The organism is Microbulbifer agarilyticus, from assembly GCF_020171345.1.
GTDB lineage: Bacteria > Pseudomonadota > Gammaproteobacteria > Pseudomonadales > Cellvibrionaceae > Microbulbifer > Microbulbifer agarilyticus_D.
Window position 1 is genome coordinate 922,747 of sequence record NZ_JAIUZM010000001.1, and the last position, 461,373, is coordinate 1,384,119.

A 461,373-nucleotide genomic window follows, 5' to 3' on the forward strand; every position below is an offset into this window, starting at 1 on the left:
CACCACGGCGATGCCACCGAAGCGCTCGCCGAGGCTTGCTGCGAACTGACTTGAGGTAAAAAATCCAAGGGCATTCAAGGCAAAGGCCAGACTGAATTGTGTAGGGGTAAGACCGTAGTACTCCGTATAGAGAAAGGCGGCAATCGCGAGGAATGAGAAAAAGCTGGCGGTGCCCATGCCGCCAATCAGCGTCATTCCCATAAAGATCGGATCGCGGAACAAAACTTTGAACGCAGCGAACATCGCAGAAATTTTCACAGGTACCCGCTCCGCTACCGGCAGAGTTTCGGGTAAGGCAAAGCGGATCAACAGAAGACTCACCACGGTTGCCGCGGCCACCGCATAGAAAACAATCGGCCACCCAAATGGATTCATCAGCAAGCTGCCCACAAGCGGCGCCAGCATCGGTGAGATTGATATCACCAGCATCACCAAGGCCATCAAACGTGTAGCGTCGGTACCGGTATAACGGTCGCGGATAATCGCACGTGGAATCGACATCACCGACGCCGCGCCGACGCCCTGGATAAAGCGCATGGCGATCAGCCATTCGATTGTGGGGGACAGCGCACAGCCAACGGATGCGAGAAGAAATATCGCCAGACCGAAGTACAGTGGGGGTTTGCGGCCAAACATATCCGCCGCGGGGCCGTAGAAGAGCTGGCATACACCAAAAGCGATAAAAAAGGACACCAGCGTGTACTGGGACTTGGTCGCGGAGACACCAAAGTCTTCCGCCATCGCCGGCATGGCAGGGAGATACATATCAATGGCGAAAGGGCCCACACAGCTGAGCAGGCCCAAGATCAGCGCCATTTTTACAAAATCGGATTTCATCAAGCTCGGACTTATTTTCGGAAGCGCTTCCGGTACAACCACCGGACCACGGTGCGTCCGAACCTTTGCTGAGTCTATCAGCCCTTGCGGCAAGTCCAAAGCAAGCCAAACGCTATGGGGTAGGTTTCACTTTGAGGGCCGCTTGGCGCCCCGCAGTTATTGACGCACAAATAAAAAAACGGTGCCATGTCAGTCAATAGCTGACTACTTGGGCACCGTTTGTTCGTAAAAGCAGGTGTCAGTTCTTACGGATCAGCTCCAGAACCTCTTTACTGGGGAAGCCCTGCAGATCAACGCCGGCACTCTCTTCAAACTTGAGAATGGCTTTGCGCGTACCGCCGCCGGCCTTGCCATCGATCTCGCCCTCGTAGAAGCCTTTTTCCTTGAGCTTAGTTTGCAGCTCAATGATTTCATCGCGATCCAGCTTGGTGAAAGGACGCTTCCAGTCTTTGCTGAGCGGGGGGGCGCCGCCGATCTGGTCGGCGAGGATACCCACCGCCGCGGCATAGCGGTCGGAGTTGTTGTAGCGTTTGATGACGAAGAAATTTTTCAGCATCAGGAATGCCGGACCTTTGCGGCCAGCGGGAAGCTTCAGCTCGGCGACGTCATTCGGGCGGGGGAACGCCTTGCCGCGTACACGTTTTACGCCGAGTTTCTCCCACTCGGAAATCTTCAGCTTACCTGCGGGTAACTTGCGATCCGGGATAGTGACCTCGTAGCCCCAGGTTTGCCCAGATACCCAGCCATTCTTTTTCAGTAGATTGGCTGCGGTTGCCAGCGCATCGGGCACGGAATTCCAGATGTCTTTTTTGCCATCGCCATCCATATCTACCGCATAGGCCTGGTAACTGGTAGGAATGAACTGGGTATGCCCCATGGCGCCGGCCCAGGATCCAGTGAGATTGCTCTCGTCTATTTTGCCACTCTGCAAGATCTGCAGTGCCGCCAGCAGCTGACTGGTACCAAACTTTTTGCGCTTGGGGTCGGCATAGGCAAGCGTGGCCAGTGAGCGAACCACACTGCGCATGACGGTTTTGTTATCCAGGATGGCGCCAAAGCTGGACTCCATGGACCAGATCGCCAGCAGGATATTCGGGTCTACGCCAGACTGCTTCTCAATCTTGTCGAGCCAGGGCTTCAGTTCCTTTTTCTTGGCTTTGCCGCGCTGCACCGCGTACTTGGTTACACGGTTATCAAAGTACTGCCACACCGGTGCTTTGAACTCTGGCTGGAAGCTCGCCTTATCCAACACCCACTGGTCTGGCGAGTCGATGCCCTTGAAGGCGCGGTCGAAGGTTTCTGGCGTAATGCCCTCTTTCAGGGCCTGTTTGCGAAATTCCTTTTTCCACTTTTCAAATCCCGGATCGGCGGCAGCGGCCGCCACTTGCGGCCCCACAATCAACAGGGCACAAAGGGATAAAAGTGCGAACAGGAAGAAATAGTGGCTACCGGTGCGACGCGCCGGTAAAGAGGCAACCTGGCCCATAACAGCTCCTTGGCAATAACAGCTCGCACAAGGGTAGAACGGAAGGCTGGCGACGGAAAGGGAGGATTGACGCCAGTCATTCAGGGTGTGACTGGAACGACACTTTTTTCCACATGCTCGACCCGCGATACGCAAGTCGTGGGGCCAAATAAATCAGGCCGCCGGCGGAATCACATAAAACAGCACGGCGAAGAAGTGCAGCACACCACCGGCCAGCACAAACAAGTGCCAGATGGCATGGTGGAAGCGGAGGCTACGCCACAGGTAAAACGCAATGCCACCGGTGTAGCACAAGCCACCCAGCACCAGTAGCAACAGGCCGCCCGGCGCCAGGTTGTCCATCAGTGGTTTTACCGCAGCGACGATCACCCAGCCCATCAGCGCACTCAGGGTAATCGACAGGGCGCGGATCTTCTTCAGCGGCGAGAACTGGATAATCAGGCCCAGCAGGGCGAGCCCCCAGATAACACCAAATATCGTCCAGCCCCAGGGGCCACGCAGGGTTACTAGGGTAAATGGCGTATAGGTGCCGGCGATCAACAGGAAGATGGCCGAGTGGTCCAGGGTGCGCAAAATTTGCTTGGCTCCGGCGTGGGTAACACTGTGATAAAGCGTCGAAGCAGAGAAGCACAAAATCAGGGTAGCGGCATAAATGCTGCTGCTGACGATATGCCAGGCATCCCCGCGCAGGGCGGCAAAGGCACACAGAACACCGAGACCGGCAATGGCCAGCAAGGCGCCGACACCGTGGGTGACGCTATTGGCGATCTCCTCGGCGAAGGTGTAGCGGCTCGCGTTAAGGGTGGTGGACATGAAAACTGGACCTCCGGGGCGACCGAACGTGGTCCCACGCAATATCGCAAAAAAATGACTATTCAACAAAATCCAGTCTAATCTTCAACAGGAAGCGGCGGCAGTGCAAGCGAATTCTGAGACCATCCATTCAGGTTACGGCGCCTCTCACCCGCGCCCCCAAACGTTCACAGGGCCATAAGCACCGCAACGGCGGCAGCAATCAGCAGGGCAATGGCCCAGATGAGGTCGAAGTTGATCCAGTGCCGGCGCAGGATGGCCAGTCCGAACTTGCGATACACGATCCACGCGGTGGCCCCCATCACCAGCAACATGGCACCGGTGTGCAGGCTTATGGCCAGCAACATATTCAACCCACTCGCCCCGAGATGTGACGCGTGCTCGCCGTGTCCGGCATGCCCGGCATCGCCACCGGCAACTTCGATCAATGCCGGCACCACCATCAGTCCGGCGCCGTGGGCCGTCGCCATCAGGAAGGACCAAAGAAACAGATCCCCCATCCCAACCTTCATCCCGACCCAGCGGGGGTGACGGTAATAATTGAACAACTTGTACAGGCCAAAGGCGAGCAGCACCCCGGCCGTCAGCCACTGTAGCGTGGGCACAGAAATGACTTTCGTCCCGAACAGAACGAGCAGCGCGGCCAGTGCGATCGCCAGCGCGTGACCGGCTGCGATGGGTAACAGAGACAGCCAGATCACCCGCTCGCGTTGCTGCTGTAACCCCAGGGACAGGGCGAACAGCCAGCCCATACCGGGGTTGAGACCATGAAAGGCGCCGAACCCCAGCATGGCCAGCCAGGGGGCGATAGAAACAATCACATCCTGATCCACAGGGTCATGACGGGTAACAGAAGGAATCGGTGGAGGAGTCGCCCCCTTCGAGGCGAATCTGATGCACCCGGGTTTCACCAAAATCGACAAAAAAGTCCGAGTCCAACGCCATGCCGCCGTCAGGCTGAACGTTCACCTTCACCATCCAGCCCCCCATCTTGTCTGGATAGAACTGGTCGTCCCAGGTGCTGTAGAGCGAGTTGGTGAAATACACGCGCTTGCCATCGCGGCTGATCTCCACCATCTGCGGCCCGCCAAGCAGTGCCCCATCCGATTTGGGATGAGGCGCTTTGTTGACGATGCCACCGATGGCCACTTTGCCGGCAAGTTTCGGCTTGAGGGGGTCGGATACATCGTATTGCAGCAGTTCACCGGTCCCCCAGCAGGAAACGTAGAGAAAGCGATCATCCAGGGAGAGGTCGATGTCACTGACCAAAGGTGGCACCGCGCCAAAAGGTTTCAGGGCCGGGGGCAGCGCACTTTCCTCCGCCGGTACCGCGGGAATGGTAATGACCTTTTCCATTGCCCACTGGCCGTCTTTGTCGCTGCGCTGCCACAGCCAGATGGACGCAGAGAGATCCGCAGTACTGATGACGACACCCGCGAATCCATAGGTCTTGCGTGGGTCATGGGCCGGGCGCAATTCGAGCACCATCTGGTGTTCAGCGCCCAGGTCGATTGTCTGAATCCGCTTGCGCTTGCGCAGATCCCAGAAATGCAGGCGGTGACCGTACTTATTGGCCAACAGATCTTCAGGCACCAGTCCATTTTCAAACTGATGCGGCTTGGCCCACTCGCTGCTGACTAATACATCTTCGGCCAGGTGCCACCAGAAGTCGTAGGCCAACTCCTGATCCCCGCGATCGATTTCCCACGGCCCCTTCACCTCGAAGCTGAAGTGGTCGAGCATAAATATGCCGCCGGAACCGTCTTCCTCCGCAGAGCCCATGGCACTGACATAAATCGCATCCGGCCCGCAATGCACCGTATGCGGACGACTGTAGCCGGATTTTTCGATGACCTCCTCGGGCTCGATAATTTTTGCGATGTGCGGCTTGGTGGGATCGGGTTTGGTGTCGACAATGTAGAGACGGGAACTGCGAATGCCCGGAACCACCAGATAGCGACGCTCGAGGTGCGGGTGTGGCGCAAACGGGCACAGGGCAGAGCTGCAGGCATTCCAGCCAAAGTGGTGCAACTCGTCACCCACATTGGGTAGTTCCAGCGTATTCAGAACGGTGCCATAGCTGGCGGAATCTGGATCAAGATCCACCACACAGATCCCGTCCGGCTGATCATTACGCCCGTAGTTCAGTGCTGCCACATAGGCGTGGCGCTCGGGCGGCGCCTGCATTGCCATTTTTGCAGACGGATAGAAAGATGGATCCGGCTTCCAGAGGCCCATGCGCCCCTCCTCGATTTATCATTTGTCGTGGGTAACGGAAATGGATCGAGTATAGAAACAGTACGGGAGAACCATTCAACAGGGAGGGGAATTGGGCGCGACGATCACCGGGTACTTGGGGGGTATTTGGGGGAACCTTGCGCAACAGGCGGCAGGGCCCGAAGCGGGAACCGACCGCTGGGCGGCGGTTCCCGAAGGCAAAGTATCAACAGGAGCGCGTCAGACACTCGCGTTGTGGATACCCATCTCGCACAGGGCGGAGGATTCGCGCACGATGGTCTGTACACGGTCCGGACCGGTGGAGATGATATCGATGGGCGCGCCCACTAGCTCTTCGATGCGGGCGATATAATCGCGCGCGGCCTGCGGCAGTTCCTTTTCGCGTTGTATACCGTAGGTGGTCTCGCTCCAGCCCGGCATGGATTCGTAGACCGGCTCCACGCCTTCCCAACCAGCGGCATCGAACGGTACCGGCACTTCTTCGCCGGCGGCATTGCGGTAGCCCACACAGATTTTCACTTCTTTCAGGCCGTCGAGTACGTCCAGCTTGGTCAGGCACAGGCCGGAGATGCTGTTGATGCGGATCGCATGGCGCACGGCAACGGCATCGAACCAGCCAGTACGGCGCTGTCGGCCGGTGGTAGCGCCAAACTCGTGGCCCTTTTCGCCCAGGTGACGACCCACGTCACAATCCAGCTCGGTGGGGAAAGGACCGCCGCCCACGCGAGTGGTGTACGCCTTGGTGATACCCAGTACGTAATCCAGGTACAGCGGGCCAAAACCGGAGCCGGTGGCGGTGCCACCTGCAGTGGTATTGGAAGAAGTTACAAACGGGTAGGTGCCGTGGTCGATATCCAGCAGGGAGCCCTGGGCACCCTCAAACAGGATGTGCTCGCCGTTCTCGCGTGCCTTGTGCAGCATATCCGCCACATCGGCAATCATCGGCACCAGCTCTTCGCGCCAGGTTTCCGCCAGCTTGAGGGTTTCCTCGTAGCTGACCGGCTCTGCCTTGTAGTACTGGGTCAGGGCGAAGTTGTGGTATTCGAGCAACTCTTTCAGCTGGGCACAAAAGTTGTCCCAGTTGCACAGGTCGCCGAGGCGCAGACCGCGACGGGCAACCTTGTCTTCGTAGGCCGGGCCAATGCCGCGACCGGTGGTACCAATCGCCTTGGCGCCGCGGGCTTTTTCACGGGCCTGGTCCAGGGCCACGTGTACCGGCAGGATCAGCGGACAGGCGGGGGACAGACGCAGGCGCTGGCGCACCGGTACGCCGGCAGACTCGAGGCCGCCCATTTCTTTGAGCAGGGCTTCCGGAGACAGCACCACGCCATTGCCGATCAGGCAGGTAACATCGGTGCGCAGAATACCGGAGGGAATCAGGTGCAGAACGGTTTTCTCACCGTTGATCACCAAGGTGTGGCCGGCGTTGTGACCGCCCTGAAAGCGGACTACCAGTGCGACTTTTTCAGTCAGCAAATCGACGATCTTGCCTTTGCCTTCGTCGCCCCACTGGGTGCCCAGCACCACTACATTCTTGCCCATGTGTGTATATCTCGTGTCGTCAGTTCAACGTTAGACGGGCGGAAAATAACTGTCGGCCGCGCCCGTCTTGCGGCCAGAAAGTGCAATAAAAAGTTCGACTCAATCGAATAGCTTAGGCTTCAGCCCCGTGGTTTCACCACCCAGTCGTCGCCTTCGCGCACCAGTTCGCGGTCACAGCGGGCCAGGGTTTCGGTGTCGCCACTGCCTTCGCCAGGCATGGTGCTGATGACAATCTCGCCGTCGGCGCGCAGAGCACCGATGGTTTGCCACAACTGCGCGCAGTCGTTGGCAGGGGCGAGAATCGCAGCGGCTTCGGCTCCGCCGTTCTGCCCCAGGGTATTGATGGCCACCAGGTCAGTACTGAAACCGGTGGCTGCACGGTCGCGACCAAACACAGCACCGATACCGTTGTAGCGGCCACCGTTAGCCAGCGCCTGCCCGTGCCCCGGGGAGTAGGCGGCAAATACCAGGCCGGTCTCGTAGTCGTAGCCGCGCATTTCACCCAGGTCAAAAAACAGCTCTACCTGTGGATAACGACGCGCCACCGCGTCCGCGACCTGCTGCAATTCGTCCAGTGCATTGCGCAGGGCCTCGGGGCCATCGGCAAAAAGTTCACTGGCGCGCGCCAGACACTCACTGCCGCCGGCAAGGCGAGGCAGGTTACGCAGCCACTTCGCTGCCTGCGCACTGGCAATATTCTCTTCCACCCAGCGCTCGATATCCGCCACCGCCTTGCTCTGCAGCAGTGCGGTCAGTGCGCTCTGTTGGGCTTCATCCAGTTGTGCGGCCTCCGCAAGGCTGCGGAAAATCGCCACGTGGCCCAGATCCAGATGGATCTCGCGGATACCCGCGGTGCGCAGGGTCTCTACCATCAGGCTGATGACTTCGATGTCGCCCTGCAGGCTCTCGACGCCATACAACTCGGCACCAATCTGAATCGGCGCACGCGGGCCCATCGGCGAACGCGGGCGGGTGTACAACACCTGACCGGCGTAACACAGGCGGTTGGCGCCACTCCTGGGGAAACTGTGGGAATCGATGCGCGCGGCCTGCGGCGTGATATCCGCGCGGATACCCAGGCTGCGACCGGACAACTGGTCGGTCACCCGGAAGGTACTCAGGTCCACATCGCGCCCCATACCGATCAGCAGTGAATCGGTAAATTCCACCATCGGCGGAATGATCATTTCGTATCCCCAGCGATGATAGAGATCCAACAGGTCTCTGCGCAGGGTTTCCACCCGCTTGGCGTCCGCGGGCAAAATCTCGGCGATGCCATCCGGTAGCATCCAGCGTTCGGCTTGGGTCATGATGTGGGCGTTCGATAATTAGCGGTGCGGCCTTTTCGGCCGGGAGAATCTCGGTCCTGAAGCTCAGTCAAACAGCATCAGCAGGGCCGTGCCGGCGAGCATACAAACGAGCCCCGCCGTGCGCAGGCTGCGATTATCCACAGATGCCAACTGCTGTACCAGTGCGCGCCAGCGTCTGGGGTAGAGAAAAGGCAAAATGCCCTCGATGATCAGCACCAGGCCGATGGCCCGGACCAGCTCGTCCCACACGTTGGTCATTCCTCAGGAGTATTCCGCAAAGAGGTACAGCAAGAGATTCGTCAAACGGGCCGGCACAAAAAAACCGGGCGCCGGCCCGGTTTTGGGGATTTTACCACTAAAATGTGGAGGTGTGGCCACTGAAGTGGCCACGAAATAGTCGAAACTGTCTTCGTTATTGTCCGGACGGATCCTTCAGGTAACGGAAGAACTGACTGTCTGGCTCCATGAGCAGCATATCGCTCTTGCTCTTGAAGGACTCTTTATAGGCCGTCAAGCTGCGCGAGAAGCGATAGAACTCCGGGTTCTTACTGAAAGCCTCAGCGTAAATCTGAGCGGCCTCGGCATCAGCCTCACCGCGCACCTCTTCCGCCTTGCGATACGCTTCGGACTCAATAACCACCTTTTGTCGATCGGCGCTGGCGCGGATACGCTCACTGGCTTCCTGACCCTTTGCGCGGTGGTCACGGGCTTCCAGCTCACGGCCGGCACGCATACGCTGGAACACCGATTCAGATACTTCCGGTGGCAGGTCGATACGCTTCACGCGCACATCCACGATCTCAACCCCGAGATCCGTCTGCGCGGTCTCGTTCAGGTTCTTGGTGATTTCCGCCATCAGCTCATCGCGCTGGCCACTCACCACTTCGTGCAGGTCGCGCACACCAAACTGGTTACGCAGGCGGTTATTGATCTGTTCTGCCAGCAGGCGCACGGCGTTGCGCTCATCGCCGCGGGTCGCTACATAGAAGCGGCCCACATCGAAGATGCGGAACTTCGCGTAGGAGTCCACCATCATGAACTTGTTTTCGCTGTTCAGCATCCGCACCGGCTGGGAATCCACGGTCTGGATGCGGGCATCGAATTTGCGCAGCTCATGTACCAGCGGAATTTTGAAGTACAGACCCGGTGTGTAGTCGGTGCGCACCACTTCACCGAAACGCAGCAGTACCGCTTTTTCAGTTTCTTTCACCACAAAGGCACTGCTGGATACCGCGAGTAGCGCAAGCAAAACCAGGGCGATGACAAAAAGAGATTTGTTACTGTTCATTGCTTCTCTCCTTATCGCACGTCGCGACTGCGGCGGCTGTTGGCCACTTCGGTACGCAACTGGTTGATGACGCGCTGAGAAATCTCATCGACTACCTGAGGTGAGATCTGCGGGCGCTGGCTTGCGCTGCTCGCACTATTTTCGGCCAGTTTATCCAGCGGCAGGTACATGATGTTATTGCCGCCTTCCACGTCGACCATCACCTTGGAAGTGTTTTGCATCACTTCCTGTACCGCATCCAGATACAGACGCTCGCGGGTTACTTCCGGCGCGCGGGTGTATTCGGTCAGCAGCTTCTCAAAACGCACCGCTTCACCACGGGCGCTCTCGACAATGCGTGACTTGTAGCCTTCTGCTTCTTCGATCATCCGCTGCGCCTGACCACGGGCCACCGGGATCACCTGGTTGGCGTAGGCCTGGGCTTCGTTCTGCAGACGCACCTCGTCCTCACGCGCACGTACCACGTCATCGAACGCGTCCTGTACTTCGCGCGGCGCCTTGGCGTCGGTGAGGTTGACCACGTCGACACGGATGCCGGTCAGGTAGAGGTCAAGATATTCCTGCAGGCGCTCCTGGGTATCCGCGGCAACCTGGGTACGATTCTGGGAGATAACACCATTCAGGGTCTGGGAACCAACCACGTGGCGCAGGGCACTGTCGGTGGCTTCCTGCAGACTCTTCAGCGGGTCGGCCACGCGCAGCACGAAAGACTCCGCATCGTCGATGTGCCACTGCACCTGCAGAACCACGTCCACGATACTCGCGTCTTCGGTGAGCATCTGACCGGTGGTGCGCTCGGTACGTACCTCGGTCATGTTCACCTTGGTGACATGATCGATCAGCGGTGGATTCCAGTGCAGACCGGCGGTCTCGGTGCTGTGGTATTTGCCGAGGCGCAGGACCACGGCGGATTCGTTCGCATCCACCTGGTAAAAGCCCCACAGGCCGTAAACCACGGCGAGCACGATCAATACCAACGACCAAGGGAAGCTGGCATTGCCACCGGGGCGACCGTCGTCACCGCCGGAAGGTTTACCACCAAACAGGCCATTCAGTTTCTGCTGCATTTTGCGCAGCACTTCATCTAGATCCGGTGGGCCATCGTTGTTGCGATTGCCGCCACCCCATGGGTCTTTGTTATTACCACCCGGTTCGTTCCAGGCCATTTATTCACTCCAACTGTGCAACTTATTAATCATTAGCTGACGCAAATTCTAGCATTGAATGCCTGGGCTGCGCCTTGCCTCGGGTAACCGTTAATCGATTTCCCAGTCTTCAGGACGGGGTTCTTCTTCCGGCTTCTCCGGCAACCACTGCGGTGGGTTACCAACTTCGCGGAAGGGTGCCATCAGGCGCTGCAATTCAGCGCGCGGCAACAAAACCTGTAGTTCTACGTCGCCATTGTCGCGATAACTTTCATTCTGTACCGCGTTTCCCGCAAACAACTGGGCACGCAAACGCGCGTGCTGCGGGGGAATAACCAAGGTACCGCTCACCATTTGCTCACCGATGCGCTCGGCGATTGCCTCCACCAGCAGGTCGCAACCGGCGCCAGTGACCGCCGACAACCATACCGCACGGGGCACCCCCTGATCGTCGCGGTCGATGCGCGGTGCCGCATCGGCCAGCAGGTCCAGTTTGTTGTACACGAGCAACTGGGGCAAATCCGCCGCGCCAATTTCCTCGAGTACCGTCTGAACCTCTTCAATTAGGTGCAGACGATTCTCCGCTGCAGCGTCCACCACATGCAGCAACAGGGAGGCATTAGCCGCCTCTTCCAGGGTGGCGCGAAACGCCTCCACCAGGCGGTGCGGCAGGTGGGATACAAAGCCCACGGTGTCGGCCAGGACCATCGCGCCGACATTGGGCAACTCTACCCGGCGCATGGTGGGATCGAGTGTCGCGAACAACTGATCCTGCACATATACGTCAGAACTGGTAATTCGGTTGAACAGCGTCGACTTACCGGCGTTGGTGTACCCCACTAGGGAAACCGTCGCGACTTCAGCGCGTGAGCGCCCGCGCCGGCCCTGCTCGCGCTGGCGACGAACCTTGTCCAGACGCTTTTCAATGGAATCGATACGTGCACGCAGCAAGCGGCGGTCGGTTTCCAACTGGGTCTCACCGGGTCCGCGCAGGCCAATACCGCCCTTCTGGCGCTCCAGGTGGGTCCAGCCTCGCACCAGACGCGTAGACATATGACGCAGCTGCGCCAGCTCCACCTGCAGCTTGCCCTCGTGAGTACGCGCGCGCTGCGCAAAAATATCCAGAATCAATCCTGTGCGATCGAGCACCCGGCATTTCAGCTCGCGCTCAATATTGCGCTCCTGACTCGGGGAAAGGGTGTGATCAAAAATCACCAGCTCCGCGCCGTGCTTGGTGACGGTTTCCTGAATTTCCTCCAGCTTACCGCGGCCGACAAAGGTCTTGGGGTCTGGAGTGGCGCGCTGGCCAAAGATAAAAGCCACCGGGTCGGCACCGGCTGAGAGCGCCAGCTCCTCAAATTCCCTAGGGTCATCGGGGCTGTCGATGGCGGAAAGTTCCAGGTGGACCAAGACGGCAAGCTCACCGGATTCCGGACGATCAAAAAACAAGGATTATTCTCTTGAACTCAATAGTTGCGCCGCACACTGTCTGATTCAATGCACTGACGCCGAACAACAGACGCCCCGGACGGGCCGGGGCGCTGAATACAACTTTCTGGGGCCGGTGCTGAACAAAAACGGGTTAACCCCAGCATTAACTCAGCACCTTAGACACCCGCTCCGGCTTAGCCGCCGAAGCTATCGCGCTCACCGCCTTCCGGTGCGCCGCCTTCACCACCCGGGCCAGCCGGATTCATCAGCGGTACGCGCACGGCGCGGGACGGCACTACGGTGGAAATCGCGTGCTTATAAACCATCTGGCTAACGGTGTTTTTCAACAGCACGACAAACTGGTCGAAAGATTCAATCTGGCCCTGCAATTTAATGCCGTTTACCAGATAGATAGAAACAGGGATACGCTCTTTACGCAAAACGTTCAGGTAAGGGTCTTGTAAGCTGTGCCCTTTTGACATCATTGTTCTCCTTGCCAAAAGATAGGTCGCCAGATGACGCACGATCGCGCCCGCGAATTCCGCGGACTAAAAAACGGCCATGGTGATGCGGCGTATAAAAAAGAGCCAAAAAATAGACAGGGCTCTGTGAATAACTGACTGATTTGGGACGGACACACCGGCCCACTCACGTTATGGCTGCTCAACCGAGAAATTTCAAGGCCTCTGGCAACATTTCCTCGATTTTGCGGACTTTCCCGCCAGGCTCTTGTGCGCCGATTCGAATAAGGTCGGGCCAACGCCGCAGCCAGGTGAGTTGGCGCTTGGCCAGTTGGCGGGTGGCAGCGATTCCGGCTGCCACCATCTGTTCGTAATCGGTATCGCCATCCAGGTACTCCCATACCTGGCGGTATCCCACCGCTCGAATTGCCGGCAGGTCCTTGTGCAAATCACCGCGCGCGCGCAGCGCCTGCACCTCTTCAATGAAGCCGTTTTGCAGCATCCGCTCAAAACGCTCGGCAATCCGGCGATGCAAAATACTGCGGTCTTCGGGCACGATCGCCAGCTGCTGCACTGCGTAGTGCGCCAGTGGCGACTCCCGTTCCTGCTCAGCACGCAACTGGGTCATGGTCTTGCCGGAGAGGTGGAACACCTCCAGTGCACGCTCGATGCGCACCGAGTGATTCGGGTGCAACTCTGCCGCCAGCTCCGGATCGATCTTCTGCAGCTCCTGATGCAGCGCCGGCCAACCTTCCTTTTCGGCCCGCGCCTCTATCTGCGCACGGAATTCGGGATCCGCCTCAGGCATCTCTGCCATTCCCTGTAATAGAGCCTTGAAATAGAGCATGGTTCCGCCAACCAACAGCGGAATCTTGCCACGCCCGCTGATCTCTTCCATCGCCGCCAGCGCATCGCTGCGAAAACGCCCGGCGGAATAGCTCTCCGCCGGATCGCAGATATCGATCAGTCGATGCGGGTAGCGCGCCAGCTCCTCCGGCGTCGGCTTAGCAGAGCCGATATCCAGCCCGCGATACACCAGCGCAGAATCCACGCTGATTAACTCCACCGGCAGGTGGTCACTGATGGCCATGGCCAAATCGGTTTTACCCGAAGCCGTGGGGCCCATCAGGAAAATGGCACGGGGACGGCCTTCAGCCGAAGCGTTCAACTTACTGACCTCGCATAAACCATTTATCCATGTCCGAGAGTTTTACTTGAGTCCATGTAGGCCTTCCGTGATTACACTGGCCGCTGCGCTCGGTGCGCTCCATGTCCCGCAACAGGCCATTCATTTCGGGAATGGTTAACTTGCGGTTGGCGCGCACGGAACCGTGACAGGCCATGGTGGAGAGGATTTCGTTGATCTGATTGCCGATGCGATCACTGCTGCCCTCGGCCAGCAGATCGCTCAGCACATCACGCACCAGCTGCTCTACCGGGGCACTGTGCAACATAGTGGGCACCTGCCGCACCATTAAGGTCTCCGGGCCCGCGCGCTGCAACACAAAGCCGAGCGCAGTGAATACTTCCTCACGCTCTTCAAAACAGTCTGCCTCGCGCTCACTCACCGCCAGGCTCACCGGCACCAGCAGGGGCTGGGCCTGAATACCGCCGGCGGCATGGGCAGCTTTCATCTGCTCGTAAACAATACGCTCGTGCGCCGCATGCATATCCACCACCACCATACCGTGCTCGTTCTGGGACAAAATATAGATGCCGTGGAGCTGGGCGATGGCAAAGCCAAGGGGTGGCGCCTCACCTTCGGCCTCGGCAGGTACTTGCTGCGACCAGGCGGCGGTCGATGCCGGGCCTGCCGTTACGGCCGGCACTTCCTGCACACCAGAATCCAGCGGCTTGTGCAGCTCGCCGTAGCTGTGCATTTGCTGCTGAATTCTGTCCGCTGATGGCTGAGCACCGAGGCCACCCATAGCGCCAAACGCGGGAGTGGCCGCTTGCGCCGGTGCGGAAGACAGCGCCATGCGCTCCTGGCCGGAAAACTCGCCGGCAGCAACACCGGAAACCTGAGGCGCAGAGGATTGCAACTCATCATCCTCTTCTCGCGCCCCCGGGCGTACATCTGCCAATGCCCGATGCAAAGAGCCAAAGAGGAAGTCGTGCACCAGACGGCTGTCGCGGAAGCGCACTTCGTGCTTGGTGGGGTGCACGTTGACGTCTACCGCCGCGGGGTCCAGCTCAAGGTACAGCACAAACGCGGGATGGCGACCGTGGTACAACACGTCGGCAAAGGCCCTGCGCACCGCGTGACTCACCACCCGGTCGCGAATAGCTCGGCCATTCACGTAGAAAAACTGTAAGTCAGCCTGGGAGCGCGAAAACGCGGGCTCGGCCACCCACCCCCACAGACGCAGGCCACTGCGTTCCATTTCGATATGCAGAGCATTTTGCATAAATGCCGGGCCGCACAACTGCGCCACCCGCCGTTCCATCTCCGCCCTTGAGGTGCCACCGCGAAGGTTGTGCACACCTTTCCCGTTATGACGCAGGCTGAAAGACACATCGAAACGGGCGAGTGCGAGGCGCTTGATGGTTTCGTCGACGCGGTTAAATTCGGTTTTTTCCGTGCGCAAAAATTTTCGCCGCGCGGGGGTATTGAAAAACAGATCCCGCACTTCGACGGTGGTACCGCGCGGATGTGCCGCCGGTGCCAGCTGGGTTTCCATTTCACGCCCTTCCGCGGTCACCATCCAGCCCTTGCCGGATTCATCGCGGCTGCTGGTCATGGTCAGGCGGGCAACGGAGGAAATACTGGCAAGCGCTTCGCCGCGAAAACCGAGCGTAGCCACCGCTTCCAGGTCCTCCAGCGCATGGATTTTCGAGGTGGCGTGACGGGCCAGCGCCAAATGCAGATCTTCTTTCTCGATCCCCTTGCCATTGTCGCGCACCATGATGCGCTTCACGCCCCCCGCATCCAGGTCGATTTCCAGTCGGGTAGCGCCGGCATCGAGACTGTTTTCCAGCAACTCTTTGATCACGGAAGCCGGGCGCTCGACCACCTCACCGGCGGCGATCTGGTTGGCAAGTCTGGGGGAGAGTAGTTGGATATTTTCTGGCATGGAGGTTTGAAAGCTGTGTGTCGTCTGTGCCGCCCCCACTAAGGGGCTCTGTGTACCGGGCGGGCCCGAAGCATCCGCAGCGCTTCGGGCTTTAAGAATTAGCCGGATGGGATCGTCAGTGTCTGCCCCACCCGAATCATGGAGTTGCGCATTCCATTCGCCTTTTTCAGGGCCGCCACGGAAATGTTATAGCGCGCAGCGATCGCCGACAGCGTATCTCCCCGGCTAATCGTGTGCTTGCGATCAACGCGACTGGCATTTGCCGCAAGCCAGGTTCCCGCGGGTGGGCGGGAACTGAAGTGGGCCACTATACCTTCACTGAGTTTTTCTGCCATTCGCCTCTGGAACGATGGGTCACGTAAGCGGCGCGCCTCCTGGGGGTTGGTAATAAAACCGGTCTCCACCAGAATCGAAGGCACATCCGGATTGCGCAGCACCGAGAAGTTAGCCTGCTCCACCTTCTTTTTGTGCAAGTGAGTAAAGCTGCCGAGAGAGCTCAGCACACTGCTACCAATGTCCAGGCTAGCATTCATGGTGGCGGTCATCGCCAGATCCAGTAACACGCCGGCAAGGGTGTCGTCCTTGTCACTCAGACTGAGATCACCGGCACCCCCAATCAAGTCGGACTCGTTCTCCCGCTGCGCAAGAAAACGCGCGGTCTCACTGGTGGCACCGCGAGAGGACACCGCATAGACCCCAGCGCCGCGGGCGTCTTTACGGGTAAAGGCATCGGCGTGAATGGATACGAACAGGTCTGCGCGCAACTGGCGGCCCTTCTTCACCCGGTCACGCAGGGGAATATAGTAATCCCCGGTGCGCACGAGCTTTGCGGAGAAGCCGCGTTTTTTGTCCAGGGATTTTTTCAGGTAGCGGGAGATTGCCAGCACCACGTCTTTTTCCCGCAGCCCGCCCGGGCCGAGCGCACCGGGGTCTTCACCACCATGACCTGCGTCGATGGCAATAACAATGTCTTTCTGGCCGCTGACCTGCACCTGCTGGATGGTTTTTTCTTCGACCTTGCCACGGTCGTGCAAATCGATCACCAGGCGATCGGGAAGCTGTTCGTGGCGGCGCAGGGCAAAACTGCGTGGATTGACCGGTTGCTTGAGGTCCAGCACCACGCGCAAATCCCGCTGGTTCTGGGTCGCATGACGCACGCCGGCAATGGGGGTATCTGCAAGCGGCAGGTCGTCGATTGCCGCGGTAAGTTTCGCCCCGCTTACGTCGATCACCACACGGTCAGGATTCTTCAGGGTAAACAGCTTGTGGTCCGCAGGGCCATCGAGATCGAATACCAGGCGTGTGTGGTCCGGCGCACGCCACAAGCGCACCCCCTCCACATCCGCACTGGATACGGGTAACGCAACCAGTGTTGCGAGGAGAAAAACAATGCTCGTTAGAAATCGCACCGGCAACCCTGCTCCAATCATTATTATTGCCCTGTTTATCGTCCGCCTGCTCGCGCTATACGCATCACGCCTGATCAGCCAGGGTCGAAAAGCGCCCTGCCCAGCACCTCATTACCAGCGTCACTGACTGCGGTTAATTTTAGACTGCGCCCTTCTCCCTGCAGCTGCAATTCAATCTGCAGATCCGGAGTCGGCAAAATGCCAGCGCCCCGCTCGGACCACTCCACCAGGCTCAGGCTACCGGGGCCAAAATAGTCCCGCACCCCCATATACTCCAACTCCTCCGCATCGCCGAGACGATACAGGTCGAAGTGGTATACCCGTTCTGAGGAGAACTCATAGGGCTCCACCAGAGTGTATGTGGGGCTTTTTACCGCACCGCGATGTCCAAATGCACGCAACACGCCGCGGCTGAATGTGGTTTTGCCGGCACCCAACTGACCGCCGAGAAAAAACACCAGCCCCCCGCTCATACCGGAGACGCGGCACGCTTCACCGAGCGTCTCGCCGGCCGCCACGGTGGCAGACTCATCCGGCAAATACAGCACTTTTTCCACAGGCTTACCGTCCAAGATTACTAGCCCCTATTAACGCTGCAACGCAGGCTTCAGTCCACAAGTGCGCGGATATGCGGCAACAGGTCCGTCGCCAACAGGCCGCGCTGGCCATCGGCGACCGCGCGATTACCCGCTTCGCCGTGCAACCACACCCCGAGACGCGCCGCCGCCGGCAGCGCCATGCCCTGCCCGATAAGGGACGCAATCACCCCGGTAAGCAGGTCACCCATACCCCCGGAAGCCATACCCGGGTTACCGGTATTGATCACATCGGCGCCGTCGCGGTGGGCAATCACGGTGCCTGCACCCTTTAATACCACCACGCCACTGAATTTTTCCTGAATCGCGCGCGCCGCAGCCACCGGGTCTGCGGTTACCTCCGCGTTGGAAATCTGCAACAGGCGTGCGGCTTCCCCAATGTGGGGTGTCAGCACCCAGTCATCGCGCTTGATGCCGGCGAGAACTCGACCACCGGCCAAGATGTTCAGCGCATCCGCGTCCACCACCAGCGCCGCTTGTGCGCGGCCCGCGCGGGCCAGTAGTTGTTCACTCCACGGCGACCGGCCCAGTCCCGGCCCAACCGCAATAACATTGGGCACCTCCAGCAAAGGCTCCAGCTCCTGCCCGGAGACCACCGGGTGTGCCATCACTTCCGGGCGACGGGTCAGTGACGCCACCACATGCTCCGGACGGGTGGCAAGTGCGATCAGGCCACTCCCGGTGCGCGCCGCGGCCTCCGCGGCCATCATGGCAGCGCCACCAAACCCGTGGTCACCGCCGACGATCATCACATGGCCGAATTGATTCTTGTAACTGTCTGCCGTGCGCGCCGGCAGTCGCTCCAGGCTCTCCGCAGTATGACGCAGCAACATACCCTGCACCTGTGGATAAATCTCGGCAACGGCACCCAAATCGTCGAAAATAACATCGCCGCTGAGCGCGGGGCCGCGCCCCAGATACAGGCCCGCCTTGCGTCCGATAAACGTCACCGTCACGTCCGCAGAGACCGCCTGCTCGGCGAATCCGCTATCGGCATTCAGGCCAGATGGCAGGTCTACAGCCAATACCGGAACACCCGCGTCATTGATATGTGACACCGCTGCATCCACTGGGCTGCGCAGTGCGCCGCTGAATCCAGTACCCAGCAAGGCATCCACCAGCACGGTGTTTTTCCCCGCCGCCGGCATGGCGTCAATGGCGGACACCAGCTTCGCACCCTCACGCTCGGCAAAGCCGTATGCCTCCAGCGCTTCACCCTTCAGCTTCTCGACCGGCACACCCACAAACACCGTCACCGGGATCTGGCGCTGGGCGGCGAGGGCGGCAATCACATAGCCATCACCGCCGTTGTTGCCACCGCCACAGAAAACCTGAATTTCGTTCACCTCTGGCCAGCGACGGCGCAGGCAGTCAAATGCCGCGCGCCCGGCACGCTTCATCAGCGCAAGTCCGGGGATTTTCTGCTGGTTAATCACCAGTTGGTCGAGCTGGCGCACGGCCGCAGCGCTGTAGAGTATTTGCGGCTCAGCAGCGGGGATTTGGGCAAAATTCTGACGTTCCATGGTGTCCGACATAAGCGAGTACTGCATTCCTGCTGTGGTCAATTTTTAAACTGTGGCAAAATACCGGCAATTATACCGCCTCAACCAGCGAACCGCCGCACGCGGCCAGTGCCAATTTCCCCAATAGCGACGAATGAGCAATACCCCCGACCCTCAGACCATGGCAGAACTCGCCACACAGATTCGCGTGTGGGGGCGGGAGCTGGGCTTCCAGCAGGTGGGGATTACCGATTGCCAGCTGGAAAAACACGGCGAGCGCCTGCAGCACTGGCTGGATGCGGGTTACAACGGCGATATGGAGTGGATGGGCGCCCATGGCGACAAGCGCTGGCGGCCGGACTTGCTCGAAGAGGGCACGCTACGGGTGATCAGCGTGCGCCTGGACTATTTGCCTCCGGATACCCAGCCGGTGCAGGTGCTGAAAGACCCCGGCAAGGCCTATGTTTCCCGCTACGCCAACGGCCGCGATTACCACAAGCTCATCCGCAAGCGACTGGCGCAACTGGCGCAACAGATCGACCGGTATTGTGAAGAGCGCGGTATCCCTACCCGGGGGCGCGCCTTTACCGACAGCGCGCCGGTAATGGAGCGGGCACTGGCGGAGAAAGCCGGGCTCGGCTGGATCGGTAAAAACTGCATGGTGATCAACAGCCAGGCCGGCAGCTGGTTTTTTCTCGGCGAGATTTACACCAATCTGCCACTACCGGTGGATGTAAGTGACGAGCCCAATCAATGCGGCGAGTGCACCGCCTGCCTCAAGGTGTGCCCCACCGATGCGTTTATCGATGCCTACACCCTGGACGCACGCCGCTGCATTTCCTATCTCACCATTGAAAACAAAGGCCCGATCCCCGAGGAATTGCGTGAACCCATGGGCAACCGGGTATTTGGTTGCGACGACTGCCAGATCATCTGCCCCTGGAACAAGTTCGCCAAACCCACCGCGGAACAGGACTTTCACCCGCGCCACGGCCTCGACAGTGGCGAACTGACAGACCTGTTTCGCTGGACGGAACAAGAATTCCTGAAAAAGACCGAGGGATCGGCGATTCGCCGCATTGGATTTGAACGCTGGCAGCGCAACCTGGCGGTAGCGCTGGGAAATGCCGATGCCACCCCGGAAGTGATCACCGTACTCGAAGAGCAACTCGACTCAGCGACGCCGCTGGTGGCCGAGCACATCCAGTGGGCACTAGCGCGCTTGCGCAGTGGACGGCGCAGGAAGCGTAAAATTAAACGCAGCTGAATCTGCGGCTGCATCAACTCATGCGAAAAAAGTGCTCGCGATAGTGCTTCAACTCGTTGATGGAGTCGTGGATATCGTCCATGGCCAGGTGCGACGAGGTCTTCTTCACCCCATCCAGCACATCCGGGCGCCAGCGTCGCGCCAGCTCCTTCACCGAACTCACGTCCAGATTCCGGTAGTGGAAGTACTGCTCCAGTAGCGGCATATACTTCACTAGAAAGCGTCGATCCTGGCCGATGGAATTGCCACACATGGGCGAGGCACCCTCGGGTACCCAGTGACGGAGGAATTCGATGGTTTCCCGCTCCGCCTGGTGTTCACTGATACTGGAATCCTTGACCCGGGCCACCAGCCCGGAACCGCCGTGCTGCTCGGTATTCCAGTCGTCCATGGCCGCCAGCAGCGCATCGCTCTGGTGAATCGCCATGGCCGGCCCTTCTGCCAGCACGTTCAGGCGCGAATCCGTCACCACGGTGGCGATTTCAATGATGCGCTCTTTCTCCGGATCCAGGCCGGTCATTTCCAGATCGATCCAGATCAGATTATTCTGATCCACAATAGTCTCCTTAACTGCCGCGTCCCGCGGCCAGTTGCCATTAAATTGGACGATAGCGAGGAAGGTACCGCAACCACCTAGCGATGCAAGTTATAATCCGCCGCTTTCCACAACCCGAGTCCTCATGAGCAAACGCAAACTCAACCGCCGCCAGCAGTGGCGCATCGCCAAGATCCAGCAGGAGCGGGAGGCCCGCGCGCGCAAACGCGAGGAAAACCTGGATCAGGCGGCGGAAGAAGGCGACCTGGGCCCAGAGCAGACCGGAATGGTCATCGCCAACTATGGCTCGCAAGTATTGGTGGAGAGCGCAACCAACAGCCAGCTGCGACAGCGTTGCCATGTGCGCGCCAATATCGACACCCTTGTCACCGGTGACAAGGTCGCCTGGAACCCGGCTACCGGTGATGCCACCGGCGGCCTCGGCGTGGTCGGCGCACGCCTGCCGCGCCACTCGGAATTACAGCGCCCGGACCGCTACGGCGACATGAAAACCGTGGCGGCCAATATTGACCGCATCCTGATCGTCATCGCGCCCTATCCGGAACCTTTTGCCAACGCCATCGATCGCTATCTGGTAGCGGCCGAGACCACCGGTATTCAGCCTCTATTGCTGCTCAACAAGATAGACCTGATCGACGACAGCAACCGGGAACACCTAGAAGACCTGCTCCAGCCCTATCCAGACCTGGGCTATCCGGTACTGAAACTCTCTACCAAAACCGGCGAGGGACTCGACAAGCTACTGGAAACACTGGTCGAGGGCACCAGCGTGTTCGTCGGCCAATCCGGGGTGGGCAAATCCTCACTAATCAATGGCCTGCTCCCCAGCGCCGATGCCCGCACCGGCGCCCTCTCAGAAGCCACCGGCAAGGGCACCCACACCACTACCGCCGCGGAACTGTTTCACCTGCCCACCGGTGGCGATCTGATAGACTCCCCCGGCATTAGAGAGTTCGGCATCTGGCACATGAGCGAACAAGCGCTGCTGGAAGGTTACGTGGAATTTCGCCCGTTTATCGGCCACTGCCGCTTCCGTGATTGCCGCCACCAGAGCGAACCCGGCTGCGCCATTCAGGAAGCGCTCGAGCGTGGCGACATCAGCCAGCGCCGCATGGACAGCTTCCTGCACCTGCGCAACAGCTTGGAAAATGACTGAAACTAACTGGCCGTCGACAACCTACTGCCCACAACAAGGAAAGCAACAAGGAACCCTGCGTGAGTGACATCCCACTGATTCTGGAACCGGAACAACTGGCTTCGCTGCTCGAGCACGAAGAGATCCGCGTGATCGATCTGAGTAGTCCGCAAAACTACCTCGCCGGCCACATTCCCGGCGCACTCGGTCTGCCGTTTCAGGCCCTGATGGCCGGCACCCCCCCGGCACCGGGCAAGCTGCCGTCAATCGAGCGCCTCACCCAGGTTATGCAGGCCATCGGCCTCACGCCGGATACCCACATCGTTGCCTGCGATGACGAAGGCGGCGGCTGGGCGGGTCGACTGCTGTGGACACTCGAAGTCATCGGACACACAAAATACAGTTATTTAAATGGCGGCATGACCGCATGGAAAAATGCCGGCCTGCCACTGACAACGGAAGATGTCGCTGTCACCCCCAGCAGAATCGATGTCAGTATCGCCGACGACGCCCCCATGCTTGACGCGGAACAAATCCAGCAGCGTCTCGGTCAACACGACCTGCAAATCTGGGACGCCCGCTCCCCTCTGGAATACAGCGGCGAGCGTATGGTGGCCATGCGCGGTGGCCACATTCCCGGCGCAATCAATTGCGAATGGACACAACTGATGGATCCGCAGCGCGACCTGCGTATTCGCGAAGACGCCAAAGAATTTCTCGCGGCGCTGGGTATCGATGGCAGCAAAGAAATTGCCACCCACTGCCAGAGCCATCACCGTTCAGCGTTTACCTGGCTGGTAGGAAAATCCCTTGGATTGCCGATCAAAGCCTACCCCGGCTCGTGGAGTGAGTGGGGCAACCTGTCGGATACGCCGATAGACACGTGAGCTAAGGCTCTAAAGCCCTAATTAAAAAAACCAACGATCAGAAGCGAAGGCCCGGCACCCGGACGCCACAGAATCACAACCAACGGGATCAAAAAATCCAAATGCACCCGAAATTATTCATCTTCCTGCAGTACATCACTCCCCAGCACCTGCTCTCGAGAGCCGCCGGCTGGCTGGCAGAAACCCGCATCGGCGGTATTAAAAACCCGTTCACCAAGTGGTTCGTGGAAAAGTACAAAGTCGATATGAGCGAGGCACTGGAAGAAGATTACACGGCGTACACCTGTTTCAACGACTTCTTCACCCGCGCCCTGAAAGAAGGCGCACGCCCCATCGCAGAGGGTGAGAAAACCATCGTCGGCTGTGCCGATGGCGCCATCAGCCAATTGGGTGAAATCCACAACGGCAGAATTTTCCAGGCCAAAGGTCAGGACTACAGCCTGCTCGAACTGGTCGGTGGCGACCCCGAGGTTGCCGCACAATTTACCGGCGGAAAATTCGCGACCGTATACCTCTCCCCCAAGGATTATCACCGCGTTCATATGCCCCTGGACGGCGTACTGCAGCGCATGATCTACGTGCCCGGCGAACTGTTCTCGGTAAACACCACCACTGCCGAAAACGTTCCGCGCCTGTTCGCGCGCAATGAGCGCCTGGTCTGCATCTTTGAAACCGCCGCCGGCCCCATGGCCATGGTCCTTGTAGGCGCCATGATTGTCGCCGCCATCGAAACTGTCTGGGCAGGCCAGGTCGCCCCTATTAAGCGTCAGGTCCGCACCACCCGTTACGATGAACAAAAGCCGATCGCGCTGAAAAAAGGTGAGGAAATGGGCCGATTCAAACTCGGCTCAACCGTGATTCTGCTGTTTGGCGCGGACAAGGTGAACTGGCTCGAAAGCCTCGCAGCGGAGACCCCGGTAAAAATGGGCGAGCATTTCGGAGACCTGATTTAATACCGCAACCAACATACCCTCTGTGCCCGAGTTTATCCGCAGCAACCCCAAGCTCGCTTTTTTTGCGCTGGTGGCGGTGGCGGCCTCTGGCTTCGGGCAGACATTTTTTATCGCCATTTTTGGCGGTGCCCTGCGCGCTGAGTTCAACCTGAGCAACGGTTTGTACGGCGCAGGCTACAGCGCCGCCACCCTCCTCGCCGCGTTGGTACTACTGGGCGCCGGCACCCTGATTGATCACTGGCCACTGAGACGCGTGGCCATACTCGGCACCCTGCTCTTGACCGCTGGATGCCTGGTGATGGGATTTGCACACAGCGCCTGGATGCTGTTACTGGGATTTTTCCTGCTGCGGTTTGCCGGCCAAGGGTTTATGACCCATATGGGAATGACTACCGCCGGCCGCTACTTCACCGAAAACCGGGGAAAAGTGATTGCGCTGGCCGCGCTGGGCTTCCCAATCGCCGAAGCACTGCTCCCCACCACGGGTTCACTGATTATCGAGCAGCAAGGATGGCGCAGCGTCTGGCGGCTCTCCGCTGGCGTGTTAATACTTGGCGTTTTGCCGGCCTTGTACTGGTTGGCGGGGCATGCCGGTAAACAAGATGCACAGTTGACCGAGGCAAATCATCACAACAATAACCACTATACGCGTGCGCAAGTGCTTCGTGATCGCGGGTTCTACTGCCTGCTTCCCGCGGCGGTAATGACCCCGTTTGTAGTAACCGCGATACTTTTTCATCAAGGTGCCATCGCCGACGAACGCGGATGGTCTCTTTCGGTATTGGCAGGCGCTTTTGCGGGCTATGCCGGTGGGCACCTGCTCGCATTGTTTTTTGCGGGCAGTATCGTGGATCGGATCGGTGCGCAGCGAAGTCTGCCAATCGCCCTGCTACCCATGTTCACGGCATTGCTGCTACTCGCATTTAGCAATGCATGGTGGGTACCTTACGTTTACTTAACCTTGATTGGTATCGGCCAGGCTGGAACGGGTACTGCAAGCAGTGCGCTATGGCCGGAGCGATACGGCACCACGCATCTCGGCGCCATACGCTCCGTTTCTCAGGCAAGCATGGTGCTTTCCACCGCGGTATCACCACTGCTGATAGGGCTTCTGCTGGATCAGGGAGTGAGCGTCACGGGTATTTCGCTGCTACTTGGAGCTGTCGTGTTGTTTGCGAGCCTACTGACACTGACAGCTTCGCTCACACCACAACAAACAACCGCACAGGGCGGCTAAATACCGCAATACTCTGCTTAAGGAGAAACAGCGGGATTAACGGTTGAGCAGGAAGAGAGAGAGGAAGCCCGGTAAGCGCGGCTGACTCAGATACTGATCACGAACCTTTGCCACATTGATCCCCGGATGCCGGCTTGGGTCCATATCCTGGGTGATGGTGATCAGGCCAGCGTCGGTGAGAGACTTCTTGCCTCGTTTGATCAGGGCTTGCTTGCGGTCATCGTCGACCGCCATATCGAAAACACGGGGTTTTTCCAGCAGCCGCCGCTTGGTATCGGTAACCAGCATGACCTTGGGCTTCAGGCGGCGCTGATGATTTTGCTCCACGACAACCGCCAACTCACCAGTGGAGAGCTCTACCTGGGTACCCGTGGGATACAGGCCAATGGACTGAATAAACTCCACCACCAGCTGCTCCTGGAAGGCCGCATTGCGCAACTCATACAGCTGCGCCACTGCATTTGAGGGTGGCACCGGGAATTCTGCACCGCGTGGATTAGTGGCCTCATCGTAAAAAGTGACGATGCCACACATGCGGGCCAGTACCGGAATCTGGCCACCGCGCAGTCCCTTCGGGTATCCACTCCCGTCAAACTGCTCCCGATGACAGCGGACAATATTCAGCACCTGGGGGTCCACATTCGGGTCACTGGACAATAACCGCACGCTGTAATCGACAAACTTGCGATATTCCAGCTCCTCGCGCGGGCTGCGCTTTTCCGCGGACACTATCTGTTGCGAGAGGTATAGCTTACCGACATCTTTCAACAGGGTGGCGACACCGAGGTGTACCAAGTCATGTCGGCGCAGGCCGATGTGACGGCCGAATACCACCGCCCAGATACTGGCGCGCACGGAATGACTATAGGAATGCTCATCTTTTGCCCGTACGCGCGCCAGCCAGGAGAAGGCGTCGGGGCTGCGCAGCACGCTATCGACCATCTGGGAAATAGTCTGGGTCACCTGCGTGGTGGGCAGGGGCTGGCCGGACTCAAGCTGCACCATCACCTGGTACATGCCCTGGACCATTCGCTGGTGCAACTTGCGCGCCTTGCCCGCTTCTTTTCGCGCGGGCTCAGGCGTAGGGTAACTGTTGTGTGTAACCTGGACCGGCTTGCAATTGATGGCCACAGGAATACGCCGGCTAGCCGACTTGCCGCGCTTCTCTCTGGCGGCACTTTCGGCCGCAGTGCGGGTAAGCTTGCGCAGCTTTACGCCCACATCGCCGACGGTTTTTGCAACATCCACGTAAACGAAGCGGCAAAACTTCTGCAGCTGGCGGATTTCGTCCAGATCGCGGATATAAAACCCTTGCAAGGCAAACGGTGTGCGCGTCCACGGGCGATCCAGGCGAGACACAAACATGCCCCGCTGCAAGTCCTCAACGAATACTTTCGCCTGTTGAATTTCCACTAGATAACTGCCGCGTTAACCGTTTTGGTGTAATTGTTCGTTCTATTATTTTTATGCACAACCGGCGCCCAATCAGGCCTGATCTTGGGGGAACAGGCCAAGCAAACAGATTGTCACATAGGCCCACCCACAGGCAGCCCTCTAATTTGTGATAAATATCACAAAATTGACCATGAACGCCAGTCCTGAGGGATCCAGTTAATCAAAAAGCCGCCATGTTGGCGCTTTTTTCTCGTTGGAACCCAAAAACTAGGCTCGCGGCCAAATTAACGCCACTTGGCCGCGATACACGTCAATCGTGATACTGCGGGGAAAGCTCCACCACCGCATCAAACATTGCCCCGGCATGCGCCGGGTCCACCTTGGGCGTTACGCCATGGCCAAGGTTGAAAATATGCCCGCTGCCACGACCATAACTAGCCAGGATGGACGCGACCTCTTCGCGAATACGCTCAGGTTTGGCCAGCAGGATAGACGGGTCCATATTGCCCTGCAGAGCCACCTTGCCACCCACACGCGCCCTGGCTTGGGCAATATCGGTGGTCCAGTCCAACCCAAGTGCATCGGCGCCGGTATCGGCCATTGCCTCCAGCCACTGGCCACCACCTTTGGTGAACAAAATCACTGGCACCTGACGACCATCCGCCTCCTTGATCAATCCCTGCACAATTCGCGCCATATAAGCGAGGGAGAACTCCCGATAGGCACTGTGGCTGAGCGCGCCGCCCCAGGTGTCAAAGATCTGTACCGCCTGGGCGCCCGCGCGAATCTGCGCATTCAGGTAATCAATCACGGAATCCGCCAGCACCGTCAGTAGCTGGTGCATATCCTCCGGGCGGTTGTAGAGCATCTCTTTGGCGCGGGCAAAATCGCGGCTGGAACCACCTTCAATCATGTAGGTAGCCAGGGTCCAGGGGCTGCCGGAAAAGCCAATCAGCGGCACGCGGCCGTTCAGCTCGCGGCGGATGGTGGTCACCGCGTTGGTCACGTAATCCAGGTCCTTCGCCGTGTTTACCACGTCGAGCGCCGCGATATCCGCACTGCTGCGGACAGGCTTCTTGAATTTAGGCCCTTCACCCTCTTCAAAATACAAGCCCAGCCCCATGGCGTCGGGAATGGTGAGAATATCGGAAAACAGAATCGCCGCATCCAGTGGGTAGCGCTCCAGCGGCTGCAAGGTCACTTCACAGGCCAGTTCGGTATTGCGGCACAGATCCATAAAGGTGCCAGCTTGGGCACGGGTGGCGCGGTATTCTGGTAAATAACGACCGGCCTGGCGCATCATCCACATGGGTGTGCGGTCTACAGGCTGGCGCAGAAGGGCACGGAGGAAGCGATCGTTTTGAAGGGGGGCGAACTGATTGTCAGACATGAGGGCAACGGCTGAATAAATGGGCGGCCATTGTACTCTCGGGGTGAGATTTAGGACAGGGAGTCCAATGACGGAGCAAAGAGTTTATGCAGAAGTAGCGCCGAGAAGCGGTGCCGCCAGATTTCTATCTGGCGGCACCCTGTACAGGCATCACAGATACGCGATCAGACTTCGAGGAAGTCCAGGATACCCTCGGCAGCCTGGCGGCCTTCCCAGATAGCGGTTACCACCAGGTCGGAGCCGCGTACCATATCGCCACCGGCAAACACCTTCTCATTGGAAGTCTGGAATTTGTATTCCTGCTTCTCCGGGGCAACCACGCCACCCCAGTCGGCCACTTCGATATTGTGATCACCAAACCACTCGGCCGGGCTTGGACGGAAGCCGAAGGCAACCAGCACGATGTCCGCCGGAATAATTTCCTCGGAACCGGGCACCACTTCCGGGCGGCGACGTCCGTTTTCATCGGGCTCGCCCAACTGGGTGGTGACAACTTTGACACCCTCAACCTTGCCATCACCGACAATACCCACGGGCTGGCGATTGAACAGGAAGTTAACCCCCTCTTCTTTCGCGTTGGCCACTTCGCGGCGGGAGCCCGGCATATTCTCTTCATCACGGCGGTAGGCACAGGTCACCCGCTGGGCGCCCTGACGAATTGAGGTGCGGTTACAGTCCATGGCGGTATCACCACCACCGAGCACCACCACGCGCTGACCTTCCACGGAAATATAGTCCTCCGCGTTCTTCTCCCAGCCCATGTTGCGATTCACGTTGGAAATCAGAAACGGCAGCGCGTCGTACACGCCAGGCAGGTCTTCACCAGGGAAGCCACCCTTCATGTAGTTGTAGGTACCCATGCCCAGGAATACGGCGTCGTAATCCGACATCAACTGGTCAAAGGTAATGTCCTTACCGATTTCAGTTTCCAGGCAGAATTCCACACCCATCTCGGTAAAGATGGCGCGACGCTGCTGCATCACGGACTTTTCCAGCTTGAATTCGGGGATACCGAAAGTCAGCAGGCCACCGATTTCCGGGTGCTTGTCGAATACCACTGGCTGTACACCATTGCGCACTAACACGTCGGCGCAGGCGAGGCCCGCGGGGCCAGCACCGACGATCGCCACACGCTTGTCGGTTTTCTTCACCGCACTCATGTTCGGGCGCCAGCCCAGTGCAAACGCGGTATCGGTAATGTATTTTTCCGCATTGCCGATAGTGACCGCTCCAAAGCCATCGTTCAGGGTGCAAGCCCCTTCACACAGGCGGTCCTGTGGGCACACGCGACCACACACTTCCGGCAGGGAGTTGGTCTGGTGACTCAACTCCGCCGCTTCCATAATGTTGCCTTCACTGATCAGACGCAGCCAGTTCGGAATATAGTTGTGCACCGGGCACTTCCACTCACAGTAGGGGTTACCGCAATCCAGGCAGCGGTGCGCCTGGTTGGCTACCTGCTTCTCGGTGAAAGGCTGGTAGATTTCCACAAACTGGTTGGTGCGGGTGATGATGTCTTTCTTGGCGGGGTCCACTCGGCCCACGTCGATAAACTGAAAATCGTTGTTTAGACGCTCTGACATAAGTAAATCTCCCCCTTATTCGCCGCGCTTGCGCACATCGGACAGCAGTCCGGCGAGGCTGGCCGCCTTCGGCTTCACCAACCAGAATTTGTTGAGGTAATCGTCGAAGTTGTCCAGCAACTCCTCACCCCAGGCACTGCCGGTCTCGGCCACGAACTCTTCGATCACTTCGCGCAGGTGACTCTGGTATTCCTCCAGTGCCTCACTGCTAATACGGCGCAGCTCAATCAACTCGTGGTTGCACTTGTCGAAGAAATCGCGATCCATATCCAGTACATAGGCAAAACCACCGGTCATACCTGCACCGAAGTTCACCCCGGTTTTCCCCAGCACCGCAACCATACCGCCGGTCATATACTCACAGCAGTGATCGCCGGCACCTTCGACCACGGCGTAGGCACCGGAGTTACGCACACCGAAGCGCTCACCGGCGCAACCGGACGCGAACAGCTTGCCGCCCGTGGCGCCGTACAGGCAGGTGTTACCAACAATGCTGGTTTCCTGCGAGGCGAATTCACTGCCTTGCGGCGGACGGATAACCAGCTTACCGCCGGCCATACCTTTACCAACATAATCGTTGGCGTCGCCTTCGAGATACATCTCCAGGCCACCGGCATTCCACACACCGAAGGACTGACCGGCAACGCCGGTAAGACGCAACTTGATGGGCGCATCCGCCATGCCTTGGTTGCCGTGACGCTTGGCAATTTCCCCGGACAGGCGCGCACCAATGGAGCGGTCGCAGTTGGTAAGCTCAAAACTGAACTCACCCCCGGCGAGGTTCTCAATCGCCGGCAAGGTCTCTTTCACCATGCGCTCCGCCAGCAGGCCCTTGTCCCAAGGCTCATTCTTGGCCAGCTGACAGGTCTGCGGCTTGCTGTCGAGCAGCTCGTCGGTGTGCAACAGTGGCGACAGGTCCAGGGTCTTCTGCTTGCTGGTTTCGCCATCCAGGGTTTCCAGCAGGTCCACGCGGCCTACCAGTTCATCCATGCTGCGCACACCCAGGCTCGCCATCCACTCGCGAGTTTCCTCGGCCACGAACTTGAAGAAGTTCATCGCCATGTCCACGGTGCCGATGTAGTGCTCGTCACGCAGCTCTTTGTTCTGAGTGGCGACACCAGTGGCACAGTTGTTCAGGTGGCAGATACGCAGGTACTTACAGCCCAGCGCGACCATCGGCGCGGTACCAAAGCCAAAGCTCTCGGCACCCAGAATCGCCGCCTTGATCACATCGAGACCGGATTTCAGGCCACCGTCGGTTTGTACACGCACGTTGCCGCGCAGGTCATTGGCACGCAGGGTCTGGTGTGTTTCTGCCAGGCCCAGCTCCCACGGGGAACCGGCGTAACGAATGGAGGTAATCGGGCTCGCCGCGGTACCGCCGTCGTAGCCGGAAATGGTAATCAGATCCGCATAGGCTTTGGCCACACCGGCGGCAATGGTGCCGACGCCGGGGCGCGATACCAGTTTCACCGACACCAGCGCATCCGGGTTGACCTGCTTGAGGTCGTAAATCAGCTGCGCCAGATCCTCAATCGAATAGATATCGTGGTGCGGCGGCGGCGAAATGAGAGTCACACCAGGCACCGAGTAGCGCAAACGCGCGATCAACTGGTTCACCTTGCCGCCAGGCAGCTGGCCACCCTCACCGGGCTTGGCGCCCTGGGCCACCTTGATCTGCAGTACTTCGGCATTCACCAGATAGTGCGGGGTGACCCCGAAACGACCGGAGGCAATCTGCTTGATCTTGGATACCTTGTCGGTACCGAAACGCGCCGGGTCCTCACCACCCTCACCACTGTTGGAGCGGCCACCCAGGCGGTTCATCGCCTGCGCCAGAGCTTCGTGCGCCTCAGGAGACAGCGCGCCGAGGGACATGGCTGCGGAATCGAAACGGCGCAGAATGCTTTCCGCAGGCTCTACCTCTTCCAGTGGAACCGGCTGCACATCTTTTTTCAGACCCAGCAGGTCACGCAGGGTGGCAACCGGGCGCTGGTTGATCAGCGTGGCGTAATCACGCCAGGCGCCGTAATCGCCAGTGCGCACTGCTTGCTGCAACGCCTGCACCACGTCCGGGTTAAACGCGTGGTATTCCTCACCGTAGACAAATTTGTGCAGGCCACCGGGAGAAACCTTCTTGCGCGGCTTCCACGCCAGCTGGGCACGGGCGTGCATGTCATCTTCCAGCTCGGCAAAGCCTGCACCCAGTACCCGTGCCGGGGCTTCCGGGAAGCACAGGTCGATCACTTCCTGGGACAAACCCACCAGCTCGTACAGCAGGGCGCCGCGATAAGAGGCAATGGTGGAGATACCCATCTTCGACAGGATCTTCAGCAGGCCTTTGCAGATACCGGTACGGTAATGCTTCTGCGCGGTAGCCGCGTCCAGCAGCAGCTCACCGGTTTCGATCAGGTGATTGATGATGCTGTAAGAGAAGTACGGGTGCACCGCGGTCGCGCCAACGCCAATCAGGCACGCCAGCTGGTGCGAATCGCGCGCAGTGGCAGTATCGACAACGATATTGGAGTCACAGCGCAGGCCGGCGTGCACCAGATGGTGATGCACGGCACCGGTGGCCATCAGTGCATCGATCGGCAGCTTGCCTTCTTCGATGTCGCGATCAGACAGCACCACAATTACGGTACCGTCTTCGCGCACGGAGTCTGCCACTTCGCGACACAGTTTTTCGATCGCACTCTTCAGATCCAACTGCGCGGGATCGTAATTCAGGTCGAACACCTTTGCGGTGAACTCTTCGCGCCCCAGATCCAGCAGCGCGGTGTACTTCATGTGCGAAAGCACTGGCGAGGACAGGATCACGCGGTCCGCGTGTTCGATGGTTTCCTCGAACACGGATTTTTCACGGCCCAGGCAGGTTTCCAGGGACATGACGATGGTTTCCCGCAGCGGATCGATCGGCGGGTTAGTGACCTGCGCAAACTGCTGTCGGAAATAATCGTACAGGCAGCGGTTACCCTCGGACAGCACCGCCATGGGCGTATCGTCACCCATGGAACCGACCGCTTCCTGACCGGATTCCGCCAGCGGACGGATCACCTGATCGCGCTCTTCCAACGATGAACTGAACAGCTTCTGGTAAACCTTGAACTGATCCAGGGAGAAATTGTTATCCACCGGCGCCGTCACCAGGGTGGAGCGGATGCGACGGGCTTTTTCCTTCAGCCACTTCTTGTACGGGTGCGCTTTTTTCAGCTCACCATCCACCTCACCGGTGTGGCGCAGCTCACCCTTCAAGGTATCCACAGACAGAATCTGGCCAGGTCCGAGGCGCCCCTTGGCCACCACGTCGGCAGGATCGTACTGGTAAGTACCCACTTCCGAGGCAACGGTGATGAAGTCGTCCTTGGTGATCACCCAGCGTGACGGGCGCAAGCCATTGCGGTCCAGGGTACATACCGCGTAGCGGCCGTCAGTCAGCACCAGGCCGGCCGGGCCGTCCCAGGGCTCCATATGCATGGAGTTGTATTCGTAGAAAGCGCGCAGATCAGAATCCATGGTGTCGACGTTCTGCCACGCTGGTGGCACCAGCATGCGAATTGCGCGATGCATATCGATGCCGCCCACGGTCAACAGTTCCAGCATATTGTCGAGGCTGGAGGAGTCGGAGCCAACGCGGTTTACCAGCGGTGTCAGCTCGGACAGCTCCGGCACCAGCTCAGTGATGAACTTGTTGGTGCGTGCCACTGACCAGTTACGGTTGCCGGTAATGGTGTTGATTTCACCGTTGTGCGCGAGCATGCGGAACGGCTGCGCCAGCGGCCAACGCGGCATGGTGTTGGTGGAAAAGCGCTGATGGAATACGCAAATCGCGGTTTCCAGTTGGGGATCGGCCAAATCCGGGAAGAATTTGGGCAGATCCGCGGGCATCATCAGCCCCTTGTATGAGAGCACCGCGGTGGACAGGCTACCTATATAGGTATCCTGGGTAAGTTGCTGCTCAGCCTTGCGGCGGGCGACAAACAGTCGCGCATTGAACTGCTGCTGTTCCAACGCTTCTTCCGCGTTGTTGATCAACAGGTGCTCGAAGCGCGGCAGGGATTCGCGGGCAATGGGCCCCAGGCATTCTTCATCGGTCGGCACTACACGCCAGCCCGCCACCTGCAAACCTTGCTCTTGCAGGGCGCGCTCGAGAATTTGACGCGCACTGGCGGCCTCAGCCTCATCAAGGGGCAACATGATGGAGCCGACCGCGTACAGGTCAGTCAGGTCCTGACCAAGCTCCGCGTTGGCCACGGCGCGCAAAAAGCTGTCTGGCTTCTGCAGCAACAGACCACAGCCATCGCCGGTTTTGCCATCGGCGGCAATGCCTCCGCGGTGAGTCATACAGGTCAGCGACTCAATCGCTGTCTGCAATAACTTGTGGCTGGTTTGGCCCCTCAGGTGGGCGATCAGTCCAAAGCCACAGTTATCTTTGAACTCATCCAATCGATACAGACCGCTACCCATAGAATTCCTCAAAGTGTTATCGCTACCCCGTGGGTGGTGAACGCACTGCATCGGCGCAGTGACAATCAGGTCACAGTCGGAGACCGGTCCCGGGGGTATATTTATCTACTCTCGAGCCAAAGGTGCCGCAGAATCCACTGAATTTTCGAAACCCCAGTGACAAAAAAAGCCCACATAAAGGGCTTGGTGTTGCTCGCTCGCTGCGAGCCTGCGTTTATTGTTATCGGCTCTTTTCCCCGGGTTTCATCGGGGGGGCGCGCAATATTACTCGTGCGCCCCTGCAATTGCAAGATTTGGCAGTTTTTTCCGCTGTTAGCGGGCAGTTCGACCGATTTATCTTCTTTTTAGCGCAAGTTCAAACAAAGAATCCTCAGTTTGGTAAAAAAACTACAGATTCATCACTGTGCGCCGCAGGCGCGCAAAACCTCAACCAGCTGATCTTTTGGCGTATCGCTGATTATTTGTGCATCACCGAGCGCATGCAAAAGGACCAGGCGCAATTTGCCGTCCTGCACCTTTTTATCCACGGACATTGCCTCGAGATAGTCGTTAACCGTCATCGCTTCTGGTGATTGTTGCGGCAAGTTGGCCTTCGTTAGCAGTGCGCGCAAGCGCGCGACTTCGGCTTTATCAATCCATCCGCGCAGACAGGACAACTCTGCCGCCATTACCATGCCAGCGGCCACCGCCTCACCGTGCAACCACTTGCCGTACCCCTGCACCGCCTCGATTGCGTGACCAAACGTATGACCAAAGTTCAGAATGGCGCGCCGGCCAGACTCCCTTTCATCCTCCGCAACCACCGCGGCCTTGTCCGCGCAGCTGCGCTCCACAGCGTAGGCTAACGCCTGCGGATCCCGCGCCAGCAACAAATCCATATTTTCTTCCAGCCAACCGAAGAAGCCTGGATCACAGATCATTCCGTACTTGATGACCTCGGCGATACCTGCAGAGAGTTCACGGTCGGGAAGCGTGTTGAGAGTATCGATATCGATGAGCACCAGCTGCGGCTGGTAAAAGGCGCCAATCATGTTTTTTCCGAGCGGGTGATTCACGCCAGTCTTACCCCCGACGGAAGAGTCCACCTGAGACAGCAAGGTGGTTGGCACCTGCACAAAATCGACGCCTCGCTGATAACAGGCGGCGGCAAAGCCACTCATATCGCCGATAACGCCACCACCCAAGGCAACGATGGTGGTGCCACGATCATGCCGATTTTCCAACAGAGAATCGAATATACGGTTAACGGTATCCAGGGTTTTGAAAGCCTCACCATCGGGCAACTCGACAACATCGACCTTGGAAAAGGCTTTCAAACCGTCGAGCACGGTCTTCAGGTACAGCGGTGCAATGGTCTCATTGGTAACCACAAGCACCTGCTTGCCACGGATATACTGCTCAAACTGCGAGGAATCAGTTAACAACCCCGAGCCAATCAGGATCGGGTAACTACGCTCACCCAAATCGACGTCAAGACGGTGCATGGTTACTCCCTAACGCGCACAAATTGGATATAAAAAAGAGATAGGACAGAAAGGGGCTACGGAAAGTACTTACGTGGTGGACCGCTCGGCGAGACGATCGGCGACAAGCTGTGCAGCCTGTTTTGGCGTACAGTGGTCGGTATCACAGACCAGATCCGCTACCTCCGCGTAATAGGCTTCGCGCTGCTCGAGAATCTCCGCCAGCTTCGCTCGCGGGTCGTCCACCTGCAACAAGGGGCGATTGCTGTTTTTCGAAGTGCGCTCCACCAACTGCTCAAGGCTCGCTCGCAGGTAAACAATAAAACCTCCTTGCTTGAGAAGCTCGCGGTTTTCTGGCATTAGGACGATGCCGCCGCCAGTCGCGATCACCTGTGCCACACCGTTACACAGATCCCGCAACACCTCACTTTCCCGACGACGGAAGCCAGCCTCCCCCTCTACATCAAAGATCCAGGGAATGTCGGCACCGGTGCGGTCTTCCAATACCTTGTCAGAATCGGCAAATGGCAGCCCCAGTTGGGCTGCCAGTAATTTGCCGATAGTGGACTTGCCGGCCCCCATGGGACCGACAAGAAAGATAGGCTCGGAGATCACTTGCTAAAGGACAGGAACTCGTCCTGCATGATGCGGGGCGTAATGAAGATCAACAGTTCGCGCTTATCTTCTTCGCGACTGGTGCGCTTGAACAGGTGGCCGAGGAAGGGGATATCACCCAGGAACGGCACCTTGCTTTCACCTTCAATAGTCTGAGCCTCGAAGATTCCGCCCAGCACAATGGTTTCACCGTTAGCAACCAGCACTTTGGTCTGCAGTGAGTTCACATTGATCGCCGGGATCTGAGCGCCGGTAATCACGTTGGTGAACAGCTCACCGACACTGTTCTGGTCGATATTCAGGCTCATGATGATGTTGTTATCCGGAGTAATCTGCGGGATAACATTCAGCAACAGCACCGCTTCCTTAAAGGTTACCGACGCTGCACCAGACGAGGTAGCCTCGAGATAGGGAATCTCCACACCGGAACGGATACTGGCTTCCTGCTTATCACCGGTCACCACTTTCGGCTGGGAAACAATTTCCGCCTGACCCACATCTTCAAGTGCAGACAACTCCAGACCAAGCAGGAAATCTTCTTTCAGAATAGCGTACGCCACACTGCCAGCAGGATTGGACACACCCAGGTCAATCAGCATCGGGTCGTGTAGAGTCTGCGGGGAAGTCAGATCAGGACCGCTTCCGTCGCCATCAGCAATCAGTCCGACTTGCCGTCCAGAGCCAATACCGAGACCGTCGTCTCCGACATTGTGGTCTTCCATATAGCTCCAACGGACGCCGATATCGCGCAAGAAACCGGTATTCGCAGTCACAATACGCGCTTCGATCATCACCTGACGAATCGGGATATCGATCGCATTGATCAGATCACGGAACTGGGAAATCTTCTCTTCGGTGTCAGTCAGGATGATGGTGTTGGTGCGCTCATCAACAATCGCACTACCACGAGTGGACAGGATGCTACGCCCTTCCTGATCTTCACTGCCGCCAGCGAAATTGCCCTGATTTAATCCACCCGCTCCCGATTGCCCCATACGATCACCTACGAAGAGGGTGAAAATCTCACGGGCATCCGCGTAGCGAATCTGAATATATTCAGTGCGCAGCGGGGCGAGCTCTTCCAGCTGCTTGCGGGTTTCGAGTTCACGACGTTCACGTTCGGCGATCTCAGCAGCCGGCGCCACCATGATCACGTTTCCTTCCTGACGCTTATCCAACCCCTTGGCTTTGAGAATCAGCTCGAGCGCCTGATCCCAGGGCACACCGTCCAGACGCAAGGTGATACGCCCTTGCACGGTATCACTTGCCACCAGGTTCAGGTCGGTAAAGTCGGCAATCAGCTGCAGCACGGAGCGCACTTCAATATCCTGGAAGTTCAGCGACAGCTTCTCACCGGTAAACGCAAACTCTTGCTGCTTCTCGCGTACTTGCGCCACGGTCAGCGGTTTAACGCTGAGCACGTACTCATTGTCTGCCTGATAGGCCAGGTAATCGTAATCGCCGTCATGGGGATCAACAGTAATTACCGTGTTGCGGCCGTCATAATCGACGCTGATAGCATTTACCGGCGTCGCAAAGTCGGTCACGTCCAGGCGCTGGCGCAGGGATGGCGGCAGTTCCGCGCCCAGGAAAGTGAGCACGATTTTGCCGCGGGTACGCTCCACATCGATATTTACAGCGGGATCACTCAGACTGACAATTACCTTGCCCTCACCGCCCTCGCCGCGGCGGAAATCCACATTGTTAATACCGACGTTACTCGCGGCCTTGAACTGCGGGCTACCGCCGACATTGGTGGTACTGCGCACCGGTGCAGCAGCTACGGCTGCAGTGGTAGCACTGTCGGCACCGACTTCCAGTACAACCTGATTACCCACACGCTCACTGGTGTATATCGGCAGCTTATCTAGGTTCAGAATCAGACGTGTGCGGTCTTCACCAGACACGATAACGGCGCTGCGGGCAGCGCCGATATCCATGTTGTATTTTTTCTGCGGCAGCACGCTTTCCACACCGGCAAAATCCATCACGATACGTGCGGGTTGCTCAATGGTGTAGCCCGTGGGCTCCGGCGGTACATCACTAAAGGTGAGCCGCAACTGCAGGCGACTGCCCGGCAGCTCGGAGAACTGAATATCGTTCAACTGGCTGGCCATAGTTGGCATTGCCAATGGCAGAATCAGCAGGCCCAGCAGCAACGCTTTTGCGCGCGACAGCTTATTGGCGCCCCAGGCCAATACTCGGGCGAGTTGCTTGATGATCATTTTTAATTGTCCTTATCTTCCAAAGTCAGTGCCCGTGGCCGCTCAATCCAGCCACCGGTGCCATCCGGCACAATTTCGAGTACATCAAGTTGTGACGACGAGGCGTTGACCACCCGCCCGTGGTTTTTACCCATGTAATTGCCGATGGTGATGCGATGGATCCCGCCGTCACCATCATTCACAAGCGCCCAAAGCTGCCCAGCCCTTGAGAGCGTGCCCACCATGGACAGGGCATCAAACGGATAGCGCTCCAGCAGCTCTTTCTGTCGGTTCAGGTCCGGAGCCACATCCAGCTTGCGCCCTACCAGGCGCTGATCCGCTTCCAGCATCGGACGAATAAACGGACTGCGCATTGCGGCCGCGCTGTACACGTACGGGCTGTAGGGTGTAAAAGTAGGGATCGGCTCAATTTGGCCTTTGGGCTTGTGCTTGACCGCCGCCATCTTCTGCCGCAGGTCACTGTGATTACCGTCGAGGCTGCAACCGGCAAGCGCCAGAATTGCCGCGGTCAGAGCGAAGTATTTTTTCATCCCTCTTCTCCCTGATCCTTGTAACGATAAGTCTTAGCACGCACCACCATATTCAGCAGCGCTGAACTGTCTTTGCTGGTACCAATCTCAAAGTCATGCAGGGTAACAATCCGTGGCATACCGGCGATACCAGAAATAAAAGCACCAAACTCGTGGTAACCGCCCTGCACCTCGATGCGGATCGGCAGCTCAACATAGAACTCGCCAACCTGCTCACCCTCGAGCGCAATCTTTTGAATGGTCAAACCGCTGCCGCGGCCAAACTCGTCGATATCTTCGAGCAGGCCCGGCACTTCAGTGTCCTTTGGCAACTGCTTCAATAGCGCGCCGAAGGTTTCTTCCATCTCTGCCAGCTGCTCGCGATATGCGTCAAGGTTCGCAGCCTCGAAAGACTTGCGCTCAAACTGGGTAAACAGCTCGCGCTCTTTGTTCTCAGCAAACTCCAGCTGACTGTAGCGATCTTTGATCATGAAAAAGTAACCGCCACCGATCAGCACCGCGGAAATCACGATCAACAACGCCACACGCCCAGCGAGGGGCCAGACACCGACGCGGGAAAAGTCGATATCGTTAATATCCAGCTCATTGAGCTGCTTTAAAGTATCTTCAAGCGCCACGATTACGCTCCACTGTTGGCGCCGTCATCGGCGCCCTCTTCTTTTTTGCGGCCGCTAACATTGACCGTCATTTCAAACGCGCTCGCCTGCTCACCAAACTCAGGCTTGGCGGTAACATCCGTCAGGTTTGGCGACTGGAACCACTCAGACTGATCCAGACTGCGCATAAATGAGGAAACCCGGTTGTTGGATTCAGCCATGCCGGATATTTGGAGGGTCTTGCCCGTGCGTTTGAGCTCGGTCAACCACAGGCCTTCCGGGGCGGCGCGCACCATTTCATCAAAGTAGCGCACGGCCAGAGGACGGTTACCCTGCAGCTCCTGAATAACGCGCATACGGTCAATCAGCTCCTGACGACGCTTCTTCAGCTCCTTGATTTCGCGCACCTGTTTGTTCAGCGCTGCAATCTCGGTATTCAGCAACTGATTGCGCCCATTCTGATTGGCAATCTGCGCATCCACAGTTTTCATCCACATCACAACCGAGACCACGGCAGCAAGCACCACCACAACCGCAACCTGCTGAAACTCTTTCTGCTTCTGCGCCCGGTATTCCTGACGCCACGGGAGTAAGTTAATTTTTGCCATTGATCAGAACTCCCGTTCGCGCATAGCGAGGCCAGCGGCGATCATCAGGGACGGCGCCTCGCTCACCAGAGCCTGGCGATTGACCCGAGACGCGACACTCATATCCCGAAACGGGTTGGCCACGAGCGTAGGCTTGTTAAGTTTTTCACCCACCAGCTCGGCGAGTCCTTCCATGGCGGCGACGCCGCCGCCCAGCAGGATGTAGTCGACATCGCTATAGGAAGTTGAGGAATAGAAGAACTGCAGGGAGCGCATGACTTGCTGAACCACCGCATCGCGGAAAGGCTCGAGCACTTCCGGGTAGTAGTCGTCGGGCAAGCCGCTGCCGCCCTGACGCTTGGCCAGAGTAGCCTCCTCGACAGACAGGCCATAGCGACGCTGGATTTCATCGGTCAACTGGCGACCACCAAACAGCTGCTCGCGGGTGTACACGGTGCGACCGTCAACCATGACCGACAACGCACTCATGGTCGCGCCGATATCAATCACCGCGACCACCAGCTGCTCCTGCGCCGGGAACTGGTTATCCAACAGGGTATAAGCGCGCTCGATGGCGTAGGCCTCTACATCCACCACACCCGGCTGCAGCTCGGCTTCGCTGAGGGCGGATACCCGCTGCTCCACATTCTCGCTGCGACATGCGGCCAACAGAACCTCAACCTGCCCCTCCCCCTTATCGGAGGGCCCCTGGACCTCAAAGTCGAGATTCACCTCATCCAGCGGGTAGGGAATGTACTGATCCGCTTCCAACGCGATCTGGGCTTCCAGCGCATCGTCAGAGAGATCGGCAGGCATATCCAGGGTCTTGGTGATGACCGCAGAGCCGGAAACAGCCACAGCCGCCTGGCGCAGGCGGGTCTTAGACCGGCGCACGACCTTGCGGATAGCCTCAGCAATGGCGCCGACGTCATTGATATTCTTATCCACTACCGCATTCGGAGGCAGAGGCTCGGCCGCATAGCTTTCCACTCGATATTTGTCGCCACTGCGACTCAGTTCGAGCAACTTGACCGAGGTGGAGCTAATATCGAGCCCAAGCATGGCTTTCGGGCCCTTATTGAGAAAAGGGAGCATCCCCATTTTTCTTATCTTTTCCGTGGGTTATGGAGGTTTGATGTTATAGCACTTTAAATTACCGCCGCAACCGCCTTTTGCATAGGTATCAGTGCACATTATTCGTATAATTGTCGAACAGTGCCGATATAATTGATTAAGACGTATACAGAAGCATTTCAATGACCGAAAAAGCCCGCAACCGCCTGTTGTCACTGCTGTGGCTGGCTCTAGCCGGCGCCGCAGCCGGCGCCATGGCGTTTTCCAGTATTTATCTGTACCTGAAACCGGGCTTACCATCCGTGGAGAGCCTGCGCGATATCCGGCTGCAGACCCCGCTACGCATCTATTCCCGGGATATGAAGCTGATTGGCGAATTCGGCGAGAAACGCCGCAGCCCGATCACCATCGACCAGACCCCGGAAATGTTCATCAACGCCATTCTGGCCGCAGAAGACGATGGCTTCTACTCCCACAGCGGCGTTTCTATCAAGGGCCTGATGCGGGCCGTGCGCCAGCTCATTGCCAGTGGCTCCATCCAGTCTGGCGGTAGTACGCTGACGATGCAGGTGGCGCGGAACTTCTTTTTGAGCCGGGAACAGCGCTTTATCCGCAAGTTCAACGAGATCCTGCTCTCCCTGCAAATCGAGCAGGAATTGAGCAAAGATGAGATCCTGGCGCTCTATATCAATAAGATCTTCCTCGGCAACCGCGCCTACGGTTTCCAGGCGGCGGCACAGGTCTACTACGGTAAAGACATTAATGACCTGAGCTTGGCCCAGTGGGCCATGATGGCAGGCTTACCCAAAGCACCGTCAACCTACAACCCCATTGCCAACCCCTCACGAGCACTGGTGCGCCGCAACTGGATCCTCAAACGCATGCTCGACCTGGGCCATATTGACCAGGACGAGTACAAGAACTCGATTACTGCGCCGGTCACCGCGCGCTTCCACGGTCGCGATCTGGATATGAGCGCCCCCTATGTGGCCGAAATGGCTCGCAAAGAAGCGGTAGACTTGTTTGGCGACGCCGCTTACACGGATGGTTACCAGATCATTACCACCGTCGACAGCGGACTCCAAGACGCAGCGCGCAAAGCCTTGCAGCACGGGCTGGAGACCTACGATGGTCGTCACGGCTACCGCGGGCCGGAACAACGCCTGGATGTAGAGCTTCTGGTGGACAATGACCAGCTCGTGGATCTGCTTAAGGAAATCCCAGTGCTCGGAGGCCTTGAGCCGGCGGTAGTAACTGCGGTCAATCCCCAGAGCCTGATGGTACAGCTGCGCGACCGCCGGGTCGTTGAAATTGCCTGGGAAAACGGCCTCAGCAGTATTCGTCCATATATTTCTGAGGACGCGCGCGGCGCACGGCTGACCTCCGCAGAAGAACTGTTCGCACCTGGTGATGTGGTACGCCTGCGGCGTATTGTAATCAGTGCAGAGCAGGTTGCAGCGGAGCACAAAGCGGCTCAGGAAGCGGCACTGGCATCGGCAGCTGAAGCACTCGCCGATACCAATATCACCGAAGACCCCTTCTCTACACCAGAAGGACTGGAGCGCGAAGAGCCCGCTGAGGCACCAGAAGCCCGCGAAGAGTGGCACCTGACCCAGGTACCAGCGGCGCAGGGCGCTCTGGTATCGCTGGAACCGGAAGACGGTGCGATTCGCGCCTTGGTCGGCGGATACGATTTCCGCCAGAGCCACTTCAACCGGGTGACCCAGGCCGCACGCCAGCCGGGATCCAGTTTCAAACCCTTTATCTATGCGGCGGCGGTTGAAAATGGCTATACCGCGGCCAGCATCATCAACGACGCCCCCATCATCTTCGAGCAAACCAATCTCGAAGATGTATGGCGCCCGGAGAACGATGGAGGGACCTTCCTCGGTCCGACCCGCTTGCGCAAAGCCCTGTATATGTCGCGCAATATGGTATCCATACGCCTGTTACAGGCGCTGGGACTGGACCGCGCGCTGACCTACACCGAAGGGTTTGGTTTCGACCGTTCCAAGCTGGATCGTAACCTCTCCATCGCGCTCGGCACTTCTGCGCTCACCCCACTAGAAATGGTGCGTGGCTATGCAGCTTTCGCCAATGGAGGCTTTCGCGTAGAGCCCTACCTGTTAGATCAGGTACTCGACGTGCACGGCGACACCGTCTATCAGGCGTTGCCACTGACTGTCTGTCGCGACTGCCCGCTGCCAGGCGAAGCACCCACCGCGGAGGCGGAGCCCATCGATCTGCAGTCGGTACAACACGAAGCGGCCGCCGCCGCCAATGAAGAAGAGCCTCTAGAGCTTCGCACGCTGCCGGTCGCACCACTGAGCGCCGATGAACAAGCACGCCCCCGCGCGCCGCGCGCCATGGCGGCAGAAACTGCGTTTATCATGGACTCCATGCTGAAAGATGTCGTCAAACTGGGTACGGGTCGCAAGGCACTGGCAATGAAGCGCGGCGACATCGCCGGCAAGACCGGAACCACCAATGGTCCCCGCGATGCCTGGTTCTCTGGCTACAGCCCTTATCTGGCCACCAGCACCTGGGTAGGCTTCGACGACAATACGCCCATTGGTCGCAATGAGTACGGCGGCTCGGCCGCACTTCCCATCTGGATCGATTTTATGGCGGCTGCCCTCGATGGTCTGCCAGAGCGCCACCTGCCACAACCGGAAGACATCGTAACCACGCGTATCAATCCGCGTACCGGTATGCGCACCTCACGCGGCGGTATTTTCGAGATATTTCGCGCCAACCGGGTACCCGGCCGCGAGACCTACAGCAACTACCCGTCAATTTATTCGGATGGGCCGAGCAACCCATCCAACAGTGACAGCCAGTCGCAGGATTCCGTGCCGGAAGAGCTGTTCTAACAGTACGGGTTACACCAGACCAATAAAAAAGCCGCCCCGAGGGGCGGCTTTTTTATTGGTCTGGTGTTTATTGGTTACAACGTCGGAACTAATACCTGGCAGTTCTGCAGTCCCGGACCCAGCCTGGACGGCCTAGCGCGAACTGCGATATTCGAGGCAGGCCTCTTCCAGCGTACCCAGATCCGGGATCACCGCCGCTTCGCCGGTGACCGAGACATGCATCAACTCACCCATGGCGCAGTCACCCTCGCGACCGGCCAGGTCTGCGGGCGTCACACGTACCAGACGTGGAGTCCCCTGCAGGACCACGGCAAAAAACGGCAAATCCCCGTCCGGGTTGCCGCTGCTGAGCACCGCGATACGGCAGTTACTACGCAACACCGGCATGGGGTTACCGCGCATTACCTCAAACGAAATCAGCGGCAAGCGCAACTCACGCCAGTGCAACTCGCCCATATACCAGTCCGGCGCATCAAATGCCGATACCGGGCTCTGCAGGGCGATAATTTCGGAAAGTGTATCCACCGGCACCAACAACTGACCATCCGCCAGCGGCAACAACAGACTGCTGACCTCGGTCGGCACCTCGGTGTTAGGCAGGGTATCTACGCCATTTCCACTCATGCTATGTACGCTCCACCACCTGATGTGGCATCAAAATTCTCTTGGCCGGCCGTCATTAGGAATCTGCCTTTGCCTCGGTAAAGTCACGAATGGCTTCCAGCAGGATCTCTTCCTGATACGGCTTACCCAGGTAGTGGTTTACCCCGAGGGATAAGGCGTGATCGCGGTGTTTCTTACCGGTACGAGAGGTGATCATGATGATCGGAATATCCCGCAGACGGCTGCTGGAGCGGATATTGCGCGCCACTTCAAAGCCGTCCATACGCGGCATTTCAATATCCAGCAGCATCACATCGGGAATCACATCCTGCAGCTGGATAATTGCATCCTGTCCGTCTTTCGCGGTAATCACCTGGAAACCCTCCCGCTCCAGGAAGCGCGTGGTCACCTTGCGTACGGTTACCGAGTCATCCACCACCATGACCAGCTTCTGGGTCTCCGGTTCCTCCCGCCCACTTTCCGCGGATATTTCTTCCAGCAGCGGCGTTTCCGGGCGCGCCATTTGCGCGGAGTGTTTGCGCAGCAGTGCGTGCGCATCGAGGATCACCACCACGGTACCGTCACCGGTAACCGTCGCACCGGATACCCCCTGCACCCCCGCAAACTGCGGGCCGAGGCTCTTCACCACGATCTCGCGGCTGCCCAGGATTGCATCTACCTGCAGCGCCATCGCGGTATTGTCAGAGCGTACCAGCAGCACTGGCATCTGCATGTCCTCTACCGCCAGACGCGGCTGCGCCGACGACTGCAGCAGGCTGCCGAAATAATTCACCTGATAGGGCTCGCCGGCATACTCAAAACGGGCTTCCGGCGTGCGGTAGTAGTGCTCCAGCTCGAACGGGCTCAGGCGCACAATACCCTCGATGGTATTCAGTGGCATGGCGAACAGATCGTCCCCCACTTTCACCATCAGTGCACGGTTTACCGATACGGTAAACGGGAGGCGCACCACAAACTCGGTTCCCTGGCCGGCCTGCGAGCCGATCGTTACCGAGCCGCCGATCTGCTTGATCTCGGCAGATACCACGTCCATGCCGACACCGCGTCCGGATATCTGCGTGACCTGATCCGCAGTACTGAAACCAGCCTGCAGAATAAACTGCATGATTTCATTGTTGGACAACTCGGCGTCCGGGCGCATCAGGCCACTTTCAATCGCTTTTTCACGCACCCGCATCAGGTTGATACCGGAACCATCGTCACTGATGGTCAGCACCACCTCACTGCCCTCACGGGCGACAGCAACGGCGATACGGCCGCGCTCTGGTTTGCCAGAGTCGCGACGTGCTTGTGGAGATTCAATACCGTGGTCGACCGCGTTACGCAGCATATGTTCGAGCGGCGCTACCATGCGCTCCAGCATGGAACGATCCAATTCGCCTTCCACGTTGGAGAACACCAGATCCACCTGCTTACCCAGCTCCGCACTCACCTGACGCACAATACGGCGCAGGCGCGGCACCAACCGCGAGAAAGGCACCATGCGGCTGCGCATCAGGCCTTCCTGCAACTCGGTATTTACGCGCGACTGCTGCAACAACAGGGTCTCAGTATCCCGTGCCTTGTTGCCCAGAGTCTGGCGCAAATCCAGCAAGTCTGAGGTGGACTCAAGCAAGGAGCGCGACAATTGCTGGAAGGACGAGTAGCGGTCCATTTCCAGCGGGTCAAAATCTACATCCTGTTCCTGACGGAACTGAATCTGTGCTTCGGTTTCTTTATCCAGGCGACGCAGCTGCTCGTTCAGGCGCAACAGGGTCACGTCCATTTCGTCGAGCGCGAGACCGAACTCACTGACCTGCTCTTCGAGGCGGCCACGGGAAATAGAGGTCTCACCGGCGAGGTTTACCAGTTCTTCCAGCAGCTCGGATGCGACCCGCACCATTTCCTGGGGCTGGTTGCGCGGCTGGCCGCCATCGCGCTCACCCACATTTTTCGATTTGCGCACAAAAGGCAGCACGTTGCTGCTTGCCGCAGGTGCCGGCTCAACTTGTGTCGGCTCAACAACGGCTGGCGGAGCTTCTACGGTCGGGGCGGCCGGCGCGTCTACAATGTGCGCCTGCTCTATTTCAACCGCCGAGGTGTCTACAACGATACTCTCTTGGCTAACTTGGCTCTCTTGGCCCGCTTCGTCGGCGGCTGTCGGCGCTGTATCCTGAACCGCCTCACTGGGTACGGCGTGCGCATCGGCCCACTGGGTTTCCAACAGCGCGCAGAATGCGGGTAACTCTTCACCGCCCATCCACGCCTGCACGGTTTCAACACCAGCAGCGAGACGGTCGTAAATTCCATGAGCGTCGGCAAAGAAATTCGCAGATGGAACGCTGCCGCTCTGCATGTTCTCGATCACGGTCTCGAAGCGGTGGGCGACTTCACCAAGTCCCATCAGAGCCGCCATGCGCGCACCACCTTTGAAGGTGTGCAGCACACGCTTGAGCGCTTCTGGCATGGCATTGTCGTCGGGAGCCTGCTCCCAGTTCTGGACCAGCTCTTCCAGCTCATCCATCAGGTCGGAGGCCTCCTCAAGGAAAACCTCTACAACATCAGGATCGATTTCCGCCAGTAGCGCACGTTGCGCATCGGTAACTTCACCGGATGACGCTTGCGGAGCTGAAACCGCAGCGGTCGGCGCAGGGGGTGCGGCCTCTACCGGAGCCGCGGCTGGCTCAGCCATCAGGCGCTCAACGACGTCACGTTCGGGCGCGGAAAATTTTGCTTCCTGCGCAGGTTCGTGGGTCACAGGCTCAGAGACTATCGGTTCTGCAACGTCTTGCTCAGGGGACTGCAGTTCCACGATTTCGGACTCAATCGCCGGGATTGCATCGCTCAGGAGAGTATCCGAGGAGGGTTCGCCCGGCGCACCGGCAGACAACTCGGCCTCCAACCATTCGACGGTCAGTTCCCGCTCATCTTCCACTACGCCAGCTGCATCAATGACAACATCATCAACAAGCTCGAGCTCTGCAGGTTCATCTTCGACAATGCCCTCGACTACCTTGTCGTCGGCCACCTGCTGCTCTGCAACCAGGTCATCGAAGCCCAATTCACCGAGATCATCTGCGGCGATTGCAGAAACCGCATCGATCTCCGCTGCGGGCGGCACCTCTTGCTGGACAGCCTCCTCATCGAACGCGAATTCGCTGGCATCGATGCCAAACTCGGAGAGGTCGATATCTTCCTCTTCGCCGCTGTCATCCCCTTGCGCCAGTGTGCGCAGGGCCTCACCCACCGCATCACTGACCTGCGGCAAATCGGTTGACGCGGCAACCGCATCGACCAGATCCAGCAGTTCATTGTGGCCCTGTTCAAGGGATGCCCACAGTGCGGGCTCCTCTTCCAGGTGACCATCGATCACCTGGCGATACACGGCCAACAAAAGGTTGGCCAGTTCCTGCAGTGTTGGTAACTGCGCCTGGCCTGCGGCCTGCTGCAGAACATCAAGCTCTTCCGCAACCGGCAAAATAATGGATCGATCACCAGGCGCAGCGCGCCAGCGGTTGAGCATCTCGTCCGCGTCCAGCAGCACCTTCATGCCGTCGGCCATGATCACCGCCAGCAGCTGGGGATCCACGGCCTTCGGTTCGTTGGCTTCGCGTTCGCGAATCAGGTGGCCAACGGCACGCTCCTGCAATTCCGCCACGCGCGCGAGGAACTGCTCGCTGCGCTCCACATGCAGTGGCTCACGACGGTAAATCTGCTGCAGCACCTCTCGTACATAGCTGGCGCCGTCACTGATTAGATCGTAAGTATCGCTATCAATCGCGACCTGATAGGTACGCAGCTCTTTGGCAAAGCGCTCCAACGGTGCCATCAGTTCCGCTACCTGGGTGACCTCTGCCATATGGGCAGAGCCTTTCAGGGTGTGCAGGGCGCGGTGGAAAGGATCAGACGGAATGTCATATACCGGAGCCTGGCGCTGCATGTCAGCGAGGTATTCCGCCACCGTCGCCAGGTGGGTTTCGGCCTCCTGGGCGAAGATTTCCCACAACTGGGCATTTTCATCCGCTTCAAGCTGCGCTTCGTCGGTAACGGCTGGTGCAGCAGCGGCAGCCTCGGTGGTGCCGGCAGTATCAGACTGCAGCAGTGCATCGGGCACCTGGCCCTGGGAAAGCTGTTTCGCCCACCCCTCCAGCTCCGCCGTGCGGGCCGGATCCGGGTCACCGGTACGGGTGCGGAAGCCATCCACCATGGACGGTAGCTTGGCAAGCACCGTCTCGATCAATGTGACATGGGCGCGGGCCGGGGCGATCGTCTCGTCGAGCACCCGGTTGAGCATGTTTTCCACAGCCCACGACAGTTCACCGACTTCCAGCGCTTCCACCATGCGGCCGGAGCCCTTCAGGGTGTGGAAACCACGGCGGAATTCCACCAGCGACTCGCGATCGCCAAAATTGGCTGCCCACAACGGGAAGTAGTGGTTGATGGTCTCGAGAACCTCACCGGCCTCCTCGAGGAAAATCTCGACGATTTCATCGTCGATGATGCTGGTATCGTCGTCATCGTCCAGCGGAGGCAGGACGGCAGCAGGCGGCTCCGTAACTTGCTCCACGACTTGCTGCGCGACGAGCTCCGAGGAGTGTTCCGCGGCTGCGGTCTCGGTCGCAGTAACAGTCTCAACGGGCGCCGGGTCGCCAGCACTCTCTTCCGCAAACCAGCTTTCTTCAACCTGTGAAGGCGCTTCCTGCTCGGCAAGCGGTGCATCTTCAATAACAATCGATGGCTCGGAGTCGTCGATATCCGAGGGCTCCTCGACCAGACTGTCCGCAAGTGCGGCCAGCGGATCCGCCTCAGCCGTCGGCTTGGCAGCGGGCACTTCCTCTTCCAGCTCGAGAGAAAGCGCAAACCCATCGAGTGCCTGTGCTTCCTCGTCGGACGCCGGTGCTGCGACGACCGGCCCAGCAGAATCTTTGACGGTCTCTTCGGGCAGTTCGAGACCGCTCAGGGCACCGGCGGCGGCGCCATCGGTTGCCCCAGGGAACACATCACCGTCGGCGACCGCGTAACCCAGCGTTGCCACGCTTTCTTCCGCCAGTGCCAGCAACATGTCGGCATCTTCGATGCCATCGGAACGGCGCTCGAGATAGTACTCGACGCTGGTAACCGCATCCGCAAGGGTATCCAGCAGCTTCCAGTCCGGCTGATCACCGGCATTGATCAAACGCTCTTCGATATAACCGCGACAGGCACCCACAATTTCCGCAGCGCGGCCGTAGCCCACCATTTCCAGGCCACCGCAGACTTCCTGCAGACGCTTGGGAACCTGGGCGAGATGCCCGGCGTCCCAGTGGCTGGCGATGTACTCCACCACTGCCTCTTTCACGGTTTCCAGACCGATGCGAGCTTCGCGGAGTACCTGCTCGGTCGCCTCGCCCATCAGTGGCGATTCGCTATCGACCTTGCGATCCCGCTCCGCAGCGGCGGCGAGACCGGAATCGAGCTGCACCAACTCGGATGCGGCCTGCATTAACAGGTCATCGGGTACAGCAACGCGCGATGCGTCCCGGAGATACTCGTAAATACTGCGGGCGCGGGTACGCTGATTCTCCAGCCCCAATACACCCAGGGTATCGGCAATACGCTTGGCAACAATCGCGGTGTCGGAAAGCGGCGCGCGCTCGGCGGTGCTGATACTCGGATCCAGCGCTTCCCGCACGCTGGCGAGCTCTTCACGCAGTGCGGCCACCGCGGTACCCATTGCCTCTGGCCCCATGGCCAGGGCGTCTTCGTTATCCGGGCGCGGCGTGCCGGGCACCGCGCGATCCAGTGCGAATTTCTGATACAGCGCGGAGGTACGCGGGCCATTCGGACCGCTCAGGTAAACGTAAAACAGCAGATTGCGGATGAGATCCCGGTCCGGACGCGCATCAAGAACGCGCGCACCCTGCCCCGCAAGCAAGCGAAATTCGATATCGATGCGGCGCAGCAGCTGGCGCAGAGCGGGCAAGACATTAACCCGGTGGTCAGCAATACCCTCGAGCAGACCCAGGACAATTTCCCACAGATGCTGACGTTGGCTGCCGCTATACAGCAGTGCCATTTTTTCACTGACCTTGCCCAGATAGGCAAGGCTTTCAGCACTGTTTACATCGCGGATCAGGCTGGCGGCCGCCACGTGATACATCTTGCGCAGCTTGGTAACTAGTTCCTGCAGTTTTGCCTTGTCACCCAGCAATGGCTGGCGCTGGCCAGTTACTTGCTCCAGGGCAGACAGATCCGGGGAGAACAGTGCACCTTCAGTGATCAGACGTTCGCGGCGCACCGCACGCAAGTCATTCAGCAGCGGCAGCAGCAGCACCGCATTGTCGCGACGCTGGAAGGCAATCTTTTCCAGGTAGAGGGGTAATTCCAGCAGCGCGCGCATAAGGAATTCACGCGTTTCATCGCTGTTTTCGACTTCACCGCTGGCAAGTGCCTGTACCAGCTGCTCCATCTCTTCAGCGAGCATGGCGGCGCCGGTAAGCTCCGCCATATGCAAGCTGCCGTGGACCTGGTGAATCAGGCTAAGGCAATTCTTTAGCAGGCTATCTGCGGAATCAGAGACATCACTGGAGTTATCGGAAGCGACGGAATCCGAGGCAAAAGTTTCCAACTGCTGGCGCGCCTGTGCCAGCGTCTCGTTGATTTCGCCTATCAGCCAATCCAGGGCCACAAAATTGGGATTGTCGTGACTCACGCCAAGTCCTCGGTAATTCAATTTGCCCGCCCGGCAACGGGATTCAAAAAGTCCCCCGTCGCGGGCTGCTTTACACCCTCACAGAATCGACAGTGAGGGCGTCCGCTTTGTCGTTATCAGAATGTGCGGTAAATCAGGCCAGAGCCCGGTCTTCACGCTCTTCTTGAGATAGTGCGGCGAGGCCATCTTCTTCCGCCATCGCACCCTCAAGGGTTTCGTCATCCAGCATCGGGAACTCTTCGGACAACTGTGCCAGATCGCTATCGTACAGATCGCCTTCACCGTCCACGTCGTCCGCTTGCGGCAGCTTGAAGCCGGCAACGGAGTCGCGCAGGCTGGATGCGGTCTGGGCCAGGTTACCAATGGACTGTGCGGTGGCCTGGGTACCGGCAGAAGTCTGTGAGGTAATTTCCTGAATCACGTTCATCGTGTTGGAGATGTGACCCGCGGATGAGGCCTGCTGGCGTGCCGCGTTGGAGATGTTCTGGATCAAGGATGCGAGGTTGGTGGATACCGTTTCGATCTCCTCCAGGGCAACACCCGCGTCCTGAGCCAGGCGAGCACCGCGCACCACCTCGGTGGTAGTGGATTCCATCGAAACTACCGCTTCGTTGGTATCCGACTGAATCGCTTTTACCAGACCCTCAATCTGCTTGGTTGCCGCAGCGGAACGTTCCGCGAGGCGCTGTACCTCGTCCGCAACCACCGCGAAGCCTCGACCCGCGTCACCGGCCATAGAGGCCTGGATCGCGGCGTTCAGTGCGAGGATGTTGGTCTGGTCCGCAATGTCGTTAATCAGACTTACGATGTCACCAATCTCCTGGGAAGATTCACCCAGTCGCTTGATTCGCTTGGAGGTGTCCTGAATCTGTTCACGGATCGTATCCATGCCCTTGATGGTGTTCTGTACCACCTTGGCACCGTTACTTGCGATCTGTACCGAGCGTTCTGCTACCTGGGCAGATTCCGCGGCGTTCGCAGATACCTGGTCAATGGTCACCGCCATTTCGTTCACCGCCGCAGATGCACCGGCAATTTCCTGCGCCTGGTGCTCAGAGGCCTCGGCGAGGTGCAGGGCGGTCTGCTGGGTTTCCTGCGACAGGGACGATACTTCCTGCGCAGTGCCGTTGATTCGGGATACCAGTACCCGCAGCTGGTCAATGGTGTAGTTGATGGAGTCCGCGATCGCACCGGTGAAGGCCTCGGTTACCGTTGCGGAGGTGGTCAGGTCACCGTCTGCAAGGTCGGCCAGTTCGTCCAGCAGCTGCATAATCGCCTGCTGGTTACGCTCGTTGGTTTCGGACTCTTCCTTCAGGCTTCGACGTGCGCCGGAGAACGCGGTGACCATCATGCCGAAGATCAGCAGCACGAAAACACCGGCAATAATGGCAATGGTCTGGTTGTTCGGCTGACGCTCACTGGACAGACTAACAATCCGGTCGTTCAGCGTGGACAGGGCTTCCAGCAGCTGCGGGGAAGAGGTTGCAATACCGTCAGCGGCCTGACGGGTCGCAAACAGTGCCGGCGTTGCTTCGAAGATTTCGCGCACGGAAGAACTTACGAATTCGAACAGTTCGGTAATTTCTTCCAGAGACTCACGGGCCTCGCTGTCGGTAACGCGGGAGATTCCCATCACCACGTCACCGCCCTTCATGCCGTCTACCACCTTACCAAACAGGCTGGCATCGGTGTTGAACTGGTCGGCCGCGGCTTCCGCGTCGTCGCCACCCTGCAGCATCTTATCGATGTTTCGACCGATACGCTCCGCACGCCATACCTGCAGCTGCGCCTGCTCTACCTGGTTGGCCGGAGCATTGTTGGCCAGCAGGATTTCCACAATATTGTTGTGCTCTGCCTGCAGTTCCGGCAGCGAGTCGTTCAGGGTGCTCGCCACGTCGTTCAGGAAGATAATGGAATCTTTGTTACCAATAATGGTGTCGGCCTGCTCGCGCATCTGGCGCCAGACCTGACCGTAGGCACCCAGCTCAGCCTCCAGCGCGCGGCGGCTGCCCTGATCCATGCCCTGCAAACCACTCCAGGTCGCTGCCATCTGGTTCACAACCTGCTCCAGATCCGCGAACGCCTGCTCGTCACCTGCGGTAGCAGCCGGTGCGTAGGACACCAACTGGTAAGAAAGAGCGCGCATTTCCGCAACGTCTTCCAGGTACGTCTGATCCCGGTCAGCGTGGCTCTGCACCAAATAGATGCTGACGATCAGCCCCGCCAGTGTGGCGAGTACCAAGAAAAACATAAACAGCGCGGCAGGGTTACTGCGCAACGCGGAAAATGAATTCTGGGAGCCTGTTTTCATAATTTACTCCTGGCGGACCTGTGCCTCAGGCCAATTCTTGTTTTCACCACTTATTGAGACCCTCTGGCCTCACAACCCCAACTGCCCGCAATGCGGACATCCCCAATACCGGCCACGGCCGACTACGGTTCGTGACCAGCACCCTCTGCCGCAGCAGTTTCGAGGCCGAACACTAATATGACGTACGGAAACTACCGCACCTCATTGACCCGCCAGTGCGAGCCGGCACAAACACGAATGCCTACGCCTGTAACGCAGAATGCCGCGGCTTAGTGAGCCGCGGCATCCGCAAATTGAAAATCGTTCATCAGCGCCTGAAAATCGAACACCAACCAGCGCCCCTGCTGCAACACAAACTGGCCGCTCACCATAGGCGCGAAGGGTTCGGCAAGGTCTGCCGGTGGCATCTGCCCATATTCGAGCGCCAAGTGTTGCATACCATGCAGCTCGTCCACGATTAGCCCGGCGTAGAGTTTTTCATGCTCAAGCACCAGTACGCGGCGACTCTGGCGAGAATTTGCGAGATGGCCACCAAAGAAAGCAGCCAGATCAAACAGCGGCAGCAGGCGACCACGTACATTGGCCACACCGCGCACCCAGGGCTGGACCCCAGGTATGAAGGTGTACTGAGGAACCTCAAGCAGTTCCACCACGTCTTCCATGGCGGCAACAAAGCGCTGCCCCAGCATAGAAAATCCGATGCCCGTCCAGTAGGGTTTGATTTCCTGACGGGCGGGCAGCCCCTTCGCCTGCGCCTTGGCGCGGTTGGCAATATCGACGAGCGCGAGATAGGGGGTAAGCGTTGATTGCACGGAGACTCAACGTCGGCCTCAGGCCAACACCTCCGCGATAGTACCGAGCAACTTACCCTCGTCGACCGGCTTGGTCAGGTAGGCACTAGCCCCCTGGCGCATACCCCAGACACGGTCGGTATCCTGATCCTTGGTGGTCACAATCACGACTGGAATGCCAGCGGTCTCGCCGCCCTTGCTCAGCTGACGAGTGGCCTGGAAACCATTCAGGCCCGGCATCACGATATCCATCAGGATAACGTCGGGGCGCTGTTCACGCGCCACGTCCACACCGCTCTCGCCATTGGTGGCGGTAAGCACGGCGTGACCGTTCTTTTCAAGAATGGTGGTCAGTTTGTGAGTTTCGGTTGGCGAGTCATCGACGATTAGCACTCTGGCCATCTTGTCCCCCGAGATAGTGTTGTCCACTCCGGCCATCGCAATTTTACCGGGCGGATGTTGTTGGCACTGGCCACCCCCATGAACGGAGTGTGACCACACGCTTTGTTATTTATTGCAAACGACACTGACGTTCATGACTTTCGATCACTTTTAAGATCGTTGACCGGCACCAGTGTGGCTGGATGCAGTAGTCTACGCCATTTCTGCCAAGGGTTTCACGCCCTGAATGAGAAGTCATTCTCAGGCAGCGTGATGCGGTTTGGCATGGGCGGAAATTGCGCCCAGAAGTTCGCTTTTACTGAACGGTTTGGTCAGGTACTGATCGCAGCCAACCACGCGCCCCTTCGCCTTGTCGAACAGGCCATCCTTACTGGACAGCATTACGACAGGTGTGCTGCGGAATTCGCTGTTGTTTTTGATCAGCGCACAGGTCTGATAACCGTCCAGGCGCGGCATCATGATGTCCACAAAGATAATGTCCGGACGCGAATCGGCGATCTTCGCCAGCGCATCGAAACCATCGGTGGCGGTAACGACCGCGCAACCGGCTTTTTGCAGCAACGTTTCCGCTGTGCGACGAATGGTTTTACTGTCGTCAATCACCATCACGGTGAGACTTTCCCAGTTGAGCTCCATAGTGTGTTCCCAAATCCCCTTCTACTTATTTTCAGGCGTCTCGGGTTTAAGCGCCGGGCCTGTCTTTACAACCTCATTACGGGGTCCGATCGTTGCTGCGAACAGCCACCTGGGGCGGGCTTGCGCACTTTCGCAAACCCAGTGACCGGCGGACGCAGATCAGATGCAAACTTGTATCACAGATGACCTGGTGAATCTAGCGACGTCCGAGTGTGGCAGCGCACAATGATCATTTTGTGAGCGGTGCCGCACTTTACTCACCAGCGCTTCTACACAGGCAGCTTGCAGAGTGAGGACACTACTCTTACCTTACCCGTTGCGCGGCCACCCACTCTTGGCGCGCCCCACCCAGCAAGTTCAGTTTGACGGACATTCTATGAGCCAGACTCTCGGCGTGGTCATGGACCCCATTGCCAATATCAACTTCAAAAAAGACACCTCCCTCGCCCTCCTGTTGGCGGCCGAGCGCGCAGGATTTGAGTTGTACTATTTCGAACAGGCAGACCTGTATCTCGACGGCGCCAAGCCGATGGGCAACGGTGCGCCGCTGCAGGTGTTCGAAGACCCGCAAAACTGGTTCAAACTCGGTGAGCGCAAGCCGGTGCACCTGGGCGACCTCGACGTGCTGCTGATGCGCGTGGACCCGCCGTTCGATAACGAATACATCTACGCGACCTACATTCTCGAAGCCGCCGAGCGCGCCGGCACCCTGGTTGCCAACAAGCCGCAGTCCCTGCGCGACTGCAACGAAAAGATTTTCGCCACCCACTTTGCCGACTGCATCCCGCCACTGATCGTGAGCCGCGACATGCAGCAACTGCGCGCTTTCCACAGCGAACACCAGGATGTGATTTTCAAACCCCTCGATGGCATGGGTGGCACCGGCATCTTTCACGTCAAGCCGGATGGCAGCAATATCGGCGCGATTCTCGAGACCCTTACCGAAGACGGCCAGCGCCAAATTATGGGGCAACGCTACATTCCCGAGATCAAAGACGGCGACAAGCGCATTTTGGTTGTAGACGGTGAGCCGGTACCTTATAGCCTCGCGCGCATCCCACAAGCCGGGGAAACCCGCGGCAACCTGGCGGCAGGCGGGCGCGGAGAGGCGCGCCCGCTCACTGAACGCGACCTGGAAATTGCTCACCGCGTCGGCCCCACGCTTAAAGAAAAGGGATTACTGTTTGTCGGCCTGGACGTAATCGGCGACTATCTCACCGAAGTCAACGTGACCAGCCCCACCTGTGTACGGGAAATTGACGCAGCCTTCGGTACCGATATCGGCGGTATGCTGATGCGCGCGATCACAGACCGATTGGCAAAAAAGGGATAAACTGCCTAGCGAATGGTCCAGTACCCGGCCCGCAACATTCAATCGGGCCGATGGGTGCTGAAATCGAGCAGAAGTAACCGCAACCGCAGTAACAACAATAACCAAAATGACCGCAGCTCCCAGCCAGCCCAAGCGCCAGACTCCGCCACACGCCCCGGCCAACCAACCATCCCAGGGTGATCGGTTTACCTTTGCCCTGTTTCTGGCCTGTGCCCTGCATGCTCTGTTGATATTCGGCGTTGCGTTTACCGCACCGGAGGCCCGTGAGGCACCGCCGACACTGGAAGTCACCCTGGCTCAACACCGCTCCATGGATGCACCGGAAGACGCCGACTATCTGGCACAGCACAACCAGCAAGCCAGCGGCACCGCGGAAACGCCCAAGGAACTGTCTGCCGACCGCTACGCGGAGATTGCCGACACCAGTATTCGACAGGTCAATCCGCTGCCCCAACAACAAGCAGCGCGCCCGGCAGACCAGCTGCGCCAGCTGATCACCACCATCGGCGATAGCCCCACTCAGGCACCAGAGCTTCCCGCCGAGGACAAACGATCGGAAGAAAGGCGCGGTGACGCGCCGTCAGACCTGCCTCCCACCAATCCGGAAATCGCCAGCCTGCAGGCACGCCTCGACAAGATTCGCCAGACCATTGCCCAGCGCCCACGGGTACGCCGCCTCACCTCAGTCGCCACCAAGGCCTCCCCTGATGCGGCCTACCTGCACGACTGGCGCCAGAAGGTAGAAGCAGTTGGCAACGACAACTTCCCCGAAGAAGCCCTCGCCCGGCAGATCACCGGCGACCTGCGTATGATGGTGCGCCTCTTGCCCACCGGCGCGGTCGAAGAAGTGGTCATCCTGGAGTCCTCCGGCGAACCCATCCTCGACGATGCCGCGCAGCAGATTGTGCGCCTGGCGGCGCCGTTCGCGCCTTTCCCCGCCGAAATTCGCCAGCAAGCCGACCGGCTGGAAATCATCCGCACCTGGCGCTTCGAAATGACCGGTTTCTCCACCGCCGCCGGTAAAACTCCCAGCCGCGGCTGACAGCCTCTAAACTAGCACCATGCAACCCACAAATACCGATAAGCTCGACAGCGATCTCACCAGCAACAGCCTGCGCGGGCAATTGCTTCTGGCCATGCCCGGCATGCAGGATCCGCGCTTCGTGCATGCGGTCGCATTTGTTTGCGAGCACAGCGCCGACGGCACCATGGGCGTGGTCATCAATGCGCCGAGTAAAGTGACCTGGAAAGAAGTGTTTTCCCAACTCGAACTCGACGACGTCAGTCTGCGCGGTGATGAACCGGTACTGGTGGGTGGCCCGGTGGCCCAGGAGCAGGGGTTTGTGCTGCACGGCCGCGGCATGCAGTTCGCCTCGACCGCCGAGGTCTCTGAAGACATCAGCCTGACTGCATCCAAGGACATTATCGAATCCCTCGCCGCCGGCCGCGGCCCCGACGACGTGCTACTGGCACTCGGTTACGCCGGCTGGGGACCCGGGCAACTGGAACAGGAAATTGCCGAAAATGCCTGGCTGACACTGCCGGCCTCCGCCGAAATCCTGTTTGCTACCCCGTGGGAAAAACGCTGGCAGGCCGCCGCCGCACGCCACGGGATTGACCTGAGCGGGATCGGCACCCAGTCCGGTCACGCTTAGGATTACGTTTTACGCAATGAAAGCCATCACCGCCCTCGCCTTCGACTTCGGCACCAGCTCCATTGGCCTGGCCTACGGCCAAAGCCTCACCGGCAGTGCCCGTGAACTGGATCCACTTCCGGCCAAAGACGGCAAGCCGGACTGGAACCGGGTACAAAGTATCGTCGACGAATGGAAACCCAAGGTGCTGGTGGTTGGGCTGCCACTGAACATGGACGGCAGTGAAAGCGAGTTTGGCGCCCGCGCGCGCAAATTTGGCCAGCGCCTGCACGGCCGCCTGGGCCTGCCGGTGGAATATGCCGATGAGCGCCTTAGCACCCGCGCCGCCAAAGACGAAGCGCGCGACCGTGGGCATCGCGGCAATTACGCCGACCAGCCGGTAGACTCCATCGCCGCACGCATCTTTCTCGAGGACTGGCTGCGCAACGTCGCCACCACCTGAGTCACTGGCCGGTAATCCGGCGCACAAGCTGGTAAACTTGCGCGCAACATCAGTCCAGCCAGTTTTCGCGCATGCCCGAATCAAACAACACCACCAGTTCCCCGATTTCCACTGTCCGCATCGCTACCCGCGAGAGCGCGCTGGCCCTGTGGCAGGCCCACTTCGTCAAAGGTGAACTGGAACGGCACCATCCGAATCTCACCGTGGAACTGCTGCCCATGACCAGCCGCGGCGACCAGCTGCTCAGCATCCCGCTGAACAAGGTGGGAGGCAAAGGGCTGTTTGTGAAAGAGCTGGAAAAAGCCATGCTGGAAGGCCGCGCCGATATCGCCGTGCACTCGATGAAGGACGTGCCGATGGAATTCCCTGAAGGCCTGCACCTGCCGGTGATCTGTGAGCGCGAAGACCCGCGCGATGCCTTTGTGAGCAATCACTACGCCTCTTTCGCAGATCTCCCGCAGGGCGCGGTAGTTGGCACCTCCAGCCTGCGCCGCCAGTGTCAGCTGCTGGCGGTGCGCCCGGATCTCGAGGTCAAATTCCTGCGTGGCAACGTGAATACCCGCCTGGCCAAACTGGACGCCGGCGAGTACGACGCTATCATCCTCGCCGCCGCCGGCCTGCTGCGCCTGGAAATGCGTGAGCGTATCGCCGCCTACATCGAGCCGGAAGTATTGCTGCCTGCGGGCGGCCAGGGCGCCGTGGGCATCGAGTGCCGCCGTGACCCGGCGCTGGAGGCCTTGCTGGCACCACTGCAGCACGATGAAACCCGCTTCCGTCTCGACGCCGAACGCGCCATGGTGCGCCGTTTGAATGGTGGCTGCCAGGTACCGATTGGCTGCTATGCAATTTTCAGTGACGAAAGTAAAACCCAGCTGTACCTGCGTGGCCTGGTGGGCAGCCCCGACGGCGCAACCATGCTGCGCGGCGAAGTCCACGGTTCTATCGAAGAAGCGAAATCCCTCGGCATTCGCCTGGCCGAACAACTGCTGCAGGCCGGCGCCGACGAGATCCTCGCGGCCATTTAATTCGACCACCGCAACCGCATAGCAATGACCCAACCCCTCGCCGGCCAGCGCATTCTGATCACTCGCCCCACGCACCAGAGCGACCGCTGGCAGGCACTGCTGCAAGCGCAGGGAGCGATAGTGGATAGCATTCCAATGCTGGCTATCGAACCGGTAACCGATGTGGACGCGGTACAGGCAGTAAAAAGCCTGATTATGGATTTTGACCAGTTCGACCACGCCATCTTTGTCTCGCAGAATGCGGTGCAATGCGGCTTTGACTGGCTGGATGATTACTGGCCGCAACTGCCGCAGGGGCCGCGGTACTACGCCATCGGCGCGGCAACGGCCAAAGCGATTCGCAACCGCGGCGCCGAGCCGGAGTCTTGCGACAGTGCTGCGATGGATTCTGAAGCGCTACTGGGCCTAGCGCCACTGCAAAACCCCGATGGCGAGCGTGTCATCCTCTTTCGCGGCCAGGGTGGGCGCCCACTGATCGGCCAGACACTGGCAGAGCGCGGCGCGCGCATCGACTACTGTGAGCTTTACCAGCGCCTGCTGCCGAGTGCAGCCTGCGAGCAACTGCGTGCCTACGCGCACACCCCCGATGCCATTACCCTGCACAGTGGGGAAACCCTGGAAAACTTGCAGCGCGCGCTGGAAGAGACCGGCAAACGCGCAGCGCTGAATAACTGCCCCCTGATCCTGCCGAGCCAGCGAGTTGCCGAACAGGCCCGGGCCCTCGGCTTCAGCAAGGTTTTTGCCGCCAAGAACGCTGGCGACGCGGCCATGCTGGACGCATTGAGCGAAGTAGTTTCCTCCCATCATTGCTGAAATTCCGCCGATCACGGTAAAAAATTTTATTTCCGCGCCAGACTTCCTATAAAGAACCGCTGCAGTCGCTATAATTTGGCGACAAATTTTCTAGCGGCCTCCGTGCAGTCCACCGCCCTGACAACCGCCAGAACGACCGGTGCCCCCACGCATCCACCCTGAGCAAGCGAGCCCATGAGCGATAAAAAAGCCCCAGCTTCCGCCACGCCGGACGACAAAAAAACCAATAACCAGAAAGACGTGCCTACGGTGACAGACAAGGCGGAGCCGAAGAGCAACTTCGCCAAGGCCGCAGAAGGTCGCGACACAAACGGCAAAAAGGGTGACAAGGCCGCAGTAAAAACTGGCGGCTCAAAGACCGGAGCAAATACAAAAGCCCCAACCAAGCCCCGCGCCGCAAAGAAGGGCAGCGGTTGGACCTGGTTCTGGTTGCTACTACTGGCACTCATTGCCCTCGCGGTCGCCGCCTGGTACTTCATTCCCAGTGTGCGCACCCAAGCCAACAGCCACCTGCAGAACTTGCCACTGGTGGGGCGGCATTTCGCTGCCGACACACAGACCATTTCGCAGAGTGGCCGCACCACGGCCACCCGAGACAATGTATCGACAGCGGGCGGCCAGTCGAAAGGCGCCGACAGCGTATCCTCTACACCCTCCGCCACGGGTAACAACAATGCCACCGACGCAGGGTCGACAAATAACCAGAGCGCAGCAGCCGACAGCGCGCAGCCACCAGTACCCGAGCAACCCATACTGCAGCCCAGCGAATCCCAGCCCACGCCGCCGACGGCAACTTCACCCACGCCGCCAGTAAACCAGAACCTTGAGTTGATCAAAGGCCTGCGCCAGCAACTGGAACAGCAAAATCAGGTGATCGAACAGCTGCAGCAACAGCTGGCTGGTGTACAGCGCAATGTCACCGCGCAGGGCAATCGCCTGAGCCAGCTGGGCAACGCCAGCCGCGAGGACTGGCAACTGGCCGAAGCGGATTACCTGCTGCGCCTGGCCAACCAGCGTCTGATGCTGGAGCAAGACAGCCGCTCCGCCCTCGGTCTGCTGCAGGAAGTCGACAAAATTATCCGCGACGTAGACATGCCGGATTTATACGGTGTGCGCCAGCAGCTGTCCCGCGATATCACCGCGCTCAAGCTGGTGGAAAACGTGGACCGCGAAGGCCTCTACCTGCGTTTGCGCGCGCTGGAGGAGCAGATGGTGAAATTGAACATCCAGCCCCAGTTCGACCTGGCCAAGCGCGATGCGGCCGCCATCCAGCAGCAGAACGACAACCCCGAGATCGGCGAGGCACACTTCCGCTCCAGCTGGGATAACTTCCTCAACTTCCTCAAAGGCTCCGTGCGCATTCGCGATGGCGAGGTGGACCCGGTACTGCTGTCGCCACAGAGTGAAACCCGATTCCGCCAGAGCCTGCGCCTGAATATGGAACAGGCCGAGTTGGCGGTACTGCGCGCGGACGACACCGTATTCAAGGATTCGATGAATCACGCGCGTCAACTGCTACTGGACTATGGCGTGGACAACCCGCAGCGCCAGGTAATCCTGCGTGAGCTGGAAGAACTCGCGCAGGAAAAAGTCAAAGTCGAGCTGCCCAACCTGAGCGCGTCGCAGACCGCACTGCGCAATTACATCGACAAAATGCACAAGGTTTCCTCCGGGCAAACCCCTGACAACGACAACGGAGGTAGCGACTGGTGAAACGCTTTCTCCTATTTACCCTGCTGTTGCTGCTCGGCGGCGCCTTCCTCGCCGAGGCCATGCGCTCCTACCCAGGCTACCTGCTATTAATGATCGGCGGCGATGGCGGGAAACGTATTGAAATGAACCTGTGGGTCGCCATCGGCGGCCTGGCCCTGGGCGTACTCGCGCTGTTCCTGTTTATCTGGTTGCTGCGCAGCATTGCGCGGGCGATTGGCGGCAGCGTCAGCCGCATCCGCTTCGGCCGCAGCCGTATTGCACGCCGCCGGCTTACCAACGGCCTGGTGGAGTTTATGGAAGGCAACTGGGCACGCGCGCGGCGATTACTGCTGAAAAGCGCCGCGCGCTCCGATGCGCCCATCATCAATTACCTGGCGGCCGCACGCAGTGCATTCGAACTCGGATACCGGGACGAAGCCAACGAGCTTCTGGCCAAGGCCGAAGCCACCGGCGACGACACCCAACTCGCCGTAGCCATCAGCCAGGCGCGCATGCAATTGCTCGACAAGCACTACGAGCAATGTATCGCCAGCCTGCAGCGCGCCATGCAGCAGGAGCCCAATCATCCGGCACTGCTACAACTGCTACGCCACGCCTATTACAACATCGGCGAATGGCACGGACTGCGCGAGCTGTTACCGAGACTGGAAAAACACGGCAGCATGCCCGAGTCGCAGTTCCAGCAGCTGGAGCTCGAGGTCTACCAGAACCTGCTGCGCGACGCCGCCAATCGCGACGATAAAGAAAAGTTGCGCGAAACCTGGCACAGCCTCAGCGGGCGCTGGCAGCGCAATATTGAGCTGCGCAATCTCTATGGGGAAATGCTGCACAAGGTGGGCGACGACGTTGAAGCGGAAAAACACCTGCGCTGGATTTTGAACCGGGAGTGGCGCGCGGACACCGTGCGTTTATACGGGCACCTGACCGGCGCCGACGCCAGTCAGCAGGTCACCATCGCCGAAGGCTGGCAGAAGGAATACGGGGAAAACGCCGATCTTCTCACCTGCCTGGGCCGTCTGTATCTGCGCAATCAAATCTGGGGCAAGGCGCGGCAGTACTTTGAAAAGAGCCTGCTGCTGCGCTCGGATCCGGAGACCTCCGCCGAGCTGGCGCGACTGCTGTATGCCCTCGGCGAAAAAGACAAAGCCGCGCAGCTGTATGAGCAAGGGCTGCTGCAGGCGGTCTCCACCCTGCCCCAGCTACCGCTACCCGACCAGCAAGCGCATATGCTCAGCACGCGGGCATCCTGATCACAGGAGTCCGCGCAACGCCTCCGGGGCCAGTCCCCAGCCGTATTTTTCGTTGTCCGCCAGCGCAACGGCTTCCGACGGTTCCAGGAAGGCCAGCTCATGGTTGGTCGACAATCCGATACTTTTCACATACTTCGGAATCTTCTAAAGCGATAAAAGCTTCCCAAGTAACAACAGAGCCCAGAAACGTCTTAACGCACAATGACAGAAGTTTCGTACAGCGCCTGTTTTATCATCCCAATCTGCTTATGCAGGAAATGTTCACCACTACCAGTGAAAGTCCACGCAATAGATACCAAATTAGAAAGTACGCAAATCCAGAATATTTGGCGAAAAGGTTGTTTCGATGTCTTGTGATTGAACAGTGCCTGCCCCAACAGGGCTCCCGGCCAACCACCAATGAACGACAGCAAATGCAGGGTATTTTCGCTGGTACGCCAGCGCCCCGTTAGTGCAGCCAACTTATCCCACCCATAGACCAAGATGGTCAAAATCGAGAGCATACCAATGAGATAGAGCATCTCAATTGGGTAACGGTTGATTGAAATCGCAAAAGCTATACCGGCTAAAAAACCGGCCACAATGGAGAACTGGAAAAATATGAACCACGCTTTTTTACTGCGTTTCATAGTTCAAACCACGACTGGCTATCATCCGCGGGCACCATCCGGCTGCATAGCGTCCCAACGCAGAATAGAAATGGGTTGCGTCCATCAAACTGGTGGCCGCTCCTATTGATCGCTAACCAGGTAATTCAGTATATCGACGACCTGTTGTGGGGTAGTTGCCCATGCATATGCCGCAGCGTCCACTTCTTTTAGGGGGTGGACGATATCTTCAGCATGCAAGGTAATGTATGGCTTACCCAGAGCGGCGCAATAGCCCGCATCAAACGCTGCATTCCATTGCTTATACTTATCACCAAACCGAATGATCGCAACATCACATTGTTCGATGAGCGTCTTTGTGCGTATTGCGTTTACTTTTGCCGACTTGTGATCGCGCCAAAAACCGGATTCTTCAGTGCCAAGCACATCACCTGCCGCATCACTGGCAGCGTGATCGGTGACTGCAGATGAAAAAACAAAATCACTCCCGGCACAACCATCGATAATTTGTTTGCGCCAGTCTGTGTGGATTTCACCGGAAAGATAGATGTTTAGCCCCATAATTGTATTCCTTAAACCTAAAATATACTTATATAAAAACTTCATTCTTTAAGCAGCATAAAGCAACCCGCTAACTTCTGCCGTTTGATAATGGCCGAGGGGAGCAAGCCGGTGTCCAATATACTTCCTAACGTCTTTACTTACTTTTATGGACTAACTTATGCGCATGCTGCTCCCAATCCTGGCCGTCAAATTCAGTGATGTTAATTGATACTGGTACGGTATCCAGGCAATTCACATTAATGTCGATACCATCTGGGTTTGACCTGGGCGTATAAAACGGCTTGATGCCGCACGCCTTACAAAAGGTATGCTTTGCAACGCCAGTGCCGAAGGTGTAGGTAGAAATCGAATCGGCCCCGGATAGCAAGCGAAATTTATTGAGCGGAACGATCAAATGTAGGAACCCGGACTTCGAACAGATTGAGCAGTTACAGCGATCGACCTCAAGTACTTCTGGGGCCTCCACCTCAAAAGTGATGGCTTCGCAGTGACAGCTACCCTGATAGAGCATCATATAATCTCACGTAAAGCCAACCTCACTGGGCCAGGCATTAAAATCCTCGCCAACCGTTTTTATCATATCCATACGCCCTCCCTGGCGCTGTGGTGGCTTATTTAAAGTCCGAGCTCACCCCAGATCTCGTCGACTTTCTGCGTTACTTCCGGGTCTTTCACAATTGGGCGCCCCCACTCGCGGGTGGTTTCGCCTTCCCACTTGTTGGTGGCGTCAAAACCGATTTTGGAACCCAGGCCGGATACCGGTGAGGCGAAGTCCAGGTAGTCGATGGGTGTGTTTTCGACCATGACGGTGTCCCGCGCGGGATCCATTCGGGTGGTCATGGCCCAGATCACATCCTTCCAGTCGCGGGCGTTCACGTCGTCGTCGGCAACGATGACGAACTTGGTATACATAAACTGCCGCAGGAAGGACCAGACGCCCATCATCACGCGCTTGGCGTGGCCGGGGTACTGCTTCTTCATGGTGACCACCGCCAAGCGATAGGAGCAGCCTTCCGGGGGCAGGTAGAAATCGACGATTTCCGGGAACTGCTTGCGCAGGATGGGCACGAAGACTTCGTTCAGCGCTTCGCCGAGTACCGCCGGTTCATCGGGTGGACGGCCGGTGTAGGTACTGTGGTAAATAGGGTCTTTGCGATGGGTAATTTTCTCGACGGTGAAGACCGGGAAGCTGTCCACCTCGTTGTAGTAGCCGGTGTGGTCCCCATAGGGGCCCTCATCCGCCATATCTTCTGGGTAGATATAGCCCTCGAGCACGTATTCGGCGCTTGCCGGCACCTGCAGGTTACTGAGTTTGGCCTCGGCCACTTCGGTCTTGCTTCCGCGCAACAGGCCGGCAAATGCGTATTCCGACAGGGTATCGGGTACGGGGGTGACGGCGCCGAGGATGGTGGCGGGATCGGCACCGAGCGCGACGGCTACCGGAAAGGGCTCACCGGGGAATTCCTGCTGCCACTCGCGGAAGTCCAGGGCACCGCCGCGATGGGAGAGCCAGCGCATGATCAGGCGGTTCTTGCCGATCAGCTGCATGCGGTAGATGCCGAGGTTCTGGCGCTTCTTTTCCGGTCCGCGGGTAATCACCAGCGGCCAGGTGACTAGCGGCGCGGCGTCGCCGGGCCAGCAGGTCTGTATCGGCAGTTTGGTGAGGTCGATGTCGCCAGTTTCGATTTCGATCTGCTGAGAGTCGGCCTTACTCACGACTTTCGGCCCCATATTCATGACTTGTTTGAATATGGGGAGCTTTTGCCAAGCGTCCTTGAAACCCTCTGGCGGCTGCGGCTCCTTGAGGAACGCCAGCAGCTCACCAACCTGGCGCAGCTCGGAGATGGACTCTTTACCCATACCAAGGGCGACGCGCTCGGGCGTACCAAATAGGTTGGCGAGCACCGGGGTATCGTAGCCGGTGGGGTTTTCAAACAGCAACGCCGGGCCACCGGCACGCAGGACGCGGTCGGCGATTTCTGTCATTTCCAGGTAGGGGCTTACCGGGTGGGTAATACGCTTCAGCAGGCCGCGCTTTTCCAGCAGCTTGATAAAGTCGCGCAGATCTTTGTATTTCATGCTTTATGGGTCGACGGGAAATTCACCGGCCAGTGTAAAACAGTCAGCACAAAATAGGGAACGAACGCTGTCAATTCGACAGAGTTGGGGAGATTTAGGGAGGGGAGAACAACCCGCAGTACAGGACTGCGGGCTGCCGAACTTCTAAGAAATCTTAGAAGCGGGGACGACGCGGACGGTCTTCGCGCGGCTTGGCTTCGTTAACACGGATGTTACGGCCAGACAGCGGCTGATCATTCATTTCTTCGATTGCCTTACGCGCTTCGTCGTCGTTCGGCATTTCTACGAAACCAAAACCTTTAGAACGGCCAGTTTCCCGGTCAGTGATTACAGTAGCCCGGGAGATTTCACCGAACGCACCAAAAGCTTCGTGCAGTTCGTCAGAGGTTACGCCGTAGGCCAGATTTCCAATATAGATATTCACAAAAAAGTCTCACATGAGTAAGTGGGCTGTCGTGCATTCACAAACGGATAACCAGCACCACCACGTTATCCACTTGAGTTTGGTCCGGAGTCAGACAACTTCCCAGCTATCTGGAACCAATTCGGTAAGTGTTGAAAAACCGCACAACACATTGGTGGAAGCCTTTATATGCCTAACACCGAGGGTTTTCAACTGAATTCGACGTAATTTCACGCCTCATTCAACGTATTGCAAATTTCATCTGCATTACACGAAAAAGGCCGGCATTTAATGCCGGCCTTCATACTAAAAGAGAATTATTTCCGTTTCATGGACAGGAAGAATTCATCATTCGTCTTAAAGTCTTTGAGCTTATCGATAAGGAATTCGGTGGCGGCCAAATCTTCCATATCATGAAGCAGCTTGCGCAGGATCCAAACGCGCTGCAGCTCACCTTCCGGCATTAGCAGTTCTTCGCGGCGAGTACCGGAGCGGCGCACGTTAATTGCGGGATATACGCGTTTTTCAGCGATCTTGCGATCCAGCTGCAGTTCCATGTTGCCGGTACCTTTGAATTCCTCAAAGATCACTTCGTCCATTTTGGAGCCGGTATCCACAAGTGCGGTGGCGATAATCGACAGGCTACCGCCTTCTTCGATGTTACGCGCTGCACCAAAGAAGCGCTTCGGGCGCTCCAGTGCGTGCGCGTCCACACCACCGGTGAGCACCTTACCGGAGCTGGGCACAGTGGTGTTGTACGCACGTGCCAGACGGGTAATGGAGTCCAGCAGGATCACCACATCTTTTTTGTGCTCTACCAGACGCTTGGCTTTTTCAATCACCATCTCTGCAACCTGCACGTGACGCGCAGGCGGCTCGTCAAAGGTCGAGGCAACCACTTCACCGCGCACCGAGCGCTGCATTTCAGTGACTTCTTCCGGGCGCTCGTCGATCAGCAGAACAATCAGGTGACATTCCGGGTTATTGCGGGTAATCGCCTGTGCCATGTTCTGCAGCATAATGGTTTTACCGGCCTTGGGCGGTGCCACGATCAAGCCACGCTGACCTTTACCGATTGGGGCTACCAGATCGATGATCCGGCCGATCAGGTCTTCAGAGGAACCATTACCGCACTCCAGTCCCAGCCGGTCATTCGGGAACAGCGGCGTGAGGTTTTCAAACAGAATCTTGTTGCGCGCGTTTTCCGGCTTATCGAAGTTGATGTCGCTGACTTTCAGCAGGGCGAAGTAGCGTTCACCTTCTTTAGGGGGGCGAATTTTGCCGGAGATGGAATCGCCGGTACGCAGGTTGAAGCGGCGAATCTGACTCGGGGAAACATAGATGTCGTCCGGGCCCGCGAGGTATGAGGAGTCTGCGGAGCGCAGGAAGCCAAAACCATCCTGGAGGATTTCCAATACACCTTCGCCGTAGATGTCTTCACCGCTTTTGGCGTGGCGCTTCAGGATATTGAAAATAATGTCCTGTTTGCGCGAGCGGGCGAGGTTTTCGAGCCCCATGCCCTTGGCAATTTCAATCAGCTCTTCAATGGGTTTGGTTTTTAATTCAGAAAGGTTCATACCAATTGCTTTATTACGGTTTCTTCTGTCGGTTCGCGCGGACGCGCTGGACGTTTCTGCGGAGGGAGTTGAAGTTTCGATGGTGATAATGCCTAGTTCGACATGCTGGCTGGATTACTAACCGAAGCAACACTCATTCAAGTTATTCACGTTTTCTCTCGAACCCTAATCGATAACAACGACCCGGGTAAAACGGATCCCTATTTACCACGACACTAGTGCCTGATTGCCAATATGGCTGCGACAGATATGCCAGTGGGGGATGTTCAACTTGAGGAGTTTGCGCCGGAGAGGCCGCGTCAGCAGCGGGGTTGGCGACTTGGCTCAGGTTTAGACTGAACAGTTAATTTGATTACTAGCCAGTATAACCGCAGTTCGGCATCCTGCAAGGGCTATTTCGCAAGCCTGGGGCGCCATTACCCGGGGCTTCGCCCCTCTTATCTCCTGTCGCGCATGAGGCCCAATGCCCCAAAACGACACAGGGCGCCAATGGCGCCCTGCGGGATCGATCAGATCTGGCTGTCGATAAACTCGGTCAGCTGAGCTCGGGACAGAGCGCCGACCTTGGTGCCTTCCACGTTGCCGCCTTTAAACAGCAGCAGGGTCGGGATGCCGCGCACGTTGTACTTGGCCGCGGCCTCTTTGTTCGCATCTACGTCCACTTTGACGATTTTCAGCTTCTCGCCGTAGTGACCGGAAAGATCTTCCAGAACCGGAGCGATCATCTTGCAGGGGCCACACCACTGTGCCCAGAAGTCTACCAATACCGGGCCTTCGGCCTTCAGTACTTCGGCTTCAAACTCTGCATCGGTTACGTTTACGATGTTCGCGCTCATAATGCTTTCCTGTGGTTCTGTTTCTTCAGGCCGGTGCCCGGACTGGCAGACATAATAAGTAGGGTCCGCAGCCCCCGCAAGGCAATTACTTTCACCATTCATGGCGTTTTGCCCTATATGCGGTCCGATTTGGGGTTTTCAAGGGTAACGCTGTGGAATACCGCAGCGGCTCAGCTTTCCACCAGATAACGCTGCAATATCTCGTCTATATAGTCATAGCCAAATCGGGTGGTGCCAATGGTGGGCCCCAGTGGGCGCACCAGCTCCATCGCCTCGAGGCGCCGCCATTCCCGGCGCAAGGTATCGAGCGGCAGCCCGGTATATTGCTCAAAACTCTGCGCGGGCACCCCGGCTTCGAGCCGCAAGGCATTCATCAGGAACTCCAGCGGGCGATCCTCCCCCGCCACCTCCTGCAGCTTGGGCAGTGGAAACTCCACGCCGCCGGCACCGGTTCCACAACCCAGTGCCAGGTAGTGCTTCGGCGCGCGGGTTCGCTGGGTGCGCAAAATTCGCCCGGTTTGCGGCAAGGTCACCTTGCCGTGGGCACCGGCACCAATACCGAGGTAGTCGGCAAAGGACCAGTAATTGAGGTTGTGCCGGGAGGCGAGCCCCGCACGGCCATAGGCCGACACCTCATAGCGGCCATAGCCCTGCTCTGCCAAATACGCCCGGCCGACCTTTTGGATCGCCGCAATCTGCTCGGACCCGGGAGTAACCGGGGGTGCCGAGTAAAAGGCGGTATTGGGTTCGATGGTGAGCTGGTACCAGGAAATATGCTCGGCACCCAGGGCAACCGCCTGCGCCAGGTCCTGCAGCGCTTCAGTCTCGCCCTGCCCCGGCAGGCCGTGCATCAGGTCGATATTGATATTATCGAAACCCGCCGTGCGCGCCTGGGTCGCCGCGGTCAGCGCCTCGGGGCCAGAGTGGATGCGCCCGAGGTTCTGCAGCTGCAGCGGGTCGAAGCTCTGCACTCCGATCGACAGGCGATTGACGCCGGCGTGGCGATAGCCGGCAAACTTGGCCTGCTCAAAGGTACCCGGGTTCGCTTCCAGGGTGATCTCGATGTCGTCGGCAAAGCCCACCAGCGACTCGGCGAGATCGAGAATGCGGCCGATGGCCAGCGGCGAAAACAGGCTGGGCGTACCGCCGCCAAAGAAAATGGAGCCAAACTTGCGCCCCTGAACCCAGGGCAACTGGCTGCGCAGATCGCGCTCCAGCTGATCCACATAGTCTGCCTCTGGCAGATGACGCTCACCGGCTGGACTGCCCTGCGCATGCTCCAGGGTGCCGGCAACAAATTCATGGGAGTTGAAATCGCAATACGGACACTTGCGCACACACCAGGGGATATGCACGTAGAGGCTGAGCGGTGGCAACGCCAACAGCGAGCGGCCGGTACCCTGAGCGGTCATCTAGAAAAACTTCGTGCCGGTTACGCTATGGGCCTGCTGTTCCGGCACCACCATTTCCTCATGCCACAGCTGCTCGAACTTTTTCACCGCATGCGCCCGGTGGCTGAGACGGTTTTTCACTTCTCGCGGCAACTGTGCCGAGGTGAGCTGTTCCGAGGGAACGTAAAACAGCGGATCGTAGCCAAAACCCTGATCGCCGGCGGGTGCAGTCAGGATTACCCCGCTCCAGCGCGCGGTACATACCAGCGGGACGGGGTCATCCGCGGCGCGCACAAAGGCCAGTGCGCAGTGAAAACTGGCACCGCGTTTTTCTGCGGGCACACCTTCCAGCGCTTGCAGCAGTTTCTGGTTGTTCTCAGCGTCGCTGGCGCCGGCACCGGCGTAACGCGCAGAATAAATACCCGGTGCGCCGCCGAGTGCGTCCACCGCCAGTCCCGAGTCATCCGCCAGCGCGGGCAAACCACTGGCGCGGCTCGCATGGCGCGCCTTGATCAGGGCATTTTCAATAAAACTGAGACCGGTTTCTTCCGCCTCATCCTGCAAAAATTCGGACTGAGGCAACACCGCAATCTGCCAGCCAGAAAACAATTGGGAAAACTCTTTCAGCTTGCCCGCATTGCCACTGGCGAGGACGATTTTTTCCATAGGAAGCGAGTTCCGTTCAACGCAAAACAGCGAACGCGCTGCGCTCGCTGTTATTCAAGTAAAAGGGTGACGGTTTGCGATTCAGTTCTTGTGCAACTGGCGACGGAAGGTCAGCTGCTGCTTGCTGCCGTCGGGCATTACCAGATCGATTTTGAAAGTCAGGCTTTCTTCGTTCTCAAAGCGGAACGGCGCCAGGTAATACACCGCGTCGCCATCGCGCACTTCCTGAAACACCAGGGGGCGCGACTGCTGGATCAGGTTCATCGCGTTGCCGGAAACGCCAGCACTCTCACCCTTGGTACCGTCTTTTTTACCGACGGAAATATTCACAAAGGCCCGGTCACGGGCACGCACCAGATTGTACTCACGCGCAATTTCCGGAGGGATAAAGTCGCTGTTAAACACCGAATAGCTCACCCGGTAATCGCCGAAGTCCTGATGGTTCTCGATGATCTTGGCTTGTTGCGCCGCGGCCGCTGCAGCCCACAGCAATAAGGCCACAGAAATAAATGCAGCAAAATAACGTTTCACGGCGTCCTCCTGTCTGGTTTCCATGCGCACTCAGGCTTCTTGCAGCCTGAACACATGGCGGATAAAACGACCCACTACAAATAATATTAGCGAGTCAGATGGTAAATCGCTGTCTCGCCGAATAAATTCGGCAAAAAGTCCTTCAACACGCCGGAAACCGGGGACTCCGATACCGCCTGGCGGTGCAGAATCTTCCAGTTGTGCTCCCGACACAGCACTTCAAAGTCTTTGAAAGTACAAAAGTGAATATTGGGCGTGTCGTACCATTCGTAAGGTAATAAATCCGACACTGGCATGCGACCCGAAAAGGCCAGGTGCCAGCGCGCCTTCCACTGCCCGAAATTGGGGAAAGTTATAATGCATTCGCGCCCGACCCGCAGCATTTCCTCTACCACCAGGTGCGGAAAACGCAGGGTTTGCAGGGCCTGGGTCATTAGCACCGTATCGAAACTGTGATCGGCGAAATTTTTCAGGCCGTTATCCAGGTTCTGCTCCACCACGTTGACACCGCGCTCGACGCATTTTTGGATTTCTTCCGGATCGATTTCAACGCCGTAGCCACTGACCTGCTTCTCGCTGGCCAGACGTGCAAGCAGCGCACCATCACCACAACCCAGGTCGAGCACCCGCGATTGCGCCGGCACCCAGTTGTGGATGATATCGAGATCCTTACGCATCATTGGACCACCTCGGCGCGTGCGCTGTCCGCCAGTTCGCGGGCAACATTATTCATATACGCAGCGAAAATATTTTCGTAGCGCGCGTTCGGCAACAGGAAGGCGTCGTGGCCCATGGGCGACTCCACCTCCGCGTAGGTGACCGGTACATTGGCGTGCATCAGAGCGTCGGCAATTTCCCGGGAGCGTTCCGGCGCAAAGCGCCAGTCGGAGGTGAACGACACCAACAGGAATTTACTGCGCGCATGGGAGAATGCCGCCACCGGGTCGTCATCGTATTCCCGCGCGAGATCGAAATAATCCAGGGCACGGGTCATCAGGATATAGGTATTCGGGTCAAAGCTGCCAGAGAAGGAGTCGCCCTGATAGCGCAGATAGCTCTGCACCTGGAACTCCACCAGCTCTTCCACACCCTGTTCAAAGGTGCCGGAGCGCAATTCACGGCCGAATTTCTTGCCCAGCCCATCGTCCGACAGGTAGGTGATGTGTCCGATCATGCGCGCAACCGCGAGGCCATGGCGCGGCAAAGTATCTTCTTCCAGATAGCGACCATCCCGAAAATCCGGGTCCGAGGTGATGGCCTGGCGGGCGGTTTCGTTAAACGCAATATTTTGCGCAGACAATTTCATCGCCGAGGCGATCACCACGCAATGGCGCAAACGCTCCGGGTATTCCAGTGACCAGCGCATGGCCTGCATGCCACCCAGACTGCCACCGACCACCGCAGCCCACTGCTGGATACCCAGTAAGTCGGCCAGTTGGGCCTGGCTGTGTACCCAGTCGCGCGCGCGCAGCGGCGGGAAGTCTGCACCCCAGGGTTTGCCGGTTTCCGGGTTGATGGAGGTTGGCCCGGTGGAGCCGTGGCAACCACCGAGATTGTTCAGGGCAACCACGAAAAACCTGTTGGTGTCGATGGGTTTGCCGGGGCCGATATAGTGATCCCACCAGCCCGGACGCTTGTCGCTGGCACTGTGGTAACCGGCGGCGTGGTGGTGGCCGGACAGCGCATGGCAGATGAGTACGCCGTTGCTTTTGTCGGCGTTAAGTTTCCCGTAGGTTTCGTAGACCAGGGTGTATTCGTCCAGCACGCGGCCACAGGCCAGTTTGAACGGGCCTGGGAATGTGTGGCTTTTTGGCTCGACAATACCGACGGAGTTGGCGGGCAGCCCTGCCGGTTTTCCTGAGTGGTGAGATTGCGCTTCCGTGGTCAAAGTTTTTCGCATTTACTTACTGGGCGGGGCGCCAAGTTTACGAAAGCTGGGGACTGTAGTACACCTGTTAGCTTGCTGTGGTCACGCGCCGCCGTGCCCCCGAGGGCACAGCTAACCGCAAAAATTGCCCACAAGCTAGGAAGTGGCGGGCGCCTTCAGTGGGGTGACATTATCCGCAACCGCCGCTACCGGCGCCGGTGCAATCGGCTGTGGCGCCGCCTGGGTGTGCTTGAGCAGATCTTCCAGCGCACCCAGCGCGCTGTGGTTGCGCACCAGTTCTTCTTCCAGCGTACGCAGGTCGGTGCGCTTGCCCTGGGTTTTCTGCTTGAGCTCGGTAAGCTTGATCATGTGGCGGTTCAACAGGTGCTTCTGGTACTGCACATGCTGTTTCAGTGGCTCGAGCACCTGTTCCAGCCAGCCATCCACGGAGGAGATCATCTGGCTGTACATGCGGCCCACCTCGTTGGCGAGGGTTGCCACGAAGCGTTCGGTCAGGCGATTACGTCGCGCCAGCAGCAGCTGTGGTGAACGGCGCAATTGCGCCGCCTGGCGGTGCAGGCCGCGCAGAGCCGCCCGGAAGCCGCCAATATCAAAGTGCTGCTCGTTGGAAACGATGTTGTTCAGGGTCGAGCGATCGTAAATCGCATCTACCAGACGGTTGGTCTGATCCACTTCCCGCTCGAGATTGGACAGCTGATATTCCACGCCCCCCATAAAACCATCAATGGCGCGGGCCAGTCCCAGCGGCGACCAGCGCTCGTTCAATGCCGTGCGGGTTTCGTCGATCAGCTGCTGTAGCTGCTGGCTGGACACCGGTGCCAGCAGGGAGGCGCGCTGGCGGGCCAGCATGCGCTGGCTGGATTTCAGGGTCAGCAGCTCCTGGTGACAGTACTTGTGCTGCTCCTTGGCGGTGGCGTGCAGCTGCTTCAGTTCTTCAAACTGCTCCGGGCTGGCGGAGCCGCGGCGCTTCAGGTGGTCCAGCGTTGCACGGCCACTGTTGAGACGATTCTTGAGCAGGTCGCGGGTGTCTGCCATCAGGGTCAGGGCCTGATGCAGCGAGCGGTGATTGGCCACCTTGTCGCGGTGCTCCATCAAACGCTGCACCAGCAGCTTTTCGAACTCGCCAAAGCAGCTTTGTTGCAGCAGCATCGGGTCGCGCTCGGCGCGCGCCAGCAGGGCTTTTTTCGCGGACACGCCGACCACGTTTTCCTGTGGCAGCGACAGCAGCTTGCTCACCTCACCGCGCATCTTGCGCAGCATCTGGTCCGGGTCTTCGTCCGGGTCGTCCCACAGTACGTCGATCTTATTCAACAGCGCCATTACTGCGGTGCCGCGATGCTCCTTGAGCGGCACCAGATGGGTTTCCCACATATTGAGGTCGGTGCCGCTGACACCGGCATCGGCGGAGAGCAGGAAGGCCACCGCCTGTGCACTCGGCAGGGTGGATAGGGTCAATTCCGGCTCGTTCCCCAGGGCATTGAGCCCGGGGGTATCAATAATGCGCAGGCCCTGGGCCAGCAGCGGATGCGGCAGGGAAATCAGTGCGTAGCGCCACGCCGGGATCTGCACCAAATTGCCATTACCATCCAGGTGGCGACGGTCAAAACCGTAGCGCGCAGCTTCTTCCGGCATCACCGCCTTGGTGGCAGCCACCTTCATCAGCGCTTCGCGAGTGGCGCCCGCATCTTCCGGGTCAAAATCAAAGTTGACCCACTTCTGCGGAATACGGCGGAAGCTTTCCAGGCTGGTATTGGTGGCCAGGGTCTCGATGGGCAGCAGGCGGACAGACGCCTGTTCAGTGCCATCACTGTAAATTTCGGTGGGGCACATGGTGGTGCGGCCGGGGCGCGAGGGCAGCAGCCGCTTGCCATAAGTGTGTGACAAGAGCGCGTTGATCAGCTCGGTCTTGCCGCGGGAGAACTCACCTACCAAGGCGACGGTAAACTGGTCATCCACCAGTAACTGGCGCGCCTGCTGCACCACCTGGCGGGCACCGGCAGAGTTGGGAAAGTGCTCTTCCAGCCAGTGACTAAACCGGTGGAACTGCGTATCCAACCCCTTCTTCCAGAGATCGTAGTCGGCTATGTGCTGGCGCAAGGTCACATCTTCCATGTTTGGGAGTTCTTATTCTTACTACTTGGACGAATTTACAATTTCACCGGGCATTCTCCAGCATGCGCGCCCGGAGTTAAACCCTGGCACAGGGATTTCGCGAACTGGATAGCGTAAGGAAAGTGAAATGCGGAGAGAGAAAACGAGAGCTGACAGTTATGACAGCTCTAATAGACCGGGAGGGGCGCTTGAAAACGTAGCGAGCGGGGCCTCGACAGCCCCGCGCAACAGTTTTCTAACGGCCCTCAGAAAGGGATATGCCAGAACAGGTTGTACACCAACTGCGGCATGCTGGCGCTCTGCGCAAGACCCACCAGCAGTTTGTCCGCCACCGTCAGCAGGATGAACACGAAGATCGGGCTAATATCGATCACCCCCAGCGGTGGAATCACCTTGCGCACCGGCGCATATACGGGCTCCAGCAACTGGCGCAGCAGCATCAGCGCTGGATGTGAGCTTTGCGGTGCAATCCAGCTGACCACGATGGAGATCAACATGCCCACAAACAGGATGGCGATCAGCGTCATCAGAACACCCAGCAGGGACCACAGCAGTGCGCTCAGCGGGTTGAGCATGCCGGCGCCAGCGAGAAACCCGGCACCCATAATCATCACCCAACCCACCAGTAGTGCGAGCACCAGGGAGGCCATATCGATGCCAAACATTCCAGGCACAATTTTGCGCAGCGGGCGCAGCAGCGGGTTGGTCACCTTGACGATGCCCTGCGAGATCGGATTGTAAAAGTCCGCCCGCGCCAGCTGCAGCATAAAGCGCAGCAGCACCGCAAACAGAAACAGAACCCCGATGGTGGCGAGAATGAATACGCCGATATTGCTAAAGGTGTTGGCCATTAAGCTTCCTTTTTACTTATCCAGTTCTTGCGCCATTTCCGCCGCGCGCGCCGCGCAGTCTGTCATCGCCTGCTCTACCAATTGCGGCAGGCCGCCTTCCTGAAAACGCTTGATCGCCCGCTCGGTGGTGCCATTGGGCGACATCACATTGCGCTTCAGTTGCGCCACATCCACATCCGCGGCCACCGCAAGTTTCGCCGCGCCCAGAGCGGTTTGCAAGGTGAGGCGCTCTGCGTCTGCGCGATCCATACCCGCCTTCTCGGCCGCGTCGATCATGGATTCCATAAATTGAAAGTAGTATGCGGGGCCGGAACCGGATACCGCGATGATTTCATCTATGCCGGATTCCTCCGCCACCCACTGGGCAATCCCCACCGCCTGCGCCATCTGCGTGGCAACGGATTTGTGCTCATCGGTGACACCTTCGCCCGCATAAAGGCCGGTAACCCCGGTGCCCACCAGTGCCGGCGTATTGGGCATGGCGCGCACAATGGGCACACCGGCACCGAGCCAACGCTGGTATGCGGACAGGGGAATACCGGCAGCGAGCGTAATCACCAGCGGTTTGTTGGCACTTACTTCCGGGGCAATGGTTTCGCACAGTGCCTGCATGACCTGCGGCTTCACCGAGAGCACCACCACATCAGCCTCTTTCACTGCCGCCAGATTATCGGTACGCCCGTGCACACCGGTACGATCACAAAATGCCTTGAGTTTCTGCTCGTCGCGCCCGGTCGCAACGATCTTATCCGCCGGGTAACCGTTGGCCACCATGCCACCAATTACCGCGCCCGCCATATTGCCGGCTCCGCCGATAAACACCATGTTGTGTTCAGACATTCCTTCCTCAACTCTCTCAATAATTGATCACAGCCATAAGCCGAGTGTTAGTTTCTGGCTCCGAAGATATCCGTGCCGATGCGCACGATGGTCGCGCCGCTGAATATCGCCGCCTCCATATCCCCCGACATCCCCATCGACAGCGTGTCCAGCGGCTGATCCGGCAGCTGGGACTTGAGCGCATCCAGCAATGTCGCCAGTTGAATAAACGGCGTGCGCTGGTCTTCCGATGCCCCGCGCGGTGCCGGGATCGCCATCAGGCCACGCAACTGCAGGTTGGGCAGCGCTGCCACCGCCGCGGCCAATTCCGGCAGATCCTCCGCACTCACCCCAGACTTGCTATCCTCTCCATCGATATTGACCTGCAGGCACACATTCAGTGGCGGCATATCCGCCGAGCGCTGTTCCGACAGGCGGCGCGCAATTTTTAACCGCTCAACCGTGTGCATCCAGTGGAAATGCCCCGCCACATCGCGGGTCTTGTTCGACTGCAGCGGGCCAATGAAGTGCCAAGTGATGTCGCAATCGGCCAGCTCGGCCTGCTTGTCCAGGGCCTCCTGCAGGTAATTCTCGCCAAAATGGCGCTGACCCGCCTCATAGGCCACCCGCAGGTCTGCCGCCGGGCGGGTTTTGGACACCGCCAGCAGCGTGACATCGTCGGCTTGCCGGTCACAACTGCGGCAAGCTGTGACGATTCGCTCAGCGACGGAATTCAGGTTTTCGGGGATCGACCCTTTGCGCATATACTGGGACCCAACTTTTGCTCGGTGGGCATTCTATGTGCTTGTGGCCCCCGCGTCATATCGACCAGTGAATGTAAGAGAAGAATAAAGGTAGCAGTATGGACATTACAGAACTCCTCGCCTTCAGCGCCAAGCAGAATGCCTCGGATTTGCACCTCTCCGCCGGCCTGCCCCCCATGATCCGGGTAGATGGCGATGTGCGCCGTATCAACCTGCCGCCCATGGAGCACAAACAGGTGCACGGTCTGATCTACGAGATCATGAACGACAAGCAGCGCAAGGACTACGAAGAGTTCCTGGAAACCGACTTCTCCTTCGAAGTCCCCGGTGTGGCCCGCTTCCGTGTGAACGCATTCAACCACAACCGCGGCGCCGGCGCCGTATTCCGGACCATTCCCTCCAAGGTACTCACCATGGAAGACCTGGGGATGGGCCAGGTGTTCAAGCAGATCTCCGACACCCCGCGCGGCCTGGTGCTGGTGACCGGCCCTACCGGTTCCGGTAAGTCCACTTCGCTGGCGGCGATGATCGACTACATCAATGACAACAAATACGAGCACATCCTCACCGTAGAGGACCCGATCGAATTCGTGCACGAATCCAAGAAGTGCCTGGTCAACCAGCGGGAAGTCCACCGCGACACCCACGGCTTCGCCGAAGCACTGCGCTCCGCACTGCGTGAAGACCCGGACATCATCCTGGTTGGTGAGATGCGAGACCTGGAAACCATCCGCCTGGCACTGACCGCCGCGGAAACCGGCCACCTGGTATTCGGCACCCTGCACACCACCTCCGCCGCCAAGACCATCGACCGTGTCGTCGACGTATTCCCGGCGGAAGAGAAAGCCATGGTGCGCTCGATGCTCTCGGAATCGTTGCAGGCAGTAATCTCCCAGACCCTGCTCAAGCGCAACGGCGGCGGCCGAGTGGCGGCCCACGAAATCATGCGCGGCACCCCGGCGATCCGGAACCTGATCCGCGAAGACAAGATTGCGCAGATGTACTCCGCCATCCAGACCGGTGCCAACGTGGGCATGCAGACCATGGACCAGTGCCTGCAGGACCTGCTTGAAAAACGCATCATCACCCGCGAAGTTGCGCGTGAAAAAGCGAAGATGCCAGAAAATTTCTAAATAGCGCCTGCGTTACTGATTAAGCGAGCGCTTACGAAGCACAACACAACGAATTGAAGGCAAAGTGCCGGGGATTCGTTTTCGAAAGCGTCGGCGACATGGACGTCGCCGACGCAGCGTACAGGGATGTATTTACAGCGGTTTCGAAAACGAATCCCCGGTGCTTTGCCGCCACCGGACTGTAAAAGAACAAGCCCGGATCCGAATAAACCGACAGCGGTAAATAAAAATGGAAATCGAACGACTCTTACAACTGGTGAGTGAAAAAGGCGCATCCGACCTATTCATCACCGCCGGCGTACCCGCCTCCATCAAACTGCACGGCAAAATCGTTCCCGTCACCACCTCACCGCTGTCTCCGGAAAAAGCCCGGGAAATGGTTGTCGGCATCATGAACGACCGGCAGAAAAAAGAGTTCATCGAAAACAAAGAACTCAACTTCGCCATCTCCCTGCGCAACGTCGGCCGCTTCCGGGTATCCGCCTTCTTCCAGCGCAACCTCGTCGGCATGGTGCTGCGTCGAATCGAAACCAAGATTCCCACCATCGACGGACTCGGCCTGCCCGAGCAGCTCAAAGAGCTGGCCATGACCAAACGCGGCCTGATCATCTTTGTAGGTGCAACCGGTACCGGTAAATCCACCTCGCTGGCCTCCATGATCGGCCACCGTAACGAAAACTCGAAGGGTCACATCATCTCCATCGAAGACCCCATCGAATTTATCCACCAGCACCGCGGCTGTATCGTCACCCAGCGGGAAGTTGGCCTCGATACCGACTCCTTCGAGACCGCCCTGAAGAACACCCTGCGTCAGGCCCCCGACGTCATCCTCATTGGTGAGGTGCGGTCGCGGGAAACCATGGACCACGCCATCGCCTTCGCCGAAACCGGCCACCTGTGTCTGTGTACCCTGCACGCCAACAACGCCAACCAGGCGCTGGACCGGATCATTCACTTCTTCCCGGCGGACCGCCACGAACAGCTGTGGATGGACCTGTCGCTGAACCTGCGCGCCATGGTCGCCCAGCAGCTGGTGCCGACGCCGGACGGCGACGGTCGCCGCGCCTGCCTCGAAATCATGATCAACACCCCGCTGATGTCGGACCTGATCCGCAAGGGCGAGGTGCACAAAATGAAGGAGCTGATGAAACGCTCCATCGAACAGGGAATGCAGACCTTCGACCAGGCCCTGTACGAACTGTACGACCGCGGCGAAATCACCTACGAAGACGCCCTCGCCCACGCCGACTCCGCGAACGACCTGCGCCTGATGATCAAGCTCAAGTCCGAATCCGACGCCGAGTACCTCAATAGCGCCGCCGACGAACTGAGCCTGGCCGGCGACAACGACAACAACAGCGGCCCGCAGCTGTATTGATTCAATGCCCGGCGGGAGCCATTCAATAGGCTCCCGTCCCTCCTCCATCTCACGAGAAGTTCACAGTGAAATTCCTGGAACTGGACGTCCGCACCGCTCTCGTCGTACATGGCTACGATGAGAATAATCAGGAAATTATCGAGCAGGTTAATGAAGCCAGCTTTATGACCAAACTGATCGCTATCGAGCGGATTCAATCTATCAGCGAGCAGTACATCCTGGTGACCGGCTCCCATGGCCGCATCATGTATTGGGAATACCGCGACGCCATGGAACAGTTGCGTGGCCGCCTCGCTGAAGCCGGACTGGTAATTCCATGAAGCCCATCGCCCTGGTCACCGGTGGCAGCCGTGGTATCGGTGCCGCCACCGCCACTCTACTTGCTGGGCAGGGCTATGACCTCTGCATCAGCTACCGCACCCGCAAAGCGGACGCGCATCGCATCGTTGAAAAATGCCAGGCACTGGGTGCAAATGCGATTGCAGTTCAGGCCGATATCGCCGTAGAGACCGACGTTGAACGGCTATTCCGCGAAGTGGACCAACAACTGGGCCGGCTGAGCGCACTGGTGAACAATGCCGGCATGCTGCTGACCCAGTCGCGATTGGAAGATATGACCGCAGCGCGTATCAATCAGATACTGCAAACCAATGTAACCGGCACCCTGCTTTGCTGCCGCGAGGCGGTGCGTCGTATGTCCACGTTGCTCGGCGGCACCGGCGGCGCCATCGTCAATGTTTCCTCCGGTGCCGCACGCAGCGGCTCACCCAATGAATATATCGACTACGCAGCCAGCAAAGGTGCCGTGGACACCCTCACCATTGGCCTGAGCAAAGAGGTGGCCAAAGAGGGCATTCGGGTAAACGGTGTACGTCCGGGTTTTATCCACACCGAAATGCATGCGGACGGTGGCGAGCCGGAGCGTATTGCGCGCCTTGCACCACAAATTCCCCTCGGGCGCGGTGGCAAAGATACAGAAGTCGCCGCAGCCATCGCCTGGCTACTCAGCCAACAGGCGGCTTACAGCACCGGTACCTTTATTGACGTGACCGGCGGCTGCTGAACAGGAACAGCATTTATGACATTCGTTAACACCCTCGCCCTGTTCGGCGCCATGATCGTGCTGGCGGCGATTCCTGGTCCGGGTACCTTCGCGGTCATGGCGCGCTCGGCCAGTGGCGGCATGCTGCATGGCCTGGTAACCACCATTGGTATTGTGTTCGGGGACTATGTCTTTATCGCCCTGTGCTTGTCTGGCCTCGCCTATATTGCCGATGTGATGGGCAATGCCTTTGTGATCCTGAAATATGTGGGCGCGGCCTATCTAATCTGGCTTGGCCTCAGCCTGTTGCGCGCACGTGGCACTGCGGAAGTAAACACGACGCCGAAGCAAAGTTCGCTCGCGTCCAGCTGGTTGCTGGGACTGACGACGACGCTGGGCAACCCCAAGGCGATTCTGTTCTATCTGAGTTTTTTCCCCGCGTTCCTGCCCATCAAGGAAATTACCGTGATGGATACCATTATTATTTTCGTCGTGGTTACCCTGGCGGTGGGCGGTGTTATGTTGACCTACGCTTGGGCCACGGTGCGCGCGCAGGCGATATTAAAAAATCGCACGCAAAGTCGACTATTTAATTATGTCGGCGGTGCCACATTGATCGGCAGTGGCATCTGGATGGCCGCCCGCGGTAACTGAGTTAAGCGAAAGCAGTAACAATAAGAATAAAAATGTATTACACCAATCTTCTACGCTTTCTGCTTATTGTTTCAGGCATATTGATTTGCGCCTGTTCAAGTTCCGATAAAGCCGACCGCATTTTCGTCAACGGCACCGTCATCACGCTGGACGGGAACAACACTATCGCCGAGGCAATTGCGGTCAGGAAAGATCGAATCCTCGCCGTCGGCAGCAACCGCGAAATCCAGGCGCTGGCCGGCACCGATACCGAAACCGTCGATCTCGCAGGCAAGACAGTACTTCCCGGCTTTGTTGCCGCCCACGAGCACCCTGCCATCAGCGCCGTGTTCCGCAACTTCCTCGATATGAGCGGCTTTACCCATGCCTCGGCAGCGGATGCCTGGCAAGCCCTGAAGGATGAAATCGCTAACACCCCGCGCGGCGAGTGGGTGTATGCCATGGGGCTGGATCCAATTCTGCTTGCGGACCTGCAAACACCTGACCGCGCACAGCTGGACGCGCTGGCACCCCACAACCCGGTATTTATTCTCGCAGCAAACCTGCACACCGCTTGGGTAAATTCCGCCGCGCTAGCCGCCGCCGGAATCGATGAAAGCACACCGGCGCCCGGCGATGGCTCCTATTTCGGGCGGGACGAAGACGGGCGCTTGAATGGCATGCTGGTGGAAAAGGAAGCCATGGAGCCGTTTACCGCGGTGCACAAAAAACCACTCAGAGTGGCGGCGGCATACCAGGCGCGCCTGGATGACCTGCGCGCGGCGGGTTTCACCAGCGTGGCTTCCCTCGGCTTCAATGTACCCGCGTGGCTGGCTCGCTGGGCCGCCAGCGAAAACTTCGCGCCGCGTATTCGCCAGTTCTTTTACTATCGCGGTGAGAACCTGACCAAGCTGGACGGAAAACCGGATTTCGACAGCGATTTCTTCCGCGTTCTCGGCGCCAAATTCTGGTACGACGGCTCGCCCTACAGCGGCACCATGATGGTAGAGCAGCCCTATCGCGATAGCGCGCTCAGCGAGCAGCTGGGTATCGGCCACGACAGTCACGGTGAGGCGGTGATTACCGCAGAGTCCTTCCGCGCGCAGCTGCGCGATAAAAATACACGCGGCTGGCAAACCGCCACCCATGTGCAGGGCGACCGCGCCGCGCAAGAATTTATCGAACTGCTGCAGCAAGAATACGACGCGCTGGACGCGCGCGAACGCGCAGCATTTATTGGCAGGCGCCACCGGCTTGAGCACGGCCTGCTGGTCGACCGTACAACGCTGAGCCCAATGGCCAAGCTGGGCATTACCCCCAGCTTCCATATCAACCATCTCTACTATTACGGCAATGCGCTGAAAGAGAGTTTGCTGGGCCCCGCGCGCACCGAACAAATTCTGCCGGTAAAAACCGCGTTTGATCTCGGCATGTACCCAACCCTGCACGCGGACAGCCCGATGTTCCCCGCCGAACCGTTTAGCCTGATGCAGACTGCCATCACCCGACTATCCCGCAGCGGCACACTGATCGGCGGCCATGAAGCAATCAGCCCGCTACAGGCACTGCAGGCCATGACCATCAACGGCGCCTGGCAGCTGGGGATGGAACAGGAAATTGGTTCGCTGGAAGTGGGTAAGTATGCGGACCTGGCGATTGTGGATAAAAATCCACTGCAGACGCCTGCGCAAAAATGGCGGGATATTCAGGTACTGGAGACTTGGATTGCCGGCAGGCGCTAAGCCTTTCCGGGCGTATCATACTCAAATCGGCTCACATTCAGGCCACCGCAGAGTCAGGCCATTTCCGTAAGCAGCGCCTTGATACCGGCGAGCAAGCGGCGCGAAACCACCGGGAAATGTGCACAACCCGCCAGGGTTACCCGGTAGCCGTCACCCTCTTTTTGCAGACCGGTGATATGCATCTTCGCCACAATGGTATTGCGATGCACCCGCACAAAGCGCTGGCCAAATTCCGCTTCCAGTTCCTTCAGCGATTCATCGAGCAATGTCTCGCCGGCACTGTGGTGGGCAATCACATATTTATCTTCCGCGACAAAACAGCGGATATCTTCGATATTGAGCAGCTGTACACCGCGGCGACTCACCGCCTTGATCTGGCGACGGCCACCCGTTGCTTGCGCGGGTTCCGCGGTGCGCTCCAGCAGTTGCGGCTTGCTCAGTCTTCGCGCCTGGGCAATCGCCTGTGCAAGTTGCTCCACATTGACGGGCTTGAGCAGGTAACCCGATGCAGCAACCGCAAAGGCAGGGAGCGCAAATTCGTCGTGGGCAGTGCAGAATATGATCGCGGGTGGATTGGGACGGTTGGAGATTTGGTTGGCGAGTTGCAGCCCGTTTTCTCCGGGCATTTCGATATCCAGTAACAGCAGGTCCGGGTCGAGTGAATCCAGCTGTTGTAACGCGCTTTCCCCATCGGCAGCTTCTCCCAGCAGTTGGCAACCATCAATACTCTGCAACTGTCGGGCCAGTCTGGCCCGTGCCAGAGGCTCGTCATCGACGATCAGCACTCCCAGAGGGCGTTCGGCGACATTCACAACGCCACCTCGTCTCGAGCGCTCGCTTGGGCTCGCTCGCTCCGGGCCGGTGCATGCACTGGCTGAGTTGATCTGGTTGCCACTTCCGCGTTCATCGGCAGGTGTAATGCTACTTGGTAGACGCCACCTTTCTGCTCCGCGCTAAAGCGGAAGCGATTGCCGTAAAACGCACTGAGACGCTGGCGAATATTTTCCATCGCCATACCGTTGCCATCGTGCGTGTCTAGATGGGCATTGCGGTTGCGAGCACTCTCAGTGTTAGCTTCTGCAACAGGATTATGAATCGACAATAGCAGCTCGCGCACTTCACTGCCAATGACATTTTGACCACCGCTGTGTTGCTCGCGCACCGCGACTTTTATCGCACCGCCACCGCGCAAGCGCGCCACACCGTGCAGCACTGCGTTCTCCAGCAACGGCTGCAACAACATCGACGGCACCTGTAGGCCATCGCTCACAACATCGATCTGCCACTGCTGTTGTAACCGATCCCCGAGGCGGAGAGACTCAATTTCCAGATAGCGTTTTGCCAGCGCAATTTCCTGCTCCAGCGGTACCATTTTCGAGTCCGCCAGTGACGCGCGAAACAGCGCAGACAAATCTTCCACCAGTTTTTCCGCGCGCTCCGCGTCCACCGCAATCAGGCTGGCGAGGCTGTTCATGCTGTTAAACAAAAAGTGCGGGCGAATGCGCGATTGTAACGCCTCGATGCGTGCACCGAGCTCCGCCTGTTGCTGGTTGTGCAGTTGCTGTTGCACGTAGGCGTAGCGGAGTACCACGCCCGCGCAGATTGCGCCCACCAGGAAATTCGCCAGCAGCGACATCCAACCGATACCTGCCCCGGCCATATCCGCCGCCCACCAGTGCTGGCCAAGCAGCACCAGCAACAGCACAGCAAGCACCGCGCAGTAACTGAGCGCAGCGGCGAGCCTGTGGGTAAGTTTTGCCAGGAATGGACGCAGGCGGCACAGAATGGCGGCGGCAGGCAGGGTCACCCACTGCACCGTAAGCGACACAAGCCCCAGGCGTTGCCAGTTAAACGGGTGGATACCATCGGTGGCGAGCACCAGCACCAAAGCCAACAGCTCGCCCATCAGAACTAGGGCAGTTACGCCGGTCACGCTGCACAGGTCAGGGAGGAAGTGGGGGTATTGGGGGCTATCCGAATTGCCGGGGTCCAGACGCGCAGAATCTTTGCCTTTGGGGGCAATTTTACGAATTTGCTGCGCTATAATGCCCGCCGCTTGCGCGGGCCGGGAAGATGTCATACCACGTTATCTTTATTCTGGAGCCGTTCTAGAGAGTAAAGAAGATACCGCCATCCCGGATCGACTTCCATATTCCAACGCACATTCGAGCAGAGGCAGCATGAGTAACGACAACGCATCCACAAACAATCCCGCAGCCAAGCTCTGGGGCGGCCGCTTCAGTGAAGCCACCGATGCTTTCGTGGAGCGCTTCACCGCCTCGGTGATGTTTGATCAGCGCATGGCACTGGAAGACATTCAGGGCTCCCTGGCCCACGCGCAGATGCTGTCGGAAGTAGGCGTGCTCACCGCCGACGAATTCCAGCAGATCGCCGGCGGCCTCCAGGATATCGCCGAGGAGATCAAATCCGGCGACTTCCCCTGGTCGGTCGAACTGGAAGATGTGCACATGAACATCGAAGCCCGCCTGACCGACCGCATCGGCGCCACCGGCAAGAAGCTGCACACCGGCCGCTCGCGCAACGACCAGGTGGCCACGGATATCCGCCTGTGGCTGCGCAACCGCATCGACCAGATCGCAGCCGAACTGACCCGCCTGCAGACCGGCCTGGTGAACCTGGCCGAGCAGCAAGCCGCTACCATTATGCCCGGCTTCACCCACCTGCAATCCGCGCAGCCGGTAACCTTCGGCCACCACCTGCTGGCCTGGAACGAAATGCTGACCCGCGACTTCGAGCGCCTGATGGACTGCCGCAAGCGCGTCAACCGCTCGCCGCTGGGTGCCGCCGCACTGGCCGGTACCAGCTACCCGATCAACCGCGCGCGCACCGCCGAGCTGCTGGGCTTTGATGCGCCCACCGAAAACTCGCTCGATTCCGTGAGTGACCGCGATTTCGCCATCGAATTCTGTGCCTTCTCCGCGCTGCTGCTGACCCACCTGTCCCGCGCCAGTGAAGAGCTGGTGCTGTGGACTTCCAGCCAGTTCGACTTTATCGACCTGCCGGACCGCTTCTGCACCGGTTCTTCAATCATGCCGCAGAAGAAAAACCCGGATGTGCCGGAGCTGGTGCGCGGCAAGACCGGCCGCGTAAACGGTCACCTGATCGCCCTGCTGACCCTGATGAAGAGCCAGCCACTGGCCTACAACAAGGACAACCAGGAAGACAAAGAACCGCTGTTCGACGCCGCCGACACCGCCCTCGACTGCCTGCGTGCTTTTGCCGATATGGCGCCGGCGCTGAAACCGAAGAAAGAAAACATGCTGGCCGCAGCCGGCAAGGGCTTCTCCACCGCCACCGACCTCGCCGATTACTTGGTGCGTAAGGGCGTGGCCTTCCGCGATGCCCACGAAATTGTCGGCCAGTCCGTGGCCTTCGCCATCGACAAAGACTGCGACCTCGCCGACCTCAGCCTGGCCGAACTGCAAAAATTCTCAGACGTGATTGGCGACGATGTATTCGACGTACTCACCCTGGAAGGCTCCGTCGCCGCCCGCGACCATATCGGTGGCACCGCGCCGAATCAGGTGCGCGCTGCCTGTGAACGCGCCCGTGCACTGATCGCCGCGCGATAAGCAGGCAATAAAAAAGCGGGCTTTTTGCCCGCTTTTTTATTGTTGTGGCACTGCCGCAATTAAAGACCGAGGGCGACCGCACTCCCCTGCTGCTCGGTCAATACCCGGTCCAGCAGAGTCGGCAGGTCTTCACCGGTGGTGGTGCACTGCCACCCGGGGTTTTGAAAACTCAGGTGGTAACCGCCGGAGCGCGCCGCCACCCACAACTCCTGCACCGCACTCTGGCGCGACAGAATCACCTGGGTGCCGTTGTCTTCAAGCACAATGGTGAGCACCGCATCCGCGCGCTCGTAATCCATGTCCACATCGCAGTTATCCAGCGCATCTTCGATCGCAATCAGGGTTTCTTCGATGGCGGCGTTGTAGCTGGCTTGGGAGGCGGCCTGGGTCATAATTCGGTTACTTTTGTTACTGTGTTGCATTAGAGCGAGGGTCGCTATACTAGCAGGCTTTTCTGGTCTTCTCGTCCCGCATCAGGCGGCAGGTATACCCAATGCGCACACAGCTGATTTCACTGACCGCCATCATCGCGCTTTCCGCGACACTTGGCGCCTGCGGCCAGAAGGGCCCGCTCTACCTGCCGCAAGATCCGGCTGCGCCCGGTGCAACTGGTGCTCCGCGGGCACCCGGGATGACCACCGGCGCTCACAGCCACGGGCAGCCCGCGACCAGCAGTGAGGACAAGCGGCACAAAACCGGTTCTGCACAACAAGAACAAGATACCCACCAGCAACACACGGAAGCGGAAGCAGTATCCAAATGAGTGATTTTCACTATCAGCAGGGAAGTCTGTGGGCCGAGGGCGTCAGCCTCGAGCAGATTGCCGAACAGTTTGGCACCCCCACCTATGTGTACAGCCGCGCCCACTACGAGCTCCAGTATCAGGCCTACGCCGACGCGCTGGGCGACCACCCGGGGCTGATCTGCTACGCCATCAAGGCCAACAGCAACCTGGGTATCCTGTCGGTACTGGCGCGACTGGGTGCCGGCTTTGACATCGTGTCTGCCGGTGAGCTGGAGCGCGTACTGATGGCGGGCGGCGACCCGGCCAAAGTAGTTTTCTCCGGCGTCGGCAAGACCGCCGACGAAATGCGCCGCGCGCTGACGGTGGGTGTGCACTGCTTTAACGTGGAGTCGGAATCCGAGCTGGACCGCCTGGAAGCGGTCGCCGCCGAAATGGGCGTGGCCGCACCGGTGTCCCTGCGGGTGAACCCGGACGTGGATGCGAATACCCACCCCTACATTTCGACCGGCCTGAAAGAAAACAAATTCGGCATCGCCATCGAGCGCGCACGTGCGGTTTACGCGCGTATTGCGGACTCACAAAGCCTCAATGCGGTGGGCGTGGATTGCCATATCGGCTCCCAGCTGACCGAGCTTGCCCCCTTCCTCGACGCCCTCGACCGCCTGCTGGTACTGATCGACGAACTCGCCGAAGACGGTACCAAGCTGAAGCACCTGGACCTGGGCGGCGGCCTCGGCGTGCGCTACCGTGGCGAAGAGCCGCCGCAAGTGAGCGATTACCTCGGCGCGGTGAAACAGCGTCTCGCCGGCCGCGACCTGGAACTGGTACTGGAGCCCGGCCGCTCCATTGCTGCCAACGGCGGCGCACTGCTGACCAAAGTGGAATTCCTCAAGCGCACCGAAGATCACAATTTTGCTATCGTCGATGCCGCCATGAACGACAACCTACGCCCGGCGCTGTACCAGGCGTGGCAGGATATCGTTGCGGTCACCCCGTCCAACGGCAAAACCGAGAGCTGGGACATTGTCGGCCCGGTGTGCGAAACCGGCGACTTTCTCGGCAAGCACCGCCCACTCGCGCTCGAAGAGGGCCAGCTGCTGGCCATGCTGTCGGCCGGCGCGTACGGCTTTACCATGAGCTCCAACTACAACTCGCGCACCCGCGCCGCGGAAGTGCTGGTAGACGGCGACAAGACCTACCTGGTGCGCGCGCGCGAAACTCTGGCGGACCTGGTGCGCGGGGAATCCACCGTGCCGGCCAAAGACGACCAGTAAGCGAACGTACAGAGCAGACGGAATAGACGGACAGGAAACACAGTAGATGCGGCTCAAATTCACCAAAATGCACGGACTCGGCAATGACTTTGTCATGGTCGACGGCATCACCCAGCGGGTGAAACTGTCGCCGGAAAAAGTCCGTCAGATCGCCGACAGGCACACCGGTATCGGCTGCGATCAGCTGTTGCTGGTGGAAGCGCCGCGCAATCCGGATGTGGATTTTCGCTATCGCATCTACAACGCCGACGGCAGCGAAGTGGAAAACTGTGGCAACGGAGCCCGCTGCTTTGCCCGCTTCGTGCGCGACCGCCGCCTCACCAGCAAGGAACACATCCTGGTAGAAACCGCCGCGGGTATCCTCGAACTCAAGGTGCAGGAAAAGGACCAGGTGAGCGTCGACATGGGCGCGCCGGTGCTGGAACCCTCCGACGTACCCTTTCAGGCGGACATTCAGGCAGAGTCCTACCCGCTGGAAGTCAACGGCGAAACCTATAACGTCGGCGCCGTTTCCATGGGCAACCCACACGCGGTGCTGCTGGTGGACGACGTCACCAAGGCACCGGTCGACAGCCTCGGTGCGGCCATCGAAAGCCACCCGCGCTTCCCGGCGCGCGTTAACGTGGGCTTTCTGCAGATTGAGGAGCGCGGCAAAGCGCGCCTGCGGGTATTTGAACGGGGCGTCGGCGAGACTCGCGCCTGCGGAACCGGCGCCTGCGCCGCGATGGTGTCCGCACGACTGCGCGGACTGGTGGATGAAGAGGTGCTGATCACCCTGCCAGGCGGCACCCTGACGATTCACTGGCCGGGGCCCGGCGAGCCGGTTACCATGACCGGACCTACTGCCTCCGTATACCACGGCCAGATTGTTCTCTGAGCCTGTTTACGCTTTGCACGCAGTGACTGCGATTTCGACAATACATAACGAACCCGAACATGACCGATCACAGCGACGCCCCCCTGCTCGATAGCGAAGTCGAAGCCAACCTGGACAAACTGGAAGCGGCCGACAGCGAAAACCAGCGCAACAAAAAGCTGCTGTCGCGACAGGTGGCCCGCTACCTGATCCAGAACCCCACGTTTTTCGCCGAGAATATGGAATTGCTGGAGACCATCCAGCTGCCGAAAGAATCCGGCAAGACCGTGTCGCTGATGACGCACCAGACCAACCTGCTGCGCGAGCGCAATATCGAAATGCGCCAGCGTCTCGACCAGCTGCTGCAGGCCGCACGGGACAATGACCAGCTGTTTATGCACAGCCGCCAACTGGTGCTGGCGCTGCTGGAAGCGCGCAGCGTGGGCGAAGCGGGCGATGCACTGCTGCGCAGCTTCGCCGATGACTTCAAGGTAGAAATCACCTCACTGACCGTATTTGGTCCCCTGCCCGGTTCCGGTAAACACCTCGGTCAGGTTCGCACCAGCAGTCGCGTCAGCGCGGAAAGTGCCATCGGCTCTATTCTGCGCAACGGTCGCACCGTGTGCGGCACCCTGCGCCCCACTGAAACCGCCTACCTGTTCGGCGACGCCGCCGACAAGGTGGCATCGGCGGCGGTGGTGCCTCTCGCGGGCCAATTGGGCATCCTCGCGGTGGGCTCCAGCGACCCCAATCACTACCGCTCCAGCCTGGGCACCCTGTTTCTGTCGTATATCGGTGAAGTTCTCGAGCGCCTGTTGCCCGACCTGCTGGCCCGCAGCTAATCCCGCAGCATGCTCTCACCTCACACCGCGCGCTTTGCCATCCACACACCACTTAGCCGCAGGGTTGCCTGCAGGGCTGCGTAACTAGTGGGTGAAGGGAAACGAGAAGCGGAGGAGAACTGGACCCCGGCACGGGCCGGGGTGACGCATTCAATCGGCGGGTGAGCCCCTTCAATCTGTCGTCTTGCCGGCCAAACCGGCACCCAGTATTTCCTGTTCCAGTGCGCTTAGATCGGCCGACTGCCGTACTTCGGCTGCGGCTTGCGCGGAGGGTCAGCAGTTACATCTGGCGCCACTTCATCGATGGCGCCGCCTCTGGCGAGAAAGGCCTCGACTTCGGCACTCAGTTGACTGCGGGCCCGCTGGCGGGAGGAAAGCGTGCGCTCTTCGGCGAAATCCTCATTGTCTTTCGATCGAGCGCTGGACTGGTCGTCTTTCATGTCAATTACCCTGTAACTTGATACCCCTGTTACAGAGGGAATACCCCTGCTGCCGCAGCACATCTCCGACATGCGTCATCGTTTGGCGGCAACCTTGCCTTTTCTCCCGCCAGTAAAAAACCGACGCGGGAAAAACAGCAAATAAAACTCGCCAAGCAGAAGATTACCTGCGGCGAAATATTTATAGGCAGTGTCCAACCAGCCTGCCAGAAAAGGTTCCCTTTTCCGGTAGAGTTTTTTTGTGCGTTTTTTGCCCGATTTATTGCTGTTGGTTATGCTTTTTTCGACGCCACAATTACGACGTCATCCACAGCGGCAAAACGTTTTCGCCGCCAGGCAACGCACGCCTATCCAACATTTCTTTCGCGCACAAAAAAGCCCCGCAAAGCGGGGCTCATAAAACACTGTGTCCGATTCTTTGATCAGACCGCTTCGCTGCCGGTTTCGCCGGTACGAATACGGATTACTTCTTCGAGCGCAGTGATAAAGATTTTGCCGTCACCGATCTTGCCAGTTTGCGCCGCTTTGGTGATCGCTTCTACAGCGCTATCTACCATGTCGTCGCCAACCGCCAGCTCCAGCTTAACCTTGGGCAGGAAATCTACGACGTATTCAGCGCCACGGTAGAGCTCGGTGTGGCCTTTCTGACGGCCAAAGCCCTTCACTTCGGTCACGGTCATGCCCTGCACGCCCACTTCAGACAGCGCGGTGCGCACGTCGTCTAGTTTGAATGGCTTTACAACAGCCGTAATCAATTTCATGACTTATCCCCTAATTATGTTTCTTGCGGGTACCGGCCCGAAAACCGGTACCGGAAGATTCCTTACTGCCGTCGATATTGGAAGTCCAACTATCGACGGCCTTCTTTAAGAGCAATTACTTGCTAGTAAATTCCGGATAAGCTTCCATTCCGCACTCAGCCAAGTCAACACCTTGTTGCTCTTCTTCTTCGGTAACACGGATACCGGTGATGAGCTTCAGGGCGTACCAGACTACGAAGGAGGCAGAGAATACCCAGCCAAAGATGGTAGCGGCGCCAATCAGCTGACCGCTGAAGGAAGAACCATCGTTGGTAACCGGTACCAGCAGCAGACCCAGCAGACCAACAACACCGTGCACGGAGATGGCGCCAACAGGATCGTCGATGCGCAGCTTGTCCAGGGTGATGATGGAGAAGACTACCAGGATGCCACCCAGCGCGCCGAACAGAGTCGCCTGCAGGGGAGTCGGAGTAGAAGGCTCAGCGGTGATCGCTACCAGGCCAGCCAGTGCGCCGTTCAGCAGCATGGTCAGGTCGGCTTTACCGAACAGGATGCGGCCAGTAATCAGAGCGGCAACAGCACCACCGGCAGCAGCGGCGTTGGTGTTCAGGAATACCAATGCAACAGAGTGCGCGCTTGCCGCATCGCCCAGCTTCAGTACGGAACCGCCGTTGAAACCGAACCAGCCCATCCACAGGATGAAGGTACCCAGGGTCGCCAGCGGCAGGTTGGCACCAGGAATCGCGTAGATTTCGCCGTTCTTGCCGTATTTACCTTTACGTGCACCCAGCAGCAGTACGCCAGCCAGAGCAGCAGCGGCACCAGCCATGTGTACGATGCCGGAACCGGCGAAGTCGGAGAAGCCCAGGTCGCCCAGGTTGTACAGGCCGAATACTTCACCGCCGCCCCAGGTCCAGTAACCTTCCAGCGGGTAGATGAAACCGGTCAGGGCAACCGCGAAGATCAGGAAGCTCCACAGCTTCATGCGCTCGGCAACCGCGCCAGATACGATGGACATTGCGGTAGCAACGAACACAACCTGGAAGAAGAAGTCAGAAGCACCGGAGTACACGGAATCGCCATCGAAACCGTTCTCAGCAGATGATGCGAGTACTTCGTCGAGGCTGAAGGCCTCAATGCCGTTCAGCAACCAGCCGCCATCGTACATGATCGCGTAACCGCTGATCAGATACATGGTGCACGCAATCGCGAACAGCGCTACGTTTTTGGTAAGAATCTCGGTGGTGTTCTTAGAACGCACCAGGCCTGCTTCCAGCATGGCAAAGCCCGCTGCCATCCACATAACCAGTGCACCACACACGAGGAAATAAAATGTATCAATTGCGTACTGCAACTGAAAAATTTGATTTTCCATTTTTCGCTCCGTTTAACCCAAACTAGTCCGGGTTACCCCGGCAGTTGTTGTCTATTGATCAAAGAATCGTTTTGGCAATCTGTTCTATTAATTAGATCGCTTCAGCACCGGACTCGCCGGTACGAATGCGGATTGCCTGCTCAAGGTTTGCCACAAAGATCTTGCCGTCGCCGATCTTGCCGCTTTGCGCTGCTTTACCAATTGCTTCCAGCACGGCATCCACCTGGCTGTCTTCAACGGCAATTTGCAGCATGGTTTTGGGCAGAAAATCCACTACATACTCCGCTCCACGATAGAGCTCGGTATGTCCTTTCTGCCGCCCAAAACCTTTTACTTCGCTCACGGTAATGCCATTGACACCGGCTTCTGCCAGGGAATCGCGCACTGCGTCGAGCTTGAAAGGTTTGATGATTGCGGTTACCAGTTTCATGGTCTCCCCCCTAAATAATTAAGCCCACTCAAAGAGCGGGCTCATTTTTGTTGCTGTTACCAGCTGTAAGAAGCACCAGCCAGAACGGTCGGCTCGCACCAATCGGTCAGGAAGCACTCCTGGTCGCTTACGTCGGTACCAACCAGAGAAGCGCTCAGGGCCAGGCCGCCGAACTCTTTACCTACAGATACGGAGTAATCGATGTAAGAATCGGAACCGTTCAGGAAGATTTCTTCGTCAAACAGGTTCAGGCCAGCGCTCAGGTCCAGGGAAATGTCGTTGGCCAGGGCGAAGGAGTAGCCAGCGCTCAGGTAGTAGAACTCACCGCTCTGGTACCAGTAGTCGTCGGAGTAAGCGAAGCCAAAGGAAGCGTCGCCGAAGCTCAGGCTACCGTAGATTTCCTGATAGTCTTCGTCCTGATCGCTACCGTGGTAGGCGTAGTAGATGTAGCCAACGTCGTAGCCAACACCGCCAGCAGTCTCACCGGCGTAACCGCCGTAGAAGTCCTGTTCGAAATCGGTTTCGTCAGCACCGTAAGCGAAGTCAACCTGAGAAACCCAGGTACCTGCGTAAAAACCGTTGCCCAGGTCCAGGTCTACACCAGCCTGAACAGCCGGGTTGCTGTCGGTCTGGGAAATACCGCGGAAACGGTAATCGGTCACAACACCAACATTGGCGCTGAAGCTGGGGCCAGATTCTTCGGCAGTAGCGGCGCTGGAAATAGCCATCGCCAGAACGCTACCGGATACGATTGCTGCAACTTTTTTATTGAATCCCACTTTTAGGTTCTCCTAGATCTCTGTGTGAAATATTTGTTTTGTATTTTTTATCTAGCGGCGCTGACTACGTCGGGGAGACGACACTGACCGCGCTCGCCCGGGTGCTTCACAAGAAGACCTGTCCCCTGCCTTCGTTACCAGGGCGATTCAGGGAGACTACTTGCAGAGTTAGTGCCAACTTTTAAAAAGCCAAGAGAATCAAACAGTTAGGTCTACATCTGGACATTTCTCACAGAAATCGCCACGACCGGCTCACACCACTGCGCAAAAATAGTGCGCACCAAAATGGAACCTGCACCCAAAGTGGGCGCCGATCTGCGCTGACTTGCCGGTGCGTGACCTAAATAGGCGCAGCGTCAGATTACCTTGGTAGGAAATCCGGGCTGCGGTACTATTTGCAGCTACGAATATCGTGTTTTGTAGTGGAGAATTGCGCTTGGCCGCGGAAAAATTGCAACAGTTACTCAATGAACTGCAACAACAAGGGGCAGTCATCAGCAGCGATCTGAAGGATGCGCTGGCGGTGGCGCTGGGCAAACTCCCGCTGGTAAGCCAGCAGGAGTTCGATATCCAGGCCGCCAAACTGGCGCGGGCAGAGGAAAAGCTCGCGCAACTGGAAACGCAGATCAGCGCACTGGAACAACAACTGGAACAACAGCTGCCAGATCCGCAGTAACTGCCACGCCCAGTCACGCAGGAAAGCTTCGGGTTAATTTGGCTCGCAGCCGCTCGCAATGAGCAAAAACTTTCACGGAAGACAATTTTTCAGGAAGAAAAGTGAGCCTATCCATTACCTATGCCCGTGCCCAACTGGGGGTCGCGGCGCCACTGGTCACCGTAGAAACCCACCTCGCCAACGGTTTGCCCGCATTCAATATTGTCGGCTTGCCGGAAGCCGCCGTGCGCGAAAGCCGCGATCGCGTGCGCAGCGCCATTATCAACAGCCATTTCGAGTTTCCCCAGCGGCGTATCACCGTGAATCTGGCGCCCGCCGATCTACCCAAGGCCGGCGGGCGCTACGATCTGGCGATTGCCCTGGGCGTGCTGGCCGCCTCCGGCCAGATACCCGGAGAAACCCTGGAGCAGTTTGAATTTATCGGTGAGCTGGCCCTGTCCGGCGGCCTGCGCCCGGTGCCCGGGGGGCTGCCCGCGGCCATGGCCTGCGGCGACAGCGGCCGCACCCTGGTGATTTCGGCAGAGTCGGCGCCGGAAGCGGCGCTGATCAAGACCCCGGTCAAATCCGCTAACAGCCTGCTGCAGGTCTGTGCGCAACTGCACGGGCGCGAGCCCTTGCCCGATGCCGTCGGCGATGAATCCATAGAAGAAGCATTGTATGCGGACCTCGCCGACGTGCGCGGACAGTTGAAAGCGCGGCGCGCTCTCGAGGTGGCTGCCGCTGGATCGCACAACCTATTGTTTTACGGACCGCCAGGTACCGGCAAAACCATGCTCGCCAGCCGCCTGCCGGGAATACTGCCGCCACTGACCGAGCGCGAGCGCATCGAGGTCGCCGCGCTCTATTCCAGTGCAGGGCTCGCGCGGGAGAGCCAAAGGCCTTTCCGTGCACCACATCATTCCGCCTCGCCTACCGCACTGGTGGGCGGAGGCAGCAACCCGCGCCCGGGGGAAATCAGCCTCGCCCACCGCGGCGTACTGTTTCTCGACGAGATGCCGGAATTCCCCCGTGCGGCGCTCGAGATTCTGCGCGAGCCACTGGAGAACGGCGAGGTACGCATTTCCCGCGCCCGCGCCCAGGTCACCTTTCCCGCCCAATTCCAGCTGGTTGCGGCAATGAACCCCTGCCCCTGCGGCTATCTGGGAGAACCCCGCTGTCGCTGCACCCCGGATCAGATCGACCGCTACCGCAACAAACTCTCCGGCCCGCTACTGGACCGCATCGATATGCAGGTAGAAGTCGCCAGCATGAGCGCGGCCCAACTGCAGGATTCGCCCGCTGGAGAATCCTCGGCAGTGGTACGGAATCGGGTGCGCAGCGCACGTCAGTCACAATTGCAAAGGCAAGGGAAGATCAACGGCGAGCTGCAGGGCAGTGAACTGGATGAATACTGTCGTTTGGGAAAAGCCGAGAGCGCACTGTTGCGCGCCTCGGTAGAAAAGCTCGGGCTGTCTCCGCGCAGTTACCACCGGGTACTGCGAGTGGCACGCACCCTGGCGGACCTGAGTGAGCAGCAACATATCGGCACAGCGCACATCGCCGAGGCTCTGGCCTACCGCAACCTGGATCGCAAAACCGCTATCCCCGCCTGAGCATGCCGTCTATTTCACGCTAGAGTAGAAAGTGACTCGGAAAAACGCGCTACCAGAAAAAATCTGTCCGGTATGCGGGCGCCCTTTCAGCTGGCGGCGGAAATGGAAGCGCTGCTGGCACGAAGTGCGTTACTGCAGTGAACGCTGCCGGCGACAGCGTCGCAAAAGCGCGATGAAAAGTCGCGACGAAAACTAGCGACGAAAAGCAGTAGCGGAGGCTAAATGAAGCTGGTCTGGTTTCTCAATAATCTGCGCAGCCATGACAATCGGGCGCTGACTCGAGCCTGCGCGCCAGAACATGGTGATGAACCAATTATCGCCCTCTACTGTTTTGATCCGCAGTTTTTCAGCAGCGATCCGTTCGGATTCCCGCGCACCGGAAAATTTCGCGCGCAGTTTCTCCTGCAGAGTCTGGAAGATTTACAACAACAGCTAACCGACCTCAATATTCCGCTACTGATACGCTTGGGTGCACCTGCACAGATTATTCCAGAGCTTGTCGCCGAACACGGAGTAACCAAGCTGTTTTTGCAACGTGAGTGGACCCGCGATGAGCGCACTGCGCTGGCGTCACTGCAAGCGGCATCGGCCATGGACGCAGTGCACCTCCACGTCGATTACGACCAGTTTCTCATCCACCCCGACGACCTGCCGTTTGCGGAAGTCGCAGAGTTACCGGAAGTATTTACCCAGTTCCGCAAGGTGGTTGAACAACAGTTACCCATACGCTCGCCACTGCCCACCCCCATACCGCGACCCGTAAAAAATCTCACCGCGGCGGGTGGCAGCTCGCCGTTACCGGCTCTCGAAGGACTTGGTCTGGAACAGCCGGCAGCGGATCCACGCAGTGCTTTTCCCTTTGTCGGCGGTAGTTCCGCGGGCAGGCAGCGCATGGAAGACTATTTTTGGCGTAGCGAAAACATTACCCGCTACAAGCAAACCCGCAACGGATTAATCGGCACCGAGTACAGCAGTAAGCTCTCCGCCTGGCTGGCCAATGGCAGCCTGTCGGCACGGGAGGTGTATGCCGAACTGAAACGTTTCGAGCGGGAGGTACAGGCCAACGAAGATACCTACTGGCTGCAGTTTGAACTGCTGTGGCGCGACTACTTCAAGTACATATCACTAAAGCACGGCGATCGCCTGTTCGCCCTCAGCGGTATTCGCGCGCGGGAATACGCGTGGCAGCTGGACCCGGAAAAACTCGCGGCATGGATAGACGGGCGCACGCCCTACGATTTCGTCAACGCCAATATGCGCGAATTCGCCGCCACCGGCTGGATGAGCAACCGTGGGCGGCAGAATGTGGCGAGCTACTGGGCGAAGGAATTACAGCAGGACTGGCGCGCCGGCGCCGCCTGGTTTGAAAGCCAGCTCATCGACTATGACGTGCACAGTAACTACGGCAACTGGATGTATAACAGTGGCGTGGGGAATGATCCGCGCGACCGGCGATTTAATATCGAGCGGCAAGCGGAAAATTACGATCCGGATAAACAGTATCGTACGTTGTGGTTAGGTAATTAGCTCGAAATTAAACACGCACAACGATCACGCAGATCGCGATAGCCGGTACAACACATGGTCCTGCATCGGGTGTCCGGAGGGTAATCCCGGATGCAAAAAGTTATCTTCCCGCACCATGCCCAGCTTTTCCATCACCGCACGCGAACGCAGGTTACTAACTACGGCAAACGAGACAATTTCCTCAAGCCCTAACCGGGTAAACCCGTACTCGAGACTCGCACGCGCGGCTTCGGTAGCGTAACCCTTGCCCCAGGCAGCGGGTGCCAGGCGCCAGCCAATCTCCACCGCCGGTGCAAACGGCATATCTTCGGTAACATTTTTGATGCCAACGAAACCAATAAATTGCTTGTCTGCCAGAGTCTCTATTGCCCAGAAACCCCAACCGTGTTTTTCGACATGCGCAATCTGGCGGTCGACGCCGGCATCGCTCTCTTCACGGCTCAGCAGCTTGGGGAAATATTCCATCACCACCGGGTCAGCGTTCATTGCGGCAAACGGTGCCCGGTCGCTATCGCGCCATTGACGAAGTTGCAGACGCTCTGTTTTAGGTTGTGCAATTTCCACAGCCATTGTTATTTCCCACTGCGACGACACTGCACCAGCCAGCGGTCCAGCTGATCGGCAAACGCCTTGCGCTCCTGCTGCCCGAGCGGCGGCGGCCCGCCGGTATGCACGCCGCTGGAGCGCAAGGTCTCCATAAAATCGCGCATATTCAGGCGCGCGCGAATATTGGCCTTGGAATATTTCTCGCCGCGCGGGTTCAACGCGGTGGCCCCCTTGTCGATCACTTCCGACGCCAGCGGGATATCCGCAGTAATAATCAGGTCGCCCGCCTCACAGCGCTGCACGATTTCGTTATCGGCTACGTCAAAGCCCGCGGTCACCTGCACCGCGCGAATATATTGGGAGGGCGGCACACGCACATACTGGTTGGCCACCAGGGTCAGTTCGGTCTTGGTGCGCTCGGCAGCACGAAACAGAATTTCTTTGATAACGGTGGGACAGGCATCGGCGTCCACCCAGATCTTCGGCATTAATTGGACTCTCTCGATTGTGAGGGCGGTTGTTCATCCAAGGGGGCACCCTCGTCGCACTTTTTGCACTGGAGCTTGAACCCCAGCATCTTGGCCCGGCCCTCCGCGGTAGTGACCCACGGCCGATTCTGCCACGGTGGGTCGTGACGTACATGCTGGTTGTGGCCACAGGCGAGCTGCGCCACCCAGTGGCCCTCGTCATCGCGATGATAGCCGGTGATCGGCTGCTGCATTGCGCTTCCCCCTCTAGTAAGCCCCACCTTGGTTGGGCCGTCCTTTATAGACAAAATCCCGGCCTGGGTAAAAGCACCGTCCTGCTGGTCACAATAAAACCTGCCCACAGGCACAGCCAAGCGGCCCTTGCGCTGGTAAAATCGCCCAACTCTGTCGCCCAACCCAGCTGTATCTCGATCCTGTTTCGCTTATGACCAAGCTCAATCCACGCCAGGCGGAAGCCGTCAAATACATCGACGGGCCCTGTCTGGTACTGGCCGGTGCCGGCTCCGGCAAGACCAGTGTAATTACGCGAAAAATCGCCTATCTGATCGAAGAATGCGGCTATCAGGCGCGAAACATCGCTGCACTGACGTTTACCAACAAGGCCGCGCGGGAGATGAAGGAGCGGGTCGGCAAGCTGGTCACCGGCCCAGATGGCAAGAAATCCAAGGCCTCCCACGGCCTGACCGTGTCCACCTTCCACAACCTGGGCCTGAACATCCTGCGCAAGGAATACCGCGCCGCCGGCTTCAAGCCGGGCTTCTCCATCTTTGACGCCGAAGACGCCCGCGCCCTGATCAAGGAGCTGATGCTGCGCGACGGCGACCTGGATACCGACCTGCTGGACCGGGTACAGAACCAGATTTCCAACTGGAAGAACGACATGCTCACCCCGCGCAAGGCGCTGGAAATGGCCCAGAGCCCCGGTGAGCAGGCCATGGCGGTTGCCTACGGGCGCTACTGCGACGCCCTCAAGGCCTACAACTCCGTGGACTTTGACGACCTGATCATGATCCCGGTGGAGCTTTTCGATACTGACCCCGAGCTGCTGCAGCGCTGGCGCCGCAAGATCCGCTACCTGCTGGTGGACGAATACCAGGACACCAACAGCTCCCAGTACCTGCTGGTGAAAATGCTGGTGGGCAGCGGCGGTGGCCTCACCGTGGTAGGTGACGACGACCAGTCTATCTACGCGTGGCGCGGAGCGCGCCCGGAAAACATGAGCCAGCTGAAGCAGGACTACCCCAACCTGCGCCTGATCAAGCTGGAGCAGAACTACCGCTCCACCAGCCGCATCCTCAAGGTGGCCAACCACCTGATCGCGCACAACCCGCACGAATTCGACAAGGCACTGTGGTCCGACCGCGGCCTCGGTGACGAGATCCGCGTACTCAAGGTGGCCAACGAAAACGAGGAAGCCGAGCGCGTAGCCAACGAGATCTTCCTGCAAAAGGCCCGCCGCGGCTGCAAGTTTATGGACTTCGCGGTGCTCTACCGCGGCAACCACCAGGCGCGCCTGATCGAAATGAAGCTGCAGGAAAACCAGATTCCCTACCAGCTCTCCGGTGGCACCAGCTTTTTTGCCCGCGCCGAGATCAAGGACGTGATGTCCTACCTGCGCCTGCTGGTCAACCCGGACGACGACAACGCCTTCCTGCGCATCATCAACACCCCGCGCCGCCAGATCGGCACCAGTAGCTTGGAAGCCCTGGGCAACTATGCCAAAGGGCGCGAGATCTCCATGCTGAGCGCGTGTACCGAAATCGGCTTCAAGGAGCACATCTCCGAGGCGGGCTACGAGCGCCTGAACCGCTTCGCCCTCTGGTTGGAGGGTGTATCCCGCAACTGTGCCAACAGCAGTGCGGAATCGGCATTACGCGAGATGCTCGACGATATCGATTACGCCGGCTGGCTGTCACAAAATGCCAGTAGCGAGAAGGTGGCCGAGAAGCGCATGGAAAACGTGTACTGGCTGCTCGACTCGCTGATGAAAACCATGGAAGGCACCGACGACGAGCTGGAACAGGATGTGCGCTTGGAGCAGGCCATTTCCAAACTGATCCTGCGCGATATGCTGGACCGCCAGGAAGAGGAAGAAGCCACCGACAAGGTCAGCCTGATGACCCTGCATGCCTCCAAGGGTCTGGAATACCCGCACGTGTTTATGATCGGTATGGAAGAAAACCTGTTGCCGCACCGCAATAGCATCGAAGACGATAATATCGAGGAAGAGCGCCGCCTCACCTACGTGGGCATCACCCGCGCGCAGAAAACCCTGACCATGACCCTGGCCGGCAAGCGCAAAATGTTTGGGGAAAATCAGGACACTACGCCGAGCCGCTTCCTCGAGGAGCTACCCGAAGAGGACTGTATCTTCGAGGGCTTTGGCAAGGCGTCGCCGGAGCAGAATCAGGCCAAGGGTAACGAGACGCTCGGATCGTTGCTGAGTATGTTTGACTAGGTGGAAACAGGCGGCGCTATAAATAGATAGCACCGCCGTCACCTCGGCACCGAACTTACAACCCCAGTGCCGCCAGGTCCCAGTTCCAGCCCAGCTTGAAGGTACTATCCGCAGCCCGATCCAATGGCAACTCGCCATCGGTATAAGCAATAAACATATTGTTTTTCAGATTGAGGACCGCTTTGGCATGACCGAACCGGTCCAGCTCCGCCTGCTCGATAACCTGAGGTGCGTCCACCTCGGAAAAGTAACGGTAACTCAACTCCAGGTCTTCGGCATAATCCCCAAGTAATTGATCCACCCGAACCTTGTAAAGGGCCTGAAGATCCCAGCGATTAAATGACTCCAATGCATCACCGAGTATTTGCTGGCGCTCGCCGTCCGCTATCGGAGTGACTTCCCCAAAAGCCACGCTTAGATACAAGTCGCTACTCGTTTTATAGGTACCCGGCACACGGAAACCATAGTGGGACAGGTAGCGCAGCCCCAACACCGTTTGCTTATCATCTAAAGACTGGTCCGCCTCGTATTTGTAAACGCCGCCGAATTGGTGCTGCCAGGGATCGCAAGTAATACTCTGGCAGTCACTAATTGACTTAAGGTCCGCAAGCTTCACGTAATTCAGGAAAAGGTCGAACTCCATAAAGTTCTCCGGATTGTTTTCCGGATCACCCGTAATGGTACCTTTCAGGGTATAGCCCCACTCCAGCTTATCGGTATCGATTTCCTCCCAATCATCACCACCATCAGCGGCGGGATTGGAGAAATCACGCGACGACTTGCGCTTGAATTCATAGGCAAGCCCCAATACTGCAGCCCCAGAATCACCAGTGACCACTATGGGAGAAACCAACCTTTTTTCTTCCTGCCCATCTGCGTGGGCCGGAAAAGTGAGAATTAATGCGGCGAGTGAGCCCAGGGCCCAACGTATCTTGCTAATGGGCATCAGAATTCATCCTCAAACTTGCAGAAGCGATCCACCGTCGACGCCAGGTCGGTCAAGGTTTTTTCATCGCTGGCAAACAATTCGATTAACTCTCCAAGGAATTGCTCGCTGGTCATTTCCCGCTGTTCTTTCTTGGGGCTGTAATCGTCTCGCAACGCGCGAAAAAACATCAGCGCGGTAGGCTTTGCTTCATAGCCATCAAAATTGCTGGTGCTGGTGATGCGAAAGCGCAGGTTCTTAAGCTTGAGATCACCAGCCTGCGCAAGCGGATAGTCTTCTGAATCAAACTGGTCCATCTTGTTCTGGCCGGACAAGATCTTGTAGGTAGCCAAACAGGCCAGGTTATTTCTCCACTCGTAAGACACTCGGATCTCCTTTGATATTATTTTCCACCGCAATACTTATTCAGAAAAAATTTCTGTAAAAATGCTCACAAAGAGGAAAAACACGCTAAAGGAAAATGAGACGCGTGTCACGAAGCGATCGCACCAGTGGCGCGACAAACATCTTTTGTGCCGGCACCGACTGCGGCACTACCAACATCGGCGACGATATATCCGCCTGAACGAAGCGTTCGCGCAAGCACAGCCTCTTCATCTTCTATAGTTGGGCAGTTGATCCAATCGGAGCACCCTGCCCATGCGCCTCCCGTCCACCCTGCCCGCGTCACTTTGTGTCCTTCTGCTTGCTGTTCTGGCCAGCCCGATAACGCTGGCGCAGGGGGCGAAGTTCGAGCCGGCGCCGAAAGACCGTATTTATTCACCCTACCCCGCAGAGAACTTTCCGCGCCGGGTCTATTTTGGTGACACCCACCTGCACACCAGCTACTCCACCGATGCCGGCATGGCCGGGCAGGAAAAAGTTGGCCCGGATGAGGCCTATCGGTTTGCCAAGGGTGCGGTGGTGGAATCGCAAACCGGGCAGAAGGCGCGACTGCGGGCGCCGCTGGATTTCCTGGTCGTCGCCGATCACGCCGAGCTTCTCGGGCTGGCCCCGTTTATCCGCAAGTCGGATCCGTCTGTACTGAATGATCCGTTGGGCAAGAAGTGGCACGACATGGTCAAGGCGGGCAAAGGCTATGATGCCTTTATCGAGTGGCTGAATTTCGGCTCCGAGAAGCCGTTCGATAGCCCGGAGATGACCAAGTCTGCCTGGGGCGAGATCGTGGATGCCGCAGAGAAACACAATCAACCGGGCGCCTTCACCGCGCTTATCGGATTCGAGTGGACCTCGCACCCTGACGGCAACAACCTGCACCGGGTAGTGATCTTCCGCGACGACGGTGACAAGGCAAAGCAGGTGGTGCCGTTTTCCGCCTACGATTCTGAAGCACCGGAAGAGCTGTGGAAGTACATGGACCGCTACGAGCAGACCACCGGCGGCCGCATGCTGGCCATCCCCCACAACGGTAACCTCAGTAACGGCCGCTTCTTTGAGAAAAAGAAATTTGATGGCTCCAAGTGGGATCGAAACTATGTGGAAGTTCGGGCCAAGCGCGAACCGCTGGTAGAAATCACCCAGGCCAAGGGCACCGGGGAGGCCCATCCGTATCTCTCGCCCAAAGATGAATTCGCCGATTTTGGTTTGCTGGATAAAACCAACCTGCAGGGCTCCGCCCCCAAAACCAACGACATGCTGGCAAACGAGTATGCGCGGGAGGCATTAAAAGATGGCCTGGCCCTGCAGGAAACCTACGGCACCAACCCGTTTAAATTCGGTTTGATCGGCAGCACAGATAATCACACCGGCCTTGCCACCGCCGCGGAGAACAACTGGTTCGGCAAGGCGCACTTTGTGGAGCCAAGCCCGGAGCGCTACAAGGATGTACTGATCAAATCCCTGGTGGATCCGAACCTGAATATTTCTGCGGTGGACCTGCAGGCATCCGGGCTGGTTGCGGTCTGGGCCAACGAGAACACCCGCCCCGCCCTGTTTGATGCCATGGAGCGCAAAGAGGCCTACGGCACCAGCGGTACCCGCCTGCAGGTGCGGGTGTTTGGCGGCTGGGATTTTTCCGAAGACGACCTGGCCAGTTCGGAGTTCGCAAAAATCGGTTACGACAAGGGCGTCCCCATGGGTGGTGACTTGACTCGCGCGCCCAACGGCAAAGCACCGACCTTCCTGGTGCGCGCCATGCGCGAAGTCGAAGGCGGCAACCTGGATCGCATTCAGGTGGTAAAGGGTTGGCTCGACAAAGATGGCAAAACCCACGAGCGCATTTACGACGTCGCCGTCTCGGGTGATCGCAAGATTGACAGCAGCGGCCGCTGCAGAACGGCGGTAGGCAATACCGTGAATGAAGCCGACGCGAGCTTCACCAATACCATTGGCGCGCCCTTTTTACAGGCCTACTGGAAAGACCCGGAATTCGATCCGGAAGAGAAAGCGTTTTATTACATCCGCGTGCTGGAAATTCCCACGCCCACCTGGCTGGCTCACGACGCAAAGTACTACGGCCTGAAAATGCCCAAGGGCACGCGCCTGTCTTCACAGGAACGCGCCTACACCTCGCCCATCTGGTACAACCCGAGTTAACGCCCGAAAAACTTAACCTCAGGGGCATTCCATGATCAAAAAAATAATCAAAGAGCCGCTGCTGCATTTCGCTGTTATCGGCGGGCTGGTGTTCGCGCTCTATGCGATGGCACCGGGAGATGCGAATGTTGGGGAAAAGCAGATCGCTGTCTCCGCGCAGGACATTGAGCGGCATGTGGCACTGTTCGAGCGCAAATGGCAGCGGCTTCCCACCGCCAACGAACTCTCCGCGCTGTTAGAGAATGATATTCGCGAGGAGATCTTCTACCGGGAGGCGCTGGCACTCGGGCTGGATCGCGATGATGCACTGGTGCGACGCCGGCTCGCGCAAAAAATGGAATTCATTTCGGCCGATATCGCGCAAATGCGCCAGCCCAGTGACGAAGAGCTGCAGGGGTATCTGGACAGCAACCCCACCGCGTTTACCGCGCAGGCACGTTACAGTTTCGATCAGGTTTATCTGGATCCGGCCCACCGCTACAGCAATGCGGATGTATTGGAGCTCCTCGCGCAATTGCGCGGGGCAGCATCCGTGGATCACCGCCAGTTCAGTGACCCAATCATGCTCCCGGCTGAGGTCGCGGATACCGACACCCAGACAATCGGCCGCACCTTCGGCGAAGGCTTTGCCACTGCGCTGGCGAATATCCCCAGCGGCCAGTGGCACGGCCCCATCCAGTCCAGTTACGGCATGCATCTGGTGCGAATTGCCAGCCACCAGCCAGGCCGCAATGCCAAGCTGGCCGAGGTACGTGATGCGGTGGAAGGGGCCTGGCGACAGGCAGAACGCAAGCAGGCACAAGCGGCCCTCTACCAATCACTGCGCGCGCAGTATCAGGTGTTGATACCGGAGGCGGCGCAGCACTTGCTGGCGCCGGTTGAGGTTGAGGTTAAGGTTGAGGTCGCAGCCGAATGAGACGGATATTGCGTCTACTGGGATTGGGAATCCTGTTACCACTCGTGCTTGTGGCCAGCCCGCTCAGCCATGCCCACGAAATAAAGCCCGCGTATCTGGAGCTCAAAGAAGCCAGCAACGATGTATGGGAGGTGTTGTGGAAAATGCCCATCAAGGGTGGCATCCCCGCGCCGATGGAACCTACCTTGCCGGCAAACTGCCGTGAACAGGGCGACCGGGTTAGCTTTGAAGTCACTGGAGCGCGCGTGCATCGCTGGCGGCTAACCTGCGAGGGCGGTATCGACGGGCAGCCCGTTGCCATCGCCGGCCTGCAACACTCGATGACCGATGCCCTGGTGCGGATTGCCGGCGTCGACCGGCCCGTCCAGACCGTCAGGCTGACGCCCCGACAACACAGCACCATCGTGGATGCCGCCCCCGGTACCGGGGCGATTGTGTGGAGCTATTTCACTCTGGGCGTCGAACACATACTGCTCGGCATCGACCACCTGCTGTTCGTGTTCGCGCTGTTGCTGATCGTGATTGGCTGGCGCCGCCTGCTGGCCACCATCACCGCATTTACCGTGGCCCACAGCATCACCCTCAGTGCGGCGTCGCTGGGGGTAATCCAGATACCACAGGCACCGGTGGAGGCGGTGATCGCCCTCAGCATCCTGTTGCTGGCCGCAGAAATCGTACGCGCTCAATTCGGGCGACCCGGTCAGACGCACCGCAGCCCCTGGCTTGTGGCATTTGGCTTTGGCCTGCTGCACGGCTTTGGCTTTGCCGGCGCGCTGACGGAAATCGGCTTGCCGGCGACGGATATCCCGCTCGCGCTGTTATCGTTCAATGCCGGGGTGGAGGTCGGCCAGCTACTGTTTGTGGCCGGGGTGGTATGCCTTGGTTACCTGGCACTCGGGGTCGCGCAGCGCTATCGACAACTGGCACGGCTGGCCGCCGCCTACAGTATTGGCAGCATCGCCATGTTCTGGACCATCGAGCGCATTAGCGCCTTCTACGTATAGCCGGGGCAACAAAAAAGGCCGCTCAGTGAGCGGCCTTTTTGCGGGATAAGTAAGCGGTCGCTTACTTGCTGCCTTCTACCATGTAGTCAACGGCAGCCTTGATCTCGTCGTCGGAGCAGGTCATGCACAGACCTTTCGCCGGCATCGCACCGATACCGCTGATGGCATTGGTATAGAGCGTATCCATGCCCTTGCCAATGCGCGGCGCCCAGGCCGCGACATCTTCATACTTGGGTGCACCAGCGGCGCCAGTCATGTGGCACGCTGCGCAGTGCGCACCGTACACATCGCTACCGCTGCGAGTACCGCCGGCAGATGCGCTGGCTGCAGGCGCTGCCGCCGCACACTCATCGCCCTGCATGCAGGTCTTGCCCGCTGGCGCCAGGCGCTCGGCAATTTCTTCGTCAACAGACTGGCTCTGGGCAACCGCTACTGCTGCGCCCACCGCTACGGCCAGAGCCGCTACAAAATTGAATACAACCTTCATCCATTCCCCCTAAAGGCCAGATACAGCCTGCAGATTCCGGCGCGATCGCCACAAACCTCTACTAAATTGCCGCGCATTATAAGCATTGCGCCGCCCGCTGCGAAGGGCCGTAAGCCATAAGTGGGCAAATCTCCCGGATTTCCTTTGCCCTGCCATAGCCCTTCTGTATAATCCGCGTCCGCGCCAGATGTCGGTAACCCCTTGATTTGGCGCCGTTTTGACCTCCAAGGTCACCCCAATCCGCCCGTAGCTCAGCTGGATAGAGCGTCGCCCTCCGGAGGCGAAGGTCAGAGGTTCGAATCCTCTCGGGCGGGCCATATATAAAAAAGGCCACCCATTGGGTGGCCTTTTTTATATATCGTCCCAAGCCCGAGGGCTTTGCCCAGTTCCCAGGTTCGACTCGGAGGCGGCAAAGCCACCGCAGCGCAAACGCCTCAGCCGACAGGTTCCGACGGCTCCGCCAGCAACTGCTGAATTGTGCGGGAAACCAACCACAGGCGGTCCTGCCCCCACACCGCCAGCCGCTCGCGGCCGTTCTGGTCGAGCAAGCGGAAACTCGGCACGCCCCACAGCCCCGCCTGGTATAGCACCTCGCGATTACTCTCCAGCACGTTTTCCCAGACGCGCTCGCCTTGAGGCGTGCGTGCGTCTGCGTTGAGGATGTCCTGTGCCTGCTGCCAATCGAGGCCCGCCTGCTCCACCACGTAACGCAGCCCCCGATCTTTATTGGTATTGATGCCTTCGGCAAACGCCCCCCGCAGGAAGCAGGACATCAGCTCGACTTCGCGCCCCTGTTCACACGCCCACGGGTACAGCGCATAAGCGCGGCGCACCGGGTCGCCAATCGGATCGTAGAAATTACCGAAGGCTACTCCCGCCGCGTGCGCTTCCCGCGCGGCGTCGGTAAAAATGTACATGCCTTTTTCGCGCGTTGCCGGTACGCCGCGCATCACCATCGGCAGCACCGGCCGCAGTACCAGCTTGATACCGGCCGCACGGGCAAACGCCACCACGCGGTCAAAACAAACCGCGGTGTAGGGGCTGCGCAGGGAGGGGAAGAATTCCAGGGTCAGGCTGCTCGCAGCTTTACCCTGAATCGGCTCGACGGGCGGGCGCGGTGCCAGCGCGGGGTTGGCAGGGAGCTGGTCCGCACCCAGCCCCGCCAAACGACGCTCCAGATGGTAGAGGCGGTCGACACCCCAATACCATTCATCGCCATAAAAGAACATGGCCCCGGCGTAGTGCTTGAGCTGACGGCGCCGCGCATTACCGGCGGCGATGCGTTCCGCTACCAGGTCATCACTGGCACTGCCCCATCGCGCGACGAGTGCCTGCATACGCGCCCGGTCACCGGACCACAGTGCCTGCCCGACTTCCGCGGCGCACGCCAAAAAACCGCTGGTACTCTGGGCACACAGGATGGCAGAGGCCTGCTCAACCAGCTCCGGCGCCGGGGCCGCGTCACCCCCTGGAAACCGCAGGCCGTAGTGCGGCGCGATCAGGGCGGCATCCACCCGCGACAGGCGCGCGAGCAATTCGGGCTCGGGTACATTGTCACCACTCGGCGCGCTGACCAGATGAATTACCAGCTCAATACCATAGCGCCCGGCCAGAGCCCCCAGCATTTGCGCGGCCAGATGGCTGTAGCCGTCGTCCACCTGGTGGAAATACTCCACCACATGTGCGGCGCCGTCGCGCTGGCGGGCGGCTTCCGCTTTGTCGCGGCGCCCCTGCAGGCGCTGTGGCGCACAAACCCGCGTCATCACCTTCGACGTCAGCCAGCGCAGCAATCTGCCCGGGTCCATGGTGGCCGCACCGCCCTGCTCTTTGAATGCTTGTGCCATCCCAATCTTTCTCCCGCCTCTTGTATTGTCCTATCTTATGACATTATATTTAAGGTTGCTATCTAGGCTTACGGACAAGAATTACTTACAAGAATTAGTATCGTAGCGTTACATCTAAGCGCACCCGCGCGCGATGTACCACAGTAACGCGAGTAGCCCGTTTGGCGCCAAGCAGCGAGCACAGCAGCAGCGAGGAAAAAATAATGAATAGACCCTGGCAAGAAACCCTGTACCCACCGGGTGTCCCCACAGAAATTGACCCGGATGCACACGCCTCCATCAATGACGTTTTTCAGGAATCGGTTAAAAAATTCGCGAGCAAGCCGTCCTTCATCAGCATGGGCTACGAATTAACCTACGCCCAGCTGGGAGAAAAAGCCGAGGCATTTGCGGCTTTCCTGCAACAGGACCTGGGGCTGGTTAAAGGCGACCGCCTGGCCATCATGGTACCCAACCTGCTGCAGTACCCCATCGCTCTGTTTGGCGCACAGTTGGCGGGCATTACCGTGGTCAACGTCAACCCGCTTTACACCGAGCGTGAACTGCGCCATCAGCTGCAGGATTCCGGTAGCAAGGCGATCGTCATTTTCGAAATCTTCGCGCACACCCTCGAGGCAGTTATCGACGATACGCCAGTGGTGAATGTAATTACCACCGGGGTGGGCGACTGCCTCGGCCTCAAGGGCAAATTGCTTAATTTTGTGGTGCGCAAAGTCAAAAAGGCGGTGCCGGCGTTCCAACTACCCGGCGCTATCGGCTTTAACGAGGCACTGGCCCGCGGTGCGCGCCTGAGCCTTTCGCCGGTGACCGTTTGCGGAGATGACATCGCGTTCCTGCAGTACACCGGGGGCACCACCGGTGTGGCCAAGGGCGCGGTACTGAGCCAGCGCAATATCATCGCCAACATGCTGCAGACCCGCGCCATGATCGAGCCGATTGTGGAAGAGGGCAACGAAATAATGGTCACGGCGCTGCCGCTCTACCATATCTACGCACTCACCTGTAACTGCCTCGCCTTTATGTTCAGTGGTGGCAGCAACCTGCTGATCGCCAACCCCCGCGACATGGACGGGTTTGTAAAAACCCTGTCCAAATACCGCTTCACTTTCTTCACCGGTGTTAACACCCTGTTCAACGGCCTGATGAATACCCCCGGCTTCGACAAGCTGGACTTCAGCGCCCTCAAGGTAACTATGGCCGGCGGCATGGCCACCCAGCGCGCAGTGGCCGAGAAGTGGCAAGAAAAAACCGGCTGTGCCGTGCTCGAGGGATTTGGCCTTACCGAGTGCTCCCCCTGCGTAGCGGTAAGCCCCTACACCCAGGATTACTTCAGCGGCGCAATCGGTGTGCCATTGCCTTCCACCGACGTGCGTTTGGTCGATGAAAACGGCGAGGATGTGGCCGCGGGCGAACCCGGTGAGCTGTTGGTGAAAGGGCCGCAGGTCATGCAGGGCTATTACCAGCGGCCGGAGGCCACGGCAGAAGTCATCCGCGACGGCTGGCTGGCCACCGGTGACATTGCCACCCTGGGCGAGGATGGCCTGCTGCGCATTGTCGACCGCAAGAAAGACATGATTCTAGTGTCCGGCTTTAACGTATTCCCGAATGAAATCGAGGAAGTGGTGGCGATGCACGAGTCCATCGCCACCGCCGGCGCCATTGGCGTGCCCTGCGAACAGACCGGAGAAAAAGTCCGTGTGTATGTGGAGGTTCACGAGGGCGAACTGGATACCGAGGCACTGATTGCCCACTGCCGCCAGCACCTCACCGCCTACAAGGTGCCGCGGGAGTTCGAGGTGATGGACGAGCTGCCCAAAACCCCAGTCGGCAAGGTGCTGCGCAAAGACCTGCGCAAACTGCTTGCCGAAGCCTGATTTTCCGATCGAACAAAGTATTAGAGAGTTATCGTTATGCCCGAATATAAAGCCCCGCTGCGCGACATGCAGTTTGTACTCCAGGAAGTGTTCGACTGCGAGACCCACTACCGCAAACTCGGTTTCGAAGATGTCGATGCAGACACCATCAACGCCATCCATGAGGAAGCAGCCAAGTTTGTCGAAGACGTTGTCGCGCCCCTGAACCGCATCGGCGATGAGCAGGGCTGCCAGTGGAACGACGGTGAAGTGACCACGCCCGACGGGTTCAGGGAAGCCTACGAGCAGTATATGGAAGCGGGCTGGCCAACCCTGGCGCAGAACGAGGCGTTCGGCGGACAGGGCCTGCCACACTCGCTGCAGCTACCGATCAGTGAAATGATATCCGCAGCCAACCACAGCTGGAGTATGTACCCGGGGCTCAGCCATGGCGCCATGGCAACGCTGGAGGCGCACGGCACCGACGCACAGAAAGCCCGCTTCCTGCCTGCACTGGTCGAAGGGCGCTGGACCGGCACCATGTGCCTGACCGAACCCCACTGCGGCACCGACCTGGGCCTGTTGCGCACCAAGGCCGAAGCCAATGATGACGGCAGCTACCGCCTCAACGGCAGCAAGATTTTCATCAGTGCCGGTGACCACGACCTGGCCGAAAACATCGTGCACATCGTGCTGGCGCGCATCCCCGGCTCCCCGGCGGGCACCAAAGGTATCTCGCTGTTTATCGTGCCCAAGGTCAACGTCAATGAAGACTCCTCCCTGGGTGAACGCAACGGTGTGCACTGTGCCTCCATCGAACACAAGATGGGCATCAAGGGCAGCGCCACCTGCGTACTCAACTTTGACGATGCCCGCGGCTACCTGATTGGCGAGGTCAACCGCGGCCTCAATTGCATGTTCACCTTCATGAACTCTGCGCGCCTGGGTGTAGCACTCGAGGGCGTGGCCGCTTCAGAAGCCGCCTTCCAGGGCTCGCTGGCCTACGCCCGCGAGCGCCTGCAGATGCGCGCGCTGTCCGGTGCCAAAAACCCGGACGGCGCCGCCGACCCGATCATCGTGCACCCGGATGTGCGCCGCATGCTGCTGACCCAGAAGGCATTTGCCGAGGGCGGGCGTGCCATGAGCGCCGACCTGTCAATGCTGATCGACACCACCCACAAAGGCACCGACGCCGACGAACGCGCGCGCGCCGATGCCAAGCTGGCCCTGCTCACCCCCATCGCCAAGGCCTTCCTCACCGAGACCGGCATGGAGTCCACCAGCCACGGTGTACAGGTGTACGGCGGCCACGGATTTATTTCCGAGTGGGGCATGGAACAGCTGATGCGCGACACCAAGATTTCCTGCCTGTACGAAGGCACCACCGGCATTCAGGCACTCGACCTGCTGGGCCGCAAGGTGCTGGGCAGCCAGGGCGAATTGCTGAAAGGCTTTATGCAGGAAATGGGCAGCTTCCTCGGCGAGTGCAGCACTGACGAACAACTGGCTGCACACGCAGCAGTGATCGGCCAGTACCTGGAAGAACTGCAATCGCTGACCGCAACAATCGGCAAGCGTGCCATGAGCAACCCGGAAGAGATTGGCGCGGCCTCGGTGGACTACCTGATGTTCGCCGGCTACGTGGTGCTCGGTTACTACTGGCTGCGCATGATGGCCACCGCGCAGCAGAAACTCGCCGAAGGCAGTGGCGATGCCAATTTCTACACCGCCAAACTACAAACCGGTGCGTTTTATTTTGACCGGGTTCTGCCCCGTGCCAAGAGTCACAGTGCCTGTGTCCAGAATGGTGGAGAAAGCATGATGGCGATGGCGGCGGAGCACTTCGCTTTTTAAATCCTCGTGCATGGCGGCCCCCGAGACCGCCTGGCGCCGATGCTTGGCCCCACTTTGTGGGGCCTTTTTTTGGCGCATAAAAAAGGCCGCTGGATGCGGCCTGATTATTTTTGGGAGATTCGTTCAACCCGTGCCGATCAGCGCAGCGGCCCCCAAACTTCAAGGTGCGCCTTGCGTTCCACACGGCGGTCGGTACGCAGGGCCAGCATTGCTTCCAGCCCGGTCTCCGCAAACAACGCGGCAATTTTTTCCTGCTCGCTGGGCGCTGCCCCGTCGTAGCAGTCCTGGATACGCTGCAGAAGGTAGAAACGGTACGGCATCACCCAGGTGCTCAACGATATGCCGCGCCACTGGAACACTGCCTTGCCGATAATGCGCGCGGTGGGATCTTCGAGGCCGTTGCTACCGTCTTCCAAGTCCGGGCGTTCGCGCAGCCACTGATTGGCAAATGCCACATGCGCTGCCAGCTCGGGCAGATATTCCTCGGCCACAAAGCGCATCAGCGCCTTCAGGGTTTCGGGAATGGCTTCGTCGGCGAATAGCTGAGCGTTCTCTCCCACATATTCTTCCGCGTACTCCACAGCCACCTGTTCCGGCGCATGCATACGCTCCACCCAGCGCGCCACCTGCGGCGCCGTCTCGCGCATCAGCGCGGCCGGTTTGGGGTCGCGCGCCATATGCCCATAGAGTGGGCCGGTGAGGCCGTAATCACCTAGGGTTGGGCGGCCACCGAGCAAATAGGGCACCGTGCTCAGGTGCTCGGAGAACAGCGCCAGGAATTCCGCATACGACTGCTCGATCAGTGCGCGCGCTTCCACCGGTGCGCCGAAGCCGACCGCGGCCTTGCGCATGCGCCCGCTGGCCCAGTCGAACAACTGTGTGCGCCCCTTCTCATCCGTGCCCGGTGGTACCAGGCCCGCACAGAATTCGTTTTTCAAAAACGCCAGGTTTTCTTCGTCGAAATGCCAGCGGTAGTGCATCGCCGGGCGCAACAGGCCCTCGCCACCGAACAACTCAAACAGGTGCGCCACCGTCTGTTGCAGCGGTGTATCGGGGTAAGCCGACTGGCGGTACAAACCCTGCTGCTCGAAGTAATCGATAATATCGGTACCGTCCTGGATCACCTCTCCCGCGGCACTCTCCACCACCGGCATGATGATGCGGCCGAGCTGCGGCACGATCGCCTGCTGGTATTGCGGGTGGTTCACGCCGCACTCGGTAAAGCCAATCCCCTGCTTGCGCATATAGCAGCGCACCTTGGCGGTATACAGCGAGGCGGGAATCCCATACATCGTGTAGGGCGCGTTAAGAGAGGTAGTCATCGGCAACTCCGGTCTGGCAATAATACGTGTGGCCGGAAGCGGACCCCACGAAGACTTTTATTGGTTATCTTTACTTCACAACAAATAATGGCATAAAGTATGACACAAGGTAAAGCGATCGCGCAGCGGCACTGCAGCAGTGCCCGAGACGTACAAGATAGACACAAGAGACGCACAAGAGAGACACTGGAGTCGCGCTGTGAATTTGAATAGAAAAGTAACCCTCGCACTCGGAGCAGTTGCCATCGTCGCCGTGGTTTTATTCAGCCAGCGTGCACACATTGCCCCCGTGCTACTGGAGCGTGCGCTGCCGCGCATAATGGCCGCCGATGCCCTGGCCGAACTTGGCGACGGCCTGCATGTAGCCGTGTGCGGCGCCGGCAGCCCCATGGCCGACCCGCAGCGCTCCGGCCCCTGCCTGCTGGTGATGGCGGGCGACAATTTACTGATGGTGGACGCGGGCAGCGGCGGTGCCAAAACCATCGGCATGATGCGCCTGCCCATTGGCGAAATCGATGCGGTACTGCTGACCCACTTCCATTCCGACCATATCGACGGCCTCGGTGAAGTGGCCACCCTGCGCTGGGCCAGCAGCGCCAACACCAGCCCCCTGCCGGTGATTGCCCCGGAAGGCGTCGAGCCGGTGGTACAGGGTTTTAACCTGGCGTATTCACACGACGTGCAGTACCGCCACGACCACCACGGCGATACCGTGGCACCGCTGTCCGGCAAGGGCATGGTGGCGCAACCGTTTGCGGTACCGGCAGATGGCGTGGGTGAAATTGTGTGGGACCGCGACGGCCTGCGCGTCACCGCCTTCCGCGTCGAGCACGCGCCGGTGGAACCGGCCGTGGGCTACCGCTTCGACTACGCCGGCCGCAGCGTGGTTATCAGTGGCGATACGGTACAGTCCCCCAACCTCGAGCACTTCGCCAAGGGCGCAGACCTGCTGTTACACGAGGCGCTGTCGCGCAAACTGGTAGGCATCATCGAAAAGGTGGGCAAGCAAACCGGTAACGCCATCGCCGCCAAGGTGATGTATGACATTCAGGACTATCATAGCGACCCGCGCGAGGCCGCCGAGAGCGCCCGGCGCGCCGGCGTTGGCCATCTGGCCCTGTACCACCTGGTGCCGCCACTGCGGGTGCCGGCCATGGAAGCGATATTTTTGGACGGTCTCGACGAGATCTATTCCGGCCCGGTGACCGTCACCCGCGACGGCACCCTGTTCTCCCTGCCCACCGGCAGTGACGAAATCCGCCTGGTCTCCGAAGGCCTTTGAACCCCGCGGGCCGATGCTCGCTGCAAACAATAAACCGCCGTACAGGAAACCCGCATGAAAAAATGGCTCACCCGCACCGCACTGGCCCTGGTGGTGTTTTTCGCCTGGGCTTTTTGGCTGGCTTTTTTCTCTGCCCGCCCACCACTGACCATCGACCCCGCCACCCTCGCCGACGATGGCAGTACCCTCAATTACTGCGCGCTGCCGGATCTGGATAGCAGCGGCAAGATGGCCGCCGACATTCCCAAGGGCAACACCCCCGGCTGCGCCTACGAACACTTCCCGCTGCCGATCCTGACCGAGTGCACCGAGCCGCTGTCTGAAGGCGCAGACGACCTGCGCGGCTTGTGGATCGGCGTGGAAGGCGGCCACAAGGGCCATGTGGAGCGCGTCGAGCAGTGCGGCGAGCGGGTGGTAATCACTTCTGCCGGCATCATTCACGACCTGGGCCCCAACAGCACCGGCGGCCTCACCTCCAACGATACCGAGGGCTCGGTGCTGTTCACCGCTGGCGAGCGTGAATTCTGCGCCCGCAGCTCCGCCGGCACCACCTGGAACAACGGCGTACTGGAGTTCCGCGTGTTTGGCTGGGGCCCGATCGTGGTCAAACGCTACATGGACGGCGAACAGCTGGTGTGGGAATACGCCGACGGCAGCACCACCCGCATGGACCGCCTGTGCACCCTACCGGATGAACACAAACAACCCAAACCACGGGGCAAACGGATCGAACTCTTCTGACGTCCTACTCTAACGTTCTGTAGGACCTCTGGTACACTCGCTGCACCCGAGGTTCCTACTTGCCGATTCCACGGCCCCGAGAGCATGTCCACCAAGCCCATCTCCGCGAAGCCCGCAACCATCTCCCCCAGCCAGTTCCAGCGCACCCTGCTCAAGTGGTTCGACCAGCACGGCCGTCACGACCTGCCGTGGCAGCAGGACATCAACCCCTACCGGGTGTGGGTATCGGAGATCATGCTGCAGCAGACTCAGGTAGCGGCGGTTATTCCCTACTACCAGCGGTTTATGGAGTCCTTCCCCACCGTGGAAGCCCTCGCCGCCGCCAGCCAGGACCAGGTGCTGGCCCACTGGAGCGGCCTCGGCTACTACGCCCGCGCGCGCAACCTGCACAAGTGCGCGCAGACCGTGGTCAACGAACACAATGGCGAATTCCCCCGCAGCGTGGGGGCCCTCGCCGAACTGCCCGGCATCGGCCGCTCCACCGCCGGTGCCATCGCCAGTATCAGCATGGGGCTGGAAGCGGCGATTCTCGACGGCAACGTCAAACGGGTACTGGCGCGTATGCACGCGGTAGAAGGCTGGCCCGGGCAGACCGCCGTGGCCAAGGGCCTGTGGGAGATCGCCGAGCAGTACACCCCGGCCAAGCGCACCGGCGACTACACCCAGGCGATGATGGACCTGGGCGCCACCCTGTGCACCCGTTCCAAGCCCGCCTGCGAGCGCTGCCCGTTTGCCAAGCACTGCGTGGCCCACGCCCAGGGCAACCCCACCGATTACCCGGGCAAGAAGCCCAAGAAGGAAAAGCCGGTACGCCAGACTACCCTGTTGCTGATCGAGCACGATGGCGAGCTATACCTGGAACAGCGCCCGGCCAGCGGCATCTGGGGTGGCCTGTGGATACCGCCACAGCTGGAAGAGGACGACGGCGGTGAAGCCAGCGCGCAGGAATGGCTGGCGGCACAGGACCTGGACGCCAGCGAGCTGCAGGCCCTGCCACCCATGCGCCACACCTTCAGCCACTTCCACCTGGATATCCACCCGGTGTGGATAAGTCTGCCGCGCAAGCCCGATCAGGTAGCGGAAGGAGCCAGCGGCTGGTATAAACTGCGCCAGCTCGACCGGCCCCGATCCGGACAGGATCTCGGCCTGCCGGCGCCCATCGCCAAGCTGGTCAAACAATTAACGGCCATGCGCGCCCCACTATTGGCACCCTGTTAGGAGAAACCATGTCTCGCACCGTCTTCTGCCGCAAATACCAGGAAGAACTCGAAGGCCTCCCCAACCCGCCCTTCCCGGGCCCCAAGGGGCAGGACATCTACGACAACGTCTCCAAGAAAGCCTGGGGCGAGTGGATGGCCCACCAGACCATGCTGATCAACGAAAAGCGCCTCAACATGATGGAACCCTCCTCCCGCGCCTACCTGGCCGAACAGATGGGCAAATTCTTCGCCGGTGAAGACTACGACGACGCCGAAGGCTTCGTTCCCGAGCAAGACGGCGACAAGTAAGCAACCACTTACAAACCGAAAAAACTATTTATCAATCAAGGGGTTGACTCCCCCCGGAAGAGCAGGTTTAATACGCGCCTCGCTGCCGGGGACAACCCCGAAACAGCATTGCCCAGATAGCTCAGTCGGTAGAGCAGGGGATTGAAAATCCCCGTGTCGGTGGTTCGATTCCGCCTCTGGGCACCATACAAAAAAGGCCGCTCCCGAAAGGGTGCGGCCTTTTTTGTATGGTTTCGAGGGGCGGCTGAGAACCACCGCGGTTCGACTAATTGCGAAAGCAATTAGCAACGAGCGCGCCAGCGCGAAGCCCGCAGGGTCGTAATAGCCCAAAGGCTATTACGATTCTTCCGCCCAAACACCAATCCTGCTTGCCCAGCCAAACCCAAATAAAAGCTTCTTAGATTCCATCCGACTTACCGGCATAAGATTCACTCTTCCCGCCCCTTCATCCCAAACGAAGTGCACTACCAAGCTGCGCTACTTATAGAGGTTTGTAGAGGTTTGGCCATTTGGATCTCAGATCGCGGGCACTCGATATCCAGACAACCGATAATTATTGCTTTGCAGGACTCGAACCCGCAAACAAACCCTTAGAAGGCACTTACTCTACCCTCACCGAAAGCGACGGTCTTGAAAACCGTCGCGCGTAACAGCTCCTTGGGCTCGAATCCCAGCTTACAATTTGTTCGGGGCAGAGGGATTCGAACCCCCGACATCCTGCTCCCAAAGCAGGCGCGCAGCCAGTGCCCCCATAGCGGCCCACCTATACTAAAAAAATACTCAGGAAACTCTGTGCCCACGATGAACGACCCACACAACCTACAACGCTTCCTCGACACCCAAGCATCCTGCTACCCCGAAGCCCTCGCCGAAATCCACGCCGGCAACAAACACACCCACTGGATGTGGTTCATCTTCCCGCAAATCGATGGTCTCGGCCGTAGCTCCACCGCGCGCCACTACGCCATCAAAAGCCGCGATGAAGCAGAGGCCTATTTGGCCCACCCAATTCTCGGTACCCGCCTGCGCGAATGTTGTGCTGCATTGCTGGCAGTAAAAGGCCGCAGCGCCCACCAGATTTTCGGCAGCCCGGACGATATGAAACTGAAATCCAGCATGACGCTGTTTACGGTGGTGGCGGGACAGAGGAGTGAATTTATGCAGGTGCTTCAGCGTTACTACTGTGGGGAGCTGGATACGGTAACGCTAGAGTTGCTGTGCGGTGATTAGCACCAAAAGGCCTGCGTCGCTTTTTAATGGCTTAATAAAAAACCGCACCTCGGCTATTCCGAAAAGCATGCTTTACATCTACTGAATGAATTCAGCTTCGAGTGGCAAAATCTACCGCATGTTTCTCATGCCGAGCTTGTCACATTCCAGAACCGGCGACTTTCGATCACGAAACGCCACTCAAACGCCCGCGGTCCAGTTCTGGTTACCTTTGCCAAGTGTATTTTGGCAAATAGCCTTGAGGCTCCGGGCATGACCGCTGATATCGTTACAAGCACTCTTCCCCAGAATATAGCAACCTACCCCAGCTGCGATCATACCCCCAGGGCCAGTCGCCTGTACGGCCAGGCTGAGACCTTTCGCAAGGGTATCGAATCCTGCTGCTCCAACAAAACCGCCAACGCCGATTTTGGTTATAAGCGGCAAAAACCTCTCTGAGTGCGCACCATTGGTTTCTCTATCCCATAAATCATTCGTATTTCGGTTGATACCGGCAAGATCAATTCCAACTTGAGAACACAGCGCTTCTAACTCATTGCTGGCGGTATCCGCACCCCGAGGATTGGAAAAATAGACAACCTGCCGAGCCCGTACTTTTCCGTCATTCTCTGCATTGTGTAGCTTTGGGGCTGATTTTAGTATCTTCATGGCACGGACAAAGGTACCAGCCCCTTCACCATGCGCTAACCAGTGCACACGAGCCTTTTGCCCCATAGCCTGTTGCATCAGGGAAGCTAGCTGATTACTTTGTCGGTCACTTCGGTAACCGCCGTTTTGCCAATAAAGAGAATAGTGTTTATTCGCTCTATCGATATCGTGGCCTCGCAGTTCACCTGAGTAGGCGTTGCGAATGTGGTCTACTAATTTGCCCCCGGCCTGCTCTTTACTATCAAATTTCCCGGCGACGGCAGCGTAATGAGCCTCTTTCCAGCGATGCTTTAGTTGCATCGCAGTTTTCGGAGAATCCTGCGTTTCCCACCCATCCAATCCGTGATCACCGGAAAATTTTACTTGATAGAGTCCACTCGACTGCTGACCACTTGGCAACTGGTGTTTTTCATCGACTTCTAATTGAAGAAGGGTAACGTCACCATGCTCATCAATTAGGTAATGAACGGCAAAGCCCGGCTGAATAAGCTTTGCTGGTTTTCCTGTACGCCCACCAGCGCATGAGTTAAGGCTATAAACTGCACGCAAAATTGAAGCCAAATAGTAGTTACGCTCATGGGATTTTTTAATTACATCCCAGTCAGCAAAGTGATCTGAGTACACATAAATATTTCGGCTACTATTAGGATTGGCGAACTGAGGAATTAGAATCTTCCGTGATCCAACGGATGGGCTCATAACGTATTCCTTGTTATGTATCTATTACCAAATAAATTTGTACTGCCTTAAATCAGAGCTCGATTTATGGGGAAAATTGCGGTGGCGGGCTGCCGGATTCAATGATCACAATATTTGACTCGCCCTTGTGGTACTTCCCATTACGCCATTTTGGGTATTTCCAATTAATAGGTTTACGACTTTCACTGGCACGAGAACCTGGCCACTTAAGCTGAGCTTCTGCCAGCTGATTTTTTGCAGTAGACCCGAGTTCCAGCTGTACAGAATTGAGAACCAAATCTCGTAATTTATTCATATTCGCTAGTGAATCTTTAGCAGGGCCATAGCCAAAGTATCGAAATGCAACCCCCAAGCTATATCGATGCTCCAATGGCAGTAACAGTGTGCAGCTGTGAGAGGCCTGCTCAAAGGCCTCTGGTTCTTGCGTGCGATGGGCGAAATCTCGGTGGCGCTCGAAGTAAAATCCTGTGGCGCCAGACATTTGGCACAGGCGTGTGTTAAAGGGGCCTTTAGTTCTAGGTAAATCGGGGCTAGTCGGGCCGCCAGCGCCAAAATAGAGACTATGTGCAATCAACTGCTCAAAATGGGAAGGATTGAAACAACTCATCTCCTCCGGCATCGCGTCTTCACGAGTAATTCCAATGCCGAATGCGATATAACCGTAGGGACGCGATCGCCAAGAAGGACCGTAGAACTCCCAGTGTCGGTTAGCCACTCCGCCCTTATAGCGGGCATTACCACTCCTCTGCCACTCCGGGGATTCTTCATCCGTATAGAAGTTATCCGGATCATGTAGATCAATTTTCTTCGGCGGCGGCTTCCGGCGGAAGCCTTCGGAGTCGCTATGCGGGGGGAGCAGCATCGTCAGCCGACTTCCGGAAATGTCGATTTCCACTTTTTCCCGCTGATTGAGTCCAGGGACATAGGGCTTTTTGCGCGAAGCAAATAGGCGTTTAAGCATGAGATGAAAATTTCTGGTGCAGAGTTTTTAATATTTGTAACTGTACGCTATTCAGTAGCGCGTTCAAAGAAACACAAATTACTTTTGATTACAGTATTTTAAATGGAACGGCTGTTCTATTTATTTTTTGGGGAAGACGGCACGAAAAGGAAATTACAAAGAAAAGCTTACAGCTACGCGAAGCAAACCGCAGAAAACCATATCGATTACTGCACTCATGTTAATGCGTTTTTACCGCTCATCACCGCCGGGGTATCGAGCACGCTTCCATGCTCGATACCTGCGGTAAGCGGCACCGCTAGGCGCGGTCACCATGATAGTACTTCGGTACTGTCACGATCACCGCTTTGTTGGTTACGGTACCGCAATTAGGTACAACCGATCAGTAAAATTCCAGTGACCAGGAATCGAGGTAACCCTGGTCTGCGGAAAACAGGTCGATCACCTGTAACTGCCAGTCGCCGGCCGATTCTTCATTACCCACATTCACCTGGTAGGTTTCCAGGATGTCGTCGGCGCCGTCGAAGCCGGTCTCCTTCAGTATATGAGTACTCCCTGATGGCGAAATCAGGCGCAGTTCGATATCGCCCCGGTAGGGGTGTTTGATATCCACGGCGACGGACACCAGGCCGGTTGGGCCTTCGCGGTCAACGCTGATCACACTGGTGATACCGCTGGGGTCGCCATCGGGAATGTTCATGTCGGTGCCGTTGATGTAAAAGGCCGGGTTTTCACCACCGCTCACCCCGTTGTGGGTGGCCACTACACTGGCGTCGACAAATGCGTAGTAACCCACAACCCACACGTGCCACTGGCCCGGCTGGGTGTTGTCTTCGCTAATGCTTTCGGCACTGCCAAACAATACGGACTTGGCGTCGTAGTCGTATTTACCCGGTGCGGAGCCGAACTTCACATACAGGTCGACATCGCCGGTACCGCCAAAGGTCTCGAAGGTGACGTTGGTGGCATTGGCGGGCACCTCAAAGGTGAAGCGGAAGCCCTCGCCCGCGGCGCCGCTCATACCGCCAACGGCCACGCCATTCTCCAGGGTGTTGCCTACGGGGGGTGCCGTGGCTTCGACGGTAACCGATTGCGTGGCACTGCTGCTGGCGCCGTCGTTATCGGTGACGGTGAGGGTCACGCTGTAGGTGCCGGCGGCCGTGTAGGTGTGGCTGGGGTTTTGTGCGGCGGAAGTTGCGCCGTCGCCAAACTGCCACTGCCAGCCGGTTACCGTGCCATCGCTATCGCTACTTTCGTTGCTGAAGCTGGCGCTCAGGCCGGTTACCAGGAAGTCGAACGCGGCGGTGGGCGCCTGGTTTACTGGCGGCGGCGCGTCGCTCACGGTGACGGTCTGGGTGCTGCTATCGGTGGCACCCGCATCGTCGGTAACGGTGAGGGTCACGCTGTAGTCGCCGGCACTGGCATAGGTATGCGCGGGGTTTTGCGCGGTGCTGGCTGCGCCGTCACCAAAGTCCCACTGCCAGCCGGTGATGGTCCCATCTACGTCTTGGCTCTGATCGATAAACGTGACCGACAACGCATCAACGCTCTGGCCAAACGCGGCACTGGGCGCGATGTTTGCAGGTGGGCCGCCATTGCCATCGAAGCTGGCCGCCAGTGTTACACCATCGTAGGCGGAGTAGGTGCGCAGCATGATGTACCAGGTGTCGGCGGCGGGTGCGGCGACTTCCACGACTTCTTCATTGCCGTTGCGGTAGGGGCGGTAGTCCCACACGTCGAAGCTGGCTTTAGCGCCCACTTTTACGTAAAGGTCAACGTCGCCAGAACCACCGGTGGTGAGGATGCGCAGGTTGCTGGCGCCGGCCGGTACGTCAATTTTGTAGTGGCGCTCTTCGCCGTAGGTGGTGCTTACCAGGCCGCTCAGCGGGGTGCCGTTATCCAGTACGTAAGCGTCGTCACCGGGCGGGGGTGGCGGTTCCACGTTGAGGCTACAGTCGGCGTTGATGGCGTCGACCGCCGCTTTGGCTTTGACCAGGCCGTAACCAAAGCCATTGTCGCGGCCGGCGGCACCGAGGTCTTCGGCGGTGGCGGCGAGCGCGGAGCGAATGACGTCGGCACCACAGCTCTGGTGGTGGCTCCATACCAGTGCGGCCACACCGACCACATGCGGGGTGGCCATAGAGGTGCCACTGAGCTCACCGTAGTTGCTCTGGCCAATAGACAGCTCTGCGGTTTCACCCAGCTGCTGCAGTAAGCCGGCACCTGCGGTGTCGGAGACGCCTACGGAGATGATCTGCGTGGGGGTTCCACTGATGGTGCCAGCCAGCGGGCCCGCCTCGTTGTTGTAGATGATGGCACCCACGGCGCCGCCCGCTTCACAGTTCTGGATTTTGCTGGCAAAGGTCGAACCACCGCGCTGGATGAGGCAGACGGCATCGGTCACGCCGGTACACACGGCATCGGCGAGGCCGCAGTCAACCAGGTTGCCGCTGGCGAGGCCACTGGCGGAACCGTCCATGGCGAGTGCGTCGTAGCCGGTGCTGCCCACCGACAGTGCGGTGGAGTAGCCTGTGCCCATGGGCATGGTGGAGCGCACCGCGACACCGGGGCCGGCCAGTTCTACCTGGTCATTTTGCTGGGAGAAGCTGGCCAGGTTTTTGTTGGCATCGATCGCCGCCACAGAAACGACGGCGGGGTAGGATGCGGGGTACGAATAGGCGGTATTGCCATCGTTACCGGCAGCGGCAATTGGCAATACACCGGCATCGTAGGCGGCCTGGAAGGCATCGGCTTCCGTCTGTACATAGGTGTTTGCGCCCAGGCTCATATTGATCACCGCGGCCCCGGCGGTAACACAGTTGTCCATGGCATTGATCAACGAGGACGAATAAGCCCAGCCCTCTGCATTGAATACCTTGACGATGTGCAGGCGCAGTTTGCCATTTGGCAGCACGCCCACCACACCGCGGTCATTGTTGACCGCTGCAATGGTGCCACCCACGTGGGTGCCGTGGCCGTTCTCATCGGTGAACCAGTCACCGGCACCGCCCGGGTCGCTGTCACCGGTGACGTTGTTGGCCGATAGGTCTTCGTGGGCGTATTCAAACCCGGAATCGATAATACAGGCGGTCAGGTTGGTGGCACCGGCGTCACTCAGCAGGTGCGCTTCCACCATTTCGATACCGAACGGGGTGGATTGCGACAGCATGTAACGCTTTTCGTCCACTTCAATGCGCTTGATATTGGGATTGCCCTTCAGCTCGCGCAGCTCCTGCGCGGACAGTATGGCCGCCATGGCATTACGCTGCGGCAGGTCTTGCTTGACCCGCACGCCAGCCGCGCGCAGCTGGCCGCGATTCTCGATGCGCTGCAGCGGGCCCGCGCCATCCAACTGCGCACGTTTTTGCGCGAAGGAGGGTGGCCCCTTGCGCGCCTCTGCACGCTTCGGATTACTTCCGTCATGGAATTTAATGATGTAACGCTCGGCCTCGCTCGGTGCGTCGGCGGCGAGTGTCACTGTGGGTGCCAGTAGTGTTGGCAGCATGGCGGCAATCGCCAACACCCGCGTTAGCCCCGCGCCGGTTTTCCGGCCGATATTATTTTTAATGGTCATTTCTTCACCTGTTGGTTGAAAAAAGGCGGTGGCTTTGAGGCCTTCCGCGCAGCGTTTTTCACTGCAGGTTTTTTCTACCATGGTGGCCGTCAGCGGTTGGCTACAGGGTGGTGAGCCGTTGGTGACGTTTTGGTGACAGGGCTAAATTTTGTGATGGGGTAGCGATTGCGCGCGGAATAAACACTTACATCATGCGCTCGCGCACACGCGCTTGCATCTGGGCAACCTTGGCTTCCAGCGCTTGTTGCAGACGGACGAATTCCGGTAATGCACGCGCCTCGGCAAAGGCCGGGTCCTGTGAGACCTGTTGGTAATCGACCCAGCCCGCTTGCTGCGCGCGCAGCAGCCAACCGTGGGCCAGGGTGAAATCTTTTTCAATCGCATAACACGTGGCGATATCGACATAATTTCCCGGCCACTCATCCCCTTCGGCGATCAGCGCTTCCGCTATTTCGCGCGCCTGCTGCAGGGCTGCCTGTGCGTTTTCCTTGTTGCCTTGCATCCAGAGAATTTGGCCAGCCCTCAGCAGTGCGTAGTGCGCCGCTTTACCGGCCTGTGCATTGGGGGCGGCCTGGCGGTAAAACGCCAGTGCCTGGTCGTAGTCCCCGCGATGGAGCGCAATATCCCCCGCCGCTGTCACGATATTGGAATGGTCTGGCGCGAGGGCAAGCGCCGCGGTAATGATCTCGTTGGCACCGGCGATGTCACCATTGCGCATCAGAAAATAGGCGAGCGAATGGTATAAGGGGGGGTAATCCGGACGCAGGTTGCGCGCTTTGGCGTACCACTCCCGCGCCTGCTCAAACATGCCGAGGCCCTTGAAGGTTTCGGCCACATGCAGATAAACAATGGCGTTGTTGGCATCGAGGCGCAGTGCGCGCAGGTTCCACTGCATGGCGCGATCAAGCTGCCCGAGTTCCTGCCAATGGAAGGCCGTATTACTGATGGCGGCCAGGTTATTTGGGTCAATTTCGAGGGTGTGCGCATAGGCATCAATGGCCCGGCGGAACCACCCTTTCATGGAGTAGGCGTGCCCCAGGGCCTTGTGACCGCCGCCCTCATCCGGGGCCATGGCAATGGCCGTTTGCGCCGACGCAATGGCACTATCCAGCTCACCGAGCATCGCCTGCGCATCACTCAGGGCCGCCCAGGCGCGGGCAAACTCTGGATCTAGGGCGATGGCTTTCTGGAATTGTGTGACCGCGATGCGGGCATCTTTTTCACGGTAGCGCTGATAGTAATCCACGCCGCTCAGATACAGACGATAGGCTTCGGCGGAGGCGGTGAATGACTGGACGTGGTCACTGCGCGCGGGCGTCCACAGTGCAAGCTGCCAGACGCCCCCAGTGGCGAGCGCTATGGCGAGCATACCGACTACCAGGTAACGGCGGGGCCAGCGCGTATCTGCGGTGACGGCCAGCGGCTCACAATCCAGCCGATAGCCACGGCCGCGCACCGATTTGATGTAGCTGCCGGCGGGCGCACCGAGTGCTTCTCGCAACCGCTTTACGGCCTGCTTCACGCTCTGGTCGGTGACCACTTTGCCCGGCCAGATGGCATCAATCAGCGCCTGCTGGGTAACGGTATCCGGCCAAGCATCCACCAGCACACGCAATACCTGCATACTCTGGTTGGTCAGAGGAACAGGTTGGCCACCACACTCCGCCTGCCACTTGCCGAAATCGACCCTGAAATCACCAATTTGCAGTTTATTACTATTATTTTCCCGCAAAACCGCCCCCCGGCTCCTTTAGAGCCTCTTTCGCTCGAATAGCCCCAATATGAGGGGGCAGACACCATGCTCTAGGATACTGGGCGCATTCCCGGAGCGAAAGGATCCTCCCTTATTGGCGTATTGCAGGCCAATTTGCGCCACCCCCCACTGCTATAATTCCTAGCCGATAAGAGCCCGCGGAGGGCAGCCGGGTGACAGAAACCGGGCCTGCCGCCTCACGGAACAGAGGGACTCTGGCTCATGGAAACGCCCGACAACAATCTACCTGGCAACCAGCAACCCGAACCCCTGTCACTGGTCGATCTTGTGATACGGCTGGCGCTGGCCGCTTTGTTAATGTGGCTGGCGGCGCATGCGTTTGCGCCCTTTCTGATGATGATGGTGTGGGCGGTGGTACTGGCGGTTTCCCTGCACCCGCTGAATCAGAAACTGGCAGCGCGGCTTGGCACCTCCAATGGCCGCGCCGCGACGCTATTGGTGCTGTTGATGCTGATACTGCTGGGTGTGCCAACGGTACTGCTGGGTATGGCATTCATTGACCATGTGATTGGCTTTCACGACAGCCTGTCCGAGGGACGGCAGGTGATCCCGCCTCCACCGAAAGCGGTTGAGGACTGGCCGTTAATAGGCCAACAGATTTACGCCGCCTGGCAGACCGCCTCGACCAATTTCACGCGCTTTGCCGAGCACTACCATGACCAGTTGCTGGCGCTGTCACGCGATGCAGTGGCCAAGCTGGGCAGTACGCTTGTCACGCTGCTGGCCTTTACCGCCGCGTTTATCGTGGCCGGTATTTTGCTGGCCCACGCCACTCCCGACCGCACCACAGCACGGCAGATTTTCTCGCGCGTGTGTGGGCCCGAGCACGGCCCGCAAATGCTGGAGCTGTCGGTGGCGACGGTGCGCTCGGTGTCTTCCGGCGTGATTGGGGTGGCCTTTATTCAGGCGCTGCTGCTGGGGATTGGCTTTCTGCTGTGCGGGGTGCCCGGCGCGGGCCTGCTGGCGGTGATGGCCCTGATTCTGGGGATTGCGCAGATCCCGGCAATTCTGGTGGTCATCCCGGTGCTGGTGTGGCTGTGGTCGCAATCCGATGCTTCCACCCTGGCCAGCGTAGTGTTCACCGTGTACCTGGTGTTGGCGGGCCTGGCAGATAATGTGCTCAAGCCCCTGCTGCTCGGGCGCGGGGTGGCGGTACCCATGCCGGTGATTTTGCTCGGCGCCATCGGCGGGATGATCAGCGCCGGGCTAACCGGCCTGTTTGTGGGCGCGGTGATTCTTGCCCTGGGTTATCAGGTACTGAAGGTGTGGGTGCGTGGCGGCCAAAGCGCATCCCGCTGACAGCGCGGCGCTGCTGTCGGGTGGCAGTGAGTACCGCGCTGGCATTGTGTTATGGCTTTGACCTGGGCATTCCCTACCTGTCACCGATTTTTGCCGTGCTGCTGGCCATTGGGCTCACGGTGATCCCCGCAGCCGGTATTCTCAGCCCGGCACGGGCGGGCGCCATCGTGGAAGCCATGGTGTTTGGCATGGCGGTGGAGTTGCGGTTCTTTACTGGCTGGGTGTTGCTGGTGAGCTTGCTGGAGCGCATTTCGCGCAGTAAAGAAATAGCCTGTAAAGATAGCTTCGGATATATGGTCATATGACCCGCGGCACTTACCAATGTGACTTTCGCTCCGTTAGCGTGAATCCTAAATTCACGGCTCAAAGAACAGTCCATTATGCAGCTGCTACATACACAAAAGCGCACCTTTATTTACCTGGCCTCCACACTGGTCGTCATCACCCTGGCAACGCAACTTGGAGCAAGACTCAATATAATCCCGGTCGTTTTGCTGGGGGTTATCAGCCCCTTGCTGCTGGCCATCGGCTTCAGCCTGCATGAGAAAGGTTCCCGGGGACTGAAAGATCTCTTCGGGCACCCGCAGGGATTCCGCTTCAGTTCGTTAGCATTGGGCCTGGCACTGCTGCTGCCGTTTACCCTGATGATAATCAGCATCGTGCTGGATCGGGGAGAATGGGTGTTGCCCGACTTCAGCCTGATGCCGGGGAAACTACCCTTACTACTGATACTGATGACGGGCGAAGAGTACGGTTGGCGGCGCTACGCGTTTGCCAGATTGTGCAAAAGCACCCGCTTTATGCCCGCCGCGCTGATCGTAACCGCGGTATGGCTGCTGTGGCACTACCCCGGGTATCTCATTGGCATGGGCACCCCGGAGCAAATGCCGTTCTGGCTGTTTGGGTTAATGCTGGTGCCCGCCAGCATTCTTATTTGCTTCCTGTATCGCTGGACCAAAAACATCTATCTGGTAATCCTGGCCCACGTGTCTTCCAACATGGCATTCAACACCCTGCCATTCCTCCCAGAGGTTACCGGCGATAGCACGGCATTTACAATCTACACAGGACTAGTATGGTTGATTGCATTGCCCCTGATACTCAACAAAAAATTCTGGACCTGAAGGCATGTCCGACACGCAGCAAACACTCTCTCAATGGGTGTTGTTCACCATCGCTGGCTTCACTCTGGGAGGCAGCTACTTTGTAGTGCAGGGTATTACCGTGTCTGGTCAGTGGTGGCTGCTGCTCCCCCTGCTTCTGTTTATTGGCCTCGCCCTGCTCCTGGCAACACGGAAAGTGAGGCGGGGCGCTCAGGCTATCCTGGCTACGCTGTTCCTGCTTTGTACCCTGATTATTCTGAGCATGCCTCAGCATGCGGCCATGCTCTATGTGGTGATCTGTCTCCTCGCCATAGAAATTCTCCCCAGAAAAACAGCGCTCGGCTGGGTCGCCACCTGCGTCGTGGCGGTATTTTTCAGTGAACTGCTCCTTTCAGCAGAACGCATTGATCTACAGGATGCGTTTGTGAACAGCTTGCTGACTCTCTTCTTGAGTGGCTTTGCCTTCCAGAGGATTGAGGCGGAGAAAGGGCGAAGTGAAACACGACGCCTGCTGTATGAGCTTGAGCAGAAGAATCATCAGCTCGCACTCCATGCCATCGAATTGGATCAGCAATCGAGATTGGAAGAGCGGCAGCGGCTGTCGCGTGAGCTGCACGACACCCTGGGACATAAATTAACGACGTCCATCGTTCAACTTGAAGTTGCCGAGCGGCTCAGCGGGCAGGATCCGTCCAGGGTAGCGGCGATTATTTCTACACTGCGCGGCCTGTTGAGCGAAGGCCTGGAGGAAACCCGCAACATCGTCCAATTGCTGGATCAGGATGCGACGGCTGACAAGCCGCTGACAGAGCTCATCGCCACACTGGTGAATAACTTTGAGGCGGCGACTGGGTTGTCAGTGTCCATACAGATTCGCTGTCATGACAGCCAGATACCTGCACCCATCAAGCAACATGTTTTCCGGATTATTCAGGAGTCGCTCACAAATATCAGTCGCCACGCTGGTGCGTCTCAGGCGAGCATTTCACTCGTGCAAAATGGCAACCTTAGGCTCCAGGTGGAAGACAATGGCTCGCAACTGGACAACCACCAGGGTAAACCGTTGCCCCCAATAAAATCTATTGAAAGCCGGGTAGCGGAGCTGCAGGGCACGCTGGCGTTTCAGCGCGAAGGCGCACTTACAAAGCTGTTGATTAAGATTCCTCTCGGAGTAGCAGGAGAAGAACATGCCCATTAAGGTTCTACTGGTGGACGACCAGCAGCTGATGCGTGATGGCATAAGAATGCTACTGGAGCTTGAGGATGGGATCGAGCTGGTAGCTGAGGCAAGCAATGGTGAAGAGGCTGTAGCCGCTTACACCAGATACACACCCGATCTCGTATTGATGGATATCGAAATGCCACGCATGAATGGTATTGAGGCCACCAAGCAGATTAAAGCGCTCAACCCGCAGGCGCGAATTATCATCCTGACCACATTTGGACAGGCAGACTACTTGCGTAATGGCTTGCTCGCAGGGGCTCAGGGCTTTTTACTCAAAGCGGTTTCCGGGGCGGAATTGGCGGAGAGCATTCGCAAGGTGTACCGGGGGGAGTCCGCACTTGACGGGCAGTCAACAGAACTACTGCTGGATAGTTACCGTGCACTTTCCGAAGCAAAAAATTCCCAGAAGAAAACATTGCTGTCCACTCGTGAAGTGCAGATTCTGGAGCTAGTTGCCCTGCAATATAGCAACCGCGACATAGCTGTTAAGCTGCAGCTCGCCGAAGGTACGGTGAAAAATTACATCAGCCAGGTTTTGGAAAAGCTGTATGTCCGCGACCGTAACCAAGCTGTGCGGGTTGCGCAGGAAAAGGGGCTGTTGGAATAATCGAGCAGGAAAAAACGGTCGCAATACCCACCGCTATCTCATCAGACTGATTGTGTCGCGCCAAGAAAGACCGTAGCGTGTAGGGAAGCTTCCGACCGACCCACCCACGAGAGGCAGGTAACGGCCGGAGGTAGCCGAGGATCCCGCTTAAATCGTCGCAGCCAGACGCATACCCTGATCAATCGCCCGCTTGGCATCCAGCTCGGCCGCTTCATCCGCGCCGCCAATCAGGTGATACGGTTTGTTCAGGCCATCCAGCAACGCACGCGCAGGCTCCTGACCGGCACACAGGATCACGTTATCCACATCCAGTACTTTGGTTTCTTCGCCGACCTTGATGTGCAGGCCTTCGTCATCGATCTTCACGTATTCACAACCCGGGATCATGTTCACCCCTTTGTTGGCGAGGCCGGTGCGGTGGATCCAGCCGGTGGTTTTACCCAGGCCGCCGCCGACTTTGCTGACCTTGCGCTGCAGCAGGAACACTTCACGCGGTGACGCGGGGACTTCAGCCTGCACGCCTTCGATACCACCGCGCGCCTGCAGGGTCATATCCACACCCCATTCGCGCATAAACGCGGGGATATTCTGGCTGGTGGCTTCGCCGGCATGGGTCAGGTATTCGGATACGTCGAAGCCGATACCACCTGCGCCGATGACCGCGACTTTTTTGCCCACCGGCTTTTTGTCTCTCAGCACGTCCAGGTAACCGAGCACTTTTTCGTGCTCGACACCGGGGATCGGCGGTACGCGCGGGGTAATACCGGTGGCCAGGATCACTTCATCAAAGTCACTGTTGTTCAGCTGCTCGGCGGTTACCGGAGAATTCAGTTTGAGGGTAACACCGGTGGTTTCGATACGGCGCTGGAAGTAGCGCAGGGTCTCGTAGAATTCTTCCTTGCCCGGGATCTGTTTGGCGATGTTGAACTGGCCACCGATCTCGCTGGCGGCATCAAACAGGGTGACATCGTGGCCACATTCTGCGGCAGACGTGGCGAAGGCGAGGCCCGCGGGGCCGGCGCCGATGACCGCAAGTTTTTTCACGTTGCTGGTGGGCAGCAGGTTCAGCTCGGTCTCGTGACAGGCACGCGGGTTAACCAGGCAGCTGGTCATCTTCATGCTGAATACATGATCCAGACAGGCCTGGTTACAGCCGATGCAGGTGTTGATTTCGTCGGCGCGGTTTTCCGCGGCCTTGTTGACGAAGTCGGCATCGGCGAGGAACGGACGCGCCATGGAAACCATGTCGGCATCGCCGCGCTGCAAAACTTCTTCGGCCACTTCTGGGGTGTTGATGCGGTTGGAGGTAATTACCGGCACGGACAGTTCCTCGCGGAACTTGGCGGTAACCCAGGTAAACGCGGCGCGCGGCACCTTGGTGGCAATGGTGGGGATGCGCGCTTCGTGCCAGCCGATACCGGTATTGATAATGGTGGCACCGGCTTTTTCGATAGCTTTACCCAGGGTGACGATTTCTTGGTAATCGCTACCGCCCTCGACCAGGTCGAGCATGGACAGGCGGTAGATAATAATAAAGTCTTCACCTACCGCTTCGCGCACGCGGCGCACCACTTCTACCGGCAGGCGCATGCGGTTTTCGTAGCTGCCGCCCCAGTCGTCGTCGCGCTGGTTGGTGCGCGCGGCGAGGAACTGGTTAAGGAAGTAACCCTCGGAACCCATGATTTCCACACCGTCGTAACCGCTCTCTTTGGCGAGTACGGAAGTGCGCACGAAGTCCTCGATCTGCTGTTCGATTTCGTCTTCGGTGGCAGCCTTGGGCATAAACGGATTGATCGGTGCCTGGATGGCAGACGGCGCTATCGGGTTTTCATTAAATGCGTAACGACCGGTGTGCAGGATCTGCATACAGATCTTGCCGCCTTCTTTGTGCACCGCGTCGGTAATAATGCGATGGTCTGCGCAGTCCTCTTCACTCCACAGCATCTTGGTGTGCTCGTGGGTAGCGGCACGTTTGTTGGGGCCAAAGCCGCCGGTAACAATCAGGCCAACACCACCGCGGGCGCGCTCGGCAAAAAACGCGGCCATACGCTTGTGGCCATCGGGCGCTTCTTCGAGGCCGGTGTGCATGGAGCCCATGAGTACGCGGTTGCGCAGGGTGGTAAAGCCCAGGTCGAGGGGCTCGAGCATTTTCGGGTAGGGATTGCTCTCGGAAGGACTGGTAGCAGAATTGCTCATCACGTTTTACCTAAATCTGTTTGTCTGTTTGCGTATCAGGCGAAGCCGGCGGCCACGACACGTGCGTTCATTTCATCGAATACTTTCTGCAGGCCGTTCAGCGGCCGCACCATCACTTCAAAGTGAATAATCTGGCCGTTGTCATCCCAGCGGATCAGGTCGATACCTTTGATGCTTTTGTCTTCCACGGTGGCGGAGAATTCCAGCGCCATCTCGTTGCCGTCTACCCACTGGCGGTGGTATTCGAAGCCCTGAAAAATATCGATCACATTCATCAGGATGAACTGGGCTACGTCGCGCCCGTGCTTCGGCTTCCACACGGTGGGGGAATGGAACTCGACGTTTTCCGCCAGCAGTTGGCGCAGCAGCGCCTGATCCCGCTGGAATACCACCTGGTGCCATTGCGCTAAACGTGCGTCGCTCATCACCTATCTCCCTTTTGGGTTCTCGGAGTTCTGTTGTATTTATTCTGACTGGCCAGCCTATTGGTCGGCTGCCCATTCTTGACACTGTCAAAATGCGTATCGCTACCATATGTCGCGGTTTTGACAGTGTCAAGATGGCCTGATAGATTGCGCAGCATGACCACATCTTCCACCCGCACTACATCTAGTACTTCAAGCCGCTCTGGCAGTTACCACCATGGGGACCTCCGCCAGACTCTGGTGAGCGAGGCTGTGCGCATCATTCGGGAAGAGGGTGAGAAGGCGCTGTCCATGCGCAAGCTGGCGCTGAATATCGGTGTGTCGCGCACCGCGTCTTACCACTACTTTGCGGACAAGCAGGCGCTACTGTGTGCCATCGCCGAGGAGGGGTTCCGGCGCTACAACGCCATGCTGTCGGAGGTACACCAGAACGGTCAGCGCCCCCCCAGTGCCGAGAGCATGCGCGACTTTGTACGCGGCTATGTGCAGTTTGCGACCGAGCAGACGGAGTACTATGACCTGATGTTCGGTGGGCACATTTGGGAGTCCGGCACGTCCACAGACTCCCTGCGCAAAGAATCCCACAACAGCTTCCGCAACTATGTGAATAATGTGCGCACCTGGAAGGAAAAGAGACTGATTTCACACAAGGTGGACGCGCTGCGTTTTTCCCAGGTGAGCTGGAGCACCCTGCACGGAATCAGCCGGTTGATTATCGACGGTATCTACGCGGACTCTGCGGCGATCGAGCCCATCTGCCAGAACGCGGCGGAGATGTTCTGGCGCGAGCTGGCGCCCTGAGCAGAAACCGACAAGCGCCCTCCCGCCGAACCCTCGGCGATCCCCTGTGACTGGCGCGAAACGGTCGGCATTACGCCGGCTCTCACGACTAACCTGCGGCATACACCCCATTCAAAGTGTCTATTACCGCCTAAAAATCGGTTGCTTGCAGCGCCATCAGGCAATTGCAGCCGCCACTGGTTGTTTCAGACAACTCTCCCGAGATATAAAGATTTAGCTCTAATGATATAAGTTTATATTGTTATGTTGTTATGACTTATATGCGTCTTCTCACTGCGCTCGCACTTAGGTAATGAGGCCCAGTCGAGATCTGGAGCAACCCACTCGCAGCATATAATTTCGGGAAACACCATGAAAAAACTCGCACCTCTTGGCATCGCTCTGTCGATGCTCCTCACCCTTCTCCTGCCGCAGGCCAGTGTCGCACAGGGTTATCCAGCCATGGCGAACGACGACGCCCTCGATGCGCTGGAGTCCAATCTGGTAATGACTGTCACCGAGACGCCGCAGTTCATCCGCTTCGATAATAATTTCATTACCCAGGACGTGGGCTTGCTGATCCAGCCGGGTGGCGATGTAGACCCACGCGCCTACGCCCGTATCGCACGCAAAATCGCCGCCAACGGCTACCCGGTGGTCATCGATAATTCGCCAAGCACACTGGTTATCGCCGGCCTGATGCCTTCAATGGTGCCGGTCATCAAGGCCGCCAACCCGGATATTGCGAACTGGGCACTGGCCGGGCACTCCCTGGGCGGGGTGATTGCCGCCAAATATATTGCGGAAAATCCGCAGGATTTCTCCATTAAGGGACTGGCACTGTGGGCGAGTTTCCCGGATCCGGAAAACCCCATCTCCTACCGTACCGATCTGGTGGTAGCGTCAATTTACGGCGAACTCGACTGCCTTGTACCACCCCAGACCGTGCAATCCCTGAGCTGGACCCTGCCTTACAATGCCAGCTTCCATCAGATAGATGGTGCCAACCACGCCCAGTGGGGTGACTATGGCGACCAGGAAGGCGACTGCGCCGCTGACATCACCACCACCCAGCAAAAAATTCGCGGAAAGCGCGCGACCATTGAGCTGGTACTGGAAAAGATATAATCGCTCAATGCACTACAGCGCAGAGGAAGCGATTCCCGCGCTGTACGGGCAATAAAAAACCCGGGGACACCCCGGGTTTTTTTCGCGAACGGCCTGGCAGGCTTCAGTGCTCTACCGTGCCGGGCCAGATCACCACGCGCCCATCGGGCTCTTTGAACACACGCACCGGCAATGACTGCTCCAGCATGGCCACCAGGGTATCCGCCTGGTCGGCAGTAAAGGCGGTGGTCACCCGCAGATTTTCCAGTTCGCGGGTGCCGATGATGATGCGGTCTTGGCGATAACGATTGGCATCGGCAACGATTTCCGACAGCGGCGCGTCGCGGTAGCTGAACTTGCCCTGGCGCCAGCTGGCGACGGTAGTGGCATCGACCTGGCTGACCGGGCTGATCGCACGCTCGTCGACCTTGACCTGTTGGCCGGCAGTCAGACGCACCTTGTTTGCCGAATCGCCTTTATCCACATCCTCAGTCGCAACGGTGTTTTTGCGGGCGACATCGACGATGCCCTCTTCCACGGTGACCTTCACCGCAGGATTGAGTTTGCTGCCGGTACGCACATCGAAGCGAGTACCCACAACGCGCACTTCTGCACCCTGTGCAGTCACCTGAAATGGCCGCGCGGAATCCTTAGCCACATTAAAAAATGCCTGACCGCGCAACAGCTTAATACGGCGACTGTCTTCGCTGAATTCCGCTTCCAGCGCCGAGTCACCCCCAAGCGTTACGCGGGTCCCATCTTCCAGGGTCACGTTGCGTACCTGCGCCAGCTCGGAAGCATAGGACTGGGCGGCCGGCTCGCCTTGCCAGGGTGCCAGATAGGCAATACCCACCGCCAGCATTAGCGTGCAGGCGAACGCAAGGCCGTTTAGCGGGCTCACGCCAAGATAACTGCGCAGTGTTTCCATCAGTGCAGACAGGCCGCTCGGCTGACGCAAACGCGCGCCCTCTTCGCTCGCCGCGAGTGCGGCGAGGGTCTGATCGATCTGTTGCAGTTGCTGATAAGCGCTGCGGTGTTGCGGCTGTTCCATCCAGTGCGCAAACGCTACCTGTTCGGAGCCGTCCAGTGCGCGCTCGCCCTGCAACAGAAACCATTCCCGGGCTTCCGCTTCTATTTGCCGGATATCGGTCTGCGGCTGACTGTTCCCAGTCGACATCTTCATTCTCCACCGTGTGCCCGCAGCGCTTCCTGGCAACCGGCCAGGGCTTTCGCCACGTGCTTCTTCACTACTGTTGCCGAGAGACCCTCGCGACGCGCAATTTCCGCGTAGGAGAGCCCATCGACACGATTCATCAATAACAGCCGGCGACGCTTGTGCGGCATGTTCCACAGCGCGCGACTGATCAGGCCAAGGAACTGGCGGCCGGAAGCCACCCTTTCGGGACTGCGGCTATCCTGGTCACGGTCTGGGTCGCCCTGTACCGACTGTGCGTAACTCTCGCGCACCTGGCCTTTGCGCAAGGCGTCGATGGTGGCGTTGTGCACCGAGCGGTACAGGAACGCGCGCACATGCTCGATTTCACCGGTGTGCAGCTGCGGCGCCATACGCGCAAACGCCTCCTGCACCAGGTCTTCCGCCTCGCTGTACGACAGGCCGAACTTACTCACCGCATACCGACACAGTTCCTGGTGGTATTCGCGGTAGTAGTAATCCAGGTCGCGCTCGTTTTCGCTTACCATCTGGCTCGCCAATGCTGTGGCCATCGACTCTCTTCACCATGGTTTTTGTTATCAGGACGCCGTACTTATGCGGCAATCACTTTCTCTTGTCGATATAACGGGGATCAGGCCCGAATCGTCTCCCCCTCCGATGAATTTTTCGGGCGATCTTTGCGAACCCGCCACACGTAAATCAGTCGAACTGCAGGCCGAAGCGCAGGCCGACACTGCGCGGGGGACCGTAGTAGTAAGCGGGAACCGCGACATCGGCATCGTGCACGTCGCTCGCCACCAGCGCATTGGTCAGGTTGTCCCCATAGAGGTCCAGCCACCAGTTGCCAGCATGCGGCGCCAGCTTTATACCCGCGTTCCACAGGCTGTGCGTGGGCCGACGGTCAATATTACGGGCGGCACCAGATGGATCCGGGACCCATTCGGCGGTGCTGTTGTGCCACAGGAAGCCGCTGCGGTCGCCGCGGTTGGCCTCGTCAAAATACATGCTACTGGTGTAATGCAGGCCGAGGCGTGCGGTGGCACGCAGGGCGTCACCCACAGGAAAACCGTGGCGGTAGTTGAGGCCCAGACTCAGGCGCGGCACCTGTTTCAGGCGGTTGCCACTGAAGTCCACCAGATTCGGTACCTGTGGGTCGCCAACGCTTGGGTTCCAGGTCGCACCATGATCCGGAAACTCGTTATCGACCGCATAGAAGCGGTTATAGCGGGCATCCAGCCAGGACAGGAAGCCACTGACGCGCCCGTTCTGGCTGGATGCCCAGTTGAGTTCCAGCTCCAGGCCGCGAATGGTGGCGCTGGGGGCGTTGGTACTGCGAATCAGTTCCGTCCCGTCTTTCGCCACCGCAATGCCGGACACCTGCAGGTCGCGATAGCCGGTATCGAATAGGGCACCATTCAGAGTCATGGCGCCATCCAGCAGGCCAAGCTTGAACCCCATCTCGATATTGGTGCTGGTTTCCGGGCCGACATAGGCGGCGCCATCGTTATTGCGCGCAATCAGCAGGGTGAGGTCCTGCTGGAAGGCAGGGTCCTCGGCACCGCTATAAGTACCGCTCAGCGAGGCGCCGTCCTGCACAATGCCCGGCTTGAAGCCTTCGGCGAACAGCAGATAGAGGAGCGTTTCATCAGCTGGCTGGTAACTGAGGCGCGCCATGGCGGTGGTGCTGCGCCAGGCGCGGTCGACATCGTTGTAGTTGGCCACAAAGCACTGGCCGGGATTGGCCGAGGCCTGGTTTACCGCAATCACCCCGAGCTCGCCGCCGCGATCTGCGCGAATCAGGTCTGGGCAGGCGATATTGCGCCCGCCGCGATCATAGCGCTGATCGCGCCCGGTGCGCGCACCGACACTGGCCTGCCAGTATTCACTGACATCGTAATCCAACTGACCATACACCGCGTTCAGGCGTGTGCCGCGATGGGGCTGCTGGAAACTGTGGGAAGGGGCACCGCCCCAGCCACTGCCGTCTTCCAGCTGGTGTTCCAGGTCAAAGCGAATGGCGTTCTGTTCGCTGAAGTGAAAATAGGCGAGCAGCCAGCGCAATGCTTCGTCATCGCTGTTTTTCAGTTGCAGCTCATGCTGACGCGCGCGGTATTTGGACCACACCGTGCGGTTGCTCTGGTGGTAGATGGCCGGGTCTGTTTCGCTGCCCAGTGGGCTCTCACGGTCTGCATCCCAGTCCTGGCTGCGGCGGGTCAGGCCATGACCGGCGATATACGACAGGGTATGCGCCGCGGGCAGCGCCAGCTCTAACCGGCTGCGCCAGGTATCCTGATCCAGCACGGTGCGTCCCGGGGTATCGATGGTGAGCGGGGTATCGTAATCCACAAGGGGCAGACTGCCCGCGCCGCGGTCCTCGAAGCCCTCAAAACTCACCCACCAGTTGAGTGCGTCGCCCAACTGCCAGTCGGAGCTCAGGCGGTGGCTGAACAGATCGGTATTGTTGTAGCGATCGGCGGCCCTGGCCGCGATGGAGTCGCTGGTATAGGTGAGCGGACTGTCTGCCGTCTGCTTGACGGCGGCCCAGCGCAGGGCCCAATTGTCGGTGAGCGGAGCATTGGCCACTGCGCGCCATTTCTTTTGCTGGTTGCTGTCCAGCGTGATGGACATTTCAGACGACCAATCGCGGGTGGGACGCGCGCTGTGGTAGTTGATCACCCCTCCGGTGGAGTTGCGGCCAAATAGCGTGCCCTGCGGCCCGCGCAGCACCTCTACCCGGTCCAGGTCATACAGCAGCACCGCGGTACCCTGTACCCGGCTGCTGAAAATCCCGTCCACATGGGTGGCGATACCGGAGTCGCCGGCTTCGGTGTGATTGTCCGAACCAATACCGCGCAGATACAGCATGGATGTGGTGTGATCGCCATTGCGGGTCACCTGCAGGCTGGGCACATCCGCGGCCAGCTCTTCCAGGCTGTCGATATTGCGCTCCCGCAACCGCTCTCCGTGCAGCGCGGTGATCGCCATGGGCGTGTGCTGGAGATTCGTGCGGCGCTTGCTCGCGATCACCTCGACTTCCTCCAGCAGTGGACGCGGTTCGGCCGGGTGCTCCTCAAGCGTAGCGCTCGGCTCAGGCTCGCTGCGCCGTGGCAGTATGACCACACCCTGGCCATCGACTCGACGGTAGCGCAGCCCCGACCCGGCCAACAGGAATTCCAGTGCTGCGTCGATGGTGTAGCGGCCTTGCAGGGCGGGCGCAGCGGGTAGCGACGCACCCTGTACTCCCGTCATCACCGCCATCCCGGTCTCACGGGACAGTGCGAGCAGGGATTGCTCAAGCGGTTGCGCGGGGAGCTGGAATGAATAAACCGTAACTGCAGGGGATGACGCGTTCGATGCGACAGCACCCGCCACGACCGGGTGCGCCGGTAGGGCGCCGAGCGTCGTCGCTAGCAGCAGGGCGCTGAATGACCTGTGGCAGGTCTTAGGCATAGGCAGTTCGTCATCGCTGAACCCACTTAGCGGTGGGCCCGGAAACACGATTGCGGCTTGTACGTGCTTGTACTTTCGGTAGCCCGCAGCCGCTATCACGTGTCCGGTTGATTATTGTTTTGATTGGAAAACATACAACAACAGTCGATGACGTGACAAGATCAGGGGGAAAAGATAAGACGGCTACCGGCCGGAAAAGCACTCCCCCCAAACCGGCAGCCGCAGCGATGGGCGGGTGCTCAGAACCACATGGACCAATAAGCGCGCACCACATGCGCGTTGAAGTTATAGGCGGGTTCGTCACCGGGCAGTACGCTGTCACCTCCATTGTGCACCCGCACATCGTGGAAGTTCTCGTAATCGAATAGCACGTAATCCCAGTACAGGTTCAGGGTGTTTTTGCGGTCGAACAGTGCCCAGCGATCGGGTACCAGGTAGGTGGCGCCAAAGCCGATCGCAGTGCTGGTGAAATCACTGAGCTCTTTATCCCGCGCGCGAAAGTTGGTGGCGTCCACATACGGGAACAGATCACTGTAAAAATCCGCACCCTTCTGTTTGTAGAAGCGCAGTTTCCCTTCGAGAATCAGGTTCTCACTTTCCAGCGGATGGGTATAGCGAAACTCCAGGTTATCCGATTGGATGCCCCAGCTATCCGCATAGCGCCGATATTCCGTTTTTACCGCCGCCCGGTAGGGCAGTCGATATTTCGCTCTTAACGCCACCGCATCACTGTTGCGGGTGGTGGGGTAGAGCTCGGCCTGGTAACTGAAACCAAGCGCAGAGGACGGGTCGAGATAGCGCACACTGCGGTAGGGGTTATTCAGGAAGCCCTCGTCGGCGACGGTTTCCACACTCAGCTCGGCGATCAGCTTGGTGGTAAGGATCTGACTCCAGCCCAGGGAATAACGGCGGTGCTCGGCGTGGCCGAGAAAGTCTTCGTCACCGTTACGCATCACATCGTCGCTACCGTAGGTGGCGCGCAGGGACAGGGTGCTGAGGTCGCCGAAGAAATCCTGCGAGATACCAAAACCGACGGTTTCCGCCTGGTAGTCGTTTTCGCTGGAATTGGTATAGCTCAGGCTCATGGTGGCTTTATCCACCAGATAATCCGCCCCTACGGAAAACTCATCCCGTTGCTCGGTATAGCGACTGGCCGTTGCCTGCACGTCGATCGAGGCCCCGGAAATCATATCCACATAGTAATTGGCCGACAGTGAAACATTGTTGCCAATGTTTTTGCGCACCAGTATCGACGGGCCATCAATGGTGACGCCGCCACCACTGTAGGAGTGGTACAGGGTGTCGAGCCGCTCTTCCGGCAGCACCGCAGCTTTCGCAGTCGACACGAAAAATACCGAAAAAAGTAAAAATTTCGTGAGAGCGTAGTAGCTCTCACGGAATTCTTTAGTTACAACCACAGCCGCCTCCCGACCCGCCTTCGGCACCGCGGGCGGCTTCACGCGCTTCGTAGACGTGATTCATAAAGCCGGCCGCCACCGGGTCCCGCTCAAAACTCATAATCGGGTCGGCGAGGTAATGCCGCTCGTAGGGCTGTACCCATGGTTCGGGCATTATGCTTTCGCAGCCACCGAGCAGTAACAAAGCCGGCAGTAACAGGAGCGCGCGCTTGGTCATGGCTTATTCCCGGATAAGTTCCTTGATGATTTTTTTGTACTCGGCCTCGTCACCGGTGCGGTAACCCTTGTGCACGTAGCGCACGTTGCCATCGCGATCGATAAATACGGAGCTCGGCATGGCCTGCACGCCGAACAGTTTGCTCACGTCACTTTTGGAATCGAACAGCACCGGGAAGTCCACCGGGATTTTATTCAGCATCGCCTGAGCGTCTGCCGGGTTGGCATCCACGTTCACGCCCCACACCTGGAAGCCCACCGGCTCGTAGCGTGCGTGCAGGTCGTTCAGCAGCGGCATTTCTTCACGACAGGGGCCACACCAGGAAGCCCAGAAGTTCAGCATGATCACTTCACCGCGCTGCTCGCTCAGCTTCAGGTTGCCATCTTTCAGAGAGGCCAGAGTGAAATCGCTGGCGGGGATCTTGGCGAAAACAGGGGCAGCGGCCAGCAGGGCAGCGCTGGTGCAAAGGGCGGCAATCAATTTACGCATGGATTGACTCCAGTAGGGTTTGTCTCGTTATTGTGTATTCAGAAATAAATCGATACGCCCAGCTGGGCGGATAGATTGTTGGTCGTTAACGGCTCACCAAAAATTTCGTGTTCAAAAATGTGGTCGCGCACATCCAGGCGCAGGGCCAGCCAGTCCTGAGCGAGCATGCGCACACCGATACCGACGTTATAGGTGAAATGCTCTTCACCGGCAAAATTGGTATTGCCCGCGCCGCCGATCAGATACAAATTGCTGTTGAGCGCGAACTTATCCAGGATGAAAATTTCCCCGGGCAGGAAGTTCCAGGCCAGGGACAGGTTGTACAGACTGAGGTCCCGCTCATCGTCGCTGAGCAGCGGTGCCGAGCCACTCAGGCGCTCGTAACTGGACTCCCCCAGGGTCGCCTGGCCGTAGGCCGCCTCCATAAAGAAGTCTTCGTTGATGTGGTAGGCCAGGCTACCGCCGATCATACTGTTGCTACCGAAGTCTTCGACACTGAGGATGCCACCGAGATACACGGTGAATTCAAAATCTTCACTATCAATTTTGGCTTCGCGAATTTCGCGGCGTTCCAGGTCCGGCGAAATAATATCGTCGATATCGCCAGAGCTTTGCGCAAGCGCAGTTGAGGACATAGCACCTGCCAGCAGAAGGCTCGCGAGCTTTACATAAATACGTCGAATCCGAGTTTCCACTCGACTATCTCCTGGTTTTCTTCCCGCGAGGTCAGCAGGTAGTGATTTGCAACTTCCGCGCGCAGGGCAAAGCGACGGGATAAATAGGTGGTGATACCGATGCCGGACAGCATGGTGGTGTCCTGGCGGTCTTCGGTGGCGACGATAGTGGCGTTGGGCGAGGTGATATTGACCCCGGTGCCGAGCAGGAAATACGGGGATACCCGCCACTGCGGAAAGGGCTGGTGCACCACCGCAACCTGGAAGGTGCGGCTATCGGAATAGGCACCGATGGTCTGCGCTGCGCGCAGTTCCGCGGAGAGGTTGCCGGTAAAGCGGTAACCAAGAGACAGTCCCATGGAGTTGGCACCGGCAAAATCACCATAGGCAAAGCCAACGCGGAGGCTCTGGTCACGGTAGTCGTCGATGCCCGGGGTGGGTACCACCACCTGTTCGCCCTCGGTGGTATAGATTTCGTCGAGGTCGGCAATTTTGGCCCAGCCGGTCTTGCCGGTGCGGGTCATGACCTTGACCCAGTCGGTACGGCGCTTCAGCAGCCACAGGGGCTCGCCGTACTCCACCACATGGTCGATCACATAGCCGCGGCCGGGGCCGGTGTACAAATTGAGAAACTCCGCTCCGACGATGACCCGCTCGCTATCGAACGCCAGCGTCTCCGGCTGGCGGTCTTCGAACTGACGTGCGGAAAAGCTGTCGGTGACGAATACATCACCCGAGTTTTCTGCCGAGTCACTGACCGTTTCCGGCTGCGCCACGACCGATGAGGAAAAACTCCCCAAGCTCCCCAAGATAAATAGGGCCGTGGTCATTGCTACGGCCCTGCTTGCTCTAAACTCGAGCTGCCTGTTCATTGTTTAGTTAACCGGCGCTTCAAATGGATTGTTGTAATACTGCGCACCGATATCCAGCCATTCAGAAATCAAACGCAATTCCGCTGCGGACAATTCTCCCTCATGCACGCCTCCCGCTTCAAATACATTGAAGAAACGGCTGGCGTTGGCACCGTTAGTGTTCATGATCCGCTGAATATTGACGGTAACCATAACAGGAATCGGGTTGCCATCTGCATCTAGGATCTGCTCTCCGTTTTCATCGACTTCAAACAGCGGATTGCCATCGTCGTCGGTATCCTGCACCAAAACGTTCTGTACTGCGCCGTCGCGGAGCTCTTCGGTCGGGTTGTCAAAAATTAATTCGACATAGGAAGTGCTGTAGTTGTTATTCACACCGGACTGGTCCCCGCGGAGATCCAGCTGCCCCGGGGGCACCTGCGCCATGCCCGCAGCATCGCGGTTGCTATGGCAGGCGGTGCAGGTACGGTCTTCCAGCACGGTACCCATATCATCGGTGATTTGTCGCGGCAGATCCCAAATCGGCTGGATATGGTCCGGGTAGTGAATCACCGTGCGGCAGTCCGCGCTCCAGCTGCTCAAACAGGGAAGGCTGGTAGGCGCCGGGGTAGTGAGTTCACTCATCAGCAGCTCGCTCGACGGGTCCTTGGCACGCAGCGCCGGATCGGTCCAGTTGTCGGCAAACTTCAGGTCGCCCTCCAGCTCCGGGTGCCCCGCCACGCGCGCCAGCAGCTGCGCCATGGTTTCACCCATGTCTGCGGTGAGGCCCGGCTCGGTATTGGGAAAAGGGGCGGCACTCGTTGGCGCGCCGGCCCAGGCGGATTCCGGCTCCATATCCGTGCGCCCGTGGGGCACCTCGCTGTCCGCAAGGTGACAGCCCTGGCATTTGCGCAATTCACCGGCGCGGAAGTGCAGCCAGTTATTGTGGCGGCCGAACAGGCGTCGACCATTTTCATCCACCACAGAAATGGCCAGCGGGGTATCCGCCGGTACTTTTACTCGCACCGAGCCATCGGGCTGAATCGGCGTATAACCAACGATTTCACGCATCAACTGACTGCGATTGCGGCCAAACGCGGAGCGGTCGAAATCGAGAACGTCATCGTCGGGAATCCCCACCGCTTTGACCACGCGCAGGAAGCGCGCGGGGCGGTCGGCAGCCGTGCTTTGCAGCGGATCGGCCAGCACGTCGATTTCCAGCAGCTCCATACCGTCGAAATCGTAGACGCTGCGAATATCCAGTACCGCCATGCCTTCATCATAGAGGTCGCGATCAATATCGATACCGGGAATCGGTTGCGGGATAAATGTGGCCACCGGGCGGGTGTCCGCGGTCACCGCTTCACTGATCATGATGCCCTCTTCCGGCTGAATGATCGGGCGCTGGGTGCCTTCGTCATAATCGTAAATCCACAGTCCGTAGAGTGGATCGGCGGGCTCAATATCCGGGGTTGCCAGCCATTCGTCGGTACAGGGCTGGGTAATACCGGCTTCGGTTTCCGTTGCGGTGCCCGGCTCGATCACCCGGCACTCACTCCAGCTCACCAGCAAACGACTGGTACCATCGTGGAACGCCCAGGCATTGGCAAACAGGCCGTGGGGTGACAGGCCGCCATCGATAATTACCTGCTCCACGGACAGGGATTCCTGCCCCTGCAATACGCCCTGCTGCTCTGGCTCGCTGTAGGCTTCGGAAAAATTCTCCCCATCGATCACCACCATGTCGCCACCGTAGGCAATACCTTCCGGTGCGCGCAGGGTCACGAGAATGCGCCCGTCGGGCATCTGCTGCGGTTTGCTGAAGGTGGCGGCAACCGGATCGGTACCGGAGCCAGTGCCGGTGGCCTGGCTGTGATAACCGTAATACAGCTGCAGGTCGGTGCCGTCGGGCTTGACGGTATACAGGCTCAAGCGATCACGCCCGCCCATATTGTCCCAGCGGTTAAACAGGATGCGGCCGTTAGACAATATCGTCGGGGTCAAATCATGACTCTGGTTATAGGAGATCTGCTGGATGTCGCTGCCGTCAGCTTCCATTACATGCAACACGAATGCTGGCTCTTGCAGATCTTCTGCCAGTGCAGAAAACTGGGGCTTGTTGTCATCCAGTAACAGCGCACGCGAGCGGCGCTGGCGGGTCGAGGTAAATACCAGGCGCCCGTCAGGCAGGAATGCCGGGGAAATGTCATCGCCCTCTTCGGCAATCAGGTCCGAGGCAATGACCCGGGTAAGCTGTGCAGTTTCGAATTCGTACAGCCAGATATTCCAGCTCGGCTGCTCGTCATCATCCAAACCCGCAATATTCGGGGCGCGCATGGCAAAGGCCAGCTGGCTGCCATCGGCGGATACCGCGAGGTCCTTGACGTCATAGCCGCCCTCGAACACGATGCCTGCCTCTTCATCACTGACAAACAGGCCTTCCGTCAGGGAGCGTTCCGGGGCGGTGGCGGTAGCGCGATCGCGCAGTAGCAATTCGGCACCCGGGTGAAAAGTGGAAGGACTGTACACACTGTCGACGACCAGCATGCCTTCCTCATCGCGCACCAGCGAGCGGCGCACATACACCACCGGGTAATCCACCACTACCGGATCTTCCGCCTGATCACCACCCAGGCTGGAACCATCGTCAGAACTACCGCCACAACCGGCCAAGGCGATCGCAGAAAAAATAGACAGCAGTGACAATTTCCGACGGGCGGCCAGCGTCCGTGCACCAAAAGCTTTCAAGAACTCGTCCTCTTTACCCGCAACATCGTTCCGCGACGGATAATTTCTCAATGATTTTCTGTGAATTTTTAATGACAACCCGAAGAAGAAACGCAGTAACCACTCACCATTTACATCACAACCTTACTGCATTTTGCTAGATGCTCGTCTGACAACCCAGCTCGATTTAACTTCGATTCTCCCGCCGCAAAATTTCGATCTCAAGCAATGCACGGGGAAATTGCCAACCAGAACACGCTTTATATTTTTTCCGCTGGCGAATCCTTCGGTCTTCTTTACTATTTCTTCCACTCGCAATGCATACAAGTCAATCGGTACGACCGTACGACGATAACCAGACGCAAAACGTTTCATGATGAAAATCCCATCGTCCGCTACGCGGGCGCTGCTTGCAGCAACTGCCTGCCTCAGCGCTTCAATTTCCATGCCGGCATTGGCAGGCCCGGAAGAACAGGCCGCACAAATGCACAGCCGTTTGACCGGGGTCAAACCCAGTGTCAGCGTGCTCACCGAAATGGCCGAACGTATTGTCAATGGCAATGCCACCAGCGCCGCCCAGCTGGCAATGGAAAATGATTCTTTTTATGACGTAACCTTGAAGAACCTGGTTACGCCATGGACCAATCGCGACGGCGATAATTTTGCGCCCCTGAACGATTACACCGCAACCGTGATCGGCATGGTGCGCGACGATGTGGACTTCCGCGAGATCCTTTCCGGCGACATTATTTATACCGGCGCCTCCGGCCTGGGCCTGCCCACGTACAACAACGCCAACAATGATCACTACGAGGCACTGGAGGCGGCGGGCTACCCGCTGCAGACCACGCTGGAGCGCCAGTCCCAGTCTTCGGTCACCGGCCTGCCCAGCGACGCCACCGCCGGTGTGATGACCACCCGTGGCGGCGCCAAGGCATTCTTCTATGCCGGCACCAATCGCGCCATGTTCCGCTTCACCCTGATGAATCACCTGTGTCGCGACCTCGAACAGGTGCACGACACCTCAAGACCGCCAGATCGCATTCGTCAGGACGTGAGCCGCAGCCCCGGCGGCGACAGCCGCGTCTTCCAGAACAACTGTATTGGCTGCCACAGTGGCATGGACCCAATGGCCCAGGCCTTCGCGTACTACAACTACGAATACGATGTGGAAAATGATCCGACCGGCGAAGACGGCCGTCTGGATTACAACCGCAGCGGTGATACCGACCCCACCACCGGCACCCGTGTGCAGGCCAAGAACCATATCAACAGTGCCACCTTTCCGTATGGCTTCGTGATCCCCGATGACAAGTGGGATAACTACTGGCGCGAAGGGCCGAACCTGCACCTGGGATGGAGTGAAGCGCTGCCGGGCACCGGCAACGGCGCCAAGTCCATGGGCCAGGAGCTGGCCAACAGCCAGGCCTTTGCCCAGTGTCAGGTCACCAAGGTGTTTGAACAGGTGTGCCTGCGCGCACCGGAAGACAGCACCGACCGCAATCGCATTAGCAGCATTACCGACAGCTTCACCAGTAACGGCTACAAGCTGAAGCAGGTGTATGCCGATACTGCTGTTTACTGTGCGGGGGAATAACACAATGCACTACAAGACCCCAGCGACCAGTACCAGCCAGAAGAATCCCCTGCAGACCATGTCCGACTTTTGCCAGCTTGTTGTGCGTCCGCGCCTGCGCAGGGCCGCACTGTTATCCACCATTCTCAGTAGTGCCATGCTGGTCGCCTGTTCCGGCGGCAGCGGGCAGTCCACCGAAGAGCTGCCCAACACCAACCCGGACTCCGGTGATACCAGCTATGCCGGCCCGGCCCCGGAAAGTGAAGACGTACAGAACTATAAGCGCTATATCTGGGACAACCTGGCGGCGGAAAACCGCTGCGGTAGCTGTCACGTGGAGGGCAACCAGAGCCCGCGCTTTGTGCGCGGCGACGACATCAACCTCGCACATGGCGAAGGCCGCGACCTGGTCAATCTGGGCGCGCCGGAAGATTCGCGCCTGGTCACCAAGGTGGCCAGCGGCCACAATTGCTGGCTGGCCAGTGCCGACGCCTGTGCGGAGATCATCACCGGCTACATTGCTGACTGGGCCTCTGCGGCCGGCTCCGTAGCCAGCACCATCACGCTCACCGCTCCCACCGAACGCGAAGTCGGCGAAAGTAAAAGCTTCCCGGAATCCAGCGGCAACTTTGCGAACACCATTTATCCGCTGCTGGAACAGTACTGCTCCAGCTGCCACAGTGAAGACGCCAGTACCGCACAACAGCCGTACATTGCCAGCAGCGATGTCGACCAGGCCTACGAGGCCGCGAAACCGCGGATTGACCTCGACAGCCCGGAAAATTCCCGTCTCGTGGTACGGCTCGGTAGCGATTTCCACAATTGCTGGAGCAACTGCTCGGAAAACGCCGATGCTATGGCCGCGGCGATTCGCAATTTCGCCGATGGCATTTCGGTCACCGCCGTAGACCCCAACTGGGTCATCAGTAAGGCGCTGTTCCTGACCGACGGTGTGGTGAGCAGCGGCGGTGGCCGTATCGACAACAACGCGATCGCGCTGTACGAATTTAAAACCGGCAGCGACGATATCGCCTACGATACCTCCGGCATCAATCCGGCCATCGATCTGAAGCTGTCCGGCGACTATGAGTGGCTCGGCTCCTGGGGCGTACAGCTGACCGGCGGTAAGGCCCAGGCCACTACCGCCACCAGCAAGCGCCTGTTCGACACCCTCAGCGGCACCGGTGAATACACCATCGAAGCCTGGGTCGCCCCGGCCAACGTGGTACAGGAAGGCCCCGCGCGGATTATCAGCTACTCCGGTGGCAACGATATTCGCAACTTCACCCTCGGCCAGGCGATGTACAACTACACCTTCCAGAACCGCAATGACGCCAGCACCAATGCCGACGGCATGCCCGCGCTGATCACCGACGATATGGCGGAGCGCGCGCAGGCAACCCTGCAGCATGTGGTGGCCACCTTCGATCCTATTAATGGCCGCCGCCTGTACGTAAACGGTGAGTTCACCGGCGATGCCGATCCGGTGGAACCGGGCCTGCTGTCGACCTGGGACGACACCTTCGCGCTGGTACTGGGCAGCGAAGTCTCCAATGAAAACCAGTGGCATGGCTCCGTGCGCCTGCTGGCGATTCACTCCCGCGCACTGAGCCAGGACGACATCCTGACCAATTACGATGCGGGTGTTGGTGAAAAATACCTGCTGCTGTTCAAGGTGGAAGACGAGACCAACGTGCCGGAAGGCTACGTGATGTTCGAGGTGCAGCAGTTCGACAACCACGGTTACCTGTTCAGCGAACCCAAGTTCATCAGCCTGGAAGACGGCGTCACCCCGGACGGCGTTGTTATCCAGGGTATGCGCATCGGCATCAACGGTCGCGAAGCGGTGGTGGGACAGGCATGGGCGAATCTCGATACCACGGTGACCGCCACGGATTACGACGCGGAGGCCGGCCAGAAACTTTCTCCGCTCGGCACCATCATCAGCCTGGAGAAAGGCCCCACCTCGGACGAGTTCTTCCTGACCTTCGAGCGCCTGGGCAATGAAGAATTCGTGCGCGTCGAAGCCACCCCGGCGGCACCAGCCGCGGCCGCGGACCTGACCCCGCAACCGCGCATTGGTATTCGCCGCTTTGAGCAGATTCACGCAGCACTGTCTGCAGCCACCGGTATTTCCAGCGCCCATCCGGATGTGTTGGATACCTGGGAGAAGGTGAAACAGCAGTTGCCGGTGGAAGCCGATATTCAAGGCTTCCTCGCCGCCCAGCAGATGGGTATTACCCAACTGGCGGTGAAGTACTGCAGCACCCTGGTGGACAATACCAGCGCGCGCGCCAGCTACTTCTCCGGTTTCGACTTCTCCGCTGCCGCCAGCAGTGCGTTTGATAACGACACCAAGCGCGCGCAGATTCTGGATCCGCTGTTGGAAAATCTGCTGGGACGGCCGATTACCTGGAGCGCCGCTGTGGGCGGCCACACCGCGCAGCTGGGTACCGCACCGGATGAAAGCGCGGTGCGCGCCGAGCTGGACGGCCTGATCGACAAGATGACCGCCTGCGGCGCTGGCTGCAGTGCAGACCGCACCGCCACCACCGTTAAGGCCGCCTGTGCCGCCGCGATGGGCAGTGCGATGATTTTGATCCACTAAATTTTTGTGTGTGCGCTTCGGGAAACGAAGCGCGACGGCAAGACAACGCATTAAAAAATACGCAAGACCCGGGAACCCGGAAACGTCATGAGCAAGAAAAAACATTTTGGACTGGACCAACCACTGCGCCACCCGGACCACCACCGCCCGGTAAGCCGACGGGACTTCCTCGGCCAAGGTTTCCGTGCCGGTATGGCAACCGTGCTGGGCGGCTCGGTATTCAGCCTGTTCGCCAATCCGGCGCAGGCAGAGGTCAGCTTGTCTTCGGACCTGGAAGCGATGCGCGCCCTGTGCGGCGTCAGCAAGAACGGTGCAGGCAAGATTCCCTTCATCTGCTTTGACCTGGCCGGTGGCGCCAACATCGCGGGCTCCAACGTACTCGTCGGCAAGCAGGGTGGCCAGCTCGACTTCCTGAGCACCGCGGGTTACAGCAAGCAGGGTCTGCCCGGCGATATGGTGCCCTCACTCACCGATGGCACCGGCAACCCGTTGTACAATACCGACCTGGGTCTGGCGTTTCACAGTGACAGCCAGATGCTGGCGGGGATTCTCGAAAAAGTATCCCCCGGAACCGCCGGCGCCATTAATGGTGCGGTCATTCCCGCGCGCTCGGAAAACGATACCGGCAACAACCCGCACAACCCCATGTACGGCATCAACCGCGCCGGCGCCAACGGTTCACTGCTGGCGTTGATCGGCTCCCAGACCAGCGAATCCGGTGGCAACTCCATGGCGCCGATGGATCTGATTAATCCGGAAGTGCGCCCCACCAAGATCGACCGTCCGTCGGATGTTACCGGCCTGGTAGATGTGGGTGATCTGGTTGGCCTGCTGAGCCAGGAAGACACCGTGGCGGTAATGGAATCCATGTACCGCATCTCTAATTCCAAACTGGGCAAGGTCAATACCCGGGTTACCAATGATGCGGTGATCAAGGATCTGGTGAAGTGCGGCTATATGAAGAGCGCCGACCTCGCCGCGCGCTTCGGCGACCCTTCTGCACTGGACCCGGCGCTCGACCCGGATATTGTCGGCCCCGCCGGCATTTTCAGCTCGAACGAATTCCTCAGCGATCGCGAGTTCCAGAAAGCAGCTTCCACCATGAAGCTGGTGATCAATGGCTACGCCGGCGCCGGCACCATCACCATGGGTGGCTACGATTACCACACCGGTGATCGCGCCACCGGCGAGCTGCGCGACCTGCGCGCAGGCCGCTGTATCGGCGCCTGCCTGGAGTACGCACGCCGGGTTAACCAGCCACTGATGGTTTACGTATTCAGTGATGGTTCCGTATTCAGTAACGGCATGATCGACGACTCCGCGGAAGGCCGCGGTAAGGGTGTGTGGACCGGGGACAACCAGCAAACCGCGGCGTCCTTCTTCCTGGTTTACAATCCTGCGGGTCGTCCACAACTGCTGGGCGGCAGTGCCGACGAGCAGGCACGCCATCAGCAACTGGGTTACATGCGTGCATCCGGTGATGTGGAAACTGCCGGTAGCCCGGCGGCGAACAACGTCAACCAGCTGGTGCAGACCGTGGTGCTGAACTACATGGCGCTCCACGGTGAGCAGGGTAATTTTGGTAGCCTGTTCCCGAATCACGGCCTGGGTAATGCCAGCCTGATGGACAGCCTGACGGCCTTCCAGCCCATCGTCTAACAAGAAACTCATTAGCGAAGTAATAAGATGTACCCGATTCGCCTTCTAATGTTTGCCTGCAGTCTGTTTGGCGTCGGCGCGGCCCATGCCGAGTGGCGCTACGACAAGCAGGCCATTATGGGTACCGAGGTGCATCTGCAGTTCTGGCACGAGGACACGGCGCAGGCGACGCAGATTACCCGCGCCGTGATGGATGAATTTCGCCGTATCGATGGCGCACTCTCGCCGTACAAGGAAGACAGCGAGCTATCCGAGGTAAATCGCACCGCGGGCAAAAGTGCAGTGAAAGTATCCGACGAGCTGGCACGAATTGTGGATAAGTCCCTGTTCTATAGCCGGCAAACCGATGGGGCCTTCGATATCACCTACGCGACGGTGGGCAGCCTGTACAACTTTCGCGAGAAAAAGCAGGCAGACAAAAAAACTACCGACAGTCTGCTCGAGGCCGTTGGATACCAGCACATCGAGCTCGACCGCGATGCAGGTACGCTGCGCTTTGCTGACCACCGTACCAAGATTGACCTGGGCGGTATCGCCAAGGGGTACGCGGTGGACCGTGCTGTCGATATTCTGAAAAAATACGGTGTTACCAATGCCAATGTGAGTGCCGGCGGTGACGCCCGCCTGATTGGTGACAAAAGAGGTAAGCCCTGGCTAGTTGGCATTCGCCACCCCAGAGATAAAAGTAAGAATGCCGCGGTGATACCGTTGGAGAATACCGCCCTGTCTACATCCGGGGATTACGAGCGGTTTTTTATTGATGACGACGACCATCGGGTGCATCACATCTTCAACCCGGCCACAGGAAAGCCCACCGACAGTGCCATCCAGCACAACGGCCCGAGCAGTGACGCGCAAAACGAAGATGCACAAAAATTAATTAGCGTCAGCGTGATTGGCCCGCAGGGATTCGATACCGACCCACTCTCCACCAGTGTTTTTGTTTTGGGTAAAAGCAAAGGACTCGCACTGATCGAGCGCATGGACGGGTTTGAAGCCATCGTGATCGATGCCAACCGCCGGATGTTTTTCTCCAGCGGGCTCGGCAACCGGTGAGTCACGTCAAAGCCAAGGCGTCGGTATTGACCACCCATAAAAAGATCACCGTAAAGTGTGAATAAAATCACGAGAAAAACGTGACGCGCTGACATAATTGCGCACACATATGTGCGAATGATGAACGACAACCAAATATAAAATTTTCAGGCTTTACCATGTTTTCCTTGCGTAACCTTCCCCGTCCACGCACCGGTATCCGTACCAAATTTGGTACTCTGCTTACCGCAGTGACCTTGATGACCGCAGGGCAGACCTTTGCCCAGGAAGGCGACTTTCCTGCAGAGGATCTGGAATCTCTGAAAAAGGAAGTACTGAAGTTGAATCGGGACCTGCTGGTACTGGAAGAAGATCTGCTGTTCCCCGCGCAAAGCCAGGTGGCTGTGTACGTATCCATGGACGTTGGCCACTTTTTTGACCTGGACTCGGTAAAACTGCATATCAACAACAAACTCGTGGAAACCCACCTGTATACCGAGCACCAGAAAGACGCCCTGTTCCGCGGTGGTATCCAGCCCCTATTCAAGGGCAACCTGAAGTCCGGTAAACACACCATCACGGCATTTTTCAATGGCACCGGCCCCGAGCAGCGCGAATTCAAGCGCGCCGCCAGCCTGGAGCTGAAAAAAACCGACGAGCCCGCGGTGATCGAACTGCGTATTTCGGATGCTGGCAGCAAACAGCAGCCGGAGTTCAGCGTCGTCCAATGGCCGGCCCCCTGAGTTTCCCATGGGGTCTGTTGTGCTTAAGAAAGCTTCTCTGGCGCTCGCGCTGACCGGCATTATTGCCGGGGCCGGCACCTGTGTTGCGCAAGATGAACCTGCTCCCCAAAATGCCGCAGAGTCGGGCAAGCAAAAATTCCAACAGGCACAGGACATGCGCTACGGCGCCGCCCTGTACCACTACTTTCAGGGTAACACCTTTGATGCTCTGAGCACCCTGATGGTATCCGATCTGCGCGGCGGCATTTCACATCATGCGGACAACGCGGACCTGATCCGCGGCGGCATCAGCCTGGCATTTGGCCTCGAGCGCCAGGCAGCCTCGCTGTTCGAACAGCAGTTACAAAAAGCGGTCGATGAAGACAATCAGCAGCGCCTGACGCGCTTCCGCCAGATCGCCTGGATGAAGCTTGCGGAGCTGAATTACCGCCACCAGAACTGGGACACCGCGGCCCAGCAGCTGGAAAAATCCGGAGCCATCCACGAAACCACCCTGACCCTCAACCTGGCGATTCGCAATGGCGACCTCGGTCAGGCTGCGCAGCTGTTGCGCATGGCCGACCTGACGGTAGCGGAGCGTGCACTCGGGCACAACAACCTTGCTGCCGCGTTCGCGCGCGGCGAGTACTTCCCAGCCGCTGCCGAGGAATACCAGCGCGCGGCCGATCTCGTGGACACCGTCACACTCGACAAAGATCTCGACGCGGAACTGCGCGAAGAACTGTATATCCTGCGTGACAAGGCGCGTATCGGGGCGGGTTATGCCCTGACCCTGCAGGGGGATTACGCTGCGGCGGCCGACGAGTTTCGCCGGGTAAGGCTCGATACACCCTGGTCAGCAGGTGCGCTGCTCGGTCTCGGCTGGGCGTCGGTGAATGGTCAGATGCACACCCAGGCGGTGGACGCGCTGGGCTACCTGATCCGGCAAAACCCGTTACTACCTCAGGTACAGGAAGCACTGCTTGCGCTGCCGTATACCTACGAAGCGCTGGACCGTCCGAAGCTGGCACTGCGTACCTATCAAAGTGCCGAGCAGCAATACCAGCGCGCACTCACCGACCTGAACAATCTGCACAGCGCCGCCGCACAATTACAGTTTGCCGAAATTGATGGCGACGAAAAAATCGACCTGCAGCGCTACGGCTGGCTGGAAGATGCTGAAACCCCCGCGCTGATTCGCATGAACGAGCACTACCTGCTGCAAATGATGCAAAGCGATCGCCTGCAGCTGCAATTGTCGGAACTGCGCGACCTGCAACAGCTACGCCGGGTGCTGGACCGCTGGCAGCAACGCCTGCCCGAGTTTCAAACACTGATCGAAGAGCGCGAGCAACGCCGTCTCAATATTGTGCAGGCCCACGACAGTGCCCAGTACGATCAGCAGGTGCAAATTGCCGAGCAGCAGCTGGATGAATTACAGACATCGCTGCAGCGCATCGAATCCAAAAAAGACAGCCTCGCCTTATTGGCCACGCAAACTGGCGAGACGTCGGAATTTCTGCAAATGCTGCGCGAAGCCGAACAGCGTTATGCACGCTTGAGTGCCGCGGGCAAAACCAGCAAATATCAGCAGCAGACTCTGGCACGCGCGCGCGGCATTCTGCAGTGGCACGCGTCTGAGCAGTACCACCAGAATCTGTGGGAGAAGCGCAAAACCATTGATGCGCTGGAAGATACCCTCGTCGAGGCCGCGCGCAACCAGCGCAAGGTGGCGCGTATCGCAGCCGAAGCGCCGCAACTCAACCTGCTGAGTGGCAGCGTCGACGACGCTGGCCTGCGTATCAATCAGCAGCGCAATGCCATTGACCGTGCCAGCGCGGTGATCGAAACCCAGATCCGCGCAGATCTGCAAAGTGCACTGGGCGGCGCCCGCGACCGTGTTGAGCAATATATCGCGCATACGCGCCTGGCCATCGCGCGCATTCAGGATGCCGCCATGCAGGGGCACTACGACCTGCCTGTCGCGGAGCCGACGACAGAGATGGCGCCCTCAGCTGATGAAGAGCCCTCAGCTGATGAAGAGCCCTCAACTGACGAAGCGGCCTCGGTGAATCAACAATTGGAGCCGGCACTGTGAGTGTTTTATTTTCACGCCCGCCCCGCAAACAATTACTCGCCCTCGCAGTGTGCGCCACCGCGGCGCTGAGTGGCTGCGCCGGCTATGTGGATAACAGCAAGACCCTGGGGGACCTGCCAGCCGCAGCGCTACCACCAGAACCCTTGGTCGCAATGCCCAAGCTGGAAATTCCCGCACTGATTCACAGCTACCAGAAAGCCCTGTCCTCACAACAGGACCCCAAGACCCGCCGCCAGATCCAGCTGCGCCTGGCGGATCTTGAAATGGAACGCCTGGAACAGCTGCAGGAAGACAACCCGGAAATGGCCGTGGCGTACGCCGAGGCCGTGCGCCATTACGAAGCGCTGCTGGAAACCTCCGCCGACGATGACTACCTGGCCTATCGCCTGGCACGCGCCCGCAGCCTTGATGGCAATACACCGGGCGCCCTCGATGCACTGGAAACGATTGTTCAGCGCAACCCGGAATCGCCGTTTATTGCCGAGGCGCTGTTCCGCCGTGGCGAAGCTGCCTTTGGGCGCAAGCAGTACCGGGCCGCAGAGCGCGATTTTGCCGAAGTGCTGTCCCAGGGTGATACGCCCTTTGCGCGCAACGCCCGCTACATGCTTGGCTGGAGCCAATTCAAAGACGCACGCTACAAGGCCGCCAGCGAAACCTTCCTGACGCTGATGGATGACCTGCTGGCGGAGAACGGTGAAGAGCAAAAACTTCTCGGCCAGCTGGATAAGGGTGAGCGTCGCCTGGCCAACGACACCCTGCGGGTACTGGCGCTGGGCTTCAACTACCTGGGCGGTGCCGAGGTTATCGAGTCCTTTGTATCTGACAAAGGTCCGCGCTCTTACCACCACCTGCTGTACCGCGGCCTGGGTAACTGGTATGCGGAAACCGAGCGCTATCGGGATGGTGCACAAACCTTCCTGACTTTCGCTTCACGATATCCACAAACGGACGAAGCACCGCAGATGCATGTGCGTGCGGTGGAGATATTGCAACAGGGCAATTTCCCCAGTGAAGTGATACCGGCCAAACGGGACTTTGTTACGCGGTACGGCAGCCGCAGCGGTTACTGGCAAACTGCCGACGATGCCAAGCGCCATTTGATCAGGACTCATCTGAAACCCTGGCTGGAAGAGCTAGCTCGCTTTGATCACGCCCGCGCCCAAGCCCTGGCAAAAGAAGCACAGAACCCGAAGAATCGCGGCAAGGCCGCGGTCCGGGCCAAGCAACAATCGCGCGAAGCTTTTATCGCTGCGGCCACGCTGTATCGGGAGTTTACCGATACCTTCCCGGACGACCCGAAAATCCCAGAACTCACCTTCCTGATGGCGGAAAGTCTGAACGAGGCTGGGCAGTATGCGCAGGCATTTGGTGCATACCGTCACGTGGCCTGGGGCATCTCCAAGGAAACCGGCACGCCGCCCCCACAAGCCACCGAAGCTGGTTATGCGGCGATCCTCATGGCCGGGCGTGTTTATGATGCCGAAAAGCAAATCAACAACAACGAAGAACAGGCTAACCTCTGGCTGGACCTGAAAACCGAAAGCAGCCTGCGTTTTGCCGACAGCTGGTCGCAGGATCCCCGCGCGCTACCGGCACAGCTGGATGCGGCCCACAACCTGTTTGCCCAGTACCGTCATCAGGAAACCATCGATGCGGCCATCAAGGCGGCAGGCTGGCAGCCACCGCCCACCCCCAAACAGCGCCGCAGCATCTTGCTGTTACTCGGTCACAGCCAGTTTGAAACAGAAAACTACCCGGCGGCAGAACTGGCCTATGCCCAGTTGCTTGCCGGTATGGCCAGCGACGATCCAGACTACATCAGCACGCGCGACCGCTTGCAGTCTTCGATCTATAAACAGGCGGAAGTGATTCTGAGCCAGGTTCTACTGACCACCAACAGCATGGAATTCGTGGCCCCCACGGAAGAAGCCATCGAGTTACTGTTGCGGGTACGTGAAAGTGGCCGCTCCGCGATCGCCGCAACCGCGCAATACGATGCGATTAACCAGCTGATGCGCCTGGAGCGTTGGCCGCGCGCGCACACCGAGCTGGTGGATTTCCGCACGTTTTATCCACAGCACGCGTTGACGCCGACACTGACCGCTAAAGCCGTGGTGATGTATCAAGGTATGGACCTTCCGGAAGCCGCCGCCAAAGAACTACTGGTGTTGGCTAAAACAGACAGTGACTCGAACGTTCGCCGCGACTCGCTGTACCTGGCCGCAGAACAGTTTGAAGTTGCCGGCAACCGCGGACGCGCCATCGACGCGTATCGTCAGTATGCCCGCGACTGGCGCGAACCTGCGTTGCAAAACCTGGAAGCCCAACATCAGCTGGTCACCCTGTACGGCAAAGCCGGCGATCAGTCCGCGCGCAATCAATGGTTGCAGAGCCTGGCGAGCAACAAGGTCTCCGAGCCGCGCGGCCGCTATCTCGCCGCTTTTGCGCAAAACGAACTGGCGGACCAGAGCTTTGCGCGTTTCGAGCGCCTGGCACTGACCTTGCCGCTGAAACAAAGCCTGCGCAATAAAAAGCAGGCGATGGAAACGACCGTTGCGGACTACAAGAAAGTACTGGAATTTGGTATTGCCGAATTCACCACCGCCGCCAACTATCGCCTGGCAGAAGTTTATCGCCAATTGAGCCGCGACCTGATGGACTCGCAACGCCCCAATGGCCTGAATCCGCTGGAACTCGAGCAGTATGAAATCCTGCTGGAAGAACAGGCCTATCCGTTCGAGGAAAAAGCCATCGAACTGCATGAGGCCAACATCAAGCGCACTGCCGATGGCGTCTACGACGAGTGGATCAAGAACAGCTTCTCTTCACTGGAAAACCTGCTCCCCGCCCGTTACCGCAAACCCGAATCAACTGTGGAGTGGAGCGATGCAGCGTATTAATCGCAACCTGCGTACAGGTGCAGCCTTGTGTGCACTGAGCGCACTACTACTCAGTGCCTGCGCCAGCAACCCGGGTGCGCCCGATGAAGGTGCAGCGCCCCAGACAACGGCCGACGGTGAATCGAGCAAACGAATTGCCACACCCAACCCTTATCTGAGCGAAGCACCCGGCATCCCCTCTGGTGCCCAACAGGCACTGGCGAACGCCCGCGGCCACTTCGAACAGCAACAGTTTGCTGCGGCGGAAACCGAGCTCCAGCAAGTGCTAAGCCAGTGGCCGGAACTTTCCGGTGCGTGGCTCAACCTGGCAAAAGTACAGCTGAAACTGGAACAACCGGAGCAGGCGGAGCAAAGCCTGCAACAAGCGGTCACCGCCAACGCAAAAAATGTGTTTGCCTGGAACTCGCTTGGCGTATTGCTGCGCGATCAGGGCCGCTTTGACGAAGCCCGCGAAGCGTATCAGAGCGCGCTGAACCAGTGGCCAGATTTCGCCATGGGCCATCGCAATCTGGGAATTCTCTTCGACCTCTACCTGCACAAACCGGAACAGGCTTTGCATCACTACCGCGAAGCGCAGGCACTGGAGGCAGAGGAAGATCGGATGCTGAAAGGCTGGATTATGGATCTGGAGCGCAGACTGTAGATGAAATCGATCAAACGTGTCCGCTTACTGACCGCTGCCGTTACCTGCACCCTTACCGTCTTTTCAGGGGCTGCACTGGCGCAGGACGATGACGGTGATGTTATTTCACTGGAGTCGACCATTGTCGGCAGCCAGGAGCAGCCGAAAGTGTTGTATATCATTCCCTGGAAACAGGCCACTAGTCTGGAAAAGATCGAGAGCACACTGCCCAACGCAATTACCCACAGTTTCCAACACCAGGAATACTCGGAATTGCACAGGGAAATTAAGTTGCTCAAGGCGGCAGACGAGGAAGAATAAATGGGCACTGCTCATCCAAAGATACTAGTGTCCAAATTAATTTTTTAGAAACACATACAACTTAATCACAACAAAAATCTTTACGTCCCGGAGATTTACCATGGAGTTTTTCAACACACTGCTGCGCTTTTTCCAAAATGGCGGCGCCTTTATGTATCCCATCGCACTGGTGCTGGTCATCGGCATTGTGCTGATTGTGGAGCGCTGGGTTTTCCTGTCCCGCGCCAAGTTCGCCAACCGACGCGCTTATGGCCAGGTTCTGCCGATGATGCAGCAGCGTAACTTCGCCGCCGCGCTCAAGTTCGCCCAGGGCGAAAAAGCCCCGGTAGGCAAGATCGTTGCCGCCGGTATCAGCACCGCCCAGCACGCGCGCAAAGATGAAAACATTGCGATGGCCATCGAAGAGAGCATTCTCGAAGCGGTGCCGCGCCTGGAAAAGCGCACCAACTACCTGGCCACCCTGGCCAACATCGCTACGCTACTCGGTCTGCTGGGTACCATTATCGGCCTGATCGCGGCGTTCACCGCGGTAGCCAATGCCGACCCATCAGAAAAAGCCACCATGCTGTCTTCCAGTATTTCGGTAGCGATGAACACCACCGCCTTCGGCCTGATCTCCGCCATTCCGCTGCTGCTGGCTTACTCCATGCTGCAGAACAAAACCAACGAGATCATCGACAGCCTGGAAATGGCCGGCGTGAAGTTTCTTAACCTGATTACCCTGACCCGCGGTCAAAAAGCGGAAGCGGCGGCGCGCCCTGCGGCCAAAGCCGGTGCACCGGCTTAATCGCCCTAAGCGCTAGACCCGACAACGTTAAGAACGAGAACAAGAGAGAGCCATGGCTATCCGACGCAGGCTGGAAACCGACCCGGATCTGGACATCACCTCTTTTATGAGCCTGATGACCGTTCTGGTACCGGTATTGCTTCTGAATATGGTGTTTTCCCATATCTCCGTACTGAACCTCAACCTGCCAGGACTGAGTGATGCCAGTGCGGCGGAGCAGAAAGAAAATCAACAGCTGGAAATGGTGCTGCGCGCCGAATACATCGACATCAACTATCCGGCGGGCATTCGTGTGAAGCGAATTCCCAACCGGGACGGTGCGCCGGATTTGAAGCTGGTGTCTGACGTGTTGCAGGAAATCAAACGCGCCCTGCGGGATAAGGACATCGACAAGAAAGATGTGGTAATTCTCTCTGAACCGGGGACCTCATACCGTACGCTGGTGAGCGCCATGGACACCGCGCGTTCTTTCCGTGCGGTGGTTGCGGCTTCCGTAGTGGACGCGGAGCTGTTTCCACAGATTTCCCTCGGCGACGCGCCCCAACAGGGTGACGCAGCGCAGGACAAGCAGCTGGCAGGCAACGCATTATGAAAGCGACGATCGGCGGCAAGCTGAAAGGGCGCAAACAGCGCCGGCATAAAGAAACAAAACTGAATCTGGTATCCCTGATGGATATCTTCACCATCCTGGTATTTTTCCTGCTGGTGAACTCCTCCGATGTGGAAGTACTGCAGACGGACAAGACCATCAAACTGCCGGAATCCACCTCCACCCAGAAGCCGGAAACCACCACGGTAGTGCGCGTGAATGGCGACCAGCTGATGGTAGGCAACCGTATGATTGCCATGGTTGCGGACATCTCCGCAGACCAGGAGCAGATCGAACCACTGCTGAACGAGCTGAAGTACCTCGCCAGCCGCGCGGAACCCCTGCCGGAAGAGAAAAAGGAGCTGGGGCGCCCGGTGACCATCATGGGTGACGAAGAGGTTCCCTATGCGCTGTTAAAGCAGATCATGAACACCTGTGCGGCGGCAGACTACCGGGATATCGATCTGGCGGTTACCCAGACAGCACCGCAGGACCCGGCGGCACCCGCCGCTGGCCAGTAAGGAGGCATGCAGATGACACCAGCCTCCCCAGCAAGCGGCCGCGCGGCTTTAATGCCGTGGCACTACTACAACTCGAAACTCCCCTGGGCCTCCACAGAAGAGGAAGACCAGCGATTTGGCAAGTTCCTGCGCTCCGGTTTTATCGCGTTCGCGGTACTCGGTGCGCTGTTCACGTTTATTCCGGCCCCGGAACTGACCCGTGAGCAAAAAGAACAGCTGCCACCGCAGTTGGCACGGGTTATCCTCGAGAAAAAAGAGCTACCAAAGCCGGTGGAAAAGCCCAAGCCAAAGCCGGTAGAGAAAAAGGTTGAGAAGCCCAAGGAAGTTAAAAAAGAAAAACCCAAACCGGTGGAAAAACCCAAGCCAAAACCGATCAAGACCGTTAAGCCGAAACCCCTGAGTGAAAAGGCCCCGGCAGCAGAGGTTGCCAAGGCGCGGGAAAAGGCGGCAAACAGCGGCCTCATGCAGCTGCAGGACGACCTGATGGATATGCGCGATAGTCTCGACGTATCCCAGGTGGCCAACGCCAACTCCCTGGCGAGCGGCGCAGCCAATGCGCAGAAGATTGATCGCTCGATGATCAGCGATAAATCGAAGACGGCCAGCGGCGGTATCAATACCGGACAGCTCAGCCGCAATACCGGCGGTTCCGCACTGTCTGGCCGCGAAACTACCCAGGTGGAAGTGGCGGAAGCGACTGCGGCGGCCGAGTCCAGCGGCAAACAGGCGCGTCGTGAACGCGGCTCGCGCGGTGAGGAGTCCATCCGCCAGGTTATGGAAGCCAACAAGGGCGCGATCTTTGCGATCTACAACCGCGCCCTCCGCCGCGATCCGACGTTGGCGGGCAAGGTTACCGTGAAGCTGGTGATCGAGCCCAACGGGGTTATTTCAGCGGTAACGCTGGTGAGCAGTGAGCTGGAGAACGCGGATCTGGAGCGCAAGTTGCTCGCGCGCATTCGCCTGATCAATTTCGGCTCCGCCAACGTGGAAAAATCCACCCTCAACTACTCCATCGACTTCCTGCCTTCTTAAGCATTTAAAATTGCTATCGCCGGTGAGCTCCTGTTCCAATCTTGATCAGCGGGCTTACTGGCACTTCCTGCATCTTCTGCTCTTTAGTCGGTCACTACCTCGACTTTTTTCGATTCAGCATCAGAGCCCGTCCATACTTTCCTGTATTTTTTGACAGTTCAGAGTGTTTTTTCTGCCCTAAGTAGCAATTAGGATTGCAAGAAACGAGCAGGTTCTGGTACAAGTGTCCCACCAGAACTGTGACGACGTTCACAATATAAACTTGGATTGGCCGCCCGTTGCAGTAGGTAATTTTGTCGGGAATACCACAGGCCATACGTTGATTCCGTTGGGATGTTTAGCGGGAAGGTAAAAGGGACAGCCACAATGGCCACAGAAGAAAAAGAAAAAGCACCCGATACGGGCATGCTCACCGAAGTCTGGGAGCAGAGCGATAATGTGTTCGCCAAGGGTAAGACCGACCTGAGCCGGGTACCGGTAGACGAACTCGTCGGGCGCGTGTTCAGCAATGGCCCCCATTACCATTACGTGTTTGATCTGTTCGACCAGGAGCTGGTGTATGTAAGCCCGCTGGTGGAACAGGTCCACGACCTCAAAATCGGCGACATGACCTTCCAATCGATCCTGGACCAGATTCATCCAGAAGATATGGATTTTGTCGCCAGCGCCGAGGCCACTGCCATACGCTTGCTGCAAGAGCGTATTGGTATGGATAAGGTCACCAGCTATAAAGTGTCCTACTGTTTCCGTTTTCGGGCAAAAGGTGGCGAGTACCGACTGTTCAATCATCAGTCTTTGGTTTTGGATACGGACAGCCATGGACGGATCAGTAAAGCACTGAATGTACATACGGATATTTCCCACCTGACGACGAAAAATAACTATCGCCTGTCCCTGATTGGCATGGACGGCGAGCCCTCCTTCATCAATCTGGAAGTGGACAACTACTCCAAGGCAGAACAGTCCAATCGACCAAGCTTTACCGAACGCGAGTTGTCGGTGATCCGACTGGTTTCAAAAGGACTCACCAGTGCCCAGATTGGTGAAGCCCTGTCGTTATCGGAATACACCATTAAGAACCACCGCAAGCGTATTCTGAAAAAGGCCGGCTGCCAGAACATGAGTCAGCTACTGGCGAATTGTGTGGGCGAAGGCGTGATTTGATGGATCTCCCCGTCAAGCTTCCTCCAAAGGAATTGGATGAATTGAGGGAATCGACCTACCCTGCCTGGCGGAAGGTTCCGGATCTTTTCGCCCGGCGGGATGTGGTGCAGCAGAGACTTGAGCTGGATCGTTTTATCAGCGCCTGCTTTAGCAGCGGTCCCTGTTATTACTATGTGCTGGATTTTCTCAATCTCGACAAGCCCATGCTGGTTAGCCGAGAAATCGAATCGATTCTGGGGTTAGACGCGGAACACACAACGATCGAATCATTGCTTGACCGGGGACACCCGGAAGATATTCCGTTTGTCGCCAAGGCCCAAGAAACCGCATTCGCCATATTAAAAAACCAGCTCGGCATGGCGCGGGCCAAGGAATTTAAAATATCCTATAGTGGCCGACTGCGCGTTGCCGACGGCAGTTACAGACTGTTCAATCACCAGACCATCATCCTCGATACCAACAAACAATTTGGTATCGCCCGTACGCTGGGAATTCACACCGACATCAGTCACCTTGCCCAGCACGGCAGCCGCAAGCTTTCACTGCTGAATCTGCATGGCGGGGAAAACTACCGCAATATTGACGTTTTCAACAATCCTGACCATTTCCTCGCCACCCCATCACTTTTCACTCGGCGGGAACTGGAAATTGTGGAACTGCTTGCGGAGGGAAAGACAAGCGCTGTCATCGGCGAGTTACTGGGAATTTCTGCGCATACGGTAAAAAACCACCGCAAAAACATCCTAAAAAAATCCGGCTGCAAGACGACAGGACAGTTGGTTTCGAAGTGTCTTAACGAAGGCCTGATATAGGCCGAGACGGATTCAGAGAAGGGCAAACTGCAGCAAATAGATCCGAATGGGCTATTGCCCGGCACCGCGAATGGGCGCATGCTGAATTCTGAGCAGACCGCACGCCGGCATTAACGGCGGCCAAGATAGGGACTTCGCGCTCACCAACAAATTTTCATCCTGTGAGTTGGTTACAGCCGCAAGGCTGGCTCTGGGTAGGCCCGGACGGCTTACTTCAGAGCACTTTTTTCTCGCATCGTCACCTTTCGTTGACGCTCTTCTCGCACATTCCTTAAGCCACCCATTTCACGCCGCTCGTCTGGCGTTGCGTTGGGCAATGATTGTGCTTGCCGCGGCTCACCAGGCTGGCCCCGACGATTAATTCAAGTCGACCGCGTACTGACGCAGCACCTCCATTGGCACGATTTCCAGCGCCTTTACGTGCGTGCGCTGCAAAAATACACGCGGTGCCATTTCCACTTTCTGCGCTTCCAGCCAGCGGGCCGCACACAAGCACCAGCGATCCCCTGGATTTAGCCCCGGAAAACCAAATTCCTCCACCGGTGTGCTCAGGTCGTTGCCGCGTTCCGCGGAAAACGTCAGGAATTCTTTCGTCACTTCGACGCATACCGTGTGCGAACCCAGATCCTGATCATTGGTGTTGCAGCAGCCGTCGCGGAAAAATCCAGTTAACGGGTTCGTGCTGCAAGGCACTAAAGGATCACCAAAAACGTTCAACGACTCGTGCATTTCCAGAGCAATAGCCATGGTTATTCTCCACCGGGTACTTCGTCTATCAGTTCAATATCGACCAGTTGCCAGCGCAGCCCGCTCCGTTGCAAACGCAGTAACACGCGGTCAAAGTCATCGCGATTGCCGCACACCACTTCGACTGTATTCATACCGGTAAAGTACCAGTGTTGTAACCGCCAGTGATGACCGCGGCCTGAATCTGTCTCTGCGCTTTCTTCTGTCGGCCCACGGCGTTGACTGGCGGATGGCGCAGCAACACGATGCTCACCCATTCCACTCAGCTCTCGCTCGAACTCGCGCCAGTCTTTCTGCCCCTGGACAAGTTGCACGATACCTTCTGGGCTGATCAACCGCTCCAGTAGCGGCCCAACAAACAGATCCGCGCCGGCCTTAAACAAATCGCCAAGTGCCGGAGGTAAGTCATCACTGATCGATTCACGAATTTCATCCTGCAGCCGCCCGCGGATATTGCCGCGTAACTGGGGAAAATCCACATAGCGTTCGAGCCTGGCGACATCTTCGTTCTGCGCGGCCTCAATAAGCTGGTGTGCGGAATACCAGGGGAGGGCCACATAAAACATGATCAAGACAGATAGTAGCAACAGGCTACGCAGTAACCATTTCCCCATTGGGCATGAACCCTCGCAAGATTCGAGTCTGTAGTCCATCCATATTAGCGCTGTGTGCAGCTGAATTACAGGCGCTTACAAATGCGAGGCAAAGTAAGATTACGGCGCCAATCCTGTGTTATTGTTGCTCACCGCTCCGCCGGCAAGGGGTAAAAACACGGAACTGTGTTCGCCGGCCAATAAAAATGACAAAAATTGTTGGATTAAGGAATATCGACCATGAGTGATATCTATAACGCACCACAAGCTGACCTGTCAGGGGACCATGAGCCCAGTGGTGGCGAAGGCTCCATCCCCAAAGCACTCGCTGGGGATTATCAGGTGGCCATTGGCGAGACCTTGAGCGAAGCCTGGGCCAAAACCAGTGGTCGTAAAGGTACTGTCTGGCTCGGCGTATTGCTGTATTTCGTTGCTTACGTCGCCATTACCGTGATCGCCAACCTGATCACCGGCCAGTCCATGACTAATCCGGAAATGAATCAAGGGTTCGGCGCGATCCTTTCACAGGTAATTATTGTTGCCGCATCGGCGCCATTAGGCGCAGGCCTGATGATGATTGGTATCAAGATCGCACGCGACGAGCAGGTCTCAGGCACCGAAGTGTTCGCTCACTTCGACAAGACATTGCCACTGGCTGTGGGCATGATCCTCATGTACGTCCTTGTAGTACTTGGCTTTATCCTTCTCATCCTGCCCGGTATCTACCTGATGATTGGCTACATCCTGATGATGCCACTGATCGTAGATAAGAACCTGGGCGCATGGCAGGCATTGGAAGTTTCCCGTAAAGCGGTGACCAAGCACTGGTTCCCGATCTTTGGCTTTATGATCGTCCTCGGCCTGCTGTATCTCGCCGGTTTCCTGGCGCTGTTGATCGGTCTGATCTGGGCTATCCCAACCCTGGGGATCGCTTACGGCATCCTGTATCGCAACATGTTTGGTGGTCACGAGGCCAATCCGGAAATCTAATTTCCGAAGTTCCGGCGGCGCACGAGGTGCCGCCGGATCTGCCTCAAGCGTTTACTTTGTAGCGACCAATGCACTCCTCTACAGCCCGCTCTACTGACCGTTCTGATGCGGAAACACCGCTCGACACCCTGTATCAAATCGAAACGCCGGAAGGTATCGACTTGAGCGTACAGGTGGCAGGCCCGGTTCCACGCATACTTGCCTATGCGGTAGATCTTTTATACCGCACACTTATTCTCGTCATCCTGGGGATTGCACTCACCTTCGCCGGTAAGGCCGGTGTAGGCTTCTGGCTGCTCGGGTCGTTTATTCTGGAATGGTTTTATCCGGTTTTTTTTGAAATGTTCCGCGGTGGGCAAACCCCGGGAAAACGTGCGTTTTCGCTCGCTGTTGTCAATGACAACCTGACACCCGTCTCCTGGGGCGCATCCATTATGCGCAATCTACTCCGTTTTGCGGATTTTCTCCCTTTTGGATACTGCGCCGGAATGATCAGTATGAGTGCCAGCCGATACTTCCAGCGTCTTGGCGACTACGCTGCCGGCACGCTGGTTATCTATCGACAGGAAGAATCAAATCCAGTCGCACTCCCACAAGTGCCACCCGCTCCCCCACCCAAAGGTCTGAAGCTGCAAGACCAGCAGGCGATTATCAGCCTTACAGAGCGTAGCACCGCCCTCAGTAAAGGACGCCAACAAGAGCTTGCCGAAATATTAGAGCCAATCACGGGGCATCGCGGAGAGGCGAGTATTCGCTATTTGCACGGTGTCGGCCGTTGGTTACTCGGTACCCGCCAGAAGCCAGCGACCGGTGCAGGGGCTGACACTCGGGATAAAGGCGTAGCGCCATGAAGCAGAAAGACTTTGAGGAACGCTACAGCCCATCGTGGGCACGCATTGAAAACTATCTTGCGGGCTACGAAAAAAATACGATCCCGCAAACACAGGCTTCAGCAGATAATTCCACGCAACAATTCGATTTGCCAGTTGCCTATCGTGACCTCTGCCAACAGCTGGCAATGGCCAAGGAACGTCAATATACCAGCTACCTGGTAACGCGACTGAATCAACTGGTGATGGCCTGTCATCAACGTGTCTACCAGCAACAGTCGATCAGCAAAAACCGCTGGCTGGACTTTATTATTCGTGGTTTTCCATGCGCCTTGCGGGAGCAGGCACGTTTTGTATGGCTCGCCTGCGGCCTGTTCTTGGCTCCGGCACTGGTTATGGGGCTGGGCTGCTACTGGAACGATGCACTGATTTACGCAGTCATGTCACCGGAGCAGGTACTGCAGATCGAAGCCATGTACGACCCCGCCAACCGGGTGCTGGGTCGCGAACGCGGCTCGGATTCTGACTTGCTGATGTTTGGTTATTACATCAAGAATAATATTGGAATTGCCTTTCGTACTTTTGCCTCGGGTATTGTCTTTGGCCTCGGATCAATATTTTTCCTGGTCTTCAACGGCGTATTTCTGGGCGCAGTTTTTGGTCAACTTACCCGGGTCGGATTTGCGGTAACTTTTTATCCCTTCGTTATCGGCCATGGTGCTTTTGAACTGACTGCTATCGTATTTGCCGGTGCCGCCGGCCTGATGCTTGGCCACTCGCTGGTCAACCCGGGTAATATCAGTCGACGGGCAGCGTTGCAGCAGGCGGGACGTAATGCGATGAAGATCATGTACGGTACGTTTCTAATGCTCGTTATCGCCGCTTTCCTGGAGGCATTCTGGTCCTCCAGCACCACGGTTAGCATGGAAGTGAAACTGGCAGTCGGTGCGCTGTTCTGGTTGTTGGTGATCAGTTACTGTGTGCTCGCTGGACGAGGCACCCACACAGATTCCCGCGAGGTTGTGCGGTGAACCTAAACCAACTGGTGGTACATGCCAGGCAACGCAGTAACTGGGAATCGGTCGATCTCGGCATATTACTGGCACGGCGTCACTGGTTGCTCTTGGCGACACTGTGGCTCATACCTGCCGCAGCTGTATTCTCGCTGCTGTTGCTGATCTTTCCCGACAGGCCAAATCTGGCCCTGCTGGTTGTCTGGTGGCTAAAACCGATGTTTGAACGCCTGCCTTTGCTGTTGGCCAGCCGGCAGTTGTTTGCACAACGGGATAGCTACCCGGAGGCGCTGAAGTTGTTTTTCCGCGCAAACCGCCATGACGCCCTGTCATGGATCAGCTGGCGCCGGCTGAACTTCACCCGCAGCTTTGATTTGCCGCTCACCGTGCTCGAACAAGCCAAAGGTCCTGCGCGCACCGCGCGCCAGTCGCTCCTGCATCGACAAACCGCAGGTACTGCCAGCTGGCTACATATTGTCGGTGCCCATGTAGAGCTGATTTTGAGCGTTGGCCTGTGGGCGCTAGTGTATATGATGCTGCCGGAGCAGATTGAAGTAGATTGGCTGCCATTGATGCAAGGCGACAACCAGCTCTTCATGTGGCTCGCCAACGGCGCCAGCATTCTGGTCATGGCTGTAGTAGCACCCTTTTATGTTTGCGGTGGCTTTATGCTGTACATCGGGCGCAGGGTTGACCTCGAGGCCTGGGATGTGGAAATCCAGTTCCGTAAGCTGCGTGAGCGATTCACATCAAAGCGCGGTAGCCGAAACCATTCACGACAAGAAAACAATGATCCAGCGCAGACACCGCGCAAGTCTTCGCCAGTAAACACCACCCTGAGCTGCCTGTTCGCGCTCATCCTTTGTGTACCCCTTGCCATGCCACAGTCAGCTCTGGCCGATGTGGTAACACCAGCGCAAGCAGAGGAACAGATCGATGCAGTCATGTCGGATGACGCATTCCACGAAAAAGAAACCGTGCGCGGCTGGCGACTCAAGGATTTCGAGGAACGCAAGTACCGTTTTCCCGAATGGCTCATCGCAATCATTGAGTGGCTCGAGGGGCTGGGGTGGGACGAAGAAAGCGAAGAGACCGAGGCCTCCTGGATCCCGCTGCTCGCGGGTATCGTCGAAGTTATTCTCTGGGCCCTCGCCCTGGCATTGGTTGCCTGGTTGGTATGGCATTGCCGCAACTACATTCGCCAGGCACTGGGGTTGCGCACACGCACAGACCATGCACCGGCGCAGCGGCCGGAAACACTGTTTGGACTGGATGTCCGCGGTGACAGTTTGCCGGAAGATGTCACCGCAGAGGTATTAACGTTGTGGGAGCGGGGCCAGCAACGAGAAGCCATAAGCCTGCTCTATCGCGCGAGCCTGGCGCATCTTATTAATCGGTATGACTGCCCCTTCCAGGATCATCATACAGAGGCGGAATGTGCGCGACTGGTATATGAAGAATCAGGGCTCAACAAGCAAATCACACCCAAACTGGTACAACTTTTCAGCCGCCTAACGCAGGTTTGGCAACATCAGGCCTACGCCCACCGCGCTCCAGCAACCCCGCTGCTCGAATCACTTTGCCGTGACTGGCACAGCAGTTTTTCTGCCACGCCGACAGACAGTGATGCACAGGGGGGGCAAGCATGAGCACCCATATGAAAGGTTCCCGTGGTTTTGCCCGTGCTGCCCTGCTGTGGACACTGCTGATATTAGGCATTTGCGCAGCGGCGTTCCTGTACTTTTTTGAGTACTACTCAGAGGAAGTGGATCGCGGATTCGGCACTGAGGCACGTCGCAACCCCTACCTTGCTGCAGAGAAATTTCTTGATCGCATCGGCATTCCGCATCGGCAGGCAGACAATATTGCCGTTCTTCCGGCGCTCAACGACAACGATGTCCTGTTTCTCGCAAATAGCAACCTGATCTACAACGAGCAACGGCTCTGGGAATTGCTTGAATGGGTCGAGCGAGGTGGCCAGGCGATCGTTGTGAGCAACCAGCTTACCACCGACGGCGAGCGTAATTTACTGCTTGATCTACTCGGACTGGAAGTTACGCACGGGGATACCGACCTTTATTTCAACTGGCGCTTGCGTGAAGTTTTTGGTGATGAAGCGAAGACACTGCAAGAGAAAACGGTCAGCGAATTAATGCGCGACCACAACCGCAAGCTTGCCGAGAAATCGAAGAACCAAAAGTCAGACACTGCGCCCATCGGGGACGGGGTAGAAGCGGCGCAAGATGCAGTTACCGAGGATAAGCGCAACCCTGAAGTCGATCCCGAACGACTGATTAATCTGACCAGTGATGGCGGTACCAGTTACTCCCTGTATTTTGATCCAGAGTTGCTGCTAAGCCACGCGATGATGGCCCAGGGCGATGAAGTGGATGTGCAGGGTGGGTTGCTACACTGGGTCACTTTTCAAGATCCAACCCTGCACACTGACCAGGTGTTAGCGCAACCGGGCGATATCGCCGGCTATGACAGCGACCTGCTGCACCATCAGTCACCTCTGGTATTTTTCGAGTACGGCCACGGCCGGATCACACTGATGGCCGACAGTGGCCTGTGGCAAAATCGACGCATTGGTGAATTCGACCACGGGTTTTTCCTGGCACATCTCGTCGGCCACAAGAACCTGGTGATGATCACCCACCCTCATTTTCTTGGCTTCGGTGAATTAATTCGACGCTACTGGCTGGAATTTTTCACTGCCGGGGGGCTTGTATTACTTGCCTGGATTGCCAACCGCAGCCGTCGCTTCGGCCCGCGGGATCCAGAGGGCGCGTCAGTGCGTCGCTCGCTGCTGGAGCATGTGCGCGCATGTGGATATTTCTACTGGCGTGAGGACTCCGCCCGGAAACAGTTCGAAAAGGTCCGATCGCAGCTTCTCGGAAAAATACTACCTCATGCGCCCAGGCCTCTCACAGAGGATCGACAAGCCGAAGTCGGTCAGTCACTTGCCGAGCGTACCGGGTTAACTACCGCTGAAATTATCACAGCCTTGTGGGGGCCTGCTCCCCACAGTGAAGAAATGTTTACCGCGTGCATGCGCAGCCTTCAGATCATTGAGGACGCCTTATGAGCGAATCCACCCTGGACCAGACAACACTTTCCGACGAGACTGCCGCCGCATCGGAAATCACAGACTCGCCATGGCAACAGGCAAGTTCGCTTGCTGACGAACTCCGCGCGCGAGTGAACAAGGTAGTCATTGGCCAGCAGGCCGTCGTCGATCAGGTACTGACGGCACTCCTGGCCAACGGACATGTCCTGCTGGAGGGCGTACCGGGGCTTGGCAAAACGCTGTTAGTACGCAGCCTGTCACAAGGATTTGGCGGCGAATTCCGTCGCATACAATTCACACCGGATTTGATGCCGGCGGATGTCACCGGGCACGCGATCTATCACATGGCGGAGAGTCGCTTCGAAGTACGGCGCGGACCGGTGTTCACCAACCTGTTATTGGCGGATGAAATTAACCGGGCCCCCGCGAAAACGCAGGCGGCGTTGCTGGAAGTCATGCAGGAGCAGCAGGTCACCATCGACGGGGAAACCCACAAAACTCCCAGCCCTTTTATGGTACTGGCGACACAAAACCCGGTGGAGCAGGAAGGTACCTACCCATTGCCCGAGGCAGAGCTTGACCGCTTCCTGCTCAAGGTAATCATTGATTTCCCCTCTCAGGAAGCAGAAGAGCAGCTGGCCGCAGCGGCCAGCGCGGGGCATATCGAGGCCCAGCTCACGAGCAACCTGCAGCCAGTTCTTGATGTCGCCGGGCTACAACATCTGCAGCAGCTGGTACCACAGGTGCAGGTGGACCAAGAAGTGTTGAGCTATGCCGTACGCCTGGTACGCGCGACCCGCGTGTCTTCCCAGCTGCGTCGCAGTGCCGGGCCCCGCGCGAGTATCGGCTTAATTCAGGCCGCAAGAGCCCATGCATTACTGGCAGGGCGAGAGTTTGTTCTGCCAGACGATATCAAGTCGATGGCCATTCCGGTGATGCGCCATCGCGTAGCCGTGTCACCAGATATGGAAATTGATGGTGAAACGGCCGATACGGTACTGGCACAAATCATCGAGACCGTCGAGGCGCCTCGGCTGTGAGACCATCGCCACGGTTGATGCGGCTTTTACTCATTGGGTGTGGTAGTGCGCTCCTCGTAAGTGGTGCACACATACTACAGCCGGAGTTAGCCGCACTTTTGTCGAAGGCCTGGTGGCTGTTGCTCGCCGTTTTGTTACTAGCCGCTGCGCTCGACTTTATTACCGGCAGTACCGTCCATGGCCTGACCGGCAAACGTACTTTACCTGGCAACCTGGCCCTGGGTGTTGAGCAGCCAATACACCTTCAGCTACACAACCAAAGCGATCGCAGCCTGACCTTTATTTTATCCGACCAACTACCTGCGCAATTACGCGGTCACAAGCTGCCGCTACATATTCAGTTGCATCCAGATCAGCAACTGGAAACTCACTACCTCGTACAACCCATTCGTCGAGGTCAGGCGGAGTTCGGGCAACTGGAAGCACTAGTCAGTTCGCCATGGGCTCTGTGGCAAAAACATGTCCGCCTCGGCCAGCCCCAAAGTGCGCGGGTTTACCCGAATTTTCTCGGCATCTCTTCTCTGCAGTCCCTGTCCACAGAGCAGACCCTGCGCCAACTTGGTGTTATTCAACATCAACGCCGTGGTGAGGGTCTGGACTTCCGGCAGTTGCGGGAGTATCGCCGGGGCGATAGTCAGCGGCAGGTCGATTGGCGCGCAAGTGCGCGCATGCAGAAATTGATCAGCCGGGAATATCAGGATGAGCGCGACCAGGAAATCATTTTTCTACTGGACTGCGGGCGTCGCATGCGCACCCATGATGGCGACCTCAGCCATTTCGATCACGCACTCAATGCCATGTTGCTGTCGGCTTATGTAGCCATTCGCCAGGGCGATGCGGTTGGCCTCCAATGCTTCGCTGGCAACCAAAGTCGCTTGCCGCCGGTGAAGGGCGAGGGTGCGATCAATTTACTGCTCAACCACGTTTACGATATTCATTCCGGTACTGCCCACAGTGATTACTCTGCAGCTGCAGAGCAATTACTTGCCAGACAGCAGCGACGTGCACTGGTCATTTTACTAACGAACGTGAGGGATGAAGACAGTGCAGACCTGAGTGCCGCAGTGCAGCAGCTCTCCCGCCACCACCTGGTGATGGTAGCGAGCTTACGCGAAGGTTCCCTGGACGCACTATTGCAAAAACCGATAGCGAATTTTGACGATGCTTTGATGCACTGTGCAGGGCGTGACTTGATTCAGCGCCGCGAGCGATTGCTGCAGCAACTGCGGGCGCGTAATACCATTCTCGCCGACGCCTTGCCGAGAGATATGCACACCTCACTTGTGGAAAGCTACTGGCAACTCAAACGTAGCGGCAAGCTGTAGAAAATAGGGAGTAGGGAAAAGGATTCGGGGCAGATCACGGATGTGACGCACCCCATTTTTTGTCAGAAGCGGTAACTGAAATTAAGCGTGAGTGTACGCAAGTGCCCCAGGTCGAAGCGCACATCATTCACCCCGTCAAAGAAGTAAAAGCGTGTGTCTACATCGTTGTACATGTACTCGATGGAGGTATCGAAATCCTGCGTCCATTTGTAGCGATAGCCGACGCCCGCATTCCAGTAATCGTCGTCGTAATCGTTGTTGATTTCGTAAATAAACCCATCGCGCTGGATGTTATCTACATCGAACTCGCCATAGTTCCAGCCGATCATCCAATAAAGGCACTGGATATCGCAGGTCACGGTGAAGTCGACCTTGGCGCCAATTCCCCACTGATCGATGTTTACGCTGCCATCGTCGAATCCGGTATAGCGTAATTCAACCTGCCAGATACCCGCGGCAGGGGTTACACCAATGCTCGCGTATCCGGCGAAATCCTGTTCGTCATTAATCTGCAGTTCACCGGCACCCAATCCAATACTGCCGACGATGAAGTATTCACCATTGCAGTAGCCGTCGATAGGGTTATTCCATTGCGCCAACGCGGTGCTGGAAGCGAACAGCGCGAGAAGAAATACCAAAGTTTTCATTATTTGACTTCCCTGTTTGAGAGCATCGAATCAAAACATCCTTTTTTGATTCAAAGATCCTGGCGTGAAAATTCGGGCTTATCGGAGTTGCTAGTTACGGGAACTGAACGCGTTCTGCTCTATGTCGATGATCGCCCAGATACCACCGGTGAACGCGGGGTTTTTACGCAGCGCTTCCAGGTCGCCGGGGGTTGGCGGTACATCACCGGCAGCATGCAAGTCGTCAAGCCGCGCAACGATGGTCTCCGCCATTTTCTGTAGCGTGAGTTCCAGAGTGTCACCGTGGCAATGGCAGTGGGGCAAATCCGGCGCGATGGCGCCGTAGCCGGCAAACTCGATATTGTGTACCACAACCGGGTAGCGCATGGGCTTTCTCGTTTCAGTTAGCTTTTATCCCATCAAGCGTAGACCCAATTATTCGGAATTGAGCAATTTTCTCTGCAAAGAAAATAAATGTGCGACGAGTGCAAACAAGAGTGAGAAAGCTAACGAGGAATTCGCCCAAGTAAGGCGCGACGGGAAAAGATCATTTCCCGGTAGGTTTGTTGTAAAGAATGATCGGGTAAATGATCCGCGCTTTGCATGTCCTGCAATTGGCGCGACAGCCAGGTAATTTCAACTTGCAGGCGCTGACGCAAATGCCTGGTTTCTGTTTCGTTGACGTTTACATGGGTATTGCGAAAATTAGTCATGGCTTACCCTGCGGTTCAACCCAATGGACGGAACCGGCCACCACGATGTCAGAAATTAAGTCAAAGTCGCTTAAAACAACAGCTGTGGCCGAGATACATCTTTAAGCCTAGACCAAGATGAAGGGCTTCACCGGAGGGGTAGGGCTGGCGGGGCTATTTACCCCGCCAACAGGGCGTAACAGCGTAATTATTCGCCCAGCAACAGGGATTTCCAGGCAAAGGACTTATCGCCGATCACATAGAAGAACGGGTTCAGCAGCTCGTCTTTCTGGTTGTAACGCAGCAGTTCGAATTTGTCGTCAACCACGATACCGCCGGCGGCCTCCACCACGGCCTGCGCCGCGGCAGTATCCCACTCGCAGGTCAGCGCCAGGCGCGGGTACAGGTCCGCTGCACCTTCGGCCACCAGGCACAGCTTGAGTGAGCTGCCCATGTTCTTCAGGCCAGTCTCACCCAGGGAGCCCTCAATACGCTCCAGCAGTGCATCCACGGCGCCGGCGCCGTGGCTGCGGCTGGCAACGATTTCGATCGGCTGCTTGTCATCCAAACGTGGCTGCATGGTGCGCACAGCGATGGACTTCTCGCCGCTGGCATCGCGCTTGATCGCGCCTAAGGATTTGGCGCCGGCGTAAGTGATATCCAGCACCGGCACGTGCACCACCCCCAGAACCGGCTCGCCATTTTCAATCAGTGCCACGTTCACGGTGAACTCGCCGTTGCGGCGGATAAATTCCTTGGTGCCATCCAGCGGGTCGATAATCCAGTAGCGATCCCACTGGCTGCGCTCCGCATAGGGCGGCATGTCGCCCTCCTCGGACAACACCGGCACACCGTCCAACAGCTGCGCCAGGGCCGGTTCGAGAATCTTGTGCGCCGCCAGATCGGCAGCGGTCACCGGGGAATCATCGGATTTGGTGTCCACCTCCAGTTCACCACTGGCGTTGTACACCTCCAGAATCGCTTCACCGGCTTCAACCGAGATCGCGATCACCTTATCCAGCAGCTCCCTGCTCACTACGTTTTCCATGATTCCCCCAATACAAAATTATTCAGTTGCTGTACCAGCCAACGAGAAGGTGGTGATACCGGTAGCCCCACCGCCACGAACGTGGTCGGCAGCCCAAAATAGGTAAGCGGGGATTATACGTGTGCCGCGGCAGGATTTGTGGCTTGATCCGGCCGCGGCGACGAGAGAGGCCCATTTTTAGGTAGTGATCAGGTCGAGGTAGCGATCAGGCGGTGAACAGGTCTTCGATGGACAGGTAGCGCTCACCGGTGTCGTAGCTGAAGATCAATACCCGGCTACCCGGGGCCAGTTCGGCCTCTTTTTGCTTCACCGCGGCGAGCGACGCACCGGAAGAGATACCGACAAAGATGCCTTCCTTCAAGGCGCACTGGCGCGCCATCTCGAAACTGTCTTCTTCACTCACCGGCACGGTGCCATCCAGCGCCTCGCGGTTCAGCACCTCCGGAACAAAGCCCGCACCAATGCCCTGCAGGCGGTGCATGCCCTTTTCTTTGCCCGCGATCACCTGGGATTTCTCCGGCTCTACCGCGAAGACTTTCAACTCCGGCATCGACGCTTTCATCACCTCGGCGCAGCCAGTGATATGTCCACCGGTACCGACTCCGGTAATCATGTAGTCCAGCCCCTCCGGGAAGTCCGCAAGGATCTCCTGGGCCGTGGTGTTGCGATGTGCGCTCACATTGGCGGGATTGGTAAACTGCTGGGGCATCCAGCTGTTGTCGTGTTCGGCGAGAATCTCTTCCGCCTTGGCGATGGCACCGGGCATCCCGTTTTCCTTGGGAGTGAGCACCAACTCAGCGCCCAAGGCCTTCATAATCTTGCGACGCTCCACCGACATGGACTCTGGCATGGTCAGGATCAGGCGATAGCCTTTCACCGCAGCTACCATGGCCAGGCCGATACCGGTATTGCCGGAAGTGGGTTCGACGATCACCCCACCGGGCTTGAGCGCACCGGACTTCTCCGCATCTTCAATCATGCCCAGAGCGATACGGTCCTTGATGCTGCTGCCCGGGTTAAACCGCTCTACCTTCATCCACACCTCGATATCGTCACGGAACAGATGATTGATGCGTACGTGGGGGGTGTTACCAATGGTTTCGAGGATGTTATTTGCCTTCATCTGTCGCTCCCTGAATCAATAAAAGGTGATGGTCTTAGTAAAAGTGGACTGGTGGTCGAAAATGTCACTGCCTGCCGGATTGTACGACACAGCTATTTCGCCAATACTCGGGCAAGAATACTCCCCAAATCACCAAATATAAAAAGCTGGAGCTTCCAATGTCAGAAATAGCGATGACTTCCCCATCAACGACTGCGTATAAGCCCGCCCCTCTGGCGGTGTTCGCGGTGTCAGCCCTCGCGTATATCGCGCTCCGCGCTGCGGGCATCGAAGCCCTGTGGATGGCGGCACTGAAGATAGTGCCCATCGCCACACTGTTCTGGATCGCAGCTACCTCTCTGGCCGGCCTCACCCGCACCCTAACCCTGATTGCGCTGGCGTTCTCCGCCACCGGCGACGTGCTGCTGGCGGTGCCATTCGCCAATCACTTTGTATTTGGCCTGGGCGCCTTCCTGCTGGCCCAGCTCACCTATGCCGGTAACTTCCTGCGTGCCGCGCAGCTAGGCAGCCGACGCTTTATGCTGCGCGGTGTAGCCCTGGTACTGGCGGCACTGCTGCTGGCCCGTCAGGTGTTGCCCGGAGCCGGCGAGCTGGCGATGCCGGTGGCGTTTTACATTGTGGCGATTGTGTTTATGGCCCTGTCCGCGGCAGCGCACCGCAGCGGCTCATCCTTGCTGTTCGCTGGTGCGGTGACCTTTATGGTGTCGGATGCACTGATTGCGCTGGACCGCTTTGTGGAGCCGGTACCAATGGCGGGTATGTGGATCATGCTGACCTACTACGGTGCCCAGGCGCTGCTGGTGATGGGGCTTGTTCGCACGGATTTGGCGGCACGGCAGGCTTGAGGGCATAATAGCCGGCCATTTTTTGTGCAATTGCGGGCGCCAGCCCGCGGTATAGGTTGGTTATGCTGGACTGGAGCCGGATCGATACGGTGCTGCTGGATATGGATGGCACCCTGCTGGATCTGCATTACGACAATCATTTCTGGATGGAGCACCTGCCGCTGCGCTATGCCGAGGCCAATGGCATCTCGGTTTCCGAGGCGCAGCAGCTGGTGATCGAAATGACCGATGAGTTGCGCGGCACCCTGGACTGGTACTGCCTGCAATACTGGTCGGACGTGCTGAAGCTGGACGTGCTGGCGATTTACCGGGAGATCGAGGACCGCATTACCCTGCGCCCGCACACCGACAATTTCCTGCGCAGCCTGCGCACCATGAACAAACGCGCCTTACTGGTCACCAACGCACACCCGGACGGTTTGAGTCACAAGCTGGCCATTACCGGTATTGCTCAGTGGCTGGATGAGATTGTCTCGTCCCACGATCTGGGGCATGCGAAAGAAAGCACGCTGTTCTGGCATTCACTGCAGGAGCGCCAACCATTCAACCCGGAACGCACCCTGTTTGTGGATGACAACCTGCATGTGTTGGGCGCGGCGCGGGATTACGGTATCGAGCACTTGCTGTGTATTCGCCAGCCGGACAGCAAGAGCCCTGCGCGGGAGATTTCCGAATTTCCCGCGATTCATGATTTTGATGAGATTCTTCGGGCGCCTTAGCTTTTCTTTGTTAGTGCTCTCGACTCGCCCCCTGTGGCGGTCGCGCACTGGGTGGCGTTTTTCAGGACCACTGTAAACCCATCCCTGGGCGTTGCGGCGCAAACTTCCTGTTTGCGACGCTCCTGAAAAACGCCACCCAGCGCACGACCTTCTCATCTGACCTTTTTACTTCGTAGATTCTTTTATTTGATTGCTGATGGATAAAGTTCGTATTGATAAGTGGCTCTGGGCCGCTCGTTTTTTTAAGACCCGAAGTATCGCCAAGCAGGCTATTGAAGGCGGCAAGATACATGCGGGTGGCCAGCGGGTAAAAGCCAGCAAGGAAATCACCACCGGCACCTTGCTCACCATTCGCCAGGGCTGGGATGAACGCGTGGTGGAAGTCATTGCACTTTCGGACCAACGTCGCGGCGCAGACATCGCGCAAACGCTGTATCGCGAGACGGAAGAAAGTATTGCCAAGCGCGAGCAATTTGCCGCCGACCGCAAAGTGAATAACGCGACCATTTCGCATGAACGGCCAAATAAAAAACAACGCCGGCAGATTCATAGGTTCCTGCAAGAATCACAGGACTGAGTACAGATGTGAAATGCGAAGGGCAAGTCGCGGGTGGAGCTTTTCAGGAGCGTCGCAAACAGGAAGTTTGCGCCGCAGCGCCCAGGGATGGGTTCACAGCGGTCCTGAAAAGCTCCACCCGCGACTTGGCCGCCACACAGGTCCAGCGAGCCCATCAGAGCGTACCGAACACAGCCAGAGCACAAACCCGCCAAAGTGCTAAACTGCCCCAAACTAATGAATAATCAATACGCGACGCCGCAATGAAACACCTGCTGACTCTTTGCCTGCTGATTCTCTGCTTCTCCCAGATCGCCCACGCGGACAACCGCGAACGCGAGCAGCTCAAGCGCTCGATTATCAAGATCTACACCACCGCCGCCGCCCCCGACTACTTCAATCCCTGGGCACTGCTCAACGCCCAGCAACTGTCTGGTTCCGGCGCTGTGATCGACGGTGAGCAAATCCTTACCAATGCCCACGTCATCGCCAATGGCAGTTTTATTCAGGTGCAACGCCACGGTGACGCGCAAAAATTCCGCGCGCGGGTCAAGTTCGTATCCCACGACGCCGACCTCGCCCTGCTCACGGTGGACGATGTAAGTTTCTTCGACGACACCCGTCCACTGGCACTTGGCAAGCTTCCGGACCTGCAGGAAGAAGTGACGGTTTACGGCTACCCCATCGGCGGCAAATCCCTGTCCATCACCCGCGGCGTACTGTCTCGGGTCGAGCACCAGTATTACGCCCACGCCGAAAGCTACCTGATGGCCGGCCAGATCGATGCCGCCATCAACCCCGGCAACAGCGGTGGCCCGGTAATTTCCGGCGGTCGTATTGTCGGTGTAGCGATGCAGACCAATCACAGCGCCGGTGCCGAGAACCTCGGCTACTTCGTGCCACCCAGTGTGATCAGTCACGTGCTGGAGGATGCCGAAGACGGTGTGCACCAGGGCTTCCCGGAATTGGGCGCGGTGACCCAGAGCCTCGAGAGCCCGTCGATGAAAGCCGCTGCTGGGCTGGCCCCAGACCAGGAAGGCGCACTGGTTGTGCGTGTATTTGAAGATGCGCCTGCGGCACAGGTATTGCAGCCGGGCGATGTGCTGCTGCAGGTGGACGGCTTTGACGTGGCCGCCGACCGCACCATTGAGTGGCGCGAACACCAGCGCACAAATTACCACTACGCGGTGGATCAGTATCACGTGGGCGATGAGCTGCCGGTGCGCTTTGCCCGTGACGGCGAAATCCTCGACGAGGAAATCACGCTCGCCGCCACCCCGCCATCGCGCTCGCTGGTGCAGGGTGAGAAGTTTGACCAGCGCCCGCGCTACTACATCTACGGTGGCGTGGTGTTTGTGCCGCTGAATATGAACCTGATCAAGCGCTGGGGTAACAACTGGCATTCCAAGGCGCCCATCGAATACCTGCATGCACGCAACCAGTGGTCCAGCCCGGACCAGCAGGAACTGGTGGTAGCGCTCAAGGTGCTGCCGGCACCGGTAAACCTGGGTTACCACGACTGGAAAAACTGGATCATCGGCTCGGTAAACGGTGAAAAAATTCACGACTTCCAGCAGTTCGCGCAACTGATGGAGAACCGCAAAGACGGCTTTGTGGAGCTGAAAGACAACGCCGGTTACCGCATGGTGCTGGATTCCGCCGCAGCCCGCGAACAGCAGCCGCTGATTCTACAGACCTATCAGATTCCCGAACGCCACTCTCTCGGCCTGTTCGGCGCACTGGCAGAAGGCGCGGATGAACCGGCAGCTGACGCGGCAGAACTGGGGCAGGTAGAATAAGCACCTCTCATCCCGGTCTTGAGTTAAAGAGTGGGGTTGAGTGTGGCAATCACCTCAGGGAGGAGCCGTGAACACGCATTTCAGCTTTTGCGCCCGCTGGCTTGCACCATGTGTGCTTGCCGCTTGCGCTTTTACCGCCAGCCCCGCAAGCGCCGGTGAGCTTTACCGCTGGGTCGACAAGGACGGCAAGGTGCACTTTGGCGATCGCCCGCCGGCGGAGGCAGAGGCGGAGTCGCTGGAAGGTCAGCTCAAACCGGTCAACAGTGCCGAGCCCACAAGACGTCAGGACTTCCCCAACACCACGCGCAAAAACCAGATCGACCAGGAATACGCGGCGCGCAAGCAGGCCGAAAAAGCCAAGCAACAGCGTGCGCAACAGAGAGCCTGCGACTACGCCCGCAAGCAGCTGAAGATTCTGAAAGGCCCGGTGTACTTCGTGGATGCCGATGGCAACGAATCGACCATCAGTGAGCGTGAGCGGGTCGCGCAGGCGCGCAAGCTCGAAACACAAATTCGCAGAAACTGTGGCTAGCGGGCAGCGCTGGGCAAAATTACTCACGCTGCAATCCAAACCACTTTTCTAAGCAACGTTTCCAAGCCACTTTTCTAAGCCTCTTTCCTAATCCACCTTTCGCCAAGCGCCGCCCCTCACAGAGCACACTGCTCTTCGCCGTCACCATAGGGCTATAGTGACAATAAGGTGGCATTTATCGCATTTCGCGCACGCAGCGCCTAAAATCGCCTCCCCCAAAACCTAGCGAGGCAAACATCATGTCGGATCAGTTGGAACGCTTTATCTTCTCCAAGCACGATATACGGGGCCAGGTGGTCACGCTTACCGAGGCTTACCGGGAGGTACTGGAGCACAACCAACTACCGCTGCCGGTCCAAAAACTGCTGGGCGAATTCCTTGCCGCCTCCTGCCTGCTCGCCACCACGCTCAAGTTTGAGGGCATGCTGATGCTGCAGGCCCGTGGCGAAGGCGATGTGCCGCTGCTGGTGGCGGAATGCAGCCACCAGAGCGATGTGCGCGGCCTGGCGCGCGTGGCCGAAGGTGCGGAAATTGCCGAAGATGCCAACCTGCGTGATCTGGTGGGCAATCGCGGTACCTTGGTGATCACCGTCGACCCACAGCAGGGCGAGCGTTACCAGGGCATTGTACCGCTGGAAAAGGAAACCCTGGCGGAGTGCCTGCAGGATTACTTTACCCAGTCCGAGCAGTTGCAGACCCGCTTCTGGATCGAGACCAGCACCGACACCGTGGGCGGTATCATGCTGCAGGTGTTGCCAGGCAATAACGCCGCCAGTGCCACGGAAAACGAAGACGCCTGGGAGACCGGGGTACAGCTGGCCTCCACGGTCACCGCCGAAGAGCTGCACAGCGTGCCCCACGATGAACTGCTGTTCCGCCTGTTCCACCAGATGGAGCCCGCCACGCTGGGCACCACCAACATCCGCTTCAAGTGCAGCTGTTCCGCCGAACGCAGCGCACGCGCCCTGATCGCCATGGGCCCGGAGGATGTATACCGCCTGCTGGAAGAGCAGGGTGGCGAAATCACCGCTGACTGCCAGTTCTGCAATCGCACCTACACGTTCAATCACGACAAGGTGGAAGAGCTGTTCAACGCACCGCCGCACACCCTGCATTGATCTAATTTATGCCGGCACCTGGGCCGGCGCAGAAAATTCCGCAAACGCGCCCCCGAGGCGCGTTTTTTGTGTCCGCCATATCACCACAATCTACCGGCGGTATTTCGCTCCTGTTTGTAGTGAAAACTACAGAACACCCAATATTCTCCAAAACTATGAAGTAAAAAAACTACATCACTGTGTTGAATAAATTTTCGCGAAAATTTCCCCAAATAAACCGTTTTTCGCTCAAAATTTATACGGATGTTCCTGTGAAGAAATTTTGAAGTTTGCAATAATGCGCGCGCCAGCCGGCCGGTCGCACAACGTAACCACGACTGTTGGTCGCGAACTCAGGTGGCACCCCCTACTATTTATTTCACTGATACAACTTCAATGGGTAATAAGCGAATGGCACAGCAAAACGAGACGGTGCAGGCGTTCTCCAACCTCTCCGCAGCGCAATTAGTCGAACAGGCACTGCAGCGTGGTGAGGGTCACCTTACGCACACCGGCGCACTGCTCGCAGTGACCGGCGCCCGCACCGGCCGTTCTCCCGCAGACCGCTTCGTGGTAGAAGAAGCCTCTACTGCCGACAGCATCGAATGGGGCAACGTGAACCGCCCCTTCCCCGCCGACAAGTTCGATGCTCTGTGGAGCCGTGTCGAAGACTTCGTCTCCAGCCACGACAGCTTTGTTCAGGAGCTGCACGTCGGCCAGGACGAAAATCACTATATCCCGGTGAACGTCACCACCCAGACCGCGTGGCACAACCTGTTCGGCCGCAACATGTTTATCCGCGCGGAAAAGTACAATCCCAAGGGCAAAGAAGAGTGGCGCATCCTGCACGCGGCCAACTTCGAGTGTGACCCGAGCCGCGACGGCACCAATTCCGAAGGCTGTGTGATCATCAACTTCGCCCAGCGCAAGGTACTGCTGGCGGGTATGCGCTACGCCGGTGAGATGAAGAAGGCCATGTTCTCCGTGCAGAATTTCCTGCTGCCGGAAAAAGACGTGATGCCAATGCACTGTGCCGCCAACGTGGGCGAAGACGGCGACGTGTGCCTGTTCTTCGGCCTGTCTGGCACCGGTAAGACCACCCTGTCCGCCGACCCGGCGCGCTACCTGATCGGCGACGACGAGCACGGCTGGGCCAAGGGCGGCGTGTTCAATATGGAAGGCGGCTGCTACGCCAAGACCATTAACCTGAGCCAGAAGAACGAGCCGGTCATCTGGGACGCCATCCGCTTTGGCGCCATCGTCGAGAACGTGGTGACCGACGACGCCGGCGTACCGGACTACGACGATACCAGCCTGACCGAAAACGGCCGCTGCTCCTACCCGCTGGAGCACGTGGAAATGCGCCAGCTGGAAAACCGCGCCGGCGAGCCGAAAAACGTGATCTTCCTGACCTGCGACGTCACCGGCGTACTGCCTCCGGTATCCGTACTGTCCAAGGAAGCAGCGGCTTACCACTTCCTGTCCGGCTACACCGCACGTGTGGGCTCCACCGAACTGGGCGCAGAAGCGGGTATTCACCCCACCTTCTCCACCTGCTTCGGCGCACCGTTCATGCCGCGCGCACCGCGTGAATACGCCGACCTGCTGATGAAGCGAATCGAAGACTTCGATTCCAAGGTGTATCTGGTCAACACCGGCTGGACCGGTGGCTCCGGCGACAACGGCAAGCGCTTCCCGATTCCGGTCACCCGCGCCGTGGTTGCGGCAATCCAGAGCGGCGCGCTTGAGAATGCGCAAACCGAGCACCTGGACATCATGAACCTGGAGATCCCCACCGAAGTACCGGGTGTGGACAAATCCTACCTGAACCCGCGCAACGCCTGGGCAGATCAGGCGGCCTACGACGCCGCCGCCAGCAAGCTGGCCGGCCTGTTTGCCGAGAACATCGAGAAGTTCTCTGTAAGCGATGACGTCAAGGCGGCCGGGCCCAAGGCGTAAAAGCCGCCCGCGACAGCACCCCCCAATGCAGGTAGCGCCAAACGACGCCACCCGCACAAAAAAAGGCGACCATTCCGGTCGCCTTTTTTTGTGGGCAACATTTACGCCACGGCAGCTATAGTGAGTAGAGGGACGGTTTTTGCGCCGGCACGCTATGCGCAATGACCGCCATCGGTTCCCACTTACGGTTAGCACAAATGCCATTGGGCAATCCATTTTCCAAAGCCAAGCGTCGCTACGCGCACCTACCAGCCAACCAGCAAACCAACTGGTGGGTGATTGTGGGCATCGTCGCGCTACTGCTGTCACTGCTGCTGGTCCTGCGGCTCTACCTCCAGTACAAGGCGGTGGAAAAGCCATACTACGAGCTCAAAGGCTACCGGGTAGCGGACGACGACAGCCTCAAGGCCTTTCTGCGCGAGGGCAATAACCGCCGGACCCTGAGCCAGCTCTCCGACTTCCTGAATCAGTCCGGTGTGGGTGATACCACCAAGATACCGAACCTGTTGCGCCAGGGCTCCGACTGGCTGGATATCAAAGAGCCCCCTTTCGCCATGCCCCCTGAAGAGTACTGGCCAAATATGGTGGCGACCCTGAAGCTGATTCGCGACGAAGTCGTGCCCGTTATCGGCCCTGTGGATATCGTCTCGGCGTTTCGCACCGACGATTACAACCACAAGGCCGGCGGCTCCAGTAAGAGCAAGCACAAGAGTTTTTGTGGCGTGGATCTGGTGCCGCGCTCGAATATTGGCCGCAAGGAGTTGGTCGAGGAGTTAACCAATCTGCACACGCGTCTCGGCCGCGACAGCAATATGGGGCTCGGCCTTTATAGCGGTGTGCGTTTTCATATAGATACCTGCGGATTTCGCCGCTGGTAGTCGTTTCAATGGTTCAGAGGTTGAGTAGTAGCGCCTATGGATATCAAAGAAAGCGCCGATCACGAATACATCGATATTCACATTGAACGCCGACGCGTTATCTGGATCGTCACGGGGCTGCTGGTCGCCTCACTGGTGCTGGTGGTACTGACGGCAGAAAAGGCCCAAGAACTGGCAGAGCGCATCGTGAGCCCGGTTGCGCATATCGAACCGGAACCAGTCATCATAGACCCGGATGTACCAATGATCTTCCGCATCAAGGGCTATACCGCAGCCTCTGGTGCCGCGTTTGAGCGTTTTCTGGAAGAGGGGGACAATCGCGCGCGCTTCGAAAAACTCGAGCGTTTTTTGAAGCTCAACGAGGTCGATGAAGTTGTGCCGCCTTACGAGTTGATGCGCCAGGGCACCGACTGGCAGAAAATTGGCGAGCCCCCATTCGCCATACCACCTGAAGACGCCTGGGAAACCATGGTGGACACATTGCGGGTGATGAAGGATTACATTATCCCGACTATTGGCCCTGTAGTTGTGCTGTCGGGTTGGCGCACGCCTAGCTACAACGCCAAGGCCGGCGGCGCGCGCACCAGTAAACACTTACATTTTTGCGGCCTGGATATGATTCCCGAGGATGACTACACCCGCAAACAGCTGGTGCCAAAATTGCGTCGTATTCATAGAAAGGTGGGACGCAAATGGAACATGGGCCTGGGCATCTACAGCGGTATTCGTTTCCACGTAGATACCTGTGGTTATCGACGCTGGTAATGCGGATGGTGATCTGTTTTCATAAGCTATCGTCGTTCACGATTGATCACGATCAATAACAATAGGGAAATACCAGTGCAGGAAATACTGGAAAGACGCTCATTTATTATCGCCCTGGTTCTGGTCACCATTGCCTTCTTGCTTATGGTGCGGCCCTTTTTTATTGCTATTTTCTGGGCATGTGCGATTGCCCTTATTTTTTATCCATTTTACAAGTACCTGTGTAAACGCTTTCCCAACTGGCGAAATATGAGCGCGCTGTTGACGCTGATCTTATGTTTCGTGGTTGTGGTGATTCCCGTGTTACTGGTGGCCAGCTCCTTCATCAGCGAGGTCGCGAACCTTTACCAGAAAGTACAGTCCGGTGAGGTAAATCTCGGCGCAAAGGTTGAAGAGGTGCGCAGCGCTTTCCCCGGTATTAACACAGCAATGGAACGGATAGGGTTGGATTTTCAGCAGCTGAAAGAGCGCCTGCTGGAAGGTCTTATGACCTTGGGCAGCCTAATCGCGAAGAATGCGCTGGCATTGGGTCAGAATACGCTGAATTTCTTTGTCAGCCTGGGCTTGATGCTGTACCTCACCTTTTTTCTGATTAGGGATGGCGACACCCTTGTGGACCTGCTGATTCGCGCGCTGCCGCTTGGTGACGAGCGCGAAAAACTTCTGCTGGCGAAATTTGCCGAAGTTACCCGCGCGACTATCAAGGGTAACCTCGTTGTAGCGGTCACTCAGGGCACCCTGGGCGGCATTATCTTTTGGGCTCTGGGGTTGCCGGCGCCACTACTGTGGGGTGTGGTGATGACAGTACTGTCTCTGCTGCCTGCGGTGGGCGCGGCAATTATCTGGTTTCCGGCCGCGCTCTATCTGTACGCAACCGGAGATGCCATCAAGGCCACCGTACTGATGCTGTATGGAGCGCTGGTCATCAGTCTGGTGGACAATATTCTGCGTCCAATCCTGGTGGGGCGCGACACCAAGCTGCCGGACTATATGGTGCTGTTTTCGACCGTTGGCGGCCTGATCATGTTTGGGATCAGCGGTTTCGCCATTGGTCCTCTGCTGGCGGCGCTGTTTATGGCGTTCTGGCAAATTTTTATGCGGGAGTTTCTTGATGACGCCGGTACGCTGTCACCACCGCAAACTGCGCAGCTGCCCGAGACAGCGGTGAATAGCGGATCTCCTGACAAGGATGGGTAACGTACCAATCCAGATTGTGCGTCTCAGCGTAAAGTCTCAGGCACTCTCTGAAGGTCCTATGGCAACTGAGGTAAACGATGATTAAAGCGCTCGCCCTGCCCCTCACAGTTTTACTGACCATCAGCGGCTGCAGTGCGCCGAGTATCGAATCTTATGCGGATAAGACGCCACCCTTCGTGGCCGAAGAGTTTTTCTCCGGGCCGATGAAAGCCTATGGAGTGGTGAAAGACCGCAGCGGCGCAGTCACCCGCAAGTTCGTCGCCGAACTGAATGGCAGCTGGGAAGATGGGCGGGGTGTGTTGCGGGAAAAATTCGAGTTCGATGACGGCGAGATTCAGTATCGCAACTGGGTGATGGTGCCCAATGCGCAAGCCTCGGTAGGGCCGGTGCGTGCCTACACCGCCACGGCAGAGGATGTGGTAGGCGAATCCACCATGCGCACCGCGGGCAATGCGGTATTTATGCGCTACGTACTGCAAGTGCCCTACAAGGGACGCACCCTCGATCTCAACGTCGACGACCGGATGTATCTGGTGGCACCAAATATCCTCATCGCCGAATCCAAGCTCAGCAAGTGGGGATTTAATGTGGGCGAAATTCAACTCACCATCGTCAAATAATCACTATTGCCGTTGGTTGGTCATGCGCTCTGCCAATGCGCGCATCGGCTCCTGATTAACCACCAGCAGGCCCTCACCCGCCCGATCCAAGTCGGCGATCAGCAAAATCACCAGCGCAAACGCAAGCGCCAGGGAGATCGCGACTGGCGCGGAGCCCCGCGCATTGATCCCCAGCTGCACCCCCAACCCAAATACCGCCAGCGCGCTGATGGTATACAGCGCCGCCCAGATGGCCCCGGGGATCTGGTAAATCAATCCGACCTGAACCCGCTTGGCATGCAGGTCAATCACCTCGTTCAACGACTCATAAAACGCCCTTACATGTATTGCGTTCACTGCATCGTTGTCCTGACTGCTGCCCAGCAGCTGCCACAGTGCGCCGTGAATCTCTTCGCTGCGCGCCATTGCCTCAAAGGTTTCCGCCATACTGCGGCGGGTCGGGTCGGTGCTACGCACCTCGGCGTATTCTGTAAGTAGATCCCGCACCTGCGCACGCTCGGCGGCCGGTAAAAAATCGGCGCGCAAAAACGTCGTCTCGATGGCATTGACCTCATCCAGTAACAACGCCTTGCGCTCGCTAAAACGCTCCGAGGTCATATTGAATGTGAGCGCGAGCATAAACGCGAGCAACCCGAGCATGGCTGCGACGGCGCTGCCGATAGAGCTGTCCTGTTGATCCGCGCGCTGTCGCGCTAACCGGTGCCCCACCAGGTAGCCACAGGATAGCGCCACCAGAATCAGTAGCACGGATATCAGGTAGATAATTGAGAGCGGTAATGTGGTGAGAAAGTTGAACATTTACGCTTGAGTCAGGCAGAAATCGGTAAGCCACTCTCAAGTCTGGATCATTCCGATGCGCCCTGCACACACAGCACGCGAGTATCAGGCCTTTTTGACAAACTCGGACTTGAGTTTCATGGCGCCGATCCCATCAATTTTGCAATCGATATCATGATCACCTTCCACCAGGCGAATGTTCTTTACCTTGGTACCCACCTTAACCACCAGCGACGAGCCCTTTACCTTCAGATCCTTGATCACCGTCACCGTGTCGCCATCCTCGAGCGCGTTGCCGTTGGCGTCGCGAATATTCAGGGTTTCATCATCTGACGCATCTGCGGCGCTCCATTCATGTCCGCACTCCGGGCACACAAACCGGCCGCGGTCTTCATAGGTGTATGCGGAGTTGCACTTCACGCAATTGGGTAATTCACTCATAGCTTTGGATACATCTTGTGGAAAGGAATTGAGGATAGCTCGCTGGCAGTGACGCTAGCATAGCGACCAGCGGCCCCGCTGGGAATACGGGGCGCGACCTGGATCTATTTCGTTTGCCGGAAAGGGAGCGGCGTTAGTCTTCGCCGCCGTTCATCCCCAACTCTTTCAGCTTGCGCGTCAGCGTGTTGCGCCCCCAGCCCAGCAGTTCTGCCGCATCGCGTTTGCGGCCGGCGGTATGCTTGAGGGCGATCTCGATCAGTGCGCGCTCAAACGCCGGCACCGCCTCACTGAGGATCTCGCGCTGGCCGGTGGCCAGGGCCTGATCCGCCCACAGGCGCAGCGCTTTTTGCCAGTCCTGCGGTGCTTCGCTGGTGGCGCCCTGCTGGTGCAGTTCCGGCGGCAGATCCTCTATATGCACTTCGCGCCCGGAAGCCATCACCGTGATCCAGCGGCAGGTGTTTTCCAGCTGACGCACGTTACCCGGCCAATCGAGCCCGGACAGGTACTCTTCGGTTTCCGCGGTGAGGATTTTCGGCTCGACACCCAGGTCCTTGGCGGCACTATTGAAGAAGTGGCGTACCAGGCGCGGAATATCTTCGCGGCGGTCGGAGAGTCGCGGGATATGAATACGAATAACATTGAGGCGGTGGAACAAATCCTCACGGAACTTGTGCTGTTCCACCAGACGCTCCAGATCCTGATGCGTCGCGGCAATAATGCGCACATCCACTTTTACCGGCGTGTGCCCACCGACGCGATAAAACTCGCCATCGGCCAGTACCCGCAACAGGCGGGTCTGCGTCTCCGCAGGCATATCGCCAATCTCATCCAGGAACAGGGTGCCGCCATTGGCCTGCTCGAAGCGTCCGGCGCGCTGTGCGCTGGCGCCAGTGAACGCGCCCTTTTCATGGCCGAACAATTCGGATTCCATCAGGTCCTTGGGAATCGCCGCCATATTCAGCGCAATAAACGGCTGATTCTTGCGTGGGCTGTGGTTGTGCAGTGCCGCCGCCACCAGCTCTTTACCGGTACCGGACTCACCATTGATTAACACCGTGATGTTCGAGTGCGACAGGCGGCCGATCGCGCGGAACACCTCCTGCATGGCCGGCGCTTCACCAATAATCTCTTTATTGCCGGTACCATTTTCGATCACCACCGACTCTTCCGGCTGCTGCTCGTTAGCCAGTGCCAGCGCGCGGCGGGTTACCGCCACGGCCTCATCCACATCAAACGGCTTGGGCAGGTATTCGAACGCACCGCCCTGATAAGCGGCAACCGCGCTGTCGAGATCCGAGTGCGCGGTCATGATGATGATGGGCAGGTTGGGGCGCTCTGCCTGGAAGCGCTGCAGCAATTTAAACCCGTCGGAACCCGGCATGCGGATATCGCTGATCACAACATCGGGCGACTCACTGTAGAAGTCATCCAGCGCCCGGTCGCCATTCTCGTAACAGGTCGTGTCAATGCCGGCGCGGGATAGTGCGCGCTCGAGCACCCAGCGGATGGAGCGGTCGTCATCAATGATCCAAACACGGTTGTTCATAATAATTTTCCGGCCTGCGTTCTAATTCAAAAATCTATGCGTCTGTGCGTATTGGGTTCTGTCGCGACTACTCCGATGCCAGCGGCAGATAAATCTGGAATTCGGTTTGCCCGGGCTCGCTCTCGCACTTAATGAGCCCGCGGTGCTGGTTAATAATGTGCTGCGAGAGGGACAGCCCCAGTCCGGTGCCCTCCGCGCGTCCCGAAATCATCGGGTAAAAAATGCGTTCGCGGATGTCCTCCGGTATGCCCGGCCCGTTATCCACAACATCGATGCGGCACACCAGCGAGCAGTGGCGACGACCGATGGTGAACTGACGCTGCACCCGGGTGCGGATCATCAAGCTGCCCTTGCTGAGGCCAATACTCTCGGCAATCGCCTGCATGGCATTGCGGGCAATATTCAGTACCGCCTGGATCAGCTGCTCGCTGTCGGCGGGAATGTCCGGAATCGATGGGTCGTAGTCGCGCTCGATAATCAATGCACCGCTGCACTCCGCCTCGATCAACTGCGCTACCCGCTCGGTAATGGTGTGTACATTTACCGGCTGCAGTTCGACCGGCTTGCGCGGGCCCAGCATCCGGTCCACCAGATTGCGCAGGCGGTCCGCCTCTTCGATGATGATCTGGGTGTACTCACCCAGGCCTTCGTCATCCAGCTCTTTCAATTCTGTTTGCAGTAACTGTGCCGCCCCGCGGATACCACCCAGTGGATTCTTTACCTCGTGCGCCATGCCGCGCACCAAGTTGCGGGTGGTCTCCTGCGCGGAAAGCAGCGCGTCTTCGCGGGCGATGCGCAGCAAGCGATCCATCGACTGCACCTCCAGTAACAACAGCCCCAGGTCCGGCAGCGGGGTTACCGAGTAGTCGACGGTGCACTCTTCCAAGTTATGCAACCGCCACAGGGCTCGGCGCACCGTGTACTTTTCACCACTGACCAGGCACGCCTGCAAAGCGGCCAACGCGGCGGGGTTTTCCCGCACCACCTCTTCCAGCGGCTGGCCACTGGCCCGTGCATTGGAGGCTGCCACCAGGTTTTCCGCAGCGGAATTCAGATAGCAGAGCGCCAGCTTGTCATCGAGCACCAATACGGCCGAGGTGAGGTTGTCCAGCAGCAGGCGTAACTGACGATCGTTGAGCATTCCAGCTTCCGAGGTTGAGGCGTTAAGTGTCGCGATCTTGTTCACTTGTCCGATTCGCCTATTGAGAGTGCAAGAAGCAAACCAAAATGGCGCAAAAAACAGATGAAACAGAATGAATTAGGGGGCACTGGCGGCGTCCGCTACCGGCGCGCGCACCATTATTGTGCATTGGGTGAAAAATAGCCAATTCTGGTGTTCATTGCGGGGCACGGCGCTGGGGTGCCGCGTGTCCGGGGGGGGCCGTCGGGCAGCGAGGGAGCGGGTGTATCAGACTTATGCGCCCGCTCGATGGGCGCATAAGCCGAAGTAGACCGGGTATTCGCGGATATTAGCGGGGCTTGGGACTGGGCGGTTTCGCAATACCCGGCACCTGGGGTGCCTGGGGCATCTGCGGTGCCTGCTGGGCGGGGAAGTCCGGTATCTGTCCGCCGGGTCGCTTCACATGGACCTGAATGGTTTGCGACTGCGCCAACGGCTGGCCGGTGGCGCTGTACAGCACCGCCTGGATGGTATGAGTACCGCGCTCCAGCGCGGAGATGTCCAGGCTGTTGGTGGATGAACCGCCACTCCAGCGCTGGCCGTCGATGACCGCGAAAAAGCGGTAACCATCCCGCGGTACCGGATTCAGGGCCACCTGTAGCACGATAAAGCGCTGACCGGGAGGGATGGTCGCATCATCCGCCGGACTGACAATGGCAAAGCTGATAGGCCCGAGGTCTTCGCGCTGGCGCTCATCGCCGGAGCGCGGAGATAGCTTGCGCGTGGGCAGCGCGCTCTTCGGCGCGATCGGCTGCACATTGATTGGCCCAATCTCAATCTTTTCCACCTTCTCGCCCGCCGGCGCGGTGTCGCTGAAGGTCACGCGGCCATCGGGGCCGACGATTTTGTACACCGAGCCATTACCAGTACCTGAGCCACCCTTGGTGGTGTCGGACTTGTCCTGGGCGCTCGCGGTGGCAATCAGCAGCGCGGCCAGTGGCACAGCAAGCAACGGGGTCAGTTTGATCATGGGTGCTCCCGCAATCTTGTTTTCAACCTACCTAATTAATAAGGCTAGTGTACTCGCGAACCCGGGCGCGACGTAAAGCGCCTGTGCACAAAAGAGCCATAAAATGCGCATAAAAAAAGCCCACACCGCAAGGTGTGGGCTTTCTCGTCATCTTTGCGCCGTTCTCACCAATTTCCCGGAGGAAAATCGGCGGCGGCGCGCTGATGATACCTGCTTATACGGAATAGTACAGGTCGAACTCAACCGGGTGAGTGGTCATGTTCACACGCTGAACTTCTTCACGCTTCAGGTCGATGTAGGCATCGATCGCGTCGTCGGTGAATACGCCACCTTCGGTCAGGAACGCGCGGTCCTGATCCAGTGCGTCCAGAGCCTGTTCCAGGCTGGAAGCAACGGTCGGGTACTCGGCCAGCTCTTCCGCCGGCAGATCGTACAGATCCTTGTCCGCAGCATCGCCAGGGTGGATCTTGTTCTTAACGCCGTCGAGGCCAGCCATCAGCAGAGCAGCGAAGGCCAGGTACGGGTTAGCGGTCGGATCCGGGAAGCGAGTTTCGATACGCTTGCCTTTCGGGCTCGGTACGAACGGGATACGGATGGACGCAGAACGGTTACGTGCGGAGTAAGCCAGGATTACTGGCGCTTCGAAGCCCGGAACCAGACGCTTGTAGGAGTTGGTAGACGCGTTACAGATGGCGTTCAGCGCGCGAGCGTGCTTGATGATACCGCCAACGTAGAACAGGGCAGTTTCAGACAGTCCAGCGTAAGCGTCGCCAGCGAACTGGTTTACGCCGTCTTTGCTGAAGGACTGGTGTACGTGCATACCAGAACCGTTGTCGCCTACCAGCGGCTTCGGCATGAAGGTCGCAGTCTTGCCGTAAGCGTGCGCTACGTTGTGTACCGCGTACTTCAGGATCTGAACTTCGTCCGCTTTCTTGGTCAGAGTGTTCGCGCCAACGCCGATTTCACACTGGCCAGCAGTACCCACTTCGTGGTGGTGTACTTCAATTTCCAGACCCATGGCTTCCATTGCGGAACACATGGCGGCACGTACGTCGTGCAGGGAGTCGACCGGAGGAACCGGGAAGTAACCGCCTTTCACGCCCGGACGGTGACCCATGTTGCCGTCGGTGAAGTTAGCGCCGGAAGACCAGGCCGCTTCTTCGGAGTTGATTTTGTAGAAGGCGCCACCCATTTCGGCACCCCAGGTGATGTCGTCGAATACGAAGAACTCAGGCTCCGGACCGAACAGCGCGGTGTCACCGAAACCAGTGGACTTCAGGTATTCCTCAGCGCGCAGCGCGATGGAACGCGGGTCGCGCTCGTAGCCCTGACCGGTGATCGGGTCAACGATGTTACAGCGAACGATTACAGTCGCTTCATCGGTGAACGGGTCCAGGAATGCAGTTTCGTCGTCCGGCATCAGGATCATGTCGGATTCGTTGATGCCTTTCCAGCCGGAGATGGAGGAGCCATCGAACATCTTGCCTTCTTCGAAGAACTCGCCGTCAACTTCCTTGCTGGGAAGGGAAACGTGTTGTTCCTTACCTTTGGTATCGGTGAAGCGCAGGTCTACCCATTTAGCTTCGCTCTCTTTGATGAGCCCGAGCGTTTTCGCTGACATTACAGTCCTCCAGGAATGAAAAAGTTATGTTCGCGCCAATTCGCTTTATCTTGTGGCAACTGTAAAAGCAAAGAGTGTGCCAAATTGGGGCAAATTGACGGCAGGGGGGTTCGGGGCGTCGGATTTGGTTGCTGGGGAGAACAATCGGATATAAATCACCCAACCCGAACCGGCATTACCACGCCAGCTTTCTCGGGTGACCCGCAGCATTCCCAAAAATGGTGCCCCCAAACCCTCCTTCGCACCATTTTAGGGCAACAATCGCGCAATTGGCACCAATTTGGTGCCGCAAGCAAATTCGCGATAGCGAGTTTATAATTCGCCACCTCTCCCGGGAAGCCAGCAAATTCTTTCCGGCCTCAAATTCAACCGCGGTTCCGGCACATCCCCTATGCACTTTGTCGTTAAGTTTTTCCCAGAGATCACCATCAAGAGCAATCCCGTGCGCAAGCGCATGTCGCGACAGCTCGCAGACAACCTGCGCAAGTTGATGCGGCAGCTGGATGACCGAATTCAGGTGCGCAAAGACTGGGAAAAAATCGACGTGACCGCCCCGGACGCAGTATCCCATCTTTCCGAGCGCATTGAAGAGGTACTGGCGCACACCCCGGGCATCGCCAACTTTGCCCGCGTGCAGCAGTTCCCGCTGGGCGACCTGGACGATATCTACCAGAAGACCCTCGCCATCTGGGGCCCGCAGCTGGCCGGCAAGACGTTCTGCGTGCGGGTAAAGCGCACCGGTAAACACGACTTCCAGTCACTGGACGTGGAGCAGTACGTGGGTGGCGGCCTCAACCAGAACACCGACGCGGCCGGGGTGAAACTGAAGAAACCCGACATCACCGTGAAGCTGGAAATCCGTCACGACAAGCTGAACGTGATTGAGGAGTTGCACCAGGGCCTCGGCGGTTTCCCACTGGGTACCCAGGACCCGGTCATCTCACTGGTGTCCGGCGGCTTCGATTCCACCGTATCCAGTTATCTCACCATCAAGCGCGGTATCCGCACCCATTTCCTGTTCTTTAACCTGGGCGGCCGCCAGCACGAGCTGGGGGTAAAGGAAGTCGCGTTTTACCTGTGGGACAAATACGGCTCCTCCCACCGGGTGCGCTTTGTCACCGTGCCGTTCGATGAAGTGGTAGCAGAAATCCTGGAGAAGGTCGACGACTCCTATATGGGCGTGACCCTGAAGCGCATGATGCTGCGCGCGGGCTCGGTCATCGCCAAGGAGCTGGAAGTGGACGCACTGGTCACCGGCGAAGCCATCGCCCAGGTTTCCAGCCAGACGTTGAAGAACCTAGCGGTCATCGACAGCGTCACCGACACCCTGGTGCTGCGCCCACTGATCACTTCCGACAAAACTGACATCATCCGCACTTCGCGCGAGATCGGCACAGAAGAATTCGCCGCGAACATGCCCGAGTACTGCGGCGTGATTTCCGTGAAACCCACCACCCGCGCCAAAATGGAAAAGGTCGAAAGTGAAGAAGCGCGCTTCGACTTCACCGTGCTCGACCGCGCGGTGGGCAACCGGGTGATGCAGAATATCGACGAGGTCATGGAAGACCTGGGTGAAGATGTCCCGCCAGTGGATATCTTCAAAGAGCCCGGCGATGCCATCATCATCGATATCCGCCATCCTACCGAGGAAGAGGTAAACCCGCTGGAGATCGACGACGCGGAAGTGGAAACCATCCCCTTCTATCGCCTCAGCACCGCCTTCCAGAAACTGGATAAAGACAAACAGTACCTGCTGTACTGCGCGCGCGGGGTGATGAGCCAGCTGCACGCGTCGCACCTGCTGGACGAAGGCTATCGCAACGTGGGTGTATTCCGCCCGGAAATCCCGCACCAGGGTAAATAACGCCCGTACTTCCCCTGCGAGACCGCGTAACAAGGCCCGCGCCATGACCAGTCGCGGGCCTGCTGGCGTGCGCCCGCAACGACAGCATAAAACTTTGCAGTCAGCACTTTCTTCGAGGCGAAGTGTCGCCTGAATCATTTTTGTAACAATTTGTTAGCTTTTGCTGTGTTCGCTAGCGACACACGGAATCACTGTGATAAAAGTTGCCAGCGATAAAAAATAACAACTGTCCAATGTTTCCACGAAGTCTGATAACGCTGTTAAGCCTGCTCCTCGTCTGCACACAAGTCGCGGCCGAAGAGTCACGCGCGCCAGTCTGGAAGTTGAGCCTGGCCGTTGGCGAGGGTGTGATTGAGAATCCACTTAAGGGGCGGGATAACGGGACAACCAGTCTGTTGCCGTCCTTCAGTTACTATGGCGACCGCTTCTTCGTCAGCAACCTGACCGTCGGCTATAGCCTGCTGGAACAAAAGAATTTATATGTAGACCTGGTCGTCCGACCGAATGAAGACGGGATATTTTTCCAGCTAGACCGTGACGACTACACCATGGCCTCACTGTCGAACATCCTTGGCAGTACCGGCGGCGCCTTCGGCTGGACACCGGAAAATATTTCACGGGATATCTCCGCGGTCGCCGGGCCGAGCGCAACATTCGTAACCGCGCCGGTGGATATTTCCTTTGCCTATTTTCAGGATATCACCAAGGTCCATTACGGCTCCGAAACCCATCTGAGTTTCGACAAGCAATACCCATTGTTTGGGGGCTCGTTCGCCTGGAGCCTGGGCGCTGTGCAAAAAGATGCGGACCTGGTGAACTATTACTACCATCTGCGCCCAGAAGAAGCCGGGAGATTCGCCTACTCCTACACGAGACAGTTTCCCCCTGATGATGTCACCGACCGCTATGCGCGAGTTCAATTCGCGTATCCACTGGGGAAACACTTCGAACTCAAACTCGCAGCCAAATTCAACCAGTTCGACCTGGATGGTCGAAATCCGCTGATGATCGAAAAGCCGGAAACCCTAAGTTGGTTTGCCGGCATTCAGTACAGTATCGGTGGCGATCGATGAAACGGCTGTATCTGATTCTCTTCAGCATCTTTCTATTGGGCACCAACCAAGGCGTGCTGGCAGCGGAACTGCGTATTACGCCCTCACTGTGTGCAGTGGCGGAAGATGAAGAGCTGTGCAACATTTCGGTGACGGTGGATTTCCAAGCAAAAGATGACAATGAATACTGCCTCATCGTTTCCGGGCGCGGGCTGGTAAGCTGCTTTTCTGCGAATGACGGCCGCTCGCTGCAGGTCTATGTCTCGGCACACGAAGACCTTTATTTCAAAGTCACCAACAGTGCGAGTGGACTGCAGGTAGCCCAGGCAACGCTAAAAGTCGCCAAGTTTCGCCCCAAACGTCACCAGCGTCGCTATGGCTGGGGGTTCTTGTGAAGCCCATGGGCGGCTACCGCATCCTGTTGCTCGAAGATGACCAACAGCTCGCCGAACTCACCTTACGCTTTCTAAGTGCGCGCCAGTGCGAAGTGATACACGCGGCCAGCGGCAAAGATTTCCTTAAGGCTTTGCACCATCGCGATTACGATCTGATTATTGCCGACGTAGTATTGCCCGATGCCAGCGGCTTCCAGTTGTTAGAACAATGCCGATACCAGATCAACTGTCCATTAATTTTCCTGAGCGCGCTGAGTTCCGTTAACGATCAGGTTAGCGGTCTCGATCTAGGTGCCTGCGACTATCTGGTAAAGCCCGTGGATCCGGAATTACTGTGGGCTAAGATCACCGCAAATATTAGAAACGCCAAACGTCCCACTCTAGTCAGCGATATTTGTTTTGGACCACTGCAAATCGACCTGACCACGCGCGCTGCTTCCATTTACGGCGATGTCATTGAGCTGACCGCAAACGAGTTCGACCTGCTGCTGATCTTTGCCGAGCAACCCACCCAGCTGTTGAGCCGTGAATATCTTTTCCGCCGAGTGATCGGGCGGGAATTTGATGGTCTCGACCGGGTGGTGGACATGCGAGTCAGCCGCCTACGTAAAAAGTTAGATAGTTTTAACGATGGCGTGGCGATCCGCTCCATTCGCGGCCGCGGCTATGCGCTACATACGACGGCTGGTAACGGCTAATGCGAAGTCAAATGCTGCGCTTGCTGGGGATCTTTGCTCTGGCACTCATCGTCGTGCTGAGCGCACTGAGCGCGCTGTACCAGAATTATTCCGACCAACCCGGCGAATATGCCATCAGCGCCGCACAACTTGCCAAAGTACTTGAGCACCGCGACGCACCGCTCGCACAACGCTATCCGCTGAATGCCGTGCACTTCCCCCACGACCTGATGGAACGCATGCAGGCCGGAGAAATTATCGGCCTGGACAATAGCAATGAGCAGATCCTTTTCTACCACCTGAGTGATAACAATGTTGTCCAGATAGGCCCCTTCCCGCAGCGTCAGCCAGAAAGTGTGACGCAATGGCGATTGTTGTTTATTGGCGCCATGCTTTTGGTGTTGTTGGCCGCAATCTGGCCAATGTTTCGGGACCTGAATCGCCTGCAAAATACCGCGATTCGTTTCAGCAAAAAACCATTTCGCCTACCTTCGCGCACCAGCCGCCGTTCGACCATTTACCCCCTGGCGGAGACCTTCCGCCGCAACGCGAATATTGTGCTGGGATACTGTCGCATGAACCAGGATCTGGCGCGTACCATTGCGCATGAAATTCGCACGCCTTTGGCAAGGATTAAGTTCCAGCTGGCCCTTGAAGACAAGGGTAGCGAGGCTGCCCGCATGATCGCCCAGGCCACGGGCGATATCGAATCGCTGATCGAAAAATACCTGACCTTTGCCAAGATAGAAATCCAGGAACAGTTTATTTCCCGCAAGCAGAACGAACTCAATTCATTTTTCAGCGCACTGTCGGATTCTCTCGAGGTGCAATGCCCGGACTTGCAGATCGGCTATTACTTTGCCGATGGTAATGCCTGGTTTGAACCGGATTCGTTGACCATTGCGATTCACAATCTGATCACCAATGCGCGCAAATACGCCGAGGATCGTGTGGATGTGCGCTTCCATCACGATATCAACCGCTGCGTACTGACAATTGAGGACAACGGGGCGGGGCTCGGCGGCGACGCACTGGAGCTGACCGACGCCTTTACGCGGTCGGCAACGGATGATCAGGGATATGGACTGGGGCTCTATATCGTCAAGAAGGTGATGATGTGGCACGACGGAGAGCTCCAATTAGACCGGTCACCGAAACTGGGTGGTACCCGCGCCACGCTCAGCTGGCCAAATTCCGCCTGAATTACCGCATCTGAGACTGCCCAAGCAGCACACAAATCTTTAGATCCTGAACCCCAGGTCACGCCTGTTCCGCGTCGGCAAAGACGTCATATCCAACCGTCAGCCCCAGGGCCACCTTCCCACCGACGAAGTCGCTCCCCGCAACTAAACTGAACATATTCCTTGATGAAGCCGGGATGGGCTGATGCCAACCAATCTGCGAGCAATTTCGGGCCTGTACCTACTCTGCGCACTGCTATTTATTGGTGGCTGCGAGCGCACACCAGAAGATTCAGGACCCCGAAAACAGACAGAGACCAGTACCGAATACGTTGAAGGCGGTGCGGACTCCACGGAGGCTGACGACGACACTGACGCCACGGCCATAAATAGCGCTTCCGGTAAGCCCCATAAAAAGTTCAGCGGGAAGGCGGCACAAAAAGGTGATCTTCGCCCCAGTGCCACATGGGAACCAGAAACCTCTGGGGAATATCCGATTGGTGCGTTCAATAACTATGTCGAAACCGGTGACCTTGATGCGATCAAAAAGCGCGGCATGCTGCGCATTCTGGTAGACATCGCAAATACAGACTCTTTGCACCGCGCGGCGACCCAGCAGGATATTGAGATCGAACTGGCAAGACAGAAAGCGGAAAAGCTGGGCCTCGAGCCCGTGGTTCTATTCGTGGAAAATTTTGACCGCCTCATTCCGCTATTGGTCGAAGGGAAGGGCGATATCATCGCCAACAATCTGGTGCCCACCGGGGAGCGCGCAGAGCTCATCGATTTTAGCAAAACCATCGGCAAGACCCATGACACCCTGGTTTCACACAAGGATATGCCCAAGGTCAAACCTGGCGATTCGCTGCAAGGAAAAACCCTCGTGGTCACCAAGGGGACGGTTTTTGAGACACGCGGCAGGGAAATCGCCAAACAACACCCGGGTCTGAAACTTGAGGTGGTCACACAAAATTATGTCGAGCTGGCAATCGACGTTTCCATGGGGCATATCGACTTCACGGTGATCGATGAACAGATTTTCGATCTGGTGCAACAGTTCCGTGACAATATCAAAAAAAATGTGGTGTTTGAACGGGAAGACCCGCTGACCATCGGTATTCGCAAAGACTCACCGCAGTTAAAGCAGGCACTCAATGAGGCCATCCGCAGCATCAAGCTGACCAGCCCCCACACCCGCCATATTGGCGATCTGGATTCAATCAAGGAACGCGGTGTAATCCGTGCGGTGACCCGCAACCATCCCGGCACCTATTTTATGTGGAAAGGGCGCGTGATGGGCTATGAATATGAATTACTGCAGCAATTTGCCAAGAGCCTCGGTGTGCGACTGGAAATTGTGGTTGCTCCCACGCACATGGAGATATTCACCATGGTACGTGACGGCAAGGCAGATGTTGCTGCCAGTCTGATCTCCGACACCGAAGCGCGGGATGAAGCGGGTATGAACTTTGGCCCCCACTACATAAAGGCCGCGGTATCCATTGTTGGCCAGCCGGAGGACAAGTTAGAGAAACTGGAAGACTTGAATGGCAGAACCATCCATTTGCTGAAGTCCAGCAGCCAGTTCGAAGTGCTCATGACGCTAATGCAGGAGCGCCCCGAGTTCAGGGATTTAAAGATCGACATTCAGCTCGTTCCGGAGAATTTGACCATACCGCAGATTCTTGATCGTGTGGCCGATGGCGAGTATGACCTTACGATTGCCGATGATGTTACCGTCCGCCTGGAAAAACATTGGCGCGACGACATTGTGAAGATTTACGACCTCAAAATTGAAGATAATTTTTATGCGTGGATGGTACGGGAAAGCAATCCCCAGCTGCTCACCGCAATCGAGAAGTTCTTTAACAGCCCCAAAACCGTCAAACTGCGCGAAACACTGTACAAGAAATATTTTGACCATCCGCGTAGAACCCGGAATGAAATCAAGTCGCTCAGCGTGAAGGGCGAAATCTCCCCCTACGACGAGCTCATTAAAAAATATGCGGAGGAATTTAACTTCGACTGGCGACTGATCGTCGCACAAATGTTTCAGGAGAGTTCATTCGACCCCAAAGCGAAATCCTGGGTGGGTGCGCAGGGTCTGATGCAGGTGATGCCGGATACCGGCAAGCAGGTAGGTGAGAAGAACCTGTTCGACCCTGAAACCAGTGTGCGTGCCGGCCTGAAATACCTGCGCTGGCTGTATCGTAAATTCGAGGACAAGGGGATCAGCCCCGAGAACCGAATGTGGTTTACCCTTGCCTCGTATAACGCGGGTCTCGGCCACGTATACGACGCGCAGGACCTGGCGGAAGAAAAAGGTTGGGACCGCAATGTCTGGTTTGGCAATGTGGAAAACGCGATGCTGCTGCTTTCGCAAAGGAAATACTACTCCAAGGCACGCTACGGTTACGCACGCGGGCAGGAACCCTACGATTACGTACGCAAAATTTCCCAGCGCTTCCGCACTTACGCGGCGCTACTGGAGGCCTACCGTCGCCAACAGGACGTCAGCGCAATTCACTGCGTGCTGGCAGCAGCGTGGCCAGACTGGCTCGGCGGCTATGCTGCGCGTGCAGAACCCCGCTTCGCGCGGTGTGGACCTGCAGGGACACTGGCCAGCACCCGTTGAGCCAAAGCGGCCCGAACGCGAGCAGCAGCACCCCGGGGTCACGGGTTTCTGTTCTACCAAATGGCGACTCTTCTAGTCTGGAAGCACCGGCATCGACCAATATTGAGTCCCACATAGTGCCTTGTTACTCGTACGCAGGCGTTTGCAAGTCGCGTGCGCGCAAGACGCTACCGCCAGCCAGGCGATTTTTTCGCACAACTTTTCACCAGTTCAACTCCCAATTGACACATTTCAGCTCTATAATGCGCGCGCTTTGGCCGGATAGCCGCTGTATTCCTCTCAGCCCAGCCCCCGCCTGACCTTATTCTCCGGTGTGACCCGACGGTTGCGCCCAATCACGCATTACGCCCAGAGGCCCCCTGTGATAGACAATCTTCGCAATATCGCGATCATCGCCCACGTTGACCACGGCAAGACCACCTTGGTGGACAAGCTGCTGCAGCAGTCCGGCACCCTCGACCGCCGCAGCGCCGATTCCGAGCGCGTGATGGACTCCAACGATCAGGAAAAAGAGCGCGGTATTACCATCCTCGCCAAGAACACCGCGATCAACTGGAACGATTACCGTATCAACATCGTGGATACCCCTGGGCACGCCGACTTCGGTGGTGAGGTAGAGCGCGTGCTGTCTATGGTGGACTCGGTGCTGCTGCTGGTAGACGCGGTAGACGGCCCCATGCCACAGACCCGCTTCGTAACCCAGAAGGCATTCGAGCAGGGCCTGAACCCGATCGTGGTTATCAACAAGATCGACCGCCCGGGCGCGCGCCCAGACTGGGTAATGGACCAGGTATTCGACCTGTTCGACAGCCTCGGCGCCACCGATGAGCAGCTGGACTTCCCGGTAATCTACGCCTCTGCCCTGAACGGCATCGCCGGCACCGACGAAACCGATATGGCGGACGACATGACCCCGCTGTTCCAGATGATCGTCGACAAGGTTGAGCCGCCCAAGGTTGACCAGGACGGCCCCTTCCAGATGCAGATCTCCGCGCTGGACTACAACAGCTACGTGGGCGTAATCGGTGTTGGCCGCATCACCCGCGGCACCCTGAAGCCGAACCAGCAGACCGTGGTACTCGACCGCGAAGGCAACTCCCGCAAGGCCAAGGTTCTGCAGGTCATGGGTTACCTGGGCCTGGAGCGTGTGGAAGTGGAACAAGCCAGCGCCGGTGACATCGTTTGTATTACCGGTGTCGGTGAGCTGAATATTTCCGACACCCTGTGCGATCCGGAAAACCCGGAAGTGTTGCCTGCACTGACCGTGGACGAGCCCACCGTAAGCATGACCTTCCAGGTAAATGACTCGCCGTTTGCCGGCCAGGACGGCAAGTACGTTACCAGCCGCAACATCAAGGAGCGCCTGGACCAGGAACTGATCCACAACGTGGCACTGCGTGTGGAGCAGGGCGATTCCCCGGACAAGTTCAAGGTATCCGGCCGTGGTGAGCTGCACCTGTCGGTACTGATCGAATCCATGCGTCGCGAAGGCTTCGAGCTGGGTGTATCCCGTCCGGAAGTCGTACAGAAGATTGTCGACGGTGAAGTACAGGAGCCGTACGAGCAGGTAGTGATCGACGTCGAAGATCAGCACCAGGGTTCCATTATGGAAGAGCTGGGTCTGCGCAAGGCCGAACTCACTAACATGGAGCCGGACGGCAAGGGCCGTGTGCGCCTGACCTTCGTGGTACCGTCCCGCGGCATGATCGGTTTCCGTAACCAGTTCCTCACCCTGACCAGCGGCTCCGGCATCATGACCAGCATCTTCGACCACTACGGTCCGGTGAAGGAAGGCGATGTAACCAGCCGCATCAACGGTGTCCTGGTGTCCATGGTGAAAGGCAAAACCCTGGCTTACGCGCTGTATGCACTGCAGGACCGCGGCCGTCTGTTCCTGGGCCACGGCGAGGAGATCTACGAGGGCCAGATCGTGGGCATCCACTCCCGCGACAACGACCTAGTGGTAAACCCGACCAAGGCCAAGCAGCTCACTAACGTACGCGCCGCCGGCACCGACGAAGCCCTGACCCTGACGCCGCCAATTCGCCACACCCTTGAGCAGGCGCTGGAATTCATTGAAGACGACGAGCTGTGTGAGGTAACCCCGAACCACATCCGTCTACGCAAAAAAATCCTGCAGGAAAATATGCGCAAGCGCGCGAAGAAGTAATTCTTCGGAGACAGAAAAAACGGGCCCAATGGCCCGTTTTTTTATCGGCGTTGCAATGTGCTCACGGCAGCTCTCGTCTGCCAGGCAGCACCGTTGACGACGCAAACAAAAAAGCGCCCCGAAGGGCGCTTTTTTTACTTCCGGATCAGGCGAGTTGATTAGAACTCGTAACCCGCCTTGAGGTAGTAGAAGCCACCGCCAATGCCATAAGGCGAGGTTTCGTAGTAAATACCACCCAGTACATTGTCCGGCGCGCCGACGATGGAGCCATCGATCTTGCCGCCCATGTTGTCAAACAGGTTGGACGCACCGGCTGTCAGGGAAACGGATTCCGCCGCCTGGTAGGAAACCTCCATGTCCATGGTGAACTCGGAGCCCAACTGCTCGCCAAACCAGTCGGCGTGAACCCCTACATACTCACCGTAGAAGTTGGTGCGCACGAAGGCGCTGAGCTTGTCCCAGTTCTGCGCCACGGTGAAGGAAGCGCGATGCTCCGGCAGTCCGCGCTCCAGGCGAACGGCCTTACAGATCTCACCCTGGTCATTCAGGAAGGCACCACCACAGGTGGCATCTCCGCCGTTGACCTCGGTCTTGGTCCAGTTGTAGGCCAGGCTGAAGTCCGTGACACCGTCGAACAGTTCCGCACCGTAGGTTGCCACTACATCGACACCGGTGGTTTCGGTATCGAAATCATTGGCGAAGTAGTTGATCTGTCCGATCAGCTCCGGGTTGGGCACACCCGCTGCCGCCATGGCCGCGCGCTGGGCGTCGGTAGGTGCGGCGTTGTCGGTCAGTGCAATGCGGTCTTCCACTTCGATGTAATAGGCATCGATGGTCACATCGACATCCCCTGCGGACATGACCAGGCCGGTGGCGAAGTTAACCGACTCTTCCGGCGTCAACTCTGCCTCACCCAGCTTGGGCGCCGGCAGGGTTTGCGCCTGGGTCAACTGGCCACCAACGATGGAAGTCTGGGTATTGACCACAGAAGCCTGCCCCATGGTGGGCGCACGGAAACCGGTGCTGTGGGAGCCGCGCCAGGCGACGTTGTCGGTCAGCTGCCAGTTGAAGGTCAACTTGTAGTTGGCGGTATCACCGAAGGTGTCGAAGTCCTCGTAGCGCAGGGCACCGCCCAGCAACAGGTCGTCGGTCAGCTGGTTCTCTACATCCACATAGAGGGCATAGTTGCTACGCTCTGCAGTGCCTGCAGAATCAATCGAGAATCCGGCAAAACCGTGCGAGCCGATATTGAAGCCCTGGTCGGCCAGCGGCCCCACCTGCCAGGACATGCCTTCGCCAGCGATAATCTGGAAGGACTCGTCACGCCACTCGGTACCCATGGCGAGGCTGAGGGTATCGAACTGCTTTTGCACGTCGAAGTTTAGGGTCTTTTCCAGCTGGATGTAGGCGCCGGTATCGAAATTGCGCTTGCTGTCCGGGCCAAATGACGGGTTGATAGTATTGTTCAGGCCAAATTGCGCCTCATTGCGACCAACAGAGGCGCTGACATCGTAATTCCAGCCCTGCATGAAACCATCGCTAAACTCACCGCGGCGACCTGCAGTAATGGAGTTGTCGGTAATGTCACCGACAAAGCGCGGGGTGTAACCACCGGGAATCATCTTGTTGAAGACGAAGCAGTTATCGTCCGCGGTCAGCCCAGAAGTCACCATGTCGGAACCATCCGCCAGCGGCACGGTGCGGTAGGCATCGCAGCTCGCGGCGTTGCCATCCAAGGCACCAACCAAGCGAACATCCCCAGTCGTGTAAACGCCGTCACGGCCATTCGGGTTGCGGTAATAGAAGCCGCCGTCCACCGTGCGGGTTGAATGATTACCGAACGCATAAATTTCGCTGCCGTCTTGCAGATCGATACCGAAATTCGCAAACAGAGTCAGGTCATCGTCAATCTTGGGTGAACCCCAGATCTGTGCCGGTGCCGCCACGGCGGTGTTGCCGGCATCAATCATTTCCTGGGCGTCAGGCCGCTGAACTGAGCGTGACGTGTCGTCGACATTCTTCATCTGGAAGCTCAGATTCAGGAAGCCGGCATCGGTCATGGGCATACCGTAGTTGCCGGAGATCGTCGTAGCCTGTCCATCGCCCTCAAAAAATTCCCCGCTTTTGACTTCCAGCGAGCCACCCTCGGCATCATCCTTCAGCACGAAGTTCATCACCCCGGCAATGGCATCTGAACCGTACTGGGCCGCGGCGCCGTCACGCAGTACTTCAACCTGCTTGAGCGCAACGCTGGGGATTACGGAAATATCCGGGCCCTGGGCACCGTCGTTCAGGCCGCCGCCCTGGAAGGCAATGACAGAAGCGCGATGGCGGCGCTTGCCATTCACCAGGATCAGGGTTGAATCAGAGGACAGGCCGCGCATGTTCACCGGGCGGATCATTGAGGCCGCGTCACTAATCGGTTGGTCATGCACGTTGAAAGAAGGCACCGAGCCCTTTAGCAAGTCGAGCATATCGCTGCTGCCGGATTTGGCCAGGTCATTCGCATTGAGTACATCCACCGGTACTGGGGATTCCGATACCGACCGGGCTTTAGTTCTGGTACCGACCGTAACCACTTCTTCCAGAATTTCCTGGCTTTCTCCGCTGGTCTGCGCAAATGCTGGCATGCCTAAGCTACCAGCCAATGCAACAAGGGAAAGAGAAGTTACTATTCCTTGCACCGTCATATTGTCTCTCCAGTTAGCACTATGTATTTCTTATATGGCCAAAATTCGCCGTGTGGATTTCTATTGACGAAATTGGCTTGATGAAAGCAAAGGGCTATTTAATTCCTCTACTGACCGGTTGATTGGAAAACATTAACGGGGGGAAGTCCACCACTAAACAGAACATGAATCTCTACGATGCGGAAAGAAAGTCACAAAAAACGCATAATCCACAAATGGCAAAAATTACAGAGAGGGGGCGGGCGCAAATACCCGGTTTTCGGCTCGATCAAGCCGCGGGCGGTGCCGTGGCCACGAACGCAGAATCCTTGCCAGCCATTTCCAGCAAGCGCTGTAAATTGTCGTGCCCGTTAATGGAATAACGCTGGCGAAACTGCCCCCAGGCAGCCGCCACCGCGATGCGATAGTCGGCATCATTAAATTCGCCGAACACGGGCAACGGCGCCGAGTTCAGCTCGCCCAAAATCGATTCAACACGCTTTTGCTGACGGCGCGTGTATACATTTTCGTTCAGGTCCAAACCGGTACGCTCCAGCAGGAATAAATTGATCGCACTGTCCAGCAAGGTATTCGCAAGGCAATAGCGATCGAGATCTTGTATGTCGCCGATGAATTCCTGCCCCGCTTTTTCACGTATGTATTTTACGATACTCGTGGAGTCGGTGAGCCTGAGTGCACCATCTTCCAGGAACGGTACGCGCAGGGTTGGAGTACCGGGATCTTTACTCGCATGAATATCCAGTTCGACCATTTCCCAATCGAGATTAGATTGCATCAGGGCAATACGGCAGTGGCGCACAAAGGGTGAAGTGAAGCTGCCAAAAAGTTTCATAACGCAGATGTTCCTTTTACAAATCCATACCCGGAAGACGTGATCTGCATCATGACGAAAAGAAAGATACGCGGCAAATAAAAAAACGGGCCACCTGGCCCGTTCTTTCGTTGGCACTCAATCACCAATTAGAAATTGAAGCGGGTACCCAGCTCAGCAACAAAGCTGCTCACTTCCATATCGAAGCGGGCATCGAAAAGATCCGCGTTGACGCGAATATCGTCGGTTTCGCGCCAGCGCAGGCCGCCGAATACGGTCAGCTGTTCGGTTGCATCGAAGTTAACGCCGGCCATTACCTGGTAGGCAAATACGCTGTCGTCGTCGTTGACGATCGTTACGCCAGACGGACGATACTCAACATCGATGTCGGCGTTACCAATGCCAGCGCCGATGTAAGGCTTGAAGGGGCTACCCAGATCGAAGTCGTAATACACATTGGCAAATAGATAGCTTGCGTCGAACTCACCGCGGCCGTCGGCGACCAGATCCGCAACGCTCACGCCCAGATTATCTGGCGCGCCAGTCACCAGAACACCGGCGTCTTCACTGCCCAGCGCGATACCCGCGGTGGCAACGTTGCTGTGGGATTCAACGTCGTTCATGGAGCGCGCATACTCCGCTTCAAAACGAACCTGGCCCATGTTGTAACCGAGTGTCAGACTGTACGCGGTACCACTGTCGACATTGGTGTTCCAACCGACATCAGTACCCGCAGGGAGCGCAACGCCCGCCGGCAGGGTAGTGCCAGGACCGGTGACAAATTCACTGCTGAAGCTGCCACTGGTAGCCGTATTGTCCATATTGCTGTAACCGATGTTACCGCCAATATAGAAATCCTCTGCCTGTGCAGAGATAGAAAGTGCGCTCATCGCCAGGGAAAGAATGAGTTTGTTTTTGCTGAACATAAATACACTCCGAAATTTGCGATTCGATTTAGATCGTTTATTTGATCTTTGTCATTGAAGGTTGCGCTTGGAGTACGGGCGCAGCAAATGTGCGGATTGATTGCAGGGGGGGCAAATTTGAAAAATCGTGAAGCAGTTGGAACTTCAGAATATTGGTTCGCGCTGGATTGATCTAAACAAAATTTGCTTGCGTAGATATAGGCTTAATTTATAAAAATTTGGCACCGATTCACACGCTCAGAAATTTCGACACGAACCCAGCGTGCGCCAATTTTTGTTAAACCTAATCCGCCCAATCGTGTCCGTTTTGATTTTCTGGAAAAAAACGCGCATCCACTTTGCGCCAGGTGGCGAGCGCCGCGCGCGAGTGCAGGCTTACGGTCAGCTGCAAAAAGTCGTCCTGGGCGGCGCGCAGGGCGGCTAGCCCCTGGTGGGCAGCAATTTCATGGGGAAAGCGGTTGGTACCGGCGCCGAGCGCTGGAAACAGCAGGCGGCGCAATCCACGCTCTCTGGCGAGCGCCAGCACGCTGTCGTAACACGCGCGCAGTTGCGCCACCACTTGTGCCCCCCACTGGTCACCACTACTCCACTGAGGGGTGACTGTATGGATCAGATGATTCACCAGTAGATTGGGTGCGGCGCTCATCCGGGCCTCGCCCACCGGGCACTCGGGCAGTTGCGAGCATTCACTGACCAACTCGTCACCGGCGCGATCATAGATCTGTGCGGACAGGCCGCGGCCCCGAATCAGGTGCTTGTGGGCGGGACACACCAGTGCATCGGCCTCCAGACTGAGAACATCTTCACAAATCAGTAGCAGCCGCCCCATGACCCTCTCCGCGCCAGTCCCATTCGCCTTTAATATAGCCCGCTGAGCGCCCGGTGTTAGCCGGCGGGAAACACACGGCTAATGGAAGTGGCCGAACAGAGTACTGGCGATACCATGGAAATCACTGCAGCAACCACCAACGAAGTCTTGCACAACGACAGCGCCGATCCGGTCGCACAGGCCCGCGCCCTGGAACTGCGCCGGCGGATTCAGGCCTCGGGCTATATGCTGATCTTCGCCCTCGCGATTACTGGCGCCATGGGCGTGATTGCACTGATGTCCGCGGATGCGGTGCTGTCCACAACGCTGTTTATCGTGGCAGGGATTATTCTGCTGTCCTACGTGGGCGTGAATATCGCCGGTCCCAGCCGCAAGACGCCGATTCTGGTAGGTGCACTGCTGCTGGTATTGTTTTTCTATCTATTGCTGTCCGGTGGCGTGAATAACACCGGCCTGATGTGGGCGGTCATGCTGGTGCCGGGCTTTATCAACCTGTATGGCTACAAGTGGGGCACGGTCACCCTTGGCGGTATCGGTGGCGCCACCGCGCTGATCCTGTTCTACCCGGACTTCCCGGGACTGCTGGCGGAATACGACACCGCCCACCGCGCGCGCTTTATCGCCGTATTCGGCGCCCTCACCGCGCTGACCGCGATCCTCGACAGCAGCCGTCACCAGACCCAACAGATGCTGCACAAGCTCACCGCAGAACTGGAAAGCCACGCCAGCACCGATGCGCTCACCGGGCTGGCCAACCGCCGCGAAGCCTACCGCGCCATCGATGAGATGGAGCGGCGCAACCACGAACTGGCCGGGCGCTACGCGGTGCTGATTGGTGACCTGGACAGCTTCAAGGCGATCAACGACACCTACGGCCACTGCTTCGGTGACCGTATCCTGCAGGACGTCGCGCAGACACTGCAGGACAATACCCGCGCGGACGATGTGGTCGCGCGCTGGGGCGGCGAGGAGTTCTTGATTCTGCTGCCCAATACGGACGTACAGGGCGGCGGCATACTGGCCGAGAAGCTGCGCCACAAGGTCGAGGCGCTGAGCGGCCAGTACGAAGAGGATGTGAAAATTTCTATCAGTTTCGGCGTTGCCGAAGGTGGCAACAACGCAAAGCAGAGCCAGCTACTGGCGGAAGCGGACTCCCGCCTGTACCGGGCCAAGGACAGCGGTCGTAATCAGGTCATCACCACCTGAGAACGATACCCGGCATCTCAGTCACAACGGGCTAAACGAGATGTTCCTGCAGCTCCTGCTTAACGTCTTCCGGAATCGGTGCCTTGGTCTGCTGCGCATAGTCAAAGTGCACCATCACACAGTCCCCCTGCGCCACCAGCTTGCCCTTCTGCCACACTTCCTGATGGATGGTCATTGAGGTATTGCCCACGCTGCTCAGGCTGGTGCGGATTTCCACCGGTGAGTACAGGTAGATCTGCGCGACAAAATCCACATCCATTTTCTTCAGGATCAGATTCCACTTCTGCAGATCGAGCGTCGGATTGAACAGCTCGAAGATCGGTGTGCGCCCCTGCTCAAACCACACCGGCACCACGGTGTTGTTGATATGCCCGAGGGCATCGGATTCGCTGAAGCGGGGTTCGATCTGAAAGCTGAACATGAAAATCCTTGCAAAGTTTTGTGTTGTTTTGCGAGAGCCTACCGCACTTTCTTTTCCAATTGTTCTTTTCAGAAAAATTCCGCTTTTACCTCCCGCTCGGGGTGAGACACAGGCACACAAGCCTGCGTAAAATGCGCCCCAGAATTTCCTGCGCGTCAATGACAAAGGCTGTCGCGCACATGACTGTTTACCACCATTTTGGTCGCCGATTACCTGTTTACTTATTTATGAGCCAGAAAACCAAACGTCCCCTGTATATCCCCCACGCCGGCCCCTCGCTGCTGGAGATGCCGCTGCTGAACAAGGGCAGCGCCTTCACCTTACAGGAGCGTATCGAGTTCAACCTGGTGGGCTTGCTGCCCAACAACGTGGAGTCCATCAGCGAGCAGGCGCGCCGTGCCTACCACCAGTACCAGCAGTGCAGCACGGATCTGGAGCGCCATATCTACCTGCGCGCGATCCAGGATGACAACGAAACCTTGTTCTTCCGCCTGATCGAACAACACATCGAAGAGATGCTGCCGATCATCTATACCCCCACCGTGGGCGCGGCCTGTGAAGAGTTCTCCAATATCTACCGCAACCACCGCGGACTGTTTGTGTCCTACCCGGACCGCAAACACATGGACGATATCCTGCGCAGTGCGACCAAGGAAAACGTAAAAGTCATCGTGGTCACCGACGGCGAGCGCATTCTCGGCCTCGGCGACCAGGGTATTGGCGGTATGGGCATTCCCATCGGCAAGCTGTCCCTGTACACCGCCTGCGGCGGTATCAGCCCGGCCTATACGCTGCCGGTCACCCTGGATGTGGGCACCAACAACCGCACCCTGTTGAACGACCCCATGTATATGGGCTGGCGCAACGAGCGTATTTCCCAGGAGGAGTACGATGAATTCATTGAGGAATTTATTGCCGCGGTAAAACGTCGCTGGCCCAAGGTATTGATTCAGTTCGAAGACTTCGCCCAGAACAACGCCATGCCGCTGCTCAACCGCTATCGCGATGAGGTGTGCTGCTTCAACGACGATATTCAGGGCACCGCTTCGGTGGCACTCGGCACCATGCTCGCCGCGTGCAAGGCCAAGGAAGAGACGCTGTCCAAACAGAAGGTGCTGGTGGTGGGTGCCGGTTCCGCTGGCTGTGGTATTGCCGAGCAGGCGGTCTCCGCCATGGTCGGCGACGGGCTCAGCGAAAAAAAGGCCCGCGAGCGCATCTTTATGTTCGACCGCTACGGCCTGGTCACCAACGAGATGAAGGGCCTGCACGATTTCCAGGAAAAACTGGCGCAGAGCACCGACAAATATCCGCACTCCCCGGAATGGGACCTGCAGACCCTGATCGAACACGTGAAGCCCACCATCCTGATCGGCGTATCGGGCCAGGGCGGATTGTTCACCCAGCCGGTGATTGAAGCGCTGCACAAAGGCTGCAAGCGCCCACTGGTAATGCCGCTGTCCAACCCAACCTCGCGCGCCGAAGCCACGCCGCAGGAAGTGCTGGAGTGGACCCAGGGTGAGGCCATGGTGGCCACCGGCAGTCCGTTTGATCCGGTCGAACTCGATGGTAAGAAATACCCCATCGCCCAGTGCAACAACGTGTACATCTTCCCGGGCGTCGGCCTGGGTGTGATCGCGGCCAATGCCAACCGGGTGACCGAGAACATGCTGATGGCGGCCTCCAACGCGCTGGCAGAAAACGCGCCAGTAGTAAAAGAGGGCAGCGGCGCGCTGTTACCGGCGATGTCGAACATTCGCGAGGTGGGCAAGGCCATTGCCATGGCCGTGGGCCTGCAGGCACAGGAAGACGGCGTAGCCCCGGGTATTACCCAGGAGAAGCTGGAGAGAAATATCGAGAAGAATTTCTGGTCGCCGAACTACCGGCGTTATCGCCGGGTTGCCTTCTAGGGCAGTCCGCCGCCAATTGTGTCTGGCCGCGCCTGCGGCCGGATCATTTATTTCTTACCATTTTTTTTCTTTTTCTCGCCGTTTTTTCCCGAATCCTTATCTTCCTTGTTCACCTCTTTGTTCAACGCGTGGTATTTCTTGCGGATACTGTCGATATCCACGGTGGGCTTGGGGAATTTCATATCCAGTGACTGCAGTGCGCGCAACACGATTTGCGATACAACCAGGTTGCGAAACCACTTCTTATTCGCCGGAATAACGAACCAGGGCGCGTGCTTGGTACTGCACTTTTCCAGCACATCTTCGAATGCCGTCGTATAGTCGTCCCAATACTGTGCCTCGGAGTAATCCGACTCACTGATCTTCCAGTGTCGCGCCGGATCGTCGATACGCTTCTTAAAGCGTTCCAACTGCTCATCGGCATCGATATGCAGGTAAAACTTAAGAACGGTAGTGCCATTGTCGGCGAGTAACTTTTCAAAGTTATTGATGTGTTCATAGCGCCCGGACCAAATTTTTTTTGGCACTATGTTGTGCACTCGCTGAACCAGTACATCCTCATAGTGCGAGCGATTAAAAATCGCCGCATGGCCACGCCGTGGAGTCACCTTGTGACAGCGCCACAGGAAGTCGTGCTCCGATTCTGCCGTTGACGGCTGCTTGAACCCGGTTACTGTACACCCCTGCGGGTTCATAAAACCCAACACATGGTTGATGGTGCCGTCCTTGCCTGCGGCATCGCGCCCCTGCAAGCAGATTAACAGCGAGTGTTTATGTTCGGCGTACATCAGATACTGCAATTCACGCAGCTTGATCTTGTATTCCTGCGTGACCGCAATCGCCGCGTCTTCATCCTTGATATCGCCATGATACGAGGCATCAATTTTGCCCAGATGCACCTTGCTCCCCGGTTTGACACGGAAATCGTCAAAGTAGTCCACTGCTTTTCTCCGGAACTTTTTCTGCACCACCGAGATGCTGGTAGAGCACGCGCTTTACCACGTCGAGCACTAACATCCAGACGAGCATGTAACACCACACCAACCCGATAATCACCCAGGGTATTTTCGGCACCAGCCAGCCAAAGCCGCACATCAATACGGCAAGTACCTGGGTACCGAGAATCGCGATCACCAGCGGGCGCGGTCAGAATGATCGCCGCCGCTGCGCGCGCGGCGTCGGTGGCACCACTCACGGCAATACCGCAATCGGCCTGCTTGAGAGCCGGGGCATCGTTGACCCCATCGCCGGTCATCGCCACCTGGTGATGCTGGCCCTGCAGTGCTTTCACAATCGCGTATTTGTGCTCGGGAAACACCCGTCCGAAACCATCCACTTTCTCTACACATTCGATGCTTTTCTGCGGCAGATGATCGGGATTAAAGTCCTTGGGAAACACATCCGCCGCATTCAGGATATTGGTGCCGATGCCAACCTGTTGTGCGATTTCCTTACCGATGGCCACATCGTCACCGGTAATCATTTTTACCGCGAGCCCATGCTCCCGCGCCCGGGCGATGGTCTCACGAGAATCTTCGCGGGGAGGATCCTCCAGTGACAGGATGCCGAGAAATGACCAGTGATCGCCGTCATTTTCCGACATGGAAACGGCCAGCGCGCGCAAACCATGCGCGGCCAGATCCGCCACACTCTGCTCGACTTTTTTCGCCGCGTCGCCTTCAAGCGCACACAATTTGGCGATGGCCTGGGGCGCACCTTTGGCGAAGCTCAGCGCCTTGCCATCGGCATTGGTCACTTTGGCGAGTGTGTATTTGGTAACCGGGTCAAAGGGGGTAAAGTCACTGCGGATATACTTTTTCAGTGCGGAGGGGTCTTTTATTCCGGCGGCGATTGCGCAATCGATGGGGTCACTGGAACCGGCCTCCGAGGCGAGCGCAGCACCGACGATCAGGGTATCGGCATCCTCTGCATCAAACAGTTTTGGTTCGTGTAAGGTGAGCTGGTTTTTGGTGAGCGTACCGGTTTTGTCGGTACACAGGATATCCACGCCCGCGAGTTCCTCGATCGATTCGAGGCGCGACACAATGGCTTTCTTGCGCGACAGCGCCAGCGCACCGAGTGCATTGGTGACGGTGACCACCGATGGCATGGCGACAGGAATCGACGCAATTAGCAGCACCAGCACCAGACGCAAAATATCGACCGCACTGGACCAGTGCCAGTCTTTCGCCACTACGATATCGTGGTACAGCTCATAGCCCACCAGGACCAGCGCCAGCAACAGGCAGAAAAAAATCAGAAAGTCGCCGATCTGGGTCATGGCGCGCTGTGAATGCGACATGCCTTTGCCGGCACTGGCCACGAGTTTGGCCGTGCGCCCAAAAAAGGTATTGCTACCCGTACCGATGACCACAGCACTCATGGCGCCGCGCTTGGCGATACTGCCGGAGTAACCGATGTCGCCGGCCTTCTTATCCACCGGCAGTGACTCGCCAGTGAGCGCAGCCTGATCGATGCTAATGAAGTCACCATCGATAAAACGCACATCCGCGGGCACTATCTGCCCCAGGCGCACGCGTACGATATCCCCGGGAACTACTTCCGCCGCATCTACTGCCTGATAGTCACCATCGCGCAGCACTTCCGCCTTGGGCGCCATGCCGGCTTTCAGCGCAGCGAGCGCACGGGATGCCTTACGCTCCTGCCAGAAACCGGCTACCGCGTTGTACAGCAGCAGCACGCTGATAATTGCGAAGTCCGCCCAGTGCCCGATGATCGCCGACAGCAAGGCGGCAGCTTCGATCATCCACGGTATCGGGCCCCAGAAATAATGCAGGAAGCGGCGCCATGCACTTTCTTCTTTCTCGGTGATGGCGTTGGAACCATATTCTTGCAGGCGTGACTTGGCATCCGCACCGGTGAGGCCCTTTGCGGACGTACCCAAAGTGGCAAAAACACTCGCCAGATCTACCGTCTCCAGGTTGACCTGATCAGCGGTGGCGGAGTCGCCGGATGCAGCAGTTGTCGGTTTCCCGTCACCGGGAGAAGTCGAAGTAGCCAAGGTTTCCCCAGATCACAATACACGCCAGCGACCGCAAAAACGACGCCATATAGTTAATCTAGCAGCTGGAGATGGTTTTGCCGCCTGAGGGCATAAAGGAAGAAAAAATGCCGCCTTGGGCAAAGGCGGCATAAATGGGGCAACTCGCAGGTGCTCAGGGGGTTGAGCACCTTAGGAGGGAGAGACAAAAGACTGCAAAGGGGGTCTGTGTTTTGTCTCGAAGATTTCTACGGGGCGCGCCGTGGGTCGGATTACTGATTCGGTGATTTTTTTACTGAAGATTTTTTCCTTATAAAAAACCCCGCCAAATGGCAGGGCTTTTCACACAGAGTTTTTCGGCGTGCGCAGACTGTGTTATTCCACGACGGGCTCCAAACGGTAAAGGCCGCCATCGTTGGAATCGTTCAACAGATAGAGATAACCATCCTTCCCCTGACGCACATCACGGATTCTTCCCACCTGCCCTTCGAGCAGGGTTTCAGTGCCCGCCACCTTGTCGCCATCAAGTACAACGCGCACCAATTTTTCACTGCCGAGCCCGCCGGCCAGCAGGTTGCCTTGCCAGGCCGGGAAACGCTCACTCTTTACCAGTGCCAAACCCGATGGCGCAAAGCGCCCATCAAAAATAAACACCGCATCCCGCACGCCCGGTGCCGAGGGTACACCAATGGCGGCCTCGCCACTGTATTCAAAACTTTTGCTCACGGTGGGCCAGCCGTAGTTAACACCGGGCTCTATCAGGTTGAGTTCGTCGCCGGTGCGCGCGCCATGCTCGCTGGCCCAGATACGACCGTCGGCGGTTACCGTCATACCCTGAATATTGCGATTGCCATAACTGTAAATTTCATCATGGCCGCGCTTGTCGCCAGCAAATGGGTTTCCTTTTACCGGCGCACCGGTATCACTCATGCGCAACACGCTGCCGGCATGATCGCTGATATCCTGCGCGCGCTCGCGCACTATACCGCGGTCGCCAATGCTCATCAGCAAGGTACCATCCGGCAACCAAGCCAGTCGTGAGCCGTAGTGCCGACCCGGGGCAGAGTAGCGGTCCTGCTCGAACACCGGCTGCACATCGGCCAGCCCCTGCTCAGTGAGTTTGGCGCGCACCACTGCGGACGCAGATTCCGCGCCATTTGCAGACGGTTTTGAATACGTCAGGTAAATCCAGTTGTTGGTGCCATCACCAAATTTGGGATGCAATACGACATCCAGCAACCCGCCCTGGCCCTTGGCGGAAACTTCTGGCACACCTTCCAGATAAGTGGTCTTGCCATTGTCTATGAGCGCCAGGCGCCCGCGACGCTCGGTCACCAGAAAACGGCCGTCCGGCAACTGCGCGACCGCCCAGGGGTGGTGCAAATTTTCGGCAAGCTGCACGATGCGAAATGCTTGCTGCTCGCTGGCAATGTTCTTCTCGACTACTTTTTCCGCAAGTGCTGGCATTGCCAGACACATTACGATAGCGGCAAGGCCGGTACGCAATAAACTAACCGGATTTAACATAGCGATTTCTCCATAACTCTTGTCCGGGACCGAATAGATTTTTAGTCCCTGAATATACGGCGCGTTTTTAGAGTTTGCTCAGCGCTGGCTTGGCATCGGACCAACACTGGCAAAAAAAAGCCGGGCAAAGCCCGGCTTTTTCGACATACCCTCGCGAGGATTAAGCGTCGGTTTTGGATTGCTGTTGCTCGACAATCCAGTTTTCTACACGTTTTTCCAGCAGCGGCAGAGGCAGGGCACCGCCACCGAGAATGGTATCGTGGAAGCCGCGGATGTCGAACTTGTCACCCAGGATTTCTTCCGCCTTGCTGCGCAGCTCTTCAATTTTGATCATTCCGATCTTGTATGCGGTGGCCTGGCCCGGATAGGTCAGGTAACGGCGTACCTCGGAGCGCACCGCCGTCTCGGGAATGGCAGAGTTCTCCAGGAAGTACTCGACCGCCTGATCCTGGCTCCAGTCCTTGGCATGCATACCGGTATCCACCACCAGGCGGATGGCGCGCCACATTTCGGCGGTCAGACGACCGAAGTCATTGTACGGATCCTGGAACTGACCCATCTCCTTGGACAGCTTCTCCGAGTACAGCGCCCAGCCTTCGATATACGCAGTGGAAAACGCATTGGTGCGGAACTTGGGAATATTCTCCAGCTCCTGCGCGATAGAAATCTGCATATGGTGACCGGGGTTACCTTCGTGGTAGGTCACGGTTTCCATATCCGCGGTAGACAGTGCACTCATGTCCGACATGTGCACGTAATAAGTACCCGGGCGGCTGCCGTCTGGCGTGCCCGGCACATAGTGCTGGGCACCACCGGGGACTTCGCGGAATGGCTCCACGCGCTTCACGATCAACTTGGCTTTGGGCAGGATACCGAAGTACTCCGGCAGCTTTGCTTCGATATCGGCAAGGAAACCTTCCACTTTGTCCAGATACTCCTTGCGACCTTCATCGGTGTCCGGGTAGTAGAACTGGTCGTCGGTACGGATAAAGGTGAAGAACTCTTGCAGGTTGCCGTCGAAGCCGACCTTGTCCTTGATCGCTTCCATTTCCTTGCGGATGCGCGCTACTTCATCCAGACCAATCTGGTGCACCTCTTCCGCAGTCATTGGCTGGGTGGTGTGGTTGGCCAGGCGGTTGTTGTAGTAGCTGTCGCCGTCAGGCAGGTGGGAAACCCCCTTGGGCACCTCATCCGCATTGACCTTGTCTTCGTTCAGCCAGGCAATGTAGGCCTCATAGGAGGGCTTCATTTGGCTGGTGAGCGCGGTTTCTACCTGGGTCAGCAGGTCTTTGGCGGTGGCCTCATCAATGGTGCCGGCGTCTTGCAGTGCGGTAATCTTCTTCTTCGCATCCGCCATCAGCGGCGCATCGTCGCCATCGCTGAACGGCTTACCGGTGGTTACCTTCTGCGCGCGTTCGATGGCGAGGTCATAGGTAAACTGGGGAGGGCGGATTTCCTTGCTTGCGGAAACCTTGGCGCGCTCCAGCAGTTGGCTCAGGGCCGTGCTGATACCACCGATACGAGCGATGTAGTCGCGCATGTCCTGCTCGGTATCCACCTTGTGCTGGTTGATCAGGAAAGTAGGGAACTGCGACTCCGGACCACCCAGCTCACTGGCGAAGTAGCTGTAGTCCCAGAACGGCAGGTTGGCCTTTTCCAGCTCGTACTGCTGGATCCACAGGTCGTAGGACTCTTTGCCTTCGGTGCTCAGCTTGTCGTAGTCAAACTGCTGCTTCATCTCGTCGACGGTGGCTTTTTTCCACGCCAGCTGGCTCTCCGCCGCGGCTTTGGTCATATCGTCGATTTCGCTGTATAGCTCTTTGCGGCCCAGGTAGCTCAGCTGGATAGGGCTGAACTTCAGCTCTTCTTCGTACTTGGCATCGAACCACTCGGTCAGGCGCGCGGTTTCATCTTGCTGACCGTCTTCAGGGGTCAGCGGCAATTGGGTGGCCTGCTCACCGGATTGAGTGGCATTCGCCTGTTCAGCTTGTTTCTTGGGGTCTTCACCCTGCTGGCAGCCGGCGACGGCCGCTGCAATAACCAGACTCAGGAGCGCTTTGCGCATAGTTTCGCCTCTTTGAAAGTACTACTCAGTAAACGGATTGATAGGAAAAGAATAAGAAAAAATTAGCCCGCCAAGATGGCAGTGCATCACAGGTTCGTCGATACCTCTGCGACGAAATTGCCGTCACACGGGATAAACAGCGGCCCTCAGCGCCTTGGCGGATCTCATTTTGGGCCGGCTTTGGGCGCTATCTTTGCGCTGTCCCCCGCGACAACATGCAGCTCCCGCTGTGGGAAAGGGATGGAAAGCCCCTCAGCTTCCAGAGCGGGTTTGAGCTGCTTCATCAGCGCCCAGTACACATCCCAATACTCTGCGGTTTTCACCCACGCGCGCATGTGTAGATTAACCGCACTATCTGCCAGTTCGCGTACCGCATAAGCAGGCTCCGGGTCCGCCAGGATGCGCGACTCGTCAGCCACCAGGTGCCGCAGGACACGCATCCCGGTTTCAATATCATCACGGTAGGCGATACTGGCGATTAATTCGATGCGGCGCTTGGGGTTGCGGCTAAAGTTGGTGAGCGTTTCACCCCACACTTTGTCGTTCGGAGCGGAAATACGTAGGCCATCCGGTGTATCCATTTCCGTAGTGAACAGGCCTATCTTGCGCACGGTACCGATGGTATTACCGAACTGAATGGTTTCACCGACCCGGAACGGGCGCAGGCCCAGCAGTACAAATCCCGCAGCAATACTCTGTAACGTGTCCTTGAGGGCGAGGCCGATTGCCAGACCGGTGGCACCCAACAGAGCTACCAGTGAGGTGGTGTTCGCACCGAAAATATCCAGTACCACCAGGCCACCGACAACATAGGTAGCCCATACCGCAAGCGTCTCAAGTACCGGGACCAAGGTTTCGTCGATACCGCGCTCACTGAGGCGGCCTACCGCGCGCGACACCAGCTTTGCAGCAATCCAGGTCACCACCAATGCCAGCAGGGCCCAGAGAATATTCGCTCCGACGGCCGTGAGAACTGGGCCGAGTTCCTGCAACTGCGCTTGTAAGCTTTCCATGCACTGTTTCCCTTCTACGGTTTAGTCGCTAGCGCGGATCTATTGAGGGGCCGAGAGAAAGAAATGCTGCACCAATTGTAAAACCAACAGTATCGCCACCAGGATAAAGATAATATTTTGACGATTCACCCGTGTTTCCCCTGAAGTTATTTTGTCTATGGAAGCTGCAACAAACCTTCGGCCACCAGCCAGTCGCGGGACTCGGTCAGCATGTCTTCGAGGCTTACGCGGCTCTGGTAGCCCAGTTCTTGTTCCGCGCGGCTGCAATCGGCCAGAGCGCGCCCGGTCAGCATGGTTGCCTTTTGTGGGGTTACCGCAGGCTCGCGCCCACTAAAGCGCGCGGCGATATCGGAAATGCGCGCTAGCGTATGAATTGCCAGCGCGGGCGTCGTGCGCTTGGGCGCAGGTACCCCGACCAGCTTCGCGATGATGCCGAAGAACTCCAGAAAGCTGGCGTCGGTACCGGCGAGAATATAGTTCTCCCCACTGCGCCCGCGATAAAAAGCATTGATGTGCGCGCGCGCCACGGCGCCGGCATGACAGAAAGACCCTGCACCCGGCGGCACGCCCGGCAACTTGTTTTCTGCCAGCATAAAAAATGTCTGCGCCCAGCTGGAGACATCGTATTTGCCGACGATGGCACAGGGGTTGAGGAACACCACATCCAGTCCATTGGCCGCTTCGCGCAACACGGCCTGTTCCGCATGCATTTTTGAGTAGTGGTAATGGAAGCGCGGGTTGGTGGCGAGCTTGGGGCTGGCTTCACTGATCACATCGGAGTGGTAGCCGTAGGCCGAGATTGAACTGGTGACGATCATGCGTCCACGGTGGGCATCCGGCTGTGCCGCGAAATGCTCACGCGCAGCCCTGGTCAGGTTTGCCGAGCCTTCGACATTATCTTGCCACTGCTGTGCGTCGCCACCGCGCCACATACTGGTGTTGCCGGCCAGGTGAAACACCGCATCGAGTTCTTGCGGTAGCGCTGCACGCAGCGATTCGACATCCCCCAGCGACGCCGCCACCGGCGTGGCACCCAACGCGCGCAAGCGCGCCGGGTCCGAGCTTGGCCGGTGCATGGCGGTCACCTGCCAGCCATCGGCCACCAGCTGTTCAATCAGGTTGGCACCGAGAAAGCCGGTACCACCAGTCACAAATGCGCGCATAAATCCCCCCCGGGCCCGGGGCGCAGGACGCGCCCCAAAACACCGAGATTACTTGATCTCGAGTCCCAGTTCATGGGCAAGAAACGCATACTGGTTGGTAAAGTCTTCCACCTGCATCCACACCGGCTTGCCGGCACCGTGGCCCGCGCGGGTCTCAACCGCGAGATAGACGGGGTTATCGCAACCCTGATCCCGCTGCAGCGCGGCGGCAAACTTGTAGCTATGCCAGGGCACCACACGGTCGTCGCGGTCGGCGGTGGTGATCAGGGTGGCGGGGTAGCAGGTGCCTTTTTTGGTGTTATGCACCGGGGAGTAGGCGTAGAGCGCGGCGAACTCATCTTTATTTTCCGACAGGCCGTAATCGCTGGACCACTGGCGTGCGTTGGCCGAGGCGGTATGGTAGCGCAGCATGTCCAGCACGCCGACGATGGGCAGCGCCACCTTGAACAGCTCAGGGCGCTGCACCTCGGTTGCACCGACCAACAGCCCACCATTGGAGCGACCCATAATGCCCAGTTTCTCCGGTGAGGTGATCTTTTCGTCGATCAGCCATTCGGCTGCGCCAATAAAATCATCGAACACATTTTGTTTTTGCAGCTTGGTGCCGGCCTTGTGCCAGGCGCTGCCGTATTCACTGCCGCCGCGCAGGCTCACCATGGCGAGTGTGCCGCCCATATCCAACCAGCCGGCAAAGCGGGTGTAGAAGCGTGGCAGCTGCGCGGCATTGAAGCCACCGTAGCCATACAGCAGGGTTGGATTTTGCCCGTCCTTTTTCATGCCCTTTTTATGCACCAGGAACATCGGCACACGGGTGCCGTCCTTGCTGGTAAAGAAGTGCTGCTCGACTTCGTAATCGGAAAAGTCCGCCGGGTACTTGGGCGCTTTGACTTTTTCACTCTTGCCGGTGGACACATCCAGTTTGTAAATGCTCGGCGGCATCAGGAAATTGCTGAACTCGAAATAGGTTTCGTTGTCATCCGGGTCACCATAAAAACCGGTCACGGTGCCCACGCCGGGCAACTTAAGTTCGTACTGTTGCTTGCCATTCAGGTCGGTTACCACCACCTTGGATTTTGCATCTTCCAGATAGTGCAGTACCAAGCGGCCGCCGACCAGATTGGTGTCTTGCAGGGCGTTGTTCTGTTCCGGTACCAGATTTTTCCAATTCGCTTTTTCTGGCTTATCCAGGTCAATCGCGATCACGCGACCGTTGGGCGCGTCGGAATTGGTTTCGAAATAGAACGTCTTGCCGTTGTTACCGAGGAAGGTATAGAGGGCATCCCAGTCGTCCAGCAGTTTTACCACTTCAGCATCGGGCTTGGTCAGGTCTTTGTAGTAAATGCCGTTGCTGTCGTAGCCATCGAAAATTGGTAGCAACAGATATTTCCCATCATCCGTCACCTGCGCACCGGGATTACGGGTGGGGTGGTCGGTGATTTGGTAAACCCGCTGATCCTTACTTTGCGGCTCACCGATTTTGTGGAAGTAGATCGCCACCTGCTTGCTGTCGTCGGCACTGCCGTCTTTGTTGAACGGATAGCGGCTGTAGTAAAAACCGGATTCATCCTTGGCCCAGGTGGCGCCACTGAATTTAATCCCGGTGAGGTGGTCCGGCAGCATGCGGCGGGTTTTCAGGTCGCGCACGTGGTAATCGGTCCAGTCGGTGCCACCATCGGAAGTACCGTAGGCCAGGTAGCGGCCATTGGGGCTTACGGCATAGCGTTTGGCGGCGATGGTGCCATCGTCGCTCAGCGTGCGCGGATCCAACACCACGCCGCCTTCCTTGTTGATGTCGGCGGTACTGTAGAAAACACTCTGGTCCCAGGTGCCATCGTTGTATTGATAGAAGACCTGCCCGGCCTTCTTGTAGGGCACCCCGTAGCGTTCGTACTGCCACAACTCGGTCAAACGGTGGTTGATCTTCTGCCAGCCGGGCAACGCTTTCAGCGCAGGCAGGGCGAAATCGTTCTGGGCCTTCACCCAGTCTTTTACCGGCTTGGACTCCTGATCTTCCAGCCAGCGATAGGGATCGCTCACCTGGGTACCAAAATACGTATCCTGCTGTTCGACCGTGGCGGTTTCCGGGTATTGTTGGGCGGGCTTATCGCTGTTCGCGCTGTTCACGGTGATGGCTGCCACCGCGGCAATCACGGGAATAGCGGCCCCCGCGATCAGGGTCAGGACAGATTTGTTCATCGGGATTTCCGGTTTTTTATTGAGGATCAGTGCGCTAATCTAGAAAATTCGCCGCCGCGCATCCAGCGGTCATCCGCATTTTAGAAGAGGTTGTCGATGAAGGGCCTGGTTCAACGGGTAAAACACGCGAAAGTGGAAGTCAGTAGTGAATCTGTCGGCGCCATCGATCATGGCATTCTGCTGCTTTTGGGTGTCGAAGCCAGTGATTCCGAGGATACCGCGGACAAGCTCCTGCACAAGGTGCTGCACTATCGCATCTTCGGTGACGAGCAAGGCAAAATGAATCGCAACGTGCAACAGGCCGGCGGCGGGCTACTGGTGGTGAGTCAGTTCACTCTGGTAGCGGATACCGCAAAGGGGCTGCGCCCGAGTTTCAGTCGCGGCGCCAGCCCGCAACAGGCCAACGAACTGTATGAATACTTCCTGCGGCAGGCACGGGCGAAAATGGCCGATGAGCTACCGGTGGCGGGTGGTCAGTTCGCCGCCGACATGCAGGTATCGCTGTGCAATGACGGTCCGGTGACTTTCTTACTCGAGGCCTGAGTCGTATTCGAGCCGAGAATACGCTTGGTCAACGCATCCAGGCGCGCCTTGCGCTCGGGCTTGGGCAGGGCACCCAACTGTTCCACAGCCCGATAAAACGCTTCCCAGTCACTGCCGCTGTCCCGATATAGCTGCACAAAGGCAGGTACCTGCGACTGGTACTCACTGACCAGCGCCAGGGTGGCGTTATTGGTTTTCTCAATCATCTGGGTGAACTTTTCGTCCTGGGTCCAGCCTTCCGATTCCTTGCGGTAGCAATAACGCAGACGCTGCAGGGTTTGCGCCTTGCGCTGGCGCTTCGCCGGCACACTCAAGTCCGACGCGTACAGCGCCTGCAACTGCCGGCGTGCGCTCACCATCAAACCATTTACCCGCCGCGCCTGCTCCACATTAGCCACCTTGGGCGCGGGGATGCCATTGCGGCGCCGCCAGTCCGGCAGCGCAATGCGCGAGACCGCGGTGGCGAAACTCTCATTGAATTGCGTATCACCGCCAATATACAGACGCCGGTGCGCCAGCTCGTGAAACAGTAGACTGGCAAGGCGGTCCGGCTTCCAGTCCACAAAGCTCGACAACACCGGGTCATCAAACCAGCCGAGGGTGCTATAGGCAGGCACCGGGCCCAGATACACGTCGTAACCCTGCGCCTGCAAACGCCGCTCCTGGACCTGGGCATCGCGCTTGTTGAAATAACCACGGTAACTGGCGCAGCCGGCAATGGGGTAACACCAGCGCTTGGGCGACAGGGAGAATTCCGGCGCTGCCACCAGGTTCCACAGCGCGTACTCCTGCTCCAACTGGGTAAATTCGCTGTAGGCGGAGCCGACTGGCAAGTGCAGCTCGCCGGCCGCATAGCCGCGAATCGCTTGCACCCATTCGAGCTGGCGGCGCAGTTTTGGATCGGTTTCTTCATTCCGCAGCAGGCGATCAATGGGCTCGCGTCCGGCGAGGATCTTGAGCTGGCCGGTGGCGGCCTGTGAATAGAAATGCACCGTCTCACAACCGGCCAACAACATTGCCGTTGAGAGTGCCACCAGCAACGACAACAGCCGCGTGAAGCGACGCCAAATACGCGCCCCGCGGAACAAACCGACTAGGTTTATGGTGAGAGAAAAGGTTTTTATCTGGGAGTCGTCCATGCCGCCCGTCGCTGCCGTTTCGCTGGTATTTTCGCTGGTGCTCGGTATTGTGTTATGGATTTATTTGATCCGGCTGAGTTTCGCCCGCTCCAGCGGCATGGGTGTGGTCGCGCTACTATTGCCGCCACTCGCCTTCATTCAGCTGTTAACGGATCCGGAACACCGGGAGCAACTGCTCGTGCTTTTTGTATCCATTCTATTGTTCAGCAGCATAGCTGCTCTCGAGCGCTAACGGCGCGACTTTGCTCGCCAAACTCACGGGATATTTCAACGGTCACTGGCCACAGCCGAAGTACTCCACCTCCTCGCCGATAAATCGCCCTTCCGTAAGGTAACTCACTACCTGATCAATAACCTGCTGACTGCCCGTCAAACCGTTATGGGTTAACGGATAGGTGACGCGCGCACAAGTGCCTTCTACATAGGTACTCGGCACACCGACAATGCCATCGTCATTGCCGTCGATAATTGCAGAGAACAACGGGTTGAACGAGCGCGTACCGGCAATAACCCCCAGGGGGAACCGCACCGGGCCGAGGCGACTGGGCAGGCTGCGCTCGTCGATACCCATCTGATTGCCCGCAGGGCCGTTAACATCCTTGATGATGGGAATACACGAGAGGAAATTCCCCAGGCGACTGCCCTGATTGGGCGGGCCAAGCATGACCGCGCGCTTAACAATACTGGTATCGCGCTGGTCAAAATACTGCCGCAACAGCAGGCTGCCCATGGAGTGGGCAACGAAATACACCGGCGCTGCACCTGCTTTTTCGCACGCCTGCAGGCCGCGGGGGACGGTCATCTCGGCGAGGGTTTCAATGGGGTGTTTTTTTGACGGGTAGTCGAGATTGACGGTGTAAAAGCCAACATCGCGCAGGACGCTTTCGATGCCCGTCATCGACGAGGCATCTTTGGTAATACCGTGCAGGAGAATGGCGCATGGGTACGGAGAGGGTGCCTGCTGCGTTGCCGCAAAAATCGACATTAGCGGCGACAGGGTGAGCGAGACGACCGCGCCGAAAATTACACCTGCACGCCGCACTGCCCGTTTCGTCATGTCACCGTCACCGTTTGCGTAGGTCCCAGCCTGGGCAACTTTGCCTCACATAAGAACATACGACAAAACGGTGAGAGCAGATGGCTGCAGCCAGTTACTGGGCCTCTATTTCTTCGGGTTTGCCGCGTTTTACCCAGCGGCCGAAGAAAATCCCGACTTCAAACAGAATCCACATGGGCACCGCAAGCAGGGTCTGCGAGATGACATCCGGTGGGGTCAGCAGCATGCCCATGGCAAAGCAGGCGACGATGACGTACGGACGCTTGCGCGCCAATTCTTTGGCGGTCACCGCGCCACTCCAGATCAGCAGCAGGGTGGCGATCGGGATTTCGAACGCAAAGCCAAAGGCGAAGAACAGCTTCAGCGCCAGGTCGAGGTAACTGCGGATATCCGGCAACACCTTGATATCCGCATGGGCCGAACTGATAAAGAATTCAAAAATCAGCGGGAACACCACGAAGTAGGCAAACGCCATACCCGCGTAAAACAGGAAAATACTGGAGATCATCAATGGCGCGATCAGGCGCTTTTCATGCTTGTACAGGCCCGGCGCAATAAACGCCCAGAACTGGTACAGCACAACCGGGATCGCCACAAAAAACGCCAGTACAAAGGTCGTTTTGAACGGCGTCAGAAAGGGTGAGGTCACCTCGGTGGCAATCATGCCCGCACCTTCGGTAAGGCGCGCCTGCAGCGGGTCAGCAACAAAGTTATAGATATCGTTGGCGAAGGGCACCATACAGGCAAAAATCGCCACCACCACCAGCAGCGTCTTCAGCAGGCGGTCGCGCATCTCAATCAGGTGCTCGATAAACGGCTGGTCTTTCTCACTCATTGACGTTTGTCTTCCGGCTCGGTGGGACTGTCAGTGTGCGGCTGCGGTGACGCCTGCTCGGCAGACGGCGCGGGCTCGGCCGGATCCAGGCGATCGACTTCTGCCCAGGCCGCGTCTTCCTCGTGCTTGAAATGATCCGGGTGGTGCGGGTTGTGCTCCGGCTCGCCGTGATCATGCAGATGCTCCGGATAATCCGGGTCTTCCAGCTCTTCCTCTTCTTCCGGCAAATGGTCGTCGTCGAGGTTGCTTTCGGCGAGCGCACGCTTGTCTTCCTCCGGCAGGTAGTCCTCCGCCTGTCGCAATTTGTCCGCCTCAGGATCTGGCCCGGATAATTCGCTGGGCGCCTCCTTGGCTTCCACCGCTGCCGGCTCTGCATGCGCGGCGGCGTCTTCTTTCAGTGCCTGCGCCTGCGCTTCTACCGATTTCAGATCTTTTTCGAACTTGCGCTCCGCCTCACTAAAAGTGCGCTCCATCGCCTGCTGGCTCTCGCGCAACTCTTTCAACACTCGCTCGTTGTGCAGTTCGCGCCGAATATCATCGGCGCCCACTTCACGCTCAAGCTCTTCCTTGGCGCTGCCCAGGGTCTGCTTGATCTGGGTCCACCAGCGCACGGTAGTACGCACCGCATCGGGCAGGCGTTCGGGGCCAATGACCACCAAACCCACCGCCGCGATTACCAGCAGTTCAAAAAATCCGATATCAAACACGCGCTACTCGCTCAGTTAACGACGGATGCAAAGCAAAACCGAAAATCGGCCTTACTTATCCTGGGACTGCTTTTCTTCGGTAGAGGTTTTCTGTTGCGGCTTGCTGGCTTCGTCTTTTTCCAGCAATTCCGGTTCCTTTTCTTCCGCGTCCTTTTTGTCTTCTTCCTTCATGGCTTTTTTAAAGCCCTTGATGGCACCACCGAGGTCGCCGCCGAGGTTGCGCAAACGCTTGGTGCCGAAAATCAGCAGGACGATGACCAGCAAGATCAGCAATTGTTGCCAGCTAATACCCATAAGAAATGCTCCTGATTCAATCTTTAATTCGTATGTTCAATCCACGCCGTCAGTCTTGGCTGCGTGACGCTTTTTCTTCGAGGCCGGAAAGGCCGAATCGACGCCCCAGCTCATCCAGTACCGCGCGGGAGTCCACGCCCAAGTGGTTGAGCATCACCAGGGAGTGAAACCACAGATCCGCGGTTTCCGAAATCATCGCCTGGTACTCGTCGCTGCCGGCGCCCTTGCCCTCGGCGTCCTTGGCGGCAAGCACCAGCTCGGTGGACTCTTCACCCACCTTCTCCAAAATCTTGTTCAGCCCCTTGGCGTGCAGGCTGGCGACATAGGAAGAGTCGGCATCCGCTTCCTGCATGCGCATGCGCAGGACCCGGTCCAGTTGTGTCAGCATATTACTCATGACGCGGTCTTCTTCTCCCCTGAATAGATCTCTTTCGGGTCGGTGATGACCGGCTGGCGAACCTGCCACTGGCCGTTTTCCAGTACCTGATAGAAACAACTGGTGCGACCTGTATGGCAGGCGATGCCGCCAAGCTGCTCGACCAGCAGAACAATGGTGTCGCCGTCGCAATCGAGGCGCATCTCGCGCACCAACTGTACATGGCCGGAAGACTCGCCCTTGCGCCACAACTTGCCGCGGGAGCGGGACCAGTAGACCGCGCGCCCTTCCTCGGCGGTTAGACGCAGGGATTCGACATTCATCCACGCCATCATCAGCACGCGGCCGGTTTTAACATCCTGCGCGATGGCAGGCACCAGACCGTCGCTGTTCCAGCTGACTGCTTCTGTGAAATCAGTTTCACTCACCGTTCGCATTCCTTACTGCATTCGATATTGTAGGCTCATGGTCCTCGCCTAAAGGCCGGAGTGTGACCGACCTTTCGAGGTTCTCGACAGGACTCACTAAAAGCCCCGAGCCCAAACCTTCAGGGCCACAGCAGCAGCGCCAGCGCGGCCGCGCCCATCATCCAACTGACCGCCGGTATCTGCGCCAGTAACCCCGGTGATGCCACCAGGGCAGCACCTGCGGCCAGCAAGCCACCGACAATCATTCGCGCGTAACGGGTGCGCCCCCGTTGGCGGCTGCCCGCCAGCTGGTCACTCAGCTGCTGCAGCTGCGGACCCAGTTCGCGCCCCTGTTCCAGAGCGGAAAACGCCATTTGCGGCAATTGCGGCAATTTTTCCAGCCACTCCGGCCCATATCGCTTAATTTCGCCGACAATCGTCTTGGGATGAATACGCTCGCGCATCCATCGCTCGAGAAACGGATGGGCAGTCTTCCACAGATCCAGCTGAGGATAAAGCTGTCGCCCTAATCCTTCTATATTGAGCAAGGTTTTCTGCAAAAGTACCAGCTGAGGCTGGACTTCCATCTCAAAACGCCGCGCAGTCTGGAACAAACTGATTAACACGCGCGCAAAGGAGATTTCCCCCAGAGGCTTTTCAAAGATCGGCTCGCACACCGCGCGAATCGCGGACTCGAAGGCGTTGATCGGCGTATCCCGGCGCACCCAGCCGCTCTGTACATGCAATTCGGCGACCATACGGTAGTCGCGGCGGAACATGGCGAGGATATTCCGTGCCATGTAGTACTGATCTTCGCGCGTCAGGCTGCCGACGATGGCGGTATCGATGGCGATGTACTTGGGGCGATCCGGATGTTCGCGGGACACAAAGATGTTGCCCGGGTGCATATCGGCGTGGAAGAAGTTGTGCTCGAACACCTGCTTGAAGAAGATCTCCACACCGCGTTCGGCCAGCAGTTCCATATTGGTGTTCTGCGCGCGCAGCTGCTCCAGGTCGGTTACCGGAATGCCGTCGATGCGCTCCAGCACCAGCACGTTCTCACGGGTGTAGTCCCAGTAGACTTCCGGCACATACAGCAGCGGTGAATTGGCGAAGTTGCGCTTGAGCTCGGAGCCGTTGGAGGCCTCGCGCACCAGGTCCAGCTCGCCCTCAATGGTGTGGCGGTAGTCTTCCACCACCTCCACCGGGCGCATGCGTGGGCCGTCCGGCAAATAGCGCTCGATCCAGCGGGCGATATAACGCAGTAATTGCAGGTCCTGCTGTATCACCTTATTAATGCCAGGGCGCAGCACCTTCACCACCACCGATTGGCCTGGCTCGCCGTTTTCATCTTTCAGGCGCGCACCGTGTACCTGTGCCACCGACGCGGACGCCAGCGGCTCGCGGTCAAACTCGGCAAACAATTCATCCACCGGTGCACCCAGCGATGTCTCGATGCGGTCGATACACTGGTCGATTGGGAACGGCGGCACATTGTCCTGGAGCTGGTTCAGCTCCAGCACCATGTCCGGCGGCAGCAGGTCCGGGCGCGTGGACAGCAACTGGCCAAACTTCACATAAATAGGCCCGAGGTCTTCCAGTGCGCAGCGCAGGCGCTCGCCGCGGGTCATGTTTTTCGCTTTGCCCGCAGGCAACAGCTTGTAGGGCGCCCACAGCGTGCGCAACCACAGCGGCTGATACTCCGCCGGCACCAGTTCATTCAGTCGGTAGCGCAGGAACACCCGCGCGATGGTGAGGCTTCTCGCTAGTGGCACGTCAACGCTTCTCCTGCCCGGGCTTGCCGCTGGCGGCCTTTACCTGCGCCGCAAACTTGCGCTGCAAAATCGCCAGGCGCGCTTCCAGGCGGTCCACACCGTGGGAAAATTCGGCCACATCCTCTGCAAAGGCTTCGAACTGCGCCTGCGGCGGTGTCATGCGCCACTCTTCACTCACCGCTTCCGCGGTTGCTTTCGGTGCGGTGCCGAGCGCGTCTTTCAGCCAGCTCGCCGCCATGCGCACGCCGGTGCCCAGCTGATGGGCCGGCGAATCGCCAATTAACTTGGAGACGGGTTCTTCCCAGTCGATATCCAGCTCGCGCAGGGTCGACTGCAGCTCTGCCAGCAGTGCACTGGAACCGCGCACCGTCACCCCCAGTTTGGCCGGCGTGGCATCGCGGTTTCTCAGCAACTGGATAAATGCCAGGGCAGAACCGGACAGCTCGGTGGTCACCTCGCCATCCCAGCGGCTGTGCACTTCGATGTAGCCACCTTCACCCTCGTCGTCGATAAACAGGAACAGGGACATGGCCGGCGCCGTGAGGTTCACCCCCAGCACCTTGCCCGCAAGTTTGCCGAGGCGTGCGCGGCTGCCCGGGTCGTAACGCAGGGCGGTGTTGATGGCGGTTTCCAGTGTGGCGTCAAAACCGGCGCGGAAGGTGGGATCGGTCATGATTATTTTTTCAGTGCCCGGAAGCTATACGCGAAGGCGGTGCTTCCGGTGTCTGTTCGCAGGACCTTCACCGCCAGGGATGGCGGTGCAGAGCCCCCATGGATGGGTCTACGGCGTGTCCTGTGAACAGACACCGGAAGTGGCGCCGCCACAAGGCGAAATCCGAGCCCCCAAACTCAAAAATTGTCAGGGTTTGATGCCCTTATGCAAAGCCACGATGCCACCGGTCATATTGTGGAATTCACAATCCACAAAACCGGCATCGCTCATCATGCCTTTGAGGGTTTCCTGGTCCGGGTGCATACGAATGCTCTCGGCCAGATAACGATAGCTATCGGCATCGTCCGCCACCAGCTTGCCCATAAACGGCAGCAGGCGGAAAGAATACTGATCGTAGACCTTTTCCAGCAGTTTCGACTCCGGCTTGGAGAACTCCAGCACCAGCAGACGCCCACCAGGTTTGAGCACACGCAGCATGGAGCGCAGCGCCAGGTCTTTGTCCGTCACGTTGCGCAGACCGAACGCGATGGTGATGCAATCAAACGTGTTGTCGGGGAAGGGCAGGTACTGGGCGTCCGCCTGAACCGTCTCCACATTGCCGGCAATGCCGCGGTCCAGCAAGCGATCGCGGCCGACCTTCAACATGGACGCATTGATATCCGCCAACACCACCTTGCCGGTAGGGCCAACGATGCGGGAAAAGCGCGCGGTCAGGTCACCGGTACCGCCGGCAATATCCAGGATCGTCTGGCCCGGGCGCGCCGCAGAAAGCTCAATGGTGAAGCGTTTCCACAGGCGGTGGACACCACCCGACATCAGGTCGTTCATCACGTCATAGCGGGCCGCTACCGAGTGGAATACATCCGCCACTCGTCCCGCCTTTTCCTCCACCGGTACCTGCTGGTAGCCGAAGTGGGTCGTCTTGCGTTCGCTCATCTTGTGCCTGCTGCGCCAAATTTCAGGGCCACATTGTACATGGGGCGGACCTGATCGGCACCGCCACAGACTAAACTTGAGCAAACTCGAGGCAACGCCGCTCTCTTTCCGTTCTGCTTCTGCCCTGCTTATGTCTTATCAATTGCACAGCAAGCACCCACTAGCCCCGTCGATTCGTGCGGTTGCGCGCGCGCAGGTGCATGCAGCCATCGCCTGCTGCCAGTCGGCGGAAGACGGCCACGCCATCCACAGCGTGCGTAAACACGGCAAAAAATTGCGCGCCCTGTTGCGCCTTATCCGCTACGCCAATACCACCACCGACACCCTGTACCACACCGAAAATGCCCGTTACCGCAGCATTAATGCTGCCCTCAGTACCTGCCGCGAAAATGCATCGCTACATCTCGCCCTGGAGGATCAACTGGAAGCCGAGCGTTTCCCACACACGGCGGCGCACCTGAAGGGCCGACTGGATAACGGGCACACAGAGAAGCTGCTGGCGCAGGCCGAAAAATCGTTGCAACTGGCGCTGATAAAAATTGATGGCTGGCACTTTCAGGGCGCCAGCTGGGACGATATTGAATTGGGCTACTGCAAAAGCTACCGGCGGGCATTCAAGGCCATGAGACACGCCTTTGCAATGAGTACAGACGAGCACTTCCACACGCTGCGTAAACGCGTCAAAGACCAGTGGTACCAGAGTCGCTTACTGGAAGAACACTACCCGGAAACCATCGGCACGCGCACCCGTGGCCTGCAAAAGCTGGCCAGCGCACTGGGCGACTGGCGCGACCTGCGGTTACTTTGCCAGCACCTTGCGCGCTACGGGGATGACACGCCCGAAATGGCCAGCGAGCAGCGCGCATTGTTGGAGCAGGCAAATCAGCGATTACAGCAGCTACGCATCGAAATACAACAACTTTGTGAGAGTCTTTTCCTACAGCCAAGCTGCCCCCTTAGTAAGTGACTGATTAGTAACAACTTTTCGTTTTGCCACATTAGTTATTGAGGGTACTTTCGTCCCATTCGTTACATATATACGGCACAAAATTCTGACTGCCGTTTTAGACCTATAAAATGCTTAGAGGGGAGATAATGAAAACTAATGCACTTTCTATGGCCATCCGCGGGGCCATTCTCGCTGCAGTTGGTGCAGCACCTGCATTTGCGCAGCAAGCCTCCGAACCGGCGGACGCTACCAGCATTGATGACGGAGCTATCGAGCAAGTAACTGTGACCGGCTCGCGTATCGCTCGCCCGAACGCAGTTAGCCCGACGCCTGTCACCTCTTTGACAGCTGAAGACATCAGCCTGAGCGGCGAGACCAACTTGGGTGACTTCCTCAACACCATGCCCGCACTGCGCTCCACGTTCTCCGGCCAAAACTCCGGTCGCTTCATCGGCACCGTAGGCTTGAACCTTTTGGACTTGCGTGGTCTCGGTACCTCTCGCACATTGGTGCTGCAAGATGGGCGCCGCCACATTTCCTCATCCATTGGTACATCCGCAGTGGACGTCAACACTATCCCAGAAGATCTGGTTGAGCGCGTCGACGTGATCACAGGTGGCGCTTCTGCTATCTACGGTGCGGATGCGGTATCTGGCGTAGTAAACTTCATCCTTAAAGACGACTTCGAAGGCGTCAAGGTCAGTGCTTTCGGCAGCGATACCGAACGTGGTGGTGCGGAAACTACTGAACTTTCTGTCACCTTCGGGCAGAACTTTTTAGATGGTCGCGCGAATATCGCTGGTAGCGTTCAGCACACCACTCGTGGTGATGTATACGGTACTGAACGTGACTGGATTACTAAAGGTTACGGCACTTTGGTAAACCCTGCCGATGTAGACCCCGACACCGGTGCAGTCATTCCTGACAATGGTGTGCCCGACAGAATCGTAGTCCAGGACTATCGCATTCCGTTTATCAGCGACAACGGTATCGCCTTCCTTCCTTACGGCGATTACACCTTTAATAATGACGGGACTGCACGTCCGGTGATCCCCGGTGATGTATGTGACATTAACGGCCGCTGCTCCGGTGGTGACGGCTACGCCTTTGTTGGCCAGTACCAAATGTACCCAAGTATGGATACGACTAATGTATTCCTGAAAGGCCACTTCGATATTTCTGACACCATGCAGCTATTCGGTGAAGCGAAATATGTAAATCATGAAGCAGAAAGCTGGGGACAGGCGAGTTTTAGCTACAACGGTTATTCGTCCACCAACCCATTCCTTGACAAAGACCTATCCGACCGCTTGGTAGCCGATGGAGTTCCTGCGTTTGGCATGTACCGTATGCATTCCGACTTGGGCTACCGCGGTGATTTGGCAGAGCGTGAGACCATGCGCTTTGTGACTGGCCTTAAAGGTGAACTGGGCGGTGGCTGGACCTATGAAACCAGCCTGGTATACGGCGAGTACAACGCCGATATTTTCTATGTAAACAACCGCTACAACGAACGTTTTGAACAAGCCATCGATGCTGTCGAACTTGACGGTGAAATTGTTTGTGCGGATGAAGAAGCTCGAGCGGCCGGCTGTCAGCCACTGAATATGTTCGGTTTCGGCCTGAACTCTCAAGAAGCCGTCGACTGGGTAATGCTCGACGACACCGGCTCTGTAGAGAAAATGACCCAAACCGTGGCCTCCGGCTTCGTAACCGGCGATTTGATCGATCTTCCTGCGGGCCCGCTGTCTGTAGTGGGTGGCTTTGAATATCGCGAAGAAACCAGCTTTGTTGATTTCGATGAAATCATCAAAAATGGCGATACATTCATGAATGCGTTAGCGTCCACCGATGGCGAATATGACGTTACAGAAGTTTTCGTCGAAGTATCTGCGCCTCTGCTCGCCGACCTGCCAGGTGTACAGAGCCTAATGTTTGATACCGCCTATCGCGCTGCAGACTACTCCACCGTAGGTAACACTGGTGCTTGGAAAGCGGGCCTTGACTGGACCATCATCGACGACGTGCGCGTTCGAGCCACCACTTCTCAGGCCGTACGTGCACCAAATATCGATGAGCTCTTCGCCCCGCTGGGTGAGAACTTCTATAACGTCAATGACCCCTGTGACTACCGCGAACTGGGTAGCGCACCTGACCCCGAGCTACGTCGTGCGAACTGTGCCGCTCTGGGACTGGCCGCAGATTATGAATCCCCCTGGAATGGCGGCCCGACCCTTGGCGGCTTCAGTGGCGGCAATCCTGATCTGATGGAAGAAACCGCAACCACTTTGACCTACGGCATGGTAATTACTCCACGCTTCGCCGACGGCCTTACCCTGACTGTGGACTACTGGGATATCGAAATCGAAGATGCGATTTCCTATTACAGCGGGCAGACCATTTTGGACAAGTGTGTTGACGGTGCTTCCATCAATAACGCTTTCTGCGGAAATATCGAGCGAGCCGCTAACGGTGACCTGACCTCTCTGACTAGCTCAGCTCTAAACGCCTCCAAGCTCACAGCACGCGGTGTGGACTACGAGCTACGTTACGACCTCGAACTGGCCGACCTGTTCAAGTCTGAATTCGGAAGCCTGAGCCTGGCTATACAGGGAACCCGCCTGCTCGAGCGCGACGATTTCTCGTTCCAGAACGAGCCTGATAGCGTCGATCCTGTAGCTGGCGAACTGGGTGACCCAGAAGATGCCTATAACATGAACGTTACCTACCGCTATGGCGACCTCTCCGTTAATTGGGGTCACCGTTACATTGGTGACCAGGCGCTGTACGACATCGGCCTAGAACGTCCAGAGGCTTCAGCTCCTAGCTACACAGGCGAAGTTCGCTACAACAGTCTGCGTACTAGCTATCTGTATCAGGATAAAGTCGAAGTATACGGCGGCATTAACAACTTGGAAGACAAAGAGCCACCAGCATTCCTGACTGGTACTGGTGGTGGCTCCGGCATGTATGACACCATGGGTCGCAGCTTCTACCTGGGTGCAAACTACACCTTCTAAAATAGACTCTTGATCGCAGCTTTTGACGCTGCAATAGAAAAGGGGCCATATGGCCCCTCTTATAGCCGCACTATACGTGCGGCTTTTTTATTTGTGCTTTTCGTATTGCTTTAAATCCCTTTTAGCAAACCGCCCGCGTGCACCATTACATGAAAAACAACATTCTGCTCTTTGGTACCGGTAAGCAGGTGCGCACCGGGGCCACGCGCCCAGACACCGACGTCCTCACCCCCGTGGGTTTCGCTATCCAATGGCACCAACGACTCCTGGTGGAAGCCGCTTAATTCTGTATCGATAGCGTGGAGATCGTGACGCCCCGCATTGACCGGATCATCGTAGCGATCGTCCGCATTGGCGCTGTCACCGAGATCGGCGAAGCCGAGGCCATTGGCGTAGCTAATGGTGGTGTAGGGCATACCGTCAGCCGCCAGCGATACGTTTTCCTTGGGCTCGCCGGTTTCGTCATTGCCGACCACCTTGCCCAGAATCGGGTTGCCGCGGGTGGGGTAGCCGGCGATGGTCATTACATGGCTGTGGTCGGCGGTAACTATGATCAGGGTGTCTTCGGCACTGGTGTTATCCATGGCCACCTGTACCGCGCGGGCCATTTCCACACCGTCGGTCAGCGCACTGTAGGCGCTGCCCGCATGGTGGCCGTGATCGATGCGGCCGGATTCGATCATGGCAAAATAGCCCTTGTCGTTTTTGCTCAGCAGTTCGATGGCTTTGGCGGTCATCTGTGACAGGGACGGCTCGCCGGCTTTGTCGTTCTTGCGATCCTCTTCGTAGCGCATGTGCGAGCTGGCAAACAGGCCGAGCAGCTTGTCGGTATCGGCTACCTCGAGTTGGTCGAACCCGGACTGGTCTTCGATATACACCGCTTCGGTGGTACCGTCGTTGTAGCGCGCCTTCCAGGCGTCGATCAGGTTGACACCATCCGTGCGCTTGCCGGACTTGCCCTCCAGGTCCTCCACCTCTTGCGGCAGGAAACTGCGACGGCCACCGCCCATGATCACGTCGATACCATCGCCGGCCGCCAGCTCCACCATCTGGGTGGCAATATCTTTGCAGCCTTCGGGAGCAGTGGCCTCCCAGCCGCGCTCCGGTACTTTCGCGTAGGTAGCGGCCGGTGTGGCGTGGGTGATGCGCGCGGTACTTACCACGCCGGTGCTCTTGCCGAGATTTTCCGCCAGCTCGAGCGCAGTGGTGAGTGGGCGCTGCAGGCTCGCCGCGCAATCTCCGCGGGCCACGGTCTCATCCACATTCAACACGCCAGCCTTGGTTTTCACCCCGGCCATCAGTGCGGTGGCAGTGCCAGCAGAGTCCGGTGTTTGCTGGTTGGTGTTGTAGGTTTTGCTCAGGCCGGCAAACGGCATGGTTTCAAAACTCAGCCGGTATTCCTCACCACTCTGGCCTGCCATCTGGCCGGCGAGAATGCGCATGGCGGTAACGGTGGAAATGCCCATGCCATCACCCACAAACAGAATGATGTTTTTGGCCGCACCGCGCTCATTGTTGATTACCACATTCTGGGCGTGCGCGAGTGCAGCCTGGCCATCCCGGTACCAGCTGCTGGTTTGCTGCGACTCGGGAAGCTGCGTCGACTGTGCCGCGGATTTACTGGACGATGGATTCGAGGAAGCACTCGGGGGGGTGTCAGGATCGCTACATGCAGCCACGGTCAGGCCGAAGGCGGTAACAAACGCGAGAGGGAGTCGATGAAATTGCATACTGTGCCCCGGTAAAAATTCGCCTACCGCCAGCCCAAGATAAAGGCTGAACAGTGGCGAGATGCTAAAGACTGGGGCGATAGTGTAGAGGATTTTGCGGACAGATTTGCTACTGACCTAGAGAGTAGATTCAGCCAATCAGTTTCACCGCACTCTCATCGGGGTCCCGGCCCTTGCTCTGGGCTTGCAACTGATTGAGGTAGCTTTGCCATTTTTCCTCTTGGGTATCGCACAGTTCGCGCAGGTAAGCCCAGGTGTATATGCCGCTATCGTGGCCATCGTCAAAAAAGATCTGTAGTGCGTAGCGTCCGGCCGCAGCGACCTTGTCGATGCCCACATGGATTTTCCCATCCACCAATGTACCGTCACTGGCGCCATGGCCGCGCACTTCGGCACTGGGCGAATAGACCCGCAGGTATTCGGCGGGCAGCACAAACTCTTTATCGGCGTATTGCAGGCAAAGGTTTTTTTCGGCCTTGTTCAGGCGAATTTTTTTCGGTGCGGACATGGCAAAACCAAGAGTCAGTCAGAAGCGAGCGGCAAACTACCGTGAGATACAGCGAGGGCCGCGCAATGCGGCCCTCACCGGTGACAAGGCGAATCAGAGAATAAAGCGCGACAGGTCTTCGTCTTTACTCAATTCACCCAGCTGTTTGTCGACATAAGCCGCATCGATGGTGATGGTGCTGTCGCCGTCACCGCCAGCGAAGGATATTTCTTCCAGCAGGCGCTCGAGCACCGTGTGCAGGCGGCGCGCACCGATATTCTCGGTGGTTTCGTTCACCTCGAAGGCAACTTCGGCGATACGCTGAATCCCGTCTTCGGAGAATTCCAGATTGACGCCCTCGGTGCCCAGCAGCGCCTTCTGCTGCTCGGTAAGCGAGGCAGAGGGCTCGGTGAGGATGCGCTGGAAGTCCTTGGAGGTCAGCGAGCTCAATTCCACGCGGATCGGCAGGCGGCCCTGCAGTTCGGGAATCAGGTCCGACGGCTTGGACAGGTGGAAGGCACCGGAGGCAATAAACAGAATGTGGTCTGTTTTGATCATGCCGTATTTGGTGGTGACGGTGCAGCCTTCGATCAGCGGCAGCAGGTCGCGCTGCACACCTTCGCGGGAGACATCGGCACCGCCACTTTCCTGGCGCTTGGCAACCTTGTCGATTTCATCGAGAAACACAATGCCGTTTTGCTCAGCGGAGCGAATGGCTTTGGTTTTGATTTCTTCGTCGTTAATCAGCTTGGCCGCTTCGTCGTCGGTCAGCTGCTTGAGCGCCTGCTTGACGGTGAGTTTGCGCTTCTGGGTTTTGCCTTTGGACATATTGGAGAACATGCCCTGCAGCTGGTTGGTCATTTCTTCCATGCCCGGGGGCGCCATGATTTCGACACCCATGGGGCTGGCGGAAACGTCGATCTCGATCTCCTTGTCGTCGAGCTCGCCTTCACGCAGCTTTTTGCGGAATACCTGGCGGGTGCCGGAGTCTTTTTCCAGCGGGTCGGTATTGCGTGCCGGTGGCAGCAGGGCGTCGAGCACGCGGTCTTCGGCGGCATCCATGGCCCGCTGTTTTACGCCTTCGGTGGCGCGCTCGCGCTCGAGCTTGATGGCCATTTCGACGAGGTCGCGGACGATGGATTCCACATCGCGGCCGACGTAGCCCACTTCGGTAAATTTGGTGGCTTCGACTTTGATAAACGGCGCGCCGGCAAGTTTGGCGAGGCGGCGGGCAATTTCGGTTTTGCCGACACCGGTGGGACCGATCATCAGGATATTTTTCGGGGTGATTTCCGCGCGCAGTTCTTCGCTGACCTGCATGCGGCGCCAGCGGTTGCGCAGGGCGATGGCCACCGCGCGCTTGGCGTCGTCCTGGCCGACGATATGACGGTCGAGTTCGTGAACGATTTCTCTTGGGGTCATGGACATGGTCTTTACTCGGATTCTTTTCGCTTCGTTCCCGCTTCTATGTGCTTTGAAGCTGGTGCGGTGGCGGCCGGGCACCGGGTAAAAGATTTCGAAATCGCTATAAATACATCCCTGTACGCTCCGGCGGCGACGTCCTGTCGCCGACGGTTTCGAAATCTTTTACCCGGTACCCGACCTTCAATTCATAGCTGAATACTTCGTTGCCAGTTTGGCGATCAGTAACTCAGCTCTTCAATCGTGTTGTTGTGGTTGGTGTACACACAAATGTCGCCGGCAATTTTTAAACCCTGCTCGACGATAGTGCGCGCATCCAGCTCGGTGTTATCCAGCAGCGCGCGCGCAGCGGACTGGGCGAAGGGGCCGCCGGAGCCGATGGCGATCAGGTCGTCTTCCGGCTGGATGACGTCGCCGTTACCAGTAACGATCAGGCTCGCGGTTTCGTCGGCCACGGCGAGCAGCGCTTCGAGGCGGCGCAGGGCACGGTCGGTACGCCAGTCTTTGGCGAGTTCGACGGCGGCGCGGGTGAGCTGGCCGTTGTGGGCCTGGAGCTTGGCTTCGAAGCGCTCGAACAGGGTGAAGGCGTCGGCGGTGCCGCCGGCAAATCCGGCGATGACCTTGTCGTTGTAGAGGCGGCGCACCTTGCGGGCGTTACCTTTCATGATGGTGTTGCCCATGGAGACTTGCCCGTCACCACCGATAACGACTTTGCCGTTGCGGCGGCAGGAGAGGATGGTTGTACCGCGATATTGTTCCACTGGTGCCTCTGCGTTTTGGATTCAGAAGCACTAAGTGTGGTCGGGAAGGGGGGATTTCAATGTTGCCCGGTAAAAACCGGGCAGTCGGAAAGGATTGGTTTATCCCTGCGCCGGGCGCTTGAGCACCAGCGGCATCAGGCGGTGCTCGGCGAGGACACTGCGGGCTTTGGCGACCTTGGAGCGGTTGGTGTATGGGCCGACGAGGACCCGATGCCAGGTGCCGCGGTTGTCGGTGGCGGATTCCACTTTGACGTCGAGGTTGGCGAGCATCAGCTGGGCACGCAGGCGCTCGGCTTCGGTTTTGTCGCGGAAACTGGCGGCCTGCAGGATATACACCAGGTCGGACTTGGGCTCGCTCTGCACCGGCGAATCTTCCGCGGGTTTTTCGCCGTCGCGCACCCGCACCTGCGGGTTTTTCGGCTCGGGGACTTTGACCTCGCTTTCTTCCAGCAGCTTGTAGAAGTCGAAACGCGGCTTGGATTCACCCGGGGCGGGCTTGTCAGCGGCGGGCTTTTCCGCGCGCTTGGCCACCTGCATCTGCCCGGTCTTGATGTCGTTCAGCAAAAACACAAACACCGCGAAGCCGCCGACAAAGTTGCCGAGTACAAACCAGACCCAGGCGGGCTTGCCGGAGGGTTGTGAGCGGCGGGTGTTGCGGCGGGCCATCGTGTTCTCTCAGTCTTTTATCTATTTGTGCAAGGCGGCAAATTGTAACGCCTGAACCCCGCGCTGTGTGCGGAATTTAGGACAGCTCCTGGGCATCCATGTCGATCGCCCAGCGCAACCGGCGGTTGCGATTGCCTTCCGCCCACTGGCTGAACTGCGCCAGTAGCTTTTGCAGCAGGCCGCGCTTTTCGGCGGTGATCTGCAGGTAGAAACGGAAGCGGCCGGACTTGCGCTCGAGCAGTGCCGGCACCGGCCCCAGGTACTGCAGCTCCGGCGACGGTGGTGCCAGGGCTTGCAGGTAGTCGCGGGCGTTTGCGAGAAATTCTTCCGCCCAGCGCGGCTCTTCGCACTCGGCGCGCACCAGCGCCATGGCGCGCAGGGGCGGCAGTTGGGCGATCTTGCGCTCGTCCATCAGCTGGCGAGCAAAGGCACCGTAGCCCTTATTCAGCAAAAGTTGCAGCAGTGGGTGTTCCGGGTAGCGGCTCTGCACCAGCACGTGCCCGGGCAGGTCGCCGCGCCCGGCGCGGCCGGCAACCTGCTCCAGCAGCTGGCCCATGCGCTCGGGGGCGCGGAAGTCGGCACTGAACAGGCCGCCGTCGGCGTCCTGAATCACCACCAGGGTAACTTTGGGCAGATGGTGGCCCTTGGCCAGCATCTGCGTACCCAACAATAAACAGGGTTCGCCGTTGCGCGCAGGCTCCAGTAGCTTGTCCAGCGCCTGCTTACTGGCGGTGGAATCGCGATCGACGCGAATCACCGGGAAATCCCGGAAACTGTGGGTAAGGAAGTCTTCACTGCGCTCGGTGCCGGCACCCAATGCGTTCAGGTTGCGGCTGTGGCACTGCGGGCAGCTGTGCACTTCGCGCATGCGGTAGTCACAGTGGTGACAGCGCAGATGGCGCTGGCGCCGGTGCAGGGTGAGCTTGGCGGAACAGTGCGGACAGTCGGCGAGCCAGCCGCAGTCGTCGCAGGTCAGCGCCGGCGAATAGCCACGGCGGTTGATAAACACCAGCGCCTGTTCACCGCGACGCAGGGTCTCACCGATATGCCGCAGCACCTGTGGCGCAAAGCCCTCCTGCAATTGCTGGTGCAGGATCGGCACCACACTGATTTGTGGAGGCTTGGCGTTGCCCGCGCGGTGGCGCAGGCGCAGGTGCTGATAGCGCCCGCTCAGCGCATTGTGCAGGCTCTCCAGTGAGGGGGTGGCGGAGCCCAGCAGCACCGGTACGTCGGCACTTTTCGCCAGCACCAGCGACAGGTCGCGGGCGGAGTAGCGCACCCCGTCCTGCTGCTTGAAGGAGCCATCGTGCTCCTCGTCGATCAGAATGATGCCGAGACGCGGCAGTGGGGTAAAAATTGCCGAGCGAGTGCCGATCACAATATCCGCCACGCCGCTGGCAGCAGACAGCCAGGCGCGCGCGCGTTCGCCATCGGCAAGCCCCGAGTGCAGGGCGGCAATACGAAAATCCGGGAAGCGCGCGGCGATGCGGCGCAGGGTTTGCGGGGTCAGCCCGATCTCCGGCACCAGCAGCAGGGCCTGCTTGCCGTCGTGCAGGGCGCGCTCCATCAGGCGCAGGTAGACCTCGGTCTTGCCGCTGCCGGTGGTGCCCTCCAGCAGCGAGGCACTGAATCCGGTGGCGGGCACCGAATCGATCACCTGGCGCTGCTCGTCATTCAATTCCGGGGCGGGGCGGGGCGCGACCTCTTCCAGCGGCGGTGGGGCCGTGGGCCCAGCCACCCAGTGCGCCAGGTTGCGCTCGATCAATGCCTTGCACACGCTGCTGTTGAGGCCGCGGGCGTTCAGCGCGGTGCGGCTCTGGCGACCCGAGCTGAGCAGCAATTGCAGCAGGGCCTGCTGTTTCTTGGCGCGCGCGAGTGCGGTCTCCGGCAGGCCCTTGCCCTCGGTGGTCAACTCCAGCCACTGCTCCGCCCAGTGGTCTGCGGGCTTGCCCCTGCGCAGGGCGACCGGCAGTGCCGCAGCATAGAGCTCGCCAATGGGCGCCTGGTAGTAGTCGGCCGCCCACTGCAGGAATTGGCGGCTGCGCGCATCGAAGATCGGCGCGGGGTCAATACAGGCGGTGGCCGGCTTGAGTTCGGTGTGGGAGGATTCCGCGGCTACCTCGACCAGCACGGCCACCAGATCCCGCTTGCCAAACGGCACCTGAAAGCGCTGCCCGGGCTGCAGATGCGCCGGATTCGCGCCCGCTGGCGGCAGGTAATCGAACACGCGGCGCAGGGGCACCGGCACTGCCAGGCGCAAAATGACCGATGGTTCTCTAGATTGGCTTTGCTCTGCCGCGACTAACCCCAACGCACGTATCTCCACTGCTCACTACTGCTGGTGCACTGATTGCACAAAGACGCGATGATAACGCAGAAGGTTCCGCTTGAATCGTCAGGCTAATCTGATAGTATGCGCCGACTTTTTAAACAGCCCGGGGATTTATCCCCTACACCAATGCCGATTCCGTGCTCAGCGACAAATGACTGGGTGGCGGTGTCGAAAAGAGGCAATCATGAAGACCGATATCCATCCGAACTACGCCGAAATTACCGCAACCTGCTCCTGTGGCAACACCTTCAAAATGGGTTCCACTCTGGGCAAAGACATCCAGCTCGACGTTTGCTCCAACTGCCACCCGTTCTACACCGGCAAGCAGAAGCAGGCGAGCACTGGCGGCCGCGTAGATCGCTTCAAGAAGCGTTTCGGCAGCCGCATCTCCAAGTAAGAGAAAGCGCTACCGAAATGTGCACCGGGAAGATTCGCTCTATCCCGGTTGCGACAAAAAAGACGCCCAGGACATTCCTCGGCGTCTTTTTTTGTGCCTGGCTGTTGGCGATCGCAACCCTGCAGGCGAATGCGGCCCGTGCTGACTGTGTACTAGGCGGCGCCGATGAGGTGGTGGGGCTCAAGCAGGTGATCGATGGCGATACCCTGCGCCTCGAAGACGGCCGCCGGGTGCGGCTGATCGGCGTCAATACGCCGGAGCTGGCCCACCGCAAACGCCCGGCTCAGCCCCTGGCCGAGGAGGCCAAGGATTTCACCGAACGCTTTCTCGCCGGCGGCGATCTGGAACTGGTCTACGACCGCGACCGCCGCGACAACCATGGCCGCGTCCTGGCCTACGTCTACAACCACCGCGGCGACAGCCTGGAATCTGCACTGCTGTCCGCCGGTCTCGCCTTCCATATTGCGGTGGCCCCCAACCTCGCACTTAGCGAATGCCTAGCCAGCCGCGAGCGCGAGGCGCGCCAGTACCAGCGCGGGGTCTGGTCACCGGGCGTATGGCCGGTAGTGACGGCTTCCCAGGTGCGCCCCGGCGATGGCGGTTTTGTGCTGCTTACCGGGCAAGTAACTAAGGCGCACCACAACCGATATATCTGGCTGGATCTGGATGGACCCGTGGCACTGCGGGTTGACCCCAGGAGTGCGCCATCCCTGAAACGGCAGAAGAACTGGCGCAATCGACAGCTGATGACGCGCGGTTGGCTGGTGGATCGCGGCGCAAAATACGCGGCCAAAAATCCCGGGCACAAACGCTGGTTTATCGCGGTGGACGCCGCAGAAACACTGGAATTTCTTCGCTAACTTTACCCACCGCCGCATTTACTTCACCCCCGTCGATTAGCGACCTTTTGGCGACCGCCAACCCCGTGACTCATTCATTCAATAAATACACATAAATCACGAAAACTATTTCATCTGTAACCAATTTTGGGGGTAGTATTAGTAAACCTATTTTGGAATGTCCGGTTTTGACCACCGTGGACGGATAGTCATCCCAATATTTCCACTATAGGCGCGCAAACTGCCCCACAATAAAATCAATACAGCTGCGGTAACCCGCGCCCGCTTGCAGAACACCGGGCGCTTTCAAGTACAAGAAGATGACACCCTGATGACCGACTCTCTACGCCAGGCAGCGCTCGACTACCATGCCTTGCCGACACCGGGCAAATTATCGGTGGAACTCACCACACCTGCAGAAACCCAGGAAGACCTCTCCCTCGCCTACAGCCCGGGAGTAGCGGAGCCGGTGCGCGAAATCGCCAAAGACCCGGAAGCCGCCTACCGCTATACCGGCAAGGGCAACCTGGTGGCGGTCATCTCCAACGGCAGCGCCATCCTCGGCCTCGGTAACCTGGGCCCGCTGGCATCCAAGCCGGTAATGGAGGGCAAGTCGCTATTATTTAAACGCTTTGCGAATATCAATTCCGTGGACATTGAAGTGGAAGCACCCAGCCCGGAGCGTTTTATCGAGACCGTCGCGGCCATCGCCAACACCTTCGGCGGCATCAACCTCGAAGACATCAAGGCGCCGGAGTGCTTCCACATTGAAGAGGCGCTGATCCAGCGCTGCTCGGTACCTATTTTCCACGACGATCAGCACGGCACCGCGATTGTGACCGTTGCCGGCATGTTGAACGCACTGGAAATCCAGGGAAAGAACATCGAAGACGCGCGTATCGTGTGCCTGGGCGCCGGTGCCGCCGCTACCGCCTGCTGCAAGTTATTGCTGTGCGCAGGCGCCAAGAAAGAACAGATCACCATGCTCGATAGCCGCGGTGTCATCCACTCCGGGCGCAGCGATATCAACGCCTACAAGGGCGAGTGGGCGCGGGATACCGAAATGCGCACCCTGGATGACGCCATCGAGGGTGCCGATGTGTTCCTCGGCGTGTCCGGGCCGGATCTGCTGTCTGCGGAACAGCTGGCACATATGGCCGACAAGCCGGTGGTGTTTGCCTGCTCCAACCCCAACCCGGAAATTGCCCCGGAGCTGGCGCACGCAACCCGCGACGACCTGATCATGGCCACCGGCCGTTCGGACTACCCGAACCAGGTAAACAACGTACTGTGCTTTCCGTTTATCTTCCGCGGTGCACTGGATGTGCGCGCCACCAGCATCAATGAGCACATGAAGCTTGCGGCCATTGAGGCGATCCGCAAGCTGGCGCGGGAAGAAGTGCCAGAAGAAGTGCGCGCGGGCTACGGTGGCGTGGAAATGGCATTTGGCCCTTCTTATATTCTGCCGAAGCCCACCGACCCCCGTCTGCTGCCAGAGGTGGCTGCAGCGGTGGCCCAGGCGGCGGTAGATAGCGGCGCCGCACGCCTGCCCTACCCAGAGCACTACCCGCTTAAGCCGGTGTAAATCCTGTCGATTCGGTCTATATCGGCCCGATCTTTAACCTATCCCGGTAGCGGTGGCGCTACCGGGTACGGATCCACTCCTCCAGTCCTTGAGCCTCCCCCCGAGCACCGCTACACTGGCTCCAATGTCTGAGCAGAGTTATCCCACCGCATGAGTCATGTCTATGTGCTGACCAATCAGCACCAGCAGTTTTTAAGTAAAGGCAACGATTGGATTGACGGCCGCGAGCACACCAAGCTGTTCCGCACCGAACACAAGGACGTCGCCATCAATCAGATGTTCGAGGCCAACACCCGCGACGTTTCCCTGCGCATCGAGCTGCTGGAATGCAAGCTGGACACCAAACGCCAGCCGCTGGTGCCCGAGGACGCGCTCAGCGAAGCGCCGCTCGAGGCCGACGTCGATCCCGAACCAGCACCGGCAACCGACGAACCTACAGAAGCTGCGGAACCCGCAGCGGATGCGGCGGCCAAGCTGGAGAGCAGCGAGCCGCCCTCTGAACCCGTTGCCCCACAGGCCTGAGCCAACGACCTGAAATTCCCCAACCAGGCGAGACCCGAGGACAATGCCTCGGGTTTGCCGCTTGAGATCACCGGGGATGCCCCCATTTAAGCCGGACGCCGTTTGGCGGATTCATCAGCGCGCCACAGTTAGCGCACTTGGTATGCAGCCGGCAGCCCACAGGAGATACCCTTGCCCACGTTCAACCTGGCCGAACTGGCCAAGCCAGAAGGCTTAGACCTGCTCAAGGGCATTCGCCGTGGTATTGAAAAGGAAGGCCTGCGGGTCACCCCGGAAGGCGAACTGGCACAGACAGACCATCCGCACGGGCTCGGCTCCGCACTCAGCCACGAGTGCATCACCACCGATTTCTCTGAAGCGCTGCTGGAATTTATTACCCCGCCGGTGGCCACGCCCGAACAGGCCCTGGAAAAACTCGACCAGATCCACCGCTTTACCTACAGCCAGATCGGCGACGAGCGCCTGTGGGTCAACAGCATGCCCGGCCGCATCGGCCGCGATGAAGATATCCCGGTCGCGCGCTATGGCAGCTCCCACAGCGGCACCATGAAGACTATTTACCGCCTTGGTCTGGGCCTGCGCTACGGCCGCGCCATGCAGACCATTGCCGGTATCCATTACAACTTTTCCCTGCCGGATACCTTCTGGCAGTGGCTGCAGGCCAAAGAAAACAGCAGTGAGTCGCTGCAGGACTTTAAGACCCGCCGCTACTTCGACCTGATCCGCAATTTCCGCCGCCAGTACTGGCTGCTGATCCACCTGTTTGGCGCGGCGCCGGCGGTGTGCGGCACCTTCGTGCAGGATCGCGAGCACAAGCTGCAGCCCTTCAACGGTGACGGCCGCAGCCTGTTCGCACCCAACTCAACTTCCCTGCGCATGGGCGACCTGGGTTACACCAGCGATGCACAGAAGTCCCTGATCGTCTGTTACAACGATCTGCCGAGCTACCTGTCCACCCTGTGTGCCGCCATCTCCAAACCCTATCCGGCCTACCACGAGCTGGGGGTCAAGGATGCCGAGGGCCACTACCAGCAGCTGTCCACCGGCCTGCTGCAGATCGAAAATGAGTTCTACTCACCGATCCGCCCGAAAAACCCTGCCGGGATGGGCGAGACCGCACTCTCGGCACTGGATGCCCGCGGGGTGGAATACATTGAAGTGCGCTGCCTGGACCTGAACCCGTTTGTGCCGCTGGGCATCGAAGCACCGCAAATGCGCTTCCTCGATGCGTTCCTGCTGCACTGCCTGCTCAGCGACAGCCCGCAGACCGACGAAGCCGACTACCGCGCGGTGCAGGAAAACCTGTCGCGTATCGTCTACCAGGGTCGCGACCCGCAAATGCAACTTATCCACAACGGCGGCGAGCGCAAACTGACCGACTGGGCCAACGAGCTGCTCGACCAGATTACGCCGCTGGCGGAACTGCTGGACAGCGCCTGGCAGAGCGAAGATTACGCGCGCGCTGTGGACGTCCAGCGCGACAAGATTAGCGGCAAGACCCTCACCCCGGCGGCGCACATGCTGGCGGAGATGCACGAACACGGGCAGACCTTCTTCCAGTGGGCCAAAGACAAGGCCGAACAACACCGCGAGTATTTCATCGACCGTCCATTGAACGATGAAGAGCAGGCCGAGTTCGAGCGCCTGGCAGAAGAGTCGCGACAGAAACAAAAAGCGGTGGAAGACGCGGACACCGGGACCTTCGAAGACTTCCTTGGCAAGTACTACGCCCAGTATGTGTTCTGCCACAAAGACCTCTGAGCACCGATGAATTACCTCGCCCACCTGCTGCTCTCCGGCCCGGATCCGGACTGGCAACTGGGCGGTTTGCTCGGGGACTTTGTCAAAGGCCCGCTTACCGGCGCCCGCCCCCAATCCATTGAAGACGGCATGCGCCTGCACCGGCGCATCGACCTGCTGAGTGACCAGCACCCTGCCTTTCTAAGCGCGCTCACGCGTCTCGGCCCCGGGTGGCGACGCCTGGGCGGCATTGCGCTGGATATCTGGTTCGACCACCTGCTCGCCAACAGCTGGGAGCAGTGGCATCCCCACCCCCTGGAAACCTTTTCCCAACAGTGCTGGTCCAACTTCCGCGAGCGCCAACAGTGGATCCCAGAAAACGCACAAACGTTTATTCAACGCGCCGAGCAATTTAAACTGCTCCCCGGCTACCGCGAGGTCGATGTGATCCAACGCACCCTCGAACGGGTCGGTCAGCGTCTGCGACGCCCGCAACCCCTGGTCGACATGCTGCCCCTGCTGGAACGCGACCGCCGCGCACTGGAGCAGGAATTTCAGCAGCTGTTTGCCGACCTGAGCCAACAGGCCGAACGTTTCCGCCAACAAGTTAACGAATAAATACCGGAAGACACCATGACCCTGCCAAGCCCGCGCACCACGTTTTTACTGATGTTCCTCGCCGTTATATTCGTACTCGGTGTGGCGTTCTATATGGAATACGCGATGGGCCTCGAACCCTGTCCACTGTGTATCACCCAGCGGGTCATGTTCCTCGGTGTCGGCATCACCTCGCTGATAGCTTTCCTGCACAACCCTGCCAGTATCGGCCGCCGCATCTACGGATTTGTCGTCTCCCTGTGGGCACTGGGTGGCCTCTACTTCTCCGGCCGCCAACTGTGGCTGCAGAGCTTGCCGGAAGACGAAGTACCGGCGTGTGGCCCCGGTATCAGCTACATGGTCGAAGTGTTCCCCATGGCCGAAGTGATCAAAACCCTGCTGACCGGCGACGGCAACTGCGCCGAGGTGCACTGGACCTTTCTGGGGCTGTCCATTCCCGGATGGGCCGCGGTGGGCTTTGTGGGCCTGATCCTGTTTGGCCTGTGGCAGGCGTTCCGCAAGGGCTGACCGAACCTTCACCATGCCCTCCGAATCGAAATCGTGGCCCGGCAAAGCACTGCACTGGTTGCTGGGCGCGGGACTACTGCTGACGTTTGACTTCGCCGGTCGCGCGCTGGCCGCGAGTTTGTCGCTGTCGGTACCCGGTCCGGTACTGGGAATGCTGCTATTGCTGCTTGTACTGATGCTCTACGGGCGCGTGCCCTATGGCTTGGGCATGGTGGCTGAGCAGATACTGCGTCTGCTGGTACTGATTTTGCTGCCCGCCACTGTGGGCATCTATTTTCTACGGGACCTCTCTGGCGGCGACTGGTTTGCGCTGATTGCGGCGATGGTGATCGGCACTCTGATCAGCCTGACGCTCACCGCACTGCTGTTAAACCACCTGATTCAGCGACGCGCCCGCCGCCGAGGTGATCATGGGCAGTGAAATGCGCAACCTGTGGTTACAGTGGCTGTCCCAGCTGGAGCAGGTTGCGAGTGGTTTTCTGCAACCGCTATCCGCTGCCCACCCACTGGTGATACTGCCGTTGAACATCGCGGGCTTCTGGCTGGCACTGAAAATCTACCGACGCACCGGTACGCCAATCCTGCACCCGGTGGTGGGCGGCAGCCTGCTGGTGTTTGCGGGGCTATTGCTGCTCGGCGTCGACTTTGCCGGCTATCAGCAGGGCAGCGGCTTACTGTATCTGTTACTGGGCCCCGCGGTGGTCGCCCTCGCCATTCCCCTCAAACAAAATCTGGTCATGGTACGGCGCGCGGGCTGGCCGCTGATGCTTGGGCTGCTAGTGGGCGCCGTGCTGGCGCCACTGGTCGCGGTGGTCATCGCACTACTGCTCGGTGGCAGTCACATGGTACTGGTTGCGCTGGCCACCAAGTCCGTGACTACGCCCGTAGCCCTCGCACTCACCGAACAGATGAACGGTATTCACAGCCTCGCCGCGGGCGTGGTGGCCTTTACCGGGATTGTCGGCGCGGTGTTTGGTCCCTCCCTTATGCGGTTGCTGGGTGTCCACGACGAACGGGTTACCGGTTTCACCCTCGGCATCAACGCCCACGCCATCGGCACCGTACGCGCCCTGGAGGTCAGCGCCCTGTGCGGCGCCTTTTCCGCACTGGCCATGGGTTTGTGCGGCGCGCTGACCGCATTGCTGTTACCGGTTCTCACCTCGGCCTAGCAAAAACCAGACGTCCGTCCCGTTCCAGTTTTTTTCCGGCGCCCGCCTTGCCCACGGCGGGAGAAGCTTCTACATTCGTATGAGCAGTTGTAAAAGACACAAAAGGAAACTTGGAGATGTTGGAGAACTGTAAGAATGCGCAAGAGCGCTGGGGCGGCGTCAGCCAGATTATTGACCGCTGGCTGCAATCCCGTCAGGCGCTGCTGGTAAGCTTTTGCCAGCTGTCGGACCACAAGGAGTTTTCCGATGGCGACAAGGCCGCGGAGACCAGTGTCCGCACCCTGTGCCAGCAGCTGGTGGACTATGTCTCGGCCGGCCACTTTGAGGTCTACGATCAGTTGATACAGGAAGGCCAGGCCTTTGGTGACACCGAAGGGTTACAGCAGGCCAAAGCGCTGTACCGGGAGATTGATGGCACCACCGATGTCGCTGTCGACTTCAACGACAAGTACCAGGAAACCGATGACCTCAGTGCGCTGGTACAGGATCTGTCAGAGCTGGGCGTCGCGCTGGAAACCCGTTTTGCCGCGGAAGACCGCATGATCGATACCCTGCACACCGCGCACAAAAACCAGCTGGCCTGATCACACTATCTCGTGTGTACCAGCACGTGAAATAACTCTACGCACCAAAATGCGTCAGTAATAAAAAAGGGGCCCGCAGGCCCCTTTTTTGATCAGCGCGCAACCGCGCAACTTGGTAACCGATGTGCGATTACTCGGTTCCCTGATCTTCCTCAACCGCCTCTTTCTCTGCAGCAGCTTCGTCACTATTGGCGTCGGCCTTATGCAGCTCCACTTCAAAAATCAGGGTCGCGTTCGGGCCGATCAGACCACCGGCACCGCCCGGACCATAGGCCAGCTCAGAAGGAATGTAGAGCTCCCATTTCGCGCCCTGCTTCATCAGCTGCAGTGCTTCGGTCCAACCCTTGATCACGCCATTCACCGGGAACTGAACCGGCTTGCCGTTCTTGTAGGAGCTGTCGAACTCGGTGCCATCAATCAGCGTGCCCTTGTAGTCCACTTCAACAACGCTGGTTTCGCTGGGGCTCGGTCCGGTACCTTCGGTAATCACCTTGTACTGCAGGCCGGAATCGGTGGTCTGTACGCCGTCTTTCTTGGCGTTTTCTTCCAGGAACTTCTTACCTTCTTCCAGGTTCTTATCCGCCGACGCTTTGAAGTCAGATTCCTGCTTCTCCATCAGCTCTTTTTGCTTGGCCTGCATGTTTTCCTGGAATACCTGGATCACTTTTTGCTTTTCTTCCTGGCTCAGGCGGGACTCGCGACCGCTAGCGACATCTTGCAGCGCCATGGCAACAATTGACGGGTCCAGGGCGACTTCCTGGCTCTTGAGGCGGTTAGCCATATCTTCAGCGATGATATAGCTGACCTTCTGCTCCTGGGTTTCCAGTTTGACGTCTGCAGAACCGGCAGACTCCTGCTTGTTACAACCGACCAGTGCAATACCCAACGCAATCGCAGCAGCCAAAGAAGTTTTATTCATGAGAGTTGTCTCTTTATTTCCGTGAAACATTGTAAATAGCGATGGCGAGCACCGGTATTAATCGAGCAGGTCCTGTATTCCCTGCCTATGCCGCTGTTGTACACCCTGACACCCAGGTGCATTGTGCGGCAGATCACAGTATCGCAAGCCGGACCGCAGCGAACGGCAAGTCTAACCCATGCGCGAACGACCTGCACACCACCATACTCTTATCGCATTCGCTGCATCGGACAGCGATTCTTCGCGGTTGTTTCATTTTGCTGACAGGCGCAATTCGGGCTGAGGGTATGCTGGAAATTTGAAAGCCTTATGCCGCAGTTATTAAAAAGTTAAAAAATCCTGTGTGCTGCAGGGATGCACGAAGCAAATAACAGCGCTATTATCAGCGTTAGACCTCGACTTTTTTCTCCGGCAGAGAGGTGGTTCTGTCACACCGAGATATCTTGGGGGATGTCTTGGGGAGAGTCATCGGGGCCCCCTTTTAATAACGATTTTCACAACCCGTTCCAACCGCAGGATATTGAATCATGGCCGCCAAACGCAAAGCCGCTGTTTCCATTGACGCTCTTGAAAAACAGATCGCCAAGATCGCCACCCAAATTGAAAAAGCACGAGCCAAGGAAGTGGCCGATGCCGATAAGGCCCTGAAGAAAGCCACGAAAGATGCCGACAAGGCCAAGACTCAGGTAGCCAAGGCCAAAGCCAAAGTCGCGACTGCCCGCGCTGCCGGCGCCAAGGCAAAGACCCCGGCCGCCAAGGCCTCTGCCAAGAAGAAAGCCGACGCAGCCAAGTCTGCGCTGGCCAAGGTAGAAAAGCTTGCCAAGGAAGCCATGGTAGCGCTGAGCGGAAGCAAGGCCGCTGCCGCAGCCGCCAAGCTGTCCGACAAGACTGCAAAAGCCGTGAAGAAAGCCGGTGATGCGGCGGCCAAAAAAGTGCAGGCCGCGAGCAAGCCGAAAAAGAAAAAAGCGGCAGCCAAGAAAGCGACTGCTAGCAAGCCGGCCGCCGAGAAGAAAGCTGTAGCCAAAAAGGCCACAGTGAAGAAGGCGGCAACCAAGAAAGCCCCAGCCAAGAAAGCGACAGCGAAAAAAGCAGCCCCTAAAAAAGCTGCACCGAAGAAAGCCGCAACCAAGAAGGTCGCCGCAAAACCTGCAGCTAAGCCAGCCGCCAAAAAGGCCGCACCGAAGAAGCCGTCAAAAAAGCCTGCAGTAGACAAATCTAACGGCGCCGCCGCGAAACCGGCCGCTCAGCCAGCGCCAGCCGCCGCGCCCGCAGCCGCGCCCGCAGCCGCTCCAGTAAGCGCATCTCCGGCACCGGTAATGAGCAAAACATCAGAGCCGAAGCCCGAACCGAAACCAATGGTACCCGAGTCCAGCGCTGCGGCCGCGACCCCGGTAACCCCAAGCATCACCCCAAGCACGCCGGCCAAGAGCCTGTTTTCCACTGAGGAAAATCCGCACTACGGCCCTGAGGAGCACAAGCACAAGAGCTAACTTGTGCGATCACCGGCTCCTTCATTGCCCAAGCCTGAGCCTGCTGCACGCGTGCTAGCGTTATAGGCATCTTGAGAGCTATAGGCATCGATCAGGCCCGCCCAGCGGGCCTGATCTTTTTGCATCAGACCATATTGTTCTCCGGCCAACGCCAGCGGTGAGCGCGTCTCCGGCCAGGTTTCTCCATTCAGCTTCCACAACGCGGCCAACTGGCGCTGCTCCATGCGAATCTCATTGCGCTTGCACCATTCGTATAGCCGGCTCTGCTTGTTAATACGCCCTACAAAGCGGCGCAGGTTGCGCACGGTATTGATCATGCGACGCCGCGGCGCCAACCCCCGATCCGCCACTCGCCAGCTTTCGTGACTCAGTTGGCGACCACAGGCGCAGGTGTAACTGGCCCACAACATCAGACATACGTCCGCCCCTTTGCTGTCCTGACACTCCAGCAGGAAGTCGGCCACCGACGGCTGGCGATAAAACTCGAGACTGAAATCCCACAGGGGGTTCTGCAAAGGCGAATTTGACGGAGAGTGCGGCGGTGATGGAGGTGCGGTTTCTGTCACGATAGAATCCCGGCGAAATTGTTATGCGACGACATTGTTATGGGGATAGCCTAGTCAATATCGCGCGAAATCAAAGAGGTTTCCATTGATCAATCTGCAAGGGGTGTCGCTGCAAGTGGGCGGGCGCGACCTGCTCAACGACGCCAGCTGCCGCATCTTCCCCGGCCACAAGGTCGGCATCATCGGTGCCAACGGCTGCGGCAAATCCACCCTGTTCAAGATGTTGCTGAAGCAGCAGGAGAGCGACGCGGGCAGTGTCGAAGTCCCGGCGGGCTGGGAAATTGCGCATATGGCCCAGGAGGTGTCGGCCAGTGACCGCAGCGCCCTGGACTACGCGCTGGACGGTGACCACCGCCTGCGCGAGCTACAGCAGGCGCTGGAAGCCGCAGAGGCCGATGGCAGCGACGGCAAGCGCATTGGCGAACTGCACGAGCGCATGGCCGCAATCGACGGCTATTCGGGCCCGGCGCGCGCCGCGCAGCTGTTGGATGGCCTGGGCTTCTCCCATGCCGATCAGCAGCGTCCGGTGCAGAGCTTCTCCGGTGGCTGGCGTATTCGTTTAAACCTGGCGCGCGCACTGATGTGCCCGGCTGACCTGTTGCTGCTCGACGAACCCACCAACCACCTGGATCTGGATGCCACCCTGTGGCTGGAGCAGTGGCTGCAACGCTTCCCCGGTACCCTGCTAATCATCTCGCACGACCGGGATTTCCTGGACGCGGTGGTGGACGGCATTATCAGCTTCGAACAGCAGGATCTGGTACTCTACAGCGGCAACTACACCGCGTTTGAGCGGGCCCGTGCCGAGCGCCTGGCACAGCAGCAAATTCAATACGAGAAGCAGCAGGCCCAGCGCGCACATATGGAAGATTTCGTGCGTCGCTTCCGCGCAAAGGCGACCAAGGCCAAGCAGGCCCAGAGCCGCCTGAAGGCGCTCGACCGCATGGCCGAGATCGCCCCGGCGCATGTAGACTCACCATTCCGTTTCCGCCTGCCGGCTTCCGAGAAAGTTTCCAACCCACTGGTGGATCTGCGCGAGGCGGAAATCGGTTACCCCGACAAAACCATTCTGCCGCGCGTGGAAATGGGCATTCAGCCCGGTCGACGCATCGGCCTGCTGGGCCCCAACGGCGCCGGTAAATCCTCACTGATCAAAACCCTCGCCGGCGAGCTGCCGCTGCTCAGTGGCGAGCGCCAGTGCGGCGAGCACCTGAAGATCGGTTACTTTGCCCAGCACCAGCTGGAAGCGCTGGATTCCAAGGCCTCACCCATACTGCACGTACAGCGGCTGTCGCCGGATGCCAGCGAACAGGAACTGCGCGACTTTTTGGGTGGCTACGGCTTTATCGGCGACCGGGTATTCGAACCGGTGGGCGGTTTTTCCGGCGGTGAAAAAGCCCGCGTGGCGCTGGCACTGCTGGCGTGGCAGAAACCCAACCTGTTGCTGCTGGACGAACCGACCAACCACCTGGACCTGGAAATGCGCCATGCACTGACGCTGGCGCTGGCGGAGTTCCCGGGGGCGGTCATTCTGGTATCGCACGATCGCCACCTGCTGGCGAACACCACTGACGAGTTTATTCTGGTGGCAGACGGCCGCGCCGAACCCTTCGACGGCGACCTGGATGATTACAAACAGTGGTTGCTGGCGTTCAAGCGTGAAGAAAAACGTCAGTCCGGAAATGACGCGCCGAGTACCGACGACAAGCCCGCCGAAGACAAGAAGGCCCAGCGGCGCGCGGCCGCAGCCCTGCGCGAGCAACTCAAGCCGTTGACCAACAAGCTCAAAAGTATCGAGCAGAAGATGGCCAAGGCGGAAAAGGAAGTACAGCGGCTGGAAGAGAAACTCGCGGATGAAGATCTCTACAGCGGTGGCCGCCAGGATGAAATTACCCAATTGACCAAAGCGCAGGGCGAGGCGCGGGAAAGCCTGGAAGAACTGGAAATGGCGTGGCTGGAAGTCTCCGAGGCACTGGAGGCAGCGCGCTCGGGTAGTTAACACGCTGACCCGATACGACCCCTGCGCGGCTATTTCGACATTTCGTAGGGGTCGTAGCCTTCGCGCGGGCAGCCATCTTCATTGACCGCCATGCCCATGGGCGTATTCGGGCAGAGGTCGAGATAGTCCGGTATGCCATCGCCATCGGTGTCGATGGGACAGCCGCGAACATCCACATCGATACCTGGCGGTGTCTGCGGGCATTCGTCGGCGTCGTCATAGACGCCGTCACCATCGCGATCGTAAATTGCCACCGGGTCCTCGCCCCATTGGTAGCCGATCGACATACTCACATAGGCGTCGAGCCCACTTTCTTCCACACCCTGGAACCCCCGTGCATCGCCGCGCACTTGCCAGCGCGGGTGGAGACGGTACTTCACGCCCATGCCAAAGTTGACCATGGTCTGGCGGCGGTACCAGTCAAACGGGTAGCCGAAAGTGTCCTCGTCGATACGCAACTCGCCAATCCCCGCCACCACATAGGGCTGCCAGTCGTAGTTACCGCAAAAGCGTCCGGCAAATTGATACAGCAGGTCGAGATGGTAATTCTGCACCTCGACATCCTCAAACGTATCCTGCACGTCGACGCTGAAGTAGTTGTAAACCCCTTCAAGAGCCCAGCGATCGGTAACGTTGTAACCAAAGCCGATACCGCCACCGGCGCGATCGTCCAGCTCAAATCCGAAGTAGGGGGTGCCATCGAGGCGCTGGTCGTCAAACCAGTAATAGCCGCCATTGAGATACAGGTTGAGGGTGCCTTCCGCATCGGACACGGCCTGGCCACTGGACAGGAGCAGGGCGCCGCCAAGCAGCAGCGTGCGCAGGAATTTGCGGGCGGTGGTGGGGCTTGTTGTCATTGTTGCTCCGGAGCATCCATTTACCGGTAGACACAAGATAGCACAGCGAACCGCGGCCCATTTCCCCCGCGGCTCGCTATATTGTCGGCTTATTTTCTTTTGTACAGCAGGTCCCACACACCGTGGCCAAGACGCTCACCGCGGCGCTCGAATTTGGTCTGCGGACGGAATTCCGGGCGCGGGGCGTATTGCCCTTTACCGGCGGCATTCTCCAGCATGTCCTCGGCTTCGAGCACTTCGAGCATTTGCTCGGCGTAGTTTTCCCAGTCGGTGGCCATGTGCATCAGCGCGCCGGGTTTGAGCTTGCTACACAGCAGTTTCACGAACTCGGGCTGCACGATACGGCGCTTGTTGTGCTTTTTCTTGTGCCACGGATCGGGGAAGTACAGCTGGAAACGATCCAGGCTGGCGTCGGGAATACAGTCGTTCAGCACGTCGATGGCGTCGGCCATATACACGCGCAGGTTTTTGACCTCTTCCTTGCCGGCATTGTTAATCAGACGGCCGACACCCGGTGGATGCACTTCGATGCCAATAAAGTGTTTATCCTGCTCGGCCTTGGTCATTTCCAGCAGGGAATCGCCCATGCCGAATCCAATTTCCAATACCACAGGGGCCTCGGCACCGAAAACCTCTGCCGGGTTGATCGCGCCGTCGTAAAGAGACAGGCCAAACGTGCCCCAGTAGTTATCAAACGCGTTGCGCTGACCTTCGGTCATACGCCCGCCGCGGATCACGTAGCTACGGATGGATTTCTTTTTGAACTCGGTGCGGTAGGGAAATTCTTCTTCCTCACCCACTTGTTCGTTGTTTGGCTCTTCTTGCATCTTTACCTCTGGGCTACGTAGCTTTTTTCGAGTGCGTCGTAGCAAGTTCTAGGGCGGTCAAGCACCGGGTATACGTTTTCAGAACCAGGCTAGGCGCCCCCCTGTGAACCCATCCATGGGCGTTGCGGCGGCGACGTCCTGTCGCCGACGCTTCTGAAAACTTATACCCGGCACTTGGCCTTCAATTCATGTTTCTGTGTTCTTACCACCTTGGGTTGGTGGTTATTTTGAATAATTTAAGGCGGCGACAAACAGGGCTATCCAGCCTCCGATCATCAATGTGCCACCAAGTGGTGTGATTGGTCCGAGGATTCTCGGTCCACCAAAGGTCAGGCCGTAAAGGCTGCCTGAGAAAAATAAAATGCCAACCGCAAAAAGCGCGCCGCTCACAATCAGTGAGGTTTTTGCACCAATTTGCTGGATCAAAATAGCCACGGCAATCAGTGCGAGCGCGTGTATCATCTGATAGTGCACGCCGGTTTTGTAGGCTTCCAATAGATTTTCCGCGACCTTGTCACGCAGCCCATGAGCGCCAAAGGCGCCGAGGATAACGCCGGTGCCACCAAAAAATGCGGCCAGCAATAAATACAATTTAGCCATCAGGGTTTTCCTTTCCAATCGGCAATCGAATTACAGGGGTCGCTGCGAAGGGGAGGTGCCGGGTGCTGCTTTTTGAAAGCGTCGGCGACAGGGACGTCGCCGCCGCAGCGCCCATGGATGGGTTCACAGCGGTTTCAAAAAGCAGCACCCGGTGCCTCCCCGCCACCAAGCTCGCTTTTAAACTGAATACCACTAAACCGAGCAACCCACATACGAAAAAACCGCGCCAGTAGCGCGGTTCTTCAATCCGGTCAGTGAGAAGGCTATCAGGCCTCCATCGCCACCCGGACTTTCTTCATGGCGTTCTTTTCAAGCTGGCGAATACGCTCAGCAGAAACGCCGTATTTGTCGGCCAGCTCGTGCAAGGTCGCTTTGGACTCACTCAACCAACGCGCTTCGATGATGTCGCGGCTACGGTCGTCCAGCTGATCCATCGCAGCAGTCAGGTTGTTTACGCTGGTTTCCTGCCAGTTATCGTGCTCCAGCATGGTGGCCGGATCGTAACGGCGGTCTTCCAGGTAGTGCGCCGGAGCTTGCCACGCGGAATCTTCGTCGTCATCCACACCGGCATCAAACGCCGCATCGTGCGCCGCCAAACGGCCTTCCATATCGTGTACATGCTGCACATCGACATTCAGCTCCTGCGCCACACGCTTGGCTTCGTCGTTGGTCAGCCACGCCAGCTTCTTCTTCTGGCCACGCAGGTTGAAGAACAGCTTGCGCTGCGCCTTGGTGGTCGCAATCTTAACGATGCGCCAGTTGCGCAGAATGAACTCGTGAATCTCCGCCTTGATCCAGTGCACCGCAAAGGACACCAGACGCACACCCTTTTCCGGGTTGAAACGCTTCACCGCCTTCATCAGGCCCACGTTACCTTCCTGAATCAGGTCGCCCTGGTTCAGGCCGTAACCGGAGTAGGATTTGGCGATGTGCACAACAAAGCGCAGGTGAGACATAACCAACTGACGGGCTGCCTCGAGATTTTCGTGGTAGTAGAGGTCTTCCGCGAGCTTCTTTTCTTCCTCGGCAGAGAGTACCTCAAAGCCGCTCACTGTCTGGATGTAGGCGTTTAGATTGGCGCCCGGTGACAGTGTGTGAATCGGCTGTAAACTGGTTCCCATTCAGGATTCTCCTCGTATCGCTTATTGCCCCGCTTGGCACTTGCTGCCCGGACTGTTTCTTACCGGGACCAGTAGTTTGCGGCGGCTGCTCCATTCGGCCCTGGACTGATCAGTCTTTAAGCGGCACCGAGAGAGCAAAGTCGGCCACAGTGTAGCACTCGCAACGGGAAATGGAACCCCGTATGGAGGTGGCCGGGATCGCGTGCCAGCCCTTGAAATACGGGAGATTAGAGCGGTTATCCACAGCAGAAGTTCCGGGGCGCGCCTGCGCTTTACCAATCTTTGCAGACTGCCCGGTCAAGCGACACAAAGGGCCGATGAGACGAGATAAATGGCGGTCAGATCGGGCGTTAGCGCGGCTGAATCGCAGAAATATGTCGCGCCACCGCCAACCAGGCCCCGGTAAGCCCGAGCAGCGCGGCGCCGCCGGCCAGCCCAATCAGATAGGTAAACCCGGGGCCATCGAGGCGGAAACCACTGCCGTAGAGGTTTGCCAGCCCGCTAATCGGCCCCGCCAGCAGCCATACACCACCGCTTACCAGCAACCAGGCAATCAGACCGCCGACCAGGCCATACACCAGGCCCGTGTACAGGAACGGACGGCGCACAAATGCATCCGTGGCGCCCACCAGCTTCACCACCAGGATTTCATCCCGACGACTTTCGATATGCAGGCGAATGCTGTTTACCACCACCAGCAACACCCCCAGCGCCAGCAACAGTGCCAACCCCATGCTCATGCGCTGCCCCAGCTCGGTGAGCTGCGCCAGGCGCTGCACCCAGGCCATATCCAGCACCACGGAATCTGTCATCGCGCTGTCGCGCAAGCGGGTGGCCAGCGTCTCAAGTGAGGCTGTATCGGAGCCGCGCGGGCGCACCAGCAGTACCGCTGGCAACGGATTGCTGTCCATACCAAGCAGCGCATCCCCAAGGCCGGAGGACTGTTGGAATTCTGCCAGCGCCTGCTCCGGCGAGATATACGTCACCCCCGCTACCAGCGGGTCCCCGCGCAAGTCATCGGCGAACGACTGCACCGCGTTCTCGCGGGCGCGCTTGTGCAGGAATACGGAAATCTGTGGCTGCCCATCCCAGCCAGCCACGGCCTTCTGGAAGTTAGTAAGTCCCAACTGCAGTGCCGCGGGCAAGGCCAGGGCAATGGCAATCACCAGCGCGGTCATGCCGCTGGACATGGGTGAGGCAAAGAAACGCGCCCAGGATTCGCGCCACATTTCCCGGTGGTGGTTGGTCCAGCTGCTGAAGCGGTCGCCAACGCCGGTGCGCGCGGTCACCGCACCCGCGGCGCGGCTGCGTTCGGGTGGGTTGGCGGCGGGCTTAGTACGCTGGTTCACGGCTTGGGTATCCGTCATAGATCAACTGGCCTTGCTGCAACGTCAGCACTCGCTGGCGCATGCGCGCAATCAATTCGAGGTCGTGGCTGGCAATTAGCACGGTAGTGCCCACCGCATTGAACTGCCGGAACAGTCCCATGATTTCCTCGGACAGTTTCGGGTCCAGGTTACCGGTGGGCTCATCCGCCACCAGCAGAGCGGGCTTGTTCACCACCGCGCGGGCAATACCCACGCGCTGTTGTTCACCGCCGGAGAGCACGATGGGATTCTGTTTCTCTTTGTGCAGCAGGCCGACCTTGTCCAGCGCGGCGCGCGCGCGGCGGCCCACTTCGCGGCGGCTGCAGCCGGAGACCGACAGCGGCAGGGCGACATTGTCGAACACGCTGCGATCGAACAGCAACTGGTGGTTCTGGAACACAATGCCGAGGTTGCGGCGGTAGTAGGGAATCTGGCTATTGCGTAGGCGGTTGAGGTTCTGGCCGCCGACGATGATGCTGCCGCGGGTGGGGCGCTCGATGGCGGTGAGGAGTTTGAGCAGGGTGCTTTTGCCGGCGCCGGAGTGGCCGGTCAGGAACACCATCTCGGCGCGATCAATTTCCAGACTGACACGCCCCAGCGCATCCTGGCCGGACTCGTAGCGTTTGTTGACGTTATCAAACTGGATCATGAGCGCGTTTTTGTTGTTCTTTGTCTTTTGCGGATCCGAAAGCAGCTTCAGACACCGAGGCGGTGCCGCCAGCCGGTAAGGCTTTGCGAGACACGCCGTAAACCCATCCATGGGGGCTCGGCTGCGGCCGTCCTGGCCGCAGACGGTCTCGCAAAGCCTTACCAGCTAGCGACACCTTCGCATAAAGTTCAGACGCTCTAAGCGGCCTGTGAAAGCTTGTTGCGCTAGCCCTGGCCGCGATTAAACAGCGCCGCCACAAAGTCTTTCGCCACAAATGGCTGCAGGTCTTCTGCCTGCTCCCCCACGCCGATAAAGCGTACCGGAATCCCCAGCTTCTGTGCTAGCGCGAAAATCACCCCGCCCTTGGCAGTGCCATCAAGCTTGGTGAGCACCAGGCCGCTAACCCCCGCGGCATCCCTGAAGGTCTCCGCCTGCGACAGCGCGTTCTGGCCGGTGCCGGCATCCAGTACCAGCAGCACCTCGTGCGGCGCGGCGCCGTCGAGCTTGCCCATTACACGGCGCACCTTGGACAGCTCTTCCATCAGGTTCGACTTGTTGTGCAGGCGCCCGGCGGTATCGGCAATCACCACATCGACGTTGCGGGATTGCGCAGACTGTATCGCATCAAAGATCACAGAGGCACTATCCGCGCCAGTATGCTGGGCCACAACCGGCACATTGTGACGCTGTCCCCAAACTTGCAGTTGTTCCACCGCGGCGGCACGGAAGGTATCGCCGGCGGCGAGCATCACCGACTTGCCTTCATTCAGGTAACGGTGGGCCAGCTTGCCGATGGTAGTGGTCTTGCCGACGCCATTCACACCAACCACCAGAATCACAAACGGCTTTTTACTCTCGTCGATCACCAGCGGCGCTTCGACCTTGCCCAGCAACCCGGCCAGCTCCTCCTGCAGCGCCTTGTACAGCGCTGCGCCATCAGACAGTTCGCGGCGGGAAACCCGCTCGGTGAGGCGGTCGATAATCTCGGTGGTGGCATCCACGCCCACGTCCGCCATGAGCAGCTGGGTCTCCAACTCCTCCATCAGGTCTTCGTCGATTTCCTTGGCACCCAGGAACAGGTTGCCCATACCCTCGGCAAACTGGCTGCTGGTGCGCGACAGGCCGCGGCGGATACGCGCAAAGAAACCCTCTTTCTTGGGCTTTTCCTGCACCGGCTCCGGTACCGGCGCTGGCTCGTCCTGCGCCACTTCCATGGCCGGGTCGAATCCGGATTCCGGGGCTTCTTCGGTGGAAAGATGCTCGTCTTCCGCTGCCAGTGCCGGAGTAGAGGCAGGCTCTGGCGTGCCCTGTGCCACCTCGGCGGCCGGATCGAAACCCGCTTCCGGGGCTTCTTCCGTCGATAGTTGCTCTTCTTCGGACGAAGGAGCCGGCGCCTGCAAATTCTCCGGGATTACAAATTCAGCCTCGCCGGCCGCTTCTTCGGCCACCTCCTCAGCAAGAGGGTGCTGGGACTCCGCGGGGGCTGCCGTATCCTCGGCGGCCTGGTCCTCGGACTTCTTTTTGCGCAGAAAATCAAAAATCATCGGGTGCGAATTCTTCGAAGGAGATAGATGAGGGTCACTGCCACTGGCAGCCGGTCTCGGAAAGGCGCTAATCTTAGCACCGCTGACTGTTTAGCACACAGTACGGCCCTGTCTAATTTACTGCTGTAGCAACTTCTCCGGACAACCGATGCCCAGAAACCGCCGCCCCCGGCCGAGTAAACCGTCTTCCGCCACACAAGCGCCAAGCCAGCTGCGCATCATCGGCGGCCGTTGGCGCGGGCGCAAAGTCGCTTTTGCGCCGATTGAAGGACTGCGCCCAACCGGGGATCGCCTGCGCGAGACCCTGTTCAACTGGCTGCAGTTTCATCTGCCCGATGCGCGCTGCCTGGATCTGTTTGCCGGTTCCGGTGCACTGGGCCTCGAAGCCCTGAGCCGCGGGGCCGCGCATGTGGACTTTGTGGAACTCGACGGCGGCGCCGCGCGCACTCTGCGCGAACAGTTGAAACTGTTACAGGCGGCAGGTGGCGAGGTGCACAACTGCACCGCAGAGGTATTCACCAGCCAGAGCGGCCCGGCCTACGACGTGGTGTTTGTCGACCCGCCCTTCGCCAGGAACCTGTGGGCAGACACCCTGAATGCACTCGCGCAAAGCCAACGGCTGAGCACTGGCACCCTGGTGTATGTGGAGTCCCCACGGGACAACGTGATTGCCGCGCCTGAGGGCTGGCAACTGGAGAAAGAAAAGCACGCCGGACAGGTATGCATGCGCTTGTATAGGGTGTGAGCGCTGGGCGTAGATTCGAGGCGTGAATTCCCACTATTCATCCCGTTAGTGGCGATTTTGCCGCGACATTTTGAGAGCCGCGGCTAAATTGTTTAAGATGCGCGTCCCTTCTGGCCGGCAAGGCGAATTGGCTTATGAAAAAAGTGGTTTACCCGGGTACGTTTGACCCCATCACCAATGGTCATATGGACCTCGTTGAGCGGGCCTGCCGCCTGTTCGATCATGTGGTGGTCGCTGTTGCCGCCAGCACCCGCAAGAACCCGCTGTTCACCATGGAAGAGCGCGTGGAGCTGGCCCAACAAGAGCTGGCCCACTTGGACAACATCGAAGTGATCGGCTTCGACATCCTGCTCGCCGATCTGGTACGCCAGCTGGATGCCCACGGTGTAGTGCGCGGCCTGCGCGCGGTATCCGACTTTGAATACGAGTTTCAGCTGGCCAATATGAACCGCCAGCTGGCGCCGCAAATGGAGAGTCTGTTCCTGACACCGGCGGAACACCTGTCTTACATCTCCTCCTCCCTGGTACGCGAAATCGCCTCGCTCGGTGGTGACGTCACCAAATTCGTACCGCCCGGCGTGCAAAAGGCACTGCAAGAGAAATACAACCGCTAAAGCGGTATCCGCCAACGCAAGCTGGCCTACCAGTCTGATACACTCGGGCGATCCACACTCTTTCGGGTCGCCCAGTGAATCGTTTTTTCTCTCGCGCTAACGTCCTTTCCAAGCCCCGGCTGCTGGCTACCAGCGCCGCGCTGTCTTTGCATCTCCTTGCAGTACCGGCGAGCGCCCAACAAACGGCGCAACCGCAAGCACTGGCGGACGTAAAACAGGAAGTACAGCCAGAAATTGCCACCGGGCGCACCGAAATCAAGTCCGCCATCGCCAGCGAGTTTATGGCGGTCACTGCCAACCCCCACGCCTCCGCGGCAGCGGAGCAGATCCTGGCGAAAGGCGGCACCGCAGTAGATGCCGCCATCACCGCACAGCTGGTGCTCGGGTTGGTGGAGCCCCAGTCGTCCGGCATTGGCGGCGGCGCCTTTATGCTGAGCTACCGCGCCGACGACCAAAAGCTCAACGGCTATGACGGCCGTGAAACCGCGCCGCAGGCCGTGGATGAAAACTATTTCATGCACGACGGCAAACCCATGAGCTTTATCAAGGCGGTGATCGGTGGCTATTCCGTGGGCGTCCCCGGTGTCATGCGCATGATGGAGCTGGCCCACAAGCGCGACGGCAAACTGCCCTGGGCCGAGTTGTTCCAGCCGGCGATTGCACTGGCGGAAAATGGTTTCGCGATTTCCCCGCGCCTGTACAAGCTGGCGGACCGGCTGCCAATGGTGGCCGCGCGCCCGGCCATCACTGCCTACCTGTTTGGTGACGACGGCAAACCACTGCCGGTCGGGCATATCCTGCAAAATCCGGAGTATGCGGCAACCCTGAAACTGCTCGCCAATAAAGGCACCAAGCCGTTTTATGAGGGCGAAATTGCCCGAGCCATTGTGGACGCCGTGCGCAACGACCCGGAAAACCCCGGCGTGATGACCATGGCAGATATGGCCAGCTACTCCGCCAAGATCCGCAAACCGGTGTGCGCGGATTATTTCGAATTCGATGTGTGCGGTGCCGCGGCACCCTCATCCGGGGGCACCACCGTGGGCGCCATCCTCGGCATGCTACAACACACACCGGTGCAGAAATTTGAGGTAGGCAGTGCCGAGCTTACCCATCTGTTTATCGAAGCCTCAGAGCTGGCTTTTGCGGACCGCAACACCTACGCCGCCGATAGCGACTTTGTCGCAGTGCCCACCGCAGCACTGGTCGCCCCCGAATACCTGGCCGCGCGCGCGAAACTGATCGACCTGGAAAAAGCACAGCCGGCAAAAGCGGGCGACCCCAAAGCCTTTGCGGGCAAACGTGTAGAAGCCAAGTCTCCCGAACTGCCCAACACCAGCCATCTCTCCATCGTCGATCAGTACGGCAATGCGGTGAGTATGACCACCAGTATCGAGACCGGGTTTGGCTCGCGACTGCTGGTGAAAGGATTTTTGCTGAACAACCAGCTCACCGACTTTTCCTTCGTGCCGCACAACGCCAACAAGGAACTGGTGGCCAACCGCATCCAGGCTGGCAAGCGCCCGCGCTCGTCCATGTCGCCGACCATGGTGTTTAACGAAGACGATAGTCTGCGCCTGATTATTGGCTCACCCGGTGGCTCGCGGATTATCGATTACACTGCCCGCTCCATCCTTTACCACCTGACAAAGGGCATGCCCATTGCCGAGGCGATCGCCGCCGGTAACATCGGCGCTATCGGTTATCGGGTGGAAGTGGAGCCCGATACGCTCAGCGATGACGAACTGAAAAAGCTCGAGGCAAAAGGGCACAAGGTGGTGCGCCGGGACTTGAATAGCGGCATCCATGGTATTGCCGTCAAGCAAGGCAAGCTCCATGGCGGCGCCGACACCCGCCGCGAAGGCAGTGCGGTCGGGCGCTAATCACCGGCAATCTCACAGGGAAGTAACGATGACAAATCCGTGGTTCTTTTTGGTAATTGCCGGCCTGCTGGAAGTGGGCTGGGCCATCGGCCTCAAGTATACCGAGGGCTTCAGCAAGCTCATGCCCAGTGTGCTCACCGCTATCGCGATGATCGCGAGCTTTTATTTTCTGTCGCAGGCATTAAAAACGATTCCCGTGGGTACCGGCTACGCCGTGTGGACCGGCATCGGCGCAGTGGGCACCGCTATCCTTGGCATCATTCTATTTGCCGAATCCACCGCCCTGCCGCGCCTGTTGTGTATCGGCCTGATCGTCGCGGGCATTGCCGGACTCAAACTGTTTTCACCCGGCTGACTTAGTTACCCGGGATCCACAGGTAATCCGTCGGGTCATCGGGGCAGGGGCCCAGGCCACACTCCAGCAGGGTGGCGACGAACATAACCAGCAAGATCACCAGAAAGCTGTACACCCCGAGGTTACCCAACCAGCCGGGGCTGCGCGGAATATCCGCCGCGTCCTTCTGTTTCATCCCATCCAGCATTAACAAAACACCGAGATACAGGGCCAGCAAAAAGAACGCGATCAGCGCCCAGGTATAAAAATGCAGCCCCAAAAACGGCATGCCGTAACCCGGGTCGCCGGGGGCGATATGCAACAGCACCTGCCGCGCGGAAGACACCATGCCGGCAAGGGCAGAGAGTATCGCAATGCCGTAATGCGCCGGGCGACTGCCAAAGCACACATTCAGCATCAGACCGATTCCGACCATAGCAAACGCCACCCGCTGCAGCAGACACAGGGGGCAGGGCAGGTCGTGATAGACGATTTGCCAGACAAAGGCGAACCAGAGAGTCCCACCGACCCCTACCAACGCGAGGGCATTCAGACAGTCGGTCCAACGGCGCAGGCCGAAAAGATAGTGAATCACAGCGCAGCTCTCCTGGGCGTGCTGGGCGTGCTTCGCCCCGCAGCGGGCAAAACGTGGCTCAAAGGGAAATCTTCAGGGGGGTGGTCATATGGTAGAAACACCAGGCGACATAGATGGCAGCGGTAATCGCCCACCACCCCATCGCGCTAGCCCGGTGCCCACGCCAGGTGAACCAGGCGGAGATCAGCGCCGTGAGAAAAGGCAACACAATGATCATGGATTCAAACTCGATTGGAACATCGGGCTCAAATTTAGGGTGAGCGCAAACGAATTCCCAATCAGCGCTGACAGCGGGGACAGAAGAAGGTGTTGCGCTGGCCGATAATCTGCTCGCGAATGGTGCCGAGGCATCGCCGACAGGGCTCGCCGGTGCGACCGTAAACATTGAGCTGCTGGGCAAAATAGCCCGGCTTGCCGTCACCACCGACGAAGTCTCTGAGGGTGGTGCCGCCCTGCTGAATGGCGAAGGCCAGCACCTCCTTGATCGCTTCCACTAAACGCTCGTAGCGGGCGCGGGAGATCTTGCCGGCAGGGGTTTGCGGGCGGATACCGGCCATGAACAGGGCTTCGGAGGCGTAGATATTGCCCACGCCGACGACAATGCGGCCGTCCATGATGAATGTCTTTACCGGGGCCTTGCGGCCGCGGGAGGCGTTAAACAGGTAGTCCGCGTGGAAGTCGTCGCTAAGGGGCTCAGGCCCCAGGTGGGCAATCAGCTCGTGATCGGCGATGTCTTCGGTGGTCCACAGCAGAGCGCCGAAACGGCGCGGGTCGTGGAAGCGCAGCCGCTGGCCACTGTCGAGCAGCCAGTCGATATGATCGTGCTTTTGCGGCGGCTCACTGCCTCCAACAATACGCAGGCTGCCGGACATACCCAAATGCCAGATGGCGAGTCCCTTGTCAGTCTCCACCAGCAGGTACTTTGCGCGGCGATCCAGTCGCTGAATACGGGCACCGCGGATCTTCTCGGCAAAGTCGGCATCCACCGGCCAGCGCAGGCTGTGCTGGCGAATTTCGCACTGCTTTACCTTGCGACCCTCAAGGTGGGGCGCCAAACCGCGCTTGGTGGTTTCTACTTCTGGGAGTTCTGGCATCTTCGGGTTTCCGGGGCAACCGCTAGCTAGTTGGGTGGCAGCTCCGCTAGTGCTGGCCCTTCGCCAGACACGCCGTAAACCCATCCCTGGGGGCTCGGCTGCGGCCGTCCTGGCCGCAGACGGTCTGGCAAAGGGCCAGCACTAGCGGAGCTTTCGCATCAGAGTTTATTTGTTTCTTGCGGGCACAAAAAAGCCCGGAGAACCGGGCTTTTTCGCGAACAGTCAGGCAATCAATTACTTGATTTTGCCTTCCTTGTACATCACATGCTTGCGAGCAACGGGATCGTATTTTTTGATCTCCATTTTCTCAGGCATGGTGCGCTTGTTCTTGTCAGTGGTGTAGAAGTGGCCGGTGCCGGCGCTGGAATTCAGGCGAATCTTGTCACGCATTGTTCTATCTCCAATCTGCTATTAAGCAGCTATTAAACTTTCTCGCCGCGCTTGCGCAGCTCTGCCAGTACAGTATCGATACCTTTCTTATCGATAATGCGCATACCTTTAGTAGAAACACGCAGTTTAACGAAGCGCTTCTCTGCTTCCACCCAGAAACGGTGGGACTGCAGGTTCGGCACGAAGCGACGCTTGGTGCGGTTTTTGGCGTGAGAAACGTTGTTTCCGGTTACCGGGCGCTTACCGGTTACCTGACATACCTTGGACATCTGATTGGCCTCTTAAAAACTCTCGTGCCCTCAGCTCAAGGCGGGGCAAATGCAAAATTCGGTATCCAGCGGACCGCGGGATCTGTACAGAATCTGGCCCGGCCGCAAAGAGCGGCGTTTTATACCAGAACCCCCTAGGTGGGGCAAGTTTTAACCAACTTTTTTGCTGTCTGGGCGGCCACTTTGGGTCAATGGCGCGAATACCAGCTTCTCTGTCTTGGAGTGAGTATATCGGCCCGACCGCCACGGATATTCGATACGAAGCTCAGTAGGCCTCAGAGCAATCCGCGTTCCGCAAAAGAGCAGCCGGCTCCCTCACCAACAATCAGGTGGTCCAACACTCGGATATCCACCAATGCCAGGGCATCTTTAAGTCGCCCGGTAATATGGATATCTGCCTGACTGGGCTCACTTACGCCAGATGGGTGGTTGTGGGCAAGGATTACCGCCGCGGCGCCCCTGGCAAGGGCTGTCTGCACCACCTCACGGGGATAAACACTGGCCGCGTTCAGCGTGCCCTCAAACAGCTCATCAAAGGCAATCACCCGGTGTTGGCTATCCAGAAACAGGCAGCAGAACACCTCGCGGGTACGATGGCGCAACTGTGCGGCTAAATAGTCACGCACCGCCTGTGGACTGGTGAGCGCATCGGTACGCCGCAGGTGCTCCGCCAGATGGCGCCTGCCCATCTCCAGTACCGCCTGCAACTGCACATACTTGGCATCGCCCAGGCCCTTGCCCGCACAGAAAGCCTTGCGCTCCGCCTCCAGTAACGGCCGCAGCCCACCAAAGTCGCTCAGCAGCTGTCGCGCCAGATCCACCGCCGATACACCCGGCAAGCCGGTACGCAGAAAGATCGCCAACAGCTCCGCGTCAGACAGCGCCGCCGCACCCTTGGCCAGCAACTTTTCCCGCGGCCGCTCCTCCGCCGGCCAGTCGGTAATCGCCATTTCCCCTCCCTGGGTAATCGCCCAAAACAAAAAGTAAATGCTCGCTTCCCCTGCAAGCTCGCAATAGCAACCTCGTGACCATATGGTCCACGGCGCTAAAATGGTAATCTTACGTGTTCCCAGCGTTTCGGAAACCCAGAATATGCCCTCACTGGCCAACAAACGGATACTGCTTGGTGTCTCCGGCGGCATTGCCGCCTATAAAAGCGCCGACCTGGTACGCAGGCTCCAGGACCGCGGTGCCACCGTGCGCGTGGTCATGACTGCCGGTGCACAGGAGTTTGTGCGCCCGCTGACATTCCAGGCGCTGTCCGGCAATCCGGTGCACACGCACCTGTTGGACCCGGCCGCCGAAGCAGCCATGGGGCATATTGAGCTGGCCAAGTGGGCCGATGTAATCTTGATCGCACCGGCCAGCGCCAGCTTAATGGCGCGGCTCGCCGCCGGTATGGCCGACGACCTGCTGACCACCCTGTGCCTGGCCACAGAAGCCCCGGTGGTACTGGCACCGGCCATGAACCAGGCCATGTGGCGCCACCCCGCCACCCTGGCCAATGCCGAAACCCTGCAAAGGCGCGGTGCCACCCTACTGGGCCCGGATGCCGGTAGCCAGGCCTGCGGCGATGTGGGTCCGGGGCGTATGCTGGAGCCACTGGATATTGTCGACGGGTTAGTAGATTTTCTCGTGCCCGAGCAAGTGCTCGCCGGCAAAAAAGTCACCATCACCGCCGGCCCCACGCGCGAAGCGCTGGACCCAGTGCGCTACCTGAGCAACCACAGCTCCGGAAAAATGGGCTTCGCCATCGCCGCCGCCGCAGCACGCGCCGGTGCCGAAGTTACCCTGATCGCCGGCCCGGTACGGCTGGACACACCCGCGGGCGTCACCCGCGTGGATGTTGTGAGCACCGACGATATGCTCGCCGCTGCCGAGCAGGCGGCCGATGATAGCGACCTGTTTATTGCCGCCGCTGCCGTGGTGGATTTCCGCCCGGCGATTGTGGCGGAACAAAAGATTAAGAAAGAAGACGGTCATGACAGCGACGTACTGAGCCTGGTGAAAAACCCGGATATCGTCGCCACCATCGCTGCACGCAAAAGCAAGCGCCCATTTGTGGTGGGCTTTGCCGCGGAAACCGAGAAGGTCATCGAGCATGCGAAGAGCAAGCTCGCGCGCAAGAACCTCGACATGATTGTGGCAAACGATGTGAGCGACCCTGCCGGCGGATTTAACAGCGACCGCAATCAGGTGGTGATTATCGATAACGCCGGCGAAACGCCGCTGCCCGCTGCACTGAAAACCGAACTGGCAGCGGAACTGATCGGGCGGATTGCCAAGCGCGCTTTTCCGGGCGCATAAAAAGCATTACACGAAATAATAACGACACCACAGAAGTACAACACTGCACGGCCGCACCTTGGGGGCGGCCGAACAAGATTCAGAATAACTGAACCGGTCCGGGGGCTGGTCTGGAAAGACTAGGAGACTGAAAAGTCGTGGCTGTAAAAGCACAAACAGAAAATAAACCTCTGTGGCACAGCGGGCTCACATTACCTGCGCTGCTGGCTGCCGCCGTTTGGCTCGGCGGTGCACATCTGCTGAACACCAACGTACTGCAGACGCACAACCAAGCCAGCGTACGCGCGGCGTCGCAACAAACAGCCAATGGCTATGCCGAACAACTGCAAGGGTTTTTCAGCCAGCGCCAGCAGCAATTGGCCAAGCTGAATCTGCAGCAAAAATCTTCTACGCGCATGGGCACCAATGCGATCCCGCAGGGGGCGGTGCAATACTTCACCGCGGCAGAGCTGTATGCGGGTGTTGGCAATCCGCCACTCAATTTTGCCCAGGTAGACCTGCTAAAACGCAGCCAGCAAGGCGGCCAACAAAAACCCGAATTCCTGCGCGGTAGCGATAACCAATGGCAACTGTATAGCGCACAACCAGAGCAAGACGGCGCCCTGCTGATTGCCCAGCCATTTGGTGTGTTTGAACGTGCGCTGTCGGAACTGGACACCGCACCGGGCAACGTCCGTGTGGCGCAGCAGTTCCCCGACGGACCTGCAAGCCCATTGTGGAATTCCCCCACCCAGGGGAGTACCGGCGACTCGGTGTCGGCCCCGGTTGCCGGCAGCTATCTGAAAGTCTCCTTTACCCCTTCACCCACTTTTGCCGGCGCACACAGTATTTCACCAATATGGCTATTTGCCCTGGCCTTGATCGGCCTCGGGGCAACGCTGTTTGGCTTGTGGAAAATGCTACCCGCCGATGGCGGTGCCGCACCCTGGGAGCAGGCCGGACGCAGCAAGAAAAAAGGTGCTGCACAAAAAGGCCTGCGCAAAGAGGATCTCGACACGCCCAAGTCTGCATCAGAAAGCACCACCACTGCGGTGAGCTCGGCGGCACCCAAAGTCGAGCAGGCCTCTGCCCACGACCTGATGCGCACACCGAGCACCGAAATCCCGGCCCACGTATTCCGCGCTTACGATATCCGCGGTATTGCCGGTGAGGAAATTAACGAGCCATTTGCTTACCAGCTGGGTCGCGCCCTTGGCACCATTGCCCTGCAGGCGGGACAAAAACTCTTGCTGGTGGGCCGCGACGGCCGCAACAGCAGTGAGCTGCTGAGAGACTGCCTGATCGAAGGCATTCTCGAAAGCGGCTGTAACGCGGTGGACCTCGGGCTGGTGCCTTCGCCGGTGCTGTATTTCGCTTGTTCCAAAGGCAAGAATGCCAACAGTGGCGTAATGGTGACCGCGAGCCACAACCCCGCAGAGTACAACGGCTTCAAAATTGTAATGGACGGCCGCTCGCTGGCAGACGACAAGCTGCAGGATCTGCGCGCATTAATGCTATCCGGTCAGTTTGCCTCCGGTGAATCCAGCAACAGTCAGCAGGATATCCGCGATACCTACATCGACGAAATCTTCAACGATGTCGCGCTCGCAGGCCAGCCACACGTGGTGATTGATGCGGGCAATGGTGCCACCTCGGAACTGGCACCCGAATTGTTCGAGCAGCTGGGCTGTGCGGTAGATACCCTCTATTGCGAAGTGGATGGCAACTTCCCCAACCACGCACCCGACCCATCGCGCCCGGAAAACTTGCAGGACCTGATTACCGCAGTAAAAGGCGAAGGAGCCGACCTCGGCATCGCACTCGATGGCGATGGCGACCGTGTGACCCTGGTGACTTCGAGCGGCCGCATCGTATGGGCGGATCAGCTGGTGATGCTGCTGGCGCGGGATATTCTGGCGCGCAACCCGGGCTCGGATGTCGTGTTCGACGTGAAAAGCTCACGCGCACTGGCCGATCTGGTCAACCAGTATGGCGGCCGCCCGGTGATGTGGAAGACCGGCCACGCACCGATGAAGGCCAAAATGGTGGAAACCGGCGCGTTGCTCGGTGGCGAGCTGTCCGGGCATATCTTTATCAAGGATCGCTGGTACGGTTTCGACGACGGCATTTACGCCGCCGCTCGTATTCTCGAAATTATGGCGCTGCGCGAGCAGACCCTCGACGAGCTTCTCGACTCGCTGCCAAAGATGGTAAATACCCCGGAAATTTTGTTGCCGGTGGCAGAATCCCAAAAGTTTGCGCTGATCGAACGCCTTCGCAACGAGGGTACCTTTGGCCAGGCGGATCTCAACACCATCGACGGCCTGCGCATTGAGTTTGCTGACGGTTGGGGCCTGGTGCGCGCCTCCAACACCACTGCCGCACTGACCTTGCGCTTCGAAGCCGACAATGAGGCCGCCCTCGCACGTATCCGCGAACTGATTGGCCAACAACTTCAAAAGATTGATCCCGCCCTGGTGCTGCCTTAAGTACCAGCGGGTTGCCCCACAGCAGTAAGGAAAACGCTATGTCACTGGATCAGAAATCTGCCCTGCGCGTCGCTCAGGTTCTCAATGAGGCGCTGCCCTATATTCAGCGCTTTATTGGCAAGACCGTAGTAGTCAAGTTTGGCGGCAACGCCATGGTGGACGAGGAGCTGCAGAACAGCTTCGCCCGCGACGTGATCCTGATGAAACTGGTGGGCATGAACCCGGTGGTGGTACACGGTGGCGGCCCGCAGATTGGCGACCTGCTCAACAAGCTCAGTATCGAATCGCGCTTTGTCGACGGCATGCGCGTGACCGACAGCGAAACCATGGACGTGGTGGAAATGGTGCTCGGCGGCACCGTGAATAAACAAATCGTTAACCTGATCAATAAAAACGGCGGCCGCGCGGTGGGCGTCACTGGTAAGGATGGCCTGCTGATTCGCGCGAAGAAGCTGACCCGCGACAATGGCACCAAAGAAGATGCTGCCGGCCTGCACGCGTCGGAAATCATCGACATCGGCCACGTCGGCGAAGTGGAGAGCGTCGACACCGATGTGATCGACATGCTGATCAACAGCGACTTTATCCCGGTGATTGCGCCAATTGGCGTGGGCAAGGATGGCGAGTCCTACAACATCAACGCAGACCTGGTTGCGGGCAAGATTGCCGAGTACCTGAAAGCAGAAAAGCTGATGCTGCTCACCAATGTGGCCGGGCTGCAGGACAAGCAGGGCGAGGTGCTTACCGGCCTTTCCACCCTGGAAGTGGACGGGCTGATCGCCGATGGCACCATCTACGGCGGTATGCTGCCGAAAATCGCCTGTGCGCTGGACGCGGTAAAAGCGGGTGTAACCTCGGCACATATTATCGACGGGCGCGTACCTCATGCGGTACTGCTGGAAATCTTCACCGATACCGGCGTGGGCACGTTGATCACCAACGCCAATTTAAGCGCTGAATAGGCGAAAAAACACACAAATCACGACGTGACCCGGTTCACATAACCAGTGTTAACGGTCACTAACAATTGATGCCCCGGCGTCGAATCGTTACGATTCTGGCGCCGGCCTCCTGGCTTTCAGCGAATAAAACTTTTATCAAAAAAGTCGCGGGCTTCTGACACCCCATCCCGCTGCCAAGCCAGACAAACAACACAACACCGGCACAACAACAAAATCAGATCCCGGCTGAATATTCCGGGCAAAGGCAGTTCATGAGCAGCGAAAAAATCAATCGACGCCAACAAATCCTGCAAGCACTGGCGCACATGCTGGAAGCCAGCCCCGGCGCCCGCATTACCACTGCGGCACTGGCCAAAGAGGTAGGATTCTCAGAGGCGGCGTTGTATCGCCACTTCCCCAGCAAATCCAAAATGTTTGAAGGCCTCATCGAGTTTATCGAAGAGACCATTTTCAGCCGCATCAAGATCATCATGCAGGACGAACCCAACGCGCTGTCCCGCTGCCAGAAAATTCTGCACCTGCTGCTGGCCTTCTGTGAGCGCAACCCAGGCATCACCCGCCTGCTGACCGGCGACGCCCTGACCGGGGAAACCGAGCGCCTGCACGGCCGTATCCTGCAGCTGTTCGACCGCCTGGAAACCCAGCTCAAGCAGATTTTGCGCGAGGCAGAACTGCGCGAGCAACTGCGCCCCGCCATTCCGCTGACCGCAGCCGCCAACCTGTTGCTGGCCAGCGCCGAGGGTCGCATCGTGCAGTACGTACGCAGCGGCTTCAAACGCAAACCGACCGAGCACTGGACAGAGCAGTGGCCGGTTCTGGTAGCAGGATTTTTCCGGGAAAGTGCGCTGACCGCGCAGGGGTAAAGAGCTACGGGAAGGCGGCCGGCTTATTTGCCGGCAATTTCCCGATAGCGGCTTGTGGCCTGATCAAACTCGCTGTTGATGTTGACCGCCTCTTTGTTACGTAAAGACAGGCGCTGGTTCACCACATCTACCTCTTTGCGCAGATTGCCAATCCGCTCCATCTGCTCGGCAGAAACAGTGCCCCCATTGCGCTGGATACGCGCCGCGGCGGACTCTTCGTTTTTGATCTGGCGGTTCAGCGAGCTGATATTGGAGCGCAGGATCGCGACATCCTGCTGCACAATGGCGAGTTTGCGTTTGCGCGCAGATTCAATATCCGCAACGCTGTTGTAGCGTTTGAGCAATGCCAGGTCGGCGGCCATCTGCGCCTCCCGGCGCTCCTTCTCCGCCAGCTCCGACCCGCTCAGCTCGGGCTCGACAACCTCGAGAATGCGCCCGGAAATAGTGAGGACCTCATAGCCCCCCGCCACATAACGGGGGGGCACGACATCGTCCAGCACCTGGACGCCGTGTTCGTTGGTATAGCGGTAGAGCTTCTTGCCATCCCACCCCGAGCTTGCAGCTCCGACTTCCATTGTCAGAAGAGCACCGGCGAACGCCAGTACAGTTGCGATTTTCACGCCTGCCTCATTTTATCTTTGCAATCGTTCATTATTTGACCAGTGACGCATTTCCTTCTGCGCCACTGTTAACCCTAATTGTTTTGCTACCGGCTTGTCTTTAGCCCCATAGGGTTAAATACGTAATTTTTACCGCCTAACCCTCAGCAGAAACGCCGTATTTCTGGCGGTAATCAATGATTCGCTGCAGCAGCTCTTCACCGGCAGCCTCAGACTTAAGATAGGTAATAATATCGTCCAGTTCTACTATGCCGATCACAGGAATGCTGTATTCCTGTTCAACCTGCTGAATCGCAGACTGGTCCGAATCATCGCTGGCCTTTTCCTGGCGGTTCAGGCCGATCACCACCCCGGCAGGCGACGCGCCGTGATCATCGATAATCTGCATCACCTCGCGTACCGCAGTACCCGCCGTAATCACGTCGTCGATGATCAAAACCTTGCCTTTAAGCGGCGCACCCACTAAGGTGCCGCCCTCGCCGTGGGCCTTGGCCTCTTTGCGGTTGTAGCAGAAGGGTTTATCGATACCTTTCTGTGCCAGCGCCACTGCGGTTACCGCACCCAGCGGGATGCCCTTGTAGGCCGGCCCGAATATGACATCAAACTCCACTCCAGAGGCAATGATCGCCTCCGCGTAGGCGTTGCCGAGAGCGGCAAGCGCTGCACCGCTGTGGAAACGGCCGGCATTAAAAAAGTAGGGACTCTGGCGACCGGATTTCAACGTGAAATCTCCGAAACAGAGCACATCGTGCTCTAGGGCCAGTTGTATAAAGTCTCGCTGATACTGCTGCATGGCAATTTGATAACTATTGGCTAAGGTGAAGGAAGGTCCCCAAGGAACGGGGTACGGCAATCATAGAATGTTCAGACAAATAACGACTGCAATTTTACACAGTCCGCTGGTAAGGGGCTAATAATGCGAATAGTGAGTTTGTCCGTGGATGGTGTGCACCAGGCTGCACAACGCGGGCTATATGATTGGCTGGCAGATCAGGACGCAGACATCATCTGTCTGCAAGATCTACGCTCACTGGAACCGGAACTGGATCATCCCATCTTTCATCCGGACGGTTACTACAGCTACTTCTTCGATTCCGGCACCCCCCATGAAAACGGGGTCGCGATCTACACCCGCGCACAGCCAAAAGCCCTGATTTACGGCATGGGATTCGCCAACGGCGTGGACATGTACGGGCGCTATTTGCAGGCAGATTTCGAACGCCTGAGTGTCGGCTCACTGCTCGCTCCGGTGGCCACCGACGAGACATCACTGGAAACAAAAGTACAGTTTTTTGACGACATGCAGGCACACCTGGCCAAAATCAGCCGGAAACGCCGTGACTTTATTTTCTGCGGAAACTGGGGCATGGCACACCGCCGCGCCGACGTACAAAACTGGCAGGATCATCAGGACACTCCCGGGTTTATGCGTCACGAGCAGCGGTGGCTGGATCAGCTGTTCAATGACATCGGCTATATCGATGCCTTCCGCCGGGTAGTAAAAGACGCAGACGAATTTACCTGGTGGCCGAGCGGTGAAGCGGGCAACGGTGACGGCTGGCGCACCGATATGCAGATCGTATCGCAGACCCTGAAGAACAAGATCGAGTACGGCGCCATCAACAAGAACGTCAAATTCTCCAGCCACCTGCCGGTGATCATGGATTACGACCTGGAAGTCTGACGCTTCACGCAAGCTTCGCTTCCGATCAAACAGACAAACAAAAAGGGCGCTGTGAACAGAATTCACAGCGCCCTATTTATTTGTCTTCGCCGGTACTGTTCGCTGGTAACGTCAGCGAATACGCGAGGCCTGCAACTTCACATCTGCATCCCGCCAGGCCTTGTTGAAGCGCGCCTCGATCAGCTCTGCCTGATCGCCTTTGTCCTGCGCGCGCAGCGCCTGCGCCAATCCAAACAGCGCCCAGCCGTTGTCCGGGCGCCGATCCAGATCCTGCCAGTAAACGGTTTCCGCCTCGGCCGGACGGCCAGCCTCGAGCAGTACCGCACCCAAAGCCAGGCGCGGCGGATAGTGCCATTCGGCGGGCTCGGTATATACCAGGCCGTCCTCGAGCAAAATGGCCCGGCTCAAATGATTGACCGCACTCTCGTAATCCTTGCGTGCGGCCGCCAGCTCTCCAGCAAGCACCTCCGGGGCAATCGCCAGCACCTGTTTGGCGGTATTGGGCGAAAACATCGGGTAGTCCAGCGCCGGATCAGCGGCGAGCTTCTGCACCTGCGCCAACTCCTGCTGCGCCTTGTTCAATTGGCCCTTGGCGATAAACGCGAGTCCGCGCACATAGTGCCAGGCAAGGGAAAGAAATGGGTCCGCCGGCGGTTGCGGCAGCGCCAGCACCTCATCCCATTTGCCAAAGCGCGCCAGCGACCAGTAGGGGAGCACGCGGAAACTCGCCAGCATCGGCATCGCTTCCAGGGTCTCATCGGAAATCTGCTCGGCGGTTTTATTCGCCGCGTCGATGGCCTTGCCGCTGCGCCCCAGCTCGGTATTGGCGAACCACAGGAAGTGAATGTTGTGCGGGTAATAGGCCATCGGGTAGATACCCTGAGCGCGACACTGGGTGATGTAATCCTCATCCGCGGCGATCGCGCGCTCGTTCGCTTTTACCGCATCCGCATAGCGCCCCACCCGCTGGTAAATATGCGCCGGCATATGTACCAGATGCCCGGCACCGGGGATCAGGTTTTGCAGCGTATCCGCGGCCTTTTCCGCGCGCTCGGGATTATTGGTGGGTTCGATCAGGTGGATATACAAGTGCAGGGCGCCGGGATGCTCGGGATTTTTCTTCATCACCTGCTCCAGCAACTCGACGATTTTTTCCGTGCCCTCGTAGGGAGTCCCGTCCCGCATCCAGTAATTCCATGGGCGCAGATCCATCATCGACTCGGCATACAGGGTGGCGATATCCAGGTCATCCGGGTACTGCTCGACGACCTTGCCCATGGCCGCCGCATACTTCTTATCCGCCGCGCTGCGGTCCGCGGCATCACCGGTATAGCGGGTAGTCAGCGCATCAATCAGCGCGCGCTCCCGCTTATCCACACCGCTGCTTAAAGACTTCGCTTTCAGGGCCAGCTCGCGCGCCTTGGGCTCTGCTTCCGGGTCCATAGGCGCATTAATGTTGGGCCCCAACACCAGTGCCTGGCCCCAGTAGGCCATGGCGCAGTCTGGATCCAAGCGCGCCGCCTCGCGAAACGAGCGGCCGGCCTCCGCATGGTTAAATGCGTAGGCCAGGTTCAGGCCCTGATTGATGTACTGCTGCCCCTGCTCCGAGGCACAGCTTACCGGGAAGATATGTTTACCGAGGTTCTGTAGGCGCGGCGCAATGCTGCCGGTGGGCGAAGGTTTATCACCACCTTCGGGCTCGCGGTAGTGTTTGTGGTGGGTACGCGCTTCCTGTTTATCCACAGGTGCGCTGGTGGTGGTGCTGCTAGTGGAAGTCCCGGCTTCCTGGGCAAAGCTGTGCGTAAAACTTTGCCCGGCAAGTAGCAGTAGAGCACAAAGGGCTGAGGCGAGGTGGGTTCTTTCCATGGGCTCTCTCACTGTTGTAACAGGATAGAGAGAAGCCTATGACAAACCGGGCATGGCTCCACCACAGGAAGTGGCAAAGCCTGCCGGATTTTGATTTACGCGCGCAAGGTCTGTGACGTACGCCGTTACGCGTCGGCCAATGCCTTTTTCTGCAGCTCGACCAGCTCTTTGATGCCCGCCTTGCCCAGCGCCAGCATCTCCGCAAACTGATGCTCGGTAAACGGGACGCCCTCAGCGGTGCCCTGCACCTCGATCATGCCGCCGTCTTCCGCCATCACCATATTCATATCGGTATCGGCGTGGGAGTCCTCCGGGTAGTCCAGGTCCAGCACCGCCTGACCTTCATAAATACCCACAGAGATTGCCGCCACCATGTTTTTCAGTGGATCGGTGTCGATAATTTTTTCCCGCTGCATGTAGCGAATGGCATCCACCAGCGCCACGCAGGCACCGGTAATTGACGCGGTACGCGTTCCGCCGTCTGCCTGGATTACATCGCAATCGAGGGTAATCTGATGCTCCCCAAGGGCCTCCAGGTCCACCGCCGCGCGTAGGGAGCGACCTATGAGACGCTGAATTTCTACGGTGCGCCCACCCTGTTTGCCGCGCGCCGCTTCGCGCCCCATACGGCTACCGGTAGAGCGGGGCAGCATGCCGTATTCCGCAGTAATCCAACCACTGCCCTGGCCGCGCAGAAAACGCGGCACTTCTGCCGCCACAGAGGCGTTACACAGCACCTTGGTGTCGCCGAACTCCACCAGCACCGAGCCCTCCGCGTGGCGGGTATAGTTGCGGGTGATGCGCACATCGCGCAGTTGTTCTGGTTTGCGGCCGCTTGGTCGCTGCATATCTCACCTCTTTAGAATCATCTTTAACTTGCAAGCCCGGCATTATAGCCATCAAAGCACACAATCACCCTGTGCTATGATTTGCCGCTCATTTTCCATCACTCATGCTCAATTAGAGCATTTCTGGAGCACGGCAGTATGGCCAACAACAAAGTGCGCAGCATGACCGCTTTCGGGCGTGCCGAGGTAAATTACTCCACCGGTACCGCGGTGTGGGAAATGCGCTCGGTGAACCATCGCTATCTGGAACCGCACTTCCGCCTGCCGGAAGCTGCCCGCGCACTGGAGCCCAAACTGCGTGAACAGCTGCGCAAGACCCTGAACCGCGGCAAGCTGGAAATGACCCTGAACCTCAGGGCTACCAGCGGTGAGGCCGCGGCAATTGAGGTGAATCAGGCGCTGGTTGAGCAACTGTTGAGTGCGGCCAAGCAAGTCTCACCGGGCCTTGGCGGTGTCGGCAGCCTGCCGCTGAATCCGATGGAAATTCTGAAATGGCCGGGGGTAATTGCCGAACCGGAAACCGATGCGCAGGAACAGGCCAACGCCATCCTCGACGGCTTCAAGCAGGCACTGAAACAGCTTGTGGATAACCGCGAGCGCGAGGGCGCCGAACTCGCCGGTTTTATCGAAGCACGCCTTGTCAGCATCAATGAACAGGTCACCACCGTGCGCGCGCTGCTACCGCAGATTCTGCAAAACCAGCGCGAAAAACTGAAAACCCGCCTGGAAGAACTGCTCGAAGAAATCGACAAGGATCGTATCGAGCAGGAAATTGCGCTGCTCGCACAAAAAGCGGATGTGGATGAAGAGCTGGACCGTCTCGACGCTCACATCACCGAGACACGCCGCGTACTCAAAAACGGCGGCCCCATCGGCCGTCGCCTCGACTTCCTGATGCAGGAATTCAACCGCGAAGCGAACACGCTTTCATCCAAAGCGGTAGTAACTGACACCACTCAGGCTGCGGTGGAGTTAAAGGTATTGATCGAGCAGATGCGCGAGCAGGTGCAGAATATCGAATAAGTCCTATTCAAGAGTTCAGACAATCTTCAGTCGCACGCACCAGGGATGGTGTAGACGATATCTCGCACGAACAACCACTGACTTGAGGCTGCTTCACAAATTTCGTAACCCCGTTGCTCAAGAAGATATGCGGAAGCGTAGTGAACTGTAGTAGGTAGAATCACAATGAGCGCCAGCCCAAGTAAGGCAGTCGCACCAACAGCTTGCTTGATTTTTCCTGGGACTGGCTGTCGAATCAGCGAATTATAAATTCCATCCAATAATAAAAACGACATCGCGATTCCCGCGCCAAACAAGTAATAAACACCCTTGTCAATTAACACGTTATTGTCAGCTTGGAATATCGCTACCATCATGTGATAGAAAGCTACGGTGGGGAGTATGAGACAAATACCCGCCACCGAAAAAAATACCAACAATATAGCTGCGGCCGTTGGGCGTGACGTCTGTTGCGATATTTCGGCTTTCGCTACCATTGCGGTATATTCCTGTGTAAATAATGTTTCGCGGTATCGATTAGGACTCTTCTAGTTTCATCGATAACATAATCCAAAGCGCTATCGATAAATTCACCGGCCGCGCTGGAAATACTTTTCTTAAAATCTGCCACTTTCGCATTTTTCTTACGCTGTAGCTCGTCTAACGCAGAAATGACTTTCTCAGTAATTTCAAACCGGTTATCCAGCCTGGAAAGTCCGTAAGAAACAAGCAACCCCACTCCAATAGCGGCCACAATGGGTCCCACTGCCACAGTGAATATTGCTGCTGCACCTGCAGCGGCAATTATTGACGCCCCCGTGGCAATCCCTATTTTTATAATGTCTGTAGCCAAGGTTCCGATCAGCTGATTCAAAGTAACTTGATCTGTAAGAATGTAATCTGCAATTCTAAAGGCACTTACCAAAACAACAGTCAAAATCCCGCCGCTACGCATTGCACCAATTGCACCACTTTTCCCGACTCCCATTTGTACTACTTGGGCATTTTGTAACCCATATCTGGTGCCAGTAAAAATCGTTCGCAGTCGCGGATTGCCCTTGAATATTACATAGGGCTGCCCTTTATAATATTTGATATATGCCTTTGTTCCGGAAAATCCGAGATCGGCAAATAGTTTTGTCAGCATGCCCAAGTCTTTGCTTGTGGCACTGTAATTTGCCGCAGCCTCGACCCCACTCCTAAGCATCGCCCAGGTAGATTGTTGGGAAGAATACTCGGGCGATTTCGCAACGGTCGCTACAACATGATCAAATTCATCCAGCGAAAGTGCGTACAATTCGTGCGAATTATGCCGGAGGCCATTTCTGATCGGATCTCTTTCCATATCTTTCATCGTTAAACAAATCCATGTTTATCCGCTGTAAAGCTGAAGCGTAAAGCGCTGAAGTTTAACGCAAGAGTAGAAAAACAAGAAAAGCGATACAATGAGAATTTGTGACACGAATGTACGGATTATGCAAGGCAATCCAACGGGTAATGATGTGTTAGGTTGAATACTTAGATAATTTTCATTGTCTCTCAATGAGAGTCGCAACGCCCACACCGGCGCCACCACAAATAGCGACCAGACCGCGCTGCAGGTCTCGTCTCTCCAGCTCGTCGAGCAACATGCCGATAAGAATGCCACCGGTGGCACCTAGCGGGTGACCCATGGCGATAGCACCTCCATTGACGTTCAGCTTGTCAAAATCGATCGCAAAGTGCTGCTGGTATTTCAGTACGCTCGCGGCAAAGGATTCGTTAATTTCCCATAGATCGATACCTTCTGGCTTAAGTCCGGTCGTGCTCAACAACTTTTCGGTGGCGCGCAGGTGGCCGGTGAGCATTTGTACTGGTTCATCGCTGGCACTGGCAAAGTGGCGAACTTTGGCGCGCGGTTTTAGGCCATATTCTGCGCAGGCATTATCGCTGGCGAGTAATACCAGCGATGCGCCGTCTACCAGCGCCGGGGCATTTCCCGCGGTATGCCGGCAGTCGAGTTCGGTGCCGGGATAGGTGAAGCCGACGAGCTTCTGCGCGAGCGGCGCGAACTCACGGAAACTTTCCGGCAGGGCGGAGAGCTTTTCCATAGTGGTTGTGCGTATGCCATCGTCGGCCTGCAGGATTGGCTCGCCTTCGCTATCGGTTACCGGAATCAGCGCGCTGGCAAAGTGGCCCGCCTGCGATGCGTGTGCGGCGCGCTGCTGGGATTGCAGGGCCAGTTCATCCAACTGTGCGCGGCTGTAGCCTTCGCGGGTAGCGATCAGGTCGGCGGACAGACCCATATGCATAAAGCGCGTCGCCCGCATCACTTCCTTGTCGGAATACCAGGGGCCCTTGTCGGAAAACATCGGTACCCGGCTCAGGTGCTCGACACCGCCGGCCACCATCACCGATGCCATGCCTGCAGTAATATGTGCGGCAGAAGTATTCACTGCATCCAGCCCCGAGCAGCAGAAGCGGCTGATGCTGGCACCCGGCACACTGTCGGGCCAGCCCGCGTACATGGCGGCCATCTTGGCGATATTGGAACCCTGCTCACCGCTCTGGGTGGAACAGCCCAGCAGTACATCGTCGACGATAGTCGGATCTAAGTCGTTGCGCGTTTGCAGTGCACGAAACAGCGGTGCGAGTAGCCCGACGGGTTTTACCTGCGCGTATGCGCCTTTCTCGGCGTGACTGCGGGCGCGGGGGATCCGCACGGTGTCGATAATATTGGCGCTTTGCATACTCTGCTCTTTATCTGGTTTTTTAGTTAGCGGCCGATAATCAGGCTGGCACAGGTGGTGGTGCTGCCGCCGAGGTTAAACGTCATCAGATTTTTGGCATTGGCGATCTGGTTTTCGCCAGCGGTACCAATCACCTGGCGGAAACCATCCAGGGCCATACGCACACCGGTTGCACCCACCGGGTGACCGAGACCAATCAGGCCGCCGCTGGCATTGACCGGCAGTGCGCCATTTCGCGCAAAAGTTTCTTCCTCGATCAGGCGGTGGATTTGGCCGGGTGGCACAAGCCCGCAGTGATCCAGAATCATGTATTCGGTGATATTGAAACAGTCGTGCACTTCCAGCCCGTCCACATCGCGCACGCTGTGCATGCCGGCACGAGCGAGGGTTTGCTCAAACAGCTGCTGCACATGGGGGAATAAAACACCCTGTGGGTTCTGCAGTTTAAGTTTGTTGGAAAACAGCATGGGCGCATTGATATGTCCCCAGCCCTTAATGCGCGGTATGTCTTCGAGGCGCAGGCCGCGGGCGCGGGCGTATTCCTGTGCGCGCTCTTCAGTCGCAAGAAAAACCACCGCGGCACCGTCGGTAATCTGCCCGCAATCGTGCCGGCGGATGGCGCCGCTCACGGTTGGATTGGCACTGTCATCCTCGGCAAAGCTGTTATCGGCAAATTGCCAGCGACGGGACTGCGCGCTGGGGTTAACACTGGCGTTGGCAAAATTCTTTTCCGAGATTGCCGCGAGATGTGCCTTGTCGAGCCCATGGCGCGCGCGATAAATATCGATAAGTTCTGCAAAGGCGCAAGGCCACAGGTATTCCGCATCGGTCCATTCGCGACCGTTCCAGGCCGCCGGCGCCAGATTGGCCGCGGCCTCGTGACCGGGCACATTACGCATCTGTTCGATGCCCACCACCGCCGCCAGCTGATAATTGCCGGCGCGCAAGTCGGCCATGGCCGCGAGCAGTGCCATTGAGCCGGATGCACAGGCGGCCTCGTGGCGCGAGGCGGGCAGGTAACGCAGCGCCGGGTCCACCTCACCAAAGAAGCCTCCCAGCTGTGCCTGGCCCGCAAACAACTCGCCGACAAAATTGCCCACATGGCCCACTTCAATTTCTGCGGGATCCAGTTTGGTGTTTTCCAAACCGGCCGTTAGGGTTTCGGCAAAGCCATCGAACAGGGACAAACCGTCGCGCGCCCAGTTGCGGGCAAAATCACTCTGCGCACCGCCGAGGATATAGATGGGACTGGTGGCCACGGTATTCTCCGCTTAATTAGCTGTGACTTTCTGTGCTTATTGATCGCCGCGCTTCTTAATCGCCACGGAGAGAGGGGCCGTCGGCCCAGGTAGCGTGGGTGCCGCTGCAAATCCGGTGGGGCAGGATAATGCGGCACACCGGTCCCGCCTCGATGTCCTTCGCATCGATTAACACGCACTCGGAGCGGTCTTCTTTCATGTCGGTGATAAAACTCACCAGATAGCCGTCGTCTTCGTCCTTGGCGTTTACCCGCGGTGCAAATGGCGACTCGCTGCCAAACCGCTGCTCGCCAAATGGCAGGCTCCAGCTTTCGCCTGTTTCCAGGTCGTGTTTGACCATGCCGGAGAACAGGAACCAACCCGGCTCACCCCACACGGAATACAGGTAGCGGGATTTTCGCCCGGCGTAGCGCTGGTTGAACATGCCGAATTCCAGTACGCGATCGTCGAGTCGCTCCTCTTTGGTCTCCCCGGTTTTCAGGTTGAAGCGCCAGCGGTGCAGGTGTGACTTGAACGAATGCATATCGATGCCGGCCATCATGCGCCCGACTTTTTCCGGCAGGCCGGGCAGTGGTTCCGGCACCGGCGCGTCCTGGAAGTAGCCGTCGAGAATAATCTCATCGCCCTCCTCATACGCGTTCATCCAATGCAGGACATAGGTGGGCGCCGCCTCAAACCAGCGGATGTCTTCGGCCTTGCCGTAGCGCGGCAAAATGGCAAAGCGGGTAGGCATGTCCGGGTGGTAACCGGCGCGGTGGATATTGTCCTTCAACAGGTTTTCGTCCCAGAACAGCGGCAGGTCCACCAGAATGGAGTAGTTCTCGGTAAACGCCATATCGTGCGGCAGGCGCGGCCCGGGGGTGGGCACCGGGGTGTAGTGCACCAGCTTGTTGTGCTTATCCACCACACCGTAGTGCTGGTAGGGCGGATGCTTGGAGTAGTTGAAGAACAGCATCTCGCCGGTGCGCTCATCCACCTTGGGATGCGCAGAAATACCATCGACCGGCGCCCAGCCGGCAACACCCTCCTGCTCCAGGGTATAGGGGTCGAGACGGTAGCCATCGCCGCATTGCCAGAAGGTCGACAGTACCTTGCCCGCATGCACCACCACATCCGTGGAGGAGGCGTCCTTGACCGCGCCTTGCGCGCCCCAGCCCGGTCGCTTGGATTTGTGCACGCTGTTGGCAATCCCCGCCCACAGAGATTCGCCAGCTTCCTGCTCGGCTTCGAACCCCTTGGTGCGCACGAAGCGGTTGCGGTACTCGACCTTGCCATCGCGGAAGCTCATGGCGTGCAACATGCCATCGCCATCGAACGGGTGGTAGACACCGATCGCCTCGTGCACCTGATTTTCCGTATTGCGGATATACACCCCGTCGATATCCCGCGGTATCTCACCGATCACCTGGAGGTCCGTCGCGGTAAATTCGGTGAAGTTCGGGGTCCAGGCACCGTTCAGGTAGGGGTGCATGCTGGGCTGGAGGGTACTGGGGACGGTGTTCTTATATTTGATATCCATACCGGTAGTGCTCAGGGCCTCAATAGGGTTATGTCTAGGCTACGTCTAAGTAACAGGTAAATAGTAACTTGCATTATGATACTAATAATAAAAACAGATCGGCCGGATTCGATCAAGTATGCATTTAGATAGAGAATTGGATGCCAATTTAGGCGTCAGTGATCGGATAGGATCACCAGCACTAAAAGACTGATTACGGGGAATACGCCACAACGGCGGGATGCGCTAATATCGCGCCATGAATTCGGGATTATTGATTAACCGCGCCATCGCCGGCGGGCTGGATGTAATCGGGGACCGCTGGTCGCTGCTGATCCTGCGGGATGCGTTTCTGGGGCGGCGCCGCTTTGAAGAGATTCGCGCACACACCGGCGCCAGCCGCGCAACGCTGACACGTCGCCTTGCTGCACTGGTTGACGCAGACGTGCTGTATCGCAAGGCCTACGGCACCGGTTCGCGGGTCGAATACCGACTCACGGCCACGGGGCAGGAACTGTTCGGTGCATCACTGCTGGCGTGGCAGTGGGAATCCCGCTGGGCCCACGGCGAACAACTGCCCGCGCGGTTGCGCCACAGTGTGTGTGGGAGCCCACTGCACCCCCGCGCCCAGTGCCGCGCCTGCGCCGAAGAAGTCACGCTGGATTCCGTCGACTGGGACCTGCCCGCAGCGGGGCTAGAGCCACAGTTTGAAGAGCTGCGCTCCATCGGCGGGCAGCGCCGTGTGCGCGCCGAGCCGGCGACGGGCAGTGACCGCGACCTCGCCACGGTGAGCAATCTGATCGGCGACCGCTGGACCCTGCTGATCCTGATTGCCGCCTTTTTCGGGGTGCGCCGCTACGACGACTACGCCCGACATCTCTCCATCGCCTCGAACATCCTGACCCAGCGCCTGCGCTTCTTGGTGGAAGCCGACGTGCTGGAGCGCATCCGCTATCAGCAGAATCCGCCCCGCTACGAGTACCGTCTGGCCCCACGGGGCAGGGACCTGTACCCGTTGGTCATGGTGATGCGACAGTGGGCGGAGCAGCGTTTGCCCCCAGATCAGCGGCCGCTGGCCTTGCGGCACAAGGGCTGCGGGCAGCCGCTGGTGATCGATGTGATCTGCGGTGAATGCGGACAAAAACCCTGGCCGCGGGACGTAACCCGGTCAGAGACCAGCTGAGCACCGATTGGCCGATACCAGCCAGGCCTTACCAGTCATCCACAATGCGGATTTACCTCGACTGACCGCGCCACTTGTGGATAAATATGCACATCCGCAATTTCGAACAGATTCGAGGTGAGATGTGCTCCGAAATGACATTTACAATGATGAGTATTCCATCGGTGTGGTTGCTGGCACCGCCACGGATACCCGTTTTGGGCTCGACTTTCTCGCCGCCCGCCAGGTAGCGGGCCTGGGCATCTCCCTGTCCGCCTCACCGCAAGCGCAGACCCAGCTGCAGGCGCTGGAACGGGGCGCCCTCACCCAGAAACTGATTGATGCGATTGAGTCCCTGCAGCAGCAGGGCGCCGCGGCGGCAATGATCTACTGCAACTCGCTGTCTGGCGCCGTGGACCTGGATACCGTGCGCAGCACCGTCGCGATCCCGGTGGTGTCACCGCTGGATGTGTACGCGGAATTGACCCAGCGCTATCGCAACTTCGGCCTGCTCGCCGCCAACTGCCAGAGCTGCGCCAACATCGAGCGGGAAATCCTGTTGCGCAACCGCAGTGCCAAGGTCATCGGCATCGGCAACCTGCAGATTGTGGAAGATATCGAAGACGGGGTATCACCGGCGGAACTGGTGCAGCAGCACGCGCTGGATGACCTGGCGGCGGCACTGGTGAAAAGCGGGGTGCAGATCCTGATCCTCGGCTGCACCCACTTTGACTACTTCTACACCGAGCTACTCAAGCACTGCGACGGCATCAAACTGTTCCTGCCGTCGGAGCGCATGCTGGCTCTGCTCAAGGCACAGGCACTGGAAGCGGCCTGAACCCTTGGCGCAAATGGCAGCTAGGCGATAGACGCCTTGCCGCACTCAGATTAAAGGACTTCAAACAGGGCCGCGGCACCCATACCACCGCCAACACACATGGTGACGACGACATATTTCACACCGCGACGCTTGCCTTCGATAAGCGCATGCATGGTCATGCGGTTACCACTCATGCCGTAAGGGTGACCAATGGAGATGGCGCCACCGTTTACATTGAGTCGGTCAGCGGGAATGCCCAGCTGATCGCGGCAATAAATCACCTGCACCGCGAACGCCTCGTTCAGTTCCCACAAACCAATATCGTCCATTTTCAGGCCGGTGCGCTTTAGCAGCTTGGGAATCGCGAATACCGGCCCAATTCCCATTTCATCGGGCTCACAACCGGCCACGGCCATACCGCGGTAGACGCCGAGCGGCTGCAGATTGCGCTGTTCGGCAAGCTTGCCATCCATCATCACTACCGCAGCAGCGCCGTCGGACAATTGCGAGGCATTGCCCGCTGTTATCACACCGTTCTCGCGCACTGCATTCAGGCTGTTTAGGCCCTCAAGGGTGGTACCCGGCCGGTTGCCCTCATCCTTGGCCAGCGTCACTTCCTGTTCGCTGATATCGCCAGTTTCCTTATTGGCCACCAGTTTGGTCGCCGTCACCGGAACAATTTCATCATCGAATTTACCGGCCTCCTGGGCCGCCGCGGTACGGCGCTGGGATTCCAGCGCGTATTCGTCCTGAGCATCCCGGGAAATGTTATAGCGCTTGGCGACAACCTCGGCGGTATCCAACATCGGCATGTAAATAGCCGGCGCTTTTGCCAGTACCGCCGGATCTGCCGCACGGTGCAGGTTCATATGCTCGTTTTGCACCAAGCTGATGGACTCACAGCCCCCGGCAACAACCACCGGCGCACCATCGACGACGATCTGCTTGGCCGCGGTGGCTATCGACATGAGGCCCGAAGCGCACTGGCGATCAATGGTCATGCCGCTGACGCTTACCGGCAGGTCTGCGGCCAGGGCAACCTGGCGGGCAAGGTTGGCACCCTGACTGCCCTGTTGCAGCGCCGCACCGAAAATACAGTCGTCAACTTCTGCGGGATCAATACCCGCACGCGCGACCGCGGCGGTTACCGCATGGGACGCAAGCGACGGGCTTTCCAGATTATTAAACGCACCGCGATAAGCGCGACCAATGGGCGTGCGCGCAGCTGAGACAATAACCGCTTCTTTCATAGATAAACGCTCTTCGAGCCTGCACCCACACGTATGCGTGGATGCGGCAGATAGGTTGAAATTACTGGGGCCAAATCAGGCCGGCTGAATGCTGGCCATCGCCATAGTGAGGAATTTTTCCGTTTGTCCCGCGCCCGAAGCGAGTTCACCCTGTGCACTTTGTTCGCAAATTTTGTCCCAGCTTTCGAGCACTGCCTCGGGGGTTTGTGCCTCCGCGGGGATAAAGGTGCCCGCCGTTTCAAACAGGCGCGTACTGGCATAACCACCCGCACCGGCGCATAGAATAAAGCGGTTGGGGGCTTCCTTATGACACAGGGTGAGGGCACCGGCGGTTACCGATTCCGGTGTCAGCATACCGAGTATCTCTGGAGGCATCAGATCTTCGGTCATGCGGGTACCGGCCGTCGGCGCCAGCGCATTCACGCGGATATCGTATTTCGCGCCCTCGAGCACCAGGGTATTCATAAACCCTAGCACTGCCATTTTGGCGGCGCCGTAGTTGGACTGGCCAAAGTTGCCATACATACCGCTGGAAGAAGTGGTCATCACTATGCGACCGTAATTCTGCGCGCGCATAATGTCCCACACCGCCTTGGTGCAGTTCACCGAGCCCATCACATGCACATCCATCACCATCTGGAAATCGCTCAATTCCATTTTGGCGAAGGATTTATCGCGCAGGATACCGGCGTTATTAATCAGGATGTCGACGCGGCCCCACTTGTCCATGGCCTGCTGCACCATGTCCTGCACCTCGTCAAACTTGGCTACGTTGGCACCGTGCGCGATGGCTTCACCACCGTTGGCCTCAATTTCCCGCACTACTGCCTGCGCCGCCGCTGAAGACGCACCGCTGCCGTCGCGGGCGCCACCCAGATCATTGACTACAACTTTCGCGCCACGTGCGGCCAGTGCCAACGCATGGGATTTACCAAGACCATTACCGGCGCCGGTTACGATGGCCACCTGGCCGTCAAAACGTACTGTCATTGTTTTTCTCACTTGGAATAATTGTATTGTCAGTTTTCACTGTGAATGGTTGCATTCATGCAACCATTTGCATGGTCAGCCACTCTGCCTTGAGTGCAGGTTTCTCTTCACCCTCAATTTCCACGGTTACATCAAACTTCAGCATGAACTGGCCAGGATTTTTTTCTTCCGCACTGGCAAGCTTCGCATGGGCGCGAATCCGGCTATCGACTTTCACCGGCGCGATAAAACGCACCTTGTCAAAGCCATAGTTAATACCCATGTAAGCGCCTTCGATGGCAAGGCCAAAGGTCTCTGCAAAATGGGACAGCATCGACAGCGATAAGAAACCGTGTGCGATGGTCGAGCCAAATGGCGTTTGTGCCGCGCGCTCGGGATCGACATGAATAAACTGGTGGTCCAGAGTCGCCTCGGCGAAGAGGTCAATTTGTTGCTGATTTACGGCAAACCAGTCTGTTGTTTTCAGCTCGGTACCGACGTGTTGCAACAGCACTTCTTTGGTAACGGTGGTCATGCTATTTCCTGGATTGATAACTGGCTTTTTTGTTTAAAACCAATCTGGCTTCATCTCAAAACTGGTAGCGTCGATATCGCGCACCAGTTTCGACCAGTGGTAAATTTTCGGGAGTTCTGAGCGGAAGAAATACTGCATTGCCTGTAGCTTTCCGCGGTAAAAGTGCTCGTCATCTTTATGCGGATTAGCCTGGAGTCCCGCATCTGCGGCGAGCCCCTGGCGCAACCAGATCCATGCGACCACGATATGTCCGAACATCTCCAGATAACTGACCGAATTGGAAAAAACGAGGTCGATATTTTTCTCGGCGGTTGCACCGAGCACGCTAGTCGTAGTCTGCTGCAACTCGGTTAGCGCAGCGCCTAATTGCCCAGCAAACAGACTCAATTCCGTATCGCGGGCTTTGTCGATAGTGCCCTGCATTTCATTGAGTATTGCCTGATAGCCGGCGAAGTTATTCATCGGCACCTTGCGCCCGAGCAGGTCGAGGGACTGAATACCGGTGGTGCCTTCATGAATCGGATTCAGGCGGTTATCCCGGTAAAACATTTCCACCGGATGCTCATTGATATAGCCGTGACCGCCCATCACCTGGATCGCCAGGTTGTTGGCTTTGGGGCCGTATTCCGACGGCCAGGTTTTGATAATCGGGGTCAGGAAATCCAGCAGGGTGTGCGCCTGCGAGCGGGCTTCTTCGGTTTCTGCCGTTTTTTCGTCGTCGGCAAGCTGGCAGCCGAGCAGGCACAATGCATAGGCGCCTTCGGCATAGGCCTTTTGTGTGAGCAGCATGCGACGCACATCCGCGTGCTCGATGATCGGGATGGGGGGGGATTCCGGGTCCTTGTTGCCGAGTAACCGCCCCTGGGGACGTTCACGCGCGTAGTCGAGGGAATACTGGTAGCCGGTCAGCGCCGTGAGGGCTGCACCGGTGCCCACCATGATGCGCGCCTCGTTCATCATGTGGAACATATACATCAGTCCCTTGTTTTCTTCACCCACCAGATAGGCATTGGCACCACCGTTTTCGCCAAAACTCAGCGCGGTGGAGGTATGTCCGCGACCACCCATTTTATGGAATAGGCCAGCGAGGGCCACGTCGTTGCGCTCGCCAATACTGCCGTCTTCGTTGAGCAGGAATTTGGGCACGATAAACAGGGAGATGCCCTTCACGCCCTTGGGCGCTCCCTTAACCCGCGCGAGTACCAGGTGCACGATATTTTCACTGAGCTCGTGATCACCACCGGAAATAAAAATCTTGTTACCGGTCAGCCGATAGCTGCCATCCGCTTCGCGGGTAGCAGTAGTAGTGAGGTCGGCAAGCCCGGAACCGGCGCCGGGCTCGGTCATCGCCATGGTGCCCATAAAACGCCCTTCGCGCATGGGGCGCACCCAGGTGTCGATTTGCTCTTTGGAACCATGAGCTTCAATCAAATTGGCATTGGCATCGGTCAGGGAGATGTATCCCAGTGTTGTGCTCGCCACAGCAAAAAGGTGCGCCTGAGCCGCACTGGTGACAATCGGTGGCAACTGCATACCACCACTATCAAAATCGCTGGAGGGCGCGGCGAGTCCAGCCTCAATCACCGCATCCAGCGCAGGCTTGATTTCAGGAATCAGGTGCACTTTTTTGCCGTCAAAGGTCGGCTCGTTGGTATCGACCTTCTGGCGGATTGGCAGGAAATGTTTCAGCGCAACCGTCTTGCCGGTCTCGATAGCTGCGTCAAATGTCTCGCGACTGTGGTCCGCGTAGCGCGCACGGGCCGTGAGAGATTCTGCATCAAAGAGTTCATACAGCATGAATGCCAGATCGCGTTCACTAAGTGCTTGGGCTGCCATGGGTCACCTAATATTTATTGAGCATTGGCGGTTATCGGAATTCTTCCACCCAGCTTGCGGGCGGTTGGGTATTGTTGACCCAGTTGATAGACTCGGCCATTACCTCTCAGGTCAAGTTTGGGCCAGGTCACGTTCGAGAGCCCCGCGGCATACGTTGCCGTGGCGCTGTTTGTTAAGGCGGGAATATGAGCGATACAGCCTATCCGGCGTTTGGGCATCTATTGCGGTTCTGGCGCAAGGTGCGCGGTATGAGCCAGGAAGCGCTGGCGCTCAATCTACAATCCTCAACCCGGCATATCAGCTTTCTGGAGAATGGCAAGGCGCGCCCCAGTGAAGCGCTGGTTGAGGCGATTGCCCAATCGTTGCAGCTCGGAGAGCGGGACAGTAGCTACCTGCGACTGGCAGCAGGATATCTCGCGCGCAGCCAGGCCGTTGACTTCGAAGCGCCAGAGTTCAATTGGCTGCGCAAGGCTACCCTGTTTTCACTGAAGGCGATGGACCCCTACCCAGCAGTGCTCATGGATCGCTACGGCCGCTTGTTGATGGTGAACCGCAGCTGGGTGGCCTTCTACAAAGAGGTGGTTAGCGCTGAGGAGCTGGTCGAGGTAAAAAATCATTTCGAGTTTTTGTTCCGGCGTCCGTCGGAAGGTGCGGCGCAAGAATCCTGGCGGCATAAGTTGGCCATGATCTTGATGTATGCCCAGCAGGAGGCTCTATTGACCGATGATCCCGTCTACCACGGGATGGTGCGTGAACTCGCAGCACATCCCGGTGTGCCGGACGACTGGGCCCAGATTGCTTCACAGCTCGAGCCCATGGCCAGTTACCGTGTTCAGCAACGCTACAAGGGCAAACTTCTGAGTCTTTTCAATGTCAGCCTGAACGTCGGTGCAGTGGGCCCCGCATCGTACGTGTCGGAACCGCGCTTGGCGATTAACACGCTCTATCCGGAAGATGAAGCGCTCGACCTAGGCGACGCACTGGATAGCGATCTCTCACACCCTCTGCTGTTTTATTAACAACAAGCAATCGAGGCGTTTCGGAGCACCCACACAGATTTACGCTGACACCTGCTGTGAACACAGCTCCAGTGCGGCCTCCCTTAATACCCTCTCAGTGGCAGTGCGGGCGGACGGGATGTTGCTCGCCAGCGTCAGGAATCCATGAATCATCTCCGGGTAACAGACATAATGAACGGGTACCCCGGCATGTTTCAGCTTTGCGGCAAATTCTGTGCCTTCGTCCCGCAGCACATCGAAGCCTGCGGTGATCAGATAGGTCGGTGGTAAGCCCTGAAGATTTACTGCGCACAACGGTGACACATAAGGGTCTCTGGTACTGCCAGTATCGGGGACATATTGCTGGGCAAACCACGCCATATCGGACTTACGCAAATAATAGCCATCGGCAAAAGCAGAGTACGACGGTGTTTCCAGACTGCTGATATCCGTGACCGGATAGAGCAACAATTGGTGACGAATACGAGGACCACCTTGATCGCGGGCCTTAAGGCTGCACGCAATGGCGAGATTACCCCCGGCGCTGTCACCGGCAATTGCAACCTGTGAACACCCCGGGGCAAGCGCTTCCACGTTGGCGCCAGCCCAGCAAAGCGCAGCATAGGCATCGTCCAATGGAATCGGATACGGGTGTTCCGGAGCCAGACGATAGCCAACGGATACCACTACGTGCTGGGTGCTGTGCGCCAACTGATCTGCGAATTCATCGTGGGTATCGAGATCACATAGCACCCAACCTCCGCCATGCAAAAAGACCAGTACCCCACGCGGGTTTCGCGGCCGGTAGATCCGCAGGGGTATCTGGCCGCCCGCCACGTCTAAAACCATGTCCTCCGATTGGCAGCGACGTACACCGCCATCGTCTGGCGTCATTGTCTTGACGGCTGTGCGCGCCACTTCGGCACCAACGTCAGTCAGTGCCGGACGTTCCAGGCTCTCCACCAGCTGAAGAAACCCACGTATGTCTTCAGCTAGTTGCCGCTCGGTCGGGCTCATTCTGTTGCACCCGGTTATCGACCCGCGAGGACGTCAAAGTCCATATCGTCCAGCGCCATCAGACTGTCTGCACCGGCGCGCATCTGTTCCGCCAGGCTGCTGCAGCGTGGCAGTATTTTGTCGAAATAAAAGCGTGCCGTCACGGCCTTGGCACGATAGAAAGCATCCGCACCTTCCCGTACTTCGGACACACTGGCCATGCGCCCCCATTGCCAGCCCAGCAACACATAGCCGGAGTACATCAGATAATCCACCGACGCAGCGCCAAGCTCGTCAATATTCTCACTGACGGAATTGAATAGTGTCGCGGTGATCGCCTGCCATTCTTCAAGGCGCGCAGAAAGACGTTGGGCGTAATCTGCCTCCATGTCTTCCATGTCGGCACGAATGCGGACAATGACCGTCTCCAGTGAGGCCCCTTGGTCGCGTAGCACCTTGCGTGCCAGGAGGTCCAGTGCCTGAATACCAGTAGTGCCCTCATACATGGTAGTGATGCGTGCATCGCGCAGGTTTTGTTCCATTCCCCACTCGCGGATGTAGCCGTGGCCTCCGTAGACCTGCATGCCGATATTCGCGCATTCGATGCCCATTTCGGTCATGAAGCCTTTGGCGATTGGCGTATAAAATGCGAGCAAACTGGCAGCTTCAGCCGCTGCCTCGGCATCAGTACCCAGTTCGATGTCTACCAGCTGCCCGAGACTGTGCAGCAATGCACGGCTACCTTCAGTCAGCGCACGGATAGTCAACAGCATGCGCCGCACATCCGGGTGTACGACCAGTCTGTCCGCCGGGCGCGTTGGCGCTTTTGCGCCGGATAACGCACGCCCGGCTTCGCGTTCAGTCGCATAGCTGAGCGCACCCTGCAGCGCGACTTCGCCATGGGCAAGACCTTCCAGCGCAACGCCCAGTCGCGCAGAATTCATAAAGGTAAACATGGCCAATAGCCCACGGTGCGGCTCACCAATGAGAAAGCCCTGAGCACCGTCAAAATTCATCACGCATGTGGCGTTTCCATGAATGCCCATTTTGTGTTCGAGCGAGCCGCACTGGACCGCATTGCGTGCGCCAGGTTCGCCTTGTGGGTCGGGTAAAAACTTGGGGACAATAAACAACGAAATACCGCGAGTTCCCGCGGGGGCGTCGGGCAGTCGCGCTAGTACCAGATGAACAATATTTTCACTGAGATCGTGTTCGCCGGCGCTGATAAAGATTTTGGTACCACTGATGGAATAAGAGCCGTCTTCCCGTGCTTCCGCGCGGGTGCGTAAGAAACTAAGGTCACTGCCGCATTGAGGCTCGGTCAGGCACATAGTGCCTGTCCAGGCGCCACTGGTCAGTTTAGGCAAATAGATTGCTTGCTGGGACTCTGTGCCATGGGCCAACAGCGTTCCACGACAACCTGCACTCAAACCAGGATACATTGCCCACGCATGGTTCGCCTGACTCAAGCATTCGGACACCATAAAGTCGAGGGACTTTGGCAACGCCTGCCCCCCAAAAGCGGTGGGCATGCTGAGGCCCGGCCAACCACCATCAATATATTGCCGATAGGCGTCGGCAAAACCGTCGGGTGTTTTTACCCCATCCTCATTCCACAGGCAGCCCTGTTCATCGCCATTGCGATTCAATGGGTAAAGCACCTCTTCACTAAAGCGCGCCGCCTCCTCGAGAATGGCGTTGCGCAGTTCGCAATCCAGTGGCTCGCCACCTGCGAGACTTGCGTAGTGTTGCTGCGCGTTAAGTAGCTTGTCCGCGAGAAACTGGACGTCGCGGATGGGTGCTTTAAAGGGCATGGCGTTCTCACATCTGTTAGCCAAGGAAAATACCTGCGATTTTCAATCAAGCAGGCACTACCGGAGATTATTGGTCGACTCGGAAAAAATTCGCGTTGTAGCTATTTACGCAGGCTGCGGCGCAGTACCTTGCCCACAGCCGATTTGGGCAACGCATCGATAAATTCAATATGCTTGGGGACTTTATAAGGGGTCAGTAATTTGCGGCAGTATTCCCACAGTGAATCCATATTGCGTGAGTCACCGGCGGCAACAACGAATACTTTGATGGCTTCGCCAGTGCGTTCATCGGGTACGCCTATCGCAGCACATTCGAAAACATCCGGGTGAGCGGTCAATACATCTTCAATTTCATTTGGATAGACATTGAAGCCGGAGACCAAAATCATGTCTTTGATACGGTCTACGATTCGTATAAACCCATCTTCCTGGATCACGGCGACATCACCGGTGCGAAACCAGCCATCGCGGTCAATTGCCGCGACACTTTCCTCCGGACGATTCCAGTAGCCCTTGAGCACCTGGGGGCCACGTACCACCAGTTCACCCGCTTCACCGTCGGCGAGGATTTCTCCGTCGGAGTCGATGACCTTGACCTGCATCGCTGGCAACGGTTTGCCGACGGTACCTAATTGATGTGCTGTCGGCACATTACAGGTAAGTGATGAGCTGGTTTCAGACATCGCATAGCCTTCAAATAACAGCGTGCCCGTGCGGCGCTCCCACTCTTCCGCGACTGAGCTGACCAGCGCTGCGCCTCCGGCAATGGAGCCACGCAGTGCACTGAAATCAATGTCATCAAATTCCGGGTGCCGCATAAGCCCCGCAAACAAGGTATTCACGCCAGCAAACCCGGTGAAACGATGGGCTTTCATCGCCTGTATCAGACTGTCGAGATTGCGCGGGTCTGGAATCAACACCGAGTGCACGCCATTCATACAACAACTGATGACATTCCAGGTGAAACCGTAGATGTGATACAGCGGCATGGGAGCGATCACCACGCCGTCGTTGCGCTCGTTTTCATCCAGTGCACTAGTGGTCTGCCATGCACTTGCATACAAATTACCGTGCGTCAGCATGGCACCCTTTGATGGCCCAGTTGTCCCACCCGTGTATTGCAGCACCGCCAGGCTTTCCATGGCGCAGTCTGTCGGCTCGCAAGGCTGGTCGAGATGGCGCGCCAGGACATTACTGAGTGTCACATAAGTTTCCGGGCACTCGTCGGGCAGTTGCTGCCCGGCGTCCGCTTTCAGTGCGTTGGCAACGATTACCCGGGTAATGCCGAGTTCACCTGCAACCTTGGCGGTTACCGGCAGACAGGCCTCATACACCAATAGTGCCTTGACGTCCGCATCCTGAAACTGATGACGAATTTCTCGCTCGGTGTACATCGGATTGGTATTGACGATGACCACACCAGCCCGCAAAGCACCCCAAACCGCAATCGGATACGCCAGGATATTGGGCATTTGGATCGCCAGCCGGTCACCTGGCTGCAAACCATCCCTGAGAAGATAGGCTGCAAAAGCTCGGCTGTGGCGATCCAATTCCGCAAACGTCAGCGTTTGACCAAGGCAGGAAAATGCTGACTTATCTGCATATGCCGATATAGCAGCATCAAACGCATCCACCAGGTTCCGAAACCCCTGCGGATTAATTTTTTGCAGCATCGCCTGTGAATATTCGAAGGCATTCTCAGTCATTTTCTCTTATCTCAGTTTTTGGTCACAGGTTAGCTGGCCGAAATCGCGCGCTTGTCCATTCCACGAAAGGCTTCCCCTTCACGCCGGGAGCGGTAGAGAGAAAAAACGTAGACACTGCCGAGCACAACAAGGGAAATACCTGGACCATAAGCCCAGCCGAGACGGGCCAGCATATCCATCGTGACCCCAGAGGCGTCCACAGAATCGGAAAAGCCGGCAAAGTCGAGAATTAGACCGGCACACAGCGTGCCTGCGCCAAACGTCACTTTTTGAATGAGCATCAACGCGGAGTTCAGTGAGCCTTCCTGACGCAGACCCGACTCTGCCTCAACATCGTCGGCGACATCCGCGGCCATCGAAGCAGTGATACTCATGGCGCCAATAAAAAACGTCTGGTGAATAACGACAAACAGGCACACCAGGAGTAGTAGGTTTGCCGTTCCCGGGGCTGGCGTAAATCCGTAAATACGCGCAAGTACTGGAATCGGCCCCACCAGAGCGGCGGTAACGAGGAACAGCATTAAGCTGCGGCGCTTACCCATCTGTGCGCTGATTTTCATGGTTAATATCGTCGCGGGAATTAAGGCCACGAATACGCACAGCATGAAGGCACCTGTCTGCGTGCTGCTGAAGCCATAAAAGAAAGTGTTGACGTGCAATAACATGGTATTTGCGGTACCCATACCACACACCAGTATCAGGCTGCCGAAAAATAGGATGCGCGCAGAAGGAATTTTGAAGAACTGGATGATATCGGTAAACGCACAGTGCCAGGCGCGGCTTTTCTGTTCGCTTGTCGCCTGCTTCAAGTAGGGAATTCGCGAACGTGTACCCCATACAGCAATTGCCATCCCAACAGCGGACAGCAGCGCGGCCGCGAGCCCAATGTTCTGATAGCCACTGGCGATGTCACCGTTGCTGGTGGCAGTTGGAATCAAAATAAACCAGGCCAGGACCTGCAAGCTGATTCCGCCAGCGTAACCCCAGAAAGTTCGGTGTAAAACGATGTTGGTGCGTTCATGGTAGTCATCGCTGAGCTCTGCGGCCATTGCCATATGTGGCACGACAAAGAAGGTCAGTGCTGTACGCACCAGAATCGCACTGCCTATGTACCACGCAAATAAGCCGCCATCATCAAGCCCTGCGGGCGGGTTAAAAATCGCAAACAATGAAAGGGATACCGGGAGAATCGACAATGCCATGAAACCGTGCCGCCGACCCCAGCGGCGCGACTGTGACTTGTCGGAGAAGTACCCGACAATTGGGTCAGAAATGGCATCAGCGATAATGGACAGTAGCGCAGCCAGCCCCGCAATGCTCGGGGACATACCAAGTATTTGTGTGTAGTAAAAAAACAGGAAGTAGTGAAAGCAAGAATCCTTCGCCGCCCAGGCAAACTGTCCCATACCATAGGCATTTTTTGTCGACTTATTCAAAGTATTTTGCATGGCTCTTATCCCGCTGTGAGTCCACCATCGAGCACCATTTCGGTACCTGTCATATATGAGGAGGATGGATTGGCTAGATGAGTAATGGCTTTCGCAACTTCACCACTGCGCGCAAAACGCCGCAGGGGAATTTGCCGATGAAGATAGCGACTCGCGCTCTCGGTATCGGCAAACATTTGTTCGTTGACCAACTGTTCTACCAAGGCGTCACCCATATCATTTTCAATCATGCCTGGATTTACGCAATTAACACGCACACCTTGTGGTGCAAGCTCAAGAGCCAGCGACTTACTAAAGAGCTGCAATCCGCCCTTGGTCATGTTGTAGAGGGTTTGGTTTGCGACGCCGACCAGTCCGGCGATAGAAGAAACGTTGACAATGGCGGCATCACCACAATGCGCCGCACTTTCGCGCAACAGCGGAAGAGTAGTTTGGCAACCGAGAAAAACGCCTTTGAGGTTCGTTTCTACTTGCTTGTAGAAATCCGTTTCCGAACAATTTTCCAATGCACGAGCGATATGTACTCCTGCATTGTTAATTAAGATATGCAGGGCCCCATGGTGCTCCATGACATGTGCCACCAAGGCGCACCAGCTGTCTCGAGATGTAACATCGAGCTGGATAAATTCCGCATTACCACCATCGGCGCAAATTAATTGGGCAACGGTTTCGCCTTGTTCGCGACTACGCGCCGCCAGTATCACTGTTGCACCGCCGCGAGCCAGTTGACGCGCCGTTTCTGCACCCACACCGCGCGAGGCGCCGGTAACCAGTGCGATTTTTCCGCAGAGCTCCTGATCCACAGATACCTCCATCAGGCCGGGGCGGCGACAGCCAGGGCACCGCGCGCTTGTTGCTGTTGCGTTTCGCTAAGTAGCGACAAATCGCTGCGGGTCGAGAGTACCTCTTCTCGCAACACTTGGCTTGTGCCAGTAGTGACCAGCTCGAGTGGCGCAGTTTTTAAAGTGGTGCCTATGCGCCACGCGCGGTCGACTTCTTCCGCGCTGGCAGCACCATCGGCGACGATAAGTAGTCCAGCCTGCACGACACTTCCAATAAGCGCGGTAAAAATTTCCTCACATACTGGTTCGCTGCGAAGAAAACTTTCTGACGCATACGTGGGCGCTGGATAGCAATAAAATCCCTGGCCCGATTTCATACCAGTGTGCCCGGCGGCAACAATTGGCTGCAGACAGCGAATTATTTCCGCTTTGAACTGTGCGCGATGGTGGGTTTGTGCGGGTCGCCTCCAGCTATCCAGTACGACATTCAGGCCAAACAAATCCATCATGCCGAACGGACCCATGGTACCCCCCATATGACGCATCCAGGCGCGGTCTACTTGTTCGACCGTCGCCCGCGATCGACTGACCAGGAGCATGGCCGTCGTGAGCAGCGGCCCTAGCAGGGAATTCAGGATATAGCCGGGATACTCCTTGTGCAGCACCATTGGCACGCAACCGAGGCTACGTACGTATTGCTCGAGTACGGCTACAACCCGTTCGCTGGCACGTGGACCCGGGACAATATCCATCAGTGGCGCACCCAGATAAGAATGCAATGCGGCAAAAGTTTCGCCGTCTCGGAGCCCCACATCCATGTCCGATGGCAATAGCGCGGAAGTGTTACTGGTAAGTAGTGTACCGGGGCGCATCAGCGCCTCGAGCTGACGCAGTACGGTGCGTTTTATCTCAAGGGATTCCGTGACCGATTCACTGACTAGATCTGCGTCGCCAATGGCAACGGCGAGATCGGAGCATGTGCGCACACGCGCCCAGCAATTGTCGATAGCGACTTGCGACACCTTGCCACTGGCTATCAGGAGCCCGGCAATTTCCTGTTGGCGAGCGCGCACAGTAAGCAGAGCGTCTTCGTCCTGATCGAACAATGTCACCTGATAGCCGGCGATAGCTGCAATCAATGCGTTGTAGCTCCCCATGGTGCCCGCACCGATATAGCAGATTTTTTTTATCGTTTTCTGGTTCACTACTTCTTACCTAAACGTCGCAGGACTTAACGGATCGCGCGCGGCAATCGATCGGGTACTAGCAGGTTGACACTGCAGCGCGCGACCATCGCTGGGCGATACTCGATTACCGGCAACGCCTGAATAGCATTGACGATATGGAACTGGGTTGGGTTTTGTTCCCAGCTGAGCTGCTGCCAAGCCACACTGCCACTACCCACCTGCACATCGTGGTAATGGGTTTCCGAGGGAAAGGTGGTGGCTTCACTAACGCTGGATCCAAAGCCTCCGATCGCCGGCATATAGCGCCAAGCCATGGGGTTATCGCGGCCTTGTTGTGCCGCGGTCGATTCCGCAATCTCTTCGGCCGTTGGCGGTCGCAGGTCGTCCACCTGCAAATTAACAATCGAGTTGTCGAAATGTCGGGCTTCGGCGTGCCAGCAGCCGTTGTTTACGGTGTGTTCAGGGATATCGGCATAGATTTTGGGAATTCCCTGCAGCTCGCGCCCAGTCAGAATTGGATCCGTGAGGTTTTCCCACATCGCCAGGGTATAAGTGCCACGCAATTGGTCGTGCCGACCATCAAAGCGGGCATTGGCATGGACGCCGATCAGGTTATAGCCATGCCCGGCGAGCCAGTCGACCTGCTTGTTGCAGGCGTACACAACCGTGATCACAGGCTCGTCATCGAGAGAAAAAGGTTCCGGTAGGTAACGGGCGAGCTTTTCGCCATCGGTAACATAGGACACCACCATCATAGTGACATCGCGGTACCAGCCACTGGCGCGGGCATCGCTACCTCGCGGCCCGAAGTGCGCGGGCATGGCAAATGGTTGGTTTACAGGAAGGTCTCGCATGGGTACCTCAAAAAAAGTCCGGTAGCGGCAACGGAAACATGAACCGCATGCCGCAGCAATTTTCTATGGACCGGCGCGACCCCTTCTGGGGCCACACCTTAGTCCGCTTTAGAAGTTGTACTTCAAGCGGAGGCCGACAAGACGCGGATCGCTCAATGTCGACACAGCAGTCTGGGTCACCGTGCTCGGACGCTCGCGGTAGGTAACGTGGCGGTCGTCGCTGAGATTCTTGACGAAGCCAGTAACCTCCCAGGTGTCATCCAACGAGGCCACGTTCAAACGCAAATCGATGCGATCGCTGGAATCCAGCAGGTCGTAATCGTCGCGATTGAAGGCCGTCATATATTGCTCTCCGGTGTACAAGTAACTACCGGTAGCGCTCCACTGAAAACCAATGGCTTCCCAGCTGTAGGTCAGATTGGCTGAGGCTTTGTGCTCAGGGCTGAGCGGGAAGGCATTACCCGTAAGATTCTGTTCGGCTATACACAGATCGTCGAACACCAGGCCCTCTGCGCGTGGGCCCAACGCACAGGCGTTAAGATCAGCGGACGAGAAGTCTTCAAAGCGGGTGTTGTTGTAGGAGTATGTGCCGCTGAGCATCAAGTTTTCGGTCAGCAGGGCCACCAACTCGGTCTCGAGGCCTGTAGCACTGGCTTCGGCGGCATTTTCATAACTCGCCAGGCCAACGCCATTAATCACGGTCTGTTTGAGAACCTGCATATCTTCATACGCATAATGGTAAACCGACGCACTCAAGTTCACCCGGTTGTCGGCAAAGCTGCCACGGTAGCCAATTTCCGTTGAAGTCAGGGTTTCCGGCTCAACCATATCCACATCAGTGCTGGCGGTGGGCTGAAGGAAATTGAAACCGCCCGAGCGGTAGCCTGTAGCAACAAAGCCATATAGGAATTGGTCTTCACTGAGCGTGTAGTCGAGGCCCAGCTTCCACGTAGGCTGATCCCAGGACTCGGATTCCGAGCGAGACACAAACGGGCTTGACGGGTCACCAACGTACTGTGCGAACGTCAGATCACTACCGGACTTTTCGTCTTTTGAGTAACGCGCCCCCAGGGTAACTACCAGATCATCATTGACGCTCCAATCCATCTGCCCATAAACGGCGCTAGATGTGGTTTCGAGGTCGGCAGTAGCCTTGTAGAGGTAGCCATCCGGGTTCACCGTCTGGCCGATAAAGCTGCCGAAAACTCCGTAAACCGCCATCAGCTCCGCATTGCGTTCTTGGTAGCTGATGTCCTGAAACTCATCACTGCTGTAATAGTAGAGACCACCGATAAAATTCACCGATCCGTCCAGGTCGCTACTCAGCTGTAACTCGTGCGAGGTAAAATCCGCTTGCTGTTCAAATGAGAAAATCAGGTCGGAAGGCGTGGCGCCAATACCGGTCACCAGAGAAACTGGGAGCGGACCAAACTCAGTGGTTAGGAAGAGGTTGTTCCAATCAAGGCCTGAGTCGCCGGAAGCAGTGAGATCCGCATCGAGCGCACGACTGAAATCAAAGTTCGAATGTCCTGCGGTATATTTGAGGGTGAAGCTGTCGGTATCCAGCTCACTGGTAAAGAAGACAGCGTCACGTTCGCTGGTCTGGGTCGGTGTGAAGTCGATTGAAACTTGGCTGGAATTCTTGACACCCGGATTTTCCGCGGTCATCCCCTGATGCATATTGGCAAAATTCTGCCCCGGATACATACCCGGGAAATTCAGCACCGTGGTGCCGACATAAGCATCGCGTACTTCCTGCACGTAATCGGTCGCAAAAGGTTCCAACGTGTAACCATTGGAGGGATTGCTATCAGACTGCGCGCGCATCACCTTGACGGTATTGGTCCAGTTATCGGTGGTTTCATGGCGCAGGCTAATGGTGCCGTACTGGTTTTCCCGGTTGTCGTAGTCGTCACCGTTGTAGATATTTTCCTGAAAACCATCGCGGCGAATATCGGAGATTGCGGCAAGGACTGAAAGCTTTTCTGTGACCGGGCCGGTGGTCAGTACCTGGCCCACCGTGTGACCATAGTTGCCCAGCTCAGCAACGATGGAAGTACCCCATTCTTCGCTGTCTGGCTGCTTGCTGACGAGATTGATGGCACCACCAATCGAGTTGCGACCGTAAAGGGTGCCCTGTGGGCCACGCAGGACCTCAACACGCTCGATGTCGAGGAAGTTCGACATGGTGAATACGTCGGTTTCCGTGTTGTAGACGCCGTCCCAGTACAGGCCGACACCGGGGTCCGAGCCCAACGCCACGTTGGGGCGGCCTACGCCGCGAATACTGACCCGACTGGGCGCAATGGTCAGTGAGGGCGAACGCACCGCGAGATCCTGCGGGCCATCCAGACCCAGCTCATCGCGCGCCTTGCTGTCGAAAGCAGATACTGCCGCGGCAGTTTCCATCAGGCCGGTCTCACGCTTGTTGGCGGTGACCACGATTTCTTCCAAAGTAGTTTCTGCACCGGCTGGTACCGCTGCTACCAGTGCTGTCACGGCCGCACACAATCGGTGGGTAGGGAATCGCTTGTAGAAATTGGACTTCATGCCGGTAGACCTCCAGGCCTTTTTATCGTTGTAAATGCGGAAGCTCTCGGGCCGGAATAATTCCGACTGGGCATACCGCCAGTAGCACTAACATCAATCGCTGGTGCAGAAAAACTTGCACGCAAACAAATTTATTCACATTCATTTGATTGGTCAACAAGTTATTAGTCATTTTTTCTGCATCTAGGCTGTCATTCCCATGTTAAAATTAGCGTCTCCAGACTATCTTTCGGCCAAATACTGTTCAATCTGTTTCTTAATTGAACCACTCAGTCACACGAGGTTTCTATGTCATCGGTAACCGCCACCTCGAGCGGGGGGCGCACACGGCGTGTTCAGGAAAGGGCAGAGGCCACCAAGGCCAAGCTGGTCGATGCGGGAAAACTAATGTTCTCTGAGCGCGGCTTTGATGCAGTTTCCCTGCGTGATATCGAAAATGCCGCCAAGGTAAAACGCGGATTGCTGGCCTATCACTTTGGCGACAAAGAGGCTTTCTGGAAGTCCGTGGTGGCGACGGTGTTCAGTGGCATGCACGAAGAGTTCGAGCAGCGCCTGGGGCTATTGCGCGAGGTTTCCGAAAGCGAGCACTTAGCCTTTATTGTGCGCTTTTATGTGGGCTACCACGCACGCCACCCGGAGCTAAGCCGCTTGATGGCTCAGGAAGCAACCCGGGATAGCTGGCGCATTCAGTACTTGATTGAGCAGTACATTGCACCAGCCTGCGAGAAAATGCAGCGATTGGTGGGTGACTCCCTGCAGTTAGACCGGGATGCCTTTGTGCACTGGTACTACATCATGGTCAGCGCCTCGTCGACCATATTTTCTTTTGCGCCCGAGTGCCGGCGCCTATTCAATATTGACCCCTGTGAAGAAGTGCGCGTCGATAGACATGCGGATATGCTAGTGCAGATGTTGCTGCGGCTGAAACAGGAATAATTACTCATCGCGCAAAAAGACGTTTACTGCGGGAAGGGCTGCTCAAGTAGAAACGGCAACACCCGCTTCCGCAAAAGCGGTCGCAGTGTCTGCATAGGGATGCGCCCCACCAATCACCAGTGATGCCAAGCGCTCCCGCGCGTGCGCAGCCATTCCGAATCCTATCCAGCCACCCATCGAATAATCCCAATAATGCACACGGGTTAATCCGAGAGCATCGAGCACACAAAGCACATCCCCGACCCGATTGGGCAGATCATAGGCGCTTTGCTCGTGAGGCTTATCACTCTGACCATGTCCACGACCATCGATCATGATCAGTTGGAACTGGTCGCGCAAAGCATCGACATAGCCATTTTCGTCCCAGGCTTCCAGCCTGGAAGTACTGCCATGCTGTAGAACCAGTGGAGCACCTTAACCGGTAACACGATAATGAATATGCAGGCCTCGATTCATGGCGTATGGCATAGAAAGACCTGGTATTTTCTGGGGTATAAAGCGGAGATCAGAGCGGTCATGTTAGAGTAATTTCCTACTCGCCTGTACAAACTAATCGGGGGTTCCTGTGAACAAAGCAGAAAAAATTTCCGCGCTTGCGATACCGGTCATACTGGCGATTGCGGCAGGCCTGGCCGCGCTGCTGTCCTCGCACAGCGTCTGGCTTGCTGGTGCGCCCCTGCTGGTGTGGATGTTTGTACTGGCATTCGTCCTGCAGTGGCTGGTCTTCATTCCATCATTCCTCGCGCAAACCGAAAAGTTTTTTGACCTCACCGGCAGCGTGACCTATCTCAGCGTGGTGCTGGTGCCGCTGTGGTTAAACCCGCAGTCGTCGTCGCGCGCAATCCTGGTGGCAATACTCGTGAGTTTGTGGGCGCTGCGGCTGGGTTCGTTTCTATTTTCCCGCATTCTCAAAGACGGCAAAGACCGTCGCTTCGACGCCATCAAGCCATCGTTTTTGCGCTTCCTGATGGTATGGACGCTGCAGGGATTGTGGGTGAGTGTCACCGCCTGTTGCGCACTGGTAGTACTTACCAGTGCGAACGCGGAACCACTGGGTATTTGGGCGGTAGCCGGGACGCTTTTGTGGTTGCTCGGCATGGCCATCGAGGTGGTCGCCGATACCCAGAAATCGCGCTTCAAGGCCAACCCAGCAAACCGCGGCCGCTTTATTGATAGTGGCTTGTGGGCCTGGTCGCGCCATCCGAATTACGCCGGCGAGATATTGCTGTGGACCGGTATCGCTCTGATCGCGGTGCCGGTGCTGCAAGGCAGCCAGTGGGCGGCACTGATTTCACCGGTTTTTGTCTTTGTTCTGCTGCGCTATATCAGTGGCGTGCCGATGCTGGAAAAGCGCGCCGATGAACGCTGGGGCGATCAGGCAGACTACCAGCGCTATAAGGCCCGCACCCGTCTGCTATGGCCAGTGCCCGTGAAAGCGCACTAAGCAACACTCGTCGGACGCAATGCGTAACAAAAGGCGATGCTCGAGGAGTGCTAATCTGGATGAATAGCTAACCCTCCTCGGAACAAGCCCCATGCCCACCGCGGACGCCGCCACGGTCTTCACCCAACGCTGTCGCTTGCGAAGGCTGGAGACCTTTGTCGACGTGGCCTACGCTGTCCTGTTCGTCAATTTCATTATGTACCTGCCGGCCACCGAGGATATGACCTGGGTGGAAATGCCCTACGGTCTGCTCAGCCTGCTGGTGGCAGACCCAGAATTGCTGCTGCGCCTGGTAATTGCGGTGGGTCTTACCCTGATTAACTGGAACCTTACCCACAAGCTGCTGGGGCCGGTGGAGCGCTCCGACGGCCTACACACCTTGCTGGTACTGCTGCAGCTGGTGGTGGTTGGGCTTTACCTGTTCTTTGCGGTTGCAGACCCGCAATTGGTGAGTGTTTCGTCGCCGGTGGGGCAGAGCAGTTGCCTGGCCATATCCGGTCTGATTGGTCTTTTGGGCTGGAAGTACGCCTGCCGCAAGGGATTTGCCCACCCCGAACTGGACGCCCGCGAGCGGCGCGCGGTCGCACGGCGCTCGACGATCGAGCCGCTTACCGCAGCACTCACCATCGGCCTCGCGTTTATCGGCCCCACGGTGTGGGAGCTGGGCTGGTTAATCATTCCTCCACTGCTGATCGCACTGTGGCGCACATTGGGCTGGAAGTGAATACGCGGCGCCCGCGTTAACTGGCATAATCCCGCAAATGCTTTCCGATCCCCCTTTAAAACGCGCCCTGCTGATTGCCAAGCAGTGGCCCGAACCCGCCTCCACGGCTGCCGGCCGACGCACACTGGATATTCTCGACCTGCTCGCCGAGGCGGGCTATGCCGTGGAAATTGGCAGCCCCGCACAGCCCACGCCTTTTCAGGCAAAGTCCGGATACGGCGAACACCAGATCGAAGTGAACGAGTCCAGTTTTGATGACTGGGTGCGCCAGCTGGACCCGACGCTGGTGATTTACGACCGCTTTATGATGGAAGAGCAGTTCGGCTGGCGCGTGCGCGAGCAGTGCCCACAGGCGATGACGATTCTCGACACCAGCGATTTTCACAGCCTGCGCGAAGCGCGTCATCAGGCGGCAAAAACCGGTGACGCGCTCAACCTGTTCCATGCCAGTGCGGAACGTGAAATCGCCGCCATGGCGCGCTGTGATCTCACCGTTATGATTTCCCAGGTGGAGGTGGACCTGCTCCAGCAGCACTTCTGCCTGCCGGACTGGCAACTGCACTACCTGCCGTTTCTGGTGCGGGAAATGCCAGACCTCGACGCGCTGCCGGATTTCGAACAGCGCGAGCACCTGGCAATGATCGGCGGCTTCAAGCATGCCCCGAACCGCGATGCGGTAGCCTGGTTTGCCGAAACTATCTGGCCCCGGGTGCGCGCATTGCTGCCGGAAGTGGAATGCCACGTGTACGGCGCCTATGCCGATCACGCCATGCAGCGCTTCCACAAACCAAAGGCCGGGCTGCGCATTGTCGGGCGCACCGACGATGCACTGGCGACCCTAGCCCGCTATCGCCTGAACCTGGCGCCACTGCGGTTTGGCGCGGGGCAGAAGGGCAAGATTCTCGACGGCTGGCTTTCCGGCACCCCCACCGTGACCACCCCTATCGGTGCGGAATCCATGGCGAGTACGGATGCCTGGGGTTACCCGGTGAGCGACTGCCCGGATACCTTTGCCGCAACCACCGCCGAGCTCTATCAGAACAAGGCGGCGTGGCAGCAGGTGCGCGCTGCCGGCACTCGGGCTCTCGCCAGCGGGTTTACCTACGCCGATCATGCGCCGCAATTTCTCGCACGTATCGAAGCCATTGCCGCGGACCTGGAGGCGCACCGCAACCGCAACATCTGGGGACGCATCCTGCGGCGCACCGAACACCGCGCCGAGGAATTTATGAGCCGCTGGATCGAGGCAAAAAACACGTTAGCGAACAGCAACAAATAGGGCGTACCTCACTTCTCATAAGCCAACTGGCAGTCCATACACAGATTCACGCCCGCCACTCGTGCGCAAAACACACCAGCGATAAATACCCCGCCAGCGCGTGCGACCGCCGTCACACCTACTCCTCAACGAGAGACTATCGTACCAATTTCGACCTAATTTTGGCGCGAAAAGCAAAGAGTTATCCCTGTTTAGACATGAGGTCGAAATACACCTCCTCGTTAAACACTTGCCGCGGGGGCACACCGCAACACAATTGCGCACCCAATCCGCGGCCGCTGCCCAGGAGTCCCGCAGTGCATTTACGGCGGAGCCTACCAAGCCCCGACGATAAAAATAATTCAGGAGAAACTCGTAACAATGAAAATACTCAATCTACTGGCACGCAGCGTGCGCATGTCCGGCCGCGCCGGTGGCGCGCTCGGTGTCACCGCACTGCTGCTCGGCGCCGGCCTGAGCACCAGCTTTTCTGTGCACGCAGTCGAGCCCGAGCTCACCGCCACCAGCGTTGCCCCACAGGAGATGGTCACCGACCGCATCATCCTGAAATACAAGAACACGACGGCCGGCGCCAACAGTCTTGCCATGTCGCAAACCGCAATCGACCGCGTCGCGCGCACCGCCGGCCACCGCTTCAAACATATGCGCCGGCTCGCAACCGGTGCCCAGCTGATGAAGCTGGAAAAGCGTGCCAGCAAGGCGGAAATGAATGCGATTATTGCGCGCCTGCAACAGGACCCGCAGGTGGAATACGCGGAGCCAGACCGACTGATGCGCCCCATGGCCACCCCCAACGACACCAACTACAACCAGCAGTGGCACTACTTTGAGTCCACCGGCGGTCTCAACCTGCCGGCGGCCTGGGATGTAACACAGGGGGAGGGGGTTGTGGTTGCGGTGATCGATACCGGTTACCGCCCGCACGCGGACCTGAACGCAAACCTGCTGCCCGGTTACGACATGATTTCTGATACCACCGTGGCGCAGGACGGCAACGGCCGCGACAGTGACGCCAGCGATCCCGGCGACTGGTCGCCCGCGGGCGCCTGTGGTCAGGGTCAACCGGCGCGCAGCAGCAGCTGGCACGGCACCCATGTGGCGGGCACCATCGCCGCGGTAACCAACAACAACACCGGTGTAGCCGGCGTTGCCTACAAATCGAAGATCGTCCCCATCCGGGTGTTGGGGCGCTGTGGTGGTTATACCTCGGATATTGCCGACGGCATCATCTGGGGCGCCGGCGGCAGCGTGAGCGGTGTCCCCGCCAATGCCAACCCGGCACAGGTTTTGAACCTCAGTCTGGGTGGCGGCGGTGGCTGCGATACCACCACCCAAAACGCCATCAATACCGCGCGCAGCCTCGGTACCACCGTGGTGGTTGCAGCGGGTAACTCCAATGCCAACGCCGGCAATTACAGCCCAGCCAGCTGCTCCGGCGTCATCACCGTGGCCTCCACCAACCGCGCCGGTAGCCGTGCCTACTACTCCAACTACGGCAGCGTGGTGGATGTAGCGGCACCCGGTGGCGAAACCGCTACCAATAGTAACGGCGTGCTTTCCACGCTGAACAGCGGTTCTCAGGGCCCCGGCAGCGACAGCTACGCCTTCTACCAGGGCACCAGTATGGCGGCGCCACATGTGGCGGGTGCGGCAGCCCTGCTGTATGCCGTAGACAGCGGCATCACACCTGATGAGGTGGAAGCCAACCTGAAAAGCACCGCGCGCAGCTTCCCCGGTTCCTGCAGCCAGTGCGGCTCCGGTATCGTGGATGCGGCAGCAGCGGTCGCGGCAGCCAATGGCGGCGGTGGCGGCGACCCGGATCCGGGTGACGGTGCGCTGACCAACGGCGTGGCTGAATCTGGCCTGGCGGCAAGCTCCGGACAAGAACTGCGCTATACCCTCGAAGTACCGGCCGGCGCGAGCAACCTGAGCTTCCAGATTTCCGGTGGCAGCGGTGACGCGGACCTGTATGTGCAGTACGGCAGCCAGCCGACCACCGGCAGCTACGAGTGCCGCCCATATCTGAACGGCAACAATGAAACCTGTTCGATCAGCAATGTGCAGGCGGGTACCTATCACGTGATGGTGCGCGCTTACAGCACCTTCTCCGGCGTGAGCCTGGTGGGGAATTTTGACGAGCCGGGCAATGGCGGCGGTGGTGCCACCGGCTGGACCGAATCCAACGTATCCGGGTCGGCCAGTACCTGGCAGCACTTCACTCTGGATGTGAACAGCGGCATGAGCACGCTGGAAGTCTTGATGAGCGGCGGCAGTGGTGACGGTGACCTGTACGTGCGCTACGGCAGCCAGCCCACCACCAGCAGCTACGACTGTCGTCCCTATCGCTGGGGCAACGACGAAAGCTGCAGCATCAGCAACCCGCAGTCGGGCACCTGGTATATCAGCGTCCGCGGTTACAGCGCTTATTCGGGGGTAACCCTGCAGGCGGAGGCGGCCCCTTAAGGAGAATAAAAATACTGCTTAATTCGGAATCCCCCCCTTGTTTGGCCGGCATTTGCCGGCCTTTTTTATTTGGGTGCGTATACCGAACAGCGGATATCAGTGCAGTCCAGTTGCAACAAGGAAGATCAATCCTCGAATTCCACCTCCGCACAGGGAACACCATTCACATCAACGATGTTTACAACGTCCAGCGGCGTAGCGTTTCAGCAATTCACCTACTTTGCGGAACCGGGCGAAGTGGCGGGCCTGCCGCGCACCGGCAACTGCCACACCAGCACCGGCGGTCACCCCTAACAGCACCAGGGTAACCAAAACCTCAAAGGCGGCCGAGCCCGGCAGCTCCGTGAGGTCCGTGAGCTCCACCGCATGCTGCGCATTTACGTATTCCACACAAAAGCGACGTATATCTGCGCGCAGCGCCGGGTCTTGCCAGACCAGTTCGGCAATCTCCAGCGCCTGGTCGAACTGCTCGCGGGTGATACTGGACGGGTCAAAGCCGATGGCCTCTACCAGCTGGCGCTTTTCGGCGGTGAGCTGCTCCGATACAAAGGCATCCAGATACGACTCGCCGCTGACACTGGCGCGCTCACGCGCGCGCATGCCCGAGCGCAGGCTGCGCAAGATGCGCTGGGTGGGATTCACCACATCGTTGACTTCTTTCAGCCACTTGGCGAAATCCGTGCCCGCGTGCCACAGCCCGTTGAAAAACGCACCGGTATAAATAAGCCCGCGCATCAAGTGCGACTCGTTTGCCTGCGAACGTTCATGACCGGCGGCCTCTGCACGTTCCTGACTGACGATTTCAGCGAGCGCCAGGCGGATTTTTACCCGCAGCGCGTTGCGCTCGTCTGCGCTTTGGCTGTGACTGGCTTGGGCCGGATCAGCCGCCTGCAGTTCGAGCGTGCCGCTGCGAATGGCCTCGAGCAGGATCTGCTCTGAATCCTGAATTGGCCCCTGAACTGGACTCTGAACTGGACTCCGAACTGAATAGGGACCTGAAATGAGCGAAGACGCACCGGAGTGCGTGCGCAGAGCGGAAGGGAGCCCGAAACTCTCGGACCCGCCGAGCTGCAAAAGGGGGTAACTGCCGCCACCAAAAAAGTGCTGCTCGGCCATCAACAACTGGCCGGGCTCCGTATTCGCCAGTAATTCCCCGGCAATAAGAACCTGCTGTGGATCAATCCAGGGAACGGAGAAACGGATTGAGGCCGTCAAGCGATAATACTTTCCCTGTCTGTCGCTTAAATCAAAGTGGGGCATTTCCTTGTCCCGTAATAGTGATTGCGGCAAATGCTATCGCAAAACGGAAATCATCAGAAAGCACCAAGGTCGGCACGAGCGTGCCAGTCACCGGCCTGACGGGGGATGCGCGCGGGATGATTGGCGTTGCTCGCTGACGATCTTCGCCATGGGCGTAACGCCAAAAACACACGGATTTCGAAATCCGGTCTCTCAGGACATTGCCCGCACCGCGCCCTGTGGCAAGATTGCTAGCAAGTCACAACAAAGATAATCAAACCGACGATTCTCGAGGTGCCCGTGGGACTGATCACCGCCGCCATTCCGTTTTTCCTGCTCGCGCTTGTGCTCGAGCTGACCCTGGACCGCTGGCGCGGCTGGGGCCTGTATCGCCTGAACGACACCATCGGCAGCCTGGGCGCCGGCATCATGAGCCGGGTGGTCGGGCTGGTGCGCGTGGGCATCCTGATGCTCGTCTACATTCCGCTGTACCAGTGGTTGGAACCCACCTACCAGAGCCTGGGTATCCACTGGTCGCTGGATAACCCCTGGCACATGGTGCTGGCGATCGTCCTGTACGATTTCTTCTATTACTGGCGCCACCGCATCGCGCACGAGGTCAATATCTTCTGGGCCGAGCACGTGGTGCATCACCAGAGCGAGGATTACAACCTCAGTACCGCGCTGCGCCAGTCCAGCGGTTTTGTACCCCTGGCGTGGATGTTTTACCTGCCGCTGCTGCTGGTGGGCATGCCCCCGGAAGTGCTACTGACCGCCGGCGCCATCGATCTCATCTACCAGTTCTGGGTCCACACGCAGAAGTTTCCCAAGATCCGCTGGATGGAGTGGATCCTGGTATCGCCGTCCAATCACCGGGTGCACCACGCACAGAACAAGGTGTATGTAGACCGCAACTACGGCGGCGTGCTGATCATCTGGGACCGTATCTTCGGAACCTATCAGGAAGAACTGGACGACGAGCCATGTATCTACGGCGTGCGCAAACCGCTCAACACCTTCGACCCGTTCGCCGCCAATTTGCAGCACCTGAAGCGCATGTGGCTGGATGCGGTGTACACCAAAAGCTGGAAGGAAAAACTTAGCCTGTGGTTCCGTGCCACCGGCTACCGCCCGGCGGACGCCGAGGCGGCCATGCCCGTCCCCAGCGGGGATCTGGACAACTTCCAGCGCTTTGACCCACAGATAAACCGCGGCGTGCGCTGGTACGCTCTGGCTCAGCATTTGAGCTACACCCTGGCAACCGTGGGAATCCTGTTTATGGGCAGCGGCCTCGATTTTGCCACGACCGCACTGGTGGTGTTCCTGATCATCGCGGGCCTGATCCTGAACGGGCGTATCCTCGACGGCAGCAGCGCTACGCGCTACTGGGAGCTGGGCCGCCTGGCACTGCTCGCCGTATCGATCCCGCTACTGCCGCAATTGATCTGGACGGCGGTGGCAGGCTATTGCCTGATAAGCGCCGCACTCTGGTGGCGGTTGGTTTTTAATGACAAAGACGATACAGTCACATCCGTTAGTCATTAACGCAAGGAATCCGTGGTAGCCCGCCTTCCCCAAAGGCACGGTTGTGATTCCGCAGGCACCTCGACCGGGTTCGGAAACCCTGCCTCCCCGTGGCAGGCGGACCGGAAAAGCCCAACACTTTGCCCCCAGCCCCGGTCGAGGCTCGCCTGTTTTGCATTCGCTCCGCACTACGCATATTCGCTCCGCGGCCCCCGCATTCGTTATACTCCCCGCCCATCACCCCACTTACTCACACTGCAGCAAGGTTCGCCGTGTCCACAGGTACTCTCTATACGGTCTCCGCGCCCTCCGGCGCCGGTAAAACCAGTCTCGTCAAAGCGCTGATCGAGGCCGATACTCAGGTCACGGTGTCGGTATCGCACACCACCCGGCCCATGCGCCCCGGTGAGATCGATGGCATCAACTATCATTTCGTGGACCACGATGGCTTCGCCGGCATGCTGCAGGAAAGCGCGTTCCTCGAGCACGCGCAGGTGTTTGAGAACTTCTACGGCACCTCCAAGGCATGGGTGGAAGAAACCCTCGCCAGCGGTCGCGATGTGATTCTGGAAATCGACTGGCAGGGCGCGCAGCAGGTGCGCAAGCTGATGCCGGAGACGGTAGGAATTTTCATCCTGCCACCCTCGCAGCAGGCGCTGCACGAGCGACTGACCGGGCGCGGCCAGGACGATCAGGCGGTGATCGACAAGCGCATGGCACAGGCAATCGATGAGATGTCCCACTACGTGGAGACCGATTATCTGGTGATCAACGACGACTTCACCACCGCACTGAATGAGCTGCGCGCAATCATGGTGGCAGAGCGACAGCGGCTGGCGCGACAACAGGAGCAACACGCGGGTCTGCTGCAATCGTTACTGCGCAGTCAGTAAAAGCCACCAAAACGGCACAAAGAACCCATTGTTCGATTTGCGTACACCGCGCGGTCCGGTAGAATAGTTAACCCCGTCCGCGTCGGCCGTGACCGACCAGACAACAGAATTTGTCCTTTTTTGCCCGCAACCGGGCGAACCCACACTGGAACAGAGATTTTATGGCACGTATTACCGTTGAAGATTGCCTCGACCACGTAGACAACCGCTTTGAGCTGGTGATTGTTGGCAGCAAGCGCGCTCGCCAGATCGCTACCGGCGGCCGCGATCCGATGGTTGCGGAAGAAAACGACAAGCCCACCGTCATCGCCCTGCGCGAAATCGAAGAAGGCTTCGTTGACGCCAGCATTCTGGACGAGCCGGAAGAAGAGCCGGTACAGGCCGCTTCCCCGGCGCCGGTATTCCTGTCCGAGCAGGACCTGTAATCCCCACCCCACGTTTTGATGCAGGATATGCAGGAAATCTAAGAGGCGAGCGCGGCTTTGCACACGATCGATAGTCTGGCCCATCGCCTCTCGTCCTATCTTCCCCCCGATCAGATTCAGTTCGTCCGCCGCGCGTATTTTTACGCGGAGCAGGCCCATGAGGGCCAGACCCGGCGCTCTGGCGAGCCCTATATCACTCACCCTCTCGCAGTCGCCACCATTCTTGCGGGCATGCACATGGACGCCCAGAGCCTGGCCGCCGCCATGCTGCACGATGTCATCGAAGACACCGGTATCCCCAAAGCGGCACTGGCCGAGCAGTTTGGCGAGGAGATCGCGGATCTGGTGGACGGGGTGTCCAAGCTGACCCAGTTTGAGACCGACAGCCCGGCGGAGAAGCAGGCGGAGAACTTCCAGAAAATGGCCCTGGCCATGGCGCGGGACATCCGTGTGATTCTGGTGAAGCTCGCCGACCGCCTGCACAACATGCGTACCCTTGGCTCGCTGAAGCCCGGCAAACGCGCGCGCATTGCCCGCGAGACCCTCGAGATCTACGCACCCATTGCCAACCGCCTGGGCATGAACGATGTGCGGATCGAATTCGAAGACCGCGCCTTCTTCGCCATTTACCCGCTGCGTGCCAGCCGCCTGCGCGCGGCGCTGGTTGCCGCCCGTGGCAACCGCAAGGAGCTGCTGGAAAAAATCCAGAACGCCATCGAACTGCGCCTGGAGCGGGAGAACATCGATGTGCTGGTGATCGGCCGCGAGAAGCACCTGTTCAGCATCTACCAGAAGATGCGCTCGAAGAAGAAGTCGTTCAAGGAAATCATGGACGTCTACGCCTTCCGCATCATCGTCGACAGTGTGGACACCTGCTACCGCACCTTCGGGGTTATCCACAACCTGTACAAACCGGTGATCAGCGAATTCAAAGACTACATCGCCATCCCCAAATCCAACGGCTACCAGTCACTGCACACGGTGCTGCTGGGCATGCACGGGGTGCCGATCGAGGTACAGATCCGCACCAAGGAAATGGACGAGATGGCCAACAGCGGTATTGCCGCCCACTGGCTGTACAAGTCGTCCGGCGACGAGGTGCTGAATACCGGTGGCACCAGCCAGGTGCGCGCGCGCCGCTGGGTGCAGGGCCTGCTGGAGATGCAGCAACGCGCCGGTGACTCGCTGGAATTTATCGAAAACGTAAAGATCGACCTGTTCCCGGACGAGGTTTACGTATTCACGCCCAAGGGCAAAATCATTGATCTGCCCGCCGGGGCCACCGCGGTGGACTTCGCCTATTCGGTGCACACCGATATCGGTAATTCCTGTGTGGCGGTGCGCATCAACCAGCGCCTGGCGCCGCTGTCGCAGCCGCTGGAAAGCGGCCAGAAGGTGGAGATCCTCACCAGCAAAAACGTGCAGCCGAACCCGAACTGGCTCAATTTTGTGGTAACCGCGAAAGCGCGCAGTGCCATTCGCCACTACCTGAAGCACCAGCGCCATCACGATTCAATCGCCCTTGGCCAGCGCCTGCTGGAAAAGGCACTGACCAAGTTCGACCTCAAGCTTTCCGACCTTTCCGAGGAGCAGCTCAGCCGCGGGGTGAAAGAGGCCAATTACGAGAGTTTCGAGAACCTGCTGGAAGAGATCGGTCTCGGCAACCGCGCGGCCTTTTCCGCAGCCAAGCTGCTGGTCCCGCCAGGCACCACCGAGACGGAGGCGAGCAATATTTCCTCGCCGCTGACCATCGATGCCCAGGAGGGCATGATGATCAGCTTTGCCCGCTGTTGCCGCCCGATTCCCGGCGATACCATCATGGGGCATATCAGTTCCGGTAAGGGTGTGGTGGTGCACCGGGATACCTGCCGCAATGCGGCGGAGTTGCGCGAGCACCCGGAAAACATCATGGCGGTGAACTGGTCACCGGATGTAAAAGGCGAGTTCCTGGGGGATGTGCGCGTGGAGGTGGAATCCGAGCGCGGCATTATTGCCCGCCTGGCGACGCGCATTACCGAAGAGGGCGCGAGCATCGAGCAGATCCATGTAGACGAGAAGGATGCTCAGCACAGTACCATCGCGCTGACGCTGGAAGTGACCAACCGCGTGCACCTGGCCCAGGTGATGAAACGGCTGCGTAACTTGCCGGCGGTGATCAAGATCGCGCGACCCTGATTTTCAGACTCCTACATCCCTTTGCGGTCAGCATTTCGCTGGCCACCCCCCCACTTAATTGCTTCTGCTGATGGCTCCGATTTAGGCCCGGCCCGTCACTGGTGCCCATCCGCCAAACAACCTGTCGGCAATCGTTTGTCGGATGGGCACCAGTGACGGGCCTTCGTGGATGCTTTGGGCTTGGTTTTTTTTGCGGATGAGGATTGCGGGGTTTTTGGGGAATTCGCGGGGGTTTTGCGTGAATTTTCTCAGTTTGTGGATAAGTTCCGCATATCGCAATCTGGTCCTTTGCGCCGCTCCCCAAGGCTACAAAACCGCGCTATATTCTCCCGCTTCCTTTTTTCAGTAAGTAGGCCCCAACAGGGTCAGGAGAGGTCATCCATGCCCAATCGCGCCGTGATAAAAACCGATAAGGCACCGGCAGCAATCGGCAGCTATTCCCAAGCGGTCAAGGTCAACAACACTATCTACCTGTCCGGTCAGATTCCGCTGGTTCCGGAAACCATGGAACTGGTGTCCGACGATTTCCGCGAGCAGGCGGTGCAGGTATTTAAAAACCTGCAGGCGGTGTGCGAAGCCGCAAACGGTACTCTGGACGATCTGGTAAAGCTGAATCTGTACCTCACTGACCTGAGCAATTTCGCTACCGTCAATGAAGTGATGCAGGAGATGTTTACCAAGCCATTCCCGGCGCGTGCGGCGGTGGGTGTGAGTGAACTGCCCAAGGGTGCGCAGTTCGAGGCGGAAGGGGTTCTGGTGATCTAAGCGATTGCCGCGCGCCGCTCGGCAATGGGCGGCGCGAACTTGTGATTCAGTCGTTTTCCAGCAGGGTGCGGTAGCCGGCGCGGTAATCCGGATACAGCATGTCATAGCCGCTATCCAGCATGCGTTTGTTGCTCAGCTTCTTGGAGCGACGCTCGCTGGTGGCCACTTCTTCGCGCAGATGCGCGCTGGTATAACCCATCGACTTTGCTAGCCAGCTCTGCAATTCGTACATGGGAACCGGGGTGCAGTCCGCACCGATATACAGCTTCTCCAGCGGCATATCTTTTTTCTGGCCCTCGATCAGGTGCGCGAGAAAGCCGACGGCATCGTCCACGTGAATGCGGTTGCTGAACTGGGGCGGTGATGGCGGTGCGCAGCGACCGGCCCGCACTTGCGAAAGCAGTCGATCGCGGCCGGGCCCATAAATACCCGCAAAGCGCACCACGCAGGTTTCCACCACACTTTGCTGGGCAATTTTTTCCGCAGCCAACAGAGCTTCGCCCTGGAAGCTACTCGGCATCGGCTGGGAGCGCTCATCCAACCACTGGTCACCACTCTGGCCGTACACACGGGTGGAAGAAATCCACAGCAACAGACGCGGGGGTTTTTCCATATCCGCAAGGGACTGGCGCAGACAGGTGGCCGTTTCGACATAGGCGCGCTGGTAGGCTTGGGGAGTGCTGGCACCGGGAGTGAAAGTGGCGATAACAATATCGGCACCCTGACTCAGGTGACGATGAATATCTTCTGTCTTGGTGGCGTCGCCGCGACGCCAGTTGACGACGTCCGCGCGGCGTTTGCGTGCCAGTGCCTGTAGCGGATTGCGCCGCACACCAAACACGTCGTACGCCTTGCGATCCAACTTCAGAGCGAGGCGTGTCCCCAGATCGCCGCAACCGAAGATCCAGACTTTTTCCTTTGCCATAACCGCTTGCTTTTTCCCCTGGGCACCGAACGCCGGTCCCAATATTGCTCGGTCCACACACTGGTGGGCGCGATTAAAATTATACGTCGAACTGCAATGGACTTTCAGTCAGATTGGCTATTTATAGCCTGTTTCACTGACGAAGTCTGTGAACGGGGCCCGTCGTTTTTCCAGGGCCCCGTACGAATAGACGAACAAAACTTCGTCAACCGCGGGATTTCACCATTCGATAGATAAACAGCAGGATAACTGCACCCACTACCGCAGTGATGATGCTTCCGAGCGATAGGCCGCCGGTAGTGCCCAGGCCAACAAAGCTACCGACCCAGCCACCGATAAACGCACCGACGATACCAATGACCATGGTGACAATCCAACCACCGGGATCCGGCCCGGGCATGATCCACTTGGCCAGCGCGCCGGCAATGAGACCCAAAATAATCCAAGACAAGATTCCCATAGCGATCCTCCGCTTGATGTAATTTGAACGCTTGCCTTCCATGTATAGTAAAAAAAGCGCCACATCGCCCGTTCGGTGCGCAAGTTAATAGCAAATCTTACTATTCATAAACCTGACTAATAGCATTTTTTTCTAGATTGTGACATTTACACAATGGCCCGGCGGTTTTTCTGGCCGCCGGGGGGGGTTTATGAATAAACTCTATCGCCTGGATTTATCTGATTGCGTTTGCCATGACACTGAACGAGCTCCGATACATCGTTACCCTGGCCCAGGAACAGCACTTTGGCCGCGCGGCAGAGCGCTGCTTCGTCAGCCAGCCCACCCTGTCCATTGCCGTAAAGAAGCTGGAAAAAGAACTTGGGGTCGCCCTGTTCGAGCGCTCGAAGACACGGGTGCAGGCCACACCACTAGGGGAGCGTATCGTCGCGCAGGCGCAACTGGTACTGGAGCAATCCGCGGCCATCAAGGATATAGCCAGCGCCGGTAAGGACCAGCTCAGCAGCCCCCTGTCGGTGGGCGCGATTTTCACCATCGGTCCCTACCTGTTCCCGCACTTTATTCCCCAGCTGCAGCAACTGGCGCCGCAGATGCCGTTGTATGTAGAGGAGGGCTATACCTCGACCCTGCGCGGTCGCCTGCGCAAGGGTGAGCTGGATGCGGTAATTATCGCGCTGCCATTTACCGAGCCGGACGTGGTTACCCAGCCGCTCTACGACGAACCGTTTGTGGTACTGATGCCCTCGGACCACCCGCTGGCAAAATACGAGGCGCTGACCCCGGAACAACTGTGCGAAGACAACGTGCTGTTACTGGGTGAAGGCCACTGCTTCCGTGATCAGGTGCTGGAAGCCTGTCCACAGTTACAGCAGTCCATCGAAAAAGAAGCCGGCAGCGGGCATATCCGCACCGCCGCTGACGGCAGCTCCCTGGAAACCCTGCGCCATATGGTGGCCTCGCGCCTGGGCATCACCGTGTTGCCGCTGTCTGCCGCCGCCGCCTCGCAATACGCCACCGGGGTGCTGGTGACCCGTCCGTTTGTTGCCCCCGCACCGCAGCGCACCGTGGCGCTGGCATGGCGCGCCAGCTTTCCCCGCCACCGCGCCATCGATATGCTGCGCGATGCGATCAACCAGTGCCAGCTGCAGAGTCCGTGAACCAGCCGCCGAATCCTCCGCAACAACCCCTGGCAGAAATTCCCGTCACCGCGCTCAAGGGTGTCGGTGCCAAACTCGCGGAAACCCTCGCCAAACTGCACATCAGCTCCCTGCAGGACCTGCTGTTCCACCTGCCTGCGCGCTACCAGGACCGCACTCGAGTTGTACCGCTGGCGGGCCTGCGCCCAGGCATGGACGCAGTCATCGAAGGTGAAGTGCGCGCAGCGGACGTCATTTTCGGGCGCCGCCGCAGCCTCGCAGTGCGCATTCAGGACACCACCGGCAGCGTCACCCTGCGCTTTTTCCACTTCACCGCGGCACAAAAAAACCGCCTGGCGGCGGGCACGCGCGTGCGCTGCTACGGCGAGGCGCGCCGCGGCAGTGCCGGCATCGAGCTGTATCACCCGGAAACCGAGGTACTCGGCGAAACCACTTCACCCAACGCGGAAACCCTGACCCCGGTTTATCCACTGACCGAAGGGCTGGGGCAGGGGCGCCTGCGCGCACTGATCGGGCAGGGTCTGGACTGGTTGGCCCAGGGCAACGTCAGCGAACTGTTGCCGGCCCAGCTGTTGCCGCAGGAAATGCAGCTGCCACTGGCGGGGGCACTGATGTACCTGCACCAGCCACCGGCGGATGCCGACCTCGCGCAATTGGCCGAAGGGCAGCACCCGGCACAGCAGCGGCTGGCGCTGGAGGAGCTGCTGGCCCACCACCTGAGCCTGCTGGAACTGCGCCGCAACGGTGCCCAGGTTGCCGCACCGCCGCTGGCGCTCAATGCCGCGCTGGAGCGGGATTTTCTCGCACGCCTGCCCTTTTCCCCCACCAATGCACAACAGCGGGTGGGTAAGGAAATCGCCGACGACCTCGCCACTGCCACCCCCATGATGCGCCTGCTACAGGGCGATGTGGGCGCCGGCAAAACGCTCGTCGCGGCGCGCGCGGCACTGCAGGCGATCGGCGCCGGCCACCAGTGTGTGGTGATGGCGCCCACGGAAATCCTCTCCGAGCAGCACCGTATCAACTTCAGCGGCTGGCTGGAGCCGCTGGGTATTACCGTGGGCTGGCTCACCGGCAGCATGAAGGCCGCGGAAAGGCGCGCGCAACTGGCCGCGATCGAACATGGCGATGCCCAGTTGATCGTCGGCACCCATGCCCTGTTTCAGGAAGGTGTGGAGTTCCATCGTTTGGCACTGGTGATCATCGACGAACAGCACCGCTTCGGTGTACGCCAGCGCCTGCAGTTGCGCGAGAAGGGCGCGGTCGAGGGCGAGACCCGTACCCAGCCCCACCAGCTGATCATGACCGCCACGCCGATTCCCCGCACCCTGGCCATGTCCGCGTTTGCCGACCTGGACTGCTCGGTAATCGACGAGCTGCCCCCCGGACGGCAGCCAATCAATACCGTGGCCATTTCCGATGAGCGCCGCTTTGATGTGATGGAGCGCGTACAGGGCGCCGTGCGCGAGGGCCGTCAGGCCTACTGGGTATGCACGCTGATTGAAGAATCCGAAACTCTGCAGGCCCAGGCCGCGGAGTCCACTGCCGAGGAACTGACGGACACCCTGGATGGCGTGCGCGTGGCGCTGGTGCACGGACGCATGAAGCCGGAAGCCAAGGAGCTGGTGATGAAGGCATTCAAGGCCGGTGAAGTGGATTTGCTGGTGGCGACCACGGTGATCGAAGTGGGCGTGGATGTGCCCAATGCCAGCCTGATGATTATCGAAAACCCCGAGCGCCTGGGGCTCGCGCAGCTGCATCAGTTGCGGGGCCGGGTGGGGCGGGGCAGTATCGCCAGTCACTGCGTGCTGATGTACTCCAGCCCGCTGTCCGCCAACGGCCGCGCACGGCTGCAGGCTCTGCGTAGTCACTCGGATGGCTTCGCCATTGCCGAGGAAGATCTGCGCTTGCGCGGCCCGGGGGAGATCCTCGGCACCCGCCAGACCGGCGAAATCCAGCACCGTATTGCCGACCTGCAACGGGATGCCCACCTGTTGCCGCAGGTGCAGAGAATTGCCGCGGCCCCGCAGTTAAGTAAAGAAGCCCGCAGCGCACTGGTACGGCGCTGGCTGCACAACAAGCCGCGTTTTGCCGAGGCCTGATACCCCGGTCCCGACGCCTGCCCATCCGCACCAATTGGCGCCTATTTTTGCCAAACATCCCACAGTTTTTTCTAGCTGCCGTTATTGCCAAAACCAATTAGTCACTTCGGGTCACTAATATTTTTGCACTCGCTCACATGTGGTGGCAGCCTCATCAATAAGAGGGTTTAGCGGCACTCAGCAGCGCCCCCTCCATCACATAAGAGTTCGCGGGCACTGCACCCGCGGCGCCCACATTTGCATAGCGAACGCCTGAAAGAATCGGGTGCAGGAGTCAGCTGAATGAGTCAGCGCAAAATATTTAACAGCGCAGCCTTAACCCAGCCCCGCGATAATGTAAAACGTCTGGCCCGCCTCGGGATACTGCTGTGCACAAGCTTATTTGGGGTCTTGGTACATGCGCAGGAGCCGTCGGCACTGCACCTCACTCTCGCCAAGATTGAAGTCGCCGCAGAGGTACCCACTCCGCTGCAGGGTAACGATTTCGAAAGCCTGCTGGCACAAGCCACCAACGGTGGCGGGGTTTCCGCAGCCAAGGAATCTGCCAGCCGCGCGTTCAGCGATTATCTGCGCACACGCCTGGACAGCGCCCTGCGTGAATTCTTTGCCGACGAGGAGATTCCACTGCGCAGCGATAATCACTCGCTGATCCTGTTTAACTTTGTGGATATTTCCGTGGTCAAGCAGCTGAGTGGCCTCAAAACCAAGGGCGACATCGAAATAGAGCGCGGTAACCTCAGCGCCAGTGGCGACTACCTGCTGCGCCTGCAGGCACCGGGTGAGCGGGTGCTGAGAGAAAAACGTTTGGATATCGCCAACTTGCGGCTCAAAGGCAAGTATCAAATCAAGACATCCCTGTACGGCGACGAAAACGAAGACGACACCAGTGAACAGCTGCAGCGCATGGCGGACCAGCTGGTGAAACGCATCCTCGACCGCATCGAAGACGACCTCGAAGCGGACGCACTGCTCGAGATTACCGGGCGCAATTAAGTTTCTTGCACCGCCTCCCGGGGCGGCGCAGCCGCTCCTTCTCCCTCCCGGCGCCTATCCGATTTATTGCACTTTCGCTACGACCCACCTCACAAACCACGAAGAATGTGACGCACAGGTCACGAAATATTTTTGCGTTTACCCGCAATAAGTGGCAGCTTGGTACAGACGTCCAACTTAACTAGAGCGAAACCAATCGCCACGACGTGCATAAAAAACACCATCCCCGTATAAAAATAAAACAGGGAGCGATGTATGAGAAACCAAGGAATCCGCCGGCTGCTGGCCGCGGGCCTGTGCAGCCTTGCGCTATCCACAATCAACGTCGGCCAAGCGATCGCCCAGGAAAGCTTCTGGGGCGGCAGCGACCACATCCCCAGCCTCGTCATTACCCCCGGCAAAATCGACATCGACGTGCCCATGCCCGTATCCGGGGATATGCAGTTGATGTTGGCAATGGCCGGCAATGGCGGCGGGCTCGCCGAGCTCAAGCAAAAGGCGGTGCGCAGCTACACCCAACATATCCACAGCGAGTTTGCCCGGGTGTTATACGAATACCTGGAAGATGAGGAAGTGCCGCTGGTGAAGGAAAACGGTCTCCTGAACCTGGAAAACAATATCCAGATCAAAGTGATCAAACACCTGAGCAGTATGAAGCCCGGGAAGGATTACGACACCGAAAAAGGGAACGTCGCACTGAGCGGCGAGTTCCGCTATACACTCGCCGGGCGCAATGGCAGCACACTGCGCGAACAACGTATCGATATTGGCAAACTGAAAATTACGGAAAAATATCGGGTGCGCACTTACCTCGACGGCCGCGACGCTGAAGACAATACCCAGGAAGCCATTGAAGACGCCCTCAGCGAAATGGTTGAAGAGCTGGTGGAGCGTATGGAGGACCACCTCGAAGCAGATGCGCTGCGCGATTTAGTCTCCACTTGATCGCCGGCACGGCACTAAAAAGGGCGAGGCGCCTATGCGCCTCGCCCTTTTTTATTGGTTCAATTGAGCCCAGATATCTCTTGGCTCAGACAGCTTTTCGCTCCGATACTTCAGGCAATCGTTGAGCGACCATCCCTGTGATCCACAACGCTGTTGTAGTTCTCATCATTGAAGGTGCTGACATCCAGAGCGCCTTCGCTTTTCGCCACCACGGTACTCACCACCGCATCCCCGGTAATATTTACCGCGGTGCGCACCATATCCAGCAGGCGATCCACACCCATCACGATCGCAATACCTTCGACCGGCAGACCAACCTGGCCGAGCACCATCGCCAGCATGATCAGGCCTACACCCGGCACACCGGCGGTGCCAACCGACGCGAGCGTTGCGGTCAGAATTACCGTCAGGTATCCCATCAGGCCGATCTCAATGCCATAGAGCTGGGAAATAAATACCGTGGCCACGCCCTGCATAATCGCGGTGCCGTCCATGTTGATGGTTGCACCCAGCGGCACGGTGAACGAGGCCACCTTGTTATCTACACCCAGGCGCTTCTCCACGGTCTGCAGAGTGACCGGGATGGTCGCTGCGGAGGAAGCGGTACTGAAAGCAAAGGCCATTGCCGGGCGCATTTTTTTCAGCAGTTGCACCGGGTTCAAACCTGACAGCAGTTTCAGCAGCAGCGGGTACACCCCAAGCGCATGCACCATCAGTGCCAGCAGCACCACGCTGAAATATTTCGCCAGGGTGGGAATGGCATCCAGACCCAGCAGCGCAATCTTGTTCGCCAGCAGGGCAAACACACCGTAAGGCGCAAACGCCATCAGCACGCTCACCATGCGCAAAATGACATCGTTTAGGTCATTGAAGAAAGCCGCTACCCGCTGTCCCGGCTTGCCACTGCGGGAAATCGCATAACCCAGCAACAGGGCAAACACGATGATCTGCAACATATTGCCTTCGGCCATCGCCTGCACCGGGTTGGTGGGGAAGATATTGACCAGTACATCCGACAGCGGCGGGGACTGTTTTGCCTCAAACTGCGCGTCTCCCGCCAGGTGGGCCATGCCTGCGCCCGGTTGAATGACCAGTGCCAGCATCAATGCCAGGGAGATCGCCACGGCCGTGGTCACCATGTACAGCGCCAGCGTCTTGCCCGCCAGCACGCCAACGCGGCTACCTTCTGACAGGGCACAGGCCCCGCAAATCAGGGAGACCAGTACCAGCGGCACCACCATCAGTTTCAGCGAGGCGATGAAGATACGACCGACGATGTCGAACAGGCCATTGGTGAGGTAGTTATTGATAAAGGAGGTGACCGCCTCACCCAGAACCTGGCTGGAATTGAGTACGTTGAACAGCAGGCCGAGTCCGATACCCGCGATCATGGCCAGTACGATTTTTTTGGTAAGCCCCATGGTCCTTCCCGTTTATGCGCACCTTGCAGTGGCAATTCATTATTTTGTGCATTGTAGATAATGGCATCGGCACAGGCGCAGCGCCCGTACCGCCAGCATCCGGCAACGGCCAGCGAATGCGCCACTATATCGGCCTCACCCCCTGTGGGCAAAGCGCGTTCCCCTGGTGGCGCGCTCGGGTACAATGCGGTTTGAACTAACCATCACAAGCTTGTGCGGAGTCAGCGTTGTACCACTCCCCCTTCGAGGCCATCGGCGATTGGCACCCTCAACCTCTGGAAAGCCTGCACGGCCAGACACCGCCGGAGCAGTTGCTGCCCTGGCTGCTGCACCCGGGTTCGCTGACCGCCGCCCTCAAGCATCTGGGCGAGGGCGCCTTCCGCGTGCAGATACTCAATCAGGGCTGGCAGACACCCCGGCCCGAGGAGCGCCGCGCGCTCAACCTGAAAGACCGCAGCCGCGCGCTGGTGCGCGAGGTACTGCTGTATGGCAACAGTGAACAGCCCTGGGTCTACGCCCGCAGCGTGCTGCCCGAGCGCACCCTTACCGGCAAATCCCGCTATCTGCGCGGCCTCGACAACCGCCCCCTCGGCGAACTGCTGTTCAGCCAGCCAGACATTCGCCGCGGGCCCATTGTGCTCAACCGGCTCGCGCGCAATCCGCACTGCCAGCAACCAGAGCTGACCGACAGTGCACCCCGCGCCTGGGGGCGCCGCTCCACCTTCTGGCTGCAGGATAAACCCCTGCTGGTTGCAGAGACCTTCCTGAGCGGTTTCAATCCCCATACACCGCCGCTGGCATAAGCGCACAAGCACCTCAACGTACAGAGCGAACACGGGAAGCCACCATGCAAGCTATCAGCCACCAGATTCAGCAGCGTTGGCCCGCAGTCCTGCCATATTGGCAGCTGACGCGCATGGACAGACCGATCGGCGCACTCTTGTTACTGTGGCCCACCTGGTGTGCGCTGTGGATCGCCGCCGAGGGCTGGCCGGGCCTGCACCTGCTTGTGGTGTTTACCCTGGGCGTCATCCTCACCCGCGCGGCCGGTTGTGCCATAAATGACTTTGCCGACCGCAATATCGATGGACACGTTGAGCGTACCAAGCAGCGCCCGCTCGCCACCGGTGCCGCCACCCCCAGGGGCGCACTGATGCTATTCGCCGGCTTGATGCTGGTCGCATTTTTGCTGGTGCTGACCACCAACCGCCCCACCATTCTGCTGTCCCTGCCGGCGCTGGCGCTGGCCTTCTGTTACCCCTTCGCCAAACGCTATACGCATCTGCCGCAGGTGGTACTGGGGGCTGCGTTCAGTATGGGTATTCCAATGGCATTTGCGGCAGTGACCGGGGAGGTGCCAGCGGTCGCTTGGCTGCTGTTTACCGCCAACCTGCTGTGGACCGTGGCCTACGACACCTTTTACGCCATGGTGGACCGGGATGACGACCTGCAAATCGGTGTCAAATCCACCGCCATCCTGTTCGGCGAGCTGGACAAGGCGATGACCGCCAGCCTGCAGGGTATGGTTGTTGTGGCGCTGCTGATGCTGGGTGGGCGTGCGGAATTGGGGCCACTTTACTACTGCGGCCTGGGGATCGTGACCGGGCTGTTTGCCTATCAGCAATGGTTGATCCGTGACCGGCAACGAGAGGCATGCTTCAAGGCGTTTTTGAACAACAACTTCGTGGGAATGGCGCTTTTCTGCGGGATATTTTCCCACTATATCGCATGGTAGCCAGTCACTGTGACCCGAAATTCTACCCGCCTGAATACCTGTCATATATTTGTCACCAAAGTGACGTTAAATGGCCACTCTACAATGGTCAGTTGAGGCTGGCGCTACAGTCGACGAGGCAGGACGCCGGAAAGCGCCGCAGCGGAGGTTGTGAGGCACCCGCCTAGGCGACAGCAAACTCAGTTAGGGTATGGCAGGCAGATGCACAGCAAGACGATCCTTATAGTCGACGACGAAGCCCCGGTACGCGATATGTTGCGCGTGGCGCTGGAGATGGCGGATTACCGCTGCCTGGAAGCGGAGAACGCGCAGGAAGCGCACGCGCTGGTCATCGACGAAAAACCCGACCTTATTCTCCTGGACTGGATGCTGCCGGATGTCTCCGGTGTGGAACTGGCCCGGCGCCTGAAGCGCGACGAGCTCACCGCGTCGCTACCCATCGTCATGCTGACGGCGAAAGGTGAGGAAGACCACAAGATCAAGGGGCTGGAGACGGGCGCCGACGACTATATCACCAAACCGTTTTCCCCCCGCGAGCTGGTTGCACGGCTCAAAGCGGTACTGCGCCGCGCCGGCCCCAGCGCTCCGGAAGAACCGCTCACCGCCGGGGGGCTGGTGCTCGATCCGGTCAGCCACCGGGTCACCATCAACGGTAACCCGGTGGAAATGGGACCGACAGAATTCCGTCTGCTCACCTTTTTCCTCAGTCATCAGGAACGCGCCTACACCCGAACCCAACTGCTCGACCATGTGTGGGGCGGCAACGTGTATGTGGAGGAGCGCACCGTCGACGTACACATTCGGCGCCTGCGCAAGGCGTTGACCGTGGATGGGCATGAACGCTACATTCAGACCGTGCGTGGGACCGGTTATCGCTTTTCGGTCCAGACCGCCGAGAGGGTATAATTCCGCCCATCGAACTTTATCAGTGGGCCCGCTCTGTACCGCCGAATCGCACTTCGACGCGCCCCCAACAAGATGGCCAAAACCTCATGCTCGATCGCAGTATTGGCGAGTTGTCGCGTTTTATCATCATAGCCCTGGGCACCACCATCTTCGGTTTTTCAACCGGACACTGGTGGCTGGCGCTGTGCTCTGGCCTCACTGTTTATCTCATCTGGCTGTTGTGGCAGCAAAATCGCTTCGACCATTGGCTGTCCAACGGCCGCCGTGGCCCGGCCCCCACGAATTTTGGGGTATGGGGCGATATCACCGACGACTTCTATCGGCTACAGCGTCGCCACCGCAAGGAAAAACAAAAGCTGCACGCCATGCTGCGCCGGGTGCAGGACAGCACCAGCGCCTTGCGCGAGGGTATCGTGGCGCTGGAAGATGACGGCAACCTGGCCTGGTGGAACCCCGTCGCCGGCCAAATGCTGCGCCTGCAGGGCGACGACAGCGGCCAGCCGATCATCAACTTTGTGCGCGATCCGCGCTTTGTCGAGCACATGCACGAGCGCATGCGCGGTGCCCATCAGGGCGACCTGCAACCGATTACCCTGCCGGCGCCCGGGGACGACGCGCGTATTCTGCAAATGGAAGTCACCCGCTTCGGTCTGGACGAAGCGCTGGTGATCGTGCGCGATATCACCCGCCTGCATAACCTGGAGCAAATGCGCCGCGACTTTGTCGCCAACGTATCCCACGAACTGCGCACCCCACTCACGGTGATTGCCGGTTACCTGGAGACGCTTCAGGAAAGCGGGCAGGCGCCGCGGAACTGGGAAAAGCCACTGGGGCAAATGAGCGAGCAGACGGTGCGTATGACCAGCCTGGTCAACGACCTGCTGTTGCTCGCCCGCTTGGAGACCTCCGAGCGCGACAGCGGGCGCGATCGTATCGCGGTACACGGACTGATGGAGCGCGTGGCCGATGAAGCCCGCTCACTGAGCGGTGGGCGACACCAGATTTCCGTGGTGTGCGACGAGGACGGCACCATTACCGGCGACGCCGGTGAGCTGCACAGTGCCTTTGCCAACCTGGCATTTAACGCGGTCAAGTACAGCCCGGACGGCGGCCCCATCGAGCTGCGCTGGAGAATGGACGCCAGCGGCGGCCACTTTGCGGTGAAGGATTCGGGTATCGGTATCGATCCGCTGCATATCCCGCGCCTTACCGAGCGTTTCTACCGGGTGGATGCAGGCCGCTCCCGCGAAAGTGGTGGTACTGGCCTCGGCCTCGCCATCGTCAAGCACGTACTGCTGCGCCACAGTGCCAATTTGAGCATCAGCAGTGTACCGGGCCGCGGCAGTACCTTTACCCTGAACTTCCCCCGCGAGAAACTGACCCAGGCCAGTGCCGCCACCAGCTGATTCCACCCAGTCCGGATATTGCAGATACAAAAAAGCCCCTTACGGGGCTTTTTTATGCTGTCTCTGGCGGGAGCCCGAAACTTATCCTTCCAGTTCTTTCAGCGTACGCGCTTCGCCCGCTGCGGAATACTCAACCGACGCGTCGCCCGATACCGGCTCGGCGGTACGCTTCTGCACGGTGATGTGCACCAGCTTGCGCGCGCTGTCGCGGATCAGCAGGTGCTCGCGGCCTTCATCGTCCACCGGCAGGTTGCGTTCGCCGATCAAGGCATCGCGCAGGGCGCGCAGTTGCGGTGTATCGCGGTAGCGATCGAGGTCCTTGGAATACTTGAGCTTCATGCGCTCGGATTCGTGCAGTGCAGCGGCGGTCTCGCGGTACTTGGCAAAGAAAAACACCGCGGCAATGGCGGCGGCGATGGTGACGGCAATTTCAAACCATGGGGGCATAAGTGCGCTCCTGTGTTCTGCTCAGGGGTTTTGTAGTTCAGGCTGGCTGTTCGTCGCGCAGGAAGACCCAGTCATTGCCCTTGGAGTGTTCTTCACTGAAATAATAACCGGCCACATCAAAATCTTGCAGCTGCTCGGCCTGCTTCACGCGGTTGTCGATAGCCCAGCGGCTCATCATGCCCCGCGCTTTTTTCGCGAAGAAACTGATCATCTTGTACTGACCGTTTTTCCAGTCCTTGAAGTGCGGCGTCACCACATCGGCCTGCAGGTTTTTCACCTGCACCGACTTGAAGTACTCGTTAGACGCCAGGTTCACCAGCTGCTTGCTTTTGTGTTCGGCAAGCTGGCTATTCAGGGCTGCGGTAATTTTGTCATCCCAGAATTCGTACAGGTTTTTGCCACCGCTGTTGGCAAACTTGGTGCCCATCTCCAGGCGGTAGGGTTGCATCAGGTCCAGTGGACGCAGCAAGCCATACAGACCGGACAGCATGCGCAGATGCTTTTGCGCGAAATTAAAGTCGCGCTTGCCCATGGTTTCCGCTGCCAGCCCGGTATACACATCGCCCTTGAATGCGAGCAGGGCGGGGCGGGCATTGCTGTCGGTGAACGGGCGCTTCCAGCTATGGAAGCGGTCGTAATTGAGCACACACAGCTTGTCGGACACCTTCATCAGGTTGGATATGTCCTGCGGGCTGAGCGCCTTCAGCTCCTTGATCAGCGCTGCGGACTCTTTAAGAAAATCCGGCTGGGTGGTGTCGAGTGCGGGTATCTCGCTCTCATAGTCGAGGGTTTTCGCGGGGGAGATAACAATCAACATACAGAAGGCTCTAGTTCAATATTCTAGTTTTTCGAGTCGCCTAAAGCGTAACGAGCGAGTGGCTGGAGGTGACCGCCGGAGCGCAGTAGCTTTATTCGGGCTTCAGGATATCCTGCCACCAATTCAGCGGCGTCTGCCCGTCGACCGGGTCGTACACGTTGCCGTAGTACCAGACGCTGTTGGCGCCGTCGCAGGCACTGTTGAGGATCTTCTCAATCTCATCGAAACCACAGCTCACGTGAATGCTGTACACCAACATACGCGGGGACTCGAGATCCAGTTCGCCACCGAGCTTTTCCAGTTGTGGGGTCAGCTGGTCGGAAAGCTTGGTGCTGTCACCGCGACAGAAGATACGCACGGCCAGGTTGCCGGAACGCTTTACCAGCTCGAAGCTCGGCTTCTCGGGATCTTCGCGGTTGACCTTGATGGTGTCACCGCTGGCGATACCTTTGATAAACGCCGGCGAGCGCACCAGCTGCACGCTGTCGTCCTCGTTTACCTTCACCTGCATGCGCTCGACCACCGGTTCACCATCCGGATTGGTCCCGGCAAACAATTCAATAATCTGCAGTGCGGTCGTCATAACCCTCTCTCCGGACTGTGTACAATAGTGTGCTATTCGCGAACCGCATTATACAGGGAGAGGATTATGTTTCCGCGCGCAATCTCAAACCGCCTTCTGACCATCGCAATTGCCAGCTCATTGTCCACAGGCCTGGTGGGCTGTGCGGTCAACCCGGTGACCGGCAAGAAGGAACTCTCGCTGATGTCCCAGGGACAGGAAGTGGCGCTGGGCGAGCAGCAGTACCCCAAGGCACAGCAGACCCAGGGCGGTGAATACCTGATCGATCCCGCTCTGCAGAGTTATGTGCGCAACGTCGGCCAGAAACTGGCGCGGGTATCGGATCAGCCCAACCTGCCTTATGAGTTCGTGGTGCTGAATAACTCCACCCCCAACGCCTGGGCACTGCCTGGCGGCAAAATCGCGATTAACCGCGGCCTGCTGGTACTGCTGGAAGATGAGGCGGAGCTGGCGGCGGTGCTGGGCCATGAGATTGTGCACGCGGCGGCGCGCCATTCCGCGGCGGCCATGTCTCAGCAGCAGATCCTTGGCGCGGGTATCGCCATTCTCGGTGCCACCACCCAGAACACCGGTTATGGCGACCTGATCTCCCTCGGCAGCCAGTTTGGCGGCTCTGCCTACATTGCCAAATACGGCCGTGACAACGAGCTGGAGTCCGATGCGTACGGCATGAAGTACATGGCGGCGGCCGGCTATGACCCGCAGGGCGCGGTGCGCCTGCAGAAGAAATTTGTCGAGCTGTCCAAGGGCCGTCAGTCCGGTGGGCTCGAGGCACTGTTCGCCAGCCACCCGCCGTCGCAGTCCCGTGTCGATGCGAATATCCAGCACGCGAAGAAGTTCCCCGCGGGCACCGTCAATCGCAGCCAGTACCAGCGCGCTATCGCGCAACTGAAGCGCGATGCGGATGCATACAAGAGCTACGACGACGCTTTAACCGCGGCAAAGAACAAGCAATACGACCAGGCGCTGACCCTCACGCGCCGGGCACAGCAACAACAGCCCAAGGAAGCGGCGTTCTACGCACTGGAAGGCGACCTGCTAGCGAAGAAGAAACAATACCAGCCGGCGCTGCGCTCGTATGAGACCGCGGTACAGAAAAACCCGACTCTGTTTTCCAACTGGCTGATGCGCGGCATGCTCAATGCTGAGCTTAAAAACTACACCGCTGCCGAGCGCGACCTGCAGCGTTCCACGCGCTATCTGGAAACGCCCCATGCCCACTATTATCTGGGGCAGGTGTATGAACAGCAGGGCAATACCAAAAACGCGCTGAACCACTACCAGACCGCCGCCAAGGGCGGGGGTGACATCGGCACTAAAGCACAGGCACGGGTACAGGCACTGAGCGGTCAGGGATAAGTTTCCCTGAACAGAAACAAAAAAAGCGGGCGAATTTCTTCGCCCGCTTTTTTATGCGCAATTTTCGCAGGGAAAATTACAGCTGCACGGTTACGCCGAGGCTGAATACATCCAGATCGTCGAAATCGCGGTTGGAGCCGTAAGCTACCTTGGCGGCAACATTGCGGTTGAAGAAGTGGGTCGCGTCGAAATAGTAGCTTTCGTCTTCCGCGTAGCCAGCACCGATAGAGGTGTTTTCATTGAAGTAAAACTCAATATCGCCACCCCAGAACACGTCGGAGTTGTCGGTATCGGTCAAGGACAGGCCTGCGGTCAGGTACTGGCCACCGGACAGCGCGGTGAAGTACTTGGAAGACACGCTGCGGTAGTCAAAGTCGTCGTCCACTTCAGCGGTAAAGCCGATGTAGTCGTTGCCGGTCAATTGATGGTTGTATTTACCACGGAACAGCAGAACGGTGCTTTCGTCCTCTGGCTTTACCGCTTCTACCTCGGCAAGCAAGTTCGGGGTAAACAGGAAACCCGCACCGACACTGTAATCGGTGGAGAAATCGTCATCCTGTAGTTCACCGAAGACTTTCCACTGGCCGGTGTAGTATTCACCACCAATGGTCAATGCATCACTGCTGCTGCCGTCTGCGTCGGAATAGGCAAAGCCGCCGTAAATATTGGAAACCGGCAGAATGTAGTTGAATTCCTTGCGCGGGCCCAGGGTTTCCAGTGCGCCGAAATAGTATTGGGACTGGAAACTTAGCGTATCGACGTCGACAGTGCCGAAGTCGGCAGAGGTATAGTCAACGTCGGTGAAAGAATTGTATTGCTCTGCGGAAGCGACCGCAGAAGCCAGCATCAATGGAAGTGCTGCAAACTTGAACTTCATAGAAGTATTCCCTGTTTAAGTTACATCTGTACTTGCGTACCCATCCGATTTGCACAAAAGCAAAGTCGGCGCGGATTCTATGCAAAGGAGAATATGGGTGCAATAAAAAGTAGAAATTGCGACACTCGTACCAAATACCAAGTTATTTTTAGTATGAAGATCAAGTTCGCGAGCGCAGTGTGACAGGGCGAGACTGAACGGATGCTGAATTAAAAAAGGCCGCGGAAGCGGCCTTTTTGGGTAGGTGCGATCTGCAAACTACTGCTTATTTTGTTAGCGCAGGTTTTGCTCGTTGCCGTGGCGAATATCCGCACCCTGCACCAGGTATACCACCTGCTCACAGATGTTCTTGGCGTGGTCGCCGATACGCTCGAGGGAGCGCAGGGTCCACAGCACATTCATCACCCGCGAGATGCTGCGCGGGTCCTCCATCATATAGGTCACCATTTCGCGCACGGCGCTGCGGTAATCCATATCCACCTGTTCGTCTTCGGCGAGGGTTTCCATTGCGGATTTCACGTCGAAACGAGTGTAGGCATCGAGGGCGTCGTTCAGCATCTTGCGCACGGCATTGGCGATATGCCGAATCTCGGTGTAACCGCGCGGGGCAGAGCCTTGGTCCGTAAGTGCGATGGCCATCTTGGCGATTTTGCTCGCCTCATCACCCACACGTTCCAGGTCGCGGGCGATGCGAATAACCGACATCACCATGCGCAGGTCGGAGGCGGCGGGCTGGCGCTTGGCAATGATCAGCGTCGCGTGCTCGTCCACTTCCATTTCACAGCGGTCGATATCCTCTTCCACCTTCAAAACTTTTTCCGCCAGCTCACTATCGGCATTGGCCAGCGCTTCTACGGCGTCGGCTACCTGGCGAGTTACAAGGCCGCCCATTTCCAGCATTTCCGTCTTGAGACTCTCAAGATCGTCGTTGAACTGGCGGGAGATGTGTTGATCGAAATGCATATCCATGGTGTTTTGTCCGCTTCCCTCAACCTTAGCCGAAACGGCCGGTAATGTACGCTTCGGTAAGATCGTGCTCAGGATTGGTGAACACGGTCTCGGTGTCATTGACCTCAACCAGCTTGCCCAGGTGGAAGTAGGCGGTGCGCTGGCTTACGCGCGCGGCCTGCTGCATGGAGTGGGTCACGATGGCGATGGTGTAGTTTTCACGCAGCTCATGAATCAGTTCTTCAATGCGCGCGGTGGCAATCGGGTCCAGTGCGGAGCAGGGCTCATCCATCAGGATCACTTCCGGGCTTACCGCGATGGCGCGGGCGATACACAGACGCTGCTGCTGACCACCGGAAAGGCCGGTACCCGGCTTGTCCAGGCGATCTTTGACTTCGTCCCACAGGCCGGCGCGACGCAGGCTGTTTTCTACGATCTCATCCAGTTCCGCGCGACGGCTGGCGATGCCGTGGATCTTGGGGCCGTAAGCAACGTTGTCGTAAATGGACTTGGGGAAGGGGTTCGGCTTCTGGAACACCATGCCCACGCGTGCACGCAGCGGCACCACATCGACCTTGGGGCCGTAGATGGCTTCGCCGTCCAAAGTCAGGTCGCCTTCGACACGACACCCTTCGATGGTGTCGTTCATGCGGTTCAGGCAGCGCAGGAAGGTGGATTTACCACAGCCGGAAGGACCGATCATGGCAACCACCTGGTTGCGACCGATATCCAGGCTGACATCGTGAATTGCCTGGGCCTCACCGTAAAACACGTTCACGTTGCGCATGCGCAGCTTGGCTTCATCACAGAAGGGGCTGCCGACGGTTTCGGCAATATCTTCCTGGGTTTTCACTGAGGTGGACTCCGTGGCCGGCTTATTGGGTAAGTCGGTGGCTGAATTGGTTTTGTCTTGCGCCGGTACTGCTGCGCCGGCGTTCAGGGTCATGCTTGTCATGGCTCACTCTCGATTCGCAATCTTAACATCCGAAGGTTACGCAGACGCGCGTTACCAGCGGCGCTCGAGTTTCTTGCGCAGCCACACTGCGCAGGTGTTCATGGTGATCAGGACTGCCAGCAGTACCATGATCGCGGCGGAGGTACGCTCAACAAAGGCGCGCTCCGGGCTGTCTGCCCACAGGAAAATCTGTACCGGCAGCACCGTGGACGGGTCGGTAATGCCGTGCGGCACGTCCACAATAAAGGCCACCATACCGATCATCAGCAGCGGCGCGGTTTCGCCCAGCGCCTGGGCCATACCGATGATGGCGCCGGTGAGCATGCCGGGCATCGCCAGTGGCAACACGTGGTGCAGTACTACCTGCATGCGCGAGGCGCCCATGCCCATGGCCGCTTCACGGATCGATGGCGGCACCGACTTCAGCGCGGCACGGCTGGAAATAATGATTGTCGGCAGGGTCATCAGCGTCAGTACCAGACCACCCACCAGCGGTGCCGAACGCGGCAGCTCGAAGAAGTTGATAAAGATCGCCAGGCCCAGCAGACCGAACACGATGGACGGAACCGCGGCGAGGTTGTTGATGTTCACCTCGATCAGGTCGGTCCAGCGATTCTTCGGCGCAAACTCTTCCAGATAAATGGCCGCAGCTACGCCAATGGGGAAGGACAGCGCCAGGGTGACCAGCAGGGTAAACAGCGAGCCCATCAAGGCCGCACGGATACCGGCCTGCTCGGGCTCACGGGAGTCACCATTGGTAAAGAAGGTCGTGTTGAAGCGCTTCTCCAGTTCGCCCGTCGCCAGCAGGGACTTGATCCACCCTGCCTTCTGCTCGGAGGTACGCCCCAGGAAACCCTCTTCGGACTTGGACAGGCTTTTTACATAGGTGTCCACGTCATCATCGGCGTTGAACCACAGGGTTTCCGTTTTACCCAGCAACTCCGGGTTTTGCTGCAGGCGCTCGCGCAATTCAAAGCCGGCACCATTGGACACCAGCGAGTAGAGCTCGCGCTTGTCGCGGCGGCCACTGACATCGGGGAAGCGCTCGCGCAGGGCGTTGCGAATCACCGCATCAAAGTTGGCCCACGCCAGGCTCTCGTCATCCACGGTATCGATGCCGAGGGTATCGGGGTCATAGGTAACCTTCAGCTCGATATCGGTTTGAACGAACGCACTGCTGCCCTTACTGATAATGTCGGTGAACAGCACTACGACCGCGAGTATGCCAAAGGCGATACTGGCGATACCAAAACCGCGGAAGATCTTTTCCTTGCGGTGACGGCTGGCAAGGCGCGACTCGATTCGCTCGCGCACTTCTTTCTGCGTCAAATTGGATTGAGTCAGATCAGTCATACTGTTCCCGGTATTTTTTCACTACGTGCAGGGCAATAAAGTTCAGAATCAGGGTGCTGATAAACAGCATCAGACCAAGTGCAAAGGCGGCGAGAGTCTTCGGACTGTCAAACTCCTGGTCACCCACCAACAGCGTCACAATTTGTACGGTAACCGTAGTGACCGACTCCAGTGGGTTTGCGGTGAGATTTGCGGCAAGGCCCGCGGCCATCACCACGATCATGGTTTCACCAATTGCGCGGGATACCGCCAGCAGTACACCACCGACGATGCCCGGCAGTGCGGCAGGGATCACCACCTTGCGCACGGTTTCTGACTTGGTGGAACCCAAGCCCAGCGCACCATCGCGCAGGGACTGGGGTACTGCATTGATCACGTCGTCCGACAGGGACGATACGAACGGAATAATCATTACCCCCATCACCAGACCAGCGGCCAGTGCACTTTCACTGGATGCCTGCAGCCCCATGGACTGGGCAAGGTCGCGGATAAACGGAGCTACGGTCAGCGCGGCGAAGAAGCCGTACACCACGGTGGGTACACCGGCGAGGATTTCCAGCAGCGGCTTGGCCACGGAACGCACTTTCTTGCCGGCGTATTCCGCCAGGTAAATGGCAGACATCAGACCCACCGGCACCGCCACAAACATGGCGATGGCGGAAACCAGCAGGGTACCGGTAAACAGGGGCACCGCGCCAAAGGCACCACTGGAGCCAACCTGGTCCGCACGCAGTGCCATCTGTGGGCTCCAGTGCAGGCCAAACAGGAATTCGGTCACCGGTACCGACTGGAAGAAACGCAGTGATTCGAACAGTACCGACAGCAGGATGCCCACGGTGGTAAAGATGGCCGCGCATGCGCATGCCAGCAGAATAATGCGCAGGACCTTTTCGACTTTTTCCCGCGCGCGCATTTCCGGGGAAATACGCAGGAATGCGTAGGCACCAAGACCGATCGACAGAATCAGGATCAAGGCGGTCTGCATCCAGCGACCACTCTCGCGCAAACTTGTGAGATGCGCGGCAGCATCCTGCAGTTGCGGGGTCACGTTGCCAACCAAGTTGCCCGCCGCCAGATTCTGGATCTGCGCGTACAGCAGATTTTGCCCGGCAATGGACTCCGGCTTATCGGCGATAGCGCCCATCACCATTGCGCGGATAATCGCATCGTCAAAAATGAGCCAGCAACCCAGAATAATCAGGGCGGGAAGACCACACCAGAGTGCGGTGTGCACGCCGTAGTAGCTCGGCAATGAAGCCAGGCTGCGGACACCACCACCACTACGGGCAGCGGCAATCGCGCGGCTAAAACCAGTGCCGTAGGCCACCAGTATCAGCAACAGCAGCAGGGCGAAGAGAGTAGGAGTCTGCATCGATTCGCTCGGTTATCTCTAGGTACAAAAAACGTCGGCCATTATCAACGGTGTATCCGCAATTGCATGGCGCGGTAAAAATTGCGGTGTATATATACGTAAAAAGCCAAGCCCTTGAAAGGGCTTGGCCGGTAAATCCATCTACCTTTTATTTAGCTGTTATTTAGCAGCCAGGTTGGTCAGAGCGTTCAGCTTGCGAACGTTGTTGGCAACCTTCTGACGCTCGGCGGTCGGCAGCGGGATCATACCCTTGTCTGCCAGGTAGCCTTCCTCGCCCCAGGCGCGATCGTTGGTGAACTCGGCCAGGAACTGCTTGATGCCCGGTACCACGTCAACGTGCGCTTTCTTCACGTAAACGAACAGCGGACGGGAAACCGGGTAGCTGTTGTCAGCGATAGATTCGAAAGTAGGCTCTTGGCCTTCGATCAGGGAACCCTGAACCTTGTCGGCGTTCTGATCCAGGAAGCTGAAGCCGAAGATGCCCAGTGCGTTCGGGTTGGCAGCCAGCTTATTCACGATCAGGTTATCGTTCTCGCCCGCTTCTACGTAGAAGCCGTCTTCACGTACGTTGTGACAAATGGCTTTGTAAGCGTTCTTGTCAGACTTCTTCTTGGCAGCGATCCAGTCAAACTTCTTACAACCACCTTCCATCGCCAGCTCGGCGAAAGCATCGCGGGTACCGGAAGTCGGGGGCGGACCCAGAACTTCGATCTTCGCAGCCGGCAGAGTCGGGTTTACGTCTTTCCAGGTTTTGTACGGGTTAGGTACCAGAGTCTCGGAACCGTCTGGGTTCGGCACGTCTTTGGCCAGGGCCAGGAAGATGTCCTTGCGGCTCAGCTCGAACGGCTTGGCAGTCTTGGCGTTGGCCAGCACGATGCCGTCGTAACCGATCTGAACTTCAACAACGTCAACACCATTGCCGTTACACATCTCCAGCTCGGACTGCTTGATGCGACGGGAAGCGCCGGTGACGTCGGCAGTGCTTTCGCCAACGCCCTGGCAGAACAGTTTCATGCCGCCGCCGGTACCAGTGGATTCAACAACCGGCGTCTTGAACTGAGTAGCGCGGCTGAAACGCTCGGCTACAACGGTGGTGAACGGGTAAACGGTTGAGGAACCGACGATGCTGATGTGGTCGCGCGCTGCCAGGGCCGCATTAGAGGCCGCAATGGTCAGGGCCGCCAGGGCCGAAGCCAGAACTTTTTTGCTCGCGGAACGGTTGTTCATGATATCTCCATAGGTGGTCGAATTATCTGCACGCGGAGCATGCTACTTCCAACTGGTGACGATTCTATGAATCAAACATTACAAACAAGTTACAGTCGCCCGGCCATTTTATGACCAGTGATGGCGTACAAGTCAGTTATGCCCAGTACCCACACCGCGCTGGCGCAATTTCTGGCCAAAAGGTAGGCTGTGCCCCACTGTTAACAGAACAATAAAGATGAATTGAGAGTGTTCACATGATGTTTCTGCTACGTGCCGCCGGTGCTTTGGACCGATTTGCCGGTAGCTGCGGGCGTGTTCTGGGCTGGTTCACCCTGGCGATGGTGGTCATTCAGAGCCTGGTGGTGGCGATGCGCTACGGCTTCGACGGCGGGTCTCTGGCCATGCAGGATGCGGTGGCTTATTTGCACGGCGCCGCATTGATGCTCGGCCTCGCCTACGCCCTGCAATCCGGCGCCCATGTGCGCGTGGATGTGGTGTACCGCCAGCTCTCGCCAAGAGGGAAAGCCTGGGTGGATGCGGTGGGCTGCCTGATCTTCCTGCTGCCACTATGTGCTTTTATCGGTTACGGCAGCCTGCAGTTTGCCGCCAGCAGCTGGGCCGTGCAGGAAACCAGTAATAGCGCGGACGGTCTCGGCGGAGTTTACCTGCTGAAGAGCCTGATCCCACTGGCCGCCGCCACCCTCGCACTGCAGGGGTTCAGCCAGCTGGCACGCGCGCTACACACGCTGATGCAGGCCGAGTCCAGCGATCACACCTCCCATACCGTGAGCAAACCAGCCGACACACCTGCGGCGCGGAAAACAGAACCAGAACAGCAACCGCGCCCGCTGGTGCGCGAGGCCACCGGGGAGGCCAGCGCATGATGGAACTCATTCCCCTGCTGATGTTTGTCGCCGTGTGTGCGGCACTGATTGCCGGTTATCCGGTGGCATTTACCCTGGGTGGTACCGCACTCCTTGCCGCCGGGCTGGGCATCGTCGGTGGCGTGTTCGATGCCGGCTTGCTGCGTGCCTTCCCCGACCGCCTGTACGGCATCATGCAGAACGGCACCCTGATGGCGGTGCCGCTGTTTGTGTTGATGGGTGTAATGTTGGAGCGGGCGCGGATCGCCGAGGATCTGCTGGTCAATCTCGCGCGGGTATTTTCCGGCATCCCTTCCGGCATGGCGGTGTCCGTAGTGGTGGTAGGCGCACTGCTGGCCGCAAGTACCGGTATCGTCGGCGCCACCGTGGTCACCATGGGCCTGATGTCCCTGCCCACCATGTTGAAGCGCGGCTATTCCCCCAGGCTGGCCACCGGCACCATCTGTGCCACTGGTACCCTCGGCCAGATTATCCCGCCGTCCATCGCGCTGGTGCTGTTGGGAGATACTCTGTCCAACGCCTACCAGCAAGCGCAGCTCTCCCAGGGTATCTTCAACCCGAAGCCAGTGAGTGTGGGCGACCTGTTTATGGGCGCGATTATCCCGGGACTGCTGCTGGTCGCTGCCTACATCCTGTATCTGCTGTTTATCGCACGGCGTGAACCCGCGGCAGCCCGCAGCGCCAGCGAAGAGGTGGACCTGCTGCAAACCCTGAAAAGCCTGTTCCCACCCATCGCGCTGATGCTGCTGGTGCTCGGCTCGATCATTACCGGCGCCGCCACCCCGACCGAGGCTGCGGCCGTGGGCGCACTGGGTGCCGGCATCCTGGCCTGGGGGCGCGGCGCCCTGAACTGGTCCCGCGCCGGCGAAGTGGGGCAGAGTACCCTGCAGGTCACCGCCATGGTGTTCGCAATCCTGATCGGCGCCTCGCTGTTCTCGCTGGTATTCCGAGGCTTTGGCGGAGAGGAAGTGGTTACTCACTTCTTCGAGAGCCTGCCCGGCGGCGTCGTGGGTGCGACCCTGCTGGTGATGCTGGTGATCTTCCTGCTCGGCTTTATCCTCGACTTTATCGAGATCACCTTTGTGGTGGTGCCCATTGTCGGCCCGGTGCTGCTGGCCATGGGGCTGGACCCGGTGTGGCTGGGTGTGATGATCGCCCTGAACCTGCAGACGTCCTTCCTCACCCCGCCGTTTGGCTTCTCGCTGTTCTACCTGCGCAGCGTAGCGCCGGAGTCCGTGGCCACCGGGGCCATCTACCGCGGCGTGATGCCGTTTATCTGCATCCAGTTGCTACTGATGCTGATGCTGATGCTGATGCTGGCACTGTGGCCACAACTGGCCACTTGGCTGCCCGGCCAGCTATAACGTCGCTACACCGGACATTCCCATCATGCCTGCCGCGCATGCCCGCTGCGCGGTCGGCTGCGGCGGGCGAGCGCCAGCCAGCGAAAATCCCGGCGGCTGACCCGGTAGAACAACAGCCAGACTCCGGACAGCACCAGCCACAGGGTGGCGAACCCGACCCCGATGAGCAGCGGATTGTTGAAGTCCTGGCGCTCGCTGTAATCCATGATGTGCAGCATCCACAGCACATCGAACAGGCGCCAGTAGTCGTTGCGCCGCTCCAGCACCCGGCCGTCCTCAGCGGAAACGTAGAGCGTGGTATTGAAGGTATCCGCCACCGGTACCCGCCATATCGGGCCGCGGTGCTTGCGCGCCTCCAGCCCGGCCGCCGGGAGGTATTCCGGTGTACCCAGCAGGGCATCAGCACCGGCGTAATCCCGTCTCGCGACGGCAAGCGCCATCGCCGCATCCACATCAACCAGTGCACCACTGGTCGCATCCCGCAGCTCCACGCCAGCCAATGTTTGGACCCGATACAGGTCGCGCCCGTGCAGGCGGCGCAGCTGTAGGTCCAGCACACTACCCCGGGTATATTTCTGCAGTAGCGCGGCCTGGCCGTAGGCGGCCACCGGCTGCTGCAGAGATTGCTGTGGCTGGTGTTCAGCGAGGTGGCGGCCGGAAACGATCTGCCCATCCAGCAGGCTAAAGCCGAGCCCGCTCACCAACCAGATGGCCAGCTGCAGCCCCACCAGCAGGCTCAGCCACTTGTGCAGTTTCAGTAATGTCGCTTTCATGCGCCCACCTCCTGAAGCTTGCGTCGCGGCCGGCGTGGCCTGAAGCGGAAGTACAGCAGGGCGAAACCGGTAGCCGTTCCGGCAAAAGTGAGCAAGGCCACGAAGCGCAGCAGGTTGTTGTGCACGTCTTCGCGCGCCTCGTAGTCCATGATGTGCAACATCCACAGGAAATCGAACAGACGCCAGTAATCGTGCCGGCGGGTGACCAGCTGTGCGCTTACCGGGTCTATGTACAGACTGGTGCCGTAGCGATCTGCAAAATCCACGCGCCACACCGGCAGGATGCGTGCCGGAATTTCCTGCGGTGGGTTTTCCGTAATCAGCTGTGTGCGACGGGGCAGGGCGTCACCGTTGTAATAGTACCGGGCCAGCGCCTTCGCCGCCTGCGCATCCAGCTCTGCTACCGGTGTGCCGGTGCCAGCGTCAAAGCGGTAGCTGCTGCCATCGGCCCGCACCAGGTAATAGGGCCGGCCCTGAATGGCCCGCAGGCTGACCGAGTCCACCCGGCCAAAACCGGCCAGCACCGATTCAGCGGCGACCGGCGTTACCGCTGGCAGCGGCTCCCGCTGGTTTTTTACCAGGTGGTCGCCGTGGATAAAGTCCAGGTCCACCACCACCATGTAGAAGCCACTCAGTGCCCATAGCAGTGCCTGCACACTGATCAGCAGGAAGACCCACTTATGCAATTTGCGAATAAAAGCGGCCGCTTTCATCATCGCCCCCGTTTGTAATAGTTATTCTGGGCATGCTTCCTCGGCGTCTCGCTCTAGTGTGACCAGTGGATGTATACGATTTTCCACTGCCCTTCGACTTTGCGCAAAACCAGGGACTCCATTCCGCTGATATCCATTTTTCGGCCCTTGTATTCACCGGTCGAGCGTGTGCGACCAGCTGACCATGCCATCTCTCCGCGCTGGGTTACCTGCAGCTCCAGCTGCTCAACCTGCAGCTGCTTTAGAAACTTGATATCGGATTTCATGTGATGGCTCGCATATTCCTCCAGCGAGCGCTCTGCCTTGCCACCTTCAAAAATCAAGACGTCGTTATGTAAGTGCTCCCGAAGTGTTTGCTCATCACCGCTGCGGAGCGCTTTGTGAAATCCAGTCACGACCTTGCCCGCGTCAGTGTCCATGCCGCCGAACAAGTTCGGGGTCTGCCGCTGTTTGTCTTCGCCATGTGCAGCCAGCGGGGGCGCAATTGTCAGGCAAAAAATGAAAGCCGCTGTGCGAAGTAATTCGATTTTCATAGTTATTTTCCAAATTAAATCAATGCTCCGGAGGACCAACAAGTGTAGTGAGATAAGCGGTACACAGTAGCACCGTGACTGCCAGGAAACTGTCCAGTAATAACGCGAACGCGAGTGGCCTGTGGCCCTGGCTTGTGGCCAGGCGCGGCACAAGGCGCCAGCGATTAACTGCCGCAACCAGCAACAGACACGCCACCAGCAATAACTTGGCACACAGGGCTAGGCTCCAGCCATCGTTCAGGCACAACACCTCTGTGCCGCCAAGACGAAATGCCATATACACACCGCAGGCCAACAGCAGCGCCAGAACCCAGGCCATGAAACTGGCGAACCGTTGCATAACCCGGACCAAGGCAGTCGTTTCCAGCACATAGCACAAGCGCCACAGCGGTAGTAGCGCGCCCATCCAGGTCGCGCCTGCCAGCGCATGCAGCAGCAGGACAGCCTTGCCGGCAAGATCCGCCTCGGCGCCATGCCCGGTGACGGTAAAACTCACACCATTGAGCAGCACCCCAGCCAGCACCAGCCAGGGTATCGCCGGTCTGGCGCGATCAGTTAAAAATACACCGAGGGCCGCCAGCAAAAATCCGACTATTCGTAGCGCCAAAGCGTCGCCACTGCCGAAATCCCACAGCATCCCCACATAAAACGGGTCTACCGCACCGCTTGTTCCGGCGCCGGCAAAGCTGCCAACCTGGGCGAAGAAAAACCCGCTGGCCGCAAAGAGGCCCCCAATAGCCCCGGACAGCAGGTAGCGCTGGCACAGTGACCTTGCGGAAGGCGCTATCGCATGCACCAACATGCCGCCTGCCAGCAACGCGAAACTCGCGTAATAGAGGCTCTTGGTGGCCAGCTGCAGCCACTCCCAGCTCCCCAATGGATTAATTCACGTGCTGCATAAACTGGAAACTGCCGCTCATCTTGTGACCATCAGCGCCCATGGCAACCCACTCGACCTTGTAATTGCCCACCGCTAGTTTGGGCAGCGCAAACTCGAGCGCGGCGCTCGGCACCCTTGCCGGCTGGAAGGAAAAATCGATGTTGCCGTGTTGTTCGGCGCTCAGTATCAGCTTGACCAGGCGCACCGGCTTGTTGAATGTCAGGCTCAGGGCCGCCGGGCTCTGCTGCAGCATGCTCCCGTCCGCCGGCACGCTTTCGACGAGCTTTGCGTGTGCCGCGGCCTGTAATGACGCCAGCCCCAGCAGTAGAGAGAAAACAGCGATAAGGATATTTTTCATAAGTAAGCTCCGGTATTAACTAATTTGGTTTTGCAGCGTTCGCGACTTCCACAAACGGTAGACGGCGGGCAGCACGATCAAGGTCAGCAGCATGGCACTGACCATACCCCCCACCATCGGCGCAGCAATCCGCTGCATCACCTCCGAACCAACCCCGGAGCCAATCATTACCGGCACCAGGCCGATAAATACGGTGGCGGTGGTCATCAGTACCGGGCGCATGCGCTGACCGGCGCCGTAGCGGATGGCATTGCGCAGGTCTTCCTGCGTTGGCTTGTGGTCAGCAGCCTCACAATCGGTCTGCACCTGTTTCCAGGCCTGGTTGAGGTAGACCAGCATGATCACACCGATCTCTACCGCCACCCCAGCCAGCGCAATAAAACCTACGCCGACCGCGACCGAAAGGTTGAAGTCGAGCCAGTACAGTAGCCACAGGCCGCCGATCAGCGCCATTGGCAGGGTGCCCATGATGATCAGCACCTCGCCTACATGGCGGAAGCTGAAGTACAGCAACAGCACGATGATGCCGAGGGTGATGGGTAACAGCAGACTCAGGCGCTCGCGGGCGCGCTCCATATATTCATACTGTCCGGACCACGCCAGGGAATAGCCGGGCGGCAGCTCCAGCTCGTCGTCCACCAACTGTTGCGCCTCCGCCACCCAGGAACCCAGGTCGCGGTCAGCTATGTCGATGTAGATCCAGCCATTGGGGCGGGCGTTCTCGGTCTTGATCATCGGCGGACCGCTCTGCACTTCGATGGTGGCCACGTCACCCAGGCTCAGGTGGGTGCCGTTGGGGGCGACCAGTGGCAAGCCACGCAGGCTCTCGGGCGAATCTCGCCATGCCTGTGGATAACGCATGTTGATCGGGTAACGCTCCAGACCCTCGGTGGTTTCGCCCACCTTTTTGCCGCCCACCGCGGTATCGATAACCGTCTGCACGTCCTGGATGTTCAGGCCGTAACGTGCGGCGGCGCTGCGGTCGATGTCGATATCGATATAGCGGCCACCCTCCACGCGCTCGGCGAATACCGACGCGGTGCCAGGCACATTTTTCAGCAGAGATTCCAGCCGGGTGGCGATTTGCTCGATCTGGTGCAGGTCGGCACCGGCCACCTTGATGCCCACGGGAGTCTTGATCCCGGTGGCCAGCATGTCGATGCGGGTCTTGATAGGCATCACCCAGGCGTTGGTGACCCCGGGTAACTGCACCGCTGCGTCCAGCTCCGCGCGCAGTTTTTCCGAAGTCATGCCCTCGCGCCACTGATCGCGGGGCTTGAAGCGGATAATGGTCTCCACCATGGTCAGGGGTGCCGGGTCGGTGGCGGTTTCCGCGCGCCCCATCTTGCCCCACACCTGAGCCACTTCCGGTACCTGCATGATCATCTTGTCCGTCTGCTGCAACAGTTCGCGGGCCTTACCGATGGAGATGCCGGGGTGGGTGCTGGGCATATACATCAGGTCACCCTCGTCCAGCGGCGGCATAAACTCACTGCCGGTGCGGGACAGGGGGTACAGCGCGCTGGCAAGCAACACCAGTGCGGCAAAGACGACGAGTAACGGGTGGTGGATTGCCAGTTCCAGGGCGGGGCGGTAGACGGCGGTAAACGCGCGGTTGATCGGGTTGGCCTGTTCCGGCTTCACGTTACCGCGCACCAGATAGCCCATCAGCACCGGCACCAGGGTGATGGCAAGACCCGCAGCCACTGCCATGGCGTAGGTCTTGGTATAGGCCAGCGGCGCAAAGAGACGCCCCTCCTGACCTTGCAGTGCAAACACAGGCAGGAAACTGAGGGTGATGATCAGCAGGCTGAAGAACAGCGGCGGCCCCACTTCACTCGCAGCCTCACCGACGACTTGCCAACGGTTCTCATCCGTGAGCGGGGTGCGCTCCATATGCTTATGCAGGTTTTCGATCATCACGATGGCACCATCCACCATAGCGCCAATGGCGATGGCAATACCGCCAAGGCTCATGATGTTGGCGTTGATCCCCTGCAGGTGCATCACAATAAAAGCGCCGATGATACCCAGCGGCAAACTGATGGCAATCACCAGCGACGAGCGCAAGTGGAACAGGAACAGCGCGCACACCAGCGCCACCACAATGAATTCTTCCAACAGCTTGTGCCACAGGTTTTCCACCGCGCTGTCGATCAGCTCACTGCGGTCGTAAGTGGGGACGATTTCGACCCCCTCAGGCAGGCTGCGCTGTAATTCGTCGAGCCGGTTACGCACGCGATCGATGACCGCGCGCGCGTTCTCGCCAAAGCGCATCACGATGACGCCGCCAACTGCCTCGCCCTCGCCATTGAGTTCCGAGAGGCCGCGACGCATTTGTGGTCCCAGATGCACATCCGCCACATCCCGCAGCAGCAGCGGGGTACCACTATTATTCACCAGCAGCGGCAGCTGACGCAGGTCTTCGACGCTTTGGATATAGCCGCTGGCGCGCACCATGTATTCGGCTTCTGCCATTTCCACCACTGAGGCGCCGGATTCACGGTTGCCACGCTCGATGGCCGCCTGCACCTGGGCCAGAGTGAGGTCATAGGCGCGCAAGCGCAACGGGTCTACCTGCACCTGGTACTGTCGCACCATACCGCCCACGGTGGCCACCTCGGACACCCCGGGCAGAGTCTGCAGCTCGTACTTGAGGAACCAGTCCTGCAGCGAGCGCAGTTGTGCCAGGTCATGTTTGCCGCTGCGGTCCACCAGGGTGTAGCTGTAGATCCAGCCCACACCGGTGGCATCCGGGCCCAGTTCCGAGCGGGCAGCGGCGGGAAGCCGCGGGGCCACCTGGCTCAGGTATTCCAGCACTCGGGATCTTGCCCAGTAGAGGTCCACATCGTCGTCGAAAATGACATAGACATAGGAATCACCAAAAAACGAATACCCGCGCACCGTGTGCGCACCGGGCACACTCAACATCGCGGTGGTCAGGGGATAGGTAATCTGGTCTTCCACCACCTGTGGCGCCTGGCCGGGGTAGCTGGTTTTGACGATCACCTGCACATCGGAGAGATCCGGCAGCGCATCCACCGGCGTGTTGCGCAGGCTATAGAGACCGGCGAGGGTCAGCACCACCGCGCCGATCAGCACCAGCGCGCGGTTGTGCAGGGACCAGTGGATGATACGTGCGATCATTTCTGCGGCTCCTGCGGTTCGGAATGATCCATCTCATCGTGGTTCATGTCGCCGTGATCCATCTCCGAGTGTTCCATGTGCTCATGGCCCTGGTGTCCCGGCGTCAGGGAACTACCGGCCAAAGCGCGCGTGGCAATCACCTCGTACTTGCCATCATCGCGCTGGCGCATCTGCACCCGCACTGGCGCGCCGCTTTCCAGAGCCTCGCGCAACGCCTGTTGCGCGGCTTCCGCTATGTGGAAACCCATCACCATGCCGGGCCAATCCCACGCCGGTACCGGGCCGTGCTCGAGGCGTGCGTAGTGGTTGTCGTCAGGCATACTGAGCACCCTGGCCTCGGCCCACGCAGTTTCATTGTTTACTGATTTTTTGCTGCCGTTAGCGCCGCCTTCGCCCTCGATACGCTCAAGGTCGGCGCTAATGCTGGATTCTGAGTCCAACAGAAACTGGGCCGAGGTAACCACCTTGGTACCGGATTCAAGTCCGGCGAGGATTTCCACCCACTTGCCCAGCTCGCGGCCCACCCGCACACGCACCGAGCGGTAACGGCCGTCGCCCTCGGCAATCACCAGCCGGTCCATGTCACCGGTGCGGATCAGCGCGCTGCGCGGCACCGTCAGGGCATTGATCTTCCTTCCTTCGAACTGCAGACGCACAAACATGCCCGGGCGCAGGGATTTGTCCGGATTGTCCACCAGCACTCGCACACGCAGAGTACGGGTCTTGGGATCCAGATCCGGGAGTATGTGCACGAGTTTGCCGATCCAGGTGCGGCCGGGGGCAAAGTCACCCTGCAGGGTGGCAGTATCACCCACCTGCACTTGCGCACCTTGCTTCGGGAACAGCTCCCCCTCCACCCACACGGTGTCCAGCGGGCCGATACTCATCAGGGTGGTGGCGGGAGTGATATACATACCGTCGCGGGCGGAAAATTCGTTTACGTAACCATCGGTAGGCGAGTAAAGGGTGATGGTCTGGCGCACCTGCCGGGATTTATCCAGAGCGCGCACCTGCTCGGTGGGGACACCGAGACTGTCCAAGCGCTCGCGGGTTGCCTCGATCAGGGTGCGGTTGCCACTCTCGAGCGCTGCGACCAGTTCACTCTGCGCCTTCACCAGCTCCGGCGAGTAGATCGCCACCATTGGCTGGCCTTTGCGCACACGGTCGCCCACTGCCTTAACCCAGCTCTTGTGCACCCAGCCGCTCAGACGGGTGTGCACGTGATGGAGCTTGTCCTCGTCCAGCTGCACCAGGCCTACGGTGTCCACTTCGATATTCACCGGGCCTTTCTCCGCCACGGCGGTGCGCACACCCAGATTGTTTTCCACCTCGGGAGCAATGGATACAGTGCCCGGTTTGGCTTCACCCTCGTCGCCCTCGTAGACAGGTACCAGATCCATGCCCATGGGTGACTTGCCGGGGCCGTCGCGGCGGTAGTTGGGGTCCATGGGCGCGACCCAGTAGAGAATTTTCTTTTCTCCACGAGCGCCATCGGTGTTGTCGTCACCACCAGGCAGTCCACGCCCCATGAAAATGCCGACTACCAGGGCGATGATGGCGAGCGCGACGATCGATACTTTGTTCATAACTTTGCGAACCGATGATTATTTGAGGCTGGCGTCGAGGTCGACGGCGCGGAAGTAGCGGATACGGGCCAGAGCGCTGAAGTAGCCGTAGGTGAGCTGCGCGGCGCTGATCTGGGTCTCGATGTCGTCCATGCGCGCGGCGATGGCCGCTTCCAGATCCGCGGTATTGCTGGCGTAGCCCCGCAGCACTGCGTCTGCGGTAGCTTCCGCCTGCGGCAGTAGGTACTCACGGTACTCCGTGCGGCGGCGCTCCAGCGTCTGGGCCATGGCCACGGCCGCGTTCAGCTCGGCGTGCAACTGACGCAACAGGCTTTGGCGCTGCAGGATGCCCGCGCTCTCGCGTGCACGGCTGGCGGCGAGTCGGCGGTCCTGACGATTCTGGCGGAACAGCGGTACATCGAACGACACCATCACACTGGCGAAGTCTGAGCCATCACTCATGGGGGTCCGCTCGCGCTGGCCGTAACTGAAGTCGACACCGAACTGGGGCTTGTAGGCCTCCTGGGCCAGTGCCACATTGGCCCGCTCTGCAGCCACGCGGGCACTGCTGGCCGCCACCGCCGGATGCTGCTCTACCAGCACCATCGGCACCGGCAGTGACTGCCCCACCAGCCAGTCGCGGGTATTCCGCCAAGCCGGCGGTGCTGGATCGAGCGCGCCCCAGGCAGCATCGCCAATCCAGCGGCTGAGGGTGCCGCGGGCGCGATGGATCTCGCCCTCCACCGCGGCAATGCGATCGTCCAGTCGCGCCAGTGCCAGCTGCGACTGCAACAGCTGCTGGGACTGGATCTGCGCGCTGGCCAGGCGCGCGCGGTTGTAGCCCACCAGCTCCTGCATCCAGCGACGGTTCTTCGCCAGCAGTTCACGCACCCGCAGCTGCTCTGCCACGGCGAGATAGGCCAGCGCCACGTCTCGTGCGAGCACCAGTTCCATGTCTGCGGCACCCGCATAACCGGCCTCTGCAGTATTAGTACCGCGCTCGCGGGCGAGTATCGCGGAATCCCCGCGGGGCAGCTTCTGGCTGATACCAATGACTTTCTGGGTCATCGGCTGATCGTCAAAAGCGAAGGTGTCGGTGGGCAGGTTGGCAATCCCCAGCCTTAACATCGGGTCTGCCCACTGGGCGTCCGCCACGGCGGTTTCCGCCGCCGCATCAGCGGCGGCCAGAGCGGCCGCAGTCTGTGGATCCTGCTGTTGCGCGAGTTGGATGGCGCTATCGAGGGTCAGTTGCGCCCGCGCGGGCAGGGCAAACGCACAAATCAGCAGCGCTGGGACCAGGGGGCCCAGAGCACGCAATGCATATCCCATGGAGTAATCCTGTCTGTCTGATGTCTGGTCGAAGCTCCGACCGTAGGATTCAGCGCCAAAAAAGGTGCTGATGGAGAAGCATCAGGCGCTTATGGGGGGGCGCAGCAGGTTGCGCTGCGATGCAGCGAGGGGGGAGGGGGAAATAGATTGGAACAGTGCGGCAGCCGCAGGTCCGGTGCTCAACCATTCCTGTGCCAGGGGTGCAGCCGCGCCGCAACCGCCGACAGCGCAAGTCAACTGGCAGAGTTCCGCCGACGTGTTGTCGCCGGACTCTTCGCAACACGGCATATTATGGTGATCGTTGTCAGGCATGTCGCTCGCAACATGCTCCGCGCTGCCCATCATCATGGCGTGTTCTGCGTGGGAATCGGCACCCGGGTCGCAGGCAGGACTCATCCCCAGCGCCAAGCTCTGGAAGGCGAAACCCCACACAATCACGATTAGGACCAATTTCCGCATGGACTAATTCTAAGAGACCAAGCGGGAAACCAGCAAGTCCCCGCCCAGAACGAAGGGTGGGTGCCCGATGTATCCATTCGCAAAACAAAAAAGACTATCGAACTGCACTGGCTAATTAGTACGCAGTTTGTGTTAGAATGCGCCACCCGATGACGGTGACCGAAAATCCACCGCCGGGCCAATAAGTCTAAGAATTTGTGAGCACCCGTGATGTCCGCCATTGATGAAGAACCGCAACCAAGCGGAACCCTGACCCTGCAGACCCAGTCCATGCCTCGGGATACCAACCCCCAGGGAGACGTTTTTGCCGGCTGGCTGATGTCGCAGATGGACGTCGCCGGTGCCATCCTCGCCCAGGGCATTGCCCGCGGCCGCGTGACCACCGTCGCCGTCGGCAGCATGGTATTCCTGCGCCCGGTACCGGTTGGCTCCACGGTAAGCTGTTACGCCGAAGCGGTGGAAGTAGGCCGCTCCTCCATCAAAACACTGGTCGAAGTCTGGCTAACCCGGGTAGACACCGGTGAGCAGGTAAAAGTGACCGAAGGCGAGTTTGTGTTTGTGGCCATTGACGACCGCGGCCGCACCCGCCCGCTGCCGTAAGCTTCGCAGAAGCCGTTAAAAAATGACAAAAAAGGGGCCAAACGGCCCCTTTTTTAATGCTGATTGATTTCGCGCGTCTTGTAGTACGCCTCTTCACTAATCCGGTGATACGGAATTACCTGCGCTTCAAAATCCTGGAAGGCCTCATACACCCGATTGAACTGCGGATCTTTGGCCGCGGTTTCCTGCATGATGCCTTGATTGATTTCCTTCAGGTGCGCGATTACCTCGTCCGGTAATTTGCGCAGCTCCACACCGTGCTCTTCCACCAGCTCCTTGAGGGCGCGGTTATTGCGCGCGGTGTATTCGTCCAGCATATCCTGGTTGGCATCGCGCGCGGCGACACGCACGATGGCCTGCAGGTCTTCTGGCAGTTTCTCGAATGCGGTTTTGTTGATCAGGATTTCCAGCACCGAGCCCGGCTCGTGCCAGCCCGGGTAGTAATAGTATTTGGCGATCTGGTGGAAGCCGAAGGCGAGGTCGTTGTAGGGGCCAACCCATTCGGTGGCATCGATCACGCCGGTTTGCAGTGCGGTATACAGTTCACCACCGGGAATGGTTACCGCAGTACCGCCGGCGCGGTTCAGGACTTCGCCACCGAGACCCGGGATACGCATCTTCAGGCCCTTCAGGTCGTCGACGGAATTGATTTCCTTGTTAAACCAGCCCGCCATCTGCACACCGGTGGAGCCGCCGGCCATGGGGATCAGGTCAAACGGCTCGTAGAGTTCTTCCCACAGTTCGAGGCCGCCGCCGTAGTGCAGCCAGCCATTCATTTCCTGGGCATTCAGGCCAAACGGCACCGCGGTAAAAAACTGGGCCGCGGGGATTTTGCCTTTCCAGTAATAGGCCGCACCATGGCCGGCCTCCGCCGCACCGCTGGATACCGCACCGAACACGCCCATGGCGGGCACCAGCTCACCGGCACCAAACACCTTGATCTTCAGGCGGCCGTTGGACATGGCATCCACGTTCTTGGCAAAGCGCTCGGGGGCGCTGCCAAGGCCGGGGAAGTTCTTCGGCCAGGTGGTAACCATCTTCCACTCAAAGCTCTGCTGGCCGGCATTTTCCAGCGCGGTAACGGTGTGCTCTTGATCCGAGCGGGAAATCACCAGGCTGCCAAACGTCAGCACCAACAGGGCAAGCAGGCCCAAGATAACGGGGGGATACCAGTTTATTTTTTTCATGTCCGTTTGAGTTTTTATTGTGTATTGGCCCCGGGCATCTGGCCCGGGGTGGTGGATGCGGGTTCACGCACCCTAGTTTTCAGCACTCAACGCTATTAGAAGAACTTACAGCGGCTGCAGCTTGGCCATGGATACTACCAGCCATTTGCTACCGGCGTCGTCGAAGTTGACCTGTACGCGCGCGCGCGGGCCGGAGCCCTCGAACTGCACGACGGTGCCTTCGCCGAACTTGGCGTGATCCACACGGCCGCCCAGTGCCAGCGGAGGCAGGTCATCGTCGAACTCCGGGGCCGGATCGGAGAACTGGCCCACTCGCCCATAATTAGGCTGGAACAGCGGTTTGGAGATTTCGGTTTTCAGGCGCACCTCGTGGATATACTCCACCGGAATCTCGCTCACAAACCGCGACGGCTTGTTGTAAGTCTCGCTGCCGAACAGGCGACGGCTTTCCGCGTAGGTGATGTACAGCTTCCGCATGGCGCGGGTAATACCCACGTAACACAAGCGACGCTCTTCCTCCATGCGCCCCGGCTCCTGAGCCGACATTTTGTGCGGGAACAGGTTTTCTTCCACACCGGCCATAAATACCAGCGGGAATTCCAGGCCCTTGGCGGAGTGCAGTGTCATTAACTGCACCGCATCTTCAAACTCGTCCGCCTGACCTTCGCCGGCATCCAGTGCGGCACTGTCGAGGAACTGGTTGAGCAGGGGGGTTTCCTCCTCGTCTACCGTTTCGCCGTCGGCATCGGCGGTGGGAATACCGTCGAAGCCGCGGCAGGCGCTGACCAGTTCCTGCAAGTTCTCCACGCGAGTCTGGCCCTTCTCACCTTTTTCCTTGCCGTGGAATTCGATCAGACCGGTCTGCTCGATGGCCAGCTCGGCGATATGGTCGAGGGTCTTGTCGGTGCTCTCTTCGTCCAGCGCGTCGATCAGGCTGAGGAAATTCGCCAGCGCATTGCCGGCGCGGGCGGCAAGCACCTTTTGCTGCAGCATTTTTTCTGCGGCGCTCCACAGGGAACAGCCGTGCTCACGGGCGAACGCCCGCACCGTATCCACGGTGCGCGCACCGATGCCGCGCGTGGGCGTGTTGACGACCCGCTCGAATGAGGTGTCATCGTGGCGGTTGGTCATCAGGCGCATGTAGGACAGCGCATTCTTGATTTCCATGCGCTCGTAGAAGCGCTGGCCACCGTAAATGCGGTAGGGCACCTGCTCACGCAACAGGCCTTCTTCCAGCACCCGCGACTGGGCGTTGGAACGGTACAAAATGGCAATGCTGTCGCGGCGGTTACCGTCGCGCACCCAGTCCTGAATGCGCTCGACAATAAAGCGCGCCTCGTCCTGTTCGTTGTAGGCGGAATACAGGGAAATCGGCTCGCCCTTGTCGCCCTCGGTCCACAGCTGTTTGCCGAGGCGGCCGGAGTTGTGTGCGATAACCGCATTGGCGGCGTTCAGGATGGTGCTGGTGGAGCGGTAGTTCTGCTCCAGGCGCACCGTCTGCACGTCCTTCAAATCCGCTTCGAAGTGCTGGATATTCTCAATCTTGGCACCGCGCCAACCGTAAATGGACTGGTCGTCATCACCCACCGCGGTAATGGCACACTGGTCGCCAGCGAGCAGGCGCAGCCACGCGTATTGAATGGTATTGGTATCCTGGAATTCGTCCACCAGGATAAACGGGAAGCGGCGGCGGTAATGCGCGAGGATGCCGTCGTTGTTCAGCAGCAGTTCGTGGGCGCGCAGCAGCAGCTCGCCAAAGTCCACCACGCCGGCGCGCTGGCAGGCCTCTTCATAGGCGCTGTAGATACGCACCATGGTCTGCAGCCAGGGATCGCCGGTCAGCTGAATATACTGGGGGCGAATTCCCTCATCCTTCTGCGCGCCTATCCACCACTGGGATTCCCGCGGTGACCACTTCTTCTCGTCGAGGCCCAGCTCGTTCTGCACCCGTTTGATCAGGCGCAGCTGATCGTCGGAATCGAGAATCTGGAAATTCTGCGGCAGCTTCGCTTCCTGCCAGTGCGCACGCAGCAACCGATGGGCGAGGCCGTGGAAGGTACCCACCCACATGCCAAAGGTGTTTACCCCGAGCAGCTCCTCGATACGCCCGCGCATCTCGCGCGCCGCCTTGTTGGTAAAGGTCACCGCCATAATGGAGTAGGGCGACGCCCCCTCCACCTGCATCAGCCAGGCGATACGGTGCACCAGCACGCGGGTCTTGCCCGAGCCGGCACCGGCCAGAACCAATTGATTGCCCGGAGGCGCGGCCACGGCTTCGCGCTGGGGGTCGTTGAGGGGGTCTAAAAGTTCAGATACGTCCATGGGGCGGATTGTATCAGAGGAAGTGCCATTCACCTGTTTATATGAACAGGTTTTTCGGATCAACATTGGTCGACGATAAGGTGCTGGTGTCGGGTATGCCTGTGCGAGACCTTCCGCGAGAGGGACCTCGCGGAAGAGCCCCCAGGGATGGGTTTAGGGGGGGCGCCTAGCCCGTGCTCGCACAGGCATACCCGGCGGCAGTGCCGCCACGAGAGCACGATCAAGCAACACCAACACTCGCCAGCACCGAGCCATGCCGCTAAACTGCACAACTTGAACCATAGAAGGTGTTGTCGTGAAGCCAGCGGAAGTCACGCAAAAAATCAGCGAGCAGCTGAGTTCCATGCGCAAATCAGAGCGCAAGGTTGCGGAATATATCCTCGCCAATCCGGGCGAAATCATTCATATGCGTATTGTCGATCTCGCCACTGAAGCACAGGTGAGCGAACCGACCGTGGTGCGCTTCTGCCGCGCCGTGGGCTGCTCCGGCTTCCAGGAATTCAAGCTGAACCTGGCCCAGCAGCTGGCTTCCAGCCCGAGTTTTGGCCAGATCGCGGTCACCGAAACCGACTCCATCGCCGAATACAAGCGCAAGGTGTTCGACTCTACCGTCGATACCCTGCTGAACGTGCGCGACAAGATTGACGGGCGCGCCCTGGAAGCGGCAATTTCCGCCATCGCCGCCGCCAAGCGCGTGGAATTCTTTGGCTTTGGCGCCTCCGGTGCCGTTGCCGCCGATGCCCAGCACAAGTTCTTCCGCCTGCAGATGGCCACCGCGGCCCACTCCGATCACCATATGCAGAGCATGTCCGCCATGAGCATGCAGCCCGGCGACGTGGTGGTTGCCATTTCCCAGAGCGGCCGCACCTCCTCGCTGCTACGTTCCATGGAAATGGCCAAGCAGCAGGGCGCCACGGTGATTGGCCTCGGCCCCAGCGGCTCACCCATGACCCGCCAATCCAGCATTCCGCTGGAAGTGGATGTGGAGGAAGACATCGAACTCTACACCCCACTGTCCTCGCGTATCGCCCACCTGGTGGTGATCGACGTGCTCGCCATCGGCGTGGCCCAGCGCAAGGGCCCGCAGCTGCAGGAACACCTGCTGAAGCTGAAGCAGGGCCTGTACAATTTGCGCGAAGAAAAGCACTAAAAGAGTACAAAAAGCGGCTATCTGCTGTGAACGCGCTGCTCTTGGCAGCGCTTATCCCGCCTTACTAGAAAACTACTCACCGCATATTCCCCAGCACCCATGGCATCTGCCGGGCGCGCCCGCTACTATGCCGCCGCCCGCAGGCAATATCTGCCGATAACTATGCTTTGAGCATCGGCTCGCGGGCTCCCACAGGCGTTGCCGCTGTACCCGTAGTTTCCCTATTTACCGGTTTGTTATGCCCCCGAATTTCTTCGACGCCGACGGCCGCCCGCCGCGCTGGCTCGCTCCCTGTCTCGCCGCGCTGGTCGCGCTGACCCCGTTTGCCATCGACACCTATCTGCCGGCGATTCCCGCGATGGCGGTCGCGTTGGGCGTGGAAGTCGCACAGGTGCAGCACTCGGTTTCCAGCTATCTGCTGGGCTTTGCCTTGGGACAGCTGTTTGGTGGCCCACTGTCGGACCGCTGGGGGCGTATTCTGGTGGGCACCATTGGCCTTAGCGTGTTTATCGTCAGCACCACGCTGATTCTATTTGCCAACAGCGTGGAAATGCTGGTGGCGCTGCGCTTCTTCCAGGCCGCAGGCGGCGGGTTTGCCACGGTGATTTGCGGCGCCATCGTGCGCGACCTGTACCACGGCCGCGAGGCCGCACGCATCATGTCGCTGATTGCCACCATGATGCTGATTGCACCGATGGTAGCACCGGTGATCGGTTCCACCCTGCTGACCTTTGGCAACTGGCAAGCGATCTTTATCTTCCTGCTGGTATATGGCTTGGCCATGATGGTGCTGGTACGCGGCATTCTGCCGGAAACCGTGTCGCGCTTTCGCCGTGCGCGGCGCCAGCGCCAGTCCCCGCACAGTATGTTTCAGGGCTACGCGGAGATTTTTCGCACCCCACGGGCACTGGGCTTCTTGTTCGGACAGGCATTTATCAGCGGCTGCATGTTCATCTACATCACCACCGCGCCGTTTGTGTTTATGGAGCATTTCGGAGTCAGCCCGCAAACCTTCCCAATTCTGTTCGGCAGCAGCGTATTGGGCCTGGTGATCCTCGTGCAGCTGAATATCCGTCTGCTGAAAGTCTTCGAGCCCCGTCAGATCCTGCTGGCGGGTATCGCGCTGCAACTGGTGTTCTGTGCCTTGTTGCTGGCCAGCACTCTCTACTACGGCGCGCAGCAACCGCTGTTGGCGTGGATGATTCCGTTGGTACTGGCGATGGCCACCATCGGCCTGATTACACCCAATTCGGCGGCCTGTTACCTGGAGTTCTTCCCCTCGATCAGCGGCACCGCCAATGCGTTGTTCGGCGCGTCGCTGTTTATCTTTGGTGGGGTACTTGGTGGCACCGTGAGCGCGGTGCACACCGGCACCCTGGTGCCGATTGCGGCGGGGATGTTGTGCTGCTCGGCCGCCGCGCTGTGCCTGGTGCTGTTTGTGGCGAAAGCGCGGCGGCCGATCGAGATATCAGAAAGAAAGTGACGTCCCGGGTTAAATCAAACCCTCGGCCTTGAGCGCCTTCTGCACACCCGGGCGCTGGGACATGCGTGCGGCAAACGCCGCGAGCTTCGGCCAGGCACTGGTGTCGATTTCGACAAACTTGCACCAGTTATACACGGTAAACAGGTAGGCATCGGCGATGCAGAAATCGTCGCCCAACAGGTAATCACCCGCCATATTGCCCTCGATATACTGAAAGCGCTTGGCGAGTTTTTTACTGGCCAACGCCTTTTCGTCATCGGTGCCACCCCAGAACAACGGCAGGAAGGTCTTGTGGACTTCGGTGGCCAGAAAGGTCAGCCACTCCAGTACTCTATAGTATGCGAGCGAGCCGTATTGTGGCGTCAGGTTTTTTTCTGGTTTCTGTTCAGCGAGAAACTGTACGACCGCCGGGCCTTCGGTCAGCAATTCACCGCCCTCGAGCAACAGCGCCGGAACCTGCCCCTTGGGGTTGACCTCGACAAAATTGCCACCGCCATCCATCTCCTTGGTTTTCAGGTTGACCTTGCACAGCTCCAGATCGATACCCGCCTCGCAGGCAACGATATGGGGCGACAGCGAGCAGGCGCCGGGCGAATAAAACAACTTCATCAGAGTTCCCTTTTCTGGTTTTGATCGAGTTTATCGCGCCCGGCTCCAGAACCGCGCCTCAGCCGCGACCGTGGGGCGCCGCGTAATCCAGCTCCGGACCCACGGGCACAATGCCGGTGGGATTAATGTTCCGGTGGCTGGCGTAATAGTGGGTTTTGATATGGTGGAAATCCACCGTTTCCGCGACCCCGGGCCGCTGGTACAGCTCGCGTACATACCCCCACAGGTTCGAATAATCCGCCAGACGCTGCTTGTTGCACTTGAAGTGGCCGTGGTACACCGGGTCGAACCGAACCAGTGTAGTAAACAGCCGCCAGTCCGCCTCGGTGATGCGATCCCCGGTGAGGTAGCGATTGTCCGCCAGGCGGCGCTCCAACTGCTCCAGTACCTCGAACAGGCGATGGTACGCCGCCTCGTAGGCCTTTTTGCTGGTGGCAAAGCCTGCACGATACACGCCGTTGTTGACGTTTTCGTATACCAGCGCGTTGGTGGCGTCTATATCGCCGCGTAAATCCTCGGGATAGAAATCCTGGTCATCTCCGGTCAGATCGTTGAACGCAGTATTGAACATGCGGATGATTTCCGACGACTCGTTGCTGACGATGCAGTTGCGCTGCTTGTCCCACAGCACCGGCACCGTCACCCGCCCGGAATAATCGCCGCGATTGCGGGTGTAAACCTCGTGCAGGAATTCGCTGCCAAACAGCGCGTCGCCGCTGCTGCCTTCCTCCTGATTAAAAGTCCAGCCGTGCTCGTGCATGTAGGGGCTGACCACGGAAACAGTGATGTAGTCTTCCAGTCCTTTGAGTTTGCGGAAGACCAGTGTGCGGTGCGCCCAGGGGCAGGCGAGGGAAACGTACAGGTGGTAGCGGCCCTTTTCCGCCGGGAAGCCACCCTCGCCGCTGGGGCCGGCACTACCGTCGGCAGTCACCCAGTTGCGCAGCTGCGCCGCTTCACGCTCAAACTCACCACCGCTTTTGTCGGTTTCATACCAGCGATCTTTCCACTCGCCTTTCACCAAGAGTCCCATGATTGTGCTCCGTGTAGAGGTTGTGGTTGGCGATCAGCGGTTTTTCACTTTCGCCATGGCGTGATCAAAGCTGAATTTACCCGCGCCGGCGCACGCCAGGATCAGAAAGCCGCCGGCGATAGTGATGTTTTTCATAAACATGATCTGCTGCATCTGGTCACCCGGTACGTTATGGAACAGCCAGGCGCTCAATGCGCAGAAGACAGCAAACGCCAGCGCTACCCAGCGGGTGAAGAAACCGAACAGAATCGCCAGGCCGCCGCCCAGCTCAAGCAGAATAACCAGCGGCAACAGAATGCCGGGCACGCCCGCGGCCGCCATATATTCCTGGGTACCCGCGTAGGCGCCAATCTTGCTGTAGCCGGCAACGATAAACATCACCGAAATAAGAATACGCCCAATCAGTTTGCCGAAATCACATAGTGCACCGTTTTGCATAGCAGAATCCTCGTAAATAGCCGTCGAGACGGAAAGTGTATGGAGTGACAACGCTGTTCAGTGTAATTCGACTTTTCGAAACAAAAATCGCAAATTATCGGCACGAATCTACGATTTTTTCGGACCTTGACGTGATGTTTCCCCAGAAGGGATTATTGGAAGCTTTGGTCAACCTCGCCGGCGCTCGTCGACCAGCCCGGCGAGGATCTGGTCCATCACCCGCGAGGCCTTGCCGCCCTCGGCGCCGGCGACCGGGTGGCGCGCTGCGCCATTCAGGTGTTTGACCATGTTTTCGATATGGAAGAACTGGATATTCTCCGGATGGGGGATTGCCACTTGCTCGGACCCGCTGGCACTTTCCAGCACCAGGGGGGCATCGGCAAACACAGAAAAGCGGATGCTGCCGCGACTGCCGTGAATCACCACTTCATCGCCGTATTCGGCGCAACCGAAATTCCAGAAGCCGGAACCGGTGGCGCCACTGTCGAATACCCAGCAGGCGGATACGGCGTCTTCGGCGTCGTACAGGTTTTGCTGGTTGACGGCGATGCCCTTGGCGACGCGAATATCGCCAAGCAGATAAATAAACAGGTCCAGGCCGTGGCAGGCCAGGTCGACAAAGTGACCGCCACCGGATACGGCAGGATCGGTGCGCCAGTTGTAGTCTGCGGATAGGTCCGCGTCAGATGGCAGCCGCGCATAACTCCAGTTGATATGGCGCACGTCGCCGATTTTGCCTTCATCCAGCCACGCCTTGACCTGATTAAAGCGCGGCAGGGAGCGGCGGTAATACGCGACAAACAATTGTGCGTTGCGGCCTGCGAAAGCCGCGGCGATTTCTTCGCACTCGGCGAAATTCAGCGCCATGGGTTTTTCCAGGCAGCAGTGCTTGTCGGCGGCGGCAATTTTCAGCGCGTACTCGCGGTGGCTGCCCGGCGGTGTCGCCACGTAGATGGCGTCGATTTCCGGGTCCTGAATCAGCGCGTCGGCATTGGCATAGGTCTTCGGCACCCCGTGGCGTTCGGCGTAGTCGGCAAGCTTTGCTGGATCGCGACGCATCACCGCCAGCAACTCAGAGCCCTGTACCTTGGCAAACGCGGGGCCGCTCTTCAGTTCGGTGACATTACCGCAACCAATGATGCCCCAGCGGATCGGGCGATTATTTTGTTCCATTTATTACAAACTCTGGTCTCACAATCTCTGGTGTATCTCAGTCCAGTGGCGGCAGGCTTTCACGCAGGGCGCTCAGCAGCATGTTGGCGGCGGGGCCGGCGCAGTCGCGGTCGGCAAAGAACAGGTACACCATTACATTCCTTTCCCAGGGCTCCTCGGTGCGCAGCGGCAACAGGCGGTCGGCACAGAGCGAATCGCGGATGCGCGGCTCGGGCAGCCAGGCAAATCCCAGGCCGCGTTCGATCAGGTCGATCGAGGTGTGCACATTGGTGACGGTAATACGTTCATCGGAGCCAAGCCAGCCCGCGTCCTGACGATTCTTCAGTGCGGAGTCCCGCATCACGATCTGCCGCGTGGCCTTCAAGTCCTCGCGGTTTACCGGGCGGCCCAAGTGGTGCAGGGGGTGATCCGGGTGCGCCACCGGCAGGAATTTCACCCGCGTGAGGGGCTCGCCGACAAAGCCCTGGGGGGAACGGGCAGAGAGGATAAAGTCTACTTCCTGCTGCAGCAGAAGCTCTTCGCCGCCCGACAGTACCGTCTCGCGGATTTCCAGGCGCGTGTGTGGATAGACTTCGGCAAAGCGCTCGACGGCGGTAAGCAGGGCGTCGTAGTCAAACAGTACATCCACCGCCAGGCGCAGCTGGGCTTCGGTGCCGGCGGCGAGGCTGGAGGCGACCGACTCGAGTGCCTCGGCTTCGTTCAGCAGACCGCCCGCGCGGTTCAGCAGCACGCGCCCGGCGTCGGTCAACTCCGCCTTGCGCCCGCGCACTTCCAGCAGGGCGATACCCAAGCTTTCCTGCAGTTTGTGCACCGCGTGATTAATGGAAGACTGGCTTTTGTGCACGGCTTCTGCGGCCTGCGAAAAGCCACCGTATTCCACCACCGCCTGAAACATGCGCCACTGTTCCAAAGTTACCTTGGCCATAGACTTTCCCTTGTCCAATGGGATCAAAACCGATGCGCTCGAAGTGCGCTGCGATTGATCTATCAATTTGTTCGAATATTAGCTGCGATTTTTTGCCATTTTCAGGCGATTTTATCGGCTTATACTGCCGGAAATGGAGGAGCATAACCATGCAAAACGTCACACAGAACAGCGCAAATATCATCGGCATCCGCCCCGCAGCGCGGGTAGTGGCGGGACATCCCTCCGCGGATGGCGCCGGCGTAAAAATTCATCGCGTCGCGGGCTTCCAGTCTGCGGACTTCAGTCCCTTCCTGATGATCGACGAAATCCGCTCAGAAAACCCCGACGACTACATCGCCGGTTTTCCACCGCACCCGCACCGCGGTATCGAGACCCTCACCTATATGTTGAGTGGTGAGTTCGAGCACAAGGACCACCTGGGCAATCGCGGCGCAATCTCCCAGGGGGGCGCCCAGTGGATGCGTGCCGGGCGCGGCATTATCCATTCGGAGATGCCCTCGCAAGGCGACAGCGGCATGCACGGCTTTCAGTTGTGGATCAATATGGCGGCCAGGGACAAGATGGCCGACCCGGACTGGCGCGATGTGCAACCGGAGCAGGTGCGCGAGGTCACCCTCGATGCGCAGGGCTCGATGATCCGCCTGATCGCGGGCCAGTGGCAGGTCGCCGGTGAACCGGAATGCGCGCCCCTGCTCGACACCTCGGCCAGCGCAGCGGTCGCCGACCTGCGCCTGGCGGCCGGTGCCGAGGTCAGCCTGCCGCTGCCGGCAGCACACACGGTGCTGGTGTATATCTACCGCGGTTCACTGGATACCGGACGCGGCGTGGTGGACCGTGGCAACCTGGTGCTGTTCGGCGCAGGTGAAGCCCTGCAGCTGCGCGCCGCTGAGGAAGCGGGTGTGTTGATCCTGCACGGCAATCCGCTGAATGAGCCCATCGCCCATTACGGACCCTTTGTGATGAACACACGCGAGCAAATCGAGCAGGCTGTGCGCGACTACAATAACGGCACCCTGACCGATTAAATTCAGCCGGGATATTGCGCTCGCATTACTGCGCTTTGCAGGGCACGATCCACGCGCCCTGCAAACCTGACGCAATCCGGTATGGAGATTCCGCGCTCACATGGATGTCTATTACACCTTTTGTTTTATTGCCGCGGCCTCCGTTTTCCTCGGATTTCTCAACCAGTATGTACTCCGCACCCAGACCACCATTGCGATTACCGCCGGCTCCCTCGCGCTGTCGCTGATCGTTACCGGTCTCGGCAAACTGGAAATCGTCGAGCTGCGCGACTGGGCGGCGCAATTACTGCCGCTGATGAACCTGGAAGACCTGTTGCTGAAGGGCATGCTCGGCTTTCTGCTGTTTGCCGGCTCCCTGCATATCGACCTGTATATGCTGCGCAACCAGAAAATCGAGATTACCGCACTGGCAATTTTCGGCACCCTGATCTCGACTTTTGTGGTGGGTTACCTGCTGTATTTCCTGTTCGGGCTGCTCGGCATGCCGGTGCCACTGGTGTACTGCCTGTTGTTTGGCGCGCTGATTTCCCCCACCGACCCCATCGCAGTGCTGGCGATCATCAAGAACCTGAGGGCGCCGTCACAGGTTTCGATCCAGGTAGAGGGGGAATCTCTGTTTAACGACGGCTTCGGCATGGTGGTGTTCGCGGTGCTGTATGCGCTGGCGTTCCAGGGCACCGAGCCAACGTTCCCAGCAATCAGCCACCTGTTTATGGTGGAGGCCTTCGGCGGTATCGCCCTCGGGCTCGCCATCGGTGGGCTGTTTCACTGGTTGATCTGCTCCACCAATGATCACAGCCTGGAATTACTGCTCACCCTGGTAATCCCGACCGCGGGCTTTGCCACGGCCAATATCCTCGGCGTGTCCGGTGCGCTGGCCATGGTGGTATCGGGGATCATTATCGGCAACTTCACTCGCGAACACGGTTTCTCGCGGGTGAGCCAACACGAACTGGACAACTTCTGGAGCATCACCGAAGAGTTCTTAAATGGCATCCTGTTCCTGCTGGTGGGGCTGTTCCTGATCACGATCAATTTTGAGCCCATCGACTACGTGATGATCGTCGCCGCGATCATGATTGTGTTGATTGGCCGGATAGCGGCGGTGAGCATTCCCTTCCAGTTCCTGAAACGCCACCGCAGGTACCACCCCTATACCGAACGTATTCTGATCTGGGGTGGGCTGCGCGGTGGTCTGGCGCTGGCACTGGCGATGTCGATTCCGTCTGGCGTTCAGATCGGAAGCGAGGATGGGGGGAACAGCCAGGACTTGCGCCACCTGTGGGTGGTTATGACCTACGGCGTGGTACTCTTTTCTATTGTGGTTCAGGGCTCCACCATTGCCCCACTGATACGCCGCAGTCGCGAAGCGAATTTTTCCAGCAACGCGCCACCCCCGAAAGCGGGGCAACAGGCGCAATAAGCGCAACGGACAATAGACAACCAGCTCCAAGACCACTGGATGCCGGGGGGCATCCATAACCCGCACACACAATTCAAAACAGCGTTATGGCACAAGATAATTTTTTACTTCAGGCCGTCATTTTTCTCGGCGCCGCAGTGATCTCGGTACCGTTGGCCAAACGGCTTGGCTTCGGCTCGGTACTGGGCTATCTGGTTGCTGGCGTACTGATCGGCCCCCACGCCTTCGGTCTGGTGGGCGATACCAGCGATGAACTGCACTTCGCCGAATTCGGCGTCGCCCTGATGTTGTTCCTGATTGGCCTGGAGCTGCAACCCAGGAAACTGTGGGCACTGCGCGGGGCGATTTTTGGTACCGGCGGCGCCCAGGTGCTGCTGACTGCGTTGGCGGTATCCGGGCTGGCCATCGCCCTGTTTGGCTTTGACTGGCGCAGTGCCACCGCGGTCGGTCTGATACTGGCGCTATCTTCCACCGCTATAGTGCTGCAATCCCTGTCGGAAAAAAATTTGCTGAAGACCGAGGGCGGACGCAACGCATTCAGCGTGCTGCTATTTCAGGACATCGCGGTAATTCCCATTCTCGCCCTGTTGCCCCTGCTAGCGACGGTAGAAGTTGCCCCCGATCCCAACGACCTGCAGGGCTGGAGCTACGCGTTCGCGGTGCTGGGTGCGGTGATCGGGCTGATTCTGGCGGGGCGCTACCTGCTGACACCGCTGCTGCGCATTGTCGTGGGCACCCGCACCCGCGAGCTGTTCACCGCCTGCGCGCTGTTGATCGTACTGAGTGCCGCCGCGCTGATGAGCTGGCTGGAACTGTCACCGGCGCTAGGTACCTTTATTGCCGGCGTGGTGCTGGCGGAGAGCGAATTCCGCCACGAGCTGGAGGCGGATATCGAGCCGTTTAAAGGCTTGCTACTAGGGCTCTTCTTCCTGGCGGTGGGCGCCACCCTGGATCTGGCACTGGTGATGCAGCAGCCGTTGCTGTTGTTCGGCTTGTTGCTACTGATGGTGTTGGTGAAGTTCATCATTCTGTTCGCATTGGCGCGCTTCCGCGGCATGGCGAAAGGGGAGGACTGGCTGTTTGCACTGTCACTGGCACAGGCGGGTGAGTTTGGTTTTGTACTGCTGGCCTACGCCAGCCAGAACCACGTGTTGCCGTCGGATGTCAGCAGTATTCTGATCGCGCTGATTGCACTGTCGATGGCGTTCACCCCACTGTTGCTGCTGGCCTACGAGCAATTGATCCAGCCAAAATTCTTCTCCGGCCCGCAGCTACCGGATGTTGCCGACAGTGGCCCGCACGACGACGGCTCGCCAGTAATCATCATCGGTTACGGCCGCTATGGACAGATTACCGGGCGCATGATCAATGCCTGTGGTTTCGAGACAACCCTGCTGGAACACAATGCGGAGCAGTTGGAGATGGTGCGCCGTTATGGCATCAGGGCCTACTATGGTGATGCGTCCCGCGGCGACTTGCTGCATGCCGCCGGCGCCGACAACGCCAAGCTCATCATCCTCACCCTGAGCGATCAGGCGGCATCGCTGGATATCATTGCACGCATTCAGAAGCACTTCCCGCACCTCACCATCCTTGCCCGTGCACGCAACCGCATGCACCAATATGCGTTGATGGAAGCGGGGGTGAAGTATATCTACCGCGAGACCGTCGACAGCGCCATCGAAATCGGCGCGGGCGCGCTGCAGTTGCTGGGACTGTCCAAGCACCAGGCCCTGCGCGCGGCGCGCAAATTCAAACAGCACGACCAGCGCATGCTGGAGTCGCTGTTCCCGTATTGGCGCGATGAATCCCAGCATATTGCCCAGACCAAGATCTATCGCGAACAACTGTTGCAGGCACTGCAGGAAGACCGGCGGGATCCCGACCTGCACCTGGATCACCACTGGGACGACGGCGATAGCAATCAAACGCAGCGCAAGCAGAAGAAAGGAAAAAAGGCGGTGCAGCCGGGGCTTTAATACAGGAACTTATACCGGTGCAATTGATCTGAGCGGGATCATTTTCTAAAAAATTCAATAACGAGACTGCGCCGTGAAAAATATTTTTGCCCGCCTGCTGCTGTGTGGCGGGCTTGCCACGCTGACAAGCTTCACTTCTGCCCAAACGGAAAGCCCCCAAGGTCCCGAGTCCAAACCGTATGCGATCAAACCATACACAATCAAGGGCTCGCAGGTGGTGGATATCCACTCGCAAGCCAACGGCAAAGACTACGAGCTGTTCATCAAGCTGCCGCGTTCTTTCCACAACACCGAGCAGCAATACCCACTGGTGCTGGTCAACGACGCGGACTATGCATTTCCGTTGATCAGCAGTATCACCCGGCAGCTCGGCGACCACGGCAAAAAAATTGAAGACGTGGTGCTGGTAGGCGTGTCCTACTCCAAGGGCGATAACGGCGGGCTCAGCCGCACCCGCGATTACACACCGACCCCATCACCCTATGAAAAAGGTGGCCACTCTGAGGCCGCGCGCCGGGCCTCCGGTCAATCGGCAAAATACATCCGCTTTCTCGCCGACGAGGTGCTCCCCTATCTCAGCAAACACTACCGTATCCATCCGCACAAAAAGATTTTTGTGGGGCACTCCTTCGGTGGCCTGCTCGGTGCATCGATTCTGTTCGATCAGCCCGAAGCGTTCGACTACTACATCCTCGGCAGCCCATCCCTGTGGTACGACAACAAGGTGATCTTTGAGATGGAATCCCGCTATGCCAAGCGGCACAAGGCACTGGATGCGCGGGTGATGATGGTGATCGGCGAATACGAAAACGGTAAACCGCACAGCCATTTCACCATGGTCGACGACATGCTCGCGTTTGAACAGCAATTGGTATCGCGGGAATACGCCGGTCTTGAGGTCACAACCAAGGTGATACCAGAGGAATACCACGTGAGTGTGTTTCCGACACTGATTACCGATGGGTTGCTGTGGGCAATTCCAAGATCGAAACCACTATAGACACAGCATTTTCCGGGGCAGTTACTTCTTTTTCGGTGATGCAGTGCTGCCCGCCAGGATACCGCCGTCGACCACCAGCTCGGTGCCGGTGACATATTTGGACTCATCCGATGCGAGATACAGCGCGGCATAGGCCACATCCATCGGCTCGCCCATGGTGCGCAGGGGAATATCGGCTGCGATTTTCGCAATCGCCTCCGCACGCTCAGCACCCTGGCCCAGTATCGAATCCCACAGCGGGGTGAGGATGGCGCCGGGGTGAATCGAGTTACAGCGAATGCGGTACCCCTGTTGCGCACAATACAGGGCGACCGATTTGGTGTGGTTGCGAATCGCGGCCTTGCTCGATGCATAGGCCGCAGCACCGGGAATCCCCACATTCCCCGAGCGCGAGGACAAGTTAACGATGCTGCCATGCGCGGCCTGTTTCATCAGCTTGATCGCTGCCCGGCAACCCATCGCCACACCCTCCACATTGACCTGGTGGATTTTCTGCCAGCTTGGCAGATTGAAGTTCTCCGGATCAAAGGGACCCTCGGTTTCCATAAAACCGGTTATACCCGCATTGTTGACCAGAATATCCAGCCGGCCGAACTGTTGCTCAATGGCGCTGGAAATTGAATCCCATTGGGACTCGTCAGCCACATCCAGATGGATATAGTGGGCGGCGCCGCCAATTTCAGAGCACACCGCCTGGCCCCGGACATCGTCGATATCGCTGAGAATGACCGTCGCCCCCTCCTGTGCAAACAGCTCGGCAACGGCGCGCCCGATACCTTTGGCGGCGCCGGTAACCAGCGCGACTTTATTTTCCAGTCGATGCATTTCGTGCGACCCCAATAATCAGTTATTCGGTTCCGGCGTTTGCCGGGGAGGTACGGCAAACTGCGCGCGCAAATAATTCATCAGCCTCTTGAGTTGCTCCTCGTCCATTTTGTTGGCGAACCCAGGCATCATTTTTTCTTCACCATCAATGGTGCGGCTAATACCTTCCAGTATTGCCTGACGCAAGTTGTGATCGTCTTTCGCGCCAACGGTTGAGTTCCGAATCAGCGATGGATAATAACCATCCTTGCTGCCGGTTCCGTCCACCCCGTGGCAGGTCGCGCAAAATCCCAGGTACAGTCGCGCACCATCGGCCTTTTTTCTCGGATCAATATCCCGCGACAAGGGGTTACCGCGCAGGATGACTACGTCAGTGGCGGGGTTGCCGAGGCTCTGCCGTGGCATTCTGACTCTGCCTTTTACGGGGGGGATGTCCCGCAGGTAAGTCACGATGGCCGCTATGTCACTGTCGTGCATGTTGGCAAGACTATTTTCGATAGCCTCCGCCATGGAGCCGCCGGCCTGGGCCAGGCGGTTTACATGACCGGTCTTTAGATACTGTGTGAGCTGCTCTTCTGTCCACTTGCCAATACCGCCGATTGGATCCGGCGTAATGTTGTACGCCTCCCAACCATCCAGCACCGGGCCACCGGCGAGGAATCCTTTCTTGGTTTCGTCAAACGCTTTTGCCTGGAAGGCCAGCCCGCGGGGCGTATGACACTCGCCGCAGTGGGCTGGCCCCTGTACGAGGTAAGCACCGCGGTTCCAAGCATCACTTTTCTGCGGGTTCGGCTCAAAGGGTTTGTTGGGTGTAAACAACAAATTCCAAAAATAGAGTGGCCAGCGCGCGCTGAGCAATTGCGGGATTTTGTTTGGCGGAGGTCTTTCATGTACCGGCGCGACGCCGAACAGAAAATAGGCATACAGCGCCTTGATATCCTCATCGATAATCTTCGCGTAGGAAACATATGGCATCGCTGGATACAGGTTGCGCCCATCCTTACCAATGCCTTCACGCAGCGCCCGGTCAAACTCCTGAAGGGTCCAGCCGCCGATACCGGTGGCAATATCCGGCGTGATGTTGCTTGAATACAGTGTCCCCAAGAGCGGCACATGCAGTGCACGCCCACCGGCATACACAGACCCACCCTCTGCGGTGTGGCAGGCTTTGCAATCAGCGGCAACCGAAAGGTAACGCCCCTTCTCAATCAGATCGGCGCGGTTCAGCTCTTTATTCACGGAGGCGGCCGCAGCTTCATCCCAGATTTCTTGCGCAACCGCATGCCAGCCCGCCAACAGACTCCCTGCGAGGGCGATGGTGATTACATAAAGCCAGAGAAGACGCCGGTGCATTGCTGCTCAACCCTCCCTGAGCAGGGTGTCTGCCAGACGCAGGGCAAGCGCGGCAATCGTCAGCGTAACGTTGACGGTACCCACGGAAGGCATCACCGAACTGCCCGCAACAAACAGGTTGGGATGGTCGAAGGTTCGGCAGTCCTTGTCGACAACCGAGTCCGTCGCGCGGCTACCCATAATCGTGGTGCCTGTGATGTGGTTGTTGGGGGCAAAATCGTCGGCAAAGGTGACTTCGCTACCACCCATCAGCTTGGCGATTTCTGTGTAGAGTTCACGGGTATGTGCAGCGCTTTTCACCACATAGTTATCGATCGCGTAGGTAATTTCCGGACGCGGAATGCCGCTGGCGTCTTTTTCAGTGCTGCTGGGCTGAATGCGATTTTGTGGCTGGGGCATGATCTCGTGGAAACTATTGAACTCCACATAGGTGGCGGCACGCTCGCGCAGTTGCTCGGTGACACCAAGTACATCCATCGTCCCAGAATTTCGCAGTACCGCCTCGGTCGCTTTGTGTATCGCAGAGCCGTTCGACAGATGCAGTTTCTTGCCGGCGTACTCGCTGCGAAATGCTCCGTCGCGAAAACCGATGGCCGAGGTCATTTCCTGGGGCCCACGCCCGGGCCACAACCGTTCATCGGCGTAGAAGTGGACGCCGGTGCCCGGATGATCCATCAGGTTGCGCCCCACCATGTCCGAGCGATTGCCGACCCCATTCGGATGGTTGCGCGCCGCGGAAAGCAGCATAAGTTTGGGCGTTTCGATGCCATTCGCCGCAAGCACAAATTTTTTGCCGGTGACACGATGACGTTTGCCGCGCGGGTCCTTGTATTCCGCAGCGACAATTCGGTCGCCCTCGGTCACCAGCCTGTTGACCACAGCGCTGTCAATCAACTCTGCGCCATTGGCCTCGGCTTTTTCCACATGCACGATGCCGTTATACATGGCGCCAATTGGGCAAATCGGCATGCAGTTATTATTGCCACAGCAGGTTGGTCGGCCATCGTAAGGGCGGCTGTTGCGCGCCACCGGTTCCGTCACCACCCTCCAGGCGGGATTGTGCCGGTTCATGCGCGTTTTGAGCCGCGCGTCATTGTAAGAGAGGGGCAGCGGCTGCATGGGGTAGGCCGCGCTGCGCGGCGAACCCAGTTCTTCATCTTTCGGGCCCCACACACCCAGTTCCTGCTCGGCGCGGTAATACCACGGCTCCAGGTCACCGTATTCAATCGGCCAGTCCCGGCCAACCCCATACAGGCTTTTCAACTTGAAATCATTCGGCAAAAAGCGCCAACAGGAAGCCGCCCAGTGCCAGGTGGTGCCACCCACCGCACGAATATACTGTTGCTTGAATTTGTGGCTGCCCTTGAAGATCAGATAGTTGTTGGCGAATTCACCGTACTGCGGATGGGGCGCCCAGCGGGGTGACCGATAAGCGGCCATAAAGTCGGACTTATCCAGCTGGTTGCGAAACCGTTCCACCGTGCGCCAGCGCGCAACGCGCGGCCCCGCCTCGAGAATAACTACGGATTTCCCGGCTCTGGCCAGCTCGTTGGCCACCAGCGCACCGGCCACCCCCGACCCGATTACCACATACTCCGCATCCCTGCTCGCCAAACCTAGACCCTCTTGAATTTCAGCTGTGGGGCCCTGGCCCAATCGCCGGGCTTGCCCGTGCAGTAGCTGGGTACGGGGAGAGCATCGGAGGTGAGCCGATACATCAGCGCACGCTCATAGGTGACCAGCGTTTGACCAACGGTACCGAGAAACCAAGCCGCGATAATCAGTTTCGCTACCGGTGAATGGCGTTCAGCTTCACCGGGTTCGTCAGGTATAAGATCGAGCTGCTGTGCGAAGCTTGGGTACTGATCATTCAGCGCTACCAATAAACGCGCCGCCACTCTTCTATCTAATGGGGTATCGATGGGCAGGGGATAAAACAGCTTCTGTGACACGGAAAAGAATTTTTCCAGGCGGTGCAAGGCGCTCTCCGCACTATCCGGCAAGCGATGCGACTGAGAGAAAACCGGTGCCACACTGCCGCCCACAAGGCTGGCACCCAAGACCAGTTGATGCCCGATAAATCTGCGCCTGGCAAGGGAATTCGGTGCTGCGCTCGTCGCTGCCCGCGCTTGCTCATCTTTGCACTTACCAGAGCCCACACCACCCTCTCAGAGTAACTCATCATCCGTTAGTGGCAGTATAGATAAGGCTGGGAGAGCGCCGCCGGAAAGAGCGGTTACCCAGCGTAAATGGCAAAACTAGATCAACGGAACTGTGCGTCGATTATGCCCCGGGACCCACTCCGTCATGGAATAATGAACCTTAAGGTGCCTGCTCGACAAAGATCAGTGAGCGTGTATCAAAGCCGAGGGATTCAGCGCGGTTTATAAAACGCTGCTTAACCGCCTCATCCACAGTCGGCGTGCGAGACAGCAACCAGAGATAGGAACGGCTCGGTCCCGCAACCATTGCGTAGCGATAGTCCTGATCCAGGTCGAAAATGATATAGGACCCGTAGAAGGGGCCGAAGAAGGAGACCTTCAGGTGGCCGACATTGGGCGCGCCGACAAAGTATGCCTTGCCCTCTACCTGCTGCCATTTGCTTTTCTCGGCATCGAACCCCCGATTGACCACTCTGACACCGCCGTTTTCACGCATACTGTACTCGGCAGTCACTCGAGTTAAGCCCCGTTCAAAAGAGTGATCCAGGCGCGCAATTTCATACCATCGCCCGAGGTAAGGATCGAGGGTAAAATTCTCCACCGGTGTAACCCCCTCGGGGATACCGGTGCAGCTTGTGAGAAAAACACTGGCCGCAATGACGAGGCGAGTTAAAAAATTCTTCATAGGGTTTTAAGCACCAATTTTAACTGCCAAGCCACCACCTGAGCACAAGGGAGACACTACCGAGCGCAGCCACACTAGTCGCCCAAATCAGCACCATCCAACCCAACCGCTTCCGCGCGGCTGCTTCAATTTTCATCAATGGTAACCCTCCGTACCTACCTTGCCGCGAAACACCCAGTAAGCCCAGCCGGTATAGGCGAGGATGACCGGGATAATAAACACCGCACCCACCAGCAGAAACAACTGGCTATCTCGTGGCGCAGCCGCCTCCCAAAGCGAAATCGACGGCGGAACCATATTGGGGTAGATACTGATACAGAGCCCGATAAAACCTAAAAGGAACAGAGCCAATGCCATGACAAACGGCAACAGCTCGCGCCCTCTATTCAAACTCCAGAAAAGCACTGCGGTGCAAATAGCCACGAGCAGCGGCACCTGCGCAGTGAGTAATACCTGAGGCATTTCAAACCAGCGTCGCCAGTAGTCGTTGTGCAGAAATGGCGTTGCCACACTCACTGCAATGATCGCAACAACAGTGGCACTCGCCAGCCAGTAGGCAAGGCGATGGGCATGACGCTGGCATCCCCCTTCGGTTTTGCGGATCAACCAGGTCGCACCGAGTAATGCATAACCCACAACGACTGCGATACCAGTAAGCATACTGAACGGGCTCAGCCAGTCCAGCCAACCACCTGAATAAGCGTTATTTTCGACCTCGATACCCTGCAGTATTGCCCCGATGGTAATCCCCTGCGCTAATGCGGCTACGGTCGAACCAACGTTAATCACCAGATCCCATAGCGGCTGATGCCTCGGGTCCCGCCAGCGGAATTCAAACGCAGCCCCACGGAATACCAGCCCCAGTAGCATCGCAATCATCAGCGGATATGTGGCAGGCAAAATAATCGCATAGGCGAGGGGGAATACCGCAAGTAAACCACCGCCTCCCATTACCAACCAGGTCTCATTACCGTCCCAGAAAGGTGCAATCGAGTTAATAGCCTGATCCCGCTCTTGCCCCGGTTCAAGCACCGGGGACAGAATACCGACACCAAGATCGAAGCCATCCAATGCCACGTAGGCGAAAATGGCGAAGCAAATTAGCGCCGCCCAAATCAGTGGCAGATCAAGATGTTCCATCGGCACCTCCCGAGTGATGTGAGGCGGGTGCCTCCAGGCTGGAAGCGGGCGTAATGCCGGCAGCATAGGTCGGCACATTGGGCGGCTCCGTCTCGCCGCGATGTGGAGGGCTCGCCATTAATCGCAGCAGGTAATAAATCCCCATACCAAAAATCGCCGAATAGACCACGATGAAAGCAATCAGGGAAACCGCCACAGCGGGTGCATCGAGGGGCGAAGCGGACTCGGCGGTTTTCATCAGGCCATAAACTGTATATGGCTGACGCCCGACCTCCGTAGTAATCCAACCTGCGATTACCGCAACAAAGCCTGCGGGTCCCATGAAAACCGCAGTGCGATGCAATGCGCGCGACGCGAACAGACGTTTGCGATAGCGCGCTACCAGTGCCCAGATGCCGAGCGCCAACATCGCAAAACCTATCGCTACCATGATACGAAAAGACCAGAATATGGCGGCCACTGGCGGCCATTCTTCGCGCGGGAAGTCCTTCAACCCCGGTAAGGGCGCATTGGGGTCATGCTTCAGAATGAGTGAACCGAGTTTGGGGATTGCCAACGCGTAGCGTACGGTTGCAGCGTCTACATCCGGCACACCAAACAAAACAAGTGGCGCGCCATTGGGACTGGGATCAAAATCACCCTCCATAGCCAGAACCTTTACTGGCTGGTGCTCCAGTGTATTCAATCCGTGAAAGTCACCGACCACGATTTGGATTGGGGTAACAATTACCGCCATCCACATTGCCATTGAGAACATCTTTCGCGCCCCGATATTGGCGCGGTCCTTGAGTAGATGCCAAGCGCCGACACCACCAACCGCAAACGCCGTGGTGAGGTAGGCGGCGATCACCGTGTGTGTCAATCGATACGGGAAGCTCGGATTGAAAATCACATCCCACCAGGAGCTTTCGACAATAAACTGCCCAGCCTCATTCAGGGCGAAGCCCGCTGGTGTCTGCATCCAGGAGTTGACCGACAGGATCCAGAATGCCGAAATGAAAGTTCCCAGTGCTACCATGCACGTAGCAAAGAAGTGCAGTCGTTTCCCGACTTTGGTAATCCCAAACAGCATTACCCCGAGAAATCCTGCCTCGAGGAAAAATGCGGTAATCACCTCGTAACCCATTAAGGGACCAATGATCGGGCCGGCCTTGTGAGAGAATTCAGACCAATTGGTGCCAAACTGATAAGACAGCACAATGCCGGAAACAACACCCATTCCAAAACCAACCGCAAAGATCTTCAGCCAATATCGGTATAAATTGGCATAGACCCCTCGCCCAGTCTTCAACCACAACCCCTCCAGCACCATAAGGTAGCTCGCCAGGCCAATGGAAAATGCGGGGAATATGAAATGGAATGATACGGTGAACGCAAACTGCACTCGCGCCAGAAAGACGGCGTCTAAATGCTCAAACACGGCTGCTCCTTTAAGCAAGGTCTCTATTTCGCTCATTCAAAAGTAGCCGCTACAAGAGGAGTGTCTAGCCAACCAGCCATTCGTGTCATTGCAGAGAAATTGAAAATCAGAATAGACAGGCGGTATTGGCCTGGTGATGTCCAGGTATATTGTGACAACCGATTAGACAGTGCTCCGGATTTGGCGATTTTCGAAGGTCAATTGCCCCGCTGTGGATAGATTAAGTACCACCCTATACTCCTCCACTGTTCCGGCTAACCCCGGTTCGGCTACTTATTTGGCTTTCACGCGGAGGTTTTTATGACGCGCTTTAGCTTTTCACCCGCCAAGCTTATCCTCGCACCCTTTGTACTCGTTGCACTTCTAAGTGCGTCGTCCTATGCAGATGAAGGTAAAACGATCGCGGAGAACGCTGCAAATGCAGAAGCGCTTTCCACCTTAGTTGCCGCAGTTCAAGCCGCTGAATTGGTCGACACACTAAAAGGCGACGGCCCGTTTACGGTATTTGCCCCTACCAACGATGCCTTCGCCGCGCTACCCGCGGGTACCGTGGAAATGTTGCTGAAACCGGAAAACAAGGACAAACTGAAAAAAATCCTCACGTACCATGTCGTCCCCAGCAAAGCCACTGCAGAAATGGTAGTGGGACTCATCAAGCAAGGTGGTGGCCATGCGAAAGTGAAGACGGTGGAAGGTGATGAACTTACCCTGAAAATGATGGGCGACAAAGTCACCGTAACCGATGCAAAAGGCAATACCGTAAACGTTGTTCAGGCAGACATCATGAATTCAAATGGTGTGGTGCATGTGATCGATGGTGTATTGATGCCGAGCAAGTAATCGCTTCGACAAGCAATAACGGTAAACACGAAATCGGCAGCGCAGATAGCGTTGCCGATTTCTTTTATGCTAGATCAAGGTTCAGTCCGGCAAGGTCGACAGAATAGACGCAGTCTCAACAACCTGCGCATACTCCCCGTCCAGATTACTCAAGAAAATCCAGTGCACATCTTCCGCAGAAAATTGCTTGCCATTCAGGGTCTGCAGGGGAAACGCTGCGGTTGCATCCTGCGGTAAATAAACGCGGTAGCCAAGGCCTGCAGCAACACGCACGGTCGCATCCACGGAATTGTTGGTCAGCACACCACAGATAACCAACTCGGTAACCTGTTCACGCTTGAGGTAGGCATCGAGTTCTGAATCGATAAACGCGCAGTTTTCGGATTTGGTCACCACCTTCTCACCCGTCACCGGAGTCACTTCCGACTTAAAGGCAAAGAATGGTGAATCCGCATGGTAAGGGGAATCACTGCTTCTGGAGGCATGGCGCACGTGGACCACGGGTTTGCTCCACTGGCGCCATTGATGTAAAAGTTGCGCGATGCACTGTTCCGCATCCCGGTTGTTTCGTGTACCCACATCGAAGTGATCAATGGCCTGCTGTACGTCAATTATCAGTAAAGCAGGATTGATTGATGCAAAGGACGGTATGTACATAAGAGTGACCTGAAGCAGATATGATTAACGGGATGATAACCCTACCTGTGGATCGCAATGAGGATGGAAAGAAAATATCCGGATAAAGAAAAGCCCGCACAATATTGCGCGGGCTTCTCCCATTTTGGGAACATTTGCACACATACGAAAGGCAATAGCTATTCCACAGTCACCGATTTCGCCAGGTTGCGCGGTTGGTCCACATCGGTGCCTTTCAGCAGCGCCACGTGATAACTCAACAGCTGCAGCGGCACCGTATACAGAATGGGCTGCAGACTTTCCGGTGCATCCGGCACCTCTACCACGGTGAGCCCTTCCTCGCTGTGGAACCCGGCCTCGGGGCTGGCAAAAACGAATAGCTCGCCGCCGCGCGCGCGCACTTCCTGCAGATTGGATTTCAGCTTTTCCAGTAGCTCGTCGTTAGGGGCAACGACGATAACCGGCATATCCGCGTCGACCAGAGCGAGCGGGCCGTGTTTGAGTTCACCGGCGGGGTAAGCCTCGGCGTGGATATAGGAAATTTCCTTGAGCTTGAGTGCGCCCTCCAGGGCGATCGGGTATTCCACACCGCGCCCCAGAAACAACGCGTGATTTTTCTCCGCAAAGGCTTCACTGGTTGCCTTTACCAGCGCGTCCAGCCCGGTAAATTTTTCCATCAGTCTCGGCAACTGGTGCAAAGCACTGATCAGCTGCGCTTCGCGGTCGCCATCCATGCCATTGGCTTTGGCCAATGCGATGCAGAAAATTTGCAGCGCGACCAACTGCGTGGTGAAGGCCTTGGTGGAGGCGACACCGATTTCCGGGCCCGCTTCAGTCATCAGGTGCAACTCGGACTCACGCACCAGTGAGCTGTTCGGCACGTTGCAGATAGTCATGGAGGCGAGATAGCCCAGCTCTTTGGCCTGGCGCAGGGCGGCCAGGGTATCGGCAGTCTCACCCGACTGGGAGATGGTGACAAATAAAGTGCCGGGGCGCACCGCAGTCTTGCGGTAGCGGATTTCGCTGGCCACTTCTACGGAGCAGGGCACACCGGCCCAGTCCTCAATCCAGTAACGCGCAACCAGTCCCGCGTGATAGCTGGTACCGCAGGCAACAATCTGCACCTGTTTTACTTTCGGCAGAATTTCGTTGGCGGCAGTACCCAGTGCCTGAGACAGTACCGAATGCTCGCCGATGCGCCCGGCCATGGTCGCTTCCACCACCTTGGGCTGCTCGAAGATTTCCTTCTGCATATAGTGGCGATAGCGGCCCTTGTCCGCAGCGTCGTGACCGCCTTGCAACTTGTTCACCGGGCGGCTGACTTCTTCACCAGCTTTATCCCAGATCGCAATGGCGTCACGGGTAACCTCGGCCAGGTCGCCCTCTTCGAGGAAAATAAAGCGGTCGGTCACCTGTTGCAGGGCCATGGGGTCGGAGGCAATAAAGTTTTCCTCGATACCGACGCCAATCACCAGTGGGCTACCCAGTCGCGCACAAACCAGGTGCTCGGGCTCCTTGGCCGAGACAACCCCAAGGGCGTAGGCGCCGTGCAGTCTTTTGGTGGCATCAGAAACCGCTTCAAGCAGGTTGCGGCCCTCGCTAGCGAGAGAGTGAATCAGGTGTACCACGACCTCGGTGTCCGTTTCCGACTGGAACTCGTAGCCTTTGGCGAGAAGTTCTTCGCGCAGTTCCTGGTAGTTTTCGATGATGCCGTTGTGCACCAGGGCGAAGTCACCGGATACGTGCGGGTGCGAGTTTTTGTCGGAGGGTACGCCGTGGGTGGCCCAGCGGGTGTGCGCAATACCGAGCTGACCGGAAGTGGGGTTCTCATCCAGCGTAGATTCCAGGTCGGCAACCTTGCCCTGGGTTTTGCGCAGCTGTAATTTGCCGTCGCCGTTCACCAGACACACGCCGGCGGAGTCATAGCCACGGTATTCCAACCGGCGCAGGCCCTCGAGAAGGATACCGGTTACGTTGCGTTGCCCCAGGGCACCTACGATTCCACACATCTTGTTAACCTCTATTATTTATTGCTGTGCGAGCGCTACTTGGCGTCCGCGCAAATCACCCGCAGCCCTCGGCTTTCCAGCTGCGCACAGACCTTGTCTGCAATGCCACTGTCGGTGACCAGGGTGCCGAACATTTCCCAACTCAACTCCAGGTTGGGAATACGGCGCCCGACCTTGCTGGACTCCGCCATCACAATCACCTCGCGCGCGACATCCGCCATCACCCGCGACAGGCCTATCTGTTCGTTGAATGTGCAGGTGCCCCGCTCGAGATCAATGCCATCGGCGCCGATAAAGGCCTGGTCAAAGTCGTAACCGCGCAATACCTGCTCGGCCACCTGCCCCTGGAACGCCTCGAAGTGCGGATCCCAAGTGCCGCCGGTCATCAGCAGGGTGGGCTCGTTTTCCAGCTCACGCAGCTGATTGGCCACGTGCAGGGAGTTGGTCATCACCACCAAACCGCGCTTGTGGTTGAGCTCCGGAATCAAGCCGGTGGTGGTGCGGCCGTAGTCGATCACAATGCGATTGTGATCGCGGATCAATTCTGCGGCGGCGCGGCCGATGGCCCGTTTGGTGTGCGACAGCGTGCCTTCCGTCATCAGTTCACGCGGCAGGGGAATGGCACCACCGTGGCGACGCAACAACAGGCCGCTGTCCTCCATGGCTGCCAAATCCTTTCGGATCGTAACTTCCGATGTTTCGAACTGACGCGCTAAATCTTCGACACTGGCTTCGCCAGCCTCGTTGATCAGGCTCAGAATCTGGTGGCGCCTCTGCTGGGTATTACGTTTCGACATGTTCTCACATCTTTCGTTTCGAAAGAAAAGGATAGCAAAACGAAAGTTAAAATCACAAGGTGATTCTCCCGCCTATTCGCCGGACTCCAGCTGCTCCCGCATTACCTGCAGAAAGCGCGCGAGTTCACCGCCGGTCACCGCACGGTGGTCGGCGGTAATGGACAGCGGCAGCAGCTTGCGCACCCGCGCCTTACCTTTGTGGGGCAACACCGCCTTGTGCGCGCGGCCCGCTCCGACAATGCAGACCAGCGGCGGCACCACCACCGGAGTGGCAAAACGGCCGGCGAGGCTGCCGAAGTTCGATAGATGGATAGTGGCGCCCTGCAGATCTTTCTGTGGAATCCCGCCATCTTCCGCTTGCTGTTTGAAGCGGCTGATCGCTTCCTGCAGATCCTGATGCGAGAGTGCCGCGACATCCTTGAGCACCGGCACATACAGGCCTTTGGATGCATCCACCGCGAGCCCCACGTTGACCGGGGTCTGCGGTTGCAAGGCGTCGTTTACGAAGTGGGCATTGAGGTTCGGCTCTGCCGAAGCCGCTTCGGCCATGGCCCGCAGCAGGCGCATGGTCGCATTGGAGCCTTTGGGCCAGCGCGAGATGTCCACCTCATCGCACAGGGTCATGGGGCAGACCTGGTCGCGGCTCTGTGCCATTACCATGGCCATGGCGCGGCGCGCAGGTTCTGCGACGGCGGCCGCGACTTTTGTCGCAACGGCAGCGGCATCGGATTGCGGCAGTGCGTGTTCCCGTGTCGGCGCCACTGCCCCAGCGGCGGCAGCGCGCACTTCGATTTCAGTGAAACGGGAACCGGCGGGATGAAGCCTGGAAAGATCCACACCCAGTTGCCGCGCCAGCGCGCGCACCGCCGGCGTGGCACTGCGTGGGCGGTTAGAGGGACGCCGATGTTCGCGCGCCAGGGCCTGCCCCCCGGCTTCGATTTTGCCGACAACCGTGCCAGTATCGGGCGTTTTCTCCACCGTTTGCGCTATTTTGTCCTGTTTAAAGCCGATCAGCGGTTGGCCTGTGTTCAGGGTTTGGCCCTCGGCGACAAAGCACTTTTCCACCACGCCGGCGTATGGCGATGGCACCTCCACCAGGGCCTTGGCGGTCTCCACTGTGACCAAAGGCTGATCTGCACCAACCCTGTCGCCCTCCCTAACCAGCCACTCGCGGATAGTGGCATCTGGCAGGCCCTCGCCCAGATCGGGCAGCATGAAGATCTTCATGGCTGCGTCGCTCCGCCATTCAACGCGCTCTCACTTCTGGAGGAACTCGGGCCGGAGCGCGAATACTCCAGTGCATTGTGGGCCCCGGCGAGTATGCGCTCGACGCCGGGCAAATACGCGCCTTCCAGCTGGTAGTAGGGCATTACCGTGTCGTAGCCGGTAACGCGCTGCACCGGGGCATCCAGCACATCGAAGGCGTACTCCTGGATCTGCGCGGCAATCTCGGCACCAAGACCACCAAAACGCGCGGCTTCGTGTACCACCACGCAGCGCCGGGTTTTCTCCAGGGAATCGATAATCGTGTGGATATCCAGCGGCTTGAGCGTAGCGGGGTCGATCACTTCCGCCTCAATGCCACCGGCAGACAGTTGCTCCGCCGCCTCGAGGGTTTCCTTAACGCTGGCACCCCAGGCAACCAGCGTCAGGTCATGACCTTCCCGCAGTACAAACGCACGATCCAGCGGCAGAGCTTCGCCGTCGTCCGGTACCGGTTGTTTGGCGGCGCGGTAAATGCGCTTCGGTTCCAGGAACAAAACGGGGTCTGGGTCGCGAATGGACGCCAGCAGCAGACCGTAGGCACGCGCCGGCGAGGAGGGCACCACCACGCGCAGACCGGGAATATGCGCAAAGATTGCCTCGGTGCTTTCACTGTGGTGTTCCGGTGCGTGAATGCCACCGCCATACGGTGCGCGGTATACGATGGGACAACTGAGCCGACCGCGAGTGCGGTTGCGCATACGCGCGGCGTGACTGAGGATGTGGTCGAGGCCTGGGTAGATAAACCCCATAAACTGGAATTCGGCCACCGGGCGCAGCCCCTGCGTGGCCATGCCCACGGCGACGCCGGCGATCATGGTTTCGGCGAGTGGTGTATCCAGTACGCGCGCCGCGCCGAAACGCTCCTGCAATCCGTCGGTTGCGCGGAATACGCCGCCGTTCGCACCGATATCCTGCCCAAACACCACAACTTCCGGATTGATTGCCAGTTCGAATGCCAGCGCCTGGGTGACTGCTTCCACCAGGGTGATCGTTTTTTCCTGCTCTCCCATTTAAGCGTCGGCCCCCTGTTGCTGTTCATCGCGCAACTGGTCGTACTGCTCGTAGAGGCCCTCCGGTAACTGCGCATACAGGTGATCAAACATGGCGGTAACCGGCTCGGGTACCCGCGCGTGCCAGTTGCCGAGTGCCGCCTCCATGGTTGCGGCCAACTCACGATCGAGGTCCTGCTGTTTGGCATCACTCCACAAACCCTGTTCACGTAGGTGGCGATCCAGACGCTGGATCGGCTCCCACTGCCAGGCTTGCTCCAGCGCCTCGGCACTGCGATAGCGGCTGGCGTCATCCGCGGTGGTGTGATCGCACAGGCGATAGGAAATCGCCTCGATCAGCGCGGGGCCCTCACCACTGCGCGCCCGTTGCAGCGCGTCCCGCACCGCCCAGGCCACCGCGACAATATCGTTGCCATCGACCTGCAGCGCGGGAATCCCCGCAGCAACGGCTTTTTGCGCGATTGTCTGCGTGGCCGTCTGGCCGTGGCGCGGCACCGAGATGGCCCACTGATTGTTGTTCACCACAAACACCACCGGCAGCTTCCATACCCCGGCGAGATTCATTGCTTCGTAAAAGTCGCCTTTAGAAGTCGCACCCTCGCCACTGCTGGCGACGGCTGCCTGCAACGGCGCGCCTTCCTGTTGATGCCGCTGCTTCAGGGCAAAGGCGACACCCACTGCGTGCAGCATTTGGGTAGCAATGGGAATACAGATGGGCAGGTCGTTGGGGGAATGCTGGAAGTTCTGCCCGCGTTCATCCCCCCCCCAGATGGCGAGAATTTCTTCGATAGTGACGCCGCGCTCCAGTAGCGCGCCGGTTTCGCGGTAGTAGGGACAATAGACATCATCGGCATCCAGGGCATTGCCGGTAGCGATGCCGATGGCTTCCTGACCAAGGGTGGAAGGGTAGGTGCCGAGGCGGCCGGTGCGCTGCAGTTTTACCGCACGATCATCCACCAGCCGGGCCAGCTGCATTTGCCGATAACAGTGGGTGAGCCAGTCCGGTGTGGCAAATTCAGGTAGCGGCTGTGTTGCCTTGCCTTGGTTATCCAGATACTGGAGATGGGCAATATCGAAGGAAGCTTGCAGTTGCAGGCGGGGTTTGTGCATCGGCGCGGTCCCTGGGTTCCGATGCTTGTAGTGTAGTTGGAGGTTACGGGGTTCGATTTTTCACAGCCCCAGTGATCCGCCTTCAATTCGACTTGTGCACTTCACAACCGAACCAGCTAACGAAGCGAAAAGCTCTCACGCTAAGACCAAGTATCCGGTAGTCATTTTTGAAAGCGTCGGCGACAGGGACGTCGCCGTCGCAGCGCCCAGGGATGGGTTCATAGCGGTTTCAAAAATGACTACCGGATGCTTGGACGCCACTTAGGCAAATAAAGCTTCTAATGAAAGATCAGGACTTCTTGGTGGGCCGCTGCCAGCCACCAATATTTCGCTGCTTGCCACGGGCCACAGCCAGTTCGTCAGCACTCACTTCACGGGTAATTGTTGATCCGGCGCCGATGGTCGCACCAGAGCCGATGGTTACCGGCGCCACCAGCGCCGAATTGGAACCGATAAAGGCGCCATCGCCAATAATGGTTTTGGATTTGTTTACGCCGTCGTAATTACAAGTGATGGTGCCGGCGCCGATATTCACGCCCTCTCCGACTTCCGCATCGCCGACATAAGACAGGTGATTCACCTTGCTGCCAAGGCCGATCTTGGCTTTTTTGGTTTCAACGAAATTGCCGACTTTTGCTCCGTTAGCCAACTCGGTCCCTGGGCGCAGACGCGCGAAGGGACCAATGGTACAGGCTTCACCGACATTGGCATCTTCAATTATCGAATTGGCCTCCAGCACTGTGCCCGCCGCCAACTGGCAGTTTTTCAGCAAACAATTGGCTCCGATCTTTACGCCATCACCGAGAGTGACCTCTCCTTCGAACACGCAGTTGATGTCGATGCAAACGTCTGCGCCGCAAGAAAGAGTACCGCGTACATCGAGACGCGCAGGATCAAGCAGGGTGACGCCGGCGGCCATCAGGCCTTCGGCATTTTCTGCCTGCAGCGCACGCTCCAGTTCCGCCTGCTGGGCACGGCTGTTTACGCCGGCGACCTCGTTGGGGTCATCGGCGATCACACCGGTGACGGCGATGTTCTCGCTCACGGAGCGCGCGATCACGTCGGTTAGGTAGTACTCACTCTGGGCATTATTGTTGGAGAGTTCCGGTAGCCACTGGGCCAGCAGGTCAGCGGGGGCCGCGAGAATGCCGGTGTTGATTTCGGTAATTTTGAGGGTGTCGGCGTCGGCATCTTTCTGCTCGACAATCGCCTGCACCGCACCGGACCCGTCGCGCACGATACGCCCATAACCACTTGGGTCATCCATCACCACCGATAGCAGCGCAGGCCCGGAAGCAGAAGCCTCGAGCAGGCTTTGCAGCGTCGCGGTTTTTACCAGCGGCACATCGCCGTAGAGCACCAGTACCGTCGCACCCTTGCGAAAGTTCGGAATCGCTTGGGCAACGGCGTGGCCGGTTCCCAGCTGTTCGGTCTGCTCGACAAACTGCACACCACTATCGGCGCAACGCTCACGCACCAGATCCGCACCGTGACCAATAACCACGGTAATACCAACGTCACCGAGCCCCTTGGCCGCATTGATCACCCGCTCCAGCATCGGCACGCCACCAATGGGGTGCAGAACCTTGGGAAGGTTGGAGCGCATGCGGGTGCCTTTGCCCGCGGCGAGGATGACAACGTCGATAGCCATGAGGATCCTTGGAGAATTAGCAACAGAAGAAAGTGTGATCGAGCACCCTTCTTTATAGATAGATACCAATCAATTTTGCTGGGTGCGGATTGTTACGGCTCAGGTCCATGACCGCAAGTGGTCCGTTGTACCTGGTCGGCAGCGGTGCCCTGGAGCGTGGCAATCAGATTGCGCAGACAAAAATTCGGTCAAGCGTAAATATACCGAGTTTTATCCCATTCGGTGTCGATGCGTTGTTTTTTACCGACGTTGCGGTAATTTTTCCGTCAGCAAATTCCTGAAGCGCGATCCTGTTTAGGTATAGCGCGAAACAAGACCACTCCAGTAACCCGGGAGCCCCGAATGATAAAAACCAAAGTCCGCCAGCTGGCACGCCTGATCGGCGGCGCCAGTCTCGCCCTGACCCTACCGCTGGCCGCCGCCGCAGAAGAGGCAAAGAAGGAAGCCGAAAAGTGGGACGTGAACAAACCGCCCTACGAGTTCAAAACCATTCCGCTGGATACCCGCGAAACCACGTGGAGCAACCTGGATATCAGCCCAGACGGCAAAACCATCTTGTTCGATATGCTGGGTGATATCTATGAGATGCCGATCGATGGCGGCAAGGCCACCTCGATCACCAATGAGATTGCCTGGAATACCCAGCCGCGCTTCAGCCCGGACGGCAAATCGATCGTCTTCGTGAGTGACCGCGACGGTGCGGACAACGTGTGGATCATGGATCGCACTGGCGACAATCTGCGTCAGCTCACCACCGAGCGCGAGAATCTGGTGCACGCGCCGAGCTTCAGCCCGGACGGGCAATACCTGGTGGCGCGTAAAGGTTTTATGAGCGGCCGCAGTATCCCCGCCGGTGAGATCTGGATGTACCACTATGGCGGTGGTGAAGGGCGCCAGATCAAGGCGCGTCTTGGCGGAGATAACGCGCAGAAGAACATTTCCGATGCGGTGTTCTCTCCGGACGGTCGTTACATCTATTACACCATCGACACCACGCCGGGCACCGTGTGGGAGTACAACAAGAACTCCACCAAACAGATCTTTGCCATCAACCGCTATGACCTGAATGACGGCAAGGACGAGACCTTTGTATCCGGCCCCGGCGGCTCTATCTCCCCCATGCCTTCCCCGGACGGTAAAAAACTGGCCTTCGTGCGCCGTCAGGACTTCAATACCGCGTTGTTCGTGAAAGACCTGAGCACCGGTCTGGAGACACCGATCTACTCCGAACTGGAGCGCGATCTACAGGAAACCTTCGGCTCTCACGGCAACTACGTACAGTACGACTGGATGCCCGACGGAAAGTCCCTGGTGGTGTGGAGCAAGGGCAAGTTCCTGCGCATCGCCGCCGACGGCAGCAGCCTGCAGAGCGGCGCACGCGAAATCGTGGCGCACATCCAAACCGACAAGCAGGTCGCCGATGCGGTGCGCTTCCCGGTCGATGTGGCGCCGGATGCGTTCGATGTGAAGATGATTCGCTGGGCGCAGAAGTCTCCGGATGGCAAGCAGATCGCCTTCCAGGCACTGGGTAAAATTTACGTTCAGGAGGTGAAAAGTGGTGAACGTCGCCGATTGACCCGCCAGGATGAGCACTTTGAGTTCTATCCGAGCTGGTCCCGCGACGGCAAGCAAATCACCTACGTGTCCTGGGACGACGAAAAGCTGGGCCAGGTACGTGTGGTATCCGCGCGCAGCGGCCGTGGCAAGAACATCACCCAGGAACCGGGCCTGTATGTGGAGCCGAGCTTCTCCCCGGATGGTGAACAGGTAACCTTCCGCCGCTTTACCGGTGGCTACCTGCTGAGCCCCGAATACTCCCTCGAGCCGGGAATTTACCTCGCCGACGCCGATGGCGATTGGCAGCGCCGTATCGCCAAGTCCGGTTACGAGCCGCACTTTGGTGCCGACGGTGAGCGCATTTACTTCTCCGAGTACATTTACGGCAACGGTGGCAAGCGTGTCTTCAAGAGTGTCGACACCAACGGAAAGGACGAGCGTGAACATCTGCACGGCGCAGAAATCACCTCCTTCCGCCTGTCACCGGACGGTCGCTGGGTGGCGTTTACCCAGGACTTCAAGGCATTTGCCGCCCCGTTTATGCACACTGGCAAATCTGAATCCATTGGCCCCAAGGCCAGTGCGGTCAAGGTCACCCAGGTATCCAAGCGCGCCGGTGAGAACCTCCACTGGTCCGCCGACAGCAACACCCTGGGCTGGGCCCACGGCCCGAAACTGTACGAGCGCGAACTCAAAGACGCCTTTGGCTTTGTCGCCGGTGCGCCAGAGCAGCTACCTGAGCCCGTTAGCGATGGGACCGACCTGAGCTTCGAGAAGCCGTTTGCCAACAGCGGCAAACTGGTGGCACTCACCGGTGGCACCGTGGTCACCATGCGCGATTCCGAGCAGACTCAGGAAGTGATTGAAAACGGTGTGGTGCTGTTCCGCGGCAATCGTATTGTCGCAGTGGGCGCAACCAGTGAGGTGGAAATCCCGGTGGGCACCCAGCGTATCGATGTGACCGGCAAAACCGTACTGCCGGGGCTGATTGATGCCCACGCCCACGGCGCCCAGGGACGTGAGGAAATCATCCCGCAGCAGAACTGGAACCTGTATTCCAGCCTGGCGTTTGGCGTGACCACCATTCACGACCCCTCCAACGACAGCAGTGAGATCTTCTCCGCTGCGGAAATGCAGAAGGCCGGCATCATCAACGGCCCGCGCATTTACTCCACCGGCACCATCCTTTACGGCGCCAAGGGCCCCGGCTACAAAGCCAAGATCAACAGCCTGGAAGATGCGGAATTCCATGTTGAGCGTCTCAAGGACATGGGCGCAATTTCCGTGAAGAGCTACAACCAGCCGCGGCGCGAGCAGCGCCAGCAGGTGCTGGAAGCGGGCCGTAAACACGGCATCATGGTGGTGCCGGAAGGTGGCGGCAAGTACCAGCACAATATGAATATGATTGTGGACGGCCATACCGGTGTTGAGCACTCACTGCCGATCGCCAATATCTATTCCGATGTGCAGCAGCTGTGGAGCCAGACACAGGTGGGTTACACGCCGACCTTCGTGGTGGCCTACGGCGGCCTGACCGGCGAATACTACTGGTACGATCACACCGAGGTTTGGAAAAACGAGCGCCTGACGCGCTTCACTCCGGACTTTATCGTCAACCCGCGCTCTATCCGTCGCGAGCGCGCGCCGGATCACCATTACAACCACTTCAATGTGGCCAGCCACGCCAAGCAGCTACGCGATCAGGGCGTTACCGTGCATATCGGTGCCCACGGTCAGCGCGAGGGTCTCGGTGCCCACTGGGAAATGTGGATGATGGAGCAGGGCGGTTTTACCCCGTGGGAAGCGCTTCGTTCCGGCACCATGGACGGCGCCCGCTATCTGGGTATGGATAAGGACCTGGGCAGCCTGGAGCCGGGCAAGCTGGCGGACATCATCGTGGTGGACGGCAACCCACTGGAAAACCTGCGCCTGTCCGAGAACATCAAATACACCGTGATCAACGGCAAGGTATTCGATGCAGCCACCATGAACGAAGTGGACGGCGGCCAGCGTCTGGCGTTCTTCCATGAGCGTCTGCCGGTCAGCGCCATGCCGACCCCGACCGCGGAAGCGATCCAGGAGAAGCAGGAGCGACATCACTGGGTGCACTGATTTCCCATTACCCATAACAAAAAAGCCCGCGAAATCTCGCGGGCTTTTTCGTTTTTGGGAAACCAGTTTTTCAGTGGCCGAGCTCGAGTAATTTCTGCGCTCTGGCACGCAAGTCTTGCGAATGGCTCCAAGCCACAACACGCTCCAGATATTCCCGGGCCAGTCCAGCTTCACCCAAGTGCGACAGGTAAAAGCCGATTGCCGCATTCAGGTTCAGGTGATTGGGCTGCTGGTGATGAGCGCTCAGCATAATTTGCAACGCCGATTCGCTTTCTCCCTTTAATTGATACACCACCCACAAGGTACGGTAGCCCGGCAAGTAGTCGGGCCCGGCTTGTATCGCGAGCTTGCCGTACTTTTCTGCCTGCGCGTAATCGCCCTCATCCCACTTGCGGATTTGACTGGGTGCATGCAAACGCAGCAAATAGTAACGCGCAAGGTTTGCCGCGGTGAGGTGGCTGACAAGGCCGTAGTCACCAATATCCTGCAGCATTTTCTCGCCGAATTTAAAGTTGCCTTTCTCAGCCTCGATCACCGCCATAGCAGTCAGATTCTCGGGCCAGCCGAGTCCCTGCTCTTCGCTTTGTTGCAGGTAATCCATCGCCAGTAAGGACTTTTGCAAATCGAGCGCTTGATTGGCCAGCAGGAACAAGCGCTCGTTTTCATCTAACGCGCGACGGGGGATGGAGTAGGAATATTCCGGTATATCCAGGCTGTAGCGATGAATGTCATCGCGCATATAGGCGAGCATTTCGCGCTGTATTGCGGCAATCGGCTTACCGAAATACTCGGTAAAGCTGGCAACCGGGTCGTCGCCGGCAGCAGCGGCGCGCAGGTAATTTTCGGTAGCGGTGCGATAGTCCGGGTGGCCGGCATTGTGGCCCAGCTGCAGGTAATGGGTCAGCAACCAGGCACTGGCATAGTAATTATTCCAGTAACGGCTGCTGTCGCGGCCATTTGCTGCCGCGAGTGATGGTGGCGATAGTAGCTGCTCAATCGTTAGTGGTGTGTCTTTGGCCCAGGCGCTTAACCGCCATTCCGGCAACCCGCCCACCAGCACCGTGTTTTTGCGCAATTCCGCGCTCGCCAGCAGTTCGGCGAAGCCTTCCGCGTACCAGCGCGGGTAGGTCATGGCACTGTGTTCGCGCATCAGGTGGTGCACGTACTCATGGAATATGAGTCCAGAACCGGTAATCCCATGATCACCGTCGCGGGAAAAGATTACCGGGCCTTGCCAGGTCTCCCGGTAAAACCCGGCAATTTTTTGATCGCCAGAGAACTTCTGAAATTCGGTTGAGTTGCGGAAATGGAACACCCGAAGTTTTGCGTTTTCGGGAACTTCTTCAAGGCCGGTAAAGGAGAGCGCAGTGCGGCGGAAGCGCTCCAGGTCGCGCATCAACTTGTTGACGCGCTGCTCGGAAACGTCGGAATACACGGTGAAGTTTTCCGACTGGTATTCATGCCACTCCGCAGCAGTTATGCGAGGACTAAGCAGCACCAAGGTAAGCAGGGCGCTAATACGCAAGTATTTCGTCACAGACATCTATTACCTCTGCATACCCCATTTCACAGGACGCTAGCCCAGCGCGGACATTACTGTCATCCAGCCATTGAGCCTAAGAACCGACGACAGTTTGCTCACAATCCTGGCGCACCGTGTCCTCGATCCAGGTGCGCAGGCGCAGAACTTCTTGTTCGCCGAGTTCAATCGCCTCGCCAGCACGCGCGTATTCGTTGCCGCCGATCTCGCCCACCTTGGGCCTGATCAGCACATCCGGTGGCGCACCCATCATGCGGGTGCGCTTGTGGCGGCGCTCGAGGATCTCCATGGCCCGTCGCATAGTATCGAACATGCCCGGGGGGCTCGCTTTGCCTTCGCGACTTCCGCGAAAGTGATTCAACTGTTCGCGCCCCTGTTCCACGAGCCGCGACAACCCTTCGGTAAAGCTACTCTCCTGTTCGCCGCCACCGGATTCACGTTGCTCAATTTCTTCACTTTCCGCCTCCAGTAGGAGCTCATCGGCGTCAGGCGACGCGGCGCTAATCACACTGCGGACTTCGCCGTGCTCGCGGTCCATTAACGGCGCCGCATCTTCGGTAACGTCGACGGCAATCACGGTGGTGGCGCCCATGGCGCGACACACATCCACCGGCACCGGGTTGGACACGGCGCCATCCACCAGCCAGCGACCTGAGAGATCCTTGGCGGATAGCAGGCCCGGAATCGAGCAGGATGCACTTACCGCCTCCTGCAGGTTGCCCTGTTGCAGCCAGATTTCCTGTCCGCTGTGCAGATCGGTGGCGATGGCGGTAAATGGAACCGGCAGCTCCTCAATCTGCTTGTATTCCACCTCTTCGAAAAAGGTGCGAAATGGCTTGATACCACCGATGACCCCACCACTCAGCGTCCAGTTGATATCCAGTAGCGAGAGTACCTTCCAGTTGTCCAGCAGACGCGCCCACTCTTCGAGACGATCCAGGTGCCCGGCGGAATAGGCCGCACCGACAAATGCACCCATGGAGGTGCCGGCAATCACATCCGGGCGTATGCCCATTTCTTGCAGTGCACGCAGCACGCCGATATGTGCGAATCCTTTTGCTGCGCCGCTGCCAAGAGCAAGGCCAATACGCGGAGCACCGTTTTTCGTTCCATTTACCATGTGGATTCCAATTCCGGCAGTTAACTGGATAAATAATGACGCGGCTTGAGCGGGATTGAAATGACAGGCACAAAAAAAGCAGCCGAAGCTGCTTTTTCAGACCTGCTGTAGGAAGCAGATGCGCGTTACTTGCCGGCGGCCTTGCGGATCGCCTGCAGGGTGCGCAGACGAGCTTCGGCTTCGGCGAGTTGCGCGGAAACGCGGGCGTAGTCGATATCCGCCGGGGCGCTGCGCAGGGCGTGTTCCGCCTCTTCGCGTGCCTTTTTGGCTGCATCTTCGTCGATATCGCGCTCGGCGATGTCGGCCAGGATGGTTACCATGTTAGGCTGGATTTCGGCATAGCCACCGCTCAGGAACAGCACCTCTTCATCACCATTGTCTTTGATGATGCGTACCGGGCCGGGCTTGAGGTGGGTGAGCAGCTGCGCGTGACCGTAGGAGATACCGAGCTCCCCTTCGACGCCGCTGACAATCACCATCTTCACCAGACCCGAGAAGAGGGATTCCTCTGCGCTAACAATGTCGCAATGTACAGTCATAGCCATAAGGCTACCTCATTCTCAGCTGTTTGCCTTGAAAGGCCCGGCGTAAACCGGGCCTCACGCGCGTGCCTTACTTCTTGTTGGCTTTCTCGACGGCTTCGTCGATGGTGCCGACCATGTAGAAGGCCTGCTCTGGCATATCATCGTATTCGCCGTTCAGGATGCCCTGGAAACCACGGATGGTTTCTTTCAGGGAAACGTATTTGCCCGGCGCACCGGTAAATACTTCCGCTACGTGGAACGGCTGGGACAGGAAGCGTTCGATCTTACGCGCACGCGCTACGATCTGCTTGTCTTCCTCGGACAGTTCGTCCATACCCAGGATCGCGATGATGTCCTTCAGCTCTTTGTAGCGCTGCAGTACAGACTGTACGCCACGGGCTACAGAGTAGTGCTCCTCACCAATCACCTGCGGATCCAGCTGACGGGAAGTGGAGTCGAGCGGGTCAACAGCCGGGTAGATACCCTTGGCGGCGATGTCACGGCTCAGTACTACGGTGGAGTCCAAGTGGGCGAAGGTGGTCGCCGGAGACGGGTCGGTCAAGTCATCCGCCGGTACGTATACCGCCTGGATGGAGGTGATGGAGCCAGTCTTGGTGGAGGTAATACGCTCCTGCAGCACGCCCATCTCTTCCGCCAGAGTCGGCTGGTAACCTACCGCAGACGGCATACGGCCGAGCAGTGCGGATACTTCGGTACCGGCCAGGGTGTAACGGTAGATGTTGTCTACGAACAACAGTACGTCACGACCTTCGTCACGGAATTTCTCGGCCATAGTCAGGCCGGTCAGGGCTACACGCAGACGGTTACCGGGCGGCTCATTCATCTGGCCGTAAACCATCGCTACCTTGGACTTGGCAAACTCTTCGACGTTAACAACGCCAGCTTCCTGCATCTCGTGGTAGAAGTCGTTACCTTCACGAGTACGCTCACCTACACCCGCGAACACGGACAGACCGCTGTGCTCGGTGGCGATGTTGTTGATGAGCTCCATCATGTTTACGGTTTTACCTACACCGGCACCACCGAACAGACCAACTTTACCACCCTTGGCGAACGGACATACCAGGTCGATTACCTTGATGCCGGTTTCCAGCAGTTCGGTGGAGCTGGACTGCTCTTCGTAGGTTGGTGCGGCGCGGTGGATAGAGGAACGCTCTTTCTCACCGATAGGGCCACATTCGTCAATTGGGTTACCCAGTACATCCATGATACGACCCAGGGTCTCGGTACCTACCGGTACAGAAACCGGCGCGCCAGTGTTCTTTACTGGCAGACCGCGGGAGATACCCTCGGAAGAACCCATGGCGATAGCACGTACAATGCCGTCGCCCAGCTGCTGCTGCACTTCCATGGTGAGGTCTTTACCCTCAACCACAAGTGCATCGTATACATTCGGTACGGCGTCGCGCGGGAATTCCACGTCGATGACCGCGCCGATAACTTGCACAATTTGCCCGTTACTCATTTCCCGATCCTCAAAGTTCAAATCTTTCGGCGGTCGAATTAGACCGCTGCGGCGCCGCCAACAATCTCAGACAGCTCTTGGGTAATCGCTGCCTGGCGCGCCTTGTTGTAAACCAGCTGCAGTGCGTCGATCAGCTCACCGGCGTTATCGGTGGCGCTCTTCATCGCAATCATACGTGCAGCCTGTTCACAGGCCTTGTTTTCAACTACTGCCTGATACACCTGAGACTCGATGTAGCGAGACAACAGTCCGTCGAGAATCTCGACAGGCTCTGGCTCGTACAGGTAATCCCATTCGTGCTGCAGTTGTTCATCTTCGTCTTTCTTCAACGGAAGCAGCTGGTTGATCTGCGGCTTCTGGGTCATGGTGTTCACGAATTCGTTGGACACCAGGAAGAGACGGTCGATCTCGCCACTGGCGAAACGATCGAGCATCACTTTCACAGAACCGATCAGTTGCTTGGCCTGAGGCTGGTCGCCCAGGTCGCGCACTGCTGCTACGACGTTGCCGCCGATGCTGTTGAAAAAGCCGGCCGCCTTGTTGCCGATCGCGCAGATGTCTACGCCTACACCCTGTTTGTCCCAGGTGTGCATATCACGGATCGCTGCCTTGAACACGTTGATGTTCAGACCACCACAGAGACCGCGGTCGGTGGATACCAGAATGTAACCCACACGCTTTACTTCGCGCTCTTGTAGGTAGATGTGCTGGTATTCCGCGTTGGCGTTGGCAATGTGGCCAATCACCGCGCGAATGCGGCTTGCGTAAGGGCGCCCCAGTGCCATGCGATCTTGAGCTTTACGCATCTTGCTCGCCGCAACCATTTCCATGGCCGAGGTGATTTTCTGCGTGCTCTTGATGCTGGCAATTTTTGTGCGTACTTCTTTTCCGCCTGCCATAGTGCTTTACCTTGTTCGCTCGCGTTGTTTCGCCCTGTACTCAGAGAGTGCAGGGCGAAAGCGGATTACCAGCTACCGGTAGCGACGAATTTCTCGATAGCGGCCTTGAAGGCAGCGTCGATTTCGCCGTTGTAGTCACCGGTGCTGTTCACTTTTGCCATCAGCTCTGCGTGTTCGCTGTTCATGTAAGCGAGCAGGGCGGATTCAAAGTCCAGCACCTTGTTGACTTCTACGTCGTTCAGGAAGCCTTTGTCGGCAGCGTAAACAGATACCGCCATGTCCGCGATGGACATCGGGGAGTACTGCTTCTGCTTCATCAATTCGGTAACGCGCTCACCGTGGTCCAGCTGGGCCTTGGTGGCTTCGTCCAGGTCAGAAGCGAACTGGGAGAAGGCCGCGAGTTCGCGGTACTGCGCCAGTGCGGTACGGATACCACCGGAAAGCTTCTTGATCACCTTGGTCTGTGCGGAACCACCAACACGGGATACGGAGATACCCGGGTTGATCGCCGGACGTACACCGGAGTTGAACAGGTCGGTTTCCAGGAAGATCTGACCGTCGGTAATGGAGATTACGTTGGTCGGTACGAACGCGGAAACGTCACCCGCCTGGGTTTCAATGATTGGCAGTGCGGTCAGGGAGCCGGTTTTGCCTTTCACTTCACCGTTGGTGAACTTCTCTACGTACTCAGCGTTTACGCGAGCAGCGCGCTCCAGCAGACGGGAGTGCAAGTAGAAAACGTCACCCGGGTATGCTTCACGGCCCGGAGGACGCTTCAGCAGCAGGGAGATCTGACGGTAGGCCCAAGCCTGCTTGGTCAGGTCATCGTAAATGATCAGGGCGTCTTCACCGCGGTCGCGGAAGTACTCACCCATGGTGCAGCCAACGTATGGAGCCAGGAACTGCATCGCAGCTGGGTCGGCGGCGCCGGCAGCAACAACGATGGTGTGGTCCATTGCGCCGTGCTCTTCGAGCTTGCGCACAACGTTTGCAATAGAAGACTGCTTCTGGCCTACGGCAACGTAGATACACTTAATGCCGGTGCCTTTCTGGTTGATGATCGCATCGATCGCAACCGCAGTTTTACCGATCTGACGGTCGCCAATGATCAGCTCACGCTGGCCACGACCGATCGGGATCATGGTATCTACCGCTTTCAGACCGGTCTGTACCGGCTGATCAACGGACTGACGGGCAATTACGCCAGGTGCTACTTTCTCAACAGCGTCGGTCAGCTTGTTGTTCAGCGGACCTTTACCGTCGATCGGGTTACCAAGGGCGTCAACCACACGACCCAGCAGCTCCGGACCAACCGGGGCTTCCAGGATGCGGCCAGTACAACGACACTTCTGGCCTTCCGCCAGAGATTTGTAGTCGCCCAGTACGATGGCACCAACGGAGTCGCGCTCCAGGTTCAGTGCCATACCGGTAACACCGCCTTCGAACTCGATCATCTCACCGTACATCACGTCGGCCAGGCCGTGGATGCGGATGATACCGTCGGATACGGAAACAATTGTGCCCTCATTCTGGGCTTCAGTGCTCACATCGAGATTGTCGATGCGGCTCTTGATAATTTCACTGATCTCAGAGGGATTCAGTTGCTGCATGCTCTGTTCCTCGATTCCCCGGCAGGGCTGCCCACCGGGAAGGTAATTTAGGAGTTCATCGCCTCGGCGAGTTTGGCCAGTCGGCCGCGCACGGTGCCATCGATCACCGTGTCACCAGCGCGAATAATCGCGCCGCCCAGCAGACTTTCGTCGACCGCGCTGTGCAGGTGCACCTCGCGGGCAAACTTCTTGCTGAGTGCCTGGGTGAGGCGCTGGGACTGTTCGTCGCTGAGCGGGCGGGCAGAGATAACTTCCACTTCGAGAGTGGCTTCTGCCTGGGCCTTCAGGTCTTCGAACAGTTCGGAAATTTCCGGCAGCAGCGGCAGGCGGTGGTTTTCCGCCAGCAGCTTGATGAAGTTCTGCATGGCGGCATCGTAATCGCCACATACAGACAGGAATTTTTCCGCGCGCACTTCACTGGTCAACTGCGGGTTATCCAGCAGCTCGCCAACTTTTTCGTTCTGGCTGACCGCCGCTGCGGTTACCAACGCCGCGCTCCAACCGCTAAGGTCGGAGGCTTCTTGGGCGTGGGCAAATGCCGCTTTAGCGTATGGCCGGGCCAGAGTGCTGAGTTCCGCCATGGGTTCCTCGCTTACAGCTCGGCTGCCAGTTTCTCAATCATGTCATCGTGTGCCTTGGCATCGATGTTGATTGAGAGGATTTTTTCTGCGCCGGCAACAGACAGGTCAGCAACACGGGTACGAAGTTGTTCCTTCGCACGGTTTACTTCCTGTTCGATTTCCGCCTGTGCGGCAGCTTTCAGGCGATCGCCTTCGCTGCGTGCTGCCTCTTTGGCTTCATCAACGATTTGGTTGGCGCGCTTGTTGGCACCATCGATGATTTCGGCCGCTTGGGCTTTGGCTTCTTTCAGTTGCTCGGCCGCTTTGCGCTGGGCCAGCTCAAGATCTTTTTCTGCGCGTTCGGCTTCTTGCAGACCGGTGGCAATTTTTTGCTCACGTTCTTGCATTACACCCAGCAGGGCCGGCCAGACGTATTTCCAGCAGAACCATACAAAGGCGAAAAAGGTGATCGACTGGCCGATCAGAGTCAGGTTGATATTCACACCGACACCTCTTGCTCTTTCAAAAGTGGATTAAAGGGCAATTGGAACGATGGATTAACCAGCCAGACCAGGAGCAACCGCGAAAATCAGGTACATAGCGATACCAACACCGATCATCGGTACGGCGTCGAGCAGACCAGCCATCAGGAACATTTTGCCTTGCAGAGCAGGAGCCTGCTCCGGCTGACGAGCAGAACCTTCCAGCAGTTTGCCACCCAGGGTGCCGAAACCGATAGCAGTACCCAGTGCGCCCAGACCGATCAGCAGTGCAGCAGCTACGTATACCAGACCTAATGCTTCCATTGTTTTCTCCAAAAGTAAGTTAAGAGTTGTTGAAGTTGAAAGTGAGTGAAAAAAGTCAGTAAACCGACAAATCCTTTACAGCTGGCACGACCTTACTGGTCGTGCGCGTGCTCTTCTTCCCGGTCGTGCGCCATGGCCATGTACACGGTAGTCAGTACCATGAATACGAAGGCCTGCAGGGTGATGACCAGGATGTGGAAAATCGCCCAGCCCATCTGCAGGAAGCTGGCGCCGATAAAGCCCAGAACGCCAACACCGAATACGATGGCGATCAGGATGAAAATCATCTCACCCGCGTAGAGGTTACCGAACAGACGCAGGCCGAGAGAGACAGGCTTGGCGATCAGGGAAACCGCTTCCAGCAGGAAGTTGAACGGGATCAGGAAGATATCTACGTACCACTTACCGGAGTGGAAGGGGTGCAGAGTCAGTTCCTTCACAAAGCCCATCAGGCCTTTTTCTTTCACACTGAAGAAAATCATCAGGGCGAACACCGCCAGCGCCATACCCAGAGTGGCGTTCAGGTCGGTGGTAGGAACAACCTTGAAGTAGACGTGATGCGGATCGGCACCGGTGAGAGCAGAGGTACCGTGGGCGAACGCCAGCGGCAGCCAGTCAACCGGGATCAAATCCATCAGGTTCATCAGGAACACCCACACGAAGATGGTCAAAGCCATCGGTGCAACCATGCTGTTGCGGTGCGGGAAGGTGTCTTTAACGGTTTTGTCGATGAAGTCGACAATTACTTCGACGAAGCTCTGGAAGCCAGAGGGGACGCCCGGAGTCGCTTTTTTCGCCGCGCGGGCGAACAGGAAGCAGAAAATCAGACCCAGACCAATGGACCAACCCAGGGTGTCCAGGTGCACAGCCCAGAAGCCCATATCGGCGGCTTCCTGACTACTGTGTGCAATCGTCCAGGTGGATTCGGAAAGTACGGTTCCGTCGGTACGGGTGTAACCCGCTGGAAGTTTACCGTATGCAAGATTTTGCAGGTGGTGCTGGATATAACCCGTCGCGGTTTGTTCGGCAGCCATAGTTCCTCAACACGTTTTAAGATGAAAAATCTGTTTCGTGGAACCCCGAACCTGCGCGGCCTTGGTTTTCGGCCCTGAGCAAAAGCGCAGTCACTCTTCGAGGCTCCCCGCCCCCCGCTAACCTTTGGTATGCAGGCGGGCTACGAGAATCCATTGCAAAATCACGCACAAGCCGTAGCTGATAAACAGCACTGCGGGGTTCAGCGTTTTGACGCTGGTAAACACCAGCGCAAACCCCACCAGGGTCATTACGAACTTGCCGGTTTCGGCGCGGTAGAAGCTTCCCACCGCGCGCTGGCTGGCGCGCGCTCCGCGGATCTTGCCGCGGTTCGGCCCTAACAGCTCAAAGGCACGCAAACCAAAATACAGATTGGGCACCACACACAGGGCGCCGCCAAGCAGGGCGGAAAGGGCGATGACACGTCCCAGCGTGAATTCGAGCGCCACTACAGCCAGCAAAACAACCGCAAGCTGGATCAGCGAAATCTGTACAACTGGGGGATTACGCATAGGCGGGAACAGGCCGGCCAAACTTTCTTTTCCGCCCAAAATTTGGGCGTGCGAATTATGGAGGAACGAGGCTGTCGATTCAACTAGCAAATCTCGTCAGATGGCATGGCTTTCGCGGTCGTTTACCACCCATTTCGGTGACAGTAAGCACTTACAAACTGAGGGGTTATTTGCCGACAGATGCGCCAGCGGGCGGGGATCGATGCGCCAAAACATTGCACTATTTTGGCGCACTTTTTACAAAAACGTTGCAATAGTAACGTTTCCAGCACGTCTCGGCGGGGCGCTGGTCAGTCTTCGCGGTAACCCAGGTGCGCCAAAATGCCGTCCAGCTCATCCAGGCTGGTGTACTTGAGCACCAGCTTGCCGGCGCCTTTTTCGCCGTGATCAATCGTCACCGGAACACCAATTTTTTCTGCCAGCTGTTCACTCAGGCGGCGAATATTGGGGTCCACCGGGGCTTTCTTCGGTTTCGGCTGGCCTGCCTGGGCCTGGACGTTGCGCACCAGCGCCTCGGTCTGGCGCACGGTCAAACCGCGATCGACCACCTGCCGGGCGGTGGCTTTCTGATCTTCACCGGCAAGACCGAGCAGCGCCTTGGCGTGACCGGTCTCGATATCGCCGCGTTCGAGGAAGGTGCGTACCTCGTCGGTGAGACTCAACAGGCGCAGCAGATTGGTCACGGCGGTGCGGGATTTACCCACGGCTTCGGCCACCTGCTGCTGGGTGAGTTCGAATTCATCCTGCAGACGCTTGAGCGCTACCGCTTCTTCGACCGGGTTCAGGTCTTCCCGCTGGATATTTTCAATCAGCGCCATGGCAATGGCGGCTTCGTCGGCCACTTCGCGGATCAGCGCAGGGACTTTATCCAGCTCGGCGAGCTGGGCGGCGCGCCAGCGGCGCTCACCGGCGATAATCTCGTATTTGCGCTCACCGACAGGGCGTACCACGATGGGCTGCATAATGCCCTGGGCGCGGATGGAGTCGGCCAATTCTTGCAGGGACTCCTGCGGGAAATCGCGGCGCGGCTGGTAGCGGCCACGCTGTAGGAATTCGATCGGCAACTCTTTGAGCTCACCATCCACACGTTCGGCGACATCACCGTTGCGCTCGCCAGTGGCCACGGCAATGGCTTCGCTGGCATTGTTACTGATCAGGTGGGAAAGCCCTTTCCCGAGGCCCTTGCGTTTCGCGGCCATAGGTTTGTTACCTCAGTCTTAAACCGCTTCCGCTACCGGGCGTGGTCCACTGTTCTGGTTGCTATTTTGGTTTGCCGCGGTGTCGCGGCGGGTAATCTCACCGGCGAGGGCAAGGTAGGCGATGGCGCCTTTGGAGCTGCGGTCGTAGTCCAGTGCGGGCTTGCCAAAACTCGGGGCTTCCGCAAGACGCACATTGCGCGGTATGCAGGTGCGGTACAGACGCTCACCGAAGTATTCACTCAACTGCTCGGAAACATCACTGGTCAGGCTGTTACGCGGGTCGAACATGGTGCGCAGGATGCCTTCGATCTTCAGGCTCGGGTTGGCGGCCTGCTGGACCTGGGTAATGGTATCGATCAGCGAGGACAGTCCTTCCAGCGCGTAGTATTCGCACTGCATCGGGATCAATACACCGCCGGCGGCACATAGAGCGTTTACGGTGAGCATGTTCAGCGACGGCGGACAATCGATGATGATGTAGTCGTAATCATCAGCGACCTGCACGAGCGCCTGGCGCAGGCGGGATTCGCGGCCATCCATCTCCAGCAATTCCACTTCCGCCGCGGACAGGTCTATGTTCGCCGGCATCAGGTCGTAACCACTGGCGGTTGTCACGATCGCCTTGCGCGGCGGCAGCAGGCTGGCCAGCACGTCGTAGCTCGACAGCTGCAACTCGCTCTTGTCGATGCCGCTGCCCATAGTGGCGTTGCCCTGGGGGTCCAGGTCAATCAGCAATACGCGTCGCTTGTTGGCAACAAGTGACGCGGACAGGTTGACGCAGGTTGTGGTCTTGCCGACTCCGCCCTTCTGGTTAGCTACCGCAAAAATTTTGCTCAAGGTTCTGGTCCTGTTGGTCCCGTTGACGCAGTTCCTCTGGCGTCCCGGGCTCGCCGCTAGGCCGGTTTGACCGGGAGGCGCGGCAGCAAAAGCGCACCCGCGAACATCAGCCCGGTGCACTGGTATTAATCTCAGTTGTTTTTGTTCCACCCCGGCATTGGAGTGGATTGCCAGAGCTGGCGGTTCAGTCCTCGCGAACAAGGACGATCAGGTGGCGCTCGGCGTCGCACCCCGGTACTCGCAATGGGTGCATCTGTTCGACCTTAATGCCTTTTGGCAATGCGCTCAACTCATCTTCGGGGATCTTGCCCTTCATCGCATAAAAGCGGCCGCCCGCGGCGAGCAAGTGCTCACTTCCCTGCACCATATCCTGCAGGGAGGCAAACGCCCTGGAAACCACGCCAGAGTAGAGGTTTTCCGGCTGGTAGGCCTCCACCCGCTGGTTCACCACGTTGATGTTGGCGAGCTTGAGCTGGCTGGCCACCTGAAACTGAAAGCGCGACTTTTTGCCATTGCTGTCGAGCAGGCTGATGGGGCGCTCGGGGTGGATGATCGCCAGCGGGATACCGGGCAGGCCACCACCTGAGCCGACATCGATCAGCGGGGTCTGGTCTGCGGGACTGGTACCACACAGATTCACCACACTCAGACTGTCGATGATATGCCGCTCAAGCATCTCCGCCGGGTCGCGCACGGCGGACAGGTTGTAAGCGGCATTCCAGCGCGCAAACAGGTCGAGGTAGGCCAGCAATTTGTCCTGCTGTTCACCGGTCAACGCCAGCTGTAACTGATCTGCCGCCTGCTGCAGGCGGGGCCGAAACTGCTCCATCACCTCAAACCGCCTTCTTGCGGGTCAACAGTCCGCGTTTCTTCAGCTGGATCAACAACAGCGAAACCGCTGCCGGCGTCACGCCCGGTACGCGGCTGGCCCGCGCCAGGGTGTCGGGGCGCGCATCTGTTAGCTTCTGCACCACCTCGTTGGAGAGGCCGGATACCGCGCCATAGTCGAAATCCACGGGTAGCGGGGTGTCCTCGTACGCCTGCAGGCGTTCAATTTCGTCGCGCTGGCGATCGATGTAACCGGCGTACTTGGCGGAGATCTCCACCTGCTCGGCGACGCGCTCGTCGGCGACAGCTTCCCCTTTGAGACTGGCGATATCCGTGTATTCCAGCTCCGGGCGCTTCAGCAGGTCCTGCAGGCTGTATTCGCGGGCCAGCGGCTGCGGCAGCTTTTGCTCCACACTGGTGGCCGCATCGGTACCCGGCTGAACCCAGGTTTCCTTGAGGCGCTGCTGCTCGAGGGCAATGGCTTCACGCTTTTCGCAGAAGGCCTGCCAGCGGGTGTCATCCACCAGCCCCAGCTCACGCCCCTTTTCGGTCAAACGCAGGTCCGCATTGTCTTCGCGGAGCAACAGGCGGTATTCCGCGCGGCTGGTGAACATGCGGTAGGGTTCTTTGGTGCCGCTGGTGATCAGATCGTCCACCAACACACCGAGATAGGCTTCATCGCGGCGCGGTGACCAGGCGTCCTTGTCCTGCGCCTGCAGCGCGGCATTGGCGCCAGCCAGCAAGCCCTGAGCGGCAGCTTCTTCGTAACCGGTGGTGCCGTTGATCTGGCCGGCGAAGAACAGACCGGCAATAAACTTGGTTTCCAGTGACGGCAGCAGGTCGCGCGGATCAAAGAAATCGTATTCGATGGCATAGCCCGGGCGGGTGATATGCGCACTCTCAAAGCCCTTGATGGAGCGCACCAGATTCATCTGCACATCAAACGGCAGGCTGGTGGAGATGCCATTGGGGTAGAGCTCGTTGGTGGTGAGCCCTTCGGGCTCGATAAAGATCTGGTGGCTGTCCTTGTCGGCGAAGCGGTGCACCTTGTCCTCGATGGACGGGCAGTAACGCGGGCCTATACCTTCGATCACCCCGGAATACATGGGTGAGCGGTCCAGACCACCACGGATGATGTCGTGGGTCTGCTCGTTGGTGTGGGTGATCCAGCAGCACACCTGTTGCGGATGCTGGGCGCGGTTGCCCAAATAGGACATGACCGGCAGCGGCTCGTCGCCCCACTGTTCTTCCAGGCCCGAGAAGTCCACGGAGCGCGCGTCGATACGCGGCGGGGTGCCGGTTTTCAGGCGCTCAACGCGGAAAGGCAGCGCACGCAGGCGCTCGGCAAGGGCAATGGAGGGCGGGTCGCCAGCACGGCCACCGGCGTGGTTGTCCAGGCCGATATGAATGCGTCCACCGAGAAAGGTACCGGCGGTTATGACCACGGTTTTGCCGTGAAAGCGCAGGCCGGCATTGGTTACCACGCCGGTCACCCGGTCGTTGTCGACGATCAGGTCATCGGCCGCCTGCTGGAAGATGTCCAGGTTGGGCTGATTCTCGAGGATATTGCGAATCGCCGCCTTGTACAGCGCGCGGTCTGCCTGGGCGCGGGTGGCCCGTACTGCAGGGCCTTTGCGGGCATTCAAAACACGGAACTGGATGCCACCGAGATCTGTGGCGGTGGCCATGGCGCCGCCGAGGGCGTCCACTTCTTTCACCAGATGGCTTTTACCGATGCCGCCAATAGCCGGGTTACACGACATTTGCCCGAGCGTTTCGATGTTGTGGGTCAACAGCAGGGTGCGACTCCCCATGCGCGCAGATGCCAGGCACGCCTCGGTGCCGGCATGTCCGCCGCCAATCACGATCACATCATATTGCGTGGGGTAATCCATAGGTTCAGCTCTGGTGTCAGCTTTGCCGCTGACAGGTCACGGTAAAAATCGGCCGCACATTATAGGCGCCTTGAGCTGTGCAAAAAAGCGGCATTTTGAAATTTCATTTTGCGCTTTCTTATATCTATTTAAATAAAGTTATACATATCTTATGTGTATGTATGTGTTTATGTTTAATGTAGTTATATAGGGTAGTGTTTTTTACGTATAAGTATGAAAAATCGTTTAAAAACAGTTGGTTACGGGCATGATAACTACCCTGTAAACCCTTGCTTTTAGCGGGGTAAAACCGCGGTATGGCATTGTGGACGAGTGGGATAAGTCAGGGGGTTTGAGCCGATTCGTTGATTTGTCCCCATTTGCGTACCGGCTTCCCCTCACTTTTCCACTGTTTTTATCCACACTTCGCGGTGAGGCGTCTCTCTTTTCGTTGTTGTGTGCATAAGTCTGTGGTTTAACGGGATAAAAGCTTGTGTGAGCGATCTGGATAGGTGGTCTATCTGGATAACTCTGTGAGTTTGTGTGCGCAACTCTTGTGGTTTGCTCGGGGAGAGCCTGTAGAAAAGTTTGCGTCAACGCTTGCAGATGCCTCGAGCGCGTTCTTCGCCTTTTGTCTGGATCGTTTCCATCGATGTGTCGTGGGTTTTTATTTGCCGATACAAAAGCTGCCGAAAATTTTGCCCAGCAGTTCGTCGGCGGTCATGGCGCCGGTGATTTCACCCAGTGATTGTTGCGCCTGGCGCAGATCTTCCGCCAGCAATTCGCCGGCACCGCTGGCATTGAGTTGCGCCTGCCCGGCGGTGATAAACGCGCGCGCCTGAGCCAGGGCGTCGAGGTGACGGCGGCGCGCACTGAAACTTCCTTCGTTCCCGGACTGATATCCCATGCACTGCTTTAGGTGATCGCGCAGTGCATCAATCCCCGCACCAGTTTTGGCGCTGATCGCGACCACCGGTACCCCGTCGCTGTGGGCTTGTAGTCCGGCGGTGTAGTCGGTGAGATCGAGTTTGTTGACCACAAGGGTCAGTTTGTCTGGGTCCGGCAGTTGCGCGGTGAATTCCGGCCAGGCCTGCTCCGGGTCCAGGCTGGTGACTTCTGCAGCATCCACCACCAGCAGTACGCGATCGGCGCTGTGAATCTCATCCCAGGCGCGCTGCATGCCAATCTGTTCGACCTGGTCCGGGGATTCTCGCAAGCCGGCGGTGTCGGCGATATGCAGGGGCATGCCATCGATGTGGATATGCTCCCGCAACACATCGCGGGTGGTGCCGGCGATGTCGGTGACGATGGCCGTGTCTTTGCCAGCCAGTGCATTCAACAGGCTGGACTTGCCCGCGTTGGGTTTACCGGCGATGGCCATCTGCATTCCCTCGCGCATGATCGCACCCTGGCGCGCTTCCGCTTCCACGCTGTCCAGTTGGGCCAACAGCGCCTCAATATCGGCGGCAACTTTGCCATCGGCGAGAAAATCGATTTCTTCTTCAGGAAAATCAATCGCAGCTTCGACATAGATGCGCAAATGCGTCAGTTTTTCCGCTAAATCTTCGATTTTTTCGGAGAATACTCCCTGCAGCGAGCGCAGCGCGTTTTGCGCGGCCTGGGCCGTTCCGGCGTCAATCAGGTCGGCAATGGCTTCTGCCTGGGCCAGATCGAGCTTGTCGTTGAGAAATGCGCGCTCAGAAAACTCGCCGGGACGTGCCTGGCGGGCGCCCATATCGATAAGTGCGGCAAGCAGCGTATCGAGAATTACCGGGCCTCCATGGCCCTGCAGTTCCACCACATCCTCACCGGTGAAGGAGTTGGGTCCGGGGAAGTAGAGCGCCAGTCCCTGGTCGAGGAGTTGCTTCTGATGGGTGAAATCACAGTAGTGGGCAAAGCGGGGTTTGAAGGCTTTGTTACACAGCTGCTCGCCGATCTTGCGTGCGTCTGGCCCGGACAGGCGGATCACGCCGATACCGCCACGGCCCGGTGGGGTGGCGACGGCGGCAATGGTGTCTTTGCTGAGGCTTTGCAGGGACATAGTTTGAGTTTATCCGACTTTCAACAACGGGCTTAACGAACAGGCTGCGCCATGGGGTTCACCAACAAGAAGGGCCGCTAGTAGCGGCCCTTCTGGATGTCACGATCACGCAAACTACTTGTCTGCGGATTCGACCTGTTTGTTGATAAACCAGGTCTGTGCAATCGAGATCAGGTTGTTCGCGATCCAGTACAGAACCAGTCCGGCCGGGAACCACAAGAAGAAGAAGGTCATCATGATCGGCATCAGCTGCATGATCTTCGCCTGGGTGGGATCGGTGGGCTGCGGCTGCAGCTTCTGCATAAGCCACATACTGGCACCCATAATCACCGGCAGGATGAAGTAGGGGTCTTTAACCGACAGGTCGTGAATCCAGCCGATCCAGGGTGCGTGGCGCAGTTCCACGGTTTCCATCAGCATCCAGTAGAGGCCGATAAACACCGGCATCTGCAGTAGGATCGGCAAGCAGCCACCCACGGGATTGATCTTCTCCCGGCGGTACAGCTTCATGGTTTCTTCGGCGAGCTTCTGGCGGTTGTCCTTGTACTGCTCCTGCAGCTTTTTCATCTGCGGGGCGAATTTGCGCATGCGTGCCATGGACTTGAGGCCAGCGGCAGACAGCGGATAGAGCAGCGCCTTGATAAATACGGTCAGCAGGATAATTGCCCAGCCCCAGTTGGCGACCAGGTGCTCATGAATCCAGTGCAGTACGCGGAACATGGGCTTGGCCAGCCACCACAACCAGCCGTAATCCACGGTCAGGTCCAGGTAGGGGGAAATCTCTTCCAGACGGTATACATCTTTTGGACCGACATAGAAGTCGGCGGCCACCGTACCCTGCTGGCCCGGTTCGATGCGCAGCTGTGGGCTGGTGAAGCCCATGCTGAACAGACCGTTGCCGATGGGCGCCAGGGTAAAGGTGTTGAGGTCTTGCTGGTTTGGAATCCAGGCACTGAGGAAATAGTGCTGCACCATGGCAACCCAGCCACCCTGAATGGTTTCGGTGGTCGGGCGCTTGGCGATGTCTTCGAAATCCTGCTTGAAGTAGTTCTCTTCGCTGGTGTGCAGGGCGGCGCCAAGGAATGGTGCCATGCCGATACCCATGTCGACCGGCGGCTCCTGGGCGTCGCGGATAATCTCGCCACACATGCCAGCAAGCAGCGGTTTGTCGCGGCCGTTGTCCACCAGGTAGGCAACGTTGATCAGGTAATCGCCGCGGGTAAAGGTAAAGCGTTTGGTGAAGCCAATGCCGTTCTGGGATTGCTTAAGCTCTACCGTGAGGGTGTCTTTACCTTCCTGCAGCGCGTACTCGCTGGCATCGCTGGTGAACGCCGGGCGTGCGGCGGAGCAGCTGCCTTTACCGCCGACCAGGCCGCTGCGCGCAATATAGGTATGGCTGCGGGTCTGGTTGAGCAGAATCAGCGGGCGATCTGGGGTATTCAGTTCTTCATGGAACTGGCGCAGTGCGACTTTCACAATGTCGCCACCCTGTGGGTCGATCAGCAGGCTCAGAGTGTCGGTCTCGACGCTGATCAATTTAGGCTGCGTGGTAGTGCCAACTTCCGGGATACTGCCTTCAGGAAGATCGCTGCCGGCGGTGGACTGGGCCTGACTGCTGGGAAGGGTTTCCGTATCGGTGTTCTGGTGGTTCACCACGGTTGTCTGGTCGATCGCCGGGGCGTGTTGCTCCTGGAAAGCGTTCCACTGGTAAATCAGTGCCAGAAGGACAGCGGCGATGCCGCCGACCAGCGTGTAGCGTTGCCAATCCATTATGTCGTTAGCCTTGTTGCGTTGGCGGCGTTCTATTGTTCGCCGGTGTTTCGGTTGCTTGTTGCGCCGGTGGTACGTAATCGAATCCACCCGGATGCCAGGGGTGGCATTTTATAAGGCGGCGCAGGGTTAAATAACCCCCTTTGCAGAATCCGTGAGTTTTAAATGCTTCTTCGGCATAACAGGAGCAAGTGGGGTAGAAGCGGCACTGGTTGCCAACCCACGGACTGGCGATGAGGCGGTACAACTTGATCAGTCGGATAGCCAACCAGGTCATGGGGTTTTCTCGCCGCCGCTATCGCTTTCTTGCGGTGCAGTCTGGCCGCCCTTGTTGGCAGCCGGTTTGCGTCGCGGGGGCCGTTTACCGCCCCTCGAGCCGCGCTTTGGTCCCGGTTGCTCGGGCTGCGGGTTGCGCGCGCGTTGGTCGAGCTTGCGCCACAGTTTATTGAATATCTTGGCGAGAGCCGCATTATCCAGTTCGCCGGCACCTGCGCGGGCGAGTACCACGGCGTCGAGCGGGAACAGATCATTCTGGCGCAGACGAAATGTTTCACGGGCAATACGTTTAATACGATTGCGATCGGTGGCGTTGCGGACGTGCTTTTTAGCAATAACGAGACCGAGCCTTGGGTGAGACAGCTCGTTCGGGCGGGCGAGGATCAGGAATTGCGGTTGCGCTGCGCGAACCGGAGCGGAATCAAATACGGCGCGATAGTGCGCCGCATTGAGCAGCCGCAGCGGCTTGGCGAATGCGAAGTCGCTGCGTGAACACTGCATGATGATTCAGTGGCAAGTATAAGGTTGCTCGCTAGGCGGCAATCTTAGGCGCACAGAACCTTGCGGCCCTTGGCGCGACGACGGGCCAGGATTTTACGGCCGTTTTTGGTTGCCATACGAGCACGGAAACCGTGGGTACGTGCGCGCTTCAAGTTGCTGGGCTGAAATGTACGTTTCATTTTGTTACTACCTGGATTGTTGTCCTGGAGTCGTGTCCGGGAAGTTTGGGTAATTCTTTACCGCGCTTGGCTATAGCCCGTTAGCGGTGTGCCAAGTCTTGCGAACCGGGCAAAGGTTATCGCGGGCTATGCGCTGCGAAGGCGGCGGATTGTATAGAAAGAAGCCAGTTAAAGCAACGATTCCTGAGTGACGCAATGGAATCTTGGCGAGTGAATCTGCGTTCGCGCGGCTTGTGCCCAATACATGAGGTCGAGTGTTGTTTCCTTTTATATAAGTAGTGTGCACGGCGCTGGGAGCAAAGCGTTTTGTCCTTGTTCATTGGGTGAATTGCGCGCCAACCAGGTAAGTCCCTGTATTGTCTGCACTATTTTCGAGAGTTCACTGTTTGACCCCAAGATACTCACAAGTTGTTGTGGATAACTTAAGGTGGTAGTTGTTGGAGGTTCGCTCAATTTGTAGTCAAGTGGTTGATATTACTAGTCTTTCTTACCAAAAACTTGTCCCCAAATGTGGTGGAGTTGTGGATAACCCGACGCCCAACCGATATACTGTCGGCCTTCATTTGAGGTGATGCCCGCGTTTCTTGGGGGCGGTCCACAGCGATAGTGTGGCCGGTATTGGCGGGCGCAGTTGTACCTCAATTTGTCTTTCTTAGGGGGTTCCTTGTCTGATTCCATCTGGAAGCAGTGTGCTGCCTGTTTGCAGGATGAATTGCCACCACAGCAGTTCAATACCTGGATTCGGCCGCTGCGCGTCGCGGATGCCGGTGCTGAGAGCGCTGAAGGCGAGCTGCGTCTGGTGGCGCCCAACCGTTTTATTCTCAATTGGGTAAGCGACAAATTTCTCGACCGTATTCGCGAGTTGGCGCAGCAGTTTGCCGGTCGCGTGATCGGCGTCGAAGTGGTGGCGCTTGATCGTCGCACGTCCCGCTTCCGTCGCAGCCTCACTGGTGATAGCGCTTATTCCGGTTATCAGCAGAATAGCGGGCATGGGCGTGTTGATCAGGGCTACGGCGGCGCGTCCAACGTTGTAGCGAACAACGTAGCGCAGTCAGGTGTACAGCCTGGGCACGCGGCGGTTGCCAGCGCTCCGGCGGCGAGTTCCGCGGAGGCAGCACCAGCAAGTTTCTCTACGCCAGAAGTGGCGCGTTCCCCGTTGCCCGTTTCTCCCGCACCGGCGCCGTTGCCGATTAATCGTTCACTGCCGGGCATGGATTCCCATGAGAACCTGGCAGCGGAAGCTGCTGGCGCGGACGCATTGAGTGCGGCAGAGAAGTTGCCGGCGGATCTACATAACGGTGAAGTCGTGCCAAGCGGTTTACCCGCAGGGGCCGGTGGTCAGCGTAAGGTGGAAGTCGAAGGGGCGATCAAGCACGGAAGTGCGCTGAATCGCGGTTTCACTTTTGCCTCCTTTGTTGAGGGTAAGTCGAACCAGTTGGGTTTGGCTGCGGCACAGCAGATTGCCGATAACCCCGGTGGTGCCTATAACCCACTGTTTATCTACGGTGGTGTTGGTCTGGGTAAGACGCACCTGATGCATGCCGTAGGCAACGCATTGGTTGAGCGCAACCCCAATGCCAAGGTTGTGTATTTGCACTCCGAGCGCTTTGTAGCGGATATGGTGAAGGCGTTACAGCTGAACGCGATCAGTGATTTCAAACGCTATTACCGTTCCGTGGATGCGTTGTTGATCGACGATATCCAGTTTTTCGCCGGCAAAGAGCGCTCGCAGGAAGAGTTTTTCCATACCTTCAACGCACTGCTTGAGGGTGGTCAGCAGATCATTCTGACCTGTGATCGCTATCCGAAAGAGATCGACGGCCTGGAAGAGCGGCTCAAGTCGCGATTCGGCTGGGGGCTTACCGTAGCGGTTGAGCCGCCAGAGCTGGAAACCCGTGTGGCGATTTTGATGAAGAAGGCCGAGCAGGTGGGTGTGGAGTTACCGCCGGATTCAGCGTTCTTTATTGCGCAGCGTATTCGTTCCAATGTACGTGAGCTTGAGGGTGCATTGCGCCGGGTGATTGCCAACGCTCAGTTCACCGGTCGTGCTATCGACGATATTCTGGTACGCGAGGCGCTTAAAGATCTGCTGGCGCTGCAGGACCGCCTGGTAAGCATCGATAATATCCAGCGCGTGGTGGCGGAGTATTACAAGATCAAGGTGGCGGACTTGCTTTCCAAGCGCCGCAGTCGCTCCGTAGCGCGCCCCCGTCAGGTGGCTATGGCACTGGCCAAGGAATTGACCAACCACAGTCTCCCTGAGATTGGCGATGCCTTTGGCGGCCGCGATCACACCACCGTGTTGCACGCCTGTCGCAAGATCAAGGAGCTGCAGGAATCCGATGGTGATATTCGCGAAGACGTACGTCTGCTAACGCGCTCTTTAACCACCTAACTGTTTGATATTTAATAATTTTTACTACTGCTCGTGATAGCGGTAGGATAAAAACGACCTAACGTAGATCAAGGCAATAATTATGAAATTCAGCGTGAGCCGTGATGCCCTGGTAAAACCACTGCAACTTGTTGCGGGTGTGGTAGAAAAGCGTCAGACACTGCCGGTACTGGCGAATGTACTGATGCAACTGCAAGGGCAGGAGCTGTCGCTAACCGGTACCGACCTGGAAGTAGAGATTGTTGGTCGCCTGCAACTCGAGCAGCCGGCCGAGATGGAGGGTGAGGTAACCGTTCCGGCACGCAAGCTGCTCGATATCTGTCGTTCGCTGCCCGACGGCGCGGAGCTAAAGTTTGAGCGCGATGGTGAGCGCCTGGTGCTGCGCAGTGGCCGCAGTCGTTATCAGTTGTCTACGCTGCCCGCCAGTGACTTCCCGAATCAGGAAGAAACCACCGCACAGAGTCGTTTCTCAATCTCGCAGCGTGAGATTCGCCGCCTGATTGATGCCACCGGCTTTGCCATGGCGCAGCAGGATGTTCGCTACTACCTGAATGGTTTGTTGTTGGAGTGTCGCCCGCAGCAGTTGCGCGCGGTGGCTACCGATGGCCATCGTCTGGCCCTGTGTGATCGCGATGCGCCGGGCCTTAATGTTGATGCGCCGATTCAGGCAATTGTTCCGCGTAAAGGGGTGCTTGAGCTTGCCCGCCTGCTGGAGGATTCCGACGCGAGTGCCGAGGTAGTGCTGGGGAATAACCATATTCGTGTGGTTTGCGGACAGTTTACCTTCACGTCGAAGCTTGTTGATGGCAAGTTCCCCGATTACGAGCGCGTTTTGCCGCGTGGTACCGGTAATCAAGTGTTTGCCGACCGTCTGGCATTGCGCCAAGCATTCCAGCGCGCAGCGATTCTCTCCAACGAAAAGTATCGCGGTGTACGCCTGCAGTTATCCGAGGGTTTGTTGCAGATTGTGGCGAATAACCCGGAGCAGGAAGAGGCTGAGGAGCAGCTGATGGTCGACTACCACGGCGATCCGCTGGAGATTGGTTTCAACGTCGGCTATTTGCTGGACGTTACCGGCGCCATCCACAGCGATCAGATTCGTATTGGCCTCGGCGACGCGAATAGCAGTGCGTTGCTGCAGCAGCCGGAAGAGGGCGATGCGGTGTATGTGATTATGCCGATGCGTCTGTAAGCAACGGTATGTCAGTAGTTCGCTTGTCGAGAGTGTTGTAATTGAGCTGGTTACGCACTTTGTCGCTGGAGACCGCCACCCCCTGGGGCCGGCGGTCTTTTCGTATCTGTAGTTCGCTATTTTGGGTGTGAGTGTGGCGCTATCTCGTGTAGTTCTCACAAATTTTCGCAATATCCAGCACGCTGACGTGGTGTTGGATGGTGTCGTGCACCTGTTTTGCGGTGCGAATGGCAGCGGCAAGACTTCGTTGTTGGAAGCAGTGCATACGCTGGCTAGCGGTCGCTCTTTTCGTTCGCGACAGAGTCAATCACTCATCCGCTATGGTGCGGAATCGCTCGCGGTGTTCGGTCGCTTGCGCAGTGGCGTCGCGCTGGGTGTTGAGAAGCTGCGGGATGGTAAGGGACGCATACGTATCAACCAATTGCCCGCCAGCTCCAGCTCGGAGCTTGCAGCATGCCTGCCGCTGCAGGTAATTAATAGCGACAGTTTTTCTGCGCTGGACGGTGGTCCCGGGGTGCGCCGGCAGTTGCTGGACTGGACAGTGTTCCACGTGGAACATTCGTTTTCCGGGCAGTGGAAGGTGTACCAAAGCGCGCTAAAGCAGCGCAATGCACTGCTCCGTCGTGGTAAAATTGACTCGAATTTGCTGGCCCCTTGGGAGCAACAGCTCTTGTCCGCGGGGGAGGTGGTTCATCAGGGTCGCTATGAGGTCTTTCAGAGGCTGAAGGTCCTTTTTAAGGAGCGCCTTGATGAATTGCCCCGGGACGTTTTTGGCGATCTGGATGTTCAGTATCGCAGCGGCTGGAAGCGCGAATTGAGTCTGGCAGAGGCCCTTGAGTCATCTCGATCTGGTGATTGCGAACAGGGTTTTAGCCGCATTGGACCCCATCGCGCCGACCTTCGGTTCAGCATCAACGGGCAGCCGGCGGAAGCCGTGTTGTCCCGTGGCCAACAAAAGATGGCGGTGTGCGCACTGCGTACTGCCATGGCTGCGACGGTGGGTGGCTCAGAAAAACCATTGTTTTTGGTGGATGATTTACCTGCGGAGCTAGATGATGCCAATCAGGCTCTGTTTGCCCGCTGGGTGCGTGATACGGCCAGCCAAGTACTTGTCACTGGTATTGACCCAGAGACGACACAGCGGGCTTGGAAGACGCTCGACGGCGCTTGGGGTAGCCCACAGATGTTCCACGTGGAACATGGTCGTGTCGAAGACTTTGATTTAAGCGGTTAGCTGTTAAGAGTTCGAACTTCGGCGTTTGCCTTTGCTGGCGGACGCCCGGAAAACAAAAACGCATTTATTTCTAGAAGAGATTAGGCCGCACACTTACCGTGCCGGCGGAATGGAGCAACAGAATGTCGGAAGAGAATAACTACGATTCCAGTAGCATCAAGGTACTGAAGGGCCTGGATGCGGTGCGCAAGCGCCCGGGAATGTATATCGGCGATACCGACGACGGCACCGGCCTCCACCATATGGTATTCGAGGTGGTCGATAACTCCATTGATGAGGCCCTTGCCGGGCACTGTGACGAAATCCGAGTGACCATTCACCCGGACGAGTCGGTCAGTGTTTCCGATAATGGCCGTGGTATTCCTACCGAAATACACCCGGAAGAGGGTGTTTCTGCCGCTGAAGTAATCATGACGGTACTGCACGCCGGTGGTAAGTTCGACGATAACACCTACAAGGTATCTGGTGGGCTGCACGGTGTTGGTGTTTCGGTGGTAAATGCACTGTCTGAAGAGCTGAAACTGACCATTCGCCGTGGTGGCAAAATCCACGAGCAGGTCTATCGCCACGGCGTACCCGATGCGCCCCTGACCGTTGTTGGCGACAGTGAAACCAGCGGCACCACCGTACACTTCAAGCCCTCTGCGGACACCTTCACTAATATCGAATTCCATTTCGAGCAGCTCGCCAAGCGCCTGCGCGAGCTCTCCTTCCTGAACTCCGGGGTACGTATCGTCCTGCGTGACGAGCGCAGCGGCAAAGAAGAAGTATATGAGTACGAGGGCGGCCTACACGCCTTTGTGGAGTTCCTGAACCAGAATAAGACGCCGATCAACAAGGTCCTGCACTTCCAGAACCAGCGTGAAGACGGTATCGCGGTAGAAGTTGCCCTGCAGTGGAACGACTCCTTCCAGGAAAATATCTACTGCTACACCAACAATATTCCCCAGAAAGACGGCGGTACCCACCTGGCTGGCTTCCGTGCAGCGCTTACCCGCGGACTTAACAGTTACATTGAGAAAGAAGGCGTCGGTAAAAAAGACAAAGTCAGCACCACCGGCGATGACGCGCGGGAAGGTTTGACTGCCATTATCTCGGTAAAAGTACCTGATCCTAAATTCTCCTCCCAGACTAAAGACAAGCTGGTGTCTTCCGAAGTGAAGCCGGCGGTCGAGCAGGAAATGGGGCAGTCTTTTAACGATTACCTGCTGGAGAACCCGCAGGAAGCCAAGGCAGTTGTCGGTAAAATGATCGACGCGGCCCGCGCCCGGGAAGCGGCGCGCAAAGCACGCGAGATGACCCGCCGCAAGGGTGCCCTGGATATCGCTGGCTTGCCCGGCAAGCTGGCCGACTGTCAGCAGAAAGATCCCGCGCTGTCCGAACTCTACTTGGTGGAGGGTGACTCCGCGGGTGGTTCTGCGAAGCAGGGCCGCGACCGCCGTACCCAGGCGATCCTGCCGCTGAAAGGTAAGATCCTCAACGTCGAAAAAGCACGCTTCGACAAGATGCTGTCCAGTGCCGAGGTCGGCACTCTGATTACCGCACTGGGTTGCGGTATTGGTAAAAGTGAATTCAATCCGGACAAACTGCGCTACCACTCCATCATTATCATGACGGATGCGGACGTGGACGGTGCCCACATTCGTACGCTACTGCTCACCTTCTTCTTCCGTCAAATGCCGGAGCTGATTGAGCGCGGACACATCTTTATTGCCCAGCCACCACTGTACAAGATTGGTAAGGGCAAACAGGAACAGTACCTGAAGGATGAGGCTGCCCTGACCCAGTTCCTGACCAACGCGGCTCTGGAAAGCGCCACTTTATTTGTAAACCCGCAAGCTCCAGGCCTGTCCGGTACCGCACTCGAATCCCTGGTCAAAGAGTACCGCGGCGTAATGGCGACCATCGACCGCCTGTCGCGCCTGTATCCGGAAGAAGTGCTGCAGAGCATGGTTTACCTGCCGGCAGTAAAGCCAGAACAGCTTCAGTCGAGCGAGGCTATGGCCGAGTGGGCTAACCAGCTGCAGACCCGTCTGGAGCAGGAAGGCGAGGGTGGCGGCCGCCGCCACAGCGTTAGCGTAACGGAAGACCAGGAGCGCAATCTGTTCCTGCCAACCATCGATATCGTTGCCCATGGCGTAAGCAGCAGCTATACCGTTAACCACGAGTTTTTCGAATCGGCGGAATACCGCGCCATCTGCCAGCTCGGCGAAAAGCTGCAGGGCTTGCTGGAGGAGGGGGCTTACATCCAGCGCGGCGAGAAACAGCAGCCGGTATACAGCTTCCCGGAAGCGCTGGCCTGGTTAATGAATGAGAGCCGTCGCGGTTACAGCATCCAGCGCTATAAAGGTCTGGGCGAAATGAACCCGGAACAGTTGTGGGAAACCACCATGAACCCGGAAACCCGCCGTATGCTTCAGGTGACCGTGGAAGACGCCATCGCTGCCGACCAGATTTTCACCACACTGATGGGCGATCAGGTAGAGCCGCGTCGCGAGTTTATCGAGAGTAACGCACTGGCGGTGGAGAACCTGGACGTTTAAGGTCACCCCTACTGCTAATCTCACAATCAAAAGCCCGTTCGGTAACAACCGCGCGGGCTTTTTGGTAAGTAAGTGTTTACTTTATGTTAGCCGGCAGCGCATCACGATCTCATCCTGGCCGGCGCTTGCATTGAAAGTCCGCTCCAATTCGGCAAAGCCGTGCTGCTGTAAGAAGTAGCGCCCGCGCAGATTTTCCTCCAGCACCACCGATGTGAGCTCAACCTGGCCGAACTTGGCCTGTTCCATTAACTCGCTGCCAACACCGTGCCCCTGCTCGCCTGGCGACACAAAAATCGTCTGCACCTGATGATCATCACCCACGGTTACCAGTCCCTCGGCGATGGCACTGCCAGGGCGTGAATAAACCCAGTGCACGTCAGCTACCGGCTCACCACGGTTCCACGGGCCGCACTGTGTCCTGAGCTTGCGCCGCATGGCGCGGCCCTGTTCTGACCAATAACTAACAGGGAGGCTCGGGTGTGCCGTAGATGCCAGAAAAAGCCATAGCTGTAGCAGTCGTTCTATATCCGATTCCTGCAAGGGTCTCAGCATAACAACTCCCAGATTATGTCGATGCAGTAGCAGATGGTAGCTTCCCGCGCCAGTGGCTCCTAACCGAACATCCAGTCGATCGGCGACCGAAAATTGGCACGAAAGTTCAACAAAAACAGAGTTCTACACGGTGACAAAGATCGCTTTGTAAAATATAATAATTCTCATTAACTATCGTAATGAGAGATGTACACAAGGAGCGTCACTTGGCCCGCTTTACCCTCGCCCCGATCTCTGTTGCCCTGCTCGCAAGCCTGAGCACCGGCGCTTTCGCTGAAGAAAAAACTGAAACTCTGGAAACGATTTCCGTTCTCGGCGACACCACTCAGATCGAAAAACTCCCAGGTTCAGCGCATCTGGTAAGCGCTGAAGATCTGGAAAAGTTCGAGTTTGTTGATATCAACCGCATGATGCGTGCGGTACCGGGCGTCTACCTGCGTGAAGAAGACGGCTATGGCCTGCGTCCAAACATTGGTATTCGCGGCGCCGATGGTGGCCGTTCCGGCAAGATCTCATTGATGGAAGACGGTGTGTTGGTTGCACCGGCTCCATATTCCGCGCCCGAGGCCTACTATTTCCCGACCGCGGGTCGCCTGAGCAGCATCGAAGTACTCAAGGGCCCATCCACACTGAAGTACGGACCGTTCACTGTTGGCGGTGCGGTGAATATGATCAGTACACAAATCCCCAGTGAATCTACCGGCAAGGTACAACTGGAAGCAGGTCAGTTTGGTGAGAACCGACTGCACACCTATTACGGCGACAGCACCGACACCACTGGCTGGTTGATCGAAACCCACCAGCAACGCGCAGACGGTTTCCGTGACATCGATCGCGCTGACAGCGCCGATATCAACAAGGAAGACTACCTGCTGAAAGGCCGCCTGAACTCCGCCGAAGGAGCCAAGTACGCTCAGCAGCTGGACGTGAAGTTGCAGTACTCGGAAGAAGAGTCTGGCATGAGCTACCTCGGTCTCACCGACGCCGACTTCGCCGCCGATCCGAATCGCCGCTACGGCATCAGTGCCCTAGACGAGATCGAAAACCGCCACAGCACCGTACAGCTGAACCACTCCATTGCTCTCAGTGAAAGCTTCAGCCTGAACACCCAGGCCTACTACAACAAATTCAAGCGCGACTGGTTCAAGGTGAGCCTCGGCGGCCTGATCGATGCAGCCAATGCTGGCGATGCCGATGCACAGGCCGTGCTTGACGGGACCTTGGACTACGAGGGTGTTGGTATCAAACACAACGACCGCACCTACGTATCCCGCGGTCTGCAAGTAAGTGCTAACTGGCAGTTCCAGACCGGCACCATCGCACATGATCTGGAATTTGGCGTACGCGATCACTACGACGATATCGACCGTTTCCAGCCGGTCGATAACTACAACCAGGTTAATGGCGAACTCGTATTTGTCGACATCACCGACCCTAGCTCGAGCAACAACCGCATCGGTAAAGCAGATGCCACGTCCCTGTTCGTGTATGACCAGATTCAGGTAAATGATGCCCTCGCATTGACCGCCACACTGCGCTACGAAGATATCGAAACCTCACAGCAGCGTTACAACGATGTCGACCGCAGCGAAAAAGGCAGCTACCGCGAAAATTCCCTGAGCGAATGGTTGCCGGGCCTGGGTCTGACCTATCAGCTGACCGAATCCGTTACCTTGCTGGCTGGAGCCCACCGCGGCTTCGCGCCTCCCGGTTCCGGCGCCTCTAACGGCGAGGCCGGAGACCTGTCCACTAACTACGAGTGGGGCGCGCGCTTCGACAACGGTAGCCTGCGCACCGAAGTCATCGCCTTCTACAGCGATTACGAAAGCACCGTACAAAACTGTTCCGTGGCCGTTCCTTGTGCCAACGGCAACGACAGTGGCACCTACGCACTGGGTGAATCGGAAATTAAAGGTGTTGAGGCTCTTGTCGCAACCGAATGGTCGCTGGCGAACGGTTGGCTGATTCCGCTGAGCGCCAGCTACACCTGGACCGATGCTGAAATCACTCGCGACAATGTGGCGGAAGACATCCTTGCGGGCGACAACTTTGCCTACCTGCCGGAGAACGTTTTTGCGGTCACCACCGGTATCGATAGCGGTGCCGACTGGCGTGTAAACCTGACTGCCGCCTATCAGGATGACATGTGTGTCGATAACGCCTGTAATCGCGGCGACGTCGACCAGTTTGCGCGCACCGAGTCCCTGTGGGTGGTTGATGCGGCTGCGCACTACGACTTCAGCGAAGATCTGGCCGGTTACCTGAAGATCGACAACCTGCTGGACGAACAGGCAATCATCAACCGCGCTCCAGACGGCGCACGTGCCAATCGTCCGCGTACCGCTTCTGTTGGTGTGACTTACAGCTTCTAATTCCTGAAGTTGAATGACACATAAAAAACCCGGCAATTGCCGGGTTTTCTTATGTCTCAACAATAATTATTGCAGCGTGCCGCTCAGGTGGACGAAGTGCGCCTTGAGATAGCGTGTCTCTGCAATCGCCGGATGTACCGGGTGATCCGCACCCTGGCCACCACTGCCGATGATGCTGATATTTTTGTCCAGGTGGCGACCAGCGCCACGCAGGATTTCCAGTAAAGTATCCGACGCCAGGTGCATGGAGCAGGAGGCGCTCACCAACAAACCGTTCTTCTCAAGCAGGCGCAGCGCCAACTCGTTGATATGTCGATAGGCCGCCTCGCCAGACTTCTGATCCTTGCGGCGTTTAATAAACGCTGGGGGATCCAGCACCACCGCATCGTAACGTTCGCCACTGGCGATCAACGATTTCATCGCATCGATCGCCTTGCCCTGAATGGTAATCAGATCCTCTTTGCGCTTGTTGAGCGCGGCATTTTCCTCACACCAGTCCAGAGCCTGCCCGGAAGCATCCACGCAGGTTACCTCTGTAGCGCCGTGAGCAAGCGCTTGCACACCCCAACCCCCGGCATAGGAAAACAGATCCAGCACGCGACGGCCTTTCACCCAGCGGTTTAAATGGGCGCGGTTGTCGCGATGATCGTAAAACCAACCCGTCTTCTGTCCCTGGTACACCGGCGCCAACAGCGGTACCCCATTTTCCTCAAATGGCACCATCTGCGGCACTTCACCGTAAGCGACCTCGCACAGCTCCGGCAATTCTTCCACCTTGCGACCCTGGTGATCGTTGCGCAGCAAAATGCCTTGTGGCTTACACAGTGCCTGCAGTGCATTCACAATGTCTTCGCAAAACCGCTCCATGCCCCAGCTACTGATTTGCACCACCAGATAATCACCAAAGCGATCCACTACAAGGCCGGGCAACCCATCGGAGTCTCCATACACCATACGGTAACTGGGATGATCGAAGTACCGCTCGCGCAAAGCCAGAGCCTGCTCCAATCGCCGCTGCAAAGTCTTGCGCGTGAATGCACCCTTGCGCGACACCAGACGCGCACAGATCAGTTGATTTGGATTAACCAGCGCAAAACCCTGACTCTTGCCATTACTATCCAGAACTTCACACTGAGTGCCGGGCTCGATTCCCTTTAGTGGACTGCGCTTGGTGTCCACCTCGTTGCTGTAAATCCACAGATGCCCCATTTTCAGGCGGCGCTCGGCGCGAGGGTTGAGAATTAATTGATCCACGGGAAAACTCCGGTGATGAGTGCCGTCGGCAGATGCGCCGACAGTGATCGATTAGGATAGAACGAAGTCGGCAAATTCAGCGAGGTTTTCCATCACGCGCGTTTCAGCGAGACGCGCGTCCGGGTTCTGCATCAGGTCAGCCAGGGTTTGTTGACCGCAGCCGGTCTGAACCAGCACCGGTTTACAGCCTTTGGCCACGGCACAGTAGAGATCTTTGGCGCGGTCGCCGACAAAAAAACAGTCGTGCAAACTCACATCAAATTCCGCTTCGATAGCATCGAGTAAACCGGTCTTCGGTTTGCGGCAGCGGCAGTTGTCCTCGTCACTGTGCGGGCAGTAGAAGATGCCGGCGACTTCGCCGCCGGCATCTTCTACCTGTTCGCGCAACATCGCGTGAATGGCTTCGAGATCGTCCAGATCAAACAGGCCGCTGGCGAGGCCACTTTGGTTGGTGGCTATGACCAGCTGATGACCGGCCTGGCTGAGACGCGCCATTGCTTCGATACTACCAGGTATCGGCGCCCACTCCGCCGCACAGGTAACATGGTTACCATTGGGCTGATTGATGACGCCGTCGCGATCGAGAACAATAATGCTCATAGCGTGCGCTTTACTTCGCCGGTGCCAGCAGTGAAATATCTGCGGCTTCCAGGAAGAGCCCGCGCAACTGCGCCAGCAGGGCCAGGCGGTTGTTGCGCAGCTTTTCATCCTCGGCCATAACCATCACGCCGTCGAAGAAGGCATCGACCGTGTCGCGCAAGCCGGACAGGCCCGCAAGACCCTCTTCAAAACGCGCCTCGGCATACAGCGGGCTTACCGCATCCGCCGCGTCGCGCACCGCCAGATACAGTGCTTTTTCTGCATCTTCTTCCAGCAGCGCCTGATCGACCTCGTTCGGCGCGGGGCCGTCGAGTTTGGCGAGAATATTGGATACACGCTTGTTGGCTGCCGCCAGTGCTTCCGCTTCTGGCAGCTGGCTGAAGCTGTGCACCGCCTTCACCCTGTTGTCGATATCCAGTGGACGTGACAGTTTGCGCGCGGATACCGCCAGGAATACTTCGGCCTTGATGCCGGCGTCTTCATAGCGGGCGCGGAAGCGCTCGATCATGTAGGCGAGGGTTTGCTCAACCACATTGTCGTACTCGGCCAGCGCGGTGCGCGGATAACCATCGCGGGCCAGGGTAAGTAGTTCGCGCAGATCCAGATCGATATTTTTTTCTACCAGTAGGCGCAGTACACCGAGGCTGGCGCGGCGCAGCGCGAATGGGTCGCGTGAGCCGCTGGGTGGCTGGCCTATGCCGAAGATACCGACTAGGGTATCGATGCGATCGGCCAGGGCTACGATGGTGCCGGTCTCGGTTTGCGGCAATTCATCGCCGGCAAACTTTGGCATGTATTGCTCATACATGGCCTTGGCCACGTCGAGTTGTTCGCCATCGTTTTCCGCATAGTAATAGCCGGCGATGCCCTGCATATCCGCGAACTCAAATACCATTTCGGTAACGAGGTCCGACTTACACAGTTTTGCCGCGCGCTCCGCGAGCGCCGCGTCGCCGTTCAGCTTCTCGGCGATGGCCGCAGCCAGTTTCGCCAGGCGCTCGGTCTTGTCGTAAACGGTTCCCAGCTTTTGTTGGAACACGATGGACTTGAGCTTTTCACGGCGCGCTTCGAGGCTGGTCTTTTTATCGGTCTCAAAAAAGAAGGCCGCGTCGGCCAGGCGTGGACGGATAACACGTTCGTTACCCTCGATCACCTGCTTGGCGTCGGTGCTTTCGATATTGGAAACAGTAATAAAGAACGGCATCAATTTGCCGTCTTCATCCACCACATGGAAATACTTCTGGTGTTCCTTCATCGAAGAAATGAGAGCTTCTGCCGGAACCTCGAGGAAACGCTTCTCGAAGCGTCCGGTCAGCGCCACCGGCCACTCGACGAGTGCCGTCACCTCGTCCAGCAGATCGTCATCGATTACCGCCACACCGTTTACATTGTTGGCTTCCGCCTGCACCTGCTCGCGGATCATTTCCTTGCGCGTGGCGAAGTCCACAATCACAAAGCCAGGATCGCGCAATTGCTGCACGTAATCGTTGGCAGAGGCCACGGTGAGTTCGCGGTTACAGTGGAAGCGGTGACCGCGGGTGGTGTTACCGGCCTTTAGTCCGAGCACCTCGGCATCCACAACCTGGTTGCCGAACAGCATGATCAGCCAGTGTACCGGGCGTACGAATTCTTCCTTGCGTGCACCCCAGCGCATGCGCTTTGGAATAGGCAGTTGCGCCAGGGATTTGCTGACGATGTCACCCAGCAGGTCCTGGGTCGCTGCGCCTTTCTGTTCGCTGATAAATGCCAGGCGTTCGCCCTTGTCGGTTTGCACGCGCGCAAGTTCGTCAACACTGACGCCGGCACCGCGCGCGAAACCCTGCGCGGCCTTGGTCGGGTTGCCGTCTTTATCAAACGCCGAGGCCACGGCGGGGCCGTGCTTTTCAATTTGTTTATCTTGTTGTTGCTCGGCCAGGTCGCTCACCGACACCGCCAGGCGGCGCGGGCTGGCAAACGCGTTTACCTCGCCGTACGCGAGCTCGGCGTCTTTGAGCCCTTGTTCGATACCGTCGGCAAAGGCCTGCATCAATTTGTGCAGCGCTTTTGGGGGCAGCTCTTCGGTACCCAGCTCAACCAGAAAATCCTGAGCCATTACTTCTTCTCCTTCTGCGCGTCGAGTTGGGCAAGTACGTCGTTGCGGGCCTGTTCGGTTGCCAGTGGGAAACCGAGCGCATGGCGCGCGTCAAAATAGGCCTGGGCGACAGCCCGCGCCAGGGTGCGCACACGCAGAATAAAGCGCTGGCGTTCGGTGACGGAAATCGCGTGGCGTGCGTCCAGCAGGTTGAATGCGTGGGAAGCTTTCATTACCTGTTCATAGGCGGGCAGCGGCAGGCCCAGTTCGATCAGGCGCTGGCTTTCGCGCTCGCAGTGATCGAAGGTGGCGAAGAGGAATTCCACATCCGCGTGCTCAAAGTTGTAGTGGGACATTTCCACTTCGTTTTGGTGGAAAACATCACCGTAGGTCACCGCATTGCCTTCCGCGTCGCGGGTCCATACCAGGTCGTAGATGGATTCCACGCCCTGCAGGTACATGGCGATACGCTCGATACCGTAAGTGATCTCACCGGTAACCGGATAGCATTCGATGCCGCCCACTTGCTGGAAGTAGGTGAACTGGGTCACTTCCATACCGTTTAGCCACACTTCCCAGCCAAGACCCCAGGCACCCAGGGTCGGGGATTCCCAGTTGTCTTCAACAAAACGGATGTCGTGTACCGCCGGATCGATACCCAGTGCGCGCAGGCTGTCCAGATACAGCTCCTGGATATTCGACGGCGAGGGCTTCATTACCACCTGATACTGATAGTAGTGCTGCAGGCGGTTGGGGTTCTCTCCGTAACGGCCATCGGTAGGACGACGGCAAGGCTGCACATAGGCCGCATTCCAGGTTTCCGGGCCGATGGCGCGCAGGAAGGTTGCGGGGTGGAAGGTGCCAGCGCCCACTTCCATATCCAGAGGCTGTAGAATGACGCACCCTTGGCGCGCCCAGTATTCCTGCAGGGTAAAAATCAGTCCCTGAAAGGTGCTCAGATCCTGCGCAGGGGCAGAACCGCTGGTTTGTTGCTCGGACACCACAATCTCCGGTTTCAGCTGGGTGGAATAGACAAGGGGCGCAATTATAGCGGTAGCCGGTTGCACGCTAAACAGCGCGCGGGGGATTTGATGGCCACAATCTGGCCTATATAAGACGATCACCGAAAAAAACATGAACAAGAGTGGGCTGAGGCCCCGGCAAGAAGGATGTAACGGTTGGATATCAAAGGGCAATTGGCCGCAGGTGCCTTGAAGTTGATCGGACAACTGCCACTCAAGTGGTCGCGGCGCCTCGGCGGTTTCACGGGCCACTGCGCTGTCGCGACCCGGGCAAACAGTCTGCGGGTGAGTCGCATCAACCTGGCACACTGCTATCCGGAAATGCAGGAAAAGGCGCGGGAACTACTCGCCCGTCAGAGTGTGGTGAATACCGCCATGACGGGATTTGAAGTCGCCAGCCTGTGGCGTCAGTCGTGGAGTCTGGCGGAAGACAGTATCGAACGCATCCGCAACCAACAGTTGCTCACCGAGGGTGTCAGCGAAGGGCGCGGCGTATTGGTACTCGCACCCCATATCGGCAACTGGGAAATCTTCGGCCAGTATCTGGCCACTGTTGGCCCCACTACCAGCCTGTATGCGCCACCCAAGATTGAGGCATTGGATCCCCTGATCCGCGCCGGCCGTGAAAAAACCGGCGCAAACCTGGTGCCGACCAATGTCCGCGGTGTGCGCGCATTGCTCAAGGCGTTAAAAGCCGGCGGCATCGTTGGAGTACTACCGGATCAGGAGCCAGATTTGTCTGGCGGTGAGTTCGCGCCGTTTTTCGGCCACCCCACCCTGACCATGACGCTCGCCTATAACCTGATCCAGCGCACCGGTTGCAAGGTGGTGTTCGGGTTTGCCAAGCGACTTGAACAGGGCTTTGAGCTGGTGTTGTTGCCGGCCGAAGACGCCATTTACAGCGAAGAATCCAAGGTATCCCTCGCTGCACTGAACCGCGGCGTGGAAGCCTGCATTGCCGAAGCGCCGGAACAATATCAGTGGGAGTACAAGCGTTTCCGCCGCGCTCCGGAAGGCCGCACCGGCCTGTATAAGAAAAGCTGATACTTCTGTTATCGCTACCAAGGGTGCTGTTCCAGGAATAACCCCGGGGCAGCAATACCTATTCGTGCCCAGTTCTCGGGCTCGCCGCGCTCCATTGCGCACAATCCTCGCCTCAACTTCTTTAATTTCGCTGCCTGGTTGCCCTGAGACGGCACTTAAGTCTTGTCTACAAGTCCTTTGCCCATGCGGTTATAGGACCATCTGGTCACTACCTGAGGCTAAAGTATTCTGGCAGAAATAACTGCCCATATTACCCGGGTAAATTGATCGCTATTAATACCCGGGTAATAATGGCATCACACATGCGTTTTTTCTGGAATTGAAATGACCACTGAATATCTCGCCATTCATAACGGTTCCCTTGTCGCACGCGGCGACCTTGAGAGCGTGGTGCGCAAGAGCAAGTCGCAGACCGTTGGTATGGAGCCGGTGGTGATGGCGCTGGATACCTGTAAGCGGATTGAGCTCGACTGGCAGGGCGATGTGGACAGTGTTGTGGCGAGGCTTTCTGCGCCAAGCGGACGCGGGCGCCCCAAATTGGGGGTTACCTCAAGGGAGGTAACTTTGCTGCCGGCACACTGGGAGTGGCTAGCGACGCAGCGCGGTGGCGCATCGGTAACGTTGCGACGTCTGGTGGACGCAGCTATCAAAAACGCGACGGCGGAAGAGCAGCTCAGCATGCAGCAAAACCAACTGTACAAACTGCTTTCACTGTTTGCCGACGCAGAGGGCTTTGAAGAAGCCGCACGCGCTATGTATCGCAATAGCCGCAGCGGATTTATCGCGGCGATGAAATCCTGGCCCGCAGATGTGAAAGACGTACTTCTGGAAAAATTTGACGCCTTTAATGCGCCGGTGAACCGGCCTACGAGCGATCAAGTAAACGATGACTAACTTAATTTGTACCCTCGCACGTTTCCCGAAAAATTTCGATTAAGCTCATAGGTAGGTATTTCAATAACCCATACCTCGATGAGCCAAATCGAACCCGAACCCGAATCGGAAGAAGCCCCAATACCCGAAGAAAAGTCACCCTGGCGGTTCTTACCGACCGGGTTGTCGCTGTTGCGTATAGCGCTGATTCCGATCATTTACTGGCTGTCATTGGCGGACAAGCACCTCTGGGCACTGGTGATCTATTGTTTCGGCGCGTGGACCGACCAGCTCGACGGCTGGCTGGCAAATCGGTTTAATTGGCACTCCTATTTTGGCGCCTTACTGGACCCTGTCGCCGATCGTATTTATATCCTCGCGCTAATCCCACTATTGTGGCACTACGGATCCATAAGTGGCATCTACACCACGTTGGTTATTACACGATTTTCAATACAGCTAACGGCCTACCCGGTATTACTTTTGTGGCTTAAAAGGCGTCCGCAGCTTCGCCCGGAATGGTTGTCACGTGCAGCTATGGCGCTTGCATTTTTAATACTTGGAATAGGCTTCGCCGAGCAGCTGGCAATTGAACTCATCCCGGAAAGCACCACAGAAGAGAAGGTTTTTGATCACACCATGGAGGCGCTGACGCTGATTGGCTGTATTTTGGAGGTGTGGGTGCTAGCGCGTTTCTTGCCGCGCTATTGGGATGTTATGCGCGGCAAAGAAGACACCTTTGAGTAGTGTCTCCCTTAACTCCGGTTAGCATAAAAGGAATTAGTGGCGCCAGAAAGCCGGGGTGAGCAGCACCAACAGGGTAAAGATTTCCAGACGCCCCATTAGCATCGCGAGAATCAAAAAACATTTGGCTACGCCGTTGACTTCGCCGTAGTGCGAAGCAGCGTCGCCCAGTGCCGGGCCGATATTACTCAAGCAGGACGCCACGGTGGAAAACGAGGTAACGAAGTTCTCGCCGGTCGCCATCACCACAATCGTAAGAATAAAAAACGACAGAATATAAATTGCAAAAAACCCCCATACCGCATCGGTGACTCGGGTAGGTACGATTTTTTTATTTACCTTGATCGGCACAACGGCATTGGGGTGTACCAGGCGACTGAGCTCGCGCAGGCCGGATTTAACAATCAGCATTACCCGCACGGCTTTAATGCCACCCGATGTGGAACCCGCGCAGGCACCCATGATTCCGAGCAATAACAAAATATAGGGCAAGAAAGCCGGCCACAGTGCAAAACTTTCTGAGGCAAAACCCGCGGTAGTACCGATTGAGACCACCTGGAAAATTCCGTGCAGGAAGCTGTCCTTCATATTGAAGGTGCCCGAAGTGAATAGGTAGCCGATGATAATGATGCTGGAAAAAAAGGTTACCAGTATGTAGAAGCGAAACTCAGAATCTTTCCAGTAATGCTTGAGGGTGCGGTTACCCAGCGCATAAAAGTGCAGGCCAAAGTTAATCGCCGCGGTCAGCATAAAGATAATCGCGATCGCCATAATCGCGTTGTTGTTGGCATAGAAGCCCATGCTCGCATCGTGCGTCGAAAACCCGCCATTCGCCACGGTGGAGAACGCGTGTCCCACGGCGTCGAACGCGGTCATCCCCGCCCACCAGTAACCAATACCGCACAGCACCGTGAGCGCGACATAGATAACGATTAGCGCGCGTGCGGTTTCCGCGATACGCGGTGTCAGCTTGGTGTCTTTGACCGGGCCCGGCATTTCCGCCTTGTACAGCTGCATACCCCCGATGCCGAGCATTGGCAGAATGGCCAGCGCGATCACAATTACCCCGATGCCGCCAAACCACTGCAGTTGCTGGCGGTAATACAAAATGGCGGGCGGCAGGGTATCCAGGCCAACGATGGTGGTGGCGCCGGTTGTGGTGAGCCCGGAAATCGATTCAAAAATAGAATCCACCACACTGAGATCCGGCGCGGGGCTGATAATCAGCGGCAGGGCACCGAAGCTACCCAGAATCAGCCAGAACAGTGAGGTGACGACGAAGCCGTCGCGGGTGCGCAGGTCTTGTTTCAAGTCGTGCACCGGCAGCCACATCAGCAAGCCGGTGATCAGGGTGATGCCAAACGCGATGGAAAACGCCACATGGGTATCGTCGTCGTACCACAGCGACACGCCGATCGGCGGCAACAGGGTAAGGCTGAACACCGTCAGAAGTATGCCGAAGACCCGCGCTATGACTGCTAAACGCATCTAATCGTGTCCCGACGTCAAAAGAAGCTAAAGCCGACCTGGAACAGCTGTTCCACGTGGCGGGTGTGGCGGCGGTCGACAAGGAACACGATGACGTGGTCGTCGGTTTCCACCACGATGTTGTCGTGAGCAATCAGCACCTGGCTTTCACCGTCGCGCTCGCGCACGATAGCGCCGATGCTGGCGCCTTCCGGCAGGTCGATATCCTCAATTTTTCTGCCCACTACCTTCGAGGTGCGGTTGTCGCCGTGGGCAATCACTTCGATCGCTTCCGCTGCACCGCGGCGCAGGGAGTGCACATTTACCATGTCGCCGCGACGCACATGGGTGAGCAGGCTGCCGATGGTATTTTGCTGCGGCGAAATGGCGATATCGATTTCACCACCTTGTACCAGGTCTACATAAGCGCGGTTGTTGATCAGTGCCATGACCTTGCGCGCGCCGAGTCGCTTCGCCAGCAACGATGACATGATGTTGGCTTCATCGTCGTTGGTGAGTGCCAAAAATACATCGGTGTCTTCGATGTTCTCTTCCAGCAGCAGGTCCTGGTCTGACGCACTGCCGTGCAGCACGATGCTGTTGCTCAATTCTTCCGACAGGAAGATACAGCGCTCGTGGCTCTGCTCGATGATTTTGACCGAATAGCGGTTTTCCAGCTTGGTGGCCAGACGCAGCCCGATATTGCCACCGCCGGCGATAGTGATGCGCTTGTAGCCCTGCTCCAGGCGGCGCAGTTCACTCATGACGGCGCGGATATCCTGTTTCGCGGCGATAAAGAAGACTTCATCGCCGGCTTCGATCACCGTTGAGCCCTGCGGGATGATGGGGCTGTTGCGACGATAGATGGCGGCAACGCGGGTGTCGACCTGGGGCATATGCTCGCGCAGGTAGCGCAGCTGATGGCCAACCAGTGGCCCGCCCTGTACGGCGCGCACCGCAACGAGCTGTACGCGGCCATCGGCAAAATCGAGCACTTGTAGGGCACCGGGGTGGGCGATCAGCCGCGCGATGTATTCGGACACGATCTGTTCCGGACTGATCAATACGTCGATGGGAATCGACTCGGGCGAAAACAGCTCGGGATATTGCAGATAGGCGGATGCGCGCACACGCGCGATTTTGGTGGGCACGCGGAACAGCGAGTGCGCGATCTGGCACGCGGCCATGTTGGTTTCGTCGTTATTGGTGACGGCGACGAGGATGTCGGCGTCTTCGATGCCGGCTTCCTGCAGGATATCCGGGTGAGAGGCATGGCCTTCGACGACGCCGATATCGATCTTGTCGCGGAGCTCGCGCAGGGTCTTCTCGTTGCTGTCTACCAGAACAATGTCGTTGCGTTCCGAGGCGAGACTTTCCGCCAGTGATCCACCGACCTGGCCGGCGCCGAGAATAATGATTTTCATATTATGCGATTGGGCCTGTGTTTTCTGGCCTGTTCCGCGGTACTTGTTCTTAAGCGAGCGCGGTAGCGCCGCAGAACCGGGTGTGGGTTTTCAGGACCAGGCTAGGCGCCCCCCTGTGAACCCATCCATGGGCGTTTCGGCGCAAACCTCCTGTTTGCGACGATCCTGAAAACCCACACCCGGCACCGCGACTTCAATTTTTACTTATCTGCTTCGACACGGGCGAACGCTAGATTCGCCCGCCTAAACAGCGCAGAGCCATTGCGCTCTGCGCTTACTTGTCTTCGGCTTTTTCCAGCTTTGCGTAGTAAAACCCATCGCCTGCATGGAGGCCTGGCAGCAACTGCATACCGACTTCCTGCGGCAATCCCCAGGGCTCCCCGTGCAACAACTGCGGCGTATTGTCCCTCGCATCCGGTGTCTCCGCAACGAAGCGTGCCACTTGAGCGCTGTTTTCCTCCGGGAGTATGGAACATGTGGCGTAAAGGAGTGTGCCGCCAGGTTTCAAAAGGCGCCACATTGCACGCAGGATTTTGCCCTGTAGCGCGGCGAGTTCCTCAATATCTTCCGGGCGCCGGAGTAGCTTGATGTCTGGGTTGCGACGGATCACGCCGGTGGCGGAGCAGGGTGCATCGAGCAGGATGCGATCGAAGGGTTCACCGTCCCACCAGTGCTCCGGTTCGGCGGCGTCCGCGCAGATGATTTGCGCGCCCACACCGAGGCGCTCGAGGTTTTCGATCACCCGGTCGAGGCGATCTTCCTCAATATCCAGCGCGCTGAGGTCGAGGTCCGGCTGTAGCTCCAGCAGGTGGCAGGTTTTACCGCCCGGCGCGGCGCAGGCGTCGAGCACACGCTCACCGGGTTGTGGATCCAGCACCGGCGCGGCGAGCTGTGCGGATTGGTCCTGCACACTGACGAGCCCATCTTCGAAGCCGGGCAGGCGGCTGACCGCTACCGGGCTTTCCAGTATCAGGCCCGCTGCGGAGAAGGCGCAGGGTCCCGCGCCGATGCCGGCATCTTGCAGCTGTTGCAGATAGTCATCGCGGCTGATTTGCGATTGATTCACCCGCAAGGTCATCGGCGGGTTTTCGTTGTTCGCGGTGAAGATGGTGCGCGCATCGGTGCCCCAAGCGCCCTTTACCGCTTGCTGTAGCCACTCCGGATGCGCGGAGCTGAACTGTGGGTTGCCGGAGAGTTTGCGAGTGAGCGCTTCCTTATTACGCAGTGCATTGCGCAGCACACCATTTACCACACCGGTGGCGTGGCCGAGCTTGATCGCACGAGCCGCTTCCACGGTGGCGGCAATCGCCGCGTGGTCGGGAATGCGCGTGTATTCCAGCTGGTACAGACCCACCAGCATCAGCGCTTCCAGCTCTTCGTCCTTTACCGGCTTGCGCAGCAGTTTGTTGAGCATCAGCTCCAGACGCGGCGCGAAGCGCGCGGTGCCGTAGCAGAGTTCGCGCAGTAGCGAGCGGTCTTTCTCGTCCACCTGTTTTTCCGCCCACGGCAGCAGGCGCTGCAGGGAGCCGCGGTCCTGATACAGGCGCGCGATTACCCGCGCCGCCAGGGCTCTTGGATCATTCATCGGCTGCTCCCAAAGTGATGCCTGCGGCAAACAGGTCGCGGTAACCTTTTAATATCTCCGCCACCGGCAGTGCCTTCTTTCCCGGCAATTGTAGTTGCGTCAGGCGCAACGCCTCGCGGCCACAGGCAACGAGAACACCCTCGTCATCGGCGCTGAGAATCGTCCCCGGGGTGTCGTTATGGCAGCCCTGTTCCAGCTTCGCCGCGTATACGCGCAGTCGCTGCGGCTTGCCTTTGTTGTCCCGGTACTCGGTCCAGCACACCGGGAAGGGATTGAACGCGCGCACCAGGCGCTCCAATTCCGCTGCCGGCTGGCTCCAGTCCAGTCGTGCTTCTTCCTTACTAATCTTGCCCGCGTAATTCGCCAGTGCATCGTCCTGCACCTGCGGTTTCGCGGTGCCGCTCTCCAGCATGGCCAGCGCTTCCAGTAGCGCCGGCCCACCGAGCCCGGCCAGCTTGTCGTGCAGGCTGCCGCCGGTCTCGCCCGCGGCAAGCGGCGTGCGCGCCTCCACCAGCACCGGCCCGGTATCCAGCCCCGCCTCCATTTGCATAATCGCCACGCCACTCTCCGCATCGCCGGCTTCCACTGCCCGCTGAATCGGCGCCGCACCGCGCCAACGCGGCAACAGGGAGGCGTGCACGTTCACACAGCCAAGCCGCGGCGTGTCCAGTACCACCTGCGGCAGAATCAAACCGTAAGCCACCACCACCATCAGGTCCGCATTCAGCGCCGCCAGTTCCTGTTGCGCCTGTTCATCACGCAACGACAGGGGCTGATATACCGGGATCTCGTGTTCCAGCGCCAGCTGCTTCACTGGGCTCGCCAGCAGCTTCTTGCCGCGCCCCGCGGGGCGATCCGGCTGGCTGTAGACAGCGATGACGTTGTGTTGGCTGTCGAGCAGGGTTTGCAGGTGGACGGCAGCAAAATCGGGGGTGCCGGCAAAGATAATATTGAGGCTCATGGCAGTATTTCGGGTAAGAAAGGGCGGACTTATAGATAAGTCCAAAAATAAAATGCGAAGTCGGGGTGCCGGGTGTGGGTTTTCAGGATCGTCGCAAACAGGATGTTTGCGCCGAAACGCCCAGGGATGGGTTAACAGGGGGGGCGCCTAGCCTGGTCCTGAAAACCCACACCCGGTGACCCGACGCCACCGGGCGACCTTAAGTGCTTAAGCGCGCTGGCGGTGCGCCTTCTCCAGCTTGGAACGAATGCGATTGCGCTTGAGCGGCGAGATGTAATCGACAAACAGCTTGCCATCGAGGTGGTCGATCTCATGCTGGATACATACTGCCAGCAGCCCCTCGGCTTCCAGCGCATACGCTTCACCGTTGCGATCCAGCGCCTTCAGGCGGATCTTGCGCGGGCGCTCTACCTTCTCGTAGAAGCCCGGGACCGACAGACAGCCCTCGTCGTACTTGTGGATTTCCGCATCCAGCACCTCAACCTCAGGGTTGATCAGCACCAGCGGCTCACTCTGATCTTCCGACACATCAATCACCACAATGCGCTCGTGTACATTGATCTGTGTCGCCGCCAGACCAACGCCTGGCGCCTCATACATGGTTTCAAACATGTCTTCGATCAGCGTGCGATGATCGTCCGTTACCTCAGCAACAGGCTCTGCAACCTTGCGCAGGCGGGGATCGGGGAATTCAAGGATTTCCAGTTTGGCCATAACACCTGTGACAAACTTCTAGTCTTAGTGGAACTTGCGCTGATAACATAATGATCGCGCTTGAAATTTGCTGAACTGGGGGAGAGTTTTTGCACCCTGGCGAAACCGCCAGCTGGCGCCTTTAGCCCCCACTTTGCCGCATGTGGTCAGAAGCACTAGCAGAACACCTGTCTGGTAGTGCGGCCACCGCCGGGCCCAGCGCTGACAGATTATAGCGATATAAAACCTCAGCGATAGCCGTATAAAGCATCAGCAGACTGGATGGCCAATAGCGTTAGCGACAAAAAAGCATAGGAATGCTTCCATGAAAAAAATAATACTGGCCGCCGCCGCAACCCTGCTGGCGACCTTTGGCTTGCACGCACAAGATACGCTGCTGAAGCCCGACCATCCGGACACCTATACCGTCCAGAAGGGCGACACCCTGTGGGATATCTCTGGGCGCTTCCTCTCTATGCCCTGGTATTGGCCAGAGATTTGGCAGGTGAACCCGCAGGTAGAGAACCCGCACCTGATCTACCCCGGCGACCGCCTCAATCTGGTATACGTTGACGGCCAGCCGCGCCTCGAACTCGAGCGCGCGCCCACTGCTTACCGATTGAGCCCGGCCAGTGACAACCGCTTGGGTCCCTCCGTGCGCCGCGAACCCATTGATACCGCGATCCCAGCCATTCCGCTGGACGCCATCAATGCCTTCTTGTCGCGCACCCGCATCGTCGGCCCCAACGCCTTCCGCGGTGTTCCCTACGTAATCTCTGGGCAGGACCAGCGCATCCTGATGGGTGCCGGTGAAAAAGTTTACGCCCGCGGCGATTTCCGCGAGCCGCTGCCGTCTTACGGGGTCTACCGCCCGGGTCCGGTTTACGCCGATCCCTACACCGGCGAAGAGCTGGGTCAGCAAGCGCTGGATGTCGCCTCCGTAGACCTCCGTCAGCTGGATGTGGATAACGCCAACAGTGAATTCGCCGTGGCCACCCTGGATGTGACCCGCAGCAGTCGCGACATGCGCCTGGAAGACCGCTTGCTGCCGGTGGAAGAGCGCGCGATTGCTGCGCTGTTTCAGCCCAGCGCTCCGGCAGTGCCCGTGGATGGCGTCATCCTCGGCGTGGAAGAGGGTGTAACCCAGGTCGCCAAGTACGACGTGGTTGCCATCAACCGCGGCCTGCGCGAAGGCCTGGAGCCCGGTAATGTGCTGGCGATCTACAAGCGCGGCGCCACCGTGCGCGATCGCATCGCCCGCCAGAACGTGAAACTGCCGGACGAGCGCGCCGGTGTGCTGATGGTATTCCGCAGCTTCGAAAAAATGAGCCTCGGCCTGGTGCTGGAAGCCGAAAAGCCGCTGGCAGTGATGGATCTGGTGCGCAACCCCTAGGAATCACTGAAAAACTACTGCGCGGTCGCCTGACGGCGGCCGCTCGCTACGTTTTCCCCGGCTCCTTCAATCCTAAAGCTTTACTGAACAATATTTACGGCAAATCGCATGGATGCGTTGACCGCGACTCTCTCTCTGCTTCGGCTGGAGGGCATTGGCCCCAGTTTGTATTGGCAAATGGTGGAGCAATTTGGCTCCGCCGAAGCCGCTCTCCAGCAGTCTGCCACCCATTTCCCCCGCAAATTACCCGAGCGCGCCCGCGCCCAGCTGGCCGAATACCAGCGCCTGGGCTGCGACAGTGAACTGGCGCAATGGGCACTCGCTGAACGCCAGCGCTGTGTGGAAAACTGCATCTATCTGCTGCATTGCGATGACAAAAGCTATCCGTCGTTGCTGCGCCAAATCGACCGTCCGCCGCCCGTTTTGTATATCACCGGTGATCCCCTGGCGCTGTCTCTGCCGCAGATCGCCGTGGTGGGGGCGCGCCGTGCCAGTCGCGCCGGTCTCGACAATGCCGAGGCATTTTCCGCGGACCTCGCGGCCGCTGGCTTCGCTATTACCTCTGGCCTGGCACTCGGGGTCGACGCCATGGCACACAAGGGGGCACTGCGCGGCGCAGGCAAAACTGTTGCCGTGCTCGGCACCGGTGTGGATCGTATTTACCCGCAGCGGAATGCCGCGCTGGCAGAGCAGATCCTGGAATCGGGCGGCGCGCTGGTAAGTGAAATGCCGCTGGCCAGCGCGCCAGAGCCCGGCAATTTTCCACGGCGCAACCGGATTATTTCCGGTTTGAGCCTGGGCATCTTGCTGGTGGAGGCCGCGGTGCGTTCCGGGTCGCTGATCACCGCGCGCCTGGCGCTGGAGCAGAATCGTGAGGTATTCGCGATCCCCGGCTCCGTGCACAACCCCATGGCCCGCGGCTGTCACCACATGATAAAAAACGGCGCCCATCTGGTGGAAACCAGCGCGGATATCGTGGCTGAACTGGGTGGGTTGTTGTCGGGACTGGCGCAGCAGCCATCGCTGTTTGAACAGACCGCGGATAGCGGCATACGCCTGCCACCGGAGCAGCGCAGCCTTATTGTCGCCCTCGGCGGTGACCCGCGCAGTATCGAGCAGCTGGCTCGCGACACCGGTGGTGATACCGGGGAGTTGATGGCGAGCCTGTTGCACATGGAGCTGGAGGGGCTGGTGGAGCAGCTCCCCGGAGGCTATCAGCTGACCGGCAGTGGTGCCAAAGCCCTGGCCGGGCTGGTGGAATAAGCGAAAAATCGGTACGGTAACTCCTGACTACCTCGATCCGGAATTCGGCGCGGTCAAACAGTGCAGTGACTTTATGCGCCCGGTACAAAACCTAGAGCCTCAATTGTGGCGCCGCTCGGGATCAAGGTTTACACCGGTGATCAGTGCCCGGGGGAATACAAAATCAGGTATTGATCACCGAACATGGCTCCTGGAGCTGCAGTAACAAATTCGGCCACAGCGTTACCTACTCAGACTAAAGCGAGAGCGAGTCCGGCGTGGCGATCTGGTATGACGGTGAGGTGGCGCTGGAACCTTACTGTCTCTTCAGGCTACCTTGTCTAGGCTGGTAGTATTCGATAAATTGCCGCGCTGCCACCTGACGACCTTCCAGTACTGTTGCGCATTGAGTGGCGCATCGAAAAGTACCGAGGACGTCTACCCGGCGCGCTCGCCGCGTCTTCCGCTTGCTGACCTGAAGAGTCCTAGCCTTGTCCGAGAAAATTACCTCCGTTACCGCCGTCGACGACACCTCCACAACGCACACGCCCAATTTGCCTGGTGCAGGCATCAGTCTGGTAAGCGCCGCGCGTATCATTGCCGCCGGCGGTGTGATTGCCCACCCGACCGAATCCGTGTGGGGCCTTGCCTGTGACCCGAACAATGCCGAAGCGGTGCAGCGTCTGGTGCGCCTGAAAAACCGGCCGCTGGAAAAAGGTTTGATCCTGGTGTCGGGCGACGTGAACCACTTCTCCGGTCTGTTGCACAATCTCTCCGGCGATCAGCGCGCGCGTATCGATGCAACTTGGCCGGGACCGGTTACCTGGCTCGTGCCGCATTTTGACCAGATACCGCCGTGGGTCAGCGGCGTGCACCACAGTGTCGCCCTGCGCCATACCAACCACCCGTTTACCGCGGCACTGTCGCGGGCATTTGGTGGTCCCATTGTGTCGACTTCCGCCAACCCGGCAGGCTGTCAGCCGGCGCGTCAAAAATTCCAAGTGTTGCGTTATTTTGGCGACGCGCTGGATTTTATTGGCGGCGGCAGCACCGGTGGGCGCGCATCCCCCAGTGAAATTCGCGACGCTTCCAGCGGTCGCATTGTGCGCGCGGGATAATCCCGACAGAAATTCTTATTACTAGCGAAATTAAATCGTGAGCATTACATGAGTACCATCGACATTCAGGCCGTCAAAAAATATCTGCTGGACCTGCAAGACCGCATTTGTGCGGAACTTGTGGCGGTGGACGGGCAGCAGTTTTTTGAGGATGCCTGGGAGCGTGAGGGTGGCGGCGGGGGCCGCACCCGGGTGCTGGAAAATGGCAATGTGATCGAAAAAGGCGGGGTTAACTTTTCCCATGTGTACGGTGACAAGTTGCCGCCGTCCGCTACCGCAGCACGCCCCGAGCTCGCGGGCCGTTCCTTCGAAGCGATGGGTGTCAGCCTGGTTATTCACCCGCGCAACCCCTATGCGCCCACCAGCCACGCCAATGTACGCTTGTTTGTGGCGCAAAAAGAAGGCGCGGACCCTGTGTGGTGGTTTGGTGGGGGCTTTGACCTGACCCCATACTACGGTTTTGAAGAAGACGTTGTGCACTGGCACCAGACCGCGAAAGAGGCCTGTGCACCCTTCGGTGAGGATATTTATCCGCGCTTTAAAAAGTGGTGCGACGAATATTTTTATCTGAAGCACCGCAAGGAGGCTCGCGGTGTGGGCGGCCTGTTCTTTGACGATTTTAATGAAGGCGGATTCGATAATGCATTTGCCTTTATGCAGGCAGTGGGTAATGCCTATCTGGATGCATATCTGCCGATCCTGAAGAAACGCAAGGATACTCCGTACGGTGAACGTGAGCGCGACTTCCAGCTGTATCGCCGCGGCCGCTACGTGGAATTCAATCTGGTGTTCGACCGCGGCACCCTGTTCGGCCTGCAAAGTGGCGGGCGTACAGAGTCAATCCTGATGTCACTGCCGTCCGAGGTGCGCTGGCGTTATGACTGGCACCCGGAAGAGGGCAGTGCCGAGGCGAAACTGTATACTGACTTCCTGCCGCACCGGGATTGGATATAAATGCCTTGCCGAAATCATAGGTTGTGGGGCTGCTGTAAAAAGAGGTAACGATATGCACAAGGCTCGTCTCGAAGACATTAATAAATTGTTTCTCGAATACCGCCGACTGTTTGAGGCGCGAGACGCAGAGCAAATCGCGGATTTTTATCGGTTCCCGCTGCACTACCACTTTTCCAATGGCAAAAAGTCACAACTGGATCGGGGCTACTTTATTGGTCGGGTCGAGAAACTGCTGAAGCTCTACCAGAAACTTGGGGTAACGCAGATTGTTGGCGCGGTGACCGATGTGATCGAGCTGAACGAAAATGCCAGCCTCGCCACCCTCAATTGGATACTGCTTGACGCTCGTGGCGAAAAACCGCAGCAGGTATACAGTGCCATCACACGCTATCTGGTGAGCGAATACCAGGGAGAATTGAAAATCGACAGTCTGGTTGGCGTCGATGAAACCGTGCAAGTGCGCAAGGCACTGCGCGCACTGTAACGACGTACATTGTTGCGACCAACATTTTAATAATCAGTACCGCAAGCCAAGCAAGTGCAACGCAATATAACAAACGAGATTCAGGTTATTTATGGATAAATACGCGGTCATCGGAAATCCTATCAAGCAGTCCATGTCGCCGGTGATTCACAGCGCCTTTGCCACGGAAACCAATCAGGATCTCGAGTACGGCAAACTGTTTGCCGAAGTCGATAACTTCAAACCGGTGGTGGACGAATTTTTTGCCGCCGGCGCCCGCGGGCTGAACGTCACCGCTCCCTTCAAACTGGACGCATTTGAGTACGCCGACTGCCTGACCGAACGCGCGCGCAGTGCGGGTGCGGTAAATACCCTGGCACTGCAGGAAGATGGCCGTTTGCTGGGCGACAATACCGACGGCCCCGGTCTGGTGTCGGATATTCGTGACAACCTCGGTTGGCAGATTCGCGGCAAAAAACTGCTGGTGCTGGGCGCCGGTGGTGCTACCCGCGGAACGCTGTTGCCCCTGCTTAACGAGCAGCCCGCGCGGTTGCACATTGCCAATCGCACCGCCTCCAAGGCGCACCAGTTGGCGGAGGATTTTCAGCGTTTCGGCAGCGTGACTGCCGGAGGTCTGGAAGATATCCCCGCGGGTTTTGACCTGATCATCAATGCCAGTGCGGCCGGGCTAAGCGGCGAACGCCCACACATTGACGCATCGGTGGTGGGCCCGGACTGCTGTGTCTACGACATGGTGTACGGTGCCGAACCAACGCCGTTTATGCGCTGGGCGGAACCGCTGGGCGCCCGCACCGCAGATGGCCTGGGTATGTTGGTGGGGCAGGCGGCGGAGGCATTCCACCTGTGGCGGGGTGTGCGCCCGTCCGAGGCGCCGGTGCAGGCGATGTTGCGTGAAGCCCTGCGCAAAAAACGCAATGCGGAAGCGGGAGAGGCGGACTGAGGCCGGACCTTTCCGCAGCCACATATCACTCCATCCAGGCGGCCACTTATAGCTGTTGTGACCGCCTCGCCACACTATATTTTGGGGTTCCGGTGGTGCAAGCGCGACCACGGGAGCCCGAAAAGCCATCTTTTCCGGCTAGATAGCGCCGATACCGCGATGAAACCCGTGGGAAAACGCCGTATAGCGTACTTTTGCGGCCAATTTTTGCTATCCTCTCGCCCCTAAAATTTTCGGGTCGGGTGGGCGCACTCTCGAAAGCGTGACCAGCAAGACCCTGTTTTTCCCCGGTGCCGCCAGTGAACAACAGCGCTGTGGTGCCCGCGAACACTGGAGTTATCCCCGTGAATCAGCTGCCGTTTGAAAAAGTCACCATTGTGATGGGCTCGCAGTCCGACTGGCCGACCATGGAAATGGCGACCAAGCCACTCACCGAGCTGGGTGTGCCTTTTGCCACGGCCGTGGTTTCTGCGCACCGTACGCCGCAGCGTATGGTCGAGTTCGCCTCCACCGCGCACGAGCGCGGTACCCAGGTGATCATCGCCGGTGCCGGCGGCTCTGCGCACCTGCCGGGAATGATCGCGGCCATGACCCCGCTGCCGGTGATCGGCGTGCCGGTGGCGAGCAAATTTATGACCGGTATGGATAGCCTGCTGTCTATCGTGCAGATGCCCAAGGGCGTGGCCGTGGCCACCCAGGCGGTGGGCGCGTCCGGCGCCTACAACGCTGGCCTGATGGCTGCACAGATGCTGTCGCTGACCGACTCCGAGCTGCAGCAGCGCCTGATCGCGTGGCGTGAAAAGCAGAGCGCCGGTGTGCCGTTTGAAGTTGAATAAGCCGGTTCGCCGATTTATTCGATTTGTTGACCAGCTAGATATTTGAATAGTGCGACCAGCACTGAAGGTTTACGAGGTATCGCGGAAATGACATCCAGCCAAGAGCAATCTGCACAGCGTCGTGTCGGTATTGTCGGCTGCGGCCAATTGGCGCAGATGATGGCCCAGGAAGCCCGCCCGCTGGGAATCGAGTTCAGTTTCCTTGCCGAGGGTGGCGAAAACACGACCTGCGTGGAAGGGCTCGGCACCATTGTGCACGCCAGTGAAGGCGCTGATATCGAAGAACTGTACAAGGCGATGGGCAGCCCCGAGGTGATTACCGCCGAGCGCGAAAGTGTGGATGTGGGTCTATTGCGCGCGCTGGAAAAATTCTGCCCGGTGTACCCGCGTCCGGATGCCTTCGAAAAGACCCAGCACCGCGTGCGCGAAAAAACCGCGATCAATGATGCCGGCCTGCCAGTGGCGCCTTTCCGCCCGGCCAACAATTACGATGAAATCTGTGCGGCGGTCAAAGAACTGGGTTACCCGTCCTTTATCAAAAGCTGTGAACACGGTTACGACGGTAAAAATCAGTGGCGTGTGAACAGCGACGCAGACCTCGCCGCAATCGCCGACCAGGTACCGGCGCAGGAATACGTGGTGGAAAAGGGCATCAACTTTTCCCGCGAGGTTTCCCTGATCGGTGCGCGTACCGCCGATGGCAAAGTGGTCACCTATCCGCTGGCCGAGAACGATCACTACAACGGCACCCTGCTGGTATCCACCGCACCGGCGCCGCATGTGGATGAGAAGCTGCAAACCACTGCGGAAGAATACCTGTCCACGTTGATGAACGCCTGGGACTATGTCGGTGTACTGGCGATGGAGTGTTTCGTCAGTGACGATGGCCTGCTGATCAACGAGCTGGCGCCGCGTGTCCACAACAGCGGCCACTGGACCCTGGCGGGCGCTAAAACCAGCCAGTTCGCCAACCATGTGCGCGCAATTCTCGGCATGCCGCTGGGCGAAACCGGCTGCGACCGCGTGGCAGTCATGATCAATATGTTGGGTGTGGATAAAAAGCCAGCGCTGCAGAACGAAGGCGTCTGGTCTTATGGCAAGGAGCTGCGCCCGGGCCGCAAGATGGGCCACGTGATTCTGTTGGACGATACCCAGGATGCCCTGGCTGCGCGTATCGACAGCATGCTGGAAGAGCTTTACGGCCCTAGCAAACGCCCCGCATAAATTTCTGTCTCACAGGGCGGGCAACGTTCGGTTATATCTGGATAATGCCCGCTGTCCTTACCCCCAATCCTCCCTCCCGATAAAGCAATATTTAATTCGTGCCAGAGTTAAATTTATAAATATGAATATTGCTTTTTGCCTCCTTTAGAATCCTCCGTGGTTTACTTTTCAAGGAGGATAAAGTGCCGCAAGCAACGGAAATCATTGATAATCATAATTCGGTAATCAAGTCGACGGCATCCACATTGGCCTCAATGGGCCTCAATGGGCCTCGACAAACTCGGGAATTCGACGGCGAGCAAGCTGATAGCGCCAGCGGTATGGGCTGTTGATTATGCCGTTAATGAAAAAAGGCCAGACGAGCTGGATATCAGCTTGTATGTTCTGGGCTTACTCGCTTGGCCAGCTGCAGTTGCTGCGACTGTTACCGGTCTGATGAAATCCGCAGTAGACGACAATACCGCAATGAAGTTGCGTCAGATACGGGCAGCCGAGGGAGCGCCATATAGCGACTTTATTTTCGCGTGCTCCTCATATTTCTTACATGCACCGAACATCACCGCGCAGAAGATAGCCGCCTTAGGTGGGACCGCATGGCGCCACTCAAATGGGCTTTGGGTTTTTATTGTGGATGCAGAAGAAAATTTTGTGATGGACTACATCCCGAAACAATGGGAGGTCATTTACCAGCCAAAATATCCTCTAGAGGAGAATGCCTACGGTAAATTACGCTGGGATATAAAGAGGAAGTGGTGACTATGAGGCGTATACTTTTAACAGCTTCAATTTCCTTTGGGTTATTAGCTTGTGGCAAGCCGACTGTAAATGATTTCGAGGTGGTTTGCGGAATTTTCGAAAGCATAAGTCGTCAGCAAGATAGTTTGACAGAAGAGACAATGCTGAGAGTTTCTGTGAAAAAAATCCGGGAGCAGCTCGTGGAAGGAAGCCCGGCGAGAAATTCCTGGGAGGCAATAACTGGTGCCCCAACGAGCGAGCGTTACAACTTGTTCAAAGAAGGGGCGGATGCGACCTTAAAGCGCAATTGGGAGTGTCCAGCGATGAAGGCGGTGATAGAGGCATCTGCCCACCCTAGCTTGACGGAAAATCGATCATCCTAGAAACCCCTTGGCACTCACCAATACTTCCATCCGTCGACCGTAGTTTTATAGAAGATAGCGACTTGGCTAATTGCGTTTTGAATGCATAACTTGTGCTGGTGGTTTTTGCAGAAATTTTTAGTCCATGTGCGGCCAGGTCATCTAATAAATATAAATTCCAGATTTGAGCATTGTTCTGTAATTGTTGTTGCATCAAGCAAACTTTTAAGTCTGATTGTGAGCGATAGCATTCCGGTTGTACGTTAAATCCGGTATCTCTTGAACTATTGGGCTTGATTTTACTGACCAGTGTGGGGATATCCGCGTCTTTTTTGTTTGGATTAAAGCACCTGAAAACTAATGACGCTGTGTCATTATCAGGAGACGAATAATTGATTTTGCTATTGAGTATGTTGGTTTTAAGCTCGATTGACCAATTCTTCGGGCTGCTAATCTCATACTCAAAGTTTCCGATTGAAGTTACCGTTAATCCGGCGTGCTCATTTTCGGAGTATGTGGGTAACACGGAATGCTCGGAATAGAATTTAGTATTTTTCGCTATCAAAGCTCGAAGGTTCGACTCAAACAAAAAATATCCGAATGCCGAAGTCAAAAAAATAATAAACATTAAAACGGATATGGCGAAGGACTTAAATTTACGGAAAAAAAAGAGTGCCAAGGCCAGCGGCGAAAAACTGATCATGGCTACCAAGTAGCCTTTCTCCACTAAAGCGCCCCCAAGAAGCATGGCGAGATAGCTTGCGCAGGGGTAAATGAAAAAAGCACAAAATCCAGCGATGGACCCAATGCCCATTCTCAGGTGCTGTATTTCCGAATTTTCGCCAAAAAGACGCGATTGCCGTACTGTCATTGGAATAAGGTCTGAATCAGTGTGAGCGGCGAGAGACCGCACAATGATTGGTGCTTAATTTTTGTGCGATTATTTTATCGTTGACGTTATAGGTCGAACAGTATCCTGTGGGTACAGGTAATATTTGTGGCTCAGTATGCCATGTGTATTGTAATTACTCGTGTACTATTGACCTGAAGTTTTTTTCGCTGGGTCGTACATGAAAGAATTTATTAAAAACCTTTCCATCTGTTTTGCCGCCGGCGGTGTAGCGGGCCTGTGCTATGCGCTGGGCTTGTGGGCGCTGGGGCACTACGGGATTACCCGGGCGCTGTCTGTGGATATCGCGCCGCATCTGTCCAATGCCTATATTTACCAGCGTGTTGTCTGGGGTGGCATCTGTGGATTGATTTTCCTGCTGCCGTGGCGCAAAAGCTGGATTAGTCGTGGATTTCTGCTATCCCTGATACCTGCGGGCATTTTGCTGTTGGTAATGCTGCCCATGCGCGGACTGGGTGTGGGTGCACTGGCGTTGGGTACGCTGACGCCACTGGTGATCATCCTGGCCTGTGCCGCGGGCGGCATCGCCGGCTCCGGATGGCTGCGCGCGCAGGGAAAATAACCTCGTACAATTGACTGGCAACAGGGCACAGCATATGAAACGCACATTATCCATCGGCATACTGTTTACGACTCTCTCTCTGGGAGCCGTCGCTTCAGAGCAGGAGACCCGAGACCTGATTGGACTGGGTGCGCTTACCTTTGCCGATAATTGCCAAAAGTGCCATAAGCTTGACGGCTATGGCGAGGAGGCGTTGTACCCATCTCTGCGCAATCCCGCATTGTTGGCAAATAAACCGCTGTTGATTGAGACCGTGTTACACGGGCGCTCGGCACCGCGCCGCAATGGCGGTGAAGAGGATTTGATGCCGCCACTGGAGTTTCTGACGGACCGCGAAGTTTCGGCGATCATCGCGTTTATCACCAATACCTGGGGCGATGAGGTAATAGTGGTGAGTGAAGAGGAAGTTAAGGCGGCGCGCTGAATCGGCTGTGAGCCTTAGTACGGAGCGAAAAATTTTCCAGCAATAAAAAAGGTCGGCCTATGGCCGACCTTTTTTGTGCCAGCCTGCTTAGGCAGGCTTTCTCGCCAGTGGCTGACACATGCAGTGCACGCCGCCGCCACCGGCGGTGATCATGGAGATATCTGGATCGATCACCTGCAGGCCGTGAGCGCGGCACTTTTCTTTCAGTTCGGTGTTGTCGGCGGGTAGCATTACGCGGTCGTTGCCGAGCGCTACCACGTTGACGCCAAGCTCCATCACCTGCGGGTAGGAGATGTCGATAATTTCGAAGTTGCGGTCTTTAAACCACTGCACCAGTTCTGGCTCTACCGCGTCCACACACACCGCGACCAGTTTTTCCGCAAGCGCGGCTACGAGTACATCCAGGTGCAGGAAGTAGGGGTCGAACTGGTAGCCTTTTACTTCCCAGCCTTCTTTTTCGATCCAGCTCTTCATCTGGTTGAAGCCTTGGGGTGAGGTGCGCTCACCGCTGTAGCCACACAGGATGACACCCGGTTCCAGCACCATAAAGTCGCCGCCTTCGAGGCTGCCGGCGGTGATGATGTCGTAAATGGGGATGTCGAGTTTCTGGTAGGTCTTCACTACGTCGACCCATTCGCCGCGGCGCCAGGGGGAATACATCTGGGTAACAATCGGGCCCCACGGGGTCATGACGCTGCTGTCGCGGGCGTACAGCTGGTAGGGGAGGTTGCCGTCTGCGGGCAACAGGTGGGTGTTAACACCGGCTTGTTTGTAGGCGTCGAGCATTTCTTGGTGCTGGCGCTTGGCGACGGTGGCATCGAATTCGCGGCCGAGGCGCACGGAGCGGCGGGAGGCGGCGTTGCCCATCTGCCAGGTGTAGTGGTCGATGGGACCTACCAGCAGGTCGGTCAGCACGCCGTATTCGGAGTCGATGCCCCAGCGTTTGAGGGCCTCGGTGTTGCCGTTGTCTTTGCGGTGTTTGTAGGTGAATTCAGTCATTGTTGGTTTCCCGAATTTTGCGGAGCTCTGTTTTGGCTCCGTGGCGCCCCTGCCGCCGGTGGCTATTCGCGAGACACGCCGTGCACCCATCCCTGGGGGCTCTTCTAAAACATCCCTGTTTTAGAAGGTCTCGCGAATAGCCACCGGCAACAGCGGCTTCGCATTAAATTTTTTACTTCGTAAGTGCGTTCGTTACTCGGCGTTGTTGGCCATCTTCAGCATTGCGTGCAGCAGTACATTCGCGCCCGCCTCCAGATCCTTCGGCTCGGCATTCTCCGCTTCGTTGTGGCTCAAGCCTTTTTCACAGGGCACAAAGATCATGCTGGTAGGTGCGACGCGGGAGATGTACACGGAGTCGTGACCGGCACCTGACACCATCTCTTTGTTGCTGTAGCCGAGGTCCGCGACGGAAGCGCGCACCGCTTCGACACAGCTCTTGTCGAAGGCGACGGCGGGAGAGCGCCATTCGTCGCGGATGTCGTGTTCCAGTCCGGTTTCCTCGGCGACGGTAGCGGCGATTTCGCGGAAGCGCTGGTCCATGGCATCGAGCACTTGCTGGTCCGGATGGCGCAGGTCGACGGCGAGAACGAGTTTCTCCGGCACGGTGTTGCGGCTGCCGGGCTCGACGCGGATATCACCGAAGGTGGCGCGGGCCCAGGGGCCGTGTTCTGCGGCGAGTTTGTACAGCTGGTCGAGGATCTTGTGCAGGCCCATAAACGGGTCGCGACGGATTTCCATGGGGCTGGGGCCGGCGTGGCAGGGCTGGCCGATCAGGGTGAGGTCGTACCAGTTCATGCCCTGCACGCCGCTCAGTACGCCGATTTGTTTTTCTTCGGCTTCCAGAATTGGGCCCTGTTCGATATGCACTTCAAAGGCGGCGGCCAGCGGGCGCGGCTTGGCGGGGGCTGCGCCCTTGTAGCCGATGCGCGCGAGTTCGTCGCCGAAGGTTTTACCTTCCTTGTCGGCGCGGGCGTAGGCGTAGTCGAGGTCGAATTCGCCGGCCCACACACCGGAGCCGATCATGGCGGGGGAGAAGCGGGCGCCTTCTTCATTGGTCCACACGGCGACTTCCAGCGGTGCTTCGGTTTCGATGCCGGCGTCGTTGAGCGCGCGCACCACTTCCAGGCCGGCGAGCACGCCGTAGACACCGTCGAACTTGCCACCGGTGGGCTGTGTGTCTAGGTGGGAGCCGGTGAGCACCGCGGGTAGCTCCGGGTTGTTGCCCGGGCGGCGCGCGAAGATGTTGCCCATTTCGTCCACGGAGACGGAACAGCCGGCGTCTTCACACCAGTTTACGAAGAGGTCGCGACCCTGTTTGTCGAGGTCGGTAAGGGCCTGGCGGTTGCAGCCGCCTTTGTCGGTGGCGCCGATCTGCGCCATCTCCATCAGGGAGTCCCACAGGCGCTGGCCGTTGATGCGCACTTGGCTGGTGTCAGTCATGGGGTCGATCCGCACTTTTATTGTCTGGGAGGGTGTATAGGGTTTAGCACAAGTCTATGGTTTGTTTTTGTGAACACAATTAACTATTAATTGCCACTTTGGTATCTTTTTGGCACCAAAACTAGTCGAACCCCAGTAAGCGGGGTTATTTCCGAGGTAAACCATGGCAGCAGAGCTGAGAAACCTGTCGCTGACATCATTGCGCAGTTTCTACGCGGTGGGCCGCCACTGCCATTTGCGGCGTGCGGCGGAGGAACTGCACGTGTCGCACCCGGCGCTCAGTCGGCAGATCCGCGAGTTGGAGGAGCGGCTGGGCACTGCCTTGTTCCTGCGCAGTGGTAATCGCCTGTCCCTGACCGCGGCGGGCAAGCGTTTGCACCGCTCGGTTGCCGATGCGTTCGGGCGTCTGGAGCAGGGCTTGCTGACGCTGGATCCGGACAACCTTGCCGGCGAGGTGGTGATTGCCGCCACCGCCACCATTGCCTCGCGCTGGCTGTTGCGGATTCTCGCCGAGGTGCAGCAGCGCTATCCCGAGATCCGGCTGCGCCTGACCACCATTGAGCCGCGCGCGGCAAGGCTCGATGAGGAGGCGGATATTGCCATCTGCCTGGGTGAGCCGGATGCGCCGGGGCGCCAGGTGACGCCGCTGTATCAGGAACACTATTTGCCGGTGGCGAGCCCGCAGCTGCTGCAGACGCATGGCCGCGCACTGCGCCCGGCGGATCTGCTGAAGCTGCCGCTGTTGCACGACCGCCAGCAGCAATGGCGCGGCTGGTTCACTGCGCAGGGTGTGGAGTATGCGCCGGCGATCCAGGGCGTCACCGTGGATTATGCCTATCAGGCCATCGAAGCGGCACGCCTGGGTATGGGCGTGGCGTTGGCCGATCGTCTGGAGGTGAGCGAAGACCTCAGCAGCGGGCGCCTGGCGACGGTGATCGAGCGCCCCTACACCATCGGCCAGTTTTTGTATCTGGTGAGCGACCACCACGGCGCCATGCATGACCGCGCGCGCCTGGTGCTCGAGAGCGTGTTCAAGTGGTTGGACACCCGCGGTGCGGCGCTGGCTACCCAGGCACAAGCCCTGCAGCAGGCGCTGTCGCCCACGGCCAAGGACACAGATAGCTGATTGCTAATCGGCATATTTCTGGCATTTCTCTCTGCTTCACCCGAGGTTTCGTATCACCTGTTCAGGTGATACAGGCACACTTGCCCTTGGCGCATACTGAATAATCCTTCAAATAACACAAACAATTGCGCAGTTTGTCCGCCTCGCGGACCTAGACGCTCTCGCTTGCTGCTTCATTAGCTGCAAGCGGCGCGCAGCCGCAGCAACTGAGCCGAAAACGATGCAACACCAGAATAAGCTCTACATCGATGGCAATTGGGTGGAATCGACTTCCGACGACTGGTTGGAAGTGATCAATCCCGCAACCGAATCTGTTATTACCCGCGTGCCCGCCGGCAGTGCCGACGACGTGGATCGTGCGGTGCAGGCCGCATCCCGTGCATTTGATTCTTGGGCCAATACCCCAGCTGTGGAGCGTCGCGCGCTGCTGTTGCGCGCGGCCGACCTGATGCAGGCGCGGGAGCAGGAACTGATAGCGGCGGTATCCGCCAGCATGGGCTGCCCCCAGCATATTGCCGGCTGGTTGCAGGTGGCGGGGCCCATCGAGGCCATGCGCCTGTTTGCCGAGCAGGTAGCCATTACCGAAGAGACCGAAGAGCTCGGCCACTCGCTGGTATGGCGCGAAGCCGTTGGCGTATGCGGGTTTATCAATCCGTGGAATTACCCGTTGCACCAGTTTGTCGGCAAGGTGGGCGCAGCGCTCGCCGCTGGCTGCACCATGGTGGTCAAACCCTCGGAGCAGACACCGCTGCAGGATTACCTGATGGCGGAAATTTTCCACGAGGCCGGCCTGCCGGCGGGCGTATTCAACCTGGTGCCGGGACGCGGCATAGAGGTAGGTCGCGCCCTGTGCGAACACCCGCTGGTGGACATGATGTCGTTTACCGGCTCCACCCGCGCCGGCATCGAAATTGCCAAGGCCTGTGCGCCGACGGTCAAGCGTGTCACCCAGGAGCTGGGTGGCAAATCCCCCTATATCGTCACCGCGGATTGCGACTTAACCGCGGCGGTGCGCTATGGCGTCGACGACGTGATGATCAACAGCGGCCAGACCTGCACCGCACTCACCCGCATGCTGGTGCCTCGGAGTCGTATCGACGAGGCGCTGGACATTGTGCGCACGCGCGTCGCCGAGATCGAAGTGGGTATGGGTGAAGCTGCGTTTATGGGCCCGGTTTCCTCTCGGCGTCAGTGGCAGCAGGTTCAGGACTATATTCAGATTGGCATGGACGAGGGCGCAACACTGGTGTGCGGCGGCCTCGGCAAACCGGAAGGGCTGGAGCAGGGTTATTTTGCGCGGCCAACCGTGTTTGCCGGTGTGACCAATGACATGCGCATCGCGCGCGAGGAAATTTTCGGCCCGGTACTGTGCATCATTGCCTACGATGACCTGGAGCAGGCGGTGGCGATCGCCAACGATACGCCCTACGGGTTGTCTTCCGGTGTGTTCGCGAAAGACAACACCGCCGCGCTGGCCATCGCGCGACGCATTCGCGCGGGGCTGTGCTTTGTTAATGGCGGCGAGTTCAATTACCAGGCGCCGTTTGGGGGCTTCAAACAAAGCGGTAATGGCCGCGAGTTCTCCCACCACGGTGTCGAAGAGTTCACCGAAATCAAATCCGCACAACTGGGTGTGCCTGCAAGCTAAGGCACACTCCGGCAAACACTGAACAACAACATAAAACACGCGGGAGAATCTCCGTGACAGAAGTAGCCGTCAAAAAGAATCTTGGTAAACGGGACATGATCCTGTTTACCGTGTCCGCCATTTTGCTGGTGGATACCCTCGCCGCCACCGCCGCCATCGGCACCTCGAGTATTTTCTGGTGGCTGTTCCTGGGTGTGTTTTTCTTTGTGCCTTTTGCGCTGGTATCTGCCGAGCTGGGCTGTGCCTACCCGGAGAAAGGCGGTATTTACGCCTGGGTGCGCGATGCCTTCGGCGGCCGCTGGGCGTCGCGGGTGAGCTGGAGCTACTGGGTCAATGTAGCGATCTGGATGCCGGCGATCTTTATTCTGTTTGCCGGCGTAGCCAAACAATTGTTCTGGCCGGACATGACCGTCACTGCACAGATTGTACTGGGCGTGGTGCTGACCTGGATCGCCGTCGCCGCCAACGTGGTCACCCTGAACGTGGGCAAGTGGGTGCCGAACATCGGCGCGATTTTTAAAATACTGATTTTTGTTGCGATCATTGTCGGCGCCGGGTTTTACGCGGCGGAAAACGGCCTCGCCAATCCGATTACACTGGATAGCATCAAACCGAACCTGAGTGACAGCCTGCAATATATTCCCGCAATCATTTACGGCATGCTCGGTTTTGAGTTGATCAGCGCAAGCAGCGATGAAATGCGCAACCCCAAGCGCGATGTGCCGCGCTCCATCCTGATTTCCGGTGCCATTATTCTTGCCCTGTACACGCTCGGCACCATGGCAATTCTCGCCGCGATTCCCGCACAGGATATCGACCTGGTCGAGGGGCTGGTGGACACACTTCGCCTGTTCTTTGCGCCGCTGCCGTTTGGTGATGCGTTGGTGATGGCACTGGGTATTGCCGCGCTGTATAGCTTTTTCTCCAATGGCGTTACCTGGGCCATCGGTGGCAACCGCGCCGCTGCAGAAGCAGCCGAAGAAGGCGAACTGCCGCGTGCTTTTGCGATCAAAAGTGTCACCCGCAATACGCCGGTGGGCGCTGCAATATTGATGGGCGTCATGAGTACCGTAATCCTGGTGCTGTACGGTTTTCTGGTGGATTCGAACGAGGACCTGTTCTGGTCACTGTTCGCATTTAGCGGGGTCATTTTCCTGCTGCCCTACGTGGGTATGTTCCTGGCGTTTGCGAAAATGCGTCGCGTAGATGGCGAGCGTGAGCGTCCTTTCCGCGTGCCGGGCAACCGCCTGTTTGTGCGTGCGCTGACCCTGTTCTGCGTGGCAATCCTTGCCGGCAGTATCTTCCTGTTTATTTACACTCCCGGTGAGGGTGTGCAATGGCCGGTGCTGATTGGTTCCTTCGTGACCCTGCTGCTCGGTGAGCTGGCCATCTTGTGGGCCGAAAAACAGGGGCGCCGTCAGCCGCCGGTAAATTCGGCAATGCGCGCAATGCTGTAACCCGCAAACGCTTCGCTTAGCTACAAAAACCCGCTTTTTTGCGGGTTTTTGTGTTTGTTGTGTCTTGCCGGCGATCCCTCGTACACCTCACCCGTTGGGGTGATAGCCGAATAGTTGTTCGGTTTTTATAGTCTCCCTCAACATAAAACCGATAATTTTTTTAAGGGGAGATCGTCATGGAAATGTCGAACCGTTCCAGCCGACGTTTTGCGAAAAACACACTTGCGGTCGCCATCACCGGCGCATTTCTTTCGACACTTGGTGTGACCACCAGCGCGTTTGCCAACCAGATCGAAGAAGTTGCCGTGACCGCGCAAAAGCGCGAACAGTCGGTAAATGACATTGGTGTATCCGCCAACGCGTTCAGCGGCGAAATGATGCAGAGCCTGGGTATAGACAGTGCGGTGGATCTCGGTGCGCATACGCCGGGTCTGGTGACTGTGAACTCCACCTCTGGCGGCACCCCGGTGTTTGCCATTCGCGGCATCGGCCTCGATGATTTCAGCCCCAACAACAGCAGCGGTGTGGGTATCTACACCGATGAAGTGTTTGCCAGCAATCCATCCTTCCTCGGCGGCCAGCTGTTCGATATCGAGCGCGTCGAAGTACTGAAAGGCCCGCAGGGTACCCTGTACGGCAAAAACACCACCGGCGGTGCGATTAACTTTATCAGTGCCAAGCCCAGCGACGAATTTGAAGCATTTGTGGATGCGGGTATCGGCAATTACGGCGCCCACGAGCTGACCGGTGTGGTGAGCGGTGCTATCAACGGCGAAGTCCTCGGCCGCTTGAGCCTGAACATGTCCAAGGCCGATGGCTGGCAGGAAGACGCGCAGACCGGACGTGAGTTCGGCGGTGTGGATCGCTCCGCGGGGCGCGGCCAGATCCTGTTCCCGTTTGCGGATAACGGTGAGGCCGTGGCCAAGGTCTATTTCAGCAATGACAAATCCACGCCGGTATCCCCGCAGGTCAGTGGCCTCGGCGAAGCCTTCGGCGACCCGTCGTTCGATGTGCTGAACAGCAGCGATGACCCCACTCTCGTCAACGTTGGCGATCTGAAAGTTGCCCGCGACGAATCCGGCTACGGCGCCTCCCTTAACTTGAGCTACGGCTTCGAAACCCTGGATGTGGTTTCCATCACCGCATTCGACGCTTACGACCGCAAAGTGGTGGATAACTACGGCGGCTCTTCGGCGGCAATTCTGGACCTGTATCAGGACAACGAAATCAGCCAGTGGTCTCAGGAATTGCGCCTGGTGAGCAACGGTGATGGCCGCGTTACCTGGGTGGCCGGTGTGAATATTTCCGAAGACACCGTAAAAGTGCACGACGTATTCGACGATTCGTTCTTCGTGACCGACTCCGTCGCCAGCACCTTTGTGCTCGATCCCGCGGATGTGAGCGTGCAGGGCTGGGATTTGCTCACCGCGCAATACGAACAGGTCACCAAGTCCTGGGGGGCTTACCTGCACACCGAAACCATGCTGACCGATTCACTGAACCTGATCGCCGGTGTGCGCTACAGTGCCGATGACCGCACCTTCGATGGTATTTCTACCAATCACGACGATATTTATTCCTTCAACGACACCATTGCCGAACTCGACGACAGCACCAGTGAAAATGCCGTAACCGGCAAACTGGGACTGGACTGGCAGGTAAACGACGACTTCCTGCTCTACGCCAATGTGGCTAACAGCTACAAGGCCGGCGCTTACTACGGCGCGGCGATTCTCGATGACATCAGCTGGGCTTATGTGAAACCGGAAAAGGTGCTGTCCTACGAAGCGGGCTTTAAGGCCACCCTGTTTGATGCTTCGCTGCAATTGAACGGTGCCCTGTTCAGCCTCGACTACACCGACCGTCAGTCACTGGTCACCATCATCGTTGATGACTTCAGTAATTTCCTCGAATTCCCGGTGGCCGATACCACCCTGGTGAATGTGCCGGAATCCAAGACCAACGGTTTTGAACTGGACCTGCACTGGCTGCCCACCGATAACCTGACCGTTATGGCCGGGGTTGCCTTCCTCGACAGCGAAGTTACCCGCGCGCCGACCACTGCGGGCATGCGCGGTATCTCCGCCGATGCTTCGGTGAACGATGCTGCGGATGGCGTGGATCAACTGTTTGTGGATGCACTGGCAGCACCGCTGCCCGCGGGTGCGTCACTGTCGCAGGCGCCGGAGTGGAGCTACAACAGTTTGCTCGCCTACGACCTGCCGCTGGCTGAGTACAACCTGCGCCTGCAAACCAGCTACACCTACAGCGATGAAATGACCGCTCAGCTCGCAGACGCCAATGCGCTGTCCGGCCCGGTACATTCTTGGGACGCAGAAGCAACCCTGAGTGACGGAGACGAACGCTGGCAGCTGAGCGGCTGGATCAAAAATATTGAAGACAGCAGTGCAGAAACCTATGCGTTCTCCAGCTTCGCGGGGCGCTCCTACTATCGCCAGGCACCGACGACCTTCGGGGTATCGGTTCGCTACAACTTCTTCTAATTACAGACCGGCGATAGATTGGTTGATGAGAGATAATTATGTGTGATGAACAAGCCAGGGCGGATGCTCTGGAAGCGTTACAGGGCACAACCTTTTTTCCCTACTGGCTCGACGCGCCGCAGCGACCGGCGGATGAACCGGCGCTGCAGCGCGCGCTGAACTGCGATCTGCTGATCGTTGGTGGCGGCTTTACCGGTTTGTGGGCTGCGGTACAGGCAAAAGAGGCAAACCCCGAGCGCGACGTGGTGCTGATCGAAGCCAACAGTATTGCCATCGGTGCCTCCGGCCGACCGGCGGCGATTCTGTCCACTTCGGTAATGCACGGCCTGGCCAATGCCCAGCGATTGTTTCCGGAAGATATGGAAACCCTGGAGCAGCTGGGTAAGGACAATCTCGACGGTTTCCGCGAAACCATCGAGCGCTACGGTATCGATTGCGATCTGGAATGGGGCGGCGAACTGACCGTGGCGATCGGTGACGAAGGCCATGAAGATATCGAAAAAGAGTACAAGCTCTACCGTCACTACGGGCACGACGCACACCTGCTGGATCGCGATGCGGTACAGCAGGAAGTGAACTCGCCGTTGTTCAATGGTGGGCTCTGGTCCAAACAGCGCAGCGGCACCGTGCACCCGGCGAAGCTCGCCTGGGGACTGAAACGTGTCGCCGCTGAGCTGGGTGTGCAGATTTACGAAAACACGCCCATGGTGAGCAACCAGCAGAACAAACAGGGTGTGCTGGTAAAGACACCGCAGGGCCAGGTACAGGCAAACAAGGTCTTGCTGGCAACCAATGCATTTGCCGCGGGCAACCGCAAAATTCGCAACCGCGTAGCGGCAATCCGCGATCGTATTGTTGTCACCGAGCCGCTCAGCGAAGAGCAGATGGCATCGATTGGCTGGCAGAACCGCCAGGGTATCTACGATACCCGCACCCAGCTGAACTACATGCGCCTTACCGCCGATAACCGTATTTTGTTTGGTGGGCGACTGGATTACTTCTTTGGTAACAATACCGATCCCACAGAAGATAAAAAGGCGGATCCGTATCTGCGCCTTGTGGATAACTTCTATCGCACCTTCCCCACCCTGCGCGGCATTCGTTTCAGCCACGCGTGGAGTGGGCCGATTGCACTCACCACGCGGATGGCGGTGCACTACCAGTCCTATCACGGTGGCAAAATGCTTTACGCCGGTGGCTATTCTGGTTTCGGTGTGACCGCCACGCGCTTCGGCGCGCGGGTGGCTCTGGCGATGCTAGACGACAAGAAAGTGCCCGAGCGCAATTTGCAGTTTGCGCGCACGCAACCGGCATTTATTCCGCCGGAGCCCTTCCGCTGGATTGGTGCCAAGATCACCATGTATGCGCTGGATACCCTGGACGAAAAGGGTGGCTGGCGTATTCCCTGGGTGCGCATGGTGGAAAAAATGGGATTCCCCATCACGCAAAAGTAAGTTTGTGTTTCCGAGTGTGAAATCGTTTCCGCACCGCCGCGTCGCGATTTGTATCGCGACCTGGTCAGGTGCGGTTTTTTATGCCGATTATTTTTCCAGGCTGGTCAGCGGGTCTGGATCGCCGCTGGAATGGTGGCGCAATGCGCTGATAAACAGATAAAACAGCTCTGACTGGGAGGTGACATCGAGCTTGGCATAGATGTTTTTGCGATGGGTTTTTACCGTATCGACACTGGCATCGAGTCTTTCCGCCATCGACTTGATGGAATGCCCGCGCATGGTCAGGTGCAGCACCTCGCACTCGCGATTGGTCAGGCGCGAGCGGCCAAAATTTTCCAGCGCGCTATCCAAACGCGTGCCGAAACTTTCTTTGCCAGCTTCCGCCGCCTCATAGCTGGTCATCCATTTTCTGAGAATGTTTTCTACCAGCGGCGTCAAAGAGCGCAGCACCGCCATTTCCTGATTGGAGAAGCGCCCATTGCCCAGGTCGCGCGCGCGGCCAATCGACAGGCTGGCAATGGTGCCATCGCGGCCGCCTACCAGATAACAGGCTTCGTCCCCGAGGTTGGCTTCGCGATAGTACTTGCGAAAATATTCCGTGTGCGAAAAGGCATCGGGCGCGACTTCGCGCAGGAAAAACAGCCCCTGTTTTTCTTCATCCACCGCTGCGCGATAGAACGGATCGAACAGGTAAGCGCCCTCTACGTAGCGATCCACCTGGGTGCTGGGCTGTTCGTTGGCGAGCAAGCGGTGATGGGCAATTTCCGGCGCACTGCCCGAGGGGTACAGGATCGCCATACTGCTGTTGCCATGTACCAGCTGTTCGGCACCGCGCAGCAGTTCATATACCCGCTGCGAATCCGACTCACAATCCAGCAGGTTACTGACGCACTGATGCCAGTGGAATAAATCCGGAGTAACACTCATGCAGCACACCTGCCGGGCCGAATTGCCACTTTAGTCTTTGGCCAGATATTCATCTTTCAACTTCACGTAGTTGCCCGCAGTGTAGGTAAAGAAGCTTTTTTCTTTTTCAGACAGCGGACGTGCCTGTTTGGCCGGGGAGCCCACATACAGGTAGCCACTTTGCAGGCGTTTTCCCGGCGGCACCAGTGCGCCGGCCGCCAGCACCACTTCGTCTTCAATCACCGCGCCATCGAGGACGATGGCACCGATACCAATCAACACACGGCTACCGACGGTGCAGCCATGCAGGCAGGCCTTGTGACCGATGGTGACATCGTCACCGATGGTGAGCGGCCAGCCGCCCTCGTTGAAGTCACTGGCGTGGGTGATATGCAGCACCGAGCCATCCTGCACGCTGGTGCGGGCGCCAATGCGCACCCGGTGCATGTCGCCGCGCACCACCGCCATGGGCCACACGGAACTGTCGTCGCCCAGCGTCACATCTCCGATCACGCAGCTCTGCGGGTCGATAAACACCCGCTCGCCGAGGTTCGGCGTATGGCCGCGGTGTTCGCGCAGGTGTTCGTGCATGGAAGCATGGGGT

Annotated in this window: 412 protein-coding genes and 3 tRNA genes (1 of these 415 only partly in view); 174 read left to right on the forward strand and 241 right to left on the reverse strand. The window is 58.2% G+C overall.

Translation table 11 applies throughout. From position 1 onward, the window contains the following. The 17 genes from LCM31_RS03740 to LCM31_RS03820 all read right to left on the reverse strand — a co-directional run. Positions 1-837: the 5' portion of a multidrug effflux MFS transporter gene (locus tag LCM31_RS03740; RefSeq protein WP_224867676.1), read on the reverse strand. The gene continues 360 nt to the left of window position 1, outside the view; 837 of the gene's 1,197 nt are visible here — the first part of the coding sequence; it begins with the start codon at positions 835-837; the stop codon falls past the left edge of the window. A gap of 238 nt (positions 838-1,075) precedes the next feature. Further along, on the reverse strand, positions 1,076-2,323 hold the full coding sequence (locus LCM31_RS03745; protein ID WP_224867678.1) for a lytic murein transglycosylase: 1,248 nt from the start codon (positions 2,321-2,323) through the stop codon (positions 1,076-1,078). A 153-nt stretch (positions 2,324-2,476) separates the two neighbouring features. After that, positions 2,477-3,136: a PAQR family membrane homeostasis protein TrhA gene (trhA, locus tag LCM31_RS03750; protein WP_224867680.1), complete on the reverse strand. Its 660-nt coding sequence runs from the start codon at positions 3,134-3,136 to the stop codon at positions 2,477-2,479. A gap of 167 nt (positions 3,137-3,303) precedes the next feature. Next, a complete protein-coding gene (locus LCM31_RS03755; RefSeq protein WP_224867682.1) occupies positions 3,304-3,957 on the reverse strand; it encodes a hypothetical protein in 654 nt (217 codons plus the stop codon). Between the two features lie 16 nt (positions 3,958-3,973). Further along, positions 3,974-5,374: a selenium-binding family protein gene (locus LCM31_RS03760; RefSeq protein ID WP_224867684.1), complete on the reverse strand. Its 1,401-nt coding sequence runs from the start codon at positions 5,372-5,374 to the stop codon at positions 3,974-3,976. 219 nt (positions 5,375-5,593) lie between these two features. After that, positions 5,594-6,916 carry an adenylosuccinate synthase gene (locus LCM31_RS03765; RefSeq protein WP_224867686.1) on the reverse strand — a complete coding sequence of 441 codons (1,323 nt, stop codon included), beginning with the start codon at positions 6,914-6,916 and terminating at the stop codon, positions 5,594-5,596. A 119-nt stretch (positions 6,917-7,035) separates the two neighbouring features. Beyond that, positions 7,036-8,226: an ATP phosphoribosyltransferase regulatory subunit gene (locus LCM31_RS03770; RefSeq protein ID WP_224867688.1), complete on the reverse strand. Its 1,191-nt coding sequence runs from the start codon at positions 8,224-8,226 to the stop codon at positions 7,036-7,038. A gap of 63 nt (positions 8,227-8,289) precedes the next feature. Next, the gene (locus LCM31_RS03775; protein ID WP_222229372.1) at positions 8,290-8,475 is read right to left on the reverse strand and encodes a DUF2065 domain-containing protein; all 186 of its coding nucleotides are present in this window, start codon (positions 8,473-8,475) and stop codon (positions 8,290-8,292) included. Between the two features lie 163 nt (positions 8,476-8,638). Next, entirely contained in the window at positions 8,639-9,514 is an 876-nt protein-coding gene (gene hflC, locus LCM31_RS03780; RefSeq protein ID WP_224867692.1) for a protease modulator HflC, read from the reverse strand. Positions 9,515-9,525: 11 nt separating this feature from the next. Beyond that, positions 9,526-10,680, reverse strand: coding sequence for an FtsH protease activity modulator HflK (gene hflK, locus LCM31_RS03785; protein ID WP_224867694.1), 1,155 nt, complete (start codon positions 10,678-10,680; stop codon positions 9,526-9,528). 90 nt (positions 10,681-10,770) lie between these two features. Then, on the reverse strand, positions 10,771-12,108 hold the full coding sequence (gene hflX / locus LCM31_RS03790) for a ribosome rescue GTPase HflX (RefSeq protein WP_224867696.1): 1,338 nt from the start codon (positions 12,106-12,108) through the stop codon (positions 10,771-10,773). A gap of 176 nt (positions 12,109-12,284) precedes the next feature. Beyond that, complete coding sequence (gene hfq / locus LCM31_RS03795; RefSeq protein WP_010132407.1) at positions 12,285-12,572, reverse strand: RNA chaperone Hfq; 288 nt, start codon at positions 12,570-12,572, stop codon at positions 12,285-12,287. A gap of 181 nt (positions 12,573-12,753) precedes the next feature. Continuing rightward, positions 12,754-13,677: a tRNA (adenosine(37)-N6)-dimethylallyltransferase MiaA gene (gene miaA / locus LCM31_RS03800; RefSeq protein ID WP_224868655.1), complete on the reverse strand. Its 924-nt coding sequence runs from the start codon at positions 13,675-13,677 to the stop codon at positions 12,754-12,756. A 43-nt stretch (positions 13,678-13,720) separates the two neighbouring features. Continuing rightward, a complete protein-coding gene (gene mutL, locus LCM31_RS03805; protein WP_224867698.1) occupies positions 13,721-15,625 on the reverse strand; it encodes a DNA mismatch repair endonuclease MutL in 1,905 nt (634 codons plus the stop codon). Positions 15,626-15,723: 98 nt separating this feature from the next. Next, the gene (locus tag LCM31_RS03810) at positions 15,724-17,055 is read right to left on the reverse strand and encodes an N-acetylmuramoyl-L-alanine amidase (protein WP_263600889.1); all 1,332 of its coding nucleotides are present in this window, start codon (positions 17,053-17,055) and stop codon (positions 15,724-15,726) included. A 53-nt stretch (positions 17,056-17,108) separates the two neighbouring features. Continuing rightward, positions 17,109-17,591, reverse strand: coding sequence for a tRNA (adenosine(37)-N6)-threonylcarbamoyltransferase complex ATPase subunit type 1 TsaE (gene tsaE, locus LCM31_RS03815; protein ID WP_224867700.1), 483 nt, complete (start codon positions 17,589-17,591; stop codon positions 17,109-17,111). Between the two features lie 50 nt (positions 17,592-17,641). Next, positions 17,642-19,165: an NAD(P)H-hydrate dehydratase gene (locus LCM31_RS03820; RefSeq protein WP_224868659.1), complete on the reverse strand. Its 1,524-nt coding sequence runs from the start codon at positions 19,163-19,165 to the stop codon at positions 17,642-17,644. A gap of 121 nt (positions 19,166-19,286) precedes the next feature. Between LCM31_RS03820 and queG the strand changes: the two genes are divergently transcribed. Then, positions 19,287-20,399 (forward strand): tRNA epoxyqueuosine(34) reductase QueG, encoded by a 1,113-nt coding sequence (queG, locus tag LCM31_RS03825; RefSeq protein WP_224867702.1) that lies wholly within the window; start codon positions 19,287-19,289, stop codon positions 20,397-20,399. Positions 20,400-20,412: 13 nt separating this feature from the next. On the opposite strand, the gene orn is transcribed toward queG, so the two are convergent. Then, complete coding sequence (gene orn / locus LCM31_RS03830) at positions 20,413-20,955, reverse strand: oligoribonuclease (protein ID WP_224867703.1); 543 nt, start codon at positions 20,953-20,955, stop codon at positions 20,413-20,415. A 124-nt stretch (positions 20,956-21,079) separates the two neighbouring features. Here orn and rsgA point away from each other — a divergent pair, with 124 nt between their 5' ends. The 4 genes from rsgA to LCM31_RS03850 all read left to right on the forward strand — a co-directional run bounded on the left by rsgA (position 21,080) and on the right by LCM31_RS03850 (position 25,167). After that, positions 21,080-22,111, forward strand: coding sequence for a small ribosomal subunit biogenesis GTPase RsgA (gene rsgA / locus LCM31_RS03835; protein ID WP_224867705.1), 1,032 nt, complete (start codon positions 21,080-21,082; stop codon positions 22,109-22,111). A gap of 59 nt (positions 22,112-22,170) precedes the next feature. After that, the gene (locus LCM31_RS03840) at positions 22,171-22,977 is read left to right on the forward strand and encodes a sulfurtransferase (protein ID WP_224867707.1); all 807 of its coding nucleotides are present in this window, start codon (positions 22,171-22,173) and stop codon (positions 22,975-22,977) included. Between the two features lie 101 nt (positions 22,978-23,078). Continuing rightward, positions 23,079-23,930 (forward strand): archaetidylserine decarboxylase, encoded by an 852-nt coding sequence (gene asd, locus LCM31_RS03845; protein WP_224867709.1) that lies wholly within the window; start codon positions 23,079-23,081, stop codon positions 23,928-23,930. 22 nt (positions 23,931-23,952) lie between these two features. Further along, positions 23,953-25,167: an MFS transporter gene (locus tag LCM31_RS03850; RefSeq protein WP_224867711.1), complete on the forward strand. Its 1,215-nt coding sequence runs from the start codon at positions 23,953-23,955 to the stop codon at positions 25,165-25,167. A 36-nt stretch (positions 25,168-25,203) separates the two neighbouring features. Here the strand turns inward: LCM31_RS03850 and LCM31_RS03855 are convergent, their stop codons facing one another. The 11 genes from LCM31_RS03855 to LCM31_RS03905 form a co-directional block, all read right to left on the reverse strand. Then, positions 25,204-26,580: an HD-GYP domain-containing protein gene (locus LCM31_RS03855; protein ID WP_224867713.1), complete on the reverse strand. Its 1,377-nt coding sequence runs from the start codon at positions 26,578-26,580 to the stop codon at positions 25,204-25,206. Between the two features lie 292 nt (positions 26,581-26,872). After that, a complete protein-coding gene (hemE, locus tag LCM31_RS03860) occupies positions 26,873-27,952 on the reverse strand; it encodes a uroporphyrinogen decarboxylase (protein WP_224867715.1) in 1,080 nt (359 codons plus the stop codon). A gap of 164 nt (positions 27,953-28,116) precedes the next feature. Continuing rightward, entirely contained in the window at positions 28,117-29,535 is a 1,419-nt protein-coding gene (locus tag LCM31_RS03865) for an FAD-dependent oxidoreductase (RefSeq protein WP_224867717.1), read from the reverse strand. 15 nt (positions 29,536-29,550) lie between these two features. Next, the gene (gltB, locus tag LCM31_RS03870) at positions 29,551-34,002 is read right to left on the reverse strand and encodes a glutamate synthase large subunit (protein WP_224867719.1); all 4,452 of its coding nucleotides are present in this window, start codon (positions 34,000-34,002) and stop codon (positions 29,551-29,553) included. Positions 34,003-34,400: 398 nt separating this feature from the next. After that, entirely contained in the window at positions 34,401-35,486 is a 1,086-nt protein-coding gene (gene aroB, locus LCM31_RS03875; RefSeq protein ID WP_224867720.1) for a 3-dehydroquinate synthase, read from the reverse strand. Between the two features lie 69 nt (positions 35,487-35,555). Next, positions 35,556-36,080: a shikimate kinase gene (locus LCM31_RS03880; protein WP_404804085.1), complete on the reverse strand. Its 525-nt coding sequence runs from the start codon at positions 36,078-36,080 to the stop codon at positions 35,556-35,558. Continuing rightward, a complete protein-coding gene (gene pilQ / locus LCM31_RS03885; RefSeq protein ID WP_224867722.1) occupies positions 36,077-38,305 on the reverse strand; it encodes a type IV pilus secretin PilQ family protein in 2,229 nt (742 codons plus the stop codon). The genes LCM31_RS03880 and pilQ overlap by 4 nt, the downstream gene beginning before the upstream one ends. Positions 38,306-38,307: 2 nt before the next feature. After that, positions 38,308-38,835, reverse strand: coding sequence for a pilus assembly protein PilP (locus tag LCM31_RS03890; RefSeq protein ID WP_222229334.1), 528 nt, complete (start codon positions 38,833-38,835; stop codon positions 38,308-38,310). Next, positions 38,832-39,452 (reverse strand): type IV pilus inner membrane component PilO, encoded by a 621-nt coding sequence (locus LCM31_RS03895; protein WP_222229332.1) that lies wholly within the window; start codon positions 39,450-39,452, stop codon positions 38,832-38,834. Before LCM31_RS03895 ends, LCM31_RS03890 begins: the two co-directional genes overlap by 4 nt. Positions 39,453-39,454: 2 nt before the next feature. Then, a complete protein-coding gene (locus tag LCM31_RS03900; protein WP_224867723.1) occupies positions 39,455-40,039 on the reverse strand; it encodes a PilN domain-containing protein in 585 nt (194 codons plus the stop codon). A gap of 3 nt (positions 40,040-40,042) precedes the next feature. After that, positions 40,043-41,119, reverse strand: a complete 1,077-nt coding sequence (locus tag LCM31_RS03905) for a pilus assembly protein PilM (RefSeq protein WP_224867725.1) — start codon at positions 41,117-41,119, stop codon at positions 40,043-40,045. Positions 41,120-41,274: 155 nt separating this feature from the next. Here LCM31_RS03905 and LCM31_RS03910 point away from each other — a divergent pair, with 155 nt between their 5' ends. Further along, complete coding sequence (locus tag LCM31_RS03910) at positions 41,275-43,965, forward strand: penicillin-binding protein 1A (protein WP_224867727.1); 2,691 nt, start codon at positions 41,275-41,277, stop codon at positions 43,963-43,965. A 132-nt stretch (positions 43,966-44,097) separates the two neighbouring features. Here the strand turns inward: LCM31_RS03910 and LCM31_RS03915 are convergent, their stop codons facing one another. From LCM31_RS03915 to pilG, 6 genes are all read right to left on the reverse strand, one after another. After that, on the reverse strand, positions 44,098-44,589 hold the full coding sequence (locus LCM31_RS03915) for a chemotaxis protein CheW (protein WP_224867729.1): 492 nt from the start codon (positions 44,587-44,589) through the stop codon (positions 44,098-44,100). A gap of 55 nt (positions 44,590-44,644) precedes the next feature. After that, positions 44,645-51,259 (reverse strand): hybrid sensor histidine kinase/response regulator, encoded by a 6,615-nt coding sequence (locus tag LCM31_RS03920; RefSeq protein ID WP_224867731.1) that lies wholly within the window; start codon positions 51,257-51,259, stop codon positions 44,645-44,647. A 133-nt stretch (positions 51,260-51,392) separates the two neighbouring features. Continuing rightward, complete coding sequence (locus LCM31_RS03925; protein ID WP_224867734.1) at positions 51,393-53,570, reverse strand: methyl-accepting chemotaxis protein; 2,178 nt, start codon at positions 53,568-53,570, stop codon at positions 51,393-51,395. A gap of 269 nt (positions 53,571-53,839) precedes the next feature. Continuing rightward, positions 53,840-54,382, reverse strand: a complete 543-nt coding sequence (locus LCM31_RS03930; RefSeq protein ID WP_224867736.1) for a chemotaxis protein CheW — start codon at positions 54,380-54,382, stop codon at positions 53,840-53,842. An 18-nt stretch (positions 54,383-54,400) separates the two neighbouring features. Then, the gene (gene pilH, locus LCM31_RS03935; protein ID WP_077399693.1) at positions 54,401-54,763 is read right to left on the reverse strand and encodes a twitching motility response regulator PilH; all 363 of its coding nucleotides are present in this window, start codon (positions 54,761-54,763) and stop codon (positions 54,401-54,403) included. 240 nt (positions 54,764-55,003) lie between these two features. After that, entirely contained in the window at positions 55,004-55,399 is a 396-nt protein-coding gene (gene pilG, locus LCM31_RS03940; RefSeq protein WP_010132439.1) for a twitching motility response regulator PilG, read from the reverse strand. Positions 55,400-55,775: 376 nt separating this feature from the next. Between pilG and gshB the strand changes: the two genes are divergently transcribed. The 8 genes from gshB to LCM31_RS03980 all read left to right on the forward strand — a co-directional run bounded on the left by gshB (position 55,776) and on the right by LCM31_RS03980 (position 63,630). Next, positions 55,776-56,732, forward strand: a complete 957-nt coding sequence (gshB, locus tag LCM31_RS03945; RefSeq protein WP_224867738.1) for a glutathione synthase — start codon at positions 55,776-55,778, stop codon at positions 56,730-56,732. 106 nt (positions 56,733-56,838) lie between these two features. Then, positions 56,839-57,774: an energy transducer TonB gene (locus LCM31_RS03950; protein WP_224867740.1), complete on the forward strand. Its 936-nt coding sequence runs from the start codon at positions 56,839-56,841 to the stop codon at positions 57,772-57,774. Positions 57,775-57,793: 19 nt separating this feature from the next. Then, entirely contained in the window at positions 57,794-58,387 is a 594-nt protein-coding gene (locus tag LCM31_RS03955) for a YqgE/AlgH family protein (RefSeq protein ID WP_224867742.1), read from the forward strand. Positions 58,388-58,403: 16 nt separating this feature from the next. Continuing rightward, positions 58,404-58,829, forward strand: a complete 426-nt coding sequence (gene ruvX / locus LCM31_RS03960; RefSeq protein WP_222229311.1) for a Holliday junction resolvase RuvX — start codon at positions 58,404-58,406, stop codon at positions 58,827-58,829. 71 nt (positions 58,830-58,900) lie between these two features. Then, positions 58,901-59,854, forward strand: coding sequence for a hydroxymethylbilane synthase (gene hemC / locus LCM31_RS03965; protein ID WP_224867745.1), 954 nt, complete (start codon positions 58,901-58,903; stop codon positions 59,852-59,854). Between the two features lie 24 nt (positions 59,855-59,878). Beyond that, on the forward strand, positions 59,879-60,667 hold the full coding sequence (locus tag LCM31_RS03970; protein ID WP_224867747.1) for a uroporphyrinogen-III synthase: 789 nt from the start codon (positions 59,879-59,881) through the stop codon (positions 60,665-60,667). A gap of 174 nt (positions 60,668-60,841) precedes the next feature. Beyond that, positions 60,842-62,380, forward strand: coding sequence for a uroporphyrinogen-III C-methyltransferase (locus tag LCM31_RS03975; RefSeq protein ID WP_224867749.1), 1,539 nt, complete (start codon positions 60,842-60,844; stop codon positions 62,378-62,380). Next, entirely contained in the window at positions 62,377-63,630 is a 1,254-nt protein-coding gene (locus tag LCM31_RS03980) for a heme biosynthesis HemY N-terminal domain-containing protein (RefSeq protein ID WP_224867751.1), read from the forward strand. The genes LCM31_RS03975 and LCM31_RS03980 overlap by 4 nt, the downstream gene beginning before the upstream one ends. Here LCM31_RS03980 and LCM31_RS16270 read toward each other — a convergent pair whose 3' ends face one another. From LCM31_RS16270 to LCM31_RS04060, 17 genes are all read right to left on the reverse strand, one after another. Next, positions 63,631-63,759: a hypothetical protein gene (locus LCM31_RS16270; RefSeq protein WP_263600891.1), complete on the reverse strand. Its 129-nt coding sequence runs from the start codon at positions 63,757-63,759 to the stop codon at positions 63,631-63,633. A gap of 62 nt (positions 63,760-63,821) precedes the next feature. Next, entirely contained in the window at positions 63,822-64,259 is a 438-nt protein-coding gene (locus LCM31_RS03985; RefSeq protein WP_224867753.1) for a DUF1294 domain-containing protein, read from the reverse strand. 102 nt (positions 64,260-64,361) lie between these two features. Then, on the reverse strand, positions 64,362-64,799 hold the full coding sequence (locus LCM31_RS03990) for a YtoQ family protein (RefSeq protein WP_224867754.1): 438 nt from the start codon (positions 64,797-64,799) through the stop codon (positions 64,362-64,364). 136 nt (positions 64,800-64,935) lie between these two features. Continuing rightward, the gene (locus LCM31_RS03995; protein ID WP_224867756.1) at positions 64,936-65,316 is read right to left on the reverse strand and encodes a GFA family protein; all 381 of its coding nucleotides are present in this window, start codon (positions 65,314-65,316) and stop codon (positions 64,936-64,938) included. Between the two features lie 101 nt (positions 65,317-65,417). After that, positions 65,418-66,881, reverse strand: coding sequence for a 4-hydroxy-3-polyprenylbenzoate decarboxylase (ubiD, locus tag LCM31_RS04000; RefSeq protein WP_224867758.1), 1,464 nt, complete (start codon positions 66,879-66,881; stop codon positions 65,418-65,420). Between the two features lie 154 nt (positions 66,882-67,035). Then, positions 67,036-67,305, reverse strand: coding sequence for an RNA recognition motif domain-containing protein (locus tag LCM31_RS04005; protein WP_010133764.1), 270 nt, complete (start codon positions 67,303-67,305; stop codon positions 67,036-67,038). Positions 67,306-67,601: 296 nt separating this feature from the next. Then, complete coding sequence (gene rho, locus LCM31_RS04010; protein WP_010133763.1) at positions 67,602-68,861, reverse strand: transcription termination factor Rho; 1,260 nt, start codon at positions 68,859-68,861, stop codon at positions 67,602-67,604. A 509-nt stretch (positions 68,862-69,370) separates the two neighbouring features. Next, positions 69,371-69,697 carry a thioredoxin TrxA gene (gene trxA / locus LCM31_RS04015; protein WP_077399614.1) on the reverse strand — a complete coding sequence of 109 codons (327 nt, stop codon included), beginning with the start codon at positions 69,695-69,697 and terminating at the stop codon, positions 69,371-69,373. Positions 69,698-69,867: 170 nt separating this feature from the next. Further along, complete coding sequence (hemW, locus tag LCM31_RS04020) at positions 69,868-71,109, reverse strand: radical SAM family heme chaperone HemW (protein WP_224867760.1); 1,242 nt, start codon at positions 71,107-71,109, stop codon at positions 69,868-69,870. Further along, positions 71,110-71,754, reverse strand: a complete 645-nt coding sequence (rdgB, locus tag LCM31_RS04025; protein WP_224867762.1) for an RdgB/HAM1 family non-canonical purine NTP pyrophosphatase — start codon at positions 71,752-71,754, stop codon at positions 71,110-71,112. 81 nt (positions 71,755-71,835) lie between these two features. After that, the gene (locus LCM31_RS04030; protein WP_224867763.1) at positions 71,836-72,285 is read right to left on the reverse strand and encodes a DUF4426 domain-containing protein; all 450 of its coding nucleotides are present in this window, start codon (positions 72,283-72,285) and stop codon (positions 71,836-71,838) included. A gap of 86 nt (positions 72,286-72,371) precedes the next feature. After that, positions 72,372-72,962, reverse strand: a complete 591-nt coding sequence (gene metW, locus LCM31_RS04035) for a methionine biosynthesis protein MetW (protein ID WP_224868662.1) — start codon at positions 72,960-72,962, stop codon at positions 72,372-72,374. Next, on the reverse strand, positions 72,962-74,185 hold the full coding sequence (gene metX / locus LCM31_RS04040) for a homoserine O-succinyltransferase MetX (RefSeq protein WP_224867764.1): 1,224 nt from the start codon (positions 74,183-74,185) through the stop codon (positions 72,962-72,964). The genes metW and metX overlap by 1 nt, the downstream gene beginning before the upstream one ends. Positions 74,186-74,308: 123 nt before the next feature. Continuing rightward, the gene (locus LCM31_RS04045) at positions 74,309-76,285 is read right to left on the reverse strand and encodes a dynamin family protein (RefSeq protein WP_224867765.1); all 1,977 of its coding nucleotides are present in this window, start codon (positions 76,283-76,285) and stop codon (positions 74,309-74,311) included. 245 nt (positions 76,286-76,530) lie between these two features. Continuing rightward, complete coding sequence (locus tag LCM31_RS04050; protein WP_224867766.1) at positions 76,531-77,136, reverse strand: YggT family protein; 606 nt, start codon at positions 77,134-77,136, stop codon at positions 76,531-76,533. Positions 77,137-77,148: 12 nt separating this feature from the next. Continuing rightward, entirely contained in the window at positions 77,149-77,976 is an 828-nt protein-coding gene (gene proC, locus LCM31_RS04055) for a pyrroline-5-carboxylate reductase (protein ID WP_224867767.1), read from the reverse strand. Positions 77,977-78,023: 47 nt separating this feature from the next. Beyond that, positions 78,024-78,719, reverse strand: a complete 696-nt coding sequence (locus LCM31_RS04060) for a YggS family pyridoxal phosphate-dependent enzyme (RefSeq protein WP_224867768.1) — start codon at positions 78,717-78,719, stop codon at positions 78,024-78,026. Between the two features lie 98 nt (positions 78,720-78,817). Between LCM31_RS04060 and LCM31_RS04065 the strand changes: the two genes are divergently transcribed. The 6 genes from LCM31_RS04065 to LCM31_RS04090 all read left to right on the forward strand — a co-directional run bounded on the left by LCM31_RS04065 (position 78,818) and on the right by LCM31_RS04090 (position 84,647). Then, positions 78,818-79,852 carry a type IV pilus twitching motility protein PilT gene (locus tag LCM31_RS04065; protein ID WP_224867770.1) on the forward strand — a complete coding sequence of 345 codons (1,035 nt, stop codon included), beginning with the start codon at positions 78,818-78,820 and terminating at the stop codon, positions 79,850-79,852. 229 nt (positions 79,853-80,081) lie between these two features. Beyond that, a complete protein-coding gene (locus tag LCM31_RS04070) occupies positions 80,082-81,230 on the forward strand; it encodes a PilT/PilU family type 4a pilus ATPase (RefSeq protein WP_224867772.1) in 1,149 nt (382 codons plus the stop codon). Positions 81,231-81,295: 65 nt separating this feature from the next. Continuing rightward, entirely contained in the window at positions 81,296-81,550 is a 255-nt protein-coding gene (locus tag LCM31_RS04075) for a hypothetical protein (protein WP_224867773.1), read from the forward strand. Then, a complete protein-coding gene (locus tag LCM31_RS04080; protein ID WP_224867775.1) occupies positions 81,547-82,293 on the forward strand; it encodes an SDR family oxidoreductase in 747 nt (248 codons plus the stop codon). Before LCM31_RS04075 ends, LCM31_RS04080 begins: the two co-directional genes overlap by 4 nt. A gap of 15 nt (positions 82,294-82,308) precedes the next feature. Continuing rightward, on the forward strand, positions 82,309-82,926 hold the full coding sequence (locus LCM31_RS04085) for a LysE family translocator (protein WP_224867777.1): 618 nt from the start codon (positions 82,309-82,311) through the stop codon (positions 82,924-82,926). Positions 82,927-82,958: 32 nt separating this feature from the next. Beyond that, entirely contained in the window at positions 82,959-84,647 is a 1,689-nt protein-coding gene (locus LCM31_RS04090) for an amidohydrolase (RefSeq protein WP_224867779.1), read from the forward strand. Positions 84,648-84,700: 53 nt separating this feature from the next. Here the strand turns inward: LCM31_RS04090 and LCM31_RS04095 are convergent, their stop codons facing one another. Both LCM31_RS04095 and LCM31_RS04100 read right to left on the reverse strand, forming a co-directional pair. Continuing rightward, the gene (locus LCM31_RS04095) at positions 84,701-85,459 is read right to left on the reverse strand and encodes a LytR/AlgR family response regulator transcription factor (RefSeq protein WP_224867781.1); all 759 of its coding nucleotides are present in this window, start codon (positions 85,457-85,459) and stop codon (positions 84,701-84,703) included. After that, positions 85,456-86,727 carry a sensor histidine kinase gene (locus LCM31_RS04100; protein ID WP_224867783.1) on the reverse strand — a complete coding sequence of 424 codons (1,272 nt, stop codon included), beginning with the start codon at positions 86,725-86,727 and terminating at the stop codon, positions 85,456-85,458. The genes LCM31_RS04095 and LCM31_RS04100 overlap by 4 nt, the downstream gene beginning before the upstream one ends. 100 nt (positions 86,728-86,827) lie before the next feature. Between LCM31_RS04100 and argH the strand changes: the two genes are divergently transcribed. Beyond that, on the forward strand, positions 86,828-88,240 hold the full coding sequence (gene argH / locus LCM31_RS04105; RefSeq protein ID WP_224867784.1) for an argininosuccinate lyase: 1,413 nt from the start codon (positions 86,828-86,830) through the stop codon (positions 88,238-88,240). A gap of 59 nt (positions 88,241-88,299) precedes the next feature. Here the strand turns inward: argH and cyaY are convergent, their stop codons facing one another. Beyond that, positions 88,300-88,632, reverse strand: coding sequence for an iron donor protein CyaY (gene cyaY, locus LCM31_RS04110; RefSeq protein ID WP_224867785.1), 333 nt, complete (start codon positions 88,630-88,632; stop codon positions 88,300-88,302). 101 nt (positions 88,633-88,733) lie between these two features. Between cyaY and lptM the strand changes: the two genes are divergently transcribed. The 4 genes from lptM to LCM31_RS04130 are packed head-to-tail and all read left to right on the forward strand — an operon-like array spanning position 88,734 to position 91,957. Next, complete coding sequence (gene lptM, locus LCM31_RS04115) at positions 88,734-89,003, forward strand: LPS translocon maturation chaperone LptM (protein ID WP_224867786.1); 270 nt, start codon at positions 88,734-88,736, stop codon at positions 89,001-89,003. Next, positions 89,000-90,259, forward strand: coding sequence for a diaminopimelate decarboxylase (gene lysA, locus LCM31_RS04120; protein WP_224867787.1), 1,260 nt, complete (start codon positions 89,000-89,002; stop codon positions 90,257-90,259). Before lptM ends, lysA begins: the two co-directional genes overlap by 4 nt. 46 nt (positions 90,260-90,305) lie before the next feature. Beyond that, on the forward strand, positions 90,306-91,136 hold the full coding sequence (gene dapF / locus LCM31_RS04125; protein WP_224867788.1) for a diaminopimelate epimerase: 831 nt from the start codon (positions 90,306-90,308) through the stop codon (positions 91,134-91,136). Between the two features lie 59 nt (positions 91,137-91,195). After that, positions 91,196-91,957, forward strand: a complete 762-nt coding sequence (locus LCM31_RS04130) for a DUF484 family protein (protein ID WP_224867789.1) — start codon at positions 91,196-91,198, stop codon at positions 91,955-91,957. Positions 91,958-92,184: 227 nt separating this feature from the next. Here the strand turns inward: LCM31_RS04130 and LCM31_RS04135 are convergent, their stop codons facing one another. The 5 genes from LCM31_RS04135 to LCM31_RS04155 all read right to left on the reverse strand — a co-directional run bounded on the left by LCM31_RS04135 (position 92,185) and on the right by LCM31_RS04155 (position 95,742). After that, the gene (locus LCM31_RS04135; RefSeq protein WP_222230535.1) at positions 92,185-92,397 is read right to left on the reverse strand and encodes a hypothetical protein; all 213 of its coding nucleotides are present in this window, start codon (positions 92,395-92,397) and stop codon (positions 92,185-92,187) included. A gap of 422 nt (positions 92,398-92,819) precedes the next feature. Further along, positions 92,820-93,158 carry a P-II family nitrogen regulator gene (locus LCM31_RS04140; protein WP_010133727.1) on the reverse strand — a complete coding sequence of 113 codons (339 nt, stop codon included), beginning with the start codon at positions 93,156-93,158 and terminating at the stop codon, positions 92,820-92,822. Between the two features lie 115 nt (positions 93,159-93,273). After that, positions 93,274-94,533, reverse strand: a complete 1,260-nt coding sequence (locus LCM31_RS04145) for an ammonium transporter (RefSeq protein WP_010133726.1) — start codon at positions 94,531-94,533, stop codon at positions 93,274-93,276. A 91-nt stretch (positions 94,534-94,624) separates the two neighbouring features. Beyond that, positions 94,625-94,963: a P-II family nitrogen regulator gene (locus LCM31_RS04150; protein ID WP_222230538.1), complete on the reverse strand. Its 339-nt coding sequence runs from the start codon at positions 94,961-94,963 to the stop codon at positions 94,625-94,627. Positions 94,964-95,019: 56 nt separating this feature from the next. Continuing rightward, positions 95,020-95,742 carry a TorF family putative porin gene (locus LCM31_RS04155; protein ID WP_224867790.1) on the reverse strand — a complete coding sequence of 241 codons (723 nt, stop codon included), beginning with the start codon at positions 95,740-95,742 and terminating at the stop codon, positions 95,020-95,022. A 436-nt stretch (positions 95,743-96,178) separates the two neighbouring features. On the opposite strand from LCM31_RS04155, the gene LCM31_RS04160 reads away from it, so the two are divergent. From LCM31_RS04160 to LCM31_RS04175, 4 genes are all read left to right on the forward strand, one after another. Further along, a complete protein-coding gene (locus LCM31_RS04160; protein ID WP_224867792.1) occupies positions 96,179-96,418 on the forward strand; it encodes an accessory factor UbiK family protein in 240 nt (79 codons plus the stop codon). Positions 96,419-96,519: 101 nt separating this feature from the next. After that, positions 96,520-98,010 (forward strand): YifB family Mg chelatase-like AAA ATPase, encoded by a 1,491-nt coding sequence (locus tag LCM31_RS04165; protein WP_224867794.1) that lies wholly within the window; start codon positions 96,520-96,522, stop codon positions 98,008-98,010. Positions 98,011-98,041: 31 nt separating this feature from the next. Next, positions 98,042-98,206 (forward strand): DUF2256 domain-containing protein, encoded by a 165-nt coding sequence (locus LCM31_RS04170; RefSeq protein ID WP_224867796.1) that lies wholly within the window; start codon positions 98,042-98,044, stop codon positions 98,204-98,206. 26 nt (positions 98,207-98,232) lie between these two features. Continuing rightward, positions 98,233-99,537 carry a DASH family cryptochrome gene (locus LCM31_RS04175; RefSeq protein ID WP_224867798.1) on the forward strand — a complete coding sequence of 435 codons (1,305 nt, stop codon included), beginning with the start codon at positions 98,233-98,235 and terminating at the stop codon, positions 99,535-99,537. 24 nt (positions 99,538-99,561) lie between these two features. Here the strand turns inward: LCM31_RS04175 and LCM31_RS04180 are convergent, their stop codons facing one another. The 3 genes from LCM31_RS04180 to LCM31_RS04190 are packed head-to-tail and all read right to left on the reverse strand — an operon-like array spanning position 99,562 to position 100,804. After that, positions 99,562-100,107 carry a GNAT family N-acetyltransferase gene (locus LCM31_RS04180; RefSeq protein WP_224867800.1) on the reverse strand — a complete coding sequence of 182 codons (546 nt, stop codon included), beginning with the start codon at positions 100,105-100,107 and terminating at the stop codon, positions 99,562-99,564. 2 nt (positions 100,108-100,109) lie between these two features. Then, on the reverse strand, positions 100,110-100,571 hold the full coding sequence (locus LCM31_RS04185; protein ID WP_224867802.1) for a YaiI/YqxD family protein: 462 nt from the start codon (positions 100,569-100,571) through the stop codon (positions 100,110-100,112). After that, positions 100,571-100,804, reverse strand: coding sequence for a DUF3565 domain-containing protein (locus tag LCM31_RS04190; protein ID WP_224867804.1), 234 nt, complete (start codon positions 100,802-100,804; stop codon positions 100,571-100,573). Before LCM31_RS04190 ends, LCM31_RS04185 begins: the two co-directional genes overlap by 1 nt. Before the next feature lie 191 nt (positions 100,805-100,995). On the opposite strand from LCM31_RS04190, the gene rep reads away from it, so the two are divergent. Further along, positions 100,996-103,029, forward strand: a complete 2,034-nt coding sequence (gene rep / locus LCM31_RS04195; RefSeq protein ID WP_224867806.1) for a DNA helicase Rep — start codon at positions 100,996-100,998, stop codon at positions 103,027-103,029. 55 nt (positions 103,030-103,084) lie between these two features. On the opposite strand, the gene LCM31_RS04200 is transcribed toward rep, so the two are convergent. Then, positions 103,085-103,975 (reverse strand): hypothetical protein, encoded by an 891-nt coding sequence (locus tag LCM31_RS04200; protein ID WP_224867808.1) that lies wholly within the window; start codon positions 103,973-103,975, stop codon positions 103,085-103,087. After that, positions 103,975-104,340, reverse strand: coding sequence for a hypothetical protein (locus LCM31_RS04205; RefSeq protein WP_077399516.1), 366 nt, complete (start codon positions 104,338-104,340; stop codon positions 103,975-103,977). The genes LCM31_RS04200 and LCM31_RS04205 overlap by 1 nt, the downstream gene beginning before the upstream one ends. A gap of 274 nt (positions 104,341-104,614) precedes the next feature. Between LCM31_RS04205 and LCM31_RS04210 the strand changes: the two genes are divergently transcribed. From LCM31_RS04210 to LCM31_RS04220, 3 genes are read left to right on the forward strand one after another with little or no spacing between them, the layout of a single operon-like run. Next, positions 104,615-106,510, forward strand: a complete 1,896-nt coding sequence (locus LCM31_RS04210) for a DUF3604 domain-containing protein (RefSeq protein ID WP_224867810.1) — start codon at positions 104,615-104,617, stop codon at positions 106,508-106,510. A gap of 31 nt (positions 106,511-106,541) precedes the next feature. After that, entirely contained in the window at positions 106,542-107,426 is an 885-nt protein-coding gene (locus LCM31_RS04215) for a peptidyl-prolyl cis-trans isomerase (protein WP_224867811.1), read from the forward strand. Beyond that, entirely contained in the window at positions 107,423-108,430 is a 1,008-nt protein-coding gene (locus LCM31_RS04220) for a HupE/UreJ family protein (protein ID WP_224867812.1), read from the forward strand. Before LCM31_RS04215 ends, LCM31_RS04220 begins: the two co-directional genes overlap by 4 nt. 61 nt (positions 108,431-108,491) lie before the next feature. On the opposite strand, the gene LCM31_RS04225 is transcribed toward LCM31_RS04220, so the two are convergent. After that, complete coding sequence (locus LCM31_RS04225; RefSeq protein WP_224867813.1) at positions 108,492-108,917, reverse strand: c-type cytochrome; 426 nt, start codon at positions 108,915-108,917, stop codon at positions 108,492-108,494. Positions 108,918-109,157: 240 nt separating this feature from the next. Here LCM31_RS04225 and LCM31_RS04230 point away from each other — a divergent pair. After that, positions 109,158-109,234: transfer RNA gene (locus LCM31_RS04230), tRNA-Arg, on the forward strand. Positions 109,235-109,351: 117 nt separating this feature from the next. Here LCM31_RS04230 and LCM31_RS04235 read toward each other — a convergent pair. Next, on the reverse strand, positions 109,352-110,761 hold the full coding sequence (locus tag LCM31_RS04235; RefSeq protein WP_224867814.1) for a DsbA family protein: 1,410 nt from the start codon (positions 110,759-110,761) through the stop codon (positions 109,352-109,354). Positions 110,762-110,964: 203 nt separating this feature from the next. Between LCM31_RS04235 and LCM31_RS04240 the strand changes: the two genes are divergently transcribed. Both LCM31_RS04240 and LCM31_RS04245 read left to right on the forward strand, forming a co-directional pair. Then, positions 110,965-112,635 (forward strand): AMP-binding protein, encoded by a 1,671-nt coding sequence (locus LCM31_RS04240; protein WP_224867815.1) that lies wholly within the window; start codon positions 110,965-110,967, stop codon positions 112,633-112,635. Positions 112,636-112,671: 36 nt separating this feature from the next. Next, complete coding sequence (locus tag LCM31_RS04245) at positions 112,672-114,468, forward strand: acyl-CoA dehydrogenase C-terminal domain-containing protein (RefSeq protein ID WP_224867816.1); 1,797 nt, start codon at positions 112,672-112,674, stop codon at positions 114,466-114,468. 137 nt (positions 114,469-114,605) lie between these two features. On the opposite strand, the gene LCM31_RS04250 is transcribed toward LCM31_RS04245, so the two are convergent. Next, a complete protein-coding gene (locus LCM31_RS04250) occupies positions 114,606-115,790 on the reverse strand; it encodes a glutathione S-transferase N-terminal domain-containing protein (protein WP_224867817.1) in 1,185 nt (394 codons plus the stop codon). Between the two features lie 199 nt (positions 115,791-115,989). Between LCM31_RS04250 and LCM31_RS04255 the strand changes: the two genes are divergently transcribed. The 5 genes from LCM31_RS04255 (at position 115,990) to LCM31_RS04275 (ending at position 119,507) form a co-directional block, all read left to right on the forward strand. After that, the gene (locus LCM31_RS04255) at positions 115,990-117,072 is read left to right on the forward strand and encodes an MBL fold metallo-hydrolase (protein ID WP_224867818.1); all 1,083 of its coding nucleotides are present in this window, start codon (positions 115,990-115,992) and stop codon (positions 117,070-117,072) included. A gap of 54 nt (positions 117,073-117,126) precedes the next feature. Then, positions 117,127-117,813, forward strand: a complete 687-nt coding sequence (locus LCM31_RS04260; protein WP_224867820.1) for a hypothetical protein — start codon at positions 117,127-117,129, stop codon at positions 117,811-117,813. Positions 117,814-117,897: 84 nt separating this feature from the next. After that, complete coding sequence (gene mutY, locus LCM31_RS04265) at positions 117,898-119,031, forward strand: A/G-specific adenine glycosylase (RefSeq protein WP_224867822.1); 1,134 nt, start codon at positions 117,898-117,900, stop codon at positions 119,029-119,031. 8 nt (positions 119,032-119,039) lie between these two features. Further along, positions 119,040-119,321: an oxidative damage protection protein gene (locus LCM31_RS04270; RefSeq protein WP_010133137.1), complete on the forward strand. Its 282-nt coding sequence runs from the start codon at positions 119,040-119,042 to the stop codon at positions 119,319-119,321. Positions 119,322-119,431: 110 nt separating this feature from the next. Further along, positions 119,432-119,507, forward strand: a tRNA-Phe gene (locus tag LCM31_RS04275). 501 nt (positions 119,508-120,008) lie between these two features. Here LCM31_RS04275 and LCM31_RS04280 read toward each other — a convergent pair. Further along, positions 120,009-120,071 (reverse strand) — tRNA-OTHER (locus tag LCM31_RS04280). Between the two features lie 51 nt (positions 120,072-120,122). Between LCM31_RS04280 and LCM31_RS04285 the strand changes: the two genes are divergently transcribed. Continuing rightward, the gene (locus LCM31_RS04285) at positions 120,123-120,551 is read left to right on the forward strand and encodes a DUF1810 domain-containing protein (protein WP_224868664.1); all 429 of its coding nucleotides are present in this window, start codon (positions 120,123-120,125) and stop codon (positions 120,549-120,551) included. A gap of 180 nt (positions 120,552-120,731) precedes the next feature. Here the strand turns inward: LCM31_RS04285 and LCM31_RS04290 are convergent, their stop codons facing one another. From LCM31_RS04290 to LCM31_RS04305, 4 genes are all read right to left on the reverse strand, one after another. Beyond that, positions 120,732-121,898: a hypothetical protein gene (locus LCM31_RS04290; protein WP_224867824.1), complete on the reverse strand. Its 1,167-nt coding sequence runs from the start codon at positions 121,896-121,898 to the stop codon at positions 120,732-120,734. A 64-nt stretch (positions 121,899-121,962) separates the two neighbouring features. Then, entirely contained in the window at positions 121,963-122,859 is an 897-nt protein-coding gene (locus tag LCM31_RS04295; RefSeq protein WP_224867826.1) for a hypothetical protein, read from the reverse strand. A gap of 382 nt (positions 122,860-123,241) precedes the next feature. Continuing rightward, the gene (locus LCM31_RS04300) at positions 123,242-126,433 is read right to left on the reverse strand and encodes a S8 family serine peptidase (protein ID WP_224867828.1); all 3,192 of its coding nucleotides are present in this window, start codon (positions 126,431-126,433) and stop codon (positions 123,242-123,244) included. A 184-nt stretch (positions 126,434-126,617) separates the two neighbouring features. Then, a complete protein-coding gene (locus LCM31_RS04305; protein WP_224867830.1) occupies positions 126,618-128,165 on the reverse strand; it encodes a tetratricopeptide repeat protein in 1,548 nt (515 codons plus the stop codon). A gap of 243 nt (positions 128,166-128,408) precedes the next feature. On the opposite strand from LCM31_RS04305, the gene LCM31_RS04310 reads away from it, so the two are divergent. The 5 genes from LCM31_RS04310 to LCM31_RS04330 all read left to right on the forward strand — a co-directional run bounded on the left by LCM31_RS04310 (position 128,409) and on the right by LCM31_RS04330 (position 132,441). Then, positions 128,409-129,506, forward strand: coding sequence for an AI-2E family transporter (locus tag LCM31_RS04310; RefSeq protein ID WP_224867832.1), 1,098 nt, complete (start codon positions 128,409-128,411; stop codon positions 129,504-129,506). A gap of 20 nt (positions 129,507-129,526) precedes the next feature. Next, on the forward strand, positions 129,527-129,811 hold the full coding sequence (locus LCM31_RS04315) for a hypothetical protein (protein ID WP_224867834.1): 285 nt from the start codon (positions 129,527-129,529) through the stop codon (positions 129,809-129,811). A gap of 75 nt (positions 129,812-129,886) precedes the next feature. Beyond that, a complete protein-coding gene (locus LCM31_RS04320; protein WP_224867836.1) occupies positions 129,887-130,630 on the forward strand; it encodes a CPBP family intramembrane glutamic endopeptidase in 744 nt (247 codons plus the stop codon). 4 nt (positions 130,631-130,634) lie between these two features. Then, entirely contained in the window at positions 130,635-131,807 is a 1,173-nt protein-coding gene (locus tag LCM31_RS04325) for a sensor histidine kinase (protein WP_224867838.1), read from the forward strand. Continuing rightward, positions 131,797-132,441, forward strand: a complete 645-nt coding sequence (locus LCM31_RS04330) for a response regulator transcription factor (protein WP_224867840.1) — start codon at positions 131,797-131,799, stop codon at positions 132,439-132,441. Before LCM31_RS04325 ends, LCM31_RS04330 begins: the two co-directional genes overlap by 11 nt. A 147-nt stretch (positions 132,442-132,588) precedes the next feature. Here LCM31_RS04330 and LCM31_RS04335 read toward each other — a convergent pair whose 3' ends face one another. Together LCM31_RS04335 and LCM31_RS04340 are read right to left on the reverse strand one after the other, a co-directional pair. Further along, on the reverse strand, positions 132,589-134,637 hold the full coding sequence (locus LCM31_RS04335) for an NADPH-dependent 2,4-dienoyl-CoA reductase (protein ID WP_318247429.1): 2,049 nt from the start codon (positions 134,635-134,637) through the stop codon (positions 132,589-132,591). A gap of 35 nt (positions 134,638-134,672) precedes the next feature. After that, complete coding sequence (locus LCM31_RS04340) at positions 134,673-135,062, reverse strand: nuclear transport factor 2 family protein (protein WP_224867842.1); 390 nt, start codon at positions 135,060-135,062, stop codon at positions 134,673-134,675. A 156-nt stretch (positions 135,063-135,218) separates the two neighbouring features. Here LCM31_RS04340 and LCM31_RS04345 point away from each other — a divergent pair, with 156 nt between their 5' ends. Both LCM31_RS04345 and LCM31_RS04350 read left to right on the forward strand, forming a co-directional pair. Further along, positions 135,219-135,863: a TetR/AcrR family transcriptional regulator gene (locus LCM31_RS04345; protein ID WP_224867844.1), complete on the forward strand. Its 645-nt coding sequence runs from the start codon at positions 135,219-135,221 to the stop codon at positions 135,861-135,863. 351 nt (positions 135,864-136,214) lie between these two features. Then, positions 136,215-136,970: an alpha/beta hydrolase gene (locus LCM31_RS04350; protein ID WP_224867846.1), complete on the forward strand. Its 756-nt coding sequence runs from the start codon at positions 136,215-136,217 to the stop codon at positions 136,968-136,970. 103 nt (positions 136,971-137,073) lie between these two features. Here the strand turns inward: LCM31_RS04350 and LCM31_RS04355 are convergent, their stop codons facing one another. The 9 genes from LCM31_RS04355 to LCM31_RS04395 form a co-directional block, all read right to left on the reverse strand. Next, the gene (locus tag LCM31_RS04355) at positions 137,074-138,126 is read right to left on the reverse strand and encodes a FecR family protein (RefSeq protein WP_224867848.1); all 1,053 of its coding nucleotides are present in this window, start codon (positions 138,124-138,126) and stop codon (positions 137,074-137,076) included. 2 nt (positions 138,127-138,128) lie between these two features. Next, entirely contained in the window at positions 138,129-138,674 is a 546-nt protein-coding gene (locus LCM31_RS04360) for an RNA polymerase sigma factor (RefSeq protein WP_224867850.1), read from the reverse strand. A 148-nt stretch (positions 138,675-138,822) separates the two neighbouring features. Then, positions 138,823-141,573: a TonB-dependent receptor domain-containing protein gene (locus LCM31_RS04365; RefSeq protein WP_224867852.1), complete on the reverse strand. Its 2,751-nt coding sequence runs from the start codon at positions 141,571-141,573 to the stop codon at positions 138,823-138,825. Positions 141,574-141,812: 239 nt separating this feature from the next. Then, entirely contained in the window at positions 141,813-142,919 is a 1,107-nt protein-coding gene (locus LCM31_RS04370; RefSeq protein ID WP_224867854.1) for a DUF3570 domain-containing protein, read from the reverse strand. 58 nt (positions 142,920-142,977) lie between these two features. Further along, entirely contained in the window at positions 142,978-143,208 is a 231-nt protein-coding gene (locus LCM31_RS04375; RefSeq protein ID WP_224867856.1) for a DUF4266 domain-containing protein, read from the reverse strand. A 3-nt stretch (positions 143,209-143,211) separates the two neighbouring features. Then, complete coding sequence (locus tag LCM31_RS04380) at positions 143,212-143,697, reverse strand: TlpA family protein disulfide reductase (protein ID WP_010131932.1); 486 nt, start codon at positions 143,695-143,697, stop codon at positions 143,212-143,214. A 38-nt stretch (positions 143,698-143,735) separates the two neighbouring features. Beyond that, positions 143,736-144,392, reverse strand: a complete 657-nt coding sequence (locus tag LCM31_RS04385; protein WP_224867857.1) for an outer membrane beta-barrel domain-containing protein — start codon at positions 144,390-144,392, stop codon at positions 143,736-143,738. Further along, positions 144,362-145,201: an SH3 domain-containing protein gene (locus LCM31_RS04390; RefSeq protein ID WP_224867859.1), complete on the reverse strand. Its 840-nt coding sequence runs from the start codon at positions 145,199-145,201 to the stop codon at positions 144,362-144,364. Before LCM31_RS04390 ends, LCM31_RS04385 begins: the two co-directional genes overlap by 31 nt. Positions 145,202-145,246: 45 nt before the next feature. Continuing rightward, positions 145,247-147,970, reverse strand: a complete 2,724-nt coding sequence (locus LCM31_RS04395) for an HzsA-related protein (RefSeq protein WP_224867860.1) — start codon at positions 147,968-147,970, stop codon at positions 145,247-145,249. A gap of 355 nt (positions 147,971-148,325) precedes the next feature. Between LCM31_RS04395 and LCM31_RS04400 the strand changes: the two genes are divergently transcribed. From LCM31_RS04400 to LCM31_RS16375, 15 genes are all read left to right on the forward strand, one after another. After that, on the forward strand, positions 148,326-149,546 hold the full coding sequence (locus LCM31_RS04400) for a hypothetical protein (protein WP_404804242.1): 1,221 nt from the start codon (positions 148,326-148,328) through the stop codon (positions 149,544-149,546). 4 nt (positions 149,547-149,550) lie between these two features. Then, on the forward strand, positions 149,551-152,133 hold the full coding sequence (locus LCM31_RS04405; protein WP_224867863.1) for a LamG domain-containing protein: 2,583 nt from the start codon (positions 149,551-149,553) through the stop codon (positions 152,131-152,133). A gap of 87 nt (positions 152,134-152,220) precedes the next feature. Then, positions 152,221-153,792 carry a general secretion pathway protein GspF gene (locus LCM31_RS04410; protein WP_224867865.1) on the forward strand — a complete coding sequence of 524 codons (1,572 nt, stop codon included), beginning with the start codon at positions 152,221-152,223 and terminating at the stop codon, positions 153,790-153,792. Between the two features lie 48 nt (positions 153,793-153,840). Next, positions 153,841-154,848 (forward strand): FAD:protein FMN transferase, encoded by a 1,008-nt coding sequence (locus tag LCM31_RS04415; RefSeq protein ID WP_224867867.1) that lies wholly within the window; start codon positions 153,841-153,843, stop codon positions 154,846-154,848. A 158-nt stretch (positions 154,849-155,006) separates the two neighbouring features. Next, positions 155,007-155,570 carry an AraC family transcriptional regulator gene (locus LCM31_RS04420; RefSeq protein WP_224867869.1) on the forward strand — a complete coding sequence of 188 codons (564 nt, stop codon included), beginning with the start codon at positions 155,007-155,009 and terminating at the stop codon, positions 155,568-155,570. Between the two features lie 19 nt (positions 155,571-155,589). Next, positions 155,590-157,647, forward strand: a complete 2,058-nt coding sequence (locus LCM31_RS04425) for a tetratricopeptide repeat protein (RefSeq protein ID WP_224867871.1) — start codon at positions 155,590-155,592, stop codon at positions 157,645-157,647. Next, a complete protein-coding gene (locus LCM31_RS04430; protein ID WP_224867873.1) occupies positions 157,644-160,547 on the forward strand; it encodes a tetratricopeptide repeat protein in 2,904 nt (967 codons plus the stop codon). The genes LCM31_RS04425 and LCM31_RS04430 overlap by 4 nt, the downstream gene beginning before the upstream one ends. After that, entirely contained in the window at positions 160,534-161,190 is a 657-nt protein-coding gene (locus LCM31_RS04435) for a tetratricopeptide repeat protein (RefSeq protein WP_224867875.1), read from the forward strand. Before LCM31_RS04430 ends, LCM31_RS04435 begins: the two co-directional genes overlap by 14 nt. Then, positions 161,191-161,490, forward strand: coding sequence for a hypothetical protein (locus LCM31_RS04440; RefSeq protein WP_224867877.1), 300 nt, complete (start codon positions 161,191-161,193; stop codon positions 161,488-161,490). Positions 161,491-161,590: 100 nt separating this feature from the next. Continuing rightward, a complete protein-coding gene (locus tag LCM31_RS04445; protein ID WP_224867878.1) occupies positions 161,591-162,277 on the forward strand; it encodes a MotA/TolQ/ExbB proton channel family protein in 687 nt (228 codons plus the stop codon). A 52-nt stretch (positions 162,278-162,329) separates the two neighbouring features. Further along, positions 162,330-162,869: an ExbD/TolR family protein gene (locus tag LCM31_RS04450; protein WP_224867880.1), complete on the forward strand. Its 540-nt coding sequence runs from the start codon at positions 162,330-162,332 to the stop codon at positions 162,867-162,869. After that, positions 162,866-163,387, forward strand: coding sequence for an ExbD/TolR family protein (locus tag LCM31_RS04455; RefSeq protein ID WP_224867882.1), 522 nt, complete (start codon positions 162,866-162,868; stop codon positions 163,385-163,387). Before LCM31_RS04450 ends, LCM31_RS04455 begins: the two co-directional genes overlap by 4 nt. A gap of 12 nt (positions 163,388-163,399) precedes the next feature. After that, positions 163,400-164,419: an AgmX/PglI C-terminal domain-containing protein gene (locus LCM31_RS04460; RefSeq protein WP_224867884.1), complete on the forward strand. Its 1,020-nt coding sequence runs from the start codon at positions 163,400-163,402 to the stop codon at positions 164,417-164,419. A gap of 366 nt (positions 164,420-164,785) precedes the next feature. Beyond that, positions 164,786-165,583 (forward strand): LuxR C-terminal-related transcriptional regulator, encoded by a 798-nt coding sequence (locus tag LCM31_RS04465; protein WP_224867886.1) that lies wholly within the window; start codon positions 164,786-164,788, stop codon positions 165,581-165,583. Further along, positions 165,583-166,395, forward strand: coding sequence for a response regulator transcription factor (locus LCM31_RS16375; protein ID WP_318247430.1), 813 nt, complete (start codon positions 165,583-165,585; stop codon positions 166,393-166,395). Before LCM31_RS04465 ends, LCM31_RS16375 begins: the two co-directional genes overlap by 1 nt. A 357-nt stretch (positions 166,396-166,752) precedes the next feature. Here LCM31_RS16375 and LCM31_RS04475 read toward each other — a convergent pair whose 3' ends face one another. Then, the gene (locus LCM31_RS04475; protein ID WP_224867888.1) at positions 166,753-167,142 is read right to left on the reverse strand and encodes a DUF2237 family protein; all 390 of its coding nucleotides are present in this window, start codon (positions 167,140-167,142) and stop codon (positions 166,753-166,755) included. Between the two features lie 2 nt (positions 167,143-167,144). Continuing rightward, positions 167,145-167,756: a DUF2939 domain-containing protein gene (locus tag LCM31_RS04480; RefSeq protein ID WP_224867889.1), complete on the reverse strand. Its 612-nt coding sequence runs from the start codon at positions 167,754-167,756 to the stop codon at positions 167,145-167,147. Positions 167,757-167,975: 219 nt separating this feature from the next. Here LCM31_RS04480 and LCM31_RS04485 point away from each other — a divergent pair, with 219 nt between their 5' ends. The 7 genes from LCM31_RS04485 to LCM31_RS04515 all read left to right on the forward strand — a co-directional run bounded on the left by LCM31_RS04485 (position 167,976) and on the right by LCM31_RS04515 (position 176,003). Then, the gene (locus tag LCM31_RS04485; protein WP_224867891.1) at positions 167,976-168,725 is read left to right on the forward strand and encodes a DUF975 family protein; all 750 of its coding nucleotides are present in this window, start codon (positions 167,976-167,978) and stop codon (positions 168,723-168,725) included. A gap of 68 nt (positions 168,726-168,793) precedes the next feature. Beyond that, positions 168,794-169,576 carry an RDD family protein gene (locus tag LCM31_RS04490; RefSeq protein WP_224867893.1) on the forward strand — a complete coding sequence of 261 codons (783 nt, stop codon included), beginning with the start codon at positions 168,794-168,796 and terminating at the stop codon, positions 169,574-169,576. Continuing rightward, positions 169,573-170,586, forward strand: a complete 1,014-nt coding sequence (locus tag LCM31_RS04495; RefSeq protein ID WP_224867895.1) for a stage II sporulation protein M — start codon at positions 169,573-169,575, stop codon at positions 170,584-170,586. The genes LCM31_RS04490 and LCM31_RS04495 overlap by 4 nt, the downstream gene beginning before the upstream one ends. Beyond that, positions 170,583-172,217, forward strand: a complete 1,635-nt coding sequence (locus tag LCM31_RS16380) for a DUF4129 domain-containing protein (RefSeq protein ID WP_224867897.1) — start codon at positions 170,583-170,585, stop codon at positions 172,215-172,217. Before LCM31_RS04495 ends, LCM31_RS16380 begins: the two co-directional genes overlap by 4 nt. Further along, complete coding sequence (locus tag LCM31_RS04505; RefSeq protein WP_224867899.1) at positions 172,214-173,656, forward strand: DUF4350 domain-containing protein; 1,443 nt, start codon at positions 172,214-172,216, stop codon at positions 173,654-173,656. The genes LCM31_RS16380 and LCM31_RS04505 overlap by 4 nt, the downstream gene beginning before the upstream one ends. Further along, positions 173,653-174,678, forward strand: a complete 1,026-nt coding sequence (locus LCM31_RS04510) for an AAA family ATPase (RefSeq protein ID WP_224867901.1) — start codon at positions 173,653-173,655, stop codon at positions 174,676-174,678. Before LCM31_RS04505 ends, LCM31_RS04510 begins: the two co-directional genes overlap by 4 nt. A 98-nt stretch (positions 174,679-174,776) precedes the next feature. After that, positions 174,777-176,003: a DUF58 domain-containing protein gene (locus LCM31_RS04515; RefSeq protein ID WP_224867903.1), complete on the forward strand. Its 1,227-nt coding sequence runs from the start codon at positions 174,777-174,779 to the stop codon at positions 176,001-176,003. Between the two features lie 62 nt (positions 176,004-176,065). On the opposite strand, the gene LCM31_RS04520 is transcribed toward LCM31_RS04515, so the two are convergent. The 5 genes from LCM31_RS04520 to cysK form a co-directional block, all read right to left on the reverse strand. Continuing rightward, positions 176,066-176,650: an outer membrane protein gene (locus LCM31_RS04520; protein WP_224867905.1), complete on the reverse strand. Its 585-nt coding sequence runs from the start codon at positions 176,648-176,650 to the stop codon at positions 176,066-176,068. A gap of 90 nt (positions 176,651-176,740) precedes the next feature. Next, positions 176,741-177,016 (reverse strand): type II toxin-antitoxin system HicB family antitoxin, encoded by a 276-nt coding sequence (locus tag LCM31_RS04525; protein WP_222231254.1) that lies wholly within the window; start codon positions 177,014-177,016, stop codon positions 176,741-176,743. Positions 177,017-177,135: 119 nt separating this feature from the next. After that, positions 177,136-177,342: a hypothetical protein gene (locus LCM31_RS04530; RefSeq protein WP_157520468.1), complete on the reverse strand. Its 207-nt coding sequence runs from the start codon at positions 177,340-177,342 to the stop codon at positions 177,136-177,138. A 187-nt stretch (positions 177,343-177,529) separates the two neighbouring features. Next, a complete protein-coding gene (gene cysQ / locus LCM31_RS04535; protein WP_224867907.1) occupies positions 177,530-178,369 on the reverse strand; it encodes a 3'(2'),5'-bisphosphate nucleotidase CysQ in 840 nt (279 codons plus the stop codon). 205 nt (positions 178,370-178,574) lie between these two features. Continuing rightward, positions 178,575-179,492, reverse strand: coding sequence for a cysteine synthase A (gene cysK / locus LCM31_RS04540; protein ID WP_222231248.1), 918 nt, complete (start codon positions 179,490-179,492; stop codon positions 178,575-178,577). Positions 179,493-179,650: 158 nt separating this feature from the next. Here cysK and LCM31_RS04545 point away from each other — a divergent pair, with 158 nt between their 5' ends. The 11 genes from LCM31_RS04545 to LCM31_RS04595 all read left to right on the forward strand — a co-directional run bounded on the left by LCM31_RS04545 (position 179,651) and on the right by LCM31_RS04595 (position 190,459). Next, positions 179,651-180,337: a lysoplasmalogenase gene (locus tag LCM31_RS04545; RefSeq protein WP_224867910.1), complete on the forward strand. Its 687-nt coding sequence runs from the start codon at positions 179,651-179,653 to the stop codon at positions 180,335-180,337. Positions 180,338-180,399: 62 nt separating this feature from the next. Next, positions 180,400-181,056, forward strand: coding sequence for a GMP/IMP nucleotidase (gene yrfG / locus LCM31_RS04550; RefSeq protein WP_224867913.1), 657 nt, complete (start codon positions 180,400-180,402; stop codon positions 181,054-181,056). Between the two features lie 196 nt (positions 181,057-181,252). After that, entirely contained in the window at positions 181,253-181,633 is a 381-nt protein-coding gene (locus tag LCM31_RS04555; RefSeq protein WP_224868668.1) for an RNA-binding S4 domain-containing protein, read from the forward strand. Between the two features lie 242 nt (positions 181,634-181,875). Next, positions 181,876-183,411, forward strand: a complete 1,536-nt coding sequence (locus LCM31_RS04560; protein WP_224867914.1) for a S1C family serine protease — start codon at positions 181,876-181,878, stop codon at positions 183,409-183,411. Between the two features lie 67 nt (positions 183,412-183,478). Next, positions 183,479-183,943, forward strand: coding sequence for a DUF4124 domain-containing protein (locus tag LCM31_RS04565; RefSeq protein WP_224867916.1), 465 nt, complete (start codon positions 183,479-183,481; stop codon positions 183,941-183,943). Between the two features lie 239 nt (positions 183,944-184,182). Further along, entirely contained in the window at positions 184,183-185,061 is an 879-nt protein-coding gene (hslO, locus tag LCM31_RS04570) for an Hsp33 family molecular chaperone HslO (protein ID WP_224867917.1), read from the forward strand. 390 nt (positions 185,062-185,451) lie between these two features. Next, positions 185,452-186,999, forward strand: a complete 1,548-nt coding sequence (locus tag LCM31_RS04575) for a phosphoenolpyruvate carboxykinase (RefSeq protein WP_224867918.1) — start codon at positions 185,452-185,454, stop codon at positions 186,997-186,999. 197 nt (positions 187,000-187,196) lie between these two features. Further along, a complete protein-coding gene (locus tag LCM31_RS04580; RefSeq protein ID WP_224867919.1) occupies positions 187,197-187,877 on the forward strand; it encodes a D-Ala-D-Ala carboxypeptidase family metallohydrolase in 681 nt (226 codons plus the stop codon). A gap of 36 nt (positions 187,878-187,913) precedes the next feature. Next, complete coding sequence (locus tag LCM31_RS04585; RefSeq protein ID WP_224867920.1) at positions 187,914-188,642, forward strand: D-Ala-D-Ala carboxypeptidase family metallohydrolase; 729 nt, start codon at positions 187,914-187,916, stop codon at positions 188,640-188,642. A 75-nt stretch (positions 188,643-188,717) separates the two neighbouring features. Next, on the forward strand, positions 188,718-189,839 hold the full coding sequence (locus LCM31_RS04590; RefSeq protein WP_224867921.1) for an AI-2E family transporter: 1,122 nt from the start codon (positions 188,718-188,720) through the stop codon (positions 189,837-189,839). A 77-nt stretch (positions 189,840-189,916) separates the two neighbouring features. Then, a complete protein-coding gene (locus LCM31_RS04595) occupies positions 189,917-190,459 on the forward strand; it encodes a DUF3833 domain-containing protein (RefSeq protein ID WP_224867923.1) in 543 nt (180 codons plus the stop codon). A 3-nt stretch (positions 190,460-190,462) separates the two neighbouring features. Here the strand turns inward: LCM31_RS04595 and LCM31_RS04600 are convergent, their stop codons facing one another. The 6 genes from LCM31_RS04600 to glnA all read right to left on the reverse strand — a co-directional run bounded on the left by LCM31_RS04600 (position 190,463) and on the right by glnA (position 196,994). After that, the gene (locus LCM31_RS04600; protein ID WP_224867925.1) at positions 190,463-191,257 is read right to left on the reverse strand and encodes a bestrophin-like domain; all 795 of its coding nucleotides are present in this window, start codon (positions 191,255-191,257) and stop codon (positions 190,463-190,465) included. Positions 191,258-191,341: 84 nt separating this feature from the next. Further along, positions 191,342-191,677, reverse strand: coding sequence for a zinc ribbon domain-containing protein YjdM (locus LCM31_RS04605; RefSeq protein WP_224867927.1), 336 nt, complete (start codon positions 191,675-191,677; stop codon positions 191,342-191,344). Positions 191,678-191,810: 133 nt separating this feature from the next. Next, the gene (gene ntrC / locus LCM31_RS04610; RefSeq protein WP_224867929.1) at positions 191,811-193,223 is read right to left on the reverse strand and encodes a nitrogen regulation protein NR(I); all 1,413 of its coding nucleotides are present in this window, start codon (positions 193,221-193,223) and stop codon (positions 191,811-191,813) included. Between the two features lie 67 nt (positions 193,224-193,290). Then, on the reverse strand, positions 193,291-194,364 hold the full coding sequence (gene glnL / locus LCM31_RS04615; RefSeq protein WP_224867931.1) for a nitrogen regulation protein NR(II): 1,074 nt from the start codon (positions 194,362-194,364) through the stop codon (positions 193,291-193,293). Between the two features lie 328 nt (positions 194,365-194,692). Beyond that, positions 194,693-195,373 (reverse strand): DUF4124 domain-containing protein, encoded by a 681-nt coding sequence (locus LCM31_RS04620; protein WP_224867932.1) that lies wholly within the window; start codon positions 195,371-195,373, stop codon positions 194,693-194,695. Positions 195,374-195,587: 214 nt separating this feature from the next. Next, a complete protein-coding gene (gene glnA / locus LCM31_RS04625; RefSeq protein ID WP_224867934.1) occupies positions 195,588-196,994 on the reverse strand; it encodes a glutamate--ammonia ligase in 1,407 nt (468 codons plus the stop codon). Positions 196,995-197,385: 391 nt separating this feature from the next. Here glnA and thiI point away from each other — a divergent pair, with 391 nt between their 5' ends. From thiI to typA, 7 genes are all read left to right on the forward strand, one after another. After that, positions 197,386-198,858: a tRNA uracil 4-sulfurtransferase ThiI gene (gene thiI / locus LCM31_RS04630; protein ID WP_224867936.1), complete on the forward strand. Its 1,473-nt coding sequence runs from the start codon at positions 197,386-197,388 to the stop codon at positions 198,856-198,858. A 233-nt stretch (positions 198,859-199,091) separates the two neighbouring features. Then, positions 199,092-199,931, forward strand: a complete 840-nt coding sequence (locus LCM31_RS04635) for a MipA/OmpV family protein (RefSeq protein WP_224867938.1) — start codon at positions 199,092-199,094, stop codon at positions 199,929-199,931. Continuing rightward, on the forward strand, positions 199,928-200,305 hold the full coding sequence (locus LCM31_RS04640; RefSeq protein ID WP_224867939.1) for a DUF3019 domain-containing protein: 378 nt from the start codon (positions 199,928-199,930) through the stop codon (positions 200,303-200,305). The genes LCM31_RS04635 and LCM31_RS04640 overlap by 4 nt, the downstream gene beginning before the upstream one ends. Before the next feature lie 5 nt (positions 200,306-200,310). After that, on the forward strand, positions 200,311-201,003 hold the full coding sequence (locus LCM31_RS04645) for a response regulator transcription factor (RefSeq protein WP_224867940.1): 693 nt from the start codon (positions 200,311-200,313) through the stop codon (positions 201,001-201,003). Continuing rightward, positions 201,003-202,184 carry an ATP-binding protein gene (locus LCM31_RS04650; protein ID WP_224867941.1) on the forward strand — a complete coding sequence of 394 codons (1,182 nt, stop codon included), beginning with the start codon at positions 201,003-201,005 and terminating at the stop codon, positions 202,182-202,184. Before LCM31_RS04645 ends, LCM31_RS04650 begins: the two co-directional genes overlap by 1 nt. Positions 202,185-202,368: 184 nt before the next feature. Beyond that, a complete protein-coding gene (locus LCM31_RS04655) occupies positions 202,369-204,798 on the forward strand; it encodes an MltF family protein (protein WP_224867942.1) in 2,430 nt (809 codons plus the stop codon). A gap of 361 nt (positions 204,799-205,159) precedes the next feature. Further along, complete coding sequence (gene typA / locus LCM31_RS04660) at positions 205,160-206,968, forward strand: translational GTPase TypA (RefSeq protein WP_224867943.1); 1,809 nt, start codon at positions 205,160-205,162, stop codon at positions 206,966-206,968. A gap of 158 nt (positions 206,969-207,126) precedes the next feature. Here typA and LCM31_RS04665 read toward each other — a convergent pair whose 3' ends face one another. From LCM31_RS04665 to LCM31_RS04680, 4 genes are all read right to left on the reverse strand, one after another. After that, positions 207,127-209,598: a TonB-dependent receptor plug domain-containing protein gene (locus tag LCM31_RS04665; protein ID WP_224867944.1), complete on the reverse strand. Its 2,472-nt coding sequence runs from the start codon at positions 209,596-209,598 to the stop codon at positions 207,127-207,129. Between the two features lie 328 nt (positions 209,599-209,926). Beyond that, complete coding sequence (locus tag LCM31_RS04670; protein WP_224867945.1) at positions 209,927-210,490, reverse strand: glutathione S-transferase family protein; 564 nt, start codon at positions 210,488-210,490, stop codon at positions 209,927-209,929. A 128-nt stretch (positions 210,491-210,618) separates the two neighbouring features. After that, positions 210,619-211,395, reverse strand: a complete 777-nt coding sequence (locus LCM31_RS04675) for an outer membrane beta-barrel protein (protein WP_224867947.1) — start codon at positions 211,393-211,395, stop codon at positions 210,619-210,621. Positions 211,396-211,678: 283 nt separating this feature from the next. Further along, positions 211,679-212,224 carry a macro domain-containing protein gene (locus LCM31_RS04680; RefSeq protein WP_224867948.1) on the reverse strand — a complete coding sequence of 182 codons (546 nt, stop codon included), beginning with the start codon at positions 212,222-212,224 and terminating at the stop codon, positions 211,679-211,681. An 81-nt stretch (positions 212,225-212,305) separates the two neighbouring features. Between LCM31_RS04680 and LCM31_RS04685 the strand changes: the two genes are divergently transcribed. Continuing rightward, positions 212,306-213,430 (forward strand): GGDEF domain-containing protein, encoded by a 1,125-nt coding sequence (locus tag LCM31_RS04685; protein ID WP_224867950.1) that lies wholly within the window; start codon positions 212,306-212,308, stop codon positions 213,428-213,430. Positions 213,431-213,461: 31 nt separating this feature from the next. Here the strand turns inward: LCM31_RS04685 and LCM31_RS04690 are convergent, their stop codons facing one another. Beyond that, entirely contained in the window at positions 213,462-213,851 is a 390-nt protein-coding gene (locus tag LCM31_RS04690) for an acyl-CoA thioesterase (RefSeq protein ID WP_224867952.1), read from the reverse strand. 227 nt (positions 213,852-214,078) lie between these two features. Between LCM31_RS04690 and LCM31_RS04695 the strand changes: the two genes are divergently transcribed. Then, positions 214,079-215,758, forward strand: coding sequence for an NAD-dependent malic enzyme (locus LCM31_RS04695; RefSeq protein WP_224867954.1), 1,680 nt, complete (start codon positions 214,079-214,081; stop codon positions 215,756-215,758). A gap of 47 nt (positions 215,759-215,805) precedes the next feature. Here the strand turns inward: LCM31_RS04695 and LCM31_RS04700 are convergent, their stop codons facing one another. From LCM31_RS04700 to LCM31_RS04730, 7 genes are all read right to left on the reverse strand, one after another. Beyond that, positions 215,806-216,657: a polyphosphate kinase 2 family protein gene (locus LCM31_RS04700; RefSeq protein ID WP_224867956.1), complete on the reverse strand. Its 852-nt coding sequence runs from the start codon at positions 216,655-216,657 to the stop codon at positions 215,806-215,808. Continuing rightward, complete coding sequence (locus LCM31_RS04705) at positions 216,546-218,780, reverse strand: plasma-membrane proton-efflux P-type ATPase (protein WP_224867958.1); 2,235 nt, start codon at positions 218,778-218,780, stop codon at positions 216,546-216,548. The genes LCM31_RS04700 and LCM31_RS04705 overlap by 112 nt, the downstream gene beginning before the upstream one ends. Positions 218,781-219,134: 354 nt before the next feature. Beyond that, positions 219,135-220,286: a PQQ-dependent sugar dehydrogenase gene (locus LCM31_RS04710; RefSeq protein ID WP_224867960.1), complete on the reverse strand. Its 1,152-nt coding sequence runs from the start codon at positions 220,284-220,286 to the stop codon at positions 219,135-219,137. A 160-nt stretch (positions 220,287-220,446) separates the two neighbouring features. Then, entirely contained in the window at positions 220,447-222,351 is a 1,905-nt protein-coding gene (locus LCM31_RS04715) for a DUF885 domain-containing protein (protein WP_224867962.1), read from the reverse strand. A 164-nt stretch (positions 222,352-222,515) separates the two neighbouring features. After that, a complete protein-coding gene (locus tag LCM31_RS04720; protein ID WP_224867964.1) occupies positions 222,516-223,364 on the reverse strand; it encodes a mechanosensitive ion channel family protein in 849 nt (282 codons plus the stop codon). Between the two features lie 155 nt (positions 223,365-223,519). Beyond that, a complete protein-coding gene (locus LCM31_RS04725) occupies positions 223,520-224,527 on the reverse strand; it encodes an NAD-dependent epimerase/dehydratase family protein (RefSeq protein WP_224867965.1) in 1,008 nt (335 codons plus the stop codon). A 48-nt stretch (positions 224,528-224,575) separates the two neighbouring features. Then, positions 224,576-226,723 (reverse strand): prolyl oligopeptidase family serine peptidase, encoded by a 2,148-nt coding sequence (locus tag LCM31_RS04730; protein WP_224867966.1) that lies wholly within the window; start codon positions 226,721-226,723, stop codon positions 224,576-224,578. A gap of 96 nt (positions 226,724-226,819) precedes the next feature. Here LCM31_RS04730 and dtd point away from each other — a divergent pair, with 96 nt between their 5' ends. Then, entirely contained in the window at positions 226,820-227,266 is a 447-nt protein-coding gene (dtd, locus tag LCM31_RS04735) for a D-aminoacyl-tRNA deacylase (protein ID WP_224867967.1), read from the forward strand. On the opposite strand, the gene LCM31_RS04740 is transcribed toward dtd, so the two are convergent. Further along, entirely contained in the window at positions 227,197-228,405 is a 1,209-nt protein-coding gene (locus tag LCM31_RS04740) for an aminopeptidase (protein ID WP_224867968.1), read from the reverse strand. The two genes, dtd and LCM31_RS04740, sit on opposite strands and share 70 nt — an antisense overlap. Here LCM31_RS04740 and LCM31_RS04745 point away from each other — a divergent pair. Further along, positions 228,404-228,637, forward strand: a complete 234-nt coding sequence (locus tag LCM31_RS04745; protein ID WP_224867969.1) for a hypothetical protein — start codon at positions 228,404-228,406, stop codon at positions 228,635-228,637. The two genes, LCM31_RS04740 and LCM31_RS04745, sit on opposite strands and share 2 nt — an antisense overlap. 42 nt (positions 228,638-228,679) lie before the next feature. Here the strand turns inward: LCM31_RS04745 and LCM31_RS04750 are convergent, their stop codons facing one another. From LCM31_RS04750 to ubiE, 9 genes are all read right to left on the reverse strand, one after another. Continuing rightward, on the reverse strand, positions 228,680-229,462 hold the full coding sequence (locus LCM31_RS04750; protein WP_224867970.1) for an esterase/lipase family protein: 783 nt from the start codon (positions 229,460-229,462) through the stop codon (positions 228,680-228,682). Between the two features lie 94 nt (positions 229,463-229,556). Continuing rightward, complete coding sequence (tatC, locus tag LCM31_RS04755; RefSeq protein ID WP_224867972.1) at positions 229,557-230,297, reverse strand: twin-arginine translocase subunit TatC; 741 nt, start codon at positions 230,295-230,297, stop codon at positions 229,557-229,559. Further along, positions 230,294-231,004, reverse strand: coding sequence for a Sec-independent protein translocase protein TatB (gene tatB / locus LCM31_RS04760; protein WP_224867974.1), 711 nt, complete (start codon positions 231,002-231,004; stop codon positions 230,294-230,296). The genes tatC and tatB overlap by 4 nt, the downstream gene beginning before the upstream one ends. 51 nt (positions 231,005-231,055) lie before the next feature. After that, a complete protein-coding gene (gene tatA / locus LCM31_RS04765) occupies positions 231,056-231,298 on the reverse strand; it encodes a twin-arginine translocase TatA/TatE family subunit (protein ID WP_224867975.1) in 243 nt (80 codons plus the stop codon). A 49-nt stretch (positions 231,299-231,347) separates the two neighbouring features. Continuing rightward, on the reverse strand, positions 231,348-231,695 hold the full coding sequence (locus LCM31_RS04770) for a phosphoribosyl-ATP diphosphatase (protein WP_224867977.1): 348 nt from the start codon (positions 231,693-231,695) through the stop codon (positions 231,348-231,350). Beyond that, positions 231,692-232,102, reverse strand: coding sequence for a phosphoribosyl-AMP cyclohydrolase (gene hisI / locus LCM31_RS04775; RefSeq protein WP_404804122.1), 411 nt, complete (start codon positions 232,100-232,102; stop codon positions 231,692-231,694). The genes LCM31_RS04770 and hisI overlap by 4 nt, the downstream gene beginning before the upstream one ends. Positions 232,103-232,221: 119 nt before the next feature. Continuing rightward, the gene (gene ubiB, locus LCM31_RS04780) at positions 232,222-233,856 is read right to left on the reverse strand and encodes a ubiquinone biosynthesis regulatory protein kinase UbiB (RefSeq protein ID WP_224867981.1); all 1,635 of its coding nucleotides are present in this window, start codon (positions 233,854-233,856) and stop codon (positions 232,222-232,224) included. 1 nt (position 233,857) lies between these two features. Then, positions 233,858-234,529: a ubiquinone biosynthesis accessory factor UbiJ gene (locus tag LCM31_RS04785; RefSeq protein WP_222231153.1), complete on the reverse strand. Its 672-nt coding sequence runs from the start codon at positions 234,527-234,529 to the stop codon at positions 233,858-233,860. A 186-nt stretch (positions 234,530-234,715) separates the two neighbouring features. Continuing rightward, the gene (ubiE, locus tag LCM31_RS04790) at positions 234,716-235,465 is read right to left on the reverse strand and encodes a bifunctional demethylmenaquinone methyltransferase/2-methoxy-6-polyprenyl-1,4-benzoquinol methylase UbiE (RefSeq protein WP_224867983.1); all 750 of its coding nucleotides are present in this window, start codon (positions 235,463-235,465) and stop codon (positions 234,716-234,718) included. Positions 235,466-235,541: 76 nt separating this feature from the next. On the opposite strand from ubiE, the gene LCM31_RS04795 reads away from it, so the two are divergent. Both LCM31_RS04795 and LCM31_RS04800 read left to right on the forward strand, forming a co-directional pair. Next, complete coding sequence (locus LCM31_RS04795; RefSeq protein ID WP_224867985.1) at positions 235,542-236,432, forward strand: CHAD domain-containing protein; 891 nt, start codon at positions 235,542-235,544, stop codon at positions 236,430-236,432. Between the two features lie 128 nt (positions 236,433-236,560). Then, positions 236,561-239,434, forward strand: coding sequence for a TonB-dependent receptor plug domain-containing protein (locus LCM31_RS04800; protein ID WP_224867987.1), 2,874 nt, complete (start codon positions 236,561-236,563; stop codon positions 239,432-239,434). Between the two features lie 110 nt (positions 239,435-239,544). On the opposite strand, the gene LCM31_RS04805 is transcribed toward LCM31_RS04800, so the two are convergent. The 6 genes from LCM31_RS04805 to LCM31_RS04830 all read right to left on the reverse strand — a co-directional run bounded on the left by LCM31_RS04805 (position 239,545) and on the right by LCM31_RS04830 (position 246,826). Next, positions 239,545-241,164 (reverse strand): alkaline phosphatase, encoded by a 1,620-nt coding sequence (locus LCM31_RS04805; protein ID WP_224867988.1) that lies wholly within the window; start codon positions 241,162-241,164, stop codon positions 239,545-239,547. 130 nt (positions 241,165-241,294) lie between these two features. Beyond that, the gene (locus LCM31_RS04810) at positions 241,295-241,672 is read right to left on the reverse strand and encodes a gamma-butyrobetaine hydroxylase-like domain-containing protein (protein ID WP_224867989.1); all 378 of its coding nucleotides are present in this window, start codon (positions 241,670-241,672) and stop codon (positions 241,295-241,297) included. Between the two features lie 93 nt (positions 241,673-241,765). Then, complete coding sequence (gene hslU, locus LCM31_RS04815; RefSeq protein WP_224867990.1) at positions 241,766-243,079, reverse strand: ATP-dependent protease ATPase subunit HslU; 1,314 nt, start codon at positions 243,077-243,079, stop codon at positions 241,766-241,768. 215 nt (positions 243,080-243,294) lie between these two features. Beyond that, positions 243,295-243,834 carry an ATP-dependent protease subunit HslV gene (gene hslV / locus LCM31_RS04820; RefSeq protein WP_010132036.1) on the reverse strand — a complete coding sequence of 180 codons (540 nt, stop codon included), beginning with the start codon at positions 243,832-243,834 and terminating at the stop codon, positions 243,295-243,297. Between the two features lie 99 nt (positions 243,835-243,933). After that, on the reverse strand, positions 243,934-244,500 hold the full coding sequence (locus tag LCM31_RS04825; RefSeq protein WP_224867991.1) for an SPOR domain-containing protein: 567 nt from the start codon (positions 244,498-244,500) through the stop codon (positions 243,934-243,936). A 76-nt stretch (positions 244,501-244,576) separates the two neighbouring features. Then, entirely contained in the window at positions 244,577-246,826 is a 2,250-nt protein-coding gene (locus LCM31_RS04830) for a primosomal protein N' (RefSeq protein WP_224867992.1), read from the reverse strand. A 190-nt stretch (positions 246,827-247,016) separates the two neighbouring features. Between LCM31_RS04830 and rpmE the strand changes: the two genes are divergently transcribed. The 10 genes from rpmE (at position 247,017) to LCM31_RS04880 (ending at position 254,793) form a co-directional block, all read left to right on the forward strand. Beyond that, the gene (gene rpmE, locus LCM31_RS04835; RefSeq protein ID WP_010132044.1) at positions 247,017-247,229 is read left to right on the forward strand and encodes a 50S ribosomal protein L31; all 213 of its coding nucleotides are present in this window, start codon (positions 247,017-247,019) and stop codon (positions 247,227-247,229) included. Positions 247,230-247,246: 17 nt separating this feature from the next. Next, positions 247,247-248,089 (forward strand): thermonuclease family protein, encoded by an 843-nt coding sequence (locus LCM31_RS04840; protein ID WP_224867993.1) that lies wholly within the window; start codon positions 247,247-247,249, stop codon positions 248,087-248,089. A 310-nt stretch (positions 248,090-248,399) separates the two neighbouring features. Further along, the gene (locus tag LCM31_RS04845; protein ID WP_224867994.1) at positions 248,400-249,653 is read left to right on the forward strand and encodes a malic enzyme-like NAD(P)-binding protein; all 1,254 of its coding nucleotides are present in this window, start codon (positions 248,400-248,402) and stop codon (positions 249,651-249,653) included. Positions 249,654-249,803: 150 nt separating this feature from the next. Then, complete coding sequence (locus LCM31_RS04850) at positions 249,804-250,175, forward strand: hypothetical protein (protein WP_224867995.1); 372 nt, start codon at positions 249,804-249,806, stop codon at positions 250,173-250,175. A gap of 171 nt (positions 250,176-250,346) precedes the next feature. Then, positions 250,347-251,936: a glutamate--cysteine ligase gene (gene gshA / locus LCM31_RS04855; RefSeq protein ID WP_224867997.1), complete on the forward strand. Its 1,590-nt coding sequence runs from the start codon at positions 250,347-250,349 to the stop codon at positions 251,934-251,936. 6 nt (positions 251,937-251,942) lie between these two features. Next, positions 251,943-252,533, forward strand: a complete 591-nt coding sequence (locus tag LCM31_RS04860) for an acyl carrier protein phosphodiesterase (protein WP_224867999.1) — start codon at positions 251,943-251,945, stop codon at positions 252,531-252,533. Between the two features lie 15 nt (positions 252,534-252,548). Further along, on the forward strand, positions 252,549-253,040 hold the full coding sequence (locus LCM31_RS04865; protein ID WP_224868001.1) for a disulfide bond formation protein B: 492 nt from the start codon (positions 252,549-252,551) through the stop codon (positions 253,038-253,040). Between the two features lie 13 nt (positions 253,041-253,053). Next, positions 253,054-253,461, forward strand: coding sequence for a CidA/LrgA family protein (locus LCM31_RS04870; protein WP_224868003.1), 408 nt, complete (start codon positions 253,054-253,056; stop codon positions 253,459-253,461). Continuing rightward, entirely contained in the window at positions 253,451-254,209 is a 759-nt protein-coding gene (locus LCM31_RS04875; protein WP_224868005.1) for an LrgB family protein, read from the forward strand. Before LCM31_RS04870 ends, LCM31_RS04875 begins: the two co-directional genes overlap by 11 nt. A 116-nt stretch (positions 254,210-254,325) precedes the next feature. After that, positions 254,326-254,793: an Rsd/AlgQ family anti-sigma factor gene (locus tag LCM31_RS04880; RefSeq protein ID WP_077407709.1), complete on the forward strand. Its 468-nt coding sequence runs from the start codon at positions 254,326-254,328 to the stop codon at positions 254,791-254,793. A 130-nt stretch (positions 254,794-254,923) separates the two neighbouring features. On the opposite strand, the gene LCM31_RS04885 is transcribed toward LCM31_RS04880, so the two are convergent. Continuing rightward, positions 254,924-255,712, reverse strand: a complete 789-nt coding sequence (locus tag LCM31_RS04885; RefSeq protein ID WP_224868006.1) for an FKBP-type peptidyl-prolyl cis-trans isomerase — start codon at positions 255,710-255,712, stop codon at positions 254,924-254,926. A 527-nt stretch (positions 255,713-256,239) separates the two neighbouring features. Between LCM31_RS04885 and LCM31_RS04890 the strand changes: the two genes are divergently transcribed. Further along, positions 256,240-257,202: a histidine kinase gene (locus LCM31_RS04890; RefSeq protein ID WP_224868008.1), complete on the forward strand. Its 963-nt coding sequence runs from the start codon at positions 256,240-256,242 to the stop codon at positions 257,200-257,202. On the opposite strand, the gene LCM31_RS04895 is transcribed toward LCM31_RS04890, so the two are convergent. After that, a complete protein-coding gene (locus LCM31_RS04895; RefSeq protein WP_224868010.1) occupies positions 257,199-257,768 on the reverse strand; it encodes a TIGR02444 family protein in 570 nt (189 codons plus the stop codon). The genes LCM31_RS04890 and LCM31_RS04895 overlap by 4 nt on opposite strands. A gap of 85 nt (positions 257,769-257,853) precedes the next feature. Here LCM31_RS04895 and LCM31_RS04900 point away from each other — a divergent pair, with 85 nt between their 5' ends. Beyond that, positions 257,854-259,767, forward strand: a complete 1,914-nt coding sequence (locus tag LCM31_RS04900; RefSeq protein WP_224868012.1) for an ATP-binding cassette domain-containing protein — start codon at positions 257,854-257,856, stop codon at positions 259,765-259,767. A gap of 29 nt (positions 259,768-259,796) precedes the next feature. Here LCM31_RS04900 and LCM31_RS04905 read toward each other — a convergent pair whose 3' ends face one another. From LCM31_RS04905 to ftsY, 7 genes are all read right to left on the reverse strand, one after another. After that, positions 259,797-260,624 (reverse strand): outer membrane beta-barrel protein, encoded by an 828-nt coding sequence (locus LCM31_RS04905; RefSeq protein WP_224868014.1) that lies wholly within the window; start codon positions 260,622-260,624, stop codon positions 259,797-259,799. Between the two features lie 89 nt (positions 260,625-260,713). Continuing rightward, a complete protein-coding gene (gene trmB / locus LCM31_RS04910) occupies positions 260,714-261,451 on the reverse strand; it encodes a tRNA (guanosine(46)-N7)-methyltransferase TrmB (protein WP_224868016.1) in 738 nt (245 codons plus the stop codon). Positions 261,452-261,673: 222 nt separating this feature from the next. After that, positions 261,674-262,051 carry a DUF423 domain-containing protein gene (locus LCM31_RS04915; protein ID WP_224868018.1) on the reverse strand — a complete coding sequence of 126 codons (378 nt, stop codon included), beginning with the start codon at positions 262,049-262,051 and terminating at the stop codon, positions 261,674-261,676. Between the two features lie 266 nt (positions 262,052-262,317). Then, the gene (rpoH, locus tag LCM31_RS04920; protein WP_010132063.1) at positions 262,318-263,172 is read right to left on the reverse strand and encodes an RNA polymerase sigma factor RpoH; all 855 of its coding nucleotides are present in this window, start codon (positions 263,170-263,172) and stop codon (positions 262,318-262,320) included. A gap of 350 nt (positions 263,173-263,522) precedes the next feature. After that, the gene (gene ftsX, locus LCM31_RS04925) at positions 263,523-264,521 is read right to left on the reverse strand and encodes a permease-like cell division protein FtsX (RefSeq protein WP_224868020.1); all 999 of its coding nucleotides are present in this window, start codon (positions 264,519-264,521) and stop codon (positions 263,523-263,525) included. Further along, entirely contained in the window at positions 264,505-265,188 is a 684-nt protein-coding gene (gene ftsE / locus LCM31_RS04930) for a cell division ATP-binding protein FtsE (RefSeq protein ID WP_010132065.1), read from the reverse strand. Before ftsE ends, ftsX begins: the two co-directional genes overlap by 17 nt. A 224-nt stretch (positions 265,189-265,412) precedes the next feature. Further along, a complete protein-coding gene (gene ftsY / locus LCM31_RS04935) occupies positions 265,413-266,402 on the reverse strand; it encodes a signal recognition particle-docking protein FtsY (protein WP_318247435.1) in 990 nt (329 codons plus the stop codon). A gap of 478 nt (positions 266,403-266,880) precedes the next feature. On the opposite strand from ftsY, the gene rsmD reads away from it, so the two are divergent. The 4 genes from rsmD (at position 266,881) to sugE (ending at position 270,329) form a co-directional block, all read left to right on the forward strand. Next, positions 266,881-267,477: a 16S rRNA (guanine(966)-N(2))-methyltransferase RsmD gene (gene rsmD / locus LCM31_RS04940; RefSeq protein WP_224868024.1), complete on the forward strand. Its 597-nt coding sequence runs from the start codon at positions 266,881-266,883 to the stop codon at positions 267,475-267,477. A 134-nt stretch (positions 267,478-267,611) separates the two neighbouring features. After that, a complete protein-coding gene (gene coaD / locus LCM31_RS04945; RefSeq protein ID WP_077407728.1) occupies positions 267,612-268,091 on the forward strand; it encodes a pantetheine-phosphate adenylyltransferase in 480 nt (159 codons plus the stop codon). A gap of 74 nt (positions 268,092-268,165) precedes the next feature. After that, positions 268,166-269,974, forward strand: coding sequence for a gamma-glutamyltransferase (ggt, locus tag LCM31_RS04950; protein ID WP_224868025.1), 1,809 nt, complete (start codon positions 268,166-268,168; stop codon positions 269,972-269,974). Between the two features lie 28 nt (positions 269,975-270,002). After that, positions 270,003-270,329: a quaternary ammonium compound efflux SMR transporter SugE gene (sugE, locus tag LCM31_RS04955; protein WP_224868027.1), complete on the forward strand. Its 327-nt coding sequence runs from the start codon at positions 270,003-270,005 to the stop codon at positions 270,327-270,329. Between the two features lies 1 nt (position 270,330). Here sugE and LCM31_RS04960 read toward each other — a convergent pair whose 3' ends face one another. The 6 genes from LCM31_RS04960 to radC form a co-directional block, all read right to left on the reverse strand. Beyond that, entirely contained in the window at positions 270,331-270,903 is a 573-nt protein-coding gene (locus LCM31_RS04960; protein ID WP_224868029.1) for a disulfide bond formation protein B, read from the reverse strand. A gap of 58 nt (positions 270,904-270,961) precedes the next feature. Next, entirely contained in the window at positions 270,962-271,120 is a 159-nt protein-coding gene (locus LCM31_RS04965) for a DUF5993 family protein (RefSeq protein ID WP_222231084.1), read from the reverse strand. Positions 271,121-271,181: 61 nt separating this feature from the next. Beyond that, entirely contained in the window at positions 271,182-271,997 is an 816-nt protein-coding gene (gene mutM, locus LCM31_RS04970) for a bifunctional DNA-formamidopyrimidine glycosylase/DNA-(apurinic or apyrimidinic site) lyase (RefSeq protein ID WP_224868031.1), read from the reverse strand. Between the two features lie 234 nt (positions 271,998-272,231). Then, the gene (gene rpmG, locus LCM31_RS04975) at positions 272,232-272,387 is read right to left on the reverse strand and encodes a 50S ribosomal protein L33 (protein WP_010132079.1); all 156 of its coding nucleotides are present in this window, start codon (positions 272,385-272,387) and stop codon (positions 272,232-272,234) included. A gap of 32 nt (positions 272,388-272,419) precedes the next feature. Further along, a complete protein-coding gene (rpmB, locus tag LCM31_RS04980) occupies positions 272,420-272,656 on the reverse strand; it encodes a 50S ribosomal protein L28 (protein WP_010132080.1) in 237 nt (78 codons plus the stop codon). 275 nt (positions 272,657-272,931) lie between these two features. Next, the gene (gene radC / locus LCM31_RS04985) at positions 272,932-273,606 is read right to left on the reverse strand and encodes a RadC family protein (RefSeq protein ID WP_224868033.1); all 675 of its coding nucleotides are present in this window, start codon (positions 273,604-273,606) and stop codon (positions 272,932-272,934) included. A gap of 142 nt (positions 273,607-273,748) precedes the next feature. Here radC and coaBC point away from each other — a divergent pair, with 142 nt between their 5' ends. The 4 genes from coaBC to slmA all read left to right on the forward strand — a co-directional run bounded on the left by coaBC (position 273,749) and on the right by slmA (position 279,256). Next, on the forward strand, positions 273,749-274,963 hold the full coding sequence (coaBC, locus tag LCM31_RS04990; protein WP_224868670.1) for a bifunctional phosphopantothenoylcysteine decarboxylase/phosphopantothenate--cysteine ligase CoaBC: 1,215 nt from the start codon (positions 273,749-273,751) through the stop codon (positions 274,961-274,963). Between the two features lie 137 nt (positions 274,964-275,100). Continuing rightward, positions 275,101-277,431 carry a phosphomannomutase/phosphoglucomutase gene (locus LCM31_RS04995; RefSeq protein ID WP_224868035.1) on the forward strand — a complete coding sequence of 777 codons (2,331 nt, stop codon included), beginning with the start codon at positions 275,101-275,103 and terminating at the stop codon, positions 277,429-277,431. Positions 277,432-277,469: 38 nt separating this feature from the next. Continuing rightward, positions 277,470-278,393, forward strand: a complete 924-nt coding sequence (gene argB / locus LCM31_RS05000) for an acetylglutamate kinase (RefSeq protein ID WP_224868037.1) — start codon at positions 277,470-277,472, stop codon at positions 278,391-278,393. Positions 278,394-278,644: 251 nt separating this feature from the next. Then, positions 278,645-279,256 carry a nucleoid occlusion factor SlmA gene (slmA, locus tag LCM31_RS05005; protein WP_224868039.1) on the forward strand — a complete coding sequence of 204 codons (612 nt, stop codon included), beginning with the start codon at positions 278,645-278,647 and terminating at the stop codon, positions 279,254-279,256. 23 nt (positions 279,257-279,279) lie between these two features. Here slmA and LCM31_RS05010 read toward each other — a convergent pair whose 3' ends face one another. Together LCM31_RS05010 and pyrE are read right to left on the reverse strand one after the other, a co-directional pair. Next, entirely contained in the window at positions 279,280-279,876 is a 597-nt protein-coding gene (locus tag LCM31_RS05010) for a hypothetical protein (RefSeq protein ID WP_224868041.1), read from the reverse strand. Positions 279,877-280,012: 136 nt separating this feature from the next. Next, a complete protein-coding gene (pyrE, locus tag LCM31_RS05015; protein WP_224868043.1) occupies positions 280,013-280,669 on the reverse strand; it encodes an orotate phosphoribosyltransferase in 657 nt (218 codons plus the stop codon). A 123-nt stretch (positions 280,670-280,792) separates the two neighbouring features. Here pyrE and LCM31_RS05020 point away from each other — a divergent pair, with 123 nt between their 5' ends. Continuing rightward, positions 280,793-281,560 (forward strand): exodeoxyribonuclease III, encoded by a 768-nt coding sequence (locus LCM31_RS05020; protein ID WP_224868045.1) that lies wholly within the window; start codon positions 280,793-280,795, stop codon positions 281,558-281,560. 111 nt (positions 281,561-281,671) lie between these two features. On the opposite strand, the gene LCM31_RS05025 is transcribed toward LCM31_RS05020, so the two are convergent. Together LCM31_RS05025 and rph are read right to left on the reverse strand one after the other, a co-directional pair. Continuing rightward, positions 281,672-283,426, reverse strand: coding sequence for a UDP-N-acetylglucosamine--peptide N-acetylglucosaminyltransferase SPINDLY family protein (locus LCM31_RS05025; protein ID WP_224868047.1), 1,755 nt, complete (start codon positions 283,424-283,426; stop codon positions 281,672-281,674). A gap of 125 nt (positions 283,427-283,551) precedes the next feature. Further along, positions 283,552-284,274: a ribonuclease PH gene (gene rph, locus LCM31_RS05030; protein ID WP_224868049.1), complete on the reverse strand. Its 723-nt coding sequence runs from the start codon at positions 284,272-284,274 to the stop codon at positions 283,552-283,554. A 138-nt stretch (positions 284,275-284,412) separates the two neighbouring features. On the opposite strand from rph, the gene LCM31_RS05035 reads away from it, so the two are divergent. Continuing rightward, the gene (locus tag LCM31_RS05035; RefSeq protein WP_224868052.1) at positions 284,413-285,297 is read left to right on the forward strand and encodes a YicC/YloC family endoribonuclease; all 885 of its coding nucleotides are present in this window, start codon (positions 284,413-284,415) and stop codon (positions 285,295-285,297) included. A 26-nt stretch (positions 285,298-285,323) separates the two neighbouring features. Here LCM31_RS05035 and LCM31_RS05040 read toward each other — a convergent pair whose 3' ends face one another. The 5 genes from LCM31_RS05040 to LCM31_RS05060 all read right to left on the reverse strand — a co-directional run bounded on the left by LCM31_RS05040 (position 285,324) and on the right by LCM31_RS05060 (position 290,783). After that, positions 285,324-285,773 (reverse strand): hypothetical protein, encoded by a 450-nt coding sequence (locus LCM31_RS05040; RefSeq protein WP_222231060.1) that lies wholly within the window; start codon positions 285,771-285,773, stop codon positions 285,324-285,326. Beyond that, complete coding sequence (locus LCM31_RS05045) at positions 285,767-286,630, reverse strand: hypothetical protein (RefSeq protein ID WP_224868072.1); 864 nt, start codon at positions 286,628-286,630, stop codon at positions 285,767-285,769. The genes LCM31_RS05040 and LCM31_RS05045 overlap by 7 nt, the downstream gene beginning before the upstream one ends. Before the next feature lie 175 nt (positions 286,631-286,805). Next, on the reverse strand, positions 286,806-288,005 hold the full coding sequence (locus tag LCM31_RS05050; protein WP_224868074.1) for an acetyl-CoA C-acyltransferase: 1,200 nt from the start codon (positions 288,003-288,005) through the stop codon (positions 286,806-286,808). Between the two features lie 26 nt (positions 288,006-288,031). Then, positions 288,032-289,264 (reverse strand): acetyl-CoA acetyltransferase, encoded by a 1,233-nt coding sequence (locus LCM31_RS05055; protein ID WP_224868076.1) that lies wholly within the window; start codon positions 289,262-289,264, stop codon positions 288,032-288,034. A gap of 55 nt (positions 289,265-289,319) precedes the next feature. Next, on the reverse strand, positions 289,320-290,783 hold the full coding sequence (locus LCM31_RS05060) for a carotenoid oxygenase family protein (RefSeq protein WP_224868078.1): 1,464 nt from the start codon (positions 290,781-290,783) through the stop codon (positions 289,320-289,322). A gap of 238 nt (positions 290,784-291,021) precedes the next feature. On the opposite strand from LCM31_RS05060, the gene LCM31_RS05065 reads away from it, so the two are divergent. Next, positions 291,022-291,945 (forward strand): winged helix-turn-helix transcriptional regulator, encoded by a 924-nt coding sequence (locus tag LCM31_RS05065; protein WP_224868080.1) that lies wholly within the window; start codon positions 291,022-291,024, stop codon positions 291,943-291,945. 124 nt (positions 291,946-292,069) lie between these two features. Beyond that, positions 292,070-292,762 (forward strand): aspartate/glutamate racemase family protein, encoded by a 693-nt coding sequence (locus tag LCM31_RS05070; RefSeq protein ID WP_224868082.1) that lies wholly within the window; start codon positions 292,070-292,072, stop codon positions 292,760-292,762. 50 nt (positions 292,763-292,812) lie between these two features. Here LCM31_RS05070 and LCM31_RS05075 read toward each other — a convergent pair whose 3' ends face one another. The 4 genes from LCM31_RS05075 to LCM31_RS05090 all read right to left on the reverse strand — a co-directional run bounded on the left by LCM31_RS05075 (position 292,813) and on the right by LCM31_RS05090 (position 297,334). Beyond that, the gene (locus LCM31_RS05075; RefSeq protein WP_224868085.1) at positions 292,813-293,994 is read right to left on the reverse strand and encodes an acetyl-CoA C-acyltransferase; all 1,182 of its coding nucleotides are present in this window, start codon (positions 293,992-293,994) and stop codon (positions 292,813-292,815) included. Positions 293,995-294,069: 75 nt separating this feature from the next. After that, positions 294,070-294,984, reverse strand: coding sequence for an SDR family NAD(P)-dependent oxidoreductase (locus tag LCM31_RS05080; protein ID WP_224868086.1), 915 nt, complete (start codon positions 294,982-294,984; stop codon positions 294,070-294,072). Between the two features lie 55 nt (positions 294,985-295,039). Beyond that, positions 295,040-295,498, reverse strand: coding sequence for a MaoC family dehydratase (locus LCM31_RS05085; protein WP_224868088.1), 459 nt, complete (start codon positions 295,496-295,498; stop codon positions 295,040-295,042). Between the two features lie 33 nt (positions 295,499-295,531). Further along, positions 295,532-297,334, reverse strand: a complete 1,803-nt coding sequence (locus LCM31_RS05090; RefSeq protein WP_224868090.1) for an acyl-CoA dehydrogenase — start codon at positions 297,332-297,334, stop codon at positions 295,532-295,534. A 185-nt stretch (positions 297,335-297,519) separates the two neighbouring features. Between LCM31_RS05090 and LCM31_RS05095 the strand changes: the two genes are divergently transcribed. Beyond that, entirely contained in the window at positions 297,520-298,353 is an 834-nt protein-coding gene (locus LCM31_RS05095; RefSeq protein WP_222248225.1) for a helix-turn-helix domain-containing protein, read from the forward strand. 39 nt (positions 298,354-298,392) lie between these two features. On the opposite strand, the gene LCM31_RS05100 is transcribed toward LCM31_RS05095, so the two are convergent. The 8 genes from LCM31_RS05100 to LCM31_RS05135 all read right to left on the reverse strand — a co-directional run bounded on the left by LCM31_RS05100 (position 298,393) and on the right by LCM31_RS05135 (position 309,669). After that, positions 298,393-299,349 carry an alpha/beta hydrolase gene (locus tag LCM31_RS05100; protein WP_224868092.1) on the reverse strand — a complete coding sequence of 319 codons (957 nt, stop codon included), beginning with the start codon at positions 299,347-299,349 and terminating at the stop codon, positions 298,393-298,395. A 14-nt stretch (positions 299,350-299,363) separates the two neighbouring features. Beyond that, positions 299,364-301,142 (reverse strand): acyl-CoA dehydrogenase C-terminal domain-containing protein, encoded by a 1,779-nt coding sequence (locus tag LCM31_RS05105; RefSeq protein ID WP_224868672.1) that lies wholly within the window; start codon positions 301,140-301,142, stop codon positions 299,364-299,366. A gap of 101 nt (positions 301,143-301,243) precedes the next feature. Continuing rightward, entirely contained in the window at positions 301,244-302,848 is a 1,605-nt protein-coding gene (locus tag LCM31_RS05110) for an AMP-binding protein (protein ID WP_224868094.1), read from the reverse strand. A 29-nt stretch (positions 302,849-302,877) separates the two neighbouring features. Next, positions 302,878-304,296, reverse strand: a complete 1,419-nt coding sequence (locus tag LCM31_RS05115; protein WP_224868097.1) for an MFS transporter — start codon at positions 304,294-304,296, stop codon at positions 302,878-302,880. 5 nt (positions 304,297-304,301) lie between these two features. Beyond that, the gene (locus LCM31_RS05120; protein ID WP_224868099.1) at positions 304,302-305,099 is read right to left on the reverse strand and encodes an SDR family NAD(P)-dependent oxidoreductase; all 798 of its coding nucleotides are present in this window, start codon (positions 305,097-305,099) and stop codon (positions 304,302-304,304) included. Positions 305,100-305,110: 11 nt separating this feature from the next. Beyond that, complete coding sequence (locus tag LCM31_RS16385; protein ID WP_224868101.1) at positions 305,111-306,283, reverse strand: 3-hydroxyacyl-CoA dehydrogenase; 1,173 nt, start codon at positions 306,281-306,283, stop codon at positions 305,111-305,113. A 26-nt stretch (positions 306,284-306,309) separates the two neighbouring features. Beyond that, the gene (locus tag LCM31_RS05130; RefSeq protein WP_224868104.1) at positions 306,310-307,119 is read right to left on the reverse strand and encodes an acetoacetate decarboxylase family protein; all 810 of its coding nucleotides are present in this window, start codon (positions 307,117-307,119) and stop codon (positions 306,310-306,312) included. Between the two features lie 108 nt (positions 307,120-307,227). Next, positions 307,228-309,669, reverse strand: coding sequence for a TonB-dependent receptor (locus LCM31_RS05135; RefSeq protein WP_224868105.1), 2,442 nt, complete (start codon positions 309,667-309,669; stop codon positions 307,228-307,230). 288 nt (positions 309,670-309,957) lie between these two features. On the opposite strand from LCM31_RS05135, the gene LCM31_RS05140 reads away from it, so the two are divergent. After that, positions 309,958-310,605, forward strand: coding sequence for a TetR/AcrR family transcriptional regulator (locus tag LCM31_RS05140; protein ID WP_224868108.1), 648 nt, complete (start codon positions 309,958-309,960; stop codon positions 310,603-310,605). 42 nt (positions 310,606-310,647) lie between these two features. On the opposite strand, the gene LCM31_RS05145 is transcribed toward LCM31_RS05140, so the two are convergent. After that, complete coding sequence (locus LCM31_RS05145; RefSeq protein ID WP_224868674.1) at positions 310,648-311,010, reverse strand: alpha/beta fold hydrolase; 363 nt, start codon at positions 311,008-311,010, stop codon at positions 310,648-310,650. A gap of 160 nt (positions 311,011-311,170) precedes the next feature. Here LCM31_RS05145 and LCM31_RS05150 point away from each other — a divergent pair, with 160 nt between their 5' ends. The 4 genes from LCM31_RS05150 (at position 311,171) to LCM31_RS05165 (ending at position 316,515) form a co-directional block, all read left to right on the forward strand. Next, positions 311,171-312,049 (forward strand): DUF1295 domain-containing protein, encoded by an 879-nt coding sequence (locus LCM31_RS05150; protein WP_224868110.1) that lies wholly within the window; start codon positions 311,171-311,173, stop codon positions 312,047-312,049. Between the two features lie 91 nt (positions 312,050-312,140). Beyond that, positions 312,141-312,773, forward strand: coding sequence for a hypothetical protein (locus tag LCM31_RS05155; RefSeq protein WP_224868112.1), 633 nt, complete (start codon positions 312,141-312,143; stop codon positions 312,771-312,773). Positions 312,774-312,810: 37 nt separating this feature from the next. After that, on the forward strand, positions 312,811-314,052 hold the full coding sequence (locus LCM31_RS05160; RefSeq protein WP_224868114.1) for a glycosyltransferase: 1,242 nt from the start codon (positions 312,811-312,813) through the stop codon (positions 314,050-314,052). A gap of 360 nt (positions 314,053-314,412) precedes the next feature. Continuing rightward, entirely contained in the window at positions 314,413-316,515 is a 2,103-nt protein-coding gene (locus LCM31_RS05165; protein WP_318247431.1) for a S8 family peptidase, read from the forward strand. 168 nt (positions 316,516-316,683) lie between these two features. Here the strand turns inward: LCM31_RS05165 and LCM31_RS05170 are convergent, their stop codons facing one another. Next, entirely contained in the window at positions 316,684-317,730 is a 1,047-nt protein-coding gene (locus LCM31_RS05170) for a hypothetical protein (RefSeq protein ID WP_224868117.1), read from the reverse strand. 324 nt (positions 317,731-318,054) lie between these two features. Between LCM31_RS05170 and LCM31_RS05175 the strand changes: the two genes are divergently transcribed. From LCM31_RS05175 to LCM31_RS05195, 5 genes are all read left to right on the forward strand, one after another. Beyond that, positions 318,055-319,299, forward strand: a complete 1,245-nt coding sequence (locus tag LCM31_RS05175; protein ID WP_224868119.1) for a sterol desaturase family protein — start codon at positions 318,055-318,057, stop codon at positions 319,297-319,299. A 251-nt stretch (positions 319,300-319,550) separates the two neighbouring features. Beyond that, positions 319,551-320,171, forward strand: a complete 621-nt coding sequence (gene gmk / locus LCM31_RS05180) for a guanylate kinase (protein WP_222231005.1) — start codon at positions 319,551-319,553, stop codon at positions 320,169-320,171. A 161-nt stretch (positions 320,172-320,332) separates the two neighbouring features. Next, entirely contained in the window at positions 320,333-320,596 is a 264-nt protein-coding gene (rpoZ, locus tag LCM31_RS05185) for a DNA-directed RNA polymerase subunit omega (protein ID WP_010132103.1), read from the forward strand. A gap of 57 nt (positions 320,597-320,653) precedes the next feature. After that, on the forward strand, positions 320,654-322,771 hold the full coding sequence (locus LCM31_RS05190; RefSeq protein WP_224868120.1) for a RelA/SpoT family protein: 2,118 nt from the start codon (positions 320,654-320,656) through the stop codon (positions 322,769-322,771). 381 nt (positions 322,772-323,152) lie between these two features. Next, a complete protein-coding gene (locus tag LCM31_RS05195) occupies positions 323,153-323,536 on the forward strand; it encodes a RidA family protein (protein WP_222248175.1) in 384 nt (127 codons plus the stop codon). 46 nt (positions 323,537-323,582) lie between these two features. Here the strand turns inward: LCM31_RS05195 and LCM31_RS05200 are convergent, their stop codons facing one another. Together LCM31_RS05200 and LCM31_RS05205 are read right to left on the reverse strand one after the other, a co-directional pair. Next, complete coding sequence (locus tag LCM31_RS05200) at positions 323,583-324,461, reverse strand: NAD-dependent epimerase/dehydratase family protein (protein ID WP_224868122.1); 879 nt, start codon at positions 324,459-324,461, stop codon at positions 323,583-323,585. A 205-nt stretch (positions 324,462-324,666) separates the two neighbouring features. Then, positions 324,667-324,921 (reverse strand): GlsB/YeaQ/YmgE family stress response membrane protein, encoded by a 255-nt coding sequence (locus LCM31_RS05205; RefSeq protein WP_010132108.1) that lies wholly within the window; start codon positions 324,919-324,921, stop codon positions 324,667-324,669. A gap of 233 nt (positions 324,922-325,154) precedes the next feature. On the opposite strand from LCM31_RS05205, the gene LCM31_RS05210 reads away from it, so the two are divergent. The 4 genes from LCM31_RS05210 (at position 325,155) to LCM31_RS05225 (ending at position 330,118) form a co-directional block, all read left to right on the forward strand. Continuing rightward, on the forward strand, positions 325,155-326,078 hold the full coding sequence (locus tag LCM31_RS05210) for a hydrogen peroxide-inducible genes activator (protein ID WP_222230994.1): 924 nt from the start codon (positions 325,155-325,157) through the stop codon (positions 326,076-326,078). Next, complete coding sequence (gene recG, locus LCM31_RS05215; RefSeq protein ID WP_224868124.1) at positions 326,057-328,180, forward strand: ATP-dependent DNA helicase RecG; 2,124 nt, start codon at positions 326,057-326,059, stop codon at positions 328,178-328,180. The genes LCM31_RS05210 and recG overlap by 22 nt, the downstream gene beginning before the upstream one ends. Before the next feature lie 282 nt (positions 328,181-328,462). Then, on the forward strand, positions 328,463-329,173 hold the full coding sequence (locus LCM31_RS05220) for a hypothetical protein (protein WP_224868126.1): 711 nt from the start codon (positions 328,463-328,465) through the stop codon (positions 329,171-329,173). A 255-nt stretch (positions 329,174-329,428) separates the two neighbouring features. Next, on the forward strand, positions 329,429-330,118 hold the full coding sequence (locus LCM31_RS05225; RefSeq protein WP_224868128.1) for a hypothetical protein: 690 nt from the start codon (positions 329,429-329,431) through the stop codon (positions 330,116-330,118). A gap of 110 nt (positions 330,119-330,228) precedes the next feature. Here LCM31_RS05225 and LCM31_RS05230 read toward each other — a convergent pair whose 3' ends face one another. Next, complete coding sequence (locus LCM31_RS05230) at positions 330,229-331,539, reverse strand: dicarboxylate/amino acid:cation symporter (protein ID WP_224868130.1); 1,311 nt, start codon at positions 331,537-331,539, stop codon at positions 330,229-330,231. A gap of 227 nt (positions 331,540-331,766) precedes the next feature. Between LCM31_RS05230 and LCM31_RS05235 the strand changes: the two genes are divergently transcribed. The 4 genes from LCM31_RS05235 (at position 331,767) to phoR (ending at position 335,586) form a co-directional block, all read left to right on the forward strand. Then, positions 331,767-332,342: a chorismate--pyruvate lyase family protein gene (locus LCM31_RS05235; RefSeq protein ID WP_224868132.1), complete on the forward strand. Its 576-nt coding sequence runs from the start codon at positions 331,767-331,769 to the stop codon at positions 332,340-332,342. Positions 332,343-332,386: 44 nt separating this feature from the next. Further along, a complete protein-coding gene (ubiA, locus tag LCM31_RS05240) occupies positions 332,387-333,274 on the forward strand; it encodes a 4-hydroxybenzoate octaprenyltransferase (RefSeq protein WP_224868135.1) in 888 nt (295 codons plus the stop codon). A gap of 201 nt (positions 333,275-333,475) precedes the next feature. Beyond that, complete coding sequence (gene phoB, locus LCM31_RS05245) at positions 333,476-334,180, forward strand: phosphate regulon transcriptional regulator PhoB (RefSeq protein ID WP_224868676.1); 705 nt, start codon at positions 333,476-333,478, stop codon at positions 334,178-334,180. Positions 334,181-334,266: 86 nt separating this feature from the next. Then, a complete protein-coding gene (phoR, locus tag LCM31_RS05250; RefSeq protein WP_224868137.1) occupies positions 334,267-335,586 on the forward strand; it encodes a phosphate regulon sensor histidine kinase PhoR in 1,320 nt (439 codons plus the stop codon). Between the two features lie 81 nt (positions 335,587-335,667). On the opposite strand, the gene LCM31_RS05255 is transcribed toward phoR, so the two are convergent. The 3 genes from LCM31_RS05255 to LCM31_RS05265 form a co-directional block, all read right to left on the reverse strand. Then, the gene (locus LCM31_RS05255) at positions 335,668-336,033 is read right to left on the reverse strand and encodes a hypothetical protein (protein WP_224868139.1); all 366 of its coding nucleotides are present in this window, start codon (positions 336,031-336,033) and stop codon (positions 335,668-335,670) included. A 37-nt stretch (positions 336,034-336,070) separates the two neighbouring features. Then, positions 336,071-336,850, reverse strand: a complete 780-nt coding sequence (gene yaaA / locus LCM31_RS05260; RefSeq protein ID WP_224868141.1) for a peroxide stress protein YaaA — start codon at positions 336,848-336,850, stop codon at positions 336,071-336,073. Between the two features lie 91 nt (positions 336,851-336,941). After that, the gene (locus LCM31_RS05265) at positions 336,942-337,433 is read right to left on the reverse strand and encodes a DUF4265 domain-containing protein (protein ID WP_224868143.1); all 492 of its coding nucleotides are present in this window, start codon (positions 337,431-337,433) and stop codon (positions 336,942-336,944) included. 66 nt (positions 337,434-337,499) lie between these two features. Here LCM31_RS05265 and LCM31_RS05270 point away from each other — a divergent pair, with 66 nt between their 5' ends. After that, positions 337,500-338,792: a M48 family metalloprotease gene (locus tag LCM31_RS05270; protein WP_224868145.1), complete on the forward strand. Its 1,293-nt coding sequence runs from the start codon at positions 337,500-337,502 to the stop codon at positions 338,790-338,792. Between the two features lie 76 nt (positions 338,793-338,868). On the opposite strand, the gene LCM31_RS05275 is transcribed toward LCM31_RS05270, so the two are convergent. From LCM31_RS05275 to LCM31_RS05300, 6 genes are all read right to left on the reverse strand, one after another. Continuing rightward, positions 338,869-339,669: a putative porin gene (locus LCM31_RS05275; protein WP_224868146.1), complete on the reverse strand. Its 801-nt coding sequence runs from the start codon at positions 339,667-339,669 to the stop codon at positions 338,869-338,871. Between the two features lie 273 nt (positions 339,670-339,942). Continuing rightward, entirely contained in the window at positions 339,943-340,638 is a 696-nt protein-coding gene (gene phoU / locus LCM31_RS05280; protein WP_222230957.1) for a phosphate signaling complex protein PhoU, read from the reverse strand. A gap of 25 nt (positions 340,639-340,663) precedes the next feature. Further along, the gene (gene pstB / locus LCM31_RS05285; RefSeq protein ID WP_455565246.1) at positions 340,664-341,572 is read right to left on the reverse strand and encodes a phosphate ABC transporter ATP-binding protein PstB; all 909 of its coding nucleotides are present in this window, start codon (positions 341,570-341,572) and stop codon (positions 340,664-340,666) included. Positions 341,573-341,623: 51 nt separating this feature from the next. Next, positions 341,624-342,925: a phosphate ABC transporter permease PstA gene (pstA, locus tag LCM31_RS05290; protein WP_224868147.1), complete on the reverse strand. Its 1,302-nt coding sequence runs from the start codon at positions 342,923-342,925 to the stop codon at positions 341,624-341,626. Further along, entirely contained in the window at positions 342,918-344,297 is a 1,380-nt protein-coding gene (pstC, locus tag LCM31_RS05295; RefSeq protein ID WP_224868148.1) for a phosphate ABC transporter permease subunit PstC, read from the reverse strand. Before pstC ends, pstA begins: the two co-directional genes overlap by 8 nt. Before the next feature lie 159 nt (positions 344,298-344,456). After that, positions 344,457-345,524: a PstS family phosphate ABC transporter substrate-binding protein gene (locus tag LCM31_RS05300; RefSeq protein ID WP_224868149.1), complete on the reverse strand. Its 1,068-nt coding sequence runs from the start codon at positions 345,522-345,524 to the stop codon at positions 344,457-344,459. Between the two features lie 236 nt (positions 345,525-345,760). On the opposite strand from LCM31_RS05300, the gene LCM31_RS05305 reads away from it, so the two are divergent. Both LCM31_RS05305 and LCM31_RS05310 read left to right on the forward strand, forming a co-directional pair. Further along, positions 345,761-346,390: a TRAP transporter small permease subunit gene (locus tag LCM31_RS05305; protein WP_224868150.1), complete on the forward strand. Its 630-nt coding sequence runs from the start codon at positions 345,761-345,763 to the stop codon at positions 346,388-346,390. Next, the gene (locus LCM31_RS05310; protein WP_224868151.1) at positions 346,387-347,754 is read left to right on the forward strand and encodes a TRAP transporter large permease; all 1,368 of its coding nucleotides are present in this window, start codon (positions 346,387-346,389) and stop codon (positions 347,752-347,754) included. Before LCM31_RS05305 ends, LCM31_RS05310 begins: the two co-directional genes overlap by 4 nt. Positions 347,755-347,777: 23 nt before the next feature. Here LCM31_RS05310 and LCM31_RS05315 read toward each other — a convergent pair whose 3' ends face one another. The 9 genes from LCM31_RS05315 to LCM31_RS05355 form a co-directional block, all read right to left on the reverse strand. Beyond that, positions 347,778-348,527, reverse strand: coding sequence for a PepSY domain-containing protein (locus tag LCM31_RS05315; RefSeq protein ID WP_224868152.1), 750 nt, complete (start codon positions 348,525-348,527; stop codon positions 347,778-347,780). Continuing rightward, positions 348,524-349,240 (reverse strand): PepSY domain-containing protein, encoded by a 717-nt coding sequence (locus tag LCM31_RS05320; protein WP_224868153.1) that lies wholly within the window; start codon positions 349,238-349,240, stop codon positions 348,524-348,526. Before LCM31_RS05320 ends, LCM31_RS05315 begins: the two co-directional genes overlap by 4 nt. Positions 349,241-349,293: 53 nt before the next feature. Continuing rightward, positions 349,294-349,773, reverse strand: coding sequence for a YybH family protein (locus LCM31_RS05325; protein WP_224868155.1), 480 nt, complete (start codon positions 349,771-349,773; stop codon positions 349,294-349,296). 19 nt (positions 349,774-349,792) lie between these two features. Further along, positions 349,793-350,650: a copper resistance D family protein gene (locus tag LCM31_RS05330; RefSeq protein WP_224868157.1), complete on the reverse strand. Its 858-nt coding sequence runs from the start codon at positions 350,648-350,650 to the stop codon at positions 349,793-349,795. Positions 350,651-350,654: 4 nt separating this feature from the next. Continuing rightward, a complete protein-coding gene (locus LCM31_RS05335; protein WP_224868159.1) occupies positions 350,655-351,011 on the reverse strand; it encodes a copper resistance CopC family protein in 357 nt (118 codons plus the stop codon). 15 nt (positions 351,012-351,026) lie between these two features. Then, a complete protein-coding gene (locus LCM31_RS05340; protein ID WP_224868161.1) occupies positions 351,027-354,158 on the reverse strand; it encodes an efflux RND transporter permease subunit in 3,132 nt (1,043 codons plus the stop codon). Further along, positions 354,155-355,744 (reverse strand): efflux RND transporter periplasmic adaptor subunit, encoded by a 1,590-nt coding sequence (locus LCM31_RS05345; protein WP_224868163.1) that lies wholly within the window; start codon positions 355,742-355,744, stop codon positions 354,155-354,157. The genes LCM31_RS05340 and LCM31_RS05345 overlap by 4 nt, the downstream gene beginning before the upstream one ends. Positions 355,745-355,762: 18 nt before the next feature. Beyond that, the gene (locus tag LCM31_RS05350) at positions 355,763-357,052 is read right to left on the reverse strand and encodes a TolC family protein (RefSeq protein WP_224868165.1); all 1,290 of its coding nucleotides are present in this window, start codon (positions 357,050-357,052) and stop codon (positions 355,763-355,765) included. A gap of 81 nt (positions 357,053-357,133) precedes the next feature. Next, positions 357,134-357,511: a hypothetical protein gene (locus tag LCM31_RS05355; protein ID WP_224868167.1), complete on the reverse strand. Its 378-nt coding sequence runs from the start codon at positions 357,509-357,511 to the stop codon at positions 357,134-357,136. A 210-nt stretch (positions 357,512-357,721) separates the two neighbouring features. Here LCM31_RS05355 and LCM31_RS05360 point away from each other — a divergent pair, with 210 nt between their 5' ends. Further along, entirely contained in the window at positions 357,722-358,111 is a 390-nt protein-coding gene (locus tag LCM31_RS05360; RefSeq protein ID WP_077407834.1) for an acyl-CoA thioesterase, read from the forward strand. 53 nt (positions 358,112-358,164) lie between these two features. On the opposite strand, the gene LCM31_RS05365 is transcribed toward LCM31_RS05360, so the two are convergent. Beyond that, entirely contained in the window at positions 358,165-359,298 is a 1,134-nt protein-coding gene (locus LCM31_RS05365; protein ID WP_224868169.1) for a TRAP transporter substrate-binding protein, read from the reverse strand. A 105-nt stretch (positions 359,299-359,403) separates the two neighbouring features. After that, a complete protein-coding gene (gene uvrD / locus LCM31_RS05370; protein ID WP_224868171.1) occupies positions 359,404-361,620 on the reverse strand; it encodes a DNA helicase II in 2,217 nt (738 codons plus the stop codon). 295 nt (positions 361,621-361,915) lie between these two features. Between uvrD and hexR the strand changes: the two genes are divergently transcribed. Both hexR and LCM31_RS05380 read left to right on the forward strand, forming a co-directional pair. Then, positions 361,916-362,770, forward strand: a complete 855-nt coding sequence (gene hexR, locus LCM31_RS05375; protein WP_010130290.1) for a transcriptional regulator HexR — start codon at positions 361,916-361,918, stop codon at positions 362,768-362,770. A gap of 238 nt (positions 362,771-363,008) precedes the next feature. Further along, positions 363,009-364,253 (forward strand): multidrug effflux MFS transporter, encoded by a 1,245-nt coding sequence (locus LCM31_RS05380; protein WP_224868172.1) that lies wholly within the window; start codon positions 363,009-363,011, stop codon positions 364,251-364,253. A gap of 9 nt (positions 364,254-364,262) precedes the next feature. On the opposite strand, the gene gstA is transcribed toward LCM31_RS05380, so the two are convergent. The 5 genes from gstA to LCM31_RS05405 all read right to left on the reverse strand — a co-directional run bounded on the left by gstA (position 364,263) and on the right by LCM31_RS05405 (position 368,428). After that, positions 364,263-364,862: a glutathione transferase GstA gene (gene gstA / locus LCM31_RS05385; RefSeq protein ID WP_224868173.1), complete on the reverse strand. Its 600-nt coding sequence runs from the start codon at positions 364,860-364,862 to the stop codon at positions 364,263-364,265. A gap of 58 nt (positions 364,863-364,920) precedes the next feature. Next, positions 364,921-365,892 (reverse strand): glutathione S-transferase family protein, encoded by a 972-nt coding sequence (locus LCM31_RS05390; protein ID WP_224868174.1) that lies wholly within the window; start codon positions 365,890-365,892, stop codon positions 364,921-364,923. Positions 365,893-365,925: 33 nt separating this feature from the next. Continuing rightward, on the reverse strand, positions 365,926-366,330 hold the full coding sequence (locus tag LCM31_RS05395; protein ID WP_077407850.1) for a DoxX family protein: 405 nt from the start codon (positions 366,328-366,330) through the stop codon (positions 365,926-365,928). Positions 366,331-366,498: 168 nt separating this feature from the next. After that, positions 366,499-367,503 (reverse strand): Gfo/Idh/MocA family protein, encoded by a 1,005-nt coding sequence (locus LCM31_RS05400; RefSeq protein WP_224868175.1) that lies wholly within the window; start codon positions 367,501-367,503, stop codon positions 366,499-366,501. A 37-nt stretch (positions 367,504-367,540) separates the two neighbouring features. Next, entirely contained in the window at positions 367,541-368,428 is an 888-nt protein-coding gene (locus tag LCM31_RS05405; RefSeq protein ID WP_224868176.1) for a LysR family transcriptional regulator, read from the reverse strand. Positions 368,429-368,577: 149 nt separating this feature from the next. On the opposite strand from LCM31_RS05405, the gene LCM31_RS05410 reads away from it, so the two are divergent. The 4 genes from LCM31_RS05410 (at position 368,578) to LCM31_RS05425 (ending at position 373,858) form a co-directional block, all read left to right on the forward strand. Then, the gene (locus LCM31_RS05410; protein ID WP_224868177.1) at positions 368,578-369,456 is read left to right on the forward strand and encodes a pirin family protein; all 879 of its coding nucleotides are present in this window, start codon (positions 368,578-368,580) and stop codon (positions 369,454-369,456) included. 100 nt (positions 369,457-369,556) lie between these two features. Next, positions 369,557-370,879, forward strand: a complete 1,323-nt coding sequence (locus LCM31_RS05415; protein WP_224868179.1) for a cation:proton antiporter — start codon at positions 369,557-369,559, stop codon at positions 370,877-370,879. Positions 370,880-370,965: 86 nt separating this feature from the next. After that, a complete protein-coding gene (locus LCM31_RS05420; protein ID WP_224868181.1) occupies positions 370,966-372,858 on the forward strand; it encodes a monovalent cation:proton antiporter-2 (CPA2) family protein in 1,893 nt (630 codons plus the stop codon). Between the two features lie 73 nt (positions 372,859-372,931). Continuing rightward, a complete protein-coding gene (locus LCM31_RS05425) occupies positions 372,932-373,858 on the forward strand; it encodes an alpha/beta hydrolase (protein ID WP_224868183.1) in 927 nt (308 codons plus the stop codon). Positions 373,859-373,879: 21 nt separating this feature from the next. Here the strand turns inward: LCM31_RS05425 and LCM31_RS05430 are convergent, their stop codons facing one another. The 8 genes from LCM31_RS05430 to LCM31_RS05465 form a co-directional block, all read right to left on the reverse strand. After that, on the reverse strand, positions 373,880-374,683 hold the full coding sequence (locus LCM31_RS05430) for a glucose 1-dehydrogenase (RefSeq protein ID WP_224868185.1): 804 nt from the start codon (positions 374,681-374,683) through the stop codon (positions 373,880-373,882). 18 nt (positions 374,684-374,701) lie between these two features. Continuing rightward, positions 374,702-376,036 carry a c-type cytochrome gene (locus tag LCM31_RS05435; RefSeq protein ID WP_224868186.1) on the reverse strand — a complete coding sequence of 445 codons (1,335 nt, stop codon included), beginning with the start codon at positions 376,034-376,036 and terminating at the stop codon, positions 374,702-374,704. A 6-nt stretch (positions 376,037-376,042) separates the two neighbouring features. Then, a complete protein-coding gene (locus tag LCM31_RS05440; protein ID WP_224868189.1) occupies positions 376,043-377,650 on the reverse strand; it encodes a GMC family oxidoreductase in 1,608 nt (535 codons plus the stop codon). Between the two features lie 2 nt (positions 377,651-377,652). After that, the gene (locus tag LCM31_RS05445; protein ID WP_224868191.1) at positions 377,653-378,195 is read right to left on the reverse strand and encodes a sorbitol dehydrogenase family protein; all 543 of its coding nucleotides are present in this window, start codon (positions 378,193-378,195) and stop codon (positions 377,653-377,655) included. 163 nt (positions 378,196-378,358) lie between these two features. Continuing rightward, entirely contained in the window at positions 378,359-378,883 is a 525-nt protein-coding gene (locus LCM31_RS05450) for a lipocalin family protein (protein WP_224868193.1), read from the reverse strand. A gap of 19 nt (positions 378,884-378,902) precedes the next feature. Beyond that, on the reverse strand, positions 378,903-379,019 hold the full coding sequence (locus LCM31_RS16390; RefSeq protein ID WP_224868195.1) for a DUF2474 family protein: 117 nt from the start codon (positions 379,017-379,019) through the stop codon (positions 378,903-378,905). Then, complete coding sequence (gene cydB, locus LCM31_RS05460) at positions 379,019-380,023, reverse strand: cytochrome d ubiquinol oxidase subunit II (RefSeq protein WP_224868197.1); 1,005 nt, start codon at positions 380,021-380,023, stop codon at positions 379,019-379,021. Before cydB ends, LCM31_RS16390 begins: the two co-directional genes overlap by 1 nt. Then, a complete protein-coding gene (locus LCM31_RS05465) occupies positions 380,010-381,479 on the reverse strand; it encodes a cytochrome ubiquinol oxidase subunit I (protein ID WP_224868199.1) in 1,470 nt (489 codons plus the stop codon). Before LCM31_RS05465 ends, cydB begins: the two co-directional genes overlap by 14 nt. Before the next feature lie 264 nt (positions 381,480-381,743). On the opposite strand from LCM31_RS05465, the gene LCM31_RS05470 reads away from it, so the two are divergent. After that, positions 381,744-382,283 carry a fasciclin domain-containing protein gene (locus LCM31_RS05470; protein WP_224868201.1) on the forward strand — a complete coding sequence of 180 codons (540 nt, stop codon included), beginning with the start codon at positions 381,744-381,746 and terminating at the stop codon, positions 382,281-382,283. 81 nt (positions 382,284-382,364) lie between these two features. Here LCM31_RS05470 and LCM31_RS05475 read toward each other — a convergent pair whose 3' ends face one another. The 7 genes from LCM31_RS05475 to glmU all read right to left on the reverse strand — a co-directional run bounded on the left by LCM31_RS05475 (position 382,365) and on the right by glmU (position 390,762). After that, positions 382,365-382,940: a cysteine hydrolase family protein gene (locus tag LCM31_RS05475; RefSeq protein ID WP_224868203.1), complete on the reverse strand. Its 576-nt coding sequence runs from the start codon at positions 382,938-382,940 to the stop codon at positions 382,365-382,367. A gap of 158 nt (positions 382,941-383,098) precedes the next feature. Continuing rightward, positions 383,099-384,928 (reverse strand): glutamine--fructose-6-phosphate transaminase (isomerizing), encoded by a 1,830-nt coding sequence (gene glmS, locus LCM31_RS05480; protein WP_224868205.1) that lies wholly within the window; start codon positions 384,926-384,928, stop codon positions 383,099-383,101. Between the two features lie 35 nt (positions 384,929-384,963). Then, positions 384,964-385,725: a DeoR/GlpR family DNA-binding transcription regulator gene (locus LCM31_RS05485; RefSeq protein WP_224868207.1), complete on the reverse strand. Its 762-nt coding sequence runs from the start codon at positions 385,723-385,725 to the stop codon at positions 384,964-384,966. A 72-nt stretch (positions 385,726-385,797) separates the two neighbouring features. Further along, complete coding sequence (locus LCM31_RS05490) at positions 385,798-386,952, reverse strand: dihydrolipoamide acetyltransferase family protein (protein ID WP_224868209.1); 1,155 nt, start codon at positions 386,950-386,952, stop codon at positions 385,798-385,800. Next, a complete protein-coding gene (locus LCM31_RS05495) occupies positions 386,949-388,001 on the reverse strand; it encodes an alpha-ketoacid dehydrogenase subunit beta (RefSeq protein WP_224868211.1) in 1,053 nt (350 codons plus the stop codon). Before LCM31_RS05495 ends, LCM31_RS05490 begins: the two co-directional genes overlap by 4 nt. Next, positions 388,002-389,111: a pyruvate dehydrogenase (acetyl-transferring) E1 component subunit alpha gene (gene pdhA / locus LCM31_RS05500; protein WP_224868213.1), complete on the reverse strand. Its 1,110-nt coding sequence runs from the start codon at positions 389,109-389,111 to the stop codon at positions 388,002-388,004. A gap of 289 nt (positions 389,112-389,400) precedes the next feature. Beyond that, on the reverse strand, positions 389,401-390,762 hold the full coding sequence (gene glmU, locus LCM31_RS05505) for a bifunctional UDP-N-acetylglucosamine diphosphorylase/glucosamine-1-phosphate N-acetyltransferase GlmU (protein ID WP_224868215.1): 1,362 nt from the start codon (positions 390,760-390,762) through the stop codon (positions 389,401-389,403). Positions 390,763-391,104: 342 nt separating this feature from the next. Here glmU and LCM31_RS05510 point away from each other — a divergent pair, with 342 nt between their 5' ends. Then, entirely contained in the window at positions 391,105-394,431 is a 3,327-nt protein-coding gene (locus LCM31_RS05510) for an amidohydrolase family protein (protein WP_224868217.1), read from the forward strand. Between the two features lie 70 nt (positions 394,432-394,501). Here LCM31_RS05510 and LCM31_RS05515 read toward each other — a convergent pair whose 3' ends face one another. From LCM31_RS05515 to rpmH, 20 genes are all read right to left on the reverse strand, one after another. Then, positions 394,502-395,974: a tetratricopeptide repeat protein gene (locus tag LCM31_RS05515; RefSeq protein WP_224868219.1), complete on the reverse strand. Its 1,473-nt coding sequence runs from the start codon at positions 395,972-395,974 to the stop codon at positions 394,502-394,504. 73 nt (positions 395,975-396,047) lie between these two features. Beyond that, the gene (locus LCM31_RS05520) at positions 396,048-397,091 is read right to left on the reverse strand and encodes a patatin-like phospholipase family protein (protein WP_224868221.1); all 1,044 of its coding nucleotides are present in this window, start codon (positions 397,089-397,091) and stop codon (positions 396,048-396,050) included. A gap of 125 nt (positions 397,092-397,216) precedes the next feature. After that, entirely contained in the window at positions 397,217-397,636 is a 420-nt protein-coding gene (locus tag LCM31_RS05525) for a F0F1 ATP synthase subunit epsilon (protein ID WP_010131050.1), read from the reverse strand. Positions 397,637-397,703: 67 nt separating this feature from the next. Continuing rightward, positions 397,704-399,101 (reverse strand): F0F1 ATP synthase subunit beta, encoded by a 1,398-nt coding sequence (gene atpD / locus LCM31_RS05530; RefSeq protein WP_010131051.1) that lies wholly within the window; start codon positions 399,099-399,101, stop codon positions 397,704-397,706. 38 nt (positions 399,102-399,139) lie between these two features. After that, on the reverse strand, positions 399,140-400,000 hold the full coding sequence (gene atpG / locus LCM31_RS05535; RefSeq protein ID WP_222230900.1) for a F0F1 ATP synthase subunit gamma: 861 nt from the start codon (positions 399,998-400,000) through the stop codon (positions 399,140-399,142). Between the two features lie 65 nt (positions 400,001-400,065). Next, positions 400,066-401,610, reverse strand: coding sequence for a F0F1 ATP synthase subunit alpha (atpA, locus tag LCM31_RS05540; protein WP_222230897.1), 1,545 nt, complete (start codon positions 401,608-401,610; stop codon positions 400,066-400,068). A 47-nt stretch (positions 401,611-401,657) separates the two neighbouring features. Then, positions 401,658-402,191 (reverse strand): F0F1 ATP synthase subunit delta, encoded by a 534-nt coding sequence (locus LCM31_RS05545; protein WP_222248070.1) that lies wholly within the window; start codon positions 402,189-402,191, stop codon positions 401,658-401,660. 11 nt (positions 402,192-402,202) lie between these two features. Then, positions 402,203-402,673 carry a F0F1 ATP synthase subunit B gene (locus LCM31_RS05550; RefSeq protein ID WP_077407905.1) on the reverse strand — a complete coding sequence of 157 codons (471 nt, stop codon included), beginning with the start codon at positions 402,671-402,673 and terminating at the stop codon, positions 402,203-402,205. Between the two features lie 54 nt (positions 402,674-402,727). Then, complete coding sequence (atpE, locus tag LCM31_RS05555; RefSeq protein WP_010131056.1) at positions 402,728-402,976, reverse strand: F0F1 ATP synthase subunit C; 249 nt, start codon at positions 402,974-402,976, stop codon at positions 402,728-402,730. A 92-nt stretch (positions 402,977-403,068) separates the two neighbouring features. Continuing rightward, the gene (gene atpB, locus LCM31_RS05560) at positions 403,069-404,010 is read right to left on the reverse strand and encodes a F0F1 ATP synthase subunit A (protein WP_224868223.1); all 942 of its coding nucleotides are present in this window, start codon (positions 404,008-404,010) and stop codon (positions 403,069-403,071) included. 117 nt (positions 404,011-404,127) lie between these two features. Beyond that, on the reverse strand, positions 404,128-404,520 hold the full coding sequence (locus LCM31_RS05565) for an ATP synthase subunit I (RefSeq protein ID WP_224868225.1): 393 nt from the start codon (positions 404,518-404,520) through the stop codon (positions 404,128-404,130). A 290-nt stretch (positions 404,521-404,810) separates the two neighbouring features. Continuing rightward, positions 404,811-405,719, reverse strand: a complete 909-nt coding sequence (locus LCM31_RS05570) for a ParB/RepB/Spo0J family partition protein (protein WP_224868227.1) — start codon at positions 405,717-405,719, stop codon at positions 404,811-404,813. An 18-nt stretch (positions 405,720-405,737) separates the two neighbouring features. Next, positions 405,738-406,556, reverse strand: a complete 819-nt coding sequence (locus LCM31_RS05575) for a ParA family protein (RefSeq protein WP_224868229.1) — start codon at positions 406,554-406,556, stop codon at positions 405,738-405,740. 184 nt (positions 406,557-406,740) lie between these two features. Then, the gene (rsmG, locus tag LCM31_RS05580; protein ID WP_224868231.1) at positions 406,741-407,385 is read right to left on the reverse strand and encodes a 16S rRNA (guanine(527)-N(7))-methyltransferase RsmG; all 645 of its coding nucleotides are present in this window, start codon (positions 407,383-407,385) and stop codon (positions 406,741-406,743) included. Positions 407,386-407,389: 4 nt separating this feature from the next. Continuing rightward, the gene (gene mnmG / locus LCM31_RS05585; RefSeq protein WP_224868233.1) at positions 407,390-409,279 is read right to left on the reverse strand and encodes a tRNA uridine-5-carboxymethylaminomethyl(34) synthesis enzyme MnmG; all 1,890 of its coding nucleotides are present in this window, start codon (positions 409,277-409,279) and stop codon (positions 407,390-407,392) included. 646 nt (positions 409,280-409,925) lie between these two features. After that, positions 409,926-411,299, reverse strand: a complete 1,374-nt coding sequence (gene mnmE / locus LCM31_RS05590) for a tRNA uridine-5-carboxymethylaminomethyl(34) synthesis GTPase MnmE (RefSeq protein ID WP_224868235.1) — start codon at positions 411,297-411,299, stop codon at positions 409,926-409,928. Positions 411,300-411,413: 114 nt separating this feature from the next. Further along, a complete protein-coding gene (yidC, locus tag LCM31_RS05595) occupies positions 411,414-413,069 on the reverse strand; it encodes a membrane protein insertase YidC (RefSeq protein ID WP_222248053.1) in 1,656 nt (551 codons plus the stop codon). A gap of 7 nt (positions 413,070-413,076) precedes the next feature. Beyond that, entirely contained in the window at positions 413,077-413,346 is a 270-nt protein-coding gene (gene yidD, locus LCM31_RS05600) for a membrane protein insertion efficiency factor YidD (protein ID WP_224868237.1), read from the reverse strand. Continuing rightward, complete coding sequence (gene rnpA / locus LCM31_RS05605) at positions 413,343-413,846, reverse strand: ribonuclease P protein component (RefSeq protein ID WP_404804161.1); 504 nt, start codon at positions 413,844-413,846, stop codon at positions 413,343-413,345. Before rnpA ends, yidD begins: the two co-directional genes overlap by 4 nt. Positions 413,847-413,890: 44 nt before the next feature. Continuing rightward, on the reverse strand, positions 413,891-414,025 hold the full coding sequence (gene rpmH / locus LCM31_RS05610; protein WP_043319858.1) for a 50S ribosomal protein L34: 135 nt from the start codon (positions 414,023-414,025) through the stop codon (positions 413,891-413,893). Between the two features lie 664 nt (positions 414,026-414,689). On the opposite strand from rpmH, the gene dnaA reads away from it, so the two are divergent. From dnaA to gyrB, 4 genes are all read left to right on the forward strand, one after another. After that, entirely contained in the window at positions 414,690-416,420 is a 1,731-nt protein-coding gene (gene dnaA / locus LCM31_RS05615) for a chromosomal replication initiator protein DnaA (protein ID WP_224868239.1), read from the forward strand. 82 nt (positions 416,421-416,502) lie between these two features. Further along, positions 416,503-417,612: a DNA polymerase III subunit beta gene (gene dnaN / locus LCM31_RS05620; RefSeq protein WP_224868241.1), complete on the forward strand. Its 1,110-nt coding sequence runs from the start codon at positions 416,503-416,505 to the stop codon at positions 417,610-417,612. 133 nt (positions 417,613-417,745) lie between these two features. Beyond that, positions 417,746-418,846, forward strand: a complete 1,101-nt coding sequence (recF, locus tag LCM31_RS05625; RefSeq protein ID WP_224868243.1) for a DNA replication/repair protein RecF — start codon at positions 417,746-417,748, stop codon at positions 418,844-418,846. A gap of 122 nt (positions 418,847-418,968) precedes the next feature. Then, complete coding sequence (gyrB, locus tag LCM31_RS05630; protein WP_224868245.1) at positions 418,969-421,389, forward strand: DNA topoisomerase (ATP-hydrolyzing) subunit B; 2,421 nt, start codon at positions 418,969-418,971, stop codon at positions 421,387-421,389. Positions 421,390-421,470: 81 nt separating this feature from the next. Here gyrB and LCM31_RS05635 read toward each other — a convergent pair whose 3' ends face one another. Further along, positions 421,471-421,941 (reverse strand): GNAT family N-acetyltransferase, encoded by a 471-nt coding sequence (locus LCM31_RS05635; RefSeq protein ID WP_224868247.1) that lies wholly within the window; start codon positions 421,939-421,941, stop codon positions 421,471-421,473. Between the two features lie 206 nt (positions 421,942-422,147). On the opposite strand from LCM31_RS05635, the gene LCM31_RS05640 reads away from it, so the two are divergent. After that, positions 422,148-424,313, forward strand: a complete 2,166-nt coding sequence (locus LCM31_RS05640) for a TonB-dependent receptor family protein (protein WP_224868249.1) — start codon at positions 422,148-422,150, stop codon at positions 424,311-424,313. Between the two features lie 66 nt (positions 424,314-424,379). Here the strand turns inward: LCM31_RS05640 and LCM31_RS05645 are convergent, their stop codons facing one another. The 4 genes from LCM31_RS05645 to glyQ all read right to left on the reverse strand — a co-directional run bounded on the left by LCM31_RS05645 (position 424,380) and on the right by glyQ (position 429,239). Beyond that, complete coding sequence (locus LCM31_RS05645) at positions 424,380-425,522, reverse strand: class I SAM-dependent rRNA methyltransferase (protein ID WP_263600997.1); 1,143 nt, start codon at positions 425,520-425,522, stop codon at positions 424,380-424,382. Between the two features lie 96 nt (positions 425,523-425,618). After that, the gene (gene gmhB / locus LCM31_RS05650) at positions 425,619-426,167 is read right to left on the reverse strand and encodes a D-glycero-beta-D-manno-heptose 1,7-bisphosphate 7-phosphatase (RefSeq protein WP_263600896.1); all 549 of its coding nucleotides are present in this window, start codon (positions 426,165-426,167) and stop codon (positions 425,619-425,621) included. 10 nt (positions 426,168-426,177) lie between these two features. After that, positions 426,178-428,259: a glycine--tRNA ligase subunit beta gene (glyS, locus tag LCM31_RS05655; RefSeq protein WP_224868255.1), complete on the reverse strand. Its 2,082-nt coding sequence runs from the start codon at positions 428,257-428,259 to the stop codon at positions 426,178-426,180. Further along, a complete protein-coding gene (gene glyQ, locus LCM31_RS05660) occupies positions 428,259-429,239 on the reverse strand; it encodes a glycine--tRNA ligase subunit alpha (RefSeq protein WP_222230855.1) in 981 nt (326 codons plus the stop codon). Before glyQ ends, glyS begins: the two co-directional genes overlap by 1 nt. A gap of 177 nt (positions 429,240-429,416) precedes the next feature. On the opposite strand from glyQ, the gene LCM31_RS05665 reads away from it, so the two are divergent. From LCM31_RS05665 to LCM31_RS05675, 3 genes are all read left to right on the forward strand, one after another. Then, positions 429,417-430,304 carry a lysophospholipid acyltransferase family protein gene (locus LCM31_RS05665; protein ID WP_224868257.1) on the forward strand — a complete coding sequence of 296 codons (888 nt, stop codon included), beginning with the start codon at positions 429,417-429,419 and terminating at the stop codon, positions 430,302-430,304. Positions 430,305-430,628: 324 nt separating this feature from the next. Further along, positions 430,629-431,198 carry a DUF2239 family protein gene (locus LCM31_RS05670; protein ID WP_224868259.1) on the forward strand — a complete coding sequence of 190 codons (570 nt, stop codon included), beginning with the start codon at positions 430,629-430,631 and terminating at the stop codon, positions 431,196-431,198. A 78-nt stretch (positions 431,199-431,276) separates the two neighbouring features. Continuing rightward, positions 431,277-431,924: a CDP-alcohol phosphatidyltransferase family protein gene (locus tag LCM31_RS05675; protein ID WP_224868261.1), complete on the forward strand. Its 648-nt coding sequence runs from the start codon at positions 431,277-431,279 to the stop codon at positions 431,922-431,924. A 33-nt stretch (positions 431,925-431,957) separates the two neighbouring features. Here LCM31_RS05675 and LCM31_RS05680 read toward each other — a convergent pair whose 3' ends face one another. The 5 genes from LCM31_RS05680 to def all read right to left on the reverse strand — a co-directional run bounded on the left by LCM31_RS05680 (position 431,958) and on the right by def (position 438,072). Then, the gene (locus LCM31_RS05680) at positions 431,958-433,409 is read right to left on the reverse strand and encodes a TrkH family potassium uptake protein (protein WP_224868263.1); all 1,452 of its coding nucleotides are present in this window, start codon (positions 433,407-433,409) and stop codon (positions 431,958-431,960) included. A 17-nt stretch (positions 433,410-433,426) separates the two neighbouring features. After that, a complete protein-coding gene (gene trkA, locus LCM31_RS05685; protein WP_224868266.1) occupies positions 433,427-434,812 on the reverse strand; it encodes a Trk system potassium transporter TrkA in 1,386 nt (461 codons plus the stop codon). Positions 434,813-435,086: 274 nt separating this feature from the next. Continuing rightward, positions 435,087-436,397 carry a 16S rRNA (cytosine(967)-C(5))-methyltransferase RsmB gene (gene rsmB / locus LCM31_RS05690; protein ID WP_224868268.1) on the reverse strand — a complete coding sequence of 437 codons (1,311 nt, stop codon included), beginning with the start codon at positions 436,395-436,397 and terminating at the stop codon, positions 435,087-435,089. Next, a complete protein-coding gene (fmt, locus tag LCM31_RS05695; protein ID WP_224868270.1) occupies positions 436,390-437,358 on the reverse strand; it encodes a methionyl-tRNA formyltransferase in 969 nt (322 codons plus the stop codon). Before fmt ends, rsmB begins: the two co-directional genes overlap by 8 nt. Before the next feature lie 207 nt (positions 437,359-437,565). Beyond that, on the reverse strand, positions 437,566-438,072 hold the full coding sequence (gene def, locus LCM31_RS05700; RefSeq protein WP_222230840.1) for a peptide deformylase: 507 nt from the start codon (positions 438,070-438,072) through the stop codon (positions 437,566-437,568). A gap of 304 nt (positions 438,073-438,376) precedes the next feature. On the opposite strand from def, the gene LCM31_RS05705 reads away from it, so the two are divergent. From LCM31_RS05705 to LCM31_RS05745, 9 genes are all read left to right on the forward strand, one after another. Continuing rightward, positions 438,377-439,444 (forward strand): LysM peptidoglycan-binding domain-containing protein, encoded by a 1,068-nt coding sequence (locus LCM31_RS05705; protein ID WP_224868272.1) that lies wholly within the window; start codon positions 438,377-438,379, stop codon positions 439,442-439,444. A gap of 108 nt (positions 439,445-439,552) precedes the next feature. Then, the gene (gene dprA, locus LCM31_RS05710) at positions 439,553-440,707 is read left to right on the forward strand and encodes a DNA-processing protein DprA (protein ID WP_224868274.1); all 1,155 of its coding nucleotides are present in this window, start codon (positions 439,553-439,555) and stop codon (positions 440,705-440,707) included. Positions 440,708-441,177: 470 nt separating this feature from the next. After that, positions 441,178-441,804 (forward strand): L-threonylcarbamoyladenylate synthase, encoded by a 627-nt coding sequence (locus LCM31_RS05715; RefSeq protein WP_224868276.1) that lies wholly within the window; start codon positions 441,178-441,180, stop codon positions 441,802-441,804. Positions 441,805-441,852: 48 nt separating this feature from the next. Further along, entirely contained in the window at positions 441,853-442,758 is a 906-nt protein-coding gene (gene hemF, locus LCM31_RS05720; protein ID WP_224868278.1) for an oxygen-dependent coproporphyrinogen oxidase, read from the forward strand. Positions 442,759-442,810: 52 nt separating this feature from the next. After that, on the forward strand, positions 442,811-443,242 hold the full coding sequence (locus LCM31_RS05725; RefSeq protein WP_224868280.1) for a hypothetical protein: 432 nt from the start codon (positions 442,811-442,813) through the stop codon (positions 443,240-443,242). Between the two features lie 91 nt (positions 443,243-443,333). After that, positions 443,334-444,182 carry a shikimate dehydrogenase gene (gene aroE / locus LCM31_RS05730; protein WP_224868282.1) on the forward strand — a complete coding sequence of 283 codons (849 nt, stop codon included), beginning with the start codon at positions 443,334-443,336 and terminating at the stop codon, positions 444,180-444,182. Positions 444,183-444,526: 344 nt separating this feature from the next. Then, on the forward strand, positions 444,527-445,018 hold the full coding sequence (purE, locus tag LCM31_RS05735) for a 5-(carboxyamino)imidazole ribonucleotide mutase (RefSeq protein ID WP_318247436.1): 492 nt from the start codon (positions 444,527-444,529) through the stop codon (positions 445,016-445,018). A gap of 87 nt (positions 445,019-445,105) precedes the next feature. After that, positions 445,106-446,242, forward strand: coding sequence for a 5-(carboxyamino)imidazole ribonucleotide synthase (locus LCM31_RS05740; protein WP_224868284.1), 1,137 nt, complete (start codon positions 445,106-445,108; stop codon positions 446,240-446,242). A 264-nt stretch (positions 446,243-446,506) separates the two neighbouring features. Then, positions 446,507-446,998: a hypothetical protein gene (locus LCM31_RS05745; protein ID WP_224868286.1), complete on the forward strand. Its 492-nt coding sequence runs from the start codon at positions 446,507-446,509 to the stop codon at positions 446,996-446,998. Positions 446,999-447,331: 333 nt separating this feature from the next. Here LCM31_RS05745 and LCM31_RS05750 read toward each other — a convergent pair whose 3' ends face one another. Next, positions 447,332-448,210, reverse strand: a complete 879-nt coding sequence (locus tag LCM31_RS05750; protein WP_224868287.1) for a hypothetical protein — start codon at positions 448,208-448,210, stop codon at positions 447,332-447,334. Between the two features lie 199 nt (positions 448,211-448,409). On the opposite strand from LCM31_RS05750, the gene LCM31_RS05755 reads away from it, so the two are divergent. Further along, positions 448,410-448,811: a hypothetical protein gene (locus LCM31_RS05755; RefSeq protein WP_224868289.1), complete on the forward strand. Its 402-nt coding sequence runs from the start codon at positions 448,410-448,412 to the stop codon at positions 448,809-448,811. A 34-nt stretch (positions 448,812-448,845) separates the two neighbouring features. Continuing rightward, on the forward strand, positions 448,846-449,235 hold the full coding sequence (locus LCM31_RS05760; RefSeq protein ID WP_224868291.1) for a c-type cytochrome: 390 nt from the start codon (positions 448,846-448,848) through the stop codon (positions 449,233-449,235). Positions 449,236-449,322: 87 nt separating this feature from the next. Here LCM31_RS05760 and LCM31_RS05765 read toward each other — a convergent pair whose 3' ends face one another. Together LCM31_RS05765 and LCM31_RS05770 are read right to left on the reverse strand one after the other, a co-directional pair. Then, on the reverse strand, positions 449,323-450,234 hold the full coding sequence (locus LCM31_RS05765) for a dimethylarginine dimethylaminohydrolase family protein (RefSeq protein WP_077399111.1): 912 nt from the start codon (positions 450,232-450,234) through the stop codon (positions 449,323-449,325). 192 nt (positions 450,235-450,426) lie between these two features. Next, the gene (locus LCM31_RS05770; protein ID WP_224868293.1) at positions 450,427-451,674 is read right to left on the reverse strand and encodes a Zn-dependent hydrolase; all 1,248 of its coding nucleotides are present in this window, start codon (positions 451,672-451,674) and stop codon (positions 450,427-450,429) included. A gap of 163 nt (positions 451,675-451,837) precedes the next feature. Here LCM31_RS05770 and LCM31_RS05775 point away from each other — a divergent pair, with 163 nt between their 5' ends. The 5 genes from LCM31_RS05775 (at position 451,838) to LCM31_RS05795 (ending at position 459,863) form a co-directional block, all read left to right on the forward strand. Next, positions 451,838-452,800 (forward strand): LysR substrate-binding domain-containing protein, encoded by a 963-nt coding sequence (locus LCM31_RS05775; RefSeq protein WP_224868295.1) that lies wholly within the window; start codon positions 451,838-451,840, stop codon positions 452,798-452,800. Between the two features lie 220 nt (positions 452,801-453,020). Continuing rightward, positions 453,021-454,448, forward strand: coding sequence for an aldehyde dehydrogenase family protein (locus LCM31_RS05780; protein ID WP_224868296.1), 1,428 nt, complete (start codon positions 453,021-453,023; stop codon positions 454,446-454,448). A 53-nt stretch (positions 454,449-454,501) separates the two neighbouring features. Further along, positions 454,502-455,905, forward strand: a complete 1,404-nt coding sequence (locus LCM31_RS05785) for an APC family permease (RefSeq protein WP_224868298.1) — start codon at positions 454,502-454,504, stop codon at positions 455,903-455,905. Between the two features lie 176 nt (positions 455,906-456,081). Further along, positions 456,082-458,409 carry a TonB-dependent receptor gene (locus tag LCM31_RS05790; RefSeq protein WP_224868300.1) on the forward strand — a complete coding sequence of 776 codons (2,328 nt, stop codon included), beginning with the start codon at positions 456,082-456,084 and terminating at the stop codon, positions 458,407-458,409. Between the two features lie 38 nt (positions 458,410-458,447). Beyond that, positions 458,448-459,863, forward strand: coding sequence for an NAD(P)/FAD-dependent oxidoreductase (locus LCM31_RS05795; RefSeq protein ID WP_224868302.1), 1,416 nt, complete (start codon positions 458,448-458,450; stop codon positions 459,861-459,863). Positions 459,864-459,950: 87 nt separating this feature from the next. Here LCM31_RS05795 and LCM31_RS05800 read toward each other — a convergent pair whose 3' ends face one another. Both LCM31_RS05800 and LCM31_RS05805 read right to left on the reverse strand, forming a co-directional pair. After that, entirely contained in the window at positions 459,951-460,790 is an 840-nt protein-coding gene (locus LCM31_RS05800; RefSeq protein WP_224868303.1) for a helix-turn-helix transcriptional regulator, read from the reverse strand. A gap of 30 nt (positions 460,791-460,820) precedes the next feature. Then, entirely contained in the window at positions 460,821-461,360 is a 540-nt protein-coding gene (locus LCM31_RS05805; protein WP_224868682.1) for a gamma carbonic anhydrase family protein, read from the reverse strand. Positions 461,361-461,373: the final 13 nt, after the last annotated feature.

Bases quoted from the DNA above. Each gene is read 5' to 3' on its own strand.
- LCM31_RS03745 (WP_224867678.1), bottom strand. From the start codon at position 2,323: ATGGGCCAGGTTGCCTCTTTACCGGCGCGTCGCACCGGTAGCCACTAT.
- trhA (WP_224867680.1), bottom strand. From the start codon at position 3,136: ATGTCCACCACCCTTAACGCGAGCCGCTACACCTTCGCCGAGGAGATC.
- LCM31_RS03760 (WP_224867684.1), bottom strand. From the start codon at position 5,374: ATGGGCCTCTGGAAGCCGGATCCATCTTTCTATCCGTCTGCAAAAATG.
- LCM31_RS03765 (WP_224867686.1), bottom strand. From the start codon at position 6,916: ATGGGCAAGAATGTAGTGGTGCTGGGCACCCAGTGGGGCGACGAAGGC.
- LCM31_RS03770 (WP_224867688.1), bottom strand. From the start codon at position 8,226: ATGACCCAAGCCGAACGCTGGATGCTACCGGATGGCATCGCCGAGATT.
- hflC (WP_224867692.1), bottom strand. From the start codon at position 9,514: ATGAACAGTAACAAATCTCTTTTTGTCATCGCCCTGGTTTTGCTTGCG.
- hflK (WP_224867694.1), bottom strand. From the start codon at position 10,680: ATGGCCTGGAACGAACCGGGTGGTAATAACAAAGACCCATGGGGTGGC.
- hfq (WP_010132407.1), bottom strand. From the start codon at position 12,572: ATGTCAAAAGGGCACAGCTTACAAGACCCTTACCTGAACGTTTTGCGT.
- miaA (WP_224868655.1), bottom strand. From the start codon at position 13,677: ATGGGCCCCACGGCTTCGGGTAAAACCGATTTGGCCATGGCCATCAGT.
- mutL (WP_224867698.1), bottom strand. From the start codon at position 15,625: ATGCCAGAAAATATCCAACTACTCTCCCCCAGACTTGCCAACCAGATC.
- LCM31_RS03810 (WP_263600889.1), bottom strand. From the start codon at position 17,055: ATGATTGGAGCAGGGTTGCCGGTGCGATTTCTAACGAGCATTGTTTTT.
- LCM31_RS03820 (WP_224868659.1), bottom strand. From the start codon at position 19,165: ATGTCGGACACCATGGAACGTCAGAATTTTGCCCAAATCCCCGCTGCT.
- queG (WP_224867702.1), top strand. From the start codon at position 19,287: ATGAGCAATACCCCCGACCCTCAGACCATGGCAGAACTCGCCACACAG.
- rsgA (WP_224867705.1), top strand. From the start codon at position 21,080: ATGAGCAAACGCAAACTCAACCGCCGCCAGCAGTGGCGCATCGCCAAG.
- asd (WP_224867709.1), top strand. From the start codon at position 23,079: ATGCACCCGAAATTATTCATCTTCCTGCAGTACATCACTCCCCAGCAC.
- hemE (WP_224867715.1), bottom strand. From the start codon at position 27,952: ATGTCTGACAATCAGTTCGCCCCCCTTCAAAACGATCGCTTCCTCCGT.
- LCM31_RS03865 (WP_224867717.1), bottom strand. From the start codon at position 29,535: ATGTCAGAGCGTCTAAACAACGATTTTCAGTTTATCGACGTGGGCCGA.
- gltB (WP_224867719.1), bottom strand. From the start codon at position 34,002: ATGGGTAGCGGTCTGTATCGATTGGATGAGTTCAAAGATAACTGTGGC.
- aroB (WP_224867720.1), bottom strand. From the start codon at position 35,486: ATGCACCGTCTTGACGTCGATTTGGGTGAGCGTAGTTACCCGATCCTG.
- pilQ (WP_224867722.1), bottom strand. From the start codon at position 38,305: ATGATCATCAAGCAACTCGCCCGAGTATTGGCCTGGGGCGCCAATAAG.
- LCM31_RS03890 (WP_222229334.1), bottom strand. From the start codon at position 38,835: ATGAAAAAATACTTCGCTCTGACCGCGGCAATTCTGGCGCTTGCCGGT.
- LCM31_RS03900 (WP_224867723.1), bottom strand. From the start codon at position 40,039: ATGGCAAAAATTAACTTACTCCCGTGGCGTCAGGAATACCGGGCGCAG.
- LCM31_RS03905 (WP_224867725.1), bottom strand. From the start codon at position 41,119: ATGGGGATGCTCCCTTTTCTCAATAAGGGCCCGAAAGCCATGCTTGGG.
- LCM31_RS03910 (WP_224867727.1), top strand. From the start codon at position 41,275: ATGACCGAAAAAGCCCGCAACCGCCTGTTGTCACTGCTGTGGCTGGCT.
- LCM31_RS03915 (WP_224867729.1), bottom strand. From the start codon at position 44,589: ATGAGTGGAAATGGCGTAGATACCCTGCCTAACACCGAGGTGCCGACC.
- LCM31_RS03925 (WP_224867734.1), bottom strand. From the start codon at position 53,570: ATGAAAACAGGCTCCCAGAATTCATTTTCCGCGTTGCGCAGTAACCCT.
- pilH (WP_077399693.1), bottom strand. From the start codon at position 54,763: ATGGCCAGAGTGCTAATCGTCGATGACTCGCCAACCGAAACTCACAAA.
- pilG (WP_010132439.1), bottom strand. From the start codon at position 55,399: ATGGAGCTCAACTGGGAAAGTCTCACCGTGATGGTGATTGACGACAGT.
- gshB (WP_224867738.1), top strand. From the start codon at position 55,776: ATGAGCCAGACTCTCGGCGTGGTCATGGACCCCATTGCCAATATCAAC.
- LCM31_RS03950 (WP_224867740.1), top strand. From the start codon at position 56,839: ATGACCGCAGCTCCCAGCCAGCCCAAGCGCCAGACTCCGCCACACGCC.
- LCM31_RS03955 (WP_224867742.1), top strand. From the start codon at position 57,794: ATGCAACCCACAAATACCGATAAGCTCGACAGCGATCTCACCAGCAAC.
- ruvX (WP_222229311.1), top strand. From the start codon at position 58,404: ATGAAAGCCATCACCGCCCTCGCCTTCGACTTCGGCACCAGCTCCATT.
- hemC (WP_224867745.1), top strand. From the start codon at position 58,901: ATGCCCGAATCAAACAACACCACCAGTTCCCCGATTTCCACTGTCCGC.
- LCM31_RS03970 (WP_224867747.1), top strand. From the start codon at position 59,879: ATGACCCAACCCCTCGCCGGCCAGCGCATTCTGATCACTCGCCCCACG.
- LCM31_RS03975 (WP_224867749.1), top strand. From the start codon at position 60,842: ATGAGCGATAAAAAAGCCCCAGCTTCCGCCACGCCGGACGACAAAAAA.
- LCM31_RS03985 (WP_224867753.1), bottom strand. From the start codon at position 64,259: ATGAAACGCAGTAAAAAAGCGTGGTTCATATTTTTCCAGTTCTCCATT.
- LCM31_RS03990 (WP_224867754.1), bottom strand. From the start codon at position 64,799: ATGGGGCTAAACATCTATCTTTCCGGTGAAATCCACACAGACTGGCGC.
- LCM31_RS03995 (WP_224867756.1), bottom strand. From the start codon at position 65,316: ATGATGCTCTATCAGGGTAGCTGTCACTGCGAAGCCATCACTTTTGAG.
- ubiD (WP_224867758.1), bottom strand. From the start codon at position 66,881: ATGAAATACAAAGATCTGCGCGACTTTATCAAGCTGCTGGAAAAGCGC.
- rho (WP_010133763.1), bottom strand. From the start codon at position 68,861: ATGAACCTTTCTGAATTAAAAACCAAACCCATTGAAGAGCTGATTGAA.
- trxA (WP_077399614.1), bottom strand. From the start codon at position 69,697: ATGAGCGCGAACATCGTAAACGTAACCGATGCAGAGTTTGAAGCCGAA.
- hemW (WP_224867760.1), bottom strand. From the start codon at position 71,109: ATGACCGCTCAGGGTACCGGCCGCTCGCTGTTGGCGTTGCCACCGCTC.
- rdgB (WP_224867762.1), bottom strand. From the start codon at position 71,754: ATGGAAAAAATCGTCCTCGCCAGTGGCAATGCGGGCAAGCTGAAAGAG.
- metW (WP_224868662.1), bottom strand. From the start codon at position 72,962: ATGCGTAAGGATCTCGATATCATCCACAACTGGGTGCCGGCGCAATCG.
- metX (WP_224867764.1), bottom strand. From the start codon at position 74,185: ATGCGAAAAACTTTGACCACGGAAGCGCAATCTCACCACTCAGGAAAA.
- LCM31_RS04045 (WP_224867765.1), bottom strand. From the start codon at position 76,285: ATGGAAGATGTGACCTTGCGCCAGCACATAGCCGACTACGATCTCTGG.
- LCM31_RS04050 (WP_224867766.1), bottom strand. From the start codon at position 77,136: ATGGCCAACACCTTTAGCAATATCGGCGTATTCATTCTCGCCACCATC.
- proC (WP_224867767.1), bottom strand. From the start codon at position 77,976: ATGTCTGAACACAACATGGTGTTTATCGGCGGAGCCGGCAATATGGCG.
- LCM31_RS04060 (WP_224867768.1), bottom strand. From the start codon at position 78,719: ATGCGCAAAGGGTCGATCCCCGAAAACCTGAATTCCGTCGCTGAGCGA.
- LCM31_RS04065 (WP_224867770.1), top strand. From the start codon at position 78,818: ATGGACATTACAGAACTCCTCGCCTTCAGCGCCAAGCAGAATGCCTCG.
- LCM31_RS04070 (WP_224867772.1), top strand. From the start codon at position 80,082: ATGGAAATCGAACGACTCTTACAACTGGTGAGTGAAAAAGGCGCATCC.
- LCM31_RS04080 (WP_224867775.1), top strand. From the start codon at position 81,547: ATGAAGCCCATCGCCCTGGTCACCGGTGGCAGCCGTGGTATCGGTGCC.
- LCM31_RS04085 (WP_224867777.1), top strand. From the start codon at position 82,309: ATGACATTCGTTAACACCCTCGCCCTGTTCGGCGCCATGATCGTGCTG.
- LCM31_RS04090 (WP_224867779.1), top strand. From the start codon at position 82,959: ATGTATTACACCAATCTTCTACGCTTTCTGCTTATTGTTTCAGGCATA.
- LCM31_RS04100 (WP_224867783.1), bottom strand. From the start codon at position 86,727: ATGACATCTTCCCGGCCCGCGCAAGCGGCGGGCATTATAGCGCAGCAA.
- argH (WP_224867784.1), top strand. From the start codon at position 86,828: ATGAGTAACGACAACGCATCCACAAACAATCCCGCAGCCAAGCTCTGG.
- cyaY (WP_224867785.1), bottom strand. From the start codon at position 88,632: ATGACCCAGGCCGCCTCCCAAGCCAGCTACAACGCCGCCATCGAAGAA.
- lptM (WP_224867786.1), top strand. From the start codon at position 88,734: ATGCGCACACAGCTGATTTCACTGACCGCCATCATCGCGCTTTCCGCG.
- lysA (WP_224867787.1), top strand. From the start codon at position 89,000: ATGAGTGATTTTCACTATCAGCAGGGAAGTCTGTGGGCCGAGGGCGTC.
- dapF (WP_224867788.1), top strand. From the start codon at position 90,306: ATGCGGCTCAAATTCACCAAAATGCACGGACTCGGCAATGACTTTGTC.
- LCM31_RS04130 (WP_224867789.1), top strand. From the start codon at position 91,196: ATGACCGATCACAGCGACGCCCCCCTGCTCGATAGCGAAGTCGAAGCC.
- LCM31_RS04135 (WP_222230535.1), bottom strand. From the start codon at position 92,397: ATGAAAGACGACCAGTCCAGCGCTCGATCGAAAGACAATGAGGATTTC.
- LCM31_RS04140 (WP_010133727.1), bottom strand. From the start codon at position 93,158: ATGAAATTGATTACGGCTGTTGTAAAGCCATTCAAACTAGACGACGTG.
- LCM31_RS04145 (WP_010133726.1), bottom strand. From the start codon at position 94,533: ATGGAAAATCAAATTTTTCAGTTGCAGTACGCAATTGATACATTTTAT.
- LCM31_RS04150 (WP_222230538.1), bottom strand. From the start codon at position 94,963: ATGAAACTGGTAACCGCAATCATCAAACCTTTCAAGCTCGACGCAGTG.
- LCM31_RS04175 (WP_224867798.1), top strand. From the start codon at position 98,233: ATGAAGCTGGTCTGGTTTCTCAATAATCTGCGCAGCCATGACAATCGG.
- LCM31_RS04180 (WP_224867800.1), bottom strand. From the start codon at position 100,107: ATGGCTGTGGAAATTGCACAACCTAAAACAGAGCGTCTGCAACTTCGT.
- LCM31_RS04185 (WP_224867802.1), bottom strand. From the start codon at position 100,571: ATGCCGAAGATCTGGGTGGACGCCGATGCCTGTCCCACCGTTATCAAA.
- LCM31_RS04190 (WP_224867804.1), bottom strand. From the start codon at position 100,804: ATGCAGCAGCCGATCACCGGCTATCATCGCGATGACGAGGGCCACTGG.
- rep (WP_224867806.1), top strand. From the start codon at position 100,996: ATGACCAAGCTCAATCCACGCCAGGCGGAAGCCGTCAAATACATCGAC.
- LCM31_RS04200 (WP_224867808.1), bottom strand. From the start codon at position 103,975: ATGCCCATTAGCAAGATACGTTGGGCCCTGGGCTCACTCGCCGCATTA.
- LCM31_RS04210 (WP_224867810.1), top strand. From the start codon at position 104,615: ATGCGCCTCCCGTCCACCCTGCCCGCGTCACTTTGTGTCCTTCTGCTT.
- LCM31_RS04215 (WP_224867811.1), top strand. From the start codon at position 106,542: ATGATCAAAAAAATAATCAAAGAGCCGCTGCTGCATTTCGCTGTTATC.
- LCM31_RS04220 (WP_224867812.1), top strand. From the start codon at position 107,423: ATGAGACGGATATTGCGTCTACTGGGATTGGGAATCCTGTTACCACTC.
- LCM31_RS04225 (WP_224867813.1), bottom strand. From the start codon at position 108,917: ATGAAGGTTGTATTCAATTTTGTAGCGGCTCTGGCCGTAGCGGTGGGC.
- LCM31_RS04235 (WP_224867814.1), bottom strand. From the start codon at position 110,761: ATGGCACAAGCATTCAAAGAGCAGGGCGGTGCGGCCACCATGGACCCG.
- LCM31_RS04240 (WP_224867815.1), top strand. From the start codon at position 110,965: ATGAATAGACCCTGGCAAGAAACCCTGTACCCACCGGGTGTCCCCACA.
- LCM31_RS04245 (WP_224867816.1), top strand. From the start codon at position 112,672: ATGCCCGAATATAAAGCCCCGCTGCGCGACATGCAGTTTGTACTCCAG.
- LCM31_RS04250 (WP_224867817.1), bottom strand. From the start codon at position 115,790: ATGACTACCTCTCTTAACGCGCCCTACACGATGTATGGGATTCCCGCC.
- LCM31_RS04260 (WP_224867820.1), top strand. From the start codon at position 117,127: ATGAAAAAATGGCTCACCCGCACCGCACTGGCCCTGGTGGTGTTTTTC.
- mutY (WP_224867822.1), top strand. From the start codon at position 117,898: ATGTCCACCAAGCCCATCTCCGCGAAGCCCGCAACCATCTCCCCCAGC.
- LCM31_RS04270 (WP_010133137.1), top strand. From the start codon at position 119,040: ATGTCTCGCACCGTCTTCTGCCGCAAATACCAGGAAGAACTCGAAGGC.
- LCM31_RS04285 (WP_224868664.1), top strand. From the start codon at position 120,123: ATGAACGACCCACACAACCTACAACGCTTCCTCGACACCCAAGCATCC.
- LCM31_RS04290 (WP_224867824.1), bottom strand. From the start codon at position 121,898: ATGAGCCCATCCGTTGGATCACGGAAGATTCTAATTCCTCAGTTCGCC.
- LCM31_RS04295 (WP_224867826.1), bottom strand. From the start codon at position 122,859: ATGCTTAAACGCCTATTTGCTTCGCGCAAAAAGCCCTATGTCCCTGGA.
- LCM31_RS04300 (WP_224867828.1), bottom strand. From the start codon at position 126,433: ATGACCATTAAAAATAATATCGGCCGGAAAACCGGCGCGGGGCTAACG.
- LCM31_RS04310 (WP_224867832.1), top strand. From the start codon at position 128,409: ATGGAAACGCCCGACAACAATCTACCTGGCAACCAGCAACCCGAACCC.
- LCM31_RS04320 (WP_224867836.1), top strand. From the start codon at position 129,887: ATGCAGCTGCTACATACACAAAAGCGCACCTTTATTTACCTGGCCTCC.
- LCM31_RS04325 (WP_224867838.1), top strand. From the start codon at position 130,635: ATGTCCGACACGCAGCAAACACTCTCTCAATGGGTGTTGTTCACCATC.
- LCM31_RS04330 (WP_224867840.1), top strand. From the start codon at position 131,797: ATGCCCATTAAGGTTCTACTGGTGGACGACCAGCAGCTGATGCGTGAT.
- LCM31_RS04335 (WP_318247429.1), bottom strand. From the start codon at position 134,637: ATGAGCAATTCTGCTACCAGTCCTTCCGAGAGCAATCCCTACCCGAAA.
- LCM31_RS04340 (WP_224867842.1), bottom strand. From the start codon at position 135,062: ATGAGCGACGCACGTTTAGCGCAATGGCACCAGGTGGTATTCCAGCGG.
- LCM31_RS04345 (WP_224867844.1), top strand. From the start codon at position 135,219: ATGACCACATCTTCCACCCGCACTACATCTAGTACTTCAAGCCGCTCT.
- LCM31_RS04350 (WP_224867846.1), top strand. From the start codon at position 136,215: ATGAAAAAACTCGCACCTCTTGGCATCGCTCTGTCGATGCTCCTCACC.
- LCM31_RS04355 (WP_224867848.1), bottom strand. From the start codon at position 138,126: ATGTCGACTGGGAACAGTCAGCCGCAGACCGATATCCGGCAAATAGAA.
- LCM31_RS04360 (WP_224867850.1), bottom strand. From the start codon at position 138,674: ATGGCCACAGCATTGGCGAGCCAGATGGTAAGCGAAAACGAGCGCGAC.
- LCM31_RS04365 (WP_224867852.1), bottom strand. From the start codon at position 141,573: ATGCCTAAGACCTGCCACAGGTCATTCAGCGCCCTGCTGCTAGCGACG.
- LCM31_RS04375 (WP_224867856.1), bottom strand. From the start codon at position 143,208: ATGACCAAGCGCGCGCTCCTGTTACTGCCGGCTTTGTTACTGCTCGGT.
- LCM31_RS04380 (WP_010131932.1), bottom strand. From the start codon at position 143,697: ATGCGTAAATTGATTGCCGCCCTTTGCACCAGCGCTGCCCTGCTGGCC.
- LCM31_RS04390 (WP_224867859.1), bottom strand. From the start codon at position 145,201: ATGACCACGGCCCTATTTATCTTGGGGAGCTTGGGGAGTTTTTCCTCA.
- LCM31_RS04400 (WP_404804242.1), top strand. From the start codon at position 148,326: ATGAAAATCCCATCGTCCGCTACGCGGGCGCTGCTTGCAGCAACTGCC.
- LCM31_RS04405 (WP_224867863.1), top strand. From the start codon at position 149,551: ATGCACTACAAGACCCCAGCGACCAGTACCAGCCAGAAGAATCCCCTG.
- LCM31_RS04410 (WP_224867865.1), top strand. From the start codon at position 152,221: ATGAGCAAGAAAAAACATTTTGGACTGGACCAACCACTGCGCCACCCG.
- LCM31_RS04415 (WP_224867867.1), top strand. From the start codon at position 153,841: ATGTTTGCCTGCAGTCTGTTTGGCGTCGGCGCGGCCCATGCCGAGTGG.
- LCM31_RS04420 (WP_224867869.1), top strand. From the start codon at position 155,007: ATGTTTTCCTTGCGTAACCTTCCCCGTCCACGCACCGGTATCCGTACC.
- LCM31_RS04435 (WP_224867875.1), top strand. From the start codon at position 160,534: ATGCAGCGTATTAATCGCAACCTGCGTACAGGTGCAGCCTTGTGTGCA.
- LCM31_RS04440 (WP_224867877.1), top strand. From the start codon at position 161,191: ATGAAATCGATCAAACGTGTCCGCTTACTGACCGCTGCCGTTACCTGC.
- LCM31_RS04445 (WP_224867878.1), top strand. From the start codon at position 161,591: ATGGAGTTTTTCAACACACTGCTGCGCTTTTTCCAAAATGGCGGCGCC.
- LCM31_RS04450 (WP_224867880.1), top strand. From the start codon at position 162,330: ATGGCTATCCGACGCAGGCTGGAAACCGACCCGGATCTGGACATCACC.
- LCM31_RS04455 (WP_224867882.1), top strand. From the start codon at position 162,866: ATGAAAGCGACGATCGGCGGCAAGCTGAAAGGGCGCAAACAGCGCCGG.
- LCM31_RS04460 (WP_224867884.1), top strand. From the start codon at position 163,400: ATGACACCAGCCTCCCCAGCAAGCGGCCGCGCGGCTTTAATGCCGTGG.
- LCM31_RS04465 (WP_224867886.1), top strand. From the start codon at position 164,786: ATGGCCACAGAAGAAAAAGAAAAAGCACCCGATACGGGCATGCTCACC.
- LCM31_RS16375 (WP_318247430.1), top strand. From the start codon at position 165,583: ATGGATCTCCCCGTCAAGCTTCCTCCAAAGGAATTGGATGAATTGAGG.
- LCM31_RS04475 (WP_224867888.1), bottom strand. From the start codon at position 167,142: ATGGCTATTGCTCTGGAAATGCACGAGTCGTTGAACGTTTTTGGTGAT.
- LCM31_RS04480 (WP_224867889.1), bottom strand. From the start codon at position 167,756: ATGGGGAAATGGTTACTGCGTAGCCTGTTGCTACTATCTGTCTTGATC.
- LCM31_RS04485 (WP_224867891.1), top strand. From the start codon at position 167,976: ATGAGTGATATCTATAACGCACCACAAGCTGACCTGTCAGGGGACCAT.
- LCM31_RS04490 (WP_224867893.1), top strand. From the start codon at position 168,794: ATGCACTCCTCTACAGCCCGCTCTACTGACCGTTCTGATGCGGAAACA.
- LCM31_RS04495 (WP_224867895.1), top strand. From the start codon at position 169,573: ATGAAGCAGAAAGACTTTGAGGAACGCTACAGCCCATCGTGGGCACGC.
- LCM31_RS04505 (WP_224867899.1), top strand. From the start codon at position 172,214: ATGAGCACCCATATGAAAGGTTCCCGTGGTTTTGCCCGTGCTGCCCTG.
- LCM31_RS04510 (WP_224867901.1), top strand. From the start codon at position 173,653: ATGAGCGAATCCACCCTGGACCAGACAACACTTTCCGACGAGACTGCC.
- LCM31_RS04520 (WP_224867905.1), bottom strand. From the start codon at position 176,650: ATGAAAACTTTGGTATTTCTTCTCGCGCTGTTCGCTTCCAGCACCGCG.
- LCM31_RS04525 (WP_222231254.1), bottom strand. From the start codon at position 177,016: ATGCGCTACCCGGTTGTGGTACACAATATCGAGTTTGCCGGCTACGGC.
- LCM31_RS04530 (WP_157520468.1), bottom strand. From the start codon at position 177,342: ATGACTAATTTTCGCAATACCCATGTAAACGTCAACGAAACAGAAACC.
- cysQ (WP_224867907.1), bottom strand. From the start codon at position 178,369: ATGGAAAACGTAGTGAGCAGGGAGCTGCTGGATAAGGTGATCGCGATC.
- cysK (WP_222231248.1), bottom strand. From the start codon at position 179,492: ATGAAGGCAAATAACATCCTCGAAACCATTGGTAACACCCCCCACGTA.
- LCM31_RS04545 (WP_224867910.1), top strand. From the start codon at position 179,651: ATGTCAGAAATAGCGATGACTTCCCCATCAACGACTGCGTATAAGCCC.
- yrfG (WP_224867913.1), top strand. From the start codon at position 180,400: ATGCTGGACTGGAGCCGGATCGATACGGTGCTGCTGGATATGGATGGC.
- LCM31_RS04555 (WP_224868668.1), top strand. From the start codon at position 181,253: ATGGATAAAGTTCGTATTGATAAGTGGCTCTGGGCCGCTCGTTTTTTT.
- LCM31_RS04560 (WP_224867914.1), top strand. From the start codon at position 181,876: ATGAAACACCTGCTGACTCTTTGCCTGCTGATTCTCTGCTTCTCCCAG.
- hslO (WP_224867917.1), top strand. From the start codon at position 184,183: ATGTCGGATCAGTTGGAACGCTTTATCTTCTCCAAGCACGATATACGG.
- LCM31_RS04575 (WP_224867918.1), top strand. From the start codon at position 185,452: ATGGCACAGCAAAACGAGACGGTGCAGGCGTTCTCCAACCTCTCCGCA.
- LCM31_RS04580 (WP_224867919.1), top strand. From the start codon at position 187,197: ATGCCATTGGGCAATCCATTTTCCAAAGCCAAGCGTCGCTACGCGCAC.
- LCM31_RS04585 (WP_224867920.1), top strand. From the start codon at position 187,914: ATGGATATCAAAGAAAGCGCCGATCACGAATACATCGATATTCACATT.
- LCM31_RS04595 (WP_224867923.1), top strand. From the start codon at position 189,917: ATGATTAAAGCGCTCGCCCTGCCCCTCACAGTTTTACTGACCATCAGC.
- LCM31_RS04600 (WP_224867925.1), bottom strand. From the start codon at position 191,257: ATGTTCAACTTTCTCACCACATTACCGCTCTCAATTATCTACCTGATA.
- LCM31_RS04605 (WP_224867927.1), bottom strand. From the start codon at position 191,677: ATGAGTGAATTACCCAATTGCGTGAAGTGCAACTCCGCATACACCTAT.
- ntrC (WP_224867929.1), bottom strand. From the start codon at position 193,223: ATGAACAACCGTGTTTGGATCATTGATGACGACCGCTCCATCCGCTGG.
- glnL (WP_224867931.1), bottom strand. From the start codon at position 194,364: ATGCTCAACGATCGTCAGTTACGCCTGCTGCTGGACAACCTCACCTCG.
- LCM31_RS04620 (WP_224867932.1), bottom strand. From the start codon at position 195,373: ATGATCAAACTGACCCCGTTGCTTGCTGTGCCACTGGCCGCGCTGCTG.
- glnA (WP_224867934.1), bottom strand. From the start codon at position 196,994: ATGTCAGCGAAAACGCTCGGGCTCATCAAAGAGAGCGAAGCTAAATGG.
- thiI (WP_224867936.1), top strand. From the start codon at position 197,386: ATGCACTTTGTCGTTAAGTTTTTCCCAGAGATCACCATCAAGAGCAAT.
- LCM31_RS04635 (WP_224867938.1), top strand. From the start codon at position 199,092: ATGTTTCCACGAAGTCTGATAACGCTGTTAAGCCTGCTCCTCGTCTGC.
- LCM31_RS04640 (WP_224867939.1), top strand. From the start codon at position 199,928: ATGAAACGGCTGTATCTGATTCTCTTCAGCATCTTTCTATTGGGCACC.
- LCM31_RS04645 (WP_224867940.1), top strand. From the start codon at position 200,311: ATGGGCGGCTACCGCATCCTGTTGCTCGAAGATGACCAACAGCTCGCC.
- LCM31_RS04650 (WP_224867941.1), top strand. From the start codon at position 201,003: ATGCGAAGTCAAATGCTGCGCTTGCTGGGGATCTTTGCTCTGGCACTC.
- LCM31_RS04655 (WP_224867942.1), top strand. From the start codon at position 202,369: ATGCCAACCAATCTGCGAGCAATTTCGGGCCTGTACCTACTCTGCGCA.
- LCM31_RS04665 (WP_224867944.1), bottom strand. From the start codon at position 209,598: ATGCCAGCATTTGCGCAGACCAGCGGAGAAAGCCAGGAAATTCTGGAA.
- LCM31_RS04670 (WP_224867945.1), bottom strand. From the start codon at position 210,490: ATGAAACTTTTTGGCAGCTTCACTTCACCCTTTGTGCGCCACTGCCGT.
- LCM31_RS04675 (WP_224867947.1), bottom strand. From the start codon at position 211,395: ATGTTCAGCAAAAACAAACTCATTCTTTCCCTGGCGATGAGCGCACTT.
- LCM31_RS04680 (WP_224867948.1), bottom strand. From the start codon at position 212,224: ATGGGGCGGCTGCTACTGATTTGTGAAGATGTTCTCAGTCTGGAGGCC.
- LCM31_RS04685 (WP_224867950.1), top strand. From the start codon at position 212,306: ATGGAAGTGGCCGAACAGAGTACTGGCGATACCATGGAAATCACTGCA.
- LCM31_RS04690 (WP_224867952.1), bottom strand. From the start codon at position 213,851: ATGTTCAGCTTTCAGATCGAACCCCGCTTCAGCGAATCCGATGCCCTC.
- LCM31_RS04695 (WP_224867954.1), top strand. From the start codon at position 214,079: ATGAGCCAGAAAACCAAACGTCCCCTGTATATCCCCCACGCCGGCCCC.
- LCM31_RS04710 (WP_224867960.1), bottom strand. From the start codon at position 220,286: ATGTTAAATCCGGTTAGTTTATTGCGTACCGGCCTTGCCGCTATCGTA.
- LCM31_RS04715 (WP_224867962.1), bottom strand. From the start codon at position 222,351: ATGCGCAAAGCGCTCCTGAGTCTGGTTATTGCAGCGGCCGTCGCCGGC.
- LCM31_RS04720 (WP_224867964.1), bottom strand. From the start codon at position 223,364: ATGGAAAGCTTACAAGCGCAGTTGCAGGAACTCGGCCCAGTTCTCACG.
- LCM31_RS04725 (WP_224867965.1), bottom strand. From the start codon at position 224,527: ATGCGCGCATTTGTGACTGGTGGTACCGGCTTTCTCGGTGCCAACCTG.
- LCM31_RS04730 (WP_224867966.1), bottom strand. From the start codon at position 226,723: ATGAACAAATCTGTCCTGACCCTGATCGCGGGGGCCGCTATTCCCGTG.
- dtd (WP_224867967.1), top strand. From the start codon at position 226,820: ATGAAGGGCCTGGTTCAACGGGTAAAACACGCGAAAGTGGAAGTCAGT.
- LCM31_RS04745 (WP_224867969.1), top strand. From the start codon at position 228,404: ATGCCGCCCGTCGCTGCCGTTTCGCTGGTATTTTCGCTGGTGCTCGGT.
- LCM31_RS04740 (WP_224867968.1), bottom strand. From the start codon at position 228,405: ATGGACGACTCCCAGATAAAAACCTTTTCTCTCACCATAAACCTAGTC.
- LCM31_RS04750 (WP_224867970.1), bottom strand. From the start codon at position 229,462: ATGACGAAACGGGCAGTGCGGCGTGCAGGTGTAATTTTCGGCGCGGTC.
- tatC (WP_224867972.1), bottom strand. From the start codon at position 230,297: ATGAGTGAGAAAGACCAGCCGTTTATCGAGCACCTGATTGAGATGCGC.
- tatA (WP_224867975.1), bottom strand. From the start codon at position 231,298: ATGGGTATTAGCTGGCAACAATTGCTGATCTTGCTGGTCATCGTCCTG.
- LCM31_RS04770 (WP_224867977.1), bottom strand. From the start codon at position 231,695: ATGAGTAATATGCTGACACAACTGGACCGGGTCCTGCGCATGCGCATG.
- LCM31_RS04785 (WP_222231153.1), bottom strand. From the start codon at position 234,529: ATGACCGATCCCACCTTCCGCGCCGGTTTTGACGCCACACTGGAAACC.
- ubiE (WP_224867983.1), bottom strand. From the start codon at position 235,465: ATGAGCGAACGCAAGACGACCCACTTCGGCTACCAGCAGGTACCGGTG.
- LCM31_RS04800 (WP_224867987.1), top strand. From the start codon at position 236,561: ATGAAAACTAATGCACTTTCTATGGCCATCCGCGGGGCCATTCTCGCT.
- LCM31_RS04805 (WP_224867988.1), bottom strand. From the start codon at position 241,164: ATGCAATTTCATCGACTCCCTCTCGCGTTTGTTACCGCCTTCGGCCTG.
- LCM31_RS04810 (WP_224867989.1), bottom strand. From the start codon at position 241,672: ATGTCCGCACCGAAAAAAATTCGCCTGAACAAGGCCGAAAAAAACCTT.
- hslU (WP_224867990.1), bottom strand. From the start codon at position 243,079: ATGTCCATGACCCCAAGAGAAATCGTTCACGAACTCGACCGTCATATC.
- LCM31_RS04825 (WP_224867991.1), bottom strand. From the start codon at position 244,500: ATGGCCCGCCGCAACACCCGCCGCTCACAACCCTCCGGCAAGCCCGCC.
- rpmE (WP_010132044.1), top strand. From the start codon at position 247,017: ATGAAGACCGATATCCATCCGAACTACGCCGAAATTACCGCAACCTGC.
- LCM31_RS04840 (WP_224867993.1), top strand. From the start codon at position 247,247: ATGTGCACCGGGAAGATTCGCTCTATCCCGGTTGCGACAAAAAAGACG.
- LCM31_RS04845 (WP_224867994.1), top strand. From the start codon at position 248,400: ATGACCGACTCTCTACGCCAGGCAGCGCTCGACTACCATGCCTTGCCG.
- LCM31_RS04850 (WP_224867995.1), top strand. From the start codon at position 249,804: ATGAGTCATGTCTATGTGCTGACCAATCAGCACCAGCAGTTTTTAAGT.
- LCM31_RS04860 (WP_224867999.1), top strand. From the start codon at position 251,943: ATGAATTACCTCGCCCACCTGCTGCTCTCCGGCCCGGATCCGGACTGG.
- LCM31_RS04865 (WP_224868001.1), top strand. From the start codon at position 252,549: ATGACCCTGCCAAGCCCGCGCACCACGTTTTTACTGATGTTCCTCGCC.
- LCM31_RS04870 (WP_224868003.1), top strand. From the start codon at position 253,054: ATGCCCTCCGAATCGAAATCGTGGCCCGGCAAAGCACTGCACTGGTTG.
- LCM31_RS04875 (WP_224868005.1), top strand. From the start codon at position 253,451: ATGGGCAGTGAAATGCGCAACCTGTGGTTACAGTGGCTGTCCCAGCTG.
- LCM31_RS04880 (WP_077407709.1), top strand. From the start codon at position 254,326: ATGTTGGAGAACTGTAAGAATGCGCAAGAGCGCTGGGGCGGCGTCAGC.
- LCM31_RS04885 (WP_224868006.1), bottom strand. From the start codon at position 255,712: ATGAATAAAACTTCTTTGGCTGCTGCGATTGCGTTGGGTATTGCACTG.
- LCM31_RS04890 (WP_224868008.1), top strand. From the start codon at position 256,240: ATGGCCGCCAAACGCAAAGCCGCTGTTTCCATTGACGCTCTTGAAAAA.
- LCM31_RS04905 (WP_224868014.1), bottom strand. From the start codon at position 260,624: ATGACAACAAGCCCCACCACCGCCCGCAAATTCCTGCGCACGCTGCTG.
- trmB (WP_224868016.1), bottom strand. From the start codon at position 261,451: ATGCAAGAAGAGCCAAACAACGAACAAGTGGGTGAGGAAGAAGAATTT.
- LCM31_RS04915 (WP_224868018.1), bottom strand. From the start codon at position 262,051: ATGGCTAAATTGTATTTATTGCTGGCCGCATTTTTTGGTGGCACCGGC.
- rpoH (WP_010132063.1), bottom strand. From the start codon at position 263,172: ATGGGAACCAGTTTACAGCCGATTCACACACTGTCACCGGGCGCCAAT.
- ftsE (WP_010132065.1), bottom strand. From the start codon at position 265,188: ATGATCCAGTTTGATAACGTCAACAAACGCTACGAGTCCGGCCAGGAT.
- ftsY (WP_318247435.1), bottom strand. From the start codon at position 266,402: ATGGAAGTGGCGCAGGACGAGCCAGCGCCGGTACCGGAGCCGGTGCAG.
- rsmD (WP_224868024.1), top strand. From the start codon at position 266,881: ATGCCCAGAAACCGCCGCCCCCGGCCGAGTAAACCGTCTTCCGCCACA.
- coaD (WP_077407728.1), top strand. From the start codon at position 267,612: ATGAAAAAAGTGGTTTACCCGGGTACGTTTGACCCCATCACCAATGGT.
- sugE (WP_224868027.1), top strand. From the start codon at position 270,003: ATGACAAATCCGTGGTTCTTTTTGGTAATTGCCGGCCTGCTGGAAGTG.
- LCM31_RS04965 (WP_222231084.1), bottom strand. From the start codon at position 271,120: ATGATCATTGTGTTGCCTTTTCTCACGGCGCTGATCTCCGCCTGGTTC.
- mutM (WP_224868031.1), bottom strand. From the start codon at position 271,997: ATGCCAGAACTCCCAGAAGTAGAAACCACCAAGCGCGGTTTGGCGCCC.
- rpmG (WP_010132079.1), bottom strand. From the start codon at position 272,387: ATGCGTGACAAGATTCGCCTGAATTCCAGCGCCGGCACCGGCCACTTC.
- rpmB (WP_010132080.1), bottom strand. From the start codon at position 272,656: ATGTCCAAGGTATGTCAGGTAACCGGTAAGCGCCCGGTAACCGGAAAC.
- radC (WP_224868033.1), bottom strand. From the start codon at position 273,606: ATGGCGATTACCGACTGGCCGGCGGAGGAGCGGCCGCGGGAAAAGTTG.
- coaBC (WP_224868670.1), top strand. From the start codon at position 273,749: ATGCCCTCACTGGCCAACAAACGGATACTGCTTGGTGTCTCCGGCGGC.
- argB (WP_224868037.1), top strand. From the start codon at position 277,470: ATGTCACTGGATCAGAAATCTGCCCTGCGCGTCGCTCAGGTTCTCAAT.
- slmA (WP_224868039.1), top strand. From the start codon at position 278,645: ATGAGCAGCGAAAAAATCAATCGACGCCAACAAATCCTGCAAGCACTG.
- pyrE (WP_224868043.1), bottom strand. From the start codon at position 280,669: ATGCAGCAGTATCAGCGAGACTTTATACAACTGGCCCTAGAGCACGAT.
- LCM31_RS05020 (WP_224868045.1), top strand. From the start codon at position 280,793: ATGCGAATAGTGAGTTTGTCCGTGGATGGTGTGCACCAGGCTGCACAA.
- LCM31_RS05025 (WP_224868047.1), bottom strand. From the start codon at position 283,426: ATGGAAAGAACCCACCTCGCCTCAGCCCTTTGTGCTCTACTGCTACTT.
- rph (WP_224868049.1), bottom strand. From the start codon at position 284,274: ATGCAGCGACCAAGCGGCCGCAAACCAGAACAACTGCGCGATGTGCGC.
- LCM31_RS05035 (WP_224868052.1), top strand. From the start codon at position 284,413: ATGGCCAACAACAAAGTGCGCAGCATGACCGCTTTCGGGCGTGCCGAG.
- LCM31_RS05040 (WP_222231060.1), bottom strand. From the start codon at position 285,773: ATGGTAGCGAAAGCCGAAATATCGCAACAGACGTCACGCCCAACGGCC.
- LCM31_RS05045 (WP_224868072.1), bottom strand. From the start codon at position 286,630: ATGAAAGATATGGAAAGAGATCCGATCAGAAATGGCCTCCGGCATAAT.
- LCM31_RS05050 (WP_224868074.1), bottom strand. From the start codon at position 288,005: ATGCAAAGCGCCAATATTATCGACACCGTGCGGATCCCCCGCGCCCGC.
- LCM31_RS05060 (WP_224868078.1), bottom strand. From the start codon at position 290,783: ATGGATATCAAATATAAGAACACCGTCCCCAGTACCCTCCAGCCCAGC.
- LCM31_RS05065 (WP_224868080.1), top strand. From the start codon at position 291,022: ATGAATTCGGGATTATTGATTAACCGCGCCATCGCCGGCGGGCTGGAT.
- LCM31_RS05075 (WP_224868085.1), bottom strand. From the start codon at position 293,994: ATGAAAGAAGCGGTTATTGTCTCAGCTGCGCGCACGCCCATTGGTCGC.
- LCM31_RS05080 (WP_224868086.1), bottom strand. From the start codon at position 294,984: ATGACAGTACGTTTTGACGGCCAGGTGGCCATCGTAACCGGCGCCGGT.
- LCM31_RS05085 (WP_224868088.1), bottom strand. From the start codon at position 295,498: ATGACCACCGTTACCAAAGAAGTGCTGTTGCAACACGTCGGTACCGAG.
- LCM31_RS05090 (WP_224868090.1), bottom strand. From the start codon at position 297,334: ATGGCAGCCCAAGCACTTAGTGAACGCGATCTGGCATTCATGCTGTAT.
- LCM31_RS05095 (WP_222248225.1), top strand. From the start codon at position 297,520: ATGAGCGATACAGCCTATCCGGCGTTTGGGCATCTATTGCGGTTCTGG.
- LCM31_RS05100 (WP_224868092.1), bottom strand. From the start codon at position 299,349: ATGAGCCCGACCGAGCGGCAACTAGCTGAAGACATACGTGGGTTTCTT.
- LCM31_RS05105 (WP_224868672.1), bottom strand. From the start codon at position 301,142: ATGCCCTTTAAAGCACCCATCCGCGACGTCCAGTTTCTCGCGGACAAG.
- LCM31_RS05110 (WP_224868094.1), bottom strand. From the start codon at position 302,848: ATGACTGAGAATGCCTTCGAATATTCACAGGCGATGCTGCAAAAAATT.
- LCM31_RS05115 (WP_224868097.1), bottom strand. From the start codon at position 304,296: ATGCAAAATACTTTGAATAAGTCGACAAAAAATGCCTATGGTATGGGA.
- LCM31_RS05130 (WP_224868104.1), bottom strand. From the start codon at position 307,119: ATGCGAGACCTTCCTGTAAACCAACCATTTGCCATGCCCGCGCACTTC.
- LCM31_RS05135 (WP_224868105.1), bottom strand. From the start codon at position 309,669: ATGAAGTCCAATTTCTACAAGCGATTCCCTACCCACCGATTGTGTGCG.
- LCM31_RS05140 (WP_224868108.1), top strand. From the start codon at position 309,958: ATGTCATCGGTAACCGCCACCTCGAGCGGGGGGCGCACACGGCGTGTT.
- LCM31_RS05155 (WP_224868112.1), top strand. From the start codon at position 312,141: ATGCCCACCGCGGACGCCGCCACGGTCTTCACCCAACGCTGTCGCTTG.
- LCM31_RS05160 (WP_224868114.1), top strand. From the start codon at position 312,811: ATGCTTTCCGATCCCCCTTTAAAACGCGCCCTGCTGATTGCCAAGCAG.
- LCM31_RS05165 (WP_318247431.1), top strand. From the start codon at position 314,413: ATGAAAATACTCAATCTACTGGCACGCAGCGTGCGCATGTCCGGCCGC.
- rpoZ (WP_010132103.1), top strand. From the start codon at position 320,333: ATGGCACGTATTACCGTTGAAGATTGCCTCGACCACGTAGACAACCGC.
- LCM31_RS05195 (WP_222248175.1), top strand. From the start codon at position 323,153: ATGCCCAATCGCGCCGTGATAAAAACCGATAAGGCACCGGCAGCAATC.
- LCM31_RS05200 (WP_224868122.1), bottom strand. From the start codon at position 324,461: ATGGCAAAGGAAAAAGTCTGGATCTTCGGTTGCGGCGATCTGGGGACA.
- LCM31_RS05205 (WP_010132108.1), bottom strand. From the start codon at position 324,921: ATGGGAATCTTGTCTTGGATTATTTTGGGTCTCATTGCCGGCGCGCTG.
- LCM31_RS05210 (WP_222230994.1), top strand. From the start codon at position 325,155: ATGACACTGAACGAGCTCCGATACATCGTTACCCTGGCCCAGGAACAG.
- LCM31_RS05220 (WP_224868126.1), top strand. From the start codon at position 328,463: ATGAGTCAGCGCAAAATATTTAACAGCGCAGCCTTAACCCAGCCCCGC.
- LCM31_RS05225 (WP_224868128.1), top strand. From the start codon at position 329,429: ATGAGAAACCAAGGAATCCGCCGGCTGCTGGCCGCGGGCCTGTGCAGC.
- LCM31_RS05230 (WP_224868130.1), bottom strand. From the start codon at position 331,539: ATGGGGCTTACCAAAAAAATCGTACTGGCCATGATCGCGGGTATCGGA.
- ubiA (WP_224868135.1), top strand. From the start codon at position 332,387: ATGCAAGCTATCAGCCACCAGATTCAGCAGCGTTGGCCCGCAGTCCTG.
- phoB (WP_224868676.1), top strand. From the start codon at position 333,476: ATGCACAGCAAGACGATCCTTATAGTCGACGACGAAGCCCCGGTACGC.
- phoR (WP_224868137.1), top strand. From the start codon at position 334,267: ATGCTCGATCGCAGTATTGGCGAGTTGTCGCGTTTTATCATCATAGCC.
- LCM31_RS05255 (WP_224868139.1), bottom strand. From the start codon at position 336,033: ATGCCCCCATGGTTTGAAATTGCCGTCACCATCGCCGCCGCCATTGCC.
- yaaA (WP_224868141.1), bottom strand. From the start codon at position 336,850: ATGTTGATTGTTATCTCCCCCGCGAAAACCCTCGACTATGAGAGCGAG.
- LCM31_RS05265 (WP_224868143.1), bottom strand. From the start codon at position 337,433: ATGACGACCGCACTGCAGATTATTGAATTGTTTGCCGGGACCAATCCG.
- LCM31_RS05270 (WP_224868145.1), top strand. From the start codon at position 337,500: ATGTTTCCGCGCGCAATCTCAAACCGCCTTCTGACCATCGCAATTGCC.
- LCM31_RS05275 (WP_224868146.1), bottom strand. From the start codon at position 339,669: ATGAAGTTCAAGTTTGCAGCACTTCCATTGATGCTGGCTTCTGCGGTC.
- phoU (WP_222230957.1), bottom strand. From the start codon at position 340,638: ATGGATATGCATTTCGATCAACACATCTCCCGCCAGTTCAACGACGAT.
- pstB (WP_455565246.1), bottom strand. From the start codon at position 341,572: ATGACAAGCATGACCCTGAACGCCGGCGCAGCAGTACCGGCGCAAGAC.
- pstA (WP_224868147.1), bottom strand. From the start codon at position 342,925: ATGACTGATCTGACTCAATCCAATTTGACGCAGAAAGAAGTGCGCGAG.
- pstC (WP_224868148.1), bottom strand. From the start codon at position 344,297: ATGCAGACTCCTACTCTCTTCGCCCTGCTGCTGTTGCTGATACTGGTG.
- LCM31_RS05300 (WP_224868149.1), bottom strand. From the start codon at position 345,524: ATGAACAACCGTTCCGCGAGCAAAAAAGTTCTGGCTTCGGCCCTGGCG.
- LCM31_RS05305 (WP_224868150.1), top strand. From the start codon at position 345,761: ATGATGTTTCTGCTACGTGCCGCCGGTGCTTTGGACCGATTTGCCGGT.
- LCM31_RS05310 (WP_224868151.1), top strand. From the start codon at position 346,387: ATGATGGAACTCATTCCCCTGCTGATGTTTGTCGCCGTGTGTGCGGCA.
- LCM31_RS05315 (WP_224868152.1), bottom strand. From the start codon at position 348,527: ATGAAAGCGACATTACTGAAACTGCACAAGTGGCTGAGCCTGCTGGTG.
- LCM31_RS05320 (WP_224868153.1), bottom strand. From the start codon at position 349,240: ATGAAAGCGGCCGCTTTTATTCGCAAATTGCATAAGTGGGTCTTCCTG.
- LCM31_RS05325 (WP_224868155.1), bottom strand. From the start codon at position 349,773: ATGAAAATCGAATTACTTCGCACAGCGGCTTTCATTTTTTGCCTGACA.
- LCM31_RS05335 (WP_224868159.1), bottom strand. From the start codon at position 351,011: ATGAAAAATATCCTTATCGCTGTTTTCTCTCTACTGCTGGGGCTGGCG.
- LCM31_RS05340 (WP_224868161.1), bottom strand. From the start codon at position 354,158: ATGATCGCACGTATCATCCACTGGTCCCTGCACAACCGCGCGCTGGTG.
- LCM31_RS05345 (WP_224868163.1), bottom strand. From the start codon at position 355,744: ATGAACAAAGTATCGATCGTCGCGCTCGCCATCATCGCCCTGGTAGTC.
- LCM31_RS05350 (WP_224868165.1), bottom strand. From the start codon at position 357,052: ATGGGATATGCATTGCGTGCTCTGGGCCCCCTGGTCCCAGCGCTGCTG.
- LCM31_RS05355 (WP_224868167.1), bottom strand. From the start codon at position 357,511: ATGCGGAAATTGGTCCTAATCGTGATTGTGTGGGGTTTCGCCTTCCAG.
- LCM31_RS05360 (WP_077407834.1), top strand. From the start codon at position 357,722: ATGTCCGCCATTGATGAAGAACCGCAACCAAGCGGAACCCTGACCCTG.
- LCM31_RS05365 (WP_224868169.1), bottom strand. From the start codon at position 359,298: ATGAAAAAAATAAACTGGTATCCCCCCGTTATCTTGGGCCTGCTTGCC.
- uvrD (WP_224868171.1), bottom strand. From the start codon at position 361,620: ATGGACGTATCTGAACTTTTAGACCCCCTCAACGACCCCCAGCGCGAA.
- LCM31_RS05380 (WP_224868172.1), top strand. From the start codon at position 363,009: ATGCCCCCGAATTTCTTCGACGCCGACGGCCGCCCGCCGCGCTGGCTC.
- gstA (WP_224868173.1), bottom strand. From the start codon at position 364,862: ATGAAGTTGTTTTATTCGCCCGGCGCCTGCTCGCTGTCGCCCCATATC.
- LCM31_RS05390 (WP_224868174.1), bottom strand. From the start codon at position 365,892: ATGGGACTCTTGGTGAAAGGCGAGTGGAAAGATCGCTGGTATGAAACC.
- LCM31_RS05395 (WP_077407850.1), bottom strand. From the start codon at position 366,330: ATGCAAAACGGTGCACTATGTGATTTCGGCAAACTGATTGGGCGTATT.
- LCM31_RS05400 (WP_224868175.1), bottom strand. From the start codon at position 367,503: ATGGAACAAAATAATCGCCCGATCCGCTGGGGCATCATTGGTTGCGGT.
- LCM31_RS05405 (WP_224868176.1), bottom strand. From the start codon at position 368,428: ATGGCCAAGGTAACTTTGGAACAGTGGCGCATGTTTCAGGCGGTGGTG.
- LCM31_RS05410 (WP_224868177.1), top strand. From the start codon at position 368,578: ATGCAAAACGTCACACAGAACAGCGCAAATATCATCGGCATCCGCCCC.
- LCM31_RS05415 (WP_224868179.1), top strand. From the start codon at position 369,557: ATGGATGTCTATTACACCTTTTGTTTTATTGCCGCGGCCTCCGTTTTC.
- LCM31_RS05420 (WP_224868181.1), top strand. From the start codon at position 370,966: ATGGCACAAGATAATTTTTTACTTCAGGCCGTCATTTTTCTCGGCGCC.
- LCM31_RS05430 (WP_224868185.1), bottom strand. From the start codon at position 374,683: ATGCATCGACTGGAAAATAAAGTCGCGCTGGTTACCGGCGCCGCCAAA.
- LCM31_RS05435 (WP_224868186.1), bottom strand. From the start codon at position 376,036: ATGCACCGGCGTCTTCTCTGGCTTTATGTAATCACCATCGCCCTCGCA.
- LCM31_RS05450 (WP_224868193.1), bottom strand. From the start codon at position 378,883: ATGAAGAATTTTTTAACTCGCCTCGTCATTGCGGCCAGTGTTTTTCTC.
- LCM31_RS16390 (WP_224868195.1), bottom strand. From the start codon at position 379,019: ATGAAAATTGAAGCAGCCGCGCGGAAGCGGTTGGGTTGGATGGTGCTG.
- cydB (WP_224868197.1), bottom strand. From the start codon at position 380,023: ATGGAACATCTTGATCTGCCACTGATTTGGGCGGCGCTAATTTGCTTC.
- LCM31_RS05465 (WP_224868199.1), bottom strand. From the start codon at position 381,479: ATGAGCGAAATAGAGACCTTGCTTAAAGGAGCAGCCGTGTTTGAGCAT.
- LCM31_RS05470 (WP_224868201.1), top strand. From the start codon at position 381,744: ATGACGCGCTTTAGCTTTTCACCCGCCAAGCTTATCCTCGCACCCTTT.
- LCM31_RS05475 (WP_224868203.1), bottom strand. From the start codon at position 382,940: ATGTACATACCGTCCTTTGCATCAATCAATCCTGCTTTACTGATAATT.
- glmS (WP_224868205.1), bottom strand. From the start codon at position 384,928: ATGTGTGGAATCGTAGGTGCCCTGGGGCAACGCAACGTAACCGGTATC.
- LCM31_RS05485 (WP_224868207.1), bottom strand. From the start codon at position 385,725: ATGTCGAAACGTAATACCCAGCAGAGGCGCCACCAGATTCTGAGCCTG.
- LCM31_RS05490 (WP_224868209.1), bottom strand. From the start codon at position 386,952: ATGAAGATCTTCATGCTGCCCGATCTGGGCGAGGGCCTGCCAGATGCC.
- LCM31_RS05495 (WP_224868211.1), bottom strand. From the start codon at position 388,001: ATGGGAGAGCAGGAAAAAACGATCACCCTGGTGGAAGCAGTCACCCAG.
- pdhA (WP_224868213.1), bottom strand. From the start codon at position 389,111: ATGCACAAACCCCGCCTGCAACTGCAAGCTTCCTTCGATATTGCCCAT.
- glmU (WP_224868215.1), bottom strand. From the start codon at position 390,762: ATGGCTATCGACGTTGTCATCCTCGCCGCGGGCAAAGGCACCCGCATG.
- LCM31_RS05510 (WP_224868217.1), top strand. From the start codon at position 391,105: ATGATAAAAACCAAAGTCCGCCAGCTGGCACGCCTGATCGGCGGCGCC.
- LCM31_RS05515 (WP_224868219.1), bottom strand. From the start codon at position 395,974: ATGTCTGTGACGAAATACTTGCGTATTAGCGCCCTGCTTACCTTGGTG.
- LCM31_RS05520 (WP_224868221.1), bottom strand. From the start codon at position 397,091: ATGGTAAATGGAACGAAAAACGGTGCTCCGCGTATTGGCCTTGCTCTT.
- LCM31_RS05525 (WP_010131050.1), bottom strand. From the start codon at position 397,636: ATGGCTATGACTGTACATTGCGACATTGTTAGCGCAGAGGAATCCCTC.
- atpD (WP_010131051.1), bottom strand. From the start codon at position 399,101: ATGAGTAACGGGCAAATTGTGCAAGTTATCGGCGCGGTCATCGACGTG.
- atpG (WP_222230900.1), bottom strand. From the start codon at position 400,000: ATGGCAGGCGGAAAAGAAGTACGCACAAAAATTGCCAGCATCAAGAGC.
- atpA (WP_222230897.1), bottom strand. From the start codon at position 401,610: ATGCAGCAACTGAATCCCTCTGAGATCAGTGAAATTATCAAGAGCCGC.
- LCM31_RS05545 (WP_222248070.1), bottom strand. From the start codon at position 402,191: ATGGCGGAACTCAGCACTCTGGCCCGGCCATACGCTAAAGCGGCATTT.
- atpE (WP_010131056.1), bottom strand. From the start codon at position 402,976: ATGGAAGCATTAGGTCTGGTATACGTAGCTGCTGCACTGCTGATCGGT.
- atpB (WP_224868223.1), bottom strand. From the start codon at position 404,010: ATGGCTGCCGAACAAACCGCGACGGGTTATATCCAGCACCACCTGCAA.
- LCM31_RS05565 (WP_224868225.1), bottom strand. From the start codon at position 404,520: ATGCGTAATCCCCCAGTTGTACAGATTTCGCTGATCCAGCTTGCGGTT.
- LCM31_RS05570 (WP_224868227.1), bottom strand. From the start codon at position 405,719: ATGGCCGCGAAACGCAAGGGCCTCGGGAAAGGGCTTTCCCACCTGATC.
- rsmG (WP_224868231.1), bottom strand. From the start codon at position 407,385: ATGGAGCAGTTTCGGCCCCGCCTGCAGCAGGCGGCAGATCAGTTACAG.
- mnmG (WP_224868233.1), bottom strand. From the start codon at position 409,279: ATGGATTACCCCACGCAATATGATGTGATCGTGATTGGCGGCGGACAT.
- mnmE (WP_224868235.1), bottom strand. From the start codon at position 411,299: ATGTCCCTGCAAAGCCTCAGCAAAGACACCATTGCCGCCGTCGCCACC.
- yidC (WP_222248053.1), bottom strand. From the start codon at position 413,069: ATGGATTGGCAACGCTACACGCTGGTCGGCGGCATCGCCGCTGTCCTT.
- yidD (WP_224868237.1), bottom strand. From the start codon at position 413,346: ATGACCTGGTTGGCTATCCGACTGATCAAGTTGTACCGCCTCATCGCC.
- rnpA (WP_404804161.1), bottom strand. From the start codon at position 413,846: ATGCAGTGTTCACGCAGCGACTTCGCATTCGCCAAGCCGCTGCGGCTG.
- rpmH (WP_043319858.1), bottom strand. From the start codon at position 414,025: ATGAAACGTACATTTCAGCCCAGCAACTTGAAGCGCGCACGTACCCAC.
- dnaN (WP_224868241.1), top strand. From the start codon at position 416,503: ATGAAATTCAGCGTGAGCCGTGATGCCCTGGTAAAACCACTGCAACTT.
- gyrB (WP_224868245.1), top strand. From the start codon at position 418,969: ATGTCGGAAGAGAATAACTACGATTCCAGTAGCATCAAGGTACTGAAG.
- LCM31_RS05635 (WP_224868247.1), bottom strand. From the start codon at position 421,941: ATGCTGAGACCCTTGCAGGAATCGGATATAGAACGACTGCTACAGCTA.
- LCM31_RS05645 (WP_263600997.1), bottom strand. From the start codon at position 425,522: ATGGGGCATCTGTGGATTTACAGCAACGAGGTGGACACCAAGCGCAGT.
- gmhB (WP_263600896.1), bottom strand. From the start codon at position 426,167: ATGAGCATTATTGTTCTCGATCGCGACGGCGTCATCAATCAGCCCAAT.
- glyS (WP_224868255.1), bottom strand. From the start codon at position 428,259: ATGGCTCAGGATTTTCTGGTTGAGCTGGGTACCGAAGAGCTGCCCCCA.
- LCM31_RS05670 (WP_224868259.1), top strand. From the start codon at position 430,629: ATGACCACTGAATATCTCGCCATTCATAACGGTTCCCTTGTCGCACGC.
- LCM31_RS05675 (WP_224868261.1), top strand. From the start codon at position 431,277: ATGAGCCAAATCGAACCCGAACCCGAATCGGAAGAAGCCCCAATACCC.
- LCM31_RS05680 (WP_224868263.1), bottom strand. From the start codon at position 433,409: ATGCGTTTAGCAGTCATAGCGCGGGTCTTCGGCATACTTCTGACGGTG.
- trkA (WP_224868266.1), bottom strand. From the start codon at position 434,812: ATGAAAATCATTATTCTCGGCGCCGGCCAGGTCGGTGGATCACTGGCG.
- rsmB (WP_224868268.1), bottom strand. From the start codon at position 436,397: ATGAATGATCCAAGAGCCCTGGCGGCGCGGGTAATCGCGCGCCTGTAT.
- fmt (WP_224868270.1), bottom strand. From the start codon at position 437,358: ATGAGCCTCAATATTATCTTTGCCGGCACCCCCGATTTTGCTGCCGTC.
- def (WP_222230840.1), bottom strand. From the start codon at position 438,072: ATGGCCAAACTGGAAATCCTTGAATTCCCCGATCCCCGCCTGCGCAAG.
- LCM31_RS05705 (WP_224868272.1), top strand. From the start codon at position 438,377: ATGAAAAAAATAATACTGGCCGCCGCCGCAACCCTGCTGGCGACCTTT.
- dprA (WP_224868274.1), top strand. From the start codon at position 439,553: ATGGATGCGTTGACCGCGACTCTCTCTCTGCTTCGGCTGGAGGGCATT.
- hemF (WP_224868278.1), top strand. From the start codon at position 441,853: ATGAGTACCATCGACATTCAGGCCGTCAAAAAATATCTGCTGGACCTG.
- LCM31_RS05725 (WP_224868280.1), top strand. From the start codon at position 442,811: ATGCACAAGGCTCGTCTCGAAGACATTAATAAATTGTTTCTCGAATAC.
- aroE (WP_224868282.1), top strand. From the start codon at position 443,334: ATGGATAAATACGCGGTCATCGGAAATCCTATCAAGCAGTCCATGTCG.
- LCM31_RS05740 (WP_224868284.1), top strand. From the start codon at position 445,106: ATGACATCCAGCCAAGAGCAATCTGCACAGCGTCGTGTCGGTATTGTC.
- LCM31_RS05745 (WP_224868286.1), top strand. From the start codon at position 446,507: ATGGGCCTCGACAAACTCGGGAATTCGACGGCGAGCAAGCTGATAGCG.
- LCM31_RS05750 (WP_224868287.1), bottom strand. From the start codon at position 448,210: ATGACAGTACGGCAATCGCGTCTTTTTGGCGAAAATTCGGAAATACAG.
- LCM31_RS05755 (WP_224868289.1), top strand. From the start codon at position 448,410: ATGAAAGAATTTATTAAAAACCTTTCCATCTGTTTTGCCGCCGGCGGT.
- LCM31_RS05760 (WP_224868291.1), top strand. From the start codon at position 448,846: ATGAAACGCACATTATCCATCGGCATACTGTTTACGACTCTCTCTCTG.
- LCM31_RS05765 (WP_077399111.1), bottom strand. From the start codon at position 450,234: ATGACTGAATTCACCTACAAACACCGCAAAGACAACGGCAACACCGAG.
- LCM31_RS05770 (WP_224868293.1), bottom strand. From the start codon at position 451,674: ATGACTGACACCAGCCAAGTGCGCATCAACGGCCAGCGCCTGTGGGAC.
- LCM31_RS05775 (WP_224868295.1), top strand. From the start codon at position 451,838: ATGGCAGCAGAGCTGAGAAACCTGTCGCTGACATCATTGCGCAGTTTC.
- LCM31_RS05780 (WP_224868296.1), top strand. From the start codon at position 453,021: ATGCAACACCAGAATAAGCTCTACATCGATGGCAATTGGGTGGAATCG.
- LCM31_RS05790 (WP_224868300.1), top strand. From the start codon at position 456,082: ATGGAAATGTCGAACCGTTCCAGCCGACGTTTTGCGAAAAACACACTT.
- LCM31_RS05795 (WP_224868302.1), top strand. From the start codon at position 458,448: ATGTGTGATGAACAAGCCAGGGCGGATGCTCTGGAAGCGTTACAGGGC.
- LCM31_RS05800 (WP_224868303.1), bottom strand. From the start codon at position 460,790: ATGAGTGTTACTCCGGATTTATTCCACTGGCATCAGTGCGTCAGTAAC.
- LCM31_RS05805 (WP_224868682.1), bottom strand. From the start codon at position 461,360: ATGCACGAACACCTGCGCGAACACCGCGGCCATACGCCGAACCTCGGC.